The following is a 447,179-nucleotide window of genomic DNA, read 5'->3' as shown; positions in this document are numbered from 1 at the left end:
CCGGCATCTGCTCCACCGTCACCGGCGGGGCGGCGATCTCGAAGGGCATCACCAGACTGCCGATGTTGCCCCACAGCGGCCGCAGCAGGTCGAGGATCGCCGCACCCCCCTTGCCCTTGTGGGCGGAGCGCATGTCCAGCTCCACCGTGAAATCGCCGAGCCGCGTCTCCGTCACCAGACATCGGTGCGGGTTTTCGACGGTGACGCTGCCGCCGAACAGCCGGTGCACGCAGGCTGCGGCCGACGGCGCGTCCAGATCGGCGAATTCAAGTTCCACCCCCACGCGGCGCGGCGTGCCCTGGGACGTGGTGCGGAGCGGGGGGAGAAGGAAGGGTGTGGTCATTGCAAGGCTTCAACAGCCCACCCCGCAGCCTGTTCCATCGATGGATCCAAGTCGGAATTCCAGTTGCATGAGAAGTCCTTGAGCACTGCAATGACGCGAATTCAAGCAGGCTGCGGGACATATCCCTTTCGACCGTAACCACTCGATGGTGGTATGTTTTGGTTTTTGATGTAAATGCTCTCCAGTTGGCGGCAAATTGGGAGAGGATAACAGCTCTTCGATCGGGTTCTCCCCTCTGTTCCGGCCCATTCTTTTCTAAATTAACCGGCGCTTAACCATAAGTGCGTTAGCGATAGGCCTGCCGCAGGGTGGCGCATCCATCGTTCCATCCGGTCGGCTTTGCGGAGGAGCCTCGTCTACGCCATGACCCTTCTGGCACGCCTCTTCATCCTGGTCCTGCTCGCGGTCCTGCCGGCGATCGGCATCCAGATCTACAGCGTGCTCGAACAGCGGGCGGAGCGCGAAGGCGAGGTGACGCTCCAGGCCGAACGGCTTCTCCGGCAGGTCGAAAGCGAGCATTTCCGTCTCATCGACAGCGCCCGGCTGATGGTCACCGCCGTGACCGAGGCGCGCTTCCTGCGCCGGGGCGAGATCGACAACTGCCAGAGCTATCTGGAGCGGCTGGCGACCCGTTCCGCCGACTACCGCACCCTGTCGATCACCGATACCGAGGGGCGCATCCTGTGCAGCGCCGATCCGTCGCGCATCGGTGCCTCTCTGAGCGTCCAGCCGCATTTCCGCCGGGCGATGACGCAGGGCCGTTTCGCCGTCGGCGAATGGACGATCACCCATTCCGGCGCCGACGGCGGCGAACTGCCGGTCGCCGCTCCCTATTCGGACAGCAACGGCCGGCGGGCCGGCGTGGTCGCCCTGTCGCTCGACGTGCCGCGGCTGACCGCCCTCTTCGCCTCCCGTCCGATGCCGGACAACACCACCCTGACCGTCGCCGACCGTTCCGGCACCATCCTGGTGAAGCTGCCGGGCACCCAGGGCCGTTCCGGCGAACGGCTGCCGGACAGCTATCTGGGGCTTCTGTCGGAACGGGAAGCCGGCGTGACCATGCTGCCCGGACTGGATGGCGTGTCGCGCATCCTCGCTTTCTCCCCGCCGTCCGCCGGCATCCGCGACCTGTTCATCAGCATCGGCGTCGACCGCGGCGCCGCCATGGGCGCGGTGGACCGCGCCACCCGCGACGGGCTGCTGATGACGCTGTCCGGCTTCCTGGTCGCCGCTGCCGCCGCCTGGATCGGCGGCACCCTGTTCATCCGCCGCCCGGTCGATGCGCTGGTTTCCGCCGCCCGCGACTGGAGCGAGGGCAAGACCGCCACCCGGGTCAAACTGTCCGACCGCTCGTCGGAGATCGGCCAGCTCGGCTACGCCTTCGACATGATGGCCGAACGTCTGGAAGCGCGCGAAGCGGCGCTGCGCCAGTCCGAAAGCCACATCCGTGCCGTGCTGGACGCGCTGCCGGCCTATGTCGGCGTGCTGACGCCGGACGGGGCGGTGGCCCAGGTCAACCGCGCCGCCGCCGATGCCGCCGGGCTGCCGCCCGCCCGCATCGTCGGCCGCCCCTTCGACGAGATCTGCTGGCTGTCCTTCGACGAGGCCGGGCGGGAACGGCTGCGGCAGGCGCTGGCGCTGGGCGCCGGCGGACGGTCCTCCCGCTTCGATGCCGGGCTGCGCGTCGCCACCGGGCGGGACACCGCTCCGCGGGAGATGACGGTGGACGTCAACCTGACCCCGATGGTCGATGCCGACGGGCATGTCACCCACCTGATCGCCACCGGCATCGACATCACCGAACGCAAGCGCACAGAGGAGGCGCTGCGCGTCGCCGAGGAGCGCGTGCGCACCGGCCTGCGCAATTCCGGCGTGGTGGTGCTCAACCAGGACCGCGACCTGCGCTACACCTGGGCGCATTCGGAATGGCTCGGCTTCTCTCCCGACGCGCTGATCGGCCGTACCGACGCCGACCTGTGCAGCCAGCGCGAGGATGCCGACGGCATGATGGCGCTGAAGCGCCGGGTGATGGAGAGCGGCGTCGGCGCGCGCGAAGAGGTGCGCATCCGTTGCAAGGGCGAGGACCGCTTCTTCGACCTGACCATCGACCCGCTGCTCGATCCCTCCGGCCGTGTGGAGGGCGTCACCTGCGCCGCCGTCGAGGTTACCGACCGCAAGAAGGCCGAGGCCGAACTGCGCCGTGCGCGGGAGGAGGCCGATCAGGCCAACGACGGCAAGTCCAAGTTCCTCGCCGCCGCCAGCCACGACCTGCGCCAGCCGGTGCAGTCGCTCTATCTCTTCACCGCGGCGTTGAGCGACCGGTTGCAGGGCCATGCGGCGCTGCCGATCCTCGACAACATCCGCCAGGGGCTGGACACGCTGAAGAGCCTGCTGGACGGTCTCCTGGACATGTCGCGGCTGGAATCCGGCAAGATCGTCGCCACGCCGGTCGAGGTGCGGCTGAACCAGATGCTCGGCCGGCTGGTCGCCGAATACGGCCCGCGCGCCGCCCAGAAGGGGTTGGAACTGCGCGCCGTGCCGACCCGCGCCTGGGTCCGCACCGATCCGGCCCATCTGGAGCGCATCCTGCGCAACCTCGTGGAAAACGCGTTGCGCTACACCACCAGGGGCAAGGTGCTGCTGGGCTGCCGCCGGACGCCGTCCGGCATGCGGGTGGAGGTGTGGGACACCGGCGCCGGCATCCCCGCCGACCGGCTGGAGGACATCTTCGAGGAGTTCACCCAGCTGGGCGAACGCAGCGAACGCGGCCTCGGCCTGGGGCTGGCCATCGTCAAGCGGCTGTCGCGGCTGCTCGGCCATCCGGTGACGGTGCGCTCGTGGGAGGGCAAGGGGTCGGTCTTCGCGGTCGAGCTGCCGCGGGTGATCCTGGGCAACCCGCGTCCGGCCAGCGGCACTGCCGCTGCCGCCGCGACGCTCGCGCGGCGGTCCGTGGCCAACGATGCCGCGGCCGCCAACGACCGCGGACAGGCGATCAGCGCCATCGCCAACGCCTTCGGCGGCGGGCGGAGCGCAGGCGGGACGACCAAAACGATTGCCGCGCCGGCTGCGGTTGCAACCGGCGCCGGGGCCGGGGCCGCCAAGGGCATGGTCCTGGTGATCGACGACGAGGCGATCATCCTGCTCGGCCTCAAGGCGATCCTGGAAGGCTGGGGCTATGACGTGCTGACCGCCAAGTCGGGCGATCAGGCGTTGGAGCGGTTGCGCGCCGACGGCCGCTGCCCGCAGATCGTGCTGGCCGACTACCAGCTCCAGCAGGGCCGCACCGGTCCGGAGGCGGTGTGTGCCGTCCAGACCATGCTGGGCCAGTCGGTTCCCGGCATCATCCTGACCGGCGACACCAGCTCCGAACGCCAGGAGGAGGCAGAGCGCCGCGGCTTCCGCATCCTGCACAAGCCGGTCTTCCCCAACGACCTCCGCCGCATGATGGCGAGCGCCGGGGCGGCGTGAGGCGCCGGCTTCGGTTGCGCCGGCAGGAAAAAGGGCCGCTCCCCACCGGGAAGCGGCCCTTGTCCCATCCGAACTCCGGCAGCCTTACTTCGCCAGATTGCGCAGCACGAAGTTCAGCACGCCGCCGTTCCGGTAATATTCCACCTCGTCCAGCGTATCGATGCGCAGCAGCAGCGGGTGGGTCTCCACCGTGCCGTCGGCGCGGGTCAGGGTCAGGGTGACGTCCTTGCGCGGGCGCAGGTCCTGTTCGATCCCGGCGATGTCGAAGCGTTCCGACCCGTCCAGCTTCAGGTCGTTGCGGGTCAGGCCGTCCTTGAACTGCAAGGGCAGGATGCCCATCCCGACGAGGTTGGAGCGGTGGATGCGCTCGAAACTCTCGGCGATCACCGCGCGGATGCCCAGCAGCCGGGTGCCCTTCGCCGCCCAGTCGCGGCTCGATCCCGTGCCGTATTCCTTGCCGGCGACCACCACCAGCGGCACGCCTTCGTCGGCGTAGCGCATGGCGGCGGTGTAGATCGGCAGCCGTTCGCCCGACGGGTAATGCCTGGTCTCGCCGCCTTCGACGCCGGGGATCAGCTCGTTGCGGATGCGGATGTTGGCGAAGGTGCCGCGCATCATGACTTCATGGTTGCCGCGGCGGGCGCCGTAGCTGTTGAAGTCCTGCGGACGGACCTGATAGCTCAGCAGATACTCGCCCGCCGGGCTGGTCTTCTTGATCGAGCCGGCGGGGGAGATGTGGTCGGTGGTGATGGAATCGCCCAGCACCGCCAGCGCCCGCGCGCCGCGCACGTCCGACACCGGGTCCGGCGTTTTGGTCAGGCCGGTGAAGAAGGGCGGCAGCTTCACATAGGTGGAGCCGTCCTGCCACTGGTAGGTCTGGCCCTCCGCCGTGGCGATGGCCTGCCATTGTTCCGGACCCTTGAACACGTCGGAATAGCGGCTGCGGAACATCTCGGCGGTCAGCGAGGCGTCGATGGCGTCCTGCACCTCGCGGTTGCTCGGCCAGATGTCCTTCAGATAGACCGGCTGGCCGTCGGTTCCGGTGCCCAGCGGATCGGTGGTCAGGTCGATGTTCAGGTTGCCGGCCAGCGCATAGGCGACGCAGAGCGGCGGCGAGGCGAGGTAGTTGGCGCGGGTGTGCGGGTTGACGCGGCCCTCGAAGTTGCGGTTGCCCGACAGCACCGCACCGACCACGAGGTTGCCTTCCTCCACTGCCGCGGCGATGGCGTCGGGCAGGGGGCCGGAATTGCCGATGCAGGTGGTGCAGCCATAGCCGACGATGTTGAAGCCGATGCGGTCGAGATAGGGTTGCAACCCGGCTTTGGCGAGATAGTCGGTGACCACCTGGGAGCCCGGCGCCAGGGAGGTCTTGACCCACGGCTTCTGCGTCAGCCCTTTTTCGACCGCTTTCTTGGCCAGCAGGCCGGCGGCGACCAGCACCGCCGGGTTGGAGGTGTTGGTGCACGACGTGATGGCGGCGATGACGACGGCACCCTGTTCCAGGCTGTAGTCGGCGCCCTTCACCGCAACCGCCTTCTTCGGATCGTCGGCCTTGTAGGCCTCGGTCATGTCCTTGGCGAAGCCCTGCGCCACCGCCGACAGCGGCACGCGGTCCTGCGGGCGCTTCGGACCGGCCAGCGACGGCTCCACCGTGCCCATGTCCAGTTCGAGCACGTCGGTGAAGACCGGGTCGGGGCTGTTCGGCTCGCGCCACATGCCCTGCGCCTTGGCATAGGCCTCGACCAGCGCCACGCGGTCGGGATCGCGGCCGGTGAAGGTCAGGTAGCGGATGGTCTCGGCGTCGATGGGGAAGATGCCGCAGGTGGCGCCATATTCCGGCGCCATGTTGCCGATGGTGGCGCGGTCGGGCAGCGTCATGCTGTCCAGGCCCGGCCCGAAGAACTCGACGAACTTGCCGACCACGCCCTTCCTGCGCAGCATCTGGGTGACGGTCAGCACCAGGTCGGTGGCGGTCATGCCCTCCTTCAGCCGGCCGGTCAGCTTGAAGCCGACGACCTCCGGGATCAGCATGGAGATCGGCTGGCCCAGCATCGCGGCCTCCGCCTCGATGCCGCCGACGCCCCAGCCCAGCACGGACAGGCCGTTGACCATGGTGGTGTGGCTGTCGGTGCCGACCAGCGTGTCGGGATAGGCCACCGGCTTGCCCGACGGGTCGCCGTCGGTCCACACGACCTGGGCCAGATATTCGGTGTTGACCTGATGGCAGATGCCGGTGCCCGGCGGCACCACGCGGAAATTGTCGAAGGCCTTCTGGCCCCAGCGCAGGAATTCGTAGCGTTCCAGGTTGCGCTCGAACTCCAGATCGACGTTCTTCTGGAAGGCATCGTTGCCGCCGAAGTAATCGACCATCACCGAATGGTCGATGACCAGATCGACCGGCACCAGCGGGTTGATCTTCGTCGGATCGCCGCCCAGCGACGCCATTGCCTCGCGCATCGCCGCCAGATCGCAGACCGCCGGCACGCCGGTGAAGTCCTGCATCAGCACGCGCGCCGGGCGATAGGCGATTTCACGGTCGGACCGCTTGTCGACCAGCCATTGGGCCACCGCCTTCACGTCGTCGACTGAGACGGTGCGCCCATCCTCGAACCGCAGCAGGTTTTCCAGCAGCACCTTCATCGAGAACGGCAGCCGCGACAGATCGCCGAGACCCGCCTCCTCGGCGGCCTTCAGGCTGAAATAGTCGTAGCTCTTGCCGCCCGCGCTGAGCGAGCGGCGGGTCTTGAGCGAATCCTGACCGGTGAAGGTGGTCACGGGAAGCCTCCTTAATTCTTGAATTGGGGCCTTTGGGTCGGGCATGCGCCTTGATCGGCGCTTGGGAGAGCGCTTCGGTTACGGTCCAGGTGATGACGGTCCGCAAGACGATCGGTCAAATGACTTGAGGATCATCCAAAAGACTGAGGCAGCCATGCCGGCGCCCGCACGTCATCCAGCCAAGATGTAGGGCGGGGTCCCGGCAGATCAAACGCATGGCTCCAAGAAAGCACGGGCATGGGCACGGTCATGAGCATGATTGTAAGGGGGCCATCCGGTCGCAGCCCGTTCGACTGGCCACGGCATGGCTCGTCTATCATCCTATGACCGCGACGCGGTTTCTTTCTTTACTCATATGAACATTGGGTGCGCCAAGTCAGGCGGCCATGTCAGGCGGGCTTCATCGCCACGTAGCGGACGAAGCGCAACCCGCTGCCCAGCACCCGCAGCCTTGCCCACCACAGTGCCAGTTCGCGCTTCAGCGCGGTCAGCACCGGTGCCGGCGGCGCGGCGGCAGCCAATGTGTCGGCCAGCTTGCGCACGCGGTCGATGATGTGGCGGCGGTGCAGCTGGGTCAGATCCTCCGAAATGCGGAGGTCGAGGTTGCGCTGGGTCAGTTCGTCGGCCATGCGGGTTGCGGTCCAGGGATAGACCTCCATCGGCTCCTCCTCCCGCCAGCCGTTCCAGCTGTCCCACGAGCCGGGGGTCCCGTCGATCACATAGTCGTACAGGGCGATGCCGCCCTTGGGCTTCACGCAGTCGCCGAGCCGGTCGAGGAACAGGTCCTTGTCGCGCACGCGGTGGAGGATGCGGTCGGCCATCACGAGGTCGAAGCTGCCGGCCTGGTTGAAATGCTCCGGGTCGTAATGGGCGATGGGTGCCTTCTTCGACAGGCCCAGCGCCTTCGACCGGTCCATCGCCAGCTTCGCCAGCAGCGGCGACGATTCCAGCCCGGTCACCCAGGTGTCGCAGCTCTGCACCAGCGCGCGGGCGGTGCCGCCCAGGCCGGCCGACAGGTCCAGCACGCTCTTGGCCGGGTTCAGCCCGAAGGACCGGACGGAATCGACCATCCACGCCGCTTCCTCCGGCCCGGTCATGTCCTGGCCCCACAGAAGCTGCGCCCCCTCGCTGCGCGCCGGCGACCAGACCGGCTCGCCGTGACGGTCGAGTTGCATCAACGCTAGCCGGTCCAGTTCCGGGTTGCCGGTGGGCGGTGTCGGCAGCGCGCTTGCGCCCGACGGCGCCGGAGGTGTGGCGCTGCCCACCGCATCGACCGGGCCGGGCTGCCGGCGGCCCGCCAGAGCGCGTGGGTCGGCCCGGTTCGAAATGCGGGGCAGGCGGGACAGGTCATAGCCTTCCCACCACGCAGCCAAACGGATGCGCCAGTCGGGGTTACGCCACCTCTCCAAATCCTGCGGACTGATCTGCGGCACCACGCATCTGCCCTTTCCAGGTCAAGCGGCGGATCACCAATCTACCACTTTTGGGTATAGTCACGACATTCGGCACCGTGATTTAGAAGTAGGTTGGCCTGATTTGTCTGTCAAGAAACCATTATTTAACGATTTCGACTTCGTTTTCGCCAATTGTCGAAAAATTTTACCGGTTTTTGTCTGTCCACCCGCCCTGTGCGGCCATTGCGGCAGCCGGGGCGCCTCCCTATACTCCCGTCGCAACCGACGAAGGGGGCTTCGCGTGCCGATCGAAACCGGTGAGTCCACCGGCAATCCCTGGACCGTGCTGACCAGCACGACGAAATATGAGAATGCCTGGATGGAGGTGGTCGAACACAAGGTTCTGACCCCGAAGGGCTCTCCCGGCATCTACGGCGTCGTCCATCCCCGCAGTCTTGCCACCGGCGTGGTGCCGGTCCATGCCGACGGCACGGTGACCCTGGTTGGCCAGTACCGCTTTCCCTTGAAGCAATACAGCTGGGAAATCCCCGAGGGCGGCGGGCGCAAGGGCGTCGAGCCGCAGGAATCCGCCGCGCGCGAGCTGCGCGAGGAAACCGGCCTGACGGCGCGGCGCTGGATGCCGCTGATGACGCTGCACCTGTCCAACTGCATCACCGACGAGGTGGCCCACACCTTCGTCGCCTGGGATATGGAGCAGGGCGAGTCCGCCCCCGACGAGACCGAGGTGCTGGCCGTGCGCCGCGTGCCCTTCGCCGAGGTGATCGACATGGTGCTGGCCGGCGCCATCACCGACGCCATGGCGGTGGCCAGCCTGCTGAAGCTGCGGGTGCTGGCGGCGGAAGACGCGCTGCCCGAGGATCTCGCCGGCATTCTCCGCCTCTGACCTGCCGGCGATTTGAACCGCCAACAAATCGGACCTCAATGACCGTCATTTCCGGCCACGCCGTCGCCATCGATTTCGAGACCGCCAACGAGACCCGCACCAGCGCCTGCTCCATCGGCGTCGCCTGGATCGAGAACGGCCGCGTGACCGGGACGGAAGAGCATCTGATCCGCCCGCGCGAACCGCGCTTCAACCCCTTCAACAGCGCCATCCACGGCATCCGCGAAGAGGACGTGGCCGACGCGCCCGAATTCCCGGAGGTGTGGGCAAACTTGCGGGAGCGGGTGCAGGGCCGGCTGATCCTGGCCCACAATGCCGCCTTCGACGTCAGCGTGCTGCGCCATACCCTGACTGACTATGGCTTGGACCTGCCGGCCTGCGACTATCTCTGCACCGTCATGATGGCGCGCCGGGCCTGGCCGACCCTGACCGGACACCGCCTGAACCATCTGGCCGATTTCCTGGGGATCGCGCTTCACCACCACCATGCCGGCAGCGACGCCGAGGCCTGCGGCCGCATCGCGCTGGCCGCGGCGCTGGAGATGGGGCTGGGCGGCTTCGGCGAGATCGAGCGCACCGGCATCCGCCTGGGCCGCATCGCCCCCGGCGGCTATTCCCCCTGCAAGGGCGGCAAGGCGCCGCCGCGCCGCCCGCGCGTGGTGGCGTGACCGGCAAGCTTCAGTCGACGCTTTCCCCCCAGCTTCCCCTGCGTTCGAATTTTGCGATCGGCTTTGCGCTTCAAATCGATTCCGATTTTTCGCGATCCGATCTAGGCTCCCGCTCCACCGTGTGAAGGAGCGAACCGCATGCTGTTCATGTTCCATTGCGTCGACAAGGCGGGTGCCGCCGATGTCCGCGCCGCCAACCGTACCGAGCATTTGGCCTATCTGGAAGCCAATGCCGCCCGCATCTTCGCCGCCGGCCCGCTGCTGTCGGACGACCAGAGCGGCATGGTCGGCAGCCTGCTGATCGTCGAGTGCGCCGATGCCGCCGCCGCGCAGGCGTTCGCCGACGGCGACCCCTATGCCAAGGCCGGCCTGTTCGACAGCGTGACGATCCGGCCCTGGCGCCGCGTCTACCCCAAGGCCTGAGCGGGAGAGCGCTGGCGATGGCCTACTGGCTGGTGAAATCCGAGCCGTTCAAATATTCCTGGGACCGCATGGTCGCCGATGGCCGGACCCATTGGGACGGGGTGCGCAATTACCAGGCGTCCAACAATCTGAAGGCGATGGAGGTCGGCGACCGCGCCTTCTTCTATCACTCCAACGAAGGGCTGGAGATCGTCGGCATCGTCGAGATCGTCCGCACCTATTACCCGGACCCCAGCGACGAGGCCGGCCGCTTCGGCATGGTCGACGTGGCGCCTGTGATGCCGGTGAAGACGCCCGTCACGCTGAAGCAGATCAAGGCCGATCCGGAACTTCAGTCGATGGCGCTGGTGCGTCAGTCGCGGCTGTCGGTCTGCCCGGTCACCGACGAGGAGTGGGCGCGGGTGTGCGATCTGGCGGGGGTCGGCGTGCCGGCCTGAGGGGCCGAGCGGGGCGACGGCGGCCCCGCTCTCCGCCGCCCTGTTCTTCGCAGAAAGACCTACTCGGCCGCTTCCTGCATCGCCGCGTGGAAGTCGTTGGTCGCCTGCAGCATGCGGCGGGCGATGTCCGCCATGCCGGCGGCCGAGACGGCGTCGAGGGGGCCGCCGAGCGTACGCAGCGTGGCGTCGATGGCCATCAGGCTGGTGCGGTCGGCCATTCCGGCGAGACGGTCGCTGCGGTCGCCGGCTTTCGGAAGATCGTCCGCGTTCGTGGTGCTGGGCATTGCGATCCTTGCCGCCGCTGATCGTTACCGTAATGCAGCAACTCTATAGCTGCCGGCGGGTTAAGGTCGGGTTAAGCAAGGGATCGTCCGTTACAGGACAGACATCCCCGCATGATGCGCCGCGGCGCGGCGGATGGTCGCGGAGTCGGACTGCTGCCCTTCCGGCCTGGTTGGCGGCGCGGTCACGGAGGCCTTGGCATGCCTCGGTATGCTTGGGGAAGAAACAGTCTCGCGCTGCAAAATCAGCGACACAATCCTCCTTTGGTCGGGGGGCCTGCGGGGGCCGATCTGCTTGTTCGTCCCGCAACTTGTGTGGATAATGCCGCTCAATTCCGGGCGGCGGCCCGCCGCCCTCCAATCATCTTCCGGCCAATACCGGAAGCACCACGGGGGAATCGCACTCATGACCGACAACAGCTTCTTTCCGGTGAAGCCCGAGATCGCGGCCGCCGCCCATGTGAATGCGGAAGCCTACGCCCGCATGTACGAGCAGTCGGTCAAGGACCCCGAGGCGTTCTGGGGCGAGCAGGGCAAGCGGCTCGACTGGATCCAGCCCTACAGCAAGGTGAAGGACGTCAACTTCAACGACGACGTCCATATCCGCTGGTTCTACGACGGCACGCTGAACGTGTCGGCCAACTGCATCGACCGCCATCTGGCGACCCGCGGCGACCAGACCGCAATCCTGTTCGAAGGCGACGACCCCGGCGTTTCCAAGGCCATCACCTACAAGGAACTGCACGAGAAGGTCTGCCGTCTCGCCAACGTGCTGAAGAAGAACGGCGTCAAGAAGGGCGACCGCGTCACCATCTATCTGCCGATGATCCCGGAGGCCGCCTATGCGATGCTGGCCTGCACCCGCATCGGCGCCATCCACTCCATCGTCTTCGGCGGCTTCTCGCCCGACAGCCTGAAGGACCGCATCGTCGACTGCGACAGCCATTTCGTCATCACCTCCGACGAGGGTCTGCGCGGCGGCCGCAAGGTGCCGCTGAAGGCCAACGCCGACAAGGCGGTGGCCGGCGCGTCGGTGGTCAAGCATGTGCTGGTGGTCAAGCACACCGGCGGCAACGTCGCCTGGACCGAGGGCCGCGACCTTTGGTACCACGAGGAGATGGAGAGCGTCTCCGCCGACTGCCCGCCGGAAGAGATGAACGCCGAGGATCCGCTGTTCATCCTCTACACCTCCGGCTCGACCGGCAAGCCGAAGGGCGTGCTGCACACCACCGGCGGCTATCTCGTCTATGCGTCGATGACCCACCAGTATGTCTTCGACTACAAGGACGGCGAGGTCTACTGGTGCACGGCCGACGTGGGCTGGGTCACCGGCCACAGCTACATCGTCTATGGCCCGCTCGCCAACGGCGCCACAACGCTGATGTTCGAAGGCATCCCGACCTACCCGGATGTCTCGCGCTTCTGGCAGGTCATCGACAAGCACAAGGTCAACATCTTCTACACCGCCCCGACCGCCATCCGCTCGCTGATGCGTGAAGGCGAGGGCCCGGTGAAGAAGACCTCGCGCGCGAGCCTGCGCGTCCTGGGTTCGGTCGGCGAGCCGATCAATCCGGAAGCGTGGCTGTGGTATTACAATGTGGTCGGCGACGCCCGCTGCCCGATCGTCGACACCTGGTGGCAGACGGAAACCGGCGGTATCCTGATCAGCCCGCTGGTCGGCGCCATCGGCCAGAAGCCGGGTTCCGCGACCAAGCCCTTCTTCGGCGTCCAGCCGGTCGTCGTCGACAACGAAGGCCAGATCCTGGACGGCGAGACCGAGGGCAACCTCTGCATCGCCGACGCCTGGCCCGGCATGATGCGCACGGTCTACGGCGACCACGAGCGCTTCATCCAGACCTACTTCTCGACCTTCGCCGGCAAGTACTTCACCGGTGACGGCTGCCGCCGCGACGCCGACGGCTATTACTGGATCACCGGCCGCGTCGACGACGTCATCAACGTGTCCGGCCACCGCATGGGCACCGCCGAGGTCGAAAGCGCGCTGGTCGCCCACCCGAAGGTCGCCGAGGCCGCGGTCGTCGGCTATCCGCACGACCTGAAGGGCCAGGGCATCTACGCCTACGTCACGCTGAACGCCGGCGAGACGCCGACCGAGGAACTGCGCAAGGAACTGGTCGCCTGGGTCCGCAAGGAGATCGGCCCGATCGCCTCGCCCGACCTGATCCAGTGGGCTCCCGGCCTGCCGAAGACCCGTTCGGGCAAGATCATGCGCCGCATCCTGCGCAAGATCGCCGCGAACGAGCATGACAGCCTGGGCGACACCTCGACGCTCGCCGATCCGGGCGTGGTGACCGATCTGATCGACAACCGCATGAACAACGCCTGACGGCGGATTTCATGAGAAAGGGGCGCTCCGGTGGGGCGCCCCTTCTTTTGTCGTGTCAGGCCCTTGCCCCGACGGTACGACCATCCTCAACGCTCCGGCAGCACCAGCGGAGCGGCGGGGGAGATGGTGAAGGCAGTGGGGGAGGGGTGGCGTTCGACGATCCGCTTGCGGGCGTCTTCCGCACTATCCGCGGCAATGGCATAGGTGCGGATGCCGGTCCAGGGGACGGTGGCGTCCAGCGCCTCCACCGCGACATACCACAGCGGGCCGCTGGACCGGGCGACGCGGTCGACGCAATAGAACTCCATCGGCGTCAAGGCGGCATCGTCGGTGACGGCCGACTGCAACGACAAAATCTCGCCCTCCACCTCCGCCGCCTCGCGGCGCAGGCCGGCGAGGGTTTCCTCCGCCTCCACCCGGCGGACCGAGGCGAGCTTGGCGTAGTTGGCGTAGACGTTCAGCCGCTCCTTCAGCGCGGTCAGCTTCTCCGACTGGCGGCGGGCGCGGATGCCGAGGATGCGCTCGGCCAGCACACCGATGACCAGGCTGGTGACGGCTCCCAGAAGCCAGACGGGGCTCATGGTGCGGAGGCCCCGGCAACAGCGTCTTCGTCCGCCTCCTCGCTGGAGACGGTGACGCCCACGCCCTCGTGGAAGATGTTGCGGGTCAGCATCTGGGCGGCGGCAAAGTCGGAGGCCCAGACCTGCGCCTCGTTCCCGAAGCGCCAGATGGCGGGGTGGACCACGACCTTGGCATCGGGCCGGGCGGCGAAGCCCGGGGTCATCGCCAGACGGAAGGTGAAATGGTTGCGCCCCGGCTCTGGCCGGCCGATCTCGTGGATGAAGCGGCGCGCGGCGGCGGTGCGCTTGCCGCTGCGGCGGTTGAGGACCAGCTTGTCGGTCGACAACTCCACCAGCCTTGCCTTCGTCGCCTCGATTTCGGCCTGCATGGCCTCCAGCTCGTTGGCCTGGAGTTCCAGCGCGTCGCGTTCGGCGGTCAGGGTCGCGCCGCAGCGGCGGATTTCCCGGTCCGTCCGCAGGATCAGGCCGCGGCGGATGCCCAGAAACAGCAGGGTGGCGCCGATGCTGAACAGCGCCAGCAGCATTTCCGACGTCATACGCGCCCGCTCCGCAAACCATTCGGCAGTGGGGGAGTTGTAGCGCAATCCGCTTGGGCACGCATCACAAGCAAGTGCCTCAGAAGCTTAAAAAACCGGGCCAGACAATTGGGCCTGAAAAACGGCGCCCCGCAGGGCGCCGCATTCGTCAGCCAAGCGAACGGACGGTCATTTCCGCTCGCCGATGGCGGCCTGGGCCGCCTTCACCAGATCGGGGCCGATCTGCTTGGCCCACTTGTCGAAGACCGGCTGGGTGGCGGTCTGGAAGGCCTTCTGCTGGTCCGGCGTCAGGCGCACGACTTCGACGCCCTGGGCGGTGATCTCCTTCAGCAGGCTGTCGTCGTCGGCGGTGATGCCCTTGCGGGAGATCGCGACCTCTTCCGCAGCGGCCTGGACGGCGGCGGCGCGCACGGCCTCCTGATCCTCCTTCGACCAGCTGGCCCAAACCTCCTTGTTGACCACGAAGATCAGCGGATCGGCGACATAGCCCCACAGGGTCAGGTTCTTCTGACCCAGCGTGGCGAGCTTGGCGGCGACGAAGATCGCCAGCGGGTTCTCCTGCCCGTCGACGGCGCCCGTCGACAGGGCCGGCTGTGCGTCGGCCCAGCTCATCTGCGTCGGGTTGGCGCCGAGGGCCGTGAAGGTGTCGAGGTAGAGCGGCGAGCCGACGACGCGGATCTTCAGCCCCTTCAGGTCGGCCGGCGTGCGGATGGGGTGCTTGGAGTTGGAGATCTCGCGGAAGCCGTTCTCGCCCCAGGCCAGCGGCATCACGTCCTTGCTGGCGAGCAGCTCGAACAGCTTCTTGCCGACCTCGCCCTGGGTCAGGGCATCCAGCGCCTTGTGGTCGGGCATCAGGAAGGGCAGAGAGAAGAGGTTCAGCTCCTTCACCTGCGGCGACCAGTTGATGGTGGAGCCGACCGCCATGTCGATGGTGCCCTGGCGGAGTGCGGTGAATTCCTTGGTCTGGTCGCCGTTCACCAGCGAGGTGCCGGGATACATCTTGATGTTGATGCGGCCGCCGGTCTTCTCCTTGACCAGTTCGGCCCAGCGGTCGCCGCCGACACCCCAGGGGAAGGGCTTGCCCAGAACGGTCGAAAGCTTGTACTCCGCCTTGTAGTCGGCAGCGTTCGCCGCACCGGCAACCAGAGCCGGAACCGTCAGAGCGGCCAGCGCGATGCCGGCGAGCAGAGCCTTCAGCGATTTCATGCTTGTTTCCTCCCAAGCGCCCTATACGAAAGATACGGACCGGGATCGTACAGATGCACGCAGGACTGTTCCACGCGCAATTTGAAGCGACCGTCCGCGGTCCGAACAATGCGGCCATGCGGCTGAGCCTCATGCTCGGCGCTTTCGTCTGGCTGACGTCGCCCGTCGCGGGCCTCGCTCAAGGACTGCCCGGCCCGGCGACCCCGATGGGGCCGAACCCCAGCGAGTGCGAAATCCAGGCGGCGCTTCTCGGCACCACCGGGCCCAACTGTCCCCCGGTGGCGATGCAGCGGCCGGCCGCCCCGCCGCCGGCCACATCCCCCGCCGCATCCCCTGGTCAGCGGCCGGGACCGGTGACGGTGCCGCCGCTGCCCGGACCGACCGCCATGCAGGCGCCGGAACTGCGCGCCGCCTTCCGGGTCGAGTTCGACTTCAACTCCGCCGTCATCCGGCCGGAATCGCGGGAGATCCTGGACAAGGTGGCGGCGGTGATGGGAACGGCCGGAACCACCCGCTTCCGCATCGTCGGCCACACCGACGCCGTCGGCGGCGACGCGGCCAACCTCGCCTTGTCCAAGCGGCGGGCGGCGGCGGTGGTCGAGTATCTGGTGTCTCGCCACCGCATCCACGCCGACCGGCTGGAGGCGTCCGGCATGGGCGCGCGGGACCTGCTGCTGCCCGACCAGCCGAAGGCGGCGGCCAACCGGCGGGTGGAGATCGTCAATCTGGGCGGCTGAAGTTTTTTCGGATCCGCCGGGAACCTTCGGCAGGGTGGGGTGTTGCGCAGGAGCGCCGACGGGCCTATCGGCCCTGCGCGATCCCCTTCCCTCCAACCCCCGACCCCAACCCCCGACCGGGAGAGCCGATGCCGGATCACACCCCCATTCCCATCGACAGCCACCGCATCGCCGACGACGAGGTCGGCAAGCCGGCGGTCTTCGGCGCCATCCTGTCCGGCCAGCCGCTGGAGATTCACCGCAACATCTTCGAGGGCGACTACAGCCGCTTCCGGTCGGGGGTGTGGCAGTGCACGCCGGGCCTCGTCGCGATGAAGGACTGGCCCTATCACGAGTTCTGCGTCCTGCTGTCGGGCCGGGTGATCATCACGCCGGAGGGCGGAACCCCGCGGGAATACAAGGCTGGCGACGCGCTGGTGCTGCCGATGGGCTTCACCGGCACCTGGGAGATCCTGGAGACGGTGCGCAAATACTATGCGGTCCAGGCACGCCAGCCGCTGCTGCGGCGGATGAAGGCGCGGGTGAAGGGCTGGCTGCGGCCGGAAGCCAAGGGCGGGCCGGCGGCGAACGCGCAGCCCGGTACCGCGTTCTGACACCTCGCCATCCGCCGGACGCCCGTGTTAGGGTCCGCCGCGCCGTCTGCCAGGACGGCCCCCGTGCAAGACACTGACACCGGTGCGTCCCATCATGACCCAGGCCCCCCGTACCCTCACCGAGATCGCCGAAGCGCTGGGCGCCGCGGTCGAAGGCGACGGCTCCCTCACGATCCGCCGCGCCGTCCATCCGTCGGAAGCGGAAGGGCCCGAGGACTTGGCGCTGGCGATGGACAAGGACCTGCTGGCCCTGCTGCCAGGCAGCAAGGCGGTCGCCGCCGTCGTCGCCGAAGGGGTCGAGGTGCCGGAGGGCATCAAGGGCCGCATCGTGGTGAAGCGTCCGCGCTACGCCATGGCCGGGATGCTCGACATCTTCGAACGTCCGGTCCATGCCGAGCCGGGGGTGTCGCCGCAGGCCTATGTGGCGCCCGACGCCGTGGTGGCGCCCGATGCCTCCATCGCACCCTTCGCCTATGTCGGCCCGCGCGCCCGCATCGGCGCCGGGGTGGTCATTCTGCCGCATGTGACGGTCGGGGCCGATGCGGTGATCGGCGAAGGCAGCCTGCTGCATCCCGGCGCCCGCATCGGCGAACGGGTGGAGATGGGGGCCCGCTGCATCGTCCATCCCAACGCCGCCATCGGCAATGACGGCTTCAGCTTCGTCACGCCGGAGCCGGGCAGCGTCGAATCCGCCAAGACCACCGGCCGCGTCGTCGGCACCAACGTGTTGATCCGCCGGGTGAACTCCATCGGCACCGTGATCATGGGCGACGATGTCGAGATCGGCGCCGGCGCCACCATCGACCGCGGCACGGTGACGGCCACCCGCATCGGCAACGGCACCAAGATCGACAACCTCGTCCAGATCGGCCACAACGTCCAGGTCGGCACCAACTGCATGCTGTGCGGCCATGTCGGCATCGCCGGCAGCACGGTGATCGGCGACCGCGTGGTGCTGGCCGGCAAGGTCGGCGTCGCCGACCACATCAAGATCGGCAGCGACGCGGTGGTGGCGGCCAATTCCGGTGTCGGCAGCAACATTCCGCCGAAGTCGGTGTGGATGGGCTATCCCGCCGTGCCGCGCACCCGCGCCTTCGAGCAATACAAGGGCCTCGCCCGCCTGAAGCGCCTGTTCGCCGACGTCGCCGACCTCAAGGCGCGCCTGACCGCCATCGACGGCGGCCCGGTGAAGGCCGAGGCGGAGCCGGCGGAGCAGCAGGAATAGGCCGGCGATCCGGCCGTCTTCGCCCGTCATCGTTCAACCACAATCGTTCCCATGACCTCCGGCCAGAACCCCACCCGTGAATCGATCCTTGGCGGCCCGGCCGTCATCCTGGTGCAGCCGCAGCTCGGCGAGAACATCGGCGCCTGCGCGCGCGCGATGCTGAATTGCGGGCTGACCGACCTCCGGCTCGTCAAGCCGCGGGACGGCTGGCCGAACCCGAAGGCGAATGCCGCGGCGTCCGGGGCCGACCTCGTCATCGACAATGCGAAGATCTTCGAGACGACGGCCGAGGCGGTCGCCGATCTGGAATCGGTCTTCGCCACCACGGTGCGCACCCGCGATATGATCCAGCGCTTCGTCACCCCGCGCGTCGCGGCCGGCGAGATGCGGGAGCGCTATGCCGCCGGCCAGAAGGTCGGGGTGATGTTCGGGCCGGAGCGCACCGGGCTGTTCAACGACGACCTGACCCTTGCCCAGACGCTGGTGACGGTGCCGCTGAACCCGGCCTTCTCCTCGCTCAATCTGGCGCAGGCGGTACTGCTGATCGGCTACGAGTGGTTCCAGGCCGGTGACCGCACGCCCGACCGTTTCCTGCACACCGGCCAGACCCGTCCGGCGACGATGGCGGAGCGGGTGAATTTCTTCGAGCGGCTGGAGGCGTCGCTGGACCGCACCGGCTTCTTCACCAGCGAGGCGAAGCGCCCCTCGATGATCCGCACCCTGCGCAACGCCTTTGAGCGGATGGAGATGACCGAGCAGGAGGTGCGCACCCTCCACGGCGTCGTCACCGCCTTGGTCGAGGGCGACAAGCGGAAAGGCGGGAGTTAGAGTCTGTCTGATGCTTATTGAAGCACCAGACAGACTCTAAGCTTTTGGTTTTCCGTGTGATTCACGCTTCAAGCGATTCCGCTTGAACCGATCACACTCTAAGCCGCAAGTACCGCTATAGTGGGCGTCCATGGACTATGCGTTGCAGAACATGGATGTCGGGCTGGTGCTGCTGGACAGCGCGCGGCGCGTGCTGGCCCTGAACCCGGCGGCGGTGCGGCTGCTGGGCGACCGCGCGGCCGGGCTGGTCGGCGCCTATCTGCACGACCTGCACCCGCCCTCCCACCGCGCCAAGGTGGAACTGCTGATGGCCGCCGCCACCGATCCCGCCGCCCCGGCATCGGCCTGTTCGATGATGGTGGCGTTGCCCGGCCGGGTGCTGGTGGTGAAGGCGACCGCGCTGGCGCTTGCCACCGCGGCGGGAGAGAGCAGCGCGGTCACCGCCCTGATGCTGATGGAGGCGGCGCGGCCATCAGCCGCCGATGCGCAGATCCCGTCATCGCAAGCTCCCGCATCGCAGGCACCTGAACCGCTGGTCAAGCTGCCGGTGGAGAAGGGGCAGGGGATCGTGCTGCTCGACCCGGCCGATGCGGTCTATCTCCAGGCCGACGGCCATTACACCACCGTCCACACCGCCGACGGCGCCTTCTTCTGCGGCCTTCCCCTGTCGGAGCTGGAGGCACGGCTCGACGCCCGGTCCTTCGTGCGCACCCATCGCGGCTACATCGTCAACCTGCGCCATGCCCGTGCGGTGGAGCGGCAGGACGGCCGCGCCGCCTTCGTCATGGCCGCCCCCGGCGCCCCCCGCGTGCCGGTCAGCCGCAACCGGGCCGAGGCGCTGAAGAAACGGCTAGCGCTGTAGCCGCTGCTCCATTTGCCGCGCCAGCGCAGGCCAGTCGCGGCCGGGCGAGGCCCAGTTCGGTTCGCCATGGGTGGCATGGCCCGGCAGCGGGCAGGCCAGGAAACGGCCGGCCGCTCCCAGCGTGTAGTGCAGGCAATAGTCGATGGACCGCCGTTCGATGCAGAAGCGGTCCCAGACAGCGCTGTCGTCACGCAGGGTCGACAGCCGGCAGGCCCAGGTCATGGTGGTGCTGGCGGTGAATTTCCAATGGCTGAGCGGCCGGCGCAGCACGCAGGTTTCTTCGCCGCCGGCCGCGATCACCCCATCGAGGCCGGTGGCAGCAGGGTCGGCGTATTTGTCGGCATGGTCGTACAGCGTCACGTAATCGGCGATCTGCAGCCCCTCCGCCAGCAGGGCGCGGGCGCCCGGCAGATGCAGATAGTCGTCCTCCAGGAAATAGACGATGGCGTCACGGTCATGCTGGCGGTCTGACAGGTCGGCCAGAGCCAGCGCCTTGGCATGCAGGAAGGAGCCGTGATGGCCCAGCGTCGTGCGCTGGACGACGGTCCCGTCGGAGCCGAGGCAGCCGGCCTGGGCCAGCATCGCCTCCACCCGCTCCACCGTATCGTCCCGGCAATTGTCGGCGATCACCCGCAGCTCGTCGGCGGCCGGACGGAAGACGTCGAGGAAATTGGCCAGACAGGCGAAGGGGCCGGCGATCTTCTCCTTGGGGTTTCCGCGGTCGCTCAGCCGGTAATAGATCCGCAGCCGGCCGGGAGCGGGCGGAAACCGCCGCCGGTCGTGATGCCGCCAGCGGGCTCCACCGCTTGCGATCTGCCGGCGGTGCAGCGCCAGGGCCAGATCGCAGAAGCCGTCCTCATGGTCAGGCTCGACCGCCAGCAGCCGGGACAGCCAGCCCACCGATGCCTCCGCCGGACCATGACGCAGGGCCGCGACACCGGCATTGCGCAGGGCGGCGGCATCGCCGGGGGCGAGGGCGAGGGCGTTGCGGAAGGCCTGCACGGCCGTGGCTCCGTCCTCCTGCTGCAAGGCCAGCGCGCCGAGCTCGGTATGGAGGTCGGAGCGCAGCGGATGCCGGGCGGCGGCCTCGCGGAGGGCATCGACGGCGCCCGCCCGGTCGCCGGCCTGCCGGCGGGCGGCGGCCAGACGGCGCCACGGCGTGGGATCGGCCGGGGTCAGCAATGCGGTGCGGCGCAGCCAGACCATCGCCGCCCCGGTGTCGCCGCCGGCCTTCGTCATGGCGGCGAGGTTGGCGGCATAGTCGGCGCGGGCCGGGTCGCAGGCGCAGGCACGGCATTGGCGCGCGACCGCATCCGCCGCGCCGCCGGTCCCCTGCTGGAAGCGGACGATGGCGGAGAGCTGCCAGGCGTCGCCGGTCTCCGGCTCCCGGTCCAGAATCGCGGCGCAGGCATCGTAGGCCTCCTGCCGGCGCCCTTCGCGGAAATGCCCGGCCGCCACCGCTAAGTCCTGGACCGCCATATCTCCGTCCCAATCGCCCGCCGGTTGCATCCGTGGCGCGAGAGTGGTCCGTGGACTGGGCCGCGGTCAAGCCTTGGCGACGGTTCCGTTCATGCAGCGATCCCGCCATTCGCGCAGGCCGGATGCCGCTGGTGCAGGGCCGCTTGATCGCAGGCATGCCGGCGGGGAAACATCGGGCCAATCTTCCCCGCCCCTGCCAACCGGCCCCTGCCAACCAGAATGAGGAGCCCGCTTCCGTGGACAGCATCGACGCGCCCGACCGCTATGTCTCGTTCAAGGGGATCGACTGCGAGGGCAACAGCCGCCGCATCATCGACCGCCTGTACAGGCACATCGACGACCCCGCCAAGACCAACGCCTTCTGGGAGCGGTTCCGCGCCAAGCTGGCGGTGGCCGAGGACCCGCAGAAACGGCAGGCCGACGGGCTGTGCCTGCTCTGCGCCAACATCTATTACATCGCCGACCTGTTCGAGGAGCATGACGACGAGGACGGGCTGGCGATGCTGCGCCAGTTGGAGGACGAGTGCTGCTGAGCCGTCAGGGCCTGGGAGCCGTCCTGGCTGCCGGCTCCTTCTCGGCCTCCTTGTCCGCCGCGGCGTAGGCGACGCGCCAGACCGTGCCGGAGGCGTCCTCGGCGATCAGCAGGGCGCCGTCGGCGGTCACCGCCAGCCCGCTCGGCCGGCCCCAGACCTTCGGGGTCTCGTCGCCCTCCGCGGCACTCCCCGTTGCGGTCCCCGCGGCCGGGGTGACGCGGAAGCCGGTGACGAAGGTCTCGTAGGTGCCGGTCGGCCGGCTCTTGTCGAAGGGCGCGGTGTCGAAGGGCACGAAGGCGATGGCATAGCCGGTCGGACGCGAGCGGTTCCACGACCCGTGCAGCGACACGAAGGCGCCCATGCGGTAACGCTCCGGGAAATGGGTGGCGTCGCCGAAGGCCAGCCCGATCGGAGCCGAATGGGCCTGGAACAGCAGCCCCGGCACCAGCGCCGCCTTCACCAGATCGGGCCGCCGCCCGGCAAGGTCGGGCTGCGGGTTGTCGCCGATGTAGGAATAGGGCCAGCCGTAGAAGCCGCCCGGCTTCACCGCCGTCAGGAAATCGGGAACCAGCTGGTCGCCCAGCCCGTCGCGCTCGTTGACGACGGCATAGAGGTCGCCGGTTCCGGGTTTGAAGGCGAGGCCGACCGCGTTGCGCAGGCCGGCGGCGTAGGTGCGCTGGCCGCTGCCGTCGATGCGGAATTCCTGGATGGTGGCGCGCGGTTCCGGCTCCACCCCGATGTTTCCCTCCGAGCCGATGCCGACATAGAAATGCCGCCCGTCCGGCGCCACCGCGACGGAACGCGTGGCATGGCCGCCGCGCTTGCCGAAGGCGCCCTCCGCCGTCAGCCGCCGCCGTTCCCCCGCCTGGGTCGTCCCGGCGGTCCAGGGCAGCCGCCACACCCCGGCCAGATCGCCGACCAGCACCGACCCGTCATGGAAGGCGAGGCCGAAGGGATGGTCGAAGCCGTCGGCCCAGACCTGGGCCATTTCCGCCCGGCCGTCGCCGTCGGCATCGCGCAGCAGGGTCAGGGTGCCCGGCCGCTGTTGGGCCACCAGCACGTCGCCGTTGGGCAGGACCAGCAGGTTGCGGGCATTCTCGACATGGTCGCGGAACAGGGTGACGGTGAAGCCGCGCGGCGCGCGCAGAGGCTGCTCGGCGGGACGCTGCACCAGCACCGCCTCGTTGGCGACCGCGGGCGTGGCATAGGGCTTCGGCAGGGTTTCGATCCGCACATGCACCTCGGCGCCGACCGTCTGCATCGGGTCCGACCGCACCGGGCCGGTCAGCGCCGATTGCGCCAGGGCCGGGCCGGCGGCCAAAGCCAGCAGAATGGCGAGCAGGAAAGGCTTGGGCGGCGGGGGGCGGCGGTCGGCCATCGGACGGGCGCTTTCACGGCGGAGGCGAGGGCGAAGGGGGCGGGCCGGCATGACAAATATCGGACGTGAATATGGGGACGATGCCCCAGCCGTTGTACGAACGCAGGCGGTGCAAGGGGGGCTGTACCGGAGGGGTCCCCCGCAAGCGCCGGGTGTCGCGAACGTCGCCCTTGCGCACATCAAGTTGCTTGCGGACGCAGCCGGCGCCAGACCATACTCCGACCGATGTAGGCGGAAGGACCGGCGGGTGGCGCCGGTTGCCGGCGGCGGTGCGGCGACAACTCTGCAATGATGGACAGACACCCGATCGACGCTGCGGCACCCACGCTTTCCCCCACGCGCACCCGTCTGCTGCTGGTCGCGGCCTTTGCGCTGATCGCGCTGCTCGGTGCCGGGTTCTGGGGCTATGTCGTCTGGGCCGACCGGGAAGAGACGCTGCGTCATAGCCGGGAACAGGCCCAATCCACCGCCCGCCTGCTGCAGGAGCATGTCCGGCGGACGGTAGCCACCGCAGACCTCGCCATCGGCCGTGCGCAGGATCTCATTCGCCATTACGGCATGCCCGGTCTGGACACCAATCGCGAGGCCTGGATCACCGTCCGCGACATGGTGGACAGCCTGCCGGAAATCGCGGCGCTGTGGATCGATGCCGCAACCGGCGACGCCGTGCTGACCAGCAGGCAATACCCGACACCACGCGTCAACGCGTCGGATCGCAGCTTTTTCAAGGCGCATCTCAACGGGACCGATTTCCATGTCGGCGAGCGCATCGCCGGTCGGCAGACGGGGACGGAATTTTTCACCGTCAGCCGTTCGATCATGCTGGAAGGACGCTTCCAGGGTGTCGTTCATGCCAATGTCGACCTCGACTATTACAGTCAGCTCTACGAAAGCCTGGATCTCGGGGCCGGTGCGGCGATCGCGGTGTACCGTACCGATGGAAAGCCCGTGCTGCGCTTTCCCACCAGCGAGCCGCTGGACGGCCCGGACGGGAATATCGTGCTGCGCCATGCGGCCGATGCAGCCATCGAAACCTTCGAGGCAGACGGACCGACGCCGGGGAGCAGGCGCATCCTGTCCTACCAGCGGGTGCCGAACCTGCCGCTCGTCGCGTTCGTCGCCCTGTCTGAGCGGACGGAACTGGCGCCCTGGCGGGAGCGTACGCTCCGGGGCAGCGTCCTGGTCGGGCTGGCGGTGCTGGCCTGCGCCGGTCTGGCCTATACCGCGCTGCGCAGCCTGGAGCGCGAGGTGGCCGGCCGCCGCATGCTGGCCGACACCAACGCCGAGCTGGACACCAAGAAGAGTGAGCTGGAAACCGCCAACGAGGCCTTCGCCAGCGCCAACCGCCGTTTGAACCTGATCCTGCATTCGGCGTCCGACAGCATCTGCGGCATCGACCGCGACGGGACGATCACCTTCGCCAACCCCGCCACCTCGGCGCTGACGGGCTATTCCAACGAGGAGCTGCTGGGCGGCAACCTGCATGCGCTGATCCATTCCCGCCGTGCCGACGGCAGCCATTTCCCGGCCCTGGAATGCCCGGTGACCGAGGTGCTGCTGAGCGGGGAGAGCCGGCGCGGGCTGGAGGACACCTATTGGAGCAAGGGGGGGACGCCCTTCCTGGTGGAGTACACGGCCTCCCCGATGCTGGCCGAAGGCAAGGTCGAGGGTGCCGTGGTGGTCTTCCACGAGATCGCCGAGCGCAAGCGGGCGGAAGCGGCGATGCAGCGCGCCCGACTGGCGGCGGAGGCGGCGAGCCGTTCCAAGAGCGAGTTCCTGGCCAACATGAGCCACGAGATCCGCACGCCGATGAACGCGATCCTCGGGCTGATCCACCTTTTGCAGCAGACCGATCTGAACGGCCGGCAGGCCGATTACGTGCAGAAGGTGCGGGTGTCGGCGCAGTCGCTGCTGGGCATCCTGAACGACATCCTCGACTTCTCGAAGGTGGAGGCCGGCAAGCTTGAACTGGAGCGGGTCGATTTCCGGCTGGACGACCTGTTGCAGACGCTGGCGGTCATCGTCGGATCGGCCGCGCAGGAAAAGGACATCGACGTCCTGTTCTCCGTCGCGCCGGACGTGCCGCTGGATTTGATCGGCGATCCGCTGCGGCTCCAGCAGGTCCTGATCAACCTCGCCGGCAACGCCATCAAGTTCACCGAGGCCGGCGAAGTGGTGGTGTCGGTCGCGGTCAAGGCGCAGGGGGACGACCGCGCGGTGCTGGAGTTCGCCGTGCGCGACACCGGCATCGGCATCGCGCCGGAACAGCGCGACCGGCTTTTCCAGGCATTCAGCCAGGGCGACAGCTCCACCACCCGGCGGTTCGGCGGCACCGGGCTGGGGCTGGCGATCTGCGCCCGGCTTGTCCGGCTGATGAAGGGCGCGATGGATGTGGAGAGCGAGCCCGGCAAGGGCAGCGTCTTCCGCTTCCAGGCGGAGTTCGACCGCCATCCCGGCGGAGCCGGCCGGCGAACCGGCGGGGCCGCGGCCGGCTGGCCCGATTCCCACCCGCGCCCGGTGCCGCGCGACCTGACGGTGCTGGTGGTCGACGACAACCCCACCGCGCGCGAGGTGCTGGGCGCCATCGCCACCGGCTTCGGCTGGACCGTCACCGCCTGTTGCGACGGCCGGAGCGCCATCGCCGAGTTGGAGCGTGCCGCCGCGGCAGGCCATGCCTATGACATGGTGCTGATGGACTGGAAGATGCCGGGGATGGACGGCATCGAAGCGGCGCGCCGCATCCGCGCCGATGTCCATGCCGGCACCCCGATGATCATCGTCATCAGCGGCTATGGCCGCGAGCGGCTGGGCGCCCGCTTCGAGGAGGCCGGGATTTCCGGGTTCCTGGTGAAGCCGGTCACCGCCTCCACCCTGCTCGACGCCGTGACCGTCGCCTATGCCCAGGCCGGGCATGGCGCGCCCCTCCTGCCATCCCCGGTTCCGGCGCCGTCCGGCGGCAGCGGGTTGGGCGGGCTGAGCGGGGCGGCCTGGGACGCCAGCCGGGCGCTGCATGGCCGCCGGCTGCTGCTGGCCGACGACAACGACATCAGCCGGCAGGTGGCGTTCGAGATCCTGGAGCGTGCCGGCGCGTCGGTCACCACGGCATCGACGGGGCGGGAGGCGTTGGAGTGCGTGCGCGCGGCCGGCCAGCCGTTCGACGCCGTGCTGCTCGACGTGCATATGCCGGATATGGACGGCTTCGCCGCGACCGCCGCGATCCGCGCGCTGCCGGGCGGGCAGCAGCTGCCGATCATCGCCATGACGGCAAGCGCCCTGCCGGAAGACCGGCAACGCTGCCTCGACAACGGAATGGACGCCCATGTGCCGAAGCCGCTCGACCTGCCGCAGCTGTTCGCCACGCTGGCCCGCTGGATCGGGCCGCCGCTGGTGGCGGTGCGGCCCTGCGCGCCCTGCGGTGCCGGCCCCGTCCCGCTGCACGGCGACGCCATGCTGACGCGCGCCGCGGCTCCGCCGATGCCGGTTGGCGGTCCGGCCGGACCGCTGGCCGATTTGCCCGATGGATTGCCGGGTATCGACCTTGCCGATGCGCTCAACCGGCTGGGCGGAGACACCGACCTGTTCCGCCGTTTCATCGGCCAGTTCGCCGACGGCTATGGCAATGTCGCCGAACGGATCGCCGCGGCGGTGAACGGCAACGATCTGGCCACCGCCAAGTCCATCGCGCATGAGCTGAAAAGCGTCGCCGGCAACCTCGGTGCGCGCCGCCTGTCGGTCGCCGCCGACGCATTGCAGACCGCCGCCTACAGGGACGATGCCATTGCGGCTGCGGCCCAGGTGCCGGTGCTGCGCAGCGAACTGGCGCTCGTGCTGGAAAGCGCGCAGCGGCTGCGTGCGGCGCCCGGCGGAAAGACGGGGCCGGCAGGAGGGCCGGGGATGCCAGGCCGGTCGGCGGAGAGCCGGGCGCAGCTGGCGAATCGCCTGCCCCAATTCGCAACTTTGTTGCAAGAGAGTAACTTCGCAGCGGCGGAGGAGTTCGCTATGCTGGCGCCGTTGCTGACGGACTGGGTCGAGCCTTCGACGATGAAGGGGCTGTCCGCCGCCATCGACGGTCTGGACTTCACCAAGGCGCTTGGGATCGTGCAGCGGATCGCGCGAGACCTCGGCCTCCCGTTAGCGACGGTCTGAACGCGCCCATGGCCGACCTCCGCCCGAAAATCCTGGTGGTGGACGATATTCCGTCCAACGTCCATGTGCTGAGCCGCATCCTGAAGGACGATTACGACATCTATTTCGCCACCGACGGCGAGAGGGCGCTGGATCTGGTCCAGGCGCGGATGCCGGATCTCGTCCTGCTGGACATCATGATGCCGGGGATGGACGGGTTCGAGGTGTGCCGGCGCATCAAGGCCGATCCCGCGATCCACGACATCCCCGTCATCTTCATCTCCGCCAAGAGCGAGGTGGAGGACGAGACCCGCGGGCTGGAGGTGGGGGCCATCGACTTCATCACCAAGCCGATCAGCCCGCCCATCGTGAAGGCGCGGGTGCGCAACCATCTGCTGCTGAAGCGGCAGACCGACCTGCTGCGCAGCCTGTCCTTCCTGGACGGGCTGACCGGCATCGCCAACCGCCGCCGCTTCGACGATGCGATGGCGCGCGAATGGCGGCGCTGTGCCCGGTCGAACCTGCCGCTGTCGCTCATCATCCTCGATGTCGATCATTTCAAGGCCTACAACGATCATTACGGCCATCAGGCCGGCGACGAATGCCTGCGCATGGTGGCCGAACTGCTGTCGGACCGTGCGCGGCGGCCGAGCGACCTCGTCGCCCGCTATGGCGGCGAGGAATTCGTCTGCCTGCTGCCGGAGACCGACGGCCCCGGCGCCGTCCGCGTGGCGGAAGGCTTCCGGACCGCCGTCGCCGAATGCCGCATCCCGCACGCGCAGTCGCCGGTCATCCCCTATGTCACCATCAGCCTGGGGGTCGCTACCGTGATCCCGTCGGCCGACGGCAGCCCCGAACAGTTGGCGGAGATGGCCGACCAGCTGCTCTACCGTGCCAAGCGCACCGGCCGCAACCGCGTGCAGGACGCCACGGTGCCGGCGCTGTGACGGCGCCGCTGCCGGGCCCGTCCTTCTACGATGTCCGCGGCCGCGGTTTCCCGCGCCGTGCGCCGCTGGCCGATGGCTGGGACTGGATCGACCGCCGGGTCGCCGTGCCTGCCGCAAGGGTCCTGCCCGTGGCGGGCTGCGGCGGGTTGCGGTTGGCCGACGCCGTCGCTGCGCTGCGTGACTGGCCCCCGGCCGACCGGGCCGCGGTGGACGGCTATGCCGTGGCGGCGGCCGACACGCTCGGCGCCGGCTCCTACAACCCGGTGCCCTTGACGGCGGCGGTTGCGGTGAGCGCCGGCGACCCTCTTCCGGCGGGCTGCGACGCGGTGATCCCCTACGAGGCGGCGCAGGCCGTCGGTCCCTTCATCGAGGCCATCGACGCGGTGGCGCCCGGCAGCGGGGTGGAGCGGCAGGGCGCCTGGACCGCCGCCGGCAACGCGCTGCTGCCGGCCGGGCGGCGCCTGCGCTCCGGTGATCTCGGCCTGCTCGCCGCGGCGGGGCATGACACCGTATCGGTCCTGCCGGCGCCGCGGGTGCGGATTCTGATTGCCGGCGGTCCCAAGGCCGGCGCGCCGGAGCAGGTCGCGGCCATGCTGGCGGCTCTGGTCGGGCGCGACGGCGGGGGTGTCGAAGCGGTCGAGGTTATGCCGGCCGACCCGGACGCCCTGGCCGAAGCCTTCGCCCGGCCGGGCGCCGACCTGATCCTGTCGGCCGGCCGAACCGGCACCGGTCCCGACGATGTGGCGGCGCCCGCCCTGGCCCGGGCCGGCAGCATCGATCTGCACGGCATCGCCATGCGGCCGGGCGGCAGCGCCGGGCTGGGCATCGTCGGCGCCGTGCCCGTGCTGCTGCTGCCGGGGGAGCCGATGGCGGCGCTGGCGGCTTACGAACTGCTGGCCGGCCGCGCGGTGCGGCGTGCTGCCGGCTTGCCGGCCGATCTGCCCCATGCGACGGTCCAGGCGGTGACGGTGCGCAAGCTGGTGTCGGAAATCGGCTGCCTCGACCTCTACCGGGTCCGGCTGGACGGGGACGGCAGGGTGGAGCCGGTGGCCTCGCCCGGCTGGCCGGGACTGGCGGCGGCGGCGCGGGCCGACGGTTTCGTCCTGATCGGCGCGGACAGCGAAGGCGTGCCGGACGGCGTTCCCGTCACCATGTACAGGTTCGACTGAGGGGCGAGGAAGTATCCCGCCGCTCTTATCCAGCAAGGGTTTGCCGCGTGCACAGTTCCGACCGCAGCCGCGAGGACATCCGCCGTTTCGTCGCCCAGGCCGCCCGCCAGGACCAGTTCCTGGAGGTGGTCGGCGGTGAGGAGGCGCGCGCCCGTTTCCACCGCCATCTCGACCTGTCGCCACGGGGGGAGGAGCGGGTGCCGCTGTCGGCCGCCCTGGGGCGCGTGCTGTCCGCCGATGTGACGGCCGATGTGGATGTCCCCGGTTTCGACCGCTCGGTGGTCGACGGCTTCGCCGTGCGCGCCGCCGACACGGCGGGTGCTGCCGAGGACCGCCCGGTCGCCCTGCGCCTGAACGACGAGGTGCTGGCCGCCGGCCATGCTCCCGAACTGACGGTGGAGCCCGGCACCGCCACGGTGATCGCCACCGGCGGCATGCTGCCTCGTGGCGCCGACGCCGTGGTGATGGTGGAGACGACGGAGGCGATGGAGCGGCCTGACGGCCTGTTCGTCACCCTGACCCGCCCGGCCACCCCCGGCGCTTTCGTCGCCGCCGCCGGCTCCGACATCGGCCGGGGCGAGGTGGTGCTGCGCAAGGGCCAGCTGCTGACCTCGCGCGAGATCGGCGTGCTCGCCGCCATCGGGCTGGGCGAGGTCGCGGTGGTGCGCCGGCCGCGCGTCGCCATCCTGTCGACCGGCGACGAGATCGTCGCACCCGGCCAGCCGATCCGCACCGGAGCGGTCTATGACAGCAACGGCGCCATCCTGGCCGCTGCCGTCGCCGAACTGGGCGGGGAGCCGGTGCCGCTGGGAATCGCCCCGGACGAGGACGAGGCGCTGGAACGGCTGGTCGCCCGGGGGCTCGACTGCGACGCGCTGCTGCTGTCGGGCGGCACGTCGAAGGGGGCGGGCGACCGTTCCCACCGCATCGTGGCGCGGCTGTCGGACCCCGGCATCGTCGCCCATGGCGTGGCGCTGAAGCCGGGCAAGCCGCTGTGCCTCGCGGTGACCGGCGGCAAGCCGGTGGTGATCCTGCCGGGCTTTCCGACATCGGCCATGTTCACCTTCCACAGCTTCGTCGCCCCGGTGATCCGCGCCCTGGCCGGCCTGCCGCCGGCATTGGCGGAGGAGGTGCCGGCCACACTGCCGGTGCGGCTGGGGTCGGAGCGCGGGCGCACCGAATATGTCATGGTCTCGCTGGTCCATATCGCCGATGGGGGCGCAGGTGGGGGCGAGCTGGCGGCCTATCCGCTGTCGAAGGGGTCGGGGGCGGTCACCGCCTTCAGCCATGCCGACGGCTTCCTCGCCATCGACGCCCAGGCCGAGGCGGTGGAGGCCGGCACGCCGGTGTCGGTCCAACTGCTCGGCCGCTCGCTGACGCCCGCCGACCTGATCGTGGTCGGCAGCCAGTGCATCGGCCTGAACGCCGTGCTCGGCCGCCTGATCGGCGAGGGTATGACGGTCAAGGCGCTGAATGTCGGCTCGATGGGCGGGCTGGCGGCGGCGCGGCGCGGGGAGTGCGACATCGCCCCGGTCCATCTGATGGATCCCGCCACCGGCACCTACAACACGCCGTTCCTGGCACCGGGTCTCGACCTCGTCACCGGCTACCGCCGCATGCAGGGCATCGTCTTCCGCCGCGGCGATCCGCGGTTCGAGGGGCGGACGGCGCAGGAGGCGGTGGCCGGTGTCGCCGGTCTGGCCGACTGCATCCTGATCAACCGCAATGCCGGCAGCGGTACCCGCATCCTGACCGACCGGCTGCTGGGGCCGGCGCGGCCGACCGGCTATTGGACACAGGCCAAATCGCACAACGCCGTCGCCGTCGCGGTGGCGCAGAACCGTGCCGACTGGGGTGTCGCCATCGAAACCGCGGCGACCCTCTATGGCTTGGGCTTCCTGCCGTTGCAGGAGGAGCATTACGACTTCGTCGTCCCCGCCGCCCGTCGCGACCGCCCGGCCGTCCGCCGCTTCGTCGAGGCGCTGGAGATGCCGGAGGTTGCCGATTCCCTGCGCGCCATGGGGTTCATCAGATAGGGTCTGGAGAGAGGGTTTGGCCCAATCATCCGGCGGATCCGAATAAAATGCCGCAGGCCGGGTTTTTTCGTGATCCAGCGGCCGGGCGGTTGCGTACCGAAGGTCACGATGCGACATACAGCCCGGCGTGAAATGCCGCGGGATGCAGGGCAGAGTGCAGGATTGACGCAGAGGTCTTGAAAACGGGGCGGCTGCCGCGAATTCCGGGAATGGGTGCCATCCCCGGCTTGTGCGGAAGCCGATGTTCCCCTTGAATGGGACCATGCAGGACCAGCACACCCCCGCGGCCGACATGGCCCCCAGCCTGGAAGACCTGCTCGTTGCCGTAGGGCGCGAGCGGGACCGTCAGGCGTTCGGGGTTCTTTTCGGCCACTTCGCGCCACGGTTGAAAACCTATCTGCGCCGGTTGGGATGCGATTCCGGCGCGGCGGAAGAGCTTGTTCAGGAGGTCATGCTGTTGGTCTGGCGTCGTGCCGAAACCTACGATCCGATCCATGCCTCGGCCGGCACTTGGGTGTTCACCATCGCCCGCAACAAGCGAATCGATGTGTTGCGGCGCGAACAGCGGCCGGAGATCGACCCCGACGATCCCGCCCTGGTGCCCGAACCCGATGAGGCCGCCGATCGCCGGATCGAGGCGAAGGAAAGCAGCGGGCGCCTGCGCGCCGCGCTGAAGGATCTGCCGCCGGAACAGGCCGAGCTTCTGCGCATGGCTTATTTCGAGGACAAGCCGCACAGCGTCATTTCCGCGGAGCACGGCATCCCGCTCGGCACCGTCAAATCGCGCCTGCGTCTGGCGATGGAACGCCTGCGCCGGTCGCTGAAGGATGTCGGATGAGGCATTTCCGATGAACCGGCCGAGCCACCACCCCGGCGACACCCTGCTGATCGACTATGCCGGCGGTGCCCTGTGCGAGGGCGCGTCGCTGGCCGTCGCCACCCACATGGCCTTCTGCCCCGCCTGCCGCCACGCCGTGGCGGAGATGGAGGCGGTCGGCGGCGCCCTGCTGGACGATCTGGAACCGGAGCCTCTGTCCGACGGCTGCCTGGAAGCGCTGATGGCCCGCCTGGACCACGAGCGGCCGGCGCCCTGCCGCCCGGCCGTCAAGCCGTCGGCGCAGCAGTCGCGCTATCCGGAACCCCTGCGCAGCTACCTGCGCGGACGGCTCGACCGCGAGGGGCGGCTGGGGGAGGGCGGCTGGCGGTTCCTCCAGCCGGGCATGCGCAGCATGGACCTGCTGTCCGGTCCGGACGGGACCACCAAGCTGATCCGCATGAAGGGCGGCGTCGGCGTGCCGGTGCACACCCATGGCGGCATCGAGCTGACCGTGGTGCTGGAGGGCGGCTTCTCCGACGAGTTCGGCGCCTTCCTGCCCGGCGACATCGCCGTCGGCGACCCGTCGCTGATCCACCGCCCGGTGTCCGACCCGGAAGGCTGCCTGTGCCTCGCCACCACCATCGGCGGGCTGCGGATGACCGGACCGCTGGGGCGGCTGTTCAACCGGTTCGTGAAGCGGTTCTGAAGGAGAGGCCGAACCTCCGCCTATCCTCCCCCGCCCGGCGGGGGAGGATCAAGACGGGAGCGTTCGAAGCCAGCCCCTTACGCCGCGACCGCCACACGGCCGTCGCGGGCGCGCATCAGCAGCCAGACCACCGAGACGCCCAGCAGCTTCGACGCGAAGCTGGCGGCCCAGACGGTGGGGTCCCAGACGTCCAGCATGCCGAAGAAGATGGCGGTGTCGACCGGCACCGACAGGGCGGCGCTGATCCACAGCCGGTCGCGCAGCGGGCGGCGGGTGACGGTGAAGACCGCCCAGTCGATCATCTCCGACACGGCGAAGGCGACGACGCTGGCGGTGGCGACGAAGGGGTCGGTCAGCAGATAGGACAGCACGGTGCCGCTGAGCATGGCGGCGAGCGCCCAGTGGCCGAAGCGCACCTGCACCATGTCGCGCAGGATGAAGATCAGGCCGGCCCAGCAGGACCAGACCAGATCCAGGTGCGGAAACAGGCTGAAGGCGAAGTTGATGGCAAGAATGCTGCCGATATAGGCGGCGAGCCAGAGCATGGCGATGATCCTCCGAGAGCGGACCCGCGGCAATACGGGCGCTGATGACCGGAGCCGGCCCCGCGTGAATGCGAGCGCCCCGAAACCGCTCTAGCTAACAGAACATCGCCATGCTGGGAAGGTGCCGCGTGGCCCTTGCACCGCCGGTCCTTACACCGGCTTCGCGTCGTCCTTCATCAGGGCGTAGGTGTAGCTGTCCACCAGCGCCTCCATCGAGGCTTCGATGATGTTGGTGGACACGCCCAGCGTCGACCATTCGGTGCCGTCGGTCCGGGCGCTGCGGATCAGGACGCGCGGCATGGCGCCGGTGCCCTCCTTGGCGGCCAGGATGCGGACCCGGTAGTCGGACAGGCTGACCCTGGCGAGTGCCGGATAGGCCGGCTCCAGCGCCTTGCGCATGGCGACGTCCAGCGCATGCACCGGACCGTTGCCGTCGGCAACCTCCATCCGCACGGCGTCGCCGACCCGAACGCGTACCACCGCTTCCGACTCCACCACCAGCTTGCCGACCGCGTTGTAGCGGCGCTCGTCGGTGACGTGGAAGCGCAGCAGTTCGAAGAAGCGCGGCACCTCGCCCAGCTCGCGCCGGACCAGCAGCTCGAAGCTGGCCTCCGCCGTGTCGTAGGCGTAGCCGTCGCTGTCGCGCTGCTTCACCAGATCGAGCAGGCCGGCAAGCCGCTCGTCCTTCGCATCCACCGCCATGCCGATGTCGCGCAGCCGCACGATCAGGTTGGAGCGGCCGGCCTGGTCGGACATGACGATCTGGCGGCGGTTGCCGATGGCTTCGGGCGCCACATGCTCGTAGGAGGACGGGTCCTTCTCCACCGCCGAGACATGCAGCCCGCCCTTGTGCGCGAAGGCGCTGGCGCCGACATAGGGAGCGTGGCGGTTGGGCGCGCGGTTCAGCCGGTCGTCGAAGGCGCGGCTCAGCTGGGTCAGGAGATGCAGATCCTCGCGCCGGATGCCGGTCTCGTAGCCCATCTTCAGCATCAGCGTCGGGATCAGCGAGACGAGGTTGGCGTTGCCGCAACGCTCGCCCAGCCCGTTGATGGTGCCCTGGATCATCCGCGCGCCGGCCCGCACCGCGGCCAGGGAGTTGGCGACCGCGTTCTCGGTGTCGTTGTGGCAATGGATGCCGAGCCGGTCGCCGGGGATGCCGTGCGTCTCCACCACCTCGCGAACGATGGCGTCGACCTCGTGCGGCAGCGTGCCGCCGTTGGTGTCGCACAGCACGATCCAGCGTGCGCCGGCCTCGAACGCCGCCCTGATGCAGGACACGGCATAGGCCGGGTTGCGCTTGTAGCCGTCGAAGAAATGCTCGGCGTCGAACAGCGCCTCGCCCTTGGCGGCGTGCAGGGCCGCGATGCTGTCGCGGATGAGGTCGAGGTTTTCCTCGCGCGGGATGTTCAGCGCGACGTCGACATGGAAGTCCCAGCTCTTGCCCACCATGCAGACCGCCTTGGCGCGCGACTGCGCCAGCGCCGTCAGCTGCGGGTCGTTGGCGGCGCTGCGGCCGGGGCGGCGGGTCATGCCGAAGGCGGTGAAGGTGGCGCGGGTCATCTCCGGCGCCTCGGCGAAGAACTGGTCGTCGGTCGGGTTGGCGCCCGGCCAGCCGCCTTCGACATAGTCGATGCCCAGCCGGTCGAGATCCTTGGCAATCGCGATCTTGTCGGTGACCGAGAAATCGACATCCTGGGTCTGCGCCCCATCGCGGAGCGTGGTGTCGTACAGATAGATGCGCTCGCCCGTCATCGCCGCCTGACCTGTGAAGATGTCCTGTGAAGACAAAGGGGCCGGCAGTGCTTTGCCACCCTGCGGAAAGCCGGGAGAATGGACGATGCGGCGCTTATCCTCAACCGTTTTGAGAAGAAACTTGCGGAAAGCGGGGCTTTGCCGCAACGGAGGGAATGACAGGCCGGAGAATGGCGACCGGTGGGCGGAGCGGTGCGCTCCGCCCCCGGCCACCCGCCGGGATCAGCGGGCGAACAGGCGGTAGAGGGCGGAATGGTCCAGCGCGCCGTCGCCCTGGTCCACCAGCATCTCGAACAGCTCCAGCGACAGGCCGAGCGTCGGCAGGTCGATGCCGGACTGCTGCGCCAGCTCCTCCGCCTGTTTCAGATCCTTGACCTGGGTGGTGACGCGGCCACCGGGCGTGAAGTCGCCGCTGACCATGCGGCCGCCATGCAGGTCGAGGATGCGGGATTCGGCGAAGCCGCCGCGGATGGCGTCGCGCACCTTGGCCGGATCGGCGCCGGCCGCCCGGGCGAGCGCCAGCGCTTCGGCCACCGCGCCGATGGTCAGGGCGACGATGACTTGGTTGGCCGACTTGGCGATCTGGCCGGCGCCGCTGTCCCCGACATGGGTGATGCGGCGGCCCATCGCCTGCAACACCGGCAGGGCGCGGGCGAAGGCAGCCTCGGACCCGCCGGCCATGATGGTGAGGATGGCGCCCTCGGCCGCCACCGTCCCGCCGGAAACCGGCGCGTCGAGCCACTCCGCCCCGGCGGCGGCGACGCGCTGGGCCAGCGCGCGGGTGGCGGCGACGGCGGTGGTGCCCATGTCGATCACCAGATGGCCGGGGCGCAGGACCGGCAGCAGAGCCTCGGCCACCGTCTCCACCGCATTGGTGTCGGTCAGCATCAGGATGACGATCCCCGCCTGCCCGGCGACGGCGGCCGGGCCGGTGGCGGCGATCATGCCCTCCGCCGCCAGCTCGGCGACCGGGCCAGGGCTGCGGCTGGCCACCACCAGTTCCGCGCCGGCACGGGCGAGCGCTCGGGCCATCGGCTTGCCCATCAGGCCAAGCCCGATGACGCCGACGCGCTGGCCGGCGAGATCGGGGCGGATGGTTTCTTCGGTCATGTCGAGGCTTTCACTGTACGTGGATTAGGGTCACAGGCGCATGTGGCGGGCGCGGGCGCCGCGCTCGATGGCGGCGGCGCACAGCCGGTCGACCCCCAGCCGGTGGCGGATCAGTTCCAGCATGCGCAGTTCCTCCTGCGATGCCTTGGGGTCGGCGGCGGCGATGTCGCAGGCCACCGCATAGGCGGTCTCCCGCAGCTTGGACGGCAGCGCCTGCTCGATGATGGTCAGCACGGTGTCCAGCCCGTCATTGTCGGACAGCATGGCGGTGCATTCGCGGGTGGCGGCCATCACCTGATCGCCGCTGTAGTCCTTGAAGATCGGCAGGTAGCGCACATTCTCGCCGATGGCTTCCAGTTCAAGGTCGGTCATGTCGCCGTCGCAGGCGGACACCAGGACCATGACGTAGATGAGTGCGCTGTGGTGGTCGATCATGGAATCGGTCGGCTTTCTCATGGGGCGGTCTCCCTTGGGGAGTGGTCGCGTGTAAGGTCGGCAATCTCGAACGCCGCACCAGCCGCGTCAAGGGTGCCATGCCGGGAGTGGAGGGGTCGGCCGCTCGACGCGACGGTTGGCGTTGCCTATTGTCGCGCACCATGAACGTCGTCCTCAATGTCGCATTTCCCGTATTCGCCATCATCCTGGCCGGCTTCCTGTCCGGGAAGTCGAAGCTGCTCGGCGCCGCCTCGTCGGAGGCGCTGAACAAGTTCGTCTATTGGATGGCGCTGCCGCCGGTGCTGTTCCTCGGCACGGCACGGCGGTCGATCCCGGAGATCTTCAACGGCCCGTTCATCGGCGCCTTCCTGGGGTCGATGCTGCTGGTCTATGCCCTGGGCGCCGTGATCGGCCGCCTCGTCTACCGCGAGCGCACGCAGATCCAATGCATGCAGGGGCTGAACTCGGCCTTCTCCAACACCGGCTACATGGGCATTCCGCTGTTCCTGGCCGCCTTCGGGCCGGACCGGCTCGCCCCCACCATCCTGGCGACCGTCATCATGAGCGCCATCATGGTCGGCATCGCCGTGATCTGGATGGAGTTCGCCAACAGCCAGGGCAGCGGGCTGGGCAAGGCCCTGCGCGATGTCGGCCGGGCGCTGGCGAAGAACCCGCTGATCCTGTCCACCGCCGCCGGCCTCGCCTGGTCGGCGCTGCTGCCCGGCGTCGCGGTGCCGAAGCCGATTGCGACGTTCTGCGAGTTGATGGGCTCCCCCGCCGGACCCTGCGCGCTGTTCGCCATCGGCCTGTTCCTGGCCTCGCAGCGGCTGACCGCCGGGCTGGTGGAGGCGGGCTGGATCAGCGCCCTGAAGCTGTTGGTCCACCCGGCGCTGGCCTGGGTGCTGACGCAGACGCTGTTCCCGATGGACCCGTTCTGGACCGGCAGCGCGGTGATCCTGGCGGCATTGCCGACCGGCGCCCTGACCTTCGTGGTGGCGAGCCAGTACCAGACCTATGTGGAGCGCACCTCCTCGGCCATCCTGGTATCGACGGTGCTGAGCGTGGTGACGCTGTCTGCATTGCTGGCAGTGTATGCGCCGGCTGGATGACCGGCATCCGGACTTAAGTTGGCGATGTAATCGTATTGAGATTGTTGTTGTTTGCGGCTCGGTCCATTTATCGCCCGAACATTTTGCCATCGATTCTTTAAGGCATTCTTTACCGCGTGCACTTAGGTGAGTCTGGAATTGCTTTCGCCATGTCGGTCGAAGTCGGCGGGGAAACCGCTCTTTCCAGAGGTCAGCTGAGGTGTCGCTGTGAAACTTATCGAAAATCTCCGGATCGGCACGAAAATCTACGCGGTGGTGGCGCTTCTCAGCCTGATCACGCTGGGGCTGTCGATCTACATGAGCAACCGGATCGGTGAGATCGACGACCGCTACAGCAGGCTGGTCGATGGAGACGTGACGTTTTCGCTGAAGCTGGAACGCATGCGCGGCGACCTCGCCAACCTCGGCCGTCAGGCCAACAACGTGCTGCTGCTTCAGGATCCCTCCGGGCTTCCGGCTCTGGTCAAGGCGATGGACGACATTCAGGCGGCCGTCGTCGAATCGAGCACAGTGATGAACCGTCTGGTCAGGCCCGAGCACAAGGACAAGGTGGCGCGGATCGCGGAACTGACGGCAATGGTGAAGTCCTCGCTGCCCAAGCTCTTCGCGGCGAAGGAGAAGGGCGATCACGCCGGGGCTGCCGCCGTCTATGGAAAGGAAGGGCGCCCCCAGGTGGTGGAGGCCTTCAACCTGGCGGCAAAGCTGTCGGATGAGGTGTCGGCCGGAGTGTACCGTTCGTCCGACGATCTGACCGACCAGACCAACCAGACGGTGTTCAACTCGCTGTCGATTGCGGTCGCACTGCTTGTCATCGGTGCCATCGGGTCCGTGCTGCTGGTCGTCTATGGCATTCGCCGTCCGATTGCGGCCCTGAATGCGGCGATGGTGCGTCTGGCGACCGGCGACACCACGACGGAGGTGGTCGGGGCCGGCCGTGGCGACGAGATCGGCGAAATGGCGCGGACTGTGGAGGTGTTCAAGGAGAGCATGATCCGCACGCGCCAGCTGGAACAGGAGGCCAAGGACGCCGAGGTCGAGGCGGCAGCGGAAAAGCGCCGGGGAACGCTGGACATGGCCCGGTCCTTCGAGGAGCGGGTCGGCTCCATCGTCGATGCGGTCGGCAGTTCCGCGACCGAGTTGCAGGCCACCTCGTCGCAGCTGGCCGCCGCCGTCGAAGAGGTCGGCGCCCAGTGCACCGCCGTCGCCGCCGCGTCGGAGCAGGCGAGCGCCAATGTCCAGACGGTCGCCGCCGCGTCGGAGGAACTGTCCGCCTCGATCGGCGAGCTGTCCGATCGGGTGGGGCGTGCCGCCGACCGCTCCCGTCTGGCGGCCGAAGGGGCCGGCGAGGCCCAGCGCCAGCTCGATCTGCTGTCGGCCTCCATCGATCAGGTCGATCAGATCGTGGCGTCGATCAATGCGGTGGCCAGCCAGACCAACCTGCTGGCGTTGAACGCGACCATCGAAGCGGCCCGCGCCGGCGAGGCCGGCAAAGGCTTCGCCGTCGTCGCCAGCGAGGTGAAGAACCTTGCCAACCAGACCCACGCGATGACCGAGCAGATCACCAACCAGATCGGCGCAGTCAAGGCGGCGTCGGGTCGGACGGTCGGCGCCATGCGCAGCATCATCGGTCAGGTGGAGGAGATCAGCAATTCCACGGCCGACATGGCGCAATCGGTGAACCAGCAGAGCGGAGCCACATCCGAAATCAGCCGCAATGCCCAGCAGGCGGCGGTCAGCACGACCGAGGTTTCGCGCAACGTCCTGGGAATTCAGCAGGCGGAGAACGAGACGGGGGCTGCCACCAACAACGTCAAGCATGCGTCGGATGATCTCGCCCGGCAGGCTGCCATGCTGAAACAGGCGATGGACAGCTTCCTCAGCGAGCTGCGCGCCGCCTGACGGGCCACGGAACGGGAGGTGGCGAGGGGTAGACCGGCCCTCACCACCCCCGCAGGAACTCCGCCGTCTCCTCCACCGCCTGCTTCAGCCCGACGCGCCGCATCTCCACGCCTTCGGGGAAGGCGCCGCCAAGCCGGCTCGGCATCATCGGGTCGAGCAGGACGAAGACCCCGGTGTCGTCGGCGCGGCGGACCAGCCGGCCGAAGGCCTGCTTCAGGCGCAGCCGCGTGATCATGTCCTCATAGCGGCGGCGGCCGAAGGCCTCGCGCCGTGCGCGGTGCAGGATGTCGGGACGCGGCCAGGGCACGCGGTCGAAGACGATCAGGCGCAAGCTGCGCCCCGGCACGTCCACCCCGTCGCGCACCGCGTCGGTGCCAAGCAGGCAGGCGTGCTCCTCGTTGCGGAAGATGTCGATCAGGGTCGACACGTCCAGCGGATCGACATGCTGGGCATAGAGCGGGATGTTGACCTGATCCAGCGGCTCGGCGATGCGGTCGCGCACGGCGCGCAGCCGGCTGATTGCGGTGAACAGGCCGAGCCCGCCGCCGCCCGCCGCCATGAACAGCGATTTGTAGGCCGCCGAGACCTGCCCCAGATCGTCCTTGCGCACGTCGTTGACGACGAAGACGCGGGTGCGGTTCGGGTAGTCGAAGGGGGAGGGGACCTGGGCACGGATCGCCGGGGCGGGCAGGTGGCTGGCACCGCAACGGTCCTCCGCCGCGCGCCAGTCCTGGCCGATGTCGCCGGTGCCGTCGGTCAGGGTGGCGCTGGTCACCACCAGCCCATGGGCGGGACCGGCCAACGCTTCGGCGAAGGGCACCGTCGGATCGACCCAGTGGCGGTACAGCCCGACATCGACGTCGCGGCCGTCGATCCGCTCCACCGCGAACCAGTCGACGAAATGCGACGGCGTCTCGGTCGGCAGGGTGCGCAGCATGGCGCGCCACCCCTCGACCGTCAGGGTGCCGCGGCGGTGCAGGCTGCGCGACAGCGCGTCGATGCGGCGGCGTTGGTCGGAATCCAGTTCGGCGCTCTCGTCCTCCAGCCGCTGGGCCAGCCGGCGGGCCAGCGCCTCGACCGGCTCGGACAGGCGGACCAGGGACTGCTCAAGCTCCGCCGCGGCCTCCAGCAGGCCGTCCACCGGATAGGCCTTGTCGGCCTCCAGGCTGTAGGGGCCGCCCTGGCCGGCGGTGCGGGCATAGACCTGCTGGCGGGCCAGCAGCAGGAAGCGCTCGGTCGGCCCCTGCGGGTTGTCGGCGGCCAGACGCGCCGACCAGCCGTCGGCGGGCAGGACGCGGGCGCCGATCAGGATGTCGTCGAGATGGCGCAGAGCCTCCTCGTCACCGGCAACGATGTCCTCCAGCCGGCGCTTCAGGCCGCGGGCGCGGCTGCGGCCGGTCTCCTCGGCACCGAGCAGCCAGCGGCGCAGCTCCTGCGTCTCCCGGCAGGTCAGATGGCCGGCGAAGGCGCTGTCGGCGGCGTCGAAGACATGGTGCCCCTCGTCGAAGACATAGCGGCTGGGCAGCGTCGGTTCCTCGCCGCCGCCGAGTGCCGCCTGCACCATCACCAGCGCATGGTTGGCGATGACGATGTCGGCGCGGCGGGCGCGGCGCACGCTCTTCTCGATGTAGCAGCGGGCATAGTGGTCGCAGGCGGAATAGATGCACTCGCCGCGGCGGTCGGCCAGACCCATGGTTGGGCCGCGCCCGGCGATGTCGACCAGCCAGCCGGGGAAGTCGCCGCCGGTCATGTCGCCGTCGCGCGTCGCCGCCGCCCAGCGCGCCATCAGCCCGACGCCGATGGCGTTGTGCGGCTGAAACGGCATGGCGCGCACCGCCTCCTCCAGGTTCAGCAGGCACAGGTAGTTCTCGCGCCCCTTGCGCAGCACCACCTTGCGCGCCTTGGTCGCCGGGTCGGCATAGAGCCGGTCCAGCTCGGCGTCGATCTGGTGCTGGAGGTTGCGGGTATAGGTGGAGATCCACACCGTCCCGCCATTCTTCTCCGCCCAGACCGTGGCCGGGGCCAGATAACCCAGCGTCTTGCCGACGCCGGTCCCGGCCTCGGCCAGCACGACATTCGGCGTGTCGGGAAGCTGGCGCGGGGCGAAGGCGGCGGACACCGCGCTGGAATAGTCGGCCTGCTGCGGCCGCGGCTCCGCCACCTTGCCCAGAACATTGGCCGACAGCATGGCGGCGAGGCGGCGGCGCGCCTCGTCCGGATCGACCGGATTCTGGGCGGGCGGCGGCGGCGGTGCGCCTTCCTCCCACTCCTTGATGCGGGTCCAGACGCGCAGGCCCGAGCGGGCGGCACCCTTCTCCGGCCCGTCGGGCTTGCCGAGCGCGGCCAGCACCGCCGCCGCCCAGGGCCAGCCGGCACGCCCCATCTCCCAGGCGAAGGCGACGGGGTCGGAGGATTCCTCCCGTCCGGCAGCGCCCAAGTCGCCCAGCAGACGGCGCACGGCGCGCTGGAGGGCCAGCGCCTCCGCCTCGTGACCCTCGGGGGTGGGCAGGTCGAGCGCCTCGGCGATGCCGCGCGGGGTGGGGACGCAGAAGCGGGCGGGGTGGACGAAGGCGAACAGCTCCAGCACGTCGAAGGCCGGGAAGGCGTCGATCCCCAGCCGGCGGGCGAAGGCGCGGGCATGGCAGACCAGGGGCGGCTGGCGGCGCACCTTCGCCGCGGCGGCGGCCAGCGACAGCTCCTCGACCTCGCCGTCGAGGGTCAGCGACACGACACGGCGCGCGCCGGCCACCATGGCGGGCGCGTCGTCGAGGCTGTGGAGCGGGGTGGGATCGGCTGTCAGGTCCATCGGCGGCACTATATGGCGGTGGCGTGCCGCAAAGCGAGCGCCGCATGTTGACGGCGCACCGCTTCATCGCCATTGAGGGAAGTCCGAAAGAGCCGAGCGGAGACGGGGCTGTATGCGGAAACTGCTGCGCTGGGCGCTGATCGGGATCGCGGGGCTGATGGCCTTCACCATCCTGTGGGCGGCGCTCTACCGGGTCGTGCCGCCACCGGCGACGCCGCTGATGCTGATCCGGGCGCTGGGCGGCTCCGGCCTGTCGCGCGACTGGGAGCCGCTGGAGCGCATTTCCCCCGCGCTGGTCGAGGCGGTGATCGCCTCGGAGGACACCGGCTTCTGCGGTCATGGCGGCTTCGACTGGGCGGCCATCGAGGGCGCTTTCGAGGAGAACGAGGAGGGTCGACGGCTGCGCGGCGGCAGCACGATCAGCCAGCAGACCGCCAAGAACGCCTTCCTCTGGCCCGACCGCAGCTGGACCCGCAAGGGGGCGGAGGCTTGGTTCACCCTGCTTATCGAAAGCCTGTGGAGCAAGCGCCGCATCCTGGAGGTCTATCTGAACATCGTGGAGTGGGACGACGGCGTCTATGGCGCCGAGGCGGCGGCGCGGCACCACTTCAACAAATCCGCTGCGGCCCTGACCCGGCGCGAGGCGGCGCTGCTGGCGGTGGTGCTGCCCAGCCCGCGCAACTGGTCGCCCACCAAGCCCAGCGCCTATGTCGCCCGCCGCGCCGGGGTGATCGAGCGGCGGATGGCGGTGGTGCGGCGGGACGGGCTCGCCGACTGCGTGCGGTGAGACAGGGCGCCCCCCTCCACCGAATCTTAACACCCGACGCGCTACGCTCCACACTGCTCCCGCCCGGCCCGCAGGAGGCCGACCCAGGAGGCCGATCATGGCCACGCACCGCACGCTGCACGGAAACCTGTTCTCGACCCCGCCTCCCGACCCGTTGCGGGACGATCTGGCGCCGCACCATGAAACTCAGCCGGAACCGGGAAACCCCACCCGTCTGCTGATCGTCGTCCTGATCGCCCTGTTCACGCTGGCCGGGCTGGCCTATGCCGGCGGCATCGCGCTGGACCGCATCCTGGAACAGCGGCGGATCGAGGCGCGGATGGGGCCGAAGCCGCAATTGGCGCGGCTGCCTGCCATCGAGGTGCCGCTGGGCAGCGTGCGGGCGGTGGAGATGCAGGTCTCGCTGGTGCTGGCGCCGAAGGTCGAGCCCGACCGCATCCTGCGCTATCAGGACCGCATCGCCGACCGGCTGTTCCAGACCATCGGCCGGATCGACAGCGAAACCCTGACCGGCCCCGGTTCCGCAGAAATCCTGAAGGCGCGCATCAAGGAGGCCGTGAACCGCGAGGCGGGGACCGGCCTGTTCCGCGATATCTACATCGAACGCATGGTCGTCAAGTGATGCGCGCGGGGCTCCTTCTGCGATGGGGCTTGTGTTGTGCGGCGCAATAGCATATCTAGAGCGTCTTGATCGCTGGAGGCTCGCGCGTCTCTTGAGCGAGACGCGCTGTGATTGCGCAACGGCAGCCCCTCAGGGGGCAAACGTCCCAGGGTTCTAGGGACGCAATGGCCGCTGCATCGGATAGACGCCTCTCCCTCTATCGACCTCCTCCCGGCGAGTCCGCCGGTATGTCCCACGCCCGCCATAGGGGCGCGCGGGGCCGTGCCGTGTTGCTTTGAGAAGGTTGTTACAACTTGACGTTTTCCGAACTCGGTCTGCACCCGCTCGTCCTGAAGTCTCTCGAGGCGTTCGAATACACCGTCCCGACCCCGGTCCAGCTCGCCGCCATTCCGCCGGCGCTCCAGGGCCGTGACATCCTCGCCACCGCCGAGACCGGCACCGGCAAGACCGCCGCCTTCATGCTGCCGGCGCTGACCCGCACCGCCGAGCTGCCGCTGAACGGCGCCGCCACCCCGCGCGTGCTGGTGCTGGCCCCGACCCGCGAGCTGGCCAAGCAGGTCACCGACGCCGCCCGCAAATACGCGAAGTTCATGAAGCTGAACATCGTGGACGTGGTCGGCGGCATGCCCTACCGCGAGCAGCTGCGCCTGCTGTCGCGTCCGGTCGACGTTCTCGTCTGCACCCCGGGCCGCCTGCTGGACCACGTCGCCCGTCGCCGCATTTCGCTGGACGAGGTCGAGGTGCTGATCCTCGACGAGGCCGACCGCATGCTGGACATGGGCTTCCTCGACGATGTCGAGACCATCGCCAAGTGCTGCCCGCCGACGCGCCAGACCATGCTGTTCACCGCCACGCTGGACCGCCGCATGGCGCAGCTGGCCGGCAACCTGCTGCGCAACCCGGAGCGTGTGGCCGTCGAGAGCCAGGCGACCGCGATCAACGTCGAGCAGCGTCTGCACCATGCCGACGATCTCGACCACAAGCGCCGCCTGCTGCAGCATTTCGCCGCCCAGGAAGAGGTCGGCAAGGCGATCATCTTCGCCGCGACCAAGCGTGATGCCGACACGCTGGCCGAGGAGCTGAGCGCCGCCGGCCATGCCGCCGCCGCCCTGCACGGCGACATGGACCAGACCAAGCGCAACCGCACGCTCCAGCGCCTGCGCACCGGCCAGGTCCGCCTGCTGGTCGCCACCGACGTCGCCGCCCGCGGCATCGACGTGCGCGACATCACCCACGTCATCAACTTCGACCTGCCGCGCTCGGCGGAGGACTATGTCCACCGCATTGGCCGCACCGGCCGCGCCGGCGCCTCGGGCGTTGCGATCTCCTTCGCCGCCCGCGCCGACCGCGAGACGCTGGTCCGCATCGAGCGCTACACGAAGGCGACGCTCGAGGTGCATGTGGTGCCCGGCCTGGAGCCGACGCGTCCCTTCACCACCGGCGGTGCCGGCCGTCCGGCCGGTCGCAGCGGCCGTCCGTCCGGCGGCGCCGGCAAGCCGTGGCACCGCAACGGCGAGTCCAAGGGCCCGCACGCCCCGCGTGGCCCGCGGCCGGACTATGCCCGCAACGACAACCATCGCGGCGATGCCCGCCCGGACCATGCCCGTCGTGAAGCCCACGGCAACGGCAAGCCGGCGGCCCGTGCGAAGAGCTGGTGAGTAGCGTCTACGGCGCTTCTTGAGCCCCGCTTAAGGATCGTTAAATGAAAAAGCCCTCCCTGCTGGCCTTGCGGTCGGCAGGGAGGGCTTTTTCATGTTAGGCCGGCGTGGACAGCCGGCTTTCACCGAAACGCGGTTACTGGAACGCGATCTTGGCGTGGTCGCCCGGGTCCGGCGACTGGCCGGTCAGCTTCGCCTTCACATAGCCATAGGCGTAGACCATGGTGCTCGACGGGCTGTCCCAATATTCGGCCTGATCGACCGACACCTTCAGCAGCGCCACCTCGGGATCGTCCGGACCCTGGGGGAACCAGGTGGTCATGATGTCGCGCCACAGGAAGCGGATCTTGTCGCGGTCGCGCACCACCTCGGCAACGCCGGAGGCGGACACGTAATCCTGCTTGTCGGGGTTGGCATAGGCGAGGTTGACGCGCCAGTGGCGGTCGATCTCCGCCACCTTCTCGGAATGGGCGCGGGTGAAGAACCACAGGGTGCCGTCTTCGAACCCCGCATGGGACAGCGTCGCCATCGGACGGGAGTTCATCCGGCCGTTGTCGTCCAGCGTCGTCATCATCGCGACCTGGACGCCCTTCATCATCTCCCAGAGCTTCTTGACGTCGCCCTGGTCGGGGCTGTGGCCGTGGCCGGCGGTGGTGCTATGGACCATGGTCTGCCTCTCGTTCGGTAGCCCAACTGAGACTGGGGAACGCCCACCGCGGTCAGAAAGTTCCGGCCTGCTGATTCACTCCCCCGACAGACCAGGATCCCGTCCCGGCGTGGTGGTGGTCGATCCGGGTCAGCGACCAGGGGTCGATCCGCAGCCTGAGCGCCGCCTCCGGCGTCAGATCCAGCGCCAGCGCCAGCGCGCCGCGGATGGTGCCGGCATGGATCACCGCAACCAGATCGCGTCCGGCATGGAGGTCGGTCAGCCGCAGCAGCGCGCCCGCCGTACGGTCCATCACCGTGGCGAAGCTCTCGCCGCCCGGTGGGGCATGGCGGGCCGGGTCGCCCCAGAAGCGGGCAGCCGCCTCGGCATCGCGCCGGGCCGCGGTGTCGTGGCTGATGCCCTCCCAATCGCCGAAATCCTGCTCGGCGAGCGCCGGCTCCACCACGGCGGCGCCGGCAAGACGGGGGTTGCGGCTCCACAGAGCCTGGGCCGTCTGGCGGCTGCGGCGCAGCGGGCTGGTCAGCCACAGGGCGTCGCTGGGCAGGCCGGCCGCGAGTGCGGCTGCCGCGGCGCGGTTGCCGGTGTCGGCCTCGCGGTCGCTCGACCCGCAGATGACGTTGTCCGGATTGCGGACCGGCGCATGGCGGATCAGCCACCAGCGGGTGACGGTCAGGGGGGTGAGGCTCAACGCGGTCATGCTGCTGCTCCAATGGCCGCTGCCCCGACGAGGGCCGACAGGGTCAGCAGCACCGCGGCCTCCGCCGCCTGCTGCGCTGCGCCGAAAACGTCGCCGGTGTGCCCGCCGATCTGCCGCCGGGCAAGCGCCGCCACCGCGGCCACCGCCAGGAGCGAGGCGGCCAGCGCCGGCAGGGCAAGCCCGCCGAGCGCCACGGCGGCGATTGCGATGCCGAAGAGGAGCGCCAGCAGCACCGTCGCCATCGCCGGCCGGCCCTGCGCCGCCGCCAACCCGTCGCGCCGCGCCGCCGGCAAGGTGCGCGCCATCGCCGCCAGCCCGCAGCGCGACAGGGCGCCGGCCGCCACCAGAGCCGCGACCGCCGCCGGCACCGGCAGGGCGGCCAGGGCCGCGGCGCGGATGCCGACCGAGAAGACCAGCGCCAGCACGCCATAGCTGCCGACGCGGCTGTCGCGCATGATCTCCAGCTTGCGCGCCAGATCGCGCCCACCGCCGAAGCCGTCGGCCACGTCGGCCGCCCCGTCCTCGTGCAGCCCGCCGGTCAGGCGGACGGTCGCCGCCAGGGCCAGCAGCGCACCGGCCAGCGGCGGCAGGTGCAGGGCGGCGGTGGCGGCGTACACTCCCCCGCCGGCCAGCCCGATCAGCGCGCCGACCGGCGGAAACCAGCCCATCGCCCGCGCCGACGAGCCCTCGGCCAAGGGGCCGCTGAGCAGGCCGTTCAGCGGGCCGATGGGGGGAAGGGGCAGGCGGGTCAGGAACACCAGCGCCAGGGCGGCGTCCTGTGTCCAGCGCGGCGGCGGGGAGGGGGCGGTGGTGGCGTCCGGCATGATCGGCATCGACTACGCCCAACCGGCGTCCGGCGCAACCCCGCACGGCGGGCGGTTCTGCATCGTTCGCATAGGTCCGATTCCTTGACCGAAACGCTCGGTCCGCCTACTTTGTCCGTTTGAACTTTCCCTTACCAGCATCGAGCACCCATGGCCCGTCTTCCGATCCTCGTCGCCCCGCATCCGATCCTGAAGCGCAAGGCACAACCCGTCGCCGAAGTGGATGCGCGCGTCGTCAAGCTGATGGACGACATGGTGGAGACCATGTACGACGCCGTCGGCATCGGTCTGGCCGCTCCGCAGGTCGGCGTGCTCGACCGCGTCATCGTCGTCGACGTCCATGAGAAGGGCGAGCCGCCGAACCCGATCCGCCTCGCCAACCCGGAAATCGTCTGGTCCTCGGATGAGAAGGCGGTGTGCGAGGAAGGCTGCCTGTCGGTGCCGGAACAGTACGCCGACGTCACCCGGCCCGTGCGCATCCGCGTCCGCTATCTGGATGAAAAGAACCAACCGCAGGAGATCGAGGCCGACGGGATGCTCGCCACCTGCATCCAGCACGAGATCGACCATCTGAACGGCGTTCTGTTCGTCGACTACCTGTCGATTCTGAAGCGGAACATCCTGCTGAAGAAGGTCCAGAAGATGCAGAAGGCCACGGCCTGAGCAGTCGCAAAAGACCGGCCGCAACACAGATCGGCGATACACATCCGATGACCCCGCTCCGTCTCGTCTTCATGGGCACGCCGGATTTCGCCGTGCCCAGCCTTGCCGCGCTGATCGAGGCGGGGCATCAGGTCGTCTGCGCCTACAGCCAGCCGCCGCGCCCGGCCGGTCGCGGCCAGCAGGTACAGAAATCGCCCGTCCACCGCTTCGCCGAGGAGCACGGCATCCCTGTGCGCACGCCCAAGAGCCTGCGCAATGCCGAGGCCCAGGCCGAGTTTGCCGATCTCAAGGCCGATGCCGCCGTGGTCGCCGCCTATGGCCTGATCCTGCCGCAGCCGATCCTCGACGCGCCGCGGCTGGGTTGCGTCAACGTGCATGGCTCGCTGCTGCCGCGCTGGCGCGGGGCGGCGCCGATCCAGCGCTCCATCCTGGCTGGCGATGCAGAGACCGGGATCACCATCATGCAGATGGACATCGGGCTCGACACCGGCGCCATGCTGTCTCGGGAAGCGGTGGCGATCACTCCCGCCACCACCGCCAGCAGCCTGCATGACGAGTTGGCCGCGCTCGGCGCCCGCATGATCGTCCCAGCGCTGGACGGGCTGGCCGCCGGCACGCTGGCCGCCGTGCCGCAGCCGGAAGACGGCGTCACCTACGCCGCCAAGCTGACGCGCGAGGATGGCCGCCTCGACTGGACCCGGCCCGCCGCCCATGTCGAGCGGCAGGTCCGCGCCCTGACCCCCTGGCCCGGCTGCTGGTTCGACGCCGCCAATGGTGAGCGGATCAAGGTTTTGGCCGCCGAACCCGTATCCGGAACCGGCACGCCCGGCACCCTGCTGGACGACCGGCTGACGGTCGCCTGCGCCGACGGGGCCGTTCGGCTGGCCAGGGTGCAGCGGCCGGGCAAGGCGCCGGTGGATGGCGCCGCCTTCCTGCGCGGCTTCGCGCTGGCGGTCGGGCAGCCGGTCTCCGCTCCCGAAGCTGCCGAACCCGTGGCGGATTGACCATCGTGCAGCGCTGGAAACTGACCGTCGAGTATGACGGCCGCCCCTTCGTCGGCTGGCAGCGCCAGGACAACGGCCCCTCGGTCCAGCAGAGCCTGGAGGAGGCGGTGCAACGCCTGTCGGGCGAGGTGGTGCGGGTCCATGGCTCCGGCCGCACCGACGCCGGTGTGCATGCGCTGGGACAGGTCTGCCATTTCGACCTGGAAAAGCCCTTCACCGGCCTGAAGCTGCGCGACGCCCTGAACTTCCACCTGAAGCCGGCACCCATCGCCGTGCTGGAGGTGGAGGCGGTGACGGAGGATTTCCACGCCCGCCTGACCTCGACCGGCCGCGCCTATGTCTACCGCATCGTCAACCGCCGCGCGCCGCTGGCGCTGGAATCCGGCCGGGCCTGGCACGTCACCCGTCCGTTGAACGCCGAGGCGATGCATGAAGCAGCGCAGGTGCTGGTCGGCCAGCATGACTTCTCCAGCTTCCGCGCCGCGCTGTGTCAGGCCAAGTCGCCGGTGAAGACGCTGGACCGGCTGGCCGTGGAGCGTGAGGGCGAGGAAATCCGCATCCACGCTGCCGCGCGCTCGTTCCTGCACCATCAGGTCCGCAACATGGTCGGCACGCTGGAACTGGTCGGTGCCGGCAAATGGACGGTAGACGACGTCCGCCGTGCGCTGGACGCCCGCGACCGTGCCAAGGCGGGGCCGACCTGTCCGCCGGACGGGCTCTACTTCATGGCGGCGCGTTACTGAATTGGGTCAATTGCTGATCCGCTCCGGCTGTTCGGGCATGGATTGGAGCGTCTTCAACAGCCTGTCCGTTTCGACGCCCTGGGCGCAGAGGCCGGTGGCGGTTTCGCCGAAATCGACCAGACCGTGGTAGCGGGGCGGCCGGGCCCGTTCGAGCGGGACCAGCCAAGCCTTGTGCCCGCGTGCCGCCAAGCCGTCGAAATACAGTCGTTGGGTACGGAACAGCACATTCGTTTCCCGCAGATCTCCAATGACCAGGATCCGGCGCGCCGGATCCTTGGGAATCAGGTCGAGCGAGCGGTAGGGATCGAACCAAGTCTCCGGCTTTGCCAGGCGGGTCTTGACGCCATGCGCCTGGAGGTAGGCTTCGTAAGCGGAGGCACCGGACGAGATGACGGCGCATTTCAGGTCGGTGCGGCGGGCCAGGAATTCGGCCGTCAGCGTGCCTCCGGCACTGCTTCCACCGAGCGACCATTGCCCGATGCCATAGCGTTTCTTGAGCAGATCGATATGGGCGTTCATCAGCGCCGCCTCGCGCGGGATATGGCGCATGGTCCAGAATTTGCCGGAACTGCCATAGGCTCCCGGACGGGCCAGGAAGATGAAGGGCACGCCGAAGCGCTCCGACAAGACCCGTTCCTGTTCGATCATGCCGACGACGCTCAACCCCTCCTGATGCCCGATCTGCTGCGGCCTGGAACCCATCACGTCGCCATGCATCCAGGCCGCGACGATCGGATTTGAGCCGGGCTTCAGGCCGGCCGCGTAATAGCGCAGGCATTCGCCGCGACCGTCGACCTCCACCCAGCTGGCGGTTTCCCGCGCCTCAAACTCGGCGCATTGCGTGCGGGTGACGCTTTTCCCGGCTGCGACAACCGCGTTGGTGAAGGCTTCGTCGTTGGGCCGGGACTGCGCGTGGGCGGGGACTGCCGCGACGATGGCGAGGCCCACCAGACACAGGGAGCGGAACGACATGGCGGACAAGCCTTTTGTGGCGACAGCTGAAGGAGGGTGGTGGAGGTGGTGGGGCACCGTCAACCGCCTTCCAGCCGCTCCCGCTCCGCGGTGAAGACCGCCACCAGATGCTCGATCACCGTGCGCACCCGCGGCACGTCGCGGCGGTCGCGGTGAACCAGCAGCCAGACCTCGCGGGTTAATGGTGAGCAGGGCGGCGGACCGGGTAGCGGGTGCCGCACCAGTCCCGGCACGCCGTCCGCCAGCATGCAGGGCAGGAAGGCAATGCCGAAGCCGGCAACCGCCGCCGCAAGCTGCCCCTGCACGCTGTTGGAGCGGAAAGCGACGCGCCGGCCGCCGCCATGGCGGTCCAGCCACAAAGCCTCCGGCAACTCCGCCATCGACTCGTCATAGGCAATCAGCGTGTCGGGCGCGTCCGGTGCCGCGTACAGCCCATAGCCCAGCGTTGCCAGCCGCCGCCCGACCAGATCGCCGCGCTGCGGCCGGGCCAGCCGGACCGCCAGATCGGCCTCCCGCCGGGCAAGGCTGAGAGTGCGGTTGTCGACGATGATTTCCATGTTCAGGGCGGGGTTGGCGGCCTGCAGCGGCCCCAGCCGCGGGATCAGGAAGATGTCGGCCAGCGCCTGGGTCATGGTCAGCCGCACGGTGCCGGTCAGCCCGGCCGCGTCGCCCTCGCGGCGGCGGATCGCCTGTGCCCGTTCGTCCATCGCCTCGGCCAGGGCGCGGACGCTTTCACCGTCCTCGGTCAGGACATAGCCGTCGGGCCGGCGCTCCATCAGGCTGCGACCGAGCGTTGCCTCCAGTGCGGTCAGCCGGCGCCCGACCGTGGCGTGGCTCAGCCGCAGGCTGCGTGCCGCCGCCGACAGGCTGCCGGCGCGTGCCAGTTCCAGGAAGACGCGCAAATCGTCCCAATCGAGCGGGCCTGTGAATTTCTGAACAGCCATCGTGCAAGCATAGCGAATGGTCGCACATCGGTGAACAGGGCAGCATCGCCGTCATCGATCCTCAGCGACCACGGAGCATCTCCCGATGACGACTCTTCCTGCCCGGACCCTGCGCCAGATCGTCGGCGCGCCGGCCACCCCCGCACCCTTGGACAAGGCGGTGCTGGTGCTGATCGACCTTCAGCGCGAATACACCGACGGCGCCCTGCGGCTGTCGGGAGTCGATGCGGCGGTGGAGCGGGCGGCGGAACTGCTGGCGCTGGCCCGCGCCAACGGCGTGCCGGTGATCCACATCGTCCACCACACCGCGGCGGGCGCGCCGGTGTTCGACTCCACCGGACCGCTGGCGGAAATCGTCCCGGCCGTCGCCCCGCGCGACGGTGAGCCGGTGATCGTCAAGAAGCTTGCCAACGCCTTCGCCGGGACGGAGTTGCAGGCGGTTGCGCGCGACAGCGGGCGGACGGAGATGATCGTTGCCGGCTTCATGACCCACAACTGCGTCAGCAGCACGGCGCGGTCGGCGGTGGACCATGGCTGGCGGGTGACGGTCGTGGCCTCGGCCACCGCCACCCGCGACCTGCCGGACGGCAAGGGCGGCGTGGTGCCGGCGGCCGACACCCAGCGCGGCGTGCTGACCGGCCTGTCCGACAGCCTTGCAGTGGTGGTCGAGGATGCGGGCGCCTGGGGGTGAGCCCATAGACGCAAGGGAGAGGGGGGCGGCGGGCGCCCCCCGCATCCTTACTTCTTCTCGGCCTTCCAGTAGTAGTTGGTGTCGAAGCTCGGGCCCCAGACGAGGCCGCTGACGCTCTTGCGCTCGGCGACCATCTCGGTCTGCTGGAACATGATGACGAAGGGCGAGTCGGCGAGGACCGAGCGTTGCAGCTCCTCGTACATCTGGGCGCGCTTGGCGCCGTCGCGCTCCTCGATGGCGGCGGCGGTCTTCCTGGTCAGTTCCGGAATGTCCCAGGCGTTGCGCCAGGCCAGCGGCTTGGACTTCGCGTTGTCGCTGTTGTCCGGGTTGGAGGCGAAGGTGTCGGCGTTGGAGTTCGGGTCCTGATAGTCCGCGCCCCACTGCTGGATCATGAGTTCGTGGTTGCGGGCGCGGTACTTGGTCAGCACCTGCTTGCCGTCGCCGGGGATGATCTCGATCTTGATGCCGGCCTTGGCGGCGCTGGCCTGGATCGCCTGGGCCATGTCCTGGGTCGGGTTGGTGTTGCGGACGTCCATGCTGACGGTGAAGCCTTCGGGATAGCCGGCCTTCGCCAGCAGCTCCTTCGCCTTGGCCGGATCGTACTTGTAGGGGTTGTCGTTGACGGCCCCGAGGAAGCCCTTGGGCAGGAAGGCCTGATGGACGGCGCCGATGCCGTTCATGATGGATCCTGCCATGCCGTCATAGTCGACGAGATACTTGAAGGCCTCGCGCACCTCGGGCTTGGCCAGGGTGGCGTTCTTCTGATTTAGGCTGAGATACCACAGCGTGCCCTTCGGCGCCTGGACCAGACGGATGGCGTCGCTCGACTTCAGCGGCTCGAACTGCTCCGGTTTCAGGTTGCGCGCGACATCGACGTCGCCCTTTTCCAGCAGCAGGCGCTGGGTCGCCGGTTCCGGGATGTGGCGGATCAGCACGCGCTTCAGCTTCGGGGCGCCGCGCCAGTATTTCGGGTTGGCATCGAAGGTCAGCAGCTCGCTCGCCTTCCACTGCTTCAGGATGAAGGGGCCGGAGCCGGCGGAGTTGGTCTTCAGCCAGCCGGCGCCGAAATCGCCGTCCTTCTCCTTGCCCTTCACCAGCTTGGAATCGACGATGGAGGCGACATCGGCGGTCAGGCAGTAGAGCACGAAGGTCGGCGCATAGACCTTGTCGGTGGTGAAGACCAACGTCTTCGGATCGGTGGCGCGCACCATCTGGTCGACATTCTCGGGGGTCAGGCCGAACTGGGTCAGGATGAAGGCCGGACCCTTGTTCATCTTCACCGCGCGGGAGAAGGACCACGCCACATCCTCGGCCGTCATCGGGTTGCCGGAATGGAAGGCGATGCCGTCGCGGATCTTGAAGGTGAAGGTCTTGCCGTCGGGCGACACGGTCCAGCTTTCGGCGGCCTCGCCTTCGATCTTGCTGACGTCATTGACGTCGAAATGGATCAGCCGGTCATAGACCTGGGCGCTGTATTCCGCACCGGACAGCTCGAAGATCTCGCCGGGGTCGAGGCTGACGATGTCGTCGAACTGCCATGCCATCACCAGCGCGTCCTTCGGCGTGTCGGCGAGGGCGGGGGCGGCAAAACCGGTGAGGGCGAGAACGGCGGCGCCAAGAACAGTCTGCGCAATAAGGCCGCGCTTGAAGCTGGTCATCCGTGAAGTCTCCCTGGAGGCCCGTTCGGGGCACTGTTGAGGGATGGAATCTTCCCGCCGCCTTCCATGGCATGTCAACTCGGCTGGAGGGCAGGTTTCGCGGCGGATGGGTTGCAATTCGCAGGGAAAGCGCCTAGCTCCTATCGCCCCCCGGCACCATTCTTGTCTTTGCGGACATTCGGCAGAAGGAAACCACCGTCATGGGCTATACCGTCGCGGTCATCGGCGCCACCGGCAATGTCGGGCGCGAGATCCTGCAAACGCTGGCCGAGCGGAAGTTCCCGGCCGACAAGGTCATCGCTCTGGCCTCCGAGAAATCGATCGGCCAGGAGGTGTCCTATGGCGAGGACGAGATCCTCAAGGTCCAGGATCTCAACAAGTTCGACTTCCACGGCGTGGACATCGTGCTGTCGTCGCCCGGCGCCAAGGTGTCGGCCATCCATGTGCCGCGCGCCGCTGCCGCCGGAGCCATGGTGATCGACAACACCTCGCAGTTCCGCATGGATCCCGACGTGCCGCTGGTGGTGCCGGAGGTGAACCCGGAGACGCTGGTCGGCTATCGCAAGCGCGGCATCATCGCCAACCCCAACGGTGCCACCATCCAGATGGCGGTGGCGCTGAAGCCCTTGCACGACCGCTTCAAGATCCGCCGCGTCGTGGTGTCGACCTACCAGTCGGTGTCGGGCGCCGGCAAGGAGGCGATGGACGAGCTGTTCACCCAGACCCGCGCCATCTTCGTCAACGATCCCGTCGCCAAAAGCGTCTTCCCCAAGCAGATCGCCTTCAACGTCATCCCCCACATCGACGCCTTCATGGAAGACGGCTCCACCAGGGAAGAGTGGAAGATGACGGTGGAGACCAAGAAGATCCTCGATCCCAAGATCAAGGTCTCCGCCACCTGCGTCCGCGTGCCGACCTTCATCGGCCATGCCCTGTCGATCAACATCGAGACGGAGGAGCCGATCAGCGCGGAGGAGGCCCGCCTCGTCCTGCGCGCCGCCCCCGGCGTGTCGGTGATCGACCTGCAGACCGGCGACGGCTATGTCACCCCGGTGGAGATCGCCGGCGAAAACCCGGTCTTCGTCAGCCGCATCCGCGACGACATCACGGTGGAGAACGGCCTGTCCTTCTGGTGCGTCGCCGACAACCTGCGCAAGGGCGCCGCGCTGAACGCCGTTCAGATCGCCGAACTGCTGGTGCGCGATTACATGGTGGAGTGACGGGACGGGTAGGGGCACAGTGCCGGCGCTTCCCACCCTTCCAAATTGTCGGTAGGCTGAACCGTCCCACCTGACCGGGCGGTTCCGTGCTCCGCATCCTGCCGCTGTTGTGCCTCGTCCTGCTGATGCTCACCGGGTGCGGCGTCGATGCCGACCAGGATGTGCTGTGCCGGAAGCTGATCCCGGCCTTCGAACCCGGCCGCGTCACCGACCTGTCCACCCGCAGCTACACCGAGGACAAGCGGGTGCTGCGCGTCGATTACCGCAGCGGCAGCCAGTCCCATTGGATCGCCTGCCGTTTCGCCGGCACGTCGATGGAGGAGGGGCGGCGCACCCTGGTGGCGGTGGCGACCGACCGCAGCGGCTGGCTCACCGACATCCGCTTCGCCATGCTTCAGCAATGGCTGCGCATCAAGCCGCCGCGCGATGCCATCGGCGGTGTCGTCGAGACTGAAAGGCCGCAGCCGACGCGCTGGACGCCCCTCCTGTTCCTCGCCCAGCAAATCATCAACGCTGCCACCGTCGCCTGCGTCTATGGGCTGCTCGCGCTCGGCTACACGCTGGTCTACGCCATCCTCGGCCAGATCAATCTGGCGATGGGGGAACTGACCATGGTCGGCGCCATGGTGACGGCGATGGCGGCGGCCGGGCTCGGCATGGCCGGCTGGGCGACATGGCCGCCGGCGCTGCTCGGCGTGCTGGTTCTGGTCATCGGCTTCACCGCGGTGCAGGGCTGGACGATGGACCGGCTGGTCTTCCGCCGCCTGCGCGGGGTGCGCAGCCACACGCCGTTGATCGTCGCGGTCGGACTGTCCATCGCCTATCAGGAGGGGGTGCGGCTGCTGCATGGCGCGCGCGACTGGTGGCCGGCACCGGTGCTGACCGGCCGCTACGACCTGTTGAGCGACGGTGCCTTCACCGTCACCGCGCTGACCGCGCAGCTGGCGATCCTCGTGCTGACCGGCGGGCTTTACGCGGTGCTTTGGGGGATCATGCAACGCACCGCCTTCGGCCGGGCGCATCGTGCCTGCACCGACGACATTGCGGCGGCGGAACTGGTGGGGGTGGATGTCAACCGCACGGTGGCGGCGACCTTCGCCATCGGCGGCGGGCTGGCTGCGGCGGCGGGTGCGGTGATCGCGCTTTATTACGGCGGGGTGAACTTCTTCACCGGCTACCTGATCGGCTTCAAGGCGCTGGCCGCGGCGGTGGTCGGCGGCATCGGCTCGGTGCCGGGGGCGATGCTCGGCGGCGCCCTGCTGGGGCTGGTCGAGACCTTCTGGTCAGCCTATTTCGCGCTCGCCTACAAGGACATCGTGGCGTTCGGGCTGCTGACGCTGTTCCTGATCTATCGGCCGCAGGGGCTGCTGGGGCAGGCAAGGGGCAGGGGCGATTAGCAGGAAGGCTTTGCTGTGGGCGCCCCCTCCCTCCGCAGTCGGAGAGAGGGGGCGAACAGCCCTTACAGCGTGCGGACGTCCGTCAGGTGGCCGGTCACCGCCGCCGCCACGGCCATCGCCGGGCTGACGAGGTGGGTGCGGCCGCCGCGGCCCTGACGGCCTTCGAAGTTGCGGTTCGAGGTCGAGGCACTACGCTCGCCCGGGGCCAGACGGTCGGCGTTCATCGCCAGGCACATGGAGCAGCCCGGCTCGCGCCACTCGAAGCCGGCCTCGGTGAAGATCTTGTCCAGACCCTCTTCCTCGGCCTGCTCCTTGACCAGACCCGAACCGGGGACCACCAGGGCGCGGACGCCCTCGGCGACCTTGCGGCCCTTGGCGAGGTCGGCGGCGGCGCGCAGGTCTTCGATGCGGCCGTTGGTGCAGGACCCGATGAACACGGTGTCGACCTTGACGCTCGACAGCGGCTGGCCGGGGGTCAGGCCCATGTAGGCGAGCGAGCGCTCGACGGCGGCGCGCTTGCCCTCGTCGGCGATGTCGGCCGGGTTCGGCACGGTCGCGGTGATCGGCAGCACGTCTTCCGGGCTGGTGCCCCAGGTGACCTGCGGCGCGATGTCGGCGGCGTTCAGCACGACGGTGGCGTCATAGACCGCACCTTCGTCCGACGGCAGCGTCTTCCAGTACTGGACGGCCTGCTCGAAGGCGCCGGCCTTCGGCGCCAGGGCGCGGCCCTGCACATACTCGAAGGTCTTCTCGTCCGGGGCGATCAGGCCGGCGCGGGCGCCACCTTCGATCGCCATGTTGCAGACGGTCATGCGGCCTTCCATCGACAGGTCGCGGATGGCTTCGCCCGCGAACTCGATGACGTAGCCGGTGCCGCCGGCGGTGCCGATCCTGCCGATGATGGCCAGCACGATGTCCTTGGCGGTGACGCCCGGGTTCAGCTTGCCGTCCACGCGGATCAGCATGTTCTTGGCCGGCTTCTGCAGCAGGGTCTGGGTGGCCAGCACATGCTCCACCTCCGACGTGCCGATGCCGAAGGCCAGGGCGCCGAAGGCACCGTGGGTGGCGGTGTGGCTGTCGCCGCAGACGATGGTGGCGCCGGGCAGGGTGAAGCCCTGTTCCGGGCCGACGATGTGCACGATGCCCTGGCGGACGTCGTCCATCGGGAAATAGCGGACGCCGAAGTCGCGGGCGTTCTTGTCCAGCGTCTCGACCTGGATCCGGCTCTCCTCCTCGACGATGCCCTTGGAGCGGTCGGTGGTCGGGACGTTGTGGTCGGGGACGGCGAGAGTGGCTTCCGGACGCCGCACCTTGCGGCCGGCGACGCGCAGTCCTTCGAACGCCTGCGGGCTGGTCACTTCATGGACCAGATGGCGGTCGATATAGAGGATGCAGGTGCCGTCGTCCTGGCGATGCACGACGTGGCTGTCCCAGATCTTGTCGAACAGAGTGCGCGGCTTGGACATCGGAAAAACTCTCTCTCGCGGTACGACAGGCGCAGAAGAAACGGAGGCCGCACCATAGCCTTGTGTCGTGCCGGGGACAAGCATTGCGCTACGTCTGTCGTCGCAAGCCTGTCCCCCGCAATATTATGACACTGGAGGCCGTTTAGGGGCGGCCGGTGAGGGATGTTCAGGGCAGCATCTTGCCGGGGTTCAGCAGACCGTTGGGGTCGAGCGTCGCCTTGATGGCGCGCAGCATGTCGAACTCCACCGAGCCCTTGATGGCCGGCATCTCGTCCTTCTTGAAGCGGCCGACGCCATGCTCGGCGGAGATCGAGCCGTCGAGCTTGAAGATCACCTCGTTCACCACGTGGCAGATCTCGTCCCAGCGGTCGAGATAGGCCTTGGTGTCGGCGCCCTCGGGCTGGCTGAGGTTGAAGTGGATGTTGCCGTCGCCGACATGGCCGAAGGGGGTCGGGCGGATGCCGGGGCAGGCCACAGCGACCGCCGCTTCCGCCAGTTCGATGAACTCGGCGACGCGGGAGACCGGGATCGACACGTCGTTCTTGATCGAGCCGCCTTCGAACTTCTGCGCCTCGACGATGGCCTCGCGGATGAACCACAACTGCTTGGCCTGGGCGTCCGACTGGGCCAGCGTGGCGTCGGTCGCCAGTTCGGCCTCGAACGCCTCGCCCAGCGCGGTCTCGACCGTCTCCTGGAAGGCGTCGGACTTGGTGCCGGCGGTCAGCTCGGTCAGGACATACCAGGGCGACGGCTCCGACAGCGGATCGATGGTGCCGGCGACGTGTTTCAGGGCGAAGTTCAGGCAGCGGCGCGACATCAGTTCGAAGGCCGAGACGGCATCGCCCGAGGCGGCGCGCAGGCGGGCCAGCAGCTCGATGGCCGCCGCCGGGCTGGGTACGGCGACGAAGGCGGTGATCGACTGGCGCGGGCGCGGGAACAGCTTCAGCACCGCGGCGGTGACGATGCCCAGCGTGCCCTCGGCGCCGATGAAGAGGTTCTTCAGGTCGTAGCCGGTGTTGTTCTTGCGCAGGCGGCGCATGCCGTCCCAGACGCGGCCGTCGGCCAGAACCACCTCCAGCCCCAGCACGAGGTCGCGGGTGTTGCCGTAGCGCAGGACGTTGATGCCGCCAGCATTGGTGGAGATCAAGCCGCCGATCTGCGCGGTGCCCTCCGCCCCCAGGCTCAGCGGGAACAGGCGGTCGGCGTCGGCCGCGGCCTCCTGGATGCTGGTCAGCACCACGCCGGCCTCGACCGTCATGGTGTAATTCAGCGTGTCGATGTCGCGGATGCGGTTCAGGCGCGACAGGCTGAGAACGATCTCGCGCCCTTCCTCATACGGGATGGAGCCGCCGACGAGGCTGGTGTTGCCGCCCTGGGGCACGATGGGAATGCCGGCCTCGGCGCAGATCTTCACGACAGCCGCCACCTCGGCGGTGTTGGCCGGGCGGACCACCGCCGGGCTGTTGCCCTTGAAGCGCCCGCGCCACTCCGCAAGGTAGGGGGCCATGTCGGCGGCGTCGGTGATGATGCCGGACGGGCCGACGATGGCGCGGATCTGGTCGAGAGCGGCGGCGATGTTGGTCATGGCGCTTGAGGTCCGGCAGCTGGAAGTGTCGCGGTGAAACGCGACACTTCTACAATCTAGCCGCCCCCATTTCCATGCAACTGTTGCGCAGACCAGCCGCCACCCGGTTCGTTAGCTCCGCGGTGCCGCCGCCCGGCGCAGACGGTCGTTGATCGCCTGCCCCAACCCCACATCGGGGATCGGCATCACCGCGATGCGGCGGGCGCCGCTCTGGTCCAGGCTGCGCAGGTGGGAGAATAGGTTGGCCGCGGCCTCGTTGAGGTCGCCTTCCAGGCTCAGGTTCAGCCGCGTGGTGCCGCCGAAGACGAAGCGGTCGGGGCCGAAGGTCAGGAAGGCCTCGCCCTCTTCCGCCGACGACGCATTCAGGCGCACCGCGGCGTTGGGGGCATAGTGGCTTTCCAGCTGGCCGGGCGATTTCGGCGCGGTCGGATCGCCGGCCGACAGGCGGACCGGGCCGATCAGCCGCTCCATCTCGTCGGGCAGCACGGCACCGGGGCGCAGGAGCACCGTGTCGGGACCGGTCAGGTCGATGACGGTGGACTCCAGCCCGACCATGCATTTGCCGCCGGTGACGATGGCATCGACCCGGTCGCCCAGGCTTTCCAGCACATGATGCGGGGTGGTCGGGCTGACGGCGCCGGAGCGGTTGGCGCTGGGGGCGGCAATCGGCTTGCCGGCGGCGCGCAGGATCGCCTGGGCCACCGGGTGGTTGGGCACGCGGATGGCGATGCTGTCCAGCCCGGCGCTGACCAGCAGCGACAGGGCGGAATTGGCAGGGCGCGGCACGACCATGGTCAGCGGTCCGGGCCAGAACTGCGTCGCCAGATCGTGGGCGCGGTCGTCGAACAGGCCCCAGGAGTGGGCGGCGACCAGATCGGGGACATGGACGATCAGCGGATTGAACTGCGGGCGGCCCTTGGCGGCGAAGATCGCGGCAACGGCGCGGTCGTCGGTGGCGTCGGCGCCCAGCCCATAGACCGTCTCGGTCGGGAAGGCGACCAGACGGCCGGCGCGCAGCAGGTCGGCCGCACGGGCGATGCCGGCGGGGGTGGCCGGGATCAGCGCCGGGCGCTTCTCACCGGTATCGGGTGCGGAATGGTCGGTCACGGCGTCTTTCTAGCCCGTGCAGCACCGGTGTCAATTCGCGCGGTTGCACCGGTGCCATGCCCAAGGTTATGAGGGGAGTGCGCAATCAACCAACACAACATGATGGGTGCGGGCATGACGGGCAAGGTCTTCACCGTGGCGCAGCAGAAAGGCGGCGCCGGCAAGACCACGCTGGCGGCCCACCTCGCCATCGCCTGGGCGCAGCTCGGATACAAGGTCGCCACCGTGGACATCGACCCGCAGGGCAGCCTGACCCGCTGGCATTCCGTGCGGTCGGAGGCCACCGGCGGCCAGCCCGGCTTCACCCATGTGCAGATCACCGGCTGGCGCACCCAGGCGGAGGTGGAGAAGCTGGCCCGCGCCCATGACATCGTGGTGATCGACAGCCCGCCCCATGCCCAGACCGAAGCGCGCATCGCCGTCCGCGCCGCCACCCTGGTGGTGGCGCCGGTGCAGCCGAGCCCGATGGATCTGTGGGCTGTGCATCCGACCATCGATCTGGCGGCGCAGGAGAAGCGCCGGCTGCTGCTGGTGTTGAACCGGGTGCCGCCGCGCGCCCGCATCGCCGACGAGCTGGTCGGCAAGGTGCATGAACTGGTCGCTCCGCCGGCAGTGGAGCTGGCGACGGCGCAGGTCGGCAACCGCACCGCCTATGCCGGCACGCTGATGACCGGGCTTTCGGTGACGGAGGCCGCACGCAAGACCCAGGCGGCGGCCGAAATGCAGGCGCTGGCGGAAGAGATTTTGCAGCGAGCTTGAGTGGGCGGGTTCGAGGGGGCGCTCTTCGCAGAGTCCGCCCCCGCTCGACCTCAGTCCTTGAACTCGCCCATCGCCGACTGGATGTAGTTGGGCAGACCGATGTCGTCGATCAGGCTCAACTGGGTTTCCAGATAGTCGATGCGCTCTTCCGACTCTTCCAGCAGTTCGGACAGCTCGTCGCGCGACACGTAATCGGCCTTCTCCTCGCACACAGCGATGGCGTGGGCGATGCGGTCGCGGGCCTCGCGCTCGGCTCCGAGGTCGCTGGAGATAATCTCCGCCACGTCCTCGCCGATATGGAGCTTGCCCAGGTCCTGGAGGTTGGGGATCGCCTCGATGAACAGGATGCGTTCGATGATCTCGTCCGCGCTCTTCATCACTTCGATGGAGGCGTGATACTCCCACTTGCCCAGTGCCTTGACACCCCAGTTCTTCAACATGCGGGCGTGCAGGAAATACTGGTTGATCTGCGTCAGCTGGTCCTTCAGGACGATCTGAAGCTGGACGATGACGTCGCTGTTGCCCTTCATGATCCGTCCTCCGCTCAGGTGGGGAAGCCGCCCATGGCCGACTGCAGGTAATTCTGCAGGCCGAGCATGTCGATCAGGCCAAGCTGCTGTTCCAGCCAGTGGGCATGGTCTTCTTCGGTGTCGACCAGCAGTTCCAGCAGGATGCGGCGGGTGTCGTAATCCTTCACCTGCTCGCAATAGGCGATTGCTTCCTTGAGCGCGGCCACCACCTCATATTCGAGGTTCAGGTCGTTGCGCATCATCTCCGGCACGGTCTTGCCGATGTGAATCGGATCGCGGCTGGCGACGTCGGCCGTGCCTTCCAGGAACAGGATGCGGCGGATCAGCTTGTCGGCGTGCTCCAGCTCTTCGACCCGCTCGTGCGAGATGCGCTCGCTCAGCGCCTTGAGGCCCATGTCCTCCATGGTGCGGGCATGGGACAGATACTGGTCGGCCGCGCTCAGCTCACCGGTAAGCAGCTTGTTCAAACGGTCCAGGACCCCTTGATCGCCTTGCATGATGCGATACTCCAAAATAGACGATTTGTCGCACCTTGGCACAGCCGAAGGACTCGCACAATAAAAATCTCCATTTGAAACAATGATGTAGTTGATAGTCACTATCAATTGGGGCAATGCAGCCTGCCCAAAATACAGCCAGGACCGGTCTCCTGTTTTGCGAATCAATGTCAATTGCGATAAGGGAGGATTTCCGCGGAATTCCCGGCCCGCGCTGCCGGTTTTGACTTGCGGCGGTGCAGCGATGCTTGGGCGGGAGAGCGGGCCGGCCCGCATGCCGGTTCCAGCCGTGGCAATCGGGGCCGCCGCATTGAGGCAGGGGCCGTTCCGTGCTAACAGACCGCGGGATTTCTCCGCCCTTCATTCCAACGACAGCCGGATTGCGGCCATGACGACGACCACCCCCTCGGCTCCCGTCTCGGAGTTCCTGCGCACCCTTCAGGATCGCGGGTTCATCCACCAGTGCACCGACTTCGCCACGCTGGACGAGCGTGCGACGAAGGGGCCGATCGTCGCCTATATCGGCTTCGACTGCACCGCCGACAGCCTGCATGTCGGCAGCCTGCTGCCGATCATGATGCTGCGCTGGTTGCAGAAGACCGGTCACAAGCCGATCGTCCTGATGGGCGGCGGCACCACCAAGATCGGCGACCCGTCGGGCAAGGACGAGGCGCGCCAGCTGCTGACCGACGAGGTCATCGCCAACAACATGGCGGGCATCAAGCGCATCTTCGGACGCTATCTGACTTTCGGGGATGGGCCGACCGATGCGGTGATGGCGAACAACGCCGACTGGCTGGACGAGCTGAAATACATCCCGCTGCTGCGCGACATCGGCCGTCATTTCACCATCAACCGGATGATGAGCTTCGAGTCGGTCAAGCTGCGCCTCGACCGCGAGCAGCCGCTGACCTTCCTGGAATTCAATTACATGATTCTCCAGGCCTACGATTTCGTGGAGCTGAAGCGCCGCCATGGCTGCACCTTGCAGATGGGCGGCTCGGACCAGTGGGGCAACATCGTCAACGGCGTCGAACTCGGCCGCCGCACCGACGGCGCCGACCTGTTCGGCCTGACCACGCCGCTGCTGACGACCTCGTCGGGCGCCAAGATGGGCAAGACGGCGGCCGGTGCGGTCTGGCTGACCGCCGACAAGCTCAGCAGCTACGATTTCTGGCAGTATTGGCGCAACACCGAGGATGCCGACGTCGGCCGTTTCCTGCGCCTCTACACCGAACTGCCGCTGGACGAGGTCGCCCGGCTGGAGAGCCTCCAGGGCGCCGAGATCAACGAGGCCAAGAAGATCCTCGCCAACGAGGTGACCAAGCTCGCCCATGGCGAGGAGGCCGCGCTTGAAGCCGCCGAGACCGCGCGCCGCGCCTTCGAGGAAGGTGCCGCGGCCGAGGGGCTGCCCAGCATCGAGGTCGCCCGTGCCGATCTGGAAGCCGGCCTGCCGGTGGTGGATTTGCTGGTGGCGGCCGGGCTGGCCGCGTCGAAAGGCGAGGCGCGCCGCCTGATCAAGGGCGGCGGGGCCAAGCTGAACGACGGGCCGATTGCCGACGAGACGGTGAAGGCGACTGCGGCTGACCTGAACGCCGACGGCGTGGTGAAGCTCAGCGCCGGCAAGAAGCGCCACGCGCTGGTGAAGGTGAGCTGACGGCTTTGCAGGGGAGGGGCGCCGGCAGGCAATTGCCGGCGCTCCTTTCCGTCACCGTGTATGCGCCTCCGGCGGCGGTCTGGTGTCCGGCGTCGGCGTGCCGTCGCCGCCCAGGAAGAACAGGTTGCGCAGGAAGCCCGGCGCCAGCACCGCCAGCGGGTTCACCGACACGTCCGGGTCGGACAGCGGTCCCTGGACATGCCAGGTGGCGGAGAAGATGCCCTGGCCCTCGCCGCCGCTCAGCACGTCGCCCAGCAGCGGGATCTGGCCAATCAGGCGGTTCAGGCCATAGACCGGGACGATGGTGCCCTGGAGGTTGGCGGTTTCCGTCTCCAGATCGATCTGGCCCTCCAGCGTCAGGCCGAGCGCCGAGCCGGAGGTGCGCAGGTCTTTCAGGGTCAGGAGACGACCCTCCTTGCGGAAATCCGCCGACATGCGGCCGAAATTGACGCCCTTGCCGCCGCCCAGCAGTTCGGCGAAGCCGGACGGCGAGATGGCGTTCAGGATGCGCGCCAGGGCCGGCACGTCGATCAGGGTGTAGTCGCGGATTTCCGCCTTGCCGACGATGGCGGCATCGGCCCGCGGCTCGGCCGACCGGCCGGTCAGGGTCAGCCGTCCGCCGCGCATGCGGTCGTTCAGATCCATCGCCTGCAGGGCCGATCCCAGATCCTCGGCATTGATCGCGAGGTCGTAGGCACCCTGCGGACCCGGCCGCCATTTCAGCGACACGCCGCCGCCTTCGCTGCGGCCGGTGAGGTCCAGCAGGGTCCAGGCACTGGCGTCCCGCTTCATGGATCCCGCGACCTGCCGCAGCCGCCGGTTGTCGCCGAACACCACCGAGTCGAACTTGATGGCAATGTCCAGCGGGGTCTTGCGGCCGTCGTCGGTGGGTGACGGCGGCTTTTTCGGCGGCGGCGTGACCGCGCCCTCGCCGGACGGCGTCTTGCCGGTCAGACCGCGGGCGTCCAGGCTGGTGCCGGTGATGGTCCCGGCATAGCCACCGGCCGGACCGCCGGGCTTCAGCGGGGGCAGCACCGTCAGGTCGGCGCGCAGGTCGGTCTGGCCCAGCTTGAAGCTGGGGGTCTGCACCCGCGCCACCCGCTTGCCGCCGTCTGCCAGTTCCAGGTTGGTGACGGATTTCAGCCCGCCGGCATCGACGGTCAGGTTGCTGATCCGGGTCGGGCGGTCCTTGTCGAACTCCAGCGTCAGCTTGCCGGTGCCGGGCTTGCCGGGCGGCTTGGCCCAGCCGAGTTCCTCGATGGACAGCCGGGTCTTTTCCAGGTTCAGGGTGCCGGTCAGCAGCAGCTTGTGCTTGCGGTCCACCGTGAACAGGATGTCGGCGCCGAACGGGCCCTGCACCCGGTCTTCCAGATCGATGCCGTGGGCGCGCAGATCGTCGGCGGTGGCGTCGCCCTTCACCGCGATGCGGGTGCGCGGGCCCTTGGCCGCGCTGTCGAAGGATTCGTTCCAGTCGATGGCGACCGGGATGCCGTCGAGCTTGGTGGTGCCCTTGATCTGCATCGCCTTCAGGTCGAGCGCCAGCGACAGCTCGCCGTCGGTGGCGTTCATCCCGGCCGCCACCTTCTCCACCGCCACCTTGTGCAGCTTGCCCGTCACGTCGAGGTCGAGTTGCTCCACCTTCAGGTCGGCCAGCAGCGGGAAGGCGAAATGCAGCTTCGCTTCGGCCGTGCCCTGGGTGCGCGCCGGGTCCATTTCCAGCTTGGTGGGATAGCCCAGCGGCGGCATGTCGATCAGGGTCAGGATCGAGCGCACCGGTCCCTGCACCGGCAGGCGGATGTCCATCGTTTCTTTGCCGATGTCCAGCCCGCCGATCACCACCTTGCCGTCGCCGACCTCGATGTCGCCCGATTTCGCATCGGCGATCCGGCCGCCCTTGGTCAGGACGGTGAAGGTCTGGCCGTCGGTCGTCGCCTCCACGCTGGCGCCGGTGACCGGCGTCAGGTTGTGGAAATAGCGGACGCTGATGTCCTCGCCGGCGATGGTGGCGAGGAAGCGCGTCTGTTCCGGCGGTTCTCCCGACGGCTTCCCTTGCCCGTCGAGCGGCACGGACAACGCCACCTCCGCCCGCGCCTGCGTCACCGTTCCGTGCGACAGGTTGCGGGTCACCCACTCGCGCGCGTTGGGGCCGGCAATCTTCGGCCAATAGCGGCGAAGCTCGTCCAGCGCCACGCCGCTGGCCGTCGCCTGCGTCTCCACAGCCATGCGGTTGCCGTTGCGCCGGGCGGTGGCGGTGGCCTCCACCCGCGGCTGCGGTCCGCCGGCCTCGCCCAGCACGGCCTCGAACCCGTCCAGGTCGATGCGGTCGCGGTCGCCATGCAGGCGCAGCCGGGCTCTGTCCACCGGCACCGGCCCTTCGAACAGGTCGGGCCGCAGCAGCCGGCCGCGGTCGGCAACGATGTCGGCCTTGCCGCCGGTCGCCTGGAAAGACGGATCGAAGGCCAACTCCACCGTGCCCGACAGCGGCAGCTCCGCTGCCTTCAGCGGCGCCAGCACCGGGGCGAGATCGGCGAAAGCGGCGGGGACGAAGCCGGTCAGCCGCGCGGTCGCCCGGCCGTCCTTGTCCAATCCCTGCTGTCCCGATACCTCCAGCCCGGCGGTGCGCCCACCGGCGGTCAGCGACAGGCGGGCCTGGAGGTCGCGGCCGCGGTCGGTTTCGGCCAACTGGCCCTGGGCGCTCAGCGCCAGCGGTTCGCCACCGTCCGGCGCGCCGGCCTTCAGCGACAAATCCTCGACCCGCAAGCGCCGGCCCGGAACGTCCAGCTTGCCGCGCAAGGCAAGGCTTTGCACCGCGACCGGCTCCGGCCGCAGCGCGGGCAGGGCGACGATGCCGGCGCCACCGCGCAGGTTCAGGTCGACCATCAGGGGTTCGAAGCGGCGGTCGAGCCGCGCCGTGACGGTGCCGGACACCGGCAGCTTCACCGCCGACAGCGGCGCCAGGGCCGGTCCAAACTCCGCCAACGCCGCCGGCTCCAGCCCGTCGACGGACATGGTCAGGTCGCTGGTGGTGTCGGCGATGTTGTAGCGGCCGGCGGCAGAGACGGTCACGGCGCGCGGCGAGGTTGTTCCGCCGGCATTGCCGAGGTCGAGCGTCACGCGGGCACGGCCCTGCGCGCCCTCGGCATCGCGGGTCAGCACCATGTCGGCGCGGGTGGCGTGCCAGGCCAGATCGAGCATGCGGTTCTCGACCCGCAGGTCGGCTCCCGTCACCGACAGGCGGCGCAGCAATCCCAGTGGCCGGTCGATGTCGGGCGGCTGGCGCAGGCTTTCGAGCGCCTCGTCGATCAGGTCGGGGCTGCCGTCCTCGGCCTTGCGGGTGGACTGCGCATCCGACCGCACGTCGAAGGCGAGGCTGCCGTCGGCCCGGCGCAGCACGGACAGGCGCGGCCGGACCAGATCGAGGCGCGTCGGCGACAGGGTGCCGCGGAACAGCGCCGGGATGGAGAAGCCGATGCCCATCTCCGGCACCGCGGCCAGTTCCGTCCCGTCGGCATTCAGCGCCTGCACCCGCCGGGCGCGCAGGTCGAGACGGCGGCCGGTACCCTCAAGCCCGTCCTCCTCCTCCAGCGACAGCACCAGCTCGCCGATGTCGACGTGGAAACGGCCGTCGCGGTCGCTCAGCGCCCGTTCGACATAGGGGATCAGTGGGTCGAGCGCGACCGGCCCCTGCGCCAGGCGCCAGGCGAACAGCCCGCCGGCCGCCAGCGCCACGGCGCCGATCCCGGTCAGCGTCAGGCCGATGATCTTCGCGGTGCGCCGGATCATCGGGCACCGTGAGGAAGAGACGGAGAATCGGCCCGATTGACCTTCCCGTCCGAGACGTGCAGCTTTCTGCACATGTTTTGAGCAGGAAAGACCGCCGTCATGCCGAGCCCCATCGCGTTCTCAAGCCCTTTGCCGAAGCCCTTCGACAGCGCGCAGGCGGCGCTGGGGATGGAGCGCTGGCGCCAGCAGGCCGCCGCGGCGGAGCCGGAGACCCGCGCCTGGGCGGAAGCCTTCGCCGATTCGGAGATCGGCCGGGCGCTGATCGGGGCGGTGTGCGGCAACAGCCCGTATCTCGGCCACAGCCTGACGCGGGAGTTGCCCTTCGCCGCCCGTACACTGCAGGACGGCTTCGACGACACCTTCGCCGCGTTGATCGCCGCCCTCCATGCCGAGCATGGCGAGGAGAAATCGATGGACCGGCTGATGGCGGGCCTGCGGGTGGCGAAGCGGCGGGCGGCACTGCTGATCGCGCTGGCCGACATCGCCGGCGCGTGGCCGCTGTTCCGCGTCACCGGCGCCCTGTCGGAACTGGCGGAGACGGGGGTCCAGCTGGCCGCGAATTTCCTGCTGCGCCGCGCCGGGGAGGCGGGGACGCTGACGCTGCCGGATCCGCAGCGACCGTGGGTCGGTTCGGGCCTGATCGTTTTGGGCATGGGTAAGCTTGGCGGGCGCGAACTCAACTATTCCAGCGACATCGACCTGATCGTCCTGTACGACGACGCTGTTGTGCAGACGCCCCAGCCGGACAACCTCGCGCGAACCTTCATCAGGCTCGCACGCGATCTTGTCCGCATTATGGATGAACGGACCAAGGACGGCTACGTCTTCCGCACCGACCTTCGGCTTAGGCCCGATCCCGGCGCCACGCCGCTGGCGGTTTCGGTCTCCGCGGCCGAAATTTATTACGGCAGCGTCGGCCAGAACTGGGAACGCGCGGCGATGATCAAGGCCCGTCCCATCGCCGGCGATCCCGAGGCGGGCGCCTCCTTCCTCCGCTTCCTGGAGCCCTTCGTCTGGCGCCGCAACCTGGATTTCGCCGCCATCCAGGACATCCATTCGATCAAGCGCCAGATCAACGCCCACAAGGGCCACCGCGAGGTGACGGTCAACGGCCACGACATCAAGGTCGGCCGCGGCGGCATCCGCGAGATCGAGTTCTTCGCCCAGACCCAGCAGCTGATCTTCGGCGGGCGCGACCCGCGCGTGCGGATCGCCCCGACCCTGATGGCGAACGAGGCGCTGCGCGACGTCGGCCGCGTGCCGCCGCAGACGGTGGAGGATCTTGCCGGGGCCTATCATTTCCTGCGCCGTGTCGAACATCGCATCCAGATGATCGACGACCAGCAGACCCACCGTATTCCCGCCGACGATGCCGGAGTGGCGCATCTGGCCACCTTCCTCGGCTATGACGACCCCGCCGCCTTCCGGGCGGAGCTGCTGGCGACGCTGGGACAGGTCGAGGACCGCTATGCCGAGCTGTTCGAGGAGGCGCCGTCGCTCTCCGGTCCCGGCAATCTGGTCTTCACCGGCACCGACCCCGATCCCGGCACGGTGGAGACGCTGACGGGCATGGGCTTCGCCGATCCGGCCCGCGTCATCAGCGTGGTGTCGGCCTGGCATCGCGGCCGCTACCGCGCCACCCGGTCCGGCCGGGCGCGGGAGCTGCTGACGGAGCTGACGCCGGCCCTGCTGAGCGCGCTGACCAAGACTCCGGCCCCCGATTCGGCGCTGATGAACTTCGACGACTTCCTCGGCAAGCTGCCGGCGGGCGTCGGACTGTTCTCGCTGTTCGTCGCCAATCCCTGGCTGCTGGAACTGGTGGCGGAGATCATGGGCATCGCGCCGCAGATGGCGCAGACCCTGTCGCGCAACCCGTCGCTGCTCGACGCTGTGCTGTCGCCCGACTTCTTCGACCCGCTGCCGGGCAAGGAGGACGGGCTGGCCGACGACCACGCCCGCGTGATGGCGCCGGCCCGCGATTTCGAGGATGCGCTGACGCTGTCGCGGCGCTGGACCAACGACCAGCGTTTCCGCGCCGGGGTGCATATCCTGCGCGGCATCACCGACGGCGACCGTTGCGGCGCCTTCCTGGCCGATCTGGCCGACATCGTCGTCCCCGACCTCGCCCGCCGGGTGGAGGAGGAGTTCGCCCAGCGCCACGGCCACATTCCCGGCGGCGCCTGGGTGGTGGTGGCGATGGGCAAGCTCGGTAGCCGGCAGCTGACCATCACGTCCGACATCGACCTGATCGTCATCTACGACGTGGCGCCGGGCCAAGGGGGCGGTGGTGGTCCCCGTCTGTCGGATGGTGCCAAGCCGCTGTCGCCCAACGAGTATTACATCAAGCTGACCCAGCGTCTGACCAATGCCATCACCGCACCGATGGGCGACGGCCGGCTTTACGAGGTCGACATGCGGCTGCGTCCGTCGGGCAATGCCGGTCCTCTCGCCACCTCGCTGGACGCCTTCCTGAAATATCAGACGACCGACGCCTGGACCTGGGAGCATATGGCCCTGACCCGCGCCCGGGTGATCGGTGGCGATGCGGAACTGGCCGGGCGGGTGTCGGCGGCGATCCGCTCGGTGCTGACGGCGCCGCGCGATGCCGACCGGCTGCTGTGGGACGTGGCCGACATGCGGCGGCGGATCGAGAAGGAGTTCGGGACGAGCAATGTCTGGAACGTCAAATACGCCCGCGGCGGCCTGATCGACATCGAGTTCATCGCCCAGTACCTGCAACTGTGCCATGGTCACGAGCGGCCGGACATCCTGCACATCGGCACTGCCAAGGCGCTGGGCTGCGCCGCCCGGACGGGCGCGCTGGCGCCGGAGGTGGCGGAGGATCTGGAGACGACGCTGCGGCTGTGGCGGCGGGTGCAGGGCTTCCTGCGGCTGACCACCGCCGGGGTGCTCGACCCCAACCAGGTGTCGCCCAGCCTGCTGGCCGGGCTGGTCCGCGCCGCCTTTCCTGCCGACTTTCAGGGCGAGCGTGAGCCTGGCGCTGTTGACTTCCCCGAACTGGACCACAGAATCCGTGCCGTCGCCGCCCGAGCCCATGGTCATTTCAAGGCCCTGGTCGAGGAACCGGCGGGCCGTCTGGCCCCACCCGCCACCACGCCTCCGGCCTGAGACCTCGTTTCCCGGCCGGCAAGAAGAAGGATAGTCAAGCAGCCATGACCGTAGACGTCGGATCGCCCGCCCCGGATTTCACCATGCCGACCGACGGCGGGGGCAGCGTCACGCTGTCGGCCCTGCGCGGCAAGCCGGTGATTCTGTATTTCTACCCGAAGGACGACACGTCGGGCTGCACCTCGGAAGCCTGCGGCTTCCGCGACCAGCTGCCCGATTTTTCCGCCGTCGATGCGGTGGTGATCGGCGTGTCCAAGGACAGCGTCGCCAGCCACGACAAGTTCAAGGCGAAGCATGAGCTGACCTTCACGCTGGCGTCGGACACCGACAGCGCCGTCTGCGAGGCCTATGGCACCTGGGTCGAGAAGAGCATGTACGGCCGCAAGTACATGGGCATCGACCGCGCCACCTTCCTGATCGACAAGGACGGCGTGGTGCGCAACGTCTGGCGCAAGGTGAAGGTCACCGGCCATGTCGCGGCGGTTCTGAAGGCCGTGCAGGCACTCTAGTGTGATTGGTTCAAGCGAAATCGCTTGAAGCGTGAATCACACGGAAAACCAAAAGTTCAGAGTCTGTCCGGTGCTTACTGGAGCACCGGACAGACTCTAACCTTAAGCGGGAGGGCGGGGCGCCTTTTTCTCCCGGTGTGGACCGTAGGGGAAGACGCTCCGCCGGCCCGGCTATTCCTCCGGCGTGTGGGCGTACGCCACAAGGGTATTTTTAGAATCACCCCAAACCTGCCTACACTTCGTGCATTCCGGCACCAGAGGCCGCGCAACCCACCGCGGTTTTGGTCCTTCGGCTGCCCCCAGGGATGCACATGCCATGAACGTTGCGAACATTGCCCGGCGCCTCGTCGCTGGAGAGCTTCACTATGCGCTGGGCCGGTTCGAGTCGGTCCGGCGCGGCTACAGTGCCCTGCGCCGCCTGTCCCCCCGGTCGCGCCAGCGGGCGCCGGCCGGCCCTCCCATCGCCTTGCCTCCGCTGCCGGCCACCCTGTTCGCTGGCCAGACGGTGGAGCGCGCGCTGGGCGACCTGCGTCGCGACTCGATCGCGCTCGGTTTCGACCTGCCCTGGTCGATGGTCGAGGAGATGGTGGAGTTCGCCACCCACTCCCCCCTGCAACGGCGGCTGCGCGACGACCGCATGTTCTATCGCCACGACGTCCACAAGGGCCGGCTGGAGGATGGGTCGCCCGCGGTGATGGGCATCGTCCCCGATCCGCTGGACTGCCCGGCGGTGCGCCGGATCTGCCGCGATCCGCTGCTGATGGAGTGTGCCGGCAAGTTCCTGGGCTTCCCCGCCACCAAGATCATCCCGCGCCTGTTCTGGAGCTTCGTCACCGACGCCACCGACGACGAGCGCCGCCAGCTGGGCCAGACCATCGACTGGCACTTCGACGTCCACGACTTCCATTTCTGTTCGGCGCAGTTCTACCTGACCGATGTCGGGCCGGGCGCCGGGGAGCATGCGCTGGTCCGCGGCAGTCATCATGGCAAGTCGCTGCGCATGCTGATGGGCTCTGCCAACGTCCGCGACGAGCAGCTGTTCACCCACTTCGACCGCGACCGCATCCTGGTGGTGGAAGGGCCGGCCGGCACCGGCTTCCTGGAGGACACCTCCTGCTACCATCGGGCCACCCCGCCGGCCAGCCGCGAGCGGCTGATGCTGCAGCTCTGGCTCAGCTGAGCTAGACTGCCCCGCATCGCCACAGGGGATGCGGAGCGGATGATGGAAGCGAAGGAGGGGCTGCGCACGGTCGTCGGCCTGATGAGCGGCACGTCGATGGACGGCATCGACGCCGCTTTGCTGCGCACCGATGGCCGCGACCGGGTCGAGGCGCTGGACTTCCTGACCATCCCCTATGATGACGGCTTCCGGACCCGGCTGCGCGGCTGCCTCGGCAAAAGCGATGTCGGCGGCGGGCCGGTGGCGGAGGTCGAGCGCGACCTGACCGACGCCCATGCCGACGCGGTGCACCGCCTGCTCGACAAGGCGGGCGTCGCGGCGGCGGAGGTCGAGCTGATCGGCTTCCACGGCCACACCATCCATCACGATCCGGACCGGCGCCTGACCTGCCAGATCGGCGACGGCGCCCGTCTGGCCGCGGCAACCGGCATCGCCGTGGTCAACGATTTGCGCAGTGCCGACGTCGCCGCGGGCGGGCAGGGCGCGCCGCTCGTTCCGCTGTTCCACCGGGCGCTGGCCCATGGGCTGCCGCGTCCGCTCGCCGTCCTCAACATCGGCGGCGTCGCCAATGTCAGCTGGATCGGTTCCGACCCGCAGGAGGGAGAAGCCGATGTGGTCGCCTGCGACACCGGGCCGGGCAATGCCCTGATCGACGACTGGGTGCTGCGCCATGGGCTTGGCCGCTTCGATGCCGGCGGCGCGCTGGCGGCGGCGGGCCAAGTGGACGATGCGGCGCTGGCGGCGTTGATGGCCCATCCCTATTTCGACCGCCCGGCGCCCAAGTCGCTGGATCGCGACGCCTTCGACCCGGCGCCGGTGGCGGTATTGTCGCCGCAGGACGGCGCGGCAACCCTGACCGCCTTCACTGCCGCATCGGTCGCCTCCGTCGTGCCCCATTTGCCGGCCCCGCCGGTGCGCTGGCTGGTCTGCGGCGGCGGGCGCCACAACGCCACGCTGATGGCGATGCTGGCCGACCGGCTGGGCGTGCCCGTCCTGCCGGCCGACACCGTCGGCTGGGACGGCGACGCGCTGGAGGCGCAGGCCTTCGGCTATCTCGCCGTGCGCAGCAGGCTGGGGCTGCCGCTCAGCCTGCCGGCGACCACCGGGGTGCCGGTGCCCATGCCCGGCGGCGTGTTCCACCCAGCCGGCTGACCGGAGCCGGTGCGCCCCGTCTGGCCGGCGGGCAGGACATCGCGGCTGGCGTCGCGGCTTCGGGCCGTCGCCAGCAGAACCAATGCTGCGAAGGGCACGAGCCAGATCACACGGTTCTGATAGCGGTCATGGACGGCCGACAGCCCGCCGGTGACGACGGCGTTCAGCGTCAGCCCCAGCCCGATCACCAGGATCAGCATCCGCACCCGTCCGTCGACTCGCCGCCAGCGCCCAAGCCCCAGCGCGGCCATCCCAAGAACGCCGAGCGACAGCGACAGATCCTGGACCAACGCCAGCCCGTCGCGAGGAAAGCGCTGCTGCGTTTGCAGCGACCGGTCGAAGGCGGCATAGACCGGTGCCGGGAAACGGCTGAACAGGCGGCGGGTCAGCGGCTTGACGGGATCGTTCAGGGTGTCGTCGGGCTGGACCTCGACGAACTGGCCGATGGCATTCGTCAGCCCATGCGTGGCGACCGCGGCCGGGCGGCTGGCGATGGTGTTGTGGGCGATCTCCGCCGCCTCCGTCACGAAGCGGGGCTGGTCGCCGAAGCGGCGGCGGGCGCCATCGGGATGCCAGAGGAAATAGTCGGAGGTGACGTAGCCCGGCGCGCTGCGGTCCAGCCTGTCCAGGCTGCCGCACAGCAGGTAATCGCGGCTGGGGCAGGCCTCTGCCAGATAGTCGCGCGCCGGACCGTCGCCGATCAGCCGGGCGAGCAGAAAGACGGGCGAGCTTTCGGACAGCACCGGCCGGCCGGCGGTCAGCAGGTTGGAGCCGGTCAGCAGCCCGACCGCCAGCACCATCGGCAGCAGCACCCCCCAGGCCAGCGACCGCAGCAACGCGCGGTCGTGCCACAGCGCCCAAAGCCCGAGCAGAACGATCATCCCGCCCAGGATCGCCAGATGGCTGAGATGGGAGACGATCGTTCCGGTGAGCGCCGCAACGGTCAGCAGCCGCTGAACGGCGGTCAGGGCCGGCCAGCGGACGACGACGACATAGACAAGCAGGATCGCCAGCCCGGTCAGGAAGTCCGGCATGATCGTCGCGGCGTGCAGAGACAGGCTGGTGGTCAGCCCCAGCACCGCGGCGATGCCGAGGAACAGCCCCGGCCGCTCCGGCACTCCCGCCGCGGTCAGGGCCGCGCGCAGGACCGCCGCCGCCAGGATGCCCTGGGCCAGCGGGACCAGCCAGACGCCCCAGCCTCCGGCGAAGGGCAGCAGGAACAGCATGTAGCCGAAGGGCCGCAGGAAGAAGATGTTGGGCGATGGAAGGCCGTGCGGCGACAGGTCCGGCGGCGGCGTCCAGGCGGGCTGGGCCGCCCGGTGCAGGATGTTGAAGGCCGGCTCCAGATAGCCCGGCGTGTCGTCGAAGGTCAGCGGAAAGCCGTTCAGCACCAGCAACGGTGCGCCGATCAGCACTCCTGCCAGGATGATCGTCAGGACGGCGATCGGGGCAGGCGAAATCCGGGATGCGTTCCAGAAGCGCATGGGCGCCTTCCAGCCATGGCGGTGGATGCGCGGAGGATGGCTGCCGCCGTTGCGGCGCACAACGGATCGGGGGTGGTAGAGCGGGGCAGCGGGGCGGCGCTTCCGGGCATAACCCCCGGCGGCGGGATACCCTGTCAGCCGGTCGGTTCAGCCGGGGTACGTTGCGGCCGACTCCAGCAGCTCGGCCAGCGCCGCCTGCTGGTCGACGCCGCGGAAGTCGGTCTTGCGCTCCATCGCCGCGGCAAGGCGGCGGCGGTACTCGTTGCGCGGGATCTCGACGGCGCCGAACCGGCCGAGATGCTCGGTCACGAACTGGGTGTCGAGCAGGGCGAAGCCGGCGGCGCGCAGCCGGGCGACCAGATGGACCAGCGCCACCTTGCTGGCTCCGGTCTCGCGGCTGAACATGCTCTCGCCGAAATAGGCGCCCCCGATCGCCACCCCGTACAGCCCGCCGACCAGCCGGCCGTCGCGCCAGCATTCCACACTGTGGGCGAAGCCGGCGTCGAACAGATCGCCGTAGAGACGGACGATGTCGTCGTTGATCCAGGTCTTCGGCCGCTCTTCCGTCGCTTCGGCGCACCCCTCGATCACCGCGCGGAAGGCGCTGTCGAAGCGCAGGTCGAACGGACAGCGCCGCAGCGTCTTGCGCAGGCTGCGCGCCACATGGAAGCCGTCCAGCGGCAGGATGCCGCGGCGTTCCGGATCGAACCAGTGAAGCTCCCGCGATTCGGCGCTTTCGGCCATCGGGAAGATGCCGGCGGCATAGGCGCGCAGCAGAATCGGGGCGGACAGGGTGAACATGCCGGTCACTATACCCTCTGCCGGGACGGAACGCGCAAACGTTCGGCATAGTGAGATTTGGCCGGGTGATGCCGGTGTCGAGACCCCGCGACAGAAACATCCTTCCATGGTATGCAACGCAGGGAAGCATAGCCCTGGGGGAAGACCGTCATGCGAAGCGTTGCCGCCGCCATTCTGTCCGTTCTGGTTGCCGGACTGTTCACCGCAAGCCCTTCCTGGGCGCAGAGGCGGGCGGAGCCGGGGACCTTCGATTACTACATCCTCTCGCTGTCCTGGGCGCCGACCTACTGCGCCCGCGACAGGAACGGCCCCGATCCCGACCAGTGCGGCGACCGGAAATACGGCTTCGTCGTCCATGGCCTGTGGCCGCAATACAATGACGGCAGCTATCCCGCCACCTGCACCCGCGACCGCAACCTACCCAAGACGGTGGTGGACCAGACCATGTCGGTGATGCCGAGCGTCGGACTGATGATGCATGAATGGCGCAAGCACGGGACCTGCTCCGGCCTGACCGCGACCGACTATTTCGCCAAGCTGCGCGCCGCTGCGGCCAAGGTGACGATCCCCGAGACGATCAGGACGCCCGGCCCGACCGTGCCGGCGACCCAGGTGGAGCGGCTGTTCCTCGACGCCAATCCCGGCCTGACGGCGGAAGGGGTGGCGGTCATCTGCTCCCGCCGCGACGTGTCGGAGGTGCGGGTGTGCCTGAACAAGGATCTGGGCTTCGTCGCCTGCGGCCAGAAGGTGGTCGACCGCTGCCGCGACCGGGACGCCGCCTTGTCGGCCGATGTGGCGCCGTCGCAGCCGCGCCACAGCATGACGCCCCCGGCCACCCCGGCCCTGCCGCCGGCTCCGGCCCCGGCCCCAGCACCGGCCAGTGTCGGCGCCCCGGTTCGGTAAGGCTCAGCGGCCGTCCGGGTCGCTTGCCAGCGCCGCCATCGCCGCCGGGATCTCCGCCAGCAGTTCGCGGGCGAGGAAGCCCAGCGGGCCGATGCGGCGGGTCAGGCGGTTCCCGGCCTCGCCATGCAGGTAGACGCCCCAGATTGCGGCCTGCTCCGGGCTGGCGCCGCGGGCCAGCAGGCCGGTGACGATCCCGGCCAGCGTGTCGCCGGACCCGGAGGTCGCCAGTCCGACCGTTCCGCCGCGGTAGGCCCAGGCGCGGCCGTCGGGGGCGACGATGCGGGTGCAGCTTCCCTTCAGCGCCACCACCGCCTTCAGCCGGTCCGCCGCCTGCCTCGCGCAGCTGAGCGGATCGGCATCCACCCGGTCGCGGGAACAGCCGAGCAGCCCGGCCATCTCGCCGGCATGGGGGGTGATCACCACGCGGCCCTCATGACGGTGCAGCGCCGCCGCGTTCCGGCGCAGCCCGGCCAGTGCCCCGGCATCCAGCACGAAGCACGGCCCGTCCTCGCCCGCCTCAAGCTGGGTCAGCAGCTCTGCGGTCAGGTCGGCGACCGCCGCCTCGTTCATCATGCCCGGACCGATCAGCACCGTGTCGCAGCGCGAGGCCCGCTCGGACAGCGCCTCGGCCGAATCGGGGGCGATTTCGCCGTCGGCGGTCTCGGGTAGCCCGGCGACCAGCGCCTCCGGCAGGGCAAGGCCCAGATGGGGCGCGATGCTGGATGCGGTGGCGATCTGCAACTTGCCGGCTCCCGCCCGCAGCACACCGATCCCGGCGAGCAGGGCACCACCCGGAACCGGAACGCTGCCGGCCACCACCAGCACCCGGCCGCGGGTTTCCTTGTCGCCGTGAACGTCCGGCTGGGGCAGGGGCATGCCACGCAGAAGCTCGGCGGTGACGGGGATTTCCTCGGTTGGGGCGTCCAATCGCTTCTCCTCGGCGGGTGGCAAGTGATGGAGATGGTGGCTTAGCGGGCGGCGATGGCGGCGTCCGGCTCGGCGGTGACCGGGGCGCCGGCCTCCTCCAGCGGGGCGACGAAATTGTAGCGGTGCAGCAGCAGTCCGCCGCGAGGGCCCGCCTGGGCGTCGAAGCGGTATTCGGTGACGGAACAGTTGGCGACGTCGCCGGCCGCGTCGATGGCCAGGATCTCCTCCTCCGTCAGGTTCTCCAACAGGTAGCGCAGGCACAGCACCACCACCTGATGCCCGACGATCAGCACCCGCCGGCCGCCGTGATGCAGGCTGACGGTGTCGAGCGCGCTGCGCAGCCGCAGGATCACGTCGCACCAGCTCTCGCCCCCCGGCGGCCGGTGATAGAACTTGCCGAGCAGGCGGCGGAACTCCGCCTGCTCGGGAAATTCCTGGTGGATGCCGGCGGTGGTCAGCCGGTCGAGCACGCCGAACTCCTTCTCGCGCAGCCGCTCGTCGACGACGAAGTCGTTGGGGTGGACCGGCATTCCGCCCGACTGGTGCAGCCGTTCCGCCGTGCGCATCGCCCGCCGGTAGGGGGAGGTCAGAACCACGTCCGGCCGCTCCACCGCCGGCATGGCAGCGAACCAGCGGCCGAGCGCGTCGGACTGCCGCTCGCCCAGCGGGCTGAGCGGAACGTCCACGTCGCGCTCGGCAATGTCGATCCGGCTGAGTCCGGCGGCGTGCGCGGCGTCGCGGGCGACGTTCCCGGCGCTTTCGCCGTGGCGGACGATCCAGAGGCGGTCGGGCCAGGGATGCTCGGGCCGGGGGTGCTGCATCGGCGGTCCCGTTTCTTGTTGAGGGAATCTGCCGGGAATAACCGTTGGGGAGCCCGAAAGGTCCCGCCGAAGTGTCCGACCCGGTATGGCAGCCATGCCGCCCTTCCAGTTGCTGCGGTGCAGCGGAGCCTTGTCGGGGGCCGATGGCGCGCCACACTTTCCTGTCCAGTTTCCAAAACATACAGAATGGATCGGACATGACGGACAGCCAGGACGCGGCCCCCCTGTTCCAGCCGGTGACGATCGGGCGCTACAGCTTGCCCAACCGCATCGCCATGGCGCCGCTGACCCGCAGCCGCACCGACAACGCCACCGGCGTGCCGACCGCGATGAACGCCGAATATTACGCCCAGCGCGCCACCGCCGGCCTGATCGTCGCGGAGGCGACCCAGATCTCGCCGCAGGGCAAGGGCTATGCCTACACCCCCGGTATCCACAGCGCCGAACAGGTGGCGGGCTGGACGCTGGTGACCGACGCCGTCCATGCGAAGGGCGGACACATCTGCCTGCAACTCTGGCATGTCGGCCGCATCTCCCACCCCGACCTGCAGCCGGGCGGCGCCCTGCCGGTGGCGCCGTCGGCGGTCAAGCCGGAGATGAAGGCCTTCACCGTCGACGGCTTCAAGGACATCCCGGCCCCGCGGGCGCTCGATGTGTCGGAACTGCCGGGAATCGTCGAGGATTACCGTCGCGCCACCCGCAATGCGCTGGCCGCCGGCTTCGACATGGTGGAGGTGCATGCCGCCAACGGCTATCTGATCGACCAGTTCCTGCGCGACGGCACCAACAAGCGCACCGACGCATATGGCGGTTCCGTCGAGAATCGCGCCCGCTTTCTGTTCGAGGTGCTGGACGCGGTGGTGGCGGAGGCCGGGGCCGACCGCGTCGGCATCCGCCTGTCGCCGCTGAGCCCGGCCAACGACGCCCAGGAAAGCGACCCTATCGGCACCTTCAGCCCGGTGATCCGTCGCCTGAACGGCTACGGTCTGGCCTATCTGCACATGATCGAGGGCGTGACCCGCGGCCCGCATCCCGGATTCGGCGGCGATCTCGCCGAACTGCGCGGTCTCTACACCGGCCGCTACATGGCCAACAACGTCTATGACCGCGCCATGGCGATCCAGGCGACGGCGAACGGTCATGCCGACATGATCGCCTTCGGCCGGCCCTTCATTTCCAACCCCGATCTGGTGGAGCGGCTGCGCATCGACGCCCCGCTGGCCGAACCGGACCAGAAGACCTTCTACGGCGGCGACCGCCACGGCTACACCGACTATCCCACATTGAAGCAGTCGGCCAGCTGATCCGGTGGCGCACGGGGGGCGTGCATAAACCTTCCGAGTCGCTCCGCCGGTCGCGGTACTGGGGTGCCGGAGATGAGGGCCGAGCGGCACTTCGGTGCCGCTTTCGCCCAGCCGGCGAGCCGGCGGATGGGGAAGCGTGAGCCTGGGGTGAGGCAATTAACGGCGATTCGGTCATCTTTCCTTTGGAAGGCTTGACCTGGGATCGGATACCTGTGACAACAGACTTTCGGCACACTCTATGAGCTTGAAGACACATGTTCGACCGCCCGCCCCGCCAGGGCTTCCGCGCTCCCGAGATCACCAAGTCCAACGTCACCGCCACCGTGAAGTGGTTTAACCCCACCAAGGGGTTCGGCTTCGTGTCGCCTGAGGACGGTTCGCCCGATGCCTTCCTGCACGTCTCTGCGGTTCAGGCCGCCGGCTACGACGCGCTGGACGAAGGCACCACCATCACCTGTGACCTGGCCCGTGGGCCGAAGGGTCCGCAGGTTGCCTCCATCCACACGGTCGATACGTCGACCGCTCAGCGTTCGGCCCGTCCGCGGACGACCGGTGGCTTCGACCGTGGCGGTTATGACCGCGGCGGCTACGATGCCGGCGGCAGCACCGGTGGCGAAGAAGTCGACGGCACCGTGAAGTGGTTCAATGCCGATAAGGGCTTTGGCTTCATCACGCCCAGCACCGGTGGCAAGGACGTCTTCGTCCACGTCAACGTGCTGCGCCGTTCGGGCATGCAGACCCTCCAGGAAGGCGATCAGGTGCGTGTCACCGTTCGCCAGGGCCAGAAGGGTCCGGAAGCGGGCAAGGTCGAGTACCTGTAAGGCTCCGGAATATCCGGGCCTCGGCCGTAACGGCGTTCGTCCTCTCCGGACGCACGCCGCATAGGCTGGCTCCGCTTGGCTGAAAAGCCTGACGAGGCCCCGAGCCGACTTGGCTCCGGGCTTCCCGGTGAGAGTCCGGACTTTCAGCGCACGGTGCCTCCCTTCGGGGGCGCGCCGTGCGTTCCTGTCTTTTGTTCTGCTGCTTTTGCGGTCCTGGCTCGTGAGTGATCCGGCCGTGGCTCCAGTTCGGCACGGCTGTTCGTTGCGTGTGTCTTCTCCGCTCTTTTCTGTTTCCTCCCGTCTGCTTTTTTGGCGCCGCCCTCCGGGGCGGCCCGCGCGGGTGAATCAGCCGGCCTGTCCAGGCTGGCGTGCTGGTCTCTTTCCTGCTGCCCCAAGCTGTCGAAGGCGCGATTCGGCATGAACGAGTTGCTGACCGTCCTGCTCCCGGCCGCTGAGGGCGGCGGATGGTCCCTGGCGCAGCTGGTGGGATTTTGCGGCACGCTCGGCGGCATGCTCTGGCCCTTCTTCCGCAGCCGCACCGGCATGCTGCTGGTGCAACTGGTGCCCTGCCTGTGTTTCGCCCTGCATTTCGCCATGGTGGGCTCTCCGACGGCGGCGGCGCTGAACGGGCTTGCGGCGCTTCAGGTGGTGGCGGCGCTGGCGGTCGGCGGCCGGCCTGCCTTCCGCATCGCCTATCTGTTGATTCTGCCGGTGATCGCCGCGGTGATGGCCCTCACCTGGTCCGGTCTGCCCTCGGCTTTCGCGGCGGCGGGAATGGCGCTGATCAGCCTCGCCCGCTACCAAACACAGGTTGCGCGCTTCCGCGGCACCATGCTGGTGGCTTTGCCCTGTTGGTTCGTGCACAACAGTCTGGTGGGATCGGTGCCGGCGATGATCTCGGACGTCACCGGCATCGTCGTCAATGGCTGGATGCTGCTGCGCGGCACCGGGTCGGCGGCCTCATCGACATTGATGGCGACACCAACACCAATTCCGTCGGCAAGCGGGGAGGGGAAGCTGCCATGACCGTCAACCATTCGAACCTGTCGGCGGAAGACGCCGCCGCACTGCGCGCGATCCCGCTGTTCGCCAAGCTGACCGACCGTGCGGTGTCGCTGCTCGGCGGCGTTGCCATTGTGCGGCCGGTGTCGCGCGGCACCACCCTGTTCCTGCAGGACGAGACGGCCGACCGTTTCTTCGTCCTGCTCGACGGCTGGGTGAAGCTGTACCGCCTGACCCGCGACGGGACCGAGGCGGTGGTGCATGTCATCGGCCCGGCGGAAAGCTTCGCCGAGGCCGCCATGTTCGCCGACGGCAAATTCCCGGTCTGTGCGGAGGCGGTGACCGACGCCCGTGTGATGACCCTGACCGCCGACGGATTCGCCCGCTGCCTGCGCGAGGATGACCGCATCGCCTTCGGCATGCTGGGGTCGCTTTCGGTCCGGCTGCGCCATCTGGTGACTCAGATCGAACAGCTCCAGGTCCAGCCGGCGCCGCAGCGGGTCGCTGCCTTTCTGATGCGCGTCTGCCCGCCGGGCGATGGGCCGGCGCAGTTCCTGCTTCCCTTCGACAAGGCGTTGATCGCCCGCCGCCTGGGCATGCAGCCGGAAACCCTGTCGCGGGCGCTGGCCAAGCTGCGGGCGGTGGGTGTGGAGACCCAGGGGCTGACCGTCAACGTCGCCGAGCGGGCCGCCTTGCGCGCCATGGCGGAGGCCGGCGAGGAGGAGTGACGGGATTGGGGGCGCCGGCGGCTGTGACAGCATCGGCTCCGCGGTTCAGACCGGATTGACGGCGCAGTCCCCCCGTGCGAGTTTGCACCCCTTCCGGTACCGCATTTGTTCAGGATTTCGAGGCAGCGATGGGCGACAGCAAGACGGTGGAGACGACATCGGATCCGGCGCAGGATCTGGTGGCCTTCGCCGGTGACCGGCGCTTCGCCACCGTGATGGCGGACCCGCCCTGGCGCTTCGTCAACCGCACCGGCAAGATGGCGCCGGAGCACCGCCGCCTGTCGCGTTACGGCACCATGACGGTGGAGGACATCTGCGCCCTGCCGGTCGCCGATATCGCCGCCCCGACCGCGCACCTCTATCTTTGGGTCCCCAACGCCCTGCTGCCGGAAGGCTTGCAGGTGATGCGCAGCTGGGGGTTCGAGTACAAGACCAACCTGATCTGGCACAAGGTGCGCAAGGATGGCGGGTCGGACGGGCGCGGCGTCGGCTTCTATTTCCGCAACGTGACCGAACTGATCCTGTTCGGTGTGCGCGGCAAGAAGGCCCGGACGCTGCCGCCCGGCCGTACCCAGGTCAATCTGATCGAAAGCCGCAAGCGCGAGCACAGCCGCAAGCCCGACGAGCAGTATGAACTTATCGAGGCGTGCAGCCCCGGCCCCTATCTGGAGATGTTCGCCCGCGGCGCCCGGCCCAACTGGTCGGTCTGGGGCAACCAGGCCGACGACGGCTATGAGCCGACCTGGAAGACCTACGCGTTCAACTCCGCCACCGACCGCGAGGCGGCAGCGGAATGATTTGCGCGGAGTGCTTTGGGTGGGAGCGTCGGCTCCTGCGTCATAGCACTCCCAACGCCTCCAAGTCCCGCCGCAGCGCCTCGGCACCCAGGAACAGGTGCGCCGACATTCCCACCGACTTTGCCGCCTCGACATTGTCGGGGTTGTCGTCGATGAAATAGCACTCCTTCGGATCGAGACCGTAACGATCCATTAGCAGCCGATAGATCGCCGGATCCGGCTTCACCAGCCGTTCCTCACCCGAAACGATGATCCCGTCGAACCCGTTCAGGAAGTCGAAGCGCTTGCGCGTCAGCTCGAACTTGTCGACCGAGAAGTTGGTGATGGCATAGACGGGGACGCCGCGGGCCTTCAGCTCCGCCAGGATGTCCGGGGTGCCGGGGATTGGGCCGGGCACCATGCGCTCCCACATGTCGTCATAGGCGCGGATCAGCTCGGCGCAGTCCGGATGCTCCTCGGTCAGCAGGGCGACCGCATCCTTCCAGGGGCGGCCGCGGTCCTGCTCCAGGTTCCAGGCCGGGGTGCAGACCCCGTCGAGGAAATCCTCCATCAGGTCTTCATAGCCGTCGAACAGTTCGCGGTAGAGATGCCGCGGGTCCCATTCGATCAGCACCTGCCCGACGTCGAAGACGACGACGCACGGCTTGGCCCGCTCGGTCATTCCGGTCATTGAACGATCTGCCTCAACCCTTGGCGCGGGCGGCGTCGGTCAGCCGCTTCATATCGTCCAGCTTGATGGCGCCGGGCACCAGCTCGTCACCGAAGACGAAGGCGGGGGTGCCGCGGATGTTCAGCTTCTCGGCAAGCGCCTGGTTGGCGGCGATCACCTTCAGCACGTCCGGCGATTCCATGTCCTTCTTGAGCCGGTCGGTGTCGAGACCGACCGACTTGGCCAGCCGCATGATGACCGCCTCGTCCAGCTGGCCGCGCTGGGCCATCAGGGCATTGTGGAATTCGACATACTTGCCCTGACCGCGCGATGCCAGCGCCGCCTTGGAGGCGACCAGGGACGCCGGCCCCAGGATCGGGAATTCCTTCAGCACGAAGCGCAGCTTGGGATCGCCCTTGATCAGCGACTGGGTGTCAGCCTGTACCGCCTTGCAGTAGCCGCACTGGTAATCGAAGAACTCGACGACCGTGACGTCGCCCTGCGGGTTGCCGATGACCGGATCGGCGGGGTTGCGGAGCAGTTCCTGCTTGTTCTCGGTCAGCGCCTTGCGGGCCTGTTCGGCCTCCGCCGTCTTCTGGCGCTCCTGCATGGCGTCGACGGCCTGCAGGATCACCTCCGGATGTTCCATCAGATAGTCGCGGACGATCTTCTCGATGGCAGCCTTCTGGTTGCCGTCGAAGCTCGCCGATTGCGCATGGGCCGGAGCGGCGGCGGACAGCGCCAGCGCCGCGACGGGCAGGGCGAGCAGGGCGGAACGCAGGAACGGCAGGGCGGGGCGCATAAGGCGGCGCATGGGGGGCAGTCTCCGAAACACGAAGGGCATTGGGCCGAAGGCCGCCCACACTGGACCGACAATCCGGTCCGGACAAGCGCAAAACGCCTGCCCGGACCTCACGTTTCAGCGAGCGGCCGTCACCCGTCAGCCGTCAGCGGGCGCGCAGAAGTTCGCCCACCGACAGCAGAGCCATCTCGTCGCCGTCGGCCTTGCCGATGGTCCGGCCGGTGGAATAGGGCAGGTTGTTGTCGTTGACGACGACGATGTGGTCGCCATCGACGATGTTCACCCCCTCAGGCCCGAGATGGGGCATGACGAAGCGGCCTTCCGGGGCCTGGCCGGCGCGGGCCTTGCGGTCGGGGTCGGCGATGTCGGTCAGGTCGATGTAGCCGACCTTGCGGACGAAGCCCTCGGCATCCGCCCCGGCGATGTCGATCTTGTAGATGCGCTTGAAGGCGGCCGGCGCGTTGAAGCAGTCCGGCTTGACCTCGCCCTGGCAGGCCTGGGTCTTCGCCCCTTCGGTGGTGTCGTCGCGCTCGATCACCAGGGCGCTGCCGGCGTCGATCATCGCCATGTCGGCGACGACGTTGGTGTTGTCCTCCAGCCTGTACTTCCACGACTTGCCGGTGTACGTGCGGCTGGCGACGTCGAATTCCAGGATGCGGGTGTACGCGCGGCCGTCCTTGTTCTCGAAGGCGTTGGCGGCGGCGTTCCACAGCGGGCCTTCCAGCGACGGGTACAGCGTCTTGCCGTCCGGCGACACCCCCATCGGCTCGAACCCGCGGGAGCGGCGGACCTCGAAGCTGACGGCGCCCGGCACCGCCGGCAGACCGTTGTTGCGGTAGTGGTCGGGCGAGCGGGCCGGCTTGCCGTCGATCACCGTCTCATGCACGGCGATCACCACGCCGTCACGGCTCAGTTCCAGGATATAGGGGCCGAACTCGTCGCCGATGAACAGGCGGTCGTTCTGGACCACCAGCGATTCGGGATCGAAATCGGCACCGGTCAGGTAGCGGCTGCCGGTGTTCTCGTTGACGATGGCGAAGGGGATCTTGCGGTCGGGATCGCGCAGGAAGGTCGTTTCCAGCCGCTGCATGGCGCCGCTCTGCCAGTCCGGCTTGACGCGGTGGACCATCAGCAGCGCATCGACCGAGTTCACCTTGCTGCCAAAACCGTTGTCGGTCAGGGCCAGGAACTCGCCATTGGGCTGCGGCACGACGGCGGAGAAGCCCTGCACCGCTTGGCCTGCGACCGGCAGCATGATCTCCGTCTCGCGCGGAGCCTTCGGGTCGGCGGCGAAGGAGGTGGCGCGGATGGTGCCCACGGCGTCGACGCGCTTGCGGTCGGCGTTGGTGAACTTGCCGGCGGTGGCGAACAGCGGACCGGCGTCGGCCGGCGCCTGTACCAGCGTGTCGGCCGGCAGCACCGCATGGCCGGCCAGCGTGGCGGGATAGCGCTTGGCCTGCTGGTCCTGCGCATGGGCGGCGGTAACGGTCAGGCTGGCGGACATCAGGGCGACGGTGGCAAGCAGGGCGCCACGCCAGGGGGAGAGGCGCCAGGACGGCAGGCGGACTGACGGCATGCGGTGTACTCCGTGGACGGAACCGCGCGCCCTGTTTCACTCAGGCGCGCTCGATGTCCGCGGAATAGCAAGCGGCGATGACGTGGCCGGGACGGTTCAATGACCGTTGCGTTACCGGAAGGACGCTTTGGTCATATGACCCGGGCACCCCGACAATCCCGTCAGCGCTCCGGCTTGTCGGCCCCGCCGGTCTGGCCGCGGATGTCCTGGGCGCGCAGCCAGCCGGGCGATCCGGCAGGCAGCGTCCTTTCCGCCCGCTCCGCCTGGGCCTTGGCCATCGGCATGTCGCCTCTTGCCAGCGCCTCTTCCGCCGTGGCGTAGGCGACCATGCCGTCGTTCTTCTTCATGCTCCAGGCCTGGGCAGTCAGCCGCCACAGGAAGGCCGACTGGGCCTTGCCCTTGGATGCGATCTGCAAATTCTTCAACGCCTCGTCGGCCAGACGGGGATCATGCTGCTCCAGCAGGGCATGGGCGAGGGAGACGCGGATCGTGCCGGCATCGGAACCGGCCATCTCCACCGCCTTCCGATAGGGGGCCACCGCATCCGGCGCCCGGCCGGTCTGCAGCATCAGGTCGCCCTTCATCTCGTAGAGATAGGGGTTCTTCGGTTCGTCGGCGATCAGGCCGTCGACCAGCGGCGTCGCCTGCTTGACGTCGCCCTGGCGGAAATAGGCATAGGCGCGGCCGTAGCGGGCGGCCGGCGACGGATCGTTCACCTTGTAGCGGACCAGGGCGCCACGCGGGTCGAGATAGCCGAAAAGCTTGGCCTGGACGCGCCGCAGGTCGGCCTCCGTTGCCGACGGCAGCTGGGCATTGCTGTATCGGGAGCGGGCAACGAAGGCCTTCACCGCGTCGATGCGCTCGCGCGTCAGCGGGTGGGTCAGGCGATAGCCGGCGTCGCGGTCGTTCATCAGCGGGTCGTTGACGCCCAGCTTCTCCAGGAAGGTCTCCATCCCCTTGGCGGAGATGCCCGACTGTTCCAGGAAGGACAGGCCGGCCTGATCGGCCGAGGCCTCCTGGGTGCGGGAGAAGGACAGGTAGTTCCGCTCCGCCAGATGCTGGCCCAGCATGACGCCGGCCGCACCGGCGCCGGCATTGCGCGAGGCCAGACCGCCGGCGATGCCGAGACCCATGCCGAGCAGCGAGGCGAGGAAGGCATTGTCCATCGCCTCGGCCCCGCGGACCAGATGGCCGCCGGAGATGTGGCCGGTCTCGTGCGCGATGACGCCCAGCAGCTGGTCGGCGTTGTCGACGTCCAGCAGCAGCCCGGTGTGGATGAAGATGTTCTGTCCGCCGGCGACGAAGGCGTTCACCGTCGGATCGTTGATCAGCAGAATCTGCACCGAGTCCGGGTCGATGCCGGCCGCCTGGAAGATTGGCCGGGCCATCTTGCGGATGATATGGTCCGTCTCGGCGTCGCTGAGGATTTGCATCTCCGACCGGCGCTGCGCGCTCGCCGGTGGCGCTCCCCACACCAGCGACATCAGACATACGGACATGATGGCGACGACCGAAACCAGCCTGCTGGGCTTGCGCACCGTGACGACCTCCGGCTTGGAACAGCGGACCCCCGCGCACGACCGGCGGAGCCCGCGACACACTCGCTTGCAAATCTGGCAACGGTTGGGCGCGGTTGCCATAGCTGCATCACTGCTGCCGGGCTGCGTCAACACCAAGTTCAAGACCGACGCCACGGTTCAGAGCTTCGTCGTCGCCGACGAGCCCTATGCCGCCGGTGTGGGTCGCGACATCATCGCCCAGGGCGGCAAGGCCGGCGACGCGGTCGCGGCGATGGCCCTGGCGATGACCGCCAGCCTGCCGTCGCGCGTCGGGCTGACCGGCGGCGGCGTCTGCGTGCTGTTCGACGCGGCGTCGAAGAAGGCCCGCACCATCGATTTTCTGCCGCGCCCGGCCGGTGCCGGCGGCGTCGCCATGCCGGCGATGGCGCGCGGCCTGTATGCCGTCCAGGCTGCCGCGGGTGCGATGCGGTGGGAACAGGTCGTCGCCCCGGCCGAACAGCTGGCCCAGTTCTCCCCCGGCCTCAGCCGCGCGCTGGTGCAGGATCTCGGCACCTTCGGCGGGCGGCTGGCGCCCGACTCGGAGACGAGGCGGCGCTTCCTCGGCAGCGGCACTCCGGCGGTCGGCGCCGTGGTCGGCCAGCCGGAGCTGGCGGCGACCCTGTCGGTCCTGCGACGCCAGGGGGTGGGCGCTTTCTACAACGGGCCGCTCGCGGCGACGGTTGCCCAGGGCGCCGGCATCGACCCGGCGCAGCTGCGTGCCTACCAGCCGCGCGTCGGCGGCACACTGACCGTGCCCTTCGACATCACCGATCTGCATGTTCCCGACATGAGCGATCCGGAGACCGGTGCCGCCCTGGTCCAGGCCTGGAAAGCGGTGGCGTCTCTGCCGCCGGCCGAGCGCGCCACCCGTGCCGCCCAGCTGCTGGGCGCCACCGGAAAGGGGCCGACCACCACCGGGGCTGCCGCAGGAGCCGGCGTGATGGTGATCGATCCCGACGAGAACGGCGCCGCCTGCGCCTTCACCCAGGGAGCGCCCTTCGGCACCGGCCGCGGCATCCCCGGCACCGGCATGCTGGTGGCCCAGGGGGTGGACCGCGGCGATTTCGGTGCGCCTGCGCTGATCGCCAACTCCATCGTCGGCCGCACTTTGTTCGCCGGGGTCGGCACCGCCAACGGCGACGACGGCCCGGCCGCCGGCCCGGCGGCGCTGCTGTCGGTCGCCCTGCCGTCCGGTCTGGAGGAGACCTCCACCGCGCCGCAGATTCAGGCAGCCCGGCCGCAATCCATTCCCGGTCGCGTCAGCTTCATCGGTTGCCGGGTATCGACCGAGAACGGGATCCGCTATTGCCAGACGGCGAACGACCCGCGTGCCGGCAGCCTCGCGCTGACGGTGGAAAGCGAGCGCAAGCGGGACTGAGTCCCGGACAATAATGGCCCGGCCCAAGGCCGGCGACAGGTAGAGACGGACGATCATGAGCAAGCAGCCCAAGGTTTCCAAGCGGGGCGCCATTCCGCCCTTTTTCGTGATGGAAGTGATGCGCGCCGCCGCCGAGCGCGAAGCCGCCGGCCTGGAGGTCCTGCATATGGAGGTGGGGCAGCCGTCCAGCGGCGCGCCGAAGGGCGTGGTGCAGGCGGCGGCCACCGCGGTGGTCGGCACCGATCCGCTGGGCTACACCGGGGCGCTCGGCATCCCGCCGCTGCGCGCCGCCATCGCCAAATGGTACAAGGACCGCTACGGCGTCGAGGTGCCGGAGGGCCGCGTGGTCGTCACCACCGGGTCGTCGGGTGCGTTTCAGCTGGGCTTTCTCGCCGCCTTCGATCCGGGTGACAGGGTGGCGATGGCGTCGCCCAGCTATCCGGCCTACCGCCACACCCTGACTGCGGCCGGCGTGGTCCCGGTGGAACTGCCGACCGGGCCGGAGCATCGTTTCCAGCCGACCGTCGAACTGCTGGAGGCGCTCGACGAGCCGGTGCAGGGTCTGATCGTCGCCAGCCCGGCCAACCCGACCGGCACGATGCTGAGCCGGGAGGAACTGACCGCGCTGTCCGACTGGTGCCGCGCCAACGGCGTGCGCATGGTGTCGGACGAGATCTACCACGGCCTGACCTATGGCACCGGCGCGGTCACCGCGGCCGAGGTCAACGATCAGGCGCTGGTGGTCAACAGCTTCTCCAAATATTTCTCGATGACCGGCTGGCGGCTGGGCTGGATGATCGTTCCGGACGATCTGCTGCGCTCCGTCGAATGCCTGGCGCAGAACCTGTTCATCTCCGCGCCGACGCTGAGCCAGGTCTCGGCGGTTGCCGCCTTCGATTGCACGGAAGAGCTGGACGGCCACGTCGCCCGCTATGCCCGCAACCGTGCGCTGCTGCTGGAGGAACTGCCGAAGGCCGGCTTCACCAAGATGGCCCCGGCCGACGGCGCCTTCTACATCTATGCCGACGTGTCGGACATGACCGACGACAGCGAGGCGTTGGCGAAGCGGATCCTGGAGGAGACGGGCATCGCCTGCACCCCCGGCATCGATTTCGACACTGCGCGCGGCCGCCGCTTCCTGCGCTTCAGCTTCGCCGGGTCGGAAGCGACCATCGCCGAGGCGGCGCGGCGGCTGATCGCCTGGCGGGCCGGGAAATAGGACGTTTTCCGGCGGGGGCCTTCGCTGCGGCGGCCCCCGCCGTCCTCCCGTTCAGAACAGATGCTGTCCGCCGGTGATGAAGGTCTCCGTCCCTGTCACATAGGCCGAGTCCGGGCCGCACAGGTAGAAGATCACCGCGGCGACATCCTCCGGCGTGCCCATGCGCTTCAGCGGGATGCGCGGGATCAGCACGTCATATTCCGGGCCGGTCATCGCCGTTTCGATCTCTCCGGGGGCCACCGCGTTGACGCGGACGCCGATCTCCGCGAACTCCACCGCCATTTCGCGGGTCAGGCCGGACAGCGCCGCCTTCGAGGTCGAATAGGCCGAGCCGGCGAAGGGATGCACCGAATGGCCGGCGATGGAGGTGACGTTGACGATTGCCCCCTTCGCCCGCGACAGCGGAGCGGCGAAGCCGCGTGCCAGAACCAGGGCGGCGAAGAAGTTCAGCTCGAACACCCGATGCCAGCCCTCGATCGAGCCGTTCAGGCAGCCGAGCCGCTCCTTGATCGGCGTCTTCGGCGAAATGCCGGCGTTGTTGATCAGGGCGTGCAGCGGCGCGCCGTCCAGCGCCTTGTTCGCCTCCTCGACGAAGGCGGCGCGGCTGGCGGGGTCCGACAGGTCCGCCGGGATGTGGTGGGTCCAGTTGGGATCGCGGCGGCAATGGGCCGGCACATCCTCGCGCGAGCAGGAGATCACGCGCCAGCCTTCGTTGCTGAACCGGGTGACGGTGGCGTGTCCGATACCCCGGCTGGCGCCGGTGAGAATGACGACTTTGCGGTGCGGCATGGGGGCTGCGCTTCACGAATGATTGCGGTCGGCGGGGAAAGCGGACGCCCTGGGAACGGCCTCGGGAGTTCCGGATGGGGGGATCGAAGGCCCCCTCATCCGCCGGTGGTCCACCGCCTGGGGCGATCCTACCCGCCCCCGCACCGCCTGTCATCCGCCAGTATGCCAGCTTCTCCCGGCTGTCCGGTCCGCGCCGGAGGCGGCATATGGCGCGGCAGAACGACGCAATCGGCGGCCTTGTCCATTGACGTTGCGCCCGGCAGCGCCAACCTTGGCGAATCCCCGCAAGACGGAGCCAGCCCTTGCCGCGCCAGCCCTTCCGTCCCCTTGCGTCCGTACTGCGCCGTCGCCTTGTCCTGCTGACCGTCACGGCGCTGTCCCTGACCGTGTCGACCGGCTGGGCTGCGGAGCCCTTGCGGGTCGCCTGCGTGCCGCCCGGCGTCTGGGCCGACAGTGCCGGCGCGGCGGTGGAGCCGGTGCCGCTGCTGCGCCGCCTTGCCGAGGCGCCGGTGGTTTTGCTGGGGGAGCAGCATGACAAGGCGGACCACCATCGCTGGCAATTGCACACCCTTGCCGGCTTGCATGCCCTGAACCCCGATCTTGCCGTGGGCATGGAGATGCTGCCGCGGCGGCTGCAGCCGGTGCTCGACCGCTGGGTGGCGGGCGGGATGACGGAGGGCGAGTTCCTGAAGGCGACGGACTGGCGCACGGTCTGGGGCTTCGACCCGCAATTCTACCTGCCGATCCTGCAATTCGCCCGCCTGCACCGGCTGCCGGTGGTGGCGCTGAATGTGGAACGGTCGCTGATCGGCCGTACCGCCCGCAACGGCTGGGCCACCATCCCCGAGGCGGAGCGCGAGGGCGTCGGCACGCCCGCTGCCCCGACGGAGGCCTACCGCAACCGCCTGACCGAGACGCTGGCGGCGCACGACCGCTCCGAAGCCCGCTCCGCCGCACCGGCCGACGCGCCCGACAGCGCGGTCAAGCGCTTCATCGAGGCGCAAGGCGTCTGGGACCGTGCGATGGCGGAGAAGGTCGCCGAGACCCGCCGCACCACCGGCCGTCTCGTGGTCGGCATCCTGGGGGAGGGGCATGTCGCCAGCCGTGACGGCGTTCCGCACCAGCTGGCCGATCTAGGCATCGGCGATGCAGCGGTGCTGCTGCCCTGGGACGCCGACCGTGACTGTGACGAGCTGGATGGCCGCATCGCCGATGCGGTGTTCGGCCTGGGGCCGGAACGGGAGGATGCGGAGCCGCAGCGCCCCAAGCTGGGCGTGCAGCTCGATCCCGGTCCGGAAGGCATCACGGTAGGGGCGGTCAGCAGCGGCAGCGTGGCCGCGGCGGCGGGCCTACGCACCGGCGACCGCATCCTGATCGCCGCCGGCACGCCGGTGCGTGCGCCCGCCGATCTGGTCGCGGTGATCCGCCGGCAGGCGCCGGGCACCTGGCTGCCGCTGACCATCCGGCGCGATGGGGCCGAGCAGGAGGTGGTGGCGAAGTTCCCGACGGACGGAGCGGCGCACCCGCCCCAACCCTGACTTGGCCCTTACAGCATCTTCTCCCACCGGGCGAGCGCGTCCGGCGTGGGGTTGACCGCCGGGGCGCAGTCGGAGTGGCCGAGCCGCTCACGATGCTCGCGCAGTGCCCAGACGACGGTGGGGAAGGCAAGCTCGTTCCAGGGGATGTCCTTCCACTCGAACAGGCCGACCTCCAGGCTTTCCGGGCCCGGCTCGACATCGGGCGAGAGCAGGCGGGCGCGGAAGATCATCTGGACCTGACTGATGCGCGGGATGTCGTAGATCGCCAGCAGATGGTCGATGTCGATGCGCGCCCGTGCCTCTTCCCAGGCTTCGCGGGCGGCGCCGTCGCGGGTGCTCTCGCGCTCTTCCATATAGCCGGCGGGCAGGGTCCAATAGCCCTTGCGCGGCTCGATGGCGCGGCGGCAGAGCAGGATGCGGCCATCCTCCCAGGTCGCCACGGCGCCGACCACGATCAGCGGGTTCTGATAGGCGATATAGCCGCAGTCCGGGCACATCAGCCGTTCACGGTCCTCGCCGGGCGGGATGGCGCGGACGCGCGGGCCGCCGCAATCCGGGCCGCAATCGTACTTGCCGTTATCGGGGGATTTGTCGTCGGGGAGAGTGTCGTCTGGCATGGCTTCCGATATGGCGCGGTCTCCTTGGTTGGGCAAGCGGAGAAAGCGAAAGCCGGGCCGGCGCTGTCCTCGGTGTGTTCGCGCCCTGTTCCAATTCGCGATTCGTTCCGATAGGCTGCTCCCAGTCCAGAGGTGAGGGGATTTGGGGTGACGCAGTTCCTGGTCAACGGGATGGTGGTGGATGGCGCATCGCTGGCGATAGGGCTTGCGGCCGGTCTGCTGCTGGGCGCCGCCGTTGCTTGGGCGGTGCTGCGCGCCGCTGCCGGCCGGGCCGAAGCGGCGGCCGCCGCTCTGCATGCCGAGTTCGCCACCCGCCTCGACCTCGCCGAGCGGACCGAGGGCGATCTGCGCGAGGAGATCGAAGCGCGCGACCACCAGATCGCCCGCCTGCATGGCGAGGTCGCCAACGCCCGCGAACGCCATGCCCAGCTGTCCACCCGGTTGGAGGCCGAACGGACCGCGGCGGCGGAAAAGATGGCGCTGCTGGAGCGCGCGCAGGCGGCGCTGGCCGACAGCTTCAAGGCGCTGTCGGCGGAGGCGCTGCACCAGAACAACCGCAGCTTCCTCGATCTGGCCCGGGAAACGCTGGCCGGCTTCCAGGAGCAGGCGAAGGGCGATCTGGACAAGCGCCAGACCGCCATCGCCGCCATCGTCGATCCGGTGCGCCAGAGTTTGGAGGCGATGGACCGACAGATCCGCGAACTGGAAAGCACGCGGGCCGGCGCTTATGAGGGGTTGAAGCAGCAGGTACTATCGCTGGTCCAGAGCCAGGGCGAGTTGCGGACGGAAACCGGCAACCTTGTCCGGGCCCTGCGGACCCCGGCGGCGCGCGGGCGCTGGGGCGAAATCCAGCTGCGCCGGGTCTGCGAGATGGCGGGGATGCTCGACCACTGTGATTTCGTCGAGCAGGTGTCGGTCGACAGCGGCCGGCTGCGCCCCGACCTGATCGTCACGCTGCCCGGCGGCAAGACCCTCGTGGTCGATGCCAAGACCCCGCTGGAAGGCTATCTGGACGGCATCCAGGCGGTCGACGACACGGTCAGGCGCGACGGCATGGTCCGCCATGCCCGCCATGTGCGCGACCACATGAAGCAGTTGGGCACCAAGGGCTATTGGGACCAGTTCGACGACAGCCCGGAATTCGTCGTGCTGTTCCTGCCCGGCGAGAACTTCTTCTCGGCAGCGCTGGAGCAGGATCCGGCGCTGATCGAGGCCGGCATCGACCATCGCGTGATCCTGGCCACTCCCACCACCCTGATCGCCCTGCTGCGCGCCGTCGCCTATGGCTGGCGGCAGGAGCGGCTGGCCGACAATGCCCGCGAAATCAGCGCGCTCGGGGCCGAGCTGTACAAGCGCCTGTCCGACCTGGGCGGCCATATGGACCGGCTGGGCGGGCAGTTGGACAAGGCCGTCGGCTCCTACAACAGCGCGGTCGGCACGTTGGAATCGCGGGTGCTGGTGAGCGCGCGCCGTTTCCGCGACCTGCATGCTGCGCCGGAGGGGGCGGAGATGCCGCTGCTCGAACCGCTGGACCACAGCCCGCGCCGCCTGCAGGCGACGGAACTGCGCGCGGTGCCGCCGGTCGAGACCACCGCGGCCGATTGAGGCATTCCGACCGATGGATGCAGAGGCGCCGGCGTGCTATCCCTGCGGCCTGACAGCTTTATCGATCCGATGGAACCCGCCGATGACTGACCAGACGGCAACCGGCCAAACAGCCACCAAACAGACGGCAACCGAACAGACCGTCCGCTGCGACCGCTGTGCCCACCGCTATCCTGCCGCCGAGGAGGGGTGCCCGCGCTGCCGGTCGATTCGCCGCACCAACGCCGTCATCGTGGCGCTGCTGGTGATGCTGGTGATTCTGGCCCTGGTCGGCTGGGTCGGCACCTTGGTCTTGACTTGAGATCGATCCCAGCACTTTGGTCGGCCCTTGCGCAGAACCCTGCACAATCTGCGGGCAACCCGCATAACGAAACATCATTTATGTTTTCACTGATAATCGAGCAAGTTTTTTACTTGTCATATTAGCGTTATTTTGAGAAGCAACCCCATGCCGTCGTTTCTGCGCAGGGGTTGCATGATGCTGAAAAACCTCCGGATTGCCGCGCTTACCAACCTGTTCGGGGTGGTGGTCACGCTGGGTTTCCTGGCGGTGGTCGTCACCGGTGCGCTGGCGATCCGCGAGCTGAAGGTGGGCGGGCCGATCTACCAGCGCATCGTGCTGGGCAAGGATCTGATCGCCGACATCCTGCCGCCGCCGGAATATGTGATCGAAGCCTATCTGGAGGCGACGCTGGCGATGAACGATCCGGCGTCGGTCGAGCAGCGCCGGGCGCGGCTGGCGCAACTGCGCAAGGATTATGACGAGCGGCATGAGTACTGGCTCAAGGAGAGCTTCGAGCCGTCGCTGCTCACCCAGCTGACCCGGACCTCCCACACGCCGGTGATGCGCTTCTGGACCGAGGTGGAGACGAAGTTCCTGCCGGCGCTGGCCCGCAAGGACGAGGCGGCGGCCCGTGCCTCTTACGCGGCGATCGCCGAGGCCTATGCCGCCCACCGCGCCGTCGTCGACCGCATCGTCGAGGACACCAACCGCTACAACAGCGAGACGGAGGTCTATGCCACCGGGCGTGAGGACCTGTTCATGACCGCGGTGTGGGGCGTCTCGGCCCTGGTGCTGGCGGTCGTGGTGCTCGGCGTGTTCGGCATCCGGCGCCGTGTGGTGCGGCCGGTGGGAGAGCTGACCGCCGCGATGCGGGCCCTGGCGCAGGGCGACCTGACCGTCGCCATTCCCGGGGCCGACCGCGGTGACGAGGTCGGGGCGATGGCGCAGGCCCTGCGTGTCTTCAAGGAGAATGCGGAGGAGGCCGAGCGCCTGCGCCGCCTGCGTGACGAGGAGCGCGAGCGGTCGGAGCGCGAAAAGCAGGCGGCCCTGCTGCGCATGGCCGAAACGGTGGAGATGGAGGCGTCGAACGCCGTCGACGTGGTGGCCAGCCAGACCAGCCAGATGGCCGGCAACGCCACCCGCATGGCCGAATCGGCCCGCGCGGTCAGCGACAACAGCCAGAATGTCGCCGCGGCCGCGACCCAGGCGCTGTCGAACGCCCAGACCGTTGCCGCCGCGTCGGAACAGCTCAGCGCCTCCATCCGCGAGATCGCGGCACAGATCGGCACCGCGACCACGATGACCGGCGACGCCGTCGGCGCCTCGGTGCGGGCGGAGGAGACTATCCAGCGTCTGGCCGACGCGGTGACCCGCATCGGCGAGGTGACGGACCTGATCAACGACGTCGCCGGCCAGACCAACCTGCTGGCGCTGAACGCCACCATCGAGGCGGCGCGGGCAGGGGAGGCCGGCAAGGGCTTCGCCGTCGTCGCCAGCGAGGTGAAGCTGCTGGCCGGCCAGACCGCAAGGGCGACGGACGAGATCGAAAGCCAGATCGCCGCCATCCAGGCCACCACGGCCGAGGCGGTGAGCGCCGTGCGCGCCATCGCCGAGCGGGTGCGCGGCGTCGAAACCGTGTCGGCCACCGTCGCCGCCGCCATCGAGGAGCAGGAGGCGGCGACCGGCGAGATCGCCCGCAATGTGGTCCAGACCTCCAACGCCGCGCAGGAGGTGGCGACCCGCATCGCCGCCGTCTCGCAGGAGGCGACCGCGACCGGCGAGCGCGCCAGCGAGGTCAACAGCCTGTCCGTCCGCGTCGCCGCCAGCATCGACCAGCTCCGCCGTGTGCTGATCGAAGCGATCCGCACGGCCACGCCGGAGGTGAACCGCCGGTCCGCCCCGCGCTATCCGCTGAACCGCCCCGGCCGGCTGTCGGTGGGCGGGCGCGAACTGCCGGTGACGGTCGACAATGCGTCGGAAGGCGGCGCCCAGCTGAGCGGGCTGCCGCAGGAGGCATGGTCCGGTCTGGCGGAAGGGAGCGCACTGCGCATCACCTTGCCGGGGCTGGAGCCGGTGGCTGCCGTTGTGCGGGCGCTGGACCGCGGCGGTGCCGGCCGGCTCCATGTCACCTTCACCCTGTCGGGTGCCGAGCGCGACCGCTTTGCCGCGCAGTTCGGCCGCAGCGTCGCCGGGCTGGCCGCGCTCGACCGCGCCGCCTGAACGGTTGCGGCTGCCTCGTTGCGGTCAGACAATGCCCCTAATCATGACAGTGATTTCATGACGGTTCGGCGGTTGCCGGGTTCAGAATGGCGTCGGTTCCAGGGCCGCCGGCCCATTCTGAAAGCCCGCTCGCCATGGTCGAAACCACCGCCTGTCCCTATTGCGGGTCCGATTACGGGCATGGTCCCAACGACTGCCCGCTCTGCCGGTCCGCCCGGCGCAAGGATCTGGTCGTGCGCTGCGTCATCGGGCTGATGTTCCTTGTCCCGATTCTGACGCTGTTCGCCACCATCCTGCTGGACAACGGCATGGGGAAGATGCTGTCGATGGACTGATGCGGGAGCCTGAGCGGGCCTACATGTGCCCGGTGCGTGCCGACTGTTCCAGCGCCTTGATGTGGGACAGGCCGGGCAGGATCTCCGACTTCACGAATTCCATGCGGCGGTTGGGGCCGCCGCCGCCGCGGGCGAAGCGGTGCTTCCACAAATTCATCTTCACCGCCAGACCGCACAGCACGCCGCCGATGGTGACGTGGTGCGAGGAAATCAGCTCGCGGATCGACCGGAAGGTGTCGGCGTTGATGTCGCTCCAGAAATCCTTGGAGCGGTTGTCGAAGCTCTCGAACCGGCCGGTGATGGAAGTCGCGATGTCTGTGAGGTCGCGGGCGATCTCGTCGAGCATGCGCATCTGGCGGGAGTCGCGCTTGACCTCGGCGGAGCTGCGGATCTCCTCCATCCAGCTGACGAAGCGCTGAACCTCCGGGACGATCTCGTCCAGGCATTTGCGGAAATAGGCGAGCGACAGGAAGATGTCGCCATATTCCTCGAGGAACTTCGGGATGTCGTTCAGGCCGATGTCCAGCCGGTCGGCCATCATGCGCAGGTTGCGCAGGGCCTCGTCCCGGTTGGGGTTGGCGAACAGCTGGATGATGTCGGTCACGTCGGCGACCTGAAGCTCCTCCGTGCCATAGACATATTCCATCAGCGGGCGGGTGAAGACCCGCATGTAGCTGGTCAGTTCGGCCTTCTTGCGGTCGGACAGGGTCAGCGATTCGACGTTGTTGACGTCGATGTTCAGCCGCCGCAACTCGATCCGCGAGGAATAGACGTCGAAGCTGGAGGCGGCGCCGATCTTCTCCAGCTTCACCAGATCGCGTTCGACCTCGTCCTTGTAGGATTCGAAATAGGAGGGGATGTGGCGGGGAGACACCTGGCCGCTGCCGGCCTGGGCGTCGCGGAACATTTCCACCACCGTCTGAAGCCGGACATTCTTGATCAGGCGCGCATGCTGAAGACCGGGCGTTTCCAGCGGGATCGCCGACAAAGGCAGGATGTGAAGGGAATCGCGGGCCTCGTCGTCCCAGGTCTTGCGCTGTTCCGTATCGGGCGTGGACTTCGCGTCCGCCGCCGTATCGCTTGCCCCACCGTCCAACCGACCGTCTCCCACTGCCGTCTCGCGTCCCATGCCGGCGATTATCGCAGAGCGCACCTTACAACAGGAGTCAGGGCTGACAAGGATCGAGATGTGGCGGATTGCCGCGCAACAGGCCGCAGCGTGCCGAGAGGCCCGGGGGGCCTCCTGCCGGCGCGCCGCGGCGGGCGGTCAGTGGACGCTGACCGGCTCCATGTCGTTCTGGACGATGGCGGCGAAGGCCAGTTCGCGGTCGGCGACGACGCTCAGCGGCGTGCCGTCGGCGGCATGGATGGCGAAGGCAGCGGCGCCGTCCATCTCCACCGGGCGGACATAGGCGACGTCGCCCAGGCCGAAGCTGGCGAAATCCTGGGTCGACAGCTGGCGCAGCTGGCTGTGGGTATCGTGCATCATGGTCTTGGTCTCCCGCGGCTCCCCGTCATGGGCGGCCGCGCGTGCAGAGTATCGGGGGTGAGAGTATCAGGGAAGACAGCGGGAAAGGGGAATCAGTCGTCCCGGCCGTCGGCGGACACGTCGATGGTGCGGGGCATCGCACCGGCGGCGGTCTTCTTCGGCTGTTCGATCTTGATCGTGCGGACCTTCGGCTCCGGCATCGGGCGGGTCAGGTCGATGTTGAGCAGCCCGTTGTCGAGCGAGCAGCCCACCACCTCGATCCCTTCGGCCAGCACGAAGCTGCGCTGGAACTGCCGCGCGGCGATGCCGCGGTGCAGGTAGACGCGCGACTTGTCATCGGTCTGGCGGCCGCGGATGACGAGCTGGTTGTCCTCGATCTGGACCGACAGGTCATCGGAGGTGAAACCGGCCACGGCAAGCGTGATGCGGAGGCCGTCGTCGCCGATCTGCTCGATGTTGTAGGGGGGATAGCCTTCGGCCGAATTCTTGGCGATCCGGTCGAGCGTCCGCTCGAACTGGTCGAAGCCGAGCAGCAGCGGGCTGTTGAAAAGCGAAAGGCGAGTCGTCACGACGCATCCTCCTCACGACGGGAGCGAGTTGCGGAAGGTGGGCCCGTTTCCGGCGCCCGGCGGGTCGGCGGCCCAGCATCTGCCGGCGCCGCCATGCCTATAGATTGGGAGAGCCGCGGCTGCGGTCAAGAACCCTGTGCGCCTCTGGAATGGTTAAGAATCTCAGGAGCCTCGCCAAGCTCCACGGCCACCGCGTCGGCGATGGCGAGGCAGGAAGTCAGGCCCGGCGATTCGATGCCGAACAGGTTGACCAGCCCGGCCACCCCATGGATGCCCGGCCCCTGGATCAGGAAGTCCGCCTGCGGCTGTCCCGGCCCGCTCAGCTTCGGCCGGACGCCGGAATAGGCCGGTACCAGCGCTTTGTCCGGCAGCCCCGGCCAATAGGTGCGGACCGCGCCATAGAAGGAGTCGGCCCTGGCGGGGTCGACGGTATAATCGATCCCGCCATTCACGTCGCCCAGCCATTCCACGTCGGGACCGAAACGGGCCTGTCCGGCAAGGTCCAGCGTCAGGTGGACACCCAGCCCGCCCTCCACCGGCACCGGATAGACCAGCCGCGAGAAGGGGGAGCGGCCGGCGGCCAGCGCATAGTAGTTGCCCTTTGCCAGCACGCGCGGCGGCACGTGGGCGGCCTCCAGCCCCTCCAGCCCCTCCAGGCCGCGGGCAACGGCCCAGGCACCCAGCCCGGCGGCATTGACCAGCGTGGAGCAGGCGATGCGCATCGGCTCCGCCCCGCCGACCTCCAGCTCGAACCCGGCCGCGGTGCGGTGGGAGCGCTCCAGCGGACTCAGCAGCGCCAGCATGGCCCCGGAGTCCTCCGCGTCGCCCAGCAAAGCCAGCATCAGCCCATGGCTGTCGATGATGCCGGTGGAGGGCGACAGCAGGGCGCCGACGGTGCGCAGGTTCGGTTCCCATCGCATCGCGGTGGCGGCGTCGATCTCCGTCAGGTCGGTGACGCCGTTTGCCGTCGCCTGGGCGCGGATCGCCGCCAGCTTCGGCAACTGCGCCTCCTCCGTCGCGACGATCAGCTTGCCGATGCGGCGATGCTCCACCCCGTGGGCGGCGCAGTAGTCGTAGAGCGCGTCGCGGCCGGGCACGCACAGCCGGGCGCGCAGGCTGCCGGTCGGATAATAGATGCCGGCATGGATGACTTCGGAGTTGCGCGAGCTGGTGCCGGTGCCGATGGCATCCGCCTCCTCCAGCACGATCACCTCGCGCCCGGCCCGCGCCAGCCGCCGCGCCACCGCCAGACCGACCACGCCCGCCCCGACGACCACGCACTCCACCCGTTCCATCGCGTCATTCCTGCCTGCCGCCTGCGCCGCCGGGAAGGGGAGCGGAAAAGGGCGGGGCGTGCAAGAGGTTCCGGATATGCCGTCGAACCCGCATATGCGTCGGGCTTGACTCGGCCGTGCCAATGGGTATTGTGCGCGCCTTCACCTCCTGGGAAAGCGGGCGCGCGCAATTTTTGACGCCCCGTCTGCCGCCTGAACAAGGCGGACGGAACTACCGGGACAACATCAACTCGTGTCCAACGAGGCCTGAGAGTTATGAGCAAGCGTCAAGAGTCCAAGTACAAGATCGACCGCCGCCTTGGTGTCAACCTGTGGGGCCGCGCCAAGAGCCCGCTGAACAAGCGCGAGTATGGCCCGGGCCAGCACGGTCAGCGCCGCAAGAAGCCGTCGGACTACGGTCTGCAGCTGATGGCCAAGCAGAAGCTGAAGGGCTACTACGGCAACATCGGCGAGAAGCAGTTCCGCCGCGTCTATGCCGAGGCCGTTCGCCGCAAGGGCGACACCGGCGAGAACCTGATCGGTCTGCTGGAGCGTCGTCTGGACGCCGTGGTCTACCGCATGAAGTTCGCGCCGACCCCGTTCGCCGCGCGCCAGCTGGTCAACCACGGCCACATCCTGGTCAACGGCCGCCGCCTGAACATCGCTTCGGCCCGCATCAAGGACAACGACACCGTCGAGGTGCGCGCCAAGTCCAAGCAGATGGCGCTGATCCTGGAAGCCGCCGCTTCCGGCGAGCGTGACATCCCCGACTATCTGGAAGTCGACAGCAGCGCGCTGAAGGGCCGCTTCGTCCGCGCCCCGCTGCTGGCCGACGTTCCGTACCCGGTCCAGATGGAACCGAACCTGGTCATCGAGTTCTACTCGCGCTGATCGGTCGGCTCCTGCCGAATGCGAAAGGCCGCTCCCTCGGGAGCGGCCTTTTTGCTTTTGGGGCCGCAGCGTTCCGGTGTTGCCGGGCCGGCAGCCCGGCAGCCCGGCAGCCCGGCAGCCCGGCAGCCCGGCAGTCATCGCCGGCGCGTCAGCAGCAGTGCCGTCAGGTCGTCGTCGATGGGGCCGGTGGCGGTCAGGTCGTCGAGCAGGCCGGACAGCAGGCCGGCGTCGTCAGGCTCGTGCAGGCGGCGGGCGAGCAGGGTGGCGAGGCCGTACTCGTCCAGAACCTCGTGGCCCTCGCCGCCGCCGATCGGGATTTCGATGGCCGCATCGGAATAGAGGAACAGGCGGGCACCGGGCGGCATCGGCAACCGGCGGGCGTCGTAGGTGACCGACGAGAGCAGGCCGAGCGGGAGCCCGCTGCCGTCGCCCAGCCGCGGCGCCTCGTCACCGGGATGCCAGACCATCGGCGCCGTCGATGCGGCGGACGCATAGTGGAACTCCCCGGCCACCGGATCGATCAGTCCGGTCAGCATGGTGGCGAACTGGCCGCTGGGCAGCAGCCCGCACAGCCGGCGGTTCACCGTCTCCAGGAACTCCGCCGGGGTCAGGTCGGTGCTGCCGATCCGGCGGCAGATGGCATCCAGCCGGAAGGTGTTCAGCGCGGCACCGACCCCATGGCCGGAGAAATCGACCAGATAGACGGCGACCCGGCCGTCGGGCAGACGCTCGATTCCCCAGAAATCGCCACCAAGCTCGGAGGAGGGCGCGAAATGCGCCTGGACGGCGATGCCGGTCGCCGCCTCCAGCTCGGCCAGCCGCTCTGGGCCGGGCAGCATCCGGGCCTGCATGGCGCGGGCCAGCTCCAACTCGTTTTCCGTGCGGCTGTGATACTGCTCCAGGTCGCGCAGCATGGCCCGCTTGCGCAGCTGGATGCCCACGCGGGCCAGCAACTCCACCGCGTTGATCGGCTTGGTGACATAGTCGGTCGCGCCGGCGGCGAAGGCGCGGGCGCGGTCCTCCGCCCGGCTCAGGCTGGACTGCACCAGAACCGGCAACGACTTCCAGCGTGGGTCGGCACGCAGGCGCCGGCACATCTCGAACCCGTCCATCTGCGGCATCATCAGGTCGAGCAGAACGAGGTCCGGCTTGAAGCGCTCCATCAGGACCAGTGCGTCCTCCCCGTCCTCCGCCTGCTCGATCAGGGTGATGCCGCCGCGCTCCAGCAGGGCCAGCAGAAGGTGACGGTTGATCCGGTTGTCGTCGACGATCAGCACGCGGGCGCCGGCCAGCCCGTCGACGGCATCGCGCGCCTCGGCCGGAAGCAGGTCTGACGGCGGAGACTTGCTCATTCCGCCGCCTCCCGTTCGATCCACAGCAGCGTGTGGTCGTCGCCGCCGGCCTGTCCCAGGGCGGAGCCCAGCGAGCGGACCACGGCGTCGAAGCCATCACCCTCCGCTACGGCACGGGCGATCATCCAGCCGAGCCCGATCCCGGTCCCACCGGCGTCCAGCGCCTCCAGAACCGCGACGGAGTAGAGCGCCAGCACGCTGCCCCGCGGCAACTCCATCACGTCGCTGCGGTAGCGGGTGCCGGGCGCGATGCCGATCGGCAGGCCGGCGGCCGCACCGAACGCCGGCTTGCCGTCGCCGTTCAGGATCATCGGCGGCGCCCCGTCCGCCGAGGCGTGGATGAAGCGCCCGGCCTCGCCATCCACCACGCCATAGGTCATGGTGGCCTTCTCTCCCGGCGCCAGCAGCCCGGCGGCGCGGTCGTTCAGCGCGGTCATCAGGACGGCGGCGTCCTCGCCATGGGCGGGACCCAGCTCCTGCAGAAGGGCGTGCAGCCGGAAGGCGTTCAGCGCCGCCGAGACTCCGCGGCCGGCGACGTTCAGCAGGTAGACGCCGAAGCGCCGCCCGCCCAGTGGCAGCACCCCCCAGAGATCGCCACCGAGATTGGGCGAGATCACGCTGTGGGCGCGCAGGCGGCAGCCCGCGGCGGCGGCCACGGCGGCGCTCTGCGCCGGGGTCGGCAACAGATGCTCCTGCATCGACCGGGCGATGGACAGCTCGGCCTCCACCCGCGCCCGATAGATCTGAAGGCGGCGGATCAGCACCCGGTCTTCCAGATGGATGCGCACGCGGGCCAGCAGCTCCGTGCGCTCCAGCGGCTTCGACACCAGATCGGTGGTGCCGGCGGTGAAGGCACGGTTGCGGTCCTCGCCCGACGACAGCGCGGTCTGCACCAGGATCGGCAGGTCGGCCGTCTCGGGTATCGCGCGCAGGCGGCGGCAGACCTCGAACCCGTCCATTCCCGGCATCATGATGTCCAGGATCAGCAGGTCGGGGATGGCGGCCTCGATCATCGCCAGCGCCTCGAACCCGCTGGCGGCGAAGGAAACCTGCCGGAAGCCTGCCTCGGCGAGGAAGGCGCCGATCAGCGTGCGGTTGAAGGCGGTGTCGTCCACCACCAAGATCGGGCAGTCCAGGACGGTACAGTCGGGGATCCGGCATTCGCAGAGCTGGTCGCCGGAACCCTGCACATCGGAGTGTCCGGCATCCGATGGCGGGATCGCTCCACAGCCGGGATTATGCCAGCCATCCGCGGTCACAGCCGGAACCTCATCCGGATGCGGCGGCCGCCATCCTCGATCGTCAGCCCGTCGGCGATGTTGCCGATCAGGTCGAGGCCGCGGCCCGACGCTCCCGAGTTGGCGCGCGGGCCCGGGGTGAAGCCGGCGCCTTCGTCGGTGATCTCTACCGTCGCCACACGCCGGCCATCCTCCGCCGGATCGATCCGGAGCGTGACGACGATGCGGCGGCCCGCCAGCACCGGGTCGGCCAGACGGTCGCCCAGGTCGCGGGAAAAGCGTTCCAGCTCCTGGGCGCTCAGCTCCTTCATGCCGGCGACGCCGAGGTTGCCGTGGACCAGCGCATTGCTGACCGCCTCGTGCAACGCAAGTTCGATGTCGTCGCGGCGGTCCCCCTCCAGCGGATGGCGGGCGCTCAGCGCGGCCAGCAGCCTGCCGCCAAGCTGGAGGTCGTGTGCGGTGGCCGTGGTCAGGTTCAGGTAGAGGTCGCTTTTCGCCGCCTCCGCCAGGAATGGCGCCAATCGGTCGGCGGTATCGGAAGCGCCGGTATCGGCCGGCGGCTCGATCCAGGCGGCGACGGGCGGGAGCCAGAGCGCGTCGGACTCGGGGACGGCGCTCCCGTCTCCGGCCAGCAGGACTGCCAGCGGCGCCGCTCCGGCGGGCGCCTGCACCGGGGACAGGCGCAGCGCCAGCGCCAGCCGGTTCAACCGGTCGGCCGCCAACCCCGGCGCCAGAAGACCGGCGAAGCGGGTGCGGCAGCCGACGGCCTGGTCCGCCTCCTGTGTCGTGCCCTGGATTGTCCCGTCGATCACCGGGATCAGTCCTCGATCGGGACGATCTTGGCGATCTGCGCCACGGTCAGCACCCGTTTGACCTGACCGGCGGCACCGCGCAGGATGAACTGCTTGGCGGCGCGGTCCATCTCCTCCCGCGCGATCAGAAGCATGCCGATGCCGGCGGAATCGACGAATTCGAGCGACGACAGGTCGAGGACCTGACGCTTGAGCTTGTTCTGCCCCATTTCGCCGATCAGTGCCCGTAACTTCGCGTGGTCGTTGAAGGTCAGGCGACCGCGCAGGCGGATGACCGCCTCCTGATCGCGCACTTCGATCCCGTAGTCCATAGGCCCGTCTTTCCGCAAATGTGGTTCAGTGTACAGGCGGGGGGCACCGCGCTAGAAGAGTTCAATATCACCGCCGGCGCTGCTTCCCCCTGCGGCATCGAGGTCAAGCACGCCGTTTTCGTCCAGGGCCGTGCCTTCCAGCAGCAGCCTGCGCACGAAGCGCTCGCGCATTTCGCTCAGCGTGAAGCGGCCCATCAGCTGGTTCAGCCATTCCTGCGGTTCGCGTGCGCCGATGGCGGGCGGCACCTGGGCGCGGATGCGGGTTTCCAGCTCTCCCAGCCCGGCGCTCATGATGGCGAGGCTGTCGTTGATCGCCTCGATTCGCTGCTTGGTCAGGTCCTGGAACTGCATGCCGGTGATGACGTGCGCGATGGTGGACGACATGTCGGACGACACCGACGCCGCCGTCTCCAGCACCGACTGGAAATGGTTGGTCTGCTCCACCAGGCTGTCCATCGTCTTGTCGACGCGTTCCTTGGCCAGCATCTGCGGCGACATGTCGGTGTTGGCGATCTGGCGCAGGATGTCGTGGCCGTTGCGCACCCCCTTCACCACGGCGGTGACGGTGCCGCGCATGCGGTCGGCCAGTTCGCCGGTGGAGCGGGAGAGGTGCCGAACCTCCTGCGCCACCACGGCGAAGGTCCGCCCGGCCTCGCCGGCCCGGCTGGCCTCGATGGTCGCGTTCAGCGCCAGGAAGTTGGTCTGGCGGTTGATGCCGTCGATGTCGCCGATCGATTTCTCCAGCTCGGCCACGTCCTTCTGCACGTCGTCCAGCAGATAGACCATGCTCATGGCATGGCGCGACAGGGTGACGATGTTGGACACCATGTCGGTGATCACGTCCTGCATGCCGACGACCAGCCTGTCGAGCGGCACCCGCTCGCCGTCGATGTCGACCGACCCTGCCATGTCGACGATCTGGGCCACCCGCTCGGACTGCTCCAGCGCCTTCCGGGCCAGTTCGCGGAAGCGCTCCGACAGGTCGAGGGTGGAGGTCTCCACATGGTCCGAGGTGCGCGTCAGCTCGCCCTGCACGATGTCGAGCGTGCGGCGCTGCACGTCGGCGAAGCCGAGCCAGGTGGACAGAAGCTCCGCGGTGACCGCGACCTTGGCGTCGCCGTCCGGCGTCGCGGAGACGTCCCGGGGGGCGGCATTCCGAGGGCCGGTCTGGACGGCGTCGTGGGCGGCGGACTTGAACATACTGGTGCTCCTTGGAAACTCTACCCGGATCCCCGATCAGGTCGGGGCGGTGCGGGGGCGTTCGCCGACGGCGTCGAAGGCGCGCAGCATTTCGGCGGGGATTTGGGCAAGCGGCAGTTCGACCGCGACCGCGCCGGCCTCCCTGGCGGCGCGCGGCATTCCATAGACGACGCAGCTCGATTCCTGCTCGCCGATGGTGAATGCGCCGGCGTCATGCATCGCCTTCATGCCGATGGCGCCGTCGCGGCCCATGCCGGACAGGATGACGCCGACGGCGTTGTTGCCGGCCGCCTTGGCGACGGAGGCGAACAGCACGTCGACCGATGGGCGGTGGCCGCTGACCGCGGGGGTGTCCTGGATGTGGCAGACGAAGCCGGCGGTGTCGCGGACGATGGCGAGATGGCGGTCGCCGGGGGCGATCAGCACCAGCCCCTGGGCCGGGCGGTCGCCATGGGCGGCGACCCGCACGGTGGGGGCGGACAGCCGGTCGAGCCGCGCCGCGAAGCTGGGCACATAGCTGGGACCCATATGCTGGGTGATGACGATGGGCGGGCAGTCGGCCGGCATGGCGGCCAGCACGTCGCGGATGCGCTCCACCCCGCCCGTCGAGGCGCCGACCGCGATCAGCCGCTTGCCCGAGCCGGCACGCCGCGGCGTCGGCAGGACGCCATGGGTGGCGGCCGGGCGTCGCATGGTCAGGCGCGCGGTGGCGGCGACGCGGATCTTGGAAACCAGCTCCATCGCCGTCGCCTCGAAGCCCTGTCCTTCGGAGCCGCCGGGCTTGGCGACGCAGTCCACCGCCCCCAGCTCCAGTGCGCGGATGGCGGCGTCCGACCCCTCGCGGGTCAGGGAGGAGACCATGATGACCGGCGTCGGCCGCAGGGTCATGATCTTCTCCAGGAAGGACAGCCCGTCCATCTTCGGCATCTCGACGTCCAGCGTGATGACGTCGGGGTTGGTGGCCTTGATGACCTCGCGCGCTTCGAAGGGATCGCGGGCGACCCCGGCCACCTCCATCCCCGCTTCCCGGGTCAGAATGTCCTTCAGCATTTCGCGCATCAGCGCGCTGTCGTCGACGATGACGACGCGGATCGGTCTGGGCATGGGTCAGCTCCCTTCCGGATCGGCGGGGGTGAACAGTTCGACCTCGCCCTCCTCGGGGGCCTGGCTCAGGTGCGTGATGAAACGCCGTTCGCGGGTGACGGTGTCGGCCGCCGCCTCCGGCCGCAGCAGGCGGCGCAGCGCGCGTCCGCTGTGCGGGAAGTAATGCACCCGCCGGGCGGAGCCTCCGCCCAGATCGTGGCCGGCCAGCGCCAGCCCTTCCGTCCGCACGTAATCCAGTGCGAAGCGGCAGTTCAGCCCGCCGATGTCGTAGCTCGATTCGATGACGCGCCCGCCACCGAACAGCTTGACCTGCAGGCGCTGACGTTCGGCACCGGCGGCCAGCAGCGCGTTGATCAGCCGCTCCATGGCGACCGAGCCGTAGCGCGCGGCCATGCCGGCCCCCTCAAGCTCGCTCGCCGGCAGGTCGGGCAGCATGAAATGGTTCATGCCGCCGATGCCGCGCACCGGGTCATTGATGCAGGCCGCCACGCAGGAGCCCAGCGTCGTTGCGATCATCAGGTCGGGACGGTCGCTGACCGCCTGCTGGCCCAGCCCGATCTTGACGGTGTCGGCGTTGAATTCCCGGTTGAAGTAGCGACCGCTTCCCATGCGGTTGCGGGGCGTCGGGCCGGCTGGCTCCTGCCGGGGGAGGGGTTCGGCGTTCATCGCTCACTCCCTCCGGTAGATGGTCGGACCGGCCTGCCGGAACAGGTTCGACACGCCATACAGGCTCTCCGAGTGGCCGAGGAACAGATACCCGCCAGGGCGGAGCATCCGGGCGAAGTTTTCTATCACCTGCATCCGGCCGCGGCGGTCGAAATAAATCAGGACATTGCGGCAAAAGATCGCGTCGAACGGGCCGGACATCGGCCAATGTTCCAGCAGGTTCAGGGGTTTGACGGTCACGAGGCGCTTCAGCTCCTCGCCCATCGCCACAGCCGGCTCGCCGTCCAGCCGGGTGTCCGTGGTGAAGCGCTGGCGGATCGCCGGCGGAATGCCGGTGGCGCCCGACAGCGGGTAGATGCCGCGCCGGGCGGTTTCCACCATGTGGGTGTCGATGTCGGTGGCGAGGATGCGGGCGTCCCAGCGGCGCAGTTCCGCCCCCATGGCGGAGACCAGCACCATCGCCATGGTGTAGGGCTCCGGTCCGGAGGAGCAGCCGGCCGACCACAGCCGCAGCCGCGGTTTCGGCCGGTGGGCGTTCAGCGTCCGCAGTTCCGGCAGGACGGTGGAGGCGAGGAAGTCGAAATGATGCGATTCGCGGTAGAAGCTGGTCAGGTTGGTGGTCAGTGCATTGACCAGGAAGCCGATCTCGTCGGCCACGCCGTCGCTTTGCAGCAGGGCGCAATAGGCGTCGAAATCGGGCAGCCGCAGCTCGCGCAGGCGGCGCGCCAGCCGGGCATAGACCATCTCCGCCTTGTGCGGCGCCAGCGCGATGCCGGCCAGCTGATAGAGCAGGCCGGCGATCAGGTCGAAATGGTGCCGCTCGAAATGGAATTCGCGCGCGCCACCGAACACCGCTGCCGGCGCGGCCGGGGGGCGCCGCAGCGTCTCGGGTTCGGTCAGTGAGGCGGGCGAGCGGTCGGTCATCGCGGCACCGGGGGCATCGTCAAGAGATCTCGGGTCAGGCTGATCTGCGATCGAGGGTGAAGAAGGTCATCTGCTGGCGCAGCTGGTCGGCCTGATCCTCCAGCGAGCGGGCGGCGGCGGTGCTTTCCTCCACCAGGGCGGCGTTCTTCTGGGTCATCTCGTCCATCTGCGAGATGGCGATGTTGACCTCGTCGAGGCCCGAGGCCTGCTCGGCGGTCGCCCGCGCGATCTCCGACACCAGATCGGCGACGCGCCCGATGCCCGACACGATCTCCGTCAGGGAGCTGCCGGCCGACCGCACGAGGTCGACGCCCTCGCGCACCTGCCCGCCGCTGTCCAGGATCAGCGCCTTGATCTCCTTCGAGGCCTGGGCGGAGCGCTGGGCGAGCTGCCGCACCTCCTGCGCCACCACGGCGAAGCCGCGCCCGGCGTCGCCGGCCCGCGCCGCCTCCACCGCCGCGTTCAGCGCCAGCAGGTTGGTCTGGAAGGCGATCTCGTCGATCACGCCGATGATGTCGGAGATCTTCTGCGACGACTGTTCGATCCGGCGCATCGCCTCCACCGCACTGGTCGCCACCTGCCCGCCGCGCGAGGCCGCGGCGCGCGCCTCGGTGGCGTAGCCGTTGACCTGCTGGGCGTTGTCGGCGTTGGAGCGCACGGTGGCGGCGAGCTGTTCCATGCTGGCCGCGGTCTCCTCCAGTGAGGAGGCCTGCTGTTCGGTCCGCTCCGACAGGTCCATGCTGCCTTCCGCCACTTCGCGGCTGGCGACGGCGATGGAGCCGGCGGCATGGTCGATGCGCTGCACGATCTCCGACAGACGGCCGACCGTGCCGTTGAAGTCGTCCTTCAGCCGCTGGAACACGCCTTCGTACTGCTTGTCGATGCGGCTGGTCAGGTCGCCGCGCGACAGGGATTCCAGCACCGTTGCCAGATCCTCGGTGACGGCGGCGATGTTCCCGGACAGGCGGTTGATGCCTTCGCTGACCAGCCGGAAGAAGCCGCTCTTGCCGTCCAGCGGGATGCGGTGGGTGAAGTCGCCGCGCACGGCATTCTCCACCATGGCGCCGATCTCCGCCTCGATCGCCAGCTCCTCGGTCAGGTCGCGCCATTCGATGACGGTGCCGAGCCGCTCGCCCTGGCGGCTGACCACCGGGTTGGCGATGACCTGGAAGGTGCGGCCGCCGGTCTTGGCCAAGCCGCGATGGGTGTGGGTCAGGTCGGTCAGCAGGCGGCGCTGGTGGGTTGGATCGCGGTGGAAGACGTCGAAATTCTGTCCGACCATCCTGCTCGGATCGAAGCCGGGCAGCGCGGTCCGCAGGTCGGCCTCGGCATGGCGGAACATCGCCAAAATCGAATCGTTGGCGTAGAGGATGCGGCCGTCGGCATCGGCCATCATGATGTTGGCCGACACCCGTTCCAGCGCGATGCGGGAGCGCAGGGCCTCCACCGCCTCGTCCTTGAAGGCGTCGACGGCGCGGGCCATGTCGCCCAGCTCGTCCTGCTGGCCGGTGTGGGGGACGCTGACCGACAGCTTGCCCTCCGTCAGTTCGGTCATCACCCGGCGGATGCCGGTGACCGGCCCGACGATGGAGGCGGCGATGCGGTTGGCCGCGACGATGCCGATCACCAGCGACAGCAGGCCCAGACCGACCGTCAGGCGGATGGTGAAGGCGGCTTCGCTGCCGGCATGCTGCTCGATGGCCCTGGAGCCGGCGGCGATGGAGGCGACGATGCCGTCGATGGCACGGTTGACCGCGGATGCGGCGGTCACGAGGTCGTCGGTGCGGCGCTTGGCGTCGTCATTGGCGGCGACGATCTCGCGGAAGGCGCTGCGGTATTCGGCAGCGCGGGCGTCGACGTCGCGCAGGGCCACGGACAGGACGGCATTGTTCTGCAGCAGGGTGGACAGCCGGGCGATCCCGTCGCCCATCGCCTTGCCTTCCGCCTCCACCTGGGCGGCGGCGGCCGGATCGCGCAGGCCGATGGCGCGGTTGGCGTAGAAGCGGGTCAGCAGCCAGCGCTTCTCCACCTCCTGCATGCCGAAAGCGATGTCCTTGTCGCCGGAGGCGTCGGCCGCAGCCACCGCCTCTTCCAGCCGCTTGGTCACCTGGGCGCCGAGCGGGTCCATGCGCTCGTGCAGCGTCCGGTCGGCGCGCTCGCGCACAGTCCGCACCGCGTCGAATTTCTCGTGATAGGCGCCATGCAGGCTGTTGAGGTCGGCGAAAGCGGCGGCCTGGGGGGAGGCCTTCATCATGGCCTGCCGGTCCGACATCGCCGATTCGAACTCCCCGCGCAGGACGCGCAGCCGGTCCAGCGCCTCGGTGGTGCCGAGATTGATGTATTCCCGGGTTTGCAGCCGTTGCGCACCCAGGCGGCTTTCCAGATCCTTGGCGAAGACGGCGAGGTCGCCCGACGCGATGACGCTGTCGATGCGGCGGTTCAGCCCGTCCAGCCCATAGATGCCGGTGCCGGACTGGGCGGCGATCAGAACCAGCAGCAGGCCGAAGACCAGCCACAGCCGCCTGGCGATGCGCATGTTGCTGAGGAAGGTGCCGGATTTGGCGATCGTACCGTCGGTGGCCATCGCTGACGTTCCCTCTTTTTATGGCTTCTCGTTGCGGCCTGCGCAGCCGGGGGATCGCCAACCGGTATCAGGTCGGCTCCAACGCCGCGCGGGTGGCGTCCTGGTCGACATGCTCGCCAGCGAACAGCTTCCCCACATTGAGCAGGGTCACCATCCGGTTCTCGGCGGTGTAGAGGCCGCTGAGATACTCGGCGTCGACCAGACCGCTGTCGACATCGGGTGGCGGCTTGATGGCGTCGTGGCCGATGGCGAGTATGTCGGAAATGGCGTCGACCAGGATGCCGCGCGTTCGCTCCCCCACCTGCATCACCACCACGACATGACGCTTCGTCACCTGGGTCAGGCCACCGCCGAAGCGGGCCCGCAGGTCGAAGATCGGGATGATGATGCCGCGCAGGTTGATCACGCCGCGGACATAGTCGGGAAGATTGGGCAACCGGCTTTCCGGCGTCCAGCCGCGGATTTCCCTAACTGCCAGGATGTTGACTCCGTACTCCTCGCTGCCGACGGTGAAGGTGACATACTGCTCCTCGCTGCCGTTCGCGGCGCCGGCCGGCTGGAGATCGGTGCGGGAGCTGACGGGGGCGATTGCGGTGGAACTGCTCATCGCTGAACCTCAAACCGTTTGGCGTTGACGCTGGTCGGACTTGTCCGCCGGGGCGGGCAGGGACGGGGAAGGCGGGGGGCTGCCGCCGGAGGCGTTGCCAGTGCCGGCGCCGGTGCCTGAACCATGGCGGCTCATTTCGCGCAGGCCCGCCACGTCCAGGATCAGGGCGACGCGGCCGTCGCCCAGGATGGTGGCGGCGGCGACGCCGTCCAGCCGGCGGAAATTGGATTCCAGGCTCTTGATGACGACCTGCTGCTGGCCCAGCACCTCGTCCACCACAAGGCCGAGGCGGGAGCCGTCCTCCGTCTCCACCAGCACGACCAGCCCCTTGGTTGCGTCGTCGATGGCCTTGGGGATGCCGAACAGCCGGTGCAGATGGACGAGCCGGACATATTCGCCGCGCGCCATCATCACGTCGCACTTGTTGACCAGCCCATGCAGGTCGGCGGGTTTGGGGCGCAGGCTTTCGACGATGTTGGTCAGCGGCAGGACGAAGCGCTCCTCCCCGACCGAGATCACCATGCCGTCCAGCACCGCCAGCGTCAGCGGCAGCGACAGGACGAAGCGCGACCCTTCGCCCGGCGTCGAATAGACGCCGATCCGCCCGCCCAGGCTGGAGATGTTCCGCCGCACCACGTCCATCCCGACGCCGCGGCCGGACAGGTTCGACACCTGATCGGCGGTGGAGAAGCCGGGCAGGAAGATCAGGTGGTCGATCTCCTCGTCCGACAGGCTGGCACCCGGCTGCACCAGGCCCTTTTCGATGGCCTTCGACAGCACCTTGGCACGGTTGATGCCGCGGCCGTCGTCGGTGACCTCGATCACGATGCGGCCCGAGCGATGGGCGGCCGACAGATGCACGGTGCCGGCGCGCGGCTTGCCGACGCGCTCCCGCTCCTCCGGGCCTTCCAGCCCATGGTCGATGGAGTTGCGGATCATGTGGGTCAGCGGGTCGACGAGGTTCTCCACCACCGTCTTGTCGACCTCCGTCGTCTCGCCGGTGGTGACCAGCATCACCTCCTTGCCGGTCACGGCGGCGCATTCGCGCACCAGCCGCGGCATGCGCGAGAAGACGCTGGAAACCGGCTGGGCGCGGATCGACATCACGCTTTCCCGCAGTTCGCGGGTGTGCTGGGCAAGGCCTTCCAGCCCCTCCAGCAGTTCCTGGAACTGGCCCGGCGGCAGGTCGCGCAGATGCTCGGCGATCATCGCCTGGGTGATGACCATCTCGCCGACCATGTTGACCAGCCGGTCGATCTTGTCGAGATCGACGCGGATGGTGTGGGTGGTCGGCCCGGCATGGTCGCTGCCGCCATTCGTCCGCTTGGCGCCGTCGCCGGGCTTTGCTGCACCCGACGTGGTGGCGGCCGGGGTGGCGGTCAGGATGGCCGGTGCGGCTGCGGGGGCGACCGGCTCCGGCAGGTTGGCGGCAGGGGCGGTGACCGGCTCCGCCGACGGAACGAGCGCGGGGGCGATGAGCGCTGGCGGCGGGGCTTCGGCGCTGATGCGGATGTCGCAGTCGTCGGCGACGAACTCGAACACGTCGTCGATCTGGGCGCGGTCCACCTGCGGGTCGGCCAGCAGCGTCACCGTCCAGGACAGGTGCAGCAGTTCGGCGTCGAGGTCGCGGAGGGAGGGCAGCCTGTCCAGATGGCAGACCACCTCCGCCTCGCCCAGGCGGCGCAGGGCGCGCAGCATGTAGGTCGGCTCGTTGCCCGACAGCAGCAGTTCGGCCTTCGGACGGAAGACGATGGTCCAGCGGACCTTCCCTTCAGGAACGGGGCCGGCGTCAGGCGCCGGCCGGTCGTCGCGCGCGGCCTGGATCGCCGCCAGCGCGTCGCCGAAGATGCCGGCCTCGTCATCCTCGTCGTCGGGATAGAAGCCTGCGGCAGCCTGGATGGCGGCGGCCGGTTCGGCCGGGGCCTCGTCCGCCGGCTCCCCGGCCTTGCCCAGGAAGCGGCGGAGGGCGGCGACGGTGTCGACGGTGGTGCCGGCCGGCACCTCGGTTTCGTCGGCGGCGTGGGCGAGCAGGCGGGCCAGCACGTCGTTGGCGCGGATCAGCGTGTCGACCAGTTCGGTGCTGACCGGGATTTCGGCGTTGCGCACGCCATCCATCACCGTTTCGAACTCATGCGCGAAGGCGACGAGGTCGTTGAAGCCGAAGGCGCCGCCGCCGCCCTTGATCGAATGGACGGCGCGGAAGATCGCGTTCACCTCGTCCATGTCGATTTCGCCGGGGGCGAGGCGCAGCAGCCCGGCCTCGGCGACCGCCAGGAGTTCGGCGCTCTCGTCGAAGTAGGTCTGTTTGAAGCGGCTGAGATCGTCCACGGCTGCACCCCTCCCTGAATCCGTCGGCTTGCGGTCAGCCGCAGACCTTCTGCACCACCGACACCAGCTTGTCGGGGTTGAAGGGCTTCACGATCCAGCCGGTGGCGCCGGCGGCCCGGCCCTCCGCCTTCTTGCTCTCGTCCGCTTCGGTGGTCAGCATCAGGATCGGCAGGGTGCGGTGGGCCGGGATGGCGCGCAGCCTGCGGATCAGGGTCAGCCCGTCCATCACCGGCATGTTCAGGTCGGTGATGACCAGATCCACCTTGTTGGTGGCGATGGCGCTCATCGCCTGCTGGCCGTCGGCGGCTTCCACCACGTCATAGCCGGCGCCCCGCAGGGTGAAGGACACCATGTCGCGCATGGTGCGCGAATCGTCCACCGTCATCACTTTCTTCTTCACGCTCGGCTCCATTGCTTCAGCCAGGCGGCGAGTCCCAGATCCTCGCACGCTTCGGACAGGACCTCGGACGGGGCGGCGAGGACGAAGGCGGCCCCGCGCTCGGCCGCATCGCGGGCGGCGACGACCAGCGCCTGGATGCAGGCGGCGCTGATGCGCTCCACGGCGTCGGCCTGGACGGTGACGTCGGCCGACGCCTTGAAGGCGGCGCGCAAACTGTCCAGCAGAGGTTGCGCCATGGGCAAATCGAGGTCGCTCGGCAGGCCCAGGCGGAGCCGGCCGTCATCCTCCTCCGTCCACTTGATCAGCGACACGCCACCCCTCCGTCTACGGCAGGCACATTCTTGCGCATTCCGGTTGCAGCAGCGACGTTGCCAGACTGCGTCTCAAGGATTCGTTAAGCGCAAGCTTCAGACGGAGGGGGCGGCGGCGGGAAGTTGGGGATAACCGCAATCAAAAATGGGACATGGCGGAGAGGCTGGCCCCCGGCAGGATGCGTCAGCCTTTCGCCCGCGCGATCAGCGGACGGAATTCGGCCAGGACGGACTCATAGACCGGGCGCTTGAAGGCGACGATCAGGCCCGGCAGTTCTTCCGCGTCGATCCATTTCCAGGCGTCGAATTCCGGATGGTCGGTGTCGAGCCGGATGTCGGCCTCGTCGCCGGTGAAGCGGGCCAGCATCCACATCTGCTCCTGCCCGCGCCAGCGGCCCTTCCACACCTTGCCCAGCAGATCGTCGGGCAGGTCGTAGCGGTGGGGGGCGGCGGTCATGGCGATGAACTCCGCCTTCGCCGTGCCGATTTCCTCTTCCAGCTCGCGGAAGGCGGCGCTGCGGGCGTCCTCGCCCTCGTCGATGCCGCCCTGGGGCATCTGCCAGTCGGCCTCCGACCCGCAGCGCCTGGCGACGAACACCTCGCCGCGGTCGTTCAGCAGCATGATGCCGACGCAGGGACGGTAGGGCAGGGACTCGCGATCAAGAGGGGGACGTTCGATAGGGGCGGTCATGCCGGCGGGCTCCGTTCGGGTCAGGCTTTCGTGAGGAAGAAATAGATGGTCATCGCCGCCCCAACCAGGATCACCAGCTTGCGCAGGACCGGTGGCGGGATGTGGCGGGCGACCGAGGCGCCGGCATAGCCGCCGGCCATCGCGGCGACCAGCATGATCAGCGCCTCCGTCCAATAGACCGCGCCGCCGGCGACGAAGGCCGCCACCGCCACTGCGTTGAGGCAACCGGAGACCAGCGACTTCAGCCCGTTCATCGCATGCAGGTCGGTCAGGCCGAAGACGCCGAGCGTCGCCAGGATCAGGATGCCGATGCCGCCGCCGAAATAGCCGCCATAGACCGCGATCAGGAACTGCACCGCCAGCACCGTGCCGTGGCCGATGGTGACGTTGCGGCGGACCCAGGCCGAGGCGGTCGGGCCGATGGCGAACAGCAGCGTCGCGAACAGCAGCAGCCACGGCACGATGACCTCGAAGGTCCGCTGCGGCGTCCACAGCAGCAGAAGCGCGCCCAGCAGTCCGCCGACGAGGCTGATGCCGAGGAAGGAGGGCAGGTGCACCTCGCGGATGCGTCCCAGCTCCCGCCGGTAGCCAAAGGCGCTGGCCAGCGCGCCGGGCGACACCGCGACGGTGCTGGTGGCGTTGGCGTTCAGCGGCGGCACGCCGGCCAGGATCAGTGCGGGGAAGGTCAGGAAGCTGCCGCCCCCGGCCACGGCGTTCAACACGCCGGCGAAAAAGGCGGAGACGATCAGCAGCAGCGTCAGCATGTCATCCTATCCGAAAGCCTTGTGGCCCGAAAACCTTGCTCCGGCGCGGCCGGCGCGTTGCGTTTTGCACACGCCCGCCCATACCGCAACGCCGAAGTCCCACAACCACGCGGCTTTCGCAACCCCGAACAATTCGTTAAGGTCGTCGTCCCTTCAACGGATAGAGTGTCCGGAGACCTTCATGTCCGCCCTGCTCGATACCGCCGACGCCCTGCACGACCAGATGATCGCCCTCGGCCGCGCTGCCCGCGCCGCCGCGGCCGCGCTGGCGACCGTGCCAGGACCGTCGAAGGACCGGGCGCTGAGGGCGGCGGCGGCGGCCATCCGCGCCCGCGCCGCCGAGATCAAGGCGGCGAATGCCGAGGACATGGCGAACGCCCGCGACCTGTCCGGTCCCATGCGCGAACGGCTGATGCTGGACGACACGCGCATCGAGGCGATGGCCAAGGGGCTTGAGGACATCGCCGACTTCCCCGATCCCATCGGCGGCGTGCTGGCGGAGTGGACGCGGCCCAACGGCCTGCGCATCCAGCGCGTCCGCGTGCCGCTGGGCGTCGTCGGCATCATCTATGAAAGCCGGCCCAACGTGACGGCGGATGCCGGCGGCATCTGCCTGAAGTCGGGCAACGCCGCCATCCTGCGCGGCGGGTCGGAGAGCATCCGCTCGTCCCGCGCCATCGCCTCCTGTCTGGCCCAGGGCCTGCGCGAGGCCGGGCTGCCGGAGGCGGCGATCCAGCTGGTGCCGACCACCGACCGCGCCGCCGTCGGCCACATGCTGACCATGCGCGATTACATCGACGTCATCATTCCGCGCGGCGGCAAGTCGCTGATCCAGCGCATCGCCGACGAGAGCCGGGTGCCGGTCATCAAGCATCTGGACGGCAACTGCCACGTCTATGTCGATGCCGCCGCCGACCTGGAGAAGGCGCGCAAGGTGGTCCTGAACGCCAAGATGCGCCGGACCTCCATCTGCGGCGCCGCCGAGACGCTGCTGGTCGACCGTGCCATCGCCGACAAGGCCCTGCCTGTTCTGGTGAAGGATCTGCTCGATGCCGGCTGCGCGGTGCGCGGCGATGCGGCGGCCCAGGCGGTCGATCCGCGGGTGACGGCGGTGGTGCCGGAGGATTGGGACACCGAGTATCTCGACGCCATCATCGCCTGCGGCGTGGTGGATGGGGTGGATGGGGCCATCGATCACATCGACGCCCACAGCTCCCACCACACCGAATCGATCCTGACCGAGGATCCGTCGGTGGCGGAACGGTTCCTGTCCCGGGTGGACAGCGGCATCGTGCTGTGGAACGCCTCGACCCAGTTCGCCGATGGCGGCGAGTTCGGCATGGGGGCGGAGATCGGCATCTCCACCGACAAGTTCCATGCCCGCGGCCCGGTGGGTGCGGAGCAGCTGACCAGCTACAAGTATGTCGTGCGCGGCGATGGCCAGACGCGGCCTTAAAATCGACGCCCTTCCCACCATTGAAACCCTCTCCCCCCGGGGAGAGGGTGACCGCTACGGGTTGACGTCCGGATTCCAAAAAGACCCCAGCCTCTATTCCGGCCCGCTCTATGCCGGGCTGACTGTCGGCATTCTCGGCGGGTCGTTCAATCCGGCCCATGCCGGGCACCGGCACATCAGCCTGTTCGCGCTGAAGGCACTCGGGCTCGACCGCGTCTGGTGGATGGTCAGTCCGCAGAACCCGCTGAAATCCACCTCCGGCATGGCCTCGCTGCCCGAACGGCTGGCGGAGGCGCGGGCCGTCGCCGCCCATCCCGGGATCGAGGTGACGGCCATCGAGACCGCGCTCGGCACCCGCTACACCGCCGATACGCTGGCCAAGCTTCAGCGCCGCTTCCCCAAAACCCGCTTCGTATGGTTGATGGGGGCGGACAATTTGCGGCAAATTCCACGCTGGAAGCACTGGAATCGAATCTTCGACTCGGTGGCCGTTGCGGTTTTCGCCCGTCCAACCTATTCTCTTGGTGCGTTGAGCGGCAAGGCCGCCCAGCGCTACACCCGTCGGCGGGTGTCGGTGTCTGGGGTAAAAGGGCTGGCGCGCCGCAGGCGGCCGGCCTGGGCGTTCTTACGCAACCCCTTGCACCCGGCCTCGGCGACGGCGATCCGGCAGGCACGGGCCGCCGGGTCGTGAAACCGTTGCAAGAGGTTTGGAGCCATCACCACGCACACCGAAACGGCCGCGACCGCTCCGCGGCCAGCCGCCGTTCCCCAGATCCTGGAACCGCAGGACCTGAAGGCGCTCATCCAGGCGTCGCTCGACGCCGACCAGGCAGATGACGTGACCGTCATCGATCTCGCCGGGAAAACCACCTTCGCCGATTACATGATCGTGGCGTCGGGCCGCAACACGCGGCATATCGGCGCCATGGCGATGAAGCTGGCCGAAAAGCTGAAGCAGGCCGGCGTCCGCGGCGTCGAGATGGAAGGCATGGCCCAGTGCGACTGGGTGCTGGTCGATGCCGGCGACGTGATCGTCCACCTGTTCAAGCCGGAGGTCCGGACCTTCTACAACATCGAAAAGATGTGGGGTCTGGAGCTGCCGACGCCGTCGGGCACGGCGCGGTTGAGCGCCTGACGAACCGGAGGCGGAGGGCCGCATCATGCGTCTGTGGCTCGCCGCCGTTGGGCGGTCGCGGGGTGGACCGACCCGCGACCTGTTCGACGAGTATGTCGGACGGCTCGGCTGGCCCTTCACCCTGAAGGAGGTCGAGGTGAAGAAACGCCTCTCCTCCGACGAATTGAAACGGCAGGAGGCCGGGCTGCTGCTCGCCGCCGTGCCGGCCGGCGCCATCGTCGTGGCGCTGGACGAACGCGGCAAGGCGCTGCCCAGCGAGAGTTTCGCCGCGAAGATCGGCGACTGGCGCGACCGCGGCGCCGGCGATCTCGCCTTCCTGATCGGCGGTGCCGACGGACATGGCGACGCGGTGCGCGCGAGGGCCGACTTCCTGCTCGCCTTCGGGCCGATGACCTGGCCCCACATGCTGGTGCGCGGCATGCTTGCGGAGCAACTCTATCGCGCTCAACAAATTCTTGCCGGTCACCCCTATCACAGGTCCTGATTCCGAGCGTCGCATCCGGCGCGCGGAAAAGCGCCGGAGCTGAAAACACGAAACTCCGAGACCACAACCTTTCGAGAAAGGTAAGCGCGATGACCGAGACCAACCGACCCCGCCCCGTCGTCCTCTGCATCCTGGACGGCTGGGGCTATCGCGAGGAGCGGTCCGACAACGCGATTGCGCTGGGCGAGACCCCGAACTGGGATCGCCTGTGGTCGGCCGAACCGACGGCCTTCCTCGACGCCAGCGAGGAGGAGGTCGGCCTGCCCAAGGGCCAGATGGGCAACTCCGAGGTCGGGCACATGAATCTCGGCGCCGGCCGGGTCGTCATGCAGGACCTCGTGATGATCGACCATGCCATCGTCGAGGGCGATCTGGAGCGCAACGCCGCGCTGAACGACCTCGTCAAGACGATGCACAGGACCGGTGGGCGCGTCCACCTGATGGGCCTGATGTCGCCGGGCGGCGTCCACTCGCACCAGGACCATATCGCTGCGCTGGCCGGCGTGCTGTCGCGCGAGGGCGTGCCGGTGGCGGTCCATGCCTTCACCGATGGCCGCGACGTTCCGCCGCAGAGCGCCAAGGATCAGGTCGCCGAGTTCATGGCCGACGTCTTCGAGCTGCCGGGCGTCGAGGTGGCGACCGTCATCGGCCGCTATTACGCGATGGACCGCGACAAGCGCTGGGACCGCGTCGCCAAGGCCTATGCCGCGATGACCAGGGCGGAGGGCGAGCGCGCCGCCGACCCGATCCAGGCCATCGAGCAGAGCTACGCCGCCGACAAGCATGACGAGTTCATCCTGCCGACGGTGATCGGCGATTACGCCGGCATGAAGGACGGCGACGCCATCCTGATGGCGAACTTCCGCGCCGACCGCGCCCGCGAAATCCTGGCCGCCTATGTCGAGAAGGATTTCGACGGCTTCCCGGTGGCCAGTTCCCCGGAGGGTGGCGCGCCGAAGCTGGCCGCCGTGGTCGGCATGGTCGAATATTCGTCGGCGTTGGCGAAGCTGATGACCACCATCTTTCCGCCCAAAACACTGACCAAGGTGCTGGGCGAGGTGGTTTCCGAGGCCGGATTGAAGCAGCTGCGCATCGCCGAGACCGAGAAGTATCCGCACGTCACCTTCTTCTTCAACGGTGGCGAGGAGCGGGTCTATGAGGGCGAGGACCGCATCCTGATCCCGTCGCCGAAGGTCGCCACCTACGATCTGCAGCCGGAGATGTCGGCCTCGGAAGTGACCGGCAAGCTGGTCGGCGCCATCGATTCGGGCAAGTACGACCTGATCGTCGTCAACTTCGCCAACCCCGACATGGTCGGCCACAGCGGCATGCTGGACGCGGCCATCAAGGCCGTGCAGGCGGTCGACAGCAGCGTCGGCCAGGTGGAGGCCGCGGTGCGCCGTGCCGGCGGCACCATGCTGATCACCGCCGATCATGGCAACTGCGAGCTGATGAAGGACCCGGAGACCGGCGGGCCGCACACCGCCCACACGCTGGACAAGGTTCCGCTGGTGCTGGTCAACGGCCCGGCCGGCGCCCGGATCGACAGCGGCCGTCTGGCCGACATCGCTCCGACGCTGCTCGACCTGCTGGGCCTGCCCAAGCCGGCGGAGATGACCGGCCGCAACCTGCTGGTCCGCACCGCCGCCCGCGCGGCGGCGGAATAGCGGATGGCGCCGGGTCCCCGCCAGTCACACCCTCTCCCGCCCCGGGAGAGGGGGGGGACCCATGCGAAGCATGGGGAGGGTGAGGGGTATTCCGGACATGGATCCCGTTCTTTGTCTCACCCCTCACCCTTCCCGCCGCTTTGCGGCGGGCCCCTTCCCTCTCCCGGGGCGGGAGAGGGTATCCTCGCCGGCTTCGTCGTCATCGCCGGCCTGATCCTCGCCCAGCCGGCGAACGCCCAATCCGAAGCTCCCAAGGACACCCTCAAGCGGGTCGAGCAGCAGCTTCAGACCGGCAAGCAGCGCCAGCAGCAGCTGGAACGCCAGTCCCAGGCGCTCCAGACCGAACTCGACACCCTGCGCGGCCGGTTGATTGCGCTGGCCGATCAGGCGCGCGGGCAGGAACAGACGCTCGACCAGCTCGAAGACTCGCTCACCGCCCTGGAGGGGGAGGAGCGCGAGCGCTCCGCCGGTCTCGACGCGGAGCGCCAGCAGATCGCCACCCTGTTGGCCGCCCTCCAGCGGCTGGCGCGCATCCCGCCGGAGGCGGCGCTGGCCCGGCCGGAAAGCCCCGTGGACACCCTGCGCTCTGCCCTGCTGCTGCGCGACGCGGTGCCGGCGTTGAAGGCGCGGGCCGATGCGCTGTCCCAGGCGCTGACCGCGCTGGCCGACACCCGTGGCAAACTGGTCGACCAGCGGGCGAAGGCATTGGCGGCGCGGGTGGCGCTGACCGAAAAGCAGGACGAGATGAACCGCCTGATCGCCCGGCGCGAGGAGCTGTCGCGCCAGACGGAGGAGGAGCGCGTCCAGGTCGGCCAGCGCATGGCGGATTTGTCGGGGCAGGCCACCGACCTGCGCCAGCTGATGGAGCGCATCGAGGCCGAACGCCGCGCCGCCATCGAGGCCGCCGCCCGCCGCGAAGCCGAGCGGCGCGAGGCGGAACGCAAGGAAGCCGCCAAGCGCGAAGCGGAAAAGCGCGAGGCCGAGCGCCGGCTCGTCGCCCAGAAGGAGGCGGAGCGCAAGGAGGCCGAACGAAAGCTGGCCGAACTGCGCGCCGCCGAACAGAAAATCGCCGAGCAGAAGGCCGCCGAGGAAAAGCGCGCGAAGGACGAAGCCGCCAGGGAGGCGGCACGCGAGCGCGAGCTGGCCGCGAAGTCTCCTGACGGCCCGCCGGCCGTCTCCGGCATGGTTCTGCCGGCCGCCGGCAAGCTGACGACCCGCTTCGGCGAGGCCGACCGCTATGGCGCGACCAGCCGTGGCGTGACGGTCCAGACCCGGGCCGGGGCCGCCGTGGTGGCGCCGCGCGGCGGCACGATCGTGTTCGCCGGGCCCTTCAAAGGCTATGGCCTCATCTTGATCGTGGAACACGGCAACGGATATCATAGTTTGATTGCGGGTTTGGGCCGGATCGAAACGGCCGTCGGGCGTAAGGTGGCCAGCGGGGAACCGCTGGCGGTCATGCCGCCGGACGGCAATCCGGATCTCTATTTCGAGCTGCGACGAAACGGCCAGCCGATCAATCCGCAACGCGGGTTCGGCGCCCCGGAGGGGAAAGGACAAGGGTAGATGAGGATGTTCAAGCGCGCCGCAACGGCGGCAGCTCTGGTGTTTCTGGGCGCCGGCGTCGCCACCGTCACTGCTCAGTCCAGCAATTCGTCGGACACCTACCGGCAGCTGAACCTGTTCGGCGACGTCTTCGAGCGCGTCCGCGCCGAGTATGTCGAGCCGGTGACCGACGAACAGCTGATCGAATCGGCGATCAACGGGATGCTGACCTCGCTCGACCCGCATTCCAGCTATCTGAACAAGAAGAGCTTCCAGGACATGCAGGTCCAGACCCGCGGCGAGTTCGGCGGGCTGGGCATCGAGGTGACGATGGAGAACGGCCTGGTGAAGGTCGTGTCGCCCATCGACGACACCCCGGCCTTCCGCGCCGGCCTGCAGCCGGGCGACCTGATCGTCCAGCTGAACGGCGAGGCGGTGATGGGCCTCAGCCTGAACGAGGCGGTGGAGAAGATGCGCGGGCCGGTGGGCAGCGAGCTGAAGGTCACCGTCCGCCGCGGCGAGGCGGGCGAACCCTTCACCGTGTCGCTGACCCGCGCCGTCATCAAGGTGCAGTCGGTCCGCTTCCGCACCGAAGGCGACATCGGCTATGTCCGCATCACCAGCTTCAACGAGCAGACGCAGAGCGGGCTGGAGAAGGCGATCTCCTCCATCCAGCAGCAGCTGGGCGACAAGCTGAAGGGCTTCGTGCTCGACCTGCGCAACAATCCGGGCGGTCTGCTCGACCAGGCGGTTTCGGTCTCCGACACCTTCCTGGAGAAGGGCGAGATCGTGTCGACCCGCGGCCGGCGCGCCGAGGAGGGCACCCGCTTCAACGCCAAGCCGGGCGACCTGATCAAGGGCATGCCGCTGGTGGTGCTGATCAACGGCGGCTCGGCCTCGGCTTCCGAGATCGTCGCCGGCGCCCTGCAGGACCACAAGCGCGCGATCATCATGGGCACCCAGAGCTTCGGCAAGGGATCGGTGCAGACCATCATCCCGCTGCCCGGCCATGGCGCCATGCGTCTGACCACGGCGCGCTACTACACGCCGTCGGGACGCTCGATCCAGCAGCTCGGCATCACCCCGGACATCGAGGTGCATGTCGCCAAGGTGGAGGATCTGGACAGGAACGTCATCCGCCGCCGCGAGGCCGATCTGAAGGGCGCGCTGGTCAACCCCGACGCCGCCAGCAAGGCGCCGCGTCCGGCCACCACCAACCCGGCAGCTCCCGGCACGCCGGCCGCCCCGAACCCGGCAGCGCCGGCTCCGGGACCGGGCGCAGGTGCCGCCCCGGCGGCGCCCGGTGCTGCTGCTCCCGGTGCTGCCCCTGCTCCGGGTGCCGCTCCCGCCCCGGCCGAGGGTGCGGCGGCGGAGGGGGCGGAGCCGCCCTTCGACTTCCAGCTCGCCCGCGCGCTGGATCTGCTGCGTGGCGTCGCCCTGTTCCAGCAGCGCTCCGCGGCGCGCTGACCGGAGCGAACGACGGTGAAGGCTCCCGCCCTGCTCGGTCGTCTGCGGTTCGATGTCCGGGGCCTGCGCCCCGGACTCGGCTGGCTGCGCCGTTTCCGTCGCAATGGAGACGCCCCGGCAGGGCGGCCGCGCAAGCCGCTCTCCAAAGCCCTGCTTGGTGCCGTCGCCGTGGTGGCGGTCGCCTATGCCGGCTTGGCCGGTTGGCTGGCGCTGAACGGTGGGGCGACGCGGGACGCATGGCAGGCGTCGATTCCGTCGACGACGGTGGCGGTCGCCCCACTGCCACCACCTCCTCCGCCGGAGCCCAAGGTTGCAGCATCGGCGGCTCCGCCGCCGCTGCCGACCGATGCCGCCCCACTGCCGTTGCCGGGTGTTCCGGCGGCGGCGGTGACGCTGGTTCCGGCCCCGGTGCCGGGATTGGTGGAGGACAGCCGCAACGGCCCGCTGCCGCGCATCGCCCAGGACGGGCGCAAGCCCTGGCAGGTCTATGCCCGGCCATTCCCGGCGACCGACAAGCGGCCGCGCATCGCCATCGTGATGTCCGACCTCGGGCTCAGCGGCGTCACCACCGGCAATGCGCTGGCGAAGCTGCCGCCCGGCATCACGCTGGCCTTCCTGCCCTATGCCGAGCGGCTGGACGATTGGGTCGAGCGTGCCCGCACCAAAGGGCACGAGGTGATGCTGTCGGTGCCGATGGAGCCGCTGAACTACCCGCGCGACGATCCCGGCCCCAATGCGCTGCTGACCATGCTCGGCCCCGACCGTAACATGGAGCGGCTGGAATGGTCGCTGGGCAAGGCGGTAGGCTATGTCGGCATCACCAGCACCACCGGCAGCAAGTTCACCGCCAACCCGGCGGCGATGCAGCCGGTGATCGACGCGCTGAAGGCTCGCGGCCTGCTGCTGGTCGATGCCCGCGCCAATCCCAAGAGCGTCGCCGGGCCGCTCGCCAATCTGGCCGGCGTACCGCGGGCGCTGGGCGACCGCGTCATCGACCGTGACCTGTCGCGCGGCGCCATCGACGACCAGCTGCGTGAATTGGAGGAGCTTGCCAAGACCAACGGCGCCGCCGTCGGTTTCGCCTCCCCCTATCCGACGACGATCGAGCGCCTCAATCTCTGGATGACCGCTCTGGCGGATCGTGGCATCGCGCTGGCCCCGGTGTCGGCTGTGGTCAATATCCAGAAGTAGCGCGCCAACCGGCTCCGCACTCCATCCACTTGAATGCGACAACGCGCGCCGGGCGGATGCACGCCTGCACCTTGCGCGCTTGCGTCCTGTGCGAGAATATCCACGCCGGTTTTCGAATTGGCGGAGAGGGCGGATGTTTCATCCGGAAGCGCTGGAGCCCATTGTCGCGTTCCTGCGTGGCATCGGCATGCAGGTGGAGTATGGCGGCGCTGCCCATGGCGGCTTCCTGCCCGGTGTGAACATCCAGGCCGGGGCTCTGCATGTCGATCCGGAGACGCTTCTGGGGCCGGGCGACCTGCTGCACGAGGCGGGGCACATCATCGTCCTGCCGCGCCGATACTGGCCGTCGCTGGGGCGTGACGTGCAGGAGGACATCGACAGCATCCTCGCCGACCAGACCGCGCGCGACGGAACCCCCGACCCGATCCTGACCAGGGCCGCCCGCCAGGGCGAGTTCATGTCGCAGGCCTGGTCCTACGCGGTGGTCCAGCATCTGGGCCTGCCGCAGGAATGCCTGTTCTTTCCCGGCTCCTACCGGTGCAGCGGCTATGAGGGCACCCACCCGATGCGGGCCTGGATCGAGCAGGGAACCCATTCCGGCCTGATCAATCTGGCGCAGGCAGACTTCACCGGCTATGCGGGGATGTTCGCTTTCATGGGCGACAACGGTCTGCCCCCGTTCCCGCAGATGGCAAAGTGGACGTTGGACTGAGAGCGCGGCCGGCAGCGCCCTCTCATCCGCAAAGCGCATCCCAATCCAGCGACCCCGGATCCTCGACCAGATGGTCCACCGTGTCGAACACCACGGCGGGGTGCTGGGGCCAGGCGATGGTCAGCATGCCGGCAGCCTTGGCGCTGCGGGCGCCGGTGGGGCTGTCCTCGATCACCGCGCAGGCGTCCGCCGGCAATCCCAGCATCTTCGCCGCCAGCAGGTAGGGCTCCGGATGGGGCTTGCCGTTGGCAACGTCCTCGCGGGCGATGCTGAAGCGGAAATGCGGGATCGCCATCGCCCGCATGTTGGCATCGACGATCATGCGCCCGCCGTTCGACACGCAGGCCTGGGCCAGCCCGCGGGCGGCGAAGGCCTCCACCAGGGCGAAGGCACCCTCGCGCGGGCGCACCCGGTCGACGTTGGCGACATACTGGGTGTTGATCTCGTCGGCCCAGGCATGCAGGTCGATCGGGAAGGGGCGGCGGGCATGCAGGGCGGCGTAGATCTCGCGGAAGGCCACGCCATGCATCGACCGGCAGTCCTCCTCGCTCAGCTCATGGCCATAGCCGCGGCAGACATCGACGGTGATCTGCTGGTGCCAGGGCTCGCTGTCCATCAGCGTACCGTCGATGTCCCACAGGATGGCGCGGATCGGGCTGCGCGACATCACGGTCACCGCACCACCAGATCGTCGCGGTGGATCATCTCGTCACGCCCCTGATAGCCCAGGATCTCCGGGATCTCGGTGCTCTTGTGGCGCAGGATCTTGCGGGCGTCGTCGGCACTGTAGGCGACGAGGCCGCGGGCGACCTCGCGCCCCTCCTGCGTGCGGACGATCACCACGTCGCCGCGGTCGAAGTCTCCCTGCACGGCACTGACGCCGGCGGGCAGCAGGCTCGCACCGTGGGACAGGGCGCGCATGGCGCCGTCATCGACCACAAGCACGCCGGTGGCGTTGACATGGCCGGCGATCCAGGCCTTGCGGGCGCTGGTCGGCTCGGCCGACGGCAGGAACCAGGTGCAGAGCGCGCCGCCATCCTCCGGCCGCTGCTCCAGTGCCGCCAGCGGGTTCATGCGCTTGCCCTTGGCGATCACCATGCGGCAGCCGGCCGACAGGGCGACGCGCGCAGCGGCGATCTTGGTCACCATGCCGCCGCTGCTGTAGCCGGGGGGCGGCTCGCCGGCCATGCCCTCGATCTCCGGCGTCAGTTCGCGCACGGTGGGGATGTGCCGGGCGTCCGGGTCCTTGCGCGGGTCGGCGGTGTAGAGGCCGTCGATGTCCGACAGCAGCACCAGCGTGTCGGCGCTGACCATCTGTGCGACGCGGGCGGCCAGCCGGTCGTTGTCGCCGAAACGGATTTCGGCGGTGGCGACCGTGTCGTTCTCGTTGATGACGGGAACCGCGCCCAGCTTCAGCAGCGTGTCGATGGTGTTGCGGGCGTTCAGGTGACGCCGCCGCTCTTCCGTGTCCTCCAGCGTCACCAGCACCTGGGCGACGGTGACGTCATGGCGGGCCAGCGTTTCCTGATAGGCGTGGGCAAGGCGGATCTGGCCGGTGGCGGCGGCGGCCTGTTTTTCTTCCAGCTTCAGCGCCCGGCCGACGAGGCCCAGATGCTCCCGCCCGCAGGCGACGGCGCCGGAGGTGACGATCACCACCTCCTGCCCGCGCTTGCGGCAGGTGGCGACGTCGTCGGCCAGCGCGTCGAGCCAGTCCCGGCGGATTTGCCGGGTTTCCCCGTCGACCAGAAGGGCCGAACCGATCTTTACGACCAGCCGGCGGGATTCGAGAAGGGTAGGGGCGTCAAGCGCCATGGCGGGAGGTTCCGTCCGTATCGTCGTCCGAACCGTCCTCTTCGCCCTCCGGCTCCTCTCCGTCAAGAGCTTCGTCCTCTTCGCCTTCCTGCTCCTCGCCGTCCAGCTCCTCACCCTCTTCGAGTTCGCCCTCTTCCAGGGCGTCCTCTTCGAAATCCTCTTCCTCGAGATCGTCTTCCTCGCCGCCGACCCATTCGCCGGCTTCATCGTCCCACTGCATCTCACCGTCGTCGGGCAGCTTCTGGCCGACCGGCGGGCGCGGGATGGAGCGGGTCGCCGGGGCGTTGATGACCTCGGGCTCTTCCGCCTTCGAGTCCTTGATGACGGTCAGCAGACGGTACAGCACCTGCTTCACGCCCTGGCCAGTGGCGCCCGACAGCACCATGACCTCGGCGCCCGAAGCCTCTTCCAGCGCCGCCTTCTTCTCCTCGATCTCCTCGTCCAGCAGGGCGTCGGACTTGTTCAGCCCGATGACCTCGGTCTTGTTGGCGAGGTTGCCGCCATAGGCCTCCAGCTCGTTCCGGATCGTGCGGTAGGAGGCGACGACGTCGTCGGCCGTGCCGTCGATCAGGTGCAGCAGGATGCGCGAGCGTTCGACGTGACCGAGGAACCGGTCGCCCAGCCCATGCCCCTCGTGCGCGCCCTCGATCAGGCCGGGAATGTCGGCGATGACGAACTCTTCGTCACCGGCGCGGACGACGCCCAGGTTGGGAGCCAGCGTGGTGAAGGGGTAATCGGCGATCTTCGGCTTGGCCGCGGTGGTGGCGGCCAGGAAGGTCGACTTGCCGGCATTGGGCAGCCCAAGCAGGCCGGCGTCGGCGATCAGCTTCAGCCGCAGCCACACCCACTGCTCCTGCCCCGGCCAGCCGGGGTGGAACTTGCGCGGCGCCCGGTTGGTCGGCGTCTTGAAGTGCGCGTTGCCGTGCCCGCCGTCGCCGCCGCGCAGGAACACGCGGCGCTGTCCGGCCTCGGTCAGGTCGCACAGCACGGTTTCCTGGGTCTCGTCCAGGATCTGGGTCCCCACCGGCACCTTCAGGACGACATCCTCGCCACGCGCGCCGTTGCGGTTGCTGCCCATGCCGTGATGGCCGCGCTGCGCCTTGAAGTGCTGCTTGTAGCGGTAGTCGATCAGCGTGTTCAGGCCGTCCGCCGCCTCGATGATCACGTCGCCGCCGCGGCCGCCGTCGCCGCCGTCCGGGCCGCCGAACTCGATGAACTTCTCGCGTCGGAACGCCACGGCACCGGGGCCGCCGTCACCGCTCTTCAAGAACACCTTGGCCTGATCGAGAAACTTCATCGGGGGACCTTGCCCGTAAACGGAAGGGAAACCGGCGGCGGGACGGCACCGGACTGAAAACGAAAATCGGGGAGCCGGTCGCCCGGTCCCCCGATTTTATCCCACAAGCGTGCAGGCCTGCGACACAGGCCGCGCAACGACCTTACTGGTTGTTCGGCCCGATCACTCGGCGGCGACGGCCGGAACTTCCTGGTCGTTGGCCGGAACGACGTTCACGAAGGTGCGGCCGTTCGAGCTGTGCTTGAAGTAAACCTGACCGTCGGCCATCGCGAAGATGGTGTGGTCGCGGCCGAGGCCGACATTCTCGCCCGGGTGGAACTTCGTGCCACGCTGACGGACGATGATGTTGCCGGAGACGACGTTCTCGCCGCCGAAACGCTTCACGCCGAGACGGCGACCGGCGGAGTCACGGCCGTTGCGGGACGAGCCGCCTGCCTTTTTGTGTGCCATGGGGTGTTGCTCCTAATACTGAAGGTGCGCCTGGAAGCTTGACCGGAAAACCCGGATCAGGCCGCGCCGTTGATGCCGGTGATGCGCAGGACGGTCAGGTCCTGGCGGTGGCCGTTCTTACGGCGGTAGTTCTGGCGGCGCTTCTTCTTGAAGACGATGATCTTCGGGCCGCGATCCTGGGCGACGACCTCGGCGACGACCGAGGCGCCGGCCACGGTCGGGGTGCCAATGGTGGTGTTGCCTGCGTCGCCGACCATCAGCACGTCATCGAGCGTGATGGAGGCGCCAGCATCGGCCTCGAGCTTCTCAACACGGATCACGTCGCCATTGGCGACCTTGTACTGCTTGCCGCCGGTGCGGATCACTGCAAACATTGTCGTCACTGCCTATGTCAAAACAAACGGCGGGCTTCTCGCCCACCGTTCGATGCGCAAGCCCGTTCATGGGAGCGACGATCTATACTCAAGGTGGCCTGAGAGTCAACAGGGATACGGCCGAAAAGCTTCGCATTTTTCTGCAAAAAAGGCTTGCGCGGCCGGAGGCGTTTATATAGGTTCCGCCCACCCCGCCAAACGGGGCAGCGGATGGGTGGCAGAGCGGTTGAATGCACCGCACTCGAAATGCGGCATACCCTCGCGGGTATCGGGAGTTCGAATCTCCCCCCATCCGCCATTCTCTCTCACGAGAGAGTAAATTGCAAAGCGCCAGCCGCACCGGCTAGGCGCTTTTTTCTTGCCCGGTTTCTGGCCGCCTTTGTCTCGGCTGCCTTTCTCTCGGCCGCCCCGGTCTTTTCCGGTTGGGCATCCCCTTTTTCTCCGGGCCGTCGCGATGGCCGTTCCCCCGGCTGGCTTGTTGGTCATCTCAACGCCAACGCCCAGATCCCTTCGGTGCGATCCGCCAGGGATGCGACCGGAAGGGTGCCGCCATGAACACGCTCAGCCGTCACGACGGGTGCCTGCGCTTCTCCTATGTCGTCGACGGCGGCCTGCGCGTCGAAGGCACCCACGATCCGGCGGAGCAGGTGCTGGTCCTCAAGGTGACGGCGCCGCAGGGGCGGGTGATCCATATGGATGCGATTCCTTGCGACGACCCCCGTGTCATCCTGGCGGCGCTGCGCGAATGGGGCGAGCCGCCGGAGGAGGTGCGCGACGCTCTGCCGGCGCTGGGCGGCAACGCGATCCTGCTGGAGACGCGGCTCGGCGACTCGGTGCGCGCCTCCGTCCGCCGCCATGGCATGAAGGTGGAGGTCGTCTTCATCGACGGCGATGGCCGGCGACTGGCGGAGTTGCGCGCCGGCAGCCTTGAGGCGCTCGACGCCAAGGCCGGCGGACTGCTGCGCCTATCGCAGCGGACCCGTGCGGTGCTCAGCACCTGGCTATCGGCCGAACCGCTGTGGCTGGCGGCATTCCTGTTGGGCGGGCCATTCCTTGGCGCTTTGCTGATCGTCTTCGGGGCGCAGGTCTCGCCGGAACAGGTGCTGGTCACCGCCTATGCCGGGGCCGCCGGGCTGGTCGCCGCCTACGAACTGCTGCGCGCCGGTTACGCCGAGTGGGTGCTGGCGCCGCCGGACAGCTTTCCGCGCCAGTGATCTCCGGCATTTAGTTCGTATCACAGATCTTCCGTTTGACGGAAAAACAAGCCCCGACGCTGTGGCGCCGGCATCGGGAGTCCGACCATCGCCCCGCCCATGACTGGGCCAAACGACTGGGAGGACATCACATGACGCAAGCTCGATACTGGATCGCCGGCTGCGCGATTTCCCTTCTGTGCGCAGGCACGCTCTCGATGGCGTCCGCCGCGGATCCCGCGCTGGAAGGCGCAGTGCGCAAGGCGGTCAGTCAGCAGGCCCAGCCCTGGCTGGCCGATCCGGCGGTGGTGGGCGCGGTGAAATCGCAGAACGGCAAGAATGCCGGCATTGCCCAGGCCAAGATCGACGAGATGGACAACAGGTGGAAGGCGGCGGCCAAGGCGGGAGGCGCCAACCCGGCCTTCGATGAGGTCTCGGCGAATGCGGTGTCCAAGCAGCTGAAGCAGGTCGTCGCCGGCAGCAATGGCCGGATCGTCGAAATCCTTCTGATGGACGACCATGGGCTGAATGTCGGCCAGACCGCCGGGACCTCCGACTTCTGGCAGGGCGACGAGCCGAAATGGCAGAAGATCTTCACCGGCAATGCCGATCTCTACATGACCGACCCGGAGAAGGACGACAAGACCGGCGCCATGCTGACCGAGGCCAGCGTTCCGGTGATGGATCCGGCCGGCAAGCAGAAGATCGGCGTGGCGATGATCGTTCTGGACACCGCGAAGCTGGGCCAATAGGCGCCACCCGCAGCGGCGGTTCGGCAAAGCAAACGGCGCCCCGGATGGTCCGGGGCGCCGTTCTCATGTCCGCTTCGGGAGCGGACGGACCGCGTCAGGGCGTCAGGCCGCCTGCTGGGTAAGCGCCGGAGCCGGAGCGGGCGCCTCGACCTCCACCGCCTGGCTGCCGGCGGCGGTGACGATCGGAATGCTCCGCGGCTTCATCGCTTCGGGTACCTCGCGCGCCAGCTCGATGTGCAGAAGGCCATTCTGAAGAGACGCGCTGGTCACCTTGATGAAATCTGCCAGCTGAAAGCGGCGCTCGAACGCGCGCCCGGCGATACCCCGGTAGAGGAATTGGCCGGTCGGCTCGTCCTTCTTAGCTTTACCAGTGACGGTCAACGAGTTCTGGTGAGCAACGATGTTGAGGTCGTCCAGACCGAAGCCGGCGACGGCCATGGTGATCCGGTACGAATCCTCGCTCAGCTTTTCGATGTTGTAGGGCGGGTAGGACGCCGCCTCGTCACCGGTGGTCGCGGTCTCCAGCAGACGCGACAGACGGTCGAAACCGACGGTGGAACGGAACAGCGGCGAAAGGTCGTAGCTACGCATGACATATCCTCCGAAAGAGCGATACGGCCATCGAGGACCACGGTCTGGTCGGTCCTCGAAGGTGGGGTTGGAGGCGGACCCCGTATGGGCATCCGCCTGACGAGCGAGAGATAATCGACGCTTTTTCCTGTTCAAGAGGGCGGTCGCACAAACGCCGGCCAGACCCCGCCTGGGGTTGCCGGGTACCGCCCAGTCACCAATTGTTAATCAGTTGCGGCAAGGCTCACGCTAGGGCCGTAAGTCCGCGGGAGGGGGCCGACGACCATGACTTCGCACACCTTCTTCTTCAACGGTCCCTACGACGAGACCATGGCCCTCTTGATCGAGGCGCGGAATTACATCGCCTATCATGATGCGGCCGAACACCGGAAGCTGCCGCCTCAGGTGCGCTTGCAGATTTCATACGAATCCATGCGGGTGACCAGCCGCCTGACCCAGGTGATGGCGTGGCTGCTGGCGCAGAAGGCGGTTCATGCCGGCGAGATGTCGAAGGAGCAGGCGGCGAGCGAGGATTTCGCGCTGTCCGGCGGCGATATCTGTTCCGACCCCAGCGGCCCCGACAACGAGGAACTGCCGTCCGGCCTGCGCAGCCTGCTGGAACGCAGCCACAGCCTCTACATGCGTGTCCACCGGCTCGACGCCATGGTCCGCGCCGATGTGGAGCGCGAGGCCGCCGCGGCGGCTGTCGGGTAAGCTTGCGGTGGGGTGAAGGACCGCCACCGCGCCATACGCAAACGGAAAAGCACAAACGAAAAGGGCGTCCGAACCGGTCGGACGCCCTTTTCGCATCGGCAGGATAGAAGTGCGGTAACGCTTACTTCTTGAGGCCGAAGTTCGCGAAGCGCTTGTTGAACTTGGCGATCTGCCCGCCGGTGTCCAGCAGCTTCTGCACACCGGTCCAGGCCGGGTGAGACTTCGGGTCGATGTCGAGGCGCAGCGTGTCGCCCGGCTTGCCCATGGTGGAGCGGGTCGTGAACGAGCTGCCGTCGGTCATGACCACGGTGATCTCGTGATAGTCGGGATGGATGTCAGTCTTCATGGCCGGGGTTCCTGCAAAGCGAGCGGCGTCTATACCAAAACGCCTTCGCCGGTGCAACCCCGGAATCGAGCCTCGTTCGCGGAGTCTTCGGCGGGTTCCAAGGCCGTTTCTGCGGCGGTTTCGCCCGTCCATCGCCTTGTTGGCGTCGCCGCACCGCGCTATATGCCACCGATCCGGATCAATAACCCCAACAGACAAGCGGGAACCGCGTGGCTCGCCAACCCTCCCCCGACATGATCGCCGCCTCCGCCCGTGGCGAGGCGGATGCCCGCCGCCGCGACCTCGGCCCCCTGCGCCGGCTGGTGCCGTTCCTGCTTCCCTATAAGTGGCGCATCCTGGGCGCCATGGTGGCGCTGACCGTGGCTGCCGGCACCGTGCTGGGGCTGGGGCAGGGGATGCGGGTGCTGATCGACCAGGGTTTCGCCGGCGGCGACACCTCGCTGCTCGACCGCTCGCTCCTGGTTCTGCTGGCGGTGATCGCGCTGATGGCGGCCTCGACCTATGGCCGCTTCTATCTGGTCAGCTGGATCGGCGAACGGGTGGTCGCCGATATCCGGCGCGCCGTCTACGACCATGTGCTGACCCTGTCGCCCGGCTTCTTCGAGACGACCAAGACTGGCGAGATCCTGTCGCGCCTGACCACCGACACCACGCTGTTGCAGGTGGTGGTCGGCTCGTCCGCCTCCATCGCGCTGCGCAACGCGCTGCTGTTCCTGGGCGGCACCGGCATGCTGCTGATCACCTCGCCCAAGCTGACCGGGCTGGTGGCGCTGGTGGTTCCGCTGGTGGTGGCGCCGATCATTTTCTTCGGCCGGCGGGTGCGCAAGCTGTCGCGCGACAGCCAGGACCGCATCGCCGACATCGGCTCCTTCGTGGAGGAGACGCTGGCCGCCATCCGCACGGTTCAGGCCTTCACCCATGAGGCCATCGACCGCACCCTGTTCGGCAAACGGGTGGAGGAGGCCTTCGACGTCGCCATCCGCCGGGTGCGCGTGCGGGCGGTGATGACGGTGATCGTCATCGTCCTGGTCTTCGGCGCCGTCGGCATCATCCTGTGGATCGGCGGTCATGACGTGGTGGCGGGGCGCATCACGCCGGGCCAGCTGTCGGCCTTCGTCATCTATTCCGTGGTGGTCGCCGGATCGGTCGGCGCCATCAGCGAGGTGATCGGCGACCTCCAGCGCGCGGCCGGCGCGACCGAGCGTCTGTTCGGCCTGCTCGCCATCGAGTCGGACATCCGTGCCCCGGCCGCGCCGAAGCCGTTGCCCAGCCCGGCGGCGGGGGCGCTGTCCTTCGACGCCGTCCGCTTCCACTACCCGTCGCGCCCCGACTGGGCGGCGCTGGAAGGCTTCTCGCTGGACGTGAAGCCGGGCGAGCGGGTGGCCCTGGTCGGCCCGTCGGGGGCCGGCAAGTCGACGGTGTTCCAGCTTCTGCTGCGCTATTACGACCCGCAGGCCGGTTCGGTGCGGCTCGACGGGGTCGATGTACGCGATGCCGATCCGGTGGATGTGCGCCGCCGCCTCGGCCTCGTCGCGCAGGACCCGGTGGTCTTCTCCGCCAACGCCTGGGAGAACATCCGCTACGGCCGGCCCGACGCGTCGGATGCCGAGGTGCGCGCCGCCGCCGAGGCCGCCCATGCGCTGGACTTCCTCGATGCGCTGCCGGAGGGGTTCGGCACCTTCCTGGGCGAGAAGGGCGTGCGGCTGTCGGGCGGCCAGCGCCAGCGCCTCGCCATCGCCCGCGCCATCCTGCGCGACCCGCCGGTGCTGCTGCTGGACGAGGCGACCAGCGCGCTGGATGCCGAGAGCGAACGGATGGTGCAGGACGCGCTCGACCGGCTGATGCATGGCCGCACCACGCTGATCGTCGCCCACCGGCTGGCGACGGTGCTGAACGCCGACCGCATCGTGGTGATGGACAAGGGCCGCGTGGTGGAGACCGGCACCCATGGCGAGCTGGTGGCGCAGGGCGGGCTCTATGCAAGGCTGGCGGCCTTGCAGTTCGACCGCGCGGACGGAGTGGCCTAAAGACATCGGGGGGACATAAGGGCACATCGACGCCTCCGGCCAGCCGCGCTACCCTTGCCGCCATCCCCAGCCCTGTGAGGCAGTGCGATGGCGCGGATATCGGCGGGCCGCCTGATGGCGGTGATGGTGAAGGAATTCATCCAGATGCGGCGCGACCGGCTGACCTTCGCCATGATGGTGGGGGTGCCGATCCTGCAACTGATCCTCTTCGGCTTCGCCATCAACTCCGACCCGAAGGCGCTGCCGACCGCGCTTCTGGTCGCCGACTCCAGCCCCTTCGCCCGGACGCTGGTCGCGGCGATGGAGAATTCCCGCTACTTCGCCATCACCCGCAGCGCCGCTTCGGAGGCGGAGATCGACCGGCTGCTGGCGGAAGGAGAGGTGCAGTTCGCCGTCACCATCCCCCCCGGCTTCGCCCGCGACCTCCAGCGCGGCACCCGCCCGGTCCTGCTGGTGGAGGCCGATGCCACCGACCCGGCGGCGACCAGTAACGCCCTGTCGGCACTGACCGCCATCGCCCGGCAGGCGCTGAACCCCGACCTGACCGGGCCGCTGGCGAGCTTGCGAACCGGTCTCGACCCGGTGGACCTGCGCGTCCACCGCCGCTACAACCCGGAAGGCATCACCCAGTACAATGTGGTGCCCGGCCTGATGGGCGTGGTGCTGACCATGACCATGGTGATGATGACGGCGCTCGCCGTCACCCGCGAGCGGGAACGCGGGACCATGGAGAACCTGCTGGCGATGCCGGTGCGCCCGTTCGAGGTGATGCTGGGCAAGATCGTGCCCTTCGTCGTCGTCGGCTATGTCCAGGTGCTGCTGATCGTCGTGGCGGCGCGGCTGCTGTTCGACGTGCCGATCGTCGGCAGCCTGGGCCTGCTGTCCGCCGTGCTGATTTTGTTCATCGCCGCCAATCTGGCCGTCGGCTTCACCTTCTCCACGCTGGCGCGCAACCAGTTGCAGGCGATGCAGATGTCCTTCTTCTTCTTCCTGCCGTCGATGCTGCTGTCCGGCTTCATGTTTCCTTTCCGCGGCATGCCCGGCTGGGCGCAGGCGGTGGGGGAAATCCTGCCGCTGACCCATTTTCTGCGCATCGTCCGCGGCATCCTGCTGAAGGGGAACGGGCTGGCGGAGATCGCGGCGGAGGTGCTGGCGCTGGCCCTGTTCCTGACGGTGGTCACGGTGGTGGCGCTGAAACGCTATCGCCAGACGCTGGATTGAGCCGCAGGAACCGCCATGGGGCGCACCACCGATGGCCCGGCTCTGGGCCTGCCCGTCCGGTTGTGCCGCCTGGGCGCCTCCTCCATCATTCCTTAACCACGACTCCGCTATAGCCGTAACAGTGGCGGTGCTGGCGACGGTGAAGCGGGGGGCAGAGATGGGTTTTCGCGCTTTTGGCGGGCGTGCCTTCAAACTGGTCGCGTGCGTCGGGCTGGCCGTTGCCCTGCTGGCAGTGGGCGAGGCCGACGCCAAGTCCCGCAAGAAGAAGCCGGCGCCGATCCCAGCCTATGCAACCAGCGTCGCCTGGGGGGCGGTGACCGGCCCCTCGCTGGGGGCCGCCAAGTCCATCGGCGGCTATGCCGCCGGCTGCATCGCAGGTGCCCGTGCCCTGCCGCCGGAAGGCGTCGGTTATCAGGTGATCCGCCTGTCGCGGCAGCGCAACTACGGACATCCGGTGCTGGTCGACATGCTGCGCGACTTCGGGCAGCGGGTGGCGCTTTCCGGGCTGGGCACCGCGCTGATCGGCGACATGGGGCAGGCGCGCGGCGGGCCGATGCCGTCGGGCCATGCCAGCCACCAGATCGGCCTGGATGCCGATGTCTGGCTGCGTCTGGACCTGCCGCCGATGGGCCGCTCCGGCCGCGAGCGGCTGGACGAGATCAAATATGTCGATTACGACCGCATGCGGGTCACCGAGGGCTGGTCGGACCGTCAGGCGAAGATGATCCAGATCGCCGCCAGCGATGCCCGTGTCACCCGTATCTTCGTCAACCCGGCGATCAAGCTGGCGATGTGCCAGCGCAGCTGGGCCGACCGCAGCTTCCTGAACAAGCTGCGCCCCTGGCATGGCCATGACGGCCACATGCACATCCGGCTGGGCTGCCCCGCCGGCAGTCCGCAGTGCGAGCAGCAGGATGCCCAGCCGGAAGGCGACGGCTGCGGGGACGAGCTGATGTCCTGGCTGGACAGCGCCGCTCCCGCCACCGAGCACCCGCCGGGCTACAAGCCCGAGCCGCGGGTGGTCCGCAAGATGCCGGCAGCCTGCGCTCCCGTGCTGAACGCGGCAGGCACCCGCATGGCATCGCTGGCCGACTCCGCGGCGGCGCCGGCCAAGGCCGCGCGCTGACGGGTTGGCGTGTTTCCGCGGAGAAATTTTTCCACTTGCATGCAATTAACGTCCGTCTAACCTGACATCGGCGAGATTCTTGTGGATGGTGTGTCCGGTGTGTGTCGGACAACCGCAAGGATGCTGCGCCGGGTGCTGCCGGCCGGGGGTGGTCGGCGGTGCCGGGAGTCGTTCGGCGGATGGGGTGCCACGGCGATGACGGATATGGGGAAATGACGGACAAGGACGGAGCGTCCGGACACGGACCGAGCCTGAAGACGCGCCTGTATGCGTGGTGGGAAGGCTATGACCTGTCCGGCATGAAGGCGAAGAAAGGCGATGAGCCGGCGCCCGAACCGGAACAGCCGCAGCCTGCCGCTCCCGGTCCGGGCATGAACCGCTGGGGCAAGCCGCTGTGGACAGCCACCCGCATCGAGGTGGCCGAGAAGATGTGGGGCGAGGGCTTCAACACCCCCGGCGGCGCCGACCACATCCCCTATCTGGTCAAGCCGCTGGGCCTGAACCCGGCGATGAGCGTGCTGGACCTCGCGGCCGGGCTGGGCGGCACCAGCCGCACCATGGCCGGCAAATACGGCTGCTGGGTCACCGGGCTGGAGGCATCGGAGCTGCTGGCGAAGGAGGGCATGGTCCGCTCCTTCAAGCTTGGCCTGGAGAAGAAGGCGCCGGTCGAGACCTTCAATCCCGAGCATTTCGGCTATCCCAAGCGCGTCGACGCCATCGTCTACAAGGAAGGCCTGTTCTTCGTCCGCGACAAGGAGCAGATGTTCGACGGGATGGAGCTGGCGCTGAAGCCGCGCGGCCATCTGCTGATCACCGATTACATCGCCGAAGCGGATGTGATGGGGGCAAAGGCGGTGCAGAGCTGGTGCGACAAGGAGCCGCTGACCCCGAACCTCTGGCCCAAGGACCGCATGGCCAATGCGTTCGCCCAGCGCAACCTCGACCTCCGCATCGCCGAGGACATCACCGACACCCACCGCGGCCTGATCCTGTCCGCCATCCAGGGGCTGGTCGAGCATCTGGAGAAATTCCAACTCGACACCCCGACCAAGCTGGCGGTGATGGAGGAGGTCGAGCTGTGGGCCCGCCGCGTCGCCGCCATCGAAGCCGGCGTGCGGGTCTACCGCTTCTACGCGATCAAGCCGGCGGAGTAGGGCCGGCGGAGTAGGGCCCGCGCTCTTCTGCCGTGCCTCCCGGAAAAACTTTTGCGCGATTGCATTTTTTCACTTGAGCGCGGCCGCTGCTCTGGGTACATAGAGCGCCCCGCGTGACCCCAAGAAACGCGGACGCGCTTGTGGCGGAATTGGTAGACGCGCTAGGTTCAGGTCCTAGTGGCTGAAAGGCCGTGGGGGTTCGAGTCCCTCCAAGCGCACCAACACTTTCAGTGTTGGTGAAGAGTAAGAGAAGTATAGTGGGGCCATAGCTCAGCTGGGAGAGCGCTACAATGGCATTGTAGAGGTCAGGAGTTCGATCCTCCTTGGCTCCACCATTCTCTGCCGCCTGCCGGGGCGGAAAATTCCCGGCCAATCCCCGATCTTTCGAATTCATCCCGATCCCCGCTGAACTCGCCGGGATCTTTATCGGTACAGCCACTGTGGCCTTTCCGCATCAGGAAGGCGCAGACAGGGTGTTACCACCTTGGGGCGCATGGCCGAACGGGTGCCGCGCACGGATAATCGCGCCTGTCGAACCGTAAATTCTCTTCTGCACGCTTCGACAAAAACACGCACCCATTCCGTACGCCATTCCGATTTTTCCGGAGCGCCCGCCATGTCCACACGGATGGAACACGGGTTGAGGACGCTTGTCCTCGCCCTTTACGATGAAGCTGCATTGACGGCGGCTGCCAAGGGCCTGACCGGGCTGTTGGCCGAACGGGCGGTCTTGAGCGAGGCTGCAAGCCTCGCATCCGTCCCGGCCCGCCGGACGGTGTCCGAGGAAGAGGTGTTGCGCATCGTGCTGTCGGCCCGCCGGCTCCAACGCATGGGCGGCTCGCGCGACGACGGCCCGGTGCTGGTCCCCGGCCTGTCGGCGGTTCCGCCATTGCCGCCGCTGCATCGGGCGGTTGCTGCGATGAAGCCGCGCCGCGGCCGTCTGGCCCTGTGGGCGATGCGCTCGCTTGCCCGGCATCCGTCGGCGCCGCTGATCTGACGCGCGCCGGCTGACAGGCAGCGGTCCCGTGCCGGCGACTGGTCCCCGCCGGTGCGGGCCGCTGCTGCCTTTCGCCGCAACGGTCGGAGTTGTGCGGCAGGCTGCCTGGGATAGGGTCCGTGGCTGACCCTTGTCCCATGCGGCCCCGGTGCGCGCAGTCGGGGGAGGGCTATTGCGGATGCGTGCTGGCGCGCTGCGGCGCGGCAGGCTACATACGCAAGGCTGCGCTTGCGTCGCAGCGATTGCGTCGCGAGCATCCGCGTCTGCGTCGGATTGGCCTCCCCCGGAGTTGACCGTTGACCAGTGGACAGTTGACCAGCATGCCGCCCGTCACCTTTTCCCTGTGGCCTTTCATGCGCTGGGCCTCGAGCGCCCGCCGCCCGGCCTGCCGGCACTGACGGTCGGGGATCGGAACTGGCATGCGCAGGACGACGATGAAGCCGCGGGCCGACTGGCGCCCGGGTCTCCGCAAATACCCCTATGGTGTGCGCGCCATGTCGGCCGGGGCCGGCTGGCGGGAAGACACCGTCTATGAGTTCACCGCCTCGCAGATCGACCTGATCGAAAGCGTGGCGGACGAACTGCACAGCATGATTGCCGTCGCCGTGCGCCATGTGATGGAGCACAAGCTGTTCGCCTCGCTCGGCATCCGCGGCGATCTGGCGCGCATGCTGGAGGCGTCCTGGGTCGATTACTGGGCCGGCGGACGGCGCAACGAACGGGCGGGCGGGCTGGCGGGCCGGTTGACGCTGGCCTATGACGGGCGCGACAGCGTCAAGCTGCTCGGGTGCAACTACGACACCACCGAAGGGCTGTTCGCCGCCTCGATGATCCAGCGCAACTGGCGCGAGGCGATGGCGCCCGACGCCAACCAGTTCAACGGCCTGCACGAGGCGCTGGTGGAGCGCTGGGAGGAACTGGCGACGGGGGTGCCCGGCCGCGGCCGCATGCATGCGACCTGCGCCACCCCCGACCCGGTGCGCGAGGGCGAACTGGTCTATCTCGCCGCCACCGCGGCGGAGGCCGGCATCGACACCCGCCTGCTGCCGCTCCATTCCATCGCCTGGGACGGCCGCCGCTTCCTCGACGACGAGGGGCAGCCGATCTCCTGGCTGGCGAAGCTCTATCCGTGGGACGGGCTGGCCGACGACGGCTTCCTCCAGCGCCTGCGCAGCAGCGGCATGAGCGTGCTGTCGCCGCTGTGGTGCTGGCTGTGGTCGAACCACGGCCTGCTGGCGGTGCTGTCCCACCTGTATCCGCGCCACCCGAACCTGTGCCGTGCGGCGTTGGACCCCAGCGGCGTGGCCGGGGCCGATAGGGTGACCGCGCGCGCCCTGCATGGGCTGGACGGTGCGCCGACCCGCATGGTGCAGCATGGGGAGGTGATCGCCGACGACGGGCCGGACATCGGCGAGGATGTCGCGGCCCATGGTGCCGTCTGGCTGGAGACCCCGTCCTGCTTCAGGGAGGAGGACACCCGAGCCGTCCTGCACGCCTGGATCGTCGGCGACAAGTGCCTGGGCATGGCGGTGCGGGAATCCACCGACCCGCGGCTGGCAGCCGGTGTCGGGCCGGACGCGGCAATGGTCCCGCACCTGTTCAGGGGCTGATTTAGGGGCTGATTGCCCGCCGGCTGTCCCGACGACCCGTCAGGGCGCGAACGGGTTCTTCAGTGCTGGGCCGAAGGTCGCCTTGCGGGCGGCGCGCCAGATGCTTTCGGCCGCCGCGTCGTTGCCGCGGTCGGCGATGGCCATGCCGGCCACGCCGGGCTGATGGCTGAGCCAATCGCGCAGCAGGTTTTCGAACCGCGTGACCTCACGCGGATCGTCGCTGGCCATGGTGATCGAAACGGTCAGTTCGGTGGTCATGGTCGGTTCCCTCCTGACGGTTGGACGGGCCGGTCGATCCAAAAAAACAGCCGGCCGAAAAATCAGCCGGACCGGCGCCGCGGACGAGAAGGTGCCCCCTATGCACGGGGCCAAGCCTGCGCGCCCGGTCCCGCATGCGCAATGAAAAAGGCGGGGTATGACCCCGCCTTCCTCGCGTCCCGTCCACCGGGATCCTGTTCTGCCGGACAGGTTCGGTTGCCGATTACTTCGTGTCCGACTTGCTGCCGGGAATGGCGATGCTGGCGATCTGCTTCTGCAATTCGTCGATCTGCTTCTGCAATTCGTCGAAGGTGGCACCGCCCGGATTGGCGGCGGGCGCGGCGTTGCCCCCCTGGCCGGGCTGGCCAGCCGGGCGCTGCGCGCCGGGCACCTCGTCCCCGGCGCCGGGGGTGCCGAAGGGAGTGAACATGCGCATGGCGCGTTCGAACATCGCCATGTTCTGCTTGCTGACCTCGTCCAGCCGGCCGAACGGGAAAATGCCGCCCAGCGTGTTCTGGAAATAGTCGCGCATCTGCTCCTGATTGCGCGAGAAGGCCTGCATCGAATATTCCAGATAGCGCGGCACCACGGACTGCATGTTGTCGCCGTAGAAGCCGATCAACTGGCGCAGGAAGCTGATGGGCAGCAGGTTCTGCCCCTTGCTTTCCTCTTCCACGATGATCTGGGTCAGGACGGACCGGGTGATGTCCTCCCCGGTCTTCGCGTCATAGACCACGAAGTCCAGCCCGTCCTTCACCATCTGGCAGAGATGGTCGAGCGTGACGTAGCTGCTGGTGGCGGTATTGTAGAGCCGCCGGTTGGCGTACTTCTTGATCGTGATCGGAGCGGACTTCTGGTCTTCCTTGTCGGCCATCGCTGAGTCTTTCAAGAAGGGACGCGTTCCAGGTCACGGTCCAGGTCATGGAGTTCCGGAACACACGTGACTGGTGGCGGAAATTGTTCCGTCATTAGGACTACTCGAAGGGATAGCAATTTGTCCAGCGTTGCGCCGCGGCATAGCGCCGCGGTTGCGCTCGGCCCGGTGGTGCGGATGGGGAATCGGTGCGCAATCGGCTGCCTCCCGCCGATACCCGAAAGGTCAGGTAAGGGGCCATGCCGGGCTGGTCAAGCCGGCCCGGCGGCCCCTATACTCCGGCCATGGCCGACCCGTCGAATCCAGACCGCTCTTCCGATCCGTCCGCCGCCGACCCGCCTTCCTACGAAACGCTGGCGCGCCGCTACCTGGACCTGTGGCAGGACCAATGGACGGCCTGCGCCGCCGATCCGGAAATGGCCGACATGATGACCCGCATGTTCCAGATGATGGGGCAGGGAGCGGGACCGTTCGGGTTCGGTCAGGCGGGGTTCGGCGCGTTCGGTGGCGGTTCCATGCCCGGCACCGGCTGGGATCCCCAACCCTGGCCATTCCCGAACAGCGGCTCCCCCCAACACGGACAGCCTTCCGATGAGCGAGCGTCTGGCGAACGACAGGCAGACGGGCGAGGCTCCGCCCAATCCGGCAGCGGGACCGGTGAAACGGCAGGGACCGCGCCCGCTGGCGCTCCATCTGACGGCGGCTCTGGCCAGCTTGCTCAGCTCCTCGGCCGCATTGCCGCACTTGAGGAGCGGCTCGCTTCCCTGGAACCCGGCCCTGCGGGGCCGGGCGGCGGCGCTACGGGAGGACATGGCGCGGGCGGACCGGATGCAGGGCACCCGAGTGCAGGAAAGCCGGGCGCAGGAAAGGGCGCCAGGGCCCGGCGACCGTCTGGCCAGGGAGGTTGACCGGGAGATCCGCCGCCGCATCGACGCCGTCCTGACCGGGGTCGAGCGCTACCGCAGCCACCCCTACCGCCGCGATCTGTCCGATCCGCCGGTGGTCTGGACGGAAGGCGGATCGCGCCTGCTGGATTACGGCCAGGGAGGAGGCGGCCGGCCGGTCCTGTTCGTGCCGTCGCTGGTCAACCGCGCCTATATTCTCGACCTGTCGCGCGACAGGAGCCTGATGCGCTGGCTGGCGGCGCATGGTTTCCGGCCGCTCCTGCTGGATTGGGGCAGGCCGGGGCCGCTGGAGCGGCGCTTCACCCTGACCGACTACATCGCCGGACGGCTGGAACGCGCGCTCGACTTCGCCGTGGAGATTGCCGGCGCGCCGGTGCCGGTGGTCGGCTATTGCATGGGCGGGCTGCTGGCCGCGGCTCTGGCGCAGCGCCGGCCGCGCTCGCTCGCCGGGCTGGGACTGATGGCGACGCCCTGGGACTTCCATGCGGAGGATGCGGCGACCGCCCGTCGGGTGGCGACCTTCATCCAGCCCTGGGGACCGGTGCTGGACCGTTGGGGCGAACTGCCGACCGACGCCCTGCAGGCGCTGTTCGCCCAGCTCGATCCGCTGCTGGCGCTGAAGAAATTCTCCGGCTTCGCCCGCATGGCGCCCGGCTCCCGTGCCGCCACCGCCTTCGTCGCGCTGGAGGATTGGCTGAACGACGGGGTGCCGCTGGTGGCCGGGGTGGCGCGCGACGCGCTGGCCGGCTGGTACGGGCGCAACGACACGATGGCGGGGGCCTGGATGGTCGCCGGCCTGCCGGTCGATCCCGGCGCCATCCGCGTGCCGACGCTCGCCCTCATCCCGGAACGCGACCGGATCGTCCCGCCGGCCTCGGCCCTGGCGCTGCCCGCCGCGATTCCCGGTGCCAGAATCCTGCGGCCACCGCTTGGCCATATCGGTATGGTGGTGAGCGCCGGTGCCGAAACCGGAGTGTGGAATCCTCTGGCCGAATGGCTTGCTGCGACAGGTTAGCGCCGCGACCTTCGGCCAGCTTGCACCCGTCATATTGCCCGACTTAAGGTAAGAATCACTCCGAGCGTCCCACCAGCGCTATAATAAAACTGTCCTATTTCGAGGAGCGTTCAATGACCGAGGTTGTCATCGCCGGTGCCGCCCGTACGCCCATCGGCAGCTTCAACGGCGCCCTCAGCGCCGTTCCCGCTCATGTTCTGGGCGAGGTCGCGATCCGCGAAGCGCTGGCCCGCGCCAAGACCGACGCGGCGGAAGTGAACGAGGTGATCTTTGGCCAGATCCTGACCGCCGGCCAGGGTCAGAACCCGGCCCGTCAGGCTGCCGTCAACGCCGGCATCCCGGTTGAGGCGACCGCCATCGGCGTCAACCAGCTCTGCGGGTCCGGTCTGCGCACCGTGGCTCTCGGCTATCAGGCGATCAAGAACGGCGACGCCGACATCCTGGTCGTCGGCGGCCAGGAAAGCATGAGCATGGCCCCGCACGTCATGCACCTGCGCAACGGCACCAAGATGGGGTCCGCCGAACTGCTCGACACCATGCTGCGCGACGGCCTGACCGACGCCTTCCATGGCTATCACATGGGCAACACCGCGGAGAACGTCGCCCAGAAGTGGCAGCTGACCCGTCAGGAGCAGGACGCCTTCGCCGCCGCCAGCCAGCAGAAGGCCGAGGCCGCCCAGAAGGCCGGTCGCTTCAAGGACGAGATCGTCCCGGTCACCATCAAGGGCCGCAAGGGCGACGTCGTCGTCTCGGACGACGAGTATCCGAAGCACGGCACCACGGAGGAATCGCTGGCCAAGCTGCGCCCGGCCTTCTCGAAGGACGGCACGGTGACCGCCGGCAACGCGTCGGGCATCAATGACGGCGCCGCCGCCCTGGTGCTGATGACGGCGGAGAACGCGGCCAAGCGCGGCGTCACCCCGCTGGCCCGCATCGTCTCCTGGGCGACCGCCGGCGTCGATCCGGCGATCATGGGCACCGGCCCGATCCCGGCCTCGCGCAAGGCGTTGGAAAAGGCCGGCTGGACCGTCGACGACCTCGACCTGATCGAGGCGAACGAGGCCTTCGCCGCCCAGGCGCTGGCCGTCAACAAGGACCTCGGCTGGGACACCGGCAAGGTCAACGTCAATGGCGGGGCCATCGCGCTCGGCCACCCGGTCGGCGCCTCCGGCGCCCGCGTGCTGACCACGCTGCTGTTCGAAATGCAGAAGCGTGACGCGAAGAAGGGCCTCGCCACCCTGTGCATCGGTGGCGGCATGGGCATCGCCCTCTGCGTTCAGCGCGACTGAGGACCGGACGGGCCGCTTTCGCAAATGGAAGCGGCCCGCTTTGCTTGAAGGCTTGGGACATCCGCCGGACCTGCGGAGGGAGTCCCATGCCCAACAATAAAAAGTCAAAGAAACCAACCAACCATCACTAAATCTGGGGAGAAGAACTATGGCTCGTGTTGCAGTCGTCACTGGTGGTACCCGCGGCATCGGCGAGGCGGTTGCCGTCGCCCTGAAGAATGCTGGCTACAAGGTCGCCGCCAACTATGCCGGCAACGATCAGGCGGCCGAGGAATTCACCGCCCGCACCGGCATCCCGACCTACAAGTTCGACGTCGCGGACTTCGACGCCTGCAAGAAGGGGATCGCCGCGATCGAGTCCGACCTGGGCCCGGTCGACGTGCTCATCAACAACGCTGGCATCACCCGTGACGGCGTGATGCACCGCATGACCTACGATCAGTGGGAGAAGGTGATCCACACCAACCTGTCCTCCTGCTTCAACATGTGCCGCAATGTCATCGACGGCATGCGCGAGCGTGGTTTCGGCCGCATCGTCAACATCGGCTCGGTCAACGGCCAGGCCGGCCAGTACGGTCAGGTCAACTACGCCGCGGCGAAGTCCGGCATTCACGGCTTCACCAAGGCGCTGGCGCAGGAGAGCGCTGCCAAGGGCATCACCGTCAACGCCATCGCCCCCGGCTACATCGACACCGACATGGTGCGCGCGGTGCCGGCCAACGTGCTGGAGAAGATCGTCGCCCGCATCCCGGTCGGCCGTCTCGGCCGCGCGTCGGAGATCGCCAAGGCCGTGCTGTACCTCGTCGACGACGACAACGGCTTCATGACCGGCTCGACCCTGTCGGTCAACGGCGGCCAGCACATGTACTGATCCCGAACCGGGTCTCGCACCCTGGTTCATGAGATGTGACGAAGCCCCTTTCCTACGCCCGGCCGGACCTTGGTCCACCGGGGGTGGGGAAGGGGTTTTGTTTTTGCATCAGCCTCCGCCGCACTTGACGGACCGGCCGCCGAGTTGAAGGTTATCGTCCGTTTCGGATGCACCACCACATTGGACACCCTGCGATGCCCTACACCTCGTTGCGCGACTTCATCGACCGGCTGGAGAAGGCGGGGCGGCTGGTGGTGGTGAAGGAGCCGGTGTCCAGCGTGCTGGAAATGACCGAGATCCAGACCCGTCTGCTGGCCGAGAACGGCCCGGCGGTGCTGTTCGAGAACGTCATCAAGGCCGACGGCACGCGCTCGGAGATGCCGGTGCTGGTCAACCTGTTCGGCACCGTCGAGCGGGTTGCCTGGGGCATGGACCGCGAGCCGCACCAGCTGCGCGCCGTCGGCGAGACGCTGGCCTTTCTCAAGCAGCCGGAGCCGCCGGGCGGCTTCCGCGAGGCGCTGGACCTGATCCCGCTGGCCAAGACCGTGCTGTCGATGAAGCCGAAGACGGTCGGCTCGGCTCCCTGCCAGGAGGTGGTGCTGACCGGCGACGACATCGACCTCGGCCGCCTGCCGGTGCAGAGCTGCTGGCCGGGCGAACCGGCGCCGCTGATCACCTGGCCGCTGGTGGTGACGAAGGGGCCGACGGGGAAGCGCGAAGACGACTTCAACCTCGGCATCTACCGCATGCAGGTGCTGGGGAAGAACAAGACCATCATGCGCTGGCTGAAGCACCGCGGCGGCGCCCAGCACCATCACCGCTGGGCTGCCAGCGGCAAGCGCGAGCCGCTGCCCTGCGCCGTCGTGCTTGGGGCCGATCCCGGCACCATCCTGGCCGCGGTGACGCCGGTGCCCGACACCCTGTCGGAATACCAGTTCGCCGGCCTGCTGCGCGGCAAGAAGGTGGAACTGGTGGAGTGCAAGACGGTGCCGCTTAAGGTGCCGGCCCAGGCGGAGATCGTTTTGGAAGGCCATGTCAGCCTGGACGAGTATGCCGACGAGGGTCCGTACGGCGACCACACCGGCTATTACAACTCGGTCGAACCCTTCCCGGTCTTCACCGTCACCGCTATGACGATGCGGCGCAAGCCGATCTACCTCTCCACCTTTACCGGCCGTCCGCCCGACGAGCCGTCGGTGCTGGGCGAGGCGCTGAACGAGGTGTTCATCCCGCTGCTGATCCAGCAGTTTCCGGAGATCGTCGATTTCTGGCTGCCGCCGGAAGGCTGTTCCTACCGCATCGCGGTGGTCAGCATGAAGAAGGCCTATCCCGGCCATGCCAAGCGGGTGATGATGGGCGTCTGGTCCTTCCTGCGCCAGTTCATGTACACGAAGTGGGTGATCGTCGTGGACGACGACATCGACGCGCGGAACTGGAAGGACGTGATGTGGGCGATCTCCACCCGCATGGATCCGGCCCGCGACATCACGGTGATCGAAGGCACGCCCATCGACTATCTTGACTTCGCCAGCCCGGAATCGGGGCTCGGCGGCAAGGTCGGCCTGGACGCCACCAACAAGTGGCCGCCGGAAACCAAGCGTGAATGGGGCGAGAAGCTGCACATGACCGACGAGGTCGTCGAGGCGGTCAGCCGGAAGTGGGACCTGTACGGCCTGCCGGGCAGCGGGAAGCCGATCTGGAAAAAGTGAGTGAGTCACCCTCTCCCGGCCGGGGTCGGGAGAGGGAGTTCATCACCGCCGCGGGTCGCGGCTAAGGCCCTTGGCCTGCAACTCTTCAAGATATTCGGCCCACAGGGCGTCCTGTTCGGTGCCGATCTCGTAGAGATATTTCCAGGTGAAGATGCCGCTGTCGTGAAGGTCGTCGAAGACGATGCGGATGGCGTAGTTGCCGACCTGCTCCAGCCGCATGATGCCGACATGGCGGCGGCCGGAAACCGTCTGCTTCTGGCTGGGGTTGTGGCCCTGCACCTCGGCGGACGGGCTGACGACGCGCAGGAACTCGGCCGGGTAGGAGAAGGTGCGGCCGTCGTCGAAATCGACCTCCAGCCGCTTCTCCTCCTTCTTCAGGCGGATCTCGGTCGGCCAGTGGACCGTGCCGAATCCATCGCCTGTCTCGGCGCCTGCACTCATCGCGCCGCCCCCACCTTGTCCAGGCTGCGGGCCTCGTCGATCAGCATGATCGGGATGCCGTCGCGAATCGGATAGGCCAGACCGGCGCGCTCGCTGACCAGCTCCCCACGCTCGGCGTCGTAGCGCAGCGGACCCTTGGTCAGCGGGCAGACCAGGATCTCCAGCAGCTTCGGATCGACGCGGGCGTTGGTTTTCGCTTCGCTGCTCTTGTCCTCGGGCGTCGCCATGTCGTGTCTCGTGGTGATTGGAAGAAAGGCGGTGATTGGAAGTACTCAGTGCTTGGGCGGCGGGCCGTCCCCGTCATGGCTGTCGAGAATGGCCATCTCGACCAGCCCGATCAAGAGCTTCCCACGTTCCGCCAGGGTCGGCGCCTCCAGCAGCGCCTGTTTTTCACCAGGCGTGAAGGGGCAGATCATCGCCAGCGAGTTGACCAGCCGTTCGTCCAGCGTCGATTCGATGGATTTCCAGTCGACCGACAGGCCCTGGACCCGGAAATAGGTCTTCAGGGCGCCGAGCAACCGGTTGCGGTCGATGTCGCCACAGGATTCGGGTTCCAGGTCGGCGCGGAAGGGACGCCAGTCGGGAACGATCCGCCGATAGCCGCGCGCACCTTCCACCTCCCGCCCGATCTCGAACCGGGCGACCCCTGTCAGGGTGATGAGGCAGCGGCCGTCGTCGGTCTCGGCGAAGCTGGTGATGCGGCCGGCGCAGCCGCAGGAATAGACGGCCGGCTCGCGCTCCCGCACCGCGGGGTCGAGGGGCTGGATCATGCCGATCATACGGCCGCTGCCCAGCGCATCCTCGACCATGGCGAGATAGCGCGGCTCGAAGATGTTCAGCGGCAGCCGCGCCCGCGGCAGCAGCAGGACGCCGGCCAGCGGGAAGATCGGCATCATCGCCGGCAATTGGCTGAACTCAGGATCGAAGGGGTTTCTGGTCATGCCAATCAGATAGAACCCCTTCGCCGATGGAACAGCCGTCCTTTTTTCGGAAAAAGCGTCAGCTGAACATCATGGTCGACAGGCGGCGGCGGGTCTTCACCGTCAGCGGGTCGGTCTGGCCGAACGCCTCGAAGAACTTCACCAGCTGCTTGCGGGCGCCGTCCTCGTTCCAGGTCCGGTCGCGCTTGAAGATCTCCAGCAGCTCGTCCACCGCCGCTTCGCGTTTGCCGGCGGCGAACAGCGCCATGGCGAGGTCGAAGCGCGAGGCATGGTCGTTCGGGTCGTGGGCGACCTTTTCCATCAACTCCGGGATCGGGCCGGCGTTGGCGGCCTGTTCCGCCACGTCGAGAGCGGCGCGGACGTTGGCCAGCTCCTTGTCCTTGGCGATGGCTTCCGGGGCCTGGGCCAGCATCTGTTTGGCGTTCTCCAGATCGCCGGCGGCGATCAGGCAGCGGACGATGCCGGCATAGGCCTGGGCGTTCTCCGGCTCGGCCTGCAGGATCTGGCTGTAGAGGTCGAGTGCACCCTGCAGGTCGCCGCCCTCCAGCATCTCCTTGGCCTGGGCGAAGGCCTCCTCCAGCATGTCGTCGGCACCGCCGCCGGCACCGGCCTGCTTGGCCAGCGCCACCAGCTTGTCGACGAAGGCCTTCACCTGCGATTCGGGCAGGGCGCCCATGAAGCCGTCGACCGGACGGCCCTGGAAGAAGGCATAGACCGCCGGGATCGACTGCACGCGCAGCTGCGAGGCGATCATCGGGTTGGCGTCGGTGTCGATCTTCACCAGGCGGACCGCGCCCTTGGCGGCGCGCACCACCTTCTCGATGATCGGGCCCAGCTGCTTGCAGGGGCCGCACCAGGGCGCCCAGAAATCGACGATCACCGGGACGTCGCGCGAGGCTTCGATCACGTCGGCCATGAAGGCGCGGTCGGTGCTGTCCTTGACGATCTCAGCGGCACCGGGGGCGGAACCGGCGGCGGCGGGAGCGGCGGGCTTGGACCCGTTGGCGGGGGGCATGGAGAACATGGCGTGTTTCGGTCCCGTTGGTGATGCCTGGCCCATTAGGACATCCCGGTGGGCCATGGAGTTGCCGATCCGGCCGGCCCGGATCCTCATCGTTGGCGACATATGTGAGCGCGCAGGGCGGCTCAAGCAAGCATTGCGTGGGCAAGCATTGCGTGGACAGGCTCTGTGCAGAGGCGCCGGCCCGTCATTCCTGCGTGCGGCCGAACTCGACGATTGCCGGTTCGTGACCGCAGGCGCGGATGAAGCGCATCAGGTCGTCCCGCCGGATCGCGGTGGTGCGGTCGTTCAGCAGCGGGTGATAGTTCAGCAGGTCATGCTCCATCATCGCCTGCTGCAGGACCACGCGCACCTTGTGTCCGGTGTCGTTGACCAGCGAGAAGGGCGTGACCGATCCCGGCCGGATGCCGAGGAAGCGCCAGAGCCGCTCCGCCGAGGCGAAGGACAGCCGCGCCGACCCGATGGCCCTGTCCAGCCGGTTCAGGTCGATTTTCGCATCCTCCAGCGCCACCACCAGCCAATGCTGGTCCTTCTTGTCCTTCAGGAACAGGTTCTTGCAATGGCCGCCGGGCAGGGCGCCACGCAGGGCCTTGCTTTCCTCCACCGTGTGCAGCGGCGGGTGGCTGTGCGTGGTCGCCTGGATGCCCAGCGCGTCGAGCCGCGCCAGCAGTTGATCCGGCGAGGTCGGCAGCGGCGCGTCCCCATCGGGAAGGGAGGCGTCCGGAAGGGAGGTCGATGCGGTGTCCATGACAGCCCTTGTACCGGGCGCGCGGAAAATCGTCCAGACGGTGAAAAAAACTGAAACAAGGCGCTTGCATTGCGTCGGCCGATGAGTATAGTCCGCCGCACACCGCCGGACGGCAGCGACAACGGTCTGAACCGATGAAACGCCGGACGATGGAATGGAGCGCGGGCGTAGCTCAGGGGTAGAGCACAACCTTGCCAAGGTTGGGGTCGAGGGTTCGAATCCCTTCGCCCGCTCCAGTTTCATCCAGACTTTACGCTGGAGCATGCGATTTCAAAAGGCCGGACCTTCGGGTGCCGGCCTTTCGCATTTTCTCCCTCCTGTTTCCAGTCCATCCGGACTTACCGGCTTGCGGTTCGCAAGCCCCCCGTAGGGGATGATCGCCCATCGGATCGCTGATCCGCGGGATCGACAACCCATCTCATTCTTTCAGCTTTCAATTGCGGCAAGTCAAAGCCTGATCGTCATACAATTGTAGGCGGATGGTGAGGCTGAAACGGCATGATGTTCCCGCCGCTCCGGCAAAAGACCGTTCAGCACGCCCGCAGTTGTTCCTGCCGTCAGCGTCCGTTGTAATTTTCTGGAAATTTCTCGTTTTGGCTGTGTTTCATGTTGAGATGGCCCGAAAGGGGATGCGGAATTTCCTATGACGTATTTACAGATTGTCAACCTCCTTGCGTATGACCGCATAGGGAGGTACACTTCAAAATCTAAATAAATGGTGCATAATGCTCCGGGGGTTGTGGCGAACGAAGAAACTTTGCGGAAAACCCGGTAAAAATTCAGAAACATTCCCGTGAAAGGATGCTCCGGCCATTTGCCTTCGCTCGGCCGGCACCGCTTCGCCGCCGTTGTTCCGGCAGGAATTCGGCGCGGGAATTCGGGATGGCTGAAAGCACGGTTCGGCTCCGCCCCCGCCCCACCTCCGTCCAACCTCGCCGGAATCGAGAGACGGTCCCTCACCGGGGGCCTCTGCCGACCTCCGCCTCTCCGGACTTCGACCCCGACCTCCCGACCCGGATACGAAGCCCGGATACCAAGACCCAGATACCAGGAAAGGAAACCGTCATGGCTATGCAGCGCTATCTCGTCGACTATCCCCGGCTGTCCACCGATGCCCTCGCCAAATGGTCGTCGGTTCCCAGCAGTGTCGCCTCTGACGCGATGAACCGGTGTCAGAGCATGGACTCGCGGATCAAGCCGATGGTCCCCGGTATGCGCATCTGCGGTCAGGCCCGCACCGTCGTCACCATGCCCGGCGACAACAGCATGGTGCACCACGCCGTCAGCCTGGCGGAACCGGGTGACGTGGTGGTGGTGGCCGGCGGCGGCCTGGACGATGTGGCGCTGGCCGGCGAATGGGTGGTGCGCTGCAGCAAGCGGCGTGCGCTGGGCGGTCTGGTTGTCGACGGTTCGGTCCGCGACCTGCACGAAATCCGCGGGCTGGGCCTGCCGGTCTTCGCCAAGGGGGCCGTGGCCCGTGGCCCGCACAAGAATTTCGGCGGCAAGATGGACGTCATCGCGGCCATCGGCGGCGTGCCGGTCAATCCCGGCGACCTGATCCTGGGCGACGAGGACGGCGTGGTCGTGGTGCCGCTGGCCTTCGCCGACGCCGCCCTGACCCAGAGCCTCGCCCTGCTGGAGCGGGAGCGCAAGTGGACCGAGCAGATCGAGGCCGGCGCCACCCTGGTGGACGTGCTGGGCGTCCCGCCGCTGGAGATCGTTCCCGCCGACTGAGCGGAACCGTGTAAAGGAAAGCCCCCGCATCGTCGGCCGCATTGTCGGTCGTTGCCGACCCCGCCCCCCATGGTGCCGCGTCCATGTCGCTGATTTTCCAGATCGTCCTGCCGATGTTCGGCCTGATCGCCCTTGGCTTCTGGGCGGCGCGCTACCGTGGCTTCAGCACTGCGATGGTCCAGGGGCTTTCCCGTTTCCTCGGCATCTATGCGCTGCCGGCGCTGCTGTTCTCCAACATGGCGCGGGCGGACATCCCGGACCCGCTGGAATGGGCGGTGCTGGGTTCCTTCTACATCGCGGCGGTCGCGGTCTTCCTGGTCGGCGGGCTGTGGATGCGGATGGCCGGCCGGCGGGAGCAGATCGCTCCCATCGGCCTTGCCAGTTCCTTTTCCAACATCGCGCTGCTGGGATCGCCGATCATCATGGAGGCCTATGGGCCGACCGTGGCGGTCCCGGTGATGCTGCTGATCGTCTTCCAATCGCCCCTGCTGTTCACCTCGGCCACCATGCTGGCGGAAACCCAGCGATCGGCGCGCAACGGCCGGGCCGGGCGGCCGGTGAAGGCGACGCTGGACGCCGCCAAGGCGACGTTGACCAGCCCGCTGGTGGTGTCGGTCATTTTGGGGCTGGCCGCCAATTTGATCCATCTGGCGATCCCGCCCATGGTGATGAAGAGCTTCACCATGATGGCGCAGACGGTTCTTCCCTGCGCCTGCTTCACGCTGGGGGCGTCGCTGGCGCTCAGCCCGGCCTCGGGCGCGGTGCTGCCGGCCACCGTGGTGGCGCTGTTGAAGACCGGGCTGCACCCGCTGCTGACCTGGCTGCTGGCCACCCAGGTCTTCGACCTGCCGCCGCTGTGGGTCGCCCCGGCCGTGACCGCCGCGGCCTTGCCCATCGGCATCAACGCCTATGTTTTCGCGGAGCGCTACAATGCCGGGCGTGAGGTGGTGTCGATGTCTCTGCTGATCTCCACTCTGCTGTCGCCGGTGTCGATCTCCATCGCCTTCATGGTGTCGTCTGCAGGCTGACGCCGGGCCGGAACGGCCCGCGGGTATTGCCGAAGCAATTTCAAATACGCTGAATTTACTTGATGGATCCGCCGATCGATCCGGAGGAGCGGTGGCGTGCTCCACGCTGCATGCGGCAGTATGGCCGCCATTACCGCCATTGATAGGAGAGAAAAATCCTGTTAGCCTCTAATTGTATGAATTTCTAAGCATCATGATATCGGCAAGGCTGTGTCTTGATCTTCCAGAACACGGAATATGATAATCCGACGCTTCGGTGGCGGGAATTGGCCAGTTTCATTCCGGATAACAATAAAGCCGTCTCTTCTGTCGCATATCATAGTATGTTCAAGACTCCGAACGCTTCGATGTCGAAGAAAATCGGACTCGACTGTGTAAGATCAAAGACTCGTACAAAAACAAGCGCGTTAATCATTGCAAAAGATTTTCCGGGTGAGATGGCGCAGCGATGGCCGTGCCGGCGGGCAGGCCGCGTCGATGCCATTCCCGGAACCGGCGCGGGAGTCCGTCCCCGCAGGGTTTCATCGACCGGAGCGGCGTCGCGCGGCAGCCGCACGTTCCTCCGCCCCAATGCCATACCGGATCGTTCGCGCCACGGACAGCCGGCCGACGCAGGTGCCCCATGACCCTCCTCAACAACTTCCACATCCCCGTCAAGATGGCCATTCCGGCGACGACGGCGATCATCGGCATGCTGGTGATCGCGCTGCTCGGCTGGTCGGCGATCACCCAGCAGTCGACGCTGCTCGACGCCCTGTTCAACCGCTCCTTCACCCGGGAAGCGGAAATCCAGGGGCTGACCGATACCCTGACGGTGGCCCACGCCGGCATGTACCGGACCGTGATCCTCAGCAGCGCGAACGCCTCGCCGAAGGCGGTGGAAGAGGAGATGAAGGCCCTCGGCAACCAGCTCGGCAAGCTGAAGAGCCAGTCGGAGGCCCTGAAGGGCGCCACCGCCGACACCGACGACGAGGCGAAGTTCTTCGAGCGGTTCGGTGCCGACAGCGCCACCTATCTGGCGAAGGTGGGCAGCTTCCTCGACCTGTTGAAGATGGGCGTCGATCCGCTGGACTTCCTGCAGGAGGTGCAGGCCGCCTACACCCGATTGCAGGGAACCAGCCGCGACTATCTGACCTACAAGCGCAAGGTTTCGACCGATGCCTACGCCGAGGTCAACGCATCGGTCGACAACACCACCCAGGCCTTCATGGCGGTGGCCGCGGCGGCCCTGCTGGTGACAGTCGGCGTCGCGCTGTTCATCGGCATGAACATCGCCCGCCCGATCGTGCGCCTGACCGACGTGATGGAGCGGCTGGCGCGCGGCAACCTGGAGGCTGACATCCCCGCTGCGGAGCGCGGCGACGAGATCGGCCAGATGGCCCGCACGGTTCAGGTCTTCAAGGAAAACGCCGTCCGCGTGCAGGAACTCTCGCGGGAGCAGGAAGCGATGCGCCTGCGCAACGAGCAGGAGCGACGGCAGGCGATGACGGCGCTCGCCAACGACCTGGAGGCGTCGGTCAAGGCGATGATGGGCGAGGTGGTGCGGTCGGCGACGTCGATGCGCAACGAAGCCAACTCGATGCTCGACAACGCCAAGCAGACCAGCCACCACAGCGACAGCGTCGCCCATTCGGTGCAGGAGGCGACCAGCGAGGTCGAAAGCGTCGCGGCAGGTGCTGAACAGCTCCGCGCCTCCATCGACGAGATCACCCGCTCCATCAGCCAGTCGGCGCAGCTCGCCCGCGGCGCGGTGGATGAGGCCGGCCGCACCGACAGCATCGTCCAGGGGCTGAGCGAAGCCAGCCGCAAGATCGAAGAGGTCGTCGGCCTCATCCAGTCCATCGCCGGCCAGACCAACCTGCTGGCGCTGAACGCGACCATCGAGGCGGCGCGCGCCGGCGAGGCCGGCAAGGGTTTCGCCGTGGTGGCCCAGGAGGTGAAGAGCCTTGCCAACCAGACCGCCAAGGCGACCGAGGAGATCGGCGCCGAAATCGCCGCGGTCCAGGCCGCGACCCATGCGGCGGTCGGCGCCATCCGCGCCATCGTCGGCACCATCCGGCAGGTCGACGAGTCCCTCGGCACCGTCGCCGCGGCGGTGGAGGAGCAGGACGCCGCCACCCGCGACATCAGCGCCCGGTCCCAGCGCGCCGCTGTCGACACCATGGCGGTCATGCAGGAAATGCGTCTGGTCCAGCAGGCCGCCGAAACCACCGGCCATTCCGCCGGGTCGGTGCAGAACACGACCGAGGAACTGTCGCGCAGCTTCAACCGCCTCGACCACGAGATCGAAGCCTTCATCACCCGCATCACCGCGGCGTGATGGTGGGGGTGTAACGGTGAGGTAAAACGAAAAACGCCCTCTCCCGCATTGTGCAGGAGAGGGCGTTTTTCGATCCGGCATCCGGTTTCTTTAGGCGTCAGACGCTCTCCAGCACCGTCTTGCGTGCATCCGCCCAGTCGCGTGCCGTCGTCGGCCGGCCGTCGGCGTCGATCAGGCCGCGGGCGAACAGTTCCTCGGCATGGCGGATGAAGAAGGCAGCGGTGCTCGACCGCTCCCAATGCTCCATCCAGTTCTGTTCCAGGAAGGCCAGGATCCCCGGCTGGCCCAGCTCGACCTCCCACAGCACGCCGAGCAGCGACGTCTGCTGCTCCTCATGCATGCAGTCCTCGAAGCACAGGCGCTTGTCGGCGCGCGCCTCCTTGCGGGCGGTGGTCTCCGGACCGGGGCCAAGACCGTAATCGATCAGCGTCCGCCGCTCCGGCGCCGCGCACAGCCAGTGCGTCACCTCATGCACGATCACCGTCGCCTCGACATCAGTGCGGATCACCTTGCCGTCCCACATGAAGGAGCGGCTGGGCGGCTCGTCCAGCGTGTCGATGCCATGGGCATGGGCCAGCCGCACAGCGTCCGCCCGGTGTGCCGGCGTGTCGACGCCACCGCCCGGCTCGTCGTCCGGCCGCACGGGCCAAGTCGAGGCGATCCGGCGGAAAGCGGCGCGCGCTTGGGCATGGCCGTCCAGATGGGCGTCGAAGGCGGCGATGGCCTTCGGCATGTCGTCGATGGCGATGGGGGTCAGGATCATGGGGCCTATGTGCCCAAGGGGGCGTCCCGGCGCAAGGGGAATGTAACCGTGCAGAGCAGCAGGGCTGCCCGGCAAGACAATGGCGCCGGCAAGTCCCGGTCTTTTCGGGTCCTGCCGGCGCCATAACTGTCATGGTGCCGCTTGGGATCGATGCGGTTTCTTACGCCGCGCGCATGTCGGACAGGAAGCGCGACACGAAGCCGCGCAGGTCGGTCGCCTCGTGGTTCAGCCCGTCGGCGGCGGTCAGCACCTCGCGCGAGGCATCGCCGGTGGAGGCCGCGGCCTCCGACACGCCGGCGATGTTGCCGGACACCTGTTGCGTGCCGCGCGCCGCCTGCTGGACGTTGCGGCTGATCTCCTTGGTGGCGGCTCCCTGTTCCTCCACCGCGGCGGCGATGGTGGTAGAGATGTGGTTGATCTCGGCGATCACCCGGCCGATCTCGGCGATGGCGCCCGCCGCCTGCCGGCTGATTTCCTGGATACCGGCAATCTGGCTGCCGATTTCCTCGGTCGCCTTGGCGGTCTGGCTGGCGAGGCTCTTCACCTCCGACGCCACCACGGCGAAACCCTTGCCCGCCTCGCCGGCGCGGGCCGCCTCAATGGTCGCGTTCAGGGCCAACAGGTTGGTCTGGCTGGCGATGTCGGTGATCAGTTGCACAACCTCGCCGATGCGCTGGGCGGCGTCGACCAGCCCGCGGACGGTACCGTCGGTCTTCTCGGCGGTGGCGACCGCCTGTCCGGCGATCCGGGTGCTTTCCGCCACCTGCCGGCCGATCTCGGCGATGGAGGCGGTCAGTTCCTCCGTCGCGGCGGCCACCGTCTCCACATTGCCGGTCGCATCGAGCGAGGCGTTGGCGACCGCATCGGCCTGCCGGGTGGTCTGTTCCGCGGTTGCCGACATGGTCTGGGCGGTCGCCTGCAACTGCGTCGCCGCCGCCGACACCCGGCCCAGCGCCTGCAACACCAGCCGGTCGAACTCCTGGGTCAGCCGGTCGATGCGCTCGCCGCGGCTGCGCTGGGCCTCATGGTCGGCGCGCTGGACCTCGGCCAGCCGGTCGCTCTCGATCAGGCTGTCCTTGAACACCTGCAGGGCCTTGGCCATGCCGCCGATCTCGTCGGCGCGCTGCAGGCCGGGAATGTCGACGCTGCGGTCGCCACCGGCCAAACGGGTCATGCGGTCGGTCATCGCCACCACCGGCCGCGACAACCCGCGGCCGATCAGCAGCGCCGTCGCCAGCCCCAGCACCACCGCGATCAGGGAGGCGATCGTCATCCCGCCGCGCGCCTTGTCGATGAAGGCGCCGGTTGCCATGCCCAGGCTCTTCTGGGCGTCGACGCTCGCCACCGTCAGCTGCTCCGCCTCATTGGCGATGGAATCGCCGACGGGGATCAGCACCTCCTTGACCAGCCGGTCACGCTCGGTTGTCGCCTTGACCACGCCGTTGAAGCCGGTGATGTAGACACGCAGCATGGCGGTGTAGGACATCGCCATCTTGCGGCGGTCCATGTCGGTCAGCTTCGCCATCATGGCACCGCCACGGCTGGCGGCATCGGTGAACTGGGACCGGGCCTGGCTGGCCAGCGCCGGAGAGCCGTCAATGTTGTAGCGGGTCGCCGAAATGCGGGCCGACAGCATGTGGCGCAACGCCATGCCTGCCAAATAGGCGGCGTCGGTGTCACCCCCGGTGCTGGCGCTGTCCATGATGTTGTCCAGCGCGCTTTCCAGCCGCGGGCCGATCTCGTCCAGTTCGGAGATGGCCTTGCTGCGCTGGGCCTGGAAATCCATCGCAGCGGCGAAGGCCTCCTGGTATTGGGCGATCTCCTGCGCCATATGGTCGGCGGTCTGCAACAGGGCAGGGTCGGTGACCAAAGCGCGGGTCTTGTCGATGGACTGCGCCGCCTCCTGCGCCGTGCGCCGGACGGTCGCGCCGACCTCCGGATCGCCGGTCAGCAGGAAGCGGGTGGCCTGCTGGCGCATCTCCAGCATCAGGGCCTGGATGCGCCCCAGCTCGTTGGTCTGCTGGCCGAGCTGCCGATAGGTGTCCACTGCGCCGCCGGCCTCCGACAGGGCCGCCACGCCGATGCCGCCGATCAGCACCAGGAACACCAGAATGCCGGCGCTGGCCGCCGTGATCTTCGTTCCTACGGAAAAGCGATTGAAAAGGCTCATGGCCGGGGCCTCCATCGGCACGGGGGGTGCTGCGCGGAACCTGAAAAGGTCAGTGATAGCGACCTGTTCCAAAAGGCCGGTTTCAGGAAGCATGCCACATGCCCCGGTATGGACCGGCCTTGCGCGCCGATAACCGAAGAGACCCATGAATGACCTAGGGGAAAGCAGTCGTTCCGCATCGTTGGAATAAACCGCAACGCCGGATGTTTGCCTGTTTCGTTGGACTGCGGGTTGCGGGTGTCCGGACGCTTTCACGGGCGAACAGTCCATTTTTTGTGCCGCGGCGGTCACAGGAGAGGCATTTTGAACATCCCCCCGTATCGTGATATATGCCAAAGGGCGCAGCGGCCGTCCGGGGTCGTCGCCGATCCCCCCATCTCCCGGTCCCTGACGCTTTGATCCGACGGCTGGCCATGTCCATTCCCGACGCGCCCCTTTCCGCGGCTTCCCCGGATGCCCGCACCGTTCTCACCCGTCCTGCGGCCGGCCGCCCCCCGGCTGACCGATACGGCCGTCCACGGCGCGGCTGCCTGTCGGTCGTCATTCCCTTCTACAACGAGGGTCCCAACATCGACGCCCTGTTCGCCCGGCTGGTGCCGGTGCTGGACGGGCTCGGCATGGATTGGGAGGTGGTGTGCGTCAACGACGGCAGCCGCGACGACACCGTCGACCGGCTGCTGGACGTCCATGACCGCGAGCCTCGGGTGAAGGTCGTCGACCTGTCCCGCAATTTCGGCAAGGAACTGGCGCTCTCCGCCGGGCTCAGCCACTCCACCGGCGACGCCATCGTGCCGATGGACGCCGACCTGCAGCATCCGCCGGAACTGCTGCCGGCCTTCATCGCCAAGTGGCGCGAGGGCTTCGACGTGGTGGTCGCGGTGCGCCATGCCCGTGTCGGGCAGAGCCTGAAGCACCGGCTGTTCGCCCGTATGTTCTACTGGGTCTTCGACCATCTGTCGGAGATCAAGCTGCCGCGCGAGGTCGGCGATTTCCGCCTGATGGACCGCCGCGTCGTCGAGGTCATCAACCGGATGCCGGAGCGCACGCGCTTCATGAAGGGCATCTTCGCCTGGGTCGGCTTCCGTCAGGCCGCGATCCCCTACGAGCAGGGCGAGCGTGCCGGCGGCGACACCAAATGGGGCTTCGTCAAGCTGCTGCGCCTGTCCTTCGACGGGCTGACCGCCTTCTCCACCTTCCCGCTGCGGGTGTGGAGTCTGGTCGGCATGGCGGTGTCCGGTGTCGCCTTCGTCTATATCCTGATCCGGCTGATCCGCACGCTGATCCACGGCATCGACGTGCCGGGCTATGAATCGCTGCTGGTCGCCGTGCTGTTCCTGGGCGGCCTCCAACTGATCACCCTGGGCATCATCGGCGACTATCTGGGCCGTGTCTTCGCCGAGGTGAAGGGACGACCGCTGTTCATTGTCCGCTCCGCCCACGGCTTCGGTCCGGCGGACGGCCGGCACGAGCATGATCTGGACCCTGTCGGCGAAAGCTTCGGCGACGGAACAGCGGGGCAGGAGCCGCGCCGATGAGCATCGAGTCCCGTCTGCACACCGGCGACGGGGAGGATGCCGGTAGTGGCGCCCGCCGCCCGCGTCCCGCCACCGCCACGGCGGCCGGCCGCGCGCTGCCACGCGGCGAGGCGGCCCTGTGGGACGGACTGTCGCGCGCGCTTCTTCTGGGCGTGCTGATCCTGGCGGCGCTGACCTTCCTCAGCTACGGCATCAGCACCGACGAGGAGGTGCAGCACATCTACGGCAAGAAGCTGCTGTCCTATTACCTCAGCGGCTTCCAGGACCGGTCGGCCTTCCATTTCAAGGATCTGGCCTATTACGGCGGGCTGTTCGACCTCGTCACCGCCGTGATCGTGCCCTTCTCCCCCTTCGAGGAATACGAGACGCGGCACCTGCTCTGCGCGCTGGTCGGCGTGCTGGGCATCGCCGGAACCTGGCGTTACACCCGGCTGCTGGCCGGCCCGCGCGCCGGCTTCATCGCGGCGGCCCTGCTGTCGCTGAGCGGCGTCTATTACGGCGCCATGTTCAACAACACCAAGGACGTGCCCTTTGCGGCCGGCATGGTGTGGACGCTCTATTTCGCCACCCGCATCCTGAAGCAGATGCCACGTCCCAGCCGGAGCGCCGTGCTGAAGTTCGGGCTGGTGCTGGGCATGACGCTGGCGATCCGCGTCGGTGCGGTGCTGGCCGGCTTCTATCTGGCGGTCGCCATGGCGCTGCATTTCGCGCTGGTCACCCGGCAGGAGGGGCACCGCTGGGCGCTGGCCGATGCGCGGCGCGCCTTCCTGTCCCTGTGGCCGGCGATCCCGGTCGCCTACGCCATCATGGCGGTGTTCTGGCCCTGGGTGGTGCAGCGGCCGTTCCGCAACCCGCTGGAGGCGCTGCGCGTCGTCTCCCACTTCCCGATCGACATCCAGACGCTGTTCATGGGCGAACTGGTCCATTCGAACGACCCGCCCGCCCTGTACCTTCCGGTCTATCTGGCGGTGAAGCTGCCGGAGGCGGTGGTGATCGGCGTCGGGGCCGCGGTCATCATGGCGGCGGTGTGGCTGGCGCGCGGCGGCTGGCGGCGCGCCGGCGCCTTCACCGTGGTCCGCTATACCCCGCTGGTGCTGGCGGGCTTCCTGCCGATCCTGCTGTTCGTGCTGATGCGGCCGTCCGTCTACAACGGCATCCGCCATTTCCTGTTCCTGGCGCCGCCTTTCGTGGTGATGGCCGCCATCGCGGCCGACCGGCTGTGGACTCTGTCGCAGCGCGGCGGCCGGGCACTGGGGCAGGGGTTCGCCGCCGCGATGACCGTGGTCGCCGTGGTGTACGCATGGCAGCTGGGCGCCATGCATCCGAACCAGTACGTCTATTACAACCAGTTTGTCGGGGGCGTACGCGGCGCCGACGGCCGGTTCGAACTTGATTACTGGGGCAACTCCCTGCACGAGGCGTTGCAGGAACTGATCGAGTATGTCGAGCGCGAGAACGATGGCCATGCCCCGCCGCGGCAATACACACTGACCGTCTGCGGCAACACGCTGGCGGTGCGGTTCGAGCTGCCGCCCTGGCTGCGCCTGGTGAACGGGATCGAGCCGGACTGGCGCAAGGCGGACTTCTTCCTGGCGTTCACCCAGGTGAAGCGGTGTCCGTCGCTGCTGGACGGCCATCCGATCCTGGAGATCGCCGCCGACGACGTGCCGCTGTCGGTGGTCAAGGACCGCCGTCCGCCAAGGGCCGAAATCCCCACCGAATAGCCGCTGGCGAATAGCTGATTCCGGCCTGCCAAGCCTGACCTGATGGGCGGCGATGGGACAGTTGGGGAGTACCCCAGCGGCTCCCGCCCCGTCTTTCGCCGCATCACCCTTCGCGGCCCTGTCCGCCTGCCGTACGTCTGCCCACTCTCCAGGCTCGCGATTGGGAGCGGGCGGAGGTGTGCATGGGGCGCGGATTGCTTTGGGGCGCTTTGTGCCTGCTGCTGTGGAGCGTTCCGCTCGGTCCGACCGGGGCCATCGGCCTGGACCGGGCTCCCGACCCGTTGGTCGATGCGGTCACCCGTGCGGTGGAGGAACGGCAGCCGGTGGCCGGAACCGGCAGCCTGGTGGTCGGCGTCATCCGCGACGGCCGGACGCTGGTGGTCGGGCGTGGCAATGCCGGGCGGCCGGATGGCGGGCCGGCCGACGGGCGCACCCTGTTCCAGATCGCGTCGCTGACCAAGCCCTTCACCGGCACCATCATGGCGGAACTGATGCGGGAGGGCCGCGTCGACCCCGCCGACCCGCTTCAGCGCCATCTGCGCCGGGTCGGCGCGGTGCAGGTCGCCCATGTGCCGGACTATGACGGCCGTCCGATCCGGCTGCGCGATCTCGCCACACACACCGCCGGCCTGCCGAACGTGCCGGAAACTCCCCGCTTCTCTTGGAGCCGGCTGGAGGATCCGCGCAATCCCTACAAGCCGCTGTCGCGGGGCGAGCTGGCGCTGTGGTTGTCCGATTACCGGCTGCCGGTGCCGCCGGGCGTGCGTTTCAGCTATTCCAATGCCGGCATGTCGGTGCTGGGCGAGGCGCTGGCGGCGGCGGCCGGCCAATCTTACGAGACCTTGCTGAAACGGGTGGTGACCGACCGGTTCGGGCTGCGCGACACCACCCTGCACCCGACGGCGGAGCAGCGGATGCGCAAGGCGGCGGGCCATGCCCGTGGCCGGACCGTGCCGGATTGGGAGGCGCCGGCGATGCTGCCCGCTTTCGGCCTCTATTCCTCGGCCGACGATCTGCTGCGCTGGCTCTCCGCCAATCTCGGCGATTGCCCGGGCGGTGCCGCCGTTGGGTCGGACGGTCACGGCTGTGCGCCGCCGGTGGCGGCCACCCTGGCGCTGGCGCAGTCGGTGCAGGTCGACGGCCGGTCGCTGGCAGATCCCGGCAGCCTGGGAAGCGGGGCGATGGCGCTCGGATGGTTCGTCGCCTGGGCCACGGACGGCACGCCGATCTATTGGCATTCCGGCTCCACCGGCGGCTTCAACGCCTATATCGCCTTCTCGAAGGCGCATCGCTGGGGCGTTGTGGCCCTGACCAACAGCGATCCCGATCAGGTCACCGCCGACCATGTGGTGATCGACCTCGTCCGTCGTCTGGAAGCGCGGCCGGAGGTGGCGAGCCTGCCCTGAGGCCCTGTCGTGAAGCCGCGGTCCGGTTCAGTGCAGGCGCCGCAGCGGCTTGACCGGGATCTCGACATCGGCGCGGGCTGGGGCGATGGGACCCGCCTGATGATGGGCGAGGCGCCAGTTGCCTTTTTCGCGGGCAAACAGGTTGGTGGCGGCCAGGACGGCATCGCCCAGCGTTTCCTCGCAGACCACCAGTGCGGTGTCGCCGTGCAGGGTGACCCGCTCGTTCCGGGCCGCCACCGTAATGCCGCTGGGTGTGCGCAGAACGTCGCGCCAGCTGGTCAGCACGGCGTCGCGCCCGAACAGGGCGGTCCAGCCGGGATGGATGCAGGAGACGGGCAGCGTTTCCGCCCACAGGGCTTCCATCGCGGCGGCGTCGCGGTTGGTGAAGGCCCTGTAGAAGGCTTGGTTCAGGGCCAGCAGCGTGTCGCGGTCGGTCATGTCTTCATCCGGGCGATGGTTCCGGGAGGTCGGACGGCGCCCGGCCCGGCGGGCCGGCACCGGGACCGCTTGTAAAGAAGCCATCACTCATGGGCAAGCGCCGGTCCGGACGGATCCGGGCCGGCGCTGTGACAATGAACGCGTCGGAGACCGCATCGGACCGCCTCAGGCGGTCAGATCGACGCCCTGCGACTTCGCTGGAGTTGCGGCGGTGGCCGCCGTCCCGCTCTTCCCGGCCGACAGCCCTGCGATCGGATTGGACAGGTCGAGCGTCAGGTGGGTGACGCCGTCCTTCGACGTGGTCGGCTTCAGCACCGCCAGCCCCTTCATCCCGTCGCCGCCGCCGCCCTTGGCGGCCATGTCGTTCAGCTTGCCGAGGATGTCCTTGATCTCATCCTCGCTGAAGCCGTCGGAGCGCACGATCATGCCGGTCGATTTGCCGGTGGCGGTGGTGGTCATGCCGGTGGCGCTGAGCGCCATGTCGCCGCCCTTGCCCAGGGAGGCCTGCAGGCGCTGGTCGTCGCGGCGGAAATCCAGGGTCGATTTCGCGAAGGAAATCTTGACGCTGCGGTCGCCGTCCTGGATTTCCAGGTCGATCCCGTGCGACTCGATCGACCACTGGGACTGGGTGGCCTGCATGTCCACCGACAGGTCGCTGAGGTTCATGCCGTCCAGCTTGGACTTCAGCCCGTCGCCGAAGCCCTTCACGGCGTCGTCGATCCGGTTCTGCGGAACGCCGAGCGCGCTCAGCGTGTCGCCGAGTCCCTGTTTCAGGGCGTCGATGCCCTTGCCGAACATGCCGGCCAGACCTTTGCCGTGGTCCAGCGCCGACTGCATCAGCGACTGGGCCTGCTTGGCACGGTCCACGCCGCTGCCGGATGCCAGGGCGCTACCCCCGCCCGCTGCCCCGCCCGCAGCCTGGGCGCCGCTCTTGCCGGTCATGCTGTCCAGCAGCGATTCCATCGACTGGCTGATGGTGTAGGCCGGCGACTGGGACTTCTTGTCTGCCGTGTCGCCGTCTACCGTTTTCGCGTCCGATTTGGCCAGCGCGTCCTTCACCGTGCCGGCCGTCTTTGACGAGCCGTTCTGCACAGCCGTGGACAGCACCGACGGTTTGCCGCTCGGGCCGCTGAGCTCCGCGTAGTACATGGATGCCCCCGCATCGCGTTGTTTGTGTGCAAGCCGAAGCATGACGCCGGCAACCTTTACCGTTTGTTAATTTCATGGATTTCTTTCAATGATTAAAACAAATTCGTTTCCTTACTAAGTGTCGGCGACTGTGAAACTTCATCCGATAACTTGCCGCCACTTGTTCCGCCTGCGTGATGAGCTGCGACGAGCCGCAGCTTTCACCAAGGAGAAGGGGCTGCTACCCTTGTCGCCAAAGGACCCGGAAGAAGGGAGCCAGCCATCATGACCGACCGCCTGTCCATAGCCCTCGCCCAGATCAATCCCGCCGCCGGCAACCTCGCCGCAAATGCCGACCGACTCCGCGCCGTAAGGGCTGAGGCCGCGGCGCGCGGTGGCGATCTGGTCGTCTGTCCCGCAGTCGGCCTGTCCGGTGCCCCGCTGCTGGATCTGGCCGCACTTCCCGCCTTCCTCGACGCGGTGGAGGCAACGGTGCAGGCGCTGGCGGAGGACACCGCCGACGGTGGGCCGGCCTTGCTGGTCGGCGTTCCCTGGCGTGGGGATTCGGTGCCTGGGGATTTGGGACGCGACGGATCGAAGCGTCACAATGCCGCGCTGTTGCTGGATGGTGGGAGAATCGCTGCGGTTCGTTTCCAGGCCGTAACGGATTCCGGCGAAATCGGTGGGCCGGAGGAGGATCGTTTCGATAGCGGTCCGATGCCGGGTCCGGTCAATGTTCGCGGGGTGCGGATCGGCCTGCTGGTCGGCGGCGACCTGACCACCGGCGACGTTGCGGAAACGCTGGCGGAAAGCGGTGCCGAGCTGCTGGTCGCCATGCTGGCAAGTCCCTTCGCTCCTGGCCGTGCCGACCAGCGGATTCATGCCGGCGTCGCGCGGGTGGTGGAATGCGGGTTGCCGCTGGCCGCCGTGAACCTGATCGGCGGGCAGGACGAGCGGGTGTTCGATGGCGGCAGCTTCGCGCTTGCCCCCGGCGGGCGGCTGGTCGCCCAAGCTCCGCTGTTCGCCGAACATCTTCTGCTGACCCGGTGGGAGCGCGGAGACGATGATGGCTGGGACAGTTCCGAGGCCGAAACGATTGCTCCGGCTGAAGGAACTGAGGCGCTCTATGGCGCGCTGGTGCTGGGTCTGCACGATGCCGTAACGAAATCCGGCGCGCCGGGTGTGGCGGTCGGTCTGACCGGCGGTCTGGACTCGGCGCTTGTCGCCGCCATCGCCGTCGATGCGTTGGGGCCGGAGCGGGTCCTGGCGGTCCGGGCACCGCTGCCGGGCGGCCCGGACGCTGATCTTGCCGGTGCCCTGGCCGACAGTCTGGACGACGCGGCGGAAATCGTGGAACTGCTGGGCTGCCGCCTCGACAATGTCGCGCTGGCGCCGCTGCTGAAGGCTGCCGACTCGCTGTTGGCCCCGGCCTTCGCCGGCCGCGATCCGGCCATGGCGGTGGAGCGGATGCATGCCCGCCTGCGTGCCGCGACTCTGGCGGCGCTGGCGGAGCGGATGGGGGCCTTGCTGCTGTCGAGCGTGGACCGCACCGACCGCCTGCTCGGCCTTGCGCCGGAGGAGACGGGTTGCGGCTATGCCGTGCTGGCCGACGTGCCGAAGACGGCGGTGCTGGAACTGGCGCGCTGGCGCAACCGCAACCAGCCGGCGGCATCGCGCGGGCCAGCCGGGCTTGTGGTGCCGGAGCGTGTGCTGACGCGCCGGATGAAGGCTGAAACTCCGGCTGGCCTACCGCCGGCGGAGGCGTTGGACGATCTGCTGGCCGGCTTGCTCGATGGCGGGCTGTCGCCGGCCGATCTCATGACGCTCGGTCATGCATCGGAGACGGTGGCGGCGGTCTGGCGATTGATGGCTCGGGCGGAAGCAGGCCGCCGCGGGGCTCCGCCGGGGCCGCGTGTGTCCCGCCGGTCAACGGTGCGGTTGCGGCGCTTTCCGATTGCCAGCGGCTTCACCGATCTGCTGTAGAGCGGGCGGGTGGAAGGGGGCAGAGCCCCCCTTCACACCCGTTTCGAAGTCTTGCGGACGTCAGCCGCGCGTCAGCTTGATGATCGTGGCGATCATGCCGAAGGTCCACAGCACGGCCGGCAGAACCACCCAGGTCGGATGGAAGATGATCGCCAGCGGCATGATGAAGATCAGCATCATGGCGGGAAAGACGAAGAAGGGCGAATTTCCCCAGTTGCTCAACAACCCGGCCGGGTTCGTGTCTTCACCAAGATAAGCATCGGCGGTAACCGCTTGATCCGTCATCTCTATCACCCAAAGATTTTTGTGGTTATCCCCTGTCCCGCAGTGCAGCAAGACAGGGGTTCATACGCCACGATGCTTTGGATGGCCAGAGCGCAGCCTTTGCCGTTGCTTCCGACTTTGGTCGAAGAGTGGGAGCGAAGACGGAGTTTACGCGGCTTCGGTCAGCGCCAGTTGCGGGCGGCGCAGGCTGGACTGGATGGTGAAGGGCGCACGGACGCCGCCATTGAACAGCTCGGCGCATTCCAGTGCCTTCAGCACGCGCTCTTCCGGCGGCTGGCCGGCGGTGGAGGCGAGCGAACCCAACGCATAATCCGACCCGCAGCCGATGGCGTGGTAGCCGCGCACCGCCTCGCCGACCTGATAGTCGGACTGCACGGTGAAGAGGCGGCCTTCCAACCCGACCATGAATGTGCCGCCGGTCTCCACGTCGTTGGAGCGGTGTGCGTAGCCGCCGTCCTTCAGGCAGTTGCGGACGGCATCGACGAAGTCGACGACCATGTAGCGGAACAGGTCGGCGTCATGGTCGCGGGACGGGACTTCCAGCCGGTAATGCAACAGCTGGCCCATGCGGAAGGAACTGGTGAAGCCAATCAGGCTGTCGCCGTTGCGGAACACTTTGGTGTCGGCGCGGACGGTGATGTCCAGCCCGTTCACCCCGGCGCTGTCGCCGCCCATCCACACGCGATCGCCGTCCACCAATCCCACAATGCAGGTCATCGCCAACCCTCGCCTGATAAAAAAGAAACCGAGGCAAAGGGTGTGGGAAGGCGGTTAATGAATTATTGCTCAGCTTTGTGACATTGCGCGTAACAAAGGAGGTATCGCTACCTCCTTCGTCGTGCGTTTGTCTTGCTTACTTCGCCAGATCGACCAGAGCCTTGACAGTATTCTCGGCCCCTTCGGCGATCTGGGCCAGAGTGGCGTCCAGCATGTAGCAGGGGGAGGTGACCACCTTCAGCCCCGGATCGACAACGATCTCGCCATGGGTGGCGGTGCGATGGACCGCCCCCATCGCTTCCAGGGCGGCGACGGTGCCGGGATCGTTGCCGACGGTCAACTCCACCCCCTGCTGGCCCAGGATCTTGGCGAGGATGGCCGGCGCGATGCACAGCGCGCCGATCGGCTTGCCGGCCGCGCGCATGGCGGCGACGGCGGCCACCACCTGCGGATTGACCGAGCAGTCGGCCCCCTTGAAGGCGAAGTCGCTGAGATTCTTGGCGGCGCCGAATCCGCCGGGGAAGATCAGCGCATCGACGTCGCCGGCCGAGAACTGGCTGAGCGCGGTGATCTTGCCGCGGGCGATGCGTGCCGACTCGACCAGCACGTTGCGGCTTTCGCCGGTCTCCTGGCCGGTCAGGTGGTTGACGACATGGGCCTGCGGAATGTCGGGGGCGTAGCACACCGCCACCGCGCCCACCCTGGCGATGGCCAGCAGGGTGCAGACCGCCTCGTGGATTTCCGCGCCGTCATACACGCCGCAGCCCGACAGCACGACGCCGATGCGCAAGCTCTTGTCCGCCATAGGATGTCTCCGAGATTGGATTTGCCGCCAAGCTAGCGCAGCCCGTTTCCCACGCCTACCGTGGCAACCGACGCAATGCCCGACCTGTTGCGCGGATGCATCGGTCGCGGACCGCTTTCGGAAGGCGCGCCGGCCGTGCTAGGACTGCCCGCCTGTCCCGTCTGCAACCCGAGTCCTGCCATGTCCACCGCCGTCCGTTTCGCCCCCAGCCCGACCGGCCGCATCCATGTCGGCAATGTGCGCCTTGCGCTCGTCAACTGGCTGTTTGCGCGCAAGACCGGCGGAAGCTTCATGTTCCGGCTTGACGACACCGACGAGGAGCGCTCCACCCAGGAATTCGCCGACGCCATCGCCGCCGACCTGACCTGGCTGGGCCTGACCTGGGATCGTTTCGCTCGCGAAAGCGACCGCTATCCGCGCTATGACGAGGCGGCATCGGCGTTGAAGGCCGCGGGCCGGCTTTATCCCTGCTACGAGACGCCGGAGGAACTGAACCTCAAGCGTGCCAGTCTGGTGTCGCAGGGCCGTCCGCCGATCTACGACCGTGCCGCGCTGCGCCTGACCGACGAGGATCGCGCCCGGCTGGAAGGGGAGGGGCGCAAGGCCCATTGGCGCTTCAAGCTGAACCCGACTCCGGTGGAATGGACCGACCTCGTCCGCGGGCCGGTGCGGTTCGAGGGCACGGCGCTGAGCGATCCGGTGCTGATCCGCGAGGATGGCCGGCCGCTCTACACCCTGACCAGCGTGGTCGATGATGCCGACTTCGCCATCACCCACATCATCCGCGGCGAGGACCATGTCGCCAACACCGCGGTGCAGATCCAGATCTTCGAAGCCCTGGGCGAGTCGCTCAGTGCCGTGGTGCCGACCTTCGCCCATCTGCCGCTGCTGACCGATGCCGGCGGGCAGGGGCTGTCGAAGCGGCTGGGCAGCCTGTCGGTCGGCAGCCTGCGCGACGAGGACGGCATCGAGCCGATGGCGGTCAACAGCCTGCTGGCGAAGCTTGGCACCTCCGATCCCATCGAGGCGCGGCTGACGCTCGACGAGCTGGTGGCGGAGTTCGACATGTCGAAGATCGCCCGCGGCACGCCCAAGTTCGATCCGGAGGAACTGGGCCGGCTGAACGCCCGCATCCTGCACCTGACGCCGTTCGAGGCGGTGGCCGCCCGGCTGGAGAAGCTGGGCCTGACGGGCGCTGATGCCGCTTTCTGGGACGCGGTGCGGCCCAATCTGGCGCGGCTGAGCGACGCGCAGGACTGGTGGGCGGTGACCCATGCGCCGGTGACGCCGTTGGTGGAGGATGCCGCTTTCCTTGCCCAGGCGGCGGCGCTGCTGCCCGACGAGCCGTGGGACTTCGGCACCTGGGGCGCCTGGACCAATGCGGTGAAGGGGGCGACGGGCCGCAAGGGCAAGGAGCTGTTCCTTCCTCTGCGCCGCGCGCTGACCGGGCGCGACCATGGACCGGAATTGAAGAACCTGCTACCCCTGATCGGACGGGCGCGCAGCCTCCGGCGTCTGGCCGGCGAAACCGCCTGAAACCTATCTTCATCCAGGAGTTCGGACCGTGCCGTTGGACCTCTACAACACGCTGACCCGCCGTAAGGAGCGCTTCGAGCCGCTTCGCCCGGACCATGTCGGCATGTATGTCTGTGGTCCGACGGTCTACGACACCGCCCACATCGGCAACGCCCGGCCGGTGGTGGTGTTCGACCTGCTGTTCCGGCTGCTGTCCCGGCTCTATCCGGCGGTGACCTATGTCCGCAACATCACCGATGTGGATGACAAGATCATCGACCGGGCGCGGGACAGCGGCGAGCCGATCGATGCGCTGACCGCGCGCACCACCGACCTGTTCCATGCCGACATGGATGCGCTGAACGCGCTGCGCCCGACCATCGAGCCACGGGCGACCCAGCATATCGGCCAGATGATCGCGCTGATCGCCACGCTGATCGAGCGCGGCAACGCCTATGCCGCGGAAGGGCATGTGCTGTTCTCCGTGCCGTCGATGCCGAGCTACGGCCAGCTGTCCCGCCGCTCGCTGGAGGACATGATCGCCGGTGCACGGGTGGAGGTGGCACCCTACAAGCGCGATAGCTCCGACTTCGTGCTGTGGAAGCCGAGCAACCCCGACCAGCCCGGCTGGGACAGCCCCTGGGGCCGTGGCCGTCCGGGCTGGCACATCGAATGCTCCGCCATGGCAAAGGAGCATCTCGGCGCCACCTTCGACATCCATGGCGGCGGGCTGGATCTGATCTTCCCGCACCATGAGAACGAGATCGCCCAGAGCTGCTGCGCCAATGGCACCGACCGGCTGGCCCGCACCTGGGTCCACAACGGCTTCGTGACGGTCGAAGGCGAGAAGATGTCGAAGTCTCTCGGCAACTTCTTCACCGTCCACGATCTGCTGGACGAGTTCCCGGGCGAAGCGATCCGCCTGACCCTGCTGAGCGCGCATTACCGCCAGCCGTTGGACTTCACCCGCGAGGGCATCCGGCAGGCCAAGGGCACGCTCGACCGCTGGTATCAGGCCCTGCGCGGCGAGCCGGCGGCGATGCCGGCCGAACTGCCCTTCGACGTGCTGGCGGCACTGGAGGACGATCTGAACAGTCCGCTCGCCATCGCGCATCTGCACGAGCTGGCGACCGCGGTGAACAAGGCGAAGAGCGATGCCGAGAAGGCCGCGGCCAAGGGCGCACTGCTGGCGGCCGGACAACAGCTCGGCCTGTTGCAGCAGGACCCGGAAGCATGGTTCCGCTGGGCGCCGACCGGCGGGGCCGAAGGGTTGACCGACGCCGAGGTCGAGCAGCTGATCGTCGACCGCAAGTCTGCCCGCGCAGCCAAGAACTTTGCCGAGGCCGACCGCATCCGCAAGGAACTGGCCGACAAGGGCATCGTTCTCGAAGACGGTCCGCAGGGCACGACCTGGAAGCGGGGGTAATTCGCCGATTCGCCCTTTCCCGCTGTGGGAGGGGGCGGTCCGCCCTAGTATTGTTGCCATGATCACAACAAACCTTCGCCATCTCCGCTGATTATCCCGCGCGTCGATCCGGCTAATCTCCCCTTCAGACGAAACACGGCCCTCACCGGCCACCCTGACTGAGGAGACCCTGACCATGATCGACAATCGCACCGCCCCCTATGCCGCCTTCCTGCTGCGCGTCGGCCTCGGCCTGCTGTTCCTGGCCCACGGCCTTGTGCTGAAGGTGCTGACCTTCACCATTCCCGGTACCGTCGGCTATTTCGAGAGCATCGGCTATCCCGGCTTCCTCGCCTATCTCGTGATCCTGGGCGAGATCGGCGGCGGGCTGCTGCTGATCGCCGGTGTCTACACCCGCTGGATCGCGCTGGCCCTGCTGCCGATCATGATCGGCGCCACGCTCCAGCATGTCGGCAATGGCTGGGTGTTCAATGCGCAGGGCGGCGGTTGGGAGTTCCCGGCCTTCTGGACGGTCCTGCTGGTGGTGCAGTCGCTGCTGGGCGAGGGCGCTTTCGCCCTGAAGGTTCCGGCGCTGGGCGCCCCGGCCGACCGTCGCGAACTGGCCTGATCCGCAACCGAAACCGGTATTCGACGGCGGCGCGGAGCGGGGAGGGGGCAATTTGCCTCTTCCCCGTTCCGCGTCGCCGTCCCATTTGGTAGACAGGACGGAGACCAACCGGAGAGCCTGATGACCGTTTCGCCGAACGACCAGCACAAGACGGAGTCCTCCGGGGTCCTGAATTTGCTGGACGACCTGATCGCCAAGGCGCGCGCCGCCGGTGCGGATGCCGCCGATGCCGTGCTGTTCGACAGCGCGTCAGTGTCCCTCGCTCACCGGCTGGGCAAGACCGAGAAGCTGGAGCGCTCAGAATCCGGCGACCTCGGCCTTCGGGTGTTCATCGGCAAGCGGCAGGCCATCGTCTCCTCCACCGACCGCAGCGGCAAGGCGCTGGACGAGCTGGTCGAGCGTGCCATCGCCATGGCCCGCGTGGTGCCGGAGGACGGCTTCGCCGGCATCGCCGATCCGGAGCAGCTGTCCCGCAGCTGGCCCGACCTCGACATCTGCGACGATGAGGAGCCGTCCTCGGAAACGCTGATCGAGCGGGCCCGCATCGCCGAAGAGGCGGCGCTGGCGGTCGAGGGCGTCACCAATTCCGAAGGAGGCGATGCCGGCTGGAGCCGCTCGACCATCGCGATTGCCGCCTCCAACGGCTTCGCCGGCACCTACGGGGTGTCGCGCCAGTCCTTGTCGGCCTCTGTCCTGGCCGGGACCGGCACCGGGATGGAGCGCGACTATGATTATGACAGCAAGGTCTATGGCGCCGACCTGCGCGATCCCGCCGAGATCGGCCGCGAGGCCGGCGAGCGGGCTGTCCGCCGCCTGAACCCGCGCCGGGTCAAGAGCTGCAAGGTGCCGGTGTTCTTCGATCCGCGGGTGTCGCGCGGCCTGCTCGGTCACCTGACCGGCGCCATCAGCGGTCCCAGCATCGCCCGCGGCACCAGCTTCCTCAAGGACAGGATGGGGCAGCAGATCTTTGCCTCCTCCATCACCATCGTCGACGACCCGCATGTGAAGCGCGGCCTGCGCTCCCGTCCCTTCGATGCCGAGGGCGTCGAAGTGTCGCGGCGCACGCTGATCGAGGACGGTGTGCTGACCACCTGGCTGCTCGATCTGCGGTCCGCCCGGCAGCTCGGCCTGACGACAACCGGCCACGCCGCCCGCGGCACCTCCGGCCCGCCCGGCCCGGCCCCCGCCAACGTCTACATGGCTGCTGGCAAGCGCAGCCGCGCCGACATGCTGGCGGAGATCAAGGACGGCTTCTACGTCACCGACCTGATGGGCATGGGCGTCAATGGCGTCACCGGCGATTACAGCCGTGGCGCCGGCGGCTTCTGGATCGAGAACGGCCAGATCACCTATCCCGTCAACGAGATCACCATCGCCGGCAACCTCAAGGACATGTTCCTGAACATGGAGGCGGCCGACGACCTGGAACTGCGCTTCGGCATGGATGCGCCGACCGTGCGCATCGACGGCATGACCATCGCCGGGATGTAGGCGCCGGCGTTCAAGCCGCTTAGGGCGGAGGCAGCTCCGCCCGTCTCTTCATCATCTGGCATCGTTCTTGCGCAGACAGCGGGCAACCCAAAGCGGGTTCGCCCGCTTTTTGTGCTGCATTTCCGCCACTCTGCCTGTCCAAACGTCAGCTAGGCCCTTGCGCATATCTGCCTGATCTGTTAGCAATCTGCCGCTTTTTTGGGCGAAATGCTGAAGGTTTGTGCAAATGGATGCGGCAAAGACGGGTGGCGACGTCCTTTTCGTGCTGATGGGCGCGGTGATGGTGCTGGCGATGCATTGCGGCTTCGCCCTGCTGGAGGTCGGGACGGTCCGGCGTAAGAATCAGGTGAACGCGCTGGTGAAGATCCTGTCGGACTTCGCCATGTCGACCATCGCCTATTTCTTCGTCGGTTATGCCGTGGCCTACGGCATCGACTTCTTCGCCGACGCCCACACGCTGGTCGGCAAGGGTTCCGGCGGCTTCGCGGCCTATGGCTACGATCTGGTGAAGTTCTTCTTCCTGGCGACCTTCGCCGCCGCGGTGCCGGCCATCGTCTCGGGCGGCATCGCCGAGCGCGCCAGATTCTGGCCGCAGGCCGGCGCCACGCTGGCGCTGATCGCGCTGTTCTACCCGCTGCTGGAAGGCACGGTCTGGGGAACCCGCTTCGGCTTGCAAGGCTGGATGGCCGCGACCTTCGGCCAACCTTTCCACGACTTCGCCGGATCGGTGGTGGTGCATGCCTTCGGCGGCTGGGTGGCGCTGGGTGCGGTACTGAACCTCGGCAACCGCCGCGGCCGTTACCGCCCCAACGGTTCGCTGATCGCCATTCCGCCGTCGAACATCCCCTTCCTGGCGCTCGGCGCCTGGGTGCTGTGCGTCGGCTGGTTCGGCTTCAACGTGATGAGTGCCCAGGTGCTGGACGGCGTGACGGGTCTGGTGGCGCTGAACTCGCTGATGGCGATGGTCGGCGGCATCGTCACCTCGCTGGTGATCAGCCGCACCGACCCCGGTTTCGTCCACAACGGCGCGCTGGCCGGTCTGGTGGCGGTCTGCGCCGGGTCCGACGTGATGCATCCGCTGGGCGCGCTGGTCACCGGCGGCATCGCCGGGCTTCTGTTCGTCTGGGCCTTCAACAAATGCCAGATCGACTGGAAGATCGACGACGTGCTGGGCGTCTGGCCGCTGCACGGTCTGTGCGGCCTGACCGGCGGCCTGCTGGCCGGCGTCTTCGGGCAGGAGGCGCTGGGCGGCCTTGGCGGCGTGTCGATCCTCAGCCAGATCGTCGGTACGCTGGGCGGCGCCGGCTTCGGCTTCGCCTCAGGTCTGGCGGTTTATGGCCTGCTGCGCGTCACCGTCGGCATCCGCCTCGATCCCGAGCAGGAGTACAAGGGCGCCGACCTGTCGTTGCACCACATCACCGCGTACCCGGAAGAGGACGCGCCGACCCTGTAATGCGCCGCGCACAACGCCGCCGCCCCTTGGCCGACTCTTGCTTTGCCGGGGCGGCGGCTTTAGTGTCCGGCGCGAACTCCTCCCCCTCACGACGCCGGATTTTGACCGCCCCATGAAGGCCGCCATCGTCGTTTTCCCCGGCTCCAACCGCGAACGCGACGCCGTCGCCGCGCTGGAGGCCGTCAGCGGGACCAAGCCGCATCTGGTCTGGCACCGCGACACCGAACTGCCCAAGGTCGACCTGATCGTCGTGCCCGGCGGCTTCTCCTATGGCGATTACCTGCGCTCCGGCGCCATGGCGGCGCATTCGCCGATCATGCGCGAGGTGAAGGCGCGGGCCGATCAGGGCGTCCGGGTTCTCGGCGTCTGCAACGGCTTCCAGATCATCACCGAGGCCGGGCTGCTGCCCGGCGCGCTGATGCGCAACGGCGCGCTGAAGTTCGTCTGCCGCGTCCAGCATCTGCGGGTGGAGAACACCGACAGCCCCTTCACCAAGAAATACGCGAAGGGCCAGATCGTCCGTTTCCCCGTGGCGCACGGCGACGGCAACTACTGGACCGACGCGGAGACGGTGAAGCGGCTGGACGGCGAGGGCCAGGTCGCCTTCCGCTATGTCGGTGACGAGGCGCGCAGCGATCCCCGCGGCAACCCGAACGGCTCGGTGTCCGACATCGCCGGCATCTTCAATGCCAAGCGCACCGTGCTGGGCCTGATGCCGCACCCCGAGGACGCGGTGGAGGCCCTGCACGGCAACACCGACGGCAAGCCCATGTTCGAAGGTCTGGTGGAGGCCCTGTCGTGAGCGCTGAAGCTACCAAGGCGCAGGAGCGTCCGGTCACCGCCGAACTCGCCAAGGAGTTCGGCCTGTCCGCCGAGGAGTACCAGAACGCCCTGGACATCCTGGGCCGTACCCCGACCTTCACCGAGATGGGCATCATCTCGGTCATGTGGTCGGAGCACTGCTCCTACAAGTCGTCGAAGGTGTGGCTGAAGACGCTGCCGACCACCGGCCCGCAGGTGATCTGCGGCCCCGGCGAGAATGCCGGCGTGGTCGACATCGGTGACGGCGACGCCGTCATCTTCAAGATGGAGAGCCACAACCACCCGTCCTACATCGAGCCCTACCAGGGGGCGGCGACGGGCGTCGGCGGCATCCTGCGCGACGTGTTCACCATGGGCGCACGTCCCATCGCCAACATGAACGCGCTGCGCTTCGGCTCGCCCGACCACCCCAAGACCCGCCATCTGGTCTCGGGCGTGGTCGCCGGCATCGGCGGCTACGGCAACTGCGTCGGCGTGCCGACCGTGGGCGGCGAGACCAACTTCCATCCGGCCTACAACGGCAACATCCTGGTCAACGCCATGACCGTGGGTGTCGCCAAGACCGACAGGATCTTCTATTCGGCCGCCGCCGGCATCGGCAACCCGGTCGTCTATGTCGGCTCCAAGACCGGCCGCGATGGCATCCATGGCGCCACCATGGCGTCGGCCGAGTTCACCGAGGATTCGGAGGAGAAGCGCCCGACCGTGCAGGTCGGCGACCCCTTCACCGAGAAGCTGCTGATCGAAGCCTGCCTGGAATTGATGGAGACGGACGCCATCGTCGCCATCCAGGACATGGGCGCCGCCGGCCTGACCTCGTCGTCGGTCGAGATGGCCGGCAAGGGCGGCCTGGGCATCGAGCTGACGCTCGACACCCTGCCGATGCGCGAAGAGGCGATGACGCCGTATGAGATTATGCTCTCCGAAAGCCAGGAGCGCATGCTGATCATTCTGAAGCCCGGCCGCGAGGAGGTGGCGAAGGCCATCTTCGACAAGTGGGAGCTGGACTTCGCCGTCATCGGCCATCTGACCGACACCGGCAACCTCGTCATCAAGATGTATGGCGAGACCTGGTGCGACATGCCGATCGCCCCGGTGTCCAACGCCGCCCCGGAATACAACCGTCCGTGGGAGTCGACGCCGAAGGCTTCGGATGTCGCCGACAGCGTGTTCGACGGCTATTCCGAGGAGCTGGGCGACACGCTGACCAAGCTGTTCGGCTGCCCCGATCTGGCCTCCAAGCGCTGGATCTGGGAGCAGTATGACAGCCTCGTCGGCGGCGACACCCGCTTCATGTCGGGTCAGGCCGACGCCGCGGTCGTCCGTGTGCCGGGCCAGACCAAGGCGGTCGCCATCACCACCGACTGCACCCCGCGCTACTGCCTCGCCGACCCGGTCGAGGGCGGCAAGCAGGCCGTGGCCGAGGCGTGGCGCAACCTGTCGGCGGTGGGCGCCCTGCCGCTCGCCATCACCGACAACATGAACTTCGGCAACCCCGAGAAGCCGCGGATCATGGGCCAGTTCGTCGGCGCGGTTCAGGGCATCGGCGAGGCCTGCAAGGCGCTGGACTTCCCGGTCGTCTCGGGCAACGTCTCGCTCTACAACGAGACCAACGGCGAGGCGATCCTGCCGACCCCGGCCATCGGCGGCGTCGGCATCATGCCGGACGCCATGATCGCCGTCGGAATTGCCTTCAAAAATGAAGGCGACGTGATCCTCGCGGTTGGCGAGACGAAGGGCCACATCGGCCAGTCGATCTTCCTGCGCGAGATCCTCGGCCGTGAGGAGGGGGCACCCCCGCCGGTCGATCTGGCGGTGGAGCGTCGCAATGGCGACTTCGTCCGCGGCCTGATCCACGAGGGTCTGGTGGTGTCGAGCCACGATGCGGCCGACGGCGGCCTGATCGTCACCATCGCCGAGATGGCGCTGGCCGGCGGCATCGGCGCCTACCTGACCGGTTTCGACGGCCAGCATGTCCGCGTGCTGTTCGGCGAGGACCAGGGCCGCTACGTCCTGGCCGTCCGTCCGGACGTCGCCGCGACGGTGCAGGAGAAGGCCAAGGCCGCCGGCGTTCCGGTCACCGTGCTGGGCGAAACCCGCGGCACCTCGCTGTCGGGCCGCGGTGGCGAGATCGTCTCGCTGAAGCGTCTGCGCGAGGCGAACGAAGGCTGGCTGCCGACCTACATGGCCGCCGAACTGTAAGACGGCCGGGTCGTAAGGAAAACGGCCAAGCCTGATCGAGGTGACCGATCGAGTCGACGGGGCTGCTTCATGCGAGGCGGCCCCGTTTCTTTCTCCGGTTGGGGAGCGGCGGACACCCTGCGCCGTTCATGCTCTGTCGTGTACAGACAGGCAAATCGCGTTAAACTCACCGCTCCAAAGGGTTGGATCGGCATATGAGCGCGCCTGGAGGCGGGGAATGGGGTTTTCAGTCACCTTTTGGGGCGTGCGCGGCACCATTCCCTGCCCAATGGCCTCGCATCTGGGGTTCGGTGGCAACACCTCCTGCGTCGAAGTGCAGGCGGGCAAGCAGCGGATCATCATCGACGCCGGCACCGGGCTGCGGATGCTGGGGCGCAAGCTTCTGGCCGAAGGGGTGACCGGCGCCACGCTGCTGCTGAGCCACACCCATCTCGACCACATCAGCGGCTTTCCCTTCTTTGCGCCGGCCTACACCAAGGGCTTCGGTCTTCGCGTCATCTCCGGCCATCTCAACGGCGGTCCCGACATCGAATCGGTGATGGCGCGTCAGATGGAACGGCCGCTGTTTCCGGTGCCGCTGCGCACCATGGGTGGCGATCTCAGCTTCCTTGAGGTGCCGCCCGGCCACAGCTTCAAGCTGGAGGGCGGGGTGCGCATCCACACCGCGGCGCTGAACCATCCCGACGGCGCCACCGGCTACCGGATCGAGTATCAGGGGCGGTCGGTCGCCTATGTGACGGACACCGAACATGTGCCCGACCACCCCGACCGCAACATCCTGAACCTTGTCGACGGGGTGGATCTGCTGCTCTACGACTCGACCTACACCGACGAGGAATGGCTGCAGCGGATCGGCTGGGGCCATTCCACCTGGATGGAAGCGGTGCGGATCGCCCGCGCGGCCCATGTGAAGACGCTGGGCCTGTTCCACCACGATCCCGACCACGACGACGCGACGATGGAGCGGATCGAGGCGGCGGCCAAGGCAGAGTTCGCAAATTGTTTTGCCGCGCGCGAGGGAACCACCATTTCCCTCGACTGACATTCCCTGTGCATCGGGCATTATGACCGCAACCATCCTGTTTCTGTTCGCCGCCACCTATCTGGGCATGGCGCTGGGCGGCTTTCCCGGCCTGCGCATCGACCGCACCGGCATCGCGCTGGTGGCAGCGATCCTGTTGCTGGCAACCGGGGCGCTGGATACCGCCGCCGCCGTGTCGGCCATCGACTTCCCGACGATCTTCATCCTGCTGGGTCTGATGATCCTGTCGGCGCAATATGCCGGCAGCGGTTTCTACGACTGGTGCGCGCTGAAGGTGGCGCAGGCGGCGAAGTCGCCGGCGCGGCTCCTGGCGGTGATCGTGCTGGTCGCCGGCGGGCTGTCTGCGGTGCTGGCGAACGACGTGGTCGTCTTCGCGATGACGCCGATGCTGTGCTTGGGGCTACAGGCGCGCAAGCTGGACCCGCGGCCCTACCTGATCGGGCTGGCGGGCGCCGCCAATGCAGGGTCGGCGGCGACGATGATCGGCAACCCGCAGAACATCCTGATCGGGCAGGTCGGCCATCTCGATTTCTGGCGCTTCCTGGCGATCTGCGGCGGCCCGGCGCTGGCGGCCATGGCCATCGCCTATGCGACCGTCTGGCTGGTCTGGCGCGGCCGTTTCGGCATGCCGCAGGAGGGGCACGGGGACGCCGTGCAGGCGGCGCCGAAGCTCGACCGCTGGCAGTTGGGCAAGGCGGTGGCGGCGACGCTCGTTCTGCTGATTCTGTTCACCCGCGACATCCCGCAGGAGCATGCGGTGCTGCTGATCGCCGGTGTGATGATGGTCAGCCGCCGCATGGCCAGCCGCGACATGCTGGGCATGGTCGACTGGCATCTTCTGGTGCTGTTCGGCGCGCTCTTCGCGATCAACCATGCGCTGGGGCTGACCGGCATTCCGACGGCGCTGGTCAACGACCTGAGCGCGGCAGGATGGCTTCCCGACCGGCTGGCGGTGATGCTGCCGCTGTCGCTGGCAGGCAGCAACACCATCGGCAACGTTCCGGCGGTGATCCTGCTGCTGGCTGCCTGGCCGTCGCCGCCCGAAGGGGCGCTCTACGGGCTGGCGCTGCTGTCGACCCTGGCCGGCAACCTGCTGCTGCCGGGCAGCCTCGCCAACATCATCGTGGCGGAGCGGGCTGCCGCTGCCGGCGTCAAGCTGGGCTTCGTCGAGCATGCGCGCTGCGGCGTGCCGATGGCGCTGCTGTCGATGGCGGTGGCGGCGGTCTGGCTGTGGGCCGGTGGCTGGATGGGGCTGTGACGGGCAGGCTGTGACCTGTGACCAGCGCGTGACTTTCGGAACTGCAAGCCCCTTCTGCCGGGTGCGACAAATGGGGTACTCTGTTCGGAGCGCCATTGTCGTGCGCCGGGGTGGGGGAGCGCTGTGGGTCTGGTCGGCCAATTCCTTGAATTTATCGAAAGTGCCCCGAACCAGTCGCTGCGGTCGCTCAGCGATCGGGTGCTGCGCAAGTGTCGCGATCTGACGGGTGCCGAGGCCGGCACGGTCTTCATGTTGCGCGGGCAGGGGCGGCACCGTCATCTCGATGCGGTCAGCGCGCAGAACGACGTGATCCGCGCCAGGCCGACCCTGTTTTCGGTGCCGGTCAGCCAAGCCTCCATCGTCGGCTATGTCGCCGCGACCGGCGAGACGCTGCTGCTGGAGGATGCCTACGCCATTCCGGCCGACCGGCCCTACAGCTTCAACCCGGCCTTCGACCAGCGCACCGGCTTCCGCACCCGGTCCATCATGGCCTTCGCGTTGAAGGGGTTCCGTGACCGGCCCATCGGCGTGGTGCAGTTGATCAACCGCCGCCCGCTGGAGGGGCCGCCGGCCTTTCTGCCCGACCATGAGCAGATGATCGCCCCGGTCAACCACATCGTCGGCCGGGCGCTGGAACGCGCTGCGACGCTGGAGCGGTTGACCGAACGCAACCGCGCCCTGACCAAGGAGCGCCGCCGTGTCGCCGAACTCCAGGCGGAGACGGAGCGGGCCTTCATGGTGTCGGTCAATCTGCTGGCCCGCGCTGCCGAGGTGCATGACGAGGACACCGGCAACCACATCCTGAGGGTCAACGAATATTCCTACATGCTGGCGACCTGGGCCGGCTGCAGCCGCGCCTTTTGCCGGGAGATCCGCTTTTCCGCCGCCCTGCACGATGTCGGCAAGATGAGCGTCGATCAGGCGGTTCTGCACAAGCGGGGCCGGCTCGACGAGCGTGAGCTTGCGGAAATGCGGCGCCATCCGGTCTATGGCCACGACATCCTGGTCGCATCGGACCGGCTGAAGATGGCCGCCGAGATCGCGCTGTACCATCACGAGCAATGGGCCGGCACCGGCTATCCGTTCGGCATGAAGGGCGAAGAAATTCCCCTCGCCGCCCGCATCGTCGCCATTGCCGACTGTTATGACGCGCTGCGCAGCGCCCGGCCCTACAAGCCGTCATTCAGCCATGAGAAGACGGTGGACATCCTGCTGAACGGTGATGATCGCCTGGACCCGAAGGTCCATTTCGACCCGCGCCTGCTGGCGTTGTTCGCCGCCCGCCATGCGGAGTTCGGTGAGATCTGGGAGCGGCTGAAGGATCAGGAAACGCAGGATGCCTGAGGCCTGACGAAAGAGGGCCGGTGCGGGCGGTCCACGACCTCCCGCACCGGCCCTGTCTCAGGCTCAACCCGCTCAGGTGCGGGTCACTCGGCCGGATTGGTCGCGGCGAGCGCGCGGCGGCGGACCCAGCGGATGCTCTTGATCGCGAGCCACAGACCGCCGATGGCAAGGCCGGTCAGCAGCAGGATCTTCGGTCCATCCTCGCCGATGGCGGCGGCAGCCTCACCGAACATGTAACCGGCGCCGGCGAAGCTCCAGGCCCAGATGCCGGCGGCGATGAAGTTCCAGAACAGGAAGCGCGACCACGGCATCCCCGAGGTGCCGATGGCGACCGACGCGATGTTCCGGACGCCGTAGAGGAAGCGGAAGACCAGGATGAAGGCGACGCCGTATTTCTCCAGCCAACCCAGCACCCGGCAGGCGTGGGCATCAGCGGAGGGGAAACGGGCCAGTGCCTTCTTGCCCCAGCGGCGGCCCAACCAGAACCAGACCTGATCGCCCAGGAAACTGCCGACCCACACCGACCCGACCAGCCAGTAAAGATTGACGATACCGAGCTTGGCGCCCATCCCGCCGAAGATTACAAATGTTTCACCTTCAAAAAAGGCCCAGACAAAGGCCATCGGGTAAAAGGCGTTCCCCCATTCCTGCAACCACGAAATCCAGTCCAAAGCTCCCTCCGGGAGACGTCGCATGTGGGTTCGGCGTGCCCGGCGGCGCTTTGATACCGCTTTATTGTGCGATGCGGCATATAAAGCGTGGGCTGGAAGGGATCATGACATAAAGCCGTGTGGTTTGTCTCGGAAACTTTATTGACGAAGGGACGCACCCAGCAGTGAGACTGGGGCAGTGAGACTGGCGTGTCAGAAATCCTCGCCCGAGAGCTCTCCCACCGCCTGCCGCGCGGCACGCAGCAGGGCGGGGTTCGGCTCCCTCGTGCCTTCTCCGTCCTCGCCGTCGGTATCCCCGGAGTCGGGGGCGGCGCGGCGCTTCAGTTCGCGCGCCGCTTCGATCAGCAGATGGGCCAGCCGCTGGTCGGGCAGCGCCTGCACCAGTGCCCGCAATTCCGCGTTGGACAGTGCCGCCGGGTCGAAGGCCGGCGGGGGAGGCGGCGGGGCCGGGGGGGCGAGCGGCAGGGTCGCGACGCTCGCCGCCATCGCCGCCGCCCGGGGCAGCGGTGCGGCTTCCCGCACCACGTCCACGGCGACCTGGGCGGCCATGGTCGAGGGGGCGGCACCCGTCGCGGAAGCCCGCGCCCGGCGCGGCTTGCGCACCGGCTCGCTTTCCGGCAGGTCGTCGAACAATAGCCGTTGGACGCTCATCGCTGCAGATGCCCCCTGCGCTCCATCGATGCCGCCAGCGCTGCGGCGGCCAATCCCGTTCACTCGCAGTTTGCGATGTGTTCTCTTTTCATTCTAGAAATCGCGGTCGGTTTGTCGAGTGGATTCTGTCGGGCTATGCCTGAGGGGCATCCTGGACGGTCACCGCTTCCAGGAATCGCTCGGGCCGCAGCACGCGTGTGGCGCCGGCCTGGCGCACCGACAGGAGCTGACGGTCGACCGTCACCAGCCAGGGAACCGAGCCGCCGACGGCGGCGGCCAGGAACATGTCGTCCTCCGGATCGCGGCACAGCCGACCGACCGCGGCCGGTGCGACCAGAGTCATCTCCTCGCCGATGCCCTCCAGGAAGGCGCGGCGTTCGGTCGCGGCAGCGTAGCGGTCGAAGGTGGGGCGCATCAGCACCTCCCGCAGCTCGGCCAGCGTTTCGCTGCTGCCGACGAGGCCGCGGTCGGCACGCACCCGTTCCACGCACCGGCGGATCGCATCGTGGCGCCGGGCAGCAGCACGTCCCAGCAGCGCGTAGGCCACCAGGATGTTGGTGTCGAGCACGGCCCGGACGGGGGGGCGGATGGGGGAGCGAACCATGTCGGAGGCGGCTTTGTCGGAACTGAGCATTGATATATTGCAGGGCTGTGTCGGTTGAAGTTGTCGGGCCTGATACGAGGCGTCTGTTGTGGGCAGGGACGCTTTGCGGTAATAACCCGGTAAGGTGTGAACGGACTCTTTAGGACGGAAGTATCGGCATGACCAGCATCCTCGTCGTCGACGACAGCCGACTTGCGCGCAACATGGTTTCCAGCGTCATCGCCTCCTTGCGGCCCGACTGGACCATCGTCACCGCGGCGAGCGGCGAGGAGGGGCTGGAGATCGTCGGCGAGGCGCCGCCGGTCGCCGCTATCGTCGATTACAACATGCCGGGCATGGACGGGCTTGTTCTCGCCGAACGGCTGAAGGAGCGTTTCGTCGGCCTGCCGATCGGGCTGCTGACCGCCAATGTCCAGGACACGCTGAGGCGCAAGGCCGAGGCGCTGGGCGTCCGCTTCATCGCCAAGCCGATCACCTCGGACAAAATCCGCGACTTCCTCGCCGCGGCCGGGCAGTGACGGCGATGGGACAGCCCGGATCGGTTCCATCGGCGGACGACCCGCTCCGTCTCGACGCCGACGAGGCCGATGCCATCGCCGAACTGTTCAACATCGGCATGGGCGAAGCGGCCGCCGCCCTCAGCTCGATGCTGGGCGAGGAGGTGCATCTGTCGGTGCCGTCCTTCGCAGTCTCGACCCGTGCCCGCATCACCAGCGAGGTCGGCGACGAGCTGGATGGCGACCAGCCGGTCTGTGCGGTGCGCGGTGCCTTCACCGGTCCCTTCACCGGCGAAGCGATGCTGATCTTCCCCGAGCGCGGTACGCTGGCCCTGGTCGGCCGCCTCGTCCCCGTCGACCCCGCCGCCGAGGCGCCGGGAGAGATGGAGCAGGACGCGCTGACCGAGATCGGCAACATCATCCTGAACGGCTGCCTCGCCAGCCTGTCCAACCTGATCGGCGGCGAGCTGTCGGGTGCGGTTCCGGGTTATGGCGCCGGCGCGCCGGCGGCGGTGATCGGGTCCGGCACCGATCCGGTGCTGTTCGTACGCATCGACATGGCGCTGGCGGCCGGCGATGCCAGCGGCCATGCGCTGTTCCTGCTGGACATCGCATCGCTCGATGCCTTCCGCGAGGCGATCCGGCGGGCCTTGGCGGGGCTGTAAAAAAGGGGGGCGCGAACGCCCCCCGATTCCATCATCCCTCGATCTTCGAGAAGTCGGCCACCGCGTTCAGCGTCGTGCGGATCTGCGTCAGCAGGCGCAGGCGGTTGGCGCGCAGGTCCTTGTCCTCCGCGTTCACCGTGACCTTCTCGAAGAAGGCGTCCACCGGGCCGCGCAGCTTCGCCAGCGCCGCCATGGTGCCGGTGAAGTCCTCGGCATCCAGCTGCGGCTTCGCAGTGGCCGAGGCCTCGTTCAGCGCCGCGAACAGAGCCTTTTCCTCGTCCTGGGCCAGAAGGGCGGCATCGACCGGCCGGTCGAAACTCGCACCGTCCTTCTTCTCCTCGATGCGGACGATGTTGGACGCGCGCTTGTAGGCTGCTGCCAAGTTGGCGCCCTCGTCGGAACCGACGAACGCCTGCAAAGCCTTCACGCGGGCCAGCAGCCGGACCAGATCGTCCTCGCCGCCGAGCGCGAACACCGCATCGACCAGATCGTGGCGGACGCCCTGCTCGCGCAGCACCACCTTCAGACGGTCGGCGAAGAAGGACATCAGATCGCCGCCGACGCTGCCGGCCGGGGCGAAGCCGCTGACCTTGTAGGCGCCATGCGCCGCCGCGAAAATTTCGCCCAACTTCACCCGCAGCCCGTTCTCCAGCACCAGACGGATCACGCCCAGTGCGGCACGGCGCAGCGCGTAGGGGTCCTTCGATCCCGTCGGCTTCTCGTCGATGGCGAAGAAGCCGACCAGCGTGTCGATCTTGTCGGCCAGCGCCACCGAAACCGAAACCGGGGCGGTCGGGCAGCTGTCCGACGGACCCAACGGCTTGTAATGATCGGCGATGGCGTTGGCGACGTCGGCGCTCTCGCCCTGGCCCAGCGCGTAGTAGCGGCCCATGATCCCCTGAACCTCGGGGAACTCGCCGACCACCTCGGTCACCAGATCGGCCTTGCACAGCAGGGCGGCGCGGCTGGCGGCATCGCTGTCGGCACCGATGGCGCGGGCGATCTCGGCGGCCAGCAGCTGCACGCGGGTGACCTTTTCGGCCACCGTGCCCAGCTTGGCGTGGAAGGTGATCTTCTCCAGCGCCGGGACGCGGGCTTCCAGCTTGGTCTTGCGGTCCTGGTCCCAGAAGAACTTGGCGTCGGACAGGCGGGCGCGCAGAACGCGCTCGTTGCCGGCGACCACGGCCTTGCCGCCGTCCAGCGTCTCGGTGTTGGCCACGACGATGAAGCGCGGGGCCATCTTGCCCTCGGCGTCCAGCACGGCGAAATACTTCTGGTGGGTGCGCATGGAGGTGATGAGCACCTCCGACGGCACGTCCATGAAGCTCTCGTCGATGCTGCCCATCAGCACGACCGGCCATTCGACGAGGCCGGCGACCTCCTCCAGCAGGGCGTCGTCGGGCGACAGGGTCAGGCCCTGGGCCTTGGCCAGCGCCTCGGCGTCGGCCTTGATCTTGGCCTTGCGCTCCTCGCGGCCGAGCACGACCTTGGCGGCGCGCAGCTTCTCCTTGTAGTCGGCGAAGCTCTCCACCGTGAAGGCGTCGGGCGCCAGGAAACGGTGGCCGCGGGTGCCGTTGCCGAAGACGATGCGGCCCTGGGTGCCGCCGATGTCATAGCCGCCGTCGAGCACGCGCCCGCCGAACAGGGCGACGATCGAGTGCAGCGGACGGACCCAGCGCACGGTGCCGGTGCCCCAGCGCATCGACTTCGGCCAGGGCAGCTCGGCCATGGCGGCGGGGATGATTTCCGCCAGCACCTCGGCGGTCTCGCGGCCCTTCTTCTCGGTCACCGCGAAATAGAACACGCCCTTGCCGGTGTCGCGCTGCTCGCACTGGTCGAGGCTGTCGAGCCCGGCCGACTTCAGGAAGCCGGCGACCGCCTGCTCCGGCGAGCCGACGCGCGGACCCTTCTTCTCCTCGCGCACGTCGGCGGTGCGCTCCGGCAGCCCGTCGACCACCAGTGCCAGACGGCGCGGGGTGGAATGGGCATCGGCGGCCGTGAAGGTCAGGCCGTTCGCCGCCAGCTTGTCGGTGACGAGGCGCTTCAGGTCGTCGGCGGCCCGCGCCTGCATGCGGGCGGGGATTTCTTCGGAGAAGAATTCGATCAGGAGTTCGGTCATGGGTTTACTTCGCCCCCGTCCAGGCTTCGCAGCAGGCCTTGGCCAGCGTGCGCACGCGGCCGATATAGGCTGCGCGCTCGACAACGCTGATCACGCCGCGGGCGTCCAGCAGGTTGAACAGATGAGACGCCTTGATGCACTGGTCATAGGCGGGCAGCGCAAGATTCTGCGCCACCAGCGCCTGACACTCGGCCTCGGCGTCCTTGAAATGCTGGAGCAGCATGTCGGTGTTGGCGAATTCGAAATTATGCTTCGAGTATTCGATCTCGGCGCGCTTGAACACGTCGCCGTACTTCACGCCCTGGCCGTTGAAGTCCAGGTCGTAGACATTCTCCACGCCCTGCACATACATGGCGAGGCGTTCCAGCCCATAGGTCAACTCGACGGCGACGGGGTCGCATTCGATGCCGCCGACCTGCTGGAAATAGGTGTACTGCGTCACTTCCATGCCGTCGCACCACACCTCCCAGCCCAGGCCCCAGGCGCCCAGCGTCGGGCTTTCCCAGTCGTCCTCGACGAAGCGGATGTCGTGCAGCGCCGGGTCGATGCCGATGGCGCGCAGGCTGTCCAGGTAAAGCTCCTGCGCGTTGGCCGGCGAGGGCTTCATGATGACCTGGTACTGGTAATAGTGCTGCAGGCGGTTCGGGTTCTCGCCATAGCGGCCGTCCTTGGGCCGGCGCGACGGTTGGACATAGGCCGCCTTCCAGGACTCTGGCCCCAGCGCGCGCAGCGTGGTCGCGGGGTGGAAGGTGCCGGCGCCGACCTCCATGTCGTAGGGCTGCAGGATGACGCAACCCTGCTCCGACCAGAACTGGTGGAGCTTGAGGATCAGGGCCTGGAACGACAGGCCGCGGCGGTCGGCGGAATTTCCGCCGTCGGAAGTCCCGATCTGGGAGGCCATGGACGGTCCACAATAGAAATGTTGAAAACGCGCCGCACGATAGGCGGGCGCCAGCGTCAAATCAAGCCGCAGCGCGGCAGATCGCGCCGCCGCGGCGTCGTGTCTGGGGATGGCGGAGGGCGATTCCCGCCGTTGGCGGCCGTGTCAGCGGCCGTAGGGACAGGCCGGGCGGCCGCAGGACACCGCGGAGCGCGGGGCGACATAGGCGCCGCATTCCGGACATTTCTCCATGTCCTCCGCCTCAAACGCCGGGGCAGGCGCGCCGGCACTGCGCGCGGACGCGCCGCCGGCTGCGCCGCCGCGCCGTCCGTGCTGAGGGGGGGCGTCCTGGCGACGGGCGGCGCTGCGGGCGCGGCCGATCTCCTGCACGCGGTTGACCCAGCGCCAGCCGAACCAGACCGCGCCGATCACCAGCGCAAGAAGAATAATCTTGGACAAGGACATCATCGCCGGCAACCCGTCTGATCTCCCGCGCATTCAGCCCGCAGGTGACGGGAAGTCAAGGAAATAGACGGGGGAGTGGAAGGTGACAGGACCGCCGCGAGAGCATGCGGCGGTCCTGCGATAGCGACAGGCTTACTTGGCGGCGACGGCCGGGCGCCAGTTGTAGACCGGGACGACACCATAGGTACGGGTCATGTCGGCCTGCCGCACGCTGCGCACCAGAACCTCCGTCCCGGTGGCGACGCGGATGTCGGTGCCGAGCAGTCCGCAATCCTCCGGCACGATGTTGATGCACTGGGTGGCATCGACCCGGCTCAGCACGATGTCGAAGGGCAGGCCGTTGACGGCATAGACGCCGAGCAGGCCGGGGGCGGAGGTCGCCGTGCGCAGGGTCACCACGCCGGCCGGCAGCGCGCGGTCGCTGGCCGCGGTCGGACGCTGGTTGTGGCTATCGTCCCAAACGGGCTTGCCCGAGGAATCCAGCTTGGACTGGGCTGCAGCGCCGCCGCTGAAACCGGAGAGGGCCAGGGTCGCACCGCTCACCGCCGCCAAGGCCAGAATCGCCATCCGAAACCGCGACATCGTTATGCTCCGTACTAGTGTCTGTTCTTTTTGTCCGCCCGGGCCGTATGGAACGGCCGGGCATCGCCCTACTATATGGGATCCGATTCACGGCGTCGCTCTAGCCCAGAAAGCCTAATGTGTTCGGTCAAGGTCATGCTGTGCAGTGGTGGTGCCGACAGTTCGCTCTGGACGCCGGTTCGATGCTTGTGAATGATGTTTCTTGCATCCGTTGCCGAACGGGTTTCGATAAATACGCTTCGGTTGTGAAGTTTTCGCCCCGATCTTCCCCTCGGGCGGTGTGTAGGAGGGTTCTCGCGGCATGGCTGCGCTTTTTGCTGATGATCGAGGCGGCGCGATGATTGTCCCCAGGGATGAACCGATGCTGGAAACCGCTCGCCTGATCCTGCGGCCGACCCAGGCGGACGATTTCGATGGCTGGGCGGCGATGATGGCCAATCCGGAGGGAACCGAGTTCATCGGTGGCGTGCAGTCGCGTCCGGTCGCTTGGCGCGGTTTCCTGTCGATGGCGGGTGCCTGGTCGATTCAGGGCTTCGCCATGTTCTCCGTCATCGAGAAGGAGACCGGCCGCTGGGTCGGCCGGGTCGGGCCGTGGGTGCCGGACGGCTGGCCGGGGCCGGAAATCGGCTGGGCGATCATGCCGGATTGCTGGGGGCGGGGCTATGCGGTCGAGAGCGCTGCCGCAGCCATTGATTGGGTGTTCGACCATCTCGGCTGGACCGAAGTTATTCACACCATCCATCCCCGCAACACGGCCTCGCAGGCGGTGGCGCGCAAGCTGGGGGCGGAGGTGCGCGGGTCGACCTTGCTGCCTGAACCGGTCAACCCGCCGGAGGCGGATGTCTGGCACCAGACGCGTGAGGAATGGCGCGCAAGGCGGCGTATTGCGAAAGGCGTATTGCTCTAAAGCCATCCGCCCCGCCTTGCCGGTGTCGGGAGCGGCTGTGCCGGACTTAAAATTTCCGAGGCAATCGCCGATTCTTGTGCATTTTCACTAGAATTTTTGCGGATTGCCTATGCTATTGGTTTAGCCGTTGCATACCATTCGCAGCAATCCTATTGGCTGACCGATTGCAGGAGGGGCCCGTAAATGGCCAAGGAACAGGCACTCGCCCTCATTAAGCGCCTCGCCACCGACGGCGAATTCCGTAATCAGCTGAACGCCCTCGATATTCAGGGCAAGCAAGCCCTGCTGGCACAGAGCGGGTTCGGCGGTGTCCTTCCCGACCATGTCCACAGCGCCGCTGCCGACGCCTTCAACTCCCTGACGGGCAAAGAGAGCGGTCTGGACAGCGCCGTGGCAGTCGAGTCGATTGCGACCGCCGCCTCGGCTTCGGCGACGTCGGCTTCCGCCACCTCCGCTTCTGCCACTTCGGCGTCTGCGACCTCTGCCTCTGCCACTTCGGCCTCGGCCACGTCAGCTTCCGCCACCTCCGCGTCGGCATCTCCGGGCCCCGCCTTCTCCGCCTCCGCGCAGTCGGCATCCGCCTCCGCTTCGGCCGCTTCGGCGTCGGCGACCTCCGCATCGGCATTCTCCGCTGCCGCGCAGTCTGCGTCGGCTGTTCCGGCTCCGGCCTTCTCGGCGGTCGCCGCACCGGCTTCGGCGTTCTCGGCTGCTGCGCAGTCCGCGTCGGCTGTTCCGGCYCCGGCCTTCTCKGCGGTCGCCGCTCCGGCATCGGCATTCTCSGCTGCCGCGCAGTCGGCGTCGGCTGTTCCKGCTCCGGCCTTCTCGGCGGTSGCCGCTCCGGCGTCGGCGTTCTCGGCTGCCGCGCAGTCTGCGTCGGCTGTCCCGGCTCCGGCCTTCTCGGCGGTCGCCGCCCCGGCATCGGCGTTCTCGGCTGCCGCGCAGTCTGCGTCGGCTGTTCCTGCCCCGGCCTTCTCGGCAGTCGCCGCTCCGGCTTCCGCTCATTCCGCATCGGCGATGTCGGCATCGGCAACCTCCGCGTCTGCAACCTCCGCTGCGGCGCAGTCCGCTTCGGCGACGTCCGCTGCGGCCACTCCTGGGGCGTCGGCCTCCGCATCGCAGGGCCCGGCAGCGGCTGGCGACGATCCCAAGGCCGAGGCGTAATCGCATCGGGGCCGGCCTATCCTCACGGGAGACGGCCGGCCCCTCTTTGTCCTTATGCGTCCCGCGTCCCGCGGGGCGACAATCCATCTCCCTCCGAACCGGCCGGAACCGCGAGTCCTGATCCATCCCATGGCTGACAGCGCATCGCCCGACACCGTCTATCCGGAGTTCCCCGGCATCCGCCTGGGCGACACCGTCCACCGCGCCACCAAGCGCTTCTTCATCGGCACCCACCGCACGTCGACGCCGGAAGAGACGCTGGCCCGCATCTCGCCCCATTTCGCCCGCTGCGGCATCACGCGGCTGGCCGACGTGACCGGGCTGGACCGTCTGGGCATCCACACCGTCATCGGGCACCGGCCGAACAGCCCGACCCTGTCGGGCAGCGCCGGCAAGGGCTTCAGCCTCGCCGCCGCGACGGTCTCCGCCGCGATGGAGGCGATCGAGTTCCACCATGCCGAGCATCTGCGCCTGCCGCATGTCGAGGCGGCGTGGAACGACCTGCCGGCCGACGGACGCATCCCGCTGGACCGCTTGCCGGGAACCAAGCACGGCTCCTTCCGTCCCGACCGGCCGGAGATCTGGACCTGGGGCTGGGACCTGATCAGCGGCCGTCCGATCGCCGCTCCCTGGACCTCGGTCGGGCTGCACAGCATGCCGCCGGGGACCAAGCCGGGCGCGCGCAGCTTCTACGCCATGGGAACCAACGGGCTGGCCAGCGGCAACCACATCCTGGAGGCGGTCGCCTCCGGTCTCTACGAGGTGATCGAGCGCGACTCCGTGGCCTGCTGGCGCTATGCCGGCGACCGGCTCAACTGGCCGACGCCGCGGGTCAATCTGGACAGCATCGATGCGCCGACCGTGCGCGACCTGCTGCACCGGTTCGAGCAGGCCGGCATCCGTCCGCTGCTGTTCGACGTCACGACGGACCTGGGCGTGCCGAGCTACATGGCAATCGTCTATGACCGCGAGATGCGCAAGACCGGCATGAATCGTGGCTATGGCAGCCATCTGGAGCCGGCGGTCGCCATGTGCCGCGCCCTGACCGAGGCGGTGCAGTCGCGGCTGGTCCTGATCGCCGGTTCGCGCGACGACTTCTTCCGCCGCGATCTGGTCCGCAACCAGAATGCCGATGGCAATGCCGAGATCGCGGCGCTGGAGGCGACGCCGATCAACACCGACGGGCGCCGCCACCGGAACCACGCCACCCCGACTTTCGAAGGCGACATCACCATCCTGCTGACCGTGCTGCACCGCGCCGGGATCGAGCAGGCGCTCGTCTTCGACCTGACCCTGCCGGAGATCGGCATTCCGGTGGTGCGGGTTCTGGTGCCGGGGCTGGAAGGCTACCAGTTCGACTTCTACACTCCGGGTGCCCGGCCGCTGGCTTTCGCGGACGCTCTGAAGGCGCATGCGTCTCAGGCGCAAATGGGGGCGCAAATGGGATCGGTCGCATGAAGATCTGTGTGTTCCTGGGCCCCACCATGCCGGTGGAGGATGCCCGCGCGATCCTGCCGGATGCGGTGTTCCTGCCGCCGGCGGCGCAGGCCGACATCATCAGCGCCATGACCATCCACCGGCCGGACGTGATCGCCCTGATCGATGGGGTGTTCGGCCAGTCGCTGTCGGTCTGGCACAAGGAGATCCTCTATGCCCTGCACAAGGGCGTGGCGGTCTATGGCGCGTCCAGCATGGGCGCCTTGCGGGCGGCCGAATGCCATCCCTTCGGCATGGTGCCGGTCGGCGAGGTTGCGCGCGGCTATGTCGACGGCCGGCTGACCGGTGACGACGAGGTGGCGCTGGCCCATGCCGGTCCTGAAGACGGCTGGCTCCCGCTGTCGGAGCCGCTGGTGAACCTGCGCGCCGGCATGGCGGCGGCGCTGGCCGCCGGGGTGGCGGACCGGACCCTGCACGACCGGGTGATCGTCGCCGCCAAGGGGCTGTACTTCACCGAACGCACCCGCGACCGCATCTTCGCCGAAGCCGGGCTGAGCGGGGAGGAAACGGACCGGCTGCAGCGCTTCCTGGAAAGCTGCGGGATCGACCAGAAGCGCCGCGATGCGGAGGTTCTGCTAAGCCATCTCGGCAGCCTCATCATGCCGCCGCGGCCGGCGCCGTTCGACTTCAACGCGTCCCATTATTTCGATGTCCTGTACGAGCGCGACCGCCGCGTCTGCCATGGCGGCAACACCGTCCCGCTGTCGGAGATCGCCTCCCACGCCGCTCTGCATCGGCCGGACTTCGCGGAAATCAACAATGCCGCACTCGGCCGCCTGCTGATCCGCCAGTTCGCGGAGGTGATGGGCGTCACGGTGGACGAAGCGGCGGTGCGGACGGAAACCCGGCGTTTCTGCGCCATGCGCGGACTCGTGGGGGCGGAGGCGCTGGCCGACTGGTGCCGCCGCAACGACCTGACCGATGACGAGTTCAGCGAGCTGATGACCGAGCTGGCCATCGAACGGGCGATGCGGCTCTGGCTGGTCCCGCGCCGTTTCCTGGCGCGGACGACGAAGCCGGTGCTGAACGAGCTGCGCCTGCGCGGACTCTACGAATCCACGGCCGAAGAGGCGGCGCTGGTCGAGCGGGTGATGGAGCTGCATTTCGGCGACGCCAGCCGCCAGCCCAAGGAAACGGTGGAGCAACTGCTGGCCGAGCATGTCGCCAGCACCGCCTGCCGGGTTGATGCGCCGGCCGACGTCTGGTCGTATGAATATGGCTTCAAGGACCTGCTGGACCTGCGCATCGATCTGATGCGGGCCAAGCAGGTGCGCGACCTGTTCCGCCAACTGGCGGTTGAGGCGGAAGCGGCGTTGGCTCAGGCGGTGCCGCAGGAGCCCGCTGGAGAGGCGATGCCGGAAGAGGAGATGCAGACGTGACGAACGCTGAGGTGACCATCCGCGTGCCGACCCCGTTGCGCGGCTTCGTCGGCGGGCGCGATCAGGTGAGGGTGCCGGGCGCCACGGTGCGTGAGGCGCTGGCGGCTTTGACCGCCGGGCAGGATGCCTTCCGCGACCGGCTGTTCACCGCGGAGGGCGACCTGCGCCGTTTCGTGAATGTCTATCTCGGCCGCGACGATGTCCGTCGGCTGGGCGGGCTGGAAGCGGCCTTGCCGGCCGGCGCCACCCTGACCCTGATGGTCGCCCTGGCCGGCGGTTGAGGAGCCTCGCGTCATGAGCCTGAAGGACCGGCGCCTCGCCGAACTGCGCGCCCGCATCGCGGAAGTCGCCGCCCCCGACGCGCTGGCCCTGCAACGGGACGGTGCCCTGCTGGTCGATGTCCGCGAGGACGAGGAGACGGCGACCGGCAGCCCGGCCGGTGCGCTGCGCCTGCCGCGCGGCTTCCTAGAGTTGCGGATCGAAGAGAAGGCGCCCGATCCGGCGCGTCCCCTACTGCTGATGTGTGCCGGCGGCACCCGGTCGCTGTTCGCGGCAGAGGATTTGCTGCGGCTGGGCTATCGGGACGTGCGGTCGGTCGCCGGCGGCTTTTCCGCCTGGAAGGCCGGCGGCCTGCCGGTTGAAGTGCCGCCGCAGCTCGACGCCGCCCAGCGCGAGCGCTACCGCCGCCACCTGACCATGCCGGAGGTGGGGGAGGCCGGACAGCACAGGCTGCTGCGCAGCCGTGTCGCCCTGATCGGCGCCGGTGGGCTGGGCTCGCCCATCGCGCTGTATCTCGCCGCTGCCGGGGTCGGGCGCCTGACCCTGATCGACGACGACCGGGTCGAGCGCAGCAATCTTCAGCGCCAGATCCTGCATGCCGAAAGCCGGCTGGGCCAGCGCAAGGTGGAGAGCGGCCGCACCGCCCTGCTCGACCTCAACCCGACCATCGAGGTGGTGTCGCACGACACGCGGCTGGAGGCGGCCAATGTGCTGGACCTGTTGGCCGGGCACGATGTGGTGGTCGACGGGTCCGACAATCTGCCGACGCGTTATCTGGTCAACGATGCCTGCCTGCGGCTGGGCGTGCCGAACGTCTATGGCGCCATCTTCCGCTTCGAAGGGCAGGTGTCGGTGTTCGGCGGAGGGGCGCCGGGCGTGCGGCCCTGTTACCGCTGCCTGTTCCCGGAACCGCCGCCGGCCGAATATGCACCGTCCTGCGCCGAAGCCGGCGTTCTGGGCGTGCTGCCCGGCGTGATCGGCACCATCATGGCGGCCGAGACGATCAAGCTGCTGCTCGGCCTCGGCGAACCGCTGGCCGGACGGCTGTTGCTCTATGACGGCCTGCGCGGTGAGTTCAACGAGATCGCGGTTCCGGTCGATCCCGATTGCCCGTCCTGTTCGGCCGGGGCGCATCCGGAATTGAGCGACATCGCGGCGGTGTGCGCGGGGTGATGGAGAGCGGTGGCGTATTCCCTGTCCCGCAATCGGACCGGCCTGCTGTCGGCCGGGAAGCGGGGCAGAGCGTTAGGCCGCCGTCTTCTGGACGATGACGCTCTGGACCAGCTTCTTCAGGGCAACGAAATCGACGGGCTTGGTCACCAGTTCGGTCGCACCGATGTCCAGGGCGCGCCGGCGGTTTTCGGTGTCGCCATAGGCGGTGACCATGATCACCGGCACATGCGGCGCTTCCGCACGAAGACACCGCAGGAAGTCCAGTCCGCTCATCCCCGGCATATTGATATCGCTGAGGACAAGAACAGCTTCCGGTTGCAGGCCGGTGTTCAAGCTTTTCAGCGCCTCTTCGCCAGATGCGGCGAAATGAAGCGCCAGTTCACCACGGCGCAACTCTGCGCGAAAGCGCTGGCGAAACAGATCCTCGATATCCGGTTCGTCATCGACGACGAGGATTCCCAGGGTCATGTCTTTCGGCGCTCCCCTAGCGACATGGCCGTCACGGTTCGTGGCAGCGTGATCGTAAACTCGGCATGCTCGTTTTCGACGCTGGATACGTCGAAACGGCCCCTGTGTTGATGTACCACGATGTCATAGCTGAGTGAAAGTCCTAAGCCGGTTCCTTCACCGGTAGGCTTCGTGGTGAAAAACGGAGTGAAAAGCTTTTCGATCACTGCGGTAGTCATGCCGATGCCATTGTCGCGAATTCTTATGGAAACGTCCAACCCTCTCGTTTCGGTTGTGATTGTCAGTGCAGGTTCGTAAGCGGGATTGCCGCAGGTCAGCTGTTTTTTGCGGACGGCGTAAAAGCTGTTCGTGAACAAATTAACCAGCACACGCGAGATGTCCTGTGGAACCAGCTTCACCTCGCCCACCGCCGTGTCGAATCGGCGGTCCAGGGTCGCGTTGAAGCTGCGGTCCTGGGCACGCACGGCGTGGTAGGACAGGGCCAGCGCCTCCTCCACCAGAGCGTTCAGATCGGTGCTTTGCCATTCGCCGCCGCCCCCGCGCGAATGGGCCAGCATGCTCTTGACGATGTTGTCGGCCCGCCGGCCATGGTCAGCGATCTTGCGCAGGTTGCTTTGCAGGCTGTCGACCAGATCGTCCACGTCGGTGCGGGTCGCTCCCTCCAGATGGTCGTTCAGCGGCTCCAGCAGTTCCAGCAGCTCGTCCAGCAGTTCGCCCGACAGTTCGGCGAAGTTGTTGACGAAGTTCAGCGGATTCTTCAGCTCATGGGCGATGCCGGCGGTCAGCTGGCCGAGCGAGGCCATCTTCTCCTGGACGATCAACTGCTGCTGGGTCTCGCGCAGCTCCTTCAGGATCGCCTCGGCCCGCTCCTTGGCCTGGCGAAGCTCATCCTCGATGCGCTTGCGGTCGGTGATGTCGTGGTGGGTGATGACATAGCCGCCGTCCGCCCGGGGAGCCGTGCGGATGTCCAGGATGCGGCCATTCGAGGGAACCTGGCGTTCGGAATTGATGACGCCCTTGACCAGGAAGCGGGTGCACAGCTCCGCCACGGTCTCCTCGCAGGGGACGTCGCCGTAATCGCCGCGCCGGTGGTTGTAATGGAGGGTTTCGGCCACCGGGGTGCCGGGCGGGAACATGCCGGGTGGATAGTCCCACAGACGGAAATACTCGCTGTTGGCGCCCTCCAGCCGCAGGCCGCGATCCAGCATCAGCACGCCGTTGGGCATGGCGTCGATGGCCGCCTGCAACAGTTGCCCCTGATGCGGGATCTCGGCATTGGCCGCCTGGGGTCGCATCTGGGTCAGCATCTCCATCACCGCGGGCGCGCCGCCCCAGTCCACCGGTTCGAGCAGCTGGTCGAACCACTGGATGCTGGTGTCGGCCCGATGGCGCTTGATGCGGCGGGCCAGCGGCTGGATCGGGCCCTGCTGGCAGCGGGCGTAGGCGTTGCGCTCCGCCATCCGGGCGTCTTCCGGAATCAGCGCCATGATGTCGGGCAGGGCCATCACTTCCCCGACCGACTCGTAGCCCAGCAGGCGGGCAAGCGTGCCGCTGCAATGAAGGATCACGCCGTCGCGGTGGACGATCAGGCCGGGCATCGCCGCAACCAGCTGGTCGTGGTAGTTCTGCGCCCGGTCCAGCGAGGCCGCGACCGACTCCTCCGGGGAGTAGGACGACAGCGGGGGCAGGGCTCGCAGCAGGTCGGCTTTGTCGTCCATGAGTGGGTCCCGAAGATGTCGTCCGCAGGGCTCGGTCACTGATCCGAAAGGGTCAGGGGGCGTCCAGTGGCAGCCGCAGGATCACGCAGGTCCCGCGGCCGACCTCGCTGTCGATGTCGATCTCGCCGCCAAGCTTGCCGGTCACGAGATTGAACACGGCATACAGCCCCAACCCCATGCTGCCGGCGCCGCGGCGGGTGGTGGTGAAGGGTTGGAACAGCCGCGGCTGGATGTCGGCGGGGATGCCCCGGCCGTTGTCGGACACGCGCAGTTCCACCCGCTCGTCGCCCATCATCCGGACCGAAACCGTGACCTGTCCCGGACGGCGGATGCTGTCCTCCGGCTGATCGCTCTCGCTTATACCGAAGCCGACGGGGGCGGGCGCCGCCTCGAAGGCATGGGCGAAGGCATTGGTCAGCAGGGCCAGTAGCACCTCTGTGAGCGCACCGGGATAGGTGTCGAGCGCCAGCCCGTCCGGGCATTCCAGCACCAGCTCATGCCCGGCGGCGGCCGGCTGCACCTGCACCGCCAGCACGATGTCCGACAGGTAGTCGCGCAGGCCGACACGGCTGCGCGGCGAGCTAGCCTTGCCCTCCGTTACCAGCTTCAGGCTCTGGATCAGGGCGGCGGCGCGTTCGATGTTGGCGACCAGCAGGGTGGAGACCTCGCTGGCGGTGCCGACATAGTCCTGGAAGTCGCTCTTGCGCAGCTGGCCGCCGTTGAAGGTCATGATGATCCCCTCCGACGCCGTCTGCAAATGGGTGGCGGCGGTCAGGGCGATGCCGACGGGGGTGTTGATCTCGTGCGCGACCGCGGCGATCAGCTGGGCGATCACCGCCATCTTCTCTGCCCGGATCAGGTCGGACTGCATGCGCTCCAGGTCGGCCAGCGCCTGTTCGGCCGAATCCTTGGCCCGGCGCAGCGCTTCCGCCTGAACCTTGCGTTCGGTGATGTCATAGAGCCAGACGATGAAGACCGGCTGGTTCTCGTAGCTGGTGCGGTCGACGGACATCGCCATCCACACCGTGCGCCCGTCCTCGCGCACATAATGGATCTCGTCCGACACCGATAAGGCGTCGATCCCCGCTGCCCGATTCGGCAGCCGTTCCTGGACATGGCGGAACAGGGTGGGGGCGCAATGGTGCTGGAGCGTGTCGGCGGGGACGCCGAACAGGTCGGTGCAGCGCTGGTTGCAATAGACCGGATCGCCGGCTTCGGTGATGATGGCGACACCGATCGGGCTGCCGTCCAGGACCCGGCGCATGCGGGCGGCCTGGGCGCGCGACGCCGCCTCCGCCGTGCGGGTTTCCTGAAGCGCGTCGCGCAGGCGGCGCACGGACTGGCAGGCTTCCAGCGTCTTGTGGATTGTGGCTTCCAGGTCGGCAAAGTCGATGGGCTTGATGATGAAGTCGAAGGCGCCGCGGTTCATCGCCGCGCGCACGTTGCCCAGATCGCCATAGGCCGACACCATGACGGCGCGGATGTCGGAATTCACCTGCGGCAGATGATCCAGCAGCGTTAGCCCGTCCATGCCGGGCATGTTGATGTCGCTCAGCACCATGTCGATGTCGGGCCGGGCGCGCAGGGTCGCCAGCGCCTCCTGCCCGTCATGGGCGAACAGGAATTCCAGTTCGCCGGTGCGGACGGCGCGGCGGAAGCGCTGCAAGATCAGCGTTTGGACGTCCCGCTCGTCGTCGACAACCAGTATCTTGCCCATCCCGCCTTCCTACCGCCAACCCGCCGGACAGGCGGGCCGTTCCGTCGGAGCCGCGTCATACGCCGATCCGTGGGCCTCACCATAAGCGCGCATCGCCCGAACGGGAAGGGCCGTGGCGTATGGCACTCCATCGGTTGTATGCCGCCATGGGCGCATGGCTGGGCCGGACCGCAAGCGGAAATCCCCTGATCCATATGGAACGTACATGCCGGAAAGGATAGCACGGGATTTCAGCACGGCCAGACGATTGTAAACGATTAGAGTCTAATCAATCTTTCGATCCATGACCGGCGGCTCTCCGGCGCCCTGGCTGAAGGCTTGATCCGCCAGCGGCAGGGTGAACCAGAACGACGCCCCGGTGCCTGACTCGGCGACCGGTCCGGCCGGCGCATCCTCCACCCCGATCCGGCCGCCCAGATGCTCGACGATCCGCTTGGCGATGGCCAGTCCCAGCCCGGTGCCGGCGGGCTTGCCGGTCAACGCGTCGCCGGACTGGCGGAAACGGTCGAACACCAGGTCGCGGTCCTTCGCCGGCACGCCGAGGCCGCTGTCGATCACCGCCACCCGCAGAGCTCCGTCCTCCAGCCGGGCGACCAGCCGGGTCCGTCCGCCGGGCGGGGTGAATTTGGCGGCGTTGGACAGCAGGTTGACGACGACCTGGATCACCCGGTCCACATCGCCGTGCACCGGCGGCAACCGTTCGGGCATGTCGACCGACAGGGCGATGCCGCGCTCGCGGAACAGCGCCTCCGTCGCGGCAACCGCCTCCGTCAGGGCCTGTCCGGCGTCGATGGTTTCGATTCGCCAGTCCAGCGCGCCGGCCTCGATCTTCGCCATGTCCAGCACCTGGTTGATCAGGCGGGTCAACCGCTCGCTCTCCTTGATGATGACGGCCAGGAATTCCTGCCGCTGATCGGAGTCCAGTTCGGGGTCGTCGTGCAGGATTTCGCTCAGCGCCCGGATCGAGGTCAGCGGCGTGCGCAGCTCGTGGGTGACGGTGGACAGGAAGTCGTCCTTCAGCCGGTCCAGCTCGGTCAGCCGCTCGTTGGCGGCGCGCAGCGCGTCGGTGGCGCGTTCCAGCTCTGCCGTCTTGCGTTCCAGTTCGCGGCTGTGGGCGATGACGTCGCTGGTCTCGTCCAGCATCCGCAGAAGCTCCGCCGCCTCCACAGCGCCCGCCGAGACGGAGGAGGCCAGCGCGACGCGGGCGGACGCTCCGCCGATGGCACCGGCGAGCAGCCGTTCGGCCAGCCGCAACCGCTCCGGTCCGGCCGGCTCGTCCGGATCGGCGCCATCGAAGGCACGCCCGGCACGCTGTGGACCGAGGAAGCGGGCGACCACGCGGGTGAGGTCGCCGACGCTGGCCGCACTGCGCCAGTCGGACTGTACGGTTGGCGTCGGCGTCGCGCCGTCCGACACGGAGTGGAAGGCGTCGACGAACGCGGTAGCCTGCACCCGTTCCGCCGCGCCCTGCCGGTCGAACAGCGACAGGCCGACATAGGCGCCGATGTTGGCGAGCGCGGTCCAGAACAGCGAATGGGCGAGCGAGTCCCACCCTTCCAGCCCGAACAGCGCGTAGGGCCGCAGGGCCGCGATCCCCCATGGCCCCTCAGTGATGAAGCTGGACGGCAGCCAGCCCGAACGCGCGAAGCTGGGCAGCAGCAGAGTATAGGCCCAGACCAGCGCACCGGCCGTCACGCCGCCGATGGCGCCGCGCCGGGTCGCTCCCCGCCAGTAAAGGCCGCCGATCAGCGCCGGGGCGAACTGCGCCACCGCGGCGAAGGAGATCAGCCCGATCGACACCAGCGCGTAGGCCGAGCCCGCCAGCCGGAAATAGCCGTAGCCGAACAGCAGGATCGCCACGATGGCGATGCGCCGTACCGCCAGCAGGAGCGGCGCCAGATCGGCCGAGCGGGCCAGCGCCCGCGACCGGGTGCGCAGCAGGATCGGCATCACCAAGTCGTTGCACAGCATGGTGGACAGCGCCACCGTCTCGACCACGATCATCCCCGCCGCCGCCGACAGCCCGCCCAGGAAGGCCAGCAGGGCCAGCCATCCCGCACCGCCATTCAGGGGCAGGGCGACCATGAACAGGTCCGGGTCCATCCCTCCGCCGAAGGTCAGCAGCCCCGACAGCGTCACCGGCAGGACGAACAGGTTGATCAGCAGGAGATAGAGCGGGAACAGCCAGATCGCCCGGTCGAGATGGCGCTCGTCCGTCGATTCGATGACCATCACCTGGAACTGGCGCGGCAGGCACAGCATCGCCGCGGCAGACAGGATGGTGGTGGCGACCCAGGCGCCCCATGGACCGCCGCCGGACGCGGGATCGCCGAGCGCCGCCTCGCTGCCCATCAGGCGGGCGAGGTCCGGGCGGGTGGCGGCGGTGGTGAACAGGCTGCCGAGCCCGCCGTGCAGGCCCCAGACCACGAAGATGCCGACCGCCAGGAAGGCGACCAGCTTCACCAGCGATTCCAGCGCGATGGCGGCGACCATGCCCGGATGATGCTCCGCCGCGTCGATCTGGCGGGCGCCGAAGACGATGGCGAACAGCGCCATCACCGCCGCGATGAGAAAGCCCTGGTCGAGGAAAGGCTCGGTGGGCGTGCCCAGTCCGCCGCCGGTCAGCGCGTCGAAGCTGACGGCCACCGCCTTGAGCTGCAAAGCGATGTAGGGGGTCACGCCCAGCGTGGCCGTCAGCGCCACCAGACCGCCCAGCAAGGGGCTGTGGCCGTAGCGGCTGGCGAGAAAGTCGGCGATGGAGGTGATGCGCTGCGCCTTGGCGATGCGCAGGATCTTGCGCAACAGCAGCGGCGCCAGCAGCATCAGCAGGGTGGGGCCGAGATAGACCGGCAGGAATCCGATGCCCAGGGTCGCCGCCCGACCGACAGACCCGTAGAAGGTCCAGGTGGTGCAATAGACGCCCAGCGACAGGGCGAAGACGGTGGGGGAGGCGATGACGCTACGCCCCGCCGCTTCCCGCCGGTCGGCCCAATGGGCGATGGCGAACAGGGCGGAAAGATAGACCAGCGCGGCGATCAGGACGGCGGCCCAATCCAGCCCGGCCTCCATGCCGTCCTCCTAGCGTGCCCGGCCGGCGATTGCCGCCAGCGCGATCACCGCCGCCCAGATGCCGAACACCCCGCCATAGAGCGCCGGCACCCCCAGGATCGTTCCCTTCACCCCGAACAGGCCGAGCAGCGGCGGGTTGAACAGGGCGGCTGCCAGCAGGAACAGGCCGATCATCCGGTCGCGATACCGGCCGGAGCCCGGCTCATGGCCCGGTGTCGGGTCGGACGCGTTCAAAAGGCGCGTTCCCGTGCGGCCAGTTCGACCAGGATGTTGGCGCCGCGGATGGCGTCGTCCAGCGTTCGCACCTCGCGTTCGCGCAGCATCTCGATCATCCGCAGGAACACCGCGGCGGTGACCAGGCTGTCGCCCAGCGCGGTGTGGCGGTCCACCACCTCGATGCCCAGCCGTTCGGCGATGCCGTCCAGCGTGTGGTCGCCGTCATTGCCCAGAAGCATGCGCGACAGCAGCATGGTGTCGAGAACCGGACAGTCGAAGGCCACCCCCGCCGCCCGTTCCTTCATCTTCAGGAATTTCAGGTCGAAGGCGGCATTGTGCGCCACCAGCACCGCCCCGGAAACGAAGCTGCGAAACTGCGGCAGCACGGCGCCGATGGTCGGCTTGCCCGCCACCATCCCGTCGGTGATGCCGTGGAAGGGCACCGACTCCGGCGGGATCGGCCGTTTCGGATCGACCAGCGTGTTGAAGGTCTCGCCGGTCAGGATGCGCCCGCCGACGACGCGGACCGCGGCGATCTGGATGATCTCGTCGCCGGTGCTGGGCGACAGGCCGGTGGTCTCGGTGTCGAACACCACGTAATGCAGCCGGTCCAGCGGCGTGCGGCCAAGCTCGCTGGTCGCCAGCGGCTGGTGCAGCAGCCCGAAATCGAAGAACTCGGGCCGGGCGCCGGCCTTCGGCCGCGGCTGGGCGGTGCGCGGCGACTGAGCCGGCGGCAACGGCACGCGCAACCGGGCGCGGGCGCTATCGGTGGCACCGTCGGTGGGCAGCGGCTCGCTCCAGGCGGTGCTGCGGTGGTGTTGCAGGACGTCGCCGGCGCTGAGGCCGCCCAGACCGTCGGGCAGGGTCTGATCCAGCCAGCCGTCCAGCGTGGCGCTGGACACCGCCGGCCCCTGCCAGACGAGGTCGAGATAGACCCAGCGGTCGCCGTCCTGCGGGCCGGCCGCCTCCAGATCGAAGGCGGTGGCGCCGGTCAGCGCCTGCACCCGCCCGATCAGATAGGCGAACAGCAGGACGAGGCTGTGGCTGTCGCCATGCACCCATTGCGGCAGGCCGGTCAGCGTCACCGTGGTGGCGGACTCGGCCCCCACCCGGTGGGCGACGAGGGTGATCAGGTTGTTGGAATGGATGTCGCTCATCGGCCAGCTGCCGGTGACGACATTGCGGTAAGCGTTGGTCACCCGCTCCAGCCTTTGCGACAGGCTTGAGCAGGAGTCCAGCATTGCGCTTTCGAAGGCGGCGCGGTCGCCGGGGCCGAGGTCGGGCGCGTCGTACAGCGTCTCCACCGCCGCCCGCAGGTTGGCGATGGGCGCGCGGAACCCTTCCGTCGCCTCGCGCAGCAGGGAGTCGCGCTGGCCCAGCGCCGCCAGCTCGCTGGTGGCGTCGGACAGGGTCAGAACGTAGCCGGTGATTGTCGGCGGTTCGTCCGACGCCGGGTCGGGGTCCTGCAGGATGGCGCTCATCCGCCCTTCCAACAGGATGCGGCCGTCGGTGGTTGCGCCGACGAACTGGGCGGTGGTGCCATGCTCGTGATTGACATGCCGCCCTTCGCGCACCCGCAGGGTCAGCCGTTCCAGCGTGTGGGTCACCGGCTCCGCCACCACGAAATGCAGCAGCGAGCGGCCCAGCCCAAGCTCCCCCGTGAGATGCAGGATGTCGAGGGCGGTCTGGTTGTAGAGCAGGATCTGGTGCCGGGTGTTGCAGACCAGCACGCCTTCGTGCAGGTCGCGCAGCACGGCGGCGAGCTGCGTCTTCTGCTCCTCCGCCTTGGCGGTGGAGTCGGCGACGGTGCGGGCGATGTCGCGGCGGACCTGGGCCAGCTTGTCCGACAGATCGTTCACCGCGCGGGCGATGGGCAGCAGGTCGCCATAGCGGGCCAGCGGCACCCGACCGCCGACCGCCCCCTCGGCATTGCCGTGGGCGATCAGCCCGGCCTCGCGGCTCAGGGTCTCGGCAGCGCGCAGCAGATAGCGGTCGACCGCCAGCCACAGTCCCCACACCGCGGCGGCGCAGGCCGCCGTCATCACCACGGCATAGGTCAGCAGCGGGTCCGACGCGTCCGACCCGCGCACCGCCGCCGCCAGCCCGACCGCCAGCGCCACCAGACCGATACCGGCGGCGCGGAAGGCCAGCGGGATCATGCGGCGCGGCAGGCGCGCGGGCGGAGGAACGTCGCCGCTCTTCCGGTCCGGCCGCGGCCCGTCGAGCGCCGGGGCGGTCATGGCGCCGGCTCCACGCTGCCGGTCGCGGTCAGGCCCAGATGGCGGCGGACGGTGGTCAGCAGGTCGCGGGTGGAGAAGGGTTTGGTGATGTAGTCGGTAGCGCCCAGCGCCAGCCCCTTCTGCCTTTCGACGTCGCGGCTGCGCGCCGTCAGCATGATGATCGGCAGGGTCTTCCAGGCCGGGTTGGTCCGCAGGGTCTGGCAGACGTCGAAGCCGTCGCGCTTCGGCATCATCGCGTCGAGCAGGATCAGGTCGGGAGTAAAGGTCTCCACCGAGCGCAGCGCTTCGTCCCCGTCGCGGGCGATGCGCACGTCGAACCCGGCGCGCTGCATGAGAACCTGGAGCGACAGGACGATGCTGGGCTCGTCGTCGACAACCAGGATGGTCGGCTTCATGGCTGGGCGTCCTCCGGTGCGCCGGTCTTGTGCCGGCTTCCCAATTTGCGGCCGGGGCAATGCATTCGTGCCCTGGAATGTCCATGGTACGAGCAAAGAGAAGCGGGGATCAAGCGGCACTCCCGGCTCCCCCGACCAAAGAACGGGGGTGGAGTCCGAAAGAAAAAGCCCGGCCGCGACCAAATGTCGCCGTCGGGCTTTCGTTGGGATGACACGGTGTCGCAGGGGCAAGGACCGGCCGGCGTCCGTCGCCGGCCCGGCCCGGGATCAGCGCGTCGTCACGACGACGGGGTTGAGCCCCATCTTCGATTTCAACTGCTCAGCCTCCCGCTTGGCGGCGGCCGGATCGGGGTAGCCGCCGACGCGCACCGCGCGCCAGGACCGGTTCGAACTGTCGGTCCAGTCCACCGTGTATGCCTGGAACCCGTTGCCCTGAAGCCGCTGGACCAGCGAATCGGCGTTCCCCGTCACCGAGAAGCTGCCGACCTGTACCGTGTAGCGCCCGGCCGGCGCCTGTGCAGCGGGAGCGGACGGGGCGGCGGCCTTGGCGGCCTGCTTGGGCTCGCCAGTGCCGGAGGATGCGGTCGGCGGGGTGGCGGGGGCCGCCGGCGTCGCGGCGGATGGACGCTTTGCCGCCTCCTTGGGCGGCGCCAGCATCGCCTGCAACGACCCGGTGTCCGCCGGTGCTTCCTGCTTGGGCGCTTCCGGCTTGGCTGCTTCGGGTTTCGGCGACTCCGGCTTCTGGACCGCGGGAGCGCTTTCCGCCGGTGCCGCGGCGCGCGGCTTCGGAGCCGCGGCGGGGGCGGTGGCCGGGACGGACGGTGGCTCCGGCACTTTCAGGACCGGCGGCGGGCTGGCGGGCAAAGCGGCGACCGGCGGCGTTGGGGCGGCGGAGGGGGCCGTCTGTGCCGGCGCCGACTGCACCGGAGGAGTCTGCGTCGCGGCAGCCGGCGGCGTGGTTGCCGGGGTCGGCAGGCTTCCGGTCGCGGGCGCCGTGGTGCCGGGTGCCGGGTTGGCAGGCGCCTGGTTGGCAGGGGCGCGGGTGATGGCAGGGGCAGGCACCATCGGCGCCCCGCTGTTGGCGGCCGTCGTCACCGGCGCCGGATCGCCCGAGCCGACATACACCACGCCGACGGCAATGCCGCCGGCAGCGACCAGGGCCAGCGCGATCTTGCCCAGCGGCAGGCGGCTGCGGGCTGCCGGCTCCTCCTCCTCATACTCCACGTCGTCGTCCTGCGGGTCGGCCCGCAGATCTTCGTTCAAGGCGCGAAGCAGCTTGGCGATGTCCTCGTTCTCCGGCGGCGGAGTGTCGGAAGGTTTGCCGTTGGCCTTCATCTCGTCCTTGAAAGTCGGTGTCGTCAGGGTGGGAGCCTGCCGGTACGGTGGCTTGAGCGTCACGGTCGACCTGCGCTTGCCCGTCATGGCGGGCCGGCTGAAAGCAGAAAAAGGGGCCTTCCGCGCGCCAGGACCGCGGAACACGGACCGGCTGCGGAAAGCCCCTTCTCCTTATCGTATTTTGCCGCCCCTTCAAACCGCCATGCGGTCGCGCCCGGCAGTCGGGCGGCACAAAAGAAGGGACCTCAGCCCTGATGCGGCCGGGTCGGGTCGACCGGCTGGGCGGTGGTCGTGGTGGTGGCGGTCGGCGCCGGCTGAGGCGCAGCCGGCTGTGCAGGAGCCGGGTTGATCGCGGCCGGAGGAGCCTGGGCCGGCGTCTGGGCGGTGGTGGTCGCGGCGGGCGGCTGGGCCTCGTCCTCGTCCTTCAATCCGGCCTTGAAGGCCTTCACGCCCTTGGCGATGTCGCCCATCACATTGGGCAGCTTGCCGGCGCCGAACAGGAGAAGCACGATGACCAGAACGATCAACCAGTGCCAGATGCTGAAACTGCCCATCGATCAATACCTCTGAAAAACAGTCGGAACGGATGTCGTCGCGGTCGCCACCAATGTGAGTGCCCCTTCCGCGCCGCACAAGAGGGGCATGGCCGGGAGCCGTGACAAAGGCGGTGCCGTCAGGCTGCCGGGCCGCTTTCCGCCGGCTCCTCCGGCAACTGGTGGCGCATGATCAGCGGTGCCTGGAAGGCGCTGAACAGCAGGGTCAGCGGCATGATGCCGAACACCTTGAAGTTGACCCACATGTCGGTGGCGAAGTTCCGCCACACCACCTCGTTGAGCACGGCCAGCAGCAGGAAGAACCACGCCCAGCGGATGCCCAGCGTGCGCCACCCGTCGTCCGACAGGCTCAGAACCGTGCCCAGCAGGCGCTTCATCACATTGCGCCGCGTCATGTGGGCGACGAACAGGACGATGGCGAACAGCAGGTTGACCAGGGTCGGCTTGATCTTGATGAACAGGTCGTCCTGAAGCCACAGCGTCAGGCCGCCGAACAGCAGCACGAACCCGGCGCCGACCACCGGCATGATCGGGATGCGTCGTTCCAGCCGCCAGGACACCGCGAGCGCGATGGTGATGGCGACCATGAAGACCGCGGTGCCGGTCATGATGCCGGCCTGCGAGTTGGCAACGAAGAAGGCGGCGAGCGGGCCGGCCTCGATCGCCAGGCGTGCGAACTGGTTCATGGTCCCTGACATAGCCCGAACCGGTCGCCCATGAAAGGGGCGAATGTCGACGCACGAGACATTCGGGAGCACACTCCCGCCCATGAATAAGGAAAATATGACGGTGACATCGCGCGGCCCCCGATGACGGAACGTCAGCGGGGCTTTTCTCGCGTCGAGTGTTTCGCTAACTCTTTCGTCATCCGCCGAACGGCGGGGGACCGGACGAAGGGCAGGGGACCATGGAAGCCGCCGAGGTGAAGGACCTGATCGACGAAGCCCACGAGCGGGAACGGGCCAAGCACCGCCCCGCGGGACATCACCATGCCGAAGAGAAGGACGAGGGCGGGCATGGGGTGAAGATGTCCACCGCCATCTACATCTCCGTCCTGGCGGCGGTGCTGGCCATCGTCAGCGTCGCCGGTTCGAATGCCGGCAAGGAACTGATGGCCAGCGCCATCGAGGCGTCGGACAGCTTCGCCTATTACCAGTCCAAGACCCAGCGCCAGATCAGCCTGCGTCTTGCCGCCGACGAACTGGAACTGCTGTCTGCCGGCATGCCGGCGGACGCCCAGGCCAAGGCTTTGCAGCGCTCCACCGAATACCGCCAATCGGCCGACCGGATGGAGGCCGACGACGGCAAGAACAGCCGCAAGGATCTGCTGGCCAAGGCCAAGGCGGCGGAGGTCCGGCGCGACCATGCTGCGGCTCAGGACCCCTATTTCGACTTCGCCGAGGGCATGTTGCAGCTGGCCATCGTGCTGGCGTCTGTCTTCGCCATCACCAACCGCGGCTTCATCCTGTGGGCCAGTCGCGCGCTGGCGGCGGCCGGCGTGCTGATGGCGGTGGACGGCTTCAGCCTGATCCTGCCGCTGCCCTTCCTCTGACCCCTCAGAACTGGGCTGACAGACGCAGGGAGCCGTAGTTGGTCAGCGACTTCTGGCCTTGGAACTCCGGCGTCTGCAAGGTCTGGGCGTAGGTCAGGCCATAGCGGCCATAGCGCAGCGTCAGGCCGGCCTGCATGCTGCCGACCAGCGGATGCTTGGCGACCGACCGGCTTTCGCGGAACGTGTTGCCGTCCAGGAAGATGTTCCGCGCCACAGCCCGGCCCTCGGCACTGGCATAGACGTACCAGGAAAAGCGCCCCGGCCTCTCCGAATAGGGGTTGTCCTGGTAGGGGATGCTGGAGGTCGGGCGCGTCACCAGCGCACCGACCGGCGGCGGCATGTTGCCGCCGAGCCGGACGGTGCCCCCCGCCGCGGCGAAAGTCAGCACATTGCCGACGCTGCCGGCGACATGGGGGCTGAAATCCCATTCCAGCGGGCCGAGGCTGTTGGGCTTCTCGTCGCGCCAGACATGCTCGTAGCTCAGCACGACACCCGGCTCGTCGCGTAGCTGGTAGTTCCAGCCTTCCGGATAGGTGGCGCCGTCGACGATCTTGTGGACCGTCTTCTGCGTCTGCTCCGCCAGCGACGCCGGGCCGACCATGCCGAGGTCGAGGTCGATGCGGTCCACCGCCCGCGGCGCCTCGTTCAGCACCGACACGCGGCCATAGAGCCAGCCGGCATAGGGCCGGTCCTTGGGGTTCGGGTTGCGGGCGGTCAGGTCGCTCGGCGTGTAGATGTTCTGGCCGAAAGCGAAGCCGTAACGCCGCACCCCGCCCGGTTCGATCCAGGGCACGACATTGGCCAGCCAGTCGATGTTGCCGTAGGTCGGCCGCGCGCCGGAGAAATAATAGAACTGGAACCCGTTCGTGTAGTAGCGGTCGGTCCCGCCGCCGAACAGGTCGTTGTCGATCCAGAAGCCGATGGCCGGGCCGGAGGTGGCGGATTCATCGCCGGGGGGAGGCGTGGTCTCCTGCGCATTCGCCGCCGATATGCCCGCCGTCGCGGTCAGCAGCAAGGTCGCAAATGCTGCGGCCAAAGTGGGGCCGCTCTTCGTCACCATTCCGGCACGCTCCATCCGTTTCGCGAGATAACGGACGGAGGCGATGTGTGTTGCGATGCGGCGCGGCCTCTTTGGGGGTAGGGGGCCGGTGCCTCGGTCGAGGATGCCCCCCGCACCCTCACACCAGCGTCCGCAATCCCTCCACCGCTTCCTCCAGCGTCAGGTCGATGCGCTTGATCCCATGCAGCGCCAGGAAGCGCGCCTCGTTCTTCGACAGTTCGCCGGGGATCACCGCCCAGTGGCTGTCGGAGGAGCGCTTGGCGATCTGGCGGGCGAAGGTGCGCTGGATCTCCTGGTCGAAGCGGCAGCCCAAATACAGGAAATGACGGCCGGCGCGGCGGTCCTGGACAATGGCGGGGATCGGGGTCTGGATGTCGATTTCCGTCAGGATCTCGACATAGTCGCTGTCGGAGATCAGGTAGTTGCCGGCCGGCGTCACCGCCCCCGACGGCTTGTAGAGCACGGTGTCCCAGCCGGCCGCCGCCTCGGCGGAGGCTTCGGCGCCGTCGGGGGCGTAGTAGCGCACCCATTCGCCGGTCGATTGCGGGTGCGACACCCCCTGGATCTGGCCCCAGGTCCGGTCGGTGGTGACGCTCAGCAGGTTGTCCAGCACATTGTCGTACCAGACATCGACCAGCAGCGGCGGGGCCGGGATCGCCGCCAGCAGCGCATGCACCGGGGTGGCCGGCACCGTCTGCCGGAAGATGTCGTTGAGGATGGTCTCCAGCGTCTTGCGATGCTTGCGCGTCTCAATGAACTGGGCGACCGCGGTCAGGCTGGCGCGGATGCGGCCGGGGGCGGCGACCTTGGCGTTCAGGCGCTGCACCAGCTCCGCCGAGTTGCGAGGGATCGGACACTGGTCTGGCAGCAGCAGGTCGAAGGCGCCGGGGCCGAGATAGGGCACCACCTGCCGCGCCGCCAACGCCGCGGCGATGTCGGCCAGGGCCGCGGCGGTGTCCGGAACCGTGACGGAGTCGGAATCGGTTGCAAGCGTGGTGACGGTCATGGATGCCTCTTCCCTTGGGGGCTTCACAGATAGATCGCGGCGCCGGCACCGGTGTTGACGCTGGCGTCCTTCAGCGTTTCGACGATGAAGGCGACCTGATCGCGGGTGATCTTGCGGTGCAGCGGCAGGGCCAGCACGCGGTCGGCGGTCTTGGTGCAGACCGGGCAGGCTCCGCGCCCGGCGCGCAGTTCACCGAGCGCCTCGATGTAATATTGCTGGGTGTGCAGCGGCTGGCGGTAGTCGCTGGCGTCGATGTCCTGGGTGTCCAGATCCTCGATGATCGAGCGGCGGCCCGACGCGCTGAAGCGGGTGCCGAGATGGACGCAATAGACCATCGGGTTGACCACCTCGGCCCCCGGCCCGCGATAGGGCGGCTTGATCCCCTCGAAGCTCGCCATCGCCGCGTCGTAATAGGCGATCACCAGATTGCGGCGGGTCAGGATCTCCGGCAGGCGCTTCAACTGTACCAGGGCGAGCGCGGCGTTCAGGTCGCTCATCCCCGCCTGCCAGGGCAGGGTGCGGGTGATGACCACGGTGTTGCGGTGCTCCGTCTCGCGCCGGCGCATGTAGCGCAGACGGTGGGCGAGGTCGCGGTCGTCGGTGACGATCATGCCGCCCTCGCCGGCCAGCAGGATGCCGGGTTCGGAAAAGTCGAAGACCGCGGCGTCGCCGAAGGTGCCGACCATCTGCCCCTTGTAGGTCGAGCCGATGGCCTCGGTCGAATCCTCCAGCAGGATCAGCCCCTTGGCATCGGCCAGCGCACGCAGCTCGTCCCAATGGGCGGGGTGGCCGTTGACGTTGGCGGCCAGGATCGCCCTGGTCTTCGGCGTTATCAGCGCCGCCGCTTTCTCCGGGTTGATGGTGTGCTGCCAATAGTCGATGTCGACCAGCACCGGCGTGGCGCCGGACAGCGCCACCGCGTGCTGCACCTGATGCCAGCCGAACGGACTGCACAGCACCTCGTCCCCCTCGCCGATGCCATGGCCCTTCAGCATCAGCAGCGTGGCCATGGTGCCGCTGGACACCGCCACCGCATGGTCGCGGCCGACATAGGCGGCGAAGGCGTCCTCGAAGGCCCGCACCATCCGCCCGTCGCTCAAGGCCCCGGAGGACAGCAGGCGGCCGAGCATCTCGACCTCGGCACCGGAGATGTCCGGATCGGTCAGCGGGATATAGTCGTCCAGCCCGTCATCGTCGGGGGAAGCGGGGTCCCATGCTGCGGCGGCTTCGCTCATTCACTCGTCCTCGTCCCGTTGGGCGATCACGACGCCGGTGGCAAGCTCCGGCTTGTCGGTGATGAGCCAGCAGTGGTTGTTGCCGTCCACCAGATGCAGGTCGAAGCCAGCCTCTTCCCGGAAGGGAGCCTCCGCCATCACCGCGGCCATGGCGCCGGTGACGGTCTTCAGGTCCGGGTTGGCCTCGCGCACGCTGCGGACCACGGCGTCGAGCTTGCCGCCTCCGGCGAACAGCCGGCCGGCCAGAGTGGCGATGCTGTCGATGCGCTCGGGAGACAGGGCCATGGGCGTTACTCCGTGCCGCGTTTTTTGGCTTCTACGGTGATCGGCAGGCGGGTTTCCGCCGGCATCTCCGGCAGATCGAGCGTCCACCCGTTGGCAACCTTGACCCAGCCGCCCCACAGGCCCGGCCTCTCCATCTCGACGATGGGTTCCTCCAGGTCCTTCTTGGCGACGTAGATCGTGTACTGGTCGGACGCCTTGCGGATCATCACCTTCATCACCGACACTCCATCCTGTTGTTTGGTTTATGTTTTTTGTTCAGGCAACGACCAGCCGGGCATGCAGGGCCGGCAGTTCCGACAGGACGGCGTCCACCTCCGCCGCCGTGGTGTAGCGGCTCAGCGAGAAGCGCAGGCTGGCGGCGGCCTCGGCGCCGTTCAGCCCCATCGCGGCCAGAACATGGCTCGGCTCGTTGCCGCCGGACGAGCAGGCGGCTCCCATCGACACGGCGATGCCGGCGCGATCGAGCCGCATCAGCAGTTCTTCAGCGTCCACCGGATGGCCGCGCCCGTCGGCGAAGCGGATGTTGCTGGTGTTGGGCAGACGGGCGGCGCCGGCGCCGTTCACCGCCGCGCCGGGCCAGCGGGCGAGGATGCCCTGTTCCAGCCGGTCGCGCAGGAAGGCGGTCAGGTCGGCCTCGTCCAGCCAAAGCGAGGCCAGCGATGCGGCGGCGCCGAAGCCGACGATACCCGGCACATTCTCCGTCCCGCCGCGACGGCGGCGCTCCTGATGGCCGTGGATCAGTGCGTGGAAGGGCGCGCCCTTGCGGACATAGAGCGCGCCGACGCCCTTCGGCCCGTGCATCTTGTGGGCGGACAGGGTGACGTAGTCGGCGATGCCGCAATCGACCGGCACCCGGGCCGCCGCCTGCACCGCGTCGCTGTGGAACAGGGCGCCGTGGGCATGGGCGATGGCGGAGGCCCCTTCGACCGGCATCAGGACGCCGGTCTCGTTGTTGGCCCACATCATGGAGACCAGCGCCGTCGCCTCCGTCACCACTGCGGCCAAATCGACCAGCGAGGGCAGGCCGTCGCGGTTCACCGGCAGGATGGAGACGCGCCAGCCGCGCTGGCGCAGGTCGTCGAACAGGGCCAGCGTCGCCGGATGCTCCACCGCGGTGGTAACGATGTGGTCGCGGCGGTGGTCGGTCTCTTCGATCACGCGCAGCGCACCGAGGATGGCGGCGTGGGTCGCTTCGGTGGCGCTGCCGGTCATCACCAGATCGGCCGGCTTGGCGCCGATCAGGGCCGCGACCTGCGCCTTGGCCTCGCTGACCGCGCGGCGGGCGGCCATGCCGGCGGAATGCGGGCTGGACGGGTTGGCGAATTCGCCGAACAGGTGCGGTAGCATCGCCTCGCGCACCTCCGCAGCCAGGGCGGTGGTGGCGTTGTTGTCGAGGTAGATCGTCATCGCATCGCTCCCCATCGCATCACGCACCATCACATGACACCGGGCACGCCGCGCCGCGATCCGTCGGCCGGGACGATCTCCTCCTCCAGGCAACCGACGACGGTGCCGCCGGGGAACTCCACCAGATAGACCGGCAGGCTGCCTTCCTCGGTGCGGCCGACGCGGACGATGGTGCCGGGGGTGCCCCTGGGCGCTAGCAGTGCACCGTCCGGCACCTGTGGGTGGCTGCCGTCGTTGAACAGATCCTCCTGCACCGTGACCCGCAGGCCCCAGTCGTACAGCGGTTCGCGCGGCGGGATGAAACCGGGCTTGGCAGCGGCTTCGACGTCTGACATCGCGAGGCTCCTTATCGGTGGGGACCAGCTGGTTTGGCCTGGGGCTTCCGGGCTCGGTTCACTGGGGGTCGTTGCAATGGGCGTCGATCACCTGAAGCTCGCGCGCGCGCATGCCGACGACGACCTGTTTCTCAAAGAAATCAATGGCATAGATGTAATACATCTGCAGATAGGTCCCGATGGAGATGACATAGCCGACATCGCCCTCGCGGATCAGGAAATCGCCGACCGGCCGGCCGGGATAGGTGCCGTCGTTGCGCACGTCGCGCAGGGCCTTGACCTTGAATCCCTGCTCCAGCACCGGCGGACCGACCAGCTCGTTGGCGTCCTCGGCACTGCGCGCGCGTTCGCGGCGGTATGGGGCGGCTGCTTCGGTGTCGGTCATGGCGCGGGTGCTCCGTCCGTTGAGGGGCCGCTAGAGGGGCGGGAGGTCGTTGGCGATTGTGAGCCCGGCGGCGAGACCGGCGGCACGCTGGCGGGCGATGGCCCGCACCTCCTCCTCCGGGTCGTCGAGCAGGGATCCCAGCTGTCCGGCATCGATCCGCCCGGCGACGGCGAGGCGGACCATCCAGTCGGCATCCTGCAGCAGGATGTGCAGCTTCGACGCCGGCAGCCGTTGTGCCACCACCAGCCGCACTCGCGGGCTGTCGTCCCAGGCGAGGCTGGGCAGCCAGTCCATGGTCAGGCGGCGGGCGACCTCCACCCGCACCTCCGGGTCCTCGTCATGCATCATCGCCGCCAGCATGCCGTCCGGGATCCGCCGCACCACCCGCAGCCGGACCGAACAGTCGGGATCGCGCATCAGCGGGGCGAGGTCGGCGTCCTCCAGCCGGGTGGTGACGGCGATCCGCACCTCGCGGTCGGGATCGTCGCGCAGCTTCAGCAGCAGCCGGCGCGGCAGCCGACGGGCCAGGACGGAGCGCACCGTTTCGTCCGGGTCGTTCATCAGCCGGGGAAGCTGGAAGATCGGGGCGAAGCGCGCGGCATTCGCCCGGACCTCGAAATAGGGATGGTCGAGATGGCCGGCCGACAGATCCGGGTTCCATTCGAAGAAGCGCTGGATGCGCTTGGCGTAGCGGTCCTCGACACAGGTCTTCAGCGGCAGGCAATGACCGGACAGCTTGCCGCCGGGGGGCAGGACAGTGGTTTCCGGATCGAGCCGGCGGTCGCGGTGGGCGCAGGCGGTGCAGTCGATCGATTCACCTCGCCAGTCCAGGGCTTCGAGGATGTCGTCGCTCATGCGCCGGCCTCCTCAAGCTCGTCCTCATGCTCGCGGCGGTCGGCGACGGCGATCAGGCGGGAGGCGCCGAAACGGTCGTCGGGGTCGAGATCGCGGACCTTGGTCAGCGCCTCCCGCCCGGCGTCCATCCGGCCGCTGCGCAGCAGCAGGTAGCCGATGGCGACCAGGGCGAACTGGAACAGGCGGGGCGCCGGTTCCAGCCCGCGGAAATCGGCGGTGGCCGGTGTGATGCTGCGCCAGTCCGTATGGTTGACGCCGAGTGCCGCCATCGCATGGCCGAGCATGCGCTCGCCATAGACCAGCGCCTGACCGAGGTTGGCCTTGTAGAAGTGGAACTTGTAATGGCCGAGGTCGACCAGGCGATGGCCGGGGGCGACCTCCGCCGCGCGGACGAGATGGGCGAGCGCCGCCTCGCTGTCGGCATAGCTGGCGGCGGCCAGATGCAGGCAGCGCTCCGCCTCGGGCGGAAGATCCCCGCCGTAATAGCGGCGGGCGAGCCAGTCCTCATCCACCTCGTCCAGCATGGCGCGGTGCTCCTGGGGTTCCCCCTCTCCCCAAGGGAGAGGGGACTTCACATCACGCCGGGACGCAGCAGTCGGCCGGGCAGACGGCGGCGCATTGCGGGCTGTCGAACTGGCCCTGGCATTCGGTGCACTTGGCCGGGTCGATGACGTAGGTGCCCTTCTTCAGGCTGATGGCGATGTTCGGGCACTCGGCCTCGCAGGCGCCGCAGACGGTGCATTCGGCGGACTTGATCTTGTAGGCCATGGCTCTCTCCTTGGGTGATGGGATGGCTGTGGAAAGGGGGAAAGGGGGGTCAGGCGCGGCGCGCGGTCAGCGCCCCGGTGCGGATCACCGCATCCTGGCCGGCGCGGGACTGGACGACGCCCTGGCCGAGCCGCTCGGCGTAGTCCTTGAAGTAGGCCAGCGCCGATTCCTCGATGTAGTCGAAGGCGAAGCGGTCGACCGGTTCGATCCCGGCGTCGGCCAGCGACTTGGACGGGCAGCCGCCGATCTTGGCGACGAACACCGCTGTGCAGTCGTTGATCGCGGCCAACACGCCGTCCAGCGTGTCGACGTCGCCGGAGCCGCCTTCGCAATACTGGTCGACGCGGCGGTGGCCGACGAACTTGGCGCCGGCAGGTCCGACCTCGTAGATCTGGAATTCCTTGGCGTGGCCGAAATGCTCGTTGATGCGCTCGCCGCCCTTGGTGGCGACGGCGATCAGGATTGGATCGACGGTCAAGCCGATGCTCTCCCGGACGTCGGCCTGGGCTGCGGCCTTCGAGGCATTGCGGCCGGCGCGCTCGGATTCGACATGTTCGCGGTAGGTGCGGCGGGCCTCGTCGTCATAGTCGACGATGCCCATCGCCTCGATCTTGTCCGCGGTGAATTCCTCGCCACGGTCCTCGCCCAACAGGCCGACGGCGTCGGCGCGGCACTGGCGGCAGTGGCGCATCAGCTTGGCCCCGCCCTCGCAGGCGTCCTGCACCACCTTCAGCTCCTGCGCGGTGGGGCCGCGCTGGCCGTTCAGGCCGAACCAAGTGCCGTGGGCGGGGTCGGAGATCAGCGGCATGATGTTGTGCAGGAAGGCGCCGCGGCTCTTCACCGCCTTGTTCACCTCCAGCAGATGCTCGTCGTTGACCCCGGGGATCATGACCGAGTTCACCTTCACCAGGATGCCGCGCGAGGTCAGCATCTCCAGCCCAAGCATCTGCTGCTCGTGCAGGATCTTGGCGGCGTCCAGCCCGGTCCAGCGCTTGTGCTTGTAGAAGATCCACGGGTAGATCTGCGCGCCGACCTCCGGATCGACCATGTTGATGGTGATGGTGACGTGGTCGATGTTGTACTGGGCGATGGTATCCACATGGTCGGGCAGGGCCAGACCGTTGGTGGACAGGCACAGCTTCAGGTCCGGCGCCTTCTTCTGCAGCATTTCGAAGGTGGCGAAGGTGTTCTTGCCGGCGGCGGCCAGACTGTCGCCGGGGCCGGCGATGCCGATCACCGACAACTGCGGGATTTCCTGGGCGACGGCGAGGATCTTCTTGAGCGCCTGATCGGGGGTCAGCTTTTCGGAGACCACGCCCGGCCGGCTCTCGTTCGAGCAATCGTATTTGCGGTTGCAGTAGTTGCACTGGATGTTGCAGGCCGGGGCGACCGCGACATGCATGCGGGCGAAATAGTGATGCGCCTCTTCCGAGTAGCAGGGATGGTTCTTCACTTTTTCCCACACTGCCGGGTCCATGTCGGCCGGACCGTCGGAAGATCCGCAGGACGACGACGAACAGCCGGACGCCGCCTCGGGTGCTGCCGGCGTCATGGCTGGCGGGGCCAGTTCCCCCAGCCCGAAGATGCTGTCGAGCGAAACCACGTTGCTCATCATCCACTCCTTCCCTGCCGTGCCGGACGACACCGTTGGACGGAAGAATGAAAAGCAAGTTCGGGGCCAGAAGAAGAAGCGAAGGAATTACAAAGGCTTGCTCGGATTTGTCGGGGGTGCGGACGCTGTCGTCATTGCGACAATGGCGGGGTGGGCGGAGGGCTTTGTCGGGGTGCCGACAAACCGGTCAGGCCAGTTCGGCGCGGAAGGCGACGACATGGTCCTGCCCTTCGTCGCGCGCCTCGGCCCCGAAGCCGATCAGGCCGCTGCCGACCAGCTTGGTCGCATCCCGGCGCAGCACCAGCGGCGGCGACCCGCCGCTGCGGATGAAGGTGCCGTTGGTGGAATGGTCGGTCAGCAGGAAGCTTTCGCGGGTGAAGTCGACCACCGCATGCTGGCGCGAGGTCTGGCGCGATGCGATGCGCAGGCCGCTGCTGTCCTCCCGCCCGATGGTGACGCGGGGCAGAGCCTGGCTCAGCGTGATGTCCTGCCCGCGATAGGCGAGGTGCAGGGTGACCATTCTGCGGCCGACCTCCGACACCAGCGAGAAGCCGAGCGTGGTGCTGTCGATGGCGTCCTCGGCATCGTTGCCGGTGCGGATTTGGTGGACGGGGATCGGGGCGGTCTTGCCCTTCATCGCGACGTTGCTCAGCGGCTTGGTCCGGCCGCGCAGGTCGGGTGACAAGCCCTCCACCAGAGCTTGGGTCGCCAGGATCTCGCCCGGCCGGGCGATCTGCTGCACCCGTGCGGCGACGTTGCAGGCGTCGCCGTAGAGGTCGCCGACCCCCTCGATCACCGAACCGAAATGGATGCCGATGCGCAGCCGCAGCCCGTACTGGTCCTCGATGCCGATCATCGCGCAGGCGGTGCGGGCGCTGTCGTCGCGCAACGGGAAGGCGGCGAGCAGCCCGTCGCCCAGGCTCTTGATGACGCCGCCGCGATTGTCATCCACCAGCCGGCGCAGATGGGCCAGCACCCGCTGCGTCAGCGCCGCCGCGGTGACGTTGCCGACGCGCTCGTACAGCATCGTGCTGTCGGCGATGTCGACGAACAGCAGGGCGAGGGGCTTCTCAAGCGAAGGCAAGACGGAAATCCGTTCGACCGGGGAGCATGCCATCGAATCGAAGGCCCGGCAGGGTAACACGAAACCGCAGGGTGCGCGACGGGGGTGCCGCCGGACGAGGTCCGGCTACCCGGTTTTCGGACCTAGAACCGCTTGATTTCGATGTTGTACTTGCGCAGCGCGTAGCTCACCTGACGCGTCGTCATGCCCAGCAGGCGGGCGGCCTTGGCCTGGACCCAGCCGGTCCGTTCCATCGCCCAGATCAGGCGGTCGCGCAGCGGGCCCGACTCCGGTTCGTCCAGCGGCAGGTCGGGCCCGGCCGAAGCCGGTTGCGGAGCCGGGGCGGACGGGACGGCCGGGGCAGACGCCGCCGGCTGGGGGGTGGGCAGGGGGACGATGGCCGAGGGCGGCAGCGGTTTCGAGGCGCCGCAGGCCGGCATCGGTCCAGCCCCGCAGCCCGACGCGCAGGCCGGCCACTGTGCTCCGTTGGGTGCTCCGCTCGGTGCTCCGTTAACTGCTCCATGCCCCCCCCCGTTGGCGGGGGCCGGCATCGCCGGCGGCATGGCAGGTGTCTGGGGGCGCCCCGGCGCGGGAGGCGCGACCGACGGGTTCGTCGGCGTTCCGCTCATCGACGGGGCCAGCCCGCCGACGGCGGCGCCCATGGTGCGGTACTGGAACAGGACCGACGAGTTGCAGAGATTCATGCTGCAGGACAGGTCGGGCACGCGGATGGTGCCGTTGCGGCACTGGGTCGCCGCCCGCTCGATGCAGTTCTCCAACTCGCGCACGTTGCCGGGCCAGGTGCAGCGGTTCAGCACCTCCAGCGCGTCCTGGGCGATGTCCAGATTGAGGCCGTTGTCGCGGCCGAACTTGCCGACGAAATGCTTGGCCAGCATGGCGATGTCGCCGCGCCGTTCGCGCAGCGGCGGCAGATGGATGGTCACCACGTTGATGCGGAAATACAGGTCGGCGCGGAACTTGCCGTGGCCGACAGCCTCCTCGAGGTTCAGGTTGGTGGCGCAGATCAGCCGCACGTCGGTCTTGATCGTCTTCGATCCGCCGACCCGTTCGAACTCCTGCTCCTGCAGCACGCGCAGCAGCTTGCCCTGGAAGTTGGAGGAGATGTCGCCGATCTCGTCCAGGAACAGCGTGCCGCCGGAGGCCAGCTCGAACCGGCCTTTGTGGTCCTTCTGCGCGCCGGTGAAGGACCCCTTCTCGTGGCCGAACAGCTCCGATTCCAGCAGCGATTCGGGCAATGCTGCGCAGTTGACACGGATGAAGGGCGCCTCCTTGCGCGGCGACAGGTTGTGGATGGCGCGCGCGATCAGCTCCTTGCCGGTGCCGCTCTCGCCGCGGATCAGCACGGTCGACTTGAAGGGCGCCACCCGGTGCACCTGGGCCAGAACGTCGACCATGTTGGGGCTGGTGCAGACCACGTCGTTGACCGGCGCCACCACCGGCCGCAACTCCTTCTGGACGCGGAAGGTCTCGCGCATCATGAAGCGCCGCTCTTCCGCCACCGTGCGGTGCAGGCGCACGGTCTGGCCGATCAGGTTGGCGACCATGGTCAGGAAACGGACATCGGAGCCGAAATGGCCGCTGGGGCCGTCGTCGGAGATGCGGTCGATGGTCAGCACGCCGATGACGGCGCCGGCCGCCTTGATCGGCACGCCGACCAGCGAGGCCACCTGCTCGTCCAGATCGTCGCGCCCGCCGGAGCGGTTGTTGAACAGCGGCTCCTCGGCGAGGTTGGGCACGACGGCCGGCATGCCGGTCTTCAGGATACGGCCGCTGATGCCTTCGCCCTGGTTGTAGTCGATCTCCTGCGCCGGCGAGTCCTTGGGCAGTCCCTGCGCGGCGACGAGGCGCAGAGCCCCGTCCTCGCCCTGAAGATAGACACGGCCGCGATGCATCTGCAGCTGGTAGGACAGCGCCCGCAGCACCTCGCGCAGGGTCTGTTCCAGATCCAGCGACGACCCGAGGATCTTGCTGACCTCGTAGATCGTCAGCAGCTCCAGGCTGGAGGATGACGCGGACTGGGCAGCACTCGGCATGTTCGATCCCCTCGCTCGGCTGGGGACCCGGGCCAATGCCGGACGGGAGAGTCCAGCCATCGCAAGCCATCGGGTCCCGGCGTCAGCGCCTTGATCCGTACCCCCCGAAAACCGCGGCGGCCGTTGGTCCGGCCATGCCGTTCATGTCCTGTTTTGGAGCCCGTCTTCCAGGCCGGGCATGGCTGCGACTCCGTTTGTACGCTGCCAGCCGGTGGAAAGTGTCCGTGACTGCTCGCGGAAAGGCAAGACCTTTTGCATAGATTCTATTGCGGCGCACAATGACCTTAGCCATTGGTGGAACGGCCGGATCATGTTAATAACTGACTGGTCAGTTATAAAGAGAGGCGCACTATGCCCTCCCGCAAATCCGGTCCTCCGCCCGATTCCCGCCCCGCTCTCGCCTCCGATCCGGCGGCGTCCGGCGAACCGCCGCGCTGGCGCCGCCGTAAGGACGCCCGGCCGCAGGAGATCGTCGCCGCCGCGATGGAGGTCTTTGCCGACCGCGGTTTCGCCGCCGCGCGGCTGGAGGAGGTGGCGGCCCGCGCCGGGGTCAGTAAGGGCACGCTCTATCTCTACTTTCCCAGCAAGGAAGAGCTGTTCAAGGCGGTGATCCGCGCCGCCATCCTGCCGAACCTGCAACAGGCCGAAGCGTTGGTCGCCTCGGCCGGCGGGCCGTGCTTTCCGGTGCTGGAACGGCTGCTGCGCATGGTGGCGCGGCTGATCGCCACGACGCGCATGGCGGTGATCCCACGGCTGGTGATCGCCGAGGCCGGCAATTTCCCCGAGCTTGCCGCCTTCTACCACCGCGAGGTGATCCGCCGCGGCTTCGGTGTTTTGGGGGGCCTGCTGCGGCGGGGCATGGAGAGCGGAGAGTTCCGTCCGATGGAGCTCGATCCCAGTGTGCGTCTGATCGTCGCACCGCTGCTGATGAGCGCCGTGTGGCGAACCTCCTTCGACGGGGTCGATGGCGAACCGCCCATGGACGTGGCGGCGCTGGTGGAGGTCCACATCGACAACCTGCGCCATGTGCTGCTGCGTGATGCGGATGAGCAGACAGGGCGGGCCGGAGCGGGGGAGGATGCGCCATGAGCGGCTTTCTCGGAAGCCTTCTGGACGGGCTGGTGGCCATCGCTCTGGCGGTGGGGCTGCCCATCGCGGCCGGCGGGACGCCGCCGCTCGCCCATGGCTACGTCGAGGGGGAGTATCTGCGCATCGCCGCTCCCAGCGCCGGCATGCTGGAAAGCCTGTCGGTCGCCCGCGGGGCACAGGTGGCGGCAGGAGCGCCGCTGTTCGCCATCGACCGTGCCACCGCCAGGGCCGAGCGCGACCGGCTGGCGGCGGCGCTGGCCCAGGCGCGGGCACAGCGCGCCGACCTCGCCACCGGCAAGCGGGCGCAGGAGGTGGCGGTGCTGACCGCGCAGAAGGCGCGGGCGGAGGCGGCGCTGCGCTACTCCACCGCCGAACTGGCCCGCCAGCAGGAGTTGGTCGCCCGCAAGGTCTCGTCCCCGGACAAGCTCGATCAGGCGCGCGCCGCCTTCGACCGCGACCGTGGCCAACTGGCGGAGGCGGATGCCCAATTGGCGGTCGCCGCCCTGCCGGCCCGGCCCGAACAGTTGCGGGCTGCCGATGAGGCGGTGACCCAGGCGGAGGCGGCGCTTGCCCAGGCGGAGCGGAGGCTGGCCGATCTGGCTCCCGTCGCCCCGGTGGCGGCCCTGGTCGAGGACACGCTGTACAATCCCGGCGAGTGGGTGCCGGCCGGCTCCCCGGTGGTGTCGCTCCTGCCGCCGGAGCGGGTGAAGCTGGTGCTGTTCGTCCCGGAAACCGCCTTGGCGGGTGTGGTGCCGGGCGGCGCCCTGTCGGTGCGTTGCGACGGCTGTCCAGCCGGCCTGTCCGCACGGGTGACACGGATCGCCTCGCAGGCGGAATACACCCCGCCGGTGATCTACAGCGTCGGCAGCCGGGAGAAGCTGGTCTTCCGGGTGGAGGCCCGGATGGAGACGGCATTGGGCCGGCCGCTGAATCCGGGACTGCCGGTCGATGTCTGGTTGGCGGATGTCCGGCCGGCAGGGGCGGGGCAATGACGGTGGATAGCTCGGCGGAAAGCTCTGCGGCCAATGACGGCCCGGCCATCGACGTGCGCGGTCTGGTCAAGCGCTTCGGCAGCAAGACCGTGGTCGACGATGTGTCGATCCGGGTGGAAACCGGCGAGATCTACGGCTTTCTCGGCCCCAACGGGTCGGGCAAGACCACGACGATCCGGCTGCTGTGCGGCTTGCTGACCCCCGATGCGGGGGAGGGCACCTGCCTTGGCCTCGACATCCGGCGGCAGAGTGCGGCGATCAAGCGGCAGGTCGGCTACATGACCCAGAAGTTCAGTTTCTGGGAGGATCTGAGCATCGCCGAGAATCTGGACTTCGTCGCCCGCATGTATGGCCTGCCCGACCGGCGGCGGCGGGTGGTGGAGGCGCTTGACCGGCTGGGCCTGTCCAACCGTCGCACGCAGTTGGCGGGGGAGTTGTCCGGCGGCTGGAAGCAGCGTCTGGCGCTGGCCGCCTGCATTCTGCACGAGCCGAAGCTGCTGCTGCTCGACGAACCGACGGCGGGCGTCGATCCCAAGGCACGGCGGGAATTCTGGGATGAGATTCACCGGCTGGCCGGCGAGGGTCTGACGGTTCTGGTCAGCACCCATTACATGGACGAGGCGGAACGCTGTCACCGCATCGCCTACATCGCCTACGGCACGCTGATGACGCACGGAACGGTCGATCAGGTGATTGCCGGGTCGGGCTTGCACACCCGTCTGGTCGCGGGCTGCGGCCTGCACCGCATCGCCGCAGCGCTGGAGGGTCAGCCGGGAGTGGAGATGGTGGCGGTCTTCGGCAGCCGCCTGCATGTCAGCGGAACCAACGCCTCAGCCCTGGACCGGGCGCTTGCCCGCTGGATGGGGCAGCCGGAGCTGCGGATCACCGCGACGGAACCGACGCTGGAAGACGTCTTCATCCATCTGATGAACCGCAGCACCGACAATTTCCGGTGACGGATTACTCGGTCTGGGCCGAGGTGACGCCGGTGCTCTTGTTCCACTTCAGCGTCAGCTTGGAGAGCTGGCAAAGGTTCAGCCCCTGCCACACCGCCGATTCGCCGTCGTCATAGACGACCTTCATGTCCCACTTGCAGGTGCTCTCGGCCTTGGCGAAGGCAACCTCGAAGTACTCGCCGTCGTTCAGGACGTCGCGGCCGAGGATATCCTCGTCCCAGCTGTTGTTGTTGTTTTCCGAAACATAGATGTGCTTCAGCGGGTAGCCGGTCTTGTTGACGATCGTGAAGTCCTGCTGGCCGGCAAACGCCGCGCCATGCATCAGAAACAGCGAGGACGCAACGAGCAGGGCCTTGGCAGCAACGTTCTTCAAGATGATCTCCGTAGGGGGGAAATTGGATCGTGGTGAAATCTGTGCATCGCAATCGAGGATCGTCAACCATTGAGTTAATCCAAGAGTTTGTTGCAACACTGAAGCATTATTTCTTTTGTTTGTAAGAAAACAACCTTTGGCGGAGTGTCCGGCATGGACGGGACCTTCGACCGGCCGATTCCGCCGCAACGCCAGGGCGTCGGCCGCCATGGGATTGCGCCGCCGCCCTGGCGTCGGTTTGCCGGTTGCAAGAGGCCAATGGTCGCAAGCGCTTGGCGCGTCGTGCTCTTTGTCGCGGCGCACACAATGTGGTACATGATGAAAACCGGCCGGAAAGGCCGGTCAAGATCATGACCAAGTTCTGGACCGCAGCCGGTCCCGCCGGGGCGGTCCCAATCCAGGGGAAGGAACAACGCATGTCGGGTTTCAAGGACGCGCCGCCGGATGACCGGTCGGAACTGACGCCGGAGCAGGAAAGCGCCATCCGCATCGTCGCCAACAACCTGCACCGCCTGAACGACGCCGTCGTCAAGGCGGTTGAGGCCGGCGTGACGGTCGAGCTGATGCGCACCGCCCGCTACCACAACGAGACCGGCAACTGGGGCGACCAGCTCACCCCGGTGATCCGTCCCGGCAAGTGATCCTTTCCGGCCGATCCGGCCGGACGCTTGGCGAAAAGGCCGCATCCGTCCAGCGGATGGCGGCCTTTTTTCGTATGTCGACAAAATTCCGGCGTGGACGGAAGGAAGGCTGGTCGCCGGCGGTGGCGGGCACAAACTTGTTGGGCATTCCGCTATCGATGCGAGGCCCCAGCCATGCTGTCACGCGACCCCGAACGGCGCGCAGCCGCCAGCCGTGAGCAGACCGATCGCCGTACGGTTCAGTCCGATTTCGATCCCGATACCGAGTCCGGCGACCGGCCGCTGACGCCGGGCGAAGTCAACGCGATGTGGAAGCTGAACCGGCTGGAGCAGCCGACCTTCGACGATCTGACCCGTGGCCTGTGCCTTGGCCTGGTGTGGTGCATGGCGCTGTGGACGCCGATGTTCGTCAGCGCGCTGACCTGATCCCGTCCGCCGCACCGCCGCCCGGTCCGGTCCGGGTCAGCGACCGGATTCGCACCGCCAGCTGGTCGGGGGTGAAGGGCTTCGCCAGCACCGATGCGGTGTCGGCGCCCATGGTGGCCAGCGATTCGGGGCTGTAGCCGGAGGCCAGCAGGACCCGCAGCTGCGGCCAGTGCTCGCGGATGTGGCGAGCAAGGTCGATCCCGGAAACGCCGCCCGGCATCACGACGTCCGACACCACAAGATCGAAGTTTCGGTCGGTCTCCAGCAGAGCCAGCGCCGTGACGCCGTCTTCCGCGGTCTCGACCGAGAAGCCTTCCTGGGTCAGTCCTTCCACCGTCGCCATCAGCACCAGCGGATTGTCCTCCACCACCAGGATGCGCAGCGGGCGGATGTCCGCGACCGGGGCCGCCGGGACAGGGGCCGGCTCCTCCGGCCGGGCGTCGGTCAGCGGCAGGTCGATGCACACATGTGTGCCCTCGCCGGGCCGGCTGTCGATAGTGGCGCTGCCGCCGGACTGGCGGGCGAATCCATAGACCATCGACAGGCCGAGCCCCGTTCCCTTGCCGACTCCCTTGGTGGTGAAGAAGGGGTCGAAGGCGCGGGCCATCACATCGGGCGGCATGCCGGCGCCGGAATCGGAAACCTCGATGCGGGCGGTGCGCGGCTCTGGACCGGGCGCGGCGGCGATGCGGATTCGGCCGCCGCCGGGCATGGCATCGCGGGCGTTCAGAACCAGGTTCAGCACCGCCATTTCCAACTGAACCTGATCGACGGCGACCGCCATCGGCACCGGGGCGATGTCCCACTCCAGCACGACGTCCGCCCGAATGGAGCGTTCCAGCAGGTCGGCCATCCGGCGCAGGCTGTCGCCCAGATCGACCACCGTCGGGTTGACGGCATCCTGGCGGGAGAAGGACAGCAGTTGCCGGGTCAGCTTCTCCGCCCGCTCCAGCGCGGTCCGCGCCCCGCCCAGGAAGCGTTGGCCGTCGGCGGGCAGATGGCGGGACAGCAGATGCAGATTGGCGAGTGCTGCGGTCAGCAGATTGTTGAAATCATGCGCCACCCCGCCGGTCAACTGGCCCAGCGCCTCCATCTTCTGGCTCTGGCGCAGCGCCTCTTCCAGCCTTTCGCGGTTGCGCACCTCCTCTGCCCAGCGCCGGACCGCGGCGCTTTCGGAAGCGGCGCGGCTGTAGGCGAGCCAGGCGATGAGTGCCAGCGCCAGCGTTGCCGGGGCGACGAAGGCGGCGTCGAGCGCCATGTTCCGCCACCAGGACCGGGTGACCTGCGTCCCATCCAGCCCATAGACGACGTAGATCGGGAAGGCGCCGACCCGCTTATAGGCGAACACGCGCTCCAGACCCTGCACGATGCTGTTGCCGGTGCGGAAAACTCCCTCGTCCGGCTGGCGGCGGATCTCGGCGCGCAGGCCGCGGTCGGCCGGCAGGGTCGGCAGCGTCGCGTTCGGCCGCGTCGGGTCGAGGGTCGGGAAGCGCATCAGCATCGCGCCGTCGTCGCGGATCAGCGCGATGGATTCCCCTTCGGTGCCGATGATCCGCCGGTAGAAGCTGGCGAAATAGTCCGGATCGACGATGGCGGCGATCATCCCGTCGAAACTGCCGTCGGGACCGCCGGGACCGCTGCGGCGCCGGCTGATGCCGAAACTGGGTTTGCCGCTGGTGGGGTCGACGACCGGGCCGGCGATGAGCAGGCCGGAGTCCTGTTCCCGCTGCTCCCGGAAATCCGCGCGGTCGCCGATGTAGCTGTTGCGTGCGGGGAAGACGAGGCTGGAGTTGCGCACGAACCCGTCGGGATCGGTCAGGCCGATGGCGCCGATCTGTTCAAGCTCGCCTTCCAGGGTCTTCAGATAGCGGTGCAGCGGCTCCGACTCGGCGATCTCGCGCCAACTGCGTCCATGGATGCGCTCGTCCACCCGGTCCAGCACCTGGGACATGGTGTCGAACACCTTCAGCACATGCTCGTGCAGGATCAGGGCGTTCTTGCTGCTGTTCCGCTCGGCCTCGTCCTGAGCCTCCCACCGCTCGCGCCAGCCGATGCCGGCGAACAGCACGAGCGGCAGCGCGACCGACACAGCCAGCAGCAGGCGCAGAAGGCGCAGGGCCCCCCTGCGGTCGGTCCGACTGTCGAGGTTGCGAACGGGCATCACCAACCATTGCCAGGAAAAAGGAAGCTTGCCGGCCATCGGCGGCACAGGACAGGCCACTGGGCAGACCGTCGGTCTAACCCCGTTCCGGTCACCATGGCCGAAGCATCGAAGGGTGGGCAACTCTGACTTTAAGGCAGGGCGGCGATGGCGGTTCGCAGTTCGGCCGTTTACGGATCGCAGGTGCAGGCGCGGGGAAAGCGCCCTTCCGTCCAGCGTCGGCGCCGGCGGACATCGGAACCGTCATCGGCCGGGCGGGGCAGCCCGCACAGATCGCCCAGCCGGTCCCGCAGATCGTCGAGATGGGCATTGGTGAGGATGGCGATGCCGGCGAAGAAGGGTTCGCGGCACCGGGTTGCGACGCGGCTGCAGAAATCCGGCATCCAGCGCAGCGGGTGGCGGTCGAGGAAGCGGACGGCGTCGAGCGTGCGCCCGCGGTCGAGCAGCGCGGCCAGAACGGCCAGTTCCGCCGCGACGTGGTCGTCCGGCAGCCGGTCCAGCGGCGGCAGGCGCAGTTCCGCCTCCAGGCCGGTGCGCCAGCGCAGCAGGGAGGCGGCGGCATCGTCCCGCAACCTCTCCTCCAGCCACGGACCTTCGGTCGGACAGGCCCGCAGCCCGCCATTGATATGGATGGCGGCGAAATCGGCGACCAGCGGGGCGAGGCTGCGGTGGGTGATCCGGTCCGGCAGATCGCTCACCACCTCGTCCACCAGCGCGGCGGCCTGCTGGGAGTCGTCGCGGTCGAGCGCCAGCGGACCGCGGCCGACCGGGTCGCGCCGCAAGGTCTCCAGCAGGGCGGCGGTCGGTTCTTCGGCATGCAGGCGGACGAGAAGACGCAGTCCCTGGGAGGAGGCGGCCAGATCGAGGGTATTGGGAACGGGGGCACTTGTGATGCCGGCACCATCCTGATGATGGCCGTCCTGACGATGGGGCGGCAAGGCGGCCTCTAGAACCGTGCTGTCCACGCTGTTCCTCCCGGCATTCGGGCCGGACCGGACATGTGCCGGGGCCGGGCCGCATGGGAACGCTGCACGAATGGATTTCGTGTCTTATGGATTTCTTCCAGCGCCGCGGCTTCCGGGCGGAGTGTTCGTCCGAACGTTTACGCGATCTGTTGCAAGTCTCTACTACCAGCGGGACAAGCATTGGTCAACTTGGCCGATGGACGGGGGAAAGACGTGGACCGGCTGTTGCCTTGCGACACGATGTCCTGCCTTATCGCAAGTCACCGTCCCTCGCAGGAGTTTCCGTCACCATGCCGCTTCCCCTGATCGAACAGGCCGATGCCACCCCGGAGGTCCGCGCCGTCTACGACGACATCAAGGCGGCGCGCAACGTCCCCGACGTGAACAATTTCTGGAAGGCGGTCGCCCACCATCCGCCGACCCTGGCACGGACCTGGGAAAGCCTGAAGGAAGTGATGGCGCCCGGTGCGCTCGACCCGCTGGTGAAGGAAATGATCTTCGTCGCGGTCAGCGTCACCAACAACTGCCAGTATTGCATCCGCTCGCACGAGGCGGCGGCGCGCAGGCTGGGCATGACCGACGCGCAGTTCGGCGAACTGATTGCGGTGGTGGGCATGGCGAACGAGACCAACCGCCTTGCCGTCGGTTATCAGGTCGAGTTGGACGAGCGGCTGAAGTGAGCCGCATCAGGCGGCGCGCGGCAGCGCCCGTGCCGCCTCGTCCGGTCGGCGCTGGGACAGGCGGCGCTGGGGCAGGCCGTTGATCAGGTCGCTGCGAACGGTGAAGTGGGCGGTGCTGCGGCCGTCGCCCAACTCTTCACTGGCGATGCGCTCCACCCGCACCTCCACATCCCAGCCGATGTTGGCCCAGGCGGTGCGGATGCGGCGGGCCAGTTCGTGGGCGCCGCGCTCGCTGAAGCTGTCGAGCCGCCCGCCCGACGGGCCGGGATGGAAGCGCGGATAGAGCTGGGGCATGGCCTTGTCTCCTCGATCGACTGTGGTGCGCCGGAGATGTCCGTCGCTTCGCCGAACGAAGGAATAGTCCAAATTGGACTATTTGAGCTAGGAAAAGCCGATACCGTTGCGGTATGCCGCTCAGGGCTCCTGCAAGCCGACCACGGTGTGCAGGGTGTCGATCTCTTCGAGCGGAACGGGAAACTCGCGGTCGGCCGGCCGGTATTCGCGCAGGATCACTATGTCGGGGCCTCGCCGCACGAACTCCTTCACCAGCACCGCCTTGTTGCATTTGACCACCACCACCCCGGACCCTGCCGCCGGCGGCTTGTGCGGGTTGACGTGCAGAAGTTGCGCCGGGCGGAAACGCGGCATCATCGAGTCGCCGACCACATACATGGCGTAGGGATCACGCGCGTTCTTCAGGTAATCGGGCCGTGCGATCCAGTCGATGGGGCCGTCTTCCAGAAACATTTCCTGATCCACGCCGCCGCGCGCCGCCGCCCGCACCGGCATCGAGGCCGCAGCCTGCGGAAGCGGTGCTGTGCGGAGGAGCGGCGGAAGCGACGGGCGGGCTGGGCGCATGGAAGCCGTCTGGGCCGTCGTGGCGGCTGGCCCGTCGAGACCGAGCAGAACCGCAGGCTCGACGCCCAACGGCCCGGCCAGCTTGACCGCCCAGTCGACGGTCAACTTGCGCTGGCCGGTTTCCAGCTTGTTGATCTGTGGCTGGGAGGTGCCGGCCATCTCGGCCAGCTTTTCCTGGCTCAGCCCGGCGGCCTGCCGCAGTTCGCGCATTGTGGTCATGAGTCGTTCATACCAAAACGGCTTCGGAAAGTCCATCGCAACGGAATAAATCCAGTTGCGCGCAGAAGCCTGCCTGGTCTAAACCATTGCGGTATGACGCTCGACGATTGGCTCAACCGGACCGCAACCAAGGAAGAGGCCTTTGCCGCCCTGATCGGGACGAGCCAGGCAACGGTCAACCGTTACCGCCATGGCCGCCGCGTTCCCCGTCCCGCCGTGATGGCCCGAATTGCCGCTGCCACCGGCGGACAGGTGACGGCGAACGACTTCCATGGGCTGGGTGACGGGCAGGGAGCGGGGTGATGGAGCAAAACGCGCGCAACAAAAAAGGCCCTCTCCCGGTGGGAAAGGGCCTTTCCTGTAACGCTGCCGCTCTTACGAGAACAGGCTCGACACCGACCGCTCCTCGCTGATGCGCATGATGGCCTCGGCGAGCAGAGGGGCGATGGTCAGCTGACGGATGTTGCGCGACACGCGCACCGCCTCGGTCGCCTGGATGCTGTCGGTGGTGACCAGCTGCTCCAGCGGCGACACGGCGACGCGGGCGACCGCACCGCCGGACAGGACGCCGTGGGTGCAGAAGGCGTGGACCGACTTGGCACCGGCTTCCATCAGGGCGACGGCGGCGTTGCACAGCGTGCCGCCCGAGTCGACGATGTCGTCGATCAGGATGCAGCGGCGGCCGTCGGCATCGCCGATGATGTTCATCACCTCCGACACGCCGGCGCGCTCACGCCGCTTGTCGATGATCGCCAGATCGGCGTCCAGGCGCTTGGCCAGCGCGCGGGCGCGCACCACGCCACCGACGTCCGGCGATACGATGGTGACCTCGCCGATGTTCTCGAAGGACTGGCGGATGTCCTTCTCGAAGACCGGGGCGGCCATCAGGTTGTCGGTGGGGATGTCGAAGAAGCCCTGGATCTGGCCTGCGTGCAGGTCCATCGTCAGCACGCGGTTGGCGCCGGCCTGGGTGATCAGGTTGGCGACCAGCTTGGCTGAGATCGGCGTGCGCGGGCCGGTCTTGCGATCCTGGCGGGCGTAGCCGTAGTAGGGGATGACCGCCGTGATGCGCCGGGCCGACCCGCGCCGAAGCGCGTCGATCGTCACCAGCAGTTCCATCAGGTTGTCGTTGGCCGGGAACGAGGTCGACTGGACGACGAACACGTCCTCGCCGCGCACGTTCTCCAGGATCTCGACGAAAACCTCCATGTCGGAGAAACGGCGGACGCTGGCTTTGGTCAGCGGCACGCCGAGACAGGTGGAGATCGCCTCGGCCAGCGGACGGTTGCTGTTGCCGGCAAGCACCTTCATCGGGGTCGGCTCTCTTTGCAGGGAAACGGCTCAAGGCACGTTCGCCGCTTGCGCGCCGGCGCCCCTTGAAAACGGGGCGGACCATAACAAAGGGTCGGCCCCATGTAAACGTTCCATGACGGTCGTGTCTTTCCCCATTGGGGAATGCCGCCCTGCGCGGGCGGCATGACCATGGCCGTTCCGCCCACCCGTTCGCGCCGTTTCAGTTCTGCAGGACGATGGCCGAAAGGCCGCGGCCGTAATCCGCCTCTCCCCGAAGGCAGGAGCGGCGATAGCTGAAGAAGCGATCCTCCTCGGCCACCGTATCGTTGGGGCAGCGCTGGATCACCGTGACGCCGGAGTCGCCCAGCCGGCGGGTGACGTAGGCCGCCAGATCGAACAGGAAATGGCCGGGCTTGCGCGCGGGGGCGAAGTAGTCGCGGTTGCGCGCGTCCTCCTCCTCGAACGGGGTCGGGAATTCCGGCCCCACCTCGTAGGAGCGCTGGGCGATGCAGGGGCCGATGCAGGCGACGATCCGGTTCGGCTTGGCCCCCAGCTCGACCATGCGGGCGACGGTCGCCTCGATGACGCCGCCCTTGGCGCCCTTCCAGCCGGCATGGGCGGCGCCGATCACCCGCGCCTTGCTGTCGGCGAACAGGACGGGCGCGCAGTCGGCGGTCAGGATGCCCAGCGCGATTCCCGACTGCCGGGTCGCCATGGCGTCTGCCTTCGGCGCAGTTTCCGGCGTCCAGGGTTCTTCCACCACGACGCAGGTCGGGCTGTGGACCTGATGGCAGGTGATGAGGTTGGCGGGCGTCACTTCCATGCGCGCGGCGGCACGGGCGCGGTTCTCATGCACGGCCGCGGCGGAGTCGTTGGACCCCAGCCCGCAGTTCAGCGAGGCGTAAAGCCCTGTGGACACCCCGCCGGTGCGGGTGAAAAAGGCGTGTCGAATGTGGGTGATGTCGTTCAGCGCGCCGAGTGTGATCACGAACGCCGTCCTTCCCTGTTCTGTGGCCCCCATGCCCGGCAATTATGCCCGACAGGGCAGGGGACGCGATGCACGGTCCGCCCGGATTGTGTTTCTGGCGGTTATGGTGCGGTGTCTCTGACCCGGTTTCCGCGTCCGCCGGTCAGAAGCCGGCCGGGGGAGAGTCGGCGAAGGCTCCGGGCGTGGCGAACGCGACCAGTTTGAACAGCCTGCCCATTTGCGCGGGATCGATCAAGCGGTCCAGCGCGCCGCGGATGTCCTGCGCCTGGGCCGGGTGGGCCTTCGCCGCCAGGGCGGATGCGCGTTGGCGGATGCCCAGCCGGGTCAGCCATTCCCCCTGTTCGACCACGCCGAAGGATTGGGCGCCGCCCTCCCGCGCCGCGGCGGCGATTGCGGCGAAATCGACATGGGCCGTCAGGTCGGCCTCGCCCGGCGCTTCCAGCACGGGGGCGTAGGCATGGCGCCGCATCGCTTGCAGCGTGTCGCCGACCGCCGGGCCGTGGGCGTAACCATAGTCGATGGCCAGCGCCGCACCGGGGGCTGTGGCCAACCGGGTGCCGATCAGCCGCGCCACCGCCTGCGAGGCGGGAGAAACCTCGACCACGCTGCCGTCGGGCGCCTCGCGCAAAGCATCCGGTACCAGCCGGTTCCCGGAACTGCCGAAGGCCTCCAGCACGAAGCGGAAGCGCGGATCGTCCTCGGTGCTGGCGGGCTCGACATCGACCAGCCGCTCGAACCAGCCATAGTTGGTCTTCTGCACCTGACGGATCGGCAGGGCGTCGAAGAACTCGTTGGCGATCAGGATGGTCGGGCCGTCCGGCACATCGTCCAGCCGGTCATGCCAGTGGACCGCGTCGCCCAGGATGGGGTGCAGCGTCTGGCGCTGCCGCTCCCGCAGGGATGGGCTGGTTTCCACCAGATGGACGATGGCGTTGTCGCGGAACAGCGGCAGCACCGCCGCCGCCCGCAGCACGTCGGCCATTAGCGTGCCGCGGCCGGGACCCAGCTCCACCAGATGGAAGGGGGCGGGACCGCCCAGCCTGGCCCAGCTGTCGACGCACCAGAGCCCGACCAGTTCGCCGAACATCTGGCTGATTTCCGGCGCGGTGGTGAAATCGCCGCCGCTGCCGAACGGGTCGCGGCACATGTAATAGCCGAAGCGCGGATGGCCCAGCGCCTCCGCCATGAAGGCGCCGACGCTCATCGGGCCGTCCATCACGATGCGGCGGGCCAGCAGGCGGGCCAGCGTTTCCGGACCGGCGCTTTCGTCCGCCATGGCGTCAGGCCGGGATGGCATGACGCCGGCCGCGCAGGACCAGCCACAGGCCGATTGCCAGCATCGGCAGCGACAGCAGCTGCCCCATCGTGGCGCCGGCGAACAGGAAGCCCAACTGCGGGTCGGGTTCACGGAAGAACTCAACCGTGATGCGCGACAGGCCGTAGCCGATCAGGAACAGCCCGCCGATGGTGCCCGGCCGGTTGCGCAGCGCCGGGCTGCGGATGGCGATCGCCAGCAGGATGAACAGAACCACGCCCTCCAGGGCAGCCTCGTAAAGCTGGCTGGGATGGCGCGGCACCTGCAACGGGTCGCGCGGGAACACCATGGCATAGGCGAAATCGGGGGCCGGCCGGCCATAAAGCTCGCCATTGATGAAGTTGGCGATGCGGCCGAAGAACAGCCCGATGGGCGCACAGGCGGCGATGATGTCGCCGAAGACGAAGGGCGAGATGCCGCGCCGCCAGCAGAACAGCGCAATCGCGGTCAGCACGCCGACCATGCCGCCGTGGAAGGACATGCCGCCATGCCAGACCTGAACCGCGTCCAGCGGGTTTTCCAGATAATAGGGCAGGTTGTAGAACAGCACATAGCCGAGCCGCCCGCCCAGGATGGTGCCGATCACCGCCCAGGTCAGGAAGTCGTCGAACTCCTCGGGGTTCGGCCGGCGGTCGGGATCGAGCCGCGCCAGCCCCAGGCAATAGCGCCAGCCCAGCACGAAACCGGCCAGATAGGCCAGCGCATACCAGCGGACGACGACCGGGCCGACGGAAAAGGCGACCGGGTCGATGGTGGGGAAGGCCACGACGGGAAGGGTGGCGAGCATGGGAACTCCGGTCAGCGATACGGGTCGGGCTGCGACAGGAAATCCTGCACATAGCGCCGGACACCCTCTTCCAGCTCGGTGAAGGGCTGGTCGAACCCGGCGGCGCGCAGGCGATCCGTCGTCGCCTGCGTGAAATATTGGTATTTGCCGCGCAGATGCTCGGGCATCTCGAAGTACTCAATCCGGGGGGGCAGCCCCAGCGCGGCGAAAGTCGCCAACGCCAGATCCTTGAAGCTGCGGGCCTTGCCGGTTCCGACGTTGAACAGGCCGCTGACGTCGGGATGGTCGTAGAGCCACAGCATCACCGCGACGCAGTCGTCGACGTGGATGAAGTCGCGCAGCTGGCCGCCATCCTCGAAGCCGTCCTTGTGCGACTTGAACAGGCGCGCCGGCTGGCCGGCCATCAGCTGCGGATGCAGCTTGGCGATTACGCTCATCATGTCGCCCTTGTGGGCTTCGTTCGGGCCGTAGACGTTGAAGAATTTCAGCCCGGCCCATTGCGGCGGCACGAGGTCGCCGCCGGCGACGGCGCGGGCGATGCGGCGGTCGACCAGATGCTTGGACCAGCCATAGGCGTTCAGCGGCCGCAGCCGCGCCAGCCCGTCGCAGGAGCCGTCATCGTCGAAACCGACGGCGCCGTCGCCATAGGTCGCGGCGGAGGAGGCGTAGACCAGCCGGCAGCCGCGCCAGGAACACCAGCGCCACAGATCCAGCGTCAGAGCGACGTTGTTGGCGACGATCTTGTCGACGTCCCGCTCGGTGGTGGCGGAGATGGCGCCGAGATGGAAGACGGTGTCGATCTCGGCGGCATGCTGGTCGAGGAAGGCCAGCGTTTGCTCGGGCGGCACCAGGGCCGCGACCTCGCGCTTGGCGAGGTTCTGCCACTTCTCGCCCTCGCGGAAGCGGTCGACCACCGCCACGTCGGTGATGCCGCGCGCAGCCAGAGCCGCGACAAGGTTGGACCCGATGAAGCCGGCCCCGCCGGTGACCACGATCATAGCGCTGTCCGCTGTTGCTCTAGCGTTTCGTGGGGACTTATAGGCGGCTGGGGCGGTGGGGGCAAGTTAATGGCCCTCTTCCTGCCGCTCGCGAGAGCCGGAGGAAGAGGGCCGCAAGCGAGACCCTTAGCGCGTCGCGCGGTTGGCGGCGCTGACCAGGGCTCGCAGCGAGGCGGTCACGATGTCGGCGTCGATGCCCACGCCGAACAGGGTTTTGTCGCCGGTCTTCACCTCGACATAGGCGCAGGCCTGGGCGTCCTCGCCGGAGCCGATGGCGTGCTCGCGGTAGTCGACGACGTGCAGGTCGGTGCCGCAACCCTGGCGCAGGGCGTCCAGGAAGGCGTCGATGGGGCCGTTGCCCTTGCCCTTGGTGGTGACGATCTCGCCGTTGCGGCGCATCACCACGCTCATGGCGCGGGCGCCCGAGTTCGGGCCGCGCGGCTCGGTCGAATGCTCGACCAGTTCCAGCGGGCTGTCGATGTCCAGATACTCGGCCTGGAAGGCGGCGTGGATGTCGGCGGGCGACAGTTCCTTGCCGGTCTCGTCGGCGACGCGCTGCACGACCTTGGAGAACTCGATCTGCAGGCGGCGCGGGATCTGCAGGCCGTAGTCCTTTTCCAGCACATAGGCGATGCCGCCCTTGCCGGACTGGCTGTTGATGCGGATCACCGCCTCGTAGCTGCGGCCCAGGTCCTGCGGGTCGATGGGCAGGTACGGGACCTCCCACTTGCCGGTGTTGGACTTGGTCAGCGCCTTCAGCCCCTTGTTGATGGCGTCCTGGTGCGAGCCGGAGAAGGCGGTGAACACCAGCTCGCCGGCATAGGGGTGGCGCGGGTGGACCGGCAGCTGCGTGCAGTATTCGGAAACGCGGACGATCTCGTTGATGTCGTCGATGTTCAGTTCCGGATCGACGCCCTGGGTGAACATGTTCAGCGCCAGCGTGACGACGTCGACGTTGCCGGTGCGCTCGCCGTTGCCGAACAGGGTGCCTTCGACGCGGTCGGCGCCGGCCAGCAGCCCCAGCTCGGCCGCGGCGACGCCGGTGCCGCGGTCATTGTGCGGGTGCAGGGAGATGATCGCCGACTCGCGGTTCTTCATCGTCTTGCAGAACCATTCGATCTGGTCGGCATGGACGTTCGGCATCGACATCTCGACCGTCGAGGGCAGGTTCAGGATGATCCTGCGCTCGGGCGTCGGCTGCCAGACCTCCATCACCGCTTCGCAGATCTCGACGGCGAAATCCAGCTCGGTGCCGGTGAAGCTCTCCGGCGAGTATTGCAGGACGATCTCGGTTTCCGGGGTCTCGTCGGCCAGCTGCTTGATCAGCTTGGCACCCTGGACGGCGATGTCGACGATGCCCTGGCGGTCCAACCCGAACACGACGCGGCGCTGCAACTCCGAGGTGGAGTTGTACAGATGCACGATGGCGCGCTTGGCTCCCTTGATGCCCTCGAAGGTGCGACGGATCAGCTCCTCGCGCGCCTGGGTCAGCACCTGGATGGTGACGCCGTCGGGGATCTTGTTGCCGTCGATGATCTCGCGGCAGAAGTCGAAATCGGTCTGCGACGCGGCGGGGAAGCCGACCTCGATCTCCTTGAAGCCCATGCGCAGCAGCAGGTCGAACATGGCGCGCTTGCGGTCCGGCCCCATCGGCTCGATCAGCGCCTGGTTGCCGTCGCGCAGGTCGACCGAGCACCACATCGGCGCCTTGTCCAGGGTACGCGACGGCCACTGGCGGTCGGTCAGCTTCACCTGGGGGAAGGGGGCGTACTTGGACGGGGACTTCGGCAGGCTCGGGATGTTGGTTTGGGTCGCGGTGCTCATGGCGTCGTTCGGCTCCAGTGGCGGCCCCGGGCCCGGCAGTCTGTGCGGGCGGGGGCGGCGGATCGGATTTTGAAAGGCGGAGGGACCGGCGAGGGGTACGGCCGCGGAGCCGCCGGATGTGGCTCAGCGACCGTCGGTAAGTCGCAGTCCCGGCCCCGGCCGGGCGACGCCGATACTGGCGCCTTTGAAAACATCGCTCATGGAACAGACACTTCGACCGATGGAAATGGTGTGCGAACGCGACAGACCCGGACGCTTAAAGCGCCGGGCCGAGAAGTCGAAGAAGGGCGTTCTGCAGGTCGATGGTGTTCATGGGGCGCACTGTGCGCAGGTGCGGCATGGCTGTCAAGCCCGGATCGGCGAAAAACGGACTGCGGGATGCACCAACCATCGCCACCCCTTCCATTCTTCCCAGCCTCCCACGTCAGCCCCAGATCAGGTGGTACAGCGTCGGCAGCAGCAACGCCGTCGCCAGCCCATTCAACCCCATGCCCAACCCGGCGAAGGCGCCCGCCACCTCGTTGACCTGCAAGGCGCGGGCGGTGCCGATGCCGTGCGCCGCCACACCCATGCCGAAGCCGCGGGCGCGCCAGTCCTTCACCCGCACGAGGTTCAGCACCCAGGTGCCGAGGCTGGCGGCGACGATGCCGGTGATGATGACGAACACCGCGGTCAGCGACGGCAGGCCGCCGATCTGCTCCGACACGCCCATGGCGATGGGGGAGGTGACGGATTTCGGCGCCATCGACAGGATGGTCGCCTTGCTGCCGCCGAACGCCCAGACCAGCGCCACGGCGCTCAGCGCCGAGGCGGCGGAACCCACCAGCAGCGCCACCACCAGAGCCACGGCTGAGCGGCGGACCTCCTGGAACTGGTTGTAGAGCGGGATGGCGAGCGCCACCGTCGCCGGGCCGAGCAGGAAATGGACGAACTGCGCGCCGTCGAAATAGGTGCGGTAATCGATGCCCGACAGGCTGAGCGTTCCAGCGATCAGGACGACGGCGATTAGCACAGGGTTCAGCACCGGGCGTCGTCCGAGCTTTTCAAAGACCCACAGGCCGATCTGGTAGGCGACCAGCGTCAGCGTCAGCCCGGCCAGCGGGTTGGCGGACAGATAGACCCAGATCTGGTGAAGATCGGCGCTCATGTCCGGTCTCCCTTGGCCTGCTCTCCTGCCGCCGCTTCCTCCTCCAGCCGCGGATCGGTGCGGCTCAACAGGAAGGCCATCAGCTTCGCCGTCACCGCGATTCCGAACAGGGTGCTGCCGAACAGGGCGGCGACGATGGGCAGAGCCTCGGTCTCCAGGCGGGTGACATGGACCATTACCCCGACACCGGCCGGCACGAACAGCAGCGACAGATGGCGCAAAAGCCCGCCTGCCGTGTCCTGTACCGTGTTCGGCACGCCGCCGCGCAGCAGCAACCCGGCGAACAGCAGCAGCATGCCCAGCACCGGGCCGGGGATCGGCAGGTGCAACAGGCGGGCAGCCAGTTCACCGGCCAGTTGGCAGAGCAGCAGGAGCGTCAGGGTTCCGAGCATCGCGGACTCCGGTGGAAAGGGCGCTGTGCGTCCCTTCTACCGCAGTTGCGAAGTCGCCGGGCTGCATTCCGCGAATGCGAGCGTCGCGAATCGGCGATGAGGCTCGGTCAGGAAGTGGGGAGGTTATTGCAGCTTGCTGCGGACGTGCTGGCCGCGGCGGACGATGGACTGCGCTTCCACCGTCACCTCTTTCTTGCCGAACAGGCGCAGGAAGATGGCGTTGACGGTGGCGTGGGCGCTGACCGTAAGGGTGCCGGCGGCGGCATCCTCGGCAATCGTCAGGGGAGACAGGTTCGATCCGAGGAAGCCGTTGGGGAAGGCCTTGTCGAAGAAGCTGCGGATGTGTCCGTCGCGCTGCGAGTCGAACATCACCCGCCCGCCGGCCAGCGCGGCGGCATCGACCGCCTGCGACAGCCGGGCTTCCACCGCATAGCTGCGCAAGGCATCGACGGTGCAGCCGGCACCCAACGCGGTCGGAATGGCAAGGATCAGGGCGACCACCAGAAGCAGGTGACGACCCGTCCGCCGGTCTTCGTGCCCGCCATAGGGCAGGGGACGATAGACCAAAGTCATTGCCGGCCTCCCAAGCAATTGCCTATGCGGAAAGGAGTGTTTTGATTGGATGCATCACTCTTAGCATCATCCGACAAGCAGGCAAACCAAGAAATGCAGGTGAAGGACAGCAAAAATCGCGGCGCAAGTTGTTATGTATTTTACGCAAAGGCGGTAACCCAAATTCGCGGATGCGGCGGCAAAGGGTAGAGCCGTCCGCCGGGGGCGGGAAGCGCTGTCTCGACTTTAAAAACCTCCGTGAATCGCGGCTGTGCGGAGTCAAAGGTGAGTCAAGCGGTGCCCTCCGGTACCGCGTTAAGGGCTTGTTCGTCATCGCCGTCGGTAGGCTGGACCAAGTCCCACGCCCTCCAGGCCGGAGCCGCCGATGCCGTTCTTTCCGTCTCCTGCCCGTAACCGTTCCACCGGACGCTGGCCGACCCGGTCGTTCCTGGACAATGCGCTGGCTGTTGCGGTGGTGGCACTTCTGCTGGTTGGCCTGTCGGGTGGGGTGCGCGGTGCGCTGGCCGGCCTGATGGCCGAGGTGGAGGGCGCCTGGACCATCGTCGTGATGCGCTGAACACGCGTGCGGCTTCTCCGTTTCCCCTCTGCCCGCTAGACTCCGGGCGCAATGATGGGGAGACGGCCCGATGAAGGGCGGCGTTTGGCGCGTGGTGATGCTGGGGCTGGCCGTGACGGCGGCAGCGCTGGTGTTTCTGGGCGTGGAGATCACACAGCTGGCGGCGGACGACCGAACCGCCTTCACCCGCGGTCTGGCGATCTGCGGGCTCGGACTTTTGTCGGTGTGGTTCGTCTTCTCGCGACTGTCGCGCCATTTCCGCGACCTCGACCGCCTGTCCGACAGGTTGTCGGGCTCCCGCAACCGGGTCGATCTCGAACCGATGTCCGGCGAACTGGCGCGCTTGGCCGAGGCGGTCAGTCTGGCCCGCGGCGGCGAGCGCGGCTTGGGTGAGGGACTGCTGGGCAGTGGGCGCATCGACCGGGCCTTGCGGGCGGCTCTGGCCCTGTCCGACGATCCTCTGCTGATTCTCGACGAGCAGGGGCGGGTGGAGCAGTTGAACCCTGGCGCGGCCCGCCTGCTGGGTGTGGAGGAGGGGACCGACATCGGCAAGTCGCTGCTCCGCGACGATCTGGCCCGTGCCATGGAGCGGGCGCGCGGCGGCGGTGCTCCCGTCACCGCCGTGCTGCGCCGCACGGAAGACGGCGAGTTGTCGGCGCGGGTGGCCGATCTGGGGCTCAGTGCCGGTGTTCTGCTGTCTTTCCCCGCCCGCGGCATGGCCCATGCCGCCGGCCTCAGCGGCAAGCGCACGCTCAGCCTGCGCCCGGCCCAGCCCGCCACCCCGCTTGGCGACGAGGAGCCGTTGGCCGCCCTGCCGTTCGTTGCGCTTTGGGTGGCGACGGCGGGGGTGGAGGCGGGCAGCGGTCCGGTGATCGCGGTCGGCACCGTCCGGCTGGTCGGGTCGCGCATCTTTCCGACCGTGTCGCTCGCCCTGCTGATCGATCCCATCGAGCCGGTGCCGGCCGAGGCGGCGGCCCGTCACGGCATCGGCACCGCCATGGTGGCAGGCGAACGCCCCTTCGCCGCGGTGTGGCCGGCGATCCAGGAGGCGCTGCACAACTGCATCGTCGTCGGGATCGGCATCGACTCGGCGATTGCCGCTCTGGCGCGGTCGGCAGCCCTGGCAGGCATCGCCGAACCGGCGTTGCCGCCGACGCTCGATCTCGGCGCGCTGGCGGCAGCGCTGGACCCGGCCCTGGCCGGTGCATCGTCCGACCGTTTGGCGGAGACCTTCGCCTTGCCCCGCCCCCCACGCAACGGTCCCCAGGGCGAGGCGCAGGCCCAGGCCGAGCTTGCCGTCGCGCTGCTCTCCCGCCTGACGGAACGCGGAGTCGTCACACAGGGGCAGGCGCGGGCGTTGATCGCCGGCGGCGACGCGCAGCTGTCGCCGGCACATCCTCCGCCAGCCTGAACCCGCTCATCGACAGCCGGGTCTCCGGACGCAGGTAATGGCGCGTCCACGGGCCGGCATGGTCGAAGGGGGTGAGGCAGCTGCCGCCGCGCAGCACCATGCGGTTGCTGGCGAGCCGGCCATTGACCGCCTCGTCCAGAGCCGTCTTGTCCCCGGCGTGGGGGCGGCGGTAGCCGGGATATGTCGTGAAGGCGTCGGCGGTCCATTCCCACACGTCGCCGCACATCTGCCAGGGGCCGGTGCCATGGCAGGAGCCGGCGCGCGGATGGCGATGGCCGGTGCCCAACAGGTTGCCCATGCTGTCGCAGCCGGCGGCGACCGCTTCCCATTCCGCCTCCCGCGGCAGGCGCTTGCCGGCCCAGCGGGCATAGGCGTCGGCCTCGTACCAGCTGACATGGCAGACCGGCTCGTCGGGATCGAGCGGCTGCATGCCATAGAGGGTGAAGACCTGCCAGCGGCTGCCCGATTCGGAGTCGCCGCGCTGCCAGTAGAGCGGGGCGCTCCAGCCTTCGGCCTTTGCGACCCCCCAACCATCGGACAGCCAGAGGGAACGGTCGCCGTAACCGCCCGCCTCGATGAAGGCGAGATAGTCGCGGCAGGTCACCGGACGGGCGGCCAGCCGGTAGGGCTCCAGCCAGACGCGGTGGCGCGGGCTCTCATGGTCGAATCCGGGCAAGGGCATCGGCCGGCCGACCTCGACGAGGCCGCCTGGCTGCTCCAGCCATCCGTCGGCCGGGGCACCCAGATGCGGGTGGTCGGGCGCCTGCTCGTAAGCCGGACGCAGCGGGTTGCTCCACAGGGCATGCTTGATGTGCAGCAGCATGCGCTCCTGATGGCGCCGCTCGTGGGCGATGGCCATCATCAGTGCCGACTCGGCTGGGTCCCAAAGCCCGTCGTCGATGCCGTCGATCAGGTGCAGCACCGCGGCGTTGATCTGGTCGCGATGGCGCATGATCTCGGCCGCCGTCGGGCGCGACAGAACGCGGGTGGGCGCGACGCCGTCATCGCTGTTGGCGGCGAACAGGTCGAGGAAGGCCGGGTCTGCCGGCCGATAGCCGGGGCTGAAAGGAATCAGCACCGCGACCTCGAACAGCCAGCTGGTGTGGGCGAGATGCCATTTCGCCGGCGCGCCGTCCGGAACGGTCTGCACCATCTGGTCTTCCGGCGACAGGGTGGCGACCAGTTCGGCGGTGCGGGCACGCGCCTTCTGGAAGCGGGTGGCGAGGGACTGCCGGCGTTCGGTGAGGGATTGCGCGGCGGTCGGACCTGCGCTCAGGATTGGATGTGTGTCGGGCACGGGCGGTCCCTCCGAAATCCGGATCTCTTCGGAGAGTGTCCACCCGAAACGCCCCTTTTGGAATGCATGCATCCGTGGTGGAACGGTCACCGCAAATAGCGGCTGCGACCGGACGCCGCATCTGCAATGGCCGATAAAAGGCACCGGCGATGCATGGAGCCAAAAACGAAAAGGCCGCCCGGAAGGCGGCCTTGTTCACTGGAAGCACAGCTCAATGTCGGACAAGACTTACTTGATCTTGGCTTCCTTGAACTCGACGTGCTTGCGCGCCACCGGGTCGTACTTGCGGAACGACAGCTTCTCGGTGGTCTTCTTCGGGTTCTTCTTCTTCACGTAGAAGAAACCGGTGTCAGCCGTGCTCACCAGCTTGATGAGGACGGTGTTCTGCTTGGCCATGATCTCGATCCCGACAAAAAATCCGTGCCCCGCCGGCCCGGCGGGGGCGGCGTCGTAGCGGCGGAAAATACCGTCTGACGCCGCAATGTCAAGCCCTATGGGCGGTGAATCTGGCGTCCGACGGCGATTGCCACAGCGACGCCCCCCGAAATGGCGGTCAGCGCTCCGCCACCGTGTTGACCACGGCGGTGGCGACGGCGCGCTGGTACAGCCCCGGCTCGGCCAGCAGGCGCATGGCGACCTTCAGGTCCAGTTCCGGCTCGTGCTCTTTCCACGGGCAGGCTTCGCGCAGGGCGCTCAGCGCATGCTCGTCGTCGGCTGCCTTGGACCGCCAGCTCGCCACCTGCGCCGGGCGCAGCCGCCCCTCGCGCAGGTCGGACAGCAGGGCCTCCGGATCGGTCTGGCCGGCCCGGCTGGTGCAGACGGTGGGCTGGACGCCCTGGCGGTGCAGGGTATAGCCGGCCGGGGTGTAGATGCGGCTCCAGGTCAGGAACAGCTCGCCGTCGTTGGGAAGGCGGTTGACTGTCTGGACGCTGCCCTTGCCGTAGCTGGAGGCGCCGACCACCACCGCGCGGCCCGAGTCCTGCAGAGCCGCCGCCACCACCTCCGCCGACGAGGCGGAGCGGCCGTCGACCAGCACCACCAGCGGCAACCCGTCGAGCAGGTCGTCGGGGTTGGCGTCGAAGCGCTGGCGGCTTTCGGGGTTGCGTCCTTCGGTGGAGATGATCCGGCCGCGGCGGATGAACAGGTCGGCGACCGCGACCGCCTGGTCCAGCAACCCGCCCGGATTGCCGCGCAGATCGAGAACCATGCCTTGCAGCGTCGGCCCCGCCGCTTGACGGATGGAGGTCACCGCCGACCGCAGGCTGGAGGCCGTGGTGGCGTTGAAGCGGTCGAGCTTGACGATGCCGACGTCGCCGGACAGCGAATAGGTGACGGTGTTCGGCACCACCCGCTCGCGGCGCAGCGGCAGCCGGCGGGGGGCGCCATTGTCGCGGGCGACGGTCAGCGTGACCAGTGTGCCGGTGGGACCGCGCAGCCGCTCGCGCATGTCCGCCGCGCTCATCCGTGTCGTCAGGTCGCCATCGATAGCGAGAAGCTGATCGCCGTCGAAGATGCCAACGCGCTCGGCCGGGCTGTGCGGCATCACGTCATGCACGATGACGCGACCGTTGGATGTGGTGTCCAGCGAGAGGCCGACGCCGCCATACCCCTCGCGCTGGGCGCGTTCGTTGCTGGCGCGCTGGACGCCGGTGTAGCGGGAATAGCCGTCGAGATCGGCGGTGACGCCGTCGAACACCACCTGATACAGCCGCTCCGGCGTCGCTTTCGCCAGGGTGGGGGAATAGACGCGGGCGCGGTCGATGATGCGGGTGGTCAGAACCGCCCAGCCGGCGGCGTCGCCATCGGCAGCGGTACCGTACTCCGCTGCCAGGGCGCCCGACACGTACAGGCGTACGGTGCTGCCGGCATGCTCCACCGTCACCGACGGGTCGAGCGCGGTCAGCCCCTTCAACCCGTCCATTCCCAGGCGGTTGAAGGACACCGGCTCCAGATAGACCTCGGCGATCTTGGCGAAGCCGACGGAGAAAACCTGTTCGGTCACCGGCTGCGGCGCGGTGTTCGCGGCCTGCGGAGTCCCGGCGAGAGCGGTGGTGGCGAGAAGGGCTGCGGTGGAAAACTGGAAGGCCAGATGACGGAGCGGGCGGCTGAACCGGCGCGCCACACCTGAAATCAGGGCGCCCGATAGGGCGGAGATCCGAAAAGACGGCACGTGGGACGGTGCATTCTGGTCGCACACGCCGTGATCGCACACGCTGTGATCGAACTGGGCCATGGGGCGAACCGCGGCCTCCCTTTCCTGCAGCCGGACCGGAGGAGGATGTTCCCGATCCCGGATGGGTGATAGATACACCTTCGTTCAGGAGGGCGGGCGGGACAAAATTGCGGGCCGCACCACAATGTTGCGGAATGTCCAACCCTGTGTCGCCAAGGCCACGCTTGTATGGCGGCGGTACCCTGAAACCGTGGCCTGCCCACGAGTCGCCTTCCGGCCGGCCTCCCGGCTCAAGCGTTGCCATTCTGCAACGGGTCTGGGGTCGTCCTCCCGTCAGGCCTTAGTCGGCCAGCCGGAAAAGTGTGCTGCCGCTGACCGGATCGGCCTCTACCAGCACCACCTTGACCGGGCTGCTGAGGCGGTACGTGCGCCCCGTACGCTGCCCGACCAGGGCGTGCGCGGCCTCGTCATGGTCGTACCGGTCGTCGGGCAGGCTGCTGGCCGGAACCAGCCCGTCGGCGCCGCTCTCGTCCAGCCGCACGAACAGCCCGAAGCGGCTGACGCCGGAGATTCGGCCGCTGAAACGGTCCCCGATGCGGTCGGCCAGGAAGGCGGCGGTGTAGCGGTCCACTGCGTCGCGCTCGGCGGTGGCGGCGCGGCGTTCGGTGCTGGACAGATGGTCCCCGATCTCCGCCAGCCGGCCCAGCGTCTCGTCGTCCAGCCCGCCGACGCCCAGCCCCAGCGTGCGGATCAGCGCGCGGTGGACGATCAGGTCGGCATAGCGGCGGATCGGCGAGGTGAAATGGGCGTAGCGGTGCAGCGCCAGCCCGAAATGGCCGATGTTGTCCGGGCTGTAGGCGGCCTGGGCTTGGGCGCGCAGGACCACCTCGCTGACCAGAGTTGCGTGCGATGTGCCCTCCACCTTGCGCAGGATGCGGGTGAAGTGGTCGGGCGTCAGGTCGGCGCTCTTGGTCAGCGGGTGGCCGATCCCGGCCAGGAAGCCGCGCAACGCCTCCATCTTCTCCATCGAGGGGCGGTCGTGGATGCGGTAGAGGCCCGGCATGGTGCGCCGCTCCAGCACTTCCGCCGCCGCGACGTTGGCGGCGATCATGAACTCCTCGATCAGCCTATGGCTGTCATGGCGCTCGCGTCTGACGATCTCGGCGACCCGGCCGCGTTCGTCGATGTGGACGCGGCGTTCCGGCAGGTCCAGTTCCAGTGTGCCGCGCTTGGCACGGGCGGCGGCGAGCCGGGCATAGGCGCCGAACAGCGGGGCGATCACGCCGTCGGCGAGCGGCCCCGTCACCTCGTCCGGCCGGCCGTCGTGGCAGTCCTGCACCTGTTCATAGATCAGCCGTGCCACCGACCGCATCAGCCCGCGGACCAGACGATGCCGGATCAGCACACCGCTGCGGTCGATCCACAGGTGAAAGGCCAGACAGGCGCGATCCTCCCCCGGCCGCAGCGAACACAGGCCGTTCGACAGCGCCTCCGGCAGCATCGGCACGACGCGGTCGGGAAAATAGACGGAGTTGCCGCGCTCGTAGGCGGTGCGGTCAAGCGCCGATCCAGGGCGCACGTAATAGGACACGTCGGCGATGGCGACGATCAGGTGCCAGCCGTCCGGGTTCTCCGGATCGCCGTCGGCCTCCGCCCACACGGCATCGTCGAAGTCGCGGGCGTCGGCGCCGTCGATGGTCACCAGCGGGATGTCGCGCAGATCCTCCCGCTGCATCTGCGCCGGCACCGCCGCCAGTTCCGCCTCGCGCAAGGCTGCGTGCGGGAAGACGGTGGGGATGCCGTGGGCATGGATGGCGATCAGGCTGAAGGCGCGCGGCTCGTCGGTGGAGCCCAGCCGCTCGACCACGCGGGCCTGCGGCTGGCCGGCGCGCCCGGCCGGCAGGATGTCGGCGAAGACGAGGTCGCCCGGCTCGGCATCGCCGCGGTTGGGCGGCAGCACCAGGAATTCGGTCTTGTGGCGGCGGTCGGTCGGGAGGATGCGCCCGCCATCGGCGCTCGGCCGGTAGACGCCGAGGATGCGGCCCTCGCGCTCCCCGTCGATGCGGCGGATGACGCGGGCTTCGTAGAGGCGGTCGTTGATGCGGGCAAGCTTCGCCAGCAGCGTGTCGCCGACCGCCAGCGGCTTCTCCTCTCCCCGCGACTTCTTCTCCGGCAGCAGGAAGATGCGCGGCGGGTTGCCCTCGCCGGTCCAGGTCAGCGGCCGGGCGGCAAGCTCGCCGTCCGCATCGGCGCCAGTGACCAGCAGCACCGCGACGGCGGGCAGGGCCTGCGGCGGGGCCATGCGCTTGTTGCGCCCGCGCTCCACCGTACCGTCCGCCTCCAGCTCGCGGAGCAGATCCTTCAGCGTCTCCCGGTCGGCCGATCCGGACAGCTTGAAGGCGCGGGCGATCTCGCGCTTGCCGACGGGGGTGGTGCTGGACCGGATGAAGGCGAGGATGGCGTCCTTGCTGGGGAAATGGCTGTCGGTCACTGGGCGGGGGATCCGTCGGTTCTTGGCGCTGGTATGGCTATATAGGGATCAATCGCCGCTGGGGCTTGTCGCCCAGGGGGTGCCGACTATCGCCCGGATGGCGTCGCTGCGCTCCAGCGCCTCGCGGAATCCCGCCAACGGGAAGCGGACCTCCGTCTTCTCCCCTGCCGGCGACTGGCCGACGATGGAAACTTCCGGCGCCTGGGCGATCTTCTCCACCATCCGGCGGTTCAGGTCGGGGTCGGTCATCGCACAGGTGTTGGTTTCGAAGCGGAAGGGCTTGCAGGGGGAATCGGGCTTGAACACCGCCCGATCGGCCCAGACGCGGACCAGCCGGTCCAAATCCAGCGATTCGGGGGAGACGCGGAAGCGCAGCCCCTCGCGCCAGCGCTCGGTCGAGCGCAGCCAGACCAGCCGGGCGGTGCGGTCGTTGACGCCGCGGGTGGACAGCTCGCATTCGACCTGCCGTGTGCCGGACCAGAGCTGGCAGTAGAGCTTCCAGCTTTTGAAGCTCTCGTCGAACTCCCGGAAGGTCTTGCCGTCCTCCGCCGCAGCGGGCGCGGCGAAGACCAGAATCGCCAGGGCGAGGATCAGGCGCGGTCCGTGGCGGAGGACGGGCATGGGCCGGTCACTCCCGCCGTTCCGCCCGCCGGCGCAGCAGATGGTCGGCCAGGACGCAGGCCATCATCGCCTCGCCCACCGGCACGGCGCGGATGCCGACGCAGGGGTCGTGACGGCCCTTGGTCAGGATGTCGGTGTCGTTGCCGGCGGTGTCCACCGTCTGGCGCGGCGTCAGGATCGAGCTGGTCGGCTTGACCGCGAAGCGCACGACGATGTCCTGCCCGGTGGAGATGCCGCCCAGGATGCCGCCGGCATTGTTGGTCAGGAACTGCGGCTGGCCGTCCGGCCCCATGCGCATCTGGTCGGCGTTGTCCTCGCCGGTCAGTTCGGCGGCGGCGAAGCCATTGCCGATCTCGACGCCCTTGACCGCGTTGATCGTCATCATCGCGCAGGCGAGGTCGCTGTCGAGCTTGTCATAGAGCGGGTCGCCCAGCCCCACCGGCACGCCGGAAGCCACCAGTTCGACCACCGCGCCGACCGACGAGCCGCTCTTGCGGATGCCGTCGAGATACTCGGCCCATTGGGTGGCGGCGACCGGGTCGGGGCAGAAGAAGGGGTTGTTGTCGATCTCCGCCCAGTCCCAGCGGCTGTGATCGATCTTGTGCGGGCCGACCTGCACCAGCGCACCGCGCACCTGGATGGCGGACCCCAGCACCTTGCGCGCCACCGCACCGGCGGCGACCCGGCAGGCGGTTTCCCGCGCCGAAGAGCGGCCGCCGCCGCGGTAATCGCGGATGCCGTATTTCTGCCAGTAGGTGTAGTCGGCATGGCCGGGGCGGAATTTGCCGGCGATGTCGCTGTAGTCCTTGGAGCGCTGGTCGGTGTTCTCGATCAGCAGCGAGATGGGCGTGCCGGTCGTCTTGCCTTCGAACACGCCGGACAGGATCTTCACCTGATCGGGTTCCTGGCGCTGGGTCGTGTAACGCGACTGGCCTGGCCGGCGCTTGTCCATCCAGGGCTGGATGTCCGTTTCCGCCACGAGGTCGAGCAGCGACGGGCAGCCGTCGACGACGACGCCGATGGCCGGGCCGTGGCTTTCGCCCCAGGTGGTGAAGCGGAAAAGCGTGCCGAAGCTGTTGCCGGCCATGGTGACATCCTCCCGAAACGAACCCGCGCCGATAAATGACGTAGCGTCTATTTGCGCGGATTTCTTGCGGCCTTTCGGCGGCAAGGTCAAGGAAGCGATGCGCTGATTTTTAAGGGGGAGTTTTTAAAAGAGGGGAATGGTGCTGCCAGAGAGGATTGAACTCTCGACCTCTCCCTTACCAAGGGAGTGCTCTACCACTGAGCTACGGCAGCGCCAGATGCAGGCGCCTCATGACAAGATCGGAGGAATGGTGCTGCCAGAGAGGATTGAACTCTCGACCTCTCCCTTACCAAGGGAGTGCTCTACCACTGAGCTACGGCAGCCCCGATAACCGATCATCGCTGGGGCGATGCGTCCGGGTGAGGCGTTCAGGCTTGACCGCCCCCCGAAGTGGCGCGGGTTATGCCACAGGCCTTTTGGGGATGCAAGCGCTTAAAATCACCTCGCCGCTCACTTTTTTTCGAGCCCGGAACGACTGCCCGGATCAGGCCTGTGTTGCGGCCGGCGGAAGCACCGCTTCGGCGCGGAAATCGGGCACGACGGTGCCGAGGATCGACAGGACCCGCTCGCCGTCGCCGGCCCGCGCAGCCGCCTCCAGCTCGCCCACGGCGCGGTTGATCAGCGCATAGTCGATCAGCCGGGGGGAGGCGAGGAAGACGCCGTCGGCCTCGGTACGGCTCGGCGCCTCCGCGGCGGTCAGGATTTCCTCGAACAGCTTCTCGCCCGGACGCAGGCCGGTATAGGCGATCTCGATGTCGACGCCGGGGCGGTAGCCGGCCAGCCGGATCATCTGGCGGGCAAGGTCGGCGATCTTCACCGGCTCGCCCATGTCCAGCACCAGGATCTTGCCGCGATCCTCCGCCCGGGTGGCGCCGTGGGCGGAGGCTTGCAGAACCAGCTCCACCGCTTCGCGCACCGTCATGAAATAGCGGCGCATGTCGGGATGGGTCACGGTCAGCGGGCCGCCCTTCGCCAGCTGCCGGGTGAACAGCGGCACCACCGAGCCCGAGGAGCCCAGCACATTGCCGAAGCGCACGGTCATGTAGCGGGTGGCATGATCCGTCCCGTCGCGCGGCGGCAGCACGTCCAGCGCCTGGCAATAGGTCTCGGCGAAGCGCTTGGCTGCCCCCATGACGCTGGTCGGGCGGATCGCCTTGTCGGTGGAGATCAGCACCATGGCGAGGCAGCCGGCGGCGCGGGCCGCATCGGCCACGTTGCGGGTGCCGACGACGTTGGTCAGCGTGCCCTCGCACGGGTTGGACTCCACCAGCGGCACGTGCTTCAGCGCCGCGGCGTGGAAGACCAGGGCAGGGCGCTCCTCCTGGAACAGGCGCATGATGCGGTCGCGGTCGCGCACGTCCGCGATCACCGGGCGCGGGTCGAGGTTGGGGAACTTCTCCCGCACCTCCATCTCGATGCTGTAGAGGTTGAACTCCCCGGCATCGAGCAGGATCAGCCGTTCCGGTCCCAACGCGGCGATCTGGCGGACCAGTTCGCTGCCGATGGTGCCGCCGGCGCCGGTGACGATCACCCGCCGCCCGCCGACCAGTCCGGAAATGGCGCCGCGGTCCAGCACCGCCTGCGGCCGGCCCAGCAGATCCTCCAGCGCGATGGGTCGCACCTCGATGCCCTTGCCTTCGCCGAGCGCCGACTTGAACTCGGTCAGGCTGGGCAGGCGCGACAGGACCAGCCCCAGCGCCTCCGCCCGGTCGAGCAGGCTGCGCAGGGTCGACCCCTTCAGCTCGGCATTGCCCTTGGTGACGATCAGCCGCTGCGGCCGCTCGTGCTTGCGCTCCAGCGTCTGGACCACCTGTTCCAGGTCGTCGGGACCGCCCAGCACCGGCACGCCGCGCACGGCATGGCCGACGCGCCGTCCCTTGTCGTCGAGGATGCCGACCACGCGATAGGCCGACTGGCCCGGCTGGTCGAGCGAACGGATGAACAGCTCCGTTGCGTCGCCGACGCCCAGCAGCAGCACGGGAATGCGTGGCACGCCCTCCACCGCCTCGGCCCAGCTGAAGCGGCGGTCCTTCAGGAAGCGGTAGGCGAAGCGCGGCCCGCCCAGCAGAAGCATCTGCACCAGCCACAGGATCGGCGGCAGCGAGCGCGGCAGCAGTTCGGCGCGCGTCAACAGGAACATCGCCAGCACGAAGCACAGGACCGCCACCGTGACGGCGCGCACCACCTGCATCAGATCTGGAATGGACGCGTAGCGCCAGATGCCGCGGTACAGCCCGAACAGCAGGAAGACCGCCGCCGACACGCCGACCAGCACCGGCAGCGCGATGGTCAGGGCGTCGGAATACAGGCCGAAGGCGGAACCGCCCACCCGCAGGTACAGGGCGACGACCAGGGCAACCCCGGTCATCACCAGATCGTGCAGGAAAACCAGGGAGGCCCGTGCGGACGGGATGCGCATGCCGCTAAACCTTGTTCATTCGTTCGGCCGTGGAAACCGGCGGGCTGAAGCCGGCCATGGCTGTTCCAGCCTGGAAATCAGCCGCGGGAAGCTTTGAACCATTCCGCGGTGGCGCGCAACCCGGACGCAAGGTCATGGGGCGGGCGCCAGCCGAGCCTTTTGCGGATGGGGCCGTCATCCACCGTCAGCGTGCCGGCCAGCCGGTCGAACACCGCCCGCGTGCCAGTCAACGCCGCTCCCAGCGCCATCAGCCCGCGCGGCACCGGGACCAGCCGTGCCGGCCGGCCGAGCGCTTCGGCGATGGCGCGCACCAGATCGGCGGTCGAAACCGGCTCCCCATCCTGGACCAGGAAGGTCCGGCCGGCGGCGTCGGGATGCTCCAGCACCGTCACCACCGCGTCGGCGAGGTTGCCGACATAGATCAGGCTGCGCCGGTTGTGGATGCCGCCCAGCGGCAGCGGCAGGCCGGTCGCCACCAGCTTCACCAGGGCGCGCATGTTGCCGGCCGCTCCGGGGCCATAGACCAGCGGCGGGCGGATCACCGCCACCTCCATGCCGGTGCGGGCGGAGATTGCCGCCAGCCCGCGTTCCGCCTCCAGCTTCGAGAGGCCGTAGGGGCTGTGGGGATCGGGCGCCGTCGCCTCGTCCAGCGGGGCGGGGCGGCTTTCATCCACCATCGCCTTGATGCTGCTGAGGAAGACGAAGCGTTTCACCCCGGCCGCCGCCGCCTGCTCCGCCAGCCGGATCGTGCCGGCGGTGTTGACGCGGCGGAACTCCGCCAGCGGGTCGGCGGCCTTGTCGCGCATCACATGGACGCGGGCCGCCATGTGGATCACCGCGTCGATGCCGGCCAGCGCCGCGGTCCAGTCGGTGCCGGGACCGATGTCGCCGACCACTGCCGGTTCCCATGGCCCATCCTGCGGGGTGCGCAGGGCGGCACGCACCGTGTGCCCGTGGGCTGCCAGAAGCGGGATGGTGTGGCGGGCGACGAAGCCGGTGGCGCCGGTCAGGAGAACGCGCATGGGAAGGACGGTCCGGGCTGGATTCGGTTGGTGCAGTCAAGCATGCCTTAGTATCCGGTTTGGCCGGGTGGTGCCACGGCACAAAGCCCCAAGACCCTTTTCCAGCTTTCGGTCGGGGGTCGGAATGGCTATAAGCTGGAGAGGGACGCGTGAATAAGGACGCTACCAAGACATGTCACATACCGTCGACGGTGCAAATGATCGGCACAGCCGGATCATCATCGTCAGCTTTAATTGCGCAGACTTCGTCAATCGCGTCATTGGCTGTCTGCTCGATCAGACCGATCCCGCCTTCGAGGTGGTGATCGTCGACAATGCCTCCAAGGATGTCGACGGCATTGCCTTGCCCGCCGATCCGCGCTTTCGCATGGTGCGGATGGACACGAATGTCGGCTTCGCCAAGGCCAACAACGTCGGCGCCGCCGGGGCCACCGTCCCCTGGATCGTCACGCTGAACCCCGACGCCTTCCCGCGCCGCGACTGGATGGAGCGGCTGCAGGCCGCCGCCCATGCGCAGCCCGACGTGGCGATGTTCGGCTCGACCCAGCTTTTCTCGCACGATCCACGGATGATCGACGGCGAGGGCGACCAGTATTCGATCTTCGGCTTCGCCTGGCGGGTCAACTACCGCCGCATGCTGAAGCCGCCCTATTACAGCGGAGCGGTCTTCTCGCCCTGTGCCGCGGCGGCCATGTACCGGCGCGACTATTTCGAGGCGGTCGGCGGTTTCGACGAGGATTTCTTCTGCTATTGCGAGGATGTCGACCTCGGCTTCCGCATCCGGCTCGGCGGCGGACCAGCGGTGCAGGTCGGCGACGCGGTGGTGGAGCATGTCAGCAGCGGCGTGTCCAAGCAGTACGGCACCTTCGCCCAGTATCACGGCGTCCGCAATCTGGTGTGGACGATGGTGAAGAACATGCCGTTGCCGCTGCTGCCGCTGGCCTTCCTCGGCCATTCGCTGCTGGTGGTCTATCTGGTCTTCCGCAGCCTGGGCAGCGGGCGCACCGGCGCCATCGGCCGCGGCATCCGCGACGCGCTGCGCGGACTGCCGGGGATGATCGCCAAGCGCCGGGCCATCCAGCACGACCGCAAGGCGACGCTCGGGCAGGTTGCCCGCATGATCGCCTGGAACCCGCTGCTGCTGAAGACGCGTGGCCGGCCGGGATGCCGGCTGTCGCGCCGCTCAGACCAGCCGCCAGCCGTGGGTGTTGAAAAAGCGTAGGGCGGAGCGGGCGAACATCCGGATGTGTGCGCCGCCCTTGCGCGCCGCCTTGCCGCCGAAATGCACCATGCGGACATCCGGTACATAGGCGATCTCGCCCAGCGCCATCGCCCGGCGCGACAGGTCGAAATCCTCGAAATACAGGAAATAGCCGTCGTCGAAGCCGCCCAGCCGGGTCAGTGCGTCGCGCCGGAACAGCATGAAGGCGCCGCTGACCTGCTCCAGCCCGGTCACGACGGCATCGCGGGTGACGTCACGCATCTCGTAGCGGTCGAGCCGCTTGGCGAACATCCGCTTCACGGAGCCGGGGGCGAAGGCGCGCAGCCCCAGATCCAGCACGGTCGGCCGGCGCTTGCACAGGAACTCCTGCTCACCCGACGGGCCGAACACCTTGGGCGTCAGCAGCACGGTGTGCGGATGCCCCTCCATGTAGCGCCAGCCGGCCAGCAGCGCGTCCGGCTCCAGCAGGATGTCGTAATTCAGGATCAGGTGGTAAGGCGCGTCGCCCTGCCGGATCGCCAGATTGTGTCCGGCGCCATAGCCGACATTGCCGTGCCCGGCGATCAGAGTCACCGGTGGCCGGCCGGTCTCCGCATAGCGGTCGAGCAGAGCCCGGAACGGGTTGGTCGCCGCGTCGCTGCCCTCTGGCGCGCCATTGTCGACGATCCACAGCCGGGTCTGAACACTGGTTCCCGCCGCCAGCCGGTCGGCGGCGGCACCGATGGTGTCGAGCGAGCGGGCAAGCAACTCCGGATCGGGATGGTACAGGACGACGGACAGGTCGAGGAAAGCGGTGGTCATCGGATCATGCCTTCGCCATGCGGGTCAGCGTCGCCAGCAGCAGCGCGACGGCGACCGCTCCCGGCGCCAGCGTCCAGGCCCCGAAGGTCCCCGCTGCCAGCGCGGCGGCGACCAGGACGAGGCTGTAGGCGATGATGGTCAGCACCACGCGGTCGTGCCGGCCCACGCCCTTGGCGGCCTTCTGGTAGAAATGCTCGCGGTGAGCCTGCCAGATCTTCTCGCCGCGCAGCAGGCGGCGCAGCAGCGTGATGGTGGCGTCGGTCAGGTAATAGGCGGGCAGGATCAGCGCCGCGGCCCAATCGCCGCGAGCCGCCAGCGAGGCCAGCAGGAAGGCCAGGATATGGCCGAGCGGGATGCTGCCGACATCGCCCATGAACATGCGCGCCGGCCGCCAGTTGTGGGTCAGGAAGCCCGCCGCGGCTCCGGCCAGCGCCGCCCCGGCGACCCCGGTCAGGCCGAAATCGCCCATGACCAGCGACACCAGCGCCACGCCGCCGCCGATCAGGATGGTCTCGCTGCCGGCCAGCCCGTCGATGCCGTCCATGAAATTGTAGAGATTGACGAACCACAGCCACAGGAAGGCCGTCGCCGCCCGGTCCAGCCCCCAGGGCAGCCAGCCCTGCCAGACCAGCTGGTCCGCAGGCAGCGCCAGCAGCCCGAACGCCACCGCCAGCGCCTGCACCGCCAGCCGCAGCAGCGGCGACAGGGTGCGCCGGTCGTCCATCCACGACACCCCCATCAGCGCCAGCGTGCCCAGCAGAACGGCCCCGGTCTCCAGCGGCCGGCCCAGGACGAGCCCGGCGATGGCGAAGACCGGCACCACCGTCAGCATCACCGCCCATCCGCCGCCGCGCGGGGTGGGGGCCTGATGGCTCGACCGCTCGTTCGGGATGTCCATGATGCTGCTGGCGAGGAGATAACGCAGCACCCGCGTCGACAGGTACCAACCGACGGCCAGACACAGCAGGAAGACGCCGATCAGCGCGGTCGAATAGGCGGTGGAGGTCATGGCGGCTCGGATGGTGGAAAAGAGGGGGAGGTCAGAGCTTGTGATAGCCCTTGTACCACTCCACGAAGCGGGGCAGGCCGATCTCGATGGGGGTCTTCGGTTCGAAGCCCAGCAATTGGCGGCTCAGGTCGATGTCGGCGGCGGTCTCATGCACGTCGCCGGCCTGCATCGGCTCCATCACCTTCACCGCCTCGCGGCCTAAGGCCTGCTCCAGCACGCCGATGAAGCGCATCAGCTCTTCGCAGCGGTTGTTGCCGAGGTTGAAGACGCGGTGCGGGGCGCCGGTCTCCGCATCCACCGGGGCGGGACGGTCGAGGGCGGCCAGCACGCCGGCGACGATGTCGTCGATATAGGTGAAGTCGCGCTTCATCTTGCCGTCGTTGAAGACGCGGATCGGCCGGCCGGCGGTGATGGCGTCGGCGAACAGCCATGTCGCCATGTCCGGGCGGCTCCACGGGCCGTAGACCGTGAAGAAGCGCAGGCCGGTCATCGGCATCCGGTAGAGATGGCTGTAGGTGAAGGCCAGCATCTCCGCCGCCTTCTTGGTGGCGGCATAGACCGACACCGGGCTGTCCACCCTGTCCTCCACCGAGAAGGGCATCTTGCGGTTGGCGCCATAGACCGACGAGGTCGAGGCATAGACGAAATGCCGCAGGCCCGGCATGCGTCGCGCCGCCTCCAGCAGCGTCACCTGACCGGTGACGTTGGCGTCGACGTAGGCATAGGGGTTCTCGATGGAGTAGCGCACGCCTGGCTGCGCCGCCAGATGGACGACGCCGGTCACATCGGCGAACTGCGGCCACAGACCCTCCACCGTCGCGCGGTCCGAAATGTCGGCCTTGATGAAGCGGAAGCCGGGCCGGCCGGTCAGCCGGGCCAGCCGCGCCTCCTTCAACGTCACCGCATAATAGTCGTTCAGGTTGTCGATGCCGAGCACGCTCTCCCCGCGGTCCAGCAGCGCAGCCGCGACATGCGATCCGATGAAGCCGGCGGCCCCGGTGACGAGGATGGTCATGGTCCGACACCCTATGTGACGATGGTCCGCCGGTCTTATGCCCCAGCGGCGGTTGGCGCGCCAGCCTCCATCCACGGGCCTCCACCGACCGGTTCGCACGCTTGACAGCCGATCCGCCCTGCCGGTCTACTGCGCGACCGCGACACATCAGGACCGATGGGACGATCGATGCCCCCGAAGAAGAATCCGCTGAACCTGAACCCGCTGCAGCTGCGCACCCTGACCCTGTTGCAGGAGATCGCCCGCCTGGAGAACAAGCCGGCCGAGGACGAGGAGGGTGGCTTCATGATCACCGGCCTGCCGCATGCCCATGGCAACCACTTCCATCTCGGTCACGCCGTGGTTGCCGCAAAGGACGCCACCGGCCTGCAGAACGACGCCGTGTGGACCATCCTGGAGCGCAAGGGCATCGTGAAGCGCAATCCCGCCTTCGCGGTCCTGACCGCGACCGGCGTCGGGTACGACACCGGGCTGCGCGACCAGATTCTGCACCATTCCGACCACTGACATCCCGGGCGGAGCCGCGCCGATGGACGACACCGCCGAAACCACGACCCCGCCCCCGGCCTCGGTGAAGCCGAAGCCGGCGGCATCGGGCCGTGACGAACGCCTTGCCGCCCGCCTGCGCGAGAACCTGCGCAAGCGCAAGGAACAGGCGCGGCAGCGGGGGGAATAGTCCCTCTCCCGAACTTTGGGAGAGGGCGCTTCCGCTCATGCCGAGCCGCTCCCGGCCAAACCGCTTTAGGCCAGTTCCTTCCTGAACCAGATCTGCCTGTGCCCCGGCGGGTAGCCCTCCATCTCCGCCCACACCTCATAGCCCTGCTTCGGGTAGAACCCCGGCGCCTGGAAGTCGTAGGTGTAGAGCCGCGACCAGCGGCAGCCGCGGGCCTTGGCCTCCGCCTCCGCCGCGGCCAGCAACCGGCCGCCGAGACCGCTGCCGCGCGTGGAGTCGTCCACCCACAGCAGGTCGACATACAGCCATTCCCAGTTGGTGTAGCCGACCAGACCGCCCTTCAGCGCGCCGTCCGCATCACGGGCGGCAACCACCAAATCGCGGCGGTCATAGGCGCGGCCGAGCGACGCCTCGTTGTAGGCGCGCAGGCCTTCGTAGATTCCGGCGAGGTCGGCCGGGGCGGGGGTGTCCGTCACGGACAGGATGAAGTTCTGGCTCATGGACGCCGAGCTTAGACGTCGCGGCGGCGAAGACCAGCGCCGTGATAAAGAACCGTCCATGCGCGCCAAGCGGCCCACCTTTCCTTGAGCGCCGCCGCGTGCTCGGCTACAAACCAGCCTTCACGACCCCTCCATCCAATCGATACGCCAAGGAGTACCCCCGCGATGGGCATCATGCCGGACAGCTGGATCCGCGAGATGGCCGAGACCAAGGGCATGATCGAGCCCTTCGTCGAGACCCAGAAGCGCGAAGGCGTGATTTCCTACGGCGTGTCGTCCTACGGCTATGACGCCCGGGTCGCCGACGAGTTCAAGATCTTCACCAACGTCGACAACGCCATCGTCGACCCGAAGCGCTTCGACGATTCAAGCTTCGTCGACCGCAAGACCGACGTCTGCATCATCCCGCCGAACAGCTTCGCGCTGGCCCGCACGGTCGAGTATTTCCGCATCCCGCGCGACGTTCTGGTCATCTGCCTGGGCAAGAGCACCTATGCCCGCTGCGGTCTGATCGTGAACGTCACCCCGCTGGAACCGGAGTGGGAAGGCCACGTCACGCTGGAGATCTCCAACACCACCCCGCTGCCCGCCAAGGTCTATGCGAACGAGGGGCTGTGCCAGTTCCTGTTCCTGAAGGGCGACAGCGTGTGCGATGTGTCCTACGCCGACAAGTCCGGCAAATACATGGGGCAAAAGGGCGTCACGCTGCCCCGGCTCTGAGCACTCCTATCTGAACGCCTTCAAAAGCGTATCTGTGAAAGAAACAGGTCCATGGACAAGATCCGCATCCGCGGCGGCCGCCCGCTGAACGGCTCCATCACCGTTGGTGGCGCCAAGAACGCCGCCCTGCCGCTGATGACGGCGTCTCTTCTCACCGACGAGACGCTGACGCTGACCAACCTGCCGATCCTGGCCGACATCAACACGCTGTGCAATCTGCTGCTGCAGCACGGCGTGGCGATCCACATGGCCGGGGCGGGCGGCGATTGCGCCGGCCGCGCCGTGGACTTCACCGCGCGCGACATCACCAACACCACCGCCCCCTACGATCTGGTGCGCAAGATGCGCGCCAGCGTGCTGGTGCTGGGTCCGCTGCTGGCCCGCTGCGGCGAGGCCAAGGTGTCGCTGCCCGGCGGCTGCGCCATCGGCGCGCGTCCGGTGGACCTGCACATCAAGGGCCTGGAGGCGATGGGCGCCGACATCCGGATCGATGCCGGCTACATCGTCGCCAAGGCCCCGGCGGGCGGTCTGCGCGGTGCGGAATACGTCTTCCCCAAGGTGTCGGTCGGCGCGACCGAGAACCTGCTGATGGCGGCCACGCTCGCCAAGGGCACCACCATCCTGGTCAACGCCGCGCGCGAGCCGGAGGTGACCGACCTTGCCGAATGCCTGGTCAAGATGGGGGCGAAGATCACCGGCATCGGTACCGACCGGCTGGTGGTCGAGGGTGTCGACCGGTTGCATGGCGCCCGCCACATGGTGGTGGCCGACCGCATCGAGACCGGCACCTATGCCATGGCCGCCGCCATCACCGGTGGCCGTCTTGACATCATGAACACCCGTCTCGATTTGATCAAAGCGGCGGTCAAGGCGCTGGCTCCGGCCGGCGTCGCCTTCGAGGAGATCGAGAACGGGATCCGCGTGTCGCGCGCGAACGGTGAACTGCACGGCGTCGATGTGATGACCGAGCCGTTCCCCGGCTTCCCCACCGACCTTCAGGCCCAGATGATGGCCCTGATGTGCACGGCGACGGGTGCCGCGATGATCACGGAAACGATTTTCGAGAACCGGTTCATGCACGCGCCGGAGCTGACCCGCATGGGCGCGCGGATCACGGTCCACGGCTCGTCGGCCCTGGTGCGCGGCGTGGAGCGGCTGACCGGCGCGCCCGTGATGGCGACGGACCTGCGCGCTTCGGTGTCGCTTGTGCTCGCCGGGCTGGCGGCGGAGGGGGAGACGACGGTCAACCGCGTCTACCACCTCGACCGCGGCTATGAGCGGGTGGAGGAGAAGCTGGCTGCCTGCGGTGCGGAGATCGAACGCATCCACGGCGGCGACGAGTAAACGGCGGGGGTGCCCCTCCCGCCATCCCCTGAGGTTGGCCTTTCCCGAGAGGTGCCCCCGAACATGACGGCCCCAGCCATGACCCCGATCCGCCTGCGCGCCGAAGACGAGGAGGATCTGAAGGTCGTCTCCGCCTGCCTGCAGGACGCCATCCTGCCGGTCGGCGACATGTGCTTCCAGCCTGACGAGAAGCGGTTCGTCATGGTCGTCAACCGCTTCCGCTGGGAGGCTGCCGACGGTCCGCGCCCGGGACCGTCCGCCGACGACGACGTTCTGGCGCCCTACGAGCGTGTCCATTGCGGCCTGCGGGTGGAGGGGGTCACCGGTGCCAAGCTGCGCGGCTTCGACCTGAAGGAACGCGGCCGCATCATGGAGTTGCTGTCGATGGAGACGGTGGAGGGCGGCGTCGCCCTGCATTTCGCCGGCGGCGGCTGCGTCCGCCTCGATGCGCCGTCCTGGCGCGTGATGGTGGAGGATCTGGGCGAGCCCTGGCCCACCGGCTGCAAACCCTGCCACCCCGACGAACCGGCCTGACCGCTTCGAGATGGGTCCGGAGCGCTGGCGATCAGCGCTCCGCGACCTGGGTATCGGTGTGCAGGCGGCGGATCACGTCCTGCGCGGTCTTCTTGTAGGTCACCGTGTCCTCATCCTCGCCCGGCGACAGTTGCGAGCGGCGGACGGTGAAGAAGCGGTGGCCAACATCCAGCATGCCGCTGGCTTCGACCAGGATGCTGGTGTCCTTGCCGTCTGCGCTGGGCGACACGGAAACGATCTGGCCCAGTTCTTCGCCGAGCAGGCCGGTCACTTCGAGCCCGACAAGGTCGTCGCCGCCGCGCGGATCCGCGGCCTGGACCGACTCGATGTGGGCGAATGGCAGGGTTGCCGCCAGCGCAAGGCCGGCCAACAGGGTCTGGAACCTCATGATTTCGGCTCCCATCGCTGATGTGTGTCTCGTATGTCACAATCAACATGGGAATTGCGAGACAGTTCCCAGGGAACCATCCAGGGGTAATCCGGTTTTTGCGGCATGACCCTCAGTGAAGGACGTGCCTCGATGGCTCAGAAACTCGATGGAAAGACCGTTGCCGTGCTCGCCACCGACGGCTTCGAACAGGTGGAACTGACCGAACCGGTGAAGGCGCTGCGCGATGCCGGCGCCACCGTGCATGTGGTCGCCCCCAAGGGCGGGCAGATTCAGGGGTGGAATCATCACGACCGCGGCGACATGGTCGATGTCGACGTGACGCTCGACCAAGCCGATGCCGGACGTTACGACGCGCTGCTGCTGCCGGGCGGGGTGATGAACCCGGATTCGCTGCGGCTGGAGCCGAAGGCAATCGCGTTTGTGAAGAGCTTCGTGGAGTCCGGCCGCCCCATCGCCGCGATCTGCCACGGTCCCTGGACGCTGATCGATGCCGGCGGCGTGCGCGGCAAGCGCATGACCTCCTGGCCGTCCTTGCAGACCGACCTGCGCAACGCGGGCGCCAGCTGGGTGGACGAGCAGGTGGTGACCGACCATGGGCTGGTCACGTCGCGCAAACCGGACGACATTCCGGCCTTCTGCCGCAAGATGATCGAGGAGTTCTGCGAAGGTCGCCACGCCGGCCATCGCCACGCGGCGGAGTAAGGGCGCGGATTTGCTCCCTGCCTATCCCTCTCCCGCGAAGCGGGGGAGGGAAGGGGGCTATAGAATAAATTGGAAGGGAGGGGCGTCCTCTCTGACGGAACCCTCTCCGGCAGACCCTACGCCGTCACCAGCGGGGACAAGCCGTTCTGGATGGCCCACACCGCGGCCTGGGTGCGGTTCTGCGCGTTGATCTTCCGCATCACGTTCTTGAAATGCATCTTCACCGTCGATTCGGTGATGTGCAGGTTGCGCGCAATGGCCTTGTTCGACTGGCCGGCCAGCAGGCAGCGCAGGATCTGCACCTCGCGCTTCGACAGGTCGCCGCTGGGCGGCATGGCAATCGGAGTGGGGTTGTGCTGCGGGCGTTCGTTGGCGGCGGCCATCAGCAGGCCGGCGACATGGGTGGGATAGACCACCTCGCCCAGCATCACCAACCGCAGGGAACGCAGCAGGCTCTCGCTCGACATGCTCTTGTTCAGATAAGCGTCGGCGCCGGCCTTCAGCGACTGCGACAGGCTGCGGTCGGCGATGGTGTCGGCGAGCACGGCGATCCGGGCGGAGGTGCCGTCGCGCAACCTCCGGATGCCGGCAATCTCCTCCGGCATGCCATCCTGCAGCGCCAGCACGATCAGGTCAGGTTCCTCGCCGTCGGCAATCAGGTCGAGCGCGTCGTCGGCGCTGGCCGCATGGGCGCTGACCCGGAAGGGGCCGCCGCCGATCAACGTTGCCAGTGCCGCAGAAAACAGCCGGTCGTGGTCAACCAGCATCACAGTCCATGTCGTCATCGATCATCCTCCGCTGGGCCGCCCTTTTTCCGGGCGGCGGCGATCCCCCCTTTTGTTCCGCGCCTGAAGGTCCAGGAAAAGGACCGGACCGGTTGGGCCGGTCCGCACGGACTCCGAACATAGAAAATTAGAACAATATTGTTCGGAACAGCGGGCTTTACGCTTCATGCTGCGATGATTTATACGGTTCATTAACCAACAGCGCAAGGTGAGAACAGGAAAGTCACAGCCAATAGATCGGATTTGCGGTGAAAATGATCGTGGATCCATTCATTCGATATTTAGGGGTAGCTGCGCCAAGGAGCGGCGCGAATGAACCGCTTTCCCATTGGGGCTTTTTGGTGTTCTTGGCCCTGACTGAGGAGCGGTCCGCTGAGAATAAGGGGACACGATGGAGTTCGAGCTTCAAGCGCGCGGTGGTTCGCGTAGCGCGGGCAATCCCACGCGGATTTTTCTGGTGGTCGACGAGCAGCCGATGGTCCGCCATGGCTTCGCGCTGTCCATCGGCGAGATCTGCCCTGGGACGCGCGTGCTGGAGGCCGGGTCGTTGGATGAAGCGCTGAACGTCTGCCGCCAGACGCCCGAGCTGGCCCTTGTCCTGTACGACCCCGGCCCGCCGCGCGTGGATGGGGATGACGCGGGCGGCGGCGCCATCGCCGGGCTGCGCCGTCTGAAAGAGGCTCTGGGCGAGGTGCCGATCCTGATCCTGACCAACTCGGACGAGGTGGCCGACATCGTCGACAGCGTCCGCATGGGCGCCCGCGGTTACGTGCTGAAGACCAGCCCGCCGGAGGTGCTGGAGCATGCCATCTCGCTGGCGCTCAGCGGCGACATCTTCCTGCCGCTGCCGCGTGCCGTGCTGAACGGGGCGCTGGCCGAGGGGCCGCGCGGCAACGACGACATCCTGGACCGGCTGACCGACCGCCAGCGCGACGTGTTCGAGCTTCTGCTGGCCGGCCACTCCAACAAGGAGATCGCCCGCGGCCTTGGCGTGCTGGAAGGCACGGTGAAGGTGCATGTGCGCGCGATCATGCAGAAGCTGGGCGTGCGCAACCGCACCCAGGTGGCGGTGGTCGCCGCCCGCAACGGCTGCTTCACCGGAGAAGGCTGAAGAGTCCGCATTGCCTGAACGGCCCCGCTTCCGGCAGACTGGCGCCCCTACGATCCAGTGAGGAGCGGGCGCTTGGTTCAGGTGGCGGTGGCCGGCAGGCCGGGAGAGTCGGCGGGCGAAGAAAAGGCGGGCGGGGAAAAGAAGGTCGCCGTCCATGGCGCCGCCACCGTCCGGTTCGAACATCGCCAAGGCCAGACCCGGCTGGCGACGCTTTACCACCATGACCCGCTGCGGGTGCTGATGCCGACGCCGCGCCGCGATGACCTTCCCATCGCGGTGCTCGCCACCACCTCGGGCGGAATGGTCGGCGGCGACCGCATGGACATCGCCCTGTCCGTCGGGGCCGGCGCCAAGGCGCTGATCACCACCCAGGCGGCCGAGAAGGTCTATCGCTCCACCGGCGCCGACTGCCGCATCGACACCGCTTTGTCGGTGGAGGAGGGCGGCTGGCTGGAATGGGTGCCGCAGGAAGCCATCGTCTTCGAAGGCTCCCGCCTGCGCCGCCTGACCCGGATCGACCTGTCGGGCGACGGCCGCGCCATCGCCGGGGAGATGCTGGTCTTCGGCCGCGCCGCCTTCGGCGAGACGGTCACCCGCGGCCTGATCCGCGACGCCTGGGAGGTCGCCCGCGACGGCCGCCTGGTCTGGGCCGACGCCCTGCATCTGGACGACGACATCGCCGAGGCACTGTCCCATCCCGCCGGTTTCGGCGGTGCCGCCGCCTGCGCCACCCTTCTGCATGCCGCTCCCGACGCCGCCCGCCACCTCGATGCGGTCCGGGCACTGGCCGAGCCGGTCGAGGGCGCCCGCATCGGCGCCACCGCGCTGGACGGCCTGCTGATCGTCCGCATCCTCGGCGGCGATGCCCGCGCCGTGCGGCGCGCCTATGCGGCGCTGTGGTCGGGCCTGCGCGCCGAAGCCGCGGGCTTGCCCACCCGCCTGCCGCGGCTCTGGGAGGTCTGACGGGGGCTTTGGGTTCTGCTTGCCAGCACTTTCAACCCTCTACGTCATACGACGCACTTGGCGTGCCGTTCCGGCGTGGCATAATCGCCGGCAACGAACAGGGTGGCGAAAGGGCAATCCCCCGATGAACCTGACAGGGCGCGAGAAGGACAAGCTGCTCGTCGCGATGGCGGCGATGGTGGCGCGGCGGCGGCTGGAGCGTGGGGTCAAGCTGAACCACCCGGAGGCGGTCGCCCTCATCACCGATTACGTGGTGGAGGGTGCGCGCGACGGCCGCACGGTGGCAGAGTTGATGCGGGACGGTGCCACCGTCCTGACCCGCGAGCAGGTGATGGATGGCGTGGCCGACATGATCCACGACATCCAGGTCGAGGCGACCTTCCCCGACGGCACCAAGCTCGTCACCGTTCACCAGCCGATCCGTTGAGAGGGGATGCCCGATGAAACCCGGTGAAATCTTCCCGGCGGCCGGCGAGATCGTGCTGAACGACGGCCGTGCCACCGTCGAACTCGACGTCGCCAATGCCGGCGACCGCCCGATCCAGGTCGGTTCGCACTTCCATTTCTACGAGACCAACAGCGCGCTGACCTTCGACCGAGAGCAGGCCAGGGGCTTCCGGCTCGACATTCCGGCCGGGACGGCGGTGCGCTTCGAGCCCGGCCAGACCCGGCGTGTGAAACTCGTCGCCTATGGCGGCGACCGGGTGGTCATCGGCTTCAACCGCAAGGTCAACGGCGCCCTCTGACGGGCCGACAGGAAGGGCGAACGACAATGGCGCACCGCATCGACCGGGCCGAATATGCGGCCCTCTACGGCCCGACCACCGGCGACCGCATCCGGCTGGCCGACACCGACCTGATCGTCGAGGTCGAACGCGACCACACCGTCTATGGCGAAGAGGTGAAGTTCGGCGGCGGCAAGGTGATCCGCGACGGCATGGGACAAAGCCAGCGCTCTCGCCACCAGGGAGCCGTCGACACCGTCATCACCAACGCCCTGATCATCGACCATTGGGGCATCGTCAAGGCCGACATCGGCATCACCGGCGGGCGCATCGCCGCCATCGGCAAAGCCGGCAACCCCGACATCCAGCCCGGCGTCGACATCATCATCGGTCCGGGCACCGAGGTGATCGCCGGCGAAGGCAAGATCGTCACCGCGGGCGGCATCGACGCCCACATCCATTTCATCTGCCCGCAGCAGGTGGACGAGGCGCTGAACAGCGGCGTCACCACCATGCTGGGCGGCGGCACCGGCCCGGCCGCCGGCACCTCGGCCACCACCTGCACGCCGGGGCCGTGGCACATGGAGCGGATGCTCCAGGCCGCCGAAGGGCTGCCGATCAACCTCGGTTTCTTCGGCAAGGGCAACACCAGCCGCCCCGACGCGCTGCTGGAGCAGATTGCCGCCGGTGCCTGCGGCCTGAAGCTGCACGAGGATTGGGGTACCACGCCCGACTCCATCGACACCTGCCTGACGGTGGCCGACCAGTTGGACGTCCAGGTGGCGATTCACACCGACACGCTGAACGAATCGGGCTTCGTCGAGGACACCATCGCGGCGTTCAAGGGCCGCACCATCCACACCTTCCACACCGAAGGGGCGGGCGGCGGCCATGCGCCGGACATCATCCGGGTGGCCAGCCTCGCCAACGTGCTGCCCAGTTCGACCAACCCGACGCGGCCCTTCACCATCAACACGGTGGACGAGCATCTCGACATGCTGATGGTGTGCCATCACCTCAGCCCGCGCATCCCGGAGGACGTCGCCTTCGCCGAAAGCCGCATCCGGCGCGAGACCATCGCGGCGGAAGACATCCTGCACGATCTGGGCGTCTTCTCCATGATCTCGTCGGACAGCCAGGCGATGGGCCGGCTGGGCGAGGTGGTGATCCGCACCTGGCAGACCGCGCACAAGATGAAGCTCCAGCGCGGCCGGCTGCCGCAGGAGACCGGCGACAACGACAATTTCCGGGTCAAGCGCTACATCGCCAAATACACCATCAACCCGGCGCTGTCGCACGGCATCGGCCATGTCGTCGGCTCGGTCGAGGTCGGCAAGCTGGCCGATCTGGTGGTGTGGTCGCCGGCCTTCTTCGGGGTGAAGCCGGACATGGTCATCAAGTGCGGCACCATCGCCGCCGCGCTGATGGGCGATCCCAACGCCTCGATCCCGACGCCGCAGCCGGTGCATTACCGCCCGATGTTCGGCGCCTTCGGCCGGGCGATGCAGGCCAGCAGCGTGACCTTCGTCAGCGCCAAGGCGCTGGAGCTGGAGGTCGGCCGCCAGCTCGGCCTGCACCGCGAGCTGATCGCCGTCAAGGGCACCCGCACCGTCGGCAAGAAGGACATGATCCACAACGACGCCACCCCGCACATCGAGGTGGACCCGGAGACCTACGAGGTGCGGGCGGACGGACAGCTGCTGACCTGCGAACCGGCGGAAATCCTGCCGATGGCGCAGCGCTATTTCCTGTTCTGAAGCACGTTTTTATCCCCTCTCCCCCCCGGGGAGAGGGTTAGGGTGAGGGGGATGCGTGGCAGAGGTTTCTTCGGCTGCGCCGAACCCCCTCATCCCAGCCTTCTCCCCAGGGGGGAGAAGGAGTTATTCGCAGGGCTTAAATACGTTGATCGGTGTTTTCGATTCAGGACATGGCGGATTGACGGTGCTGCGCGCCCTGGTGGATGCGGCGCCCGGCCGGCCCTTCGTCTATCTCGGCGACCACGCCGCTGCTCCCTACGGTCCGCGCAGCGAGGACGACATCTATCGGCTGACCATCGCCGGGATGGACCGTCTGTTCGACCAGGGCTGCCGGCTGATCGTCATCGCCTGCAACACCGCCGCGGCCGTCGCGCTGCGCCGGCTCCAGCAGGAATGGCTGCCGTCGGCCCATCCCGGCCGCAACGTGCTGGGCGTGCTGGTGCCGATGGTGGAGGCGATCACCCGCGTGCCGTGGATGATCGACACCGTTCCGCCCGACCATCTCGCGGAGCCGCGCAGCGTCGGCATCTTCGCCACCGCGGCGACGGTCAACTCCGGCTCCTTCCCGCGGGAGATCGGCAAGCGCGCCCCGTCCGTCCGCGTCGTACAGCAGGCCTGCCCCGACCTCGTGCCGCTGATCGAACGCGGCGCGCCGGACGACGAAATCGAGCCGGCGGTGAACGGATATGTCCGCGTCCTGCTGGACAAGATGGGCAGCCAGCCGCTGGACACGGTGGTGCTGGGCTGCACCCATTACCCGCTGGTCCGCCACCTGTTCGCCCGCGCGCTGCCGCCGGGGGTGGAGGTGCTGTGCCAGCCGACGCTGACCGCCCGCTCGCTGGAGCAATATCTCGACCGCCATCCCGAATACCGGCCCGATCCGGTTGAACGGGGCCTGAAATTCTTCACCACCGGGAACGCGGCGCTGGTCAGCGAACTGGCCGGCCGCTTCTTCGGCCACCCGACCCCCTTCGAACGGCTTACCTGATGACCGATCCCGCCCGCCGCGCCACCCGAGTCCACGCCCGCGGCCATTGGCCGGCCGAGCAGGCGACCGGCACCGTGACGCTCGCCTTCGACGACCGCTTCCGCCGCCGCATGGCGATGACCGACGATGCCGGGGGCACTTTCCTGCTCGACCTGCCGCGGGCGGTGGCGCTGGACGACGGCGACGGGCTGGAGTTGGGCGATGGCAGCTTCCTGCGCGTGGTCGCCGCGCCCGAGGAGCTGATGGAGGTCCGCGTGCCCGGCCCGGTCGAGGCCTTCGCCCGCGTCGCCTGGCATCTCGGCAACCGTCACCTGCCGGTGCAGATCGTCGGCGACACCATCCGGCTGCGCCGCGACCATGTGATCGAGGACATGCTGCGCGGGCTGGGGGCCGAGGTGCGCGACGTGTCGGCGCCCTTCATGCCGGAAGGCGGCGCCTATGGCGGTCATTCGCATGGCGGCGGACATGGTCATTCGCACTGAGTTGGATGGTGTCTCCACCCACGCCCTGACGCGCCTGCTGGCGTGGCTGTCGCCCAGCTTTCCGGTCGGCGGCTTCTCCTATAGCCATGGCATCGAAGCGGCGGTGGAGCAGGGGCTGGTGCGCGACCGGGCGACGATGATCGTCTGGCTCGACGGCATCCTGCGCCATGGCGCCGGGCGGACCGACGGCATGCTGTTCGCCGCCGCCCACCGGGCCGTGCTGTCCGGCGACGAGGCCGGTTTCGCCTGGGCGGTGGAACGGGCCGACATCCTGCGTGCGTCGGCTGAGATGGGGCTGGAATCGCGGGCGCAGGGGCAGGCTTTCCTGCTGGCGATCCGCGCCGCATGGCCGCTCGACGGGCTGGCGCGTTGGGATGCGGTGATCGCCGGCACCGGACGGCCGGTCGCCTATGCGGTTGCGGTGGCGCTGGCAGCATCCCTGATCGGCGTGGCGGAAGGGCCGGCGCTGACCGCCTATCTCCATGCCTTCTCCGCCAATCTGGTGTCGGCCGGCGTGCGGCTGGTGCCGCTGGGCCAGACCGACGGGCAGCGGGCGCTGGCCGCGCTCGACCCCATCACGCACCGGGCGGCCGAGGCGGCGCTGGCGGGCCCGCTCGACGATCTCGGCGGCCGGGCGATGGCCGTCGATTGGACCTCGATGATCCACGAAACCCAATATACGAGGCTGTTCCGCTCATGAGCGCTCTCCCCGCTATCGAAAAGAGCCACGCCGGTCCGCTTCGCGTCGGCATCGGCGGTCCCGTCGGCTCCGGCAAGACCGCGCTGACCGACGCGCTGTGCAAGCGCATGCGCGAGGATTGGGAGGTCGCGGCGATCACCAACGACATCTACACCAAGGAGGATGCGGAGTTCCTCACCCGCTCCGGCGCGCTGAAGCCGGAACGGATCATGGGGGTGGAGACCGGCGGCTGTCCGCACACCGCGATCCGCGAGGACGCCTCGATCAATCTCGCTGCCGTCGACCAGATGAACGCGAAGTTCCCCAACCTCGATCTGATCTTCATCGAATCGGGCGGCGACAACCTCGCGGCGACCTTCTCGCCGGAGTTGGCGGACATCACCATCTACGTCATCGACGTGTCGGCCGGCGACAAGATCCCGCGCAAGGGCGGGCCGGGCATCACCCGGTCCGACCTGCTGGTCATCAACAAGACCGATCTCGCCCCGATGGTCGGCGCCAGCCTGGAGGTGATGGACCGCGATGCCCGCAAGATGCGCGGCGATCGTCCCTTCGTCTTCGCCAACGTCAAGGCGGGCGAGGGGGTCGATGCCATCCAGTCCTTCATCGTCCAGCGTGGTGGGTTGCCCCTTCCGGGCTGACCTTCCACAACTGGGGGAAGATCGGCGCCCGGGACTCTCTGGCTGATGGAACCTCCGGCTTGACCATGCTGTTCATGCAGCATGAGACGAATCAAGCCGGAGGATGCCCTGATGACGCGCCCCACCCCTGCAACGGCCCTGCTGCTGGCCGCGCTGGGAACCCTGTCCTTCGCCGCGCCCGCGCTGGCGGCCGACGATTGCGCGGCCGGGCTTGACCGGCTGGGACAGCAGGCGGCGGCTCTCGAGGCTGCCGGCCCCGGCTCCGCCGCGCCTGTGATCCCGCAGGAAACCGCACAGCTGCGCGCGCTCCAGCAGGCCGCGCAGGCCGCCGCACAGAAGGGCAACGCCCCCGCCTGCCAGGCCATCCTGGGCGAGGCGACGGCGCTCCAGGAGTCCATCGCCCATCCGCGCGCCATCGCGGCCGACGATCTTGAGAACGCCAAGCTGCGCAGCCCGGACGGCAAGGATCTCGGCAGCATTTCCGAACTGATCATCGATCCCGGCACCGGGCGCGTCGCCTATGCCGTGGTCGAACTGGGCGGCTTCCTCGGCATCGGCGAGGCCGACTTCGCGGTTCCGTGGGCGCTGTTCACCCCGTCGGGCGAGGGCTATGTCCTGAATGTGCCGAAGGACAAGCTGACCAACGCGCCGCGGTTCGACGACAAGAACCGCCCGAACATGAACGACCGCCAGTGGGCGATGGCGGTTCACACCTATTATGGCGTCGCCCCCTACTGGATGCGCGATTCGGCGACGCTGGCTGCCATCGCCGGCGCGGCCGGCGGAAACGGCGAGGTCTCGGCGGCACCGCTGCGCCAGGAGGTGCAGCGCCTGTCGCAGGAGGTGGCGCGGCTGAACAGCGAATTGCAGCAGGCGCGCGGCGCCGCCGGTTCCAGCGGGGCGACGCCCGGCGCAGGAATGGGGCAGGGCGGTGCGCCCAAGGCGACGCCGGACGCCGCCGCGCAGACGCCGTCCGGGAACGGCAGCCCCCAGCCGCCGGTTTCCCAACAGTAACGCGATAACGATCCGATGGCGGACGGTCCCTGATTGGGACCCGCCTGACCGGGACCCGCATTCAGGAGGACCGACATGGAACTCTCTTCGATCACCGACACGGCCCAGCGCAACCTGCGCGGCATAGCGGACCACGTGGCCGACCGCTTGCCCGGCTCCACCGGCAGCTACGGCATCAATGTCGGCCATAACGAACGGCTGGCGTCGCTGGCCGGCGGCGTGGTGCTGGCGGTGCTGGGCCTGCGCCGGCCCAACTGGACCGGCGCCGCCATGGCGCTGGCCGGCGGCGCGCTGGTTGCGCGCGGCCTGACCGGCTATTGCCCCGGCAAGGCGATGCTGGCCGACTGGTCGCACAATGACCGGGCGGCCTTTCCGGCTCAGGATGTCGAACATGGCATCGACCCCTATTCCCGCCATCCCGGCGACATCTATCAGGAGAGCTGCGAGGAGGAGATCGTCGACGAGGCTTCCCAGGAATCCTTCCCGGCGAGCGATCCGCCCTCCTTCAGCCCGGGTGTTGCGCGGTAAGCGGGCAATCAGCCAAGCGACCTGATGCCATAACAGAAATGTCATCAAGAAACGGCCTGCCAGTCCTGCGCTGGCGGGCCGTTTTTGATATGGATCAATGAAAGACAGAATTTGGACGACTTCGGCTTTTACTGATCGTGCCTGCGGCAATGCTGCGCAATGATTGAAGCGCATGTGCGGTTCGCGCCCATTGCACGTTGCGGACCCGCGGCAGTTCGTTTATGGTGCACTGCACAAGGAACGCCGCGTCTGTGCACCCGGCGAAAGGCCGCCACGGTTGCGGCCGCTCCTCCCGTCACATCGACCGCAGGACAGTCCGCATGACCACGATCATTCCCGCCGCCGCCACGCTCGAAGGCAAGAAGGGGCTCGTTCTTGGCATCGCCAACGACCAGTCGATCGCCTGGGGCTGCGCCCGCGCCTTCCGCGCGATGGGTGCCGACCTCGCGGTCAGCTATCTGAACGACAAGGCCAAGAAGTTCGTCGAGCCGCTGGCCCAGCAGCTCGAGGCCGAGATCTTCGAACCGGTGGACGTCACCGGCGAGGGCGAGCTGAAGGCCATCTTCGACAAGATCGGCGAGAAGTGGGGCAAGCTCGACTTCGCGCTGCACAGCATCGCCTTCGCCCCGAAGGAGGATCTGCACGGCCGCGTCGTCGATTGCTCGCGCGAGGGCTTCCAGCAGGCGATGGACGTCTCCTGCCACTCCTTCATCCGCATGGCGAAGTATGCCGAGCCGCTGATGAAGGACGGTGGGTCGCTGTTCACCATGTCCTATTTCGGCGCCAACCGCGTCATCGACAATTACGGCGTCATGGGGCCGGTCAAGGCCGCCCTGGAAGCCAGCGTGCGCTATCTGGCGGCCGAGCTGGGCCCGAAGGGCATCCGCGTCCACGCCATCTCCCCCGGCCCGATCAAGACCCGCGCCGCCTCCGGCATCGCCCATTTCGACGAGCTGATGAACAAGGCCGCCGAGCGCGCGCCGGAGGGCCGTCTGGTCACCATCGAAGAGGTTGGCTACACCACTGCCTTCCTCGCCACCGATGGCGCCAAGGGCATCACCGGTGACACCACCTATGTCGACTGCGGCTACTCGATCGTCGGCTGACGACGACTGAACCTGATCCCCGCCCGATAGCGGCGGGGTACAGGATGCGGAATGGGGCGGGTGCGGCGACGCATCCGCCCTGTTTCATTCCGGGCTGCCTCCTCCGCCTGTCTCCTGGCGGGTGCGTCATATTGCCGTGTGACGCCGCCGGCTGTTTTGGCGCAATGGTAACACCAGCCATAATCCGGGCTAACGGGGTGCCGGCAAGGGGGGAGGCGGCAGGGTCATGGGCGCCATAACATGGCGACGGCAGTTGAGCGTCGGCCAACCGTCCATCGACGACGATCACAAGCATCTGATCGAGTATCTGAACGAACTCGACGCAGCGCTGGCCGCTCAGCGGTTCCAGCCGGTCCGCGTCGCCAAGATCCTGGTCAAGCTGCTGGAATACACCAAGGAGCATTTCGCTCGCGAAGAGCGGATCATGCAGATCGTGCGCTACCCGCAGTTCGAGGAGCACGTCGCCATGCACCGCGCCGCGGTGAAGATGGTCAGCGAACTGTCCAACCGCTTTTCGATCGAACCCACCCACGAGAATGCGGAGCAGCTCTACAAATTCACCGCCGACTGGCTGGTCCGCCACATCATCCTGATGGACACGCAACTGACGCCCTATGTGCGCGGCGTGTGGGCGTAAGGGGGAGGGGCAGCCCCCTTACCCCACGAACTCCGCCGCCCGGTAGCCCTGGGCGTAGAGCAGGGCGGTGAGGTCGCCATGATCGACGCGGGCGCGGGCTTCGGCGGCGACCACCGCCTTGGCATGGAAGGCGACGCCCAGCCCGGCGGCCAGCAGCATCGGCAGGTCGTTGGCGCCGTCGCCGACGGCCATGGTTTCCGCCACCGGCACGCGATGCTCACCGGCATAGGCCATCAGCGCCTGGAGCTTGCTGTCCTTGTCCAGGATCGGCTCGATCACCTTGCCGGTCATCACGCCGCCCTCCACCTCCAGTTCATTGCCGCGGTCGTCGTCGAAGCCGATCCAGCTGCGCACCCGGCCGGTGAAGCAGCGGAAGCCGCCCGACACCAGAACGCAGACGGCGCCGTTGGCGCGCATGGTGCCGACCAGCTGGGCGGCACCCGGCATCAATGTGGCGCGCTGCCACACCTCGTCGATCACCGTCTCGTTCAGGCCCTTCAGCAGGGCGACCCGCTCGCGCACCGCGTCCTTGAAGTCGATCTCGCCGTTCATGGCGCGGGCGGTGATGTCGGCGATGTGGCCCTTCAGCCCGACATAGTCGCCAAGCTCGTCCAGCATCTCCTGCTCGATGATCGTCGATTCCATGTCGGCGACCAGCAGCCGCTTGCGCCGCGTCGCCGCCGGCTGGGCGATGATGTCCAGCGCCGCACCGGTCCCATTCGCCGTCAGGGCATGGCGGATCGCCGCCTCCGCCTGTTCGGGCGCCAGATTGCCGAAGGGCAGGTCGCAGGCGGTGCCCGGCGCCAGCCAGTCCGGTGCGCCGGCATCGGCGCCCAGCCCGACCAGAGCCGCCTTGGCGGTCTGGACGGCGGCCTCGTCGAGCGTGGCGGTGCGGGGGGCGATCAGCGTGGCGACGGCGTTCATCGGCGGGTATCCCGAGGAAAAGAGGGCCTTTGCGCGCTGCCTACCACAGCCACGGGGCCGGGTCCAACGAAGCTTCGGCGTCGGCATGCGGTTGGGTGTTGCAAAGCGGGCGCCGGAACGCCATGCAAGGGCGATGAGCGACCTCACCACCCCTCTGACCACCCCTTTGACCGACGTCATCGTCATCGGCGGCCCCACCGCGTCGGGCAAGTCGGGGCTGGCACTTGCCATTGCCGAGGCGTTCGGCGGCACCGTCATCAATGCCGACAGCATGCAGCTCTACGCCGACCTGGATGTGCTGACCGCCCGACCGCCGGCCGAGGATCTGGCGCGGGCGCCCCACCGGCTCTATGGCGTGCTGCCGGCGGCGGAACGCGGATCGGCTGCGCGCTGGCGCGAGATGGCGCTGGCGGAGATCGCCGCCGCCAGGACCGAGGGCCGGCTGCCGGTGGTGGTCGGCGGCACCGGCCTCTATCTGCGCGCGCTGATGCAGGGGCTGAGCGAGGTGCCGGCCATTCCCGACGAAGTGCGTGCCGCCGCCCATGCCCGGCTGGCCGCCATCGGCGGCGAGGCCTTCCGCGCCGCACTGGTCGCCCGCGATCCGGCGTCGGCCAAGCTGAACCCCGGCGACACCACCCGCCTGACCCGCGCCTGGGAGGTGCTGGAGGCCACCGGCCATCCGCTGTCCCATTGGCAGAGTCGGACCGCCCAGGGCTCGCCGGCCGATCTGCGCTTCACCATCCTTGTGCTCGATCCGCCGCGGGCCGATCTCTATGCCCAGTGCGACAGGCGCTTCGAGCTGATGATGGAGCAGGGGGCGCTGGAGGAGGTGCGGCGATTGGACGCTCTCGCTCACGAACAGCCCCTCACCCCCGACCTGCCGGTGCTGAAAGCCTTGGGAGTGCCCGAACTGCGCGGCGTTCTGCACGGCGAAATCCCGCTCGACGAGGCCATTGCGCTGGCCCAGCAATCGACCCGCCGCTATGCCAAACGGCAGGTCACGTGGTTCCGACATCAGATTGTTGGCAAATCGCCCGATATGCTGGTAAGTCATACAGGACAGCATAGCTGCCATACCATCGATCTGCCTTGTTCGCTCGCGGTACGAAATGCAATGCTCGACCGCCTGGGAACGATACTAAATTACTGATCCGAAGGAGAAGCACCGTGTCGGTTGATTGGGGTCATGTGTTCGCGGGCCGCGTGGGCGGCATGACGGCGTCCGAAATCCGGGAACTGCTGAAGCTGATCGATCGTCCGGAGATCATCTCCTTCGCCGGTGGCATCCCCGATCCGGACCTGTTCCCCAGCTCGGCCATCGCACGCGCCTACGAGAAGATCTTCCAGTCCAATTCCGGTGCCGGCGCCGCCCTGCAATATTCCATCACCGAAGGCTACACGCCGCTGCGGGAGTGGATCTGTGACTATATGGGCGGCAAGGGCGTCAACATCGGGCTGGACGGCGTTCTCATCACCAACGGCTCGCAGCAGGTGCTGGAGTTCGTCGGCAAGCTGCTGATCGGTCCCGGCGACAAGATCGTGGTGACCCGCCCGACCTACCTCGGCGCGCTGCAGGCCTTCTCGCCCTACGAGCCGACCTATCTCTCGATCCCGATGGACGAGGAAGGGCCGGAGATGACGGCGCTGACCGAGGCGCTGGCGCAGAAGCCGAAGTTCTTCTACCTCGTCCCCGATTTCCAGAATCCCAACGGCACCACGGTGACGCTGGCCCGCCGCCACGCCATCCTGGACGCCTGCGAGGCGGCCGGCGTGCCGGTGATCGAGGACACCGCCTATTGCGAATTGCGCTATGACGGCGAGCATCTGCCGCTGCTGGCGGCGCTGGATTGCGAGCGCAACGGTGGCAAGCTGACCAACGTCATCTTCGGCGGCACCTTCTCCAAGACGATGGTGCCGGCGATGCGCGTCGGCTGGGTCAACGCGGCGCCCGAGGTGGTGAACCGGCTGGTCCTGATGAAGCAGGCCGCCGACCTGCATGCCAGCACGATCAACCAGATCGTCATGCACGACGTCGTCTCGCAGATCTTCGACAGCCACCTCAAGCTGCTGCGCACCCAGTACAAGGAGCGCCGCGACGCCATGTTGGCGGCTCTCGAGGAATACGCCCCGCCGGGCGTCACCTGGACCAAGCCGGAGGGCGGCCTGTTTGTCTGGATCGAGGCGCCGGAGGGTGTCGACGGCACCGAGCTGCTGGCCCGCGCCATCAAGGAGGCCAACGTCGCCTTCGTCCCCGGTTCGGCCTTCCACGCTGACCGGTCGGGCAAGAACACGCTGCGGCTGGCCTTCTCCGTCACCAAGCCGGCCCAGATCCGCGAGGGCATCCGCCGCCTGTGCGGGCTGTTGAAGACCGCCGCCTGACGGCTTCGGTTTTTCGTCGTCGCCTCTTCGGAACGGCGGCCGCGCTTCGGTGCGGCCGCCGTTTCCGCATCCGGTGGGAACCACGCGGCACAGAGCCGATGTTGCAAAGCCAATGCGCAACATTTGGAAAAACTGCGGCAAAAAAACTTTGCGAACATTCGCAAAATGGGTTGACCTGCGACCGGGCTTTTGACTAATTTGCCGCTCCCGGCCCCCGCCATCGGGGCTAAACCGTTGTTCCGACGGCATAGCCCAGCAGCCTCGGCCGGTGACAAGTCCAAGGAACCGGGTGCCTTAGAGGAGGCGCCCACATGAGAAGGTCGTGAGCGATGTCCGAACAGAAGCTGACCGGCGCCCAGATCGTCATCAAGGCCCTGAAGGATCAGGGCGTTGACATCATCTTCGGCTATCCCGGCGGCGCCGTACTTCCCATCTACGACGCGCTGTTCCAGCAGAACGACCTGAAGCATGTCCTTGTACGCCACGAGCAGGCCGCGGTTCATGCGGCCGAAGGTTACGCGCGCTCGACCGGCAAGGTCGGCTGCGTGCTGGTGACCTCCGGCCCCGGCGCCACCAACGCGGTGACCGGCCTGCTGGACGCTCTGTGCGACAGCATCCCGCTGGTCTGCCTGTCGGGTCAGGTGCCGACCCACCTGATCGGCAACGACGCCTTCCAGGAAGCCGACACCACCGGCATCACCCGTCCCTGCACCAAGCACAATTACCTGGTGAAGGACGTCGACAATCTGGCCCGCACCCTGCACGAGGCCTTCTATGTCGCGCGCAGCGGCCGTCCCGGCCCGGTGCTGGTCGACATCCCGAAGGACGTGCAGTTCGCCGACGGCACCTACGTCCCGCCGACGGAGGTCAAGCACAAGACCTACCGGCCGCAGGTGAAGCCGGAGATCGCCCGTATCGAAGAGGCGATTGAACTGATCGCCAACGCCAAGCGGCCGGTCTTCTACACCGGCGGCGGCGTGATCAACGCCGGCCCCTTCGCAGCCAAGCTGCTGACCCAGTTCGTCAAGACCACCGGTTTCCCGATCACCTCCACCCTGATGGGGCTGGGCGCCTTCCCGGCGTCCGAAAACCAGTGGTTGGGTATGCTCGGCATGCACGGCACGTACGAGGCGAATCTCGCCATGTACGAATGCGACGTCATGATCAACATCGGCGCTCGTTTCGACGACCGCGTGACCGGCAAGCTGTCGGAATTCTCGCCGGGTTCCAAGAAGATCCACGTCGACATCGATCCTAGCTCGATCAACAAGAACGTCGCGGTCGACATTCCGATCGTCGGTGACTGCGGCGCCGTGCTGGAAGACATGCTGCGCATCTGGAAGGCGCGCGCCAAGTCGCCGGACAAGGCCGCGCTGAAGGAGTGGTGGGGCAAGATCGAGGGCTGGCGTGCCCGCAACTGCCTGAACTACAACCGCACCGAATCGGTCATCAAGCCGCAATATGCGCTGGAGCGCCTGCGCGAGGCCCTGCGCGGCAAGGACCACTACATCACGACGGAAGTCGGCCAGCACCAGATGTGGGCCGCCCAGTTCCTCCCCTTCGACCAGCCGAACCGCTGGATGACCTCGGGCGGGCTCGGCACCATGGGCTATGGCCTGCCGGCCGCCATCGGCGCCCAGCTGGCCCACCCCGACGCCATCGTCGTCGACGTGTCGGGCGAGGCCAGCTTCCTGATGAACATGCAGGAGATCGGCACCGCCGTTCAGTACCGCGCGCCGGTCAAGATCTTCATCCTGAACAACCAGTATATGGGCATGGTGCGCCAGTGGCAGGAACTGCTGCACGGCTCGCGCTATTCCCAGAGCTACTCCGAAGCCCTGCCGGACTTCGTGAAGCTGGCGGAATCCTGGGGTTGCGTCGGCCTGCGCGCCACCACGGTGGCCGAGGTCGATCAGGTGATCGAGAAGATGCTGGCGGTCACCGACCGCCCTTGCATCATCGACATCGCCGTCGATCCGAAGGAAAACTGCTTCCCGATGATCCCGGGCGGCAAGGCCCACAACGAGATCCTGTTCGGTCCGGACGACAGCCCGTCCGACGCCACGCCGGAAGACGGCATGGTGCTGGTCTGATCGGCTGACGACGAACGAACAGGAGGGACGGGTCTCATGGAAAACGCGATCGAAAAGCACACCATCGCCGTGCTGGTGGACAACGAGCCGGGCGTTCTCGCCCGCGTCATCGGGCTGTTCTCCGGCCGCGGCTACAACATCGAAAGCCTGACGGTGGCCGAGGTGAACAACGCCGACCACCTGTCGCGCATCACGCTCGTCACCTCCGGCACCCGGATGATCATCGAGCAGATCAAGGCGCAGTTGAGCCGGCTGGTTCCGGTCCACCGCGTCCATGACCTGACCGACGAGGGGCCGGCGGTGGAGCGCGAGCTGGCGCTGGTCAAGGTGGCCGGCACCGGCGACAAGCGGATCGAGGCGCTGCGCCTCGCCGACATCTTCAAGGCCAAGGTGGTGGACGCCACGCTCACCAGCTTCGTCTTCGAGCTGACCGGCACCACCGAGCAGGTCGACGACTTCGTCGGTCTGATGACCCAGCTCGGACTCGTGGAGGCCAGCCGCACCGGCGTGGTCGCCATGTCGAAGGGGCCGGCGGCCTTTTAAGGCACCACTCCCCGCAGAACAGCATTCTGCGAAAGATTGGGGCGGCAAAAACGCAAGGAAGCTTTGCATTTTGCCGTTCCATCGAGCGATTGTTTCTCTTGACGCGCGGCTTTGCTCAATGGAGTAATCCGCCGCAGGAAACGCACTCTGTCTTCGTTCGTTGCGAATTCAAGGAATCATCTCCATGCGCGTCTATTACGATCGTGATGCCGACGTCAACCTGATCAAGGGCAAGAAGGTCGTCATCGTCGGCTACGGCAGCCAGGGCCACGCCCACGCCCACAACCTGCGTGACAGCGGCGTGAAGGACGTGCGGATCGCGCTCCGCCCGGGTTCGGCCACCATCAAGAAGGCCGAGACCGCCGGCTTCACCGTGATGACCCCGGCCGAAGCCGCCGCCTGGGCCGACGTCGTGATGGTTCTGACCCCGGACGAGCTGCAGGCCGACCTGTACAAGGACGATCTGGCCCCGAACATGAAGCAGGGCGCCGCCCTGGCCTTCGCGCACGGCCTGAACATCCACTTCAACCTGATCGAGGCCCGCACCGACCTCGACGTGTTCATGATCGCGCCGAAGGGCCCCGGCCACACCGTGCGCAGCGAATACCAGCGTGGCGGCGGCGTGCCGTCGCTGGTCGCCGTGCACCAGAACGCCTCGGGCAACGCGCTGGACATCGCCCTGTCCTACGCCTCGGCCAATGGCGGCGGCCGCGCCGGCATCATCGAGACGACCTTCAAGGAAGAGTGCGAGACCGACCTGTTCGGTGAACAGGCCGTGCTCTGCGGCGGCCTGACCGAGCTGATCCGCGCCGGCTACGAGACGCTGGTCGAGGCGGGCTACGCCCCCGAGATGGCCTACTTCGAGTGCCTGCACGAAGTGAAGCTGATCGTCGACCTGATGTACGAGGGCGGCATGGCCAACATGCGCTACTCGATCTCCAACACGGCCGAATACGGTGACTACCGCACCGGCCCGCGCATCATCACGCCGGAGACCAAGGCCGAGATGAAGCGCGTCCTGACCGACATCCAGGAAGGCCGCTTCGTCCGCGACTGGATGCTGGAATGCAAGGCCGGCCAGCCGTCCTTCAAGGCGATCCGTCGCCGCAACGCCGAGCACGAGATCGAGAAGGTCGGCGAGAAGCTGCGCGCCATGATGCCGTGGATCGCCGAGCGCCGTCTGGTCGACAAGTCGAAGAACTGATCCGGCGAAAGCCTGTCGGTTTGCTGAAAAGCGCGTCCTTTCGGGGGCGCGCTTTTTATTTGGCGGCCAGATGCTCCGGCGTGATGCCGAAAATCGTGGCGAACTCCTTGCCGCCGGCTTCGGTGATCGTCACGGCACGGCTGTCGGAACTGCGGGCGATCCAGCCGCGCTCCAGCGAACAGGTCAGCAGGGCCGCGCCCAGCCGTCCGGCCAGATGGTGCCGCCGCTCGCTCCAGTCCAGGCAGACCCGGCACAGCGGCCTGCGGTGCCCACCGGCGTCGGGAATTGCGAGACCCAGGCCGCCCAGGAAATCGCGGCCGTCGTCCGTCACCAGGGCGCCGCCATCATCGAGGATCACGAACCCGCGCTCGTTCAGCCTGTCGGCCAGTTTTGTGCCGAGCCGCCCGGCGAGATGGTCGTAGCAGGTGCGGGCGGTCCGCAGCGCCTCGTCCTTCGGTCCGGGCGGACGGTGGCGCTGCGGGCCGGCGGCTGCCACGGCCATCAGGCTTTCCATCGCCTGGGCGATGTCGGGGGAGGCCAGCCGGTAATAGCGGTGCCGGCCCTGGTGCTCCATCGCCAGCAATCCCGCCTCGCTCATTTTGGCAAGGTGACCGCTGGTGGTCGCCGCGCCGACGCCGGCATGCCAGGACAATTCGCCGGCGGTCAGCGCCTGCCCGCCCATCAGGGCGGAGAGGATGTTCGCCCGCGCCGGATCGCCGATCAGCGCGGCGATGGTGGCGATGCCGTTGGCGGAGGCGATGGGGAAGGGCGGGTTGGTCATACCCATCAGTTTAGGCCCCTTCGTCGGCTTCGTCAGCCGCCGACGTTTCGTCCGCGGCCGAAGCGTTCGCGGCGGTCTTTCAAGGGCTCGGCTGTCATGGTGGGCCGCCTTTCAAGACCGACGGAGCCATCATGACCAGCCTTCCAGCCCCCGATGCACGCGCTTCGCGGCCCGATCTGCGTGTCGAGCTTGCCTTGCTGCTGGCCCTCGCGACCTTGTGGGGCGCGTCCTACAGCTTCATCCGGATCGGCGTCGAGACGATCCCGCCGCTGACTTTCATCGCCGGGCGGACCCTGATCGCCGGAGGCATCCTGCTGGCGGTCATCCGCTGGCGCGGCCTGTCCCTGCCGCGGGAAGGCGCCGTGTGGAAGCGGTTCCTCCTCCAGGCCTGTTTGAACAGCGTTCTCCCCTTTACCCTGATCGCCTGGGCCGAACAGACGGTCGATGCCGGGTCCGCAGCGATCCTCAATGCGACGACGCCGATCTTCGCCTTCCTCATCACCCTTCTGCTGACCCGGCACGAGGCCGTGGGCTGGCGGAAAGCGGTCGGCGTGTTCGCCGGTCTCGGTGGAACGGTGCTGATCATCGGGATCGGGGCTGTCGACGGCATCGGCCGCGATCTGCTGGCGCAAGGAGCCATCGTTCTCGCCACCGTCTGCTATGCCGGAGCGGCCATTTTCGGCCGCGTTTTCAAGGGACTGGATCCGATCATGCCGGCGGCTGGGTCGCTGCTGTGCGGAGCAGCGCTGTTGCTGCCGGTCAGCGTGGCGGTCGACCGCCCCTGGACCCTGTCGCCGTCGCCGGACTCGCTGCTGGCGCTTGCCGGCCTGTCGGTCTTCTCGACCGCGCTGGCCTTCGTACTTTATTTCCGGCTCGTCCACACCATCGGATCGGTTCCGACGACCGCACAAGCCTATCTGCGGGTACCGATTGGGGTTGGCATCGGCGTGCTGATGCTGGGCGAGACGCTGGAGCCGACCATGCTTGCCGGCTGCGCCGCGGTCGTGCTGGGAGTGGCGGCGATGACCATCCCGGCCCGCTCCCGGTCCTGACCCGATCCGCTCCTCAGCCCCGCGGCTCCCCGAAGCCGGTCGGCGGGGTTTCGGCGACGGCGGCGCGGCCGGGGTCGCGCTTCTGGGTTTCCAGCAGGATGTCGCGGGCAATCGGGGCTGCCGCGGTGGAGCCGCCGCCGCCATGTTCGACGAACACCGCGCAGGCATAGCGCGGCGCCTGGATCGGCGCGAAGGCGACGAACAGCGCGTGGTCGCGCTCGCGCCAGGGCAGATCCTCGTTCTTCTTCACGCCGGTGTTGCGCTCGGCCATGGTGATGCGGCGGACCTGGGCGGAGCCGGTCTTGCCGGCCATCTCATAGCCGACCTCGGTGATGCGCGACTTGAAGGCGGTGCCGTTGGGAGCGTTGGTCACCTCGGTCATGCCGCGCAGCACGATGTCGAGGTTCTCCTTTTTCACACCGATGCTGGGCCAGGCCGTCTGCTCGCCGCTGACCGTCTTGATCTGCTTGGTCAGGTGCGGCTTGACCGCATAGCCGCCGTTGGCCAGCCGGCAGGTCATCACCGCCAGCTGCAGCGGCGTCGTCAGCACATAGCCCTGGCCGATGGAGGCGACCAGCGTCTCGCCCATGTCCCAGTTCTTGCCCAGCGTCGCCTTCTTCCAGGCAATGGACGGAATTAGGCCGGCGCGCTCGTGCGGCAGGTCGATGCCGGTGCGGCTGCCCAGGCCGAACCGGTTGGACATCTCGGCGATGCGGTCGATGCCGATGCGGCGCGAGACGTCGTAGAAGAACACGTCGCAGGAATGGCGCAGCGCGCCGACGAAATCGATGGTGCCGTGCCCACCGCGCTTCCAGCAGTGGAAACGGTGGTCACCCAGTTCCAGATGGCCGGGGCAGAACACCGTGTGCCGGTTGCTGACCACCCCCGATTCGAGCGCCGCCAGCGCCGCCATCATCTTGAAGGTCGAACCCGGCGGATATTGCCCGACCACCGCCTTGTTGTTGAGCGGCGTCGCCTGGTTGGACAGCAGTTCCTCCCACAGTTCGGCGCTGATGCCCATGGTGAACTGGTTGGGGTCATAGCTGGGGTGCGAGCACAGCGCATAGATGCCGCCGGTGTGGACGTCCATCACCACGGCCGAGGCGCTGACCTCCTGCGACAGCCGCTCCTGCACGAAGCGTTGCAGAGCCATGTCGATGGTCAGCTGCACCTCGCGACCGGATTGGCCCTCGTCGCGCGACAGCTCGCGGATGACGCGGCCGACCGCATTGACCTCCAACTGGCTGGTGCCGGCGGTGCCGCGCAGCACCTTCTCGTGGAACTTCTCGATGCCGGCCTTGCCGATGCGGAAGCCGGGCAGGGAGAGCACCGGATCGCTGTTGCCGCTCAGCTCCGACTCCGAGACGGCGCCGACATAGCCCAGGATATGGGCGGTCCAGTCCGCCTGCGGGTAATAGCGCAGCTCGCCCACCTCGATGGACACGCCGGGCAGGTCGGGGGTATTGGTCTCCAGCGTCGCCACCTGTTCCCAGGTCAGGTTCTCGCGCACGGTGACGGGAACGAAGCGGCGCTTGCGGTGCAATTCGCGCAGCACGCGGCGGCGGTCGCCATCGGTCAGCGGCACGATGCGGGAGATCTTGTCGAGCGTCTCCTGGATGTTGTGGGTGCGCTCCGACACGACGACGACGCGGTAGTTCTGCTGGTTGACCGCCAGCGGCACGCCGAAGCGGTCGACGATGTTGCCGCGGGACGGGGCGATCAGCCGCAGGCTGATGCGGTTTTCCTCGGCCAGCATGGTGTAGCGCGCCGACTCGACCACTTGCAGGTAATAGAGCCGACCGACCAGCGCGGACAGGCCGGCCAGCTTGATACCGCCCAGCACCAGGGCGCGGCGCGCCAGCAGGCGGGAACGGTCGGTGTCGCGATCGATCGAACTCATGAGACCCGTCGACCCTTTACCCGTTCAGGAACGCGCGATGGACGCGGATCAGCAGCCAACCCACCGCAGGAAACACCGCCACCGTCAGCAGGCCCTGGAACAGGGCCGGCAGGATCGACAGCGTGACGGCGTCGAGCACCGAAAAAGCCAGCCATTGCAGCAGGACGGCACCCGCCATCACCAGCGTGAAGCCGACCCACAGCAAGGCGAAGGTGCTGGCCAGGAACACCCGGCGCTGGTTCAGGACCGCCCATTGGGCGACGACCAGCAGCAGGGCATTGACGCCCAACGGTCCGCCGATCAGGAAATCCTGAAGCAGTCCGATGAGAAAGGCCACCCCCGGGCGCATCAGGTCAGGCCTGTGGATCGTCCAGTAATAGACCGAGACCAGCGTCAGGTTCGGTGCGACCGGGGCATAGCCGGGGACCGGCAGCGGGATCATGCCGACCAGCACCATCATCACCGTGACGGCGAAGGGCGCCAGATTGCGCCCGGTCTTGTCCACCTTCTGCCAGAAGGTTGCCGTCATGACGGCAATCCCCGGGTCGGCGGACCGTCCGTCCGGCTCACGTCCAAAACCAGCTCACTTCCACATCCACTTCACTTCGAATCTGGCGACGGGTCCAGATCGGTGCTCGGCAGGCCGAAATCCACCAGACGCAGATGCTCCACGCGCGACAGGTCGGCGCTGGGCAGGACACGGATGCCGCGTTCGCTGACCGCGGTCACCACACCCACCGGCAGGCCGGGCGGGAAGAGGCCGCCGTCGCCGGAGGTCACCACCCGTTCGCCCACCTGGATCGGCGAGTCAGGCGGCAGATAGAGAAGCTTGGCCTGATCGGAGTTGTCGCCGGCCAGGATCGAGCGCTGGCGCGTGTTCGACAGGATCACCGGAATGCGGGCGTTGATGTCGGTCAGCAGAAGGACGCGGGACGACCATTCGCCGACCTCGATCACCCGGCCGACCAGACCGGCACCGGCGAGCGCCGCCTGACCCTTGCGCACCCCGTCGCGCTTGCCGGCGGTGACCACCAGCGTGCGGACGAAGGAGCTGCCGGGGGTGGCGATGACGCGGGCGGCGATGTAGTTGACCGACGGTTCCGGACGGACCCGCAGCAGGCTGCGCAGGCTGTTGTTTTCCGCCTCTAGCCGCAGCGCGGCCTGCCTCCATTGCAGAAGCCGGGCGTTCTCGGCCTTCAGCCGCTGGTTCTCGTCGAAGGCGTTCTCAAGCTCCACCGCGGATTCGACCACGCGCGCCGCCGTGGCGGCGGGGCGGGAGATGGCATCCAGGATGGGGGCGAAGGCATCGGTCACGCGTGCACGTGCGCTGTCCACCGAGACGGACTCGATCTTGCCGACCATCATCAGCGCGATGGAGGCCAGCACCAGCAGAAGGAAGGAGAATCGCTGCGCGAGGGCCCGCAAGGGGGCGGCAAGGCGGATGACGGAGCCGGATGAGCGTGGCTTCACAGGAAATTCCCGTCCAGATACGCGGTCCGTCTCCGGTCCTAACCGCCAGGGGTGGGCAGGGGACCGGAGGCCTTCCAACCAGGGATACACCAATCAGTAGGCGCTGACCAAGACGTTTCGCAGCGTCTTCATCTCCTCCAGCGCGCGGCCGGTGCCGAGCGCCACGCAGGAGAGGGGATCGTCCGCAATCGACACCGGCAGGCCGGTGGCGTGGCGCAGGACGAAGTCCAGGTTGCCCAGCAGGGCGCCGCCGCCGGTCAGCACGATGCCCTTGTCGACGATGTCGGCGGCCAGTTCCGGAGCGGTGTGCTCCAGCGCGACCTTCACCGCCTCGACGATGGCGGAGACCGGCTCGGCCAGCGACTCGGCGATCTGGCGCTCGGAGATGATCAGCTCCTTCGGCACGCCGTTCATCAGGTCGCGACCCTTGATCTCCAGGATGCGGCCTTCGCCGTCCTCGGGCGGACAGGCGGAGCCGATTTCCTTCTTGATCCGCTCGGCGGAGCCTTCGCCGACCAGCAGATTGTGGCTGCGGCGGATGTAGCCGATGATGGCCTCGTCCATCTTGTCGCCGCCGACGCGCACCGACCGCGAATAGACGATGCCGCCCAGCGACAGCACGGCCACTTCGGTGGTGCCGCCGCCGATGTCGACGACCATCGAGCCCGTCGGTTCGGTCACCGGCAGCCCGGCGCCGATTGCGGCGGCCATCGGCTCCTCGATCAGGAAGACGCGGCGGGCGCCTGCGGCCTCCGCCGATTCCTGGATCGCCCGGCGTTCCACCGCGGTCGAGCCCGACGGCACGCAGATGATGACCTGCGGGCTGGCGAAGCTGCGGCGGTTGTGAACCTTGCGGATGAAATGTTTGATCATTTCCTCCGCGACTTCGAAATCGGCGATGACGCCGTCGCGAAGCGGCCGGATGGCCTGGATGTTGCCGGGGGTACGGCCAAGCATCATCTTCGCCTCGTCACCGACGGCGAGAACCTGCTTTTTGCCGCGCACGTTGGCGATGGCGACGACGGACGGTTCGTTCAGGACGATGCCGCGGCCCTTGACATAGACCAGGGTGTTGGCCGTCCCCAGATCGATCGCCATGTCGGCGGACAGCACGCCGAGCAGTTTGGAGAGCATGGAGCTGACGAACTCTATCAAAGCGGTTGAGACGGCCGAGCCGGCGGACTGGCATAGCATGCCCGCCAACGGTTCCATAGTCGAATGCGCCCGCACGCTCAAGCGGAGAGTGCGCCCGGCAGCCCTGATGCCTGCTGTGGACAGGGTCTCCGGCGAACCGGGGACCGCCGCAGCATGGCATCTGGTGATGGGCACAGTGGCGGGTTAGGGTTAATAATCCGTCAACGGGCCCAAGCCCTGCGGCAAAGCCCGTTCCGATCCGCTGAAAACCCTGCTGGCCGGCGTGACGGTGCAGTGTCTATCCCTGTCGTTGCTGTGCCGCAATAGACATTTGACAGACGAGACGAAGGAACACCGGAACTTATCAGTGATGATCGGCCGCGGGTTTCGCCCCGGCTTTCTCCGCGGGCTTGGTGGCATGGCCGTGATGACCTTCCAGCCGGTCCATGCAGGCCAGCAGAACACCGGAAATCACGAAGGTCATGTGGATGATGACCAGCCACATCAGCTCATCGCGCGAGGTCTGCGCCAGGTTCATGAAGGCTTTCAGCAGGTGGATGCCCGAGATGGCGACGATGGAGGCGATCAGTTTCAGCTTCAGCCCGCCGAAATCGACCTTGCCCATCCAGTCCGGCCGGTCTTCGTGATTGGCGACGTCGATCTTGGAGACGAAGTTCTCATACCCCGCGAAGATCACCATCAGCAGAAGATTGCCGGCGAAGGACAGGTCGATGAGCGTCAGCACGCCCAGAAGCACGTCCTTTTCGCTCATCTCCAGCACCTGCGGGATCATATGCAGGATCTCCTGCGTGAACTTCACCAGCAGCGCGGCCAGCGAAACCACCAGCCCGAGATAGAAGGGCGCGAGCAGCCAGCGGCTGGCGAAGATGATCTGTTCAAAGCGGCGTTCGATCATGGCGGGTTCGGGACGTCGTTGGGGAGGGGGATAAGGACCATGTGTCGCAATGCTGCGCCGCAAAATCAATCGGACAGTTTCTCCCGCACGTGCGAAGTGCGGATGAGCCGCCATTGGTCATAGGCGCTGTCATCGTACCGTAACGTCCCGGCGCTATGGTGGCGGCTTGGAACGAGACCGCCGGGAAGGGTTTGGCGACCATGAAGACCTCCGCTCCGCACATCGTGTCCGCGTTCGAGGACGCGCTGAAGCGGCTGAAATCCGCCATCGTGCAGATGGCCGGCGCTGCGGAGACGCAGATCGACCAGGCTCTGATCTGCCTGGCCCAGCGCAACCCCGAGCTTGCGCGGAAGATCGTGGAGTCGGATGCCCGACTCGACTCCTTCGAACACGACATCGAAGCTCACTGCATGCGCCTACTGGCCCTGCGCCAGCCGGTCGCCGACGATCTGCGCGAGGTGATCGCGGCCTTGAAGATCGCTGGCAACCTTGAGCGCATCGGCGACCATGCCGCCAACACCGCCAAGCGCGCCGTTGCCATCTTCAGCCTGCCCGACTCCGGGTCGATGGCGGGGCTGCCGCAGCTCGGCCGGCTGGTGCGCGAACGGCTCAGCGCCGTGATCGACGCCTATGTCGACAATGACGGCGAGGCCGCCTTGCGGATCTGGCGCACCGACGACGAGGTGGACGCGCTCTACACCAGCCTCGTTGCGGAAGTGGAACGGTCGGCACTGGCGGCGCAGGACCAATTCACGGCGCACATGCACCTGATGATGATCGCCAAGAACCTTGAGCGCATCGGCGACCACGCCACCAACATCGCCGAGGTCGTCTATTTCGTCAGCACCGGCCAGACCCTGCTCGAAGAGCGTCCCAAGGCCGATCATTCCTACGATCCGGTGGGCTGAAGCGGAGCGCCGCATGGCATAAGGCCGCTGTGCGGTGCTCCACCGCGCCTATGGGGGATAGTAATTCCGCTGCGGAGTGATCACGTTAGCAGAACGATGCTTCCGTCACCCGCACACGAGACAATCCCCGCCTGATGACCGACGACCTGCTCCGCCTCTATGCCGCCATCCTCGACCGCCAGCAGATGGACCCGGCGCACTCCAAGACCGCGCGGCTGATCGCCGCCGGGCCGAAGAAGATCGCTAAGAAAGTGGGCGAGGAGGCGGTCGAAGTGGCGCTGGACGCCATGAACGAGGACCGTCAGGGCGTCATCAACGAAAGCGCCGACCTGCTCTACAATCTTTCGGTCCTGTGGGCGACGCTGAACATCCATCCCGACGACGTGTTCGCAGAGATCCGCCGGCGCGAGGCGCTCTATGGGATCGCCGAGAAGCTGCCGAAGACGGCGCCGGAGCGCTGAGGGGCCTCGTATTCGGCACCCCTGCCGTCAGGCCACCCCAAGCCTTTCCAGCACCGGCAGCCGCCGCTGCATGAAGGCCGCATGCCGTCGCGCCAGTTCCGCACGGTTGGCCTCATCCCCCTCGCAGCGTTCGCCGTCGCGCCCCAGCACGATGCCGTCGGCCGTCAGGTGCCGCCAGGCGAAGGCTGAGGGTTCCTCGCCCAGACGGGCGGCAAGCAGGAACAGCGCCTCGATCCGTGACACCGGCACACCGGCACCCAGCAGTGGCGAGGCGAGCTGACCCGGCGTGTCGCCGAAGCGATGGCGCTCCAGAACCGCGGCGTTGAAGCGGTCACAGGAAACTTTCCGTTCGGTGCCCCCCTCCTCGGGCATCGCCGGTGCCGCCAGCGACAGGCTGGTCAGCAGGGTCAGCGCCCGCAGCACCGCGTCCTCGCCCTGTGCCGCCAGGGATGGGCGGGTGAGCAGCGCGTCCAGGCTTTGCGGTCCTTCCGCCAGCGCCTCGCCCAGCGGCTGGTAAAGCGCCCGGGGGAAGGACAGGCGGCCGACGGGGGTGGATGCGCCTTCCGGCAGATCGTCGGCGGCGACCAGAAGCGCGAAACGGGTCTGTCCCAGCAGGGCGCGTCGCTCGGCCCGACCCAGACGCTCGCCGCCCTTCACGAACAGGTCGCGGCGGAAGCTGCGGTTGGTCATCACGTCGCGCAGGGTTTCGGCCTGGGCGGCGTCGCGCGCCTCGCCCGCCAGCGCCTGCTGGGCGGGGGAGAGGGTGAGATCGTCCAACTGCTCCATCGGGACGGCGGCGCCGGCGAACTCCAGCTTGGCGGCAGCAAGCTCGCGCGTCACGTCGGCATGGTAGAAGGCGGTCCAGTCGCCGTTCAGATATTCGTGGGCAATGTAGTTCGGCGATTTGCGGCGAAGCTGTTCTATCCGCTCCACCACGCCGTCGGTGTTGGCGAACCAGCCGCCGCCCTGCGCCGCCATCCGTGCCGCGAACTCCACCGCGGCGGCGATGCGGTCGGGCAGGGGGCCGTCGCCTTCGGCGCAGCGCTCCACCAGAAGACGGCGCAGCGGCATGTGGGCCAGCGTGCCGGGCAGGGCGTTGTAGCTGACGAAGACGACGCCACCCGGCGCCAGCCGTCGGCGCAGCACCTCCAGCAGGATCGCCCGGTTCCCGGCGCTCACCCAGGACCAGACGCCGTGCAGCGCGACGGCATCCAGCATCGGCCCGTCGCGCCGGGCGTATTCGGCGAAGCTCTCTTCGAGGAACTCGGCATTGGCCAGCCCAGCATCGGCGGCCAGCCGGCGGACACCGGCGATGTGGGAGGGGTTGAAGTCCATCGCCTCGAACCGCGCCGCCGGGTGGGCGCCGGCCAGCAGGGCGTTGGTCAGGCCATGGCCGCAGCCGGGCTCCGCCATGGTGAAGCTGCCGCGGCGCAGCGCCTCCGGCGGGCGCCAGCCGCGCAGCGTCAGGGCGAAGCAGAGCATGGCCGGCGACCAGTCGCGATAAACGGCGCGGATATAGTCGATGCCGCCGACATAGCCTTCGGTCCAGCCGCCCATCCCCGATCCCCCGTTCCGATGCCCCGTTTCGACAGCGCCGGTGTAGCCGCCGGGGGCGGAGTCCGGCCACCGAAAAGCGCGCGCCAAAAAATTCACATGGGGTGCGATTTTGCTATCGACAGGTCAAAAGCCCTTCGTTATAAACCGCGCCACACCGGCCGGGACAACGGCTTGGCCGGCGCGATGAACAGTCGGCTGGTTTCTGCAAAGACATCAGTCAAGTTCAGCGCATCAAGAGATGGGCGCATAGCTCAGTTGGTAGAGCAGCTGACTCTTAATCAGCGGGTCCAAGGTTCGAGTCCTTGTGCGCCCACCATCTCTTGAACATTTCCTACGGATGGGCGCATAGCTCAGTTGGTAGAGCAGCTGACTCTTAATCAGCGGGTCCAAGGTTCGAGTCCTTGTGCGCCCACCATCCATAAGGGGCTGGAACCGAGCAGGTTCCGGCCCCTTTCCATTTCCGGAGTTTGGTTCGGTGTGGGAGAGGCGGCTGCCCTAATGCCTCCCCCGGATCCTCACCCTTCCGCCTGTGCCAGAAAATCCGCGGTCACCCGGTCCATCGTCGCCAGATGGGTGTGGAACCAGTCGGGGAAATGCTCGGTCACATAGAGCCGGGCGCGGTTCTCCTTCCCCTCCGCCAGATCGGCCTCCATCGTCGCGACCACGGTCAGGACGCGGGCGTGCTCTTCCGTGTGGCAATGCAGGGCGAAGAAGCCGTGCTGGGTCATCAGCGCGTTCTCGCGGGCGAAATGCTCGCGCAGATGCTTGGCGAAGGCGGCGAAGGGAGCCCGGAGCTCGCCGGCCGGGGCCTCGCAGGCCGCCTGCAGCAGCGCGACCGAATCGACATGGTCGCAGTCCATGACCGCATAGCCGAGCATGGGGACAGTGCTGGCGGCCGCAGGTGTGGTGGTGGCGGCGGGTGTGGTGGTCGCAAGCATGATGTTCGCTTCCAAAAAAGATGGCCTTCGGAGACGACGCTCCGAAGGCCACCATACCCGCACAGCCGTCATGGTCTCTTGACGGTGGTCAAGCCACCCGGATCGTCAGGCCTTCGCTTCGCTCGCCTCCAGTTCGTCGATGAAGCCGCGGATGACGCCGAGGCCCTTCTGCCAGAAGGCCGGGTCGGAGGCATCGAGGCCGAACGGGGCCAGCAGCTCCTTGTGACGCAGTGTGCCGCCCGCCGACAGCATCGCCAGATACTTCTCCGCAAAGCCCTGTTCGGCGTCCTGGTAGACCGCGTAGAGCGAGTTCACCAGGCAGTCGCCGAAGGCATAGGCGTAGACATAGAAGGGCGAGTGGATGAAGTGGGGGATGTAGGACCAGAAATGGCGATAGCCCTCGTCGAAGCGCAGCGCCGGGCCCAGGCTTTCGGTCTGCACCGCCATCCAGATCTCGCCGATGCGGTCCGAGGTCAGTTCGCCCTCGCGCCGTTCGGTGTGGACGCGGCGTTCGAAGTCGAAGAAGGCGATCTGGCGGACCACCGTGTTCAACATGTCCTCGACCTTGCCGGCCAGCATGATGCGGCGGCGCTTCGGGTCGGTCTCCGCCGCCAGCAGGGCGCGGAAGGTCAGCATCTCGCCGAACACCGACGCGGTTTCCGCGAGCGTCAGCGGGGTGTCGGACAGGAAATGGCCCTGCTTGCCGGCCAGGATCTGGTGGACGCCATGCCCCAGCTCATGGGCCAGCGTCATCACGTCGCGCGTCTTGCCCTGGTAATTGACCAGCAGATAGGGGTGGACGCTGGGCACGGTCGGATGGGCGAAGGCGCCCGGCGCCTTGCCGGGACGGACCGGCGCGTCGATCCAGGGGTTGTCGAAGAAGCGCTTGCCCAAGCTGGCGAGATCGGGGGAGAAGCGGCCATAGGCGCCCAGAACGATGTCGCGCGCCTCGTTCCAGGGAATGCTGCGGTCGGCATCCTCCGGCAGGGGAGCGTTGCGGTCCCAGTAATCCAGATGGTCCTGCCCGAACCACTTGGCCTTCATCGTGTAATAGCGGTGCGACAGGTCCGGATAGGCACCCTTGACGGCGGACACCAGCGCGTCGACCACCTCATCCTCGACCCGGTTGGACAGGTTGCGGGCGGAGGTCGGCGTCGGGTAGTTGCGCCACTCGTCCTCGATCTCCTTGTCCTTGGCCAGCGTGTTGGTGACCAGCGCGAACAGCCGCGCATTCTCGCCCAGCACCTTGCCCACCACCTCGCCGGCCTCGCGGCGGACGGCGGGGTTGCGGTCGGACAGGCGGTTCAGCGCCTCGGCACAGGTCAGCTCCTTACCGCCCATCGGGAAGCGCAGGCTGGCGATGGTCTCGTCGAACAGGCGGTTCCAGGCGGCGCGGCCGACCACATGCTTTTCGTGTAGCAGCCGCTCGATCTCGTCGGACAGCTGGTGGTCGCGGTAGAGGCGGACGTCGCGCAGCCACGGTTCGTAATGGCGCAGCGACGGGGACGCCTTCTGCTTCGCCGCCAGATCGTTCTCGTCCAGCCGGTTGATCTCCAGCGTGAAGAAGATCAGGTGGGCGGAGATGTCGTTCACCCGCTCCTGCGCCGACTGGTAGAATTTGGCGACGATCGGATCGACCATGTTGCCGTTGTAGACCAGCCCGGCATAGGACATGACGCGCGACAGCGTCTCGTCGATGTCCTCATACTGGCGGATCGCCGCGGCCAGATCGTCGCCGCTCAGCGCCGCCAGCTTGCCGGCATAGCGCTCGCGGAAGGCCTTGCATTCGCGTTCCATCCGGTCGAGGTCGGCCTTCAGTTCAGGCGACTCGGTGCCGGGGTAAAGGTCGCTCAGGTCCCAGGTGGGAAGCGCACCCAGATCGGGGGTGTCGTTTGCGGCCATGGCGGCGCTGCTGGTCATCGAATCCCTCCAGAGATTTGTCGAATCCATATAAGCGCGCACGCGGCGTGGGCAAAGTCCTCATGCGGCGGGCGGGCTTCCCATGCTTTCGACGATTGGGTGCAGCGCCTGCCGCCCGGCACGGAGGACCGCGCGCGACAGCTCGTCCAGCGCGGTGCCGGCGATGCGGCTCTGCTGCCAATGCAGCGGCACGTCGAGCGGCCGGCCGGGCACCAGCTCGACCAGACGGCCGGCTGCCAGATGGTCTGCGACCAGCGGGTCGGGGTTCATTCCCCATCCCAGTCCGGCCAGCGCTCCGTCGACGAAGGCATGAGTGGAGGGCAGCCAGTGGGTCGGCGGGGTGGGCACCGGTTCGTGATCGCCCAGCACCAGACGCAGCCACTGCGCCTGTAGCCGATCCTTGCGGTTGAAGGTCAGGCAGGGTGCGGTGGCGAGGCTTTTGGCCATCACCCCATCGGGGAAATGGCGGTGCAGATAGTCTGGGCTGGCGGTGGCGCGGTAGCGCAGCGCGCCCAGCGGATGGCTGTTGCAGCCGGGGACCGGCGCCGCGCTGGCGGTGACGGCGGCCAGCACCTCGCCCTTGCGCAGCCACTCGGCGCTGTGGTCCTGGTCGTCCAGCACCAGATCGAACAGGCAGCCGGGCAACTCCGCCATCGCCGCGACGAACCATGTGGCGAGGCTGTCGGCATTCACGGCGATCCGCAGGGTGATCGGCCCGTCCGCCGGGCTGAGGCCGGGCAGGGCGCCGCGCAGTTCGCTTTCCAGCAGGGAAACCTGCTCCACATGCTGGCACAGGCGCTGGCCGGCGGCGGTGCCGGTGCAGGGCTGGCCGCGCACCACCAGCACGGTGCCCAGCCGCTCTTCCAGCAGCTTCACCCGCTGCGACACCGCGGAGGGGGTGACGTGCAGCTGCCGAGCGGCGCGCTCGAAACTGCCGGTGCGGATGACGGCAGCCAGGGCCGCCATCAGCGGATAGTCCAGCATGGATTAGCTCTGCTTCATCGGGGCAAGGAGGATTAAGTACGGGAAATGAGGGGGCGGTGGTAGCGGATTGGCATCCACCGACTCCGGAACCGCCACGATGACCGAGCTTTCCACCGCTGTCCTGCTTCCCGCCTTCCTGCCGGGCCTTTTCCTCGGCTTCAGCCTGATCGTGGCCATCGGGGCGCAGAACGCCTTCGTGCTGCGCCAGGGCTTGCGCAACGAGCATGTTCTGGCGATCTGCGCCACCTGCGCCCTGTCGGATGCCGTGCTGATCCTGGTCGGGGTCAGCGGATTCGCCAGCGCCGGCGCGCGATGGCCGTGGCTGGAGCCATTGATGCGCTATGCCGGTGCTGCCTTCCTGCTGGTCTATGGCCTGCGCAGCGCCCGGTCGGCCTGGCAGGGCGGCAGCGGCGGGTTGAACCCGGCGGACCGGGAGCCGGGCGGGCTGCTGCCGGCGCTGCTGACCTGTCTTGCTCTGACTTGGCTAAATCCACACGTCTATCTGGACACGGTGGTGCTGGTCGGCTCCGTCTCCGCCCGCTTCGCCGAGGCGCGGGGCGCCTTCGCCCTGGGGGCGATGACGGCGTCCTTCCTGTTCTTCTTCGCGCTCGGCTATGGCGCTCGGCTGTTGCGCCCGCTGTTCGCCCGGCCCGCCGCCTGGAGGGTGATGGACGGGGGCATCGCCCTGGTGATGTGGGCGATTGCGGTGGGCCTGTTGTTCGGCTAGTCGCGGGCGAACAGGGCGTCGTCCTCGCAGAACAGCAGCGAGCGGTGCAGCGCCGTGCCGGCAATCGTACCGGCGCCGACGGCCAGCGCCACCGATCCCGCGGCCCGTGCCGCGTCGCCGCAGGCGAAGACACCGGGGATGCTGGTCTCCTGCATCGCATCGACGCGGATATGGGTGCCGAGCGGACTTTCCTCGTCAGCACACCCAAGCTGTGCGGCCAGCGGGCTGGCAACGCGGCTTCTCGGCAGCACGAACAGGCCGGCAAAAGGCACTCGGCGTCCGTCGGCGAGCGTGACCTCCGGCGGGTCACCCTCGATCCCGGTGATGAGGGCGGTCTCGACGGCGACGCCACGCCTCGCCAGATGGGCCGACTGATCGGCATCCGGTTCAAAGGTGCCGTTCAGCAGCAGCGTCGTCGGTCCCCAATCCGGCAGCATCAGCGCATGGTGCATGGAATGCCCGGAGACGGCGACGACACCGATACGCCCTTGCATCAGCTCATAGCCATGGCAGTAGGGGCAATGGAAGACGGAGCGGCCCCAACGTTCGGCCAGACCGGGAATCGCCGGCAATTCGTCAACCACGCCGATGGCGATCAGCAGCCGGCGCGCACGGTGGCCGGTGCCATCCGAATCGGCGATCTCGAAGCCCTTGCTCGTCCTGGCGGCTTTTTCGGCCCGTCCGGTCATCCAGGTGACGGTCGGATAGCGCATCAGTTGGGCGCGGGCTTCGGCGGCGATGTCTCCCGGCGGACGGCCATCCTGCCCGAGAAAGCCATGGGAGTGGCTGGCAAAGCGATTGCGCCGCAGCCCTTCATCCATCACCAGCACCCGGCGCCGGGCGCGAGCCAGCTGCAGCGCGGCGGCGATGCCGGCGTAGCTGCCGCCGACGATGATGGCGTCATAGGTCGTCGTGTCGTTTCCGTTCATGCCTGTGCCTTTCCACGGATGGGGCGGGCGCGCCATCCGCGCCCAGTCACGACACATTATAAGTTACATGAAAGGGCGCGGTCAATGTGCCATGTAACTTATGAGGTGGCCTGAGTTGACCGCTCGCCCTGCGTACACCCAAAAGGACCGATCGCCGATGAGACAGGACAGCCGCCTTTCCCGCATGCTGCATGTGTTGATCCACATGGACCGGCATGACGGTGCGCTGACGTCGGAGGCGATTGCCGAGATGCTGAACACCAATCCGGTGGTCATCCGCCGGACCATGGCGGGGCTGCGCGAGGCCGGCCATGTGCGGTCGGAAAAGGGCCATGGCGGCGGCTGGCGGCTGGCACGGCCGCTCGACGGGATCACCCTGCTGGACATTCACCGGGCATTGGGGGAGCCGGGGATCTTCGCCATCGGTCCCACCGCGGACGAGCCGAGCTGTCTGGTCGAGCAGGCGGTGAATGCCGCCCTCGATGGGGCACTGCGTGAGGCGGAGGCGGTGCTCGTCCGCCATCTTGGCCAAGTGACGCTCGCCGATCTCGCTGCCGATTTCGACCGGCGCATGAAGGCGCTGGGGAAGTGCTAAATACGGAACCTAGCCCAGTTTGGGCGTCTCCCCCTCCTGCGCCCGCCGGATTGCCGCCTCGACGCATTGCAGGTGCAGCTTCTTGCGGGCCAGCAGGCGGGCGCGGCGTTCCTCCAGGTCGGTGGTCGCCATCGCCTCGATGGCGCAGCCGCGCCAGCCGTTGGCGTCGAGCGCGCGGGCGACCTCGGCATAGCCGAAATAGCCTTTCGCCGGCTGTTCCCAGGGCGGGCGGAAGTCGGCCCGGCGCAGGACGAAGCGGTTGGACTGGCTGCCGCCGCCGAGGTTGGTGAGCCGGGCCACGATCAGCCGCTCGCCGTTGCCGTGAACGACGGTCAGGATCGGGCGGATTCCGGTGATGGGTGGATCGACGGCCATGATCCATGCATAACGGTCCAGGGGCGTCCTGACCAGAGCGTCGCTGACCGCACTGCCGCACGCACCCTCTCCCGTCCGAATGGAGAAACACCGATGCGCCCCGTCACCATGCCTGTCACCTGGCCCGTCATGCGGATGGTCCCGAGCCTCTCCTCCGTCGCGCTTTCGCTGTTTCTGCTGGCCGGTCCCGCCGCGGCCCAGCTGGCACCCGCCTCAACGGCACCGGCGCCGGCGCTCGTTTGTGAAGCCTATGCGGCCGGCGCGATGATCGAGGCGCAATTGTTCTTTGGTCGGAACATCGGCAACGAGATCGGCGTCAGCGAGCGCGACTGGACCGATTTCCTGAACGGTGAGGTGACGCCGCGCTTTCCCAACGGCCTGACCGTCACCGACGGGTCGGGCCACTGGCGCGACATCGAAACCGGGCGGCTGGTGCGCGAGCCCAGCAAAATCCTCACGCTTCTGGCCGACGGCGACCCGGCGACGCTGGGCCTGATCCGCGAAATCGTCGATCTGTACAAGGGGCGCTTCCACCAGCAATCGGTCGCGCTGATCGTTCGGCCGGTCTGCGTTTCTTTTTAAAATCCAGGTTTCGAAACAGCGTTTCACTGATTCGGAATGCGACAGCCCGTCGCACCCCCGACCTTCTGACATTTGCCTGCACTTATGCTTTTGTCGCAGATTGTGGAGGTCGCGAAACGGATCGTTTCGTGGCCGAGAGGAAATGCGCACCGAATAGTACCAAAATAGAACGAGGGACGCCCTGCCATGACCCCGACCGCCAGCACCACAACTGCCGAGCTTTTCGACCAGATGCATGCCCGCTCCCTGTCTGACCCCGCGGGGTTCTGGGGCGAGGCGGCGAAGGACATTTCCTGGTTCAAGCCGTGGGACAAGGTGCTGGACGACAGCAACGCACCCTTCTACCGCTGGTTCACCGGCGGGGAGCTGAACACCTGCTACAATGCGGTGGACCGCCATGTCGAAGGCGGGCGCGGAGATCAGGCGGCGATCATCTATGACAGCCCGGTCACCCAGACCGTCCAGACCATCACCTACGCCGAACTGCTGAATCAGGTCGCCCGCTTCGCTGGTGTTCTGCGCGCCCAGGGCGTGGAGAAGGGTGACCGCGTTCTCCTTTATATGCCGATGATCCCGCAGTCGCTGGTCGCCATGCTGGCCTGCGCCCGTCTGGGTGCTGTCCATTCCGTGGTGTTCGGCGGCTTCGCTCCGCACGAACTGGCAACCCGAATCGACGATGCCAAGCCGAAGGCGATCGTTTCGGCCTCCTGCGGCATCGAGCCGAACCGCATCGTCAAGTACAAGCCGATGCTGGACGCCGCCATCGAGCAATCGGCCCACAAGCCGTCCAGCGTCATCGTCTGGCAGCGCCCGCAGGAGACGGCGGCGCTGATCGTCGGCCGCGATGTCGATTGGGCCGAAGCCGTGGCGACGGCCGAGCCGGCGGAGTGCGTGGCCGTGAAGGCGACCGATCCGCTCTACATCCTCTACACCTCCGGCACGACCGGCCAGCCCAAGGGCGTGGTCCGCGACAATGGCGGCCATGCGGTGGCGCTGCGCTGGACCATGACCAACATCTACAACGTCAAGCCCGGCGAGGTGTATTGGGCGGCGTCGGATGTGGGCTGGGTCGTCGGCCACTCCTATATCGTCTACGCGCCGCTGCTGACCGGCTGCACCACCGTGGTCTTCGAAGGGAAGCCGGTCGGCACCCCCGATCCGGGCACCTTCTGGCGCGTGATCGAGCAGCACAAGGTCGGCACGCTGTTCACCGCCCCCACCGCCTTCCGCGCCATCAAGCGCGAGGACCCGGACGCCAACTACCTGAAGAAGTACGACCTGTCGCACTTCCGCGCCCTGTTCCTGGCCGGCGAGCGGTCGGACCCCGATACGCTGCACTGGGCCGAGGATAATCTGAACGTCCCCGTGATCGACCACTGGTGGCAGACCGAGACCGGCTGGGCGATTTCCGGCAACCCGCTTGGCGTTCACCTGTTCCCGATCAAGTACGGCTCCGCCACCCGCCCGATGCCGGGCTGGGACGTGCGGGTGCTGAACGCCGAGCTGAAGGAGGTTCCGCGCGGCGACATCGGCGCCATCTGCGTCAAGCTGCCGCTGCCTCCGGGCACGCTGCCGACGCTGTGGAACGCCGACGAGCGTTTCAAGAAGTCCTACCTTGCCGATTACCCGGGCTACTACCAGACCGGCGACGCCGGCTTCGTCGACGATGACGGCTATGTCTATGTCATGGCCCGCACCGACGACATCATCAACGTCGCCGGCCATCGCCTGTCCACCGGCGCCATGGAAGAGGTGTTGTCGAGCCACAGGGATGTCGCCGAATGCGCGGTGATCGGCGTGGCCGACGACCTCAAGGGGCAGGTGCCGCTGGGCTTCGTCTGCCTGAAGGCCGGCGTGACCCGACCGCATGAGGAGATCGTCAAGGAGGTGGTCCAACTGGTGCGCGAGCAGATCGGCCCGGTCGCCGATTTCAAGCGTGCCCTGGTGGTCGACCGCCTGCCGAAGACCCGGTCGGGCAAGATCCTGCGCGGCACCATGCAGAAGATCGCAGACAGCCAGGACTACAAGATGCCGGCGACCATCGACGATCCGGGCATCCTGCCGGAGATCGCCGATGCCCTGAAGACGCTGGGCTACGCCAAGACCAGCAGCACGCCGGCCTGACATGCCGGACAGGGACGGGGCGGCCTCCGGGCCGCCTTTTTCCGTTCCGACGGTCTCGTTCCGTTTGCCGGATCAGCCGGCGACGACCGACAGGTTTTCCGGTTCCTCGCTGCCGAGGTCGAGCAGCGGCAGGAAGCTTGCCGGTTCCTGTGCGCCGGACAGGGCGTAGCGGCGGTTGAAGATGTAGCAGGGCACCGCCTGCAATCCCATCTGGCGGGCCAGGGCGTCGGCGGCGAGCACCGCGGCCGATTCGGCGTCGCTGGACAGTTGGCGCCGCGTCTCGACGAAATCCAGTCCCAGCCCGGCGGCGACGCTGGTCAGCGCGTCCGGGTCGCCGATGTCGACGCCCTCGACGAAATAGGCGGCGAACAGCGCGTCGGCCATGGCATTGCCCAGCCCCTGGCGCCCGGCGATGCGGACCAGCCTGTGTGCGTCGAAGCTGTTGGGCGTGCGCTGGATGCGGTCGAGCGCCAGTGGCAGCCCGTCGCGTGCTGCCGTGTCCTCGACGACCCGATGGATCTGCCGCGCCCGTTCCGATCCGCCGAACTTGGCGGCGAGATAGTCCTCGCGCGACATCCCGCCCCGCGGCATGTCCGGGTTCAGCTGGAAGGGCTGCCAGCGTAGTTCCGGGCGCAGGTTGGGCCGCTGCATCAGCGCCCGGTCGAGCCGGCGCTTGCCGATGTAGCACCAGGGGCAGATCAGGTCGGCGAAGGTTTCGATCAGCATCCCGCCACTATCGGCGTGTGCCCCGGATCGGGCAACCGCTTCTTCCATGCCGTCCCGCCATCATCGGCCCCCTCTCGGCCCGCAACCGTTTGTTAACCGAGTTGGTCCGACAGTCCGGAGTGGCTCCGCCCGTCATTCTGCGGCCGGCGGACATATCCCGATGAGCGATTCCCGATGAGCAATTCCTACGTCGACGGCAAGGTGCGCGAAGCGATCCTGGCGGCCAAGGGCAGCCGGATGAATGCGCAGAAGCTCCTGATGGCCTGGGCCGTCGAGGATCCCGACCTGTTGCGCGGCATTGCCCAGCCCTTCCTGAAGGCCATCGCCGCCGCCGCCATCGAACGCGCCGGCCGTCCGGCCAGCAGCAGGCCGGCCGCGCGCCCGGCTGCCGCGGGCGGTGCGGGGGGAGGGCGGCCGTCCGCCTCCGGTCTCAGCCGTGACGCGCTTGAGAATTTGCTGAACCAGCTGGGCCGCGAACCGGACGAGCAGCAGGCCCCGCAACGGACCATCCCTGCTGGCAAGTCTGCCGGGCTGGGCGCTGCGAAGGGGGGCACGATCCACGATGCCCCGGCGGGCGGGCCGAATCATGAAAAGGCGATGATGGCGATTGCCAAGGCCTTCGTTGCGAAGAAGGTGCGCTGAGACGAGCCCCTTACGAACCGCTGTTGGGTGCGTAGGGCGTCGCGTCGTCGAACCAGCCCTTCTTGCGCGGCAGGGTGCGGATGTCCGGCGGCGGGCTGGCGAGCGCGGTATTGCCGTTGCGGTAGGGGTCGGGGATGTGATGGCACTCGACATCCGCCAGCGTGCGGTAGCAGTAGACGCGGGACCGGTCGACCTCGACCTTGTCCGGACAATAGTCGCCGGTTTTCTCAAAACTCAGGATCGAGCAATCGCGTCCCGTGGCAGCCGACACGATATGGTCGCCGATGGTCTTCTTGGTGGCGTTCAGCGTCACGACATCCGCACCGGCCGCCGCCAGCCCGAGCGGGGAGGTGCAGCCGGCAAGGGCCAGTGCCGGAATCGCGAGCGAAACGGCGATCCAACCCCGCATCCGGCCCATTCGCGTCGCGCCCAACCCTGCGACCATGCCCGTGCCCACCATCCAGCAGTTCCCATCGCTACGCATGTGCCGCGACCGATCCCGCACAGTGCACGCGGACGCGGTTAACAAGCGGTGAATTCACCGCTGGGGCGGGCCTCAGCGCAACAGGGTGCAGATGCGCGAGCGGCATTGCACGACGACGAAGGCATCCTTGTCCTCGGTGCAGCCGACCTTGAAGGTGGTCGCTCCCTCCCGTCCCACGGTGTAGCGCAACACCTCCACCTTCGCCGGCGTGCAGTTGCCCATCGATTTGGCGATCTCCTTGGCTTCCGACTGCGCGGCGGAGACATTCGCGGCGGCCATCGCCGGTCCCGCAGCGAACAGGACGAGGGACGGCAGCAGGGCGGTCAGTCGTAGACGGGGGGAGCTGTGGATCGGCATGGCGCGACTATCGCACGGGGTAGGGCGCTCCGGAAGGGCTGCCTCCGAAATGTCGCAGCGATGCGAATCACTCGGCTCAGCCGGGTCGAAGCTGGTATGGTCGAGGCAACGTGACCGGGGTGGCGCCTTGCCGCGCGGTTCAGGACCAGGGTGGGAAAACGCATGACTTCGAACGATCGGCGGCTGGGCGACCGCATTCTCGCCGCGCTGGAACTGTCGCTGGAGCAGGAGCATCTCGATGTCGCCGAACATCTGGCCCGCGCATTGGAGGAAACGCTGACCCGTTTCGGTGGACCCGATGCCGTCGACCACCGGGAACTCTCGGCTGGTATGCTGCAAGCCTTCGACCGGCTCGATGAACTGCGGCGCGCCGCCCATCGCCTGCCCTGATGGCGTCGGTGAAACGCCGGCGAACGGCAGGCCTCGCCGGAGAGGAATTTTTTGCAATTTGGTGATTGACAGGCAGCGGCCCGGACGACTACAAACCGCCCACCGAACGACGGGGGCCTCAACGGCTCCGGTGAAAAACACCAAGCGAAACAAGCCTTTGGCTGAGTAACGATCAGGTGTTTCGAACAAGTCGCTCTGCGCGGGTGTAGCTCAGTTGGTTAGAGCGCCGGCCTGTCACGCCGGAGGCCGCGGGTTCAAGTCCCGTCACTCGCGCCACTTTCTCTTTCAAATTCGGCGTCAAGCGCCAGTATGATCGAAGGACTCGCAAATTGCGGGTCCTTTTTCGCATGCATATTGTCTTCCCTTTCTCCTATTTTAAAAACGTGGTATTACCAGGGTCTAGCGCGGGGGCTGGCTTGTCCTTCCGCGTGGTGAAAAGCGATTCAAAGCGCTTTCCTTGCCCACGGTCTCGGCATATATTCCGGCCCGTCTGATGGGCTAATCCAAGGCATGGCTGCCACGGCTTTGCGCTTCCGCCGATTTCCCGGCCGGAACGGCGCCCGTGGTCGTGGGCTTATGGGAGGAACGCGGTGTCGACTCCGCTGATCATTGAGTATCTTCCGATCCTGGTGTTTCTGCTGATCGGCATCGCGCTGGCCGCGGTGATGGTGGGGGCATCCTACGTCATCAGCCCGAAGAACCCGGACGCCGAGAAGGTCTCCCCCTACGAATGCGGCTTCGAGCCGTTCGAGGACGCGCGCACCAAGTTCGACGTGCGGTTCTACCTGGTCTCGATCCTGTTCATCATCTTCGACCTGGAAGTCGCCTTCCTGTTCCCGTGGGCGGTCGCGCTCGGTGACATCGGGCTGTTCGGCTTCTGGTCGATGATGCTGTTCCTGGGCATCCTGACCATCGGCTTCATTTACGAGTGGAAGAAAGGAGCTCTGGAATGGGAGTAGAGGTCGCCAAGCCGCTGGCGCCGATTCCGCCCGGACCGGAACAGGACGCCTACATCCGCGCGGTCTCCGACGAGATCCAGGACAAGGGCTTCGTGCTCGCGAAGTACGAGGATCTGCTGGCCTGGGCCCGGACCGGCTCGCTGTGGCCGATGACCTTCGGTCTGGCCTGCTGCGCGGTGGAGATGATCCACGCCTATATGAGCCGGTACGACCTGGACCGCTTCGGCGTCATTCCGCGTCCCAGCCCGCGCCAGTCCGACTGCATGATCGTCGCCGGCACCCTGACCAACAAGATGGCCCCGGCGCTCCGCAAGGTCTACGACCAGATGCCGGAGCCGCGCTGGGTCATCTCGATGGGGTCCTGCGCCAACGGTGGCGGCTACTACCACTATTCCTACGCGGTGGTGCGTGGCTGCGACCGGATTGTGCCGGTGGACATCTATGTGCCGGGCTGCCCCCCGACGGCGGAGGCGCTGATTTACGGCATCCTCCAGCTCCAGAAGAAGATCAAGCGCGGCAATCGCATCGCCCGCTGACCACGGCGTACCGTCCCGCTTCCGGCCGCCGGAGGCGGGACGAACGACAAGCGCGCTGAAGACAAGTAGGAAGGCAGGGTCCCACCCATGTCCGAACAGGCGTTGAAGGAACTCGGGGACGTCATCGCCGCCAAGATCGGCGGCGACGTTCTCAAGGTCGAGGTGAAGCTCGGCGAACTGATGGTGACGGTCAAACGGCCAGCCATCCTGGCGGTGCTGACCGCGCTGCGCGACGACCCGGACACCCGGTTCGAGCAGCTGACCGACATCACCGCGGTCGATTACCCCGACCGCGCGGAGCGGTTCGAGGTCGTCTACCAGCTGCTCAGCTACACCCACAACCGGCGCATGCGCGTGAAGCTGGCCACCGACGAGGACACGCCCGTCCCGTCGGCCGTTTCCGTCTTCAGCGCCGCGAACTGGTTCGAGCGCGAGGCGTGGGACCTGTTCGGCGTCTTCTTCGAAAACCATCCGGACCTGCGCCGCATCCTCACCGACTACGGGTTCGAGGGGCACCCCTTCCGCAAGGACTTCCCGCTGACCGGCTACGTCGAAGCCCGCTACGACGAGGACCAGAAGCGCGTGATCTATGAGCCGGTCCGTCTGACCCAGGATTTCCGCACCTTCGACTTCCTCAGCCCGTGGGAAGGCATGACCAACGTCATGCTGCCCGGCGATGAAAAGGCGGCCCTCCAGGACGGGAGCAAGAAGCCGTGAGCATGACCGTTTCGACCGAATCGGCGACCGGCGTCGTCTCGACGGGTCCGAACGGGGCGATCAGCGCCTCCGGTCCGGAGACCAAGACGCAGATCAAGCCCTACACGATGAATTTCGGGCCGCAGCATCCGGCCGCCCACGGCGTGCTCCGTCTGGTGATGGAGCTGAACGGCGAGGTGGTCGAGCGTTGCGATCCGCACATCGGCCTGCTGCACCGCGGCACCGAGAAGCTGATCGAGTACAAGACCTACATCCAGGCCGTGCCGTATTTCGACCGCCTGGACTATGTCAGCCCGATGTGCATGGAGCACGCCTATGTGCTCGGCATCGAGAACCTGCTGCAGATCAAGGCGCCGCTGCGCGCCCAGTATATCCGCGTGCTGTTCTCGGAAATCACGCGCATCCTGAACCACATCCTGTCGATCACGACGGGCGCGCTGGACGTCGGCGCGATCACCCCGGCGCTGTGGGGCTTCGAGGAACGCGAAATCCTCATGGAGTTCTACGAGCGCGTGTCGGGTGCCCGCCTGCACGCCAACTATTTCCGGCCGGGCGGCGTCGCCTGGGACATTCCGGACGGGCTGCTGGACGACATCTGGGCCTTCACCGAGCGTTTTCCGAAGTTCATGGACGACCTCGAGAGCCTGCTGACCGAGAACCGCATCTTCAAGCAGCGCACGGTCGACATCGGCATCGTCACCAAGGAGCAGGCGCTCGACTGGGCCTTCACCGGTCCGATGCTGCGCGGCTCCGGCGTCGCCTGGGATCTGCGCAAGTCGCAGCCCTATGAGGTCTATGACCGCATGGAGTTCGACGTCCCGGTCGGCCTGACCGGCGACTGCTGGGCGCGCTATCTGGTCCGCATGGAGGAGATGAAGCAGTCGCTGCGCATCATCCGCCAGTGCTGCAAGGAGATGCCGGCCGGTCCCTACAAGATCGAGGACCGCAAGGTCTCCCCGCCGCCGCGCGGCGAGATGAAGCGCTCGATGGAAGCGCTGATCCACCACTTCAAGCTCTTCACCGAGGGCTTCCACGTTCCCGCCGGCGAGACCTACACCGCCATCGAGGCGCCCAAGGGCGAGTTCGGCGTGTATCTGGTGTCCGACGGCACCAACAAGCCCTACCGCTGCAAGATCCGCGCGCCGGGCTTCGCCCATCTTCAGGGCCTGGACTTCATGTCGAAGGGTCACATGCTGGCCGACGCCGTCGCCAACATCGCCTCGATGGACATCGTTTTCGGAGAAATCGATCGATGAGCGCGCCCGCTTCCGATCACGGCCACGCCGAGCCGACCAGCTTCACCTTCAGCCAGGAAAACCTGGAGCTGGCGAAGCGCATCATCGCCAAGTATCCGCAGGGCAAGCAGGCCAGCGCCTGCATGCCGCTGCTGGACGTGGCCCAGCGCCAGAACGGCGGCTGGCTGCCGCGTGTCGCCATGGACGCCGTGGCCGATCTGCTCGGCATGCCGCGCATCCGCGTGTACGAGGTCGCGACCTTCTACACGATGTACAACAAGACCCCGGTCGGTAAGCACCACATCCAGGTCTGCACCACCACCCCCTGCTGGCTGCGCGGGTCGGACGACATCGTCCACACCTGCAAGAAGAAGCTCGGCATCGAGGTGGGCGAGACCACGGCCGACGGCCAGTTCACGCTGGGCGAGGTCGAGTGCTCGGGCGCCTGCGTCAACGCGCCGGTTGTGCAGATCGGTGACGATTACTACGAAGACGTGGCCCCGGAGCATATGGAGCGCATCCTCGACGCCCTGGCGCGCGGCGAGACGCCGAAGCCCGGTTCGCAGAGCGGCCGTCAGTCCTCGGAGCCGGTCGGCGGCCCGACGACGCTGAAGGCCTTTACCACCGCGCAAGCGGACGATTGAGGGGGAGGGGACAGCGATGCTTCGCGATGAGGACCGCATCTTCACCAACCTCTACGGCTACCAGGACTTCGGTCTTGACGGGGCCCGCAAGCGCGGTGACTGGGACAACACGGCATCCTTCCTGGCCAACGGCCGCGACTGGATCATCGAGCAGGTGAAGGAATCGGGGCTGCGCGGCCGTGGCGGCGCCGGCTTCTCGACCGGCATGAAGTGGTCCTTCATGCCGAAGAACGTGACCGACAAGCCCGTCTACCTCGTCATCAACGCCGACGAGGGCGAGCCCGGCACCTGCAAGGACCGCGACATCCTGCGCCACGATCCGCACAAGCTGATCGAAGGCTGCCTGATCGCCGGTTTCGCCATCGGTGCCAGCGCCTGCTACATCTACATCCGCGGCGAGTTCTACAACGAAGGCTCCAACGTCCAGCGCGCCATCGACGAGGCGTATGCGGCGGGGCTGATCGGCAAGAACGCCTGCGGCACCGGCTACGATTACGACGTCTACATCCACCGCGGTGCGGGCGCGTACATCTGTGGCGAGGAAACCGCGCTCATCGAGTCGATCGAGGGCAAGAAGGGCCAGCCGCGCAACAAGCCGCCGTTCCCCGCCCAGGCCGGTCTCTATTCCTGCCCGACCACGGTGAACAACGTCGAATCCATCGCCGTCGTTCCGACCATCCTGCGCCGCGGCGCCTCCTGGTTCGCCGGCCTCGGCCGTCCGAAGAACTCGGGCACCAAGCTCTTCTGCATCTCCGGGCACGTCAACAAGCCGTGCAACGTGGAAGAGGAGATGGGCATCCCGCTGAAGGAGCTGATCGAGAAGCATGCCGGCGGCGTGCGCGGCGGCTGGGACAATCTGCTGGGCATCATTCCCGGCGGTTCGTCGGTCCCGGTCCTGCCCAAGTCGATCTGCGACACAGTTCTGATGGACTTCGACTCCTTGCGCGAAGTGCAGTCGGGCCTCGGCACCGCCGCGGTGATCGTGATGGACAAGTCCACCGACATCGTGAAGGCCATCGCCCGCCTGTCGTCCTTCTATGCCCATGAGTCCTGCGGCCAGTGCACGCCCTGCCGCGAAGGCACCGGCTGGATGAGCCGCGTCATGCAGCGCATGGTCACCGGCAACGCGCGCATGGAAGAGATCGACATGCTGCTGCAGGTCACCAAGCAGGTCGAAGGCCACACCATCTGCGCGCTCGGCGACGCTGCCGCCTGGCCGATCCAGGGCCTGTTCCGCCACTTCCGCCCGGAAGTGGAGCGGCGCATCCAGGCCTACCGCAACAGCGCCCCGCTGGCGGCCGAGTAAGGAGTTCCCGTTCCCATGCCGAAACTGACCATCGACGGGATCGAGATCGAGGTCGAGCCGGGCACCTCGATCCTCCAGGCTTGCGAGCAGCTGGGGATCGAGATTCCGCGCTTCTGCTACCACGAGCGTCTCAGCGTGCCGGCCAACTGCCGCATGTGCCTGGTGGAGATGGAGCGCGCGCCCAAGCCGGTCGCGTCCTGCGCCATGCCCTGCGGCGACGGAATGGTCGTCCGCACCAACAGCGAGACCGTCCTGAAGGCCCGCAAGGGCGTCATGGAGTTCCTGCTGATCAACCACCCGCTGGATTGCCCGATCTGCGATCAGGGCGGCGAGTGCGATCTGCAGGACCAGGCGATGGCCTATGGCTTCGACCGCGGTCGCTACGGCGAGAACAAGCGGGCGGTCAAGGACAAGTATATGGGTCCGGTCATCAAGACCATCATGACCCGTTGCATCCATTGCACCCGCTGCATCCGCTTCATCAACGAAGTGGCCGGTGTTCCCGATGTCGGCGCCGTCTATCGCGGCGAGCATATGGAGATCACCACCTTCGTCGAGAAGGCCATCGGCTCGGAGCTGTCGGGCAACCTCGCCGACGTCTGCCCGGTGGGTGCTTTGACCCACAAGCCCTACGCCTTCACGGCACGTCCGTGGGAGCTGCGCAAGACCGAGACCGTCGACGTTCTCGACGCCGTCGGCTCGAACATCCGCGTCGATGCCCGTGGGCCCGAGGTGATGCGCGTCCTGCCGCGCGTCAACGACGACATCAACGAGGAGTGGCTGAACGACAAGAGCCGCTACTCCTATGACGGTCTGAAGCGCCAGCGTCTGGATCGCCCCTACATCCGCCAGAACGGCAAGCTGGTCCCGGCCAGCTGGGCCGAGGCCTTCACCGCCATCTCGGCGCGTCTGAAGGGCCTGTCCGGCAACCGCGTCGCCGCCATCGCCGGCGATCTGGTCGATGTCGAGGCTCAGTTCGCGCTCAAGGAGCTGCTGTCGCGGCTCGGCTCGGCCAATCTGGATTGCCGCCAGGACGGTGCGCGGTTCGACACCTCGGTGCGGGCCGGCTACCTGTTCAACTCGGGCATCGCCGGCATCGAAAAGGCCGACGTCATCCTGCTGGTCGGCACCAACCCGCGCTGGGAAGGCACGCTGGTCAACGCCCGCATCCGCAAGCGCTATATGGCCGGCGGCGTCACCATCGCCTCCATCGGCGAGCAGCGCGACCTGACCTACCCCTACAGCGTGATCGGTTCCGGTCCAGACGCGCTGCAGCAGCTGGTCGACGGCAGCCACCCGTTCTCCGAGACGCTGCGTGCCGCCAAGAACCCGATGATCATCGTCGGCATGGGCGCCTTCCAGCGCGTCGACGGTCTCGCGGTCCAGGCCGCCGCCCGTCTGGTCGGCGAGGCCTACGGCATGTTCCGCGACGACTGGAACGGCTTCAACGTGCTGCACACCGCCGCGGCGCGTGTCGGCGGCATCGAAGCCGGCTTCCTGCCGGGCGAGGGTGGCCGAGACGTTCACGGCATCCTCGACGGCGCGTCGAAGGGCGAGATCGACTTCGTCTACCTGCTGGGTGCCGACGAGATCGATATGGCGAAGCTGGGCAATGCCTTTGTGGTCTACCAGGGCCACCATGGCGATGCCGGCGCCCACCGCGCCGACGTCATCCTGCCGGGTGCGGCCTACACCGAGAAGAATGCGGTCTACGTCAACACCGAAGGCCGTCCGCAGCTCGCCCGCCTCGCGGTCTTCCCGCCGGGCGAAGCGCGCGAGGACTGGAAGATCGTCCGCGCCCTGTCGGAAGTCCTGGGCACCACGCTGCCCTTCGACACCCACGGCCAGCTGCGTCAGCGGCTGATGGCGGCGAATCCGATCTTCGGCGCGGTGGGCGAGATGACCCCGGCCAGCTGGGCGCCGTTCGGCGCGCAGGGCCCGGTGGACGCCGCCCCCTTCGTGACGCCGATCACCAACTTCTACATGACCGACCCGATCAGCCGGGCGTCGGTGACGATGGCCAACTGCACGGAAGCGCTGGTGGGCCCTGCTCAGGAGAGGACTGGCACCCATGGCTGAGTTCTGGAGCGGCTTCCTCCTGCCGCTGATCATTATGGTCCTGCAGATCCTGGCGATCACCGTGCCGCTGCTGGTCGCCGTCGCCTTCATGACCTATGCCGAGCGCAAGATCATGGGTGCGATGCAGATGCGCCAGGGTCCGAGCATCGTCGGCCCCTTCGGCCTGATGCAGCCCTTCGCCGACGGCCTGAAGCTGTTCGCCAAGGAGCAGATCCTGCCGGAAGGCGCCAACCGCATCGTGTTCTACGTCGCGCCGATGCTGACCTTCTTCCTGGCGCTGATCGCCTGGGCGGTCATCCCGTTCGACTACGGGGTGGTTCTGTCCAACATCAACGTCGGCGTGCTGTACCTGTTCGCGATCTCCTCGCTGGGCGTCTACGGCATCGTGATGGCCGGCTGGGCCTCGAACTCGCGCTACGCCTTCCTCGGCGCGCTGCGCTCCGCGGCGCAGATGGTGTCCTATGAGGTCTCGATGGGCCTCATCATCATCTCCGTGCTGCTGTGCGTCGGCTCGCTGAACCTGACCGACATCGTTCGGGCCCAGGAGAAGGTCTGGTTCTGCATCCCGCTGCTGCCGATGTTCGTGATGTTCTTCATCTCGGCGCTCGCGGAAACCAACCGCGCCCCCTTCGACCTGCCGGAAGGCGAGTCGGAGCTGGTCGCCGGCTTCATGGTCGAATACAGCTCGGCCCCCTTCGCGCTCTTCTTCCTTGGCGAATACGCCAACATGATCCTGATGAGCGCGATGACGAGCATCCTGTTCCTCGGCGGCTGGCTGCCCCCGCTGCCCTTCGCGCCCTTCACCTGGGTGCCGGGCATCGTGTGGTTCGCGCTGAAGATCGCGTTCTGCCTGTTCACCTACGTCTGGGTTCGCGCCACCGTGCCGCGCTACCGCTACGACCAGCTGATGCGGCTGGGTTGGAAGGTCTTCCTGCCCCTGTCGCTGTTCTGGGTCGTGCTGACCGCCGGCGTCCTGGTGACCTTCGGCTGGCTGCCGAAGTAAGCGGCATCGCCGCAAAGCCAGCCTGCACCGAACCCACCATTGACGTGTCGATTTGAGTGCCGGCGAGCCAACCCATCAAACGGGAGCGGCCGCCGGCGAGGAAGGAGACGAAGAGGCCATGGCGTTCCTCGACCGCGCGGCGCGCAGCCTGTTCCTGACCGAGCTGCTGGGCGGCATGGCGCTGACCTTGCGCTACATGTTCAAGCCCAAGGTCACGCTGAACTACCCCTATGAGAAGGGCCCCATCAGCTCGCGCTTCCGCGGCGAGCATGTGCTCCGCCGCTATGCGAGCGGCGAGGAGCGCTGCATCGCGTGCAAGCTGTGCGAAGCGGTGTGCCCGGCTCTCGCCATCACCATCGAGGCCGAACCGCGTGACGACGGCAGCCGCCGCACCACGCGCTACGACATCGACATGACCAAGTGCATCTACTGCGGCCTGTGCCAGGAGGCCTGCCCGGTCGACGCGGTGGTCATGGGGCCGAACTTCGAGTTCTCCACCGAATCCCGGGAAGAGCTCTTCTACAACAAGCAGAAGCTGCTGGCGAACGGCGACCGCTGGGAGGCGGAAATCGCCCAGAACCTCGCGGCCGAGGCTCCTTACCGGTAAGCGGAAGCGAGAAAAACGATGATACTCCAAGGCATCGCCTTCTACGTGTTCGCCGCGCTGCTGGTGGCCTCCGGTGTGATGGTCATCTCGGCGCGGAACCCCGTTCACTCCGTCCTTTTCCTGATCCTCGCCTTCTTCCAGGCGGCCGGTCTCTGCCTCCTGATGGGGGCCGAGTTCATCGCGATGATCCTGATCATCGTCTATGTCGGCGCCGTCGCCGTGCTGTTCCTGTTCGTGGTGATGATGCTCGACATCAACTTCCGCGAGCTGCGCAAGGGCGCGATGGAAGCGCTGCCGCTCGGCGCGCTGGTCGGGCTGATCCTGCTGGCCGAACTGGCTGCGGTGCTCGGCGGCTGGATCGTCGCGCCGAACGTCGCCGCCATCGCCGGCGCGCCGACCCCGGCCTTCGATCAGGTGTCGAACACCCAGGCGTTGGGCCGGCTGATGTACACCCAGTACGTCTACCTGTTCCAGGCGTCGGGCATCGTCCTGCTGATCGCCATGATCGGCGCCATCGTGCTGACGCTGCGGCACCGTCCGGGCGTGCGCAAACAGAATGTTGGCGCCCAGATCGCCCGTCGCCGGGAAGACGTGGTCGCCATCCGCAAGGTCTCGACCGGGGAGGGCGTGTGATCATGGAGATCGGTCTCGGACATTACCTGACGGTCTCGGCCATCATCTTCACGCTGGGTGTGCTGGGCATCTTCCTGAACCGGAAGAACGTCATCATCATCCTGATGTCGATCGAGATGATGCTGCTGGCGGTGAACCTGAACCTCGTCGCCTTCTCGACCTTCCTGCACGATCTGGTCGGCCAGATCTTCGCCATGATCATCCTGACCGTCGCCGCCGCCGAGGCGGCCATCGGCCTCGCCATCCTGGTGGTCTACTTCCGCAACCGCGGCTCGATCCGAGTCGAAGACATCAACATGATGAAGGGCTGAGGCGGCGCCATGGAAGTGCTAGTCGTATTCCTTCCGCTCCTGGCGTTCCTCGTCGCCGGATCGATCGCGCTGTTCGGCGGGCCGAAGGCCGAGCCGGCAGCCGCGGGTCACGGAAGCCACGGTCATGGCCATGACGATCACGGGCACGCCCAGATCGCCCATGCCCATGACGATCATGCCCACCACATCTCGCACGACGAACTGAACCACGCGCACGACGATGCCCACGACGACCACCATGTCGTCGCCGGCCCGCCGACCGTGGGCGACCGCGTCGCGCAGTTCGTGACCGCGGGCGCCGTCATCGTCTCGGCGATCCTGTCCTGGACTCTGTTCTACGACGTCGCCGTGCACGGCCATCCGCGCACGATCGAGCTGATGACCTGGATCCAGAGCGGCACGCTCGACGTGAAGTGGGCGCTGCGCGTCGACCAGCTCACCGCGGTGATGCTGATCGTCGTCAACACCGTCTCGGCCTGCGTGCACGTCTATTCCATCGGCTACATGGCCGAGGATCCGCAGAAGCCGCGTTTCATGGGCTACCTGTCGCTGTTCACCTTCGCCATGCTGATGCTGGTGACTGCGGACAATCTGGTCCAGCTGTTCTTCGGCTGGGAGGGCGTCGGTCTGGCCTCCTACCTGCTGATCAACTTCTGGTACGAGAAGCCCTCGGCCAACGCCGCCGCGATGAAGGCCTTCCTGGTCAACCGCGTCGGTGACTTCGGCTTCGCGCTCGGCATCTTCGCGATCTTCGTGCTGACCGGCTCCGTCCAGTTCGACGCGATCTTCGCCAAGGCCCCGACGCTGACCGGCCAGACGCTGCATTTCCTCAGCTGGGACTTCAACGGCCTGACCATCGCCTGCCTGCTGCTGTTCATGGGCGCGATGGGCAAGTCGGCTCAGCTCGGCCTGCACACCTGGCTGCCGGACGCGATGGAAGGCCCGACCCCGGTGTCGGCGCTCATCCACGCCGCCACCATGGTCACCGCCGGCGTCTTCATGGTCTGCCGCCTGTCTCCGGTCTTCGAATACGCCCCGACGGCGCTAGAAGTGGTGACGGTGGTCGGCGGCCTGACCGCCTTCGTCGCGGCGACCATCGGCTTCACCCAGTTCGACATCAAGCGCGTCATCGCCTATTCGACGATGTCGCAGCTCGGCTACATGTTCTTCGCCGCCGGCGTCTCTGCCTACGGCGCCGCCATGTTCCACCTGTTCACGCACGCCTTCTTCAAGGCCCTGCTGTTCCTCGGTGCCGGCTCGGTCATCCATGCCCTGCACCATGAGCAGGACATGCGCAAGATGGGCGGCGTCTGGCGCAAGATCCCCTTCACCTATGCGATGATGTGGATCGGCAATCTGGCGCTCGCCGGTCTGCCCTTCTTCGCCGGCTACTATTCCAAGGACATGATTCTGGAGGCGGCCTTCGCCTCGGGCAGCGGCGTGGGGCGCTTCGCCTTCGCCCTCGGCATCGCGGCGGCTCTCCTGACCGCCTTCTACTCCTGGCGCCTGCTGTTCATGACCTTCCACGGCACGCCGCGGATGGACAAGGAAGTCTACGACCACGCGCATGAGTCGCCGGTCGTCATGCTGGTCCCGCTGGCGGTCCTGACGCTGGGCGCGCTGTTCGCCGGTGTCGGCTTCCACGAATATTTCATCGGCCACGACCGTGCGGAGTTCTGGGGCAAGGCGATCATGACCTTGCACGGCCACGACGCCATCGAGGCTGCGCACCACCATACCCCGGGTTGGGTCGCGATCGCTCCGCTGGTCGTCGGCCTGATCGGTATCGCCATGGCCTACATCGGCTATGTGATGATGCCGCGCCTGCCGGGCCGGATCGCCAGCACCTTCAGCGGCATCCACAAGTTCCTCTACAACAAGTGGTATTTCGACGAGCTGTATGACGCGCTGTTCACCCGTCCGGCCAAGGCCCTGGGCTATGGCCTGTGGAAGTCGGGCGACGGGGCGGTGATCGACGGCGTGGGTCCGGACGGCGTCGCCGCCGCCACCCGCGACATCGCGGCACGCACCAGCCGGCTGCAGTCGGGGTACGTCTATCACTACGCCTTTGCCATGGTGATCGGGGTCGTCCTGTTCGTCGCCTGGCTGTCGGTCTTCGGCTGAGCGGTTTCGAAGGAGAACAACAACAATGGCTAGCTGGCCGATCCTGTCGTTCGCGACCTTCCTGCCGCTCGTGGGCGTCGCGCTGATCCTGCTGTTCTGCCGGGGCAACACCCCGGACGTTCAGCGGAACGTGCGGTACATCGCGCTGTGGACGACCCTCGTCACCTTCGTCCTGACCCTGCTGGTCTGGGCCAACTTCGATCCGCGCAATCCCGGCTACCAGATGGTCGAGAAGGCGGGCTGGATCCCTGAGTTCGGCATCAATTACCACATGGGCGTCGACGGCATCTCGGTGCTGTTCGTCGTCCTGGCCGGCTTCCTGATGCCGCTGTGCATCCTGGCGAGCTGGGAGTCGGTGCAGGTCCGCCTCAAGGAATACATGATCGCCTTCCTCGCGCTGGAAACCCTGATGATCGGGATGTTCTGCGCGCTGGATTTCGTTCTGTTCTACATGTTCTTCGAAGGCGTCCTGATCCCGATGTTCCTGATCATCGGCATCTGGGGCGGCGCGCGTCGCGTCTATGCCGCCTTCAAGTTCTTCCTCTACACGCTGCTCGGCTCGGTCCTGATGCTGCTGGCGATCCTGGCCATGTACTATGTGGCCGGCACCACCGACATCCCGACCATCACCGCCACCCAGTTCCCGCGCAACATGCAGTTGTGGCTGTGGCTGGCCTTCTTCGCCTCCTTCGCGGTGAAGGTGCCGATGTGGCCGGTCCACACTTGGCTGCCGGACGCCCACGTCGAGGCGCCGACCGCCGGTTCGGTCATCCTGGCCGGCGTGCTGCTGAAGATGGGCGGTTACGGCTTCCTGCGCTTCAACATTCCGATCCTGCCGGAAGCGACCGAGTATTTCGCGCCGCTGATCTACACTCTGTCGGTCGTCGCCGTGATCTACACCTCGCTGGTCGCTCTCGCCCAGGAGGACATGAAGAAGCTGATCGCCTACTCGTCGGTCGCCCACATGGGCTTCGTCACCATCGGCATGTTCGCGCTGAACCAGCAGGGCATCGAAGGCTCGGTGTTCCAGATGCTGTCGCACGGCGTCGTGTCGGGTGCGCTGTTCCTGTGCGTCGGCGTCGTCTATGACCGGCTGCACACCCGCGAGATCGCCCGCTACGGCGGCCTCGTGAAGAACATGCCGAAATATGCGGTTGTCTTCCTGTTCATGACCATGGCCTCGGTCGGCCTGCCGGGCACTGCCGGCTTCGTCGGCGAGTTCCTGGTGCTGATGGGCGTCTTCCGCGACAACACCTGGGTCGCCGCCCTCGCCGCCACCGGCATGGTTCTCGGTGCCGCCTATGCGCTGTGGCTGTACCGCCGCGTCGTCTACGGCAAGCTGACCAAGCCGGACGTCAAGGCGATGTTCGACATGACTCCGCGCGAGATCGCGGTGTTCGTGCCGCTGATCGCCGTCGTCCTGTGGATGGGCATCTATCCCAGCAGCTTCCTGAACGTCACCTCGGCATCGGTCGAGCAGCTGATCCAGACCTACCAGACCAAGCTGGCCGCGTCGCACGCCGCGTCCGGTGTCTCGGTCGCCGCTCGGTAAGGGGTTCTTCGACATGACCGCAGTGTTTCCCGACATCTGGCCGGCCCTGCCGGAGATCTTCCTGGCGCTCTCGGGCGTCGCCCTGCTGATGCTGGGCGTGTTCCGCGGCGACGGCTTCACCCGTCCCGTCTCCTACCTGTCGATCGTCTGCATGCTGCTCGCCGCCATCCTGGCGATGGGCTACGGCAGCGGCCGCGTCGTCACCTTCAACGGCATGTTCGTGATGGACGCCTTCGGCGTCTTCATGAAGGTGCTGGTGCTGGTCTCCGCTGCCTTCGCGGTGATCCTCGGGCTGGGCTTCAACGAGCGGGAGCAGATGGCCCGCTTCGAGTTCCCGGTGCTGATGATCTTCGCCACGCTCGGCATGCTGATGATGATTTCGGCCAACGACTTCATCTCGCTGTATGTCGGGCTGGAGACGCAGAGCCTCGCGCTCTACGTCATCGCCGCCTTCCGCCGCGACAGCGCCAAGTCGTCGGAAGCCGGCCTGAAGTACTTCGTCCTCGGCTCGCTCTCCTCGGGCATGCTGCTGTACGGTGCTTCGCTGGTCTACGGCTTCGCCGGCACGACCTCCTTCGACAAGGTGGCCGCCCTGTTCGCCGGCGGCGCTCATGTCTCGCCGGGTCTGGTGATCGGTCTGGTGTTCGTGATGGCCGGTCTGGCCTTCAAGGTCTCGGCCGCTCCGTTCCACATGTGGACGCCGGACGTATATGAAGGTGCGCCGACCCCGGTAACCGCCTTCTTCGCAGCGGCGCCGAAGGTTGCGGCCATCGCCCTGCTGACCCGCGTGGTGATGGAGCCGTTCGGCCATCTCGCCGCTCAGTGGCATCAGGTTCTGGTGGCGACCGCCATCCTCTCGATGGTGATCGGTTCCTTCGTCGCCATCATGCAGACCAACATCAAGCGCCTGATGGCCTACAGCTCCATCGGCCATGTCGGCTACGCGCTGGTGGGCCTGACCACCGGCACGCAGGACGGCGTGCGCGGCGTGCTGATCTACATGGCGCTCTACATCGCCATGAACATTGGCGCCTTCGCTGTCATCCTCAGCATGAAGGCCAAGGGCCAGATGCTGGAGGAGATCAAGGACTTCTCCGGCCTGTCCAAGACCAACCCGATGCTGGCCGCGACCATGGCGATCTTCATGTTCTCCATGGCCGGCATCCCGCCGATGGCGGGCTTCTTCGGCAAGCTCTACGTCTTCCTGGCCGCCGTCGCCGCCCAGGAATACACGCTGGCCGTTATCGGCGTGCTGACCAGCGTCGTGGGTGCCTTCTACTACCTGCGCATCATCAAGATCATGTATTTCGATGAGCCCGCGGTGGTGGTCGACAAGGTCGATGACGACGGCATGACCGGCGTCCTGGTGCTGACCAGCCTGTTCACCCTGCTGTTCTTCGTCGCTCCGGCGCCGATCCTGAACGGTGCGGCTGCGGCTGCGGCGGCTCTGTTCGCTGGGTGATGTCCGACCGATGACGTCATCGCTCGAAGCGGAGGCGGCGCGTCTGCGCCTGCCTCCGGGCTTCCAGATCAAGGCCTTCGACTCCGTCGGCAGCACGAACGACGAAGCGAAGGCCTTGTCGCGTTCCGGGGCACCGGAAGGCACCGTCGTCTGGGCCCGTCGGCAGGAGAGCGGCCGGGGCCGCCGGGGCCGGGCCTGGACCTCCCCGGAAGGCAACCTTTACAGCACGACCATCCTGCGGCCCGGCCTGCCTCCCGCGGAAGCCGCCCAGGTCTCGTTCGTGGCCGCGCTCGCCATTGCCGAAACTGCCGAATCGGTGCTGCCCGATCCCGGCGGCGTGCGCTGCAAATGGCCGAACGACGTGCTGGTGCATGACCGCAAGCTGTCCGGCATCCTCCTCGAGTCGGAACCGGCGCCCGACGGTAAGGTCGCCTGGGTGGTGCTGGGTGTCGGCATCAACCTGCGGCATTTTCCCCCCACCGCCGATTACGGTGCCACCTCCCTGATCGCCGAAGGCGCTCCGCCCATGGGGCCCGGTGCGCTGCTGGAGGTCTATGCGGAGCATCTGGCGGCTTGGTATGGCCGCTGGCGTGCCCATGGTTTCGGTCCCGTGCGCGATGCATGGATGTCGCGGGCCAAGGGTTTGGGCGGGCCGATCCTGGTCAGGCTGGCCGATCGGACGATCCCCGGCACCTTCGCCGATCTGGACAGCGACGGCGTTCTGTTGCTTGATCCAACGGACGGCGGACCGCGCCAGCGGATCGCTGCCGGCGACGTGTTCTTCGCGCCGCCACCCGCTGACCCCCGATCACCGGACTCTTGAGCCTCCGCCGCCGATTTCAAACGCTCACCGCCTTCAGGACTTTGCCATGCTGCTCGCGATCGACGCCGGAAACACGAATGTGGTGTTCGCCATCTACGACGGTGACCGCCAGCGCGGCATCTGGCGCACGGCGACCGATCCCAAGCGCACCTCCGACGAATACATGGTGTGGCTGACCCACCTGATGGCGTTGAAGGGTCTGAAGCCGGTCGACATCCATGGCGCGATCATCGCCAGCGTGGTGCCCGGCGCCACCTTCAACCTGAAGCGGCTGTGCAAGGACCATTTCGGCTGCGAGCCGGTGATCGTCGGCCAGCCCGGCGTCGATCTGGGGGCCAAGGCCTTGGTCGACCGTCCGGAGGAGGTCGGCGCCGACCGGCTGGTCAACACGGTGGCAGCTGCCGCGACCTACAAAACGCCGCTGATCGTCATCGATTTCGGCACGGCGACCACCTTCGACGTGGTGGATGCCGAGGGCAATTACCGCGGCGGCGTGATCGCGCCGGGGCTGAACCTGTCGCTGGAGGCGCTGCAGATGGCTGCATCCAAGCTGCCGCGCGTGGAAATCCAGCCGCCGGCCGAGGTGATCGGCAGGAACACCATTGCCTGCATGCAGTCCGGCATTTTCTGGGGCTATGTTGGCCTGATCGAAGGGCTGGTCTCCCGCATCCGGGCGGAGTACGGCGAGCCGATGCGGGTGGTCGCCACCGGTGGATTGGCTGTTCTTTTTGCCAAGGCCACCCATGTCATCGAACACACCGACAACGAGCTGACGCTCCGCGGTCTCCTCCTGATCCACAAGCGCAACACGGTCCAATGACACAATCCTCCAAGACCGCCGCCGGACTGTCCGAAGCCCCGGCGGACACCTTCGTTCCGGAGGATGGCGCATTGTATTTCCTCCCGCTCGGCGGTTCCGGCGAGATCGGGATGAACCTCAACCTCTACTGCCATCAGGGCAAATGGCTGATGGTGGATCTCGGCATCTCCTTCGCCGACGACACCATGCCCGGGCTCGACGTCATCATGCCCGATCCGGCCTTCATCGCGGCGCGGCGCAACGATCTGGTCGGGCTCGTGCTGACCCACGCGCACGAGGATCATCTGGGCGCCGTCCAGTATCTGTGGCCGGAGTTGCGCTGCCCCGTCTATTGCACGCCCTTCACTGCGGCCTTCCTGCGCGCCAAGCTGCATGAGAAGGGCCTGAGCAGCACGGTGCCGATCCACGAAATTCCGCTGGGCGGCACGGTGGAGGTCGGTCCCTTCTCCGTCGAATATGTCACCATGACGCATTCGATCCCGGAGCCGAACGCGCTCGCCATCCGCACCTCGGCCGGGACCATCCTGCACACCGGCGACTGGAAGCTCGATCCCGATCCGCTGGTCGGCGAGACGGCGGATGAGGAACGGCTGCGCGCCATCGGTGACGAGGGGGTGCTGGCGCTGGTCGGCGACAGCACCAATGCGCTGGTGCCCGGCGCGTCCGGGTCAGAGGCGACCGTCCGTGACGCGCTGATGGAGCTGTTCGGCCGCTACCGCGACCGCCGCATCGCCGTCAGCTGCTTCGCCACCAACGTGGCGCGGCTGGAGAGCATCGCCGCCGCCGCCGCCGCGCATGACCGCCATGTGGCGCTGGTCGGCCGGTCGCTGTGGCGCATCAACGAGGCGGCGCGGACGACCGGCTATCTGGCCGACGTGCCGAAATTCCTGTCGGAGCATGACGCCAGCTATCTGCCGCGGGAAAAGCTGGTGCTGATCTGCACCGGCAGCCAGGGCGAGCCGCGCTCTGCCCTTGCCCGCATCGCCGCCAATGACCATCCGCAGGTGACGCTGTCGCGCGGCGACGTGGTGATCTTCTCCTCCCGCGAGATTCCGGGCAACGAGCGCGCCATCGGCCGCATGCAGAACCAGCTCGTCACCCAGGGCGTCGAGCTGGTGACGGCCGACGAGGCGTCGGTCCATGTGTCCGGCCATCCGGCGCGCGACGAGCTGGTGCGCATGTACCAGTGGGTGCGCCCGCACATCGCCGTGCCGGTACATGGCGAGCAGCGCCACCAGCAGGCGCACGCCGCCCTGGCGGAGGATTGCCAGATCCCCCACAGCATCGTGCCCGCCAACGGCGAGATCCTGCGCCTGGACGGAGCGGAGGGTGCCCGTGTGGTCGCCCATGTCCGGGCCGGTCGCATGGCGGTCGACGGCAAGCGTCTGGTGCCGCTCGACACCGGCATGATGCGGGCGCGCAACCGGATGGTGAACAACGGTGCCGCCGTGGTGACGCTGGTGATGAGCGCGACGGGCGAGCTGATGACCGCGCCGCAGGTGGCGGTGATGGGGCTGATCGACGAGGCGACCGACCGCGACCTGCTGCTGGACGTGGTCGATGCGGTGCGCGAGTCGGTGGCGATGCTGCCCAAATCGGCGCGGGCCGACGACGCCCAGGTGAAGGAGGCGGCACGGATCGCCGTGCGCCGCTGCTTCAATGCGTCCCACGGCAAGAAGCCGGTGACGGAGGTCCATCTGGTCCGCGTCTGAGTGAAACAGTGTATAACAGGCTTATCAGAGCCCCCTAACGGGCCAGGGACAGCCATCGAGAGGACACGCATGATCGGGAAGCTCAACCACGTCGCCATCGTCGTTCCGGACCTGCCGGCGGCGACCGCGCTCTACCGCGATACTCTGGGCGCCGCGGTGTCGCAGCCGGTGGACCTGCCGCCGCATGGCGTCACCGTCGTCTTCGTCACGCTGCCCAACACCAAGATCGAACTGCTGCATCCCTTCGGGGAGAAGTCGCCGATTGCCGGATTCCTGGAAAAGAACCCGTCCGGCGGCATCCACCACATCTGCTACGAGGTGGAGGACATCCTGGCCGCCCGCGACCGGATGAAGGAGCAGGGGGCCCGCGTGCTGGGCGACGGCGAGCCGAAGATCGGCGCCCATGACAAGCCGGTGCTGTTCCTGCATCCGAAGGATTTCTGCGGGACGCTGGTGGAGCTGGAACAGGCCTGATCGTGGACTGCCGCGGGTCTGCTGCGAGCCTGATCGACTGAAATGCGGAGAGGGCGATGGACAATTGGGTGACTGCGGCCTTCGTCTACATCGTCGTGTGGTGGGTGGTGCTGTTCGCGGTGCTGCCCTGGGGCGTCAGGACCCCGGAGACGCCGGAACCCGGCATGGCCTCCTCCGCACCGGTCGAGCCGCGCATTCTGCGCAAATTCATCATCACGTCGCTGGTCGCCCTGCTGGTGTGGCTGGTGATCTTCGGCATCGAGCGGTCCGGCCTCGTTTCCTTCCGCGACATGGCGCGGGACATGTTCTGACGACACAAAGGAGCAGGGCGGGTGAGCCTGACCTATTGCGCGGCCGCACCCGGCCATTCCCACCATGGTCCCTACCACGACGGCGAATACGGCTTTCCCAGCAGCGATGACCGGGTGCTGTTCGAACGTCTGGTGCTGGAGATCAACCAGGCCGGCCTGTCCTGGCTGACCATCCTGAAGAAGCGGGATGCTTTCCGTGCTGCTTTCGACGGCTTCGACATCGACCGGGTCGCCGCCTATGGCGAGGCGGAGCGGGCGCGGCTGCTGGCCGATGCCGGGATCATCCGCAACCGCCTGAAGGTGGATGCGGTGATCGAGAATGCCCGCCGCATCGTCGCGCTGCGGGAAACCCACGGGTCCTTCGACGGTTGGCTGCGTGCCCACCATCCGCTGTCCAAGGCGGAATGGGTGAAGCTGTTCGGCCGCACTTTCCGCTTCACCGGCGGCGAGATCGTCGGCGAGTTCCTGATGAGCCTGGGTTACCTGCCGGGTGCCCATCAGGCCGACTGTCCGGTCCAAGCGGTGGTGCTGGGGCTGAATCCGCCGTGGAAAGCCGCAATGGACGCCGGTTATCGCGGGTATCAGCCTAAGGAATAAGCAAAAGCCCGCCCAGAACCACGGCAAACGCTGAAAGCCTGGGCAAAATTGCAAGTATTTTGTGCAGAGGGTGGCTCTGCCTCTGTTTTAGGCTTGCTATGGCCACGGCGCGGGTCCACTCTTTTCTGGTGACGAGGGGGGATCTTCCCCCCTTTCCGACGCCTGGTGGCGATTCCTCCCTAAACTCGATAGGCCGCGCCGCATTCGCCGCGCGGCCTTTTCTTTCCCATCCGATGTGGGTCGGCATCGGGCGATGCGGCGGAGACAGGAAATTTCCGCCGATGGTCCAGAAAACGTTAACGGTTTACTTGGTAGCGTTGCTCGGCTTAGTTCCTGTGGTGGGGTTTCCCCAGTACGGGCGTTCAGCCGGGTTTTTCAGATCGCCACCGGGGGGCCATGCCGTTCGGGGGCTTTCCGCTTTGCTCGCGTATCCAGCTGGACCTTTGTCCGCTCCGGCGGGCGGCAGGAAAGGGACGACAGTCGAGGCGCCGATGGCCGCGAATGAAAACGAACGGTTCAATCAGTTCGCGGCGGTTGTGGCGGCCGAACTGTTGGAGCGTACCAAGAAAAGCATGGAGCTGCTGGCGCCTGAGCAACAGCCATGCTCGGTCCTGCCTTTCATCCAGACTCCGTCCTTCGTTGAGTTCTATCAGGAACTGGTGCGCGTCGGCATTCTGCCGGTCGTGCTCAGCCGCCGTCCGGTACGCGCCATCGTCGGTGACGTCGACTGGGCGCGGGAAGGGCGGGAGTATCTGCTGACCGTTCTCGACGACCGCTCCAACGCCATCTTCACGGCCTGGGAATTTGCCTGGGACTCGCTGTGGGACGAGCGCAAGATCGGGCAGGATGGCGGCAACAGCAGCCAGTCCAAGCCGAAGAAGGGCTTCTTCAGCGCCCTGTTCGGCCGAAGGCGGGAGGAAAAGACGGGCAGCGACGGCGGCGGCGGTGTGGAGGGCAGTGTGATGGCCGGCCTTCATACGATGCTGACCGAACTGGCGGAAAAGCGCGGCTTCCTGCCGCTGTTCCATGACGATGTCCGCATCCTGAAGGCGCTGCCGCGCCTGAAGCCGGGCCGGGTGGCGCAGGCTTGGAAGGAAATCTCGCAGTACCACCATCAGGAGTTTTATCTGCCCGAGCCCGAACAGGCGAAGCCGGGTGTGACTTCCGATTGCTTGCAGAAATGGCATTACAATCTGCCGGACAAGATCGGCGAGTTCCTGGTGCTGAAGGCGGCTGTCGACCTGGAGCATGTGAACAAGCCCTTCATCGGCAAATACATCCGCCAGTCGGCGCGGACCCAGGAGGAGGCGGAAAAAGGAATGCCCTACCTGTCGATCTACTGGAAGGCCATGCGCAATCCGGCCCCGGTGGCCGAACGGCACACGCTGTGACCCCGCGCGGAGCCCCTGTGCGCCGGTCCGTGCGCGTCGGGCTGGCGGCCCTGATGCTTTCCTTCGCCCCGGTTCCGGCCCCGGCGCAGTCGCCGCAGCTGCTTCCCGGTCCGATTCCGCTGACCCCCGATGCGGCCCGCAGCAATCCGGCCGGCGACCGGCCGGTGATCGATCTGTCGCTGTGCCAGCGGCTGACCCGCCATGTGCCGGCCGCCGACGTCGAGTATCGGCCGGGCGTCGATGTCAATGGCCGGGCGGTGGCGCCGGCCGATCTGCCGGGAAGCGCCGGTGCGCAGCCGCCGATTCCCATCGACCTGCCGCTGTCGGTCGATCTTGCCCGGCGGATGGGCGTCACCCTGCCGTCGGTTCCCTATCTGCCCAACGACATCACCGCGGTCTGGCTCAGCGTCGTCGGCGACCGTCTCTATCTGAACGGCCAGCCGATCGATCCGGGCGCCGAGGAACGCCTCTACGCCTATTGCCGCACCCGGTAGGGAGAGAGGCAGGCGGGACTGCCGGCGGGGGGCTTACAGTGGACAAGTGAGGGCGACCTTCCTAAAGTCGCTCACCCGCCGTCGTGTCCGCTCTTTCGTTGCGAAGCAGCGGGCGCGTCGGCCTTGTCGAACACCTCGCACACGAGAACAGAGCCATGCGGCTGTCCAGCTTCTTCATGCCGACCCTCAAGGAGACCCCGACCGAGGCGCAGATCGTCTCGCACCGCCTGATGCTGCGGGCCGGGATGATCCGCCAGACCAGCGCCGGCATCTATGCCTGGCTGCCGCTGGGCTATCGGGTTCTGCGCAAGATCGAGCAGATCGTCCGCGAGGAGCAGGACGCCGCCGGCGCGCAGGAACTGCTGATGCCGACCATCCAGTCGGCCGATCTGTGGCGCGAGAGCGGCCGTTACGACGATTACGGCAAGGAGATGCTGCGCATCACCGACCGTCACGACCGTGAGATGCTGTTCGGTCCGACGAACGAGGAGATGATCACCGACATCTTCCGGTCCTTCGTCAAGAGCTACCGCCAGCTGCCGCTGAACCTCTACCACATCCAGTGGAAGTTCCGTGACGAGATCCGCCCGCGCTTCGGCGTGATGCGCGGCCGTGAATTCCTGATGAAGGATGCCTACTCCTTCGACATCGATGCGGCCGGCGCCCGCCGCTCCTACCAGAAGATGTTCCTGGCTTACCTGCGCACCTTCGCCCGCATCGGGTTGAAAGCCATTCCGATGCGCGCCGACACCGGCCCCATCGGCGGCGACCTCAGCCACGAGTTCATCATCCTGGCCGAGACCGGCGAGAGCGGCGTCTTCTGCCACAAGGACTGGATGAACCTGGATGTGCTGAAGGATGCCCCCGGCATGGAGGACGACCTGCAGCCCTTCTTCGACCGCATCACCTCGATCTATGCGGCGACCGACGAGAAGCACGACCCGGCCAACAGCCCGGTTCCGGAGGCCGATCTGGTGTCGGCTCGCGGCATCGAGGTCGGCCACATCTTCAACTTCGGCACCAAGTACTCCAAGCCGATGAACGCGGTGGTCACCGGTCCGAACGGCGAGTCGATCCCGGTGGAGATGGGCAGCTACGGCATCGGCGTGTCGCGTCTGATGGGTGCGATCATCGAGGCCAGCCACGACGACAACGGCATCATCTGGCCGGACGCCGTCGCCCCCTTCAATGTCGGCCTGATCAACCTGAAGTCCGGCGACGCCGAGACCGACCGCGTCTGCGCCGAGCTGTATGCGAAGCTGGAATCGGCCGGTCTGGAGGTCGCCTATGACGACCGCGACGAGCGTCCCGGCGCCAAGTTCGCCGACATGGACCTGATCGGCGTTCCCTGGCAGCTGGTCGTCGGTCCGCGCGGCCTGAAGAACGGCGTCGTCGAGCTGAAGCGCCGTGCTACCGACGAGAAGGAAGAGCTGCCGGTCGAGGCGGCGCTGGCGAAGCTGCTGGGCTGATCGGCTTAACTCGAAGAGGAAGCCTGGATTGCCGTGACCATCGGCGATCCGGGCTTCGCCCTGCCGGCGATCCGGGCTTTGCCCTTTTCCCGCCACGCTCACGTTCTTATGTAGGGCATCGTCTCCGCCTGCCCACAGGCCTCCGCCACAGGACCCCAGCCGCATGATCTTCAACGCCTTCGAACGCATGGTCGCGATGCGTTACCTCCGGGCACGCCGCCAGGAAGGGTTCATCTCGGTCATCGCGGGGTTCTCGCTGCTGGGCATCGCGCTCGGCGTGGCGACGCTCATCATCGTGATGGCGGTGATGAACGGCTTCCGGGCGGAGCTGCTGGGCCGGGTGCTCGGTCTGAACGGCCATTTGAATGTCTACAGCTCGCGGGGCGGACCGCTGCCGGACTTCGACATCCTGGCCGGCAAGCTGCGCAACACGCCGGGCGTCGTCAACGTCACCCCGACGGTGGAGGGGCAGGCGCTGGTGTCGGTGCGCGGCGTCGCGTCCGGCGCCGTCATCCGCGGCGTGCGGGCGGAAGACTTCAAGGTGCGGCCGACGCTGGCCAACAACGTCATCCGCGGCTCGGTCGACGAGTTCGGGGAGGACCGCGTCGCCATCGGCGTGCGCATGGCCCAGCGCCTGGGCCTGTCGGTCGGCGACCAGATCACGCTGATCGCACCCCAGGGCAACGTCACCGCCTTCGGCACCGTGCCGCGGATGCGCAGCTATCCCATCGGCGCCATCTTCGATGTCGGCATGTTCGAATACGACAACAGCTTCATCTTCCTGCCGCTGGAGGAGGCGCAGGCCTTCTTCCGCACAGGCGACGCCGTGACCTCGCTGGAGGTCTTCGTCAGCGATCCGATGCAGATCGCCGCAGCCCGGTCCGCCGTCCAGTCGGCGGTGGCAGGGGAGGGCAGGGTGGTCGACTGGCAGCAGTCGAACGCCAGCTTCTTCACCGCGCTCCAGGTCGAACGCAACGTGATGTTCCTGATCCTGTCGCTGATCATCATGGTGGCGGCCTTCAACATCATTTCCAGCCTGATCATGCTGGTGAAGGACAAGGGTCGCGACATCGCCATCCTGCGCACCATGGGGGCGACGCGCGGCATGATCATGCGCATCTTCTTCCTGTCCGGTGCCAGCGTCGGCGTCACCGGGACGCTGCTGGGGCTGGCGCTCGGCGTGTCCTTCGCGCTGAACATCGAGAGCATCCGGCAGGTCATCCAGGGGCTGACCGGCACCAACCTGTTCAATGCCGAGATCTATTTCCTGTCCCACCTGCCGGCCAAGATCGACTGGAGCGAGGTGACCCAGGTGACGCTGATGGCGCTCGGCCTGTCCTTTGCCGCCACCATCTACCCGTCCTGGCGCGCCGCCCGGCTCGACCCGGTGGAGGCCCTGCGCTATGAGTGACGCCGTTATGCAGCCCATGCTTGAGCTGAGGGGAATTGTCCGCCGCTTCGAGCAGGCGGGCGAGACGCTGGAGGTACTGCGCGGAGTCGACCTGACGGTCGGCGGTGGTGAACTGGTGGCGCTGGTCGGCCCGTCGGGTGCCGGCAAATCGACGCTGCTGCACATCGCCGGCCTGCTGGAACGGCCCACCGGCGGCACGGTGCGTATCGCCGGCTCCGATGTGTCCAATCTGGATGACGGCAAGCGGACCGAGGTGCGGCGCCGCTCCATCGGCTTCGTCTACCAGTTCCACCATCTGCTGCCGGAATTCTCGGCGCGGGAGAACATCGTCCTGCCGCAGATGATCGCCGGCGTGTCGAAATCGGTCGCCAGGCAGCGCGCCGACGAGCTTCTGCGCATGGTCGGGCTGGAGCAGCGCGGCACCCACCGCCCGGCCCGCCTGTCGGGCGGCGAGCAGCAGCGCGTCGCCATCGCCCGCGCGTTGGCCAACGCCCCGTCGCTGTTGATCGCCGACGAGCCGACCGGCAACCTCGACCCGCACACGGCGGAGCATGTCTTCACCATGCTGTCGGCCATCGTCCGGCAGGCCAAGGTCGGCGCCCTGGTCGCCACCCACAATCTCGACCTTGCCCGCCGCATGGACCGGGTGCTGGAGATGCGCGACGGCCTTCTGGTGGAATACCAGCCGTCTGAACTGGTGCCGCTGACCGAGGTGGCGTCGGAAGCCCGATAAGTGGCGTCATAGGCCGAAAGCGGATCCGTCTCCCGGTTGCCAAGCCGGTGCGTCGCCACCACTCTCATGCGCGACCGCACCGGCTGAGCTGCGGCACGAGGCAAAACAGGGGCATCGGGGATGGACCAGCGGATCATCGACCTTTACGACGAGTACACCCACGCGCCGCTGCCGCGCCGGGTCTTCCTGGAACGGCTGGCAGCGCTGGCCGGAAGTGCGGCAGCGATTCCCGCGATCCTGTCGGCTATCGAGCCGAACTACGCCCGCGCCGCCGTGGTCGGCGAGGACGACACCCGTCTGGCGGCGGAAAAAGTGTCTTTCCAGGGGGCGACCGGCGACGTGTCCGGCTATATCGCCCGGCCGAAGCTGGCGGACAAGGCTCCGGCGGTGGTCGTCATCCACGAGAACCGCGGCCTCAACGCCTATGTCGAGGACGTCACCCGCCGCCTCGCCACCGAAGGGTTCGTGGCGTTTGCCCCGGATCTGCTGTCGCCGTTGGGCGGCACGCCGCAGGATCCCGACAAGGCGCGCGACATGATCGGCCAGCTCGACACCGATAAGACGGTCAACAACCTGATCGCGGCGATGAGCTATTTGATGGCCTACCGCTATTCCTCGGCGAAGGTTGGGGCGGTCGGCTTCTGCTGGGGCGGCGGCATGGTCAACCGGCTGGCGATCAAGGCGCCGGACCTGAAGGCCGGCGTCGCCTTCTACGGCCCGACCCCCGACCCGGCGCTGGTAGCCACGGTCAAGTCACCGCTGCTGCTGCATTATGCCGGGTTGGACCAGCGCATCAACGCCGGCATCCCGGCGTACGACGAGGCGCTGAAGAAGGCGCATGTCGAACACCAGATTTACGTCTATGACGGCGTCAACCACGCCTTCCACAACGACACGTCGGCGGAGCGCTACAACAAGGACGCCGCTGATCTGGCCTGGAAGCGGACGGTGGAGTTCCTGAAGGCGAAGCTGGCGTAAGGGGCGTTCAGCCCAGCACGGCCGCCGTATCCACGACCGTCGCGTATTCGCCGTCCATGTTGGCGAGCGACAGGTCGTGGACCTCGTCGGCCGTCCGCAGCCTCCCCGACCGGTCTTTCCTGGCGAAGGTGAAGCAGGCGTCGGCCACCAGACGCACGTCGTAGCCGAGGTTGCCGGCCATCCGCACCGTCGCCTCGACGCTGTTGTTGGTGATGACGCCGGCCACCACCAGCCTGGCGATGCCCCGGTCGCGCAGCCACTCGTCCAACCCGGTGCCGATGAAGGCGCTGTTCACCCGCTTGCCGATCACGGTCTCGCCGGGCAGCGGCCTCGCCTCCTCCTTGAAGGGGTGGCCGGGACCGCCGGGGCGGTAGCTGGAGTCCGGCTCCACCGAATCGTGGCGGATATGGACGATGGGCCGTCCGTCCCGTCGCCATGCGGCCAGCAGAGCCGCGACGTTGGCCTCCGCCTGCGGGTTGTTGCGCGGACCGGTCAGGCTCCAGCGCGGGTCGTCGATGGCCTTTTGCAGGTCGATGATCAGCAAAGCGGCGTTGGAGGGAAGCTTTTCCATGATTGCGATCCTGCCGCGAATGTCCATCGCGTGACAAGTCCGCCGGTTTCTGGCTCTAATCCGGCGTTCCACCCCCGTTTCCCTATCCCAGCGCTCGTCCGGAGGCGCCGTGCTCGCATCCCCCCTGTCCTTGCTCGCCGTCGCCGTCGGTGGTGCCGCCGGTTCGGTGGCGCGCTACCTGATGCTGCTCGTGATCGCACAATGGATCGGCAGCCGCTTTCCGGTGGGAACGATCATCGTCAACGTGATTGGTTGCACGGTGATGGGGGTGCTGTCGGAACTGGCGGCGCTGACATGGTCGCCGTCGCCCGAACTGCGCGCCTTCCTTCTGGTGGGCATTCTGGGCGGCTTCACCACCTTCTCTTCCTTCACGCTGGACATCGGTGTCCTCGTCGCCCGTGACGAGATCGCCGCGGCGGCGGGATACTTCCTCGCCTCGACGCTGTTCAGCGTGGTGGGCTTCTTTGCCGGCCTGTGGGCCGTGCGTTCTCTTGTTTCGGTGTCCCTCTGATGACTGACTCTCCCAAGCCCGCTGCCGATCACGCCGATACCGCGTCGACCGAAGCCAAAAGCGACAGCAAGGTCGAAACCCGCATCGTCACGGCCGACGAGGCCGACATGCGGCTCGACCGCTGGTTCAAGCGGCATTTCCCCGACGTGAACCACAGCTACCTGCAAAAGCTGCTGCGCACCGGTCAGGTCCGTGTCGACGGCAAGCGGGCGGAGACTTCGACGCGGCTGGCGGCCAAGCAGAGCCTGCGCATCCCGCCGCTGGCCGCCTGGGCCGCGCCGGTCAGGGGGCCGGGTCAGGGGAGCAGCAAGCCCAAGGCCATGTCGGACAAGCAGATCGCCGAATTGCAGGCGCTGGTGCTCTACCGCGACGCCGACGTGATCGCCATCAACAAGCCGGCCGGTCTGGCGGTGCAGGGCGGCACCGGCACCTCCAAGCATCTCGACGCCATGCTCGACGCCCTGCGCTTCGACGGCAACGAGCGGCCGAAGCTGGTCCACCGGCTGGACAAGGACACCTCCGGCGTCCTACTGCTGGCCCGCACCACCTTCGCCGCCAGCAAGCTGACGGAGCTGTTCCGCGGCAGTGCGGTGCGCAAGATCTACTGGGCCGTCACCGTCGGCGTGCCGACGCCCTACCAGGGCAAGATCGATCTGGCGCTGGCCAAGGAAGGCGGCCCGCATGGCGAGCGGGTGGCGGAAAACAAGGAAGAGGGCAAGCGCGCCCTTACCGTCTATTCGGTGCAGGAGAATGTCGGCAAGCAGGCGGCCTTCGTCGCCATGTGGCCGCTGACCGGCCGCACCCACCAGCTGCGTGTCCATATGGCCGCCGTCGGTACACCGATCCTGGGCGACGGCAAATATGCCGGGCAGGGCGCCTTCCTGGCCGGCGGAGCCGAGGTGGCGAAGAAGCTGCACCTGCATGCCCGCCGGCTGATCCTGCCGCATCCGCGCGGCGGCAAGACCATCGACGTGACGGCGCCGCTGCCCGACCACATGCTGGCGACCTGGAAGTATTTCGGCTTCAGCCCCAACCTGCGCGACGACCCGTTCGAGGATTTCGAATGATGGCTCCGCTCGTGACGGCTGCATTGGGGAAATCGCCGCTGCGCCTCGCCCTCTTCGATTGCGACGGCACGCTGGTCGACAGCCAGTTCGCCATCATCGACGCCATGACCCGGGCCTGGGCCGAGCATGGGCTGGGTGAGCCTGAGCCGGCGGATGTCCGCCGCATGGTCGGGCTGTCGCTGGTGGAGGCGGTGGCCCTCCTGCTGCCGCAGCGGGATGCCGACCTGCATGTCGCGGTGGCGGAAAGCTACAAGCGCGCCTTCTCCAACGCCCGCAGCCGCGGCGAGGTGGACGAACCGCTGTTCCCCGGCATCCTCGACACGCTGGCCGCGCTGGAAGAGGCAGGGGTGCTGCTGGGTGTGGCCACCGGCAAGTCGCGCCGCGGGCTGGATGCGGTGTTGAAGGGCCATGGGCTGACCGGACGTTTCGTCACCTTGCAGACCGCCGACATCGGTCCCGGCAAGCCCAACCCGCACATGGTGCAGCGTGCGCTGGCGGAGACGGGTGCGGAGGAGGCGGCGACGGTTGTGATAGGCGACACGACCTACGACATTCAGATGGCCCGCAACGCGCGGGTGCGGTCGGTCGGCGTCTCCTGGGGTTATCACGCGGTGCCGGAACTGGAGCGGGCCGGGGCCGACCGCATCGTCCACCGTGGGCGCGACGTCGCCACCGCGGTGCTGGAGCTTTTGGAAGGGTAAGCGATGAAGCGTTTCTACAAGGCCGCGGGCGTCGGAGAGACCGAAGGCGGTTTCCGGGTCGAGCTGGACGGCCGTCCGGTGCGCAGCCCGGCCAAGGCGCCGCTGGTCTTCCCCAGCCTGCTGCTGGCCCAGGGCGTGGCCGACGAATGGGCGGCGCAGGGCGACCGGATCGACGCCCATTCCATGCCGCTGATGCAGCTGTCGAGCACCGCCGTCGACCTGATCCCCGCCAAGCGGCCGGAGATCGTTCCCGCCATCAGCGCCTATGCCGAAACTGACCTGCTGTGCTATCGCGCCGAACATCCCCAGCCGCTGGTGGAGCGGCAGGCCCAGCTCTGGCAGCCTCTGCTGGATTGGGCGGCGCTGACCTATGACGCGCCGCTGCATGTCTGCGCCGGGCTGATGCCCAGGCCGCAGCCAGAGGAGGCTCTGGCCGCCCTGCGCCGGGTGGTGGAGCGGACGGACGACTGGTATCTGTCGGCGCTTCAGACCGCGACCGGCGTGTGCGGGTCGATCATCGTGGCGCTGGCTTTGCTGGAAGGCCGCCTCAGCGCCGAAGAGGCGTTCGAGGTCTCGCAGCTGGACGAAACCTACCAGATCGAGCAGTGGGGCGAAGACGCAGAGGCCACGAAACGCCGCGCGAATGTTCGCGCGGAGATCGTGGCCTGCCGGCGTTTCGTGGATTTGCTGCGGGGATGACGGGCGGGGGCGGATGCCCCCGCCTCAAACCGCAAGCGGCCCTTACTTCGCCGTGGTGGTGCCGGTCGTCGGGGCGGCGCCCGGGGCGACCGTTTCCTTTTCCGCCGGCTTGCGGGTCTTGTTCAGCGACGTCATGGTGTCGTCGTACTTGAAGTCCGGCATCGCCTTGACGTCGTCACGGCTCATGCCGGCGAGGTTCAGGCGGTTGTTCTGCGAATCCCAGTTGGCGGCGCTGTAGTCGACTGCGACCTGCTTCTCGCCGATTCCGAGGAAGCCGCCGGAGCTGATCACCAGCTGCTTGGCCTGGCCGGTGCCGTCGAGGATGACGTCGTCGACCTCGCCGATCTTGTTGTTGTCGCGGCCATAGACGTTCTTGCCGATCAGTTCGTCGGCGCTGGCGAGCTGGCCGCCCGTCGGACCGGACTTGGTCATGCCGCTTTTGGTCGTGCTGGTGGTGCTGTCCGGCGTTGCGCTGTTCGACATGCTGGACGTGGACGAGGACGGGTTGCCCACGGTCGGCGACGTGGTCTGCGCGACGGCGACGCCCGTCATGAGAGCCAGCGAGGCGGCGGTGACGATCAGGGTGCGACGCATGGGGTGGCTCCTTTGTCGTTGTGTCTGAAGACATCACAACAACAGGAGCGAAGCCCGTTTGATCACTCCTTCCGGGAATTCTTTCGGTGTGGGGCTAACCCTTCGTGGTATGGTCCCACCCGGGTTCGCGTGGTGTCAGAACCGCCGCGCCCGCCTGGAAGGTCAGCCCGTTTTCTGCCGCGCGCTGCACATCCTCCAGCCGCAGCAAAGCGAGTGCGGCGCCGTCGCGGCCGCTGCGCATTTCGCCGACTTCCTTGCCGTCCAGCGTCACCGGGGTGCCGGCGTCCGGCGCCGGTCCATCGACGCTGACCGGGAACAGCTTTTTCTTGATGAGGGCGCGATACTTGGTGCGGGCGGTCAACTCCTGCCCCATATAGCAGCCCTTGTCCCAGGAAATCGCGTTCAGCGCGTCCATCCGGCTTTCCAGCGGGATCGATTTCTCCGGGATCAGGTCCAGCGTGCCGTCGGGGATGCCGAGCGACAGGCGAAGCCGGTCGTAATCCGCGACCTCGCGGGGCGCCAGACCGGCCGCCTCCAGCGCCGCAAGCCCGTCCGCCGGCAGGAACAGGCGGGCCCCAAGCGCCGGCAGCCGCGGGTCGGTGAAGGCGACGCCGCCGGCGAAAGCCCGGGCCGCACCCGGCTCGGCCGGCAGGCCCAGCGCCTCCAGCGTGCCGTCCCCGAAGGCGACGACCACGCGAAGCTGCTCCGTCCGGTCCTCCAGCGCGATTTTCGAGCGCAGCTTGTACATCTTCAGCCGGCGCAGCAGGTCGGCGCGACGATCCGTTTCCGGGTCCAGCAGCAGCACGGCATCCGATTCTGCTCCCGACTCGACCAAGTTGAAATCATGAAGGAACTTGCCCTGCGGCGTCAGGAACAGGGCATAGGCGGCATGATCCGGCGTGACCCGCAGCACGTCGTTGGACACCAGCCCTTGCAGGAACGCCTTGCGGTCCTCGCCCGTAACCGCCACCACGCTCCGCTGGTCCAGAACTGCGTAACCCGCCGACATCCTCGCCTCCACATCATCCAATCGACTGAAGTGTTGGGCGGAACGGCCCGGCTGGCAAGGGCTCGCCGCACTGCAATGCGCCGGGCAATGAGCTGGGCGAAGGGCTGGGTTGCGGGAGCCGACTGTGGCATGATGACCAAAGCGGCAGATGCATCACCGTTGGGCAGAGGATCGGCTGTTGACGGCCGGTGGTGCCGCCGGATTACTCTGTTGGTAGCGGTGGCACGGCTTTGGCAATGCCATACAGGTTTGACCTTTTTCCGGATTGCTCCTCCTTGCCTTCGCACGCCGAGACCTACCCCCCGGACGCTCCGCCGCCCCGTTTGGAGCTGCGCGGCATCACCAAGCGATTCCCCGGCTGTCTGGCCAACGACCATGTCGATCTCGTCCTGCAACCGGGTGAGATCCATGCGCTGCTGGGTGAGAACGGGGCCGGCAAGTCCACCCTGGTCAAGATGATCTACGGGGTGTTGCACCCCGATTCCGGGACCATGCTGTGGCAGGGGGCGGAGACGATTGTTCCCGACCCGGCCGGTGCGCGCCGTCTCGGCATCGGCATGGTGTTCCAGCATTTCTCGCTGTTCGACACGCTGACGGTGACCGAGAACATCGCGCTCGGCCTCGACAATGCCGGGCCGATGGACCAGCTTGCCGGCCGCATCCGCGAGGTGTCGGAACGCTACGGCCTGGCGCTGGACCCCGGCCGCCACGTCTTCCACCTGTCGGTGGGCGAGCGCCAGCGGGTGGAGATCGTGCGCTGCCTGTTGCAGGATCCGAAGCTGCTGATCATGGACGAGCCGACCTCCGTCCTGACGCCGCAGGAGGCGGCCAAGCTGTTCGAGACGCTGCGCGTCCTGGCGGCGGAGGGCTGCACGATCCTCTACATCTCGCACAAGCTGGAGGAAATCCGCGCCCTGTGCAGCCGCGCCACCGTGCTGCGCGCCGGCAAGGTGGTGGGCGCCGCCGATCCGCGGCAGGAGACCGCGCGCAGCCTTGCCGAGATGATGATGGGGGCGGAACTGTCCACCCCCGAACGGCCGCCGCAGGGGGTGGCCGGCGTTGCACGCCTGACGGTACGGCACCTGTCTACCACCTCCGACAATCCCTTCGCCACCAACCTGAAGGACGTCAATTTCCAGGTGCGGGCGGGCGAGATCCTCGGCATCGCCGGTGTCGCCGGAAACGGGCAGGCGGAGTTGATGGCGGCCTTGAGCGGCGAGGCTCTGCTCGCCGATGCCGACGCCGTGGTGATCGAGGGCACGTCGGCCGGGCATCTCGGGCCGCGGGCCCGCCGGACGCTCGGCCTCGCCTTCGTGCCAGAGGAGCGGCTGGGCCGCGGTGCCGTGCCGGAACTGAGCCTGTCGGAGAACGCGCTGCTGTCCGGCTATGCCCGCGAGCCGCTGGTGCGCGGCGGCATGGTCCATTTCGCCCGCGCCCGCGCCTATGCTGAGACGATCATCCGCGGCTTCAACGTCGTGGCGCACGGTCATCGGGCGGAGGCGCGGTCGCTGTCGGGCGGCAATCTGCAGAAATTCATCATCGGCCGCGAAATCCTGCAGAAGCCCAAGCTTCTGGTGGTCGGCCAGCCGACCTGGGGTGTCGATGCCGGCGCTGCCGCCGCGATCCACAAGGCGCTGATCGATCTGGCGCGCTCGGGTGCGGCGGTGCTGGTCATCAGCCAGGATCTGGACGAGCTGTTCGTGCTGAGCGACCGGATTTCCGTGCTGTTCCATGGCCGCCTGTCCGACAGCCGGCCGACGCACGAGACGACGGTGGAACGCATCGGCCTGCTGATGGGCGGCCTGTTCGGCACGCCGCCGGACGAAGACGGGGAGATCACGCGTGCGGTCTGATGGTTTTTTGAGCACCGGAGACGCCGCATGAGCTTCATCCGTCTTGAACCGCGCGGGCAGGCGTCGAAGACCATGGTCTATGTCACGCCGCTGCTGGCGGTGGCGCTGACCCTGCTCAGCGGCTTCATCCTGTTCCTGGCGATGGGCTTCGACCCGTTGAAGGCGCTCTATTCCTTCTTCGTCGCGCCCGTGACCTCGGTCCGCGGTGTCGGCGAACTGGTGGTGAAGGCGACGCCGCTCGTGCTGTGCGCTGTCGGGCTCGCCATCGGCTTCCGCGCCAATGTCTGGAACATCGGTGCCGAAGGGCAGCTGACGCTTGGCGCCATCACCGGCGGCGGGCTGGCGCTGGCCTTCTATGGCGAGGGCGGCTGGTGGCTGCTGCCGATGATGGTGATCGGCGGAGCCATCGGCGGGGCGGTCTGGGCGGCGGTGCCGGCCTTTCTGCGGCTGCGCTTCAACGCCAGCGAGATCCTGACCAGCCTGATGCTGAACTATGTGGCGCTTCTGCTGCTGAACTATCTGGTCCATGGTCCCTTCCGCGATCCCGACGGCTTCGCCTTCCCCGAATCGCGGCTGTTCGAAGCCGATGCCACGCTGCCGATCCTGTGGGCTGGGACCCGCGTCCATCTCGGCGCGCTGCTAGCCCTGCTGGGGGTGGCGGGCGGCTGGCTGCTGATCGCCCGGACCTTCATCGGCTTCCAGATCAAGGTGATCGGGCTGACCCCGGCCGCGGCCGGCTATGCCGGCTTCGACCAGAAGCGGATCGTCTGGCTGACCCTGCTGCTGTCGGGCGCGCTGGCCGGCATCGCCGGCATGGGCGAGGTCGCCGGCCCCATCGGCCAGATCACCGCCAGTATTTCGCCCGGCTATGGCTATACCGCCATCATCGTCGCCTTCCTCGGCCGCCTGCACCCGGTCGGCATCCTGCTGGCGGCGCTGCTGATGGCGCTGTCCTTCATCGGCGGCGAGGCGGCGCAGATCGCCATGGGCCTGCCCAAGGCCATCACCGGAGTGTTCCAGGGCATGCTTCTGTTCTTCCTGCTGGCGAGCGACGTGCTGATCCGCTACCGGGTCCGCTTCGGTGCGCGGAGGGCCGCGGCATGAACGACCTTGCCCTGATCGGCCCGATCCTGGCCGCCATGTTCGCGGCGGCGACGCCGCTGCTGCTCGCTGCCTTGGGCGAGCTGGTGGTCGAGAAGTCGGGCGTCCTCAACCTGGGTGTCGAGGGCATGATGCTGGTCGGCGCCGTCTGCGGCTTCGCCGTCACGGTTCAGACCGGCAGCCCCGTCACCGGTTTTCTCGTCGCGGCCTTCGCCGGCGCTGCCACCGCCTCGCTGTTCGCCGTGCTGACCCTGTTCCTGCTCGCCAACCAGGTCGCCACCGGCCTTGCGCTGACCCTGTTCGGCGTCGGCCTGTCGGCGCTGATCGGCCAGGGCTTCGTCGGCATCCCGCTGGAAGGTCTGCCGAAGCTCCACATCCCCGGCCTGACCGATCTGCCGGTGGTGGGGCAAGCGCTGTTCGGCCAGGACATCATGGTCTATCTGGCGGTTGCCGCCGTCCCGCTGGTCCATCTGTTCCTCTACCGCAGCCGTGCCGGCCTCGTCCTGCGCGCGGTGGGAGAGAACCACACGGCCGCCCATGCGCTGGGCTACAAGGTCCTGCGCATCCGTTTCTTCGCCGTGCTGTTCGGCGGCGCCATGGCCGGGTTGGGCGGCGCCTTCCTGTCGATGGACTACACGCCGATGTGGGCGGAGAACATGACCTCGGGCCGCGGCTGGATCGCGCTGGCGCTGGTGGTCTTCGCCACATGGAAGCCGGTGCGCGCCATGCTCGGCGCCTGGCTGTTCGGCGGCGTCACCATCCTGCAGTTGCATGTCCAGGGGCTGGGCATCGACGTGCCGTCGCAGCTCTTGTCGATGCTGCCGTATCTGGCTACCGTTCTGGTCCTGGTGCTGATTTCGCGGGACGTCGCCCGCATCCGCCTGAACGCGCCGGCCTGTCTGGGAAAACTGTTTCATCCCGATGCTTGACGCGTCGTTTTGAAAACGAAACAAAGCCCATATCTCACGACATCAAGAACTCTCACGACATCAAGAAGGAGCGTCGACGTGAACAGAAGGACGATGGGCAAGACGGTGCTGGGTCTGGCCGGTGCCGCGATCGCGCTGAGCGTGGGGCTGGGCGTGGGCATGGGCTCCGCCTTCGCGCAGGAGAAGCTGAAGGTCGGCTTCGTTTATGTCGGCCCGGTCAGCGACCATGGCTACAGCTATCAGCACGACCAGGGCCGTCTGGCCGTCGAGAAGGCGCTGGGCGACAAGGTCACCACCACCTTCGTCGAGAACGTGCCGGAAGGCGCCGACGCCGAGCGCGTGATCGAGCAGCTGGCCGCCAGCGGCCACAAGCTGATCTTCACCACCTCCTTCGGCTTCATGAACCCGACGCTGAAGGTGGCCAAGCGCCATCCCGACGTGAAGTTCGAGCACGCCACCGGCTACAAGCGCGCCGAGAACGTCGCGACCTATTCCGGCCGCTTCTATGAGGGCCGCACGGTGGTGGGCGCCATCGCCGGCAAGATGACCAAGTCGAACATCATCGGCTACATCGGCTCCTACCCGATTCCCGAGGTGGTCGGCGGCATCAACGCCTTCACCATCGCGCTGCGCGAGCAGAACCCGAAGGCCGAGGTCCGCGTGGTCTGGGTCAACAGCTGGTACGACCCCGGCAAGGAAGCCGAGGCGGCTAAGGCGCTGATCGACCAGGGTGCCGACATCATCGTCCAGCATACCGACAGCCCGGCGCCGATCCAGACTGCGCAGGAGCGCGGGCTGTGGTCGGTCGGCCAGTCGTCCGACATGACCCGCTTCGGTCCGAAGTCGCACCTGACCGCGATCGTCGAGGACTGGAACGGCTACTATGTCGACCGCGTGAAGGCGGTTCTCGACGGCAGCTGGAAGCCGATCGACACCTGGGGCGGCATCAGCACCGGCATGGTCGAGCTGGCCCCCTACAACCCGGCGATCCCGGCCGACGTCGTGAAGATGGCCGACCAGATCAAGGCCGACATCGTGTCCGGCAAGCGCCACTCCTTCCAGGGCCCGGTCAAGGACCAGTCCGGCAAGGTCGTGATTCCGGAAGGCAAGACCGCCACCGACGAGCAAATCCTGAAGATGGACTGGTACGTCGAAGGCGTGCAGGGCAAGGTTCCGAAGTAAGCAGCATGCGGCGCGGCGGACCGGCGGTGAAAGCCCCCGGTCCGCAGAGCCCATCGGCGATGTGGGGAGGTGGGCGATGGACGGAAGCAGCCTCTACGACAGCGATTTCTACGCCTGGGCGAACGAACAGGCCGCCCTTCTGCGAGCCGGCAAGCTCGATTCGGCGGATATCGAACACATCGCCGAGGAGATCGAGAGCATGGGCAAGACCGAGAAGCGGGAGTTGGTCAGCCGGCTACGCGTGCTCCTGCAGCATCTGCTGAAATGGGAGCATCAACCGGCCCGCCGCGGTAACTCCTGGCGCCTTTCGACTGCCAACAGCCGCGACGAAATCGAAACGCACATGCGGGACAATCCAAGCCTGAAGTCGAAGCTTGGCGAATCGATTGCCGATGCCTACCGGCTGGCGCGGCGCGACGCTGCGGCCGAAACGGGGATCGACGAAGCGGTGTTCGCCGTTCAGTGCCCGTGGAGCTTCGCCGAGATGATGGACGAGGGGTTCTGGCCGGAAGGCTGAGGTTCCGGCCGTCCCGCCCTTACAGATACTCGCCCAGCAGGCGCAGGAACGGACGCGCTTCCTGCAGGACCAGGATGGTCTGGTGGAACAGGTCCTCGGGCGAGGCGTGGTGTTCAAGCCGGATTTCCGAGAACAGGATGATCTTCTGTCCGCCCTGCACGATGAAGCGGACATGCGGCAGCCCTTCGATCCCGCGCAGGACCGCCAGCAGGGCCCGGCGGCGCTCCGGGGCCTGAGCGGTGTAGGGCACGTGGCCGACGTCGGCCCAGATCTGGCAAATCGAGCCGCCGCCGTCCTCCGGCCCTTCATGCCGCACGGCGACGTTGAAGGGCAGGCCGTCGGCCATGAAGGTCAGCTTGCAGGGGCGGGGCGGTCTGGCGATGCCGAGAACGCCCTCGGGCGTCATCTCGATAGAGCCGGGATTGATGGGCAGGGCGCCGTCCGGCACTTCGGCCAGCGATTGAATGGTCTTCAGATCGGGAACGGACAAGGCGGCACGCTCGGCTTCAGGGGCAATGGAGACGACAGCATGGGCTCCGGCCGCTAAAATTCTGTAAAGGCTTGCAACGCACAGCTAGAATGGCTGTTCGCTGTGGTCTGAAAATACGAAGAAAGCAGGCGATGTCCGCCATCGATACCGTCGTCGTCCCCATCCACCGTGCCGGCTGGCCCTTCATCGCCGGTTTCGCGGTGGTTTCCCTGATCCTGGGTCTCGCCGTCTGGGCGCCGCTCGGCTGGATCGGCCTGGTGCTCACCCTGTGGTGCGCCTACTTCTTCCGCGATCCCGACCGGGTCACACCGACGCGGCCCGGACTGCTGGTCAGCCCGGCCGACGGGCGCGTCACCATGATCGTCCAGGCGGTTCCGCCGAAGGAACTCGGCATGGGGGACAAGGCGCTGACCCGGATCAGCGTGTTCCTCAACGTCTTCAACGTCCACGTCAACCGCGTGCCAGCCGACGGCACCATCGTGGCCGCCGAATACCACAAGGGCACCTTCGTCAACGCCGCACTGGACAAGGCGAGCGACGAGAACGAGCGGATGGCCTTCCGCCACCGTCTGCCGGACGGGCGCGAGATCGCCTATGTCCAGATCGCCGGTCTGGTGGCGCGCCGCATCCTGTGGTGGGTCAAGGCCGGGCAGCAGGTGAAGGCGGGCGAGCGCTTCGGCCTGATCCGATTCGGCAGCCGCACCGACATCTATCTGCCCGACGGCGTCGCCCCGCTGGTCTGCGTCGGCCAGACCGCCATCGGCGGCGAGACGATCCTGGCCGACCTGGACGGGACCGAAACGCAGCGGCAGGGGGATGTGCGGCGATGAAACGACCGCCCGTCTTCCGCCAGCAGATCTTCCGGCCCCACCGGGCGCGCCGTCCCGGCCGGCCGCACCCCCGGCTGAAAGGGCTATCGATCAACCACCTGTTGCCGAACGTGCTGACGGTGCTGGCGCTCTGCTCCGGCCTGACCGCGATCCGATTCGCCATGCAGGAGCGGTGGGAGCCGGCGGTCATCGCCATCGTCATCGCCGCCATCCTGGATGCGCTGGACGGCCGGATCGCCCGCCTGCTGAACGGGCAGAGCAAGTTCGGGGCGGAACTGGACAGCCTGTCCGACGCCATCAGCTTCGGCGTCGCCCCCGCCTTCATGATGTATCTGTGGGGGCTGAACGGCGCGGGCAGCCTGGGCTGGATCGCCGCCATGGCCTACGCCGTGTGTTGCGCCTTGCGGCTGGCGCGCTTCAACTCGCGGCTCGGCGTGGTCGATCTGCCGCCCTGGGCCTACAACTATTTCACCGGCGTGCCGGCGCCGGCCGGAGCCGGCCTTGTCCTGCTGCCGATGATCCTGGGGTTCGAGATCGGTCCGGAGTTCCCCGGCCATCCGGCCGTCATCGTGCCGTGGACCTTGCTGATCGGCGGGCTGATGGTCAGCATCCTGCCGACCTTCTCCTTCAAGGGTGCACGGGTCCCGGCCCATTGGGTGGTGCCGGCCCTGGCCGGCGTCGGGCTGCTGGCGGCGATGATGGTCAGCCAGCCCTGGTGGACGCTCTCCATCGTCGGCATCGCCTATATGGTCAGCCTGCCATTCTCCATCGCCCAGTTCCGCAAGCTGCAACGGGCGGCGGAACTGATGCGCACGGAGATCGGCGAACCGCTGCCGGAGACGCAGGAGGCCGATGCGCAGGAAGCCGGATCGCAGGCTGCGGACGCCGCGGCTCCTGAGGACGAGGCGCGGAAGCCGGTCTAACCGGCTTCCTCATCCCTTTTCCTATTCTGCCGCGACCAATTCCGTGAACCGCTCGGCTGCCGCGGCTTCGGCAGCCAGCTCCGCCACGGTGACGCGCGCCACCATCGGGATCTGTCCCAGGCAACGGCCGACATGGTCGGTTTCCGCCTGGGGCAGATCGCCGATTTCCATGGCGATGTCGAGCATGTCGCCGGTCAGCCGGCTGTGCAGAGCCAACGGGATCAATCCGCGCTTGGCGACATATTCCAGAACGCGGGGCAGGGTGCCGGGATCGGCGTCGGCGACCAGGGTGAAGACGACCCGGCGGCCGGGTGCGGTGGCGCGCGCGTCCGAAGCGGACACGCGGGCGGCATTCGAGGAATTGGCATTCAGGGAATTGGTGTTCACGGTGCTGGACATGGCGTGATCGGGCTTTCAGACGGTTCTGTGGACTGGACGAGCGAAATCCCCGGCTCTCAAAGGAGAACCGGGCCGCTAATTCGCAGAATGCCGTCGATGCGATGCACGTTCATGGACTGGAGCCTAAGCGGCCACGCGCCGTCCGTCAACAGGGGCGAACTCGCCGAAAGATCGGCGGTGTCGCGTTCGGGGAGCGCCGGTGGGGCGACATCCCTCCTTGGTGGTGGCGAGCCGTCACGTTCGAGCCGGACAGGAACAAAGTCCAGAGGATCCCGTTGAGGTTCCGCTTGTCCGTCACAAATGCTCCATCATAAGGGAGAGGGCCATGCTCGGCACGATTCTGCTCATCATCCTCATTCTGATGCTTCTCGGCGCCGTTCCGGCCTGGCCGCACAGCCGCGGCTGGGGCTATGGTCCCAGCGGCATCCTCGGCGTGCTGCTGATCGTCCTGATCGTTCTGCTGCTGATGGGCCGGATCTGATCCGCAACCTGTCGGCCTGATGCTATCTGCCCGATGGGCGGCGGGGCCGGCGGAACGCGAACATCAGCCATCCGACCGGCCCCAGCATCAGCACCATCACCAGCCACCCGGCGCGCGGTCCGAACGGGCAGCGCGACCCGGCCGGCGGCCGCCACCCGCCACCCCGGCGCGACAAGGCCACATGCAGCAGTGGCAGCCCGTACAGGGCGAACAGGACCAGCCAGGGGATCGCGGCCCAGGGAATCATGGCGGTAAGATCGGCATTCATCCTCCGACGATAGCATCGATCTCCAGGCCGTTGCGACCGATCGTCACGGCATAATGCGGATGCATGCAGCCTCGGTTGCGCTGCACACAGGGCAACGAGGTTGAAGCCGGTGGGGACTTTCGGCTAGGGTCGTCGACAAGATCGTCCGAAGGGCCTAGCCATGGCACTGGAAATCGAGCGGCGCTTTCTCGTCCGCAAGGATGTCCGGCATCTCTGCTGGAATGGCGTCCGAATGGTTCAGGGATACCTGCCGTCCGACGGCGTCAGCACGGTCCGCGTCCGCATCGCGGAAGACCGGGCGACCCTCACCATCAAATCGCTGAAGCGCGGAACTTGCCGGGACGAGGTGGAACACCCCCTGGATCTGGATTTCGCGCGCCAGCTTCTTCTCCACGGCTGCGAAGGCCGGGTGATCGAAAAGACCCGCTACCGCCATTGCCAGGACGGCCTGTGCTGGGAGATCGACGTCTTCGATGGCGAGAATTCCGGCCTCGTCATTGCGGAGGTCGAGTTGGAGACCCCCGACCAGACGGTGCCGCTGCCGGACTGGATCGGCGCGGAGGTCACCACGTTGCGTGCCTACGGCAACTCCGCCCTTTCCCGTGCGCCAATCCGGCGCTGGTCTGCCGCCGCCGCTTGATGGGTCGCGTGTGGGCGCGACCCGAGCGGCGATAAGCCAGCCCGGCAGAGTGGCTCAGGCCGTCCGTACCTTGTTCAGGAAGCCCTGAACCTCGCCACGCAGGCGGTCGGCCTGGGTCGCGAGAGTGCGGCTTGCATCCAGAACCGCATCGGCGGCGCCGCCGGTCTTGGTGGCGGCGGTGGTCACCTCGGCGATGTTGCGCATCACCTGCTGGGTGCCTTCTGCAGCCTGCTGGACATTCTGGGCGATCTCTCGCGTGGCGCTGCCCTGCTGTTCCATTTCGAGCGCGATGTCGGTAACCGTGCCGCTGATCGCGGTCACCGCGTCGGAGATGGTGCGGATGGCCTCCACCGCGCTGGTGGTGGCGGTCTGCATCTCGGCGACCTGGGCGGAAATCTCCTCGGTCGCCTTGGCGGTCTGGCCGGCGAGGTTCTTAACCTCGGTCGCCACGACGGCGAAGCCCTTGCCGGCCTCGCCGGCGCGGGCCGCCTCGATGGTGGCGTTGAGCGCCAGCAGGTTGGTCTGTTCGGCGATTTCGCCGATCAGGCCGACGACCTGACCGATGCGCTCGGCAGCCATCGACAGACCCTCGACGATGCTGTTGGTCTGCACCGCCTTGTCGGCGGCCCCCGACGCGGTGGCGGAGCTGGCGTTCAACTGGCGCGAGATTTCGGCGATGGAGGCCGACAGCTGTTCCGCCGCCGCGGCGACGGTCTGCACATTCGCGGTCGCCTGCTGCGAGGCGGTGGCGACGGCGGTGGATTTCGCGGTGGTCAGCGCCGCGTCCGACGACATCTCCTGCGCATCGCGGCCCAGCGAGCCGGCCGATTCGGTCAGCGAGGTCACCACGCCCGACACCGCCTGTTCGAAGCCGTTGGCGAACTCGTTCATCGTGCGGCGGCGGTCGGCGTCGATCTGGATGCGCATCTCCTCCCGCTCGCGCTCCATCCGCCGCATCTCCAGGGCGTTGTCCTTGAAGATGGTCATGGCGGCGGCCATGTTGCGCAACTCGTCCTTGCGGTCGCCACCGGGAATGTCGACGCTCAGGTCGCCCTCGGCGAGCCGGCCCATGGCGCCGGTCATGGCGTGCAGCGGGTGGGTGATGGCGCGGTCGATGATCCAGGCCATCAGTGCGCCCAGCAACAGCGCCACCGCCGCACCGATGGCGATCACCATGCCGGCGCTGGCGCGGCCGGCCTCGCGATCCTCGCGCTGCAAAGTCACCAGTCGGCCAACCTGACCGCTGACCGCGGCCGATGCCTTGGCCATCGCCACCGACGCGTCGTGCTGCTTGGCGACGGCGGAGGACAGCGCGGTGAATTCCGAGTCGAAAGCCCGGGCGGCCTCGGTGATGGCGGCGATCAGCGCCCGCCCTTCCCGATCGACCAGGACGGCGCCGGCCTGTCCGGCAATCGCCAGGATCTCCTTCACCGCGGCGGCAGCCGCGACTTTGGCGTCCGCCGAGCCGGTCAGCAGGAAATCGCGCTGGGCCAGCATCGCCGATTGGGCGTCCTGCACCAGCCGCATTGCCAGACCGCGCAGCATGACGGCTTCGTTCACCTCGCTCTGGGCGTATTTCGAGGCTTCGGTCAGTGCTTCGGTCACCATGGCCTGGTTCTTCTGGAGTTCCATGGCGCGCTCCTGCACGCCGCGGGCCGCCTCGTCCAGCCCGGCGGCCACGCCGACCTCGGTCAGCGCGGCGATGCCCTTGCCGTGCAGGGCGCGCACGGTGTCGTGGTAGGCGCGGGCGTCGCCGGCGATCCGGGCGGCGGATTCCTCGTCATTGGTGCCGACGAGGTCCTTGGCGACGGTGTCGGTGATCTGCACCAGCTCGTCCAGCGCCGCGACGATCCGGTCGGCCAGGGCCTGATCGGCGTTGCGGCGCAGATCGCTCTGCTGTCGCCGGACTTCCAGCACCCGTTCGATGACGCGGTTCGCGCGCTCCGCCGTATCCATGCTGTGGCGCAGCTCGGTGTCGGCGTCGCGCTTGCTGGTCATATTCAGGTCATAGCGCTCCGATTGCTGCTTGCCGATCTTCTCGGCGATCTCGCGCAGGGCACGGGCGCGCATTTCCATGCTGGCGGTGCGGGCGTGCGCCTCACCGTCCTGGGCGACGAAATTGTTGAAGGCGGCGCGGTAGCCGTCGATGCCGGACAGCACCTCGTCCAGCAGCCGGCGTCCTTCACCGTCGGTCAGGGCGGCGCGCGTCTGCTGCGCTTCGGCCTGCAGGGCGTCCAGCATGCCCGGAACATTGGTCGCGGCCTTGGCGTCGCGTTCGGTGACGAATCGCGCTTCCTCCAGCCGCACCGACTTCAGCCTCGTGTCGAGGTCGGCGGTATGGGCTTCCAGACCGACCCGTTCGGCGTAGGTGCTCAGGCTGTTCCAGCCGACGAACGCCACGCCAACCGTCAGAAGCAGCACGGCGGCAAAGCCAAGCGCGATCCGCGTTCCGATCGTCATGGATTATGGACTCCCCGATGGCATCGCAAGTGGCGATGCTTCTCCCCGATCATTGGGACGATTGAACCACAGGACGCTTTATGTCCGGTTTGATTCAAGTCAGGAATCCCACTTATTTCAGAAGCGGTCGGGCATCCAGCACGGTGCGCCGCGAAATACGCGGTGCAAACGGCCGATCATCTTTTCTTCACCATGAAGCAAACCAGCTCTCCAAAGTGCGCGAGCGCTTGCGTGCCCCGTGAACAGACTGGCGAAAGCGGCGGTGCCGATCCGAGCCGGCGGGTCAAGGACTTGCGCTGTTTTCGAGATATTTCCAACGGAGCTGACAACCTCAAGGTGGTGATGCCCGCAATTGTCGAAAATTAAATCGTCATTTATCTCAAAAATAGCATACCCTTGTATGTCTGCTGAGTAGCCCCTCGCCTCCAGGGCCTTGCCGACATCGAGGGGGCGGACCAGCCACTCCTCGCGGCATTCCAGCGCCACCCCATCGCCGGCAAGCAGCGCCAGCGGGTCATCCGGACCGCCGCGCCATGTCACCCGATCCACTTGAGCCCTGAAACCGGCCAACATGGTCATGGCCGGTTTCMGCGACCGTGAGGAGGGCAGGCAGAGGTCGGCGACGTCAAGGCGCCGATCCTGGGGCGGCGTCACCGCGATGTAGCCATCCTGGTTGCGGTAAAGCTCCGACGGCTCGCCGTCCGGGCAGAGGGCGAGCGTCCACAGCGCCTCGGTCCTTTCCGGCAGGCCGCTCTGCTCGTTCAGCAGAGGTTGGCGGAGCACTGCCAACGGCACGGCGTCGAGCGGGTCCGCCGGCCACAAGTCGCTTGCGGCAGCCCCGGACTGCGCAAAGGCCGAGGGCGGTGCGCTCCAGCGGCAGGTGACGCCGCCGCGGCCAAAGCCGAGCCGACGATAGAAGGGAAGGGTTGCCGGGCAGAGCACCGCCAACGCCGCCCCGGCCTGCCGCCCCTCCTTCAGCAGGGCCCGCATCAGCGCACTGCCATGGCCGGCGCCACGCAGGGCAGGGTCGACCGCCACCATGGCGATGGCCTGCACCGGAACCGGCCGGCCGCCGAACCACTGGTTCATCGTCCAAAAGGCGGCACAGGCGGCCAATGAGGTGCCGGTGGATTGTGGAACACGCAGGACGCGGATGCTGTCTATGCCGAACAGGCCGGCATAGCGGTCGAACAGGTCGTGCGACAGCCCGAAGCCGAGCCGCGCCAACCGGGCGACGGCGCTCAGCTCCTCCGGCTGGGCCGGCCCGTATTCATGATGGTGAGCAGGAAGGATGACGACCGGCCTCCACTCGTTCAGCGGCCGGCGGGACTGCGGCGCGGGCTTCGTGCAGCGAAGATGCGAGTCTGTTCATATGACAACGAAACAGCGTTGGCGGCAACAGAGTGAGCGGAGGACAAGAACGCGCGTAGAGGAAATGCCGTTCAGGCGTCCGTGCTCGTCGGGCCGCTCAATCTCGCTGCTGCCCACCCGGCCGACTCGCGCACCACCTCGCTGGCATCCTGTGCCAGGGCCTCCGCCACCGGTTTCAGCGACGCTTCGCCGCTGTTGCCGATGGCGATGAGGACATTGCGGACGAAGCGGTCGCGGCCGATGCGCTTGATGGGGGAGCCGCTGAACACCTGCCGGAAGCCGGCATCGTCCAACTGCGCCAGATCGGCCAGCCGCGGGGCGGTCAGCTCGGCCCGCGGCAGGAAGGCGGGTTCGCGGGTCGCGCGGGCGAACTTGTTCCAGGGACAGGCGGCAAGGCAATCGTCGCAGCCATAGATGCGGTTGCCCATCAACGGCTTGAGGTCGTCGGGAATCGGCCCCTTGTGCTCGATGGTCAGATAGCTGATGCAGCGCCGGGCGTCGATCTGGTAGGGCGCCGGGAAGGCCGCGGTCGGGCAGGCGACCTGACAGCGGTCGCAGGAGCCGCAGCGGTCGCGCGCCGGCGGGTCGGGGGGCACTTCCAGCGTCGTGTAGATCTCGCCCAGGAACAGCCAGGAACCATGGTCGCGCGACACCAGATTGGTGTGCTTGCCCTGCCATCCCAGCCCGGCCTGCGCCGCCAGCGGCTTTTCCATCACCGGGGCAGTGTCGACAAACACTTTCACGCCGGCCTTGGTCTGGTGGGCCAGCCATTGTGCCAGCGTCTTCAGCCGGCCTTTCACGAGGTCGTGGTAATCGCGGTTGCGGGCATAGACCGAGACGATGCCGCGGTCGGGATGCTCGGACAGACGGCGGGGGTCGTCGTGCGGGGCGTAGCTGGTGCCGAGCGCGATGACGGTGCGCGCCTCGTCCCACAGCGACTGCGGATGGCTGCGCTGGTCGCTGCGCTCGGCCATCCACCCCATGTCGCCGTGTCGCCCCTCGGCAACGAACTGCGCGAGACGCTCGCGCGCCTCCGGCCCCAGCGCGGCGGGGGCGAAGCCCACCGCGTCGAACCCTGCCGCCAGCGCGCGGTCGCGGATGGCGTCCCGCAGCCGCGCCGGGTCGGCGGAAGACAGTGGGGCGGGCTTAGCCGCGGCCACGGTAGGTCGGCACGTCCTGCGACGGGATCCAGACGCCCTTCGGCGGCTCCCCGGTCTGGAAGAACACGTCGATGGGGATGCCGCCGCGCGGATACCAGTAGCCGCCGATGCGCAGCCAGACCGGCGACAGTTCGTCCACCAGCCGCTTGCCGATGCCCACCGTGCAGGCCTCGTGGAAGGCGCCGTGGTTGCGGAAGCTGGTCAGGAACAGCTTCAGCGACTTCGATTCGACCAGCCAGTCGCCGGGCACATAGTCGATGACCAGATGGGCGAAGTCCGGCTGGCCGGTGATCGGGCAGAGCGAGGTGAACTCGGGTGCGGTGAAGCGCACGCAGTAGGGAGTGCCGGGGCTCGGGTTCGGCACCCGCTCCAGCACCGCCTCTTCCGGCGTCCTGGGCTGGATTGTGGAGCCGCCGAGCTGGGTCAGGCCGGCATAGATGTTTTCACTCATCAGTCTTTTCCTCTTCCACCCGTTCTGCATTGGGCGGCTCGCTGTCCTTGTCCGCCTTCGGCGGAGCACTGTCTTTGCTGGCCTTCAGCGGACGGCCTTGCTTCGGCGGCTTGCCGGGCTTGGCGATGGGGTCCACGGTCGCCTCGATGTCGCCCTCGTTCATACGAGCTTCCATCGCGCCGGCCACCTCCTCGAAATTGCCGTCGGCGATGGCCTGCCGCATCGTCCGCATCACATCCTGATAGTAATGCAGGTTGTGCCAGGTCAGCAGCATCGGCCCCAGCATCTCGTCCGCCTTGAACAGATGATGCAGATAGCCCCGGCTGTAGCTTCGGCAAGTCGGGCAGCCGCACTCGGCATCGAGCGGCCGCTCGTCATGGGCATGGCGGGCATTGCGGATGTTGATGGTGCCGCGGCGGACGAAGGCCTGACCGGTGCGGCCCGAGCGGGTCGGCATCACGCAGTCGAACATGTCGACACCGCGCCGCACCGCGCCGATCAGGTCGCTCGGCCGGCCGACGCCCATCAGGTAGCGCGGGCGGTCCTTGACCATCAGCGGCTCGGTGAAGTCGAGCACGCGGAACATCGTCTCCTGGCCTTCGCCGACCGCCAGCCCGCCGATGGCGTAGCCGTCGAAACCGATGTCGGTCAGGGCGGCGACGCTCTCCGCCCGCTGCTCCGGATAGATCCCGCCCTGGACGATGCCGAAAAGGCCGTAGCCCGGCCGCTCGACGAAGGCATCCTTGCTGCGCCGCGCCCAGCGCATCGACAGGCGCATGGAGGATTCCGCCTGCGCCTCGGTGGCGGGGAAGGGCGTGCACTCGTCCAGGCACATGGTGATGTTGCTGTCCAGCATGTGCTGGATCTGGATCGAGCGTTCCGGCGTCAGGTGATGGCGGCTGCCGTCCAGGTGCGATTTGAAGGTGACGCCTTCCTCCGACATGGTGCGCAGGTCGGACAGGCTCATCACCTGGAAGCCGCCGCTGTCGGTCAGGATCGGCTTGTCCCAGTTCATGAAGCGGTGCAGGCCGCCCAACTGGCCCACCCGCTCCGCCGTCGGGCGCAGCATCAGGTGATAGGTGTTGCCCAGCAGGATTTCCGCACCCGTCGAGGCCACCGCGTCGGTGGTCATCGCCTTCACCGTCGCGGCGGTGCCGACCGGCATGAAGGCCGGCGTCTCGATGGTGCCGTGGGCGGTGGTGACGCGGCCGCGCCGCGCCCGCCCGTCGGTCGCCAGAAGGTCAAAGCCGATGCCGGTCATGTTGGGTCCGTCCTGTGCAGCAGCGAGGCGTCGCCGTAGCTGAAGAAGCGATAGTCGGTGTCGATGGCGTGCCGATAGGCCGCGTGCATGCGGTCATAGCCGGCGAAGGCGCAGACCAGCATGAACAGGGTCGATTTTGGCAGGTGGAAGTTGGTCCACAGCAGATCGACGATGCGGAAGCGGTAGCCGGGGGTGATGAAGATGTCGGTGTCGCCGCTGAAGGGGACCAGTGTCCCGTCCGGCCGGCCCGCCGTCTCCAGGATGCGCAGAGCCGTGGTGCCGACCGAGACGATCCGGCCGCCGGCCTTGCGCGTCTCGTTCACTGCGGCGGCGGTCTCGGCGGAAATCTCCCCCCATTCGCTGTGCATCTTGTGGTCGGCGATGTCGTCGACCTTCACCGGCAGGAAGGTGCCGGCCCCGACATGCAGCGTCACCGGCACCCGCCGCACGCCGCGCTCGTCCAGCGCCGCCAGCAACTCCGGTGTGAAGTGCAGGCCGGCGGTGGGGGCGGCGACGGCACCCTCGCGGGCGGCAAAGACGGTCTGGTAATCGGCGTTGTCGCCCTCGTCCGCCTTGCGACGGATGTAGGGCGGCAGCGGCATCCGGCCATGGCGGTGCAGCGCCTCCATGAGCTCAGCCCCGCCGGCGGAGAAGCGCAGGCGCACCTCCATGCCGTCCTTGGCGATCACCTCGGCGCTGAAGTCATCGGCTATGACGATGGTGTCGCCGGGCTTCAGCCGCTTGCCGGGCTTGGAGAAGGTCGCCCATTCCCGTTCGCCCAGCCGTTTGTGCAGCGTGATCTCGACCGCGACCTCGCCGCGCCGGCCGTCGAGCCGGGCCGGGATGACGCGGGTGTCGTTGACGACCATCAGGTCGCCCGGCTGCACCAGCGTCGGCAGGTCCCGCACGATGAAGTCGCGCAAGGTGGAACCCACCTCCAGCAGGCGGGCGGCGTCACGCGGCCGGACGGGATGCTCGGCGATCCGGTCGGGCGGCAGGTCGAAGTCGAAATCGGCGGTCTTCATGGGAGGCGCAAGCTATAGACCGAACCGGCCCCCGTTGTGAAGGGACAGGAACGGGACACAGTCCTGCTGGGCCGGCCCCGCTCCGATCCGCAGTCTTCTCACGCCGCCTTCTCACGCCGCGCGCAGCTGCGCCAGGAATTCGGCAAGCTGACGCTCCATCGCCACCGCCTCCTGCGACAGGGTGGTGGAGGCGTTCAGCACATTCTTGGCGGCGGTGCCGGTTTCCCCCGCGGCCGCCGACACGCCGGTGATGTTGTGGTTCACGTCGCGGGTGCCGGTGGAGGCCTGCTGTGCGTTGCGGGCGATCTCCCCGGTCGCGGCGGCCTGCTGCGAAACCGCTCCGGCAATACCGGTGGCGATATCGTTCATCGATTCGATGACGCGCGTGATGCCCTGGATGTCGGAGACGGCCTCGCCGGTGGCGGCCTGGATGGCGGTGATCTGGGCGGAGATCTCCTCCGTCGCCTTGGCGGTCTGGTTGGCGAGATTCTTCACCTCGCTCGCCACCACGGCGAATCCCTTGCCGGCCTCTCCGGCCCGCGCGGCTTCGATGGTGGCGTTCAGCGCCAGCAGGTTGGTCTGCGAGGCGATGGAGTTGATCAGCTGGACCACGTCGCCGACCTGCCGGGCCGCGGCGGCCAAGCCATCGACCTTGGTGTTGGCATGCCGTGCGCGCTCCACCGCCTCCTCTGCGATGCCCGTCGACTGCGAGACTTGGCGACCGATCTCCCCGACCGATGCCGACAGTTCCTCCGCCGCAGCAGCGACCGTCTCGACGCTGGCGGAGGTCTGCTGGGTTGCGGCGGCGACCGCTTCCGACCGGAGATTGGTCTGGTCCGCCGTGTCGGTCATCATCTTCGCCGCCTGTTGCAGCACCCGCGCCTCGCCGGCGACCGTGCGCAGGATACCGCCTATTCTCTGTTCCAGCCGGTCGGCCAGCTGCCGCATGGCCTGGATGCGCTCTTCCTCCGCCCGCAGGTCGGCGTTGCGCTGCTCCTCCTCAAGCCGGCGTTTTTCGATGGCATTGCCTTTGAAGACGACGAGCGCCGATGCCATGGCTCCGATTTCGTCGGATCGGCCTTCGGCCGGCACAATCACGGTGCTGTCGCCCTCGGCCAGACGATGCATCGCGTCGGTCATGGCGGACAGCGGCCTGGTGACGCCGCGCGTCATCATGATGGCGGTGCCCAGACAGGCGACCAGCCCGATCAGGCCGCCGGCAATCACCACCAGCTTCAGCGAATCGACATCGGCCCGCACGGTGTCGATCGACCGGTTCAGCTTGGCGATCTCCGCGGCGGCGGCCGTGTCGGTCTTGCTGACCAGCGCTTCCAGGCTGTCGGTGATGGCTTCCGCCGTCTTGTCGAACTCGCCCATCAGGCGGTTGCCGCCAGCCGGACCGTCGGCGATGAACGCCTCCGCCATCCGCTTGCCGGTGTCGTAATAAGGGGCGAATGCGCCTGCCGTCTCGCGCAGTGCCTCCTGAACGTCGGTCAGGCCGAGCGTGGAGGCGAGTGCCGCGGCCCGCGCAATCTCGGCCCTGAATCCTTCGGCATGCTCGGCCGCCTTGGCCGGACCGTCATCCAGCCCGTCGAGCCCGCGGGTGGCGGACACATCGGTCAGCCATTGCTGAACCTGAATGACGTGGATCTGGATTTCCTTGATCGACTTGACCAGTTCCAGACCGTTTTCGGTCACGCGGTCGGACGCGCTTTCCATGGTGTTCAGCGAGTCGTGTTCCTCGCTCACCGTCATCCAGGTCGCCGCCATCGAGAACAGCAGGATGGCCGCAATCAGGGCCATTGCGATCGACAGTCTGCGCTTGATTGACATTCCTATATTTCCCTCGCACAAATCCGCTGATTTGGATCAGGCCGGACGAAGCGGAGGGTCGGCGGACCCGCTGTCAGGCATCCTGTTTTTGAATAAGTGATCAATAACGATGCTGTCGAGCGGTTCCGTTCGCGTTCAAACAGAAAGCCATAAAAATCCGAGCAGGGTTCAGAAAGATTTCCCGATGGTTTGATCTTTATATTGATTGGTCGGTCATTGAGTGAGCGGACGGGGAGGTTGCGATTTATTCTCAGTCCGCTGGAGGCAAGCCTTGGACCGTCAGCGCTTCCGCCTGCCGCGCCGCCAGCGCATTCACGTCGAAGTCGCGGATCAGCCCCTGGAACATCTGGTACCAGTTCAGCTCCGCCTTCAGATGCAGGAAGACCGAGCCCAGCCCGACCGCGGCGCGGTCCATGAAGACGAACTCCCGCGGGATTTCCACGCCGCCGACGCGGCGCAGTTCGGCATGGACCTTGCCCGCCGTCTCGCGGCCGTAATGGCCGCCGTTGGTCTCCTCGATCTTGCGCTGGCGGTCCTCCATGATCGGGGCATAGACGAAGCGCGCCCAGATGTTCAGCACGTCGACCAGTTCGTTCGACGGGTTGACGAAACCCCAGGTGCGGTAGGCCTCCACCGCCTGCTCGCGGTTGTCGGTGCGCAAGGCGTTGTAGAGGTCGATCACGCCCTTGACGAAGCTGGGCTTGAAGACGCGGATGCAGCCGAAATCGAGCAGGTTGATCGAGCGGTCGGGCCGGACCGTGTAGTTGCCCAGATGCGGGTCGCCGTGGATGACGCCGTAATTGTAGAAGGGCACATACCAGGCGCGGAACATGTTCATCGCCAGTTCGTCGCGCGCCTCCGGATGTTCGGCGACGAAGTCCAGGATCTTGCGGCCATGCACCCATCCCATGGTCAGCAGCCGCTTGCTCGACAGCTCCGGCACCACGTCCGGCACATGGACGCCGGGCGTGCCGGCCAGCATCGACCGGTAGAGGCGGGCGTGTTTGGCCTCGCGCTCGTAATCCAGCTCCTCGCGCAGGCGGGCGCCGATCTCCTTCTGGATCTGACGGGTGGAGATGGCGCTGTCGGTGCGCTCGAAGATCGCGAAGATCAGGCCGAGCTGCCGCAGGTCGGCTTCCACCGCCGAGGCCATGTCAGGATATTGCAGCTTGCAGGCAAGCTCCCGCCCGTCCGGCCCGATGGCCTTATGGACCTGACCCAACGACGCGGCGGCGGCAGCGGTGTGCTCGAAGCTCTGGAACCGCGACTGCCAGCTGGGGCCAAGCTCGCTCGCCATCCTCCGCTTGACGAAGGGCCAGCCCATCGACGGCGCATCGGCCTGCAACTGCGCCAGTTCCTGGGTGTATTCCTTCGGCAGGGCATCTGGGATGGTCGAGAGGATCTGCGCCACCTTCATCAGCGGGCCTTTCAGCCCGCCGAGTGCGGCCCGCAGTTCCGCTGCGTGGCGCTCCCGCTCCACGCGGATTCCCAGCACGCGCTCGCCCGCCAGCCGCGCGGCCAGCCCGCCAACGGCGGTGCCGACCCGCGCATACCGCGCGACCCGTCCGCCCCATGTGTTCTCATCGTGTTCCGGCATGCCCACAAGGTGGGTTCGCCTCCGGCAAAAGGCCAGCCCCGCCCGTTCGGAGACCGCCGATGGAATGCCTCCGAAAGGCGCTGCGACGCAGCATGCGATTTTCTTGACAGCTCTGTGAAAGGAGCGCAGGCTTCGTCTTACAGTAATCAACACCGAGGTGAAGTGAGCGAGCATCGGAAACACCTTACCGCCCAAGCGGTTAGCTTGAGCGGAACAGTAGAGACCGATACCAGGGAGGGTGAGTAAGATCATGACTCCACCGGCGCTTACCTGATTATGCCGATCTGTTCGGCCGATATGACTGAGGTTTCAGTTCCGAATTCTTTCGCCTGATTGGCGACTTCATCCGGGCCGTAGATGCCCGCTGCGAAAGCCCTCGCTTCACCTCGGAGCGAGGGCTTTTGTTTTGCCCGGAGCGTTAGCCTCATCCCAGGGCGGGAAAGAGCAATGCTCCCGGCAATACGTTTCAAACGATACTGTTTGCATATGAAATCAAATTTCGCTATCCACGGAACCGAACGGTGCGGCAGGACGCCGCAGGTCGGCGTGCGCGCCCGTCACACGAAAAGAGGATGGGGAGGATCGCATGGGTCGGTTGCTGAAGCCTTTCGCGCTGGCGGCGCTGCTCGCGACGACGGCGTTGTCCACTGCCGCTGTGTCGGCTCAAGCCCAGACCGCCAAGCCGGTGCGGATCGGCGTGCTGGCGGACGAGGCCGGATTCGCGTCCGACATCGGCGGCAAGGGCGCCGTGCTCGCCACCCGGATGGCGGTGGAGGATTTCGGCGGCACTGTGCTCGGCCGACCGGTCGAGGTGCTGTCGGCCGACATGCAGAACAAGCCGGACGTGGCCTCCAACATCGTCCGCAGCTGGTTCGACATCGACGGTGTCGACATGGTGACCGACATTCCGGTCTCCTCGGTCGCGCTGGCGGTGCAGGCGGTCGCGCGCGAGAAGAAGAAGGTGCTGATGATCAGCGCCGCGACGACGACCGAGCTGACCAACTCCCAATGTTCGCCCTACAGCATCCACTGGGCCGACGACACCGCGTCGCTGGCCGTCGGCACGACCAAGGCGGTCGTGCAGTCGGGCGGCACCAGCTGGTACTTCATCACCGCCGACTTCGCCTTCGGCACGGCGATGGAGAAGGCGGCGACCGACGCGATCAAACAGGCCGGCGGCACCGTGGTCGGCGGCGTGCGCCATCCGATGGGCACCAGCGATTTCGGATCCTACCTGCTCAGCGCCCAGGGCAGCGGCGCCAAGGTCGTGGCGCTCGCCAATGTGGGGGCGGAGACCATCGGCACCATCAAGCAGGCCGGCGAGTTCGGCCTGACCGAGTCCGGCCAGCGGCTGGTCGGCTATATCGTCTTCATCACCGACATCCACTCGCTGGGTCTCGACCTCGCCAAGGGTCTCTATGTCACCAGCGGCTTCTATTGGGACCGCAACGACCAGACCCGGGCATGGTCCAAGCGTTTCTTCGAGCGCCACGGCAAGATGCCGACCAAGGAGCAGGCCAACACCTATCTCGCCACCCTGCACTGGCTGAAGGGTGTGAAGGCGGCGGGCACCACCGAGTCCGAGGCGGTCACCGCCGCGATGAAGGCGATGCCGACCGATTATTTCGGCACCCCCGGCAGCATCCGCAAGGACGGCCGCGTGCTGTACGATCTTGAGCTGTACCAGGTGAAGAGCCCGGCGGAGAGCAAGGCGCCGTGGGACTATTACAAGCAGGTCCGCAGCATTCCGGCGGCGGAAGCCTTCCTGCCGATCGAAACCAGCAGCTGTCCCTTCGTGAAAGCCCAGTGACTGGCGCAGAGGTGACCTGCGGGTCGCCGCCGGCGGAATCCGAGTCGAGAGGGGTTCCCGCCGGACTGCGATCCGGGTTACACTCCGCTCTTTAGGTGCTGCGGGGACGGTACGTGGATCTACAGGTGCAAAGCGAGCGGCAGAACGACACCGGACGGTTGCGTTCGTCGGCGCTGGTGCGCCCGGTCTTCGCCGCGCTGGACCTCGGCACCAACAATTGCCGCCTGCTGATCGCCAAGTCGGCGCCGGGCGGCTTCCGCGTCATCGACGCCTTTTCCCGCATCGTCCGCCTGGGCGAGGGGCTGAGCCGCAACGACCATCTGTCGGAGCCCGCGATGGAACGCACCATCGCGGCCCTGCGCGTTTGCGGTTCCAAGATCGAGCGCCGCGCTTGCACCGCCGTCCGCGCCGTCGGGACCGAGGCCTGCCGCCGCGCCAGCAACACCGCCGCCTTCGTCGAGACGGTGGAGCGCGAGACCGGCATCCCCCTGGAAATCATCTCCAGCCAGGAGGAGGGACGGCTGGCGCTGGCCGGCTGTGCCGCATTGCTGGAGCCGACCCATCCCTATGCCATCGTCTTCGACATCGGCGGCGGTTCGACCGAACTGATGTGGTTGCAGGTGGAAAAGGGCAGGGCGCCGCGCCTGCTCGACCAGACCTCGATCCGCTGCGGTGTCATCGGCCTGACCGAGGAATATGGCGGCCCCAACGTCACCCGCGCCAACTACACCCAGATGGTGGAGGCGGTCGCCGACGCCATCGCCCCGTTCGAGGCGCGCAATCGCATCCAGAGCCGCGTCGCCGCCGGCAAGGTGCAGATGCTCGGCACTTCGGGCACGGTGACGACGCTGGCCGGCGTGCATCTGGGGCTGTGCCGTTACGACCGCCGGGCGGTGGACGGCAGCTATCTGCGGGTCGACCACGCCCGCGCGGTGATCGACCATCTGGTCGCGCAGGATTTCGACGGCCGCGCTCGTCATCCCTGCATCGGCCAGGACCGTGCCGATCTGGTGGTCGCCGGCTGCGCCGTTCTGGATGCGCTGTGCGACGTCTGGCCGGTGGAACGGCTGCGCATCGCCGACCGCGGCTTGCGCGAAGGAATTCTGGTGGACCTGATCGGGGCCGCCGGCGAATGAACCGGTAACGACACCGGATGTATGATCGGGCAGGTGGGGAAGGCTTCCCGCCTGCGCCGGATGACCGAGGAACAGCAGCGATCATGACCGAAAAGACTCCGTCGACGCGTCCGGGCGGACGCCGTGCCACGGTCCGTGTGAAGACCGCCGGCAAGCGCACGGAATCCTCCAAGCGCTGGCTGGAGCGTCACCTGAACGACCCCTATGTGGCCGAGGCGACCAAGCGCGGCTACCGCTCGCGCGCGGCGTTCAAGCTGTTGCAGCTGGACGAGAAGTTCCGCCTGCTTGCCCCCGGCAAGCGCGTGGTCGATCTCGGCGCCGCCCCCGGTGGTTGGACCCAGATCGCGGTGGAGCGGGTGCAGACCGCGAAGGAGGGCTGGAAGGTTGTCGGGCTGGACATCCTGCCGATGGACCCCGTCCCCGGCGCCACCATCATGCAGGCCGACTTTCTCGAGGAAAGTGCCGCCGACCGGTTGAAGGACGCGCTGGGCGGTCCGGCCGACCTTGTGCTGAGCGACATGGCCGCTCCCACCACCGGCCACCAGCAGACCGACCATCTGCGCATCATGGGGCTGGCCGAGGCCGCCTATGATTTCGCGGAGGAGGTGCTGGCCCCCGGCGGCGCCTTCGTCGCCAAGCTGTTTCAGGGCGGGGCCGAGCGCTCCCTGCTCGACCGGCTGCGCCGCGACTTCGCCGTCGTCAAGCACGCCAAGCCGCCGGCCAGCCGCGCGGAATCGTCGGAGACCTATGTGGTCGCCACCGGCTTCCGCGGCGGCAACGTGGACGACTGACTACGACTCTTTTCGCACTTGCATAACAGATGCTGTGTGCGCACGGGTTCACAAGCCCATGGTCTTGTGTATAAGTGCGCCACGTTTATCTTCCGGGAGATTCCACATGGCGCGCGACACCAAAATCCGCGAAGCCCTGACCTTCGACGACGTCCTGCTGGTTCCGGCCGAAAGCTCGGTGCTGCCGAACGACGTGGACACCCGGACAAGATTGACGAAGACCATCGAGCTGGGTATCCCGCTGATGTCCTCAGCGATGGACACGGTGACCGAGAGCCGCCTCGCCATCGCCATGGCCCAGGCCGGCGGCATCGGTGTCGTCCATCGCAACCTGACCATCGAGCAGCAGGCCGAAGAGGTCCGCAAGGTCAAGCGGTTCGAATCGGGCATGGTCGTCAACCCGATCACCATCACGCCGAACGCGACGCTGGCCGACGCGCTGGAGCTGATGTCCTACCACAAGATCTCCGGCATCCCGGTGGTCGAGAGCCGTGACGCGCGCGGCAGCGGCAAGCTGGTCGGCATGCTGACCAACCGCGACGTCCGCTTCGCCACCGATCCCAAGCAGCCGGTCAGCGAGCTGATGACCAAGGATCTGGTGACCGTCCGCGAGGGCGTCAGCCAGGAGGAAGGCAAGCGTCTGCTCCACCAGCACCGCATCGAGAAGCTGCTGGTGGTGGACGAGGATTACCGCTGCATCGGCCTCCTCACCGTCAAGGACATCGAGAAGGCGCAGGCCTATCCGAACGCCTGCAAGGACAGCAAGGGCCGGCTGCGCGTCGCCGCCGCCACCGGCACCGGCAGCGACGGTCTGGCCCGTGCCGAGGCTCTGTTCGACGCCGGCGTCGACGTGCTGGTGGTCGACACCGCGCACGGCCATTCGCTGAAGGTGCTCGATCAGGTCCGCGCCGCCCGCGCTTTGTCCAGCTACACCCAGGTCATCGCCGGCAACGTCGCCACCGCCGAAGCGGCCAAGGCGCTGATCGACGCCGGTGTGGATGCCGTCAAGGTCGGCATCGGTCCGGGCTCGATCTGCACCACCCGCATCATCGCCGGCGTCGGCGTGCCGCAGCTGACCGCTGTGATGGATGTGGTGGAGGAGTGCGAGAAGCACGGCATCCCGGTGATCGCCGACGGCGGCATCAAGTATTCGGGCGATCTGGCCAAGGCGATTGCCGGCGGTGCCAGCGTCGCCATGCTGGGCAGCCTGTTCGCCGGCACCGACGAAAGCCCGGGCGAGGTCATCCTGTTCCAGGGCCGCTCCTACAAGAGCTATCGCGGCATGGGCTCGGTCGGCGCCATGGCGCGCGGTTCGGCGGACCGTTACTTCCAGCAGGAGGTTTCGACCATGAAGCTGGTGCCGGAAGGCGTCGAGGGCCGCGTCCCCTACAAGGGCCCGGTGTCGGCGGTCATCCACCAGCTGGTCGGCGGCCTGCGCGCGGCCATGGGCTACACCGGCAGCGCGTCCATCGCCGAGATGCGCGAGAAGTGCCAGTTCGTCCGCATCACCAATGCGGGCCTGCGCGAAAGCCACGTCCACGACATCACCATCACCAACGAATCGCCGAACTACCGGCAGGGCTGACGGTGATTTCGGGAGCGTCGCCGCCGGCAGTCACCCGGCGGCGACGCTCCCCTCCGCCACCATCTTCCAGGGCTGCCACCCGCCCAGCCGCACGCCGACCGCGAGGCTGGTGAAGGGGATCCGCAGTTCGATGTCCCGCGGCTGGAAAAAGGTCAGGCGTTCCGGTTCGCCCCTGTCGTCGAATTCCAGCCGGGCGCCTTTCGGCTCGGGTGCATACTCGTCGCTCATCACCTGCCAGATTTCCAGGTCGCTGCCGTGGTTGGTGATCTTGTACTGGCCGCAGCGCCAGGTCGCCGCTTCGCCGACGCTGCCTTCCACCACCTTCTTGTCGCCTTCCATCCGCACGTCGCCGATCCCGGCGGCCTCGCCCTTCATCGACGGACCCTGCCGTTCGGCGCGGAAGCCCAACCGCAGCCATGCCGAGCGGCTGTGCGGGATCAGCCGGCGCACCGCACGCGCGTCGTCCGCCGCGAAATGGTCGGGGTCGTCGTAGAGGATGCGGTCCAGCGCGGCGGCGACGATCATGCGGTCGTCGATGCGCAGGTCCGGTGCAGTGGCTTTGCTCATCAGGCCAAGGGACTCCGAAGGGTGTGCCCATAGTATATAGGGACTTACGCAGTCCGTCGCCCCGATGAGGCCCGCACCCCGACAGACTCCCGAAACCGGTTCCCAGGCGCTATCCTGCGCGGCCCTTCTCCGGAAGACCCCGATTCGTCACGAGACGCGCCATGCAGGACCTGTTCGACACGCCGCCCAATCCCCGCAGCATCGCCCCCGATGCCCTGACGCCGGACCAGGCGGCGGCGGAGTTGGCGGCGCTGGCCGCCGAGATCGCCCATCATGACCGGCTCTATCACCAGCAGGACCAGCCGGAGGTCTCCGACGCCGATTATGACGCGCTGGTCCGCCGCAACCTCGCCATCGAGGCGCGCTTTCCCGAGCTGCGCCGCGCCGATTCTCCCAGCCTGCGCGTCGGCGCCGCCCCGGCCGCTGGTTTCGGCAAGGTGCGCCATGCCATCCCGATGCTGTCGCTGGGCAACGCCTTCGCGCCGGAGGATGTGGCGGAGTTCGATGCCCGTGTCCGCCGCTTCCTCGGCCTGTCCGACGATGCCCCGCTGACCTTCGTGGCGGAACCGAAGATCGATGGGCTGTCCTGCTCGCTGCGCTATGAGAAGGGTGAACTGGTGCTGGCCGCCACCCGCGGCGATGGGGCGGAGGGTGAGAACGTCACCGCCAACGTCCGCACCATCCGCGACGTGCCGCACCGCCTGCCGGCGCCCTTCCCCGAGGTGCTGGAGGTCCGCGGCGAGGTCTATATGAGCCGCGACGATTTCCTGGCGATGAATGCCGCCCGTACGGAGAAGGGCGAGCAGCTGTTCGCCAACCCGCGCAACGCGGCGGCCGGCAGCCTGCGCCAGCTCGATTCCTCCATCACCGCGTCCCGGCCGCTCTGTTTCTTCGGCTATGCGCTGGGCGACGTGTCGGAGCCGATTGCCGAGACCCAGTGGGGTATCCGCGAGCGGCTGAAGGGCTGGGGCTTCCAGTTGAACCGCCCGGCGGAGCTGTGCGACGGCAAGGACAAGCTGTTGGCCTATTACGAAGGCATCGGCCGGCGGCGCGCCGGTTTGCCTTTCGACATCGACGGTGTCGTCTACAAGGTCGACAGCCTGGAGCTACAGCAGCGGCTGGGCTTCGTCAGCCGGGCGCCGCGCTGGGCCATCGCCCACAAGTTCCCGGCCGAACAGGCGCAGACCCGGTTGAAGGAGATTACCATCCAGGTCGGCCGCACCGGTGCCCTGACACCGGTGGCGGAACTGGATGACATCACCGTCGGCGGCGTCGTCGTCAGCCGCGCCACCTTGCACAATGAGGACGAGATCGCCCGCAAGGACATCCGTGTCGGCGATCTCGTGGTGGTGCAGCGCGCCGGCGACGTCATCCCGCAGGTGGTGGAGGTGGTGCTGTCGCAGCGCCCGGCCGACTCGATCCCCTATGTGGCGCCGGAGACCTGTCCGGTCTGCGGCAGCCTCGCCATCCGCGAGGCGGGCGAGGTGGTGCGGCGCTGCACCGGCGGGCTGATCTGTGCCGCCCAGGCCAAGGAGCGGCTTCGCCATTTCGTCTCCCGCGACGCCTTCGACATCGAGGGGCTTGGCGAGAAGATCATCGAGGAATTCTGGGACGAGGGTTTCATCAAGTCGCCGGTCGATATCTTCACCCTTGAGGGCCGCGTCGAGCTGATCGGCCGGCCGGGCTGGAAGGAAAAATCGGTCCAGAACCTGTTCAAGGCCATCCAGCAGCGACGCGACGGCATCGACCTGCATCGGGTGATCTACGCGCTCGGCATCCGCCATGTCGGCGAGGTGACGGCCAAGTCGCTGGCCCGCCACTACAAGACCATGCAGGGCTGGGTCGACGGCATGCTGGCGGCGGAACAGGCGATGCCCGGCCAGGAATGGCGCGACCTTCACGCATTGAGCGGAGTCGGTCCGGTCACGGCCGATACCATCCTCGCCTGGTTCGCCGATCCCGAGAGCACGTCCAAGCTGGACTTCTATGCCGGCAACGACGCGCTGCGGCTGGAGACCATCATCGGTTCGCTCGGCATCAAACGGCTGAACACCCGGGCTGCCCAGGCGCTGGCCACCCGCTACGGCACCCTGTCCGACTGGCGGGCGGCGATGGAGCGTGCGGTGGCGCAGGCACCGGGTCAGCCGTGGCTCGATCTGGTCGCCACCCCCGATGTCGGCGAGGTGGCGGCCGAGGAGTTGGCCGGCTTCTTCGCGGAGGAGCGCAACCTCGTCATCGTCCGCGGCCTGATGGAACGGTTGACCGTGCTGGACGCCGAGCTGCCGAAGGCCAGCAACTCCCCCATCGCCGGCAAGACGGTGGTCTTCACCGGAACGCTGGAGCGGATGACCCGGTCGGAGGCGAAGGCCCGCGCCGAATCGCTCGGCGCCAAGGTGGCGGGCTCCGTTTCCGGCAAGACCGACTATCTGGTCGCCGGGGCGGACGCCGGCAGCAAGGCGGCCAAGGCCAAGGAACTGGGCGTCGAAATCCTGACCGAGGACGAGTGGCTGGCCAGGATCGGCGGCTGACCGGCGCCACCTTCGGCCTTCGCCAAAATGTCGCATCCCCGTTCGACCGGATTGACGGACGGGGATTGGCGGAGTGAGATCAGAAAACGCTTATAGTCAGAAGCGCAACGATGCCGGACAGGTGGACCGCCCCGAAAACGGGACGGCGCCGACGGGCGGTCAACGCCCGCACCCGCCTGCCCGGCTGCCAACGAAGGGGATGAAGGAAACGCCATGGAGCCAATTCAGTGGTCGCGCTGGATGAGCGTGGGCAACGACGCGCTGGACGAGGATCACCGCGTCCTGATCGCCATCGTCAACAAGTTGTATGATGACACGAACCGCCAGGACCCGGCCCTGATCGAAGCCATCCTGGACGAGCTGATCGCCTACACCCGCCATCACTTCGCGGAGGAGGAGGCGCAGATGGAGCAGTTGAACTATCCGACCTTCGCCGCGCACAAGGCCCTGCACGACCGGCTGACCCGGCAGGTCGAAAGCTACCGCGACGAATTCCGCGCGGGTGGCAGCCGGATCAGCGGCGAAGAGGTGTTCCTGTTCTGCTCCGATTGGCTGGGCAAGCACATCCTCAAGGAAGACACCCGCTTCGGTGAATATGCCGGCACTGGGGCGGAGATGGTGGCGGCGGGGTAGGGAACGCCCTTCCTGTCCCGAGAGGGGGCTCTCGGCACTCATGCAAATCCCACATTAAGAAAATTACCTAAAATACTGAAATAAATCGGAAATCGGGAAATTCCACCAAATTGCGCAAAGCGCCCGCTCCGAGAGGGGAGGGCGCTTTTCTTTTGCGTGGGCCGCGTCAGCGGCAGGGGAGGGGAGTGCGCCAAAGAAAAAGCCCTCCCCGGTGGGGGAGGGCAGGGGCAGACCTCTCGAAATACCATCCTGGAAAGATGGCGGCGATCAGGCGACCGCCAGCTGCTCCAGGCCGCGACGCGCGACCGGCAGCGACACCGCCGTCTCGTAGCGCCAGGCGCTGCGGTCGGCGAACAGCGCACGCAGCAGCTGGTTGTTCAGGGCATGGCCGGAGCGCACGCCGTGGAAGTGGCCGACGATCGGCGTACCGGCCAGATACAGGTCGCCGACGGCGTCCAGGATCTTGTGGCGCACGAACTCGTCCTTGAAGCGCAGACCCTCGGCGTTCATCACCGTATCGCCGGAGATGACCACCGCGTTGTCCAGCGAGCCGCCGCGGGCGAGGCCCATCTTGCGCAGCCCCTCGACCTCATGCAGGAAGCCGAAGGTGCGGGCGCGGCTGATCTCGTCCTTGAAGCTGTCCGGATCGATCTCCAGGGCGCGGGCCTGACGGGAGATGGCGGCGCTGTCGAAATCGATCTCGAAGCTGTAGCTGGTCGCATCGTCCGGGGTGAAGGACGCGCTCTTGACGCCGTCGCCGATGGCGACAGGCTTCAGGATGCGGATGAAGCGGCGGGGCGACTTCTGCACGGCGATGCCTGCCTGCTCGATGGCGGCGACGAAGGGAGCGGCGCTGCCGTCCATGATCGGCACCTCGATGCCGTCCAGCGAAACCACGGCGTTGTCGATGCCGCAGCCGGCCAGCGCTGACATCAGATGCTCGATCGTGCCGACGGTGGTGCCGTGGTCGTTGCCGATCACGGTGCACAGGCGGGTGTCGACAACCGTGTCCCAGCGCGCCGGAATTACAGAGGCCGCACCACGAAGGTCGGTGCGCAGGAAGGTGATCCCGGAATTCGCATCGGCCGGCGAAATCGTCAGCGTGACGATGACGCCCGTATGCAGCCCGACGCCGGCGATGGTCACCGACTTCTTCAGGGTCTGCTGGAACATGCCGTCCACGTTGCTGCGATTGTTGGCCACGATGTCTTTTCCATCTTGGTCGTGAGGGAGAGGCTTCCGGCGATCCGCGCCGCTTGATCTTGGGAGATCATCGCGTCGGTGGCTTTCGCTTTCGACCATACTGATAGGTAACACCGGGGATCGGAAATCGGCAAATCACTCATTGTTACCGTTTGTTGCAGGGCAAAAGTGGTGCGCAAGACAAGCAATCAGTTGTTTGAGGCAAGTGGCGTGAAATAAAAAATCCCCGGCGACGCACGACGGCATCACCGGGGTCCGAAAGGTTCGGTCAGGTTGTGGAGCCGCCGGCGCCGCGATTAGGAGGCTGCGGCGACGGCGGTTATCTCCGGCTTTCGCCGGGATCGGCCGGCCGCCAAACCCGACATGTCGTCGGGGAAGGCGGCCAAGATCGGTTTACGTCCGGACGTTCCCGCCGCTCAGTTGGCCTGACGGCGCAGGAAGGCCGGAATGTCCAACTCCTCCTGCTCGCCCGGCTTGCCATCGGCCCGCGGGGCCGGAGCCTGCGCCTGCGGAGCGGTGGGGTACGCTTGGGCATGCTGCGGAGCGGACTGCTGCGGCGGATAGACCGGCTGCTGCTGCGGCGCCGGATACTGCTGGCCCGCCGGGTAGCCCTGGTGGGGAGCCTGCGGCTGCTGCTGCGGGTAGGCGGGCTGCTGCTGCGGATAGCCCTGGGGGGCCGGCTGGTACTGCTGCGGGGCCGGCTGCGGCTGATAGACCTGCGGCGCGGGCTGCTGCTGCACCGGTTGCGGCGCCGGTTCGGACTTGCGGCCCAGGCCGGTCACCAGACCGAACAGGAAGTTGCCCTTGCGGGCCGGCGCCGGTTCCGGCGCGGGCGCCGGGGCCGGACCGACGGACAGGCCGCCCGGATGCTGCTGATGGCCCTGCGGGGCGGCGTGGTGATGCTGCGGCGCCATCGGGGCCGGCTGCTGCGGCTGGTGCTGCGGCTGCTGGTGGCCCTGCATCTGCGGCGCCTGCGGGGCGTGCTGCTGGTGGGCCGGCTGCTGCGGGGTCGACAGCGGCGCGGCGCCGACGGTCACCGGCTGGCGCGGACCGGCGTCGGCCGGCTTCGGCGCGAAGAAGTGGCCGCCCTGGTTCTCGCCATGCAGCGGACCGGCGGCCGGCTTCGGCGCCTCGACAGGCTGCTGGCCATACTGCTGGGCCGGCTGCTGCTGGGCCGGGTCGTGCTGGATGGCGGCGGCACCGGCGGTGACCGGCTGCGGCGTGCGCAGGCCGGCGGCGGCGCTGGGAATGGCCGAGCCCTGGGCGGCGGCCGGAGCCGGGGCGCCGGTCAGGTTGCCGGGAGCGGCCGGCTTCTTGGCACGGTCGCCGACCAGCGACAGGTTGACCGGGTGCAGGGTGCGCGGGTTGCTCATCGCTGCGGCGTCGATGCCGGTGGCGACGACCGACACGCGCATTACGCCGTCCAGCGAGCTGTCGAAGGTCGAGCCGAAGATGATGTTGGCGTCGGGATCGACCTCGTCACGGACGCGGTTGGCCGCCTCGTCGACCTCGAACAGGGTCATGTCGTAGCCGCCGGTGATGTTGATGAGGACGCCGCGGGCACCCTTCATCGACACGTCGTCCAGCAGTGGGTTGGAGATGGCGGCCTCGGCGGCCTCGATGGCGCGGCGTTCGCCGCCGGCCTCGCCGGTGCCCATCATCGCCTTGCCCATCTCGGTCATCACGGACCGGATGTCGGCGAAATCCAGGTTGATCAGGCCGGGCATCACCATCAGGTCGGTGACGCCGCGCACGCCCGAATGCAGAACGTCGTCGGCCATCTTGAAGGCGTCCGCGAAGGTCGTCTTTTCGTTGGCGATGCGGAACAGGTTCTGGTTCGGGATGATGATGAGGGTGTCGACATACTGCTGCAGCTCGGCGATGCCGCCTTCCGCCAGCCGCATGCGGTGACCGCCCTCGAAATGGAAGGGCTTGGTGACGACGCCGACGGTCAGGATGCCGCGCTCGCGGGCCGCGCGCGCGATGACCGGGGCCGCACCGGTGCCGGTGCCACCGCCCATGCCGGCGGTGATGAAGACCATGTTGGAGCCTTCGAGATACTGGACGATCTCGTCGATCTGCTCCTCGGCCGAGGCACGGCCGACGTCCGGCTTGGAGCCGGCGCCCAGGCCACGGGTGGTGCCGGTGCCCAGCTGGATGCGCTTCTCGCACAAGGAACCCTTCAGCGCCTGCGCGTCGGTGTTGCCGACGACGAAGTCCACGCCTTCCAGGTTCGACTTGATCATGTTGTTGACGGCGTTGCCGCCGGCCCCGCCGACGCCGAACACGGTGATGCGCGGCTTCAGTTCGGGCTCGATCTGGGGGATGGTCACGTTGATCATTCTATTCAGGCCTCCACAACCTGTTTTCGTTGGGTTTGATGTTTGATATGCCGCGACCGGCGCCCGGTTGTGTCCGGTGTCTGTCCGTTCGGGAATCGGTGAATGGCGGCTGCGGAAAGGATCATTACAGATTCTCCCGCAGCCACAGGCCGACGCGGCCGAGGAGCCCGGTGGACGCGACCGCCTCTTGGCCGGTCACCATCAGCTCCGTCGGGTTGCGGACGGCATGTAGGAGAAGGCCCGCCACCGTCGAGAAGGCCGGTCCGCCATGCGCCTCGTTGAGGCCGGCGATCCGGGTGGGGCGGGCGATGCGGACCTGCTTGTCGAGGATGGGGGCGGCCATCTCGCGCGTGTTGGGCAGCTGGCTGGCGCCGCCGGTCAGGACGACGCGCCGGCCGACCAGCTGGGAATGGCCGGACTGCTCGATGGCGCTGCGCACCTCTTCGAAGATCTCTTCCATCCGCGCCTGGATGATGCTGACCAGGAAGGAGCGCGGGTGGCTGGCGGTGCCGCTGCCGCTGCGCTCGTCCTCGCCGATCTGCGGCACCTCGATCATCTCGCGCTCGTCGGCCGGGTTCACCCGGGCGCTGCCGTAGAGCACCTTCAGCCGCTCGGCATGGACCAGCGGAGTCGCCAGCCCGTGGGCGATGTCGTTGGTGACGTGCCGGCCGCCCAGGGGGACGAAGCCGGTCCACACCAGATTGCCCTCGGCGAAGATCGAGATGGTGGTGCCGCCGCCGCCGATGTCGACGCAGGCCGCCCCCATCTCCATCTCGTCCTCGACCAGACAGGCGAGGCCGGAGGCGAAGGGGCTGACGACGATGGACTCGATGTTCAGGTGGCAGCGGGCGATGCAGGCGTGCAGCGTGCGGATGGCGCCGGCCGCGGCGGTGACGACGTGCAGCTGGGCGCCCAGCGTGTGGCCGCTCATCCCCTTGGGATCGCGGATGCCGCGGCTGCCGTCCAGGGTGAAGCCAAGCGGGATGGTGTGGATCAGCGCCTGATCGGGGCCGGCCTGCAAGGTGCGGGCATGGGCCATGGCGCGCCGGATGTCGCCCTCCGTCACCTCCTGGCCGGAGACCGGGACGGTGGCGGTGAAGGCATGGGAGCGGGGGTGGCCCATCGACAGGTTGACGACGACGTCATGCACCGTCTCGCCGGCCATCTGTTCCGCGGCATGCACGGCGGCGCCGATCGAGGTCTCCGCCGCCTCCATGTCGATGATGGTTCCGGCGCGGATGCCCGTGGCGATCTGGTGGCCGACGCCGATCACGCGGAGGGAGCCGGGCTCCTCCATCCGCGCGATGACGCAGCACACCTTCGTCGAGCCGACGTCCAGCGCCGTGACGATCCCGCCACGGGCCGGCCGCTTCGGCTTCTTGGCACCGTTGAATCCCATCCCGAACATGCCCCCCAAGACTTTCCCTCGACTCCTGTCCGCCGGCGACGGGCGCTTCCCCACAAGCGCCTGTCGTCACCGGGGCTAAGATTTCTTGCCGTTCTTCTTCTTCGTGTCGTCCTCCCAGCCCGGAAGCTGGGCGGTGGCGGAGGTCTGGATCGCGGCCTTGTCGGGCAGGCGCAGGTCGATGGCGACGATGTCGCGGTCCAGCACATGGCTGGCCGTGTGCATCTGCTCCAGCTGGCGCAGCGCGCGGCGCATCTCGCCATTGCCTTCCGGCAGCTTCACCGTCACACCGTTGCTCAGCTGCAGATTCCAGCGGCGGTCGCTGATCCAGCTGGCGGACGACAGCATCGGCGCGATGGTCGGCGCGCCGTCCAGCGCCGACAGCAGGGTGTGGACCTGCTGAGGCGCGTTGGCGCCGATCACCTGCGGCAGAGTCTCGATCCGCTGGTTGCCGCGGCGCGCCAGCTCCGCCGCGTCGGCCAGCGGACGGCCGGCGCGATCGATGACGGTGAACTGGCGGTCATGCTGCCAGATCGCCATCGGCTGGCGCTCGGACAGGCGGATGTAGAGGAAACCGGGTAGACGCCGCTCGATGGAGGCGGACGACACCCAGGGCAGCTCCTCCAGCCGCTGCTTGGCATCGGCAAGGTCGATGGACAGGATCGGCTCGCCACGGCGCACGCCCAGCGCGTCGAGCACGACGTCGCGCTCGGTCTCGCTGCGGCCGACCACCAGGATTTCGGACAGGCGAAAGCCCATGTCGCCGGTCAGGCGGATGACGCTTTCCTGCGCCGCCTCCATCGTCTCGGCCAGATTGCCGCGCTTCCAGGTGGAGCCGGCGGCACCGGCCAGTCCCAGTACCGGCACCAGCAGCAGCGCCGCCTTCACGGCGGAGCGGGTCCAGCGCGGCCAGGCGCGGCGGCGCTTGCCTTTTTCCGCCGACGCGGCCATGGCGCGCGGCGGGGTCGGCATCTCGTCCCGGGCACGCGCGCCGGCGGCGGCGCGGAAGTCCGGGTCGGCCATCAGGCGAGCTGACATGCGGCGTTCTCCACGAGCCAGCCGACCAGCGCGCCGTAGGTGATCCCCACATGCGCGGCCTGTTCGGGCACCAGCGACAGGGGCGTCATGCCCGGCTGGTTGTTGATCTCCAGGAAATACAGACCGTCCGTTCCCGGCCGGCTGTCATCCCAGCGGAAGTCGCTGCGCGACACGCCCCGGCAGCCCAGGGTGTTGTGCGCCAGCACCGCCAGCCGCTTCGCCTCATCCGCGACGACCTCGGGGATCGCGGCGGGGACGGTGTGAACGGCGTGTCCGGCGCTGTATTTCGCGGTGTAGTCGTAGAGCTGAGCCTGGAAGACGATCTCGGTCACCGCCAAAGCGCGGTCACCCATGACACCCACGGTCAGCTCGCGACCGGGGATGAACTCCTCGATCAGCGCACGCTCGCCAAAGGTCCACGCGTCGCCGACCGGGCTGTTCTGCCCCTCGCGGACCAGGGTTACGCCAACGGTCGAGCCTTCGTCCACAGGCTTGACGATATAGGGCGCAGGCATGGGGTGGCTGCCGCCGGTGATCTCCCCACGCGACAGCACCATGCCCTTGGGCGAGCGGACGCCGACGGTGTCCAGCACGCGCTTGGTCATCGCCTTGTCCATGGAGATGGCGGCGGCCTGGACGCCCGAATGGGTGTAGGGCAGGCCCAGGAACTCCAGCACGCCCTGGATCGTCCCGTCCTCGCCACCGCGGCCGTGCAGGGCGTTGAACACTACGTCGGGCCGCGGGGTGGACAGGGCGTGCATCAGCCCGCCCAGGTCGCGCTGCACGTCGATGGCGGTGACGCGGTAGCCTTCCTCCTCCAGCGCCTTGGCGACGCCGGCCCCGCTGACCAGCGACACCTCGCGCTCGGCCGACCAGCCGCCCATCAGGACGGCGACATGCTTCTTGTGGGCGTGGAGAAGGGCTTCGGTCATGGGGCGGTGCTTCCTTCGGCAGGAACGCCGATGCGCTTGATTTCCCAGTCCAGCGTGACGCCGCTGGTCTCGAACACGCGGCGGCGGACCTCCTCGCCCAGCGCTTCCAGCTGGGCGGCGGTGGCCGTGCCGTTGTTGATCAGGAAGTTGCAGTGCTTTTCCGACACCTGGGCGTCGCCGATGGACAGGCCGCGGCAGCCGGCCTTGTCGATCAGCTCCCAGGCCTTGTGACCTTCCGGGTTCTTGAAGGTCGAGCCGCCGGTGCGGGAGCGGACCGGCTGGCTGTCGGCGCGCTTGTCGGAGATCTCGGCCATGCGTCGCGCGATCTCCAGCGGGTTGCCGGGCTCGCCTCGCAGGACCGCACCGGTGAAGATGCAACCCTCCGGCGCCGTGCTGTGGCGGTAGGTGAAGCCCATGCCGGCATGGCTGAACTCCAGTCGCCGGCCGTCGCGCGCCACGGCAGTGGCGGAGACCAGCACGTCGGCCAGCTCACGGCCATAGGCGCCGCCGTTCATGCGCAGAGCGCCGCCGATGGTGCCGGGAATGCCGGACAGGAACTCCAGCCCGGCGATGCCGGCGTCGCGGGCGACCATGGCGACATTCAGGTCGAGCGCCGCCGCCCCGGCGGTCACGGTCATCCCGTCCGCCGCAATGTCGGTGAAACCGCGGCCAAGCCGGATGGTGACGCCGGGCACGCCGCCGTCCCGAACCAGCAGGTTGGAGGCCACCCCGATCACCGTTACCGGCACCTCGGCCGGCAGGGCGGCCAGGAAGTCGGCGAGGTCGTCGGCATTGGCCGGGCGGAACATTACCTCCGCCGGCCCGCCGACGCGGAACCACGTCACCGGCGCCAGCGGGGCGTCGGCGGTCAGCCGGCCGCGCACGACGGGCATCCGCTCGATCAGGTGGCCTTCAGAGGCGGTCATGCCGGGCGCTGCCGTCATCGCGTCGCGCCGTAGAGGGAGGCCAGCTCACCCGGCAGGGCGTTCGCCCACTGCGTGATGTTGCCGGCGCCCAGGCAGACGACGAAGTCGCCGGGCTTGGCCATCTCGCGCACCACCTGCGCCAGTTCCTGCTGGCCGTGCAGGGCGACGACATGGCGGTGGCCATGCATGCGCAGACCCTCGACCAGGCTGTCGCGGCTGACACCCTCGATCGGCGCCTCGCCGGCGGCATAGACGTCGGCGACGATCACGGCGTCGGCGTCGTTGAAGCAGGTGCAGAACTCTTCGAACAGGGCGGCGAGGCGGGAATAGCGGTGCGGCTGGACGACGGCGATGGTGCGGCCGGTGCCGGCGGTACGCGCCGCCTTCAGCACCGCGGCGATCTCCACCGGATGGTGGCCGTAATCGTCGATGACGGTGATGCCGTTGGTCTCGCCGGTCTTGGTGAAGCGGCGCTTCACGCCCTGGAACTTGGCCATGCTGTCGCGCATCACCACGTCGGGCAGGCCCATCTCGTTGCCGACGGCAAAGCAGGCCAGCGAGTTCTGGACGTTGTGCGGCCCGTACATCGGCAGGCGCACGCCGGCGATGGCGCGGCTCTCGCCGGTGTGGCGGTCATAGATCAGCACATCGTATTTGGCGCCGTCGGGGCCCAGCTCCACGTTCACCGCGCGGATGTCGGCCTGCGGCGAGAAGCCGTAGGTGACGATGCGGCGGTCCGACACGCGGGGAATCATCGCCTGCACCTCGGGATGGTCGATGCAGAGGGCGGCGAAGCCGTAGAAGGGAATGTTCTGGACGAAGCTGTCGAAGGCGGCCCGCGCGTTGTCGAAGGTGCCGTAGAAGTCCAGATGCTCCGGGTCCATGTTGGTGACGACGGCGATGCAGGCCGGCAGCTTCACGAAGGTTCCGTCGCTCTCGTCCGCCTCCACCACCATCCAGTCGCCGGTGCCGAGCCGGGTGTTGGAACCGTAGGCGTTGATGATGCCGCCGTTGATGACGGTGGGGTCGAGGTTGGCATGCTCCAGCATATGGCCAACCATCGAGGTGGTCGTGGTCTTGCCATGGGTGCCGCCGATGGCGATGGCCCATTTCAGGCGCATCAGCTCGCCCAGCATCTCGGCGCGACGGACCACCGGCACCAGGGCGGCGCGTGCGGCCACGACTTCCGGATTGTCGCGCTTGACGGCGGAGGAGACGACGACGACGGCGGCCCCGGCGATGTTCTCGCCGCGATGGCCGACGAACACCTTGATGCCCAGTTCGCGCAGGCGCTTGACGTTGGCGTTCTCGGCGAGGTCGGAGCCCTGGACGGTGTAGCCCAGGTTCCGCAGCACCTCGGCGATGCCGCTCATGCCGATGCCGCCGATGCCGACGAAGTGGATGGTGCCGATCGAGAGGGGGAGGGCGCGCATGTCAGGCTTACTTTCCGCGGCGAAGCATCAGGCGAAGGGTGGCGTCGACCGCCCCGTCGGACAGGTCGTTGGGGAGGGGCTGCGATCCGTGGATCATCGACAGGCGGTCGCGCAGGAAGCCGCCTTCGGCGAGGAAGCGCGGCACCAGCGGGCAGCCCGGACGGTTGTACCAGCCGCCCTCGGTCCGAGTCATGTCCGCCGGCCAGTCCTGCAACGGCCGCGGCGTCGGCCGGGTCAGATTCCGCATGGGTTTCATCATTCCGCGGCCCCCTTGGCGCTGGCACCGGCGGATGAGCGCCGGGCGTGTTGGGATTGGTCGTGGTCGGAGTCGGCGTGATCGTGAGCGGCGGGGCCGCCGTCCAGCATCGCCAGCACGGCGTCGGCCAGCGCGGTGGCGGCGTCGGCGGTGCCCCAGCCATGGGCGGCGCGGGCCGCAGCGGCCAGCGCCTGCGGATCGGCCAGCAGGGCGGACAGCCGCTCGGCCAAAGCCTGGGCGGTGAATGAGGGCTGCGGCACCAGCCAGGCGGCGCCGGCCTGCGCCAGATGGCGGGCGTTGGCGGTCTGGTGGTCGTCGGTGGCGTGCGGGTAGGGCACCAGGATCGCCGGACGGCCGACGCAGGTCAGTTCGGCGATGGTGGAGGCTCCGGCGCGCGTGACGGCGAGGTGGCAGGCTGCCAGCCGCTCCGGCACGTCACGGAAGAAGGTCTGCAACTCCAGCCGGGCAAGGCCCAGCGGCTCCAGCGCGTCGCGGGCGGCCTCGAGATCCTCTGGGCGGCATTGCTGCGCCAGATGGATGCGGGCGCGCATCTCCTCGGGCAGCAGGGCCAGCGCCGCGGGGATCACCTCGGAGAAGATTCGGGCGCCCTGGCTGCCGCCCATCACCAGCAGGCGGACGGGGCCGGCGGCGCCGGGCGCCTCGTAGGGGGACAGGCGGCGGGCGGCAACGGCCGGACGGACCGGGTTGCCGGTGCGCACGATCTTGGCGCGCTGCGCCTCGCCCAGCTTTTCGATGTCGGTGAAGGCGACGGCGATGCGGCTGGTCCCGGCGATCAGCATCCGGTTGGCGCGGCCCAGCACGGCGTTCTGCTCGTGCAGCAGGGCCGGCAGCTTCGACTGGATGGCGGCATAGACGGTGGGGACCGACGGGTAGCCGCCGAAGCCGACGACTGCGGCGGGATCGAGCCGGCGCATCAGCGCCCGCGCCTCCAGCAGGCCGAGGCCCATCTGCAGGGCGGCCTTCAGCTTGCCGAGGATGCCGGCGCCGGGGGAGGCGGCGCGGATGCGATGGACCGGCACCTCCGGCAGGTTCTCGCCGAAGGCATGGCCGCGCTTGTCGGTGACCAGAGTCACCGCCCGGCCACGGGCCAGCAGTTCGCGCGCCAGCGCTTCGGCCGGGAACATGTGCCCGCCGGTGCCGCCGGCGGCCAGCACGATCACCTTGTTGGCGTTGGCGTCGAAGCCCGCAGGGAAGCCCGCATTGGAGCCCGTCGTGCTCAAGTCGGTCGGCCTCCTCATTCCGCGGGGCCGAAGCGTTTGCGTGTCAGTGCCAGAACCATACCCATGCCGAACCCGAGAGCGAGCAGCGAGGAGCCGCCGTAGGAGATGAACGGCAGGGTCATGCCCTTGGTCGGCATAAGATGCAAGGACGAACCCATGTTGATCGCCGCCTGAAGACCGAACTGGATAAGAAGACCGGCAGCGGCCAGCAAAACGAAATAATTATTGTCGTTGAAGACACGAGCGAACCCGCGCAGGACGACGAAGGCGAACAGAACCACCAACCCCAGGCAGAAGATAAGGCCCAGCTCTTCGCCTGCGACCGCGAAGATGAAGTCGGCATGGCTGTCGGGCAGATAGAACTTCACCGTGCCCTGGCCGGGGCCGGTGCCCATCAGCCCGCCGTTGGCGAAGGCCTCCAGCGAGCGGTTGACCTGATAATTGTCGCCGGCATGCGGGTCGAGGAAGCGGTTGATGCGGCTGGTGACGTGCGGCAGCGTGTAATAGGCGCCGACCAGCCCGACCACGCCCAGCCCGCCGAGCCCCATCACCAGCACGAGGTTCAGGCCGGCCAGGAAGAACTGGGTGAACCACACGGCGGAGACGACGAAGGTCATGCCCAGATCGGGCTGAAGGATCAGGCCGGCCATGGTGATGCCGTACAGCGCCATCGACACCAGCGCGCCGGGGAAGCCCGGGTTGGTGCGCGACAGCGAGAACAGCCAGGCGGCGACCACGGCGAAGGCCGGCTTGACGAACTCCGACGGCTGGATCGACAGGCCGGGGATATGGATCCAGCGGCGTGCACCCTTGATCTCGACGCCCACCACCAGCGTGGCATAGACCAGCGCCACCGAGATCAGGAACACGCCCAGCGCCACCCGCCGCACGCCGCGCGGGCTGAGCAGGGAGACGCCGACCATGATGACGACCGCCGGGATCAGCATCATCACGTGGCGTTCGACGAAATAGAAGGTGTCCTGGATGCCGATGCGCTCGGCCACCGGCGGGCTGGCCGCGGTGATCAGGACGGTGCCCAGGAACATCAGCAGGGCGACGGCGCCCAGCTGCCAGCGGTCGACGGTCCACCACCAGCGGCCGAAGATCGATTGGTCGGTACGGTCGAAGGTGATCATGCAACGCCCCCGCTGGTGCCGTCCCCGGTGCTCTCATGCGCCGCGACGATGTTCGCGACATAGACCGCGAAGGCTTCGCCGCGCTTCTCGAAACTGGCAAACTGGTCCCATGACGCGCAAGCTGGGGACAACAGCACGCAAGCGCCCTCCAGCCGTTCCGCCAGGGCCAGTCCGGCCGCCTTCGCAGTCGCAACATCCAGCGTTCCACAGCGTGTATAAGCAACACCGTGCGCGTCGAGCCATGCGGCGAATTGTTCCTGCGCCTCGCCGATCAGGAAAGCGTGGCGGACGCGGCCCATATAGCCCTCCAGACCGTTCAGTCCGGTGTCCTTGGCCTGTCCGCCGAGGATCCAGTAGATCGGGTCGAAGGTCGCCAGCGCCTTTTCGGTGGCGTCGGCGTTGGTCGCCTTGCTGTCGTTGACGAAGCGCACCCCGCTTGCCGTGCCGACCAGCTGCTGCCGGTGGGCGAGGCCGGGGAAGGTCGCCATCGCCGCGACGATGGCCGGCACCGGCAGTCCGGCGGCCTTGCAGGTGGCGAAGGCGGCGGCGGCGTTCTGCCAGTTATGGGCACCCAGCAGGCTGGGCAGGCCGGACAGCTCCACGACCTTGGCCGCCTCGCCGTCGGTGTCGTCGACCAGCCAGCCGTCGGCGGCATAGACGCCGCCCGCCACCGGCCCCTGGGCGGAGATCGGCCAGATGCGCTGGTCGCCGGCGGCGACGAGGTCGGCGTGGATTTTGCGGCAATGCTCGTCGTCCACCCCGATCACCGCGGTGCGCGGCCAGGTCTGGCGGTGGAAGATCAGCCTCTTGGCGGCGATGTAGCCCTCCATCCCGCCATGGCGGGCGAGATGGTCGGGCGTGATGTTCAGCAGGACCGCGATGTCGAAGGTGATGGAGTGGGTCAACTCCAGCTGATAGCTCGACATTTCCAGCACGCAGGTGCCGCCCGACCCGATCGGATCGAAGGTCAGCACCGGCGTGCCCAGGTTGCCGCCCACCGCGGCCTTGCGGCCGGCGGCGGCCAGGATGTGGCCGATCAGGGTGGTGGTGGTCGATTTGCCGTTGGTGCCGGTGATGCCGATGAAGGCGCAGTCGCGCTCCGCCCGGCCCAGCAGCTCGATGTCGCAGATCAGCTCGATCCCCAGCGCGCGGGCGCGCTCGGCCACCGGATGCGGCTTGGGGTGGGTGTGGGGGATGCCGGGCGACCAGACGATGGTGGTCAGGTCCGACAGGTCGGCACTGGCGAGATCGACCACGGCGAAGCCCTCGGCCTCCGCTGCGGCGCGGGAGGCGGGGTTGTCGTCCCACACCCGCACCTCGGCCCCGCTGTCGCGGAGCGCGCGGGCGGTGGCGAGGCCGGACTTGCCCAGCCCCATCACCGCGACCGGCAGTTCCTGCATGTAGAACAGGTCGATCATCGCCGGTGCCCCCTCAGCGCAGCTTCAGCGTGGACAGGCCGACCAGCGCCAGGATCGAGGCGATGATCCAGAAGCGGATCACCACCGTCGGTTCGGCCCAGCCCTTCTTCTCGAAGTGATGGTGCAGCGGCGCCATGCGGAACACGCGCTTGCCGGTCAGCTTGAAGGAGGCGACCTGCACGATCACCGACACCGTCTCCAGCACGAAGAGGCCGCCGATGATGGCCAGCACGATCTCATGCTTGGTCACCACGCTGACCGCACCCAGCGCGCCGCCCAGCGACAGCGACCCGGTGTCGCCCATGAAGACCATGGCCGGCGGGGCGTTGTACCACAGGAAGCCCAGACCGGCGCCGACCAGCGCGCCGCAGAACACCGCCAGCTCGCCGGACCCCGGCACATGGTGGATCTGGAGATAGTTGGCGAAGATGGCGTTGCCCGACAGGTAGGAGATCAGGCCGAAGCAGCCGGCGGCGATCATCGTCGGCACGATGGCCAGCCCGTCCAGCCCGTCGGTCAGGTTCACCGAGTTGGAGGCGCCGACCATGATGAAGGCGCCGAAGGGCACGAAGAACCAGGACAGCTGGACCAGGAAATCCTTGACGAAGGGAACCGCCACGCCGCCCGACAGCGGCGGGGCCGACACCCACATGATCAGTGCCGAGGCGACCAGCCCGATGGCGATCTCCCAACCCAGGCGGAAGCGGCCGGACAGGCCCTTGGTGTTGCGCTTGGTCAGCTTCAGGTAATCGTCGCCGAAACCGATCAGGCCGTAGCCGATGGTCACCAGCAGGACGATCCAGATGTAGGCATTGGTCAGGTCGGCCCACAGCAGGGTGCTGACCGTCATGGCGATCAGGATCATCAGGCCGCCCATGGTGGGCGTGCCCTTCTTCTTGAAATGGCTCTCCGGGCCGTCGGCGCGGATGGGCTGGCCTTCGCCCTGCTTGCGCTTCAGCCAGGCGATCAGGCGCGGAAAGAAGACGAAGCTGATGACCAGCGACGTGATCACGGCGCCGCCGGTCCGGAAGGTCAGGTACCGGAACAGGTTGAACGGCGAAAAGACGTCGGCCAGACCGAAGAGGAGGTTGTAGAGCATTTGGGTCCGTCAGCCTCGCGGGGCCAGCGCGGATTGCGCGGTCGCCTGCGGCTGGTTGGTGGTTCGGGAGGCGGCTTTGTCCTCGCTTTCGCGCCCGCTGTCGAGTGCCGCGAGCGCATCGACGATCAGACCTGTACGACTGCCCAGGGACCCCTTGACCATGATGACGTCGCCGCCCTTTACGGTCCCGGTCACGATGGGGGCCAGCTCCACGCTGGTCTCGGTCCAGGCACCGCGCATCGCCGCCGGCAGGCGGTCGAACAGCGTCTTCATGTGCGGCCCGCAGGCATAGACGGCGTCGACATTCGCGGCGCGCAGCGGCTCGGCCAACCCGATGTGCAGCGCGTCGGCGCGCTCGCCCAGCTCCCGCATGTCGCCCAGCACGGCAATGCGCCGGCCACCGGCGCCGGGGTCGATCTTGCCCAGCACTTCCAGCGTTGCGGCCATGGCGGCCGGGCTGGCGTTGTAGCTCTCGTCGATCAGCGTGAAGGCGCCTTGCGGCAGCTGGATGCGCTTGCGGGTGCCGCGCCCCTTCACCGGCGGCAGGCTGGACAGCGATCTTGCGGCGGAGGCGACATCGGCGCCCAGCGCCTTCACCGCCAGCAACACCGCCAGACTGTTCATCACCCAGTGCCGGCCCGGCTGCGACAGGCAATATTGCACCCGTTCGCCGCGGATCATTGCTGTCACCGCGCTGCAGGTGGCGTGCAGCGAGCAGTCGACCAGCCGGGCGTCGGCCTCCTCATGGGCGCCGAAGCTCCAGATGTCGGTCAGGCCCTGCCGACGGGCGGCAGCGGCCAGCCGGGCATACTGCCCGTTGTCGCGGTTCAGCACGGCGATGCCGCCGGCATCCATCCCCTCGAAGATCTCGGCCTTGGCGTCGGCGATGGCCTCGACGCCGGAGAAGAACTCCAGATGCACCGCCTCGATGGTGGTGACGATGGCGACATGCGGCCTGACCTGCCGCGACAGCGGCCCGAGTTCGCCCGCGTGGTTCATCCCCAGTTCGAACACGCCATAGCGGCTGTCGGCCGGCAGGCGGGCGAGCGACAGCGGTACGCCCCAATGGTTGTTCAGGCTGCCTTCATTGGCATAGGTCGCCCCTTGCGCCGACAGGACGTGGCGCAGCGTCTCCTTGGTCCCGGTCTTACCGACCGAGCCGGTGACACCGACGAAGCGCGCGCCACAGCGCGCCCGCGCCACCACGCCCAGCGCCGCCATCGACTCCAGCGTGTCGGAAGGGGCGATCAGCAGCGGCGCGCCTTCAGGGATGCCGTCCGGCAGATGGTCGACCATCGCCGCCGCGGCCCCGGCGGCCAGCGCGGCGCCGATGAAGGCATGCCCGTCGAAATTCGGTCCGCGGATGGCGACGAACAGGTCGCCCGCCGCCACCTTGCGGCTGTCGATGGCGACACCGGTCGCGGTCCAGGCGGACGGGCCGGAGAGACGCCCGCCGGTGGCGACCGCCGCATCATCCGCTGTCCAGACCGTCTTGTCCCCGCTCATGCTCCAACCTCCGCTACGGCTTTCCGGGCCTCGTCCGCGTCGTCGAACGGACGCACCTCGGTGCCGATCGTTTGTCCCTGTTCGTGGCCCTTGCCGGCGATGACCAGCACGTCGCCGGGCTGAAGCTGCCGCACCGCGGTGCGGATCGCCTCGGCCCGGTCGCCGATCTCCTCCAGCCTGCCGGCCAGATCCCCGGTGGCTCCGGCCAGCACCTGACCCCGCACGAAGGCGGGATCCTCGGTCCGCGGGTTGTCGTCGGTGACGATGGCGCGGTCGGCCAGTCTGGCCGCCAGAGCCCCCATCACCGGCCGCTTGCTGCGGTCGCGGTCGCCGCCGCAGCCGAACACCGTCACCAGATGGCGCGCGGCATGCGACCTCAGCGCCAGAAGCACCGTTTCCAGCGCATCCGGCGTGTGGGCGAAATCGACGTAGACCGTCGCCCCGTTGGGATGGGTCGCGACATGCTGCAACCGGCCCGGCACACCTTCCAGCGAGGAAAGGCTGTCCAGCGCCCGCCCGGCGTCACAGCCGGATCCGATGACCAGCCCCAGCGCGCAGAGCACGTTCCAGGCCTGGAACCGACCTGCCAGCGGCAGGTCCACCGTCACGTCGCGGCCGAGCACGGACAGGGAGAGGCGCTGGCCATGGGCCAGCGGCTCCACCCCGGTCACCCGAAGCTCGGTGCCGGCCAGACCATAGGACAGGACCCGGTGGCCACGGTCGTTACAAATGGTGGCAAAATGTTGAAATTCCGGAGAGTCGGCGTTCAGCACCGCGACGGCGCCCGGCGGCAGGACGCGGTCGAACAGCATCGCCTTGGCGTCGCGGTACGCCTCCATCGTGCCGTGATAGTCCAGATGGTCCAGCGTCAGGTTGGTGAAGCCGGCGGCCTTGATCGCCACCCCGTCCAGCCGGAACTGCTCCAGCCCATGGCTCGACGCCTCCATCGCCAGATGGTCGAGGCCGGCATCCTTGGCGGCGGCGAGATCGCGGTGGAGCGACACCGGATCGGGCGTCGTCATTCCGCCATAGCCGTGCAGGCCGGGGCCGAGCAGGCCCAGCGTGCCCAGGCTGCCGGCGGGCAGGCCGAGGCGCGTCCAGATCTGGGCGGCGAACTGGACGGTGGAGGTCTTGCCGTTGGTGCCGGTCACCGCCACCACCGTCTCCGGCTGGCGCCCGCCATGGAAGGCGGCGGCCATGAGCGCGAAGGCGAGGCGGGGCTGCGGGTCGGTCAGCAGGACGGCGGTGGAGCCGGCAGGCAGTTCGGTGCCCTCGGGCGCCAGCACGGCGACGGCGCCCCTGGCGAGTGCGTCGGCGATGAAGGCGCGGCCATCGGCCTTCACGCCGGGCAGGGCGGCAAAGACAAAGCCGGGCTTGACCGCCCGGCTGTCGGCGGTCAGCCCGGCGATGTCGGGGTCGGCAGCGCCGCGGGTGGCGTCAGCGCGGCTTGGTCTGAGTTGGGAAAGACGCAACGGTGCTTCCCTTCGCGGGGGGTGGAGCGGTGACGGGCGGCAGCGACTGCTGCCAGTTGGTGGAACCGGCGGCGTTCAGGTAGGTGGAGTTCAGGATCTCCGGCGTGTTCTCGTCCACCACCGGCACGTTCAGCAGCGGGCCGATCTGCTTGACGATGCGGCCCACCGCCGGGGCGGCGACCCAGCCGCCGGTGGCGTAGCCGTAGGTCTTGGCCGTCGCCTGCGGTTCGTCGACCAGCACATAGACGATGTAGCGCGGATCGTTCATCGGGAAGGCGCCCAGGAACGACGACATACGCGAGTTCTTCTGGTAATGCTTGCCCTTCTGCTTGTCCGCCGTGCCGGTTTTTCCGCCGACGACATAGCCCTTCACTTCTGCCGACTTGCCGGTGCCCTCGGTGACGACGAAGCGGAACATGCGCCGCATCATGTCGGAGGTCTGGCGCGACACCACCTGTTCGGTCGGAACCTCGCCGTCGGGCTGGCGCTTCAGCAGCGTCGGCTTGTGGAAGAGGCCGCCGTTGATGACCGACGCGGCGGCGGCCACCGTGTGCATCGGGCTGACCGAGATGCCGTGGCCGAAGGAGATGGTGTAGCTGTTGACCTCGCGCCACGGGTTGGGCACCAGCGGCCAGCCGCTTTCCGGCAGCTCCAGCCCGGTCGGCTTGGTGAAACCCATCTTGGTCATGAAGGCCTTCTGCGCCGCCACGCCCACCTGCTGCACCATGCGCACGGAACCGAGGTTGGAGGAGTGCTGGAACACTTCCGCCACCGTCAGGGCGCGGTGCAGGTTGTGGTAGTCGTTGATGGTGAAGCGGCCGATCTTGACCGGGTGTGCGGCGTCGAACATGTCCGACACCCGGATCTTGCCGGTGTCGAAGGCCAATGCAGAGTTGAAAATCTTGAAAGTCGAACCCATTTCATACACGCCGAGCGTCGCCCGGTTGAACAGCGTGTCGGGGTTCAGGCCGGTGGGGTCCTGCGGGTCGAAATCGGGCAGCGAGACCATCGACAGCACTTCGCCGTTGCGCACGTCGAAGACGATGCCGGCGGCGCCGATGGCGCTGAATTCCTGCACCGTGGCGGCCAGCTCCTTCTTGAGGACGTGCTGCAACCGCAGGTCGATGGACAGCTGAAGCGGCGTGCCGGGCTCCTCGGTCAGCCGCTTGTTGAAGCCCTGCTCCATGCCGGCAAGGCCGTTGTTGTCGATGCCGGTGAAGCCGACGATGTGCGAGGTCAGCGGGCCGGCCGGATAGAAGCGGCGCTCTTCCCGCTCGAACGCGACGCCGGGGATGCCCAGACGGTGGACGGCGGCCTGCTGCTTCGGCGTCAGGTTGCGCTTCAGCCAGACGAAGCGGCGGTCGCCGCTCAGCTTGCCCAGCACGTCCTTGTAATCCAGGTCGGGCAGGGCGCTGACCAGCTTCTGTGCGGCCTCTTCCGGGCGCGAGACCAGCTTGGGGTCGGCATAGAGCGACTGGGTGACCAGCGAGGTCGCCAGCAGGTTGCCGTTGCGGTCGGTGATGTCGGCGCGGTTGGTGGTGGTATCGCCCACCTCGAGCGCCACATGCTGGCGCGGCTCGCCACCGCCCGCGAGCAGCGTGGCCATCGCCAGCTTGACGCTGATGGCGGTGAAGACGGTCGTGACCACGGCAGCCGTCACCATCAGGCGGTAACGGCTCTGCTCCAGCGCGACCGCCAGCGAGGTCCGCGGTTTGGCGGACGGCTGCGGGGCCGGCTGGGGAAAGGGCGAGGGCGCCGGCGGCGGCACATAGGTGCTGCCGGTGCTGGCACCAGGCTGGCCGTAGCCGGCCGGGCCGCCGTGGTCGTGACCGATCATCGATTGGCCCCCAGGCGCGCAACGAGCAGCCCGAGGCTGTCGGTCGGCTTGGGCTGATAGGGCTGCTGCGCGGCCGGAGCCGCGGCGGCAACCTTAGGTGCGGGCGCCGGCGCCGGGATCGGGCGGGAGGCCAGTTCGGTCGGGCGCGCGGTCGGGGCGTTGGGCGCCAGCTTGCCGGCGGCGGCCGGCGCAGCCGACTTCTCCGTAGGCGCACGGGCGGAGCCGGGCACCAGGGCGGCCGGCTTGATCCGGTTGGCGCGGGACGGGTCGGCAAGGGCGGCGCCGGAGGGCAGGGACGCCGGCACGACGACAGGCGCGCGTTCCAGCGCCTTTTCCATCGGCAGAGGCTTCGCCAGCCCAACCGGCGCGCTGACCGGAACGATTCCGGCAGCGGCGTTGTTGTTGGGGGCGGCAGGCACGCGGGCGGCGGCCAGCTGGGAATTGCCGGTGCCGGGCGCGCGGACCATCGGCGGCAGCGGAGCGCCGCCGGGCAGGGCCTTGCCGGGCAGGGCCTGGGCCGGCGGCGGGACCGCATCGGCCGGGCGCATCGGGATCATGTCCATCGCCAGGTACTGGCGCGGCTCGGTCGGCTGCAGCGTCAGATAGGCCTGGGCCATCTGCTCCAGCTTGGTGGGGTCGTTCAGGTAGCTCCACTCGGCCTTCAGGACCTGGATCGACTCCTGTTCCAGAATGATCTTGCGGTTCAGCCCGGCGAGCTTCTCCTCAAGGTCCTGGACGTCGTAGCTGGTCTGGAACAGCACGCCACCGGCGGCCGCGATCAGGCCACCCCAGAACAGCCAGGTCTTGCCTTTCATGCTGCCTCCTTGCCGGACGCCGGGAACGCGGGCGCCTCGGTACGTTCAGCCGCGCGCAGCCGGGCGGACCGGGCGCGGGGATTGTTACGGGCTTCGGCCTCGCTCGGGTCCACGGGTTTCCGGGAGAGCAGGCGGAAGGATGGGTGATGCGCCGCGACCGCGGTCACGGGCGTGTGGCGGGACGGGGAGGGCGGCGGCGAGGAGCGTTCCCGCAGGAACGCCTTGACCTCGCGGTCCTCCAGCGAATGGAAGGAGACGACGGCGAGACGCCCGCCGGGCGCCAGCAGCGACTCGGCGGCGGACAGGCCGCGCCGCAGTTCGCCCAGCTCGTCGTTCACATGGATGCGCAGCGCCTGGAAGGTGCGGGTGGCCGGGTCGATCCCGTCGCCCTTCCCTTTCGGCACCACCGACCGGATGATCTCGGCCAGCCGTCCCGTGCGCTCGATCGGCGCCTCGCGGCGGGCGGCGACGATGGCGCGGGCGACGCGGCGCGCCATCCGCTCCTCGCCCAGGTGGTAGACGATGTCGGCCAGATCCGATTCGTCGGCGGTGTTGACCACGTCGGCGGCGGTCGGCCCATCCCGTCCCATCCGCATGTCGAGCGGGCCGTCGAAGCGGAAGGAGAATCCGCGCTCCGGCTCGTCGATCTGGGGGGAGGAGACGCCGACGTCGAGCGCCACGCCGTCGACCGTCCCGACGCCATGGTCGGCGAGCAGCCGGTCCATATCGCCGAATCGGCCCTCGATCACCTCCAGCCGTCCGGGGAACTCCTGGGCCAGCGCACGGCCGCGCTCGATCGCGGCGGGGTCGCGGTCGATGCCGATCACGCGGCAGGAGGCCGATTGCAGCAGGGCGCGGCTGTAGCCGCCGGCGCCGAAGGTGCCGTCCACATAGAGGCCGCCGTCGCGCGGGGACAGCGCGGCGATCACCTCGTCCAGCAGGACGGGAATGTGAATGCGGGTGCCGGTGGTCATCAGACGCCTTCCCCGCTCCGGCTGGCGGCGCCGCGGGACGCCTTGGCGACGATCTGGCTGAGGGAGATGTCTTTGCGCACGACCTGTTCGCGCAGTGCCGCCTCGTGGGCTTTCAAGGCGTTGGGTTCCCAGATTTGAAAGGTTTTGCGGCGGCCGATGAAGGCGGCCTCTTCGGTGATGCCGGCGAATTCCGCCAGCTCCTTGGGCAGGACGATGCGGCCTTCGGCGTCGGAGGAGACGGGGATCAGCTTTCCGAAAATGAAGGTCTCGATCATGTCGCGCTCGTCGGCATCGAGGTCGGGGGATTCGAGGCTTTCGGAGAGGACGTCGAGATAGTCCTGGTCGGCGCCTTCCAGCGCCTGGTGGTTCAGCGAGGGCCAGAGATAGACGGTGCTGGGAGCCGACGTCTTGGCAAGCGACTGCCTGAACTGTGCCGGGATGGACACACGCCCTTTCCTGTCAACTTTGTTGACGTATGTGGACAGGAAAACGGCCATAGGCCCGGCGATCCCCCCTGCTATCCCCCGTGCGCGGTCGGGTGCTCCGCGCTAGCCCCGCTTGGCCCATTCAGCTCCCGCCCCCGGTGTTAACCAGAATGGGTAAGAGCCCCCCTTAAATGGGCATTCTTGGGATAGCATGGGACGGCATGGGCGTCAACGCTCCCCCGAGTATTCAGACGGGGGTGTCAAGACTTTTGGGTCATGCTGTGGCATACGGGCAAGTTGGTGTACGAAATCTCAGAATCTTCGCAGTATTCCGCTGGACTCTCGCGATGTGGATAAAGTTATCCACACACGTTCTTCGAACGTTCCAAAATTTTAAGAAAATGCTGTGTATGCATGGTTTGTCGGACTGTCGAATCGACCCCCCCGGACGGCATAGAACCTTGGGTGGGAAATCCCGGTCCGGCATGGGACAGCATGGGAAATGGCCCCACAGTTATCCACCGGCTGTGGATTAGTCTGGGGAAAATGTGGATGGGGCCGTGCACATCCTGGGGATGGCAGCGGAAAAGCCCGGCGGACTGCGGGGTGCCGGGGGAGGAGCGGTCGCATCCGCCCTGTGGATGACATCGGAAATCGCCCGTCGACTGTCCGTCTCCCGCCCACGCCGTCCCATGCCCGCCCGTCGAAAGAGGCAGGGCGAGGGCAAACGGGTGCCGCCATGGGGCGCCATGGGATCGGCCGCCCCGATGGGGGATCGGATTTGGGACAGACTGGGCAAAAGAGATGGGAAAGTGCCAGATGGCCTGTAAGCCGGGTTCTGTATCCCGCCCCGAGGGGCAGGCGATGGCCATTCGTCTGGGACGCCGGTTGCCCGGACGCCTCGCGCGACCAACCCGAGCGACGGCGCGGAAACGCGCTTGACCCACGCCCATCCCGTTGCGGGGACGGTGGTCGGGCCGCTCCTATTCGGTCTTGCTCCCGGTGGGGTTTACCGTGCCGTCCCCGTTGCCGGGTCCGCGGTGCGCTCTTACCGCACCCTTTCACCCTTACCTGCGTCGAAACGCCGGCGGTTTGCTTTCTGTGGCACTTTCCCTAGGGTCGCCCCCGCCGGCCGTTAGCCGGCACCGTGTTTCCGTGGAGCCCGGACTTTCCTCCCCCGGTCGAAACCGAAGGCGGCCATCCGGCCATCTGGCGCGGTCGTTCATATAGGGAAGCGGCCGTGGGGGCAAATCCCAAATCGCGGATGCCGACCGTTACCGTCCCGTCAACCGCAGCAGCGCGCGCAGGCGCCGCACCGTCTCGGGGTCGGGTATACCGGTCAGGCAGTCGGGATGGAAGTGGCGCTGGAAGGTCAGCAGCGCCCGTGGCTCCGCCGGGTCGTACCCATAGCGTCCCAGCAGTGCGGCGACCTCCGTAGTGTCGGCGGGGCCGTCGTCTGCCCGGGACGGCGTGGGCCAGAGCCCGAGTCCCCGGACGGCGAGGCCCGGCCAATCGAACAGTTCGCCCGGATCCTCCTTGCGGGCGGGGGCCACATCGCTGTGACCCAGCACGTCGGCGGCGGCGATGCCGTGCCGGGCGACGATGCCCAGGCAAAGCTCGGCGACCGCGGCCATCTGCACCGGCGGGAAGGGCCGATAGCCGAACTCGTGGCCGGGATTGACGATCTCAACCCCGATGGAGCGGCTGTTGACGTCCTCCGCCCCGCGCCAGCTCGACCGGCCGGCATGCCAGGCGCGCCGGTCCTCCGGCACATGGGCATAGACGGTGCCGTCCTCGTCCACCGTGTAATGGGCGCTGACCTGGGACGCCGGATCGCACAGCCGCTCCAGCGCATGGGCGGCGGTGGGCATGCCGGTGTAATGCAGGATCAGCAGTTCCACCCGTGCACCGTCGGCCCGTGGGCCGTGGTTGGGGGAGGGGCGGTCGATCCGGCGGAAGGCGCTCATGTCGGCATCAGGTCGGGTTGGTGACGGTCTCGCTGACGGTGCGCGGACGGCGCTTCACGATGACCGCGACGCCGCCGATGGTCAACAGACCGCCGATGGCGAGGTTGATCGTCACCGGATCGCCCATCAGCAGCACGCCGCTGGCCACGCCGAAGACCGGGACGGTCAGAAGATAGGGCATGGTCTGGTTGACGGAATAGCGTCCCAGCAGCGGATACCACAGCCCGTAGGCAATGATGGTGACGGCGACGGCCATGTAGGCGATGGATGCCCAGCCGACCCAGGTCGAGTTCGCCAGCGCCGCCATCTGCCCATGCTCCGTCAGCAGCGATAGGACCAGCAGCTGCGGCATGGCGAACAGCGCCATCCAGCCGTTGACGGCGAAACCGTTCACCGCCCCGATCAGCTTCATCTGCACGCTCGCCACCGCAAAGGCGAAGCTCGCGGCCAGGATCAGCAGCAGCGAATGGAGCGACTCGCCCAGCCGCGGCTCTCCGGCGATCACCGCCACGCCGGCGAAGGCGGCAGCCATGCCAATGCCGCGGCGCCAGCCCAGCTTGTCCTTGAACACCAGCGCCGCCAGCAGGGAGGAGAAGGGGACCTGCACCTGTGCCGCCAGCGAGGCGGTGGCGGCGTCGATCCCGTTGAGCCCGCTGAACATCATCGGAAAATGGATGCTGCCCAGCGTGACCGACAGGAGGGCGATCTTCCACAGCTTGTCGCGCGGCATGCGGAAGAAGGGGATGATCAGCACCGCCACCAAGGCGAAGCGCAGGAACATCACGAAGAGCGGCGGAAATTCGGCCAGCGCCCATTTCGCCACCACGAAGTTCAGCCCCCACAGCGCCATCACCGCCAGCGCCTGGAGCGTGTGGGCAAAACTCATGCCCGCCCGCCTTCCAACTCCTCGCGCATCGCCTCGAGCTCCAGCCAGCGCTCCTCCGCCGCAGCCAGTGCCGCCTGCTTGGCGTGCAGTTGCTCGCTCGTCTTCTGGAATTTGGCGGGGTCGCGGGTGAACAGGTCGGGATCGGCCAGCGCCTTCTCCAGCCTGGCGATCTCGCCCCCCAGACTGTCCATGCGGGTGGGCAACTCGTCCAGCTCGCGCTGGTCCTTGTAGGTCAGCTTGCCGCGCGGCTTGGTTGCGGCGGCCGGCGCCTGGGCGGCGGGCTTCGGCTTGGCGGATGCGGCGGCGGGCGCCGCCTTGGCCGGACGCTGCACCAGATAGTCGGAATAGCCGCCGGCATATTCGGTGGCGGTGCCGTCGCCCTCCAGAGCGATGGTGGCGGTCACCAACCGGTCGAGGAAGTCACGGTCGTGGCTGACCAGCAGCAGCGTGCCCTGATAGTCGCCGAGCACATCCTCCAGCAGGTCCAGCGTGTCCATGTCGAGGTCGTTGGTCGGCTCGTCGAGGATCATCATGTTGCTGGGCTTGGCGAACAGCCGGGCCAGCAGCAGCCGGTTGCGCTCGCCGCCCGACAGCGCCTTGACCGGGCTGTCCAGCTGCCGGGTGTCGAACAGGAAGTCCTTCATGTAGCCGGCGACATGGCGCGACACGCCGTTGACCACCACCGCATCGCCGCCGAAGGGGCACAGCACCTTTCGGATGGTGTCCTCCGGGTTCAACCCCTCGCGCCGTTGGTCGAAATAGGCGGTGTCGAGGTTGGTGCCCAGCTTCACCGTGCCCTCGTCGGGATCGAGCTGGCCGGTCAGCATCTTCAGCAGGGTGGACTTGCCGGCGCCGTTCGGCCCGATCAGGCCGACCCGGTCGCCGCGCAGGATGCGGGTGGAGAAGTCCTTCACGATGGTCTTGTGGCCGTCGGGCGTGTCGAAGCCCTTGGAGATGCCGGTCGCCTCGATCACCAGCCGGCCGCCGCGCTCGGCCTCGGCGATGGCGAGCTTGGCCTGCTGGCCGCCCTTGATCTGCTCCGCGCGCCCGGCCCGCAGGTCCAGCAGGTTGCGGACGCGTCCCATGTTGCGGGTGCGCCGGGCGGAGATGCCCTCGCGCAGCCACTTCATCTCGCTTTCGATCTTGCGGTCCAGCTTGTGGGCCGCAGCCTCCTCCGACTCGAACACCTCGGCCTGCCAAGTCTCGAACTCGGCGAAGCCGCGGTCGGTCGCGCGCACCGTGCCGCGGTCGAGCCACAGCGTCCGCTTGGCCAGCCGGTTCAGGAAGGCGCGGTCGTGGCTGATCAGCAGCAGGCCGCCGCGGAAGGACAGCAGTTCCTCTTCCAGCCACTCGATGGTGGGGAGGTCGAGGTGGTTGGTCGGCTCGTCCAGCAGCATGACGTCGGGATTGCCGACCAGCGTGCGGGCCAGCGCGGTGCGGCGCGATTCGCCGCCCGACAGGGTACGGGGGTCGAGGTTGCCGTCGACCTGGAGCCGGTCGAGCACGGCGTCGACACGGTGCGCCTCGTCCTGCTCGTCGGCGGGCAAGCCCTGCACGACATAGTCCTGGACGGTGGCGCAGCCGGTGAAGTCCGGCTCCTGCGGCAAATAGGCGAGGCGGGCGCCCGGCTGGACGAACACGGTGCCGCCGTCGGGTTGGATCATCCCGGCCAGCACCTTCATCAGCGTCGACTTGCCCGACCCGTTGCGTCCGACCAGGCAGGCGCGGTCGCCGCGGCCGATGGACAGGTCGATGCCGTCGAACAGCGGACGGCCGCCGAAGGTGACGGAGACGCCCTGGAGCGCCGTGATGGGTGCGGGAGGAGCCATGGACCGTTCGTGCGCCGGAAAATCGAGGGAAGGGGATGGGTTATAGCGCGCCGTCCCCCTCCACCGCGACCCGGAAAAACGGTTGGGCGGGTTGCGCCCGGTGGAACCGCCCCCGCCGTCAGGCCGGGATCAGGCCGGCAGTTGGACGATGCCGGTCGGCGCCGGCACCTGCTGCTCCTGCATCTTGAAGCCGAAATAGGTGCCGTTGCTGATGCCGGTCAGGGCCAGCAGGTTGGCCGAAAGCTCCGGCATGCCCAGCGTGCGGGTGACCTCGTAGAGGAAGGTGATGCCCAGCACCCCGGTCCAGGCCAGCAATTGCAGGCGATGGATGTTGTAGCCGGCGGCGTCGCTCAGCAGATCGGGCAGCAGCCCCTGGGTGGGCGGATAGATCTGCTCCAGGCTGGCGGCCATGGCCGTCCGGTCGGGCGGGGTGGCCGTGGCGGCGGCGATGTAGAGGGCGGCGTGCTGCTGACGCCGGGTCTGGTCGTCGCTCGGCCGGCGGTCCTGGAAGGCGGCCAGGACCGAGGTGCCGCCGACGATCCCCATCAGCGCCATGGTGCCGGTGGTGATGGTGTCCATCGATCCGGTGATGGTCAGGATGGCGGCGTAGGAGGCGGTGACGATCCCGCTCCACCACAGAAGCTGGAAGCGGGCGAGGCTGTAGGGTGCCCGATAGTTGGCCGGCATCGGCACGCCGGCAATCGGGGTGATGGCATCGGTGCGTCCGAAATGGCGGAAGAAGGCGAACAGGAACACCGCCGCCACCAGGGCGAACCACACCGCCGCCAGCCCGAGGTCGCGGTCGCTGGCGCCCTGGATGGACACCATCTGCGGCGCGGTCGTCATGCCGCCGGTGGCCGGGCCGAAGGCGACCGGCAGGGTCTTGGCCCCGGCGAGGCTGAAGAAGCCGCTGAAGGCGGTCTGCCAGGATGCCCGCCGCTTCGCCGCGTCGTCGCCGTTGCCGGCGATGGAGGTCGAGGCGGTGCCCATCAGTTCGCCCTTGGCGGAACAGGCGAAGCTGGCGCGGGCGCCGGGAATGGTCTGGCCGTTGGCGACCAGGACCAGCGCTTGCGCGTTCAGCGTTGCCACCTGCGTGGCGCAGTCGGTGCCGGCAGGCGCCGCCCCCAGATTCAGCGTCAGCGGTTGGCCCAGCACCACCGTGGCGTCGCCGGCTGTTGCGGGGGATGCCACCGGTGCCGCCACCTGCGCCTGGGCGCCGCCCCCCATGGCAATCGTCGTTCCCAATACAGCGGCGAAGACCGTCCGGATGATCGTGCGTCGCATCGTCGTGTCGTCCCCAAAACACGCGGGCAACCGATCGCCCGCCCCGCCGGGGACGATACGTCAGAAAACGGGATAAAGACCATGGGAAAACAATTTTAAATGAACTCGGCCTGCAACGATTCGCGGTGGGTTAGGATAGGGCCGCTGTCCCTTCCCGTTCGCGCCGGATGCGGTCGTAGGCGGCGTTGATCAGCGCGAGTTTCTGCGTTGCGAGATCGATGAATTCCTGTGGCATGCCCTGGGCGATCAGCCGGTCCGGGTGGTGTTCCCGGACCAGGGCCCGGTGCGCGGCCTTGACCGCATCGTCGCCGGCCAGACGCGCCACGCCGAGCACGGCATAGGGGTCGGTTTCCGTCGGGGTGCCGGCCAGATGATGACCGGCGACGATGCGGCGGAAATCGGCCTCGTCGAAGCCGAAGATCACGGCAACGGCGTGCAGATACTCCACCTCCGTCTCGTGCAGTTCGTCATCGGCCTCGGCGATCATCAGCAGGCTGTCGAGCAACTCCTCCAGCACCGCGTGCTTGTCCTCGAACAGCTTGGCGATCTGGCGGGCATATTCCTCGAACCCGCGGGTGTCGCGGCGCGCGAGGTCGAAGACCCGGCCGACATTGTCCAACTCCTCCGGCGGGACGCGGAACAGCCGCTTGAAGGTGTCGACCTCCACCCGCTTCACTACACCGTCCGCCCGGGCCATCTTGGCGGCCAGCGCGATCACGCCGATGGTGAAGGCGACGGTCTGCTTGGCCGCTTCGGCCTCGGCATCGCTCATGCCGCGGCGCGGTTGCTCGTCCGCGCCGCAGGGCGACCACAGATCGACCGCATGCCCGGCCAGACCGCCCAGCAGGGCGCCGAGCGGACCACCGGTGAACAGGCCGGCTGCGCCGCCCAGGATCTTGCCCCAGATGCTCATGTCATGCCCTTTTGTGCACAGGCCACCCCACCCGTGAGCGCAGCATAGCGGCCGGAAAAGGGCAGGCCAACTGTGGCTCGCCGGCAACAGATCAGCATTGTTGGTATCGCGAATTTCTAATAAGCGCTTGCGAATCCCGCCGGCCACGCCATGTTGCAATGCAACAAAAGGCGCCGGAGAGAGCGCCGCTCGCGATAAGACGGTGCCTGCCGACGGCGGTGCCGGAGCCTGGGGAAAACGTTCTGCACGAATGCGTTTTCGGATTTCGAGAACCGTGAGCAGAGCCATGCCTGTCATCCGCAAGATCATGCCGACCGAACTGCCCCAGTACCGGGCGCATCTTCTCCGCCTCGACCGCACGGACCGTTATGCCCGCTTCGCCGGCACCCTGTCGGACGAGGCGGTGGAGCGGCATTGCACGGCCATCGACTGGGGCCGGACGGTGATTCTCGGTGCGTTCGAGGACGGCGTGCTGCGCGGCGCCATCGAACTGTGCGGCGACCGCCTCCTCTGGCCCGAACAGGCTGAATTCGGCATTAGCATCGAGTCGGGATTGCAGGGCAAGGGTGTCGGCAGCACGCTGGTCCGCCGCGTTCTGACCGTCGCCCGCAACCGTGGCATCCGCCATGTCCATATGGTGTGCCTGGCGGAAAACTCCCGCATGCGCGCCCTGGCCCGCCGGTTCGGCGGACGGCTGGCGCTCGACGGCGGCGAAATCACCTCGATGTTCGAGCTGCCGGCGCCCAATCAGTTCTCCATCGCCCTGGAGGCTTTGGAGGATGGCAGCGGCGCCTTCAACAGCATCCTGTCGGGCAATGCAATTCAGTCCCGTCTGTCCACCCGCCCGCGGGAGCGGCTGGCCGCCTGACGGCGACATCTGCAAGGTCGGTCGTCTGTGATCCTGTGTTCTTTCCGCCGCGTCCGTCCTTCCTGATGGGGCCGGGCCACTCAGGCGGTTGAAATTCGCCGCCGGATCGCGAAACTCCGGCCCACGCGCGGTGCGGTTGCCGCGCATGGAATTCGGCGGGTGCGACAATGGGTGAGACGAAGAACGCGGCGGTGGCCGGAACGGCGGAGACCAAGCCGGCCCGGTGGCAGTTCTGGGTGGATCGCGGCGGCACCTTCACCGACATCGTCGGCCGCCGGCCGGACGGGTCGGTCGTGACCCACAAGCTGCTGTCGGAAAATCCGGAGCGCTATGCCGACGCCGCCGTCCAGGGCATCCGTGAGCTTCTCGGTCTGAAGCCGGGCCAGCCGATCCCGCCGGACACGGTGGAGGTGGTCAAGATGGGCACCACCGTCGCCACCAACGCCCTGCTGGAACGCAAGGGCGAGCCGACCGTCCTGCTGATCACCGAAGGTCTCGCCGATCAGCTGCGCATTGGCCATCAGGCCCGTCCGAAGATTTTCGCCCGCCGCATCGATCTGCCCGACCAGCTCTATTCCCTGGTGGTGGAGGTGCCGGAACGGGTGATGGCCGACGGCCGCGTGTTGAAGCCGGTCGATCTGCATGCCGTGCGCCGTGGGCTGGAGGAGGCCTATCGCCGGGGCTTCCGCGCCGCCGCCATCGCGCTGATGCATGGCTACCGCTATCCGGAGCATGAGCGTCAGGTCGCCTCGCTGGCCCGTGCGGTCGGCTTCACCCAGGTGTCGGTCAGCCATCTGGTCAGCCCGCTGATGAAGCTGGTCGGCCGCGGCGATACCACGGTGGCCGACGCCTACCTCTCGCCGGTGCTGCGCCGCTACGTCGACCGGGTCGCCAACGACCTCAGCGTCGATGGCGCGCCGGTGCCGCTGATGTTCATGCAGTCGAACGGCGGCCTGACCGACGCCCGCCGCTTCCAGGGCAAGGACGCCATCCTGTCGGGGCCGGCCGGCGGCGTGGTGGGCGCGGTGCGCACCGCCGGCATGGCCGGCTTCGACCGGGTCATCGGCTTCGACATGGGCGGCACCTCGACCGACGTGTCGCATTATGCCGGCGAGTATGAGCGCGCCTTCGACGCGGTGGTGGCCGGCGTGCGGGTGCGCGCGCCGATGATGCACATCCACACTGTGGCGGCTGGCGGCGGTTCGCTCTGCGTCTTCGACGGCACCCGCTTCCGCGTCGGGCCGGACAGCGCCGGCGCCAACCCCGGCCCCGCCTGCTACCGCCGCGGCGGCCCGCTGACCGTCACCGACTGCAACGTGATGGTCGGCAAGATCCAGCCGCGCTTCTTCCCCAATGTCTTCGGCCCCAACGGCGACCAGCCGCTGGACGCCGAGGTGGTGAAGGCCCGCTTCACCGAACTGGCCGCCACCGTCAATGCCAAGCTCGGCACGGCGATGACGCCGCAGGAGGTCGCCGAGGGCTTCCTGCGCATCGCCGTCGACAACATGGCGAACGCCATCAAGAAGATCTCGGTCGAGCGCGGCTATGACGTCACCGGCTATACGCTGAACGGCTTCGGCGGAGCGGCGGGCCAGCATGTCTGCGCCGTCGCCGACGCTCTGGGCATGACGCGGGTGTTCCTGCACCCGCAGGCCGGCGTGCTGTCCGCCTACGGCATCGGACTGGCCGACACCGTCGCCATCCGCGAACGCGCGGTCGAAGGCCCGCTGAGCGACGCCGTCGTCGACCGGCTGACCATGCTGTTCACCGATCTGGAGACCGAAGGGCGGGCGGAGCTGACCCGCCAGGGCGTCGATGTCGGGCGGCAGGCGATCAACCGCCGCGTCCATCTCAAGGCCGCCGGTTCCGACACCACCCTGACCGTCGCCTTCGGGTCGAAGGTGGCGATGACCAAGTCCTTCGAGGAGGCGCACCGCCGCCGCTACGGCTTCCTCACCCCCGGCACCGCGCTGGAGGTCGAGTCGGTGACGCTGGAGGCAGTCGGCCTGACCGACGTTCTGGAGGATCCGGAGCTTCCCGCCACCACCGCGGTGCTGCCGCGCCGGCTCGCCACCGTCGCCATCCACAGCGCTGGCCAGCGCCGCGAGGCGCCGCTCTACGACCGCCGTCAGCTTCAGCCCGGCAACCGTGTCGTCGGTCCGGCGATCCTGGCCGAAGCGGTCTCCACCACCGTCGTCGAGCCCGGCTGGATGGCGGAGGTCACCCGCAAGAACCATCTGGTGCTGACCCGGTTGGAGCCGGCGGCCCAGCGTCAGGCCGCCGGGGTCAAGGGCGGGGCGAAGGTCGATCCGGTGACGCTGGAGGTCTTCAACAACCTGTTCATGTCCATCGCCGAACGGATGGGCGTGACGCTGGAGAAGACCGCCCGCTCGGTGAACATCAAGGAGCGTCTGGACTTCTCCTGCGCCCTGTTCGACCGCGACGGCGGCCTGATCGCCAATGCCCCGCACATGCCGGTCCATCTGGGATCGATGGGCGAGAGCGTACGTGCCGTCATCCAGCGCCGCGGCAGCACCTTCACCGCCGGCGAGAGCTTCGCTCTGAACGATCCCTATCACGGCGGCACCCATCTGCCGGATATCACCGTCGTCTCGCCGGTGTTCGACGAGGCGGGTAGGGAGCTGCTGTTCTTCGTCGCCTCGCGCGGGCACCATGCCGACGTCGGCGGCATCACCCCCGGCTCGATGCCGCCGGACAGCCGGACCATCGCCGACGAGGGCGTGCTGTTGGACTGCGTGCCGCTGGTCGAGAACGGCCAGTTCCTCGAGGAGGCGATGGTGGAGCTTCTGCGCTCCGGCCCGCATCCGGCGCGCAACCCGGTGCAGAACATTGGCGACCTCAAGGCGCAGGTCGCCGCCAACGAGCAGGGCACCCGCGAACTGCACCGCGTCGTCCGCCTGCACGGCCTGTCCACCGTCATCGCCTATATGCGCCACGTCCAGGACAATGCCGAGGAGCAGGTCCGCCGCGCCATCGGCGTGCTGAGCGACGGCGACTTCGCGGTGACGCTGGACAATGGCGCGGTCATCAAGCTGCGGGTGTCGATCGACCATGGCGCGCGCTCGGCCATCGTCGATTTCTCCGGCACCAGCACCCAGCTGACCAACAATTTCAACGCCCCGTCAGCGGTCTGCCGGGCGGCGGTGCTCTATGTCTTCCGCTGTCTGGTGGACGACGAGATCCCGATGAACGAGGGCTGCCTGCGCCCCATCGAGATCGTCATTCCGCCGGGCTCCATGCTGTCGCCCAACCCGCCCGCCGCGGTGGTCGCCGGCAATGTGGAGACCAGCCAGTGCATCGTCGACGCTCTGTTCGGCGCGCTGGGGGTGATGGCGTCGGCCCAGGGCACGATGAACAACACCACCTTCGGCAACGAGTGGCACCAGTATTACGAGACGGTCTGCGGCGGGTCGGGCGCCGGCAACGGCTTCAACGGCACCGACGCCGTGCAGACTCACATGACCAACTCGCGCCTGACCGATCCGGAGGTGCTGGAATGGCGCTTCCCGGTGCTGGTGGAGAGCTTCCGCATCCGCCGGGGATCCGGCGGGGCAGGGCGCTGGCGTGGCGGCGACGGCGTGATCCGCCGCCTGCGCTTCCTGGAACCGATGACCGCCGCCATCCTCGCCAACCACCGCAAGATCGCTCCCTTCGGCCTGAAGGGCGGTGCCGACGGTGCCGTCGGCCGGACCTGGGTCCAGCGCACCGACGGCAGCGTGCAGGAACTGGCCTCCCAGGACAGCGCCGCGATGCGGCCGGGCGACGCCCTGGTGGTTGAAACGCCGGGCGGCGGCGGGTTCGGAGCCGCGGGGTAAAGGGGAAAGTTGGGAGGGCGGCCGAGACAGAAGCTCGCCGCCCCCCTTCACTCCGCCCGATGCGGCGGCACGATGCCGAAGCGGTGCATCTGCCGATGGACGGTCGAACGGTCGACCCCCATCGCGCGCGCCGTCGCCGATATGTTCCAATGGTAGCGCCGCAGCGTCTCGCGCAGCCGGGCGGCCGGGTCCTCGTCCGTCGCCACCGTCCGCGCCTCTTCCTCGGGCCAGGCCCGGAACAGGCCGCTGTGCTGCACCGGCTCTGGGATATCGCCGAGGTCGATTAACCCGCCGTCGCTGACCGCGCAGGCATAGTCCAGCGCATTCACCAGTTCCCGCACATTGCCCGGCCAGCCATGGCCGCGCAGGGCCGCCAGCGCCGCCGGGGTCAGGCGGTAGCCGATGCCATCGCGCTCGGCACGCTCGGCCAGAAGCCGTTCGATCAGCCAGTCCAGATCGCCGCGCTGGCGCAGGGGCGGTACGGTAAACACCGCGCCATTGAGACGAAAGTACAAGTCGTCACGGAACTGTCCAGCCTTGACCAGTTCCACCAGATCGCGGTGGGTGGCGCCGATGACGCGGACGTCCACCGACACCGCCTTGGTCCGGCCGATCGGCGTCACCTCGCGCTCGGCCAGCACGCGCAGCAGCCGGGTCTGCGACGACAGCGGCATGTCGCCGATCTCGTCCAGGAACAGGGTGCCGCCGTCGGCCTCCAGGATCAGCCCCTTCTTGCCGCGCGCCGTCGCCCCGGTGAAGGAGCCGGGCTCGTAGCCGAACAGCTCGCTTTCGATCAGGTTCTCCGGCAATGCCGCGCAATTGACGGCGACGAAGGGCTTGTTGCGGCGGATGCTGGCCTTGTGCAGGGCCTTGGCCAGATGCTCCTTGCCGGTGCCGGTCTCGCCGTGGATCAGCAGGCTCATTCGGGTGTTGACCAGCTTGGCCGCCCGCGTCAGCACCGCCTTCAGCGCCGGATCTCCGCCGGACACCACGCGCAGCGGCTCCGGCAGCGGATCGCCGCCATGATCCGGCGCATGGCTGCGCGGCAGCGATACGGCGGGCGGCGGCATCGCCTGGGCGAACAGCGGCAGGCCGGTGCGGCGCAGGCGCAGCGTGCGCTGCTCGGTCGGCAGCGAGCGGACGAAATGGACCAGATCGTCCACCTCGCAATCGAACAGTTCGGCGAAGGAGCGGCCGAGCGGTGACGCTCCGTCCTCTGCGAGCAGATCATGGGCCTTGTGGTTGAAGCCGACCACACGCCCGCCGGCATCCAGCGCCAGGACGAAGTCGGGGTCGACCTCCGCGAACTCCTGCGATGCCGACAGCTTCAGCACCCAGTCGCGTCGGAAGTTGTTGTAGAGGTTGGCTGTTTCGATCTTGTGGACATAGGCGCGCACCATCTGCAACGCCAGATACTGGCTGATCTTCGGTTCCGGCGAATGCAGGGCGGAGATGTCCAGCACGGCGGCCAGTTCGCCGCCGCTGTCGAAGACGGGTGCCGCGGTGCAGGTCAGTGGGATGTGGGTGGAGTCGAAATGGTCGGTCTGGTGCACGGTCAGCGCCTGGGCGGTGGCGATGCAGGTGCCGACCGCGCAGGTGCCGGCATGCCCCTCGTTCCAGTCGGATCCGAGATACAGGCCGGCCCGGCGCAGATGATTGTCGAAGGTCGGGTCGCCGATGAAGTCCACCGTGACGCCGTTGCTGTCGGTCAGCAGCAGGACATAGCCCATGCCGGCGACCTGCCGGTACAGCGCCTCCAGCCCGAAGCGGGCCATGCGCAGGAACTCGTCCATCGCGTCGCGATGCTCGCGCAGCCGCTCCTGCGTCAGGATGTGCGCCTCGCGCCCGACGGTGGGGTCGAGCTTGTGGTCGGCGACACAGCGGCGCCACGAGTTTTCGATGATCGGATCGCGGGTGGACGGCCTCCCTGCGGAGACACGGCCGGTGGAGACACGGACGAGTTCATCGATGTGGGCCGCGCGTGCGCTGTCCATGGTCGTGCCTCCCGCAATCACCGTTCGCTTGTTCCACGAACATATTGGGGCGGACAATATCAACCGGCCGGCCCGATAGGCAACATGTGCAAAAGCATCAGATCGCTCCACCGGCTGGACGCCACCCATTACCCCGGCATACCAGCGTATGACCTCTGCTTTTGGTTATCCTGCCATGGCATGACGTTAAGGACATTTGCACAAGTAAGGTCGCATGCTCCATAAACGGGCAGGGATCGCCGGGAGCTTTCGATTTGCGGATTCTGATCGTCGACGATTCACCGCGCCACCTGACCATGATGGTGTACGAGCTGAACAAGCTCGGCTACGCCACCAGCGTGGTCAACAACGGCGCCGCCGCCATCGAGGCGGTGGCGAACGAGCGGTTCGATGTGGTGATGGCGGACATCCGTCTGGCCGACATGACCGGGCTGGAACTGTGCTGGCACCTGCGCACGGCCCAGGGGCTTCGCCACCTCTACCTGATCCTGATGATCCCCGGCAGCATGACCGACCAGTTCCACGAACTGGTGGAGGCCGGCGCCGACGAGTTTCTGCGAAAACCTCTGGATTGGAAATGGACGGCGGCGCGCCTGCTGGCGGCCTCGCGCGTCGTGGCGATGCAGCGCGACCTGGAACGGCTGGCGACCACCGATGCCCTGACCGGCGCCATGAACCGCCGCCGCTTCCTGGAGAGGGGGGCTGAAGAGTTTACCCGCTCGCGACGATACGAGCGCCCGCTGTCGGTGGTGATGCTGGACATCGACCATTTCAAACGGGTCAACGACAGCTATGGCCACGCCACCGGTGACGAGGCGATCCGCAGCACGGTGCGCGCCTGCAAGGACAGCCTGCGCGCCTGCGACCTGATCGGCCGGCTGGGCGGCGAGGAATTCGCCGTGGTGATGCCGGAAACCCCGCCCGTGAACGCTTTCGCCGCTGCCCAGCGCCTGCGCCAGGCAATCGCCGCCCAGCCGGTGAAGCGGGAGGACGGCGGAGAGCTGTTCCTGACCGTTAGCCTGGGGCTGAGCTGGCTGACCGGCAGCGACACCGGTATCGAACCCTTGCTGGCCCGTGCCGACGCCGCCCTCTATCGCGCGAAGAATGCCGGCCGCAACCGTGTGGAGGTCGAGCCGCAGATCGCACTGCCGAAGTCGATGACGGGGTAGGGGGAGCCACCGGTCCCCCACAGTCGCCGTTCCGCAGTCCACGCTGCGTCAAGCCGAGAGCGTGCAAAGAAAAACCCCCTGACATCCTTCCGGAAATCAGGGGGTTTTCTATGATGGTAGCAGCGGAGGGATTTGAACCCCCGACCAAGGGATTATGATTCCCCTGCTCTACCACTGAGCTACGCTGCCATCGTGTTCGCCGTTGTTGGCGTTTCCGCCGCCGTGGCTACCATCGTGTCCCGTCGTTGCCGCCGGGAGCCGCTATATAGGATAGGGCGACTTGGCCTGTCAACGCGGAATTTTCAGGGGGTACGATTTTTTTTGGCCGACCGGCGGAAAGTCGCATAACCCTCTGATTCAGGCCGCCGTTTCCCCCGCTCCCACAAGCTTGGCCGCGTCCTCGCCTACGCCGCCGGCGGTGGCGGAAATCCAGCCGCCACCCAGCACGCGGTCGCCCTGATAGACGACACAGGCCTGGCCCGGAGCGATGCCGTGCTGGGGCTCCAGCAGCTCGACGCGCGCGGTGCCGTCCGGGCCGGCGCGCCACAGGGCAGGGGCGGCCGGCTGGGTGGAGCGGAGCTTCACCGACACCTCGATCCCGGCGCCATCGGCCATATCGGGGGCCGGATCGGGGCCCAGCCAGTTCACGTCGCGCACCGTCACCAGCGAGCGGGCGAGGTCACGGCGGGGGCCGACGACGACGCGGCGGCGGGCAGGCTCCAGGCGGACGACGTAGAGCGCCTCCTCCTCCTGACCGCGGATGCCGCCGATACCCAGCCCCTTGCGCTGGCCGACCGTGTAGTGGACGACGCCCTTGTGGCGGCCCAGAACGCGGCCATCGACATGGACGATGTCGCCGGGCTCGACGGAGCCGGGGCGCAGCTTCGCCACCACCTCGGCATAGTTGCCGTTGGGGACGAAGCAGATGTCCTGGCTGTCGGGCTTGGCCGCCACCTCCAGCCCGTGGCGCTCGGCCAGAGCGCGGGTTTCCGGCTTGGTCAGGCCGCCGAGGGGGAAGCGCAGGAACTCCAACTGCTCGCGCGTGGTGGCGAACAGGAAATAGCTCTGGTCCTTGGCGGGATCGACCGCGCGGTGCAACTCGGCGCCATGCGGGCCGGCGATGCGGCGGACATAATGGCCGGTTGCCAGCGCTTCGGCACCCAGGTCGCGGGCGGTGTTCAGCAGGTCGCGGAACTTGACGCGCTGGTTGCAGCGCACGCAGGGGATCGGCGTCTCGCCGCGCAGATAGCTGTCGGCGAAATCGTCCATCACGTCCTGGCTGAAGCGGCCTTCGTAATCCAGGACGTAATGCGGGATGCCGATGCGGTCGGCGACCTGACGGGCGTCGTAGATGTCCTGGCCGGCGCAGCAGGCGCCCGGCTTCTGCAAGGCGAGGCCGTGGTCGTAAAGCTGCAGCGTGATGCCGACGACGTCATAGCCCTCCTCCCGCAGCACGGCCGCGGTGACGGAGGAATCCACCCCGCCGGACATCGCGACGACGACGCGGGTGTCCTGGGGGCGCTTGGAAAGACCGAGGGAGTTCATGGCGCCCTATATAAGGCGGGCAGGCGCCCGGAAAAGACAGGAAATGGGCCGCCGGGCGTCGCGTCTGCGCAACGCCGTCCCGGCGGCCGGAACAGGGTTCCCCCGAACGCTTACTTCATCGCGTTGTTGCTGCCGCCCGGCAGGCGGACGACAAGGCCGTCCAGCTCTTCGGTCATGATGATCTGGCAGCCCAGGCGCGAGGTCTTGGTCAGGCCGAAGGCGAGGTCCAGCATGTCCTCCTCATCCTCCTGCGCGTCCGGCAGGACGTCGAACCACTCCGGCTCGATCACGACATGGCAGGTGGAGCAGGCCAGCGAGCCCTCGCAGGCGCCTTCCAGATCCAGGCTGTTCTTGTGCGCGATCTCCAGCACGGACAGGCCGAGCGGGGCGTCCACCTCGCGGCGGGTGCCGTCGGTCTCGATGAAGGTCATCTTGGGCATGGGGTCCTCGTTCTTTTACGGTTGCCTAGCGATTTAAAGGGCGATTGTAAGAAAAATGTGAATCACGGCCGCGGGGGCGTCCGCGCGGCACGGCGGTCACGCACCTCGACGGCCAGCGCCTCCAGCCGTTCCAGCCTGGCCAGGATGCGGGCGGCACCGTCGGCGGCCGGCGGGCTGTCGGGTGTCGACGCCGTCTGCGCCTTGCGGAAGGCGGGGGCGAGATATTTGATGCAGGCCTCGACCCGCTGGTTGAGGTCCAGCCCGATGCGGTCCAGTTCCAGCACGTCGCCGGCACGGGCCAGCCGGGCCGCGAGGTCGGCGATTTCCTCGTCGCCGTCCTCTTCGCCATCGGCCGGTGTGCTGCCGATCAGCTCCAGCAGCGCATGGGCGCGGCGGATGGGATCGCGCAGCACCTCATAGGCGTCGCGCAGCGCCTCGACCTGGGCCTTGGCGTTGGCCTGCTGGCGCGGGCCGCGGGCGGCGAAGCGCTCCGGGTCCATGGCTCGGGTGAAGCCGGCATGCTGCTTCGACAACTGCTCCAGCTCTATGTCGAAGCGGCGCTCCAGCCCCAGCCGGGTGAAGGGGTCGAGCGGCCGCGGCGGCTGAACCGCGCCGCAGGCATGGCAGAACAGGGCGCGTGGCGCCACCGAGCGGCCACAGGTGCCGCAGGGCTCCAGATCGCCGGCGATGGCGCCGGAAATGCCGCTGCTGTTGCCGGGCGGACCGGATTTGGGCGGGCCGGATTTGGAGCTGGTCATGCGCGCAGTCCGTCAAAACGCCGAAAGGCTCGGCCGATAGGATGGTTTACCCGACATGAGGCCACTGTCGTCACGAAGGCCGCCTTCCGCGGGGTCATACCGATAAGCCGCATCCGGCGCAATGCGCGAATGCGGGCTTTCCGGACCGGGGACAGATGGTCGCGCAGCCATGGCGGGTAACAGGCGGGATCAGCCATCCGCGGGCGCGCTTCGCCGCGCCATCGCGGTCCAGGCGGTCAGGAAGCGGTCGACCGCCTCGTCGTCGCTGGTCCAGCCCAGGCTGACCCGGATGGCGCTGGCGGCGGACCGGTCGTCCTCGCCCATCGCCGCCAGCACATGGGATGGCTTCACCTTGCCGCTGGAGCAGGCCGATCCGGCGCTGACCGCCACGCCGGCGAGGTCCAGCGTCATCACCTGGGTTTCGCCGGGCAGGCCGGCCAGCATCAGGCAGCTGGTGTTGGCGACCCGCGCCGCACCGGCCCCCATCGCCCGGGCGTGCGGGACGGCGGCCAGCGCCTCCCGCTCCAACCGGTCGCGCAGGGATGCGAGGTCGGCGGCCTCCGCCAGCCCGTCCAGCGCCAGCCGGGCCGCGGCGCCGAAGCCGACAATGCCCAGCAGGTTCTCGGTGCCGGCCCGCTTGCGCCGTTCCTGCCCGCCGCCGCGGATCAGCGCGTCGGGTTCGAGCCCCTCCGCCAGGATCAGGGCGCCGACGCCGGTCGGCCCGCCCAGCTTGTGGGCCGACAGCGTCATCAGATCGACGCCGAGAGCGCGCAGGGACAGTGGCATCCGTCCGGCTGCCTGCACCGCGTCGCAATGGACCAGCGCGCCGTGGACGTGGGCGATCCGGGCGGCGTCGGCCACCGGCTGGATCACCCCGGTCTCGTTGTTGACCAGCATCAGGGAAACCAGCGCCGGATGGTCCGCAGCGGCCAGCCGGCGTTCCAACTCGTCCAGATGGGCGACGCCATCGCGGTCCACGCCGAAGCGCTCCGCCTCGGGCTGGGCGGCCAGCACCGACTCATGCTCGATGGCGGAGGTCAGCGTGCGGCGGCCGGGGAAGCCACGGAGCGCGAAGTTGTTCGCCTCCGTCCCGCTGCCGGTGAACAGCACCTGGGCCGGTTTCACGCCCACCAGCGCCGCCACGGCGGCACGCGCCTCCTCCACCGCCCGGCGGGCGTTGCGGCCGAAGGCGTGGACGGAGGACGGGTTGCCGACCAGATCCATCGCCTGACCCATCGCCGCCTTGACCTCCGGCTTCAGCGGAGCGGTGGCGTTGTGGTCGAGATAGACGCCGGTCCGCCGGAACGGGGCAACATACGGGGCAACGGGCGGTGAAGTCACTTTTCAGGCACGCTCAACGTGGAAGGCCAATCTCGCTCCGCCGGATCACTCGGCAGCGGCGACGGCGGCGCTGTCGGCGGCCGGTGCCGGGCGCAGCAGGTTCAGGCCGCTGGTGCCGATGATCCGCCGTTCCACCACATCGGCGACGGTGACCGAGCTGAGATACATATGGATCTGGTTGCCCAGCTCTTCCCACAAATCGTGGGTCAGGCAGCGCGAGCGGTTGGTGCGGCAGCCCTGCGGCGTGCCGTTGGCGCAGCGGGTGGTGCGGATCGGCTCGTCCACCGCCAGGATGATGTCGGACACCCGGGTCGCATCGGCCGGGTGGGCAAGCAGATAGCCGCCGCCGGGGCCGCGCACGCTCTTGACCAGACCGCCCTTGCGCAGCTTGGCGAACAGTTGCTCCAGATAGGACAGGGAAATCTCCTGCCGCTCCGCGATGTCGGCCAGCGCGACCGGGCTGCCCTGGCTGGTGGCGGCCAGATCGACCATCGCCATCACGGCATAGCGTCCCTTGGTGCTGAGTCTCATCGCGATTCTCCTTGCGCTTCGTGCATCCCGTTTGCGCGGGACGCCACCGTCTCTGGCGGTGTGGGTGTAGAACGGGGGAGGGCAGCGGGCGGACGATCCGCCTCCAACTCGCCGACACGGGCCTGCAACGCCGTCATCTGGTCGAGCAGGCCGGTCAGCGCGCGGGCCACCGGGTCGGGGATGTCGCCGCAGGGTGTGCCGTAGGGCATGAATTTGCGGGTTTCGGCACGGTCGCGCGCAACCACCGGCTTGGCCGGGATGCCGACCACCGCGGTGTCGGCCGGAACGTCGGCCACCACCACCGCATTGGCGCCGATGCGCGCCCCACGGCCGATGGCGATGGCGCCCAGGATCTTGGCGCCGGCACCGACGATGACGCCGTCGCCCAGCGTCGGATGGCGCTTGCCGGGATTGAGTGAGGTGCCGCCCAGCGTCACCCCATGATAGAGCATGACGTCGTCGCCGATCTCCGCCGTCTCGCCGATCACGACACCCATGCCGTGGTCGATGAAGAAGCGGCGGCCGATGGTGGCGCCGGGATGGATTTCGATGCCGGTCAGCGACCGGGCGATCTGCGAGATCAGGCGGGCGGTGGTGTGCAATCCGGCGTCGCGGGCGCGCCGGGCGATGCGGTGGAGAATGATCGCGTGCAAGCCGGGGTAGCAGAGCGCGACCTCGAGCCGGGACCGCGCGGCGGGATCGCGCGCCATGATCCCATCGATCTCTTCGCGAAGATGCTTGAACACGCCATCACCCGCCGTGGTATAGTCCGCCGCTCTCATCGGCCGCCCGTGCCCGGTTTCGGCCTGTCGGACCCTTGCGGTTCAGGACCTTCCGGTCTGGAACCTCGACGGTTCCGACCGGTAGGGACCCGGACTTATCGATGGGTCCGGCTAGCGCTGGAGCCGATCGGGCGGGTCAGGCGGGTTGTCCCGGAGGACGTTACGACGCATATATGATGACCAAGCAAAACGGTCAAGAATTGTGTGCGGAAAACCCCACTCCAAGACGGGAAAATCCGTGACGGGCCGGACGGCCCGTGCGCCGGGGCGGTTTGCCGGATGAAAGTCCGGCCGGTCGTCGCGGCGGTTCCAACAACCCTTTGTCCGCGTCAGGAACGTCGTTCCCATGCCTGAAGTGCTCTTCAACGGTCCCGCCGGTCGCCTGGAAGGCCGTTACACCCACGGCAAGCAGCCGAACGCCCCGGTCGCGCTGCTGTTGCACCCGCACCCGCAGCACAATGGGACGATGAACAACAAGGTGGTCTTCACCCTGTTCCAGTCGTTTACCAAGCGCGGCTATTCGGCGCTCCGCTTCAACTTCCGCGGCGTCGGGCGCAGCCAGGGCACCTACGACAAGGGGGAGGGCGAACTGGCCGACGCGGCGGCGGCGCTGGATTGGTTGCAGACCTACAACCCCAACGCTCCGGTCTGCTGGATCGGCGGCGTGTCCTTCGGCGCCTGGATCGGCATGCAGCTGCTGATGCGCCGTCCGGAGATCGACGGCTTCGTGTCGGTTTCGCCGCCGGCCAACCTGTTCGACTTCTCGTTCCTGGCGCCGTGCCCGTCCTCGGGCCTGATCATCAATGGCGACAAGGACGAGGTGGTGCCCCAGGCCGCTGTGACCAAGCTGGTGACCAAGCTGTCGCACCAGAAGGACATCCGGATCGACCACCGCGTCGTTCCCGGCGCCAGCCACTTCTTCGTCAACCGCACCGACGATCTGGCGACCCAGGTGGACGATTATCTGGACAAGGCGCTGGGCAATCCCATCGCGGCGGTGGCCGAGTAAGCAGGATCAGGCAACGGAGAGCGGGGGAGGGGGCCAGCGGCCCGGACCTCCCCACCTCCTCATTGTTCGCAGCCCAAAACCCACACGTCATAGATCGGGTTCTCCATCGCCGACAGGGCGGGGCTGGAGGCGAACATCCAGCCGCTGAAGACCTGTTCCGCCTGCTCGCCAGGCTTGATCTCCGTCACTTCCAGGAAGGCGGCGGATTCCGGCGTCTCGATCGGCGGATTTTCGCGGCAGGCGCGCAGGGTGATGCGCAGGCTGCTCATCGCCTTGGTCTCCCCGACCTTCATGGTGAAGGTGGAGGTGCGGGCGGTCACCTTGTCCAACCATTGCAGCTTCGCCGCCGGCCGCTCGATCATCTGGCTCGGCACCGGAGCGGCCTGAACGGCCACGGATGCCAGCAGCGCCGCGGCACCCAGCAGGCCGGCGGCTGGCCGGAGAAGATTGGGCCGGAGATAACTAGAAAGTCTCGTCACGTCGGATCGCTTCCGTAATTGCGGACGGCACCCCATGGCAAGACCCAGCCTGTCAGCGGGAACTTTGCCGGGGCGCTCCGCCTTCTATCCCGGAAGCGGGGTCACCGTCTAGTGGCGGGGGCCAGTGGCGACGCCGCCGGGGTGCGTTGTGCGGAAATTGCGGGTCAGCGCGTGACGGTGCTGCGCGACGCCGGCGCACTGTAGGTGGCGCCGGACCCGCTCTGCGTGGCGTTGCGGTCTTCGATCTTCTGGGTCGCCGCACCGGCGCCGGCCCCCGCAGCCGCTCCGACCACGGCACCCACCGGTCCGCTGACCACGGCACCGGCTGCGGCACCGCCAAGTTCACCGGTGGCCGACTTCTCTTCCATGTCGGCGCCGCAGGCGGCGGTCGCCAGAGCCAGGCCGAGGGCGGCCAAATGGAACAGACGCATCGCGTTCCTCCTGCTTCGTGATCCGGCTGCAAGGTCCATCCGGACTGGAGAAGGAACGCTTGAGCGCGGCCGTCGGTTCCGGCCACGCCCTGGGTGGACATCACAGCTGGTTGGAAATCACAGCTTCGGCGGCTGGGCCGGAGCCTGTCCGGGGGCCTGGCCCTGCTGGCCGTTGGCCTGATCGCCCGACTTGCTCATGCTTTGCAGCGAGAAGATGACCTGACCCAGCAGTTGCTCCAGGCCCGGCGTGCTCTGGGTGAATTCGATCTTACCGTTCGGCTTGATGGCGTCGGGATCGCCGCCCGGCTCCAGCGACAGGAACTTGCCGCCCAGCAGGCTTTCCGAGGCGATGACAGCCGCGGTGTCCTTCGGCAGCTTCACCGAATTGTCGACCGACAGGTGAACCACCGCCTGATAGGTGGTGGGATCGAGCGTCAGCCCGGTGACCGTGCCGACCTTCACGCCGCTGATCCGCACGTCGGCGCCGCTTTGCAGGCCGGTGATGCTGTTGAAGTTGGCGGTGATGTCATAGCCCTGCACCTTGCGGAGGTCCGCACTTTTGTAGGCGAAGGCAAGGAACACGGCGGCCACGGCGAGCACGACGCCGCCAAGCACGGTCTCAATCACATTCCGGCGCATAGAGCTATCCTGCTGCGAATTCCCGAATCGAAACCCGGCCCGCATAGGGGCCGGGCTTTCCGCTCCGCTTTCCGTTCCGACCCGATGGCCGGTGCCGGTGTGGATCAGCTCGGAGTCCAGGGCTCGTAATCGCCGGTGGCCGGCACGCGCTGCCCGCCGGCCAGAACATGGCCGGGCGGACGGTAGGCCTGGACCGAGCCCGACATGTTAGGCAGATGTTCCTTCTGCCACGGCTTGTGGTAGGCGCTCGACCCCTCGGGCAGCGGCTCCTTGGTGGTGTGGTGCAGCCACCCGTGCCATTCCGGCGGGATCTTGGAGGCGTCGGGCTCACCGGCATACAGGACCCAGCGGCGCTCGCGCGTGCCGGGCTTGGTGTCCTTGTTGCGGTAATAGACGTTGCCGAAGCGGTCGCTGCCGACCTTGGCGCCCCGACGCCACGTGACGTAACGGATGTGAATGTTCGCCAGTTTGGTGAACAGGGAGATCGGCTCGCTCATCGTCGCTCACGAATTCCGGAGTCTGGCCCCGCGGAAACGGGGCTGGTCGAATGCGGGCCGCACTATGACACCGCAAGGCACGCGCGTCCACCGTTGGTGAGGTCCAAGCTGCCCGCAGGGTGGAAAGAGCGGAGCTATTGCAGGCGGGTCGCGGCGATCTTGGCCGTATCGACCGGGGTGGCGGTGCAGCCGCCCAGCGTCGGGCCGACCGGAAGCTCGCCGAAGGCCGCCAGCGCGCCCTCCGCCTTCAGCCGGCCGACGAATCCGGGCTCCACGCCGCGGGCGACCCAGGCGAATCCGAGCCAGGTGGACCGCACCGGTTCCCCCCCGGCCCGCACCATCGCCGCCATCGCCTCTGCATCGCTGGTGCCGGGGGAGAAGACCGCCAGCATCATGCCGTCGGTCGTGTCCGGCAGTGCGGCGCGTTGCAGCGACAGCCCCATCAGCCCGGCCCAGACCAGCAGGATGCCGCCCAGCAGCGCCGCGGCAAGGCCGTGGCCGATGGGAAATGCGGCAGAGGGGCCGGCAGAGGAGGGGGCGGGGCTGTCGCTCATGGGTGTATATCTTACGCCTTTGCCTCGGCTGCCGCCAGCGACGGGGCGGGCTTCTCGGCAATCGGCCAGTGGACGATGGTCGCGAACATGGCCAGCGCCACGCCCAGCCACCAGACCACGTCGTAGGACCCCGTCCGCTCATACAGCACGCCGCCGAGCCAGACGCCCAGGAAGCCGCCGACCTGATGGCTGAAGAAGGCGAAGCCGTAGAGGGTGCCCATGTAGCGGGTGCCGAACATCAGCGCGACGAGGCCTGAGGTCGGCGGTACGGTGGACAGCCACAGCAGGCCCATCACCGCGGCATAGGCGATCACCGTCACCGACGAGATCGGCAGCAGGATGAAGATTGCCGTCGCGATGCCGCGCGAGAAATAGTTGGCGCACAGCAGGTAGCGCTTGCTGACCTTGCCCGCCAGGATGCCGGAGGCATAGGAGCCGATGACGTTGAACAGGCCGATCAGCGCCAGCGCCCAGGCGGCCAGCGTCGGACTGATGCCGGCGGCGGTCAGGTAGGGCGGCAGGTGGGTGGTGATGAAGGCCAGCTGGAAGCCGCAGACGAAGAAGCCGGCGACCAGCAGCACATAGCTGCGGTGCTGGAAGGCCTGACGCACCGCGGCGATGTAGCCGATGTTGGCGCCGGTCACCGCCGGGGTGCCGCTCGCGGTCATGCCTTTCGGGCCGGGGAAGACGCCGGCCAGCAGCGGCACCGCGATCATCGAGGCGGCCAGCAGCAACAAGGCGGTCTGCCAGCCGAAGCCGGCGATGAAGGCCTGACCCATCGGCGCGAACAGGAACTGGCCCATCGATCCGGCGGCGGTGGCGATGCCGACCGACCAGCTGCGCTGTTCCGGCGGCAGCAGCCGGGTGAAACCGGCGATGATGATGCCGAAGGAGGCGCCGGACAGGCCGAGCCCGATCAGCACGCCGGCGGTCAGGTACAGCTCGACGCTGGTGGTGGCATAGGGCATCAGCGCCAGCCCGGCGGCATAGAGGATCCCGCCGCCGGCCAGCACAGGGGCCGGACCGTAGCGATCGGTCAGCGCCCCGGCGAAGGGGCCGCCGGCGCCCCACAGGATGTTCTGGATCGCCATCGCCAACGCGAAGACGTCGCGGCCCCAGCCGCGGGTTTCCGAAAGCGGGCCGATGAACAGGCCCATGCTGGACCGCGGTCCGAAGGCCAGCATCGAGATCAGGCAACCGCAGACGACGACGAGTGCGGGCGTCCTCCAGGAGGGCGCCGGTGCAGGGGTAACGGTGGTCAAGGCATCCTCCCGGATCCGGGCGCCGTTGCGGGGTATCGCCGCGCGCCGGTGTTATGGAACTGCTCTGCCTCCGACGATAGGCGGGCCTCAACAGTTCGGCAAATTCATAATCGGCAATCAGGTCATTCCGCAGCGGAATGCAGGAAGCGATGTTCGCGCATCGCATGCTTGGTTGCTGTGCACTCGGGCGGGCGTCCGGCCGCCAACTCCCGCCGAAGCGCCTCCTCCAGCCGGTCGAAGACCGGGGCGATGCGTCCGGCCGTCCGCGACTGGATCAGCCAGATCGTCACCGACATCCGGAAGTTGGGAAGGTCGAGCGGGCGCACCGCCGCCGCATCGGGGATCGGCGCGATCAGCCCCATCGGTGCCAGGCCGAAGCCGACGCCGCGGGTCACCAGCGACACCAGCAGGCTCTGGTCGTAGGCCTCCACGGTCACGTTCGGCTGCAAGCCGAGCGGCGCCAACGCCTGCTGCAGCGCTTCGCGGTAGCGGCAGCCGTTCGGTTGCAGCACCCAGCCGCGCCGGTTCATGGCGGCGAGATCGCTGGATGCATCGTCGGGAGAGGCGATGATGTTGACCGGTTCGGTGCCGATCCGGCGGACCGGCAGGTCGTCGGGCGGCATCTGCCCCTCGCACAGCAGGATCACCGCGCCGTCCAGCGTGCCGGCGCGGACCTGCTCGATCAGCGGGTTGCTCCAATCCGAATGCAGTCGCAGGGTCAGGCCGGGGAAGCCGGCGCGCAGCTCGTCCAGCGGCCGTCCGGTGGCCAGAGCGGTCAGCACATGGGCCATGCCGAGCCGCAGCAGCCCGCGCGGTTCGGCCGACCCGGCGAAAGCGTCGGTGAAGTCGCTGGCCGCCGCCAGGATGCGCCTTGCATGGGCCAGTGCCAGTTCGCCGTCGCGGGTCAAGGCCAGCGGCTTGGTCTGTCGGTCGAACAGCACGACGCCAAGCTCCGCCTCCAGCCGCTGGATCAGCCGCGACACGGCGGACTGCGTCAGCCCCAGCCGGTTGCCGGCCTCCTGCACCGACTGCGCATCGGCAACGGCGATGAAGGTGCGGATCTCGTTGAGCTTCATGGGGCGGCCATACGGTCGGGTGGGGTGTACACCGGCAGGACGCGGCACTGCGTCTTCGCGACTGGTGTACCAGTGTCGGACCGCGCTACCTTTGGGTCAAGACATCGATAGGGAGCCGTTCATGTCCGCCACTCCGCTCGACCGTTCCAGCCGCGAATATCCCGACCGCCCCTGGGTTGGCGTCGGGGCCGTCGTCTGGCGCGGCGACAAGGTGCTGCTGATCCGGCGGGGCAAGGCGCCGCGGATGGGGCAGTGGAGCCTGCCGGGCGGAGCCCAGTCGGTCGGCGAGACGGTGTTCGAGACCGCGGTGCGCGAGGTGCGGGAGGAGACCGGGCTGGAGGTGGTGCCGACCGGGATCGTCACCGTGGTGGACGCCATCACCCCCGATGCCGAGGGGCGCGTCCACTACCATTACACACTCGTCGAGGTGGCGGCGGAGAGTGCGGAAGGCGAACCGCTCTGCGCCGACGATGCGCTGGAGGCCTGCTGGGCGACCGCCGATGAGGCCGGAGAACTGACCGAGTGGGACGAAACCCGCCGGGTCATCCTGATGTCTGCGGCCCAGCGGCAGAGCCCCCCGACCCGATAGGCGGCAGGATCGCGCTGCGCTCGGCCAGGAAATCGTCCACCCCGTCGGCGGTCAGCGGGCGCGACAGCCAATAGCCCTGCAAGACATCGCAGCGGTAGGCTTGCAGGTAGAGCCGCTGTTCCGGCGTCTCTACCCCCTCCGCCACCACGCCCAGCTCCAGCGCGTGGGCCAGCGCCACTACCGCCTGGACGATGGCGGCGGCGTCACGGTCCTCCACCATCGCCTGGACGAACTGCTTGTCGATCTTCAACGCCTCCACCGGCACCCGCCGCAGGGTCGCCAGCGAAGACCAGCCGGTGCCGAAATCGTCCAGCACCAGCCTGATCCCGGCACCCCGCAACCGCAGCAGCGCCTCGCGCGCCTCGGCGGTCTGGCTGAACATGCTGGTTTCGGTCAGCTCCAGCTTCAGGTTGGCGGCGGGCAGGCCGGTTTCCGCCAGGATGCCCAGCACCTTCAGCACCAGCCCGGGATCGTCGAGCTGCCGCGCCGACAGGTTGACCGACACCGGAATGTCGGGATAGCCGGCGCGCAGCCAGCCGGTCGCCGCGACACAGGCCGTCCGCAGGGTCCAATCGCCCAGCAGGTGGATCGCCTCCCCCTGCTCGGCCATCGGCACGAAGACATCGGGGGGCAGCATGGTGCCGTCGGACAGGCGCCAGCGCGACAGGGCCTCGAACCCGGTCAGGCGGTTGGTGACGACATCGGCCTGGGGCTGGAAGACCAGGGACAGTTCCTGCCGGTCGATGGCGTCGCGCACCCGCGCGGCGAATCCGGCGTCGGATATCCCCTGTGTGCCGGGTCCGTTCGCGGGTCCGTTCGACGTCGCGTGCGTGTTCGCCACCGTCCGCTCCCTCTCGACAACCATTCCTTGGCTCTTCAAAACCCCCTTGGGGTTCGCTGCCATAACAACCACAGGAGGGGTTTGTTAACCATGTCGCGAAAGAGCTTGACGAATTTTATATGGTTACGAAAGTGTTAACGTTGCTGCGCCGGTGACAAGAAAAGGTCGAAGCCGAAGCGGCGCGGTTCCCCGATGGGACGTGAACACTTACGCCCGAGCTGCCCCCCTTTTGAGACGACTGGGCAGCAGCTCACCCGATTGATCGAGGACTGGATAGGCGGCGGCGACCAGATGGGCGTTGATCCGGCGCAGGTCGCGCAGGATGTCGAGGTGGAGAGCGCTGGTCTCCACGCTTTCCTTGCGACCGGCGCGCAGGCGGGCGAAATGCGCCTCGGTGGCGCTGGTCTCCAGATCGCGGATCACCTCCTTTTCATGGATCAGAGCGCGGGCGGAGCGAACGTCGCGCGACACGAAGACAGCGGCGGCCAGCCGCTGGGTTTCGCTCAGCCGTTCCAGCATGCCGGCGATCTCGCCGGCCCCCTCGGTGGAGAAGCGCAGCTTGCGGCGGATTTTCTTCGAGGCCGTCTCCATCAGATTGCAATCGACGATGTCGCCGACATGTTCGAGGTTGATGGTGAAGGTCAGCACGTCCGACATCCGGCTGGCATCGCTTTCGTCCAGATCCTCGACATTGATCTGGGTGAGATAGCCTTTGATCGCCTCGTGCAGCCGGTCCAGCACATCGTCCATCCGGCGGATTTCCTGCACCCGCTTGCGGTCGTCGGTCTGGATCACGTCCAAGGCACCACGCAGCATGCCGTCCACCGTGTCGGCCATGCGCAGTGCCTCGCGCGAGGCATTGGCGATGGCGAGGTGGGGGATGCGCAGCGCGCTGCGGTCGAGATAGAGCGGCATCGCCGGGTCGGCGACCGCCACCCGCTCCGGGAACATCCGGGTCAGTGCTCGCGCGAACCAGGGCAGCGGGCCGATGAACAGCCCGGCCATCGCCAGATTGAAGGTGAGGTGGAAGTTGGCGGCCAGCCGCGTGGCGTCCGGCGACACCGCCTGCAGGCCGGCGGTGATCGGCCCCAGCAGCGGCACGACGATGAGGCAGCCGACGAGGCGGTTGATCAGGTTGCCGACCGGCAGCCGCCGGGCCGCCGGGTTGCGGCCGTCGCCGCCCGGCCCCTCGATCACCGGATTGACGGCGCTGCCCAGGTTGGCGCCTGCTACCATGGCGATTGCGGCCTCCGGCCCGATCACCCCGCCGCCGGCCAGCGAGGCGATCAGCAGGATGGCGGCGACGCTGGAATGGGCGGCCCAGGACAGCAGTGCCGCCAGCATCACCGCCACCACCGGATCGGCGGTCAGCATCGCCAGCATCCGCCGCAGCATCGGCGCATTCTCCGCCGGGGCGATGGTCGCCAGCAGCAGGTGCAGCGACAGCAGCATCAGGCCGAGCCCGATGGCGACACGGCCCAGATCGCGGCTGCGCGTCCGCGCCCCGCGGCGGAAGGCGATGAAGCCGCCCAGCAGCAGGACCGGTGCCACATGGGCGACGTCGAAGGCGAGGATCTGGACGATCAGGGTGGAGCCGACATTGGCCCCCAGCATCACCGCCAGCGCCGGCATCAGCGACACCAGCCCGGTGGCGGTGAAGCCGGTCGCCATCAGGCCGGTGGCGGTGCTGCTTTGCAGCAGCATGGTGATGCCCATGCCGGACAGGAAGGCGGTCCAGCGGTTGCGCAGTCCGGCCCCGAGGATGCGGCGCAGGTCGCCGCCCAGCGCGCGGGTCAGCCCGCTCTGCACCATGTGCAGCCCCCACAGGAGCAGCACGACATTTCCGGCGAGTTCCAGCAGCACCCGTGTCGCCTGCATCGCACCCCCTCTGTCGGATCGGGGATGCGGTCAGGCGGCACCCCTAACTGAAGGGTAGGGTGCGCGGATTGTTACGACAATATGACAGTTGGGTGACAGCGTAGGGGAAAGGGGGCCATGAAGCCCCTGTTCCCCCGGTTCAGCATGCCTCAGACGTTGAAGCGGAAGTGGAAGATGTCGCCGTCCTGGACAACATATTCCTTGCCTTCCTGGCGCATCTTGCCGGCGTCCTTCGCCCCCTGCTCGCCGCCGAGGGTGACGAAGCTGGTGTAGTCGATGGTCTCAGCGCGGATGAAGCCGCGCTCGAAGTCGGTGTGGATGACGCCGGCGGCCTCGGGCGCCTTGGCGTTGCGGCGCACGGTCCAGGCCCGCGTCTCCTTCGGGCCGACGGTGAAGAAGGTGATCAGGTCCAGCAGCTTGAAGCCGGCGCGGATCAGCTTGTTGAGGCCGGTTTCCTCCAGCCCCATCGACTCAAGGAATTCGGCCTTCTCGGCCGGGTCGGACAACTGGGCGACCTCGGACTCGATGGCGGCCGAGATCACCACGACCTCGGCGTTCTCGGCCTTGGCCTTTTCAGCGACTTTGGCGGAAAAAGCGTTGCCGGTCGCGGCCGACGCCTCTTCGACGTTGCAGACATAGAGGACCGGCTTGTCGGTCAGCAGCATGAACTGCTTGAACACCGACCGCTCGTCGTCCGACACCTCGACCACGCGGGCGGGTTTGCCGTCCTGCAGCACCTTCAGGGCGCGCTCCATCAGGTCGGCCTTGATCTTGCTGTCCTTGTCGCCGCCCTTGGCCTTCTTCTGCAGGCTGGTCAGCTGGCGTTCAAGGCTTTCCATGTCAGCGAGCATCAGCTCGGTCTCGACCACCTCGGCATCGCGCAGCGGATCGACGTTGCCCTCGACATGGGTGATGTCGTCGTCCTCGAAGCAGCGCAGCACATGGACGATGGCGTCCACCTCGCGGATGTTGGCGAGGAACTGGTTGCCCAGCCCTTCACCCTTCGACGCCCCGCGGATCAGGCCGGCGATGTCCACGAACTCCAGCTGGGTCGGGACGACCTTCTGCGACTTGGCGATCTCCGCCAGCTTGTCCTGCCGCGGGTCGGGCACGCTGACGCGGCCGACGTTCGGCTCCTTGGTGCAGAAGGGGAAATTCGCCGCCTCGGCCGCCTGGGTGGCGGTCAGGGCGTTGAAAAGGGTCGACTTGCCGACGTTCGGCAGGCCGACGATGCCGCAATTGAAGCCCATGGTTGGGTGCTCGCCGTCGGAAATGCTGGAATTGACGCGCTTTATCCTACGATGGGGACCAAAGCGCAAACGCGAAGTGGGGGAATGCCGGAACCGGCAAGGCTCGGCAGGCGCCTATTTGCCTTGGGTCGCCACCGTCACCTTGTTCATGAACAGCTCCGGCTGGCCGTCCACGATCAGGGGGAGGTTGTCGGAGACGGCGTCCAGCAGCGGATCGATCCAGCTCTGGTCGGCCTTGGCGAAGTCGTGCAGCACATAGCCGCTGACCAGATCCTTGTTGCCGGGATGGCCGATGCCGAGCCGGACGCGCCAGTAGTCCTTGCCGATATGCGCGTCGATGGAGCGCAGGCCGTTGTGGCCGCCATGGCCGCCGCCCTTCTTCACCCGGATCTTGCCGGGGGGCAGATCGAGCTCGTCATGGATGACGACGACGTTCTCGGGCTTCAGCTTGTAGAACTGGAGGGCGGCCACCACCGATTGGCCGGACAGGTTCATGAAGGTGGCGGGCTCCAGCGCCAGCACCTTGTCGCCGGCGACGGTGCCTTCGGCGGTCTGGCCCTGGAACCGCTTCTTCCACGGGGTGAAGCGGTGGCGCTGGGCGATGGTCTCCACCGCCATGAAGCCGATGTTGTGGCGGTTGCGGGCATACTCGTTGCCGGGGTTGCCCAATCCGACCAGAAGCAGCATGTCCCTCACCCTTTATTCGGAAACCAGGCTCCACAAACGAAGCGGGGGGCCGAAGCCCCCCACCGTAACCATCTTCGAAGAACGGACGCTCCCGATCAGGCAGCGGCGCCCTCTTCCGACTTCAGGCCCGACGGCGCAACGATGGTCGCGATGGTGAAATCGCGGTCGGTGATCGTCGAGGTCACACCCTCCGGCAGCTTGACCGAGGAGATGTGGATCGAGTCGCCGACATCGAAGCCTTCGCACGAGATGGTGATGTGCTCGGGGATGCTGTCGGCCGGGCAGCTCAGCTCCAGCTCGTGACGGACGATGTTCAGCACACCGCCGCGCTTCAGGCCGGCCGACTTGTCCTGGTCGGCGAACTCGACCGGAACCTGCACGTTGATGCGGGTGTCGGACGAAACGCGCAGGAAGTCGACATGCAGCGGGACGTCGGTCACCGGGTGGAACTGCACGTCGCGCGGCAGGACGCGGTGGGCAGCGCCGTCGACGGTGACGTCGAACAGGTGCGTGAAGAAGCCCGGCTGATGCAGGACGCGGGTGAACTCGAACTTCTCGAGCGAAATGGTGACAGGAGCCTGCTTACCACCGTAGATGACGGCCGGAATACGGCCGTCACGGCGGGTCTGGCGGGCGGTCCCCTTGCCGGCCCGTTCGCGCGTCTCAGCGCCGAGCGGAATGATCTTGGTCATGACGATGCTCCAAAACGAAAAGGGCGCCGGCCTCCAGGGGTGCCGACGCGTGCGCGGCGTGCATACGGCAAATGGCGGGGCACGTCAAGGTCCGCGCGGAATGGAACATTTGAAACATCGCGCCGCCGGCTGTTCACTGTTCCATCCCCACACCCGTCCCATCCGTCGCCGCCAGTCTGCCACGGCGGGGCGGAGCGGGTGAAATTATCGTCAAGAAGGCTGGCGTCAGGAAGACTGGAGCGGGCGCGACAGGGCGATCGACCGCACCGCCGGATCGGCCTCCAGCCCGGCGAGGTCGGCCGCGGCGATCTCGGCGGTGACGATACCCGGGGCTATCGGCCTGCCGCTGGACAGGCAGTCGGGTGCGGCGGCGTTCGCATGCAGGCGGACGATCACCGCGACGCGCTGGGCGTCGTCCAGCGGCTGGGCCAGCATCGACGGGGATGGGCTTTCCAGCTTCCTGAGCGAGGCGAGGTCAATCGGCATGCCGGCCATCCATAGGAAGAGAGCGGAGGGGGACGGGAGCGGAAGCAGCCTCCGAGTCCCGGTGATGATGAGCCCCACCTCCCGTCAGGGCAAGAGCGCGGCGGTTGCGGCTTACCAGCTCACCCTTGGCCCTGGGCTGCCTGCCACTCGTCGAAGTCCGGGTTGCGGGCGGAGTCGTGGTCCAACTCCTCCAGGATGGCTGCGGCCGACGCCCGTCCGTGACCGTGCTGCGGGTCCCAGTCCGCTCCATCGGGCGGATCGCGGCGGACCATGCGGATCAGGCGCTCGCGCAGCGCCGCATTGTCCATCGGCAGGCCCTTGCGGATGGACCGGGCATAGATCAGCGCGATCAATCCGGTCACCGCCGGGGCGGCCATGCTGGTTCCATACTTCTCGACCACGCCGGTCACCGTCCGCGACCATGCCGCCTTGACGCGGTGTCCGGGGGCGGAGAGATCCGGCTTCTGCCGCCCGTCGCGGGTCGGGCCGGCGCTGGAGAAGAAGGAGATCGGCGTGCCGGTCGAATGGGCATCGTGCGACCCGACGATGATCGTCGAATGGCCGGTGGAGATCGAGCCCAGCATGTGGGAGGCGACCGGTTGGAGGAACTGCGCCTGGCCGGCATCGAACCGCTCGATCCAGGCGTGATAATCGACGGGGCCGTCGTCCAGCGCCCGGAGCCGGATGGCCCATTCCCCCTTCGGCGCCCCCATGGCGATCCAGATGCCGATCACGTTGTCGTGGTTGTTGGGATCGTCCAGCCGGTTGACGATGAAGATGGCCGGCGGTTTGCCCGGAAGGCCATAGGGCAGCGATCCGTTCGGCTCGACCGGACCGATCTCGGTGCCGTCGGGGGCGACCAGCGTCACCGACAGGCGGCGCCGGCCGGGATACCACAGCTCCACCTCGCCGCCGGCAGAGGTGGTCTCGAAGCCGGCGATGCCGAGCGTCGGGATGCCCAAGCCGATGGAACACTCGCCGCTCGCCGGGACGGTGCCGCTGGTGTGGGTTCCGCTCTGCTGGGAATTGCCGGCGGCGATCACCACGGCCCGGTAGGGAGCCGCGTTGACCATGGCGTCCAGCCCCTGTTCGACCAGGGAGGTACCGTCATGCGGACCGCCGTTGGTGCCCAGGCTGAGATTGACCACGCAAGGCCGGTTGCCGGCGGCGTTGAAGATGTAGTTGACCGCCTCCAGCAGCTGGACGGTGCTGCCCAGCGTGTGGTTCAGCTGGTCGGGCGAGTTGACCGGGGTGGGGAGCTTGGCATCGACGAAGATCAGCGACGCCTTCGGCGCCACGCCCGGCTGTTGCGATCCCAGCCCGTTGCCCGCGGCGATGTCCATGACATGGGTGCCGTGGGTGCCGTTCTCCTGCGGCTTGCCGGGATCGTCCTTGGGCGGAGCGTAGCCGAGGGCGTCGTAAGGATCGTCGGTGGCGAGCGCCGCATCGATCTGCTCGGGCGTGTAGAGCGCGCCGTAGGGGAAGGGCGAATTGGGTGTGCCGGACTGGTCCCACACCGCCAGCAGGCGTGTGCGCCCGTCTGCCTGCCGGAAATTCCGGTGCATGTAGTCGCAGCCGAAATCGACCACGCCGACGATGACGCCCTCGCCATCCCGGTGCGCATGCTGGACCCAGGGCGGCAGCAGGCCCGGCTCCGCGGGTTCGGGCAATCCCGGCACCGCGAGGCTGCCTAGCCCCATCTCGGAAATGGTGGCGTTCAGCGCGGAATGGGTCGGCTGCGCCGCCTTCAGGCTGAGCACCACGTCATGGGCGTGAACCGCCTCGACCTGATCGGCATGCAGGCGGCCGGTGACGATCCACGACCCGTCGGCCGCCTTGCCGATGGTGCTGGCGGAATTCACGCCCGGCAGGGCCGCCCAGCCGTCCGGCGAGGTGACACGGGCGATGACCGGCACCTCTTCGGCCGCTGCCGGCGCTGCGGCCATGCTGTCCTGTGCGGAGCGGGCATGGCTGCGGCCGTGGCTGTCGCGGTTGACGATGCGGAGCTGGAGCCGGTGATCCATCGGGGTGCCGGGGCCGCCCGGAAGGCTGCGCGCGGCGGACAGATCGGCGGACTCGACCGGGGCCAGGCCCATGTGGTGGGCGTGCAGCGGTAACCGTGGCGCCATCGGCGGAGGCCTCCGTAAGCGGGATCCGAACCACAGACCGCACTCCGACCAGCCGGACGGGGAGAGCTTCTACAAAGAAGCACAGCTCCCGCCGCGATGCATGCGAAAGACAGTTGTCCGTGGACTGCATATACTTTTACGGAAGATACTTTCCGGATTGCAACCGTTCAGGAGGCTCCTGATCCTACAGCCCCGTCGGGGTCGGACGGGTGTCGGCGGTGCGGGTGGTGCCCTGGTCGACCAGCGGCTGGAGCGCCGGGGCGAGGCTTTTCAGCAGCTGGGCGGGCAGGGCGCTGGTGAAGCGGTAGTTGTCGGCTTCCGGGCCATGGACGAAGGCGGTCATGGTGCCGAAGAAGCGGTCGCCGATGTAGAAGACGAAGGTGGCGGTGCGGTTGACCGCCTTCGATTCGATCAGCACGCCGCCCGGTCCCCAGCGATCCAGCCGGTGGTCGCCGGTGCCGGTCTTGCCGCCCATCGGGATCGGCGCGCCGGTGGGGTCCTTGAAGGAGCCCCAGATGCGCTTGGCGGTGCCGTTCTGCGCCACGTCCATCAGGGCGCGGCGTAGGGTGGCGCAGACCTCCGGCCGCAGCACGCGTTCGCCCTGTAAGGGCCCCAGCCCGAGCTTCGCCTCATAGGGCGTGCCGGCGGCGAAATGCAGCGAGCGGATCTTCACCGTCGGTTGGCGCACCCCGTCGTTCAGGATCAGCCCCATCAGCTCCGCCAATGCCGCCGGACGGTCGGCCGAGCTGCCGATGGCGGTCGCCAGCGACGGCACCAGCGTTTCGAACGGATAGCCGACGCTGCGCCACTGGGCGGTGATGCGCTGGAACGCCTCCTCCTCCAGCCCGATGCGGATGCGGGTGTTCTGGGCGGCCATGCCCTTCTTGAACAGCCAGCGATAGCTTTCCTGGCGTTCGTCGGCGCTGGCGGCCAGCACCTCGGCCCGCTTGGCATCGGGATGCTGCTGGAGATAGGCGACCAGCCACAGCTCCAGCGGATGGACGCGGGCGAGATATCCCAGATCGTTCAACGGGAAGCGGTCCGGCCCGTATTTGGAATAGAGCGCCGACAGCTCGGTGTCGGACAGCGCCTTTCCCGGCAGCCGGCCGCGCAGGAAGCCGGAGAACTCCGCCAGCCCGGCCTTGGGCCGCACGCTGCGGAAGATCACCGCCAGCCGGTGCGGCACCGGGCGCGAGCGGGTCGCCAGCCGGGCCAGCGCCTCGTCCGGGCTGCGCTTGCGGTAGTCGTTGTAGAAGCGGTTGAGGAAGTCCGTGCCCTCGCGGTCGGCGAAGCGGGCGAGATAGGCCTGACGGGCCGGATGGTCGGGGGTGCGCAGGATGTCGGCGCCGTCGTCCGCCCCCTCGTCCATGTAAAACTGGACGACGTCGCGCATCAGCCGGATGAAGGGCAGGTTGACGCTGTTCCGCAACGCCTCCTGCACGGTCAGGATGCGGCCGTTGTCGTCCTTGTTGAAGTTGACGAAGCTGTGCTGGCCGCCGCCGGTGAAGAAGACCTCGGCCGGACTGGCGGAATAGCGCCGCTCCATCGCCGCATCGAGCATGGCGGGCAGCCGGCGGTCGGGCGCCGCGGCAAGCCAGGAGGTCGCCCAGCGGGTCAGGTTGTCCGACGCCTCGTCCTCGACATCGCCCAGCAGCTCCTTCGGCAGATGGGCGTAGCGGCTGTGCAGTTCGGCGACGATCTGCAGATATGTCGCCAGCGTGCGCAGCTTGGCGGTGGAGCCGAGGTCCAGCTTCGCCCCGTCGTTGATGTCCAGCGGCTGGTCGAGGTTGTCGGCCTGGACGCGCAGGTAGTTGGCCTCGGGGCCGCGCTCGTAGAGGGTGATCGAATAGACCAGCTTGGACAGGTCGTTGTTGCGGGCGTCGAGCAGCCGCTCGCCGGTCAGCCCGAGCGAGCGGGCATAGTCGGGCTCGTTCAGCCTGCCCAGCACCTCTACCACGCGGGCCTGGGTTTCGGCGTCCAGGGTGGACTGCGCGGTCAGGTCGAGCCGGTCGAGCGCATAGAGGTTGGAGACGCCGAGCATGCCGAGCAGCCGGGCGCGGATGGCGTTGGTCGCCTTCTGCTCGACATAGGAGGTGGCGGGGCTGGTCGGCGCCTCCTCGCGGAAGACCAGCGGGGTGGCGAGTGCCGCGTCGCGCAGGGCGGGATCGATCGTTCCGGCCTGGGCCAGGGCGCGCAGATGGGCGTCGGCCAACCGGTCGAGGGCAGCGCGGTCCTGGATCAGGTAATGGGAGGGTCGCCGCTGGGCCAGCAGCAGGGCCAGCACCTGCTTGTAGGCCAGCGCCTTCAGCTTCAGCGTGCGCGGGTCGCCTGCGGGGTCGCTGAGCACGCGCTTGGCGATGGCGAGGTCGGTGCCGAACCAGGCCCACAGCCCGTCGCCCAGCCCGTTCACCTCGCCGAAGCCCGACCGCGCGGTCAGCGGGGTGGAGTTCAGGTAATCGACCAGGATGCGGCGGCGGGCCTGGGTCGTGTCCTCGCCGTCGCTGTAGGCGCGGACGCTGGCCGAGGTCATCTGGCGCAGCTTTTCCACGCTGCCGACGGTCTGGCCGTCGGGAGAGTGGCGGTACTTCTCGATCTGGGTGGCGAGCGTAGAGCCGCCGGGGGAGCGCTGGCCCGGCCGGATCATCTGGAGCGGCAGCATGGCGACGGCAGCGCCGAAGCGGTCCCACTCCACCGCCGGGTTGCGGCGCGGCTGGTCCTCGTCCAGAAGTTCGCGGTTCTCGATGAACAGCAGTGTGTCGGCGACCAGCTTCGGCACATCGTCGAAGCCGTCGAACACCCGTTCGGGATAGCGCGCCGAATACATGACCGCGCCGTTGCGGTCGAGCAGGGTCAGCCCGGCCTGCGTCTTCTCGCGGTAGATCGGAAAGCCGCCGCCGGCCATGAAGCGGTCGAGCGCCGGTGACAGCACCGCCTGCCGCTCGATTGCGTAGACGTCATGGGTCAGCGCGTCGAGCTGGCCGGGCAGGGCGGTGTAGCCGAGCCGCTCGTTGTACGGCCCATGCTTGGGATGGCGTGCCTGCGGATTGGGGCCTTCTCGCAAGCTGACGGTCATCGACTGGGCGACGCCGGAGAGCAGCCGGGCCTGGAGGCGCGAGGTCTGCATCTCCTGCCAGCCGGCATAGCCGGCGGCGGCCACGGTGGTCGCCAGCGTCGCCGCGACCGCCGCCCGCCGTGCCCAGCGTCCAACCTGCATCCACCCCTTTGCCATCTCGGATGCGCACCCCCTGTCGCCCGACCCACCCGGCCGGTGTAGGTCGGAACGATAGACGAATTATGGTTAACGGGGATTTAAGGGGTGCCTCTTACCCCTCCAGCAGCGCCTTGGCGCGGGCGGCCAGCTCCGTCAGCGGGACCTCGACCTGTTCGCCCTTGACCAGATGCTTCAGGGTCGCGGTGCCGCGGGCCTTCTCGTCGGAGCCCATCAGCAGGACGACCGGGATGCCGGCGCGGTCGGCATACTTCATCTGCTTGGCGATCTTGCCGCCGTCCAGCTGGATTTCCGTGTTGATGCCGGCGGTGCGCAGCTCGCTGGCCATGCGGAAATAATCGGCGGACAGGGCCGGGTCCATCTGCGTCACCAGCACCTGGGCGGTGGGGGTGGCGTCCTTGATGATGCCGGCCTCCATCAACTGGTAGAACAGGCGCGTGGCGCCGATGGAGATGCCGACGCCCGGCAGCTTCGACTTGGTGTAATGGCTGGCGAGATTCTCGTAGCGACCGCCGGAGCAGACCGAGCCGATGCCGGGATGGTCGTTCAGGAAGGTCTCGTAGACGGTGCCGGTGTAGTAATCGAGGCCGCGCGCGATGGCGAGGTTGATGCGCACCGTACCCTCCGGCACCTGGAAGGCCTTCAGCCCCTCGATGACGGTGGTCAGCTCGCCCACGCCTTCGCGGAAGATGTCGGTCTCGATGTCGAGCGCGCCGAGTGCGGCCAGCGTCTCGGCGTTGGTGCCCTTCATGGCGATCAGCGAGAGGATGGTGTCGGCGGCATGCTCGGTCACGCCGAGGCCGAGCAGGCTGGCGCGCACCTTGTCCTGGCCGATCTTGTCCAGCTTGTCGATCTCGCGCAGCACCAGGACGCGGGTGTCGGCGTCGGCGACGCCCAGACCGTCGAGCAGGCCCAGCAGGATCTTGCGGTTGTTCACGTTGATGGTGAAGCCGCCGAAGTTCAGCTCGGTGAAGACATGGTGGATCACCGCCGGGATCTCGGCGTCGTAATGGGCGGACAGGCTGTCCTTGCCGATCACGTCGATGTCGCACTGGTAGAATTCGCGGAAGCGCCCGCGCTGCGCCCGCTCGCCGCGGTAGACCCGCTGGATCTGGTAGCGGCGGAAGGGGAAGGCGAGGTCGCGCTCATGTTCCGCCACATAGCGGGCGAGCGGCACCGTCAGGTCGAAGCGCAGCGCCAGTTCCGGCTTGTTGCCCTGCTGGATCGCGCCTGTCGACTGGACGAAATAGACCTGCTTCTCCGTCTCGCCGCCCGACTTGGTCAGCAGTGTGTCGACCGTCTCGAACACCGGGGTTTCGACGGGGACGAAGCCGAACCGCTCATAGCCGCGGCGGATGGTGTCCAGCATGCGCTGGAAGGCCACCTGCTGGCGCGGCAGCAGCTCCATCGTTCCGGGCGGGGTGCGGGGCGTGATCAGGCTCATCGGAGAAGGTCCGCGCTTGGATAGGAAAAGCGTGGGTTTTCTAGCCCCTTTCGCCGGCCCCGTCACCTGCGGCCAAAAAAGGCGGCGGAAAAATTTTCAGGCTCCTCGAAAATTTTTTGGAAGGGCGTGGAATGAACGGCAGCGGGGCCACGTTCATCTAAGCACGATCCCGCAACGAGGATCGCTCACCGAAATGGAGAAACCAAATGTCCGGCACCGTCTTTGGGTCGCGTATCCGCTCGTCCGTTTCGACCTTTGCGTTCGTCGCCCTGATGGCGACGGCCCCCGTGCTGAGCGCGGGTGCGGCAACGGTTGCACCGGCCGCTCCGGCAACGCCGGCCCCCGCCGCGACGACCGACTCCACCACGACGGCTCCGAAGCTCGACCAGAAGGCCGATCAGAAGGCTGTCACCAAGAGCGAGGCCACCAAGACCGAAGCCACCAAGAGCGAGGCCCCGAAGGCCGACGCCACCAAGGCCGACGCCACCAAGGCGGATGCCGGCAAGACCGAGGCGGGCAAGACCAAGCATGAGCAGGTCGCGGCCACCCCGAAGGCCGAAGTGACCAAGACCCAGGCCGACGCCGTCGCCAAGGAACTGGGCGCCAAGCCGACCGACCAGCTGACCGTCCAGCTCGGCAAGTACCACGAGCGGATGCTGGCCGCCCATGCGCTGAAGGACAGCGCCGCCCGCGACAAGGCGGTGACCGACGCCCGGCAGCAGCTCGCCGGCATCGGCGGCAAGCCGGTGACTGCGGAGCAGGCCGCGAAGATCGACGGCATCCTCGGCCTGAAGACCTCGACCACCATCCAGTAAAGTTTCGGGCCAGTAAGGTCCGGGCCAGGACGGCCAGCCCCCCGCCAACGCCGGCCGGCGGGGGGCTGGCGGTTTCTCCTCATGCTTCCAGTCCGTGTTTCCGGTTTGGGGGACCGCCTCTGTTGAGATGCCGCGGCGATGGCGATAGAACGTCGTCCAAGCTCACCGCCCCTCGACACCAGCGCCGGGACCCGATCCATGCCGAACGACCGTCTTGTCATCCGCCGTCCCGACGACTGGCATGTCCACCTGCGCGACGGCGCCATGCTGAAGGCGGTTCTGCCCTTCACCGCCCGCCAGTTCGGCCGCGCCATCGTCATGCCGAACCTGAAGCCGCCGGTGGCAACGGCCGCCGATGCCGTGGCCTACCGCGAGCGCATCCTGGCGGCCCTGCCGGACGGCGTCGCCTTCACCCCGCTGATGACCGCCTACCTGACCGACGGCACCGACGCCGACGATCTGGCGGAGGGCTTCAAGGACGGGGTTTTCGCCGCCGCCAAGCTCTATCCCGCCAACGCCACCACCAACAGCGCCCATGGCGTCACCGACATCGCCCGCATCGCCCCGGTGCTGGAGCGCATGGCGGACATCGGCATGCCGCTGCTGATCCATGGCGAGGTCACCGACCAGTCGGTCGACATCTTCGACCGCGAGGCGGTGTTCATCGACAGCATCCTGGCCCCGCTGCTGGAGCGTCATCCGACCCTGCGCGTCGTGCTGGAGCATGTGACGACGGCCGACGCCGTGCAGTTCGTGCGGGCCCATGCCGCCAGCGGCCGGATCGCCGCCACCATCACCGCCCACCATCTGCTGATCAACCGCAGCCACATCTTCCAGGGCGGCATCCGCCCGCATCTCTACTGCCTGCCGATCGCCAAGCGCGAGACGCACCGGGTGGCTCTGGTCGAGGCGGCGACGAGCGGCGAGGGGCCGTTCTTCCTCGGCACCGACACCGCGCCGCATACGGTGACCGCCAAGGAGGCCGCCTGCGGCTGCGCCGGCTGCTTCACCGCCGCCAACGCGCTGGAGCTCTATGCCGAGGCGTTCGACGAGGCCGGCGCGCTCGACAGGCTGGAGGCCTTCGCCAGCCTGAACGGACCGCGCTTCTACAACCTGCCGGTCAGCGAGGAGCGGGTGGCGCTGGAGCGCCGTCCGTCGGTCGCCCCCGACCTGATCCTGGTCAGCGAGGGCGACGCCGTGCTGCCCTTCCGCAGCGGCGAGACTCTGCGCTGGAGCTTCGTCGGCGCGGTGTGACGGTCTGCGGACCGGTTTCGCGGAAAAGGGCGCGGATAGGGGAAGGACGGAACGGTCATGGCGACGATCCAGGAAGCTCTGCTCATCGCCTTCGACCTGCACCAGGAGCGGCGCTTCGACGAGGCGGATGCCATCTATCGCCAGATTCTGGATGCCGTCCCCGACCATGTCATGACGCTCCACCTGCGCGGCATCCTGCTGGGGCAGAGCGGCAGGCTGGAGGAGGGCTGCGGCCTGATCCGGCAGGCAATCGCCGGCGATGGGACGCAGCCGGATTTCCATACCAATCTCGCCGGCCTGCTGGAGGCGCTGGGCCGGTCCGGCGAGGCCCTCGACCCGATGGTCCGCGCCGCCACCCTCGACCCGACCCGGACCGTCCAGCTCAACGATTTTGCGATGCGGTCCTTGAAGGCGGGCCGTCCCGGCGAGGCCGCGCAGGCACTCCGTGCCGCGGTTGGGGTGCAACCGCTTTCCATCGAGTTGCGCTGCAATCTTGCGGTGGCGCTGGCCGCCGATCGGCAGGGTGCGGCGGCGGCGGCGGAGCGCCGCATCGCCCTGCTGCTGGCCCCCGATGCCGCCGAGATGCTGCGGCTGCTGGGGGAGTATCTCCTGCAGGTGGGCCGGCAGGCTCCCGACGGCGAGGCGGCACGGACGCTCCGGCGTGCCCTGATCCTCGACCCGCTGCATCACGGCATCTGGAACGGGTTGGGCCGGCTGCACAAGGAGGCCGGACGATTCACGGAGGCGCGCCGGGCCTACGAGTCCGGCCTTGCGGTCGACCCGGCGGCAGCGGAGCTGTGGAACAACCGTTCGAATGTCCTGAAGGGATTGGATGAACTGGACGCCGCGCTGACCGGCCAGCGCCGGGCGGCGGCGTTGCGGCCGGACGAGATCGGCATCCGCAGCAATCTGGGCGACGCGCTGCTGCTCGCGGGCCATCCGGAGGAGGCCCTGGCGAACACGCAGGCGGTGCTGGCGCTCGCTCCCGACCTGGGGGAATCCCAGCTGCTCCGCGCCCTGGCCCTGCTGACGCTGGGACATTTCGAAGAGGGGTGGGCGGCCTGGGAAGACCGCTGGACCGTACAGCCCTGGCTGTTCGCCGCCGGACGGTTCCCGCAACCGGCCTGGACGGGCCGGCCGCTGGGTGGAAACCGTCTGCTGATCTGGGGCGAACAGGGGATCGGCGATGAAATCCAGTTCGCCAGCCTGCTGCCGCTGCTGGTCCGGGCGGGTGTCAGCTGTGTGTTGGAATGCGAACCGCGGCTGGTTCCGCTGTTCGCGCGCTCGCTGCCGGAGGTTGAGGTGGTCGCGCGTGGCTGGCCCCCAGATCCAAGCCTGACGCGGACCGAGGCGGCCGCCCCGGATCGTGCCCCGATTGCCGCGCAAATCCCGGCGGGCAGCCTGCCGCGCCTGCTGGCGGATGCCGGGGGTGTCCCGCGCTCCGCTGCGCCCTATCTGCTGGCCGATCCGGCCAGGATTTCGGGTTTTCGCACGGCGAATCCGGCCGGTACGCTGGCGGTCGGCATCGCCTGGCACACGACCAATCCCAAGCATGGGCGCAGTCGCAACATTCCATTGCGCGTGCTGGCGCATGCGCTCCACCGGCCCGGCGTCCGCCTCGTGGTGCTGCAATATGGCGACTGGACGCAGGAGATCGCCGCCTTGACGGCGGATGGCATCGACATCGGCGGGCTGCCCGGTCTCGATCCCTGGGGCGATCTGGATGGGTTGGCCGCGGCGGTTGCAGCGGTCGACCTTGTGGTCTCCATCGACAATGTCACCGTGCATCTGGCCGGGGCGCTGGGGCGCCCGACCTGTGCATTGCTGCCCTATGCTGCCGAATGGCGCTGGCTGCGCGACCGGACGGACACCCCCTGGTATCCGACCGTCACACTATGCCGCCAACAGGCGCCGAAGGACTGGAGCGTGCCGCTGCGCCTTGCACGGCAACGGCTCGATGAGCTGGCCGGCGGATAGCCGGCTCCGCTCCTGGCCCCGCTCCCGGCCCGCCCTGGCCGCCCGGTCTCAGAACAGGCTGCCCTGTACCGGCACCGGCCGAGGCTTGCGCGGTGCCGGCTTCTTCTCCGGCTTGGGTTCCACCTCCGCCTCGGGCTTCATCTCCACCTTGGGCGCGCCGCCATCGACGGTTGCTGCAACCTTGGCATCGTCGGCGAAGACGATGTTGACGGCCAGACCCGGCGTCGCCTGATCGGCGCGGGTCACCGGGCGACCGTCGCGGTCCTCGACCAGGGCGAAGCCACGGGCCAGCACGCCCTTGTAGCTGTAACTCTCCAGCAATTGGCCGAGCGACGCCAGAGACGCCGCCTTGTCGGCAACCCCCTTGGCATGGCTGCGGTCGAGGCGCGGCGTCAGGTCGGCAATGCGGCGTTCGCCGTCGGCCAGCTTCACCCGCGCCGGGGTCAGCGACAGCCGGCCGGCAACCCGGTCGAACCGCCCGCCGGCGGTGGTCACCGCATGGCGCAGGCCTGAATCGAGGGCGCGGCTTTCCGACGCCAGCTTCTGCTCGGCCTGGGCCAGTTTTTCGCGCGGATGGCGCAGCTTTGCGGCCAGCTCGCCGACGCGGGTGCGGCGGCGCTCCAGCAGGGCTGAGGCGGCAAGGTTCAGGCGCTCCGCCCGGTCGTCCAGCCGCTGGGCATGGCCTTCCAGCAGGGCGCGGGGATCGCCGAGGCCGCGGGCCAGCCCCTCCACCCGGTTGCGGCGGTCCTCCACCGCGCGGGAGGCGCAGGCGAGCAGCCGGCGCTCGTCGTCGAGGATCTGGGCCAGCAACTCGCCGCGCACCGGCACCGCCATCTCGGCGGCGGCAGTCGGGGTGGGCGCCCGCAGGTCCGACGCGAAGTCGATCAGCGTGGTGTCAGTCTCGTGGCCGACGGCGGAGATCAGCGGGATGGCGCTGGCCGCGGCTGCACGGACGACATTCTCCTCGTTGAAGGCCATCAGGTCTTCCAGCGAGCCGCCGCCGCGCGCGACGATGATCAGGTCGGGTCTCGGAACGCGCCCCCCCGGCTGGATGCGGTTGAAGCCCTCGATGGCCGCCGTCACCTCGGCCGCCGCACGTTCGCCCTGCACCGCGACCGGCCACAGCAGGACATGGCGGGGGAAGCGGTCGTTCAGCCGGTGCAGGATGTCGCGGATGACAGCGCCGGTGGGAGAGGTGACGACGCCGATCACGTCGGGCAGGAAAGGGATGCGCTTCTTGCGGGCGGGATCGAACAGCCCCTCCGCCGCCAGCCGGCGCTTGCGCTCCTCCAGCATCTTCAGGAGCGCGCCTTCCCCGGCCAGCTCCATCGACTCGACGATCAGCTGGTACTGCGAGCGGCCGGGATAGGTCGTCATGCGCCCGGTGACGATGACCTCCAGCCCTTCCTCCGGCCGGACGGCCAGCTTCGCCATGGTGCCACGCCAGCACACTGCCTCGATCACCGCGGTGTCGTCCTTCAGGCGCATGTAGCAGTGGCCGGAGCTGTGCTTCTTCGGCTGGCTGATCTCGCCGCGGACGCGGACGAAGCCGAACTCCTCCTCGATGCTGCGCTTCAGCCGGCGGGCGAGGTCGCCGACGGTGAATTCCGGAAGGTTGGAGCCGGGGCGCGGTTCCGGGGCAATCAGCGGCGTGGAGGTTTGGGGTGCGTTTTCGGACGTCATGGCGCTCTTGAGTTGGGGCGCCGCCATGATACAAGGCGCGCAGATCGCAACAAGGCGGAAGGAGCGCCCCCCCATGAAAGTCCTCGTCGTCGGATCGGGCGGTCGTGAGCACGCGCTCTGCTGGGCCATTTCCAACTCGCCGCTGTGCGATGCGCTCTATTGCGCGCCGGGCAATGCCGGCATCGCCGACGTCGCCACGCTGGTGGCAATCGGGTCGGAGGATGTCGACGCGCTGGTGCGCTTCGTCCAGGAGAATGCCATCGACTTCGTCGTCGTCGGTCCGGAAGGGCCGCTGGTGCTGGGTCTGGTGGACAGGCTGACCGCGCTGGGCGTCAAGGCCTTCGGGCCGAGTGCGGCGGCGGCGGAGCTTGAGGGTTCCAAGGGCTTCATGAAGGACATCCTGGCGAAATACGGGGTGCCCACCGCCTTCTACGAGCGCTTCAAGGATCCCGAAGCCGCCAAGGCCTATGTCCGCAGGCATGGCGCCCCCATCGTGGTGAAGGCCGACGGTCTGGCCGCCGGCAAGGGCGTCACCGTCGCCCGCACCGAGCAGGAAGCCTTCGAGGCCATCGACGACGCACTGGTCGGCGGCCGCTTCGGCGCCGCAGGTGCCGAGGTGGTGGTCGAGGAGTTCCTGGACGGCGAGGAGGTCAGCTTCTTCGCGCTGTGCGACGGCGAGAACGCACTGCCGCTGGCCTCGGCCCAGGACCACAAGGCGGTTGGCGACGGCGACACCGGCCCCAACACCGGCGGCATGGGCGCCTATTCCCCGGCCCCGGTGCTGACCGCCGATTTGCAGGACCGCGTGATGCGCGAGATCATCCTGCCGACGGTCAAGGGCATGGCGGCGGAAGGCAAGCCGTTCAAGGGCGTGCTGTTCGCCGGCCTGATGATCATGCAGACGCCGGACGGCCCGGTGCCGAAGACGCTGGAGTTCAACGTCCGCTTCGGCGACCCGGAATGCCAGACGCTGATGATGCGGCTGAAGTCCGATGCGCTGGCGGCGCTGGTGGCGGCGGCCGACGGGGTGCTGGACAGCATCGACCTGCGCTGGCACGACCGCACCGCGCTGTGCGTGGTGATGGCGGCCAACGGCTATCCCGGCGATTACGCCAGGAACACCGAGATCCGCGGGCTGGACAAGGCCGGCACGGTGGATGGGGTGACCGTGTTCCATGCCGGCACCAGGCGGGCCGAGGATGGCCGGGTGCTGTCGGTCGGCGGCCGGGTGCTGGGCGTGACCGCGCTGGCGCCGACGGTGGCGGAGGCTCAGACGGCGGCCTACAAGGCGGTGGACGCGCTGGACTGGTCGGGGGGCTTCTGCCGCCGCGACATCGGCTGGCGGGCGGTGGGGCGGTAAGCTCTGCTGTCGGACAGGAAATCGGGGGGCGCAGCGATGCGCCCCCTTTTCATTTGCCTTCCGGCTTCTCTCTTCAGGCCCGCAGCCGCTCCGACGTGGAGGCGATGTTCTGCGACACCACCTCGATGTCGCGGACCACGCGGGTGACGCTGTGGGCGATCTCCTTGGTCGCCGATTCCTGCTGCGACACGGCGGCGGCGATGGTGGTGGAGATCTGCTGAACGTCGGTGACGATCGAGCCGATGCGGCGGATGGCGTCGACCGCGTGCAGCGCCTCCTGCTGGACCGACGCGATCTGTGCCGCGATGTCGTCGGCGGCACTGCCGCTCTGCTGGGCCAGCGACTTCACCTCGTTCGCCACCACGGCGAAGCCGCGGCCCGCCTCGCCGGCGCGGGCGGCTTCGATGGTGGCGTTCAGCGCCAGCAGGTTGGTCTGCGAGGCGATGCTGTTGATCAGCTTGGTGATCGCGCCGATGCGCTCGGCCGAGGTGACCAGGGCCTCCACCGCGGCGTTGGTGCGGGTCGCCTCCTCCGATGCCTTCAGCGAGGCGCCCGACGCCTCGTTGGCGCGGTTGCTGATGTCGGAGATCGAGGCCGACAGCTCCTCCGTCGCGGCGGCGACGGTCTGGGCGTTGGCGGTGGCGCGGTCGGCGGCGGTGCCGACCTCGCGGTCCAGAGACTCGGCAAGGTTGGCGATGCTGCTGCGGCGTTCGCCGTCCAGTTCCGCCTGCCGCAGCTCGGCCATCTTCTGGCCGTGGATGTCGATCAGCGACCCGCAGGCGCGCAAGGCCAAGCCGTTGCCGTCGCGGGCAACGCCACCGATGGCGCGGAACCAGCGATAGGTGCCGTCCTTCAGCTTCAGCCGGTAATCGACGTCGTAGCCGGTGCGGCCGCTGCGGTCGTTCAGGCAGGCCATGAAGCCGTCGAAGGTCCGCTTGGCGTCGTCCGGGTGCAGCCGGTCGGCCCAGGAATTGACGCCGTCGGGGAAACCGATCTTGTCGTCGCGGTCGAAACCGGCGAGGCGGCGGAATTCCGGCGACCAGTGCCAGCGGCTCTGCGCATGCATCGGGTCGGCGTTGTAGAACACAGCATCCCAAAGCCCGACGCCGGCATGGCGATCGAGCAGCTTGGCCCGCTCCAGTTCGTTGCGCTCGGCATCGATGTCGATCAGCGACCCGCAGGCGCGCAGGGCAAGGCCGCTGCTGTCGCGGGCGACGCCACCGATGGCGCGGAACCAGCGATAGCTGCCGTCCTTCACCTTCAGCCGATAATTCACGTCATAGCCGGTGCGGCCGCTGCGGTCGTTCAGGCAGGCCATGAAGCTGTCGAAGGTCGGCTTGGCATCGTCCGGATGCAGCCGGTCCGCCCAGGATCCGACTTTGTCGGGGAAGCCGGCCGTGTCGTCGTGGCCGAAGCCGACGAGGCGGCGGAACTCCGGCGACCAATGCCAGCGGCTCTGCGCATGCATCGGATCGCCATTGTGAATCACGGCGTCCCACAACCCGACACCCGCATGGCGTCCCAGCAGAGCCAACTCTTCGGCTGCCTGATTGTCCTGGGGCTTGCGGAACGACAGCATTCTTTTTAACTCCCGATGGCTGAAGGCGACAGGGCATCATGGGCATATATTCGTTAAACAAACACTTAACAGAGCATACCTTGTTTATACTTATTATATGCGTCGGTTGCTGCGGTCTGAGGAATTTCGTCCGGATTTTCTGTGGGGTGAATTTGTTTGCATGCGTTTGATGTTGAGAAATTCTGTTCTGATGCGTCGATAACAATAATGCGCGCACCGAGAGCCAAACCGTTGGCGAAGGCCTACCGGCGCTCCCTGAAGAAGTCCCGCAGCAGTTTCCCGGCCCGGGTCTCGCCGATACCGCTGTAGACGTCCGGCGCGTGGTGGCAGGTCGGCTGGGTGAAGAAGCGCGGGCCGTGGTCGACGGCACCGCCCTTGGGATCGTAGGCGCCGTAATAGACCCGCCGGATGCGGGCGAAGCTGATCGCCGCGGCGCAGAGCGCGCAGGGCTCCAGTGTCACATACAGGTCGCAGCCGGGCAGGCGGGGCTGGCCGCGCCCGGCACAGGCGGCGCGGATCGCCAGCAACTCGGCATGGGCGGACGGGTCGCACAGCTCCTCCGTCCGGTTGCCGGCGGCGGCGAGCACCGCACCCGTTGCGGGATCGACGACGACGGCGCCGACCGGCACCTCGCCGCGCGCGGCGGCGGCCTCGGCAGCGGCGAAGGCGAGGGCCATATAGGAGGGAGAGGGCATGGCCGGGCAGGGTGCCAACCGCCCGCCGAGCCCGTCAACCGGATTCCGGTGCCGGGGCGCTGGACCAGTGTTGCGGGCGGCGCGTCCAGGCCCTATGGTCCGGCCATGGACCGCTCCGATACTGTCAAGAAATCCGATTCCGCCAATAATGGCGGTGAACGCATCGCCAAGCGACTGGCGCGCGCCGGCCTATGCTCGCGCCGCGACGCCGAACGCTGGATCGCCGAGGGCCGCGTCGCGGTCAACAGCCGCGTGCTGGACAGCCCCGCCTGCGTGGTGCGCCCCGGCGACATCGTGCAGGTCGACGGCAAGGTCATTCCGGAGCCGGAGCCGGCCCGCCTGTGGCGCTATCACAAGCCGTCGGGGCTGGTCACCACCGCCCGTGACGAGAAGGGGCGCGAGACCGTCTTCGACCGCCTGCCGCCCGACCTTCCGCGCGTCGTCTCCATCGGCCGTCTCGATCTGACGACCGAGGGACTGCTGCTGCTGACCAACGACGGCGAACTGGCCCGCTTTCTGGAACTGCCGGCCACCGGCTGGACCCGCCGCTACCGCGTGCGCGTCTTCGGCGAGGTCGACGAGAGGCAACTGGCGGCGCTGGAGAAGGGGCCGACCATCGAAGGCGTGAAGTACGGCCCGATCGAGGCCGCGCTCGACCGCATCCAGGGCCGCAACGCCTGGCTGACCGTCAGCCTGAAGGAAGGCAAGAACCGCGAGATCCGCAAGGTGATGGAGTCGCTGGGGCTCCAGGTCAACCGGCTGATCCGCGTCGCCTATGGTCCGTTCCAGCTCGGCAAGCTGGAGGAGGGCGCCGTCGAGGAGGTGCCGAAGCGCGTCGTCCGCGAACAGATCGCTTCCTTCTTCGGCACGCCCGAAGGGGCGGAGTCGACCGAGTCCGGCACCAAGCAGCGCGCCAAGGCCCGTGCCGAGGCGGCGGGGAAGTCCGGTCCGAAGGCCGCCGCACCCTCGAAAGGCGGGGCGGCGAACGCCGATGCCACCAAGGCGGCGCCGAAGCGCGCACCGCGATCCGCCACCAAGCGGCACGAGGCCGAAGCGGCCCGCACCGAAGAGACCAAGCCGGCGCGGCGCGGCGGGGCCACCCGCGGCACCCTGTCGCTCGGCGGCGGCTCGGCGAAGCCGGGCCGTTCCGGCAAGCCGGAGGGCGCCCGGTCCGACGCCCCGCGGTCCGAGGGCGCGCGCTCTCGCGATGACAGGGCTCGTGACGACAGGGCCCGTGAAGACCGGCCGCGGGACGGCAAGGCTCCCGGCTTCAAGCCGGGCGGCTCCAAGCCGACCGGTCCGAAGGGGGCTGGCCCGAAGGGTGCCGGTCCGGCGCCGCGGGGCGGGCCGAAGGCCGGTGGCGAGAGGTCCGGCGACCGTCCTGGCGGCGGGGCTGGCGGACGGACGGAGCGCCCGCGTGCGGATCGTCGGCGGTAAGCACCGCGGCCGCAGTCTGGTGGCGCCGGGCGGGCGCGATACCCGCCCCACCACCGACCGCACCCGGCAAGCCATTTTCAACATCCTGGCCCACGCCGACTGGGCGCCCGAGTTCGAGGGCGCCGCGGTCGTCGATGCCTTTTGCGGCACCGGTGCGCTGGGGCTGGAAGCCCTGTCGCGCGGTGCGTCCTGGTGCGGCTTCCTCGACATGGGCCGGCCGGCGCTCGACGCCGTGCGCGCCAATGTCGAGGCTCTGCGCGAAACGGCGAACGCCCAGATTCTGCGTGCCGATGCGGCCAAGCCGCCGCCGGCCCCCCGTGCCTGCATGCTGGCCTTCCTCGACCCGCCCTATGGCCAGGGGCTGGCGCCGCGCGCGCTGGAGGGTCTGCTGCGCGCCGGCTGGCTGGCCGACGGCGCGCTCGCCGTGGTTGAGGTCGCCGACCGCGACCCGCTGCCTCTTCCCGATGGTTTTTCAGCGCTCGACGAGCGCTGCTATGGCGACACCCGCGTCGCCTTCCTGACGGTCCGCCACCCGGCCTGACCGCATGGACGGTTCCCGCTTGCCCTGCCCTTGGCATTGCGGGTCAGTCCTTTAGATCCCCCTGAGTTCCATTTTTTGCCGGCCCCGCCCACCCGCCGATGGGGACGCATCCCTGACGTTCCAAGGCTGCCGCTCGTGTTTTTCCATCATGCGGAAAGACGAAACGGATTGTTGAGTTCCAAAACAATCCGAGCAAAACATTATGTGTCGCCGATGCGGTTCCTCTATGGAAACGGCGGCATCTATCTATCTCCTAAGACTGCACACCCTCGTTTGAGGGGGCCGTGCAGGTACCGGCACGGCTTCTTTTTACAGAACACGCGACAGATCGGGTGATCCGATAATAAAACCGGTGTGGACCGCTCGCCGGATGTGGTGTGTAAGGTAAGTTTTACTTGGTAAGACAGTATGCCTACGGCGTCGATCCGTCCGTCGGTGTCTTTTTGTCCCCGGTTTTGGCATACCAGATTACATATCTGGCATTCCTAAATCGGGACAATCGAACTCCGAGCGATTGTCGGCATCCGCGCCGAGTTCCGGAAAGGAACCGTCAGCAAGAGCGGTCCGTCCGGGTCATTCCGCAATCGTGATTGGCGTGCCGGTCCCCGGGAGAGGGGCCGTGCCGCCGGCTCAGGCAAGTTTAAGGGAGGCACGATGGCTCATATGAATTCACAACCGGCGGCGGAATCCGCGGCGCCGGTGACCGATGCGGTGCGCTGGACGCAGATCGTCGTCGGTATCGTCTGCATGGTGGCGGCGGCCAACATCCAGTATGCCTGGACGCTGTTCGTCCCGGAAATCCAGGCGACCCATGGCTGGACGCGCGCATCGATCCAGACCGCCTTCACCATCTTCGTCGTCGTGCAGACCTGGCTGACGCCGATCGAGGGTTACTTCATCGACAAGTACGGCCCCAAGGTGATCGTCGCCGCCGGCGGCTTCTTCACCGGCCTGTCCTGGATCGTCGACAGCTATGCCGGCACGCTCACCATGCTGTATGTCGGTTCGGCCATCGGCGGCATCGGCGTCGGCTGCGTCTATGCCACCTGCGTCAACAACGCGCTGAAGTGGTTCCCGGAAAAGCGCGGTCTGGCGGTCGGCCTGACGGCGGGCGGCTATGGCGCCGGTTCGGCGCTGACCATCCTGCCGATCTCGTCGATGATCCACAGCAGCGGCTACCAGTCGGCCTTCTTCTGGTTCGGCCTGGTGCAGGGCGCCATCATCATCTGCGCCGCGCTGTTCCTGCGCATGCCGCAGAAGGAGCAGGTCAAGGCCTCCACCAAGGTCGCCCAGACCCGCCGCGATTACACGCTGGGCGAAGCGATCCGCACCCCGGTGTTCTGGGTGATGTGGGCGATGTTCATCGGCACCGTCACCGGCGGCCTGATGGCCGTGGCCCAGCTCGGCGTCATCGCCCACGATCTGGGCGTGAAGGAAGCCCCGGTCAGCGTCCTGGGCCTGACCATGGCGGCCCTGCCTTTCGCCCTGATGCTCGACCGCGTGATGAACGGCATCTCGCGTCCGCTGTTCGGCTTCATCTCCGACCATATCGGCCGTGAGGCGACCATGTTCGTCGCCTTCACCCTGGAAGGCGTCGGCATCATCATGCTGAGCCGCTTCGGCCACGACCCGATGATGTTCCTGATCCTCAGCGGCATGGTCTTCCTGGCCTGGGGCGAAGTGTACAGCCTGTTCAGCGCCACCTCGGCCGATACCTTCGGCACCAAGCATGCCGGCAAGATCTACGGCGTCCTGTACTGCGCCAAGGGTGTCGCCGCCCTGCTGGTCCCGCTGGGCAACCTGCTGATGGAAGCCACCGGAACCTGGGCAACCGTGCTGTACGTCACCGCCACCATGGATCTGACCGCCGCGGCCTGTGCGCTGCTGGTCCTGAAGCCGATGCTGGCCCGGCACCATGCCCGGAACGAGGAGTTGGCACGCCGCGCCGAACATGGCGATGCAACCCGCGCTGTCCCGGTCGGGGCCGCCGCCGGCACCGCCAACGGGTAGGGGAGCGCTCAGGGAGACAGTCGGGGGGCTTCGCTCGGAAGACTGACTGACGGATGCGGGCCGGGATGCGCGAGAGCGCCCCGGTCCGCATCGTTCATTCGATCCAGAAGGGACGGTCCTTCGCCTTGCCGGGCTTGCCTTCGGAATTGTTTTCGGCTTGGGCCGCCTGCTGGAAGCGGTCGGAGGAGAACAGGATGCCCGGCTCCTCTTCCGTCTCGTCCTTCTCCGGCTCGATCACGGTGAAGCCGCCGCGGCCGCTGGCCATGTAGACGGCGTGGCCGATCATGCCGGTCAGCGCGAGGAACAGGAGGGCCTGGGTCTCGATCATGGCGGGACGAGTCCTTATCGGGAGGGGAGGGGCATCGACAGGAACAAAGGCGACAGAAGCAACAGCAACAGGAACAACAGCGCATGAGGCCGAACGGCATCAGCCACGGGCAGCGGGTGCCCACGGTGACGGTCCAGTCATGCTGTGCTGCAACATAAGCAAACTGGCATGCCATCGCAAAAAGTTTTGCATGCCAGATGCCGGATGCCTGACCTGCAACTTTGCCGCAGGCGTCTCTACCGCCGAAGACCGGTGCGCCCCGCAACCAAAGTGGCCTTGCCGCTGTTCCCCGCCTGTCCTCCCCGCATCGGGCCGGGAGTTGGGCATCGCGATGGAGCGGCCATGATCCGGGACCTCTGGTACAAGAATGCGGTGATCTACAATCTGTCGCTGTCGACCTTCATGGACGCCAACGGCGACGGCGTCGGCGATTTCCAGGGGCTTCTGCGCCGGCTGGACTATCTGCACGGGCTGGGGGTGACCTGCCTGTGGCTGGGGCCGTTCCAGACCTCGCCGATGAAGGACGACGGCTATGACGTTGCCGACTATTACAACGTCGATCCGCGGTACGGCACGCTGGGCGATTTCGTCGAGTTCACCCACGCCTGCGAACAGCGCGGCATCCGGGTGATCATCGATCTGGTGATCAACCACACCTCCGACCAGCATCCCTGGTTCAAGGAGGCCCGCAGCGATCCCGACAGCAAATATCGCGACTGGTATGTCTGGTCCGACAGGAAGCCGGAGAATGCCGACCAGGGCATGGTCTTTCCCGGCGTGCAGAAATCGACCTGGACCCATGACCGCGAAGCCAAGGCCTGGTATTTCCACCGCTTCTACAAATTCCAGCCCGACCTGAACACCGCCAATCCGGAGGTGCATGCCGAGCTGCTGAAGATCATGGGCTTCTGGATCCAGCTGGGCGTCGCCGGCTTCCGCATGGACGCCGTGCCCTTCATCATCGCGGAGAAGGGGGCGGACGTCACCAAGCCGAAAGAACAGTTCGGCATGCTGCGCAGCTTCCGCGAGTTCGTGCAGTGGCGGCGCGGCGACGCCGTGCTGCTGGCGGAGGCCAACATCCTGCCGGAGGACGACCTGCATTATTTCGGCAGCGACGGCGACCGCTGCCACATGATGTTCAATTTCCAGGTCAACCAGCATCTGTTCTATGCGCTGGCGACCGCCGACACCGCACCGCTCGCCAAGGCGCTGGAGGTGACGAAGCCGCGCCCGGCCACTGCCCAATGGGGCACCTTCCTGCGCAACCACGACGAACTGGATCTCGGCCGGCTGACCGAGGAGCAGCGGCAGGCGGTGTTCGCCGCCTTCGGGCCGGACAAGTCGATGCAGCTTTATGACCGCGGCATCCGCCGGCGGCTGGCGCCGATGCTGAACGCCGACCGGCGGCGGATCGAGCTGGCCTATAGCCTGATGTTCACCCTGCCGGGGACGCCGGTCATCCGCTATGGCGACGAGATCGGCATGGGCGACGACCTGTCGCTGCCCGAACGGAACTGTGCCCGCACGCCGATGCAGTGGTCGGACGAACCGCATGGCGGCTTCACCAAGTCCGACGCGCCGGAAAGCCCGGTGATCAGCGGCGGGGTCTTCGGCTATGAGCGGATCAACGCCGCCATCCAGCGCCGTCATCCGGACTCGCTGCTGAACTGGACCGAGCGCATCATCCGCATGCGCAAGGAGTGTCCGGAAATCGGCTGGGGCGACTTCCAAATCCTGAAGACCGGCCGGCCGGAGGTGCTGGCCCTGCGCTACGACTGGCGGAACAACGGGGTGGTCGTCCTGCACAACCTGTCGGACAAGCCCTGCGAGATCGTGCTGGACGTGGACGGCCATGGCGAGGGCTGCCGGCTGGTCAACCTGCTGTCGGAGGACCACAGCGAGCCCGATGCCAAGGGCCGCCACCATCTGGTGATGGAGGCCTACGGCTATCGCTGGTTCCGGGTCGGCGGGCTGGACTATCTGCTGCGGCGGACGGAGTCGGACGGGAAGCCCGGCGAGGAGGTTTAGAGTCTGTCTGAGGCTTATTGAAGCATCAGACAGACTCTAAGCTTGTGGCTTTCCGTGTGATTCACGCTTCAAGCGATTCCGCTTGAACCGATCACACTCTAGGCGGCGTCCAGCCGGACCGGAGCGTCGTCTTCCGTCCGGTCATAGGCGGCGCGGGCCTCCAGCATCTGCGCGATGTGGGTTTCGGCCCACATCCGCAGCGGCACCAGCGTTTCGGCCAGCGTGGCGCCCAGCGGCGTGATGGAATATTCGACGGTGACCGGCACGGTCGCGAAGGCCCTGCGGCTGACCAGCCCATCGCGCTCCAGGCTTTTGAGGGTCTGCGACAGCATCTTCTGCGAGATGCCCTCGATCTCGCGGCGCAGTTGGTTGAAGCGCATCGGTCCGCTTTCCAGCAAGCCGAGGATCAGCACCGTCCATTTGTCGGCGATCCGGTCCAGCGCCTGCCGTGTCGGGCAGGCGGAGGCATAGGCGTCGGGCAGTTGATCCACCTCCGATGGCCGCTTGCCGCCCAGCCCCAGCAGGGTCCTGTCCATCCGCATCCACTCCCAGTTCAGTCATCCAGACCGGCGACCCGGCGGTTACGCACGGGTGACCATGTCACGAAAAGGTGCCTTCTTTACACCAGATTTCCAAAGCGGCATCAAGTCACCATTGGAAACCTAGTCAGAGGACACCCGCCATGAACGTCGCCATCATCGGTGCCGCCGGCCGCGCCGGCAGCCGCATCCAGGCCGAACTGCTCCGCCGCGGCCACAGCGTCACCGCCATCGTCCGCGACCCGGCCAAGGTGGTCGCCGCCCCCGGCCTGACGGTGAAGGCCGGCGACGCCAACGACGGTGAGACGCTGGCTCCGCTGCTGGCCGGCCATGACGCGGTGGTCAGCGCCGTCATGTTCCTGATGAGCGATGCCGAGACGCTGATCGGTGCGGCGAAGCGTGCCGGCGTGCCGCGCTATCTGGTGGTCGGCGGCGCTGGCAGCCTGGAGGTGGCACCGGGCGTGCGGGTTCTCGACCTGCCGGAATTCCCCGAGATCTACAAGGCCGAGGCCACCAGGGGCGCCGAGTTCCTCGACCGCCTGAAGGCCGAGCCGACCCTGAACTGGACCTTCCTGTCGCCGTCGGCCGAGTTCGTGCTGGGCGAGCGGACGGGCAAGTTCCGCATTGGCTCCGATGGGCTGCTGGCGGACGAGACCGGCCGCAGCTGGATTTCCTACGAGGACTTCGCCGTGGCGCTGGTCGACGAGATCGAGACGCCGAAGCACGAGCGCAAGCGCTTCACGGTGGGGTACTGAGCGCGGCCGGGGTATCTCTCCGGTAGGTTGTCCGGCGCAGGGGGCTGCAATCTTCCATTATCCCTCCCATGTCTTCGGCAAGGGCAGATCAAGCCCGGCAAGACAAGACATGGGAAGGAACGGAATGGCTCTGATCCCCTGCGCCGCCTGCGGCCACACGATCTCCACCGAAGCTCCGTCCTGCCCATCCTGCGGACACCCTGGTGCGAACGCGAAGGGTGGTCGCGACGGGATGGCGCGGATCGCCGGGACTGTCGCCGGCTCCTACATCTCGGCGCAGATGCTCGCCAGCATCATCGTCGGCTCGGTCGCCATCGTCAGCTTCGCCGCCATCATGATCGCGATGATCCTGAAGGGGTGAGGCCCGGCAACCAGGACCGGCAGCGGAACTGCCGGTCTACCTCCGCCCGAACAGCCGCTCAATATCCGCCAGCTTCAGCTCCACGTAAGTCGGCCGGCCGTGGTTGCACTGGCCGCTGTGTGGGGTCGCTTCCATCTGGCGCAGCAGGGCGTTCATCTCGTCGACGCTCAAGCTGCGGCCGGCGCGGACGCTGCCGTGGCAGGCCATCGTCGCGCAGACCTCCTCCAGCCGCTCCTTCAAGGACAGGGCGTCGCCCAGTTCGGACAGTTCCTCGGCAAGGTCGCGGATCAGGTTCTTCACATCCGACTGGCCGAGCAGGGCGGGCACCTCGCGCACCATGACGCAGCCGTGGCCGAAGCCCTCGATCACCAGACCGAGTTCTGCCAGTTCGGCGCTGCGGGCCAGCAGGCGGTTGGCGGACGGTTCGTCCAGCTCGATCAGTTCGGGGATCAGCAGGGCCTGACGCTTTACCCCGCCTTCCAGCAGCGCGGTCTTCATCCGCTCGTAGACCAGCCGTTCATGGGCGGCGTGCTGGTCGACGATGACGATGCCCTCGCGGGTCTGCGCCACGATGTAGGTGGTGTGGACCTGTGCCCGCGCCGCCCCCAGCGGGTGGCTGTCGGGCGGCGGTTCGGGCCTGTGGGATGCGGGGTCGGGCGCGCGGTATTCCGGCGGGCGGGCCGCCGGGGCGAAGCCGTTGCCGAAGCCGCTGAGGCGGCCTTGCAGCGGCGGCAGCCCCGTCTGGGTCGGTGCCTGGAAGGCGGCGGAGCGCTCCGCCAGACCGCGCGGGACGGATGTGGGCGTGTAGGAACCGCCCCAACCGCTCCCTGTGCCGCCGCCCGACCCGCGGCCGTAGGGCAGGGGGGAGGGGGTGAAGCCGCCATCGGTGTCCCCGGCAGGTTCCGGCCGCAGGGCGCCCAGCGTGGCGAGGCCGACGGTGGTCGACGCGCGGTGGCCGGCCTCGGCCAGCGCGTGTTTCAGCGAGCCGACGATCAGGCCGCGCACCAGACCCTGGTCGCGGAAGCGCACCTCGGCCTTGGCCGGGTGCACGTTCACGTCGACCTCCTGCGGGTCGATGTCGAGGAACAGCGCCAGCATCGGGTGGCGGTCGCGCGGCAGGAAATCGGCATAGGCGGCGCGCACCGCCCCCACCATCAGCTTGTCGCGCACCGGCCGGCCGTTGACGAACAGGTGCTGGTGCTTGGCGGTCGGACGGTGCAGGGTCGGCAGGCCGATCCAACCGGCCAGCGATACCCCCTCGCGCACCGCCGTCACCGGGACGGCATTCTCCTGGAAATCGCGGCCCATCAAGGCGCCCAGCCGGGTCAGCCGGGCATCCAGCAGGTCGCCCTGCGCCGCACTCAGCCGCAGGCCGCCGCGCCCGCCGTCGGAGAGCGTGAAGGCGACCCCGGGATGGGCCATCGCCAGCCGCTCCAGGCAATCGGCGATGTGGTCGTATTCGGTGCGCGAGGCTTTCAGGAATTTCAGCCGGGCGGGCACGGCGGCGAACAGGTCGCGCACCTCGATCCGCGTGCCCTGGGCCAGCGCCGCCGGCTGCGGCTGGCCCTTGGCGCCGGCATCGACCGTCAGGCTCCAGGCGCTGTCGGCGTCGCGGGCGCGGCTGGTGATGGTCAGGCAGCTGACGGCGCCGATGGACGGCAGCGCTTCCCCGCGGAAGCCGAGAGAGCGGATGTCGAGCAGGTCGTCGCCCGGCAGCTTGGAGGTGGCGTGGCGTTCGACCGCCAGGACAAGCTCGTCCGGCGCCATGCCGCAGCCGTCGTCGGTGACGGCGATCAGCGACTTGCCGCCGTCGCGCGCCACCACGTCGATGCGGGTGGCGCCGGCGTCGATGGCATTCTCCACCAGCTCCTTCACGGCAGCGGCGGGACGTTCGACCACCTCGCCGGCGGCGATGCGGTTGACCAGTGTTTCTGGGAGCAGACGGATCGGCATGCCCATAGATATAGTGCCGACCATCGGCCGACACCACCATCATCAGGCAGCTATTCGTGCTTACAGACCCTTCAGGGCCTTCATGTATTCGACCAGCTTGCGTTCGTAGAAGGGCTGCGGCGGCTGGTAGCGGGCGACGAGGCCGGCTTCCGCCGTCATCTTCACCACGAGGCCCATGCAGGAAACGTCCACCGGATCGCCGCCAAGGTCGAACTGCAGCCGGAAATCGAACTTCTGCTTGGCGATTAGGTCGCCGTCATAGGGGCGGATGCGGAAGGAGCCGATGACGAACTCCTCCGGCACATATTCGTGATGGTCGATGACGATCTTCGGCGGGGTGGAGGGGCGCTCCTTGCGCGGCTCGGCCGCGGACTTGGCGGCGCCCGGCTCCTTGTTGCCTCCAGAGAATTTCGACAGCCAAGACATGAAGAGCGACGTCCTCTTGTTCCGAAACCCTGAAACCATACCGACATATTCAGACAGTTTTGGGGGCACATCGTTTAACAACGGTTAATGACGTAAGCATTCGTTACGGCCCGGTAATTTCCGTGCTCTGACCGCGCATTGACACTGCCGGCTCCGCTGACGGGGCCGTGACTTTCGGGGTTCCTCCTGTCTGCCGCTTCGGCTGCGGTCATGCTAGGCTTCGACCTCGTCCCGTTGCCGCCCGCCCGTTGCCGCCCGTTGCTGTCCGTTGGGGGAACCGCCATGCCTCTGTTGCCGGTGATCCGCGATTTCGCCGCGGAGGCGTCGGATCCCCGGCGCTATGCTGCGCTCGACGGCGGCTGGTCGCTGGCGGTGGCCGACGTCACCGGCAGCACGCTGCTGGCCACGCAGGGACGCCATCGCGACGTGAATTTCGTCGCCGCCGGGGTGGTCGCGGTGCTGTCCGACGCGGTGCGCATCGGGCAGGAGCCGGCCGCCTGCCAGTTCGGCGGSGATGGCGSCATNGCCGCCGGGGCGGGAGGACGGGGCGCGGGTGGCGCTGTCCGCACTTGCCCACTGGTCGGCGGAGGTGATGGACGTGCCGCTGCGCGTCGGGCTGGTGCCTGTGCAGGCTCTGCTCGACCAGGGGCTGGAGGTGATGG

At 67.9% G+C, this 447,179-nt stretch carries 419 protein-coding genes, 10 tRNA genes, 1 other RNA gene and 2 pseudogenes (1 of these 432 running past the window's edge); 209 read left to right on the top strand and 223 right to left on the bottom strand.

Translation table 11 applies throughout. The features are described from left to right. Positions 1–343, bottom strand: the start of a protein-coding gene (locus VH569_RS02160) for an amidoligase family protein (protein ID WP_423313658.1). The gene continues 719 nt to the left of window position 1, outside the view; 343 of the gene's 1,062 nt are visible here — the first part of the coding sequence; the start codon lies at positions 341–343; its stop codon lies beyond the left edge, outside the window. Between the two features lie 363 nt (positions 344–706). Here VH569_RS02160 and VH569_RS02155 point away from each other — a divergent pair, with 363 nt between their 5' ends. Beyond that, positions 707–3,811 carry a PAS domain-containing protein gene (locus VH569_RS02155; RefSeq protein ID WP_423313656.1) on the top strand — a complete coding sequence of 1,035 codons (3,105 nt, stop codon included), beginning with the start codon at positions 707–709 and terminating at the stop codon, positions 3,809–3,811. 84 nt (positions 3,812–3,895) lie between these two features. Here the strand turns inward: VH569_RS02155 and acnA are convergent, their stop codons facing one another. Together acnA and VH569_RS02145 are read right to left on the bottom strand one after the other, a co-directional pair. Next, positions 3,896–6,586, bottom strand: coding sequence for an aconitate hydratase AcnA (gene acnA, locus VH569_RS02150; RefSeq protein WP_423313654.1), 2,691 nt, complete (start codon positions 6,584–6,586; stop codon positions 3,896–3,898). Between the two features lie 389 nt (positions 6,587–6,975). After that, positions 6,976–8,019, bottom strand: a complete 1,044-nt coding sequence (locus VH569_RS02145) for an SAM-dependent methyltransferase (RefSeq protein WP_423313652.1) — start codon at positions 8,017–8,019, stop codon at positions 6,976–6,978. Positions 8,020–8,281: 262 nt separating this feature from the next. Here VH569_RS02145 and VH569_RS02140 point away from each other — a divergent pair, with 262 nt between their 5' ends. From VH569_RS02140 to VH569_RS02125, 4 genes are all read left to right on the top strand, one after another. Further along, the gene (locus tag VH569_RS02140; protein ID WP_423313650.1) at positions 8,282–8,884 is read left to right on the top strand and encodes an NUDIX domain-containing protein; all 603 of its coding nucleotides are present in this window, start codon (positions 8,282–8,284) and stop codon (positions 8,882–8,884) included. 38 nt (positions 8,885–8,922) lie between these two features. Then, a complete protein-coding gene (locus tag VH569_RS02135; protein WP_423313648.1) occupies positions 8,923–9,552 on the top strand; it encodes a 3'-5' exonuclease in 630 nt (209 codons plus the stop codon). 138 nt (positions 9,553–9,690) lie between these two features. Continuing rightward, positions 9,691–9,975 (top strand): YciI family protein, encoded by a 285-nt coding sequence (locus VH569_RS02130; protein ID WP_098739117.1) that lies wholly within the window; start codon positions 9,691–9,693, stop codon positions 9,973–9,975. A 17-nt stretch (positions 9,976–9,992) separates the two neighbouring features. Then, positions 9,993–10,412 (top strand): EVE domain-containing protein, encoded by a 420-nt coding sequence (locus VH569_RS02125; RefSeq protein ID WP_377808687.1) that lies wholly within the window; start codon positions 9,993–9,995, stop codon positions 10,410–10,412. Between the two features lie 59 nt (positions 10,413–10,471). On the opposite strand, the gene VH569_RS02120 is transcribed toward VH569_RS02125, so the two are convergent. Continuing rightward, complete coding sequence (locus VH569_RS02120) at positions 10,472–10,696, bottom strand: hypothetical protein (RefSeq protein WP_423313645.1); 225 nt, start codon at positions 10,694–10,696, stop codon at positions 10,472–10,474. 403 nt (positions 10,697–11,099) lie between these two features. On the opposite strand from VH569_RS02120, the gene acs reads away from it, so the two are divergent. Continuing rightward, positions 11,100–13,040, top strand: a complete 1,941-nt coding sequence (gene acs, locus VH569_RS02115) for an acetate--CoA ligase (protein WP_423313643.1) — start codon at positions 11,100–11,102, stop codon at positions 13,038–13,040. A gap of 86 nt (positions 13,041–13,126) precedes the next feature. Here the strand turns inward: acs and VH569_RS02110 are convergent, their stop codons facing one another. The 3 genes from VH569_RS02110 to VH569_RS02100 form a co-directional block, all read right to left on the bottom strand. Further along, positions 13,127–13,621 carry a hypothetical protein gene (locus tag VH569_RS02110; RefSeq protein WP_423313641.1) on the bottom strand — a complete coding sequence of 165 codons (495 nt, stop codon included), beginning with the start codon at positions 13,619–13,621 and terminating at the stop codon, positions 13,127–13,129. Further along, on the bottom strand, positions 13,618–14,157 hold the full coding sequence (locus tag VH569_RS02105; RefSeq protein ID WP_423313639.1) for a hypothetical protein: 540 nt from the start codon (positions 14,155–14,157) through the stop codon (positions 13,618–13,620). Before VH569_RS02105 ends, VH569_RS02110 begins: the two co-directional genes overlap by 4 nt. A gap of 168 nt (positions 14,158–14,325) precedes the next feature. Beyond that, the gene (locus VH569_RS02100; RefSeq protein ID WP_423313637.1) at positions 14,326–15,363 is read right to left on the bottom strand and encodes a DctP family TRAP transporter solute-binding subunit; all 1,038 of its coding nucleotides are present in this window, start codon (positions 15,361–15,363) and stop codon (positions 14,326–14,328) included. Between the two features lie 53 nt (positions 15,364–15,416). On the opposite strand from VH569_RS02100, the gene VH569_RS02095 reads away from it, so the two are divergent. From VH569_RS02095 to VH569_RS02075, 5 genes are all read left to right on the top strand, one after another. Continuing rightward, the gene (locus VH569_RS02095; protein ID WP_423313635.1) at positions 15,417–16,100 is read left to right on the top strand and encodes an OmpA family protein; all 684 of its coding nucleotides are present in this window, start codon (positions 15,417–15,419) and stop codon (positions 16,098–16,100) included. A 128-nt stretch (positions 16,101–16,228) separates the two neighbouring features. Beyond that, on the top strand, positions 16,229–16,693 hold the full coding sequence (locus tag VH569_RS02090; protein WP_423313633.1) for a cupin domain-containing protein: 465 nt from the start codon (positions 16,229–16,231) through the stop codon (positions 16,691–16,693). A 94-nt stretch (positions 16,694–16,787) separates the two neighbouring features. Further along, a complete protein-coding gene (locus VH569_RS02085; protein ID WP_423313631.1) occupies positions 16,788–17,918 on the top strand; it encodes a UDP-3-O-(3-hydroxymyristoyl)glucosamine N-acyltransferase in 1,131 nt (376 codons plus the stop codon). A 51-nt stretch (positions 17,919–17,969) separates the two neighbouring features. Next, on the top strand, positions 17,970–18,746 hold the full coding sequence (locus VH569_RS02080) for an RNA methyltransferase (protein WP_109047974.1): 777 nt from the start codon (positions 17,970–17,972) through the stop codon (positions 18,744–18,746). A 130-nt stretch (positions 18,747–18,876) separates the two neighbouring features. After that, positions 18,877–19,608, top strand: coding sequence for a LytTR family transcriptional regulator DNA-binding domain-containing protein (locus tag VH569_RS02075; protein ID WP_423313628.1), 732 nt, complete (start codon positions 18,877–18,879; stop codon positions 19,606–19,608). Here VH569_RS02075 and VH569_RS02070 read toward each other — a convergent pair. After that, the gene (locus VH569_RS02070) at positions 19,597–21,087 is read right to left on the bottom strand and encodes a hypothetical protein (RefSeq protein WP_423313626.1); all 1,491 of its coding nucleotides are present in this window, start codon (positions 21,085–21,087) and stop codon (positions 19,597–19,599) included. The genes VH569_RS02075 and VH569_RS02070 overlap by 12 nt on opposite strands. Before the next feature lie 236 nt (positions 21,088–21,323). On the opposite strand from VH569_RS02070, the gene cowN reads away from it, so the two are divergent. After that, positions 21,324–21,620, top strand: a complete 297-nt coding sequence (gene cowN / locus VH569_RS02065) for a N(2)-fixation sustaining protein CowN (RefSeq protein ID WP_423313624.1) — start codon at positions 21,324–21,326, stop codon at positions 21,618–21,620. 4 nt (positions 21,621–21,624) lie between these two features. On the opposite strand, the gene VH569_RS02060 is transcribed toward cowN, so the two are convergent. Then, entirely contained in the window at positions 21,625–22,998 is a 1,374-nt protein-coding gene (locus VH569_RS02060; protein WP_423313622.1) for a PQQ-dependent sugar dehydrogenase, read from the bottom strand. A 288-nt stretch (positions 22,999–23,286) separates the two neighbouring features. Here VH569_RS02060 and VH569_RS02055 point away from each other — a divergent pair, with 288 nt between their 5' ends. The 6 genes from VH569_RS02055 to VH569_RS02030 all read left to right on the top strand — a co-directional run bounded on the left by VH569_RS02055 (position 23,287) and on the right by VH569_RS02030 (position 32,798). Continuing rightward, entirely contained in the window at positions 23,287–27,144 is a 3,858-nt protein-coding gene (locus VH569_RS02055; protein WP_423313620.1) for a response regulator, read from the top strand. Positions 27,145–27,152: 8 nt separating this feature from the next. Further along, positions 27,153–28,070, top strand: coding sequence for a diguanylate cyclase (locus VH569_RS02050; protein ID WP_423313618.1), 918 nt, complete (start codon positions 27,153–27,155; stop codon positions 28,068–28,070). After that, the gene (locus VH569_RS02045) at positions 28,067–29,239 is read left to right on the top strand and encodes a molybdopterin-binding protein (RefSeq protein WP_423313616.1); all 1,173 of its coding nucleotides are present in this window, start codon (positions 28,067–28,069) and stop codon (positions 29,237–29,239) included. Before VH569_RS02050 ends, VH569_RS02045 begins: the two co-directional genes overlap by 4 nt. A 47-nt stretch (positions 29,240–29,286) precedes the next feature. Continuing rightward, positions 29,287–31,275, top strand: a complete 1,989-nt coding sequence (locus VH569_RS02040) for a molybdopterin biosynthesis protein (protein ID WP_423313614.1) — start codon at positions 29,287–29,289, stop codon at positions 31,273–31,275. A 262-nt stretch (positions 31,276–31,537) separates the two neighbouring features. Next, positions 31,538–32,113: a sigma-70 family RNA polymerase sigma factor gene (locus VH569_RS02035; RefSeq protein ID WP_376957223.1), complete on the top strand. Its 576-nt coding sequence runs from the start codon at positions 31,538–31,540 to the stop codon at positions 32,111–32,113. A 10-nt stretch (positions 32,114–32,123) separates the two neighbouring features. Next, entirely contained in the window at positions 32,124–32,798 is a 675-nt protein-coding gene (locus VH569_RS02030; RefSeq protein ID WP_377808708.1) for a ChrR family anti-sigma-E factor, read from the top strand. A 77-nt stretch (positions 32,799–32,875) separates the two neighbouring features. Here VH569_RS02030 and VH569_RS02025 read toward each other — a convergent pair whose 3' ends face one another. The 4 genes from VH569_RS02025 to VH569_RS02010 all read right to left on the bottom strand — a co-directional run bounded on the left by VH569_RS02025 (position 32,876) and on the right by VH569_RS02010 (position 36,661). Further along, on the bottom strand, positions 32,876–33,343 hold the full coding sequence (locus tag VH569_RS02025; protein ID WP_376957219.1) for a preQ0 transporter: 468 nt from the start codon (positions 33,341–33,343) through the stop codon (positions 32,876–32,878). 150 nt (positions 33,344–33,493) lie between these two features. Further along, positions 33,494–35,095 (bottom strand): citramalate synthase, encoded by a 1,602-nt coding sequence (gene cimA, locus VH569_RS02020; RefSeq protein WP_423313611.1) that lies wholly within the window; start codon positions 35,093–35,095, stop codon positions 33,494–33,496. A gap of 222 nt (positions 35,096–35,317) precedes the next feature. Beyond that, positions 35,318–36,205, bottom strand: a complete 888-nt coding sequence (locus VH569_RS02015; protein ID WP_423313609.1) for an NAD(P)-dependent oxidoreductase — start codon at positions 36,203–36,205, stop codon at positions 35,318–35,320. Between the two features lie 30 nt (positions 36,206–36,235). Then, the gene (locus VH569_RS02010) at positions 36,236–36,661 is read right to left on the bottom strand and encodes a tellurite resistance TerB family protein (RefSeq protein ID WP_098739139.1); all 426 of its coding nucleotides are present in this window, start codon (positions 36,659–36,661) and stop codon (positions 36,236–36,238) included. A gap of 140 nt (positions 36,662–36,801) precedes the next feature. Between VH569_RS02010 and VH569_RS02005 the strand changes: the two genes are divergently transcribed. Then, on the top strand, positions 36,802–37,749 hold the full coding sequence (locus VH569_RS02005; protein ID WP_423313606.1) for an AEC family transporter: 948 nt from the start codon (positions 36,802–36,804) through the stop codon (positions 37,747–37,749). A gap of 207 nt (positions 37,750–37,956) precedes the next feature. Beyond that, positions 37,957–39,648, top strand: coding sequence for a methyl-accepting chemotaxis protein (locus VH569_RS02000; RefSeq protein WP_423313604.1), 1,692 nt, complete (start codon positions 37,957–37,959; stop codon positions 39,646–39,648). 40 nt (positions 39,649–39,688) lie between these two features. Here the strand turns inward: VH569_RS02000 and VH569_RS01995 are convergent, their stop codons facing one another. Further along, the gene (locus VH569_RS01995) at positions 39,689–42,454 is read right to left on the bottom strand and encodes an ATP-dependent DNA helicase (RefSeq protein ID WP_423313603.1); all 2,766 of its coding nucleotides are present in this window, start codon (positions 42,452–42,454) and stop codon (positions 39,689–39,691) included. Between the two features lie 112 nt (positions 42,455–42,566). On the opposite strand from VH569_RS01995, the gene mtgA reads away from it, so the two are divergent. The 3 genes from mtgA to VH569_RS01980 all read left to right on the top strand — a co-directional run bounded on the left by mtgA (position 42,567) and on the right by VH569_RS01980 (position 45,521). Continuing rightward, complete coding sequence (mtgA, locus tag VH569_RS01990) at positions 42,567–43,241, top strand: monofunctional biosynthetic peptidoglycan transglycosylase (protein ID WP_423313601.1); 675 nt, start codon at positions 42,567–42,569, stop codon at positions 43,239–43,241. A gap of 97 nt (positions 43,242–43,338) precedes the next feature. After that, a complete protein-coding gene (locus tag VH569_RS01985; protein WP_423313599.1) occupies positions 43,339–43,863 on the top strand; it encodes a flagellar basal body-associated FliL family protein in 525 nt (174 codons plus the stop codon). Positions 43,864–44,156: 293 nt separating this feature from the next. Continuing rightward, complete coding sequence (locus VH569_RS01980) at positions 44,157–45,521, top strand: DEAD/DEAH box helicase (protein WP_376957194.1); 1,365 nt, start codon at positions 44,157–44,159, stop codon at positions 45,519–45,521. A gap of 136 nt (positions 45,522–45,657) precedes the next feature. Here the strand turns inward: VH569_RS01980 and VH569_RS01975 are convergent, their stop codons facing one another. The 3 genes from VH569_RS01975 to cobS are packed head-to-tail and all read right to left on the bottom strand — an operon-like array spanning position 45,658 to position 47,718. Beyond that, on the bottom strand, positions 45,658–46,188 hold the full coding sequence (locus VH569_RS01975; RefSeq protein ID WP_423313596.1) for a pyridoxamine 5'-phosphate oxidase family protein: 531 nt from the start codon (positions 46,186–46,188) through the stop codon (positions 45,658–45,660). Between the two features lie 52 nt (positions 46,189–46,240). Next, positions 46,241–46,885: a histidine phosphatase family protein gene (locus tag VH569_RS01970; RefSeq protein ID WP_423313594.1), complete on the bottom strand. Its 645-nt coding sequence runs from the start codon at positions 46,883–46,885 to the stop codon at positions 46,241–46,243. Continuing rightward, a complete protein-coding gene (gene cobS / locus VH569_RS01965) occupies positions 46,882–47,718 on the bottom strand; it encodes an adenosylcobinamide-GDP ribazoletransferase (protein WP_423313592.1) in 837 nt (278 codons plus the stop codon). Before cobS ends, VH569_RS01970 begins: the two co-directional genes overlap by 4 nt. 141 nt (positions 47,719–47,859) lie before the next feature. Here cobS and def point away from each other — a divergent pair, with 141 nt between their 5' ends. From def to truA, 3 genes are read left to right on the top strand one after another with little or no spacing between them, the layout of a single operon-like run. Next, positions 47,860–48,372: a peptide deformylase gene (gene def / locus VH569_RS01960; protein ID WP_423313590.1), complete on the top strand. Its 513-nt coding sequence runs from the start codon at positions 47,860–47,862 to the stop codon at positions 48,370–48,372. A 47-nt stretch (positions 48,373–48,419) separates the two neighbouring features. Continuing rightward, positions 48,420–49,376 carry a methionyl-tRNA formyltransferase gene (gene fmt, locus VH569_RS01955; protein ID WP_423313588.1) on the top strand — a complete coding sequence of 319 codons (957 nt, stop codon included), beginning with the start codon at positions 48,420–48,422 and terminating at the stop codon, positions 49,374–49,376. Between the two features lie 5 nt (positions 49,377–49,381). Beyond that, the gene (gene truA / locus VH569_RS01950) at positions 49,382–50,119 is read left to right on the top strand and encodes a tRNA pseudouridine(38-40) synthase TruA (protein ID WP_423313586.1); all 738 of its coding nucleotides are present in this window, start codon (positions 49,382–49,384) and stop codon (positions 50,117–50,119) included. A gap of 6 nt (positions 50,120–50,125) precedes the next feature. On the opposite strand, the gene VH569_RS01945 is transcribed toward truA, so the two are convergent. After that, the gene (locus tag VH569_RS01945; protein ID WP_423313584.1) at positions 50,126–51,091 is read right to left on the bottom strand and encodes an alpha/beta hydrolase family protein; all 966 of its coding nucleotides are present in this window, start codon (positions 51,089–51,091) and stop codon (positions 50,126–50,128) included. Positions 51,092–51,150: 59 nt separating this feature from the next. After that, on the bottom strand, positions 51,151–52,035 hold the full coding sequence (locus VH569_RS01940) for a LysR family transcriptional regulator (RefSeq protein WP_423313582.1): 885 nt from the start codon (positions 52,033–52,035) through the stop codon (positions 51,151–51,153). 85 nt (positions 52,036–52,120) lie between these two features. On the opposite strand from VH569_RS01940, the gene VH569_RS01935 reads away from it, so the two are divergent. Further along, entirely contained in the window at positions 52,121–52,726 is a 606-nt protein-coding gene (locus VH569_RS01935) for a cysteine hydrolase family protein (RefSeq protein WP_423313580.1), read from the top strand. Between the two features lie 47 nt (positions 52,727–52,773). Here VH569_RS01935 and VH569_RS01930 read toward each other — a convergent pair whose 3' ends face one another. Next, complete coding sequence (locus tag VH569_RS01930) at positions 52,774–54,384, bottom strand: ABC transporter substrate-binding protein (RefSeq protein ID WP_423313578.1); 1,611 nt, start codon at positions 54,382–54,384, stop codon at positions 52,774–52,776. Positions 54,385–54,584: 200 nt separating this feature from the next. Here VH569_RS01930 and VH569_RS01925 point away from each other — a divergent pair, with 200 nt between their 5' ends. Both VH569_RS01925 and VH569_RS01920 read left to right on the top strand, forming a co-directional pair. Beyond that, positions 54,585–55,604, top strand: coding sequence for an aspartate-semialdehyde dehydrogenase (locus tag VH569_RS01925; RefSeq protein WP_423313575.1), 1,020 nt, complete (start codon positions 54,585–54,587; stop codon positions 55,602–55,604). An 86-nt stretch (positions 55,605–55,690) separates the two neighbouring features. After that, on the top strand, positions 55,691–57,001 hold the full coding sequence (locus tag VH569_RS01920) for a branched-chain amino acid ABC transporter permease (RefSeq protein ID WP_423313573.1): 1,311 nt from the start codon (positions 55,691–55,693) through the stop codon (positions 56,999–57,001). 62 nt (positions 57,002–57,063) lie between these two features. Here the strand turns inward: VH569_RS01920 and leuC are convergent, their stop codons facing one another. The 3 genes from leuC to VH569_RS01905 form a co-directional block, all read right to left on the bottom strand. After that, positions 57,064–58,467 (bottom strand): 3-isopropylmalate dehydratase large subunit, encoded by a 1,404-nt coding sequence (gene leuC, locus VH569_RS01915; RefSeq protein WP_423313571.1) that lies wholly within the window; start codon positions 58,465–58,467, stop codon positions 57,064–57,066. A gap of 166 nt (positions 58,468–58,633) precedes the next feature. Continuing rightward, on the bottom strand, positions 58,634–60,052 hold the full coding sequence (locus VH569_RS01910) for an FAD-binding oxidoreductase (protein WP_423313569.1): 1,419 nt from the start codon (positions 60,050–60,052) through the stop codon (positions 58,634–58,636). Positions 60,053–60,163: 111 nt separating this feature from the next. Next, a complete protein-coding gene (locus VH569_RS01905; RefSeq protein WP_423313567.1) occupies positions 60,164–61,159 on the bottom strand; it encodes an L-threonylcarbamoyladenylate synthase in 996 nt (331 codons plus the stop codon). 114 nt (positions 61,160–61,273) lie between these two features. On the opposite strand from VH569_RS01905, the gene parA reads away from it, so the two are divergent. After that, positions 61,274–61,918 carry a ParA family partition ATPase gene (gene parA / locus VH569_RS01900; RefSeq protein ID WP_423313565.1) on the top strand — a complete coding sequence of 215 codons (645 nt, stop codon included), beginning with the start codon at positions 61,274–61,276 and terminating at the stop codon, positions 61,916–61,918. Positions 61,919–61,968: 50 nt separating this feature from the next. Here the strand turns inward: parA and bfr (VH569_RS01895) are convergent, their stop codons facing one another. Beyond that, complete coding sequence (gene bfr / locus VH569_RS01895; RefSeq protein WP_423313563.1) at positions 61,969–62,448, bottom strand: bacterioferritin; 480 nt, start codon at positions 62,446–62,448, stop codon at positions 61,969–61,971. Between the two features lie 14 nt (positions 62,449–62,462). After that, entirely contained in the window at positions 62,463–62,945 is a 483-nt protein-coding gene (bfr, locus tag VH569_RS01890) for a bacterioferritin (RefSeq protein WP_042695746.1), read from the bottom strand. Between the two features lie 388 nt (positions 62,946–63,333). On the opposite strand from bfr (VH569_RS01890), the gene tyrS reads away from it, so the two are divergent. Beyond that, positions 63,334–64,602: a tyrosine--tRNA ligase gene (gene tyrS / locus VH569_RS01885; protein WP_423313560.1), complete on the top strand. Its 1,269-nt coding sequence runs from the start codon at positions 63,334–63,336 to the stop codon at positions 64,600–64,602. 51 nt (positions 64,603–64,653) lie between these two features. Here tyrS and VH569_RS01880 read toward each other — a convergent pair whose 3' ends face one another. Next, on the bottom strand, positions 64,654–68,385 hold the full coding sequence (locus VH569_RS01880; protein ID WP_423313558.1) for an AsmA-like C-terminal domain-containing protein: 3,732 nt from the start codon (positions 68,383–68,385) through the stop codon (positions 64,654–64,656). A 99-nt stretch (positions 68,386–68,484) separates the two neighbouring features. Here VH569_RS01880 and VH569_RS01875 point away from each other — a divergent pair, with 99 nt between their 5' ends. The 4 genes from VH569_RS01875 (at position 68,485) to VH569_RS01860 (ending at position 74,355) form a co-directional block, all read left to right on the top strand. Beyond that, the gene (locus tag VH569_RS01875) at positions 68,485–71,514 is read left to right on the top strand and encodes a bifunctional [glutamine synthetase] adenylyltransferase/[glutamine synthetase]-adenylyl-L-tyrosine phosphorylase (protein WP_423313556.1); all 3,030 of its coding nucleotides are present in this window, start codon (positions 68,485–68,487) and stop codon (positions 71,512–71,514) included. A gap of 44 nt (positions 71,515–71,558) precedes the next feature. After that, the gene (gene bcp, locus VH569_RS01870; protein ID WP_423313554.1) at positions 71,559–72,023 is read left to right on the top strand and encodes a thioredoxin-dependent thiol peroxidase; all 465 of its coding nucleotides are present in this window, start codon (positions 71,559–71,561) and stop codon (positions 72,021–72,023) included. Positions 72,024–72,339: 316 nt separating this feature from the next. Beyond that, entirely contained in the window at positions 72,340–73,203 is an 864-nt protein-coding gene (locus tag VH569_RS01865; protein WP_423313552.1) for a hypothetical protein, read from the top strand. 39 nt (positions 73,204–73,242) lie between these two features. Beyond that, positions 73,243–74,355, top strand: a complete 1,113-nt coding sequence (locus VH569_RS01860) for an anhydro-N-acetylmuramic acid kinase (RefSeq protein WP_423313550.1) — start codon at positions 73,243–73,245, stop codon at positions 74,353–74,355. On the opposite strand, the gene VH569_RS01855 is transcribed toward VH569_RS01860, so the two are convergent. Continuing rightward, entirely contained in the window at positions 74,253–75,839 is a 1,587-nt protein-coding gene (locus VH569_RS01855) for a hypothetical protein (RefSeq protein ID WP_423313548.1), read from the bottom strand. The genes VH569_RS01860 and VH569_RS01855 overlap by 103 nt on opposite strands. Before the next feature lie 147 nt (positions 75,840–75,986). After that, complete coding sequence (aat, locus tag VH569_RS01850; RefSeq protein ID WP_423314115.1) at positions 75,987–76,640, bottom strand: leucyl/phenylalanyl-tRNA--protein transferase; 654 nt, start codon at positions 76,638–76,640, stop codon at positions 75,987–75,989. A gap of 150 nt (positions 76,641–76,790) precedes the next feature. Here aat and VH569_RS01845 point away from each other — a divergent pair, with 150 nt between their 5' ends. Next, positions 76,791–77,543, top strand: coding sequence for a ribonuclease T2 family protein (locus tag VH569_RS01845; protein WP_423313546.1), 753 nt, complete (start codon positions 76,791–76,793; stop codon positions 77,541–77,543). Between the two features lie 3 nt (positions 77,544–77,546). Here VH569_RS01845 and VH569_RS01840 read toward each other — a convergent pair whose 3' ends face one another. Together VH569_RS01840 and VH569_RS01835 are read right to left on the bottom strand one after the other, a co-directional pair. Continuing rightward, complete coding sequence (locus VH569_RS01840; RefSeq protein WP_423313544.1) at positions 77,547–78,470, bottom strand: NAD(P)H-hydrate dehydratase; 924 nt, start codon at positions 78,468–78,470, stop codon at positions 77,547–77,549. Between the two features lie 41 nt (positions 78,471–78,511). After that, complete coding sequence (locus tag VH569_RS01835; RefSeq protein WP_423313542.1) at positions 78,512–79,291, bottom strand: histidine phosphatase family protein; 780 nt, start codon at positions 79,289–79,291, stop codon at positions 78,512–78,514. A gap of 197 nt (positions 79,292–79,488) precedes the next feature. Here VH569_RS01835 and VH569_RS01830 point away from each other — a divergent pair, with 197 nt between their 5' ends. The 5 genes from VH569_RS01830 (at position 79,489) to VH569_RS01810 (ending at position 83,943) form a co-directional block, all read left to right on the top strand. After that, the gene (locus tag VH569_RS01830) at positions 79,489–80,595 is read left to right on the top strand and encodes an alkene reductase (RefSeq protein WP_423313540.1); all 1,107 of its coding nucleotides are present in this window, start codon (positions 79,489–79,491) and stop codon (positions 80,593–80,595) included. Positions 80,596–80,849: 254 nt separating this feature from the next. Then, on the top strand, positions 80,850–81,416 hold the full coding sequence (locus VH569_RS01825; RefSeq protein WP_098739171.1) for a cold-shock protein: 567 nt from the start codon (positions 80,850–80,852) through the stop codon (positions 81,414–81,416). Between the two features lie 417 nt (positions 81,417–81,833). After that, entirely contained in the window at positions 81,834–82,442 is a 609-nt protein-coding gene (locus tag VH569_RS01820; RefSeq protein ID WP_423313537.1) for a YgjV family protein, read from the top strand. Beyond that, positions 82,439–83,146: a Crp/Fnr family transcriptional regulator gene (locus tag VH569_RS01815; protein ID WP_246307108.1), complete on the top strand. Its 708-nt coding sequence runs from the start codon at positions 82,439–82,441 to the stop codon at positions 83,144–83,146. Before VH569_RS01820 ends, VH569_RS01815 begins: the two co-directional genes overlap by 4 nt. Before the next feature lie 128 nt (positions 83,147–83,274). Further along, positions 83,275–83,943 carry an MT-A70 family methyltransferase gene (locus VH569_RS01810; protein WP_098739173.1) on the top strand — a complete coding sequence of 223 codons (669 nt, stop codon included), beginning with the start codon at positions 83,275–83,277 and terminating at the stop codon, positions 83,941–83,943. A gap of 40 nt (positions 83,944–83,983) precedes the next feature. Here VH569_RS01810 and VH569_RS01805 read toward each other — a convergent pair whose 3' ends face one another. From VH569_RS01805 to VH569_RS01790, 4 genes are all read right to left on the bottom strand, one after another. After that, complete coding sequence (locus VH569_RS01805; RefSeq protein WP_423313534.1) at positions 83,984–84,613, bottom strand: HAD family hydrolase; 630 nt, start codon at positions 84,611–84,613, stop codon at positions 83,984–83,986. A gap of 13 nt (positions 84,614–84,626) precedes the next feature. Continuing rightward, the gene (locus VH569_RS01800; protein WP_423313532.1) at positions 84,627–85,406 is read right to left on the bottom strand and encodes a DsbA family protein; all 780 of its coding nucleotides are present in this window, start codon (positions 85,404–85,406) and stop codon (positions 84,627–84,629) included. 133 nt (positions 85,407–85,539) lie between these two features. Continuing rightward, positions 85,540–86,970: an esterase-like activity of phytase family protein gene (locus tag VH569_RS01795; RefSeq protein ID WP_423313530.1), complete on the bottom strand. Its 1,431-nt coding sequence runs from the start codon at positions 86,968–86,970 to the stop codon at positions 85,540–85,542. 161 nt (positions 86,971–87,131) lie between these two features. Beyond that, positions 87,132–88,508 (bottom strand): M48 family metalloprotease, encoded by a 1,377-nt coding sequence (locus tag VH569_RS01790; protein WP_423313528.1) that lies wholly within the window; start codon positions 88,506–88,508, stop codon positions 87,132–87,134. 67 nt (positions 88,509–88,575) lie between these two features. Between VH569_RS01790 and VH569_RS01785 the strand changes: the two genes are divergently transcribed. Together VH569_RS01785 and VH569_RS01780 are read left to right on the top strand one after the other, a co-directional pair. Next, complete coding sequence (locus VH569_RS01785) at positions 88,576–89,907, top strand: gamma-glutamyltransferase (RefSeq protein WP_423313526.1); 1,332 nt, start codon at positions 88,576–88,578, stop codon at positions 89,905–89,907. 55 nt (positions 89,908–89,962) lie between these two features. Continuing rightward, complete coding sequence (locus VH569_RS01780) at positions 89,963–91,126, top strand: pyridoxal phosphate-dependent aminotransferase (RefSeq protein WP_423313524.1); 1,164 nt, start codon at positions 89,963–89,965, stop codon at positions 91,124–91,126. Positions 91,127–91,177: 51 nt separating this feature from the next. On the opposite strand, the gene VH569_RS01775 is transcribed toward VH569_RS01780, so the two are convergent. Further along, entirely contained in the window at positions 91,178–91,915 is a 738-nt protein-coding gene (locus VH569_RS01775) for an SDR family NAD(P)-dependent oxidoreductase (RefSeq protein ID WP_098739178.1), read from the bottom strand. A gap of 302 nt (positions 91,916–92,217) precedes the next feature. Here VH569_RS01775 and VH569_RS01770 point away from each other — a divergent pair, with 302 nt between their 5' ends. Next, entirely contained in the window at positions 92,218–93,453 is a 1,236-nt protein-coding gene (locus VH569_RS01770) for a ChaN family lipoprotein (protein WP_423313521.1), read from the top strand. An 8-nt stretch (positions 93,454–93,461) separates the two neighbouring features. Here VH569_RS01770 and VH569_RS01765 read toward each other — a convergent pair whose 3' ends face one another. Continuing rightward, on the bottom strand, positions 93,462–94,070 hold the full coding sequence (locus tag VH569_RS01765; RefSeq protein ID WP_423313519.1) for an NUDIX hydrolase: 609 nt from the start codon (positions 94,068–94,070) through the stop codon (positions 93,462–93,464). 147 nt (positions 94,071–94,217) lie between these two features. On the opposite strand from VH569_RS01765, the gene rmuC reads away from it, so the two are divergent. The 4 genes from rmuC (at position 94,218) to VH569_RS01745 (ending at position 98,513) form a co-directional block, all read left to right on the top strand. Further along, positions 94,218–95,675, top strand: a complete 1,458-nt coding sequence (gene rmuC, locus VH569_RS01760) for a DNA recombination protein RmuC (protein WP_423313517.1) — start codon at positions 94,218–94,220, stop codon at positions 95,673–95,675. Between the two features lie 82 nt (positions 95,676–95,757). Further along, positions 95,758–95,976 carry a hypothetical protein gene (locus VH569_RS01755; protein WP_376957079.1) on the top strand — a complete coding sequence of 73 codons (219 nt, stop codon included), beginning with the start codon at positions 95,758–95,760 and terminating at the stop codon, positions 95,974–95,976. A 174-nt stretch (positions 95,977–96,150) separates the two neighbouring features. After that, positions 96,151–98,178 (top strand): methyl-accepting chemotaxis protein, encoded by a 2,028-nt coding sequence (locus VH569_RS01750; RefSeq protein ID WP_423313515.1) that lies wholly within the window; start codon positions 96,151–96,153, stop codon positions 98,176–98,178. A gap of 134 nt (positions 98,179–98,312) precedes the next feature. Beyond that, positions 98,313–98,513, top strand: a complete 201-nt coding sequence (locus VH569_RS01745) for a hypothetical protein (protein WP_247879685.1) — start codon at positions 98,313–98,315, stop codon at positions 98,511–98,513. A 19-nt stretch (positions 98,514–98,532) separates the two neighbouring features. On the opposite strand, the gene VH569_RS01740 is transcribed toward VH569_RS01745, so the two are convergent. The 4 genes from VH569_RS01740 to VH569_RS01725 all read right to left on the bottom strand — a co-directional run bounded on the left by VH569_RS01740 (position 98,533) and on the right by VH569_RS01725 (position 101,866). Next, positions 98,533–99,609, bottom strand: a complete 1,077-nt coding sequence (locus tag VH569_RS01740) for a hypothetical protein (protein ID WP_109048952.1) — start codon at positions 99,607–99,609, stop codon at positions 98,533–98,535. Positions 99,610–99,780: 171 nt separating this feature from the next. Further along, the gene (locus VH569_RS01735) at positions 99,781–100,002 is read right to left on the bottom strand and encodes a DUF1150 family protein (RefSeq protein WP_098739183.1); all 222 of its coding nucleotides are present in this window, start codon (positions 100,000–100,002) and stop codon (positions 99,781–99,783) included. Between the two features lie 92 nt (positions 100,003–100,094). Next, positions 100,095–100,571, bottom strand: coding sequence for an Hsp20 family protein (locus tag VH569_RS01730; protein WP_098739184.1), 477 nt, complete (start codon positions 100,569–100,571; stop codon positions 100,095–100,097). Positions 100,572–100,696: 125 nt separating this feature from the next. Further along, positions 100,697–101,866: an NAD(P)/FAD-dependent oxidoreductase gene (locus VH569_RS01725; protein WP_423313512.1), complete on the bottom strand. Its 1,170-nt coding sequence runs from the start codon at positions 101,864–101,866 to the stop codon at positions 100,697–100,699. Between the two features lie 255 nt (positions 101,867–102,121). On the opposite strand from VH569_RS01725, the gene rpsD reads away from it, so the two are divergent. Then, positions 102,122–102,736 carry a 30S ribosomal protein S4 gene (gene rpsD, locus VH569_RS01720; RefSeq protein ID WP_098739186.1) on the top strand — a complete coding sequence of 205 codons (615 nt, stop codon included), beginning with the start codon at positions 102,122–102,124 and terminating at the stop codon, positions 102,734–102,736. A 134-nt stretch (positions 102,737–102,870) separates the two neighbouring features. Here the strand turns inward: rpsD and VH569_RS01715 are convergent, their stop codons facing one another. From VH569_RS01715 to VH569_RS01645, 15 genes and pseudogenes are all read right to left on the bottom strand, one after another. Next, a complete protein-coding gene (locus VH569_RS01715; RefSeq protein ID WP_423313509.1) occupies positions 102,871–104,088 on the bottom strand; it encodes a PP2C family protein-serine/threonine phosphatase in 1,218 nt (405 codons plus the stop codon). Next, positions 104,085–105,278 (bottom strand): response regulator, encoded by a 1,194-nt coding sequence (locus VH569_RS01710; protein WP_423313508.1) that lies wholly within the window; start codon positions 105,276–105,278, stop codon positions 104,085–104,087. The genes VH569_RS01715 and VH569_RS01710 overlap by 4 nt, the downstream gene beginning before the upstream one ends. Before the next feature lie 65 nt (positions 105,279–105,343). Further along, positions 105,344–106,138 (bottom strand): ATP-binding protein, encoded by a 795-nt coding sequence (locus tag VH569_RS01705; RefSeq protein WP_423313506.1) that lies wholly within the window; start codon positions 106,136–106,138, stop codon positions 105,344–105,346. 5 nt (positions 106,139–106,143) lie between these two features. After that, positions 106,144–106,449 (bottom strand): STAS domain-containing protein, encoded by a 306-nt coding sequence (locus VH569_RS01700; protein WP_109048956.1) that lies wholly within the window; start codon positions 106,447–106,449, stop codon positions 106,144–106,146. A 51-nt stretch (positions 106,450–106,500) separates the two neighbouring features. Continuing rightward, positions 106,501–107,181, bottom strand: a pseudogene (locus VH569_RS01695) (methyl-accepting chemotaxis protein); the annotation flags it as partial. A 504-nt stretch (positions 107,182–107,685) separates the two neighbouring features. Beyond that, complete coding sequence (locus VH569_RS01690) at positions 107,686–108,753, bottom strand: protein-glutamate methylesterase/protein-glutamine glutaminase (protein WP_423313503.1); 1,068 nt, start codon at positions 108,751–108,753, stop codon at positions 107,686–107,688. A gap of 3 nt (positions 108,754–108,756) precedes the next feature. After that, complete coding sequence (locus VH569_RS01685; RefSeq protein ID WP_423313501.1) at positions 108,757–109,419, bottom strand: chemotaxis protein; 663 nt, start codon at positions 109,417–109,419, stop codon at positions 108,757–108,759. Positions 109,420–109,422: 3 nt separating this feature from the next. Beyond that, positions 109,423–110,343 carry a CheR family methyltransferase gene (locus VH569_RS01680; RefSeq protein ID WP_423313499.1) on the bottom strand — a complete coding sequence of 307 codons (921 nt, stop codon included), beginning with the start codon at positions 110,341–110,343 and terminating at the stop codon, positions 109,423–109,425. Between the two features lie 34 nt (positions 110,344–110,377). Continuing rightward, positions 110,378–112,927 carry a methyl-accepting chemotaxis protein gene (locus tag VH569_RS01675; protein ID WP_423313497.1) on the bottom strand — a complete coding sequence of 850 codons (2,550 nt, stop codon included), beginning with the start codon at positions 112,925–112,927 and terminating at the stop codon, positions 110,378–110,380. Positions 112,928–112,994: 67 nt separating this feature from the next. Then, the gene (locus VH569_RS01670) at positions 112,995–113,534 is read right to left on the bottom strand and encodes a chemotaxis protein CheW (protein ID WP_098739194.1); all 540 of its coding nucleotides are present in this window, start codon (positions 113,532–113,534) and stop codon (positions 112,995–112,997) included. Positions 113,535–113,543: 9 nt separating this feature from the next. Continuing rightward, the gene (locus VH569_RS01665) at positions 113,544–115,862 is read right to left on the bottom strand and encodes a chemotaxis protein CheA (RefSeq protein WP_423313494.1); all 2,319 of its coding nucleotides are present in this window, start codon (positions 115,860–115,862) and stop codon (positions 113,544–113,546) included. A 34-nt stretch (positions 115,863–115,896) separates the two neighbouring features. Beyond that, entirely contained in the window at positions 115,897–116,274 is a 378-nt protein-coding gene (locus VH569_RS01660) for a response regulator (protein WP_109048963.1), read from the bottom strand. After that, on the bottom strand, positions 116,259–116,573 hold the full coding sequence (locus VH569_RS01655) for an STAS domain-containing protein (protein ID WP_098739197.1): 315 nt from the start codon (positions 116,571–116,573) through the stop codon (positions 116,259–116,261). Before VH569_RS01655 ends, VH569_RS01660 begins: the two co-directional genes overlap by 16 nt. A 184-nt stretch (positions 116,574–116,757) precedes the next feature. After that, complete coding sequence (locus VH569_RS01650; protein WP_423313491.1) at positions 116,758–117,264, bottom strand: RNA pyrophosphohydrolase; 507 nt, start codon at positions 117,262–117,264, stop codon at positions 116,758–116,760. A gap of 20 nt (positions 117,265–117,284) precedes the next feature. Then, a complete protein-coding gene (locus VH569_RS01645; RefSeq protein ID WP_423313489.1) occupies positions 117,285–118,028 on the bottom strand; it encodes a sulfite exporter TauE/SafE family protein in 744 nt (247 codons plus the stop codon). A gap of 181 nt (positions 118,029–118,209) precedes the next feature. Here VH569_RS01645 and VH569_RS01640 point away from each other — a divergent pair, with 181 nt between their 5' ends. The 9 genes from VH569_RS01640 to VH569_RS01600 all read left to right on the top strand — a co-directional run bounded on the left by VH569_RS01640 (position 118,210) and on the right by VH569_RS01600 (position 127,682). Beyond that, positions 118,210–119,484 (top strand): glutamate-5-semialdehyde dehydrogenase, encoded by a 1,275-nt coding sequence (locus tag VH569_RS01640; protein WP_423313487.1) that lies wholly within the window; start codon positions 118,210–118,212, stop codon positions 119,482–119,484. A 61-nt stretch (positions 119,485–119,545) separates the two neighbouring features. Then, positions 119,546–120,175, top strand: a complete 630-nt coding sequence (locus VH569_RS01635; protein WP_423314113.1) for a nicotinate-nucleotide adenylyltransferase — start codon at positions 119,546–119,548, stop codon at positions 120,173–120,175. 147 nt (positions 120,176–120,322) lie between these two features. Then, positions 120,323–120,619, top strand: a complete 297-nt coding sequence (rsfS, locus tag VH569_RS01630; protein WP_423313485.1) for a ribosome silencing factor — start codon at positions 120,323–120,325, stop codon at positions 120,617–120,619. 25 nt (positions 120,620–120,644) lie between these two features. Continuing rightward, positions 120,645–121,103 carry a 23S rRNA (pseudouridine(1915)-N(3))-methyltransferase RlmH gene (gene rlmH, locus VH569_RS01625; protein WP_423313483.1) on the top strand — a complete coding sequence of 153 codons (459 nt, stop codon included), beginning with the start codon at positions 120,645–120,647 and terminating at the stop codon, positions 121,101–121,103. Between the two features lie 89 nt (positions 121,104–121,192). Further along, positions 121,193–122,770, top strand: a complete 1,578-nt coding sequence (gene gpmI, locus VH569_RS01620) for a 2,3-bisphosphoglycerate-independent phosphoglycerate mutase (RefSeq protein WP_423313481.1) — start codon at positions 121,193–121,195, stop codon at positions 122,768–122,770. Positions 122,771–122,881: 111 nt separating this feature from the next. Next, complete coding sequence (locus tag VH569_RS01615) at positions 122,882–124,333, top strand: peptidoglycan DD-metalloendopeptidase family protein (protein ID WP_423313479.1); 1,452 nt, start codon at positions 122,882–122,884, stop codon at positions 124,331–124,333. Further along, positions 124,334–125,779, top strand: coding sequence for a S41 family peptidase (locus VH569_RS01610; RefSeq protein WP_423313477.1), 1,446 nt, complete (start codon positions 124,334–124,336; stop codon positions 125,777–125,779). A 15-nt stretch (positions 125,780–125,794) separates the two neighbouring features. Next, the gene (locus VH569_RS01605; protein WP_423313475.1) at positions 125,795–126,970 is read left to right on the top strand and encodes a divergent polysaccharide deacetylase family protein; all 1,176 of its coding nucleotides are present in this window, start codon (positions 125,795–125,797) and stop codon (positions 126,968–126,970) included. 133 nt (positions 126,971–127,103) lie between these two features. Further along, positions 127,104–127,682 carry a hypothetical protein gene (locus VH569_RS01600; RefSeq protein ID WP_423313473.1) on the top strand — a complete coding sequence of 193 codons (579 nt, stop codon included), beginning with the start codon at positions 127,104–127,106 and terminating at the stop codon, positions 127,680–127,682. A 22-nt stretch (positions 127,683–127,704) separates the two neighbouring features. Here the strand turns inward: VH569_RS01600 and VH569_RS01595 are convergent, their stop codons facing one another. The 5 genes from VH569_RS01595 to rplU form a co-directional block, all read right to left on the bottom strand. Next, positions 127,705–128,349: an HAD family hydrolase gene (locus tag VH569_RS01595; protein ID WP_423313471.1), complete on the bottom strand. Its 645-nt coding sequence runs from the start codon at positions 128,347–128,349 to the stop codon at positions 127,705–127,707. Positions 128,350–128,354: 5 nt separating this feature from the next. Continuing rightward, positions 128,355–129,494, bottom strand: coding sequence for a glutamate 5-kinase (gene proB / locus VH569_RS01590; protein WP_377808783.1), 1,140 nt, complete (start codon positions 129,492–129,494; stop codon positions 128,355–128,357). After that, positions 129,484–130,791 carry a GTPase ObgE gene (gene obgE / locus VH569_RS01585; protein WP_423313469.1) on the bottom strand — a complete coding sequence of 436 codons (1,308 nt, stop codon included), beginning with the start codon at positions 130,789–130,791 and terminating at the stop codon, positions 129,484–129,486. Before obgE ends, proB begins: the two co-directional genes overlap by 11 nt. 162 nt (positions 130,792–130,953) lie before the next feature. Beyond that, on the bottom strand, positions 130,954–131,241 hold the full coding sequence (gene rpmA / locus VH569_RS01580; RefSeq protein WP_109048977.1) for a 50S ribosomal protein L27: 288 nt from the start codon (positions 131,239–131,241) through the stop codon (positions 130,954–130,956). A gap of 56 nt (positions 131,242–131,297) precedes the next feature. Continuing rightward, positions 131,298–131,615: a 50S ribosomal protein L21 gene (gene rplU, locus VH569_RS01575; protein ID WP_012974890.1), complete on the bottom strand. Its 318-nt coding sequence runs from the start codon at positions 131,613–131,615 to the stop codon at positions 131,298–131,300. Between the two features lie 208 nt (positions 131,616–131,823). Here rplU and VH569_RS01570 point away from each other — a divergent pair. From VH569_RS01570 to VH569_RS01560, 3 genes are all read left to right on the top strand, one after another. Continuing rightward, positions 131,824–131,913: transfer RNA gene (locus VH569_RS01570), tRNA-Ser, on the top strand. A gap of 253 nt (positions 131,914–132,166) precedes the next feature. Further along, positions 132,167–132,829, top strand: coding sequence for a hypothetical protein (locus VH569_RS01565; protein WP_423313466.1), 663 nt, complete (start codon positions 132,167–132,169; stop codon positions 132,827–132,829). Positions 132,830–132,960: 131 nt separating this feature from the next. Next, entirely contained in the window at positions 132,961–133,560 is a 600-nt protein-coding gene (locus tag VH569_RS01560; protein WP_423313464.1) for a PDC sensor domain-containing protein, read from the top strand. A 102-nt stretch (positions 133,561–133,662) separates the two neighbouring features. Here the strand turns inward: VH569_RS01560 and VH569_RS01555 are convergent, their stop codons facing one another. Beyond that, positions 133,663–134,151, bottom strand: a complete 489-nt coding sequence (locus tag VH569_RS01555; RefSeq protein ID WP_423313462.1) for an Hsp20 family protein — start codon at positions 134,149–134,151, stop codon at positions 133,663–133,665. A gap of 264 nt (positions 134,152–134,415) precedes the next feature. Here VH569_RS01555 and VH569_RS01550 point away from each other — a divergent pair, with 264 nt between their 5' ends. Further along, entirely contained in the window at positions 134,416–134,844 is a 429-nt protein-coding gene (locus tag VH569_RS01550) for a DUF1465 family protein (RefSeq protein WP_423313460.1), read from the top strand. Positions 134,845–134,965: 121 nt separating this feature from the next. Here VH569_RS01550 and rpmE read toward each other — a convergent pair whose 3' ends face one another. After that, the gene (gene rpmE, locus VH569_RS01545; protein WP_012974887.1) at positions 134,966–135,190 is read right to left on the bottom strand and encodes a 50S ribosomal protein L31; all 225 of its coding nucleotides are present in this window, start codon (positions 135,188–135,190) and stop codon (positions 134,966–134,968) included. A 233-nt stretch (positions 135,191–135,423) separates the two neighbouring features. Between rpmE and VH569_RS01540 the strand changes: the two genes are divergently transcribed. The 8 genes from VH569_RS01540 (at position 135,424) to VH569_RS01505 (ending at position 143,325) form a co-directional block, all read left to right on the top strand. After that, on the top strand, positions 135,424–137,217 hold the full coding sequence (locus VH569_RS01540; protein ID WP_423314112.1) for an ABC transporter transmembrane domain-containing protein: 1,794 nt from the start codon (positions 135,424–135,426) through the stop codon (positions 137,215–137,217). A gap of 87 nt (positions 137,218–137,304) precedes the next feature. After that, a complete protein-coding gene (locus tag VH569_RS01535) occupies positions 137,305–138,438 on the top strand; it encodes an ABC transporter permease (protein WP_423313457.1) in 1,134 nt (377 codons plus the stop codon). 157 nt (positions 138,439–138,595) lie between these two features. Beyond that, positions 138,596–139,564, top strand: coding sequence for a penicillin-insensitive murein endopeptidase (mepA, locus tag VH569_RS01530; RefSeq protein WP_423313455.1), 969 nt, complete (start codon positions 138,596–138,598; stop codon positions 139,562–139,564). Positions 139,565–139,776: 212 nt separating this feature from the next. Beyond that, positions 139,777–140,718, top strand: a complete 942-nt coding sequence (locus tag VH569_RS01525) for a methyltransferase domain-containing protein (RefSeq protein WP_109048983.1) — start codon at positions 139,777–139,779, stop codon at positions 140,716–140,718. Between the two features lie 134 nt (positions 140,719–140,852). Continuing rightward, positions 140,853–140,939, top strand: a tRNA-Leu gene (locus tag VH569_RS01520). Positions 140,940–140,977: 38 nt separating this feature from the next. Next, positions 140,978–141,053: transfer RNA gene (locus VH569_RS01515), tRNA-Ala, on the top strand. Positions 141,054–141,334: 281 nt separating this feature from the next. Next, positions 141,335–141,715, top strand: coding sequence for a hypothetical protein (locus VH569_RS01510; RefSeq protein ID WP_423313453.1), 381 nt, complete (start codon positions 141,335–141,337; stop codon positions 141,713–141,715). Between the two features lie 419 nt (positions 141,716–142,134). After that, a complete protein-coding gene (locus VH569_RS01505) occupies positions 142,135–143,325 on the top strand; it encodes a glutathionylspermidine synthase family protein (protein WP_423313451.1) in 1,191 nt (396 codons plus the stop codon). 39 nt (positions 143,326–143,364) lie between these two features. Here the strand turns inward: VH569_RS01505 and VH569_RS01500 are convergent, their stop codons facing one another. Then, complete coding sequence (locus VH569_RS01500) at positions 143,365–143,583, bottom strand: hypothetical protein (RefSeq protein ID WP_109865343.1); 219 nt, start codon at positions 143,581–143,583, stop codon at positions 143,365–143,367. Positions 143,584–143,806: 223 nt separating this feature from the next. Beyond that, positions 143,807–144,457, bottom strand: a complete 651-nt coding sequence (phaR, locus tag VH569_RS01495; protein WP_098739224.1) for a polyhydroxyalkanoate synthesis repressor PhaR — start codon at positions 144,455–144,457, stop codon at positions 143,807–143,809. Between the two features lie 591 nt (positions 144,458–145,048). Between phaR and VH569_RS01490 the strand changes: the two genes are divergently transcribed. From VH569_RS01490 to VH569_RS01475, 4 genes are all read left to right on the top strand, one after another. Next, entirely contained in the window at positions 145,049–146,377 is a 1,329-nt protein-coding gene (locus tag VH569_RS01490; RefSeq protein ID WP_423313448.1) for an alpha/beta fold hydrolase, read from the top strand. A gap of 113 nt (positions 146,378–146,490) precedes the next feature. Next, complete coding sequence (locus VH569_RS01485; protein WP_376956998.1) at positions 146,491–147,666, top strand: acetyl-CoA C-acetyltransferase; 1,176 nt, start codon at positions 146,491–146,493, stop codon at positions 147,664–147,666. Between the two features lie 148 nt (positions 147,667–147,814). Beyond that, positions 147,815–148,537 (top strand): acetoacetyl-CoA reductase, encoded by a 723-nt coding sequence (gene phbB, locus VH569_RS01480; RefSeq protein ID WP_063635164.1) that lies wholly within the window; start codon positions 147,815–147,817, stop codon positions 148,535–148,537. Between the two features lie 194 nt (positions 148,538–148,731). Next, positions 148,732–150,246 carry a UbiD family decarboxylase gene (locus tag VH569_RS01475; RefSeq protein ID WP_423313445.1) on the top strand — a complete coding sequence of 505 codons (1,515 nt, stop codon included), beginning with the start codon at positions 148,732–148,734 and terminating at the stop codon, positions 150,244–150,246. A 42-nt stretch (positions 150,247–150,288) separates the two neighbouring features. Here VH569_RS01475 and VH569_RS01470 read toward each other — a convergent pair whose 3' ends face one another. The 5 genes from VH569_RS01470 to VH569_RS01450 form a co-directional block, all read right to left on the bottom strand. Then, entirely contained in the window at positions 150,289–150,687 is a 399-nt protein-coding gene (locus VH569_RS01470) for a gamma-butyrobetaine hydroxylase-like domain-containing protein (protein ID WP_423313443.1), read from the bottom strand. Further along, the gene (locus tag VH569_RS01465) at positions 150,684–150,914 is read right to left on the bottom strand and encodes a Trm112 family protein (protein WP_423313441.1); all 231 of its coding nucleotides are present in this window, start codon (positions 150,912–150,914) and stop codon (positions 150,684–150,686) included. The genes VH569_RS01470 and VH569_RS01465 overlap by 4 nt, the downstream gene beginning before the upstream one ends. Positions 150,915–150,959: 45 nt before the next feature. Then, on the bottom strand, positions 150,960–151,628 hold the full coding sequence (locus VH569_RS01460) for an LON peptidase substrate-binding domain-containing protein (protein ID WP_423313439.1): 669 nt from the start codon (positions 151,626–151,628) through the stop codon (positions 150,960–150,962). A gap of 58 nt (positions 151,629–151,686) precedes the next feature. Then, positions 151,687–152,652: a tetratricopeptide repeat protein gene (locus VH569_RS01455; RefSeq protein ID WP_423313437.1), complete on the bottom strand. Its 966-nt coding sequence runs from the start codon at positions 152,650–152,652 to the stop codon at positions 151,687–151,689. Positions 152,653–152,836: 184 nt separating this feature from the next. Continuing rightward, entirely contained in the window at positions 152,837–153,397 is a 561-nt protein-coding gene (locus VH569_RS01450) for a prolyl-tRNA synthetase associated domain-containing protein (protein ID WP_423313435.1), read from the bottom strand. 161 nt (positions 153,398–153,558) lie between these two features. On the opposite strand from VH569_RS01450, the gene VH569_RS01445 reads away from it, so the two are divergent. The 4 genes from VH569_RS01445 (at position 153,559) to VH569_RS01430 (ending at position 158,479) form a co-directional block, all read left to right on the top strand. Then, positions 153,559–153,633, top strand: a tRNA-Gly gene (locus VH569_RS01445). 829 nt (positions 153,634–154,462) lie between these two features. Continuing rightward, positions 154,463–155,131, top strand: a complete 669-nt coding sequence (locus VH569_RS01440) for an RraA family protein (RefSeq protein ID WP_423313433.1) — start codon at positions 154,463–154,465, stop codon at positions 155,129–155,131. A gap of 83 nt (positions 155,132–155,214) precedes the next feature. After that, complete coding sequence (locus VH569_RS01435) at positions 155,215–156,159, top strand: AEC family transporter (RefSeq protein ID WP_109051608.1); 945 nt, start codon at positions 155,215–155,217, stop codon at positions 156,157–156,159. A gap of 622 nt (positions 156,160–156,781) precedes the next feature. Then, positions 156,782–158,479 (top strand): methyl-accepting chemotaxis protein, encoded by a 1,698-nt coding sequence (locus VH569_RS01430; RefSeq protein WP_174473530.1) that lies wholly within the window; start codon positions 156,782–156,784, stop codon positions 158,477–158,479. Between the two features lie 97 nt (positions 158,480–158,576). On the opposite strand, the gene VH569_RS01425 is transcribed toward VH569_RS01430, so the two are convergent. After that, complete coding sequence (locus VH569_RS01425) at positions 158,577–159,242, bottom strand: hypothetical protein (RefSeq protein ID WP_423313430.1); 666 nt, start codon at positions 159,240–159,242, stop codon at positions 158,577–158,579. A 160-nt stretch (positions 159,243–159,402) separates the two neighbouring features. Further along, entirely contained in the window at positions 159,403–161,412 is a 2,010-nt protein-coding gene (locus VH569_RS01420; RefSeq protein ID WP_423313428.1) for a HAMP domain-containing methyl-accepting chemotaxis protein, read from the bottom strand. A 413-nt stretch (positions 161,413–161,825) separates the two neighbouring features. Between VH569_RS01420 and VH569_RS01415 the strand changes: the two genes are divergently transcribed. From VH569_RS01415 to VH569_RS01405, 3 genes are all read left to right on the top strand, one after another. Beyond that, on the top strand, positions 161,826–162,947 hold the full coding sequence (locus VH569_RS01415) for a glycosyltransferase family 2 protein (RefSeq protein ID WP_423313426.1): 1,122 nt from the start codon (positions 161,826–161,828) through the stop codon (positions 162,945–162,947). Then, complete coding sequence (locus VH569_RS01410) at positions 162,944–164,671, top strand: ArnT family glycosyltransferase (RefSeq protein WP_423313424.1); 1,728 nt, start codon at positions 162,944–162,946, stop codon at positions 164,669–164,671. The genes VH569_RS01415 and VH569_RS01410 overlap by 4 nt, the downstream gene beginning before the upstream one ends. A gap of 182 nt (positions 164,672–164,853) precedes the next feature. Further along, on the top strand, positions 164,854–166,077 hold the full coding sequence (locus VH569_RS01405) for a serine hydrolase domain-containing protein (RefSeq protein ID WP_423313422.1): 1,224 nt from the start codon (positions 164,854–164,856) through the stop codon (positions 166,075–166,077). Between the two features lie 27 nt (positions 166,078–166,104). On the opposite strand, the gene VH569_RS01400 is transcribed toward VH569_RS01405, so the two are convergent. Next, the gene (locus tag VH569_RS01400) at positions 166,105–166,515 is read right to left on the bottom strand and encodes a nuclear transport factor 2 family protein (RefSeq protein WP_109051615.1); all 411 of its coding nucleotides are present in this window, start codon (positions 166,513–166,515) and stop codon (positions 166,105–166,107) included. Between the two features lie 165 nt (positions 166,516–166,680). Continuing rightward, complete coding sequence (locus VH569_RS01395) at positions 166,681–167,664, bottom strand: hypothetical protein (RefSeq protein WP_423313419.1); 984 nt, start codon at positions 167,662–167,664, stop codon at positions 166,681–166,683. Between the two features lie 264 nt (positions 167,665–167,928). Here VH569_RS01395 and nadE point away from each other — a divergent pair, with 264 nt between their 5' ends. Then, on the top strand, positions 167,929–169,626 hold the full coding sequence (gene nadE, locus VH569_RS01390) for an NAD(+) synthase (RefSeq protein WP_423313417.1): 1,698 nt from the start codon (positions 167,929–167,931) through the stop codon (positions 169,624–169,626). Between the two features lie 60 nt (positions 169,627–169,686). Here the strand turns inward: nadE and VH569_RS01385 are convergent, their stop codons facing one another. The 3 genes from VH569_RS01385 to elbB all read right to left on the bottom strand — a co-directional run bounded on the left by VH569_RS01385 (position 169,687) and on the right by elbB (position 171,433). After that, positions 169,687–169,911 (bottom strand): hypothetical protein, encoded by a 225-nt coding sequence (locus VH569_RS01385; RefSeq protein ID WP_423313415.1) that lies wholly within the window; start codon positions 169,909–169,911, stop codon positions 169,687–169,689. 147 nt (positions 169,912–170,058) lie between these two features. Then, positions 170,059–170,628 (bottom strand): hypothetical protein, encoded by a 570-nt coding sequence (locus tag VH569_RS01380; protein ID WP_098739245.1) that lies wholly within the window; start codon positions 170,626–170,628, stop codon positions 170,059–170,061. Between the two features lie 136 nt (positions 170,629–170,764). After that, positions 170,765–171,433, bottom strand: a complete 669-nt coding sequence (elbB, locus tag VH569_RS01375; RefSeq protein WP_423313412.1) for an isoprenoid biosynthesis glyoxalase ElbB — start codon at positions 171,431–171,433, stop codon at positions 170,765–170,767. A gap of 180 nt (positions 171,434–171,613) precedes the next feature. On the opposite strand from elbB, the gene gltX reads away from it, so the two are divergent. The 10 genes from gltX to VH569_RS01325 all read left to right on the top strand — a co-directional run bounded on the left by gltX (position 171,614) and on the right by VH569_RS01325 (position 184,593). Beyond that, positions 171,614–172,969 (top strand): glutamate--tRNA ligase, encoded by a 1,356-nt coding sequence (gltX, locus tag VH569_RS01370; RefSeq protein WP_423313410.1) that lies wholly within the window; start codon positions 171,614–171,616, stop codon positions 172,967–172,969. A 28-nt stretch (positions 172,970–172,997) separates the two neighbouring features. Further along, on the top strand, positions 172,998–174,374 hold the full coding sequence (gene cysS / locus VH569_RS01365) for a cysteine--tRNA ligase (RefSeq protein WP_423313408.1): 1,377 nt from the start codon (positions 172,998–173,000) through the stop codon (positions 174,372–174,374). A gap of 175 nt (positions 174,375–174,549) precedes the next feature. After that, positions 174,550–174,981, top strand: coding sequence for a DoxX family protein (locus VH569_RS01360; RefSeq protein WP_423313406.1), 432 nt, complete (start codon positions 174,550–174,552; stop codon positions 174,979–174,981). Between the two features lie 120 nt (positions 174,982–175,101). Further along, positions 175,102–176,472: a TldD/PmbA family protein gene (locus tag VH569_RS01355; RefSeq protein WP_423313404.1), complete on the top strand. Its 1,371-nt coding sequence runs from the start codon at positions 175,102–175,104 to the stop codon at positions 176,470–176,472. Between the two features lie 226 nt (positions 176,473–176,698). Then, positions 176,699–177,925 (top strand): ammonium transporter, encoded by a 1,227-nt coding sequence (locus tag VH569_RS01350; RefSeq protein ID WP_423313402.1) that lies wholly within the window; start codon positions 176,699–176,701, stop codon positions 177,923–177,925. 112 nt (positions 177,926–178,037) lie between these two features. After that, positions 178,038–178,727, top strand: coding sequence for a phosphoribosylformylglycinamidine synthase subunit PurQ (purQ, locus tag VH569_RS01345; RefSeq protein WP_109075620.1), 690 nt, complete (start codon positions 178,038–178,040; stop codon positions 178,725–178,727). Then, positions 178,724–180,949 (top strand): phosphoribosylformylglycinamidine synthase subunit PurL, encoded by a 2,226-nt coding sequence (gene purL / locus VH569_RS01340; protein WP_423313400.1) that lies wholly within the window; start codon positions 178,724–178,726, stop codon positions 180,947–180,949. Before purQ ends, purL begins: the two co-directional genes overlap by 4 nt. 217 nt (positions 180,950–181,166) lie before the next feature. Next, a complete protein-coding gene (locus VH569_RS01335) occupies positions 181,167–181,991 on the top strand; it encodes an MBL fold metallo-hydrolase (RefSeq protein ID WP_376956955.1) in 825 nt (274 codons plus the stop codon). 22 nt (positions 181,992–182,013) lie between these two features. Continuing rightward, a complete protein-coding gene (locus tag VH569_RS01330; protein ID WP_423313397.1) occupies positions 182,014–183,249 on the top strand; it encodes an SLC13 family permease in 1,236 nt (411 codons plus the stop codon). 123 nt (positions 183,250–183,372) lie between these two features. Then, entirely contained in the window at positions 183,373–184,593 is a 1,221-nt protein-coding gene (locus VH569_RS01325) for an HD-GYP domain-containing protein (protein ID WP_423313395.1), read from the top strand. Between the two features lie 83 nt (positions 184,594–184,676). Here the strand turns inward: VH569_RS01325 and VH569_RS01320 are convergent, their stop codons facing one another. The 3 genes from VH569_RS01320 to VH569_RS01310 form a co-directional block, all read right to left on the bottom strand. Then, positions 184,677–185,216 carry a DedA family protein gene (locus VH569_RS01320; protein ID WP_376956949.1) on the bottom strand — a complete coding sequence of 180 codons (540 nt, stop codon included), beginning with the start codon at positions 185,214–185,216 and terminating at the stop codon, positions 184,677–184,679. Between the two features lie 240 nt (positions 185,217–185,456). Further along, positions 185,457–185,915, bottom strand: a complete 459-nt coding sequence (locus VH569_RS01315; RefSeq protein ID WP_423313393.1) for a hypothetical protein — start codon at positions 185,913–185,915, stop codon at positions 185,457–185,459. 133 nt (positions 185,916–186,048) lie between these two features. Beyond that, on the bottom strand, positions 186,049–186,519 hold the full coding sequence (locus VH569_RS01310; RefSeq protein WP_423313391.1) for a putative toxin-antitoxin system toxin component, PIN family: 471 nt from the start codon (positions 186,517–186,519) through the stop codon (positions 186,049–186,051). Positions 186,520–186,677: 158 nt separating this feature from the next. On the opposite strand from VH569_RS01310, the gene VH569_RS01305 reads away from it, so the two are divergent. Beyond that, positions 186,678–187,037 carry a response regulator gene (locus VH569_RS01305; protein WP_109445820.1) on the top strand — a complete coding sequence of 120 codons (360 nt, stop codon included), beginning with the start codon at positions 186,678–186,680 and terminating at the stop codon, positions 187,035–187,037. Between the two features lie 5 nt (positions 187,038–187,042). Next, on the top strand, positions 187,043–187,681 hold the full coding sequence (locus VH569_RS01300) for a chemotaxis protein CheC (RefSeq protein WP_423313388.1): 639 nt from the start codon (positions 187,043–187,045) through the stop codon (positions 187,679–187,681). A gap of 31 nt (positions 187,682–187,712) precedes the next feature. Here the strand turns inward: VH569_RS01300 and glyS are convergent, their stop codons facing one another. The 4 genes from glyS to VH569_RS01280 all read right to left on the bottom strand — a co-directional run bounded on the left by glyS (position 187,713) and on the right by VH569_RS01280 (position 191,727). Beyond that, the gene (gene glyS / locus VH569_RS01295) at positions 187,713–189,800 is read right to left on the bottom strand and encodes a glycine--tRNA ligase subunit beta (RefSeq protein WP_423313386.1); all 2,088 of its coding nucleotides are present in this window, start codon (positions 189,798–189,800) and stop codon (positions 187,713–187,715) included. Positions 189,801–189,804: 4 nt separating this feature from the next. Beyond that, positions 189,805–190,701, bottom strand: coding sequence for a glycine--tRNA ligase subunit alpha (locus VH569_RS01290; protein ID WP_376956938.1), 897 nt, complete (start codon positions 190,699–190,701; stop codon positions 189,805–189,807). Between the two features lie 144 nt (positions 190,702–190,845). Next, positions 190,846–191,145, bottom strand: coding sequence for a hypothetical protein (locus tag VH569_RS01285; protein ID WP_423314111.1), 300 nt, complete (start codon positions 191,143–191,145; stop codon positions 190,846–190,848). A gap of 132 nt (positions 191,146–191,277) precedes the next feature. Beyond that, positions 191,278–191,727, bottom strand: a complete 450-nt coding sequence (locus VH569_RS01280) for a hypothetical protein (RefSeq protein ID WP_423313382.1) — start codon at positions 191,725–191,727, stop codon at positions 191,278–191,280. A 301-nt stretch (positions 191,728–192,028) separates the two neighbouring features. On the opposite strand from VH569_RS01280, the gene VH569_RS01275 reads away from it, so the two are divergent. From VH569_RS01275 to moeB, 6 genes are all read left to right on the top strand, one after another. Beyond that, the gene (locus VH569_RS01275; protein WP_423313380.1) at positions 192,029–192,634 is read left to right on the top strand and encodes a GNAT family N-acetyltransferase; all 606 of its coding nucleotides are present in this window, start codon (positions 192,029–192,031) and stop codon (positions 192,632–192,634) included. A 183-nt stretch (positions 192,635–192,817) separates the two neighbouring features. Continuing rightward, positions 192,818–193,795, top strand: a complete 978-nt coding sequence (locus tag VH569_RS01270; RefSeq protein WP_423313378.1) for a hypothetical protein — start codon at positions 192,818–192,820, stop codon at positions 193,793–193,795. Positions 193,796–193,924: 129 nt separating this feature from the next. Then, positions 193,925–195,253 (top strand): YcaO-like family protein, encoded by a 1,329-nt coding sequence (locus VH569_RS01265; RefSeq protein WP_423313376.1) that lies wholly within the window; start codon positions 193,925–193,927, stop codon positions 195,251–195,253. Next, positions 195,250–196,671 (top strand): TfuA-like protein, encoded by a 1,422-nt coding sequence (locus tag VH569_RS01260; protein WP_423313374.1) that lies wholly within the window; start codon positions 195,250–195,252, stop codon positions 196,669–196,671. Before VH569_RS01265 ends, VH569_RS01260 begins: the two co-directional genes overlap by 4 nt. Then, positions 196,668–196,952, top strand: a complete 285-nt coding sequence (locus VH569_RS01255; protein ID WP_423313372.1) for a MoaD/ThiS family protein — start codon at positions 196,668–196,670, stop codon at positions 196,950–196,952. The genes VH569_RS01260 and VH569_RS01255 overlap by 4 nt, the downstream gene beginning before the upstream one ends. A gap of 13 nt (positions 196,953–196,965) precedes the next feature. Beyond that, the gene (gene moeB / locus VH569_RS01250) at positions 196,966–198,123 is read left to right on the top strand and encodes a molybdopterin-synthase adenylyltransferase MoeB (RefSeq protein ID WP_423313370.1); all 1,158 of its coding nucleotides are present in this window, start codon (positions 196,966–196,968) and stop codon (positions 198,121–198,123) included. Between the two features lie 72 nt (positions 198,124–198,195). Here moeB and VH569_RS01245 read toward each other — a convergent pair whose 3' ends face one another. The 10 genes from VH569_RS01245 to VH569_RS01200 all read right to left on the bottom strand — a co-directional run bounded on the left by VH569_RS01245 (position 198,196) and on the right by VH569_RS01200 (position 210,521). Continuing rightward, the gene (locus VH569_RS01245; RefSeq protein ID WP_377808843.1) at positions 198,196–198,591 is read right to left on the bottom strand and encodes a response regulator; all 396 of its coding nucleotides are present in this window, start codon (positions 198,589–198,591) and stop codon (positions 198,196–198,198) included. Beyond that, positions 198,588–200,309, bottom strand: a complete 1,722-nt coding sequence (locus tag VH569_RS01240) for a PAS-domain containing protein (RefSeq protein ID WP_423313367.1) — start codon at positions 200,307–200,309, stop codon at positions 198,588–198,590. The genes VH569_RS01245 and VH569_RS01240 overlap by 4 nt, the downstream gene beginning before the upstream one ends. A gap of 52 nt (positions 200,310–200,361) precedes the next feature. Further along, positions 200,362–202,026, bottom strand: a complete 1,665-nt coding sequence (locus tag VH569_RS01235) for an ATP-binding protein (protein ID WP_423313365.1) — start codon at positions 202,024–202,026, stop codon at positions 200,362–200,364. 264 nt (positions 202,027–202,290) lie between these two features. Further along, positions 202,291–205,095: an ATP-binding protein gene (locus VH569_RS01230; protein WP_423313363.1), complete on the bottom strand. Its 2,805-nt coding sequence runs from the start codon at positions 205,093–205,095 to the stop codon at positions 202,291–202,293. 9 nt (positions 205,096–205,104) lie between these two features. Beyond that, positions 205,105–205,329 (bottom strand): hypothetical protein, encoded by a 225-nt coding sequence (locus tag VH569_RS01225; protein ID WP_423313361.1) that lies wholly within the window; start codon positions 205,327–205,329, stop codon positions 205,105–205,107. Next, positions 205,326–207,551: an exonuclease domain-containing protein gene (locus VH569_RS01220; protein WP_423313359.1), complete on the bottom strand. Its 2,226-nt coding sequence runs from the start codon at positions 207,549–207,551 to the stop codon at positions 205,326–205,328. Before VH569_RS01220 ends, VH569_RS01225 begins: the two co-directional genes overlap by 4 nt. After that, complete coding sequence (locus tag VH569_RS01215) at positions 207,548–207,946, bottom strand: response regulator transcription factor (RefSeq protein WP_098739272.1); 399 nt, start codon at positions 207,944–207,946, stop codon at positions 207,548–207,550. The genes VH569_RS01220 and VH569_RS01215 overlap by 4 nt, the downstream gene beginning before the upstream one ends. A 267-nt stretch (positions 207,947–208,213) precedes the next feature. Next, the gene (locus VH569_RS01210; RefSeq protein WP_423313357.1) at positions 208,214–209,344 is read right to left on the bottom strand and encodes an SPOR domain-containing protein; all 1,131 of its coding nucleotides are present in this window, start codon (positions 209,342–209,344) and stop codon (positions 208,214–208,216) included. Positions 209,345–209,526: 182 nt separating this feature from the next. Next, positions 209,527–209,835 (bottom strand): twin-arginine translocase TatA/TatE family subunit, encoded by a 309-nt coding sequence (locus tag VH569_RS01205; RefSeq protein ID WP_109096649.1) that lies wholly within the window; start codon positions 209,833–209,835, stop codon positions 209,527–209,529. Positions 209,836–209,954: 119 nt separating this feature from the next. After that, positions 209,955–210,521, bottom strand: coding sequence for a septation protein A (locus tag VH569_RS01200; protein WP_098739275.1), 567 nt, complete (start codon positions 210,519–210,521; stop codon positions 209,955–209,957). Positions 210,522–210,742: 221 nt separating this feature from the next. Here VH569_RS01200 and VH569_RS01195 point away from each other — a divergent pair, with 221 nt between their 5' ends. After that, entirely contained in the window at positions 210,743–211,387 is a 645-nt protein-coding gene (locus VH569_RS01195) for a DUF4337 domain-containing protein (RefSeq protein WP_423313354.1), read from the top strand. Positions 211,388–211,391: 4 nt separating this feature from the next. Here VH569_RS01195 and VH569_RS01190 read toward each other — a convergent pair whose 3' ends face one another. The 14 genes from VH569_RS01190 to nifA all read right to left on the bottom strand — a co-directional run bounded on the left by VH569_RS01190 (position 211,392) and on the right by nifA (position 223,452). After that, positions 211,392–212,447: a lipid A deacylase LpxR family protein gene (locus VH569_RS01190; RefSeq protein WP_423313352.1), complete on the bottom strand. Its 1,056-nt coding sequence runs from the start codon at positions 212,445–212,447 to the stop codon at positions 211,392–211,394. 118 nt (positions 212,448–212,565) lie between these two features. Beyond that, positions 212,566–213,453, bottom strand: a complete 888-nt coding sequence (locus VH569_RS01185) for an SIR2 family protein (RefSeq protein ID WP_423313350.1) — start codon at positions 213,451–213,453, stop codon at positions 212,566–212,568. A gap of 23 nt (positions 213,454–213,476) precedes the next feature. Beyond that, entirely contained in the window at positions 213,477–214,688 is a 1,212-nt protein-coding gene (locus VH569_RS01180; RefSeq protein WP_423313348.1) for a DegT/DnrJ/EryC1/StrS family aminotransferase, read from the bottom strand. Next, positions 214,689–214,973, bottom strand: coding sequence for a hypothetical protein (locus VH569_RS01175; RefSeq protein WP_423313346.1), 285 nt, complete (start codon positions 214,971–214,973; stop codon positions 214,689–214,691). Between the two features lie 5 nt (positions 214,974–214,978). Next, complete coding sequence (nifT, locus tag VH569_RS01170) at positions 214,979–215,188, bottom strand: putative nitrogen fixation protein NifT (RefSeq protein ID WP_423313344.1); 210 nt, start codon at positions 215,186–215,188, stop codon at positions 214,979–214,981. A 40-nt stretch (positions 215,189–215,228) separates the two neighbouring features. Further along, complete coding sequence (locus VH569_RS01165) at positions 215,229–216,380, bottom strand: cysteine desulfurase family protein (protein ID WP_423313342.1); 1,152 nt, start codon at positions 216,378–216,380, stop codon at positions 215,229–215,231. A gap of 29 nt (positions 216,381–216,409) precedes the next feature. Then, positions 216,410–216,715, bottom strand: coding sequence for a nitrogen fixation protein NifZ (locus VH569_RS01160; RefSeq protein ID WP_098739283.1), 306 nt, complete (start codon positions 216,713–216,715; stop codon positions 216,410–216,412). A 58-nt stretch (positions 216,716–216,773) separates the two neighbouring features. Then, a complete protein-coding gene (locus VH569_RS01155) occupies positions 216,774–217,100 on the bottom strand; it encodes a nitrogen fixation protein NifZ (protein WP_423313340.1) in 327 nt (108 codons plus the stop codon). Positions 217,101–217,130: 30 nt separating this feature from the next. Next, entirely contained in the window at positions 217,131–217,955 is an 825-nt protein-coding gene (locus tag VH569_RS01150) for a 4Fe4S-binding leucine-rich repeat protein (RefSeq protein WP_423313338.1), read from the bottom strand. Further along, entirely contained in the window at positions 217,952–218,479 is a 528-nt protein-coding gene (locus VH569_RS01145) for a hypothetical protein (RefSeq protein ID WP_423313336.1), read from the bottom strand. Before VH569_RS01145 ends, VH569_RS01150 begins: the two co-directional genes overlap by 4 nt. A 52-nt stretch (positions 218,480–218,531) precedes the next feature. Next, entirely contained in the window at positions 218,532–218,723 is a 192-nt protein-coding gene (locus VH569_RS01140; protein WP_014248512.1) for a 4Fe-4S dicluster domain-containing protein, read from the bottom strand. 49 nt (positions 218,724–218,772) lie between these two features. Then, the gene (gene nifB / locus VH569_RS01135) at positions 218,773–220,338 is read right to left on the bottom strand and encodes a nitrogenase cofactor biosynthesis protein NifB (protein ID WP_423313333.1); all 1,566 of its coding nucleotides are present in this window, start codon (positions 220,336–220,338) and stop codon (positions 218,773–218,775) included. Positions 220,339–220,522: 184 nt separating this feature from the next. Then, positions 220,523–221,419: an adenylate/guanylate cyclase domain-containing protein gene (locus tag VH569_RS01130; protein WP_423313331.1), complete on the bottom strand. Its 897-nt coding sequence runs from the start codon at positions 221,417–221,419 to the stop codon at positions 220,523–220,525. 122 nt (positions 221,420–221,541) lie between these two features. Then, positions 221,542–223,452 carry a nif-specific transcriptional activator NifA gene (gene nifA, locus VH569_RS01125; RefSeq protein WP_423313329.1) on the bottom strand — a complete coding sequence of 637 codons (1,911 nt, stop codon included), beginning with the start codon at positions 223,450–223,452 and terminating at the stop codon, positions 221,542–221,544. Positions 223,453–223,803: 351 nt separating this feature from the next. On the opposite strand from nifA, the gene VH569_RS01120 reads away from it, so the two are divergent. Genes VH569_RS01120 through VH569_RS01110 form a run of 3 tightly spaced genes read left to right on the top strand, consistent with a single transcriptional unit; the run spans position 223,804 to position 226,489 of the window. Then, positions 223,804–224,541 carry a TetR/AcrR family transcriptional regulator gene (locus VH569_RS01120; RefSeq protein ID WP_423313327.1) on the top strand — a complete coding sequence of 246 codons (738 nt, stop codon included), beginning with the start codon at positions 223,804–223,806 and terminating at the stop codon, positions 224,539–224,541. Beyond that, positions 224,538–225,533 (top strand): HlyD family secretion protein, encoded by a 996-nt coding sequence (locus VH569_RS01115; RefSeq protein WP_423313325.1) that lies wholly within the window; start codon positions 224,538–224,540, stop codon positions 225,531–225,533. The genes VH569_RS01120 and VH569_RS01115 overlap by 4 nt, the downstream gene beginning before the upstream one ends. Beyond that, positions 225,530–226,489 carry an ATP-binding cassette domain-containing protein gene (locus VH569_RS01110; protein ID WP_423313323.1) on the top strand — a complete coding sequence of 320 codons (960 nt, stop codon included), beginning with the start codon at positions 225,530–225,532 and terminating at the stop codon, positions 226,487–226,489. The genes VH569_RS01115 and VH569_RS01110 overlap by 4 nt, the downstream gene beginning before the upstream one ends. A 4-nt stretch (positions 226,490–226,493) precedes the next feature. On the opposite strand, the gene VH569_RS01105 is transcribed toward VH569_RS01110, so the two are convergent. Continuing rightward, a complete protein-coding gene (locus VH569_RS01105) occupies positions 226,494–226,862 on the bottom strand; it encodes a hypothetical protein (protein ID WP_423313321.1) in 369 nt (122 codons plus the stop codon). A gap of 416 nt (positions 226,863–227,278) precedes the next feature. Between VH569_RS01105 and VH569_RS01100 the strand changes: the two genes are divergently transcribed. Together VH569_RS01100 and VH569_RS01095 are read left to right on the top strand one after the other, a co-directional pair. Beyond that, positions 227,279–227,503, top strand: a complete 225-nt coding sequence (locus VH569_RS01100; RefSeq protein WP_042443767.1) for a hypothetical protein — start codon at positions 227,279–227,281, stop codon at positions 227,501–227,503. 174 nt (positions 227,504–227,677) lie between these two features. Next, positions 227,678–227,929 carry a hypothetical protein gene (locus VH569_RS01095; RefSeq protein ID WP_377808870.1) on the top strand — a complete coding sequence of 84 codons (252 nt, stop codon included), beginning with the start codon at positions 227,678–227,680 and terminating at the stop codon, positions 227,927–227,929. Here VH569_RS01095 and VH569_RS01090 read toward each other — a convergent pair. Together VH569_RS01090 and VH569_RS01085 are read right to left on the bottom strand one after the other, a co-directional pair. Beyond that, entirely contained in the window at positions 227,913–230,090 is a 2,178-nt protein-coding gene (locus VH569_RS01090; protein WP_423313318.1) for an ATP-binding protein, read from the bottom strand. The genes VH569_RS01095 and VH569_RS01090 overlap by 17 nt on opposite strands. A gap of 170 nt (positions 230,091–230,260) precedes the next feature. After that, a complete protein-coding gene (locus tag VH569_RS01085) occupies positions 230,261–231,055 on the bottom strand; it encodes a TorD/DmsD family molecular chaperone (protein ID WP_423313316.1) in 795 nt (264 codons plus the stop codon). 290 nt (positions 231,056–231,345) lie between these two features. On the opposite strand from VH569_RS01085, the gene VH569_RS01080 reads away from it, so the two are divergent. After that, a complete protein-coding gene (locus VH569_RS01080; protein ID WP_377808874.1) occupies positions 231,346–231,735 on the top strand; it encodes a carboxymuconolactone decarboxylase family protein in 390 nt (129 codons plus the stop codon). A 6-nt stretch (positions 231,736–231,741) separates the two neighbouring features. Here the strand turns inward: VH569_RS01080 and VH569_RS01075 are convergent, their stop codons facing one another. Continuing rightward, positions 231,742–232,029, bottom strand: a complete 288-nt coding sequence (locus tag VH569_RS01075; RefSeq protein WP_109047248.1) for a hypothetical protein — start codon at positions 232,027–232,029, stop codon at positions 231,742–231,744. A gap of 120 nt (positions 232,030–232,149) precedes the next feature. Further along, positions 232,150–232,812 (bottom strand): XRE family transcriptional regulator, encoded by a 663-nt coding sequence (locus VH569_RS01070; RefSeq protein ID WP_423313313.1) that lies wholly within the window; start codon positions 232,810–232,812, stop codon positions 232,150–232,152. Between the two features lie 93 nt (positions 232,813–232,905). On the opposite strand from VH569_RS01070, the gene VH569_RS01065 reads away from it, so the two are divergent. Continuing rightward, a complete protein-coding gene (locus VH569_RS01065) occupies positions 232,906–233,115 on the top strand; it encodes a helix-turn-helix domain-containing protein (RefSeq protein WP_109047246.1) in 210 nt (69 codons plus the stop codon). Positions 233,116–233,187: 72 nt separating this feature from the next. Here VH569_RS01065 and VH569_RS01060 read toward each other — a convergent pair whose 3' ends face one another. The 9 genes from VH569_RS01060 to VH569_RS01020 form a co-directional block, all read right to left on the bottom strand. Continuing rightward, complete coding sequence (locus VH569_RS01060; protein WP_109047245.1) at positions 233,188–234,123, bottom strand: ribose-phosphate pyrophosphokinase; 936 nt, start codon at positions 234,121–234,123, stop codon at positions 233,188–233,190. A gap of 202 nt (positions 234,124–234,325) precedes the next feature. Further along, positions 234,326–235,093, bottom strand: a complete 768-nt coding sequence (gene pgeF / locus VH569_RS01055; RefSeq protein WP_395459299.1) for a peptidoglycan editing factor PgeF — start codon at positions 235,091–235,093, stop codon at positions 234,326–234,328. A 142-nt stretch (positions 235,094–235,235) separates the two neighbouring features. After that, positions 235,236–236,369, bottom strand: coding sequence for a class I SAM-dependent methyltransferase (locus VH569_RS01050; protein ID WP_423313310.1), 1,134 nt, complete (start codon positions 236,367–236,369; stop codon positions 235,236–235,238). A 4-nt stretch (positions 236,370–236,373) separates the two neighbouring features. Beyond that, positions 236,374–237,195 carry a prolipoprotein diacylglyceryl transferase gene (lgt, locus tag VH569_RS01045; RefSeq protein WP_376956858.1) on the bottom strand — a complete coding sequence of 274 codons (822 nt, stop codon included), beginning with the start codon at positions 237,193–237,195 and terminating at the stop codon, positions 236,374–236,376. 11 nt (positions 237,196–237,206) lie between these two features. Beyond that, the gene (gene rfaD / locus VH569_RS01040; RefSeq protein WP_423313307.1) at positions 237,207–238,193 is read right to left on the bottom strand and encodes an ADP-glyceromanno-heptose 6-epimerase; all 987 of its coding nucleotides are present in this window, start codon (positions 238,191–238,193) and stop codon (positions 237,207–237,209) included. Between the two features lie 126 nt (positions 238,194–238,319). Next, positions 238,320–240,017 (bottom strand): 2-isopropylmalate synthase, encoded by a 1,698-nt coding sequence (gene leuA / locus VH569_RS01035; RefSeq protein WP_423313305.1) that lies wholly within the window; start codon positions 240,015–240,017, stop codon positions 238,320–238,322. Positions 240,018–240,441: 424 nt separating this feature from the next. Then, entirely contained in the window at positions 240,442–241,164 is a 723-nt protein-coding gene (locus tag VH569_RS01030) for an LrgB family protein (RefSeq protein WP_423313303.1), read from the bottom strand. Continuing rightward, positions 241,161–241,556, bottom strand: a complete 396-nt coding sequence (locus tag VH569_RS01025) for a CidA/LrgA family protein (protein ID WP_423313301.1) — start codon at positions 241,554–241,556, stop codon at positions 241,161–241,163. The genes VH569_RS01030 and VH569_RS01025 overlap by 4 nt, the downstream gene beginning before the upstream one ends. Before the next feature lie 123 nt (positions 241,557–241,679). Beyond that, positions 241,680–242,129, bottom strand: coding sequence for a pilus assembly protein TadG-related protein (locus VH569_RS01020; protein WP_098739305.1), 450 nt, complete (start codon positions 242,127–242,129; stop codon positions 241,680–241,682). A 364-nt stretch (positions 242,130–242,493) separates the two neighbouring features. Between VH569_RS01020 and VH569_RS01015 the strand changes: the two genes are divergently transcribed. Beyond that, the gene (locus VH569_RS01015; RefSeq protein WP_423313299.1) at positions 242,494–242,685 is read left to right on the top strand and encodes a hypothetical protein; all 192 of its coding nucleotides are present in this window, start codon (positions 242,494–242,496) and stop codon (positions 242,683–242,685) included. A gap of 70 nt (positions 242,686–242,755) precedes the next feature. Further along, entirely contained in the window at positions 242,756–244,096 is a 1,341-nt protein-coding gene (locus VH569_RS01010) for a PAS domain-containing protein (protein WP_423313297.1), read from the top strand. Here VH569_RS01010 and egtB read toward each other — a convergent pair. From egtB to VH569_RS00960, 10 genes are all read right to left on the bottom strand, one after another. Continuing rightward, a complete protein-coding gene (egtB, locus tag VH569_RS01005; RefSeq protein ID WP_423313295.1) occupies positions 244,020–245,393 on the bottom strand; it encodes an ergothioneine biosynthesis protein EgtB in 1,374 nt (457 codons plus the stop codon). The genes VH569_RS01010 and egtB overlap by 77 nt on opposite strands. Positions 245,394–245,621: 228 nt before the next feature. After that, a complete protein-coding gene (gene rpmG, locus VH569_RS01000; protein ID WP_012974790.1) occupies positions 245,622–245,789 on the bottom strand; it encodes a 50S ribosomal protein L33 in 168 nt (55 codons plus the stop codon). A 157-nt stretch (positions 245,790–245,946) separates the two neighbouring features. Then, the gene (locus VH569_RS00995) at positions 245,947–247,515 is read right to left on the bottom strand and encodes a S41 family peptidase (protein ID WP_423313292.1); all 1,569 of its coding nucleotides are present in this window, start codon (positions 247,513–247,515) and stop codon (positions 245,947–245,949) included. A gap of 391 nt (positions 247,516–247,906) precedes the next feature. Then, entirely contained in the window at positions 247,907–250,057 is a 2,151-nt protein-coding gene (gene rnr / locus VH569_RS00990; RefSeq protein WP_423313290.1) for a ribonuclease R, read from the bottom strand. Between the two features lie 48 nt (positions 250,058–250,105). Continuing rightward, positions 250,106–250,678, bottom strand: coding sequence for a hypothetical protein (locus VH569_RS00985; protein WP_423313288.1), 573 nt, complete (start codon positions 250,676–250,678; stop codon positions 250,106–250,108). A gap of 7 nt (positions 250,679–250,685) precedes the next feature. Beyond that, positions 250,686–251,765 carry a chorismate synthase gene (gene aroC, locus VH569_RS00980; RefSeq protein WP_109047232.1) on the bottom strand — a complete coding sequence of 360 codons (1,080 nt, stop codon included), beginning with the start codon at positions 251,763–251,765 and terminating at the stop codon, positions 250,686–250,688. Between the two features lie 137 nt (positions 251,766–251,902). Then, positions 251,903–251,977 (bottom strand) — tRNA-Thr (locus VH569_RS00975). A gap of 36 nt (positions 251,978–252,013) precedes the next feature. Continuing rightward, positions 252,014–252,088: transfer RNA gene (locus VH569_RS00970), tRNA-Thr, on the bottom strand. Positions 252,089–252,249: 161 nt separating this feature from the next. After that, a complete protein-coding gene (locus VH569_RS00965; RefSeq protein ID WP_423313285.1) occupies positions 252,250–254,184 on the bottom strand; it encodes a polysaccharide biosynthesis protein in 1,935 nt (644 codons plus the stop codon). Positions 254,185–254,261: 77 nt separating this feature from the next. Then, the gene (locus VH569_RS00960; protein ID WP_423313283.1) at positions 254,262–255,206 is read right to left on the bottom strand and encodes a UDP-glucose 4-epimerase family protein; all 945 of its coding nucleotides are present in this window, start codon (positions 255,204–255,206) and stop codon (positions 254,262–254,264) included. 172 nt (positions 255,207–255,378) lie between these two features. Here VH569_RS00960 and VH569_RS00955 point away from each other — a divergent pair, with 172 nt between their 5' ends. Beyond that, positions 255,379–256,428, top strand: a complete 1,050-nt coding sequence (locus VH569_RS00955; protein ID WP_377808896.1) for a glycosyltransferase family 2 protein — start codon at positions 255,379–255,381, stop codon at positions 256,426–256,428. Here VH569_RS00955 and VH569_RS00950 read toward each other — a convergent pair. Genes VH569_RS00950 through VH569_RS00940 form a run of 3 tightly spaced genes read right to left on the bottom strand, consistent with a single transcriptional unit; the run spans position 256,390 to position 259,253 of the window. Continuing rightward, positions 256,390–257,229 (bottom strand): glycosyltransferase family 2 protein, encoded by an 840-nt coding sequence (locus VH569_RS00950; protein WP_423313280.1) that lies wholly within the window; start codon positions 257,227–257,229, stop codon positions 256,390–256,392. The two genes, VH569_RS00955 and VH569_RS00950, sit on opposite strands and share 39 nt — an antisense overlap. A 4-nt stretch (positions 257,230–257,233) precedes the next feature. Beyond that, a complete protein-coding gene (locus VH569_RS00945) occupies positions 257,234–258,238 on the bottom strand; it encodes an MraY family glycosyltransferase (RefSeq protein WP_377808898.1) in 1,005 nt (334 codons plus the stop codon). Positions 258,239–258,269: 31 nt separating this feature from the next. Next, positions 258,270–259,253 (bottom strand): SDR family NAD(P)-dependent oxidoreductase, encoded by a 984-nt coding sequence (locus tag VH569_RS00940; RefSeq protein WP_423313278.1) that lies wholly within the window; start codon positions 259,251–259,253, stop codon positions 258,270–258,272. Positions 259,254–259,421: 168 nt separating this feature from the next. Here VH569_RS00940 and VH569_RS00935 point away from each other — a divergent pair, with 168 nt between their 5' ends. Together VH569_RS00935 and VH569_RS00930 are read left to right on the top strand one after the other, a co-directional pair. After that, a complete protein-coding gene (locus VH569_RS00935) occupies positions 259,422–259,760 on the top strand; it encodes a hypothetical protein (RefSeq protein ID WP_423313276.1) in 339 nt (112 codons plus the stop codon). A gap of 22 nt (positions 259,761–259,782) precedes the next feature. Further along, entirely contained in the window at positions 259,783–259,929 is a 147-nt protein-coding gene (locus VH569_RS00930) for a hypothetical protein (RefSeq protein ID WP_423313274.1), read from the top strand. Positions 259,930–259,994: 65 nt separating this feature from the next. Here VH569_RS00930 and VH569_RS00925 read toward each other — a convergent pair whose 3' ends face one another. Continuing rightward, positions 259,995–260,426, bottom strand: a complete 432-nt coding sequence (locus tag VH569_RS00925) for a GNAT family N-acetyltransferase (protein ID WP_423313272.1) — start codon at positions 260,424–260,426, stop codon at positions 259,995–259,997. A 165-nt stretch (positions 260,427–260,591) separates the two neighbouring features. Here VH569_RS00925 and dcd point away from each other — a divergent pair, with 165 nt between their 5' ends. The 3 genes from dcd to VH569_RS00910 all read left to right on the top strand — a co-directional run bounded on the left by dcd (position 260,592) and on the right by VH569_RS00910 (position 263,024). Beyond that, the gene (dcd, locus tag VH569_RS00920; RefSeq protein WP_042696175.1) at positions 260,592–261,146 is read left to right on the top strand and encodes a dCTP deaminase; all 555 of its coding nucleotides are present in this window, start codon (positions 260,592–260,594) and stop codon (positions 261,144–261,146) included. 51 nt (positions 261,147–261,197) lie between these two features. After that, a complete protein-coding gene (murA, locus tag VH569_RS00915; RefSeq protein WP_109050877.1) occupies positions 261,198–262,490 on the top strand; it encodes a UDP-N-acetylglucosamine 1-carboxyvinyltransferase in 1,293 nt (430 codons plus the stop codon). A gap of 63 nt (positions 262,491–262,553) precedes the next feature. After that, complete coding sequence (locus tag VH569_RS00910; protein WP_109050876.1) at positions 262,554–263,024, top strand: DUF2948 family protein; 471 nt, start codon at positions 262,554–262,556, stop codon at positions 263,022–263,024. Between the two features lie 31 nt (positions 263,025–263,055). Here the strand turns inward: VH569_RS00910 and VH569_RS00905 are convergent, their stop codons facing one another. Continuing rightward, positions 263,056–263,412 carry a hypothetical protein gene (locus tag VH569_RS00905; protein ID WP_423313269.1) on the bottom strand — a complete coding sequence of 119 codons (357 nt, stop codon included), beginning with the start codon at positions 263,410–263,412 and terminating at the stop codon, positions 263,056–263,058. A gap of 132 nt (positions 263,413–263,544) precedes the next feature. On the opposite strand from VH569_RS00905, the gene VH569_RS00900 reads away from it, so the two are divergent. Next, complete coding sequence (locus tag VH569_RS00900; protein ID WP_423313267.1) at positions 263,545–264,117, top strand: type 1 glutamine amidotransferase domain-containing protein; 573 nt, start codon at positions 263,545–263,547, stop codon at positions 264,115–264,117. Between the two features lie 116 nt (positions 264,118–264,233). On the opposite strand, the gene VH569_RS00895 is transcribed toward VH569_RS00900, so the two are convergent. Then, positions 264,234–264,902, bottom strand: coding sequence for a LuxR C-terminal-related transcriptional regulator (locus tag VH569_RS00895; protein ID WP_377808907.1), 669 nt, complete (start codon positions 264,900–264,902; stop codon positions 264,234–264,236). Positions 264,903–265,359: 457 nt separating this feature from the next. On the opposite strand from VH569_RS00895, the gene VH569_RS00890 reads away from it, so the two are divergent. The 13 genes from VH569_RS00890 (at position 265,360) to VH569_RS00830 (ending at position 275,554) form a co-directional block, all read left to right on the top strand. Then, positions 265,360–266,013, top strand: coding sequence for a LuxR C-terminal-related transcriptional regulator (locus VH569_RS00890; protein WP_423313264.1), 654 nt, complete (start codon positions 265,360–265,362; stop codon positions 266,011–266,013). A gap of 81 nt (positions 266,014–266,094) precedes the next feature. Continuing rightward, a complete protein-coding gene (locus VH569_RS00885) occupies positions 266,095–266,976 on the top strand; it encodes an urease accessory protein UreD (RefSeq protein WP_423314109.1) in 882 nt (293 codons plus the stop codon). A gap of 124 nt (positions 266,977–267,100) precedes the next feature. Next, positions 267,101–267,403 (top strand): urease subunit gamma, encoded by a 303-nt coding sequence (locus tag VH569_RS00880; RefSeq protein WP_109050871.1) that lies wholly within the window; start codon positions 267,101–267,103, stop codon positions 267,401–267,403. Positions 267,404–267,416: 13 nt separating this feature from the next. Further along, a complete protein-coding gene (locus tag VH569_RS00875; RefSeq protein WP_423313262.1) occupies positions 267,417–267,722 on the top strand; it encodes an urease subunit beta in 306 nt (101 codons plus the stop codon). A gap of 26 nt (positions 267,723–267,748) precedes the next feature. Next, complete coding sequence (gene ureC, locus VH569_RS00870; RefSeq protein WP_109050869.1) at positions 267,749–269,458, top strand: urease subunit alpha; 1,710 nt, start codon at positions 267,749–267,751, stop codon at positions 269,456–269,458. A gap of 145 nt (positions 269,459–269,603) precedes the next feature. Beyond that, entirely contained in the window at positions 269,604–270,446 is an 843-nt protein-coding gene (murI, locus tag VH569_RS00865; RefSeq protein ID WP_423313259.1) for a glutamate racemase, read from the top strand. Beyond that, entirely contained in the window at positions 270,446–270,928 is a 483-nt protein-coding gene (locus VH569_RS00860) for an urease accessory protein UreE (protein WP_423313258.1), read from the top strand. The genes murI and VH569_RS00860 overlap by 1 nt, the downstream gene beginning before the upstream one ends. Continuing rightward, entirely contained in the window at positions 270,885–271,628 is a 744-nt protein-coding gene (locus VH569_RS00855; RefSeq protein WP_423313257.1) for an urease accessory protein UreF, read from the top strand. The genes VH569_RS00860 and VH569_RS00855 overlap by 44 nt, the downstream gene beginning before the upstream one ends. Continuing rightward, positions 271,625–272,269 (top strand): urease accessory protein UreG, encoded by a 645-nt coding sequence (ureG, locus tag VH569_RS00850; RefSeq protein WP_098739331.1) that lies wholly within the window; start codon positions 271,625–271,627, stop codon positions 272,267–272,269. Before VH569_RS00855 ends, ureG begins: the two co-directional genes overlap by 4 nt. A 111-nt stretch (positions 272,270–272,380) precedes the next feature. After that, positions 272,381–273,283 carry a PRC-barrel domain-containing protein gene (locus tag VH569_RS00845; protein WP_423313255.1) on the top strand — a complete coding sequence of 301 codons (903 nt, stop codon included), beginning with the start codon at positions 272,381–272,383 and terminating at the stop codon, positions 273,281–273,283. Between the two features lie 75 nt (positions 273,284–273,358). Beyond that, positions 273,359–273,811 carry a YgaP family membrane protein gene (locus VH569_RS00840; RefSeq protein ID WP_423313253.1) on the top strand — a complete coding sequence of 151 codons (453 nt, stop codon included), beginning with the start codon at positions 273,359–273,361 and terminating at the stop codon, positions 273,809–273,811. 320 nt (positions 273,812–274,131) lie between these two features. Then, positions 274,132–274,917, top strand: a complete 786-nt coding sequence (gene fabI, locus VH569_RS00835; protein ID WP_109050864.1) for an enoyl-ACP reductase FabI — start codon at positions 274,132–274,134, stop codon at positions 274,915–274,917. Positions 274,918–275,143: 226 nt separating this feature from the next. After that, positions 275,144–275,554, top strand: coding sequence for a bacteriohemerythrin (locus VH569_RS00830; protein WP_395459325.1), 411 nt, complete (start codon positions 275,144–275,146; stop codon positions 275,552–275,554). Positions 275,555–275,572: 18 nt separating this feature from the next. On the opposite strand, the gene serB is transcribed toward VH569_RS00830, so the two are convergent. After that, positions 275,573–276,478 (bottom strand): phosphoserine phosphatase SerB, encoded by a 906-nt coding sequence (serB, locus tag VH569_RS00825; RefSeq protein WP_423313250.1) that lies wholly within the window; start codon positions 276,476–276,478, stop codon positions 275,573–275,575. A gap of 133 nt (positions 276,479–276,611) precedes the next feature. On the opposite strand from serB, the gene miaA reads away from it, so the two are divergent. The 5 genes from miaA to ilvC all read left to right on the top strand — a co-directional run bounded on the left by miaA (position 276,612) and on the right by ilvC (position 282,697). Continuing rightward, complete coding sequence (gene miaA / locus VH569_RS00820; RefSeq protein ID WP_423313248.1) at positions 276,612–277,628, top strand: tRNA (adenosine(37)-N6)-dimethylallyltransferase MiaA; 1,017 nt, start codon at positions 276,612–276,614, stop codon at positions 277,626–277,628. Positions 277,629–277,645: 17 nt separating this feature from the next. Next, positions 277,646–278,857, top strand: a complete 1,212-nt coding sequence (locus VH569_RS00815) for a PLP-dependent aminotransferase family protein (RefSeq protein ID WP_098739338.1) — start codon at positions 277,646–277,648, stop codon at positions 278,855–278,857. Positions 278,858–279,186: 329 nt separating this feature from the next. Next, entirely contained in the window at positions 279,187–280,950 is a 1,764-nt protein-coding gene (locus tag VH569_RS00810; RefSeq protein ID WP_423313246.1) for an acetolactate synthase 3 large subunit, read from the top strand. Positions 280,951–280,986: 36 nt separating this feature from the next. Further along, on the top strand, positions 280,987–281,493 hold the full coding sequence (gene ilvN / locus VH569_RS00805) for an acetolactate synthase small subunit (protein WP_109050858.1): 507 nt from the start codon (positions 280,987–280,989) through the stop codon (positions 281,491–281,493). A gap of 184 nt (positions 281,494–281,677) precedes the next feature. Continuing rightward, positions 281,678–282,697 (top strand): ketol-acid reductoisomerase, encoded by a 1,020-nt coding sequence (ilvC, locus tag VH569_RS00800; RefSeq protein ID WP_423313244.1) that lies wholly within the window; start codon positions 281,678–281,680, stop codon positions 282,695–282,697. Positions 282,698–282,752: 55 nt separating this feature from the next. On the opposite strand, the gene VH569_RS00795 is transcribed toward ilvC, so the two are convergent. Beyond that, complete coding sequence (locus tag VH569_RS00795; protein WP_423313242.1) at positions 282,753–283,484, bottom strand: ArsR/SmtB family transcription factor; 732 nt, start codon at positions 283,482–283,484, stop codon at positions 282,753–282,755. Positions 283,485–283,609: 125 nt separating this feature from the next. On the opposite strand from VH569_RS00795, the gene VH569_RS00790 reads away from it, so the two are divergent. Continuing rightward, entirely contained in the window at positions 283,610–284,530 is a 921-nt protein-coding gene (locus VH569_RS00790) for a DMT family transporter (RefSeq protein ID WP_423313240.1), read from the top strand. A gap of 13 nt (positions 284,531–284,543) precedes the next feature. Here the strand turns inward: VH569_RS00790 and mrdA are convergent, their stop codons facing one another. From mrdA to VH569_RS00765, 5 genes are all read right to left on the bottom strand, one after another. Further along, complete coding sequence (gene mrdA / locus VH569_RS00785) at positions 284,544–286,430, bottom strand: penicillin-binding protein 2 (protein WP_109096141.1); 1,887 nt, start codon at positions 286,428–286,430, stop codon at positions 284,544–284,546. 16 nt (positions 286,431–286,446) lie between these two features. Continuing rightward, a complete protein-coding gene (mreD, locus tag VH569_RS00780; protein WP_174470161.1) occupies positions 286,447–286,959 on the bottom strand; it encodes a rod shape-determining protein MreD in 513 nt (170 codons plus the stop codon). Between the two features lie 71 nt (positions 286,960–287,030). Continuing rightward, a complete protein-coding gene (gene mreC, locus VH569_RS00775) occupies positions 287,031–287,900 on the bottom strand; it encodes a rod shape-determining protein MreC (protein ID WP_098739345.1) in 870 nt (289 codons plus the stop codon). A gap of 93 nt (positions 287,901–287,993) precedes the next feature. After that, on the bottom strand, positions 287,994–289,034 hold the full coding sequence (locus VH569_RS00770) for a rod shape-determining protein (protein WP_012974729.1): 1,041 nt from the start codon (positions 289,032–289,034) through the stop codon (positions 287,994–287,996). Positions 289,035–289,398: 364 nt separating this feature from the next. Next, positions 289,399–289,950 carry a TIGR00645 family protein gene (locus tag VH569_RS00765; protein ID WP_423313235.1) on the bottom strand — a complete coding sequence of 184 codons (552 nt, stop codon included), beginning with the start codon at positions 289,948–289,950 and terminating at the stop codon, positions 289,399–289,401. Between the two features lie 200 nt (positions 289,951–290,150). On the opposite strand from VH569_RS00765, the gene phoU reads away from it, so the two are divergent. Both phoU and hisE read left to right on the top strand, forming a co-directional pair. Next, positions 290,151–290,858: a phosphate signaling complex protein PhoU gene (phoU, locus tag VH569_RS00760; protein WP_423313233.1), complete on the top strand. Its 708-nt coding sequence runs from the start codon at positions 290,151–290,153 to the stop codon at positions 290,856–290,858. Positions 290,859–290,992: 134 nt separating this feature from the next. Next, a complete protein-coding gene (hisE, locus tag VH569_RS00755) occupies positions 290,993–291,319 on the top strand; it encodes a phosphoribosyl-ATP diphosphatase (protein WP_098739349.1) in 327 nt (108 codons plus the stop codon). Positions 291,320–291,346: 27 nt separating this feature from the next. On the opposite strand, the gene VH569_RS00750 is transcribed toward hisE, so the two are convergent. Continuing rightward, positions 291,347–292,876, bottom strand: coding sequence for a class I SAM-dependent methyltransferase (locus tag VH569_RS00750; RefSeq protein ID WP_423313231.1), 1,530 nt, complete (start codon positions 292,874–292,876; stop codon positions 291,347–291,349). Between the two features lie 240 nt (positions 292,877–293,116). Between VH569_RS00750 and VH569_RS00745 the strand changes: the two genes are divergently transcribed. Together VH569_RS00745 and VH569_RS00740 are read left to right on the top strand one after the other, a co-directional pair. Beyond that, positions 293,117–293,192 (top strand) — tRNA-Lys (locus VH569_RS00745). A 23-nt stretch (positions 293,193–293,215) separates the two neighbouring features. Further along, positions 293,216–293,291: transfer RNA gene (locus tag VH569_RS00740), tRNA-Lys, on the top strand. 100 nt (positions 293,292–293,391) lie between these two features. Here the strand turns inward: VH569_RS00740 and VH569_RS00735 are convergent. The 3 genes from VH569_RS00735 to VH569_RS00725 form a co-directional block, all read right to left on the bottom strand. Continuing rightward, positions 293,392–293,814, bottom strand: a complete 423-nt coding sequence (locus VH569_RS00735; RefSeq protein WP_423313229.1) for a bacteriohemerythrin — start codon at positions 293,812–293,814, stop codon at positions 293,392–293,394. Positions 293,815–293,919: 105 nt separating this feature from the next. Further along, complete coding sequence (locus tag VH569_RS00730; RefSeq protein WP_423313227.1) at positions 293,920–295,734, bottom strand: M3 family oligoendopeptidase; 1,815 nt, start codon at positions 295,732–295,734, stop codon at positions 293,920–293,922. Between the two features lie 60 nt (positions 295,735–295,794). Then, complete coding sequence (locus VH569_RS00725) at positions 295,795–296,718, bottom strand: LysR family transcriptional regulator ArgP (protein ID WP_423313225.1); 924 nt, start codon at positions 296,716–296,718, stop codon at positions 295,795–295,797. A 97-nt stretch (positions 296,719–296,815) separates the two neighbouring features. On the opposite strand from VH569_RS00725, the gene VH569_RS00720 reads away from it, so the two are divergent. Further along, on the top strand, positions 296,816–297,445 hold the full coding sequence (locus VH569_RS00720) for a LysE/ArgO family amino acid transporter (protein WP_423313223.1): 630 nt from the start codon (positions 296,816–296,818) through the stop codon (positions 297,443–297,445). On the opposite strand, the gene VH569_RS00715 is transcribed toward VH569_RS00720, so the two are convergent. After that, positions 297,442–298,374, bottom strand: coding sequence for an NAD(P)/FAD-dependent oxidoreductase (locus tag VH569_RS00715; protein WP_423313221.1), 933 nt, complete (start codon positions 298,372–298,374; stop codon positions 297,442–297,444). The two genes, VH569_RS00720 and VH569_RS00715, sit on opposite strands and share 4 nt — an antisense overlap. Before the next feature lie 157 nt (positions 298,375–298,531). On the opposite strand from VH569_RS00715, the gene VH569_RS00710 reads away from it, so the two are divergent. Next, positions 298,532–298,969: an Rrf2 family transcriptional regulator gene (locus VH569_RS00710; protein WP_423313219.1), complete on the top strand. Its 438-nt coding sequence runs from the start codon at positions 298,532–298,534 to the stop codon at positions 298,967–298,969. Between the two features lie 9 nt (positions 298,970–298,978). On the opposite strand, the gene VH569_RS00705 is transcribed toward VH569_RS00710, so the two are convergent. Then, a complete protein-coding gene (locus tag VH569_RS00705) occupies positions 298,979–299,344 on the bottom strand; it encodes a hypothetical protein (protein WP_423313217.1) in 366 nt (121 codons plus the stop codon). Between the two features lie 93 nt (positions 299,345–299,437). Between VH569_RS00705 and VH569_RS00700 the strand changes: the two genes are divergently transcribed. Both VH569_RS00700 and VH569_RS00695 read left to right on the top strand, forming a co-directional pair. Further along, positions 299,438–299,926 (top strand): DUF3574 domain-containing protein, encoded by a 489-nt coding sequence (locus VH569_RS00700; protein WP_423313215.1) that lies wholly within the window; start codon positions 299,438–299,440, stop codon positions 299,924–299,926. Positions 299,927–300,112: 186 nt separating this feature from the next. Further along, positions 300,113–302,050 (top strand): propionyl-CoA synthetase, encoded by a 1,938-nt coding sequence (locus VH569_RS00695; protein WP_423313213.1) that lies wholly within the window; start codon positions 300,113–300,115, stop codon positions 302,048–302,050. Positions 302,051–302,122: 72 nt separating this feature from the next. On the opposite strand, the gene VH569_RS00690 is transcribed toward VH569_RS00695, so the two are convergent. Beyond that, entirely contained in the window at positions 302,123–302,776 is a 654-nt protein-coding gene (locus tag VH569_RS00690) for a DsbA family oxidoreductase (protein ID WP_423313211.1), read from the bottom strand. A gap of 174 nt (positions 302,777–302,950) precedes the next feature. Here VH569_RS00690 and VH569_RS00685 point away from each other — a divergent pair, with 174 nt between their 5' ends. Further along, a complete protein-coding gene (locus VH569_RS00685) occupies positions 302,951–303,418 on the top strand; it encodes a hypothetical protein (RefSeq protein WP_423313209.1) in 468 nt (155 codons plus the stop codon). A gap of 10 nt (positions 303,419–303,428) precedes the next feature. Here the strand turns inward: VH569_RS00685 and VH569_RS00680 are convergent, their stop codons facing one another. Further along, positions 303,429–303,827, bottom strand: a complete 399-nt coding sequence (locus VH569_RS00680) for a hypothetical protein (protein ID WP_423313207.1) — start codon at positions 303,825–303,827, stop codon at positions 303,429–303,431. 147 nt (positions 303,828–303,974) lie between these two features. Beyond that, positions 303,975–304,259 (bottom strand): hypothetical protein, encoded by a 285-nt coding sequence (locus tag VH569_RS00675; RefSeq protein ID WP_246307003.1) that lies wholly within the window; start codon positions 304,257–304,259, stop codon positions 303,975–303,977. A 162-nt stretch (positions 304,260–304,421) separates the two neighbouring features. On the opposite strand from VH569_RS00675, the gene VH569_RS00670 reads away from it, so the two are divergent. From VH569_RS00670 to VH569_RS00535, 28 genes are all read left to right on the top strand, one after another. Beyond that, complete coding sequence (locus VH569_RS00670; RefSeq protein WP_109050839.1) at positions 304,422–304,649, top strand: hypothetical protein; 228 nt, start codon at positions 304,422–304,424, stop codon at positions 304,647–304,649. A gap of 199 nt (positions 304,650–304,848) precedes the next feature. Continuing rightward, positions 304,849–304,925, top strand: a tRNA-Asp gene (locus VH569_RS00665). A 314-nt stretch (positions 304,926–305,239) separates the two neighbouring features. After that, a complete protein-coding gene (locus VH569_RS00660; protein WP_045580751.1) occupies positions 305,240–305,608 on the top strand; it encodes an NADH-quinone oxidoreductase subunit A in 369 nt (122 codons plus the stop codon). Next, entirely contained in the window at positions 305,599–306,144 is a 546-nt protein-coding gene (locus VH569_RS00655; protein WP_174470176.1) for a NuoB/complex I 20 kDa subunit family protein, read from the top strand. Before VH569_RS00660 ends, VH569_RS00655 begins: the two co-directional genes overlap by 10 nt. An 87-nt stretch (positions 306,145–306,231) precedes the next feature. Continuing rightward, complete coding sequence (locus VH569_RS00650) at positions 306,232–306,861, top strand: NADH-quinone oxidoreductase subunit C (protein ID WP_423313203.1); 630 nt, start codon at positions 306,232–306,234, stop codon at positions 306,859–306,861. 107 nt (positions 306,862–306,968) lie between these two features. Then, complete coding sequence (locus VH569_RS00645) at positions 306,969–308,117, top strand: NADH-quinone oxidoreductase subunit D (protein WP_244560922.1); 1,149 nt, start codon at positions 306,969–306,971, stop codon at positions 308,115–308,117. Then, positions 308,114–308,740 carry an NADH-quinone oxidoreductase subunit NuoE gene (gene nuoE, locus VH569_RS00640; protein WP_423313201.1) on the top strand — a complete coding sequence of 209 codons (627 nt, stop codon included), beginning with the start codon at positions 308,114–308,116 and terminating at the stop codon, positions 308,738–308,740. The genes VH569_RS00645 and nuoE overlap by 4 nt, the downstream gene beginning before the upstream one ends. 16 nt (positions 308,741–308,756) lie before the next feature. Beyond that, positions 308,757–310,046, top strand: a complete 1,290-nt coding sequence (gene nuoF / locus VH569_RS00635; protein ID WP_109052068.1) for an NADH-quinone oxidoreductase subunit NuoF — start codon at positions 308,757–308,759, stop codon at positions 310,044–310,046. A gap of 15 nt (positions 310,047–310,061) precedes the next feature. Continuing rightward, positions 310,062–312,125 carry an NADH-quinone oxidoreductase subunit NuoG gene (gene nuoG, locus VH569_RS00630; protein ID WP_423313199.1) on the top strand — a complete coding sequence of 688 codons (2,064 nt, stop codon included), beginning with the start codon at positions 310,062–310,064 and terminating at the stop codon, positions 312,123–312,125. Then, a complete protein-coding gene (nuoH, locus tag VH569_RS00625; RefSeq protein ID WP_109096496.1) occupies positions 312,118–313,128 on the top strand; it encodes an NADH-quinone oxidoreductase subunit NuoH in 1,011 nt (336 codons plus the stop codon). Before nuoG ends, nuoH begins: the two co-directional genes overlap by 8 nt. Before the next feature lie 118 nt (positions 313,129–313,246). Next, positions 313,247–313,735, top strand: a complete 489-nt coding sequence (nuoI, locus tag VH569_RS00620) for an NADH-quinone oxidoreductase subunit NuoI (RefSeq protein ID WP_042693501.1) — start codon at positions 313,247–313,249, stop codon at positions 313,733–313,735. Positions 313,736–313,753: 18 nt separating this feature from the next. Continuing rightward, positions 313,754–314,368, top strand: coding sequence for an NADH-quinone oxidoreductase subunit J (locus tag VH569_RS00615; protein ID WP_109052070.1), 615 nt, complete (start codon positions 313,754–313,756; stop codon positions 314,366–314,368). Between the two features lie 2 nt (positions 314,369–314,370). Next, positions 314,371–314,679: an NADH-quinone oxidoreductase subunit NuoK gene (gene nuoK, locus VH569_RS00610; protein ID WP_014248409.1), complete on the top strand. Its 309-nt coding sequence runs from the start codon at positions 314,371–314,373 to the stop codon at positions 314,677–314,679. 9 nt (positions 314,680–314,688) lie between these two features. Then, positions 314,689–316,803: an NADH-quinone oxidoreductase subunit L gene (gene nuoL, locus VH569_RS00605; RefSeq protein WP_423313195.1), complete on the top strand. Its 2,115-nt coding sequence runs from the start codon at positions 314,689–314,691 to the stop codon at positions 316,801–316,803. Between the two features lie 25 nt (positions 316,804–316,828). Beyond that, the gene (locus VH569_RS00600; protein ID WP_377808949.1) at positions 316,829–318,355 is read left to right on the top strand and encodes an NADH-quinone oxidoreductase subunit M; all 1,527 of its coding nucleotides are present in this window, start codon (positions 316,829–316,831) and stop codon (positions 318,353–318,355) included. Between the two features lie 13 nt (positions 318,356–318,368). Continuing rightward, the gene (gene nuoN, locus VH569_RS00595) at positions 318,369–319,817 is read left to right on the top strand and encodes an NADH-quinone oxidoreductase subunit NuoN (RefSeq protein ID WP_098739372.1); all 1,449 of its coding nucleotides are present in this window, start codon (positions 318,369–318,371) and stop codon (positions 319,815–319,817) included. Positions 319,818–319,827: 10 nt separating this feature from the next. Beyond that, a complete protein-coding gene (locus tag VH569_RS00590; protein ID WP_423314106.1) occupies positions 319,828–320,640 on the top strand; it encodes a biotin--[acetyl-CoA-carboxylase] ligase in 813 nt (270 codons plus the stop codon). 46 nt (positions 320,641–320,686) lie between these two features. Next, complete coding sequence (locus VH569_RS00585) at positions 320,687–321,460, top strand: type III pantothenate kinase (protein ID WP_098739374.1); 774 nt, start codon at positions 320,687–320,689, stop codon at positions 321,458–321,460. After that, a complete protein-coding gene (locus tag VH569_RS00580) occupies positions 321,457–323,172 on the top strand; it encodes a ribonuclease J (RefSeq protein WP_423313192.1) in 1,716 nt (571 codons plus the stop codon). Before VH569_RS00585 ends, VH569_RS00580 begins: the two co-directional genes overlap by 4 nt. 69 nt (positions 323,173–323,241) lie before the next feature. Beyond that, positions 323,242–323,646, top strand: a complete 405-nt coding sequence (gene mce / locus VH569_RS00575; protein ID WP_098739376.1) for a methylmalonyl-CoA epimerase — start codon at positions 323,242–323,244, stop codon at positions 323,644–323,646. Between the two features lie 56 nt (positions 323,647–323,702). Next, entirely contained in the window at positions 323,703–323,957 is a 255-nt protein-coding gene (locus VH569_RS00570) for a DUF1467 family protein (RefSeq protein ID WP_098739377.1), read from the top strand. Between the two features lie 21 nt (positions 323,958–323,978). Beyond that, entirely contained in the window at positions 323,979–324,554 is a 576-nt protein-coding gene (locus VH569_RS00565; protein WP_423313189.1) for a DNA-3-methyladenine glycosylase I, read from the top strand. 281 nt (positions 324,555–324,835) lie between these two features. After that, complete coding sequence (locus tag VH569_RS00560; RefSeq protein WP_423313187.1) at positions 324,836–325,945, top strand: hypothetical protein; 1,110 nt, start codon at positions 324,836–324,838, stop codon at positions 325,943–325,945. A 17-nt stretch (positions 325,946–325,962) separates the two neighbouring features. Then, positions 325,963–326,439, top strand: a complete 477-nt coding sequence (locus tag VH569_RS00555) for a hypothetical protein (protein ID WP_423313185.1) — start codon at positions 325,963–325,965, stop codon at positions 326,437–326,439. Between the two features lie 155 nt (positions 326,440–326,594). Then, entirely contained in the window at positions 326,595–327,908 is a 1,314-nt protein-coding gene (gene proS, locus VH569_RS00550) for a proline--tRNA ligase (RefSeq protein WP_423313183.1), read from the top strand. Between the two features lie 163 nt (positions 327,909–328,071). After that, positions 328,072–329,319, top strand: coding sequence for a lipoprotein-releasing ABC transporter permease subunit (locus VH569_RS00545; RefSeq protein ID WP_395459350.1), 1,248 nt, complete (start codon positions 328,072–328,074; stop codon positions 329,317–329,319). Continuing rightward, complete coding sequence (locus VH569_RS00540; protein WP_423313180.1) at positions 329,312–330,052, top strand: ABC transporter ATP-binding protein; 741 nt, start codon at positions 329,312–329,314, stop codon at positions 330,050–330,052. The genes VH569_RS00545 and VH569_RS00540 overlap by 8 nt, the downstream gene beginning before the upstream one ends. Positions 330,053–330,172: 120 nt before the next feature. Continuing rightward, entirely contained in the window at positions 330,173–331,030 is an 858-nt protein-coding gene (locus tag VH569_RS00535) for a dienelactone hydrolase family protein (protein WP_423313178.1), read from the top strand. Positions 331,031–331,037: 7 nt separating this feature from the next. On the opposite strand, the gene VH569_RS00530 is transcribed toward VH569_RS00535, so the two are convergent. After that, the gene (locus VH569_RS00530) at positions 331,038–331,601 is read right to left on the bottom strand and encodes a cysteine hydrolase family protein (protein ID WP_423313176.1); all 564 of its coding nucleotides are present in this window, start codon (positions 331,599–331,601) and stop codon (positions 331,038–331,040) included. Positions 331,602–331,710: 109 nt separating this feature from the next. Between VH569_RS00530 and crcB the strand changes: the two genes are divergently transcribed. The 4 genes from crcB to VH569_RS00510 are packed head-to-tail and all read left to right on the top strand — an operon-like array spanning position 331,711 to position 334,579. Continuing rightward, the gene (crcB, locus tag VH569_RS00525; protein ID WP_376956696.1) at positions 331,711–332,112 is read left to right on the top strand and encodes a fluoride efflux transporter CrcB; all 402 of its coding nucleotides are present in this window, start codon (positions 331,711–331,713) and stop codon (positions 332,110–332,112) included. After that, positions 332,112–333,179, top strand: a complete 1,068-nt coding sequence (locus tag VH569_RS00520) for an RluA family pseudouridine synthase (RefSeq protein WP_423313174.1) — start codon at positions 332,112–332,114, stop codon at positions 333,177–333,179. Before crcB ends, VH569_RS00520 begins: the two co-directional genes overlap by 1 nt. Then, entirely contained in the window at positions 333,176–333,880 is a 705-nt protein-coding gene (locus VH569_RS00515; protein WP_423313172.1) for an HAD-IA family hydrolase, read from the top strand. Before VH569_RS00520 ends, VH569_RS00515 begins: the two co-directional genes overlap by 4 nt. Before the next feature lie 3 nt (positions 333,881–333,883). After that, on the top strand, positions 333,884–334,579 hold the full coding sequence (locus tag VH569_RS00510; protein WP_423313170.1) for an ATP12 family chaperone protein: 696 nt from the start codon (positions 333,884–333,886) through the stop codon (positions 334,577–334,579). 42 nt (positions 334,580–334,621) lie between these two features. Here VH569_RS00510 and VH569_RS00505 read toward each other — a convergent pair whose 3' ends face one another. Beyond that, on the bottom strand, positions 334,622–335,173 hold the full coding sequence (locus tag VH569_RS00505) for a PRC-barrel domain-containing protein (RefSeq protein WP_423313168.1): 552 nt from the start codon (positions 335,171–335,173) through the stop codon (positions 334,622–334,624). Positions 335,174–335,267: 94 nt separating this feature from the next. Continuing rightward, the gene (locus tag VH569_RS00500; protein WP_423313166.1) at positions 335,268–336,182 is read right to left on the bottom strand and encodes a YgfZ/GcvT domain-containing protein; all 915 of its coding nucleotides are present in this window, start codon (positions 336,180–336,182) and stop codon (positions 335,268–335,270) included. 275 nt (positions 336,183–336,457) lie between these two features. Here VH569_RS00500 and VH569_RS00495 point away from each other — a divergent pair, with 275 nt between their 5' ends. From VH569_RS00495 to VH569_RS00475, 5 genes are all read left to right on the top strand, one after another. Next, positions 336,458–338,035, top strand: coding sequence for an ABC transporter ATP-binding protein (locus VH569_RS00495; RefSeq protein WP_423313164.1), 1,578 nt, complete (start codon positions 336,458–336,460; stop codon positions 338,033–338,035). A gap of 27 nt (positions 338,036–338,062) precedes the next feature. Next, positions 338,063–339,139 (top strand): ABC transporter permease, encoded by a 1,077-nt coding sequence (locus VH569_RS00490; RefSeq protein WP_423313162.1) that lies wholly within the window; start codon positions 338,063–338,065, stop codon positions 339,137–339,139. Further along, positions 339,136–340,065 (top strand): ABC transporter permease, encoded by a 930-nt coding sequence (locus tag VH569_RS00485; protein WP_423313160.1) that lies wholly within the window; start codon positions 339,136–339,138, stop codon positions 340,063–340,065. Before VH569_RS00490 ends, VH569_RS00485 begins: the two co-directional genes overlap by 4 nt. Positions 340,066–340,158: 93 nt before the next feature. Beyond that, the gene (locus VH569_RS00480; protein ID WP_423314104.1) at positions 340,159–341,247 is read left to right on the top strand and encodes a BMP family ABC transporter substrate-binding protein; all 1,089 of its coding nucleotides are present in this window, start codon (positions 340,159–340,161) and stop codon (positions 341,245–341,247) included. Positions 341,248–341,323: 76 nt separating this feature from the next. After that, the gene (locus tag VH569_RS00475; RefSeq protein ID WP_423313158.1) at positions 341,324–341,764 is read left to right on the top strand and encodes a DUF29 domain-containing protein; all 441 of its coding nucleotides are present in this window, start codon (positions 341,324–341,326) and stop codon (positions 341,762–341,764) included. Positions 341,765–341,783: 19 nt separating this feature from the next. Here VH569_RS00475 and VH569_RS00470 read toward each other — a convergent pair whose 3' ends face one another. Further along, on the bottom strand, positions 341,784–342,254 hold the full coding sequence (locus tag VH569_RS00470; protein ID WP_098739395.1) for a hypothetical protein: 471 nt from the start codon (positions 342,252–342,254) through the stop codon (positions 341,784–341,786). 131 nt (positions 342,255–342,385) lie between these two features. Here VH569_RS00470 and VH569_RS00465 point away from each other — a divergent pair, with 131 nt between their 5' ends. Together VH569_RS00465 and VH569_RS00460 are read left to right on the top strand one after the other, a co-directional pair. Then, positions 342,386–343,084: a phosphatidylserine decarboxylase gene (locus VH569_RS00465; protein ID WP_423313156.1), complete on the top strand. Its 699-nt coding sequence runs from the start codon at positions 342,386–342,388 to the stop codon at positions 343,082–343,084. Continuing rightward, positions 343,081–344,007, top strand: a complete 927-nt coding sequence (locus tag VH569_RS00460; protein WP_423313154.1) for a CDP-alcohol phosphatidyltransferase family protein — start codon at positions 343,081–343,083, stop codon at positions 344,005–344,007. The genes VH569_RS00465 and VH569_RS00460 overlap by 4 nt, the downstream gene beginning before the upstream one ends. 21 nt (positions 344,008–344,028) lie before the next feature. Here the strand turns inward: VH569_RS00460 and VH569_RS00455 are convergent, their stop codons facing one another. Continuing rightward, entirely contained in the window at positions 344,029–344,406 is a 378-nt protein-coding gene (locus VH569_RS00455; protein ID WP_423313152.1) for a hypothetical protein, read from the bottom strand. A 325-nt stretch (positions 344,407–344,731) separates the two neighbouring features. Between VH569_RS00455 and VH569_RS00450 the strand changes: the two genes are divergently transcribed. Beyond that, complete coding sequence (locus tag VH569_RS00450; RefSeq protein WP_042694949.1) at positions 344,732–344,887, top strand: DUF3309 family protein; 156 nt, start codon at positions 344,732–344,734, stop codon at positions 344,885–344,887. 22 nt (positions 344,888–344,909) lie between these two features. Here VH569_RS00450 and VH569_RS00445 read toward each other — a convergent pair whose 3' ends face one another. After that, a complete protein-coding gene (locus tag VH569_RS00445; RefSeq protein WP_423313150.1) occupies positions 344,910–345,155 on the bottom strand; it encodes a hypothetical protein in 246 nt (81 codons plus the stop codon). 160 nt (positions 345,156–345,315) lie between these two features. On the opposite strand from VH569_RS00445, the gene VH569_RS00440 reads away from it, so the two are divergent. After that, entirely contained in the window at positions 345,316–345,795 is a 480-nt protein-coding gene (locus VH569_RS00440; protein ID WP_423313148.1) for a CYTH domain-containing protein, read from the top strand. A 54-nt stretch (positions 345,796–345,849) separates the two neighbouring features. Here the strand turns inward: VH569_RS00440 and VH569_RS00435 are convergent, their stop codons facing one another. The 8 genes from VH569_RS00435 to VH569_RS00400 form a co-directional block, all read right to left on the bottom strand. Beyond that, on the bottom strand, positions 345,850–348,255 hold the full coding sequence (locus tag VH569_RS00435) for a methyl-accepting chemotaxis protein (RefSeq protein WP_423313146.1): 2,406 nt from the start codon (positions 348,253–348,255) through the stop codon (positions 345,850–345,852). 117 nt (positions 348,256–348,372) lie between these two features. Then, positions 348,373–349,548: a GNAT family N-acetyltransferase gene (locus tag VH569_RS00430; RefSeq protein WP_423314102.1), complete on the bottom strand. Its 1,176-nt coding sequence runs from the start codon at positions 349,546–349,548 to the stop codon at positions 348,373–348,375. 149 nt (positions 349,549–349,697) lie between these two features. Next, a complete protein-coding gene (gene queG, locus VH569_RS00425; RefSeq protein WP_423313144.1) occupies positions 349,698–350,786 on the bottom strand; it encodes a tRNA epoxyqueuosine(34) reductase QueG in 1,089 nt (362 codons plus the stop codon). Next, complete coding sequence (gene queF, locus VH569_RS00420; protein ID WP_423313142.1) at positions 350,773–351,237, bottom strand: preQ(1) synthase; 465 nt, start codon at positions 351,235–351,237, stop codon at positions 350,773–350,775. The genes queG and queF overlap by 14 nt, the downstream gene beginning before the upstream one ends. Then, a complete protein-coding gene (gene tgt, locus VH569_RS00415) occupies positions 351,230–352,498 on the bottom strand; it encodes a tRNA guanosine(34) transglycosylase Tgt (protein ID WP_423313140.1) in 1,269 nt (422 codons plus the stop codon). The genes queF and tgt overlap by 8 nt, the downstream gene beginning before the upstream one ends. After that, positions 352,495–353,523: a tRNA preQ1(34) S-adenosylmethionine ribosyltransferase-isomerase QueA gene (queA, locus tag VH569_RS00410; RefSeq protein ID WP_423313138.1), complete on the bottom strand. Its 1,029-nt coding sequence runs from the start codon at positions 353,521–353,523 to the stop codon at positions 352,495–352,497. Before queA ends, tgt begins: the two co-directional genes overlap by 4 nt. Before the next feature lie 111 nt (positions 353,524–353,634). Beyond that, complete coding sequence (locus VH569_RS00405; RefSeq protein WP_423313136.1) at positions 353,635–355,356, bottom strand: methyl-accepting chemotaxis protein; 1,722 nt, start codon at positions 355,354–355,356, stop codon at positions 353,635–353,637. A gap of 250 nt (positions 355,357–355,606) precedes the next feature. Then, entirely contained in the window at positions 355,607–356,953 is a 1,347-nt protein-coding gene (locus VH569_RS00400; RefSeq protein WP_423313134.1) for an ABC1 kinase family protein, read from the bottom strand. Between the two features lie 586 nt (positions 356,954–357,539). Between VH569_RS00400 and VH569_RS00395 the strand changes: the two genes are divergently transcribed. The 4 genes from VH569_RS00395 to guaB all read left to right on the top strand — a co-directional run bounded on the left by VH569_RS00395 (position 357,540) and on the right by guaB (position 362,275). Beyond that, a complete protein-coding gene (locus VH569_RS00395; protein ID WP_423313132.1) occupies positions 357,540–358,763 on the top strand; it encodes an ABC transporter substrate-binding protein in 1,224 nt (407 codons plus the stop codon). Between the two features lie 113 nt (positions 358,764–358,876). Further along, a complete protein-coding gene (locus tag VH569_RS00390) occupies positions 358,877–359,899 on the top strand; it encodes a Ppx/GppA phosphatase family protein (protein ID WP_109052107.1) in 1,023 nt (340 codons plus the stop codon). An 83-nt stretch (positions 359,900–359,982) separates the two neighbouring features. Beyond that, positions 359,983–360,690 carry an RlmE family RNA methyltransferase gene (locus VH569_RS00385; protein WP_423313129.1) on the top strand — a complete coding sequence of 236 codons (708 nt, stop codon included), beginning with the start codon at positions 359,983–359,985 and terminating at the stop codon, positions 360,688–360,690. 106 nt (positions 360,691–360,796) lie between these two features. After that, positions 360,797–362,275 (top strand): IMP dehydrogenase, encoded by a 1,479-nt coding sequence (guaB, locus tag VH569_RS00380; RefSeq protein WP_423313127.1) that lies wholly within the window; start codon positions 360,797–360,799, stop codon positions 362,273–362,275. A gap of 30 nt (positions 362,276–362,305) precedes the next feature. Here guaB and VH569_RS00375 read toward each other — a convergent pair whose 3' ends face one another. Further along, a complete protein-coding gene (locus tag VH569_RS00375) occupies positions 362,306–362,842 on the bottom strand; it encodes a hypothetical protein (RefSeq protein ID WP_098739412.1) in 537 nt (178 codons plus the stop codon). Between the two features lie 200 nt (positions 362,843–363,042). On the opposite strand from VH569_RS00375, the gene ligA reads away from it, so the two are divergent. Both ligA and VH569_RS00365 read left to right on the top strand, forming a co-directional pair. Next, complete coding sequence (gene ligA, locus VH569_RS00370) at positions 363,043–365,370, top strand: NAD-dependent DNA ligase LigA (RefSeq protein ID WP_423314100.1); 2,328 nt, start codon at positions 363,043–363,045, stop codon at positions 365,368–365,370. A gap of 213 nt (positions 365,371–365,583) precedes the next feature. Continuing rightward, complete coding sequence (locus VH569_RS00365) at positions 365,584–366,003, top strand: bacteriohemerythrin (protein WP_423313124.1); 420 nt, start codon at positions 365,584–365,586, stop codon at positions 366,001–366,003. A 267-nt stretch (positions 366,004–366,270) separates the two neighbouring features. Here VH569_RS00365 and lpxC read toward each other — a convergent pair whose 3' ends face one another. From lpxC to VH569_RS00245, 24 genes are all read right to left on the bottom strand, one after another. Next, a complete protein-coding gene (gene lpxC, locus VH569_RS00360; protein WP_423313122.1) occupies positions 366,271–367,206 on the bottom strand; it encodes a UDP-3-O-acyl-N-acetylglucosamine deacetylase in 936 nt (311 codons plus the stop codon). Between the two features lie 416 nt (positions 367,207–367,622). Beyond that, complete coding sequence (ftsZ, locus tag VH569_RS00355) at positions 367,623–369,548, bottom strand: cell division protein FtsZ (RefSeq protein ID WP_423313120.1); 1,926 nt, start codon at positions 369,546–369,548, stop codon at positions 367,623–367,625. Between the two features lie 124 nt (positions 369,549–369,672). Next, positions 369,673–370,947, bottom strand: coding sequence for a cell division protein FtsA (gene ftsA / locus VH569_RS00350; RefSeq protein ID WP_098741034.1), 1,275 nt, complete (start codon positions 370,945–370,947; stop codon positions 369,673–369,675). 84 nt (positions 370,948–371,031) lie between these two features. After that, entirely contained in the window at positions 371,032–371,991 is a 960-nt protein-coding gene (locus tag VH569_RS00345; RefSeq protein ID WP_377808984.1) for a cell division protein FtsQ/DivIB, read from the bottom strand. After that, positions 371,976–372,923 (bottom strand): D-alanine--D-alanine ligase, encoded by a 948-nt coding sequence (locus VH569_RS00340; RefSeq protein WP_423313118.1) that lies wholly within the window; start codon positions 372,921–372,923, stop codon positions 371,976–371,978. The genes VH569_RS00345 and VH569_RS00340 overlap by 16 nt, the downstream gene beginning before the upstream one ends. Continuing rightward, complete coding sequence (murB, locus tag VH569_RS00335) at positions 372,920–373,849, bottom strand: UDP-N-acetylmuramate dehydrogenase (protein WP_423313116.1); 930 nt, start codon at positions 373,847–373,849, stop codon at positions 372,920–372,922. Before murB ends, VH569_RS00340 begins: the two co-directional genes overlap by 4 nt. 14 nt (positions 373,850–373,863) lie before the next feature. Continuing rightward, positions 373,864–375,282 (bottom strand): UDP-N-acetylmuramate--L-alanine ligase, encoded by a 1,419-nt coding sequence (murC, locus tag VH569_RS00330; protein WP_174470220.1) that lies wholly within the window; start codon positions 375,280–375,282, stop codon positions 373,864–373,866. 7 nt (positions 375,283–375,289) lie between these two features. Then, on the bottom strand, positions 375,290–375,529 hold the full coding sequence (locus VH569_RS00325; RefSeq protein WP_244592762.1) for a hypothetical protein: 240 nt from the start codon (positions 375,527–375,529) through the stop codon (positions 375,290–375,292). 8 nt (positions 375,530–375,537) lie between these two features. Next, positions 375,538–376,797 (bottom strand): undecaprenyldiphospho-muramoylpentapeptide beta-N-acetylglucosaminyltransferase, encoded by a 1,260-nt coding sequence (murG, locus tag VH569_RS00320; protein WP_423313113.1) that lies wholly within the window; start codon positions 376,795–376,797, stop codon positions 375,538–375,540. After that, complete coding sequence (locus VH569_RS00315; RefSeq protein WP_423313111.1) at positions 376,794–377,915, bottom strand: FtsW/RodA/SpoVE family cell cycle protein; 1,122 nt, start codon at positions 377,913–377,915, stop codon at positions 376,794–376,796. The genes murG and VH569_RS00315 overlap by 4 nt, the downstream gene beginning before the upstream one ends. Beyond that, the gene (gene murD / locus VH569_RS00310; protein WP_423313109.1) at positions 377,912–379,333 is read right to left on the bottom strand and encodes a UDP-N-acetylmuramoyl-L-alanine--D-glutamate ligase; all 1,422 of its coding nucleotides are present in this window, start codon (positions 379,331–379,333) and stop codon (positions 377,912–377,914) included. Before murD ends, VH569_RS00315 begins: the two co-directional genes overlap by 4 nt. A gap of 13 nt (positions 379,334–379,346) precedes the next feature. Next, positions 379,347–380,432 carry a phospho-N-acetylmuramoyl-pentapeptide-transferase gene (gene mraY / locus VH569_RS00305; RefSeq protein ID WP_098739423.1) on the bottom strand — a complete coding sequence of 362 codons (1,086 nt, stop codon included), beginning with the start codon at positions 380,430–380,432 and terminating at the stop codon, positions 379,347–379,349. A gap of 9 nt (positions 380,433–380,441) precedes the next feature. Further along, complete coding sequence (locus VH569_RS00300) at positions 380,442–381,938, bottom strand: UDP-N-acetylmuramoylalanyl-D-glutamyl-2,6-diaminopimelate--D-alanyl-D-alanine ligase (protein ID WP_423313107.1); 1,497 nt, start codon at positions 381,936–381,938, stop codon at positions 380,442–380,444. Then, the gene (locus VH569_RS00295; RefSeq protein ID WP_423313105.1) at positions 381,935–383,410 is read right to left on the bottom strand and encodes a UDP-N-acetylmuramoyl-L-alanyl-D-glutamate--2,6-diaminopimelate ligase; all 1,476 of its coding nucleotides are present in this window, start codon (positions 383,408–383,410) and stop codon (positions 381,935–381,937) included. The genes VH569_RS00300 and VH569_RS00295 overlap by 4 nt, the downstream gene beginning before the upstream one ends. Continuing rightward, positions 383,376–385,247, bottom strand: coding sequence for a peptidoglycan D,D-transpeptidase FtsI family protein (locus tag VH569_RS00290; RefSeq protein WP_423313103.1), 1,872 nt, complete (start codon positions 385,245–385,247; stop codon positions 383,376–383,378). The genes VH569_RS00295 and VH569_RS00290 overlap by 35 nt, the downstream gene beginning before the upstream one ends. Further along, on the bottom strand, positions 385,244–386,062 hold the full coding sequence (gene ftsL, locus VH569_RS00285; RefSeq protein WP_423313101.1) for a cell division protein FtsL: 819 nt from the start codon (positions 386,060–386,062) through the stop codon (positions 385,244–385,246). The genes VH569_RS00290 and ftsL overlap by 4 nt, the downstream gene beginning before the upstream one ends. Next, on the bottom strand, positions 386,059–387,036 hold the full coding sequence (gene rsmH / locus VH569_RS00280) for a 16S rRNA (cytosine(1402)-N(4))-methyltransferase RsmH (RefSeq protein ID WP_423313099.1): 978 nt from the start codon (positions 387,034–387,036) through the stop codon (positions 386,059–386,061). Before rsmH ends, ftsL begins: the two co-directional genes overlap by 4 nt. After that, positions 387,036–387,482, bottom strand: a complete 447-nt coding sequence (locus tag VH569_RS00275; protein ID WP_247880098.1) for a division/cell wall cluster transcriptional repressor MraZ — start codon at positions 387,480–387,482, stop codon at positions 387,036–387,038. Before VH569_RS00275 ends, rsmH begins: the two co-directional genes overlap by 1 nt. Positions 387,483–388,272: 790 nt before the next feature. Then, positions 388,273–388,674, bottom strand: an RNA gene (gene rnpB / locus VH569_RS00270) — RNase P RNA component class A. Between the two features lie 61 nt (positions 388,675–388,735). Continuing rightward, positions 388,736–389,428, bottom strand: a complete 693-nt coding sequence (locus tag VH569_RS00265) for an N-acetylmuramoyl-L-alanine amidase (RefSeq protein ID WP_423313097.1) — start codon at positions 389,426–389,428, stop codon at positions 388,736–388,738. Positions 389,429–389,435: 7 nt separating this feature from the next. Then, on the bottom strand, positions 389,436–390,314 hold the full coding sequence (locus VH569_RS00260; RefSeq protein ID WP_423313095.1) for a DMT family transporter: 879 nt from the start codon (positions 390,312–390,314) through the stop codon (positions 389,436–389,438). Next, positions 390,311–392,143, bottom strand: a complete 1,833-nt coding sequence (locus VH569_RS00255) for an ABC-F family ATP-binding cassette domain-containing protein (RefSeq protein ID WP_423313093.1) — start codon at positions 392,141–392,143, stop codon at positions 390,311–390,313. Before VH569_RS00255 ends, VH569_RS00260 begins: the two co-directional genes overlap by 4 nt. Before the next feature lie 129 nt (positions 392,144–392,272). Beyond that, complete coding sequence (locus VH569_RS00250; RefSeq protein WP_423313091.1) at positions 392,273–393,427, bottom strand: hypothetical protein; 1,155 nt, start codon at positions 393,425–393,427, stop codon at positions 392,273–392,275. Positions 393,428–393,557: 130 nt separating this feature from the next. After that, positions 393,558–394,340, bottom strand: a complete 783-nt coding sequence (locus VH569_RS00245; protein WP_423313089.1) for a TerB family tellurite resistance protein — start codon at positions 394,338–394,340, stop codon at positions 393,558–393,560. 274 nt (positions 394,341–394,614) lie between these two features. Between VH569_RS00245 and VH569_RS00240 the strand changes: the two genes are divergently transcribed. Then, positions 394,615–395,208 carry a GNAT family N-acetyltransferase gene (locus tag VH569_RS00240; RefSeq protein ID WP_423313087.1) on the top strand — a complete coding sequence of 198 codons (594 nt, stop codon included), beginning with the start codon at positions 394,615–394,617 and terminating at the stop codon, positions 395,206–395,208. Positions 395,209–395,375: 167 nt separating this feature from the next. Next, positions 395,376–399,044, top strand: coding sequence for a hydantoinase B/oxoprolinase family protein (locus VH569_RS00235; protein ID WP_423313085.1), 3,669 nt, complete (start codon positions 395,376–395,378; stop codon positions 399,042–399,044). A 47-nt stretch (positions 399,045–399,091) separates the two neighbouring features. On the opposite strand, the gene VH569_RS00230 is transcribed toward VH569_RS00235, so the two are convergent. After that, the gene (locus VH569_RS00230; protein ID WP_423313083.1) at positions 399,092–401,038 is read right to left on the bottom strand and encodes a sigma-54-dependent Fis family transcriptional regulator; all 1,947 of its coding nucleotides are present in this window, start codon (positions 401,036–401,038) and stop codon (positions 399,092–399,094) included. A 254-nt stretch (positions 401,039–401,292) separates the two neighbouring features. Between VH569_RS00230 and VH569_RS00225 the strand changes: the two genes are divergently transcribed. Beyond that, positions 401,293–402,207 (top strand): GGDEF domain-containing protein, encoded by a 915-nt coding sequence (locus VH569_RS00225; protein WP_377809001.1) that lies wholly within the window; start codon positions 401,293–401,295, stop codon positions 402,205–402,207. A gap of 114 nt (positions 402,208–402,321) precedes the next feature. Here the strand turns inward: VH569_RS00225 and VH569_RS00220 are convergent. The 7 genes from VH569_RS00220 to epsC form a co-directional block, all read right to left on the bottom strand. Continuing rightward, a tRNA-Met gene (locus VH569_RS00220) sits at positions 402,322–402,396 on the bottom strand. Positions 402,397–402,564: 168 nt separating this feature from the next. Continuing rightward, positions 402,565–403,752 carry a tRNA 2-thiouridine(34) synthase MnmA gene (mnmA, locus tag VH569_RS00215; RefSeq protein WP_423313080.1) on the bottom strand — a complete coding sequence of 396 codons (1,188 nt, stop codon included), beginning with the start codon at positions 403,750–403,752 and terminating at the stop codon, positions 402,565–402,567. 110 nt (positions 403,753–403,862) lie between these two features. Then, a complete protein-coding gene (locus tag VH569_RS00210; protein WP_109086201.1) occupies positions 403,863–404,192 on the bottom strand; it encodes a ferredoxin family 2Fe-2S iron-sulfur cluster binding protein in 330 nt (109 codons plus the stop codon). A 62-nt stretch (positions 404,193–404,254) separates the two neighbouring features. Beyond that, positions 404,255–404,950 (bottom strand): molecular chaperone DnaJ, encoded by a 696-nt coding sequence (locus VH569_RS00205; protein WP_423313078.1) that lies wholly within the window; start codon positions 404,948–404,950, stop codon positions 404,255–404,257. Positions 404,951–405,139: 189 nt separating this feature from the next. Next, on the bottom strand, positions 405,140–406,291 hold the full coding sequence (locus VH569_RS00200; protein ID WP_423313076.1) for a cysteine desulfurase family protein: 1,152 nt from the start codon (positions 406,289–406,291) through the stop codon (positions 405,140–405,142). Between the two features lie 45 nt (positions 406,292–406,336). Then, positions 406,337–406,822: an Rrf2 family transcriptional regulator gene (locus VH569_RS00195; RefSeq protein ID WP_014248224.1), complete on the bottom strand. Its 486-nt coding sequence runs from the start codon at positions 406,820–406,822 to the stop codon at positions 406,337–406,339. Continuing rightward, positions 406,819–407,604, bottom strand: coding sequence for a serine O-acetyltransferase EpsC (gene epsC, locus VH569_RS00190; protein ID WP_423313073.1), 786 nt, complete (start codon positions 407,602–407,604; stop codon positions 406,819–406,821). The genes VH569_RS00195 and epsC overlap by 4 nt, the downstream gene beginning before the upstream one ends. 346 nt (positions 407,605–407,950) lie before the next feature. On the opposite strand from epsC, the gene VH569_RS00185 reads away from it, so the two are divergent. Next, positions 407,951–408,613: an alpha/beta hydrolase gene (locus tag VH569_RS00185; protein WP_377809020.1), complete on the top strand. Its 663-nt coding sequence runs from the start codon at positions 407,951–407,953 to the stop codon at positions 408,611–408,613. A 59-nt stretch (positions 408,614–408,672) separates the two neighbouring features. Here VH569_RS00185 and VH569_RS00180 read toward each other — a convergent pair whose 3' ends face one another. From VH569_RS00180 to VH569_RS00150, 7 genes are all read right to left on the bottom strand, one after another. Further along, positions 408,673–409,092 carry a DUF2155 domain-containing protein gene (locus VH569_RS00180; protein WP_376956581.1) on the bottom strand — a complete coding sequence of 140 codons (420 nt, stop codon included), beginning with the start codon at positions 409,090–409,092 and terminating at the stop codon, positions 408,673–408,675. A gap of 164 nt (positions 409,093–409,256) precedes the next feature. Further along, positions 409,257–409,523, bottom strand: a complete 267-nt coding sequence (locus VH569_RS00175; protein ID WP_423313070.1) for a hypothetical protein — start codon at positions 409,521–409,523, stop codon at positions 409,257–409,259. 117 nt (positions 409,524–409,640) lie between these two features. Next, a complete protein-coding gene (gene mlaD, locus VH569_RS00170) occupies positions 409,641–410,162 on the bottom strand; it encodes an outer membrane lipid asymmetry maintenance protein MlaD (protein ID WP_376956577.1) in 522 nt (173 codons plus the stop codon). A 104-nt stretch (positions 410,163–410,266) separates the two neighbouring features. Further along, positions 410,267–410,659, bottom strand: a complete 393-nt coding sequence (locus tag VH569_RS00165; protein WP_098739448.1) for an NADH:ubiquinone oxidoreductase subunit NDUFA12 — start codon at positions 410,657–410,659, stop codon at positions 410,267–410,269. Between the two features lie 134 nt (positions 410,660–410,793). Then, positions 410,794–411,213 (bottom strand): hypothetical protein, encoded by a 420-nt coding sequence (locus VH569_RS00160; protein WP_423313067.1) that lies wholly within the window; start codon positions 411,211–411,213, stop codon positions 410,794–410,796. A gap of 11 nt (positions 411,214–411,224) precedes the next feature. After that, positions 411,225–412,475: an MFS transporter gene (locus tag VH569_RS00155; protein ID WP_423313065.1), complete on the bottom strand. Its 1,251-nt coding sequence runs from the start codon at positions 412,473–412,475 to the stop codon at positions 411,225–411,227. Positions 412,476–412,597: 122 nt separating this feature from the next. After that, positions 412,598–413,551, bottom strand: a complete 954-nt coding sequence (locus VH569_RS00150) for a LysR family transcriptional regulator (RefSeq protein WP_423313063.1) — start codon at positions 413,549–413,551, stop codon at positions 412,598–412,600. A gap of 121 nt (positions 413,552–413,672) precedes the next feature. Here VH569_RS00150 and VH569_RS00145 point away from each other — a divergent pair, with 121 nt between their 5' ends. Continuing rightward, on the top strand, positions 413,673–414,140 hold the full coding sequence (locus VH569_RS00145) for an NUDIX hydrolase (RefSeq protein WP_423313061.1): 468 nt from the start codon (positions 413,673–413,675) through the stop codon (positions 414,138–414,140). Here VH569_RS00145 and VH569_RS00140 read toward each other — a convergent pair. From VH569_RS00140 to hisS, 9 genes are all read right to left on the bottom strand, one after another. Continuing rightward, on the bottom strand, positions 414,094–414,981 hold the full coding sequence (locus VH569_RS00140) for an EAL domain-containing protein (protein WP_423313059.1): 888 nt from the start codon (positions 414,979–414,981) through the stop codon (positions 414,094–414,096). The two genes, VH569_RS00145 and VH569_RS00140, sit on opposite strands and share 47 nt — an antisense overlap. Positions 414,982–415,188: 207 nt before the next feature. Further along, positions 415,189–416,859, bottom strand: a complete 1,671-nt coding sequence (locus VH569_RS00135) for a Na/Pi cotransporter family protein (RefSeq protein WP_423313057.1) — start codon at positions 416,857–416,859, stop codon at positions 415,189–415,191. A 149-nt stretch (positions 416,860–417,008) separates the two neighbouring features. Further along, positions 417,009–418,109, bottom strand: a complete 1,101-nt coding sequence (gene ychF / locus VH569_RS00130; RefSeq protein ID WP_423313055.1) for a redox-regulated ATPase YchF — start codon at positions 418,107–418,109, stop codon at positions 417,009–417,011. Positions 418,110–418,223: 114 nt separating this feature from the next. Beyond that, positions 418,224–418,796, bottom strand: coding sequence for an aminoacyl-tRNA hydrolase (pth, locus tag VH569_RS00125; protein ID WP_098739456.1), 573 nt, complete (start codon positions 418,794–418,796; stop codon positions 418,224–418,226). Positions 418,797–418,891: 95 nt separating this feature from the next. Then, the gene (locus tag VH569_RS00120) at positions 418,892–419,488 is read right to left on the bottom strand and encodes a 50S ribosomal protein L25/general stress protein Ctc (RefSeq protein WP_423313053.1); all 597 of its coding nucleotides are present in this window, start codon (positions 419,486–419,488) and stop codon (positions 418,892–418,894) included. 225 nt (positions 419,489–419,713) lie between these two features. Beyond that, positions 419,714–419,974: a hypothetical protein gene (locus VH569_RS00115; RefSeq protein ID WP_146208015.1), complete on the bottom strand. Its 261-nt coding sequence runs from the start codon at positions 419,972–419,974 to the stop codon at positions 419,714–419,716. 119 nt (positions 419,975–420,093) lie between these two features. Beyond that, complete coding sequence (locus tag VH569_RS00110; RefSeq protein ID WP_423313050.1) at positions 420,094–422,103, bottom strand: S8 family peptidase; 2,010 nt, start codon at positions 422,101–422,103, stop codon at positions 420,094–420,096. Between the two features lie 184 nt (positions 422,104–422,287). After that, positions 422,288–425,317 (bottom strand): transglycosylase domain-containing protein, encoded by a 3,030-nt coding sequence (locus VH569_RS00105; RefSeq protein ID WP_423313048.1) that lies wholly within the window; start codon positions 425,315–425,317, stop codon positions 422,288–422,290. Positions 425,318–425,426: 109 nt separating this feature from the next. After that, positions 425,427–426,776, bottom strand: coding sequence for a histidine--tRNA ligase (hisS, locus tag VH569_RS00100; protein ID WP_423313046.1), 1,350 nt, complete (start codon positions 426,774–426,776; stop codon positions 425,427–425,429). A 206-nt stretch (positions 426,777–426,982) separates the two neighbouring features. Between hisS and VH569_RS00095 the strand changes: the two genes are divergently transcribed. The 3 genes from VH569_RS00095 (at position 426,983) to VH569_RS00085 (ending at position 430,822) form a co-directional block, all read left to right on the top strand. After that, entirely contained in the window at positions 426,983–427,591 is a 609-nt protein-coding gene (locus VH569_RS00095) for a hypothetical protein (RefSeq protein WP_423313044.1), read from the top strand. 198 nt (positions 427,592–427,789) lie between these two features. Further along, on the top strand, positions 427,790–428,845 hold the full coding sequence (gene pyrC, locus VH569_RS00090) for a dihydroorotase (RefSeq protein ID WP_423313042.1): 1,056 nt from the start codon (positions 427,790–427,792) through the stop codon (positions 428,843–428,845). A 57-nt stretch (positions 428,846–428,902) separates the two neighbouring features. After that, on the top strand, positions 428,903–430,822 hold the full coding sequence (locus VH569_RS00085) for a tetratricopeptide repeat protein (protein WP_423313040.1): 1,920 nt from the start codon (positions 428,903–428,905) through the stop codon (positions 430,820–430,822). A gap of 48 nt (positions 430,823–430,870) precedes the next feature. On the opposite strand, the gene xseA is transcribed toward VH569_RS00085, so the two are convergent. Further along, positions 430,871–432,505: an exodeoxyribonuclease VII large subunit gene (gene xseA / locus VH569_RS00080; protein ID WP_423313038.1), complete on the bottom strand. Its 1,635-nt coding sequence runs from the start codon at positions 432,503–432,505 to the stop codon at positions 430,871–430,873. Positions 432,506–432,578: 73 nt separating this feature from the next. Between xseA and purD the strand changes: the two genes are divergently transcribed. Continuing rightward, positions 432,579–433,865: a phosphoribosylamine--glycine ligase gene (gene purD / locus VH569_RS00075; RefSeq protein ID WP_423313036.1), complete on the top strand. Its 1,287-nt coding sequence runs from the start codon at positions 432,579–432,581 to the stop codon at positions 433,863–433,865. 73 nt (positions 433,866–433,938) lie between these two features. On the opposite strand, the gene VH569_RS00070 is transcribed toward purD, so the two are convergent. Both VH569_RS00070 and VH569_RS00065 read right to left on the bottom strand, forming a co-directional pair. After that, positions 433,939–435,444 (bottom strand): methyl-accepting chemotaxis protein, encoded by a 1,506-nt coding sequence (locus VH569_RS00070; RefSeq protein WP_423313034.1) that lies wholly within the window; start codon positions 435,442–435,444, stop codon positions 433,939–433,941. Between the two features lie 242 nt (positions 435,445–435,686). After that, positions 435,687–436,139, bottom strand: a complete 453-nt coding sequence (locus VH569_RS00065; protein WP_423313032.1) for a nucleoside deaminase — start codon at positions 436,137–436,139, stop codon at positions 435,687–435,689. A gap of 105 nt (positions 436,140–436,244) precedes the next feature. Between VH569_RS00065 and VH569_RS00060 the strand changes: the two genes are divergently transcribed. The 3 genes from VH569_RS00060 to oxlT all read left to right on the top strand — a co-directional run bounded on the left by VH569_RS00060 (position 436,245) and on the right by oxlT (position 440,127). Then, on the top strand, positions 436,245–437,576 hold the full coding sequence (locus tag VH569_RS00060) for a pseudouridine synthase (RefSeq protein ID WP_423313030.1): 1,332 nt from the start codon (positions 436,245–436,247) through the stop codon (positions 437,574–437,576). Further along, positions 437,557–438,117: a 16S rRNA (guanine(966)-N(2))-methyltransferase RsmD gene (gene rsmD, locus VH569_RS00055; RefSeq protein WP_423313028.1), complete on the top strand. Its 561-nt coding sequence runs from the start codon at positions 437,557–437,559 to the stop codon at positions 438,115–438,117. Before VH569_RS00060 ends, rsmD begins: the two co-directional genes overlap by 20 nt. 663 nt (positions 438,118–438,780) lie before the next feature. Beyond that, on the top strand, positions 438,781–440,127 hold the full coding sequence (oxlT, locus tag VH569_RS00050) for an oxalate/formate MFS antiporter (protein ID WP_423313026.1): 1,347 nt from the start codon (positions 438,781–438,783) through the stop codon (positions 440,125–440,127). Between the two features lie 94 nt (positions 440,128–440,221). On the opposite strand, the gene VH569_RS00045 is transcribed toward oxlT, so the two are convergent. Then, complete coding sequence (locus tag VH569_RS00045) at positions 440,222–440,455, bottom strand: hypothetical protein (RefSeq protein ID WP_174470271.1); 234 nt, start codon at positions 440,453–440,455, stop codon at positions 440,222–440,224. A gap of 342 nt (positions 440,456–440,797) precedes the next feature. Here VH569_RS00045 and VH569_RS00040 point away from each other — a divergent pair, with 342 nt between their 5' ends. After that, positions 440,798–442,483 carry an alpha-amylase family protein gene (locus VH569_RS00040; protein WP_423313024.1) on the top strand — a complete coding sequence of 562 codons (1,686 nt, stop codon included), beginning with the start codon at positions 440,798–440,800 and terminating at the stop codon, positions 442,481–442,483. Between the two features lie 98 nt (positions 442,484–442,581). On the opposite strand, the gene VH569_RS00035 is transcribed toward VH569_RS00040, so the two are convergent. Then, positions 442,582–443,019 (bottom strand): winged helix-turn-helix transcriptional regulator, encoded by a 438-nt coding sequence (locus VH569_RS00035; RefSeq protein ID WP_423313022.1) that lies wholly within the window; start codon positions 443,017–443,019, stop codon positions 442,582–442,584. 146 nt (positions 443,020–443,165) lie between these two features. Here VH569_RS00035 and VH569_RS00030 point away from each other — a divergent pair, with 146 nt between their 5' ends. Next, positions 443,166–443,777: an NAD(P)-dependent oxidoreductase gene (locus VH569_RS00030; RefSeq protein WP_423313020.1), complete on the top strand. Its 612-nt coding sequence runs from the start codon at positions 443,166–443,168 to the stop codon at positions 443,775–443,777. A 124-nt stretch (positions 443,778–443,901) separates the two neighbouring features. After that, entirely contained in the window at positions 443,902–444,138 is a 237-nt protein-coding gene (locus tag VH569_RS00025) for a hypothetical protein (RefSeq protein ID WP_423313018.1), read from the top strand. Between the two features lie 36 nt (positions 444,139–444,174). Here the strand turns inward: VH569_RS00025 and mutL are convergent, their stop codons facing one another. Beyond that, positions 444,175–446,091 (bottom strand): DNA mismatch repair endonuclease MutL, encoded by a 1,917-nt coding sequence (gene mutL, locus VH569_RS00020; protein ID WP_423314098.1) that lies wholly within the window; start codon positions 446,089–446,091, stop codon positions 444,175–444,177. A 60-nt stretch (positions 446,092–446,151) separates the two neighbouring features. After that, positions 446,152–446,517 (bottom strand): hypothetical protein, encoded by a 366-nt coding sequence (locus VH569_RS00015; protein WP_423313016.1) that lies wholly within the window; start codon positions 446,515–446,517, stop codon positions 446,152–446,154. A 210-nt stretch (positions 446,518–446,727) separates the two neighbouring features. Between VH569_RS00015 and VH569_RS00010 the strand changes: the two are divergent. Continuing rightward, positions 446,728–446,982, top strand: a pseudogene (locus tag VH569_RS00010) (DUF3095 family protein); the annotation flags it as partial. A gap of 49 nt (positions 446,983–447,031) precedes the next feature. Next, a partial coding sequence (locus VH569_RS00005; RefSeq protein ID WP_423314096.1) for a DUF3095 family protein occupies positions 447,032–447,179 on the top strand: 148 nt, incomplete at its 3' end.

It is taken from the genome of Azospirillum sp. 11R-A (assembly GCF_049472615.1).
Lineage (GTDB): Bacteria > Pseudomonadota > Alphaproteobacteria > Azospirillales > Azospirillaceae > Azospirillum > Azospirillum palustre.
Note: the sequence above shows the minus strand (reverse complement) of the source record. Positions and strands in the feature narration are given on the sequence as shown.

What these genes read in the sequence shown, in the direction of transcription:
- VH569_RS01475 (WP_423313445.1), top strand. Translation starts at nt 148,732, where the DNA reads ATGCCCTACACCTCGTTGCGCGACTTCATCGACCGGCTGGAGAAGGCG.
- VH569_RS01745 (WP_247879685.1), top strand. Translation starts at nt 98,313, where the DNA reads ATGGTCGAAACCACCGCCTGTCCCTATTGCGGGTCCGATTACGGGCAT.
- VH569_RS01795 (WP_423313530.1), bottom strand. Translation starts at nt 86,970, where the DNA reads ATGCCGTCAGTCCGCCTGCCGTCCTGGCGCCTCTCCCCCTGGCGTGGC.
- VH569_RS01215 (WP_098739272.1), bottom strand. Translation starts at nt 207,946, where the DNA reads ATGAAGCCGACCATCCTGGTTGTCGACGACGAGCCCAGCATCGTCCTG.
- def (WP_423313590.1), top strand. Translation starts at nt 47,860, where the DNA reads ATGGCCCGTCTTCCGATCCTCGTCGCCCCGCATCCGATCCTGAAGCGC.
- VH569_RS02135 (WP_423313648.1), top strand. Translation starts at nt 8,923, where the DNA reads ATGACCGTCATTTCCGGCCACGCCGTCGCCATCGATTTCGAGACCGCC.
- oxlT (WP_423313026.1), top strand. Translation starts at nt 438,781, where the DNA reads ATGAATTCACAACCGGCGGCGGAATCCGCGGCGCCGGTGACCGATGCG.
- VH569_RS02060 (WP_423313622.1), bottom strand. Translation starts at nt 22,998, where the DNA reads ATGGCCGACCGCCGCCCCCCGCCGCCCAAGCCTTTCCTGCTCGCCATT.
- VH569_RS00160 (WP_423313067.1), bottom strand. Translation starts at nt 411,213, where the DNA reads ATGAGCGACAGCCCCGCCCCCTCCTCTGCCGGCCCCTCTGCCGCATTT.
- VH569_RS01485 (WP_376956998.1), top strand. Translation starts at nt 146,491, where the DNA reads ATGACCGAGGTTGTCATCGCCGGTGCCGCCCGTACGCCCATCGGCAGC.
- VH569_RS00070 (WP_423313034.1), bottom strand. Translation starts at nt 435,444, where the DNA reads ATGCTGTCGTTCCGCAAGCCCCAGGACAATCAGGCAGCCGAAGAGTTG.
- VH569_RS01010 (WP_423313297.1), top strand. Translation starts at nt 242,756, where the DNA reads ATGAAGGGCGGCGTTTGGCGCGTGGTGATGCTGGGGCTGGCCGTGACG.
- VH569_RS00230 (WP_423313083.1), bottom strand. Translation starts at nt 401,038, where the DNA reads ATGGACAGCGCACGCGCGGCCCACATCGATGAACTCGTCCGTGTCTCC.
- obgE (WP_423313469.1), bottom strand. Translation starts at nt 130,791, where the DNA reads ATGAAGTTTCTCGATCAGGCCAAGGTGTTCTTGAAGAGCGGTGACGGC.
- VH569_RS00675 (WP_246307003.1), bottom strand. Translation starts at nt 304,259, where the DNA reads ATGCCGATCCACAGCTCCCCCCGTCTACGACTGACCGCCCTGCTGCCG.
- nifA (WP_423313329.1), bottom strand. Translation starts at nt 223,452, where the DNA reads ATGCCGAGTGCTGCCCAGTCCGCGTCATCCTCCAGCCTGGAGCTGCTG.
- rsmH (WP_423313099.1), bottom strand. Translation starts at nt 387,036, where the DNA reads ATGACCACCGGCACCCGCATTCACATTCCCGTCCTGCTGGACGAGGTG.
- VH569_RS02035 (WP_376957223.1), top strand. Translation starts at nt 31,538, where the DNA reads ATGCAGGACCAGCACACCCCCGCGGCCGACATGGCCCCCAGCCTGGAA.
- VH569_RS00085 (WP_423313040.1), top strand. Translation starts at nt 428,903, where the DNA reads ATGGCGACGATCCAGGAAGCTCTGCTCATCGCCTTCGACCTGCACCAG.
- VH569_RS01935 (WP_423313580.1), top strand. Translation starts at nt 52,121, where the DNA reads ATGACGACTCTTCCTGCCCGGACCCTGCGCCAGATCGTCGGCGCGCCG.
- ftsZ (WP_423313120.1), bottom strand. Translation starts at nt 369,548, where the DNA reads ATGATCAACGTGACCATCCCCCAGATCGAGCCCGAACTGAAGCCGCGC.
- nifB (WP_423313333.1), bottom strand. Translation starts at nt 220,338, where the DNA reads ATGATGAGCAACGTGGTTTCGCTCGACAGCATCTTCGGGCTGGGGGAA.
- VH569_RS01810 (WP_098739173.1), top strand. Translation starts at nt 83,275, where the DNA reads ATGGGCGACAGCAAGACGGTGGAGACGACATCGGATCCGGCGCAGGAT.
- VH569_RS02010 (WP_098739139.1), bottom strand. Translation starts at nt 36,661, where the DNA reads ATGAGAAAGCCGACCGATTCCATGATCGACCACCACAGCGCACTCATC.
- VH569_RS01415 (WP_423313426.1), top strand. Translation starts at nt 161,826, where the DNA reads ATGTCCATTCCCGACGCGCCCCTTTCCGCGGCTTCCCCGGATGCCCGC.
- aroC (WP_109047232.1), bottom strand. Translation starts at nt 251,765, where the DNA reads ATGGCCGGCAACAGCTTCGGCACGCTTTTCCGCTTCACCACCTGGGGC.
- VH569_RS01090 (WP_423313318.1), bottom strand. Translation starts at nt 230,090, where the DNA reads ATGCCCGTTCGCAACCTCGACAGTCGGACCGACCGCAGGGGGGCCCTG.
- VH569_RS01380 (WP_098739245.1), bottom strand. Translation starts at nt 170,628, where the DNA reads ATGACCTGCATTGTGGGATTGGTGGACGGCGATCGCGTGTGGATGGGC.
- rfaD (WP_423313307.1), bottom strand. Translation starts at nt 238,193, where the DNA reads ATGATCGTGGTCACCGGCGGGGCCGGCTTCATCGGGTCCAACCTTGTC.
- VH569_RS01875 (WP_423313556.1), top strand. Translation starts at nt 68,485, where the DNA reads ATGCCGAGCCCCATCGCGTTCTCAAGCCCTTTGCCGAAGCCCTTCGAC.
- VH569_RS00210 (WP_109086201.1), bottom strand. Translation starts at nt 404,192, where the DNA reads ATGCCCAAGATGACCTTCATCGAGACCGACGGCACCCGCCGCGAGGTG.
- VH569_RS00325 (WP_244592762.1), bottom strand. Translation starts at nt 375,529, where the DNA reads ATGCGGAATCTGACCCGGCCGACGCCGCGGCCGTTGCAGGACTGGCCG.
- VH569_RS00810 (WP_423313246.1), top strand. Translation starts at nt 279,187, where the DNA reads ATGTCCGAACAGAAGCTGACCGGCGCCCAGATCGTCATCAAGGCCCTG.
- VH569_RS00235 (WP_423313085.1), top strand. Translation starts at nt 395,376, where the DNA reads ATGGGTGAGACGAAGAACGCGGCGGTGGCCGGAACGGCGGAGACCAAG.
- bfr (WP_042695746.1), bottom strand. Translation starts at nt 62,945, where the DNA reads ATGCAAGGCGATCAAGGGGTCCTGGACCGTTTGAACAAGCTGCTTACC.
- VH569_RS01060 (WP_109047245.1), bottom strand. Translation starts at nt 234,123, where the DNA reads ATGAAGGTGCTTGCCGGCAACAGCAACCGTCCGCTGGCCGAGGCGATC.
- VH569_RS00185 (WP_377809020.1), top strand. Translation starts at nt 407,951, where the DNA reads ATGCCTGAAGTGCTCTTCAACGGTCCCGCCGGTCGCCTGGAAGGCCGT.
- VH569_RS01330 (WP_423313397.1), top strand. Translation starts at nt 182,014, where the DNA reads ATGACCGCAACCATCCTGTTTCTGTTCGCCGCCACCTATCTGGGCATG.
- VH569_RS00500 (WP_423313166.1), bottom strand. Translation starts at nt 336,182, where the DNA reads ATGTCGGCGGGTTACGCAGTTCTGGACCAGCGGAGCGTGGTGGCGGTT.
- VH569_RS01560 (WP_423313464.1), top strand. Translation starts at nt 132,961, where the DNA reads ATGACGCAAGCTCGATACTGGATCGCCGGCTGCGCGATTTCCCTTCTG.
- pyrC (WP_423313042.1), top strand. Translation starts at nt 427,790, where the DNA reads ATGCCGAACGACCGTCTTGTCATCCGCCGTCCCGACGACTGGCATGTC.
- rpmE (WP_012974887.1), bottom strand. Translation starts at nt 135,190, where the DNA reads ATGAAGACTGACATCCATCCCGACTATCACGAGATCACCGTGGTCATG.
- VH569_RS01865 (WP_423313552.1), top strand. Translation starts at nt 72,340, where the DNA reads ATGAACGTTGCGAACATTGCCCGGCGCCTCGTCGCTGGAGAGCTTCAC.
- VH569_RS00875 (WP_423313262.1), top strand. Translation starts at nt 267,417, where the DNA reads ATGAAACCCGGTGAAATCTTCCCGGCGGCCGGCGAGATCGTGCTGAAC.
- VH569_RS01305 (WP_109445820.1), top strand. Translation starts at nt 186,678, where the DNA reads ATGACCAGCATCCTCGTCGTCGACGACAGCCGACTTGCGCGCAACATG.
- VH569_RS00375 (WP_098739412.1), bottom strand. Translation starts at nt 362,842, where the DNA reads ATGAGCAAAGCCACTGCACCGGACCTGCGCATCGACGACCGCATGATC.
- VH569_RS00795 (WP_423313242.1), bottom strand. Translation starts at nt 283,484, where the DNA reads ATGGGTATGACCAACCCGCCCTTCCCCATCGCCTCCGCCAACGGCATC.
- VH569_RS02100 (WP_423313637.1), bottom strand. Translation starts at nt 15,363, where the DNA reads ATGAAATCGCTGAAGGCTCTGCTCGCCGGCATCGCGCTGGCCGCTCTG.
- nuoG (WP_423313199.1), top strand. Translation starts at nt 310,062, where the DNA reads ATGCCGAAACTGACCATCGACGGGATCGAGATCGAGGTCGAGCCGGGC.
- VH569_RS01240 (WP_423313367.1), bottom strand. Translation starts at nt 200,309, where the DNA reads ATGGACGACAAAGCCGACCTGCTGCGAGCCCTGCCCCCGCTGTCGTCC.
- VH569_RS00910 (WP_109050876.1), top strand. Translation starts at nt 262,554, where the DNA reads ATGACGGCCCCAGCCATGACCCCGATCCGCCTGCGCGCCGAAGACGAG.
- VH569_RS00435 (WP_423313146.1), bottom strand. Translation starts at nt 348,255, where the DNA reads ATGACGATCGGAACGCGGATCGCGCTTGGCTTTGCCGCCGTGCTGCTT.
- moeB (WP_423313370.1), top strand. Translation starts at nt 196,966, where the DNA reads ATGAGCCTGAAGGACCGGCGCCTCGCCGAACTGCGCGCCCGCATCGCG.
- VH569_RS00580 (WP_423313192.1), top strand. Translation starts at nt 321,457, where the DNA reads ATGACACAATCCTCCAAGACCGCCGCCGGACTGTCCGAAGCCCCGGCG.
- VH569_RS01015 (WP_423313299.1), top strand. Translation starts at nt 242,494, where the DNA reads ATGCCGTTCTTTCCGTCTCCTGCCCGTAACCGTTCCACCGGACGCTGG.
- VH569_RS00095 (WP_423313044.1), top strand. Translation starts at nt 426,983, where the DNA reads ATGTCCGGCACCGTCTTTGGGTCGCGTATCCGCTCGTCCGTTTCGACC.
- nuoK (WP_014248409.1), top strand. Translation starts at nt 314,371, where the DNA reads ATGGAGATCGGTCTCGGACATTACCTGACGGTCTCGGCCATCATCTTC.
- gpmI (WP_423313481.1), top strand. Translation starts at nt 121,193, where the DNA reads ATGACCGAGACCAACCGACCCCGCCCCGTCGTCCTCTGCATCCTGGAC.
- VH569_RS01845 (WP_423313546.1), top strand. Translation starts at nt 76,791, where the DNA reads ATGCGAAGCGTTGCCGCCGCCATTCTGTCCGTTCTGGTTGCCGGACTG.
- VH569_RS00025 (WP_423313018.1), top strand. Translation starts at nt 443,902, where the DNA reads ATGGCTCTGATCCCCTGCGCCGCCTGCGGCCACACGATCTCCACCGAA.
- VH569_RS01650 (WP_423313491.1), bottom strand. Translation starts at nt 117,264, where the DNA reads ATGACCGCCCCTATCGAACGTCCCCCTCTTGATCGCGAGTCCCTGCCC.
- ychF (WP_423313055.1), bottom strand. Translation starts at nt 418,109, where the DNA reads ATGGGCTTCAATTGCGGCATCGTCGGCCTGCCGAACGTCGGCAAGTCG.
- VH569_RS00960 (WP_423313283.1), bottom strand. Translation starts at nt 255,206, where the DNA reads ATGCGCGTTCTCCTGACCGGCGCCACCGGCTTCGTCGCCCGCCACACC.
- ftsA (WP_098741034.1), bottom strand. Translation starts at nt 370,947, where the DNA reads ATGGGATTCAACGGTGCCAAGAAGCCGAAGCGGCCGGCCCGTGGCGGG.
- VH569_RS01165 (WP_423313342.1), bottom strand. Translation starts at nt 216,380, where the DNA reads ATGACGATCTACCTCGACAACAACGCCACCACCGCCCTGGCTGCGGAG.
- VH569_RS00340 (WP_423313118.1), bottom strand. Translation starts at nt 372,923, where the DNA reads ATGACCGAAGCCCTTCTCCACGCCCACAAGAAGCATGTCGCCGTCCTG.
- VH569_RS00520 (WP_423313174.1), top strand. Translation starts at nt 332,112, where the DNA reads ATGACTGACTCTCCCAAGCCCGCTGCCGATCACGCCGATACCGCGTCG.
- VH569_RS01985 (WP_423313599.1), top strand. Translation starts at nt 43,339, where the DNA reads ATGGCCACGCACCGCACGCTGCACGGAAACCTGTTCTCGACCCCGCCT.
- VH569_RS00845 (WP_423313255.1), top strand. Translation starts at nt 272,381, where the DNA reads ATGACGCGCCCCACCCCTGCAACGGCCCTGCTGCTGGCCGCGCTGGGA.
- VH569_RS01430 (WP_174473530.1), top strand. Translation starts at nt 156,782, where the DNA reads ATGACCCTCCTCAACAACTTCCACATCCCCGTCAAGATGGCCATTCCG.
- VH569_RS01265 (WP_423313376.1), top strand. Translation starts at nt 193,925, where the DNA reads ATGGCTGACAGCGCATCGCCCGACACCGTCTATCCGGAGTTCCCCGGC.
- VH569_RS01190 (WP_423313352.1), bottom strand. Translation starts at nt 212,447, where the DNA reads ATGGTGACGAAGAGCGGCCCCACTTTGGCCGCAGCATTTGCGACCTTG.
- ureC (WP_109050869.1), top strand. Translation starts at nt 267,749, where the DNA reads ATGGCGCACCGCATCGACCGGGCCGAATATGCGGCCCTCTACGGCCCG.
- VH569_RS02015 (WP_423313609.1), bottom strand. Translation starts at nt 36,205, where the DNA reads ATGACCGAAGAAACCATCCGCCCCGATCTCGCCGGCCAGCGCGTCGGC.
- VH569_RS00670 (WP_109050839.1), top strand. Translation starts at nt 304,422, where the DNA reads ATGACTTCGAACGATCGGCGGCTGGGCGACCGCATTCTCGCCGCGCTG.
- rpmG (WP_012974790.1), bottom strand. Translation starts at nt 245,789, where the DNA reads ATGGCCAAGCAGAACACCGTCCTCATCAAGCTGGTGAGCACGGCTGAC.
- VH569_RS00615 (WP_109052070.1), top strand. Translation starts at nt 313,754, where the DNA reads ATGATACTCCAAGGCATCGCCTTCTACGTGTTCGCCGCGCTGCTGGTG.
- VH569_RS00535 (WP_423313178.1), top strand. Translation starts at nt 330,173, where the DNA reads ATGGACCAGCGGATCATCGACCTTTACGACGAGTACACCCACGCGCCG.
- murD (WP_423313109.1), bottom strand. Translation starts at nt 379,333, where the DNA reads ATGATCGACCTGTTCTACATGCAGGAACTGCCGGTCGCGGTGATGGGG.
- VH569_RS01910 (WP_423313569.1), bottom strand. Translation starts at nt 60,052, where the DNA reads ATGACCAACATCGCCGCCGCTCTCGACCAGATCCGCGCCATCGTCGGC.
- VH569_RS00245 (WP_423313089.1), bottom strand. Translation starts at nt 394,340, where the DNA reads ATGAGCATCTGGGGCAAGATCCTGGGCGGCGCAGCCGGCCTGTTCACC.
- VH569_RS01335 (WP_376956955.1), top strand. Translation starts at nt 181,167, where the DNA reads ATGGGGTTTTCAGTCACCTTTTGGGGCGTGCGCGGCACCATTCCCTGC.
- VH569_RS00475 (WP_423313158.1), top strand. Translation starts at nt 341,324, where the DNA reads ATGGACGGAAGCAGCCTCTACGACAGCGATTTCTACGCCTGGGCGAAC.
- VH569_RS01825 (WP_098739171.1), top strand. Translation starts at nt 80,850, where the DNA reads ATGTTCGACCGCCCGCCCCGCCAGGGCTTCCGCGCTCCCGAGATCACC.
- VH569_RS00035 (WP_423313022.1), bottom strand. Translation starts at nt 443,019, where the DNA reads ATGGACAGGACCCTGCTGGGGCTGGGCGGCAAGCGGCCATCGGAGGTG.
- VH569_RS00770 (WP_012974729.1), bottom strand. Translation starts at nt 289,034, where the DNA reads ATGCTCTCCAAACTGCTCGGCGTGCTGTCCGCCGACATGGCGATCGAT.
- VH569_RS00440 (WP_423313148.1), top strand. Translation starts at nt 345,316, where the DNA reads ATGGCACTGGAAATCGAGCGGCGCTTTCTCGTCCGCAAGGATGTCCGG.
- mraY (WP_098739423.1), bottom strand. Translation starts at nt 380,432, where the DNA reads ATGCTCTACAACCTCCTCTTCGGTCTGGCCGACGTCTTTTCGCCGTTC.
- VH569_RS01280 (WP_423313382.1), bottom strand. Translation starts at nt 191,727, where the DNA reads ATGTCGCGGTTTCGGATGGCGATTCTGGCCTTGGCGGCGGTGAGCGGT.
- VH569_RS00600 (WP_377808949.1), top strand. Translation starts at nt 316,829, where the DNA reads ATGGCTAGCTGGCCGATCCTGTCGTTCGCGACCTTCCTGCCGCTCGTG.
- VH569_RS00965 (WP_423313285.1), bottom strand. Translation starts at nt 254,184, where the DNA reads ATGCGCATCCCGTCCGCACGGGCCTCCCTGGTTTTCCTGCACGATCTG.
- VH569_RS00925 (WP_423313272.1), bottom strand. Translation starts at nt 260,426, where the DNA reads ATGAGCCAGAACTTCATCCTGTCCGTGACGGACACCCCCGCCCCGGCC.
- proB (WP_377808783.1), bottom strand. Translation starts at nt 129,494, where the DNA reads ATGGCGCTTGACGCCCCTACCCTTCTCGAATCCCGCCGGCTGGTCGTA.
- VH569_RS01320 (WP_376956949.1), bottom strand. Translation starts at nt 185,216, where the DNA reads ATGGCCTTTGTCTGGGCCTTTTTTGAAGGTGAAACATTTGTAATCTTC.
- VH569_RS01070 (WP_423313313.1), bottom strand. Translation starts at nt 232,812, where the DNA reads ATGACCACAATGCGCGAACTGCGGCAGGCCGCCGGGCTGAGCCAGGAA.
- VH569_RS00905 (WP_423313269.1), bottom strand. Translation starts at nt 263,412, where the DNA reads ATGAGGTTCCAGACCCTGTTGGCCGGCCTTGCGCTGGCGGCAACCCTG.
- VH569_RS00510 (WP_423313170.1), top strand. Translation starts at nt 333,884, where the DNA reads ATGAAGCGTTTCTACAAGGCCGCGGGCGTCGGAGAGACCGAAGGCGGT.
- VH569_RS01815 (WP_246307108.1), top strand. Translation starts at nt 82,439, where the DNA reads ATGACCGTCAACCATTCGAACCTGTCGGCGGAAGACGCCGCCGCACTG.
- VH569_RS02070 (WP_423313626.1), bottom strand. Translation starts at nt 21,087, where the DNA reads ATGGCGGTCCAGGACTTAGCGGTGGCGGCCGGGCATTTCCGCGAAGGG.
- VH569_RS00830 (WP_395459325.1), top strand. Translation starts at nt 275,144, where the DNA reads ATGGGCGCCATAACATGGCGACGGCAGTTGAGCGTCGGCCAACCGTCC.
- hisE (WP_098739349.1), top strand. Translation starts at nt 290,993, where the DNA reads ATGACCGACGACCTGCTCCGCCTCTATGCCGCCATCCTCGACCGCCAG.
- VH569_RS01735 (WP_098739183.1), bottom strand. Translation starts at nt 100,002, where the DNA reads ATGATGCACGATACCCACAGCCAGCTGCGCCAGCTGTCGACCCAGGAT.
- VH569_RS02095 (WP_423313635.1), top strand. Translation starts at nt 15,417, where the DNA reads ATGCACGCAGGACTGTTCCACGCGCAATTTGAAGCGACCGTCCGCGGT.
- bfr (WP_423313563.1), bottom strand. Translation starts at nt 62,448, where the DNA reads ATGAAGGGCAACAGCGACGTCATCGTCCAGCTTCAGATCGTCCTGAAG.
- VH569_RS01310 (WP_423313391.1), bottom strand. Translation starts at nt 186,519, where the DNA reads ATGGTTCGCTCCCCCATCCGCCCCCCCGTCCGGGCCGTGCTCGACACC.
- VH569_RS01765 (WP_423313519.1), bottom strand. Translation starts at nt 94,070, where the DNA reads ATGCCAGACGACACTCTCCCCGACGACAAATCCCCCGATAACGGCAAG.
- VH569_RS01975 (WP_423313596.1), bottom strand. Translation starts at nt 46,188, where the DNA reads ATGGTCCATAGCACCACCGCCGGCCACGGCCACAGCCCCGACCAGGGC.
- VH569_RS01670 (WP_098739194.1), bottom strand. Translation starts at nt 113,534, where the DNA reads ATGAGCAGTTCCACCGCAATCGCCCCCGTCAGCTCCCGCACCGATCTC.
- VH569_RS00175 (WP_423313070.1), bottom strand. Translation starts at nt 409,523, where the DNA reads ATGCGTCTGTTCCATTTGGCCGCCCTCGGCCTGGCTCTGGCGACCGCC.
- VH569_RS00460 (WP_423313154.1), top strand. Translation starts at nt 343,081, where the DNA reads ATGAAACGACCGCCCGTCTTCCGCCAGCAGATCTTCCGGCCCCACCGG.
- VH569_RS01685 (WP_423313501.1), bottom strand. Translation starts at nt 109,419, where the DNA reads ATGAACGCCGAACCCCTCCCCCGGCAGGAGCCAGCCGGCCCGACGCCC.
- VH569_RS01835 (WP_423313542.1), bottom strand. Translation starts at nt 79,291, where the DNA reads ATGCAGCACCCCCGGCCCGAGCATCCCTGGCCCGACCGCCTCTGGATC.
- VH569_RS01115 (WP_423313325.1), top strand. Translation starts at nt 224,538, where the DNA reads ATGAGCGGCTTTCTCGGAAGCCTTCTGGACGGGCTGGTGGCCATCGCT.
- VH569_RS01600 (WP_423313473.1), top strand. Translation starts at nt 127,104, where the DNA reads ATGTTTCATCCGGAAGCGCTGGAGCCCATTGTCGCGTTCCTGCGTGGC.
- VH569_RS01245 (WP_377808843.1), bottom strand. Translation starts at nt 198,591, where the DNA reads ATGACCCTGGGAATCCTCGTCGTCGATGACGAACCGGATATCGAGGAT.
- rplU (WP_012974890.1), bottom strand. Translation starts at nt 131,615, where the DNA reads ATGTTTGCAGTGATCCGCACCGGCGGCAAGCAGTACAAGGTCGCCAAT.
- VH569_RS00530 (WP_423313176.1), bottom strand. Translation starts at nt 331,601, where the DNA reads ATGGAAAAGCTTCCCTCCAACGCCGCTTTGCTGATCATCGACCTGCAA.
- VH569_RS00300 (WP_423313107.1), bottom strand. Translation starts at nt 381,938, where the DNA reads ATGAGCGGGGACAAGACGGTCTGGACAGCGGATGATGCGGCGGTCGCC.
- VH569_RS01145 (WP_423313336.1), bottom strand. Translation starts at nt 218,479, where the DNA reads ATGCTGGACGAGGTGGATGAGGACTGGCTCGCCCGCCGCTATTACGGC.
- VH569_RS00590 (WP_423314106.1), top strand. Translation starts at nt 319,828, where the DNA reads ATGACGTCATCGCTCGAAGCGGAGGCGGCGCGTCTGCGCCTGCCTCCG.
- nuoH (WP_109096496.1), top strand. Translation starts at nt 312,118, where the DNA reads ATGGCTGAGTTCTGGAGCGGCTTCCTCCTGCCGCTGATCATTATGGTC.
- ilvN (WP_109050858.1), top strand. Translation starts at nt 280,987, where the DNA reads ATGGAAAACGCGATCGAAAAGCACACCATCGCCGTGCTGGTGGACAAC.
- VH569_RS01160 (WP_098739283.1), bottom strand. Translation starts at nt 216,715, where the DNA reads ATGTCAGACGTCGAAGCCGCTGCCAAGCCCGGTTTCATCCCGCCGCGC.
- VH569_RS01930 (WP_423313578.1), bottom strand. Translation starts at nt 54,384, where the DNA reads ATGACCAGCTTCAAGCGCGGCCTTATTGCGCAGACTGTTCTTGGCGCC.
- VH569_RS02125 (WP_377808687.1), top strand. Translation starts at nt 9,993, where the DNA reads ATGGCCTACTGGCTGGTGAAATCCGAGCCGTTCAAATATTCCTGGGAC.
- VH569_RS00260 (WP_423313095.1), bottom strand. Translation starts at nt 390,314, where the DNA reads ATGAGTTTTGCCCACACGCTCCAGGCGCTGGCGGTGATGGCGCTGTGG.
- VH569_RS00930 (WP_423313274.1), top strand. Translation starts at nt 259,783, where the DNA reads ATGGACGACACCGCCGAAACCACGACCCCGCCCCCGGCCTCGGTGAAG.
- VH569_RS02120 (WP_423313645.1), bottom strand. Translation starts at nt 10,696, where the DNA reads ATGCCCAGCACCACGAACGCGGACGATCTTCCGAAAGCCGGCGACCGC.
- VH569_RS01065 (WP_109047246.1), top strand. Translation starts at nt 232,906, where the DNA reads ATGACGCTCGACGATTGGCTCAACCGGACCGCAACCAAGGAAGAGGCC.
- VH569_RS01555 (WP_423313462.1), bottom strand. Translation starts at nt 134,151, where the DNA reads ATGCGTAGCTACGACCTTTCGCCGCTGTTCCGTTCCACCGTCGGTTTC.
- VH569_RS00545 (WP_395459350.1), top strand. Translation starts at nt 328,072, where the DNA reads ATGATCTTCAACGCCTTCGAACGCATGGTCGCGATGCGTTACCTCCGG.
- VH569_RS02090 (WP_423313633.1), top strand. Translation starts at nt 16,229, where the DNA reads ATGCCGGATCACACCCCCATTCCCATCGACAGCCACCGCATCGCCGAC.
- VH569_RS01780 (WP_423313524.1), top strand. Translation starts at nt 89,963, where the DNA reads ATGAGCAAGCAGCCCAAGGTTTCCAAGCGGGGCGCCATTCCGCCCTTT.
- cobS (WP_423313592.1), bottom strand. Translation starts at nt 47,718, where the DNA reads ATGCCGATCATGCCGGACGCCACCACCGCCCCCTCCCCGCCGCCGCGC.
- nuoI (WP_042693501.1), top strand. Translation starts at nt 313,247, where the DNA reads ATGGCGTTCCTCGACCGCGCGGCGCGCAGCCTGTTCCTGACCGAGCTG.
- VH569_RS01490 (WP_423313448.1), top strand. Translation starts at nt 145,049, where the DNA reads ATGAGCGAGCGTCTGGCGAACGACAGGCAGACGGGCGAGGCTCCGCCC.
- VH569_RS00585 (WP_098739374.1), top strand. Translation starts at nt 320,687, where the DNA reads ATGCTGCTCGCGATCGACGCCGGAAACACGAATGTGGTGTTCGCCATC.
- leuC (WP_423313571.1), bottom strand. Translation starts at nt 58,467, where the DNA reads ATGTCCAAGCCGCGCACTCTGTTCGACAAGATCTGGGACAGCCACGTC.
- VH569_RS01995 (WP_423313603.1), bottom strand. Translation starts at nt 42,454, where the DNA reads ATGGACCTGACAGCCGATCCCACCCCGCTCCACAGCCTCGACGACGCG.
- VH569_RS00265 (WP_423313097.1), bottom strand. Translation starts at nt 389,428, where the DNA reads ATGAGCGCCTTCCGCCGGATCGACCGCCCCTCCCCCAACCACGGCCCA.
- elbB (WP_423313412.1), bottom strand. Translation starts at nt 171,433, where the DNA reads ATGGCGGACAAGAGCTTGCGCATCGGCGTCGTGCTGTCGGGCTGCGGC.
- nuoE (WP_423313201.1), top strand. Translation starts at nt 308,114, where the DNA reads ATGAGCGCGCCCGCTTCCGATCACGGCCACGCCGAGCCGACCAGCTTC.
- VH569_RS01510 (WP_423313453.1), top strand. Translation starts at nt 141,335, where the DNA reads ATGTCCACACGGATGGAACACGGGTTGAGGACGCTTGTCCTCGCCCTT.
- VH569_RS01200 (WP_098739275.1), bottom strand. Translation starts at nt 210,521, where the DNA reads ATGAACCAGTTCGCACGCCTGGCGATCGAGGCCGGCCCGCTCGCCGCC.
- VH569_RS01940 (WP_423313582.1), bottom strand. Translation starts at nt 52,035, where the DNA reads ATGGCTGTTCAGAAATTCACAGGCCCGCTCGATTGGGACGATTTGCGC.
- mtgA (WP_423313601.1), top strand. Translation starts at nt 42,567, where the DNA reads ATGCGGAAACTGCTGCGCTGGGCGCTGATCGGGATCGCGGGGCTGATG.
- proS (WP_423313183.1), top strand. Translation starts at nt 326,595, where the DNA reads ATGCGGCTGTCCAGCTTCTTCATGCCGACCCTCAAGGAGACCCCGACC.
- aat (WP_423314115.1), bottom strand. Translation starts at nt 76,640, where the DNA reads ATGTTCACCCTGTCCGCCCCGATTCTGCTGCGCGCCTATGCCGCCGGC.
- mutL (WP_423314098.1), bottom strand. Translation starts at nt 446,091, where the DNA reads ATGCCGATCCGTCTGCTCCCAGAAACACTGGTCAACCGCATCGCCGCC.
- VH569_RS00405 (WP_423313136.1), bottom strand. Translation starts at nt 355,356, where the DNA reads ATGTCAATCAAGCGCAGACTGTCGATCGCAATGGCCCTGATTGCGGCC.
- VH569_RS00950 (WP_423313280.1), bottom strand. Translation starts at nt 257,229, where the DNA reads ATGACCACCGCTTTCCTCGACCTGTCCGTCGTCCTGTACCATCCCGAT.
- VH569_RS01140 (WP_014248512.1), bottom strand. Translation starts at nt 218,723, where the DNA reads ATGGCCTACAAGATCAAGTCCGCCGAATGCACCGTCTGCGGCGCCTGC.
- VH569_RS00955 (WP_377808896.1), top strand. Translation starts at nt 255,379, where the DNA reads ATGTCACATACCGTCGACGGTGCAAATGATCGGCACAGCCGGATCATC.
- ftsL (WP_423313101.1), bottom strand. Translation starts at nt 386,062, where the DNA reads ATGAAAGGCAAGACCTGGCTGTTCTGGGGTGGCCTGATCGCGGCCGCC.
- VH569_RS00120 (WP_423313053.1), bottom strand. Translation starts at nt 419,488, where the DNA reads ATGACCAAGATCATTCCGCTCGGCGCTGAGACGCGCGAACGGGCCGGC.
- VH569_RS00485 (WP_423313160.1), top strand. Translation starts at nt 339,136, where the DNA reads ATGAACGACCTTGCCCTGATCGGCCCGATCCTGGCCGCCATGTTCGCG.
- VH569_RS00765 (WP_423313235.1), bottom strand. Translation starts at nt 289,950, where the DNA reads ATGATCGAACGCCGCTTTGAACAGATCATCTTCGCCAGCCGCTGGCTG.
- VH569_RS00465 (WP_423313156.1), top strand. Translation starts at nt 342,386, where the DNA reads ATGTCCGCCATCGATACCGTCGTCGTCCCCATCCACCGTGCCGGCTGG.
- VH569_RS01660 (WP_109048963.1), bottom strand. Translation starts at nt 116,274, where the DNA reads ATGGAGCCGAGCGTGAAGAAGAAAGTGATGACGGTGGACGATTCGCGC.
- mepA (WP_423313455.1), top strand. Translation starts at nt 138,596, where the DNA reads ATGGGTTTTCGCGCTTTTGGCGGGCGTGCCTTCAAACTGGTCGCGTGC.
- VH569_RS01150 (WP_423313338.1), bottom strand. Translation starts at nt 217,955, where the DNA reads ATGAGCGACGACATCCTCGAAGCCCTGGACTGGCGAGGTGAATCGATC.
- VH569_RS00790 (WP_423313240.1), top strand. Translation starts at nt 283,610, where the DNA reads ATGACCAGCCTTCCAGCCCCCGATGCACGCGCTTCGCGGCCCGATCTG.
- VH569_RS01610 (WP_423313477.1), top strand. Translation starts at nt 124,334, where the DNA reads ATGAGGATGTTCAAGCGCGCCGCAACGGCGGCAGCTCTGGTGTTTCTG.
- VH569_RS00505 (WP_423313168.1), bottom strand. Translation starts at nt 335,173, where the DNA reads ATGCGTCGCACCCTGATCGTCACCGCCGCCTCGCTGGCTCTCATGACG.
- VH569_RS01820 (WP_423313537.1), top strand. Translation starts at nt 81,834, where the DNA reads ATGAACGAGTTGCTGACCGTCCTGCTCCCGGCCGCTGAGGGCGGCGGA.
- VH569_RS00065 (WP_423313032.1), bottom strand. Translation starts at nt 436,139, where the DNA reads ATGCCCTCTCCCTCCTATATGGCCCTCGCCTTCGCCGCTGCCGAGGCC.
- VH569_RS01300 (WP_423313388.1), top strand. Translation starts at nt 187,043, where the DNA reads ATGGGACAGCCCGGATCGGTTCCATCGGCGGACGACCCGCTCCGTCTC.
- VH569_RS01425 (WP_423313430.1), bottom strand. Translation starts at nt 159,242, where the DNA reads ATGATCCTGACCCCCATCGCCATCGACGACATGCCGAAGGCCATCGCC.
- queA (WP_423313138.1), bottom strand. Translation starts at nt 353,523, where the DNA reads ATGAAGACCGCCGATTTCGACTTCGACCTGCCGCCCGACCGGATCGCC.
- VH569_RS01220 (WP_423313359.1), bottom strand. Translation starts at nt 207,551, where the DNA reads ATGACCGCCCCGGCGCTCGACGGGCCGCGGCCGGACCGGAAGAGCGGC.
- VH569_RS02110 (WP_423313641.1), bottom strand. Translation starts at nt 13,621, where the DNA reads ATGAGCCCCGTCTGGCTTCTGGGAGCCGTCACCAGCCTGGTCATCGGT.
- VH569_RS00725 (WP_423313225.1), bottom strand. Translation starts at nt 296,718, where the DNA reads ATGCTGGACTATCCGCTGATGGCGGCCCTGGCTGCCGTCATCCGCACC.
- VH569_RS00735 (WP_423313229.1), bottom strand. Translation starts at nt 293,814, where the DNA reads ATGCTTGCGACCACCACACCCGCCGCCACCACCACACCTGCGGCCGCC.
- gltX (WP_423313410.1), top strand. Translation starts at nt 171,614, where the DNA reads ATGTCCACCGCCGTCCGTTTCGCCCCCAGCCCGACCGGCCGCATCCAT.
- VH569_RS00700 (WP_423313215.1), top strand. Translation starts at nt 299,438, where the DNA reads ATGCGCCCCGTCACCATGCCTGTCACCTGGCCCGTCATGCGGATGGTC.
- VH569_RS01030 (WP_423313303.1), bottom strand. Translation starts at nt 241,164, where the DNA reads ATGAGCGCCGATCTTCACCAGATCTGGGTCTATCTGTCCGCCAACCCG.
- VH569_RS01470 (WP_423313443.1), bottom strand. Translation starts at nt 150,687, where the DNA reads ATGAGTGCAGGCGCCGAGACAGGCGATGGATTCGGCACGGTCCACTGG.
- VH569_RS00135 (WP_423313057.1), bottom strand. Translation starts at nt 416,859, where the DNA reads ATGCAGGCGACACGGGTGCTGCTGGAACTCGCCGGAAATGTCGTGCTG.
- VH569_RS01075 (WP_109047248.1), bottom strand. Translation starts at nt 232,029, where the DNA reads ATGCCCCAGCTCTATCCGCGCTTCCATCCCGGCCCGTCGGGCGGGCGG.
- VH569_RS00685 (WP_423313209.1), top strand. Translation starts at nt 302,951, where the DNA reads ATGAGCAATTCCTACGTCGACGGCAAGGTGCGCGAAGCGATCCTGGCG.
- VH569_RS00655 (WP_174470176.1), top strand. Translation starts at nt 305,599, where the DNA reads ATGGGAGTAGAGGTCGCCAAGCCGCTGGCGCCGATTCCGCCCGGACCG.
- mnmA (WP_423313080.1), bottom strand. Translation starts at nt 403,752, where the DNA reads ATGAACTCCCTCGGTCTTTCCAAGCGCCCCCAGGACACCCGCGTCGTC.
- VH569_RS00750 (WP_423313231.1), bottom strand. Translation starts at nt 292,876, where the DNA reads ATGGGCGGCTGGACCGAAGGCTATGTCGGCGGCATCGACTATATCCGC.
- VH569_RS00560 (WP_423313187.1), top strand. Translation starts at nt 324,836, where the DNA reads ATGGTCCAGAAAACGTTAACGGTTTACTTGGTAGCGTTGCTCGGCTTA.
- VH569_RS01020 (WP_098739305.1), bottom strand. Translation starts at nt 242,129, where the DNA reads ATGACTTTGGTCTATCGTCCCCTGCCCTATGGCGGGCACGAAGACCGG.
- VH569_RS01155 (WP_423313340.1), bottom strand. Translation starts at nt 217,100, where the DNA reads ATGACCGACACCGAAGCAGCCGCCCCATACCGCCGCGAACGCGCGCGC.
- VH569_RS01775 (WP_098739178.1), bottom strand. Translation starts at nt 91,915, where the DNA reads ATGCCGCACCGCAAAGTCGTCATTCTCACCGGCGCCAGCCGGGGTATC.
- VH569_RS01700 (WP_109048956.1), bottom strand. Translation starts at nt 106,449, where the DNA reads ATGGACTACGGGATCGAAGTGCGCGATCAGGAGGCGGTCATCCGCCTG.
- VH569_RS00030 (WP_423313020.1), top strand. Translation starts at nt 443,166, where the DNA reads ATGAACGTCGCCATCATCGGTGCCGCCGGCCGCGCCGGCAGCCGCATC.
- VH569_RS00450 (WP_042694949.1), top strand. Translation starts at nt 344,732, where the DNA reads ATGCTCGGCACGATTCTGCTCATCATCCTCATTCTGATGCTTCTCGGC.
- VH569_RS00900 (WP_423313267.1), top strand. Translation starts at nt 263,545, where the DNA reads ATGGCTCAGAAACTCGATGGAAAGACCGTTGCCGTGCTCGCCACCGAC.
- VH569_RS00840 (WP_423313253.1), top strand. Translation starts at nt 273,359, where the DNA reads ATGGAACTCTCTTCGATCACCGACACGGCCCAGCGCAACCTGCGCGGC.
- dcd (WP_042696175.1), top strand. Translation starts at nt 260,592, where the DNA reads ATGGGCATCATGCCGGACAGCTGGATCCGCGAGATGGCCGAGACCAAG.
- VH569_RS00060 (WP_423313030.1), top strand. Translation starts at nt 436,245, where the DNA reads ATGGACCGCTCCGATACTGTCAAGAAATCCGATTCCGCCAATAATGGC.
- VH569_RS01465 (WP_423313441.1), bottom strand. Translation starts at nt 150,914, where the DNA reads ATGGCGACGCCCGAGGACAAGAGCAGCGAAGCGAAAACCAACGCCCGC.
- murA (WP_109050877.1), top strand. Translation starts at nt 261,198, where the DNA reads ATGGACAAGATCCGCATCCGCGGCGGCCGCCCGCTGAACGGCTCCATC.
- miaA (WP_423313248.1), top strand. Translation starts at nt 276,612, where the DNA reads ATGAGCGACCTCACCACCCCTCTGACCACCCCTTTGACCGACGTCATC.
- VH569_RS01550 (WP_423313460.1), top strand. Translation starts at nt 134,416, where the DNA reads ATGACTTCGCACACCTTCTTCTTCAACGGTCCCTACGACGAGACCATG.
- tgt (WP_423313140.1), bottom strand. Translation starts at nt 352,498, where the DNA reads ATGACCGGCATCGGCTTTGACCTTCTGGCGACCGACGGGCGGGCGCGG.
- VH569_RS00365 (WP_423313124.1), top strand. Translation starts at nt 365,584, where the DNA reads ATGGAGCCAATTCAGTGGTCGCGCTGGATGAGCGTGGGCAACGACGCG.
- VH569_RS01385 (WP_423313415.1), bottom strand. Translation starts at nt 169,911, where the DNA reads ATGACGGATCAAGCGGTTACCGCCGATGCTTATCTTGGTGAAGACACG.
- VH569_RS01755 (WP_376957079.1), top strand. Translation starts at nt 95,758, where the DNA reads ATGACTGACCAGACGGCAACCGGCCAAACAGCCACCAAACAGACGGCA.
- VH569_RS00165 (WP_098739448.1), bottom strand. Translation starts at nt 410,659, where the DNA reads ATGAGCGAGCCGATCTCCCTGTTCACCAAACTGGCGAACATTCACATC.
- VH569_RS01360 (WP_423313406.1), top strand. Translation starts at nt 174,550, where the DNA reads ATGATCGACAATCGCACCGCCCCCTATGCCGCCTTCCTGCTGCGCGTC.
- murC (WP_174470220.1), bottom strand. Translation starts at nt 375,282, where the DNA reads ATGCGCGCCCTCCCCCTCTCGATCGGCACCATCCACTTCGTCGGCATC.
- VH569_RS01540 (WP_423314112.1), top strand. Translation starts at nt 135,424, where the DNA reads ATGATCGCCGCCTCCGCCCGTGGCGAGGCGGATGCCCGCCGCCGCGAC.
- VH569_RS01235 (WP_423313365.1), bottom strand. Translation starts at nt 202,026, where the DNA reads ATGGGCAAGATACTGGTTGTCGACGACGAGCGGGACGTCCAAACGCTG.
- ilvC (WP_423313244.1), top strand. Translation starts at nt 281,678, where the DNA reads ATGCGCGTCTATTACGATCGTGATGCCGACGTCAACCTGATCAAGGGC.
- mlaD (WP_376956577.1), bottom strand. Translation starts at nt 410,162, where the DNA reads ATGCGCCGGAATGTGATTGAGACCGTGCTTGGCGGCGTCGTGCTCGCC.
- VH569_RS01410 (WP_423313424.1), top strand. Translation starts at nt 162,944, where the DNA reads ATGAGCATCGAGTCCCGTCTGCACACCGGCGACGGGGAGGATGCCGGT.
- hisS (WP_423313046.1), bottom strand. Translation starts at nt 426,776, where the DNA reads ATGAGCCTGATCACGCCCCGCACCCCGCCCGGAACGATGGAGCTGCTG.
- VH569_RS01435 (WP_109051608.1), top strand. Translation starts at nt 155,215, where the DNA reads ATGTCGCTGATTTTCCAGATCGTCCTGCCGATGTTCGGCCTGATCGCC.
- murG (WP_423313113.1), bottom strand. Translation starts at nt 376,797, where the DNA reads ATGAGGAGGCCGACCGACTTGAGCACGACGGGCTCCAATGCGGGCTTC.
- VH569_RS01185 (WP_423313350.1), bottom strand. Translation starts at nt 213,453, where the DNA reads ATGACCGTCACCACGCTTGCAACCGATTCCGACTCCGTCACGGTTCCG.
- murB (WP_423313116.1), bottom strand. Translation starts at nt 373,849, where the DNA reads ATGACCGCCTCTGAAGGCCACCTGATCGAGCGGATGCCCGTCGTGCGC.
- VH569_RS01275 (WP_423313380.1), top strand. Translation starts at nt 192,029, where the DNA reads ATGGCTGCGCTTTTTGCTGATGATCGAGGCGGCGCGATGATTGTCCCC.
- VH569_RS00315 (WP_423313111.1), bottom strand. Translation starts at nt 377,915, where the DNA reads ATGATCACCTTCGACCGTACCGACCAATCGATCTTCGGCCGCTGGTGG.
- cimA (WP_423313611.1), bottom strand. Translation starts at nt 35,095, where the DNA reads ATGACGGGCGAGCGCATCTATCTGTACGACACCACGCTCCGCGATGGG.
- VH569_RS01460 (WP_423313439.1), bottom strand. Translation starts at nt 151,628, where the DNA reads ATGACCAGAAACCCCTTCGATCCTGAGTTCAGCCAATTGCCGGCGATG.
- VH569_RS00695 (WP_423313213.1), top strand. Translation starts at nt 300,113, where the DNA reads ATGACCCCGACCGCCAGCACCACAACTGCCGAGCTTTTCGACCAGATG.
- VH569_RS00395 (WP_423313132.1), top strand. Translation starts at nt 357,540, where the DNA reads ATGGGTCGGTTGCTGAAGCCTTTCGCGCTGGCGGCGCTGCTCGCGACG.
- VH569_RS01195 (WP_423313354.1), top strand. Translation starts at nt 210,743, where the DNA reads ATGGAAGCCGCCGAGGTGAAGGACCTGATCGACGAAGCCCACGAGCGG.
- VH569_RS01175 (WP_423313346.1), bottom strand. Translation starts at nt 214,973, where the DNA reads ATGGCCCTGTCTCCCGAGCGCATCGACAGCATCGCCACTCTGGCCGGC.
- VH569_RS01420 (WP_423313428.1), bottom strand. Translation starts at nt 161,412, where the DNA reads ATGAGCCTTTTCAATCGCTTTTCCGTAGGAACGAAGATCACGGCGGCC.
- VH569_RS01750 (WP_423313515.1), top strand. Translation starts at nt 96,151, where the DNA reads ATGATGCTGAAAAACCTCCGGATTGCCGCGCTTACCAACCTGTTCGGG.
- VH569_RS01535 (WP_423313457.1), top strand. Translation starts at nt 137,305, where the DNA reads ATGGCGCGGATATCGGCGGGCCGCCTGATGGCGGTGATGGTGAAGGAA.
- rpsD (WP_098739186.1), top strand. Translation starts at nt 102,122, where the DNA reads ATGAGCAAGCGTCAAGAGTCCAAGTACAAGATCGACCGCCGCCTTGGT.
- VH569_RS02050 (WP_423313618.1), top strand. Translation starts at nt 27,153, where the DNA reads ATGGCCGACCTCCGCCCGAAAATCCTGGTGGTGGACGATATTCCGTCC.
- VH569_RS01120 (WP_423313327.1), top strand. Translation starts at nt 223,804, where the DNA reads ATGCCCTCCCGCAAATCCGGTCCTCCGCCCGATTCCCGCCCCGCTCTC.
- VH569_RS01505 (WP_423313451.1), top strand. Translation starts at nt 142,135, where the DNA reads ATGCGCAGGACGACGATGAAGCCGCGGGCCGACTGGCGCCCGGGTCTC.
- VH569_RS01440 (WP_423313433.1), top strand. Translation starts at nt 154,463, where the DNA reads ATGGCTATGCAGCGCTATCTCGTCGACTATCCCCGGCTGTCCACCGAT.
- phbB (WP_063635164.1), top strand. Translation starts at nt 147,815, where the DNA reads ATGGCTCGTGTTGCAGTCGTCACTGGTGGTACCCGCGGCATCGGCGAG.
- fmt (WP_423313588.1), top strand. Translation starts at nt 48,420, where the DNA reads ATGACCCCGCTCCGTCTCGTCTTCATGGGCACGCCGGATTTCGCCGTG.
- VH569_RS01205 (WP_109096649.1), bottom strand. Translation starts at nt 209,835, where the DNA reads ATGGGCAGTTTCAGCATCTGGCACTGGTTGATCGTTCTGGTCATCGTG.
- VH569_RS00935 (WP_423313276.1), top strand. Translation starts at nt 259,422, where the DNA reads ATGCCCCCGAAGAAGAATCCGCTGAACCTGAACCCGCTGCAGCTGCGC.
- VH569_RS01860 (WP_423313550.1), top strand. Translation starts at nt 73,243, where the DNA reads ATGATGGAAGCGAAGGAGGGGCTGCGCACGGTCGTCGGCCTGATGAGC.
- VH569_RS00940 (WP_423313278.1), bottom strand. Translation starts at nt 259,253, where the DNA reads ATGACCATCCTCGTCACCGGGGCCGCCGGCTTCATCGGATCGCATGTC.
- VH569_RS02005 (WP_423313606.1), top strand. Translation starts at nt 36,802, where the DNA reads ATGAACGTCGTCCTCAATGTCGCATTTCCCGTATTCGCCATCATCCTG.
- VH569_RS01025 (WP_423313301.1), bottom strand. Translation starts at nt 241,556, where the DNA reads ATGCTCGGAACCCTGACGCTCCTGCTGCTCTGCCAACTGGCCGGTGAA.
- VH569_RS00880 (WP_109050871.1), top strand. Translation starts at nt 267,101, where the DNA reads ATGAACCTGACAGGGCGCGAGAAGGACAAGCTGCTCGTCGCGATGGCG.
- VH569_RS01100 (WP_042443767.1), top strand. Translation starts at nt 227,279, where the DNA reads ATGTCGGGTTTCAAGGACGCGCCGCCGGATGACCGGTCGGAACTGACG.
- VH569_RS02075 (WP_423313628.1), top strand. Translation starts at nt 18,877, where the DNA reads ATGGACTATGCGTTGCAGAACATGGATGTCGGGCTGGTGCTGCTGGAC.
- VH569_RS00895 (WP_377808907.1), bottom strand. Translation starts at nt 264,902, where the DNA reads ATGACGACATGGACTGTGATGCTGGTTGACCACGACCGGCTGTTTTCT.
- VH569_RS01805 (WP_423313534.1), bottom strand. Translation starts at nt 84,613, where the DNA reads ATGACCGGAATGACCGAGCGGGCCAAGCCGTGCGTCGTCGTCTTCGAC.
- VH569_RS00400 (WP_423313134.1), bottom strand. Translation starts at nt 356,953, where the DNA reads ATGCCGGAACACGATGAGAACACATGGGGCGGACGGGTCGCGCGGTAT.
- VH569_RS01800 (WP_423313532.1), bottom strand. Translation starts at nt 85,406, where the DNA reads ATGCGCCGCCTTATGCGCCCCGCCCTGCCGTTCCTGCGTTCCGCCCTG.
- VH569_RS00150 (WP_423313063.1), bottom strand. Translation starts at nt 413,551, where the DNA reads ATGAAGCTCAACGAGATCCGCACCTTCATCGCCGTTGCCGATGCGCAG.
- VH569_RS00515 (WP_423313172.1), top strand. Translation starts at nt 333,176, where the DNA reads ATGATGGCTCCGCTCGTGACGGCTGCATTGGGGAAATCGCCGCTGCGC.
- VH569_RS00455 (WP_423313152.1), bottom strand. Translation starts at nt 344,406, where the DNA reads ATGTCCAGCACCGTGAACACCAATTCCCTGAATGCCAATTCCTCGAAT.
- VH569_RS00945 (WP_377808898.1), bottom strand. Translation starts at nt 258,238, where the DNA reads ATGACCTCCACCGCCTATTCGACCGCGCTGATCGGCGTCTTCCTGCTG.
- phoU (WP_423313233.1), top strand. Translation starts at nt 290,151, where the DNA reads ATGAAGACCTCCGCTCCGCACATCGTGTCCGCGTTCGAGGACGCGCTG.
- queF (WP_423313142.1), bottom strand. Translation starts at nt 351,237, where the DNA reads ATGAGTGAAAACATCTATGCCGGCCTGACCCAGCTCGGCGGCTCCACA.
- VH569_RS02025 (WP_376957219.1), bottom strand. Translation starts at nt 33,343, where the DNA reads ATGCTCTGGCTCGCCGCCTATATCGGCAGCATTCTTGCCATCAACTTC.
- VH569_RS00985 (WP_423313288.1), bottom strand. Translation starts at nt 250,678, where the DNA reads ATGCCCGTCCTCCGCCACGGACCGCGCCTGATCCTCGCCCTGGCGATT.
- VH569_RS01715 (WP_423313509.1), bottom strand. Translation starts at nt 104,088, where the DNA reads ATGAGCAAGTCTCCGCCGTCAGACCTGCTTCCGGCCGAGGCGCGCGAT.
- VH569_RS02105 (WP_423313639.1), bottom strand. Translation starts at nt 14,157, where the DNA reads ATGACGTCGGAAATGCTGCTGGCGCTGTTCAGCATCGGCGCCACCCTG.
- VH569_RS01260 (WP_423313374.1), top strand. Translation starts at nt 195,250, where the DNA reads ATGAAGATCTGTGTGTTCCTGGGCCCCACCATGCCGGTGGAGGATGCC.
- VH569_RS00690 (WP_423313211.1), bottom strand. Translation starts at nt 302,776, where the DNA reads ATGCTGATCGAAACCTTCGCCGACCTGATCTGCCCCTGGTGCTACATC.
- mce (WP_098739376.1), top strand. Translation starts at nt 323,242, where the DNA reads ATGATCGGGAAGCTCAACCACGTCGCCATCGTCGTTCCGGACCTGCCG.
- serB (WP_423313250.1), bottom strand. Translation starts at nt 276,478, where the DNA reads ATGAACGCCGTCGCCACGCTGATCGCCCCCCGCACCGCCACGCTCGAC.
- VH569_RS00040 (WP_423313024.1), top strand. Translation starts at nt 440,798, where the DNA reads ATGATCCGGGACCTCTGGTACAAGAATGCGGTGATCTACAATCTGTCG.
- nifT (WP_423313344.1), bottom strand. Translation starts at nt 215,188, where the DNA reads ATGAAGGTGATGATCCGCAAGGCGTCCGACCAGTACACGATCTACGTC.
- VH569_RS01690 (WP_423313503.1), bottom strand. Translation starts at nt 108,753, where the DNA reads ATGCCCAGACCGATCCGCGTCGTCATCGTCGACGACAGCGCGCTGATG.
- VH569_RS00255 (WP_423313093.1), bottom strand. Translation starts at nt 392,143, where the DNA reads ATGGCTCCTCCCGCACCCATCACGGCGCTCCAGGGCGTCTCCGTCACC.
- nuoN (WP_098739372.1), top strand. Translation starts at nt 318,369, where the DNA reads ATGACCGCAGTGTTTCCCGACATCTGGCCGGCCCTGCCGGAGATCTTC.
- mrdA (WP_109096141.1), bottom strand. Translation starts at nt 286,430, where the DNA reads ATGAGTTCGATCGATCGCGACACCGACCGTTCCCGCCTGCTGGCGCGC.
- VH569_RS01405 (WP_423313422.1), top strand. Translation starts at nt 164,854, where the DNA reads ATGGGGCGCGGATTGCTTTGGGGCGCTTTGTGCCTGCTGCTGTGGAGC.
- VH569_RS01680 (WP_423313499.1), bottom strand. Translation starts at nt 110,343, where the DNA reads ATGACCGACCGCTCGCCCGCCTCACTGACCGAACCCGAGACGCTGCGG.
- VH569_RS00715 (WP_423313221.1), bottom strand. Translation starts at nt 298,374, where the DNA reads ATGAACGGAAACGACACGACGACCTATGACGCCATCATCGTCGGCGGC.
- VH569_RS01180 (WP_423313348.1), bottom strand. Translation starts at nt 214,688, where the DNA reads ATGAGCGAAGCCGCCGCAGCATGGGACCCCGCTTCCCCCGACGATGAC.
- purD (WP_423313036.1), top strand. Translation starts at nt 432,579, where the DNA reads ATGAAAGTCCTCGTCGTCGGATCGGGCGGTCGTGAGCACGCGCTCTGC.
- VH569_RS01285 (WP_423314111.1), bottom strand. Translation starts at nt 191,145, where the DNA reads ATGTCCTTGTCCAAGATTATTCTTCTTGCGCTGGTGATCGGCGCGGTC.
- VH569_RS00710 (WP_423313219.1), top strand. Translation starts at nt 298,532, where the DNA reads ATGAGACAGGACAGCCGCCTTTCCCGCATGCTGCATGTGTTGATCCAC.
- bcp (WP_423313554.1), top strand. Translation starts at nt 71,559, where the DNA reads ATGACCGTAGACGTCGGATCGCCCGCCCCGGATTTCACCATGCCGACC.
- nuoF (WP_109052068.1), top strand. Translation starts at nt 308,757, where the DNA reads ATGCTTCGCGATGAGGACCGCATCTTCACCAACCTCTACGGCTACCAG.
- VH569_RS00645 (WP_244560922.1), top strand. Translation starts at nt 306,969, where the DNA reads ATGAATTTCGGGCCGCAGCATCCGGCCGCCCACGGCGTGCTCCGTCTG.
- rpmA (WP_109048977.1), bottom strand. Translation starts at nt 131,241, where the DNA reads ATGGCACACAAAAAGGCAGGCGGCTCGTCCCGCAACGGCCGTGACTCC.
- VH569_RS01645 (WP_423313489.1), bottom strand. Translation starts at nt 118,028, where the DNA reads ATGCTGACGCTGCTGCTGATCGTCTCCGCCTTTTTCGCCGGCGTGTTG.
- nadE (WP_423313417.1), top strand. Translation starts at nt 167,929, where the DNA reads ATGACCGACCGCCTGTCCATAGCCCTCGCCCAGATCAATCCCGCCGCC.
- mreD (WP_174470161.1), bottom strand. Translation starts at nt 286,959, where the DNA reads ATGACGGCAACCTTCTGGCAGAAGGTGGACAAGACCGGGCGCAATCTG.
- VH569_RS01925 (WP_423313575.1), top strand. Translation starts at nt 54,585, where the DNA reads ATGGGCTATACCGTCGCGGTCATCGGCGCCACCGGCAATGTCGGGCGC.
- VH569_RS00540 (WP_423313180.1), top strand. Translation starts at nt 329,312, where the DNA reads ATGAGTGACGCCGTTATGCAGCCCATGCTTGAGCTGAGGGGAATTGTC.
- VH569_RS00855 (WP_423313257.1), top strand. Translation starts at nt 270,885, where the DNA reads ATGGCGGTCATTCGCATGGCGGCGGACATGGTCATTCGCACTGAGTTG.
- VH569_RS01640 (WP_423313487.1), top strand. Translation starts at nt 118,210, where the DNA reads ATGTCCGCCCTGCTCGATACCGCCGACGCCCTGCACGACCAGATGATC.
- purQ (WP_109075620.1), top strand. Translation starts at nt 178,038, where the DNA reads ATGAAGGCCGCCATCGTCGTTTTCCCCGGCTCCAACCGCGAACGCGAC.
- VH569_RS01450 (WP_423313435.1), bottom strand. Translation starts at nt 153,397, where the DNA reads ATGGACACCGCATCGACCTCCCTTCCGGACGCCTCCCTTCCCGATGGG.
- VH569_RS01595 (WP_423313471.1), bottom strand. Translation starts at nt 128,349, where the DNA reads ATGTCGCGCAGCCCGATCCGCGCCATCCTGTGGGACATCGACGGTACG.
- VH569_RS01400 (WP_109051615.1), bottom strand. Translation starts at nt 166,515, where the DNA reads ATGACCGACCGCGACACGCTGCTGGCCCTGAACCAAGCCTTCTACAGG.
- VH569_RS00705 (WP_423313217.1), bottom strand. Translation starts at nt 299,344, where the DNA reads ATGGCCGTCGATCCACCCATCACCGGAATCCGCCCGATCCTGACCGTC.
- VH569_RS00290 (WP_423313103.1), bottom strand. Translation starts at nt 385,247, where the DNA reads ATGATCGGTCACGACCACGGCGGCCCGGCCGGCTACGGCCAGCCTGGT.
- VH569_RS00490 (WP_423313162.1), top strand. Translation starts at nt 338,063, where the DNA reads ATGAGCTTCATCCGTCTTGAACCGCGCGGGCAGGCGTCGAAGACCATG.
- VH569_RS00480 (WP_423314104.1), top strand. Translation starts at nt 340,159, where the DNA reads ATGGGCAAGACGGTGCTGGGTCTGGCCGGTGCCGCGATCGCGCTGAGC.
- VH569_RS02130 (WP_098739117.1), top strand. Translation starts at nt 9,691, where the DNA reads ATGCTGTTCATGTTCCATTGCGTCGACAAGGCGGGTGCCGCCGATGTC.
- VH569_RS01565 (WP_423313466.1), top strand. Translation starts at nt 132,167, where the DNA reads ATGAACACGCTCAGCCGTCACGACGGGTGCCTGCGCTTCTCCTATGTC.
- pth (WP_098739456.1), bottom strand. Translation starts at nt 418,796, where the DNA reads ATGCTGCTTCTGGTCGGATTGGGCAACCCCGGCAACGAGTATGCCCGC.
- VH569_RS01110 (WP_423313323.1), top strand. Translation starts at nt 225,530, where the DNA reads ATGACGGTGGATAGCTCGGCGGAAAGCTCTGCGGCCAATGACGGCCCG.
- lgt (WP_376956858.1), bottom strand. Translation starts at nt 237,195, where the DNA reads ATGCTCGCCACCCTTCCCGTCGTGGCCTTCCCCACCATCGACCCGGTC.
- guaB (WP_423313127.1), top strand. Translation starts at nt 360,797, where the DNA reads ATGGCGCGCGACACCAAAATCCGCGAAGCCCTGACCTTCGACGACGTC.
- VH569_RS02080 (WP_109047974.1), top strand. Translation starts at nt 17,970, where the DNA reads ATGACCTCCGGCCAGAACCCCACCCGTGAATCGATCCTTGGCGGCCCG.
- tyrS (WP_423313560.1), top strand. Translation starts at nt 63,334, where the DNA reads ATGACGACGACCACCCCCTCGGCTCCCGTCTCGGAGTTCCTGCGCACC.
- VH569_RS00445 (WP_423313150.1), bottom strand. Translation starts at nt 345,155, where the DNA reads ATGAATGCCGATCTTACCGCCATGATTCCCTGGGCCGCGATCCCCTGG.
- parA (WP_423313565.1), top strand. Translation starts at nt 61,274, where the DNA reads ATGACGGGCAAGGTCTTCACCGTGGCGCAGCAGAAAGGCGGCGCCGGC.
- VH569_RS00730 (WP_423313227.1), bottom strand. Translation starts at nt 295,734, where the DNA reads ATGACCAGCAGCGCCGCCATGGCCGCAAACGACACCCCCGATCTGGGT.
- VH569_RS01395 (WP_423313419.1), bottom strand. Translation starts at nt 167,664, where the DNA reads ATGTACTACGCGGAGCTCAGCGGCCCGAGCGGCAAACCGTCGGTGCTG.
- VH569_RS01050 (WP_423313310.1), bottom strand. Translation starts at nt 236,369, where the DNA reads ATGGCGGACGAAAGCGCCGGTCCGGAAACGCTGGCCCGCCTGCTGGCC.
- VH569_RS01830 (WP_423313540.1), top strand. Translation starts at nt 79,489, where the DNA reads ATGACGGACAGCCAGGACGCGGCCCCCCTGTTCCAGCCGGTGACGATC.
- VH569_RS00015 (WP_423313016.1), bottom strand. Translation starts at nt 446,517, where the DNA reads ATGTCTTGGCTGTCGAAATTCTCTGGAGGCAACAAGGAGCCGGGCGCC.
- VH569_RS01500 (WP_109865343.1), bottom strand. Translation starts at nt 143,583, where the DNA reads ATGACCACCGAACTGACCGTTTCGATCACCATGGCCAGCGACGATCCG.
- fabI (WP_109050864.1), top strand. Translation starts at nt 274,132, where the DNA reads ATGACCACGATCATTCCCGCCGCCGCCACGCTCGAAGGCAAGAAGGGG.
- leuA (WP_423313305.1), bottom strand. Translation starts at nt 240,017, where the DNA reads ATGAGCACCGCGACCCAAACCAACATCCCGAGCCTGCCGAAGTCCCCG.
- VH569_RS02055 (WP_423313620.1), top strand. Translation starts at nt 23,287, where the DNA reads ATGATGGACAGACACCCGATCGACGCTGCGGCACCCACGCTTTCCCCC.
- VH569_RS00720 (WP_423313223.1), top strand. Translation starts at nt 296,816, where the DNA reads ATGACCGAGCTTTCCACCGCTGTCCTGCTTCCCGCCTTCCTGCCGGGC.
- VH569_RS00650 (WP_423313203.1), top strand. Translation starts at nt 306,232, where the DNA reads ATGTCCGAACAGGCGTTGAAGGAACTCGGGGACGTCATCGCCGCCAAG.
- phaR (WP_098739224.1), bottom strand. Translation starts at nt 144,457, where the DNA reads ATGGCCGACAAGGAAGACCAGAAGTCCGCTCCGATCACGATCAAGAAG.
- VH569_RS00195 (WP_014248224.1), bottom strand. Translation starts at nt 406,822, where the DNA reads ATGAGACTCAGCACCAAGGGACGCTATGCCGTGATGGCGATGGTCGAT.
- rlmH (WP_423313483.1), top strand. Translation starts at nt 120,645, where the DNA reads ATGCGTCTGTGGCTCGCCGCCGTTGGGCGGTCGCGGGGTGGACCGACC.
- VH569_RS01970 (WP_423313594.1), bottom strand. Translation starts at nt 46,885, where the DNA reads ATGACCGCGTTGAGCCTCACCCCCCTGACCGTCACCCGCTGGTGGCTG.
- VH569_RS00680 (WP_423313207.1), bottom strand. Translation starts at nt 303,827, where the DNA reads ATGCGGGGTTGGATCGCCGTTTCGCTCGCGATTCCGGCACTGGCCCTT.
- VH569_RS01080 (WP_377808874.1), top strand. Translation starts at nt 231,346, where the DNA reads ATGCCGCTTCCCCTGATCGAACAGGCCGATGCCACCCCGGAGGTCCGC.
- VH569_RS00250 (WP_423313091.1), bottom strand. Translation starts at nt 393,427, where the DNA reads ATGCGACGCACGATCATCCGGACGGTCTTCGCCGCTGTATTGGGAACG.
- VH569_RS01855 (WP_423313548.1), bottom strand. Translation starts at nt 75,839, where the DNA reads ATGCGCTTCTGGAACGCATCCCGGATTTCGCCTGCCCCGATCGCCGTC.
- epsC (WP_423313073.1), bottom strand. Translation starts at nt 407,604, where the DNA reads ATGAGAGCGGCGGACTATACCACGGCGGGTGATGGCGTGTTCAAGCAT.
- VH569_RS02030 (WP_377808708.1), top strand. Translation starts at nt 32,124, where the DNA reads ATGAACCGGCCGAGCCACCACCCCGGCGACACCCTGCTGATCGACTAT.
- VH569_RS01230 (WP_423313363.1), bottom strand. Translation starts at nt 205,095, where the DNA reads ATGGAGGCCGGGCTGGATTGGGCCGCCGTCCTGATCGCCGCGCTGGTC.
- VH569_RS00045 (WP_174470271.1), bottom strand. Translation starts at nt 440,455, where the DNA reads ATGATCGAGACCCAGGCCCTCCTGTTCCTCGCGCTGACCGGCATGATC.
- VH569_RS01095 (WP_377808870.1), top strand. Translation starts at nt 227,678, where the DNA reads ATGCTGTCACGCGACCCCGAACGGCGCGCAGCCGCCAGCCGTGAGCAG.
- VH569_RS01355 (WP_423313404.1), top strand. Translation starts at nt 175,102, where the DNA reads ATGACCGTTTCGCCGAACGACCAGCACAAGACGGAGTCCTCCGGGGTC.
- VH569_RS00860 (WP_423313258.1), top strand. Translation starts at nt 270,446, where the DNA reads ATGACCGATCCCGCCCGCCGCGCCACCCGAGTCCACGCCCGCGGCCAT.
- VH569_RS00345 (WP_377808984.1), bottom strand. Translation starts at nt 371,991, where the DNA reads ATGTCAGCTCGCCTGATGGCCGACCCGGACTTCCGCGCCGCCGCCGGC.
- acs (WP_423313643.1), top strand. Translation starts at nt 11,100, where the DNA reads ATGACCGACAACAGCTTCTTTCCGGTGAAGCCCGAGATCGCGGCCGCC.
- VH569_RS01525 (WP_109048983.1), top strand. Translation starts at nt 139,777, where the DNA reads ATGACGGACAAGGACGGAGCGTCCGGACACGGACCGAGCCTGAAGACG.
- VH569_RS02085 (WP_423313631.1), top strand. Translation starts at nt 16,788, where the DNA reads ATGACCCAGGCCCCCCGTACCCTCACCGAGATCGCCGAAGCGCTGGGC.
- glyS (WP_423313386.1), bottom strand. Translation starts at nt 189,800, where the DNA reads ATGACCGAACTCCTGATCGAATTCTTCTCCGAAGAAATCCCCGCCCGC.
- VH569_RS01725 (WP_423313512.1), bottom strand. Translation starts at nt 101,866, where the DNA reads ATGGAACGGGTGGAGTGCGTGGTCGTCGGGGCGGGCGTGGTCGGTCTG.
- VH569_RS01455 (WP_423313437.1), bottom strand. Translation starts at nt 152,652, where the DNA reads ATGTTCTCCATGCCCCCCGCCAACGGGTCCAAGCCCGCCGCTCCCGCC.
- ureG (WP_098739331.1), top strand. Translation starts at nt 271,625, where the DNA reads ATGAGCGCTCTCCCCGCTATCGAAAAGAGCCACGCCGGTCCGCTTCGC.
- VH569_RS00570 (WP_098739377.1), top strand. Translation starts at nt 323,703, where the DNA reads ATGGACAATTGGGTGACTGCGGCCTTCGTCTACATCGTCGTGTGGTGG.
- VH569_RS01880 (WP_423313558.1), bottom strand. Translation starts at nt 68,385, where the DNA reads ATGATCCGGCGCACCGCGAAGATCATCGGCCTGACGCTGACCGGGATC.
- VH569_RS00110 (WP_423313050.1), bottom strand. Translation starts at nt 422,103, where the DNA reads ATGGCGCCACGGTTACCGCTGCACGCCCACCACATGGGCCTGGCCCCG.
- VH569_RS01675 (WP_423313497.1), bottom strand. Translation starts at nt 112,927, where the DNA reads ATGGCCACCGACGGTACGATCGCCAAATCCGGCACCTTCCTCAGCAAC.
- VH569_RS00115 (WP_146208015.1), bottom strand. Translation starts at nt 419,974, where the DNA reads ATGCCGATTGACCTCGCCTCGCTCAGGAAGCTGGAAAGCCCATCCCCG.
- VH569_RS00105 (WP_423313048.1), bottom strand. Translation starts at nt 425,317, where the DNA reads ATGCAGGTTGGACGCTGGGCACGGCGGGCGGCGGTCGCGGCGACGCTG.
- VH569_RS00145 (WP_423313061.1), top strand. Translation starts at nt 413,673, where the DNA reads ATGTCCGCCACTCCGCTCGACCGTTCCAGCCGCGAATATCCCGACCGC.
- VH569_RS00385 (WP_423313129.1), top strand. Translation starts at nt 359,983, where the DNA reads ATGACCGAAAAGACTCCGTCGACGCGTCCGGGCGGACGCCGTGCCACG.
- VH569_RS00205 (WP_423313078.1), bottom strand. Translation starts at nt 404,950, where the DNA reads ATGACCAGCTCCAAATCCGGCCCGCCCAAATCCGGTCCGCCCGGCAAC.
- nuoL (WP_423313195.1), top strand. Translation starts at nt 314,689, where the DNA reads ATGGAAGTGCTAGTCGTATTCCTTCCGCTCCTGGCGTTCCTCGTCGCC.
- VH569_RS02155 (WP_423313656.1), top strand. Translation starts at nt 707, where the DNA reads ATGACCCTTCTGGCACGCCTCTTCATCCTGGTCCTGCTCGCGGTCCTG.
- VH569_RS01350 (WP_423313402.1), top strand. Translation starts at nt 176,699, where the DNA reads ATGGATGCGGCAAAGACGGGTGGCGACGTCCTTTTCGTGCTGATGGGC.
- VH569_RS01945 (WP_423313584.1), bottom strand. Translation starts at nt 51,091, where the DNA reads ATGTCGTTCCGCTCCCTGTGTCTGGTGGGCCTCGCCATCGTCGCGGCA.
- VH569_RS01315 (WP_423313393.1), bottom strand. Translation starts at nt 185,915, where the DNA reads ATGAGCGTCCAACGGCTATTGTTCGACGACCTGCCGGAAAGCGAGCCG.
- xseA (WP_423313038.1), bottom strand. Translation starts at nt 432,505, where the DNA reads ATGACGTCCGAAAACGCACCCCAAACCTCCACGCCGCTGATTGCCCCG.
- VH569_RS01290 (WP_376956938.1), bottom strand. Translation starts at nt 190,701, where the DNA reads ATGGCCTCCCAGATCGGGACTTCCGACGGCGGAAATTCCGCCGACCGC.